The sequence below is a fragment of the Roseibium sp. genome, assembly GCF_051016195.1.
Lineage (GTDB): Bacteria > Pseudomonadota > Alphaproteobacteria > Rhizobiales > Stappiaceae > Roseibium.
Genome location: NZ_CP134616.1, coordinates 1,350,001 through 1,806,025, shown reverse-complemented (window position 1 = coordinate 1,806,025; position 456,025 = coordinate 1,350,001). Strand labels below are relative to the sequence as shown.

Here is a 456,025-nt window from a genome sequence, read left to right as displayed (position 1 = left end):
CGGGACACGAACATCACCCCCCTCTTGATCGAGCGCAATGCGGCCTGCGACAGGGGAGTGCATTGAAGGAACTTGGAGAGTGCAGTAAGTAAGACGCTATGGCATTTTGGGATTATGCAAATCCGACGCGGTTTTTGAGGCTGGTTCAGATTGTTCTGCCCTGGCTCGTCGGACTGTGCGTGATCACCTTCGCGGCGGGGCTCTACATGAGCTTTCAGGCACCCGAAGACTACCAGCAGGGCCAGACCATCCGGATCATGTATATCCACGTCCCGGCCGCCTGGCTGTGCATGATGTGCTACACCGTCATGTCCCTGTCCTCAATCGGGACGTTGGTCTGGAAGCATCCGCTTGCGGACGTTTCCGCGAAAAGCGCAGCTCCGATTGGGGCGGCCTTCACCTTCATGGCCCTGCTGACCGGATCCTTGTGGGGCAAACCCATGTGGGGAACCTACTGGGTCTGGGACGCGCGGCTCACTTCCGTCCTGGTGCTTCTGATCATGTATCTGGGGCTCATGACGCTCTGGCGGACGATGGATGATCCGATCAAGGCCGGCAAGGCCGCAGCGGTACTGACGCTTGTCGGCGCGCTCAACCTGCCGATCATCAAGTTTTCGGTGGACTGGTGGAACACCCTTCATCAGCCCGCCAGTGTTGTTCGCCTTGACGGGCCGACCATTCACCCGGATCAGCTCTGGCCGCTCCTGGTGATGGCGTTGGCCTTCACGCTACTGTTTTTCGTGCTGCATCTGATGGCGATGCGCAACGAAATCCTGCGCCGCCGCGTGCGCGCACTGCGCATGAGAGCGGCGAGCGTTTCACATCCTGGAACCGCTGCCGCGACAGCGCAGCCTGCGGAGTAGACCCATGGATCTCGGACCGCATTCAGGCTTCATCATCGCGTCCTACGCGCTCTGCTTTCTGACGGTTCTGGCGCTGATCGCCTGGGTCAGGATCGACAAGTTCGTCCAGGATCGCGCCCTGAAGCAACTCGCCGAACAGGGAATTTCACGCAACCAACCGGACAGCCGAAAAACATGACCGAAATGGATGCACCTGGATCCGGCTTCAAGCCGGACGGCAAGACGGCAAATGCGCCGGCGAAGCGCGGCTTCCCGGTTCTGGTCCTGTTACCTCTCGTAGTGTTCATGGCACTGGCGGGACTGTTCATGTTCCAGCTCCTGCTCGGCAACGATCCGCAGAAGATCCCGTCCGCGCTGATCGACAAACCCGCCCCCGAATTTTCCCTGACAGCGGTTGAAGGCATCACCAGGGACGGAAGCGTGGTCCCCGGGTTCTCGCGAGAGGACCTTCTCGGAAAAGTGTCTGTCGTCAACGTGTTTGCGTCCTGGTGCGTTCCCTGCCGCCAGGAACACCCGCTTCTTGAAGACCTCGCCAAGGTCAAGGACATTCAGCTGCTCGGCATCAACTACAAGGACAAGCCGGAAAACGCCCGGCGGTTCCTGGGAAGCCTCGGCAATCCCTATAGCCACATCGGTGCCGATCCGGCCGGAAGAACCGCGATCGAGTGGGGTGTTTACGGGGTGCCGGAAACATTTGTTGTCGATAAGGAAGGCACGATCCGGTACAAGTTCATCGGACCTTTGAGCCCTGCGTCCTATCAGGAAGTCTTCCTGCCTGAACTCAGCAAGATCATTGCGGCAAACCGGTAACGGACGGTTCGCCCGATTTCACATTTGTGCGAAATTCCCCCGATCCCGACGATGTCACCGGCTCGTGACTCGCGATTGAAAGCCAAGTTGCATATTTTACCGGCAACCGAAAAAGGAAACGAGCCAAATGGTGGGTCTGACATTTCGGAAAGCACATCAGGCTTTCCGTACGTGTGCTGTTGTTCTGGCCGGAATAGCCGGACTGTCTATATCGATTGGCATCGCCGATGCGCAGCCGAAAAAAGTGGTGGAACTGTTCACGAGCCAGGGCTGTTCGTCCTGTCCTCCGGCGGACAAGCTTGCCGAACGTCTAGTTGAAGAGGACAAAGATGTTCTGACCGTTCTGATGCCGGTCGACTATTGGGACTACCTCGGCTGGAAGGACACGCTTGCCAGCCCCGCACATTCTCAGCGTCAGCGCGCCTACGCGACCCGGCGCGGTGACCGGTCCGTCTACACGCCGCAGATGGTGATCAACGGTGAAGAGCATGTTGTCGGCAGCCGGGAGCGCGACGTCCGGGCAGCGCTTGACCGCGCCGATCCGTTCACCGCGCAGGTCGATCTGACGATATCCGACATGGTCGTGCAAGCGGATCTGGACGGACAACTGCCCGCCGGAGCCAAGATGGCAACGGTCTATTTCCTCAGGATCGACGACGAAGCGACGATTGATATCGGCCGCGGAGAAAATGCCGGAAGGACGATCCGCTACGTGAACATCGTCCGCAATCTGCAGCCGATCGGCGTTTGGGAAGGCGGCGCGGAGACGTTTCGCATGCCGAAATCCAAACTGATGCTGAAAGACGATGCACGCTGCGCCATTATCGTCCAGATCGAAGACCGGGACGGACCGGGCAAGATCATCGGCGCGGCCGTCATGAACCTGCGCGACGGTGCCTGAGGCATCGTCCGCGCTGCACAGTCCTGATACCCCGTCCGGAAAGTACAGGATTAACACGGCGACTATCTTGTATCCTGCGTAAAAACTGCTACCCCTTTGCCGCGACGCGGCTCACGCAACGGGGAAGTGCATGGATCAGGCATTGAGACTTCGGGTTGCTTTTGCAAGCATATTCGTCGGCATCCTGGTCCTGGCCCTCAAGATCGGCGCCTATCTTCTCACCGGCTCGGTCGCGCTTTACTCGGATGCGCTCGAAACGTCCGTCAATATCGTCTCGTCGATTGCAGCGCTTGCCGCTGTCTGGTTGGCTTCCAAGCCCGCGGACAAGAACCACCCCTACGGACACGACAAGGCGGAGTACTTCGCCGCTGTCCTTGTCGGCGTGATGATCGTTCTGGCCGCGATATCCATTTTCCGTGCTGCGTGGGTTGGTTTCACCGCAGGTGATCATCCGAACTATTCGCCGCTCGGGCTCGGGATGAACCTGGCATCGGCGATCATCAACGGCGCATGGGCCCGGTTCCTGATGAACTACGGCCGCAAATCGAGGTCACCTGCGCTCATCGCGGACGGCAAACACCTGATGACGGACGTCGTAACCTCCGTGGGCGTGCTTCTGGGCGTCGGCCTTGTGCTGCTCACCGGCTGGCAACTGCTCGACCCTGCGCTGGCCGTGATTGTCGGTCTGCTGGTACTGTGGTCCGGTTGGGAACTCGTCAAGGAATCGGTCGGCGGGCTCATGGATGAAGCTGCCTCCGCGGAGGTGCTCGGCAAGATCCGGGACCAGATTTCGCAGCAGGGGGAAGGGGCACTGGAAGCCCATGACCTGCGCACACGCATCGCCGGCAGGTCCACCTTCATCGACTTCCACCTCGTCGTCCCCGCAGATATGTCGGTTGATACTGCCCATAACATCTGCGACCGGATCGAAGCAGCCATCAAGGAAGACGTTCCCGGCGCCCGCATCACCATTCACGTCGAGCCGGAACACAAGGCCAAGCATTCGGGTATCGTGGTCGTATGACACAGGAAACGGAGGCCTGACGGGCGTGACACCGTGTTGGAAATGCCTTTGACACACGCATTCAGGCGCAGGGCGCGGCACGCCGTGGATCATGCGATCCTGGTTGCAGGATCCGTGCTCATGTGTCTGCCGGTCTTTTCGATTTTCGCCGCAACCACACATGCCCCCGGCAGCCGGATGCTGCCGCGTCTCGATCCGGGCGGGGCCCTTGTTGCCAACTATGGCGCTTTCCTGTCGTCGAGCGCGGGTTTTTCCGGAGACATCACCGTTGCCGGAATGCTGTGGAATTCGTTTGTGCTCGGTGCAGGGTTTGCATCACTCAAAGTGGTCGTCTCGCTGCTTGCCGCCTATACGCTGGTCTATTTCCGGGTGAAGGGCGCGAGCGCGATCTTCGCTGTTCTGCTCCTCACCCTGATGCTGCCGCTCGAATCCCGGTTTTTGCCCACATATGACGTGGTCGCAGACCTGGGCCTGGTGAACACGGAAGCCGGGCTCATCTTCCCGCTCGTCGCATCGGGTCTCGGGACCTTGTTTTTCCGCCAGTTCCTGCTGACCGTACCCGACACGCTGCTGGAATCGGCGCGGCTGGACGGTGCCGGAAGCTGGAAATTCTTCAAGGACATACTGATGCCCCTGTCGGCACCGACAGCGGCGGCGCTGTTTCTTGTCTTGTTCGTGAACGGCTGGAACCAGTATCTTTGGCCGGTGATGGTGACATCCGAGGAAGCCACCTACACGCTCGTGAGAGGAATGCAGTTTTTCGGCCGCGCCAGCTTGCCCGGCCTGATGCTGGCCATGCTTGCGATCGTGCCGCCGTGCCTTCTCGTCATCTTGTTTCAACGGCAGGTCGTTAAGGGACTGTTTGACGGGTCCCACTAGCTCAGGCCCCAAATGGGGAAAGGACGGTATTCGCATGGCATTTGAAGCAATCCTGTTCGATTGCGACGGCGTTCTGGTCGATTCGGAATTGATCTACGTCGCCGTGGAACGGGAACATCTTGCGCGGATTGGCCTGCACTACGAGCTAAATGAATACATGGACCGGTTTCAGGGTCTCGGCGGCACGGATTTCTGGGCCGCCCTGGACCGGGACCACCGGGCACTTGGAAAGGGACCGCTGCCGCCGAATTTCGGTCCGGATCTTGATGAGGCCACCATGGAACGCATCAACCGTGAACTCGCGGAGATCGCCGGTATCAAACAGCTACTGGAAAACCACGACGGACGGCGCGCCGTCGCCTCCTCCTCGCGCCTGAAGAGACTGGTCCACAAGCTGCGGCACACGGGTCTTCATGCGTATTTCGACCCTCACATCTATTCGGGCGAGCAGGTGCAGAACGGCAAGCCGGCTCCGGATCTTTTCCTGTTCGCCGCACAGAGGCTCGATGCGAACCCGCAATCCTGTCTGGTAATAGAAGACAGCGCCAATGGCGTGAAGGCCGGCCTTGCCGCGGGCATGACGGTCTGGGGATTTGTCGGCGGCGGACACAGTCACGGCGGGCATGGGGACCAGCTTCTTCAGGCCGGAGCGCACAGGATTGTCGACAGCCATGACGACCTGTCCAGCCTTTTGCAACCCGGCAGCACCCTTGCATGAAATCAGCTGCGGCCGGTCAAACCTTCAAACATCAAGAGGCGGGCGACGCACGATTGTGCAACAGGAGCTACATTGATCCCGACTTCTTAATTCAAAGGGACACACCATGTTCAAGCGTGCCGTGATCACGGCTCTGATCGTCGGATCCATCCTCACGGTCATCAACCAGGTCGACGCTGTCTTCGGGCAGGCCGAATTGATCATCTGGCAGGCTCTTTTGTCGACAGCCGTGCCCTTTATCGTCTCTCTCGTGAGCGCTTATCTCACCTTGAAGACCACGGATCCGAACAGCGCTGCGCACGCGGAGAATGAAGCCCGCGGGAACGGGCCGGGGAAGACCGGACGGGAAGAGCAGCCAGATGCCGGGACATCGGCACGGCTCCCCGCCGACGCCGACGTCCGGCAGTTGGAAGACGCCTGGACCGTCGTTTCGGAGATCGGGCAGAATGCGAGGGCAGTGAACATTGCCAGCAAGGAACGCGCGGATTTCCTGGCGGACCTGATATCCACCTCCGAGCATATCCAGAAGGACCTTCAGTCCGTAGGGCTTGAAGCACGCGGCTGTACGCAGGACCTCGCCGATGCCGGAGGCAAGATCACGCAGGCACGTGAGGGGATAACGGCAATTTCGCAAACCTGCCTCAGCGCAGCGGAACTCATCGGACATCTGAGCACGGCCACATCAGACCTGACCCGCAAATTCAATGATATCGAAAATCTGGCTCAGGAGATTTCGTCGATCTCATCACAGACCAACTTGCTTGCGCTCAACGCGACGATCGAAGCAGCCCGTGCGGGCGATGCCGGCAAAGGCTTTTCGGTCGTTGCAGGCGAGGTGAAGGCGCTGGCCGGGTCGACGGAAAGAGCCGTTGAATCCATTGCCACGATCCTTTCTGAAATGACGCAATCGCTTGCAGAGACACGTCAGCTTGTCGAAACCGCGAAAGAAAAGCTGCAGCTTTCCGATACGCAAAGCGCCAGCAGTCTGGAGCAGATTTCTTCGGTGGAAACCTGTTTGAACGATCTGACCACGCGCAACCAAGCAACGTCCCTCCAGATGACGGACCGAACCGCTGCACTCGACAGGGTATCGACCAACCTCCATCAGATCCGCAAGGACACGGAAAACGCAATCAAGGGATCGGCCAGGAACATCGAGCTTGCCAGGCGTGCTTCGGAGACCGTTCAGGAAGTGGCCGAAAGACTGACGCGAGCCGGCTGAAACCGGGCGCATTCTTCAGGCAAAAAAAACCCGGGGTTGCCCCCGGGTTTCCAGTTTGCGGTCCGAGCCATTAGACCGCCTGGGAGATTTCTTTCTTCGCCTCTGAAACCTCAGAGACGCTGAGAACCGGTTCCGAATTCCGGATAGGCTTCCACACCGATTTCGACCTTGTCGAGGCCGAGTGCCTCTTCTTCGTCGGAGACGCGGATACCCATGGTGCTCTTCAGGATGAACCAGACGATGCCGCTGGCAACGAATGCGAACACGCCGTAGGAGACGATCCCGATGATCTGCGTGCCGTAGGAGGCATCGCCGTTCGACAGCGGAACAATCAGGGTGCCCCAGATGCCTGCAAGCAGGTGAACCGGGATAGCGCCGACAACATCGTCGATTTTCAGCTTGTCGAGCAGCGGAACGGCGAAGACAACGATCGCACCGCCGACACCACCGATGAACAGTGTTGCCCACATGCTCGGAGCAAGCGGTTCAGCCGTGATGGAGACCAGGCCGGCAAGAGCACCGTTGAGCGCCATGGTCACGTCGACTTTCTTGTAGAGAACCTGGGTCAGGATCACCGCAACGATGACACCGGAAGCTGCAGCCATGTTGGTGTTGGCGAAGATGCGCGAGATATCGGTGACATCGCCAATAGAACCCATTGCCAGCTGCGACGCGCCGTTGAAGCCGAACCAGCCGAGCCACAGGATGAACGTGCCGAGCGTTGCGAGCGGCATGGACGATCCGGGCAGCGGATGCACGGTGCCGTCTGCGCCATACTTGCCCTTACGCGCGCCGAGAATGATCGCACCGGCCAGAGCAGCCCAGCCACCCACGGAGTGAACGATCGTGGAACCGGCGAAGTCGGAGAAGCCCATTTCGGACAGCCAGCCGGCGCCCCACTGCCAGGAACCGGAAATCGGATAGATGATACCAGTCAGGACAGCCGTGAAAATCAGGAACGGCCAGAGCTTGACGCGCTCGGCCACGGTGCCGGAGACGATTGAAGCCGTTGCAGCCACGAACACCATCTGGAAGAACCAGTCGGAAGCCGTGGAGTAACCGGTATCGAGGGCGTCGCCACCGACCGGATCGAACGAATACGGGCCGAAGGAACCGATGAAGCCGCCGTCAACGCCGGTATACATCAGGTTGTAGCCGGTGATCCAGAACATGACGCCTGCGATCGAGTAAAGCGAGATGTTTTTCAGGCACTGCATCGACACGTTTTTCGAACGCACGAGGCCGGCTTCCAGCATCGCAAAGCCGGCAGCCATCCACATGACGAGGAAACCGCCGATGAGGAACAGGAGTGTGTTGAAAATATAAGCGACTTCCGGAGACACGGCCGGAGTTTCAGCCGCATCCTGAGCGAAAACCGGCAGAGCCGAAAGGCTCAACACGGCAAGCGCCGCCGCACTCTTAGCGACAAGTTTTTTCATGATACGTTTCCTTACCTAAATCACAGAGCTTCGGCGTCTGTTTCGCCAGTGCGGATGCGCACAGCCTGATCGATCGAGTGAACGAATATTTTGCCGTCTCCGATCTGACCGGTTTTTGCGGCCCCGGAGATCACGTCAATTACCTTCTCGACATCAGAGGTATCGACGGCGACTTCGATTTTCAGCTTCGGCAGGAAGCTCACCGCGTACTCTGTTCCGCGGTAGATTTCGGTATGCCCCTTTTGGCGGCCATAACCCTTCACTTCGGTCACCGTCAGACCCTGTATGCCGATGCCTGTCAGGGCATCGCGCACTTCGTCGAGCTTGAACGGCTTAATGATGGCCATCACTATTTTCATTGCTCGTACCATTCCCCTTTTTTCGCCCCTTCCCTTCGAAGGCGCTCGGTCGTCGACCCTGGTGCCGTGCCTGGTTTGTGCCCCTCTGGAAGAACGATCAGGTCTCGAATGCACCGTGCCCAAATAGCCGGGCCAACGTCGGCGACTGTTAATCAAGGACCGTGCCAACTGGCAGGATAAATTGAAAAGGCAAATTAATTCAGATACTTGAACGAGGGCGAACGGAATTCGCGCGTTAAGACATCTGACTGTGATGAATTTAGAGGCATTTTTTCTGATTAAAAAATAGTCGAATTTCGTGCAGAGTGTGAATAATTAGGCAGGCCGAAGTCTGAGCAAAAGCATCGAAATGAGGCAGGCCGGCAAACGCAGCCGGGACACCGGTCCTTCGGCCGGATGAAACCGGAAACGCGTCAACGCGTGGGGTTCAGGCGGAAAACCCACCATCCTCCAGATAAGCAATTTCGTCGGGCGTTGATTCGCGATTGAGAACCTTGTTGCGATGAGGAAATCGCCCGAAACGCCTGATCACATCCATGTGGATCAGGGCGTAATGATAAAAATCCGTGTTACCAAGGCGCCGGCACAGATCAACGCACCGCTCCTGGTGGGACATGTCTTCGGAATGTTCAAACGGCAGATAAAAGAACACGCGCACGTCTTTCGGGAACGCACGGTCGAAACCTCTTTCAAGGGCGGCTTCGGCAATCGACACGGCTTTTGCGTCTGCCGCAAACGCCTCGGGTGTGCCCCTGAAAATGTTGCGCGTCATCTGATCAAGCAGGATCAGGAGCGCGAGCGCTCCATCAGCCGTTTCCGCCCAGTGATCCAGCTTGCCGGCGATCGCATCTTCAACGGTTCCGCGGAAGCCCTCTCGGCAGCTGCCGTCGAACTTGTCCCCGCCTGCAAACCATTTCGGCGCACCGGCCTGCCACCAGAAATCGAGAACATCCAATGGGGAAACAGGCGCTTTGGGCATCTGGGCACTTCCAATCGTCAACAATGAAACCGGACGCCCCCGGGGGGAACTCCGCGCCGGGAGGGACAACAACGCCACACTCGCACGGAAACCGCAAAAGGTCAGGTCTTATTCACCGCAGGCCCGGCTTTGCCCTTCCTGCTTGCAATGAAACAAAATGCGCATGGATCTTTCTTACCACGGGACCATTAGTTGCCATTGAAAGAATGGAAACAGACAGCCTTTTGAACTAGATGATGCACTGAACAGACATCGCGCGGGAAGCTGCGCGTCCGACAACAGAAGGCTCGTTGTGTCCGAAACCCTGCTCGATCTGAAGGGGCTGAAATGCCCGCTCCCCGTTCTCAAGGCACGCAAGGCCATGTCGAGGATAACTGCTGGCGACAGGCTGGTCGTCCTGACAACCGATCCGATGGCCGAAATCGACATTCCTCACTTCTGCCAGGAAAACGGCCACACGCTCGTCTCGAGCGAACGCACTGATTTCGGTCACCGCTTCCTGCTCGCCAAGGGCGCTTGAAATCCAGTCACATCAGGTTTTGGACGCAACCTCGTCGATCTGTCGGGCAAGGTCCAGGTCCAGCTCGCTCAGCCCACCGACATCATGGGTCGCGAGCGTGATATCGACCGTCCGGTAGACATTAGACCATTCAGGATGATGGTTCATTTTTTCGGCGAGAAGCGCCACGTGGGTCATGAAGGCGAAGGCTTCACAGAAGTCCTTGAACTTGAAGGATCTGAAAATCGCCTCGCGTCCGTCGCACATGTGCCAGTGCGGCAACGTGTTGAGCCCTGCAGCCCGGTCTTCCGGTTTCAGTCGTTCAACCATCCGTTCAACCCTCCGGTTCGATGTTGCAATTCGCGACACCCCTGAGCACGATGTCGCTACAGAGAATATCGGAGAGTGCATTGACCCACAAAGTCCTGTTTGTCTGTCTTGGCAACATTTGCCGTTCACCCCTCGCTGAAGGCATATTTTCCGGACTGGTCGATGACGCCGGCCTGACCGGTGATTTTCAGATCGACTCGGCGGGCACAGGGGCGTGGCATATCGGCAATCCGCCCGATCCGCGATCGGTGGAGATTGCCGCAAGAAACGGTATCGACATCTCGCATCAGCAGGCGCGCACGGTGTCTTTGGATGATTTCGACCGGTTTGACGTCATCGTTGCGATGGATGGCAACAATCTCGCGACGCTTTCGTCCCTCTGCGCGACACCGCGTGCCGAGATACGTCTCCTTTTGAACGCCCCGCCAATGGATGTACCGGACCCCTACTTCGGCGGCCCGGAGGGTTTTGAAGACGTGTATCTCCTGATCCGGTCCGGCTGCGAAAAGCTGCTTGCGACCATTCGCTGAGTGCAATCCAAAGGTCAGTCCCGGGACATTTGAACTTTTGTTTTCATAAATCCTTCTTACAGCCTGCGGTAAGGGTAGGGTTCCCGACCTCGAGGCTTGATTTGCAATGAAGTTTCTCTGGTGGTCCCTGGCCGCCTTGCTCCTGTTGCTGGGATTCGCGACGGTATGGCTGCCCATCCCGACGGGAGTGCCGCTGCTTGCCCTCGGACTGATCGTGATCGTCGGCACGAGCAGAAGCGCGGCACGGCTGTTGCGCAGGCGGCGACGGACAACGCCTCCCTTGAATGATGCAATCACCTGGGTTGAGAACCGGTCTCCGCTGCGCTTTGCCAAAATTCTGAAGCGGACCCGCCCGAGGAAAAAACAGTATCAGCCGGATCGCGAGCATCTCACCTGATCGTTCGCACCTGGGCGGACGGACTCAATGCTCTGAAAACGCGCGCAAGGCGCCGCTCAACAGCCGTTTGGCACGACGCACGGCACGGCGGAGATAGCGATGCAGACGCCGGCCCTTCACCGTGAACCATTCGTCGAGCTTCCGGTCCGTGACGAGCGGCGGAACTCTCTGGTAGAGAAGATGGTAGACGGCGAGAATGAGGAGCAGGGTGACGCCCCATGAAATCAGCGTGTCGGAAAAGAAATGCCCGCCGAACGCAACCCGGTTGGCCGACAGGATCACGCAGAGCGGCAGCACGAAGCACAAGGTTGCCTTGCGCCAGCTCGCCGGCACGAGAAACGCAACGGACGTGAGCCAGATCGCAGCGGAGGCCTCGCCGGAAACGAAGGAACAGTTGCGCTCGCACTGATCGGAAATCACCCAGACAGGCTGATGCGACAGGTCGCCTCCGAATTCCTCGACATACCGGGGCCGCGGGCGTCCCCAGTTGTCTTTCAGTATCGTGTTTACCAGGACACCCGGACCCATGATAAGCGTGGTGAGCAGAAACAGCGGCTGCCGAAGCGGTAGGATCGGGGGCCGCCCGGGCGCGAACAGCTTCAGAACAAGCACGGCGACGCAACTGATCGCGATCACCCGCACCAGAAACGGCCCCAGGTGCCTCACGTCGCGCAAAAACGCATCATTTTGTGCCCAGAAACCTGCGGTCTCCGAATAGAACAGGCCGCTGACAAGGAAGTCGATGCGCGGAAACGCAAGGAAAAACGCGGAGACGACGGCGATGTAGATTGACACGCAAACCATGGGATGCGCCCTGCACCAACCGGCTAACTTGCGAAGCCCGGACTTGGGATTATTCTCGTGTGATACGGTTTGCGTCATTACTGCTTTTTGAACCAATTCGGAGTTTCGCGTTCAAGGTCGTTCCATTGCAGCCTGTTTTGTGAGGGTATGACCTAGCGCATCCAGCGGTGCCATCCAAGTCCCGGAAAACGGCAAACGAGCGAGCGGAGTATCACAAGGTGTCCACGAGTCGCCAGCCCGGCAAGCATGCAATGTCCGACATCGTTTCGGCACGAGCGGACGAACGCCCCCTGATTGAATTCTGGTACGAGTTCGCATCCACATACAGCTACTTGTCGGCCATGCGCATCGAGACCTTGGCCCATGACTGCAACATCCGCATTGCCTGGCGCCCGTTCCTGCTCGGACCCATTTTCAAGAAACAGGGCTGGGACACCTCTCCCTTCAACCTTCATCCTGCCAAGGGACGCTACATGTGGCAGGACATGGAACGGCAATGCGAAAGATACGGCCTGCCCTTCACGATGCCCGCACCGTTTCCCCAGCATAGCCTTCTCGCGGCAAGGATCGCCCATGGCGGCCGGCAGCAATCGTGGATCGGAGCATTTACGCGTTCGGTCTATGTCGCTGAATTCGGACAGGGCCTTGATATCTCGGACGAAGGCCTGATGGCCAATCTTCTGCTGGAAGCGGGCGCGCCCGTCACCCAGGCACTCAAGGATACGGGCAGCTCCGAAACCAAGATCGGCCTGCGGGCGGCGGTTTCGGAAGCCGAGGAGCGCGGGATCTTCGGTGCGCCCAGTTTCGTTCTTGAAAGCGGTGAACTCTTTTGGGGTGACGACCGGCTGGAACTTGCGCTGGAAACGGCCGCACGCGGCTAAATCGGCGAATCGCCCGGTCCGGAACGGCCTGGCAGCATCAACGCATCGAGGACGACTGTTCGCCCTGGAGACGCACGCGTTCGAGCGCTGCAAACAGCTCCGCCGGTGAAAGCGGTTTAGCAATGACGTTTGCGAAACCGGCCGCCCGCAGCTGCGTTTCGCCAACGGCCTCAACCGCAGCGGTCACGGCAATGAGCGGCAAGTGTGCCTTCGCCGGGTCGGTCTTGATTTCACGCGCGGTTTCAACCCCGCTTTTTCCCGGCATGTTGAGGTCGAGAAGCACCGCGTCATAATCGGTACGTTGAAGCGCGTCCAGCGCCCCATCGCCCGAATGGACCACGTCAAAGGAATATCCGAACGATTCCATCAAGGCCGACATGAGGCGGCAATTGGTTTCGTTGTCGTCCACGATCAGGACATGGGCCGCAGCTGTTGCTGCTGTTTTCTCGACCAGCGGCACGCTGTCCAGAACGGGCTGCCGGGCTTCCGCAATGCCTCTTTGCGCGGGGATGTAAAGCTCGAACCGGCTTCCGCCCGCCTCGGGCCGTACCAGACGGATCTGCCCGCCCAGTTCGCGCGATTGAGAGGCCGCTCCCCAAAGACCCAGGCCCGATCCCTCGGCTGTCTCTAGACCACGTTTGCCGCGCGTAAAAGGACGAAACAGCTCGTCTTGCTCATCCGCATCGATACCCGGGCCCGTGTCAGTCACCGCGACACAGACAAATTCGGGCGCATTTTCTGCTTGGTCTTCGGCCGAACGCGTGGCCTGCATCACCTCGACATTGACCGACCCCTGTACGGTGTATTTCACCGCGTTATCCAGCAACGTCGTTACGATCCTTCGCAACTCGGCGGCTTGAGCCGTCACGAAATCCGCCGCGGCCGGTTCCAGGTGGATCTCGAATGCGAGGCCTTTCTCGTCGGCCGCAATCTGGAACAGCTCCGCACAGTCCCCAACGACCTCCACAACCGCATGTTGCGGGGGCTCTGTCCCTCCATCTGAACTGACCGCTTCGACAAGTTCTCCCGTCATGTCCGTCAGCGCATCAATTGACCGAATGAGAATCGAGAGCTTGTCGAACTGGTCATCATCCAACGGCCTGCTGCCGATGAGTTCCGCGGTCAGCCTCATCGCGGCAAGCGGCGTTCTGAGATCATGTGCCAGCAATGCCAGCTTGACAGCTTCGTCGTCACGGTCCGGCATGAGGCCCGGTTCCTTCTTCGCGCAGGAACAGTCGGATCACCGTGGTTCCAGCGTTCGGGTGAAACGGGAAGGTCCAGTGTCTTTCGTTGTCGTCATTTTGAAGGCTAGCCGCGCGCGATCCAATCCCCTAAAAGCATTTCCCAACCGCAAATTTTTACCTGCGCCCCTTCGCCCTCAAAGCCTCGCTGAAACCGGATGCTTGCACAAACCTTCCTGATCGTCGCCCCCGTCTTTCTCCTGATCGGGATTGGCTACTGCCTCGCTCGCTTTGGCGTCCTGAACCAGTCCATCGGCGAAGCGCTCGGCGACTTTGTCTTCATTGTCGCCGTGCCTGTCCTGATCTTTCGCTCGCTCATCAATGCGGACCTGTCCGGCGGGTTTCCGCCAACGCTCTGGGGCAGCTACTTCATGGGCGTCGCGGTTGCATGGATGCTTGGAACACTGGTTATTCGAAAGGTGTTTCGCCGCGAGGCACGAGCCGGCGCAATCGGAGCAATATCGGCCTCTTACTCCAATCTCGTGCTTGTCGGCATGCCCCTTGTTGCCGCTGTCTATGGCAATGACGGGCTTGTGCCGCTCCTCCTGATCATTTCCGTTCACCTTGCCACCATGACGGTTTTGACGGCGATCGCCATGGAGCGAACGGCGGCAATCGACAGCGGCATCGAAATGCCGCCAGTCGGCAAGCTCGCCCTTAAGGCAGGCAGGAAAGTCTGCACCAATCCGCTAATCATCACGGTGATTTTCGCGCTGATCTGGCGTCAGACCGGACTGGAAATACCGGACATCGGCGACGACGTCCTGCGCCGTGTTGCTGCAACGGCCCTGCCGCTGGCCCTGCTCTCTCTCGGCATGAGCCTCGTACACTACGGATTGCGCGGGAACATCCTGCCCGGGTTTCTGCTTGGCGCGATCAAGATCTTCATCATGCCGGCTGTCGTATTTCTGGCGGCGGCATTCCTATTTCAGCTTCCCCCGCTGTGGACGGCCGCAGCAACCCTCGCCGCCGGCTGCCCGACCGGAGTGAACGCCTACATATTTGCCAACCGGTACGGCACCGGACATGCGATGTCGGCGAATGCGATCACGCTGACCACCCTCGCGGCAATCGGCACCATGAGCCTCTGGACGTCGTTTCTGGCTTACTGGTTCGATGGCGCGTTTTGACCGCCCTGTTCAAAGACCGATGCGCCGCCGCAGTTGCCTGAGCCCAAGCCCGCCTTCGCGCAACGACTTGAGGCTTGTGTCATCATTCGATTTCGAAAGTTTGCACCCATCAGGGCCAAGAACAAGCCGGTGATGCCGGTAAACGGGCTCCGGCAGATCGAGCAATACCTGCAGAACGCGGTGGACGCTTGTCGCGTGATAAAGATCCTGCCCGCGCAGCACGTCTGTGATGCCCTGGCGCGCGTCGTCAATCACCACGGCCAGATGATAGCTGGTTGGCGTATCCTTGCGCGCCAACACCACGTCCCCCCAACTTGCCGCATCGACCGCGACCGCTTCCGCGGGCCCGAACAGTGCCTTCCCCTCTGAACCGGCTTCCTGCCAGGTGAGGCCGGGTCCGATCCGGGTAAGTGCTTTTTGCATGTCGAGGCGAAGGGTGAACGATGCGTCGCTGTCCATGCGGCTCCCGAGTTCACCTTCGGAAAGAACCGCCCGGTCACCGGGATAAAGCGGCGCGCCGTCAGGATCACGCGGCCAGCTCTGTCCTTTTTCCTCGCTGCCGTGCACGAAACGCCTGATTTCGGCTCTCGACAAGTAGGCCGGATAGATCAGGCCCATGTCCTGAAGCCTTTCGAGCGCCGCACGATAGTCTGGAAAGTGGTCGGACTGCCGCAGGACCGGCTCGTCAAGGGGCAGGCCGAGCCACGCCAGGTCTTCGAACATGCCGGCTTCGAGCTCCGGCGTGCAACGCGCCTGGTCGATATCCTCGACGCGCACCAGGAAACGCCCTTCCAGAGCCACGGCCGCGCGCGCATTCAACAAAGCGGAAAGCGCATGGCCGATGTGCAGGTATCCATTCGGGGAAGGGGCGAAACGAAAGACAGGTGTGCTCATGAAGGCGGCGGATACGGGTTGACGCGGACGCGGACATGAATCATGACCGGCTGTATACCTATCATCCCCGCCGCACCGTGCAAGACAAGACCACCGATATGACACCGATTGAGACCGACGCGGACGTTCAGAGGGGATTGACGGCCCTTCTCGGTGCAAATCCGGACTTGGCCGCGATCGCCAGTGCCACGGGGGCCTTGCCGCTCCGCCGGCGTGCCGCCGACTTTGCCGGGCTCACGCAGATCGTCACGGCTCAACAGGTCTCCGTTGCCAGCGCGGCCGCGATCTTTGAACGGGTGCGCGCACTCATTTCTCCCCTGACGCCGGAGACGCTCGCGAACTTTTCCGACGCGGATTTGGCAGCAGCAGGACTTTCCCGTCCCAAGATCAAAACAATTCGCGCCGTGGCGGCCGCCTGCGAAGGCGGATTGGATCTGGAAAGACTTGCAGAAGTGCCGGCCAGTGAGGCACACGCGACCCTTTGCGAAATTAAGGGCATCGGACGATGGAGCGCAGATATCTTCCTGCTCTTTTGCGCAGGGCATCCCGATGTTTTCCCGAGCGGCGACCTTGCACTGCAGATCGCCGTACAGGACGCCTTGGGTCTTGAAACAAGACCGGCAGTGCGCGACCTCGACGAGATCGCGCTGAAATGGGCGCCCCATCGCGCTGTCGCGGCCCGTCTGTTCTGGTCCTGGTACCGGGTTATGAAAAACGGCCGTGAGACCTTACCTGTCTGAGGGCGCCGAATGTGAAAGCGCGGCCTCGAGCGAACGAAGCAGGAGTGCGATGTCCTGCGGACGCGACAGCCTGTGATCGCCGTCGGGCACAAGAGAAAACGTCACATCGTCACGTGGCAGAGCCTCGACCAACCTTTGCGCGTGGCTTGCCGGCACATCAGGGTCCTTTGCCCCCTGCAGGATCGTGATCGGAACGCCGAGATGCAGTTCACGCCCGAACAGCAAATGGTCCCGTCCGTCTTCGATCAGTTTTCGCGTGATGACGTAAGGGTCGTCACTGTAGTCGGAGGGTTGAGCCCAGAATCCCTTTTCAAGAATCGCCGTCCGGATGTCATCATTGAAGCGCTTCTTCCACATCAGCTCTTCGGTGAAATCGAGGGCTGGTGCGATCAGGACAAGTCCCTTAATCCGTCCCGCCGCCTTCCGGCTCAGCGTCAAAAGCAACGCAATCCATCCACCCATGGATGACCCGACAAGCAGCGCGCCCTTACCGCAGAACCTGTCAAAGACCGCCTCTGCCTCTTCCAGCCAGTCGGATACACACGCATCTTCGAACCGGCCGCCGGACCGCCCGTGACCGGAATAATCGAAGCGAACTATGGCCTGGCCGCTGCGCCTGCCGAAATCGGCAACGGCCTCCGCTTTCGTGCCGGTCATGTCGGACTTGAACCCGGACAGCCACAGCACAGCCGGTGCACGTCCTTCCGCAATATCGACCGCAATCCTGCGTTCCCTGCCGCCTTTTCCGACCTGAATGAATTGCGGTTCCTGTCCACCCATATTATGGCTCTCATTCCCTGGTGACGCTTCAGCCTGCCCTTTGACACGGCTGAGCCGAACTTTAAAGCTCTCCGGAGACAGGAATTGCAACAATTCAAACCCGGGACGACTGTCCTGCAAGTGATCCCGGACCTGAATTCGGGCGGCGCGGAACGCACCACGCTCGATGTGGCGCGGGCGATCGTCGATGCCGGCGGCACGGCACTGGTGGTCAGTCAGGGCGGGCAGATGGTCGCGGAACTGGAAGCTTCGGGCGCCGAGCATATCGTCCTGCCGGTCAAGTCCAAGAACCCGGTGACACTTTTCAGGAATGCAGATGCGCTGAAGGAACTAATCACGGAAAGAAAGACAGATATCATTCATGCGAGAAGTCGGGCGCCCGCCTGGTCGGCACTGCGCGCGGCGCGCTTGGCGCGCATCCCGTTTGTTACCACCTATCATGGCACCTACAAACAATCGAACGCCCTGAAGTCCCTCTACAATTCGGTCATGGCGCGCGGAGACGCCGTCATCGCCAACTCCCGCTTCATCGCCGACCTGATCACCGCGCGGCATCCGTTTGCGGCGAGGAAGATAACCGTGATTCCGCGCGGCTCGGACCTGAAAGGCCTCGCACCTGAAAGTGTCAGCGCTCTCCGGCAACAGGCCTTGAAGGACAGCTGGGGCGTACCGGCTGGAAAACCGATCGTGCTGAACATGGCCCGCCTCACAGCCTGGAAGGGTCAGAAGGTCGTCATCGAAGCCATGGCCAGCTTGCGCGACATGGGACACAGGGACCCGGTCGCGATTCTGGCGGGTGATGCACAGGGCCGGGACAGCTATGCCGCGGAACTGAAACAGATGATCGCCGAAAACGAACTGCAGGACCAGGTCCGGCTTGTCGGACATTGCAGCGACGTCCCGGCGGCCCTTGCGCTCGCCGACATGTCGGTTGTCGCCTCTGTCGAGCCCGAAGCCTTTGGCCGAGCGGCGGTGGAAGCGCAGGCGGCTGGCGTGCCGGTCATCGTATCCGACCACGGCGCTGTCCCGGAAACTGTGCTGGCACCACCCGAGGTCGCGGAAGACGAACGCACGGGCTGGCGGGTCGTGCCCGACGACGCGATGGCGCTTGCGGTCGCGATCAACTCGGTCCTAGCGCAGGAACCTGGAATGCTTGAGGCGATGAAGGCGCGGGCGCTTGACCACGTGCACCGTAATTTCTCGGTCGAAAGGATGTGCAGCCGCACGCTCGAGGTCTATGCCGGGCTCCTGGATCAGGCAGCGAGCGGATAGGCCTCTTCCACCAGGTAGGGACCGCCACCGACACTCGATTTTGCCGAGAAGAGAACGAAGCGCCCCGCGACAAAGGGCGGCGCCTGGAAGTTGCCGCGTTCACTCAACCACTTGGCGACATCCTCGTTGGTCGACGTCTTGCAGCGTGCGACCGTCACATGCGGTATGTATTTCCGCCGCTCTGCGGGCAAATGCATCCGCTGCAGTATCCGTTCCTGCTCGGCCTGCAGCTCGGCAAGTTGTGTCGTCGGCTCGACCCGGGCCCAGACGGCATGCGGCTTTCCGTTTCCGAAAGATCCGAGGCCGGTCAACCGGATTTCGACCGGATCACGCCGAATGCGATCAAGTGCGGCGACAACTTCATCCGCGGTACGATCATCGATGTCTCCGATGAAGCGCAGCGTGAGGTGATAGTTCTCCGGGTCGATCCAGCGGGCGCCCCGGAGGCCTCCCCGGAGCATGGAAAGCATGAGAGCCGTTTCAGACGGAATCTCAAGGCCTGTGAATAGGCGCGGCATGGGGTCTCCCTCCGCAGTCGCTGTCTAAATCCATGAGGAATCAACTTCATGAAAATCGCAAGACAAAAATCTAAGTTTCTGAAGTGGAATCGGAATTCGGATTGCACGTCTTCAATCGGCGCAGCCCGGCACGAAAAAAATCGGACCCGAGACGGAAAATGATTCTCTTTCCGCGCGGACAAACTCGAAATGCCTACGGCGCGGTGTTTCCGAATTCCTGATGAATGGTGTCGATCTTCGAAAGCACATCGTCGCTCAACACGAGATCGGCAGCAGCAATATCCGTTTCCAGTTGATCCATCCGGGTTGCACCAATGATGACGGACGTCATGAAACTGCGCGATTTAGCGAAAGCCAGCGCCATCTGTGCCGGGTCGAGCCCGGCCGCCTGCGCAAGATTGAAATAGGCATCCACCGCCTCGAATGTCCGCGGGTGTTCGTAGCGCTGCATTTTGTTGAAGAGGGTCTTGCGGGCTCCGCCCGGCAATGCGCCATTGCGGTACTTTCCGGTCAGATAGCCTTGTGCGAGCGATGAATAGGCGAGCAGCCCGACATCTTCGCGGCGCGCGATTTCAGCCAGGCCCGTTTCGAATGTCCTGTTGACCATCGAGTAGGCATTCTGGATGGAAGCGATCCTCGGAACGTCGTAAAGCTCCGACGCTGCCAGGTACCGCATCGTGCCCCAAGAACTCTCGTTGGAAACGCCGACGGCCCGGATCTTTCCTGCCTTGACCAGGTCGCCCATGATTTCGAGCGTCGACTGGATGCTGTTTTCATTTTCGACCGGTTCCGCATCCTTCCAGCGCGCCGGATTGGAACCGAAGCCGGACACGTTCCGGTCCGGCCAGTGGATCTGGTAGAGATCGATGTAATCGGTCTTCAGGTTGTTGAGGCTGCGGTCAACCGCGAACTCGATCTGCTTGCGCGACAATTCCCCCGTCTGGCCGTTCTCGCGAAACCAGTCCATCACCGTACGCCCGACAACCTTGGTCGCCATGATGACTTTGTCGCGCCGCCCCGTCCTCTCGAACCAGGTTCCGATGATGCGTTCTGTCCGTCCCTGCGTCTCCCGGTTTGCAGGAATAGGATACAGTTCGGCCGCATCGAAAAAGTTGATGCCGTGGTCGACGGCATAGTCCATTTGCGCGTGGCCTTCGGCTTCCGTGTTCTGTTCGCCGAACGTCATCGTTCCGAGGCAAAGAGCGCTCACATGCATGTCGGTGCGGCCGAGACGGCGCTTTTCCATCTGAGATTCCTTCAGGTTTTCGGATAAGCCCTTGCGGAAACGCAGGGTCTGGGAGCCGGACGGCTCCTCAGGAGGATTGGGCTCTTGCCAGAAGTTCTTCTACTTTCGGCAGGATGTTTTCAACGATGACGGCAACACCGTCCGCATTCGGGTGCATGCCATCGGAAAGGTTCAGGTCCGAGTTGAGGGCGACGCCTTCAAGAAAGAACGGATAAAGCAACGCGTCGTGCGACTTTGCAAGGTCTGCATAGATCGGATCGAAAACATCAGCATATTCGGGACCGAGATTTCGCGGCGCGAGCATCCCGGCAAGCAGCACTTCAACGCCGCGCTCGCGCAGCCGACGTGTCATCTCGTCCAGGTTCTTGCGCGTGAGATCAGGCTGAATACCACGAAGGGCGTCGTTTGCACCCAGCTCGAGGATGACCGCATCCGCGTCCGGGCCGACCGACCAGTCGAGCCGTGAGAGGCCACCGGAAGTGGTGTCGCCCGACACGCCCGCATTGACGACCTCGACCGAAAATCCCCGCTCATCAAGGGCTTTTTGCAGCTGTTCGGGAAAGCCCTCCTCCGGTCCCAGCTGATACCCGGCGGACAGGCTGTCACCAAGAACAACAAGCTTCAGGTCGGCGGAAAAGGCGGTTGCCGGTGAAAACAGGAACACCAGAACGCTGAAAATTAGGCAGAAACGGTTCACTTTAAAACTCTTTCAGGACTGGAAGACCAACCACATCAGGCCCATATGGTCGCAGAGCGCTCAAAAGTCGAGTACGGACGTCGATCAGGAAGACGTCAACCAAGCCCTTTGTAAAGGTCTGATGATGACAAATACACCCGCGATTTCCCTCAAGAACGTGCATCTAACGCTTGGGGAGGGCGCCGGCAGGGTCCACATCCTGAAAGGCATCGACCTCGACATAGAAAAGGGAATGTCGGTTGGTCTCGTCGGACCGTCCGGATCCGGCAAATCCACCTTGCTCATGGTGATGGCCGGTCTCGAGCGGGCCGACGAAGGGACCGTTGTTGTCGCCGGTTCCGAGCTCGGACCGTTGTCGGAGGACCAGCTCGCGCGGTTCCGGGGCCGCAAGGTCGGCATCATATTCCAGTCCTTTCACCTTGTTCCGAACATGACTGCGCTGGAAAACGTCGCCGTGCCGCTTGAACTCGCGGGCGACACTTCCGCTTTCGAAAAGGCAAAGGCGGAACTGGACGCGGTCGGCCTTGGACATCGCCTCCACCACTACCCGGCGCAGATGTCAGGCGGTGAGCAACAGCGCGTCGCGGTTGCCCGCGCCCTCGTTGTCGAACCCGAAATCCTGATTGCGGACGAACCGACAGGCAACCTCGACGATTCGACCGGCACGCAGATCGTCGACCTGATGTTCAGCGCACAGCGCGAGCGCAAGACCACGCTGGTTCTGGTGACCCACGACCCCGCTCTTGCCGAACAATGCGACCGGATGATCCGGGTCCGCTCCGGTGAAATCGAGGAGGAAACAGCTGAAGGGCAGGTCGCGCAGCAAGAGGTCACCGCATGAGCGGCTTTGTGCCTTCCGGCTCAGCCGCCGGCAATCAGACATTCGCCCTGGCAAGCCGCTTCGCCTTGAGAGAACTTCGGGGCGGCCTAAAGGGTTTCTACATCTTCATCGCCTGCATCGCCCTCGGTGTCGCCGCGATTGCCGGCGTTACGTCGGTTTCCCGGGCGCTGACCGAAGGCATCGCCAATGAAGGACAGGCAATCCTGGGCGGCGATCTCTCCTTTTCGTTGATCCACCGGCAGGCGGGAGCCGAGGAGACGGCGTTTTTGGAAACCCTCGGCTCGGTCTCGCGTGTTGCAACGTTGCGCGCCATGACGCGTCGCTCCGACACGGGAGAACAGGCCCTCGTCGAACTGAAGGCCGTGGACAACGCCTATCCGCTCTATGGCACGCTCGACCTGCAATCCGGCGGGTCCCTTGACGACGCGCTGTCGCAGCAGGACGGCGTCTGGGGGGCGGTTGCGGACCTGGCGCTGCTCGCGCGGCTGGATGTCGAGATCGGCGACACTCTGGCGCTTGGCCGTTCGACGGTCCGCATCACGGATGTCATCGAAACCGAGCCGGACAAGCTGACGGGCGGCATGGAATTCGGTCCGCGCCTCATGATTTCCGATGCGGCGATCGGCGATACCGACCTGGTGCAACCGGGAAGTCTCGTGCGCTGGCGTTACCGCGTTCGCATGTCGCCGGCGCCGGCCCTTGGAGACATCGAAAACGTGATTGAGCAGGTCAAGGCCGAGCAGCCGGAAGCGGACTGGAGAATCCGGTCGCGCGCGAACGCATCGCCGGGCCTTCAGCGCAGCATCGGACGCTTTGCCCAGTTCCTGACACTCGTGGGCCTGACCGCACTCGTTGTCGGCGGTGTCGGCGTTGCAAACGCCATCCGCGCCTACCTGGAAACCAAACGGGAAGTCATCGCGAGCTTCAAGTGCCTCGGCGCGACCGGTGACTTCGTCTTCCGGATCTATCTCATTCAGATGCTGGTGATCGCGCTGATCGGAATCGGGATCGGGCTGGCGATCGGTGCCCTGATACCGTTCGCGGCCGCGGCGGCCCTCGCCAACGTTCTGCCCGTTCAGCTTGCAGCAAACATCTATCCGGCGGAACTCGGCCTCGGGCTTGTCTACGGGCTTCTGACGGCACTTGCATTTGCCTTGTGGCCGCTTGGGCGCGCGCATGATGTTCCCCCTACAGCGCTCTTCCGCGACATCGTCACCGGGGGCACGAAGCTGCCGCGCAAGCGGTATCTGACCGCAACCGCGATCATGGTTGTCCTGTTGGCCGGGATCGCGGTGCTGCTGTCCCACGACAAGTTCATTGCCACCGTCTACATCACGGCATCGGCAGGAGCGTTCATTTTGCTTGTGCTGGTGGCCAGGGTGATCATGGCACTGGCGCGCAGGCTGCCGAGCGTGCGCTCCACCGAATTGCGGCTGGCGATCGCGAACATCCACCGGCCGGGAGCGCTCACGCCCTCTGTGGTCCTGTCGCTCGGACTTGGTCTGTCCCTGCTTGTCGCACTGGCCCTGATCGACGGCAACCTCAGGCGCGAACTGACCGCGACGATGGCGGACAAGGCGCCAAGTTTCTTTTTTGTTGATATCCAGAGCCATGAGCGCGATGCGTTCAACGATCTGCTCCGCGCGGAAGCGCCTTCCAGCGAGATGCGTAGCGTGCCGATGCTGCGCGGGCGCATCGTCAGCCTGAACGACATTCCGTCCGACCAGTTCGAACCGGCGCAGGAAGGATCCGACTGGGTCCTGCGCGGGGACCGCGGGATCACCTATGAAACCGCGCTTCCTGAAAACTCAAAACTGACGGAAGGAAGCTGGTGGCCGGAAGACTATTCCGGTGTGCCGCTCGTGTCGTTCGACGCAGAAGCAGCCACGGATCTCGGACTGAACATCGGCGACAAGGTCACGGTCAACGTCCTGGGACGTGAGATCTCGGCGGAGATCGCCAACTTCCGCGACATCGAATGGCAATCCCTGTCGATCAATTTTGTCATGGTCTTTTCCCCGAACACCTTTGCCGGTGCGCCCCACGCCCATCTCATGACGCTTGGCTGGGAAGAGGACGTTCCGACGCAGACCGAACTGGACCTCCTGAAGACCGTGTCGAACACGTTCCCGACGGTGACATCCGTGCGCGTGAAGGACGCGATCGCGCAGGTCAACGATCTTGTCGCCCAGCTGGCATGGGCGATACGCGGCGCCAGTTCCATTACCCTGATCGCCAGTGTCCTGGTACTCGCCGGTGCTCTTGCCGCTGGTCATAGAAACCGCATCTACGACGCTGTCATCCTGAAAACGATCGGAGCCACGAGGCCGAGGCTCATTTTGGCCTACGGCATGGAATACGCCATTCTGGGCCTCACAACCGCCGTGTTTGCGCTTGTCGCGGGCGGAATTGCAGCATGGTTCGTGATCACGCGCATCATGGAAGGATCCTTTGTGCTGATGCCGGTGACAGCTGCAGGAGCGGCGCTGGTCGCGCTGGTGCTGACGGTCGGATTCGGCCTGATCGGCACCTGGCGGATTCTTGGTGAGAAACCCGCTCCCGTCCTGCGCAATCTCTGACGTTGACCGCCGTTTCTGGCCTCCCTGCAGCGACTGTTTCAAAAACCCGGTTTCTCGTCATACTATGCAACCGGGTCCTGCTTGCATGCACCTCCGTTCTTGGGTATCCGAATAGCTCGGGAAACGGAACGGAAAAAGGGCAGGTTCCATGTTTGAAGTAACCAAGCGGTCAGCACTGAAAGTCATCGCGGCAGCAGGGATCGTCGCGTCGATGGCAGCGCTCCCATTCACGACGCCGGCACAGGCCGAAAGCCCGTTTCACACGGGTGTCTGGCAGTTGAACACGCCGGAAGGTCCGCGTGGACTTGTCGTCAGCGACTGGCTGGTTTTCGAGGATGGCCTGCCGAAACGCTGGCTTTATCGCCGCGCCGGCACGAATGACGAAAACCAGTTCGATTTCTTCAGCCGCACGATGGGTGACTCGGGCTACACGCCTGTTGGAATCCGCGTTTACCGGACCGGCGAAAATTCGATGAAATACACGCTTGCTCCCAAGGGTGAACAACCGGTCGAGGTCTCGGCGGCGCGCCTGTCGATCCCGAATTTCGAGAACTCCTGCCTGTCCGTGGAAAAGAAGGGCAAGCGGTTCTTCGGCAACTGGGTCGGAACCAGCGGATCGAAACTCAAGAAACTCAATGTCGGCAAGTCCAAGATGACCATTGACGGCGAAGCAAAGGAGATTTCGATCGAGGAAGTGCGCGTCGGCCGGATGGGCATCACCGAAGGCGGCAAACCGGTCGCATTCCTGACGGACGCGGGCGGCGACTACGCGGTCCTGCAGTGGTTCAAACCGGGCGTAACCGTCGAACAGATGCGCAACAAGGAACGGGAAATCCTTGATTTTGCGTCGGAAGAGATCGTGCGCAATCCGGGTGGCGATTGCGACCGCCAGATCGCATCCCGCCTCAAGGCAATGAAATAACTCTCATTTCCTTAAGCATAATGAGGTATAGTGCGGTCAGGAGCAGAAAGATTAAGATTTTTTCAGAAAATCGATCTTGTGCTTGTGTCCGCATTTTCCCATATGTTGAGGGAGTTGTGCTGCATGTAATGGTACATGCAAAAATCGATCTAGAAGGGGAAGAACACAACCATGTCGACCTTTGACCGTCAATCTCAAGGCGCCTACACCGTTGCCGGCTCGCGCGCCGAGGCCGGCATCGATCAGGGCCTGCGCGCCTACATGCTGGGCGTCTACAACTACATGACCATCGGCCTTGCGCTGACCGGTTTCTTCGCTTTGGCAACAATGATGCTGGCGACGACCTCCGATCAGAGCGCGGCTGTTGCCACGATGGGCAACGGAACGATGCTCACCCAGCTCGGCGTTACGCTTTACGGCAGCCCGCTGAAATGGGTCGTGATGCTCGCTCCGCTTGGAATGGTGCTCTGGCTTTCGTTCCGCGTCCAGTCCATGAGCGCGTCATCCGCGCGCACCATGTTCCTGGTGTACTCGGCCATCATGGGAATCTCGCTGTCGTCGATCTTCCTGGTCTACACCGGTGGCTCGATCGCGCGCGTGTTCTTCATCACGGCCGCATCCTTCGGTGCGCTGAGCATCTTCGGTTACACCACCAAGAAGGATCTCTCCGGTTGGGGTTCGTTCCTCTTCATGGGTCTGATCGGGATCATCATCGCGTCGATCGTGAACATCTTCATGGCGTCTTCCGCCCTGCAGTTCGCGATCTCCGTCATCGGTGTTCTGGTGTTCGCCGGCCTGACCGCGTACGACACCCAGCAGATCAAGGAAATGTACTACGAAGGTGACAGCGGCGAAGTTGCCACCAAGAAGTCCGTCATGGGCGCGCTGCGTCTCTACCTCGACTTCATCAACATGTTCCTGATGCTGCTGCAGCTGTTCGGCAACCGCGAATAAGCAATACGCTGCATACAAACGGAAAAGCCCGGCTCATGCCGGGCTTTTTTGTGTCTGTTGAATTGTTTGGTTTCAGCCCGATCAGGCGTCGACCACCCGCAGGTGTTTTTTCTTTTCCAGAACACGCAGGACCTGTGCAAGATCATGGCCGCGTTTCAGGATCATGCCACCCGCGCCGACAACACTGTAAGCACCCTGGCGGCGCGACAGCTTCGGGTCTTTCTCGATACGGTAGAGCGGCATTTCGGACGTCCGCCGGAATACGGAAAAGACCGCCTTGTCCTTGAGAAGATCCATTGCATAGTCGCGCCACTCGCCATCCGCAACCATTCGGCCATAGAGCCGCAGGATCGTGTCGAGTTCTTTCCGGTTGAAGGCGACGACAGGTTTGGGAGGTGGAGCCGGTTGGCTTAGCGGCGACGGGTTGGTTCCCGCGCCGCGCTGAAACGCGCTATCATCGGCTTCGCTCATTCCGCCTCCATGCGATCGTTACCCCGCAAACGGCCCCGGTCGATCGGTGCCGGGATCATCTTCCTGTCATGATGCGTCGCAATTGGGGCCAATGGCAAGCCCGCGCATTCAGAAACATGTTTCCGGCTCACGAATGCGTGAGGCGAAGGGGCGGTTTTAGCATGATTGCAGGCTATTTTTTACGTAACGGCAACTTGCCCCGAAAGAATGCCCAAATTTCCTTGATTTTGCCGCAATCCAGCCCTTGGCAAGCCATTTTGACTACCCATATTTCCATCATACCCTGATGGGTGTGACCAGTAAGGATCGCGGAATGCATTAGCCCCCCAGCCCCCCGGGGTTCTTACCAGTCAGCCAGATTTACAGAGTCAAACATCAGGGCAACTGAAGGGCCGGCATTATGCCGGCCCTTTTCATTTGCGTCACCATGGTCTCATGAACCGCAGCCTGTCTGCCGGCCACAAGTCGCCGCTCACTTTTCGAGCGCGCGCGCACATTTGCCCCTTCTCCATTTCCACGCTTGTTGTATCCTTTGATCAGGATGAGCACGGATCTGATCGATTTACGCGCGGCACGGCCCGCAGATTGCGAAGCACTCGCCGGCATTCACAGCGAGGCGTGGCTCGGTGCGTACCGGGGCGTGCTGCATGGCGTCGACCTCCAGAAAATGGTGTCGCGGCGCGGCACGGGCTGGTGGCGCGGCGCCCTGGAACGCGGTGTCGAGATCAAGATCCTGAGCGTCGCCGATATCCCCGCCGGCTACGCGACATTCGGGCGATGCCGCCTGCGCGATACCGCGATGGAAGGGGAAATCTACGAACTCTATCTAAAGCCGGAATACCAGGGGCTTGGATTCGGAAAGGCCCTCTTCGCCAGCGTGCGCAAGACACTTGCCTCAAGAAACCTGCAGGGCCTTGCCGTTCAGGTCCTCAGTGACAACGAGCCCGCCCGCAACTTCTACCGTGCCCTTGGCGGCAGGCTGACTGCCAAATCCTGGTACAAGATGGGCGGCCGGCGCATGGAACTCTCCATCTACACCTGGCCGGGCAAGAACACCTGACCTCCTGATATGGGCGTCAATACAATATGCCCCTGTTCCCGGGAACCGTCGGAGGCGCGGCGCAATCGTAAGTGCCGGCCATGCTGTCCGCCAGATCGCGGCTCATCTGATTGGCACCCGGGTTTGCCTGCGCGTCGATCCTGCCGATCTGGCAGGTCGCTCCCGGTTTCAGCTGGGTCACGATGAGCACGCTTCCGGTCCTTCGGCCTTCGTCAAGACTGGGAAACCACCTCAGGATCGTTGCAACCGGCACCCCGTCCCGCAAGCGCCACTCCAGCGTCTCGTTGATCGTGTTGAACTGGGGAAGCGTCTGACCGGCGGCTGGTTCCCGCGCCGCATCGGGTCCGAACGAAACGAACATGCGCAGATCCCCTTCCGAAACAAGAACCTGAACCCCTTCATACCCGGGACAGCTCCAGCTGCCGCCGAAGGTTCCTTCATCCGCGGCACTTTCCAGTTGGGTGCATGTTTCAAGCTCGATCTTGGTGTAAGCGCTCGTGATCTCTTCCGCCCCGGCACTCGAGCCGGCGCAGGCCAATGCAATCGCCAGGAGGGCCGGGTATCGCTGGATGAAGGATAAATTTCTCAGCATTTGTGATGTCTCCGGAACCGTTTGTGCGAGTTGATCAGTGCTTTCGACTTTTGGTGCAATGCAAAATAATAGCTTGAACTTCTCCGGCAGGATTGCGATAGACGCTGCAGTAATCAACAGGAGTTTCAAAATGCGTATCGACGCCGTGCCAATCGGCAGCAACCCGCCGGAAGACATCAACGTGATCATCGAGGTGTCTGTGGGCGGCGAGCCGATCAAATACGAGATGGACAAGGACGCCGGTGCCATGTACGTCGACCGCTTTCTCTATACTCCGATGCGTTACCCGGGCAACTACGGTTTCGTTCCGCACACGTTGTGCGGCGACGGCGACCCGATCGACGTGGTGGTTGTCAATCAACGTCCGATCGTCCCAGGGGCGATCATGTCCTGCCGCCCCATCGGCGTCCTCATGATGGAAGACGAGTCCGGTCAGGATGAAAAGATCATTGCTGTTCCCGGACAGAAACTCACCAAGCGTTATGCGCACATTCACGATGTGAGCGACCTGCCACAGATCACGGTAGATCAGGTCAAGCATTTCTTCGAGCACTACAAGGATCTGGAACCCGGTAAATGGGTGAAGGTCACCGGTGTCGAGGGCGCCGAAGTGGCAAAGAAACTGATCACTGAATCGATCGAACGCGCCCAGGCTGCGCCGGCCGAGTAGGAATTGCCAAGAATACAACTCAGGTGAGGCCGCAGGCGGATCAAAGGTCCGCGGCGGCCTCAATGCGTTCCATGTCCTGGTCGGACAGGCCGAAATGGTGGCCGATTTCATGGATCAGGACATGCGCCACGACATCGCCGAGTGTTTCGTCCATCGCCGCCCAATAGTCGAGAATAGGCCGTCTGAAGAGCCAGATACGGTTCGGCATCTGACCGGTATGCTCAGCATCGCCTCCATGCGCAAGGCCCTGCCCTTCAAACAGCCCAAGCAGATCATGCGGATCTTCGATGGACAGCGCATCCAGAACGTCGTCAGGCGCGTAGTCCGTGAGGCTTACCTGGATGTGGCCGCAGCGCAGCAGCACGTCGTCCGGCAGGCCCGCGAGGACTTCGCTGGCCATCCGTTCGAAATCGGACAGATCCGGTGCCTTGAGGTCTGACCAGTCGCTGCGGCTGATCGGTCGGACGGATGCCATGATACCTGCCTTGGTTCTCAAAAAACGCAGACTTCCGGCTACAGGTAGGTGACTGCGAGGTAAATCACCAGCCCGATCGCGAAAATCACCCCGGCTCCCCTGCCTATACGGGTTCCCCAGACCTCGATCTGATCGTCTTCGTCCTTGTCGGCGGCACTCAAGTGATCTTTTGCCCTGTCGGCCATGCGCACAAAGGTCGAACCGACGATCGTCTCGCTTTCGGCCTGGACGCGATCAAGTGCCTTGAGGGCTTCCTCGCGCTGTTCTTCCTTCGGATGCTTTTTTTGACTCATGCGTTCACAGTCGCTGTGTTTCCCGCCCGATTCAACAAAAAAGCCGCAACGAGGGCAAGGATGGCAAGCCCTCCTGATGCGACCGCATTCCAACCGGCAAAGGAAAGACCCAGCATGCGCCAGCTGGCTTCGGTGCAGCTGACGATCCGTGTCGACTGTAGCGCCTGCAGCATGTTCGCGGCCGAGTCGGGTGCTGCCGAGCCGCCCCCACAATCATTGGGGCCCGCCCAGAACTGCCACTCGGCCCCTGCCTGGTAAATACCCAGGCCCGATCCATAGGCAAAGATCGCCGCCACGCCAAGAAGAGCCAGGAGGGCCAGAACCGTCCGCTGCGTTGCGATCAGCGCGAGGGCAAGCGCCGTTAGCGGCAGACCCGCATAGTAGGGAACCCGCTGCTCCAGACAGAGCTTGCAGGGAACATATCCGCCAATCAGTTGAAAGCCCCAGGCCGTTGCAATCACGGCAAGCCCGCCCGCCAGGACAAGGCCGGTCACGTTTCGAGCGTTCAAGCCCTGGATCATCGCATCCTCTTCAATCAGATGTAGCGCAACAGTATGAAGCCACCGACCAGCAACACCACAAATAGGGTGAACATGAGACCGAGGCGTTTCTCGATAAAGTCCTTGATCGGCGGGCCGAAGAAATAAAGCAGTCCGGCGACGATGAAGAAACGAATTCCTCTGGAGACGATACTGGCGACAATGAAGATCGGCAGGCTGAGCCCGGCCACGCCGGAGGCGATGGTGATGACCTTGTAGGGAAAGGGTGTCAGACCGGCGATGAAGACGAACCACCAGCCCCAATGATTGAACACCGCGCTGAACTCGTCGAACTTGTCCATCTTGCCGTAGAAGCTCAGGATCGGTTCGGCGACCTGTTCAAACAGGAACATGCCGATCAGGTAACCCAGTATGCCGCCGAGAACAGATGTCAGGGTGCACAGCAGCGCATACCACCAGGCCTTCTCTCTGCGCGCAATTACCATCGGGATCAGCAGGATGTCCGGCGGGATGGGAAAGAAGGAACTTTCAACGAAGGAAACGGACCCGAGCGCGGCAGGTGCGCGCGGTCCGGCGGCAAGGGACAGTGTCCAGTCGTAGAGGCGTCTGATCATGGCGCTTCCATAGCGGCAGCGGCTTAAAAAGTCACCAACAGATACGCCAAAATCCGGGATTGACCAAAATTGTCGCATGCAGGCCTGATGCCAGCTTGTAGCACGCCAGCCTCGCCGTCCGAAGACCGGCCGTCCTGACGCACGTTTTCAGCACTCAGGCAGGTTGACGGCGAGACCGCCGAGGGAGGTTTCCTTGTACTTGTCACGCATGTCCTGCCCTGTCTGCCGCATCGTTTCGATGCAATTGTCCAGCGGCATGAAATGAACGCCATCCCCGTGGAGTGCGAGTGAAGCGGCCGAAACGGCCTTGATCGCACCCATGCCGTTCCGCTCGATGCAGGGAACCTGGACAAGCCCTTTCACCGGATCACATGTCATGCCGAGGTGATGTTCGAGCGCAATCTCGGCCGCGTTCTCCACCTGTGCGTTGCTTCCGCCGAGCGCTGCGCACAGTCCTGCAGCCGCCATTGCAGAGGCCGACCCGACTTCCGCCTGGCAGCCGCATTCCGCACCTGAAATCGACGCGTTGTGCTTGATCAGCCCGCCGATCGCGGCTGCCGTCAGCAGGAAATCGTCGATCCCCGTCCGGGATGTGTCGACACAGTGGTCCCGGTAATACCGGATCACCGCCGGCACCACCCCTGCCGCGCCGTTGGTCGGAGACGTGACAACCTGGCCGCCCGCAGCGTTTTCCTCGTTCACTGCCATTGCGTAAACGGAAAGCCAGTCGTTGACGGCGTGCGGCTGCTGGTTGTTTGAACCGCTCTGGTCCAGAAGGCGCTGATGAATGGCCCTTGCCCGGCGCTTGACGCTCAATCCTCCGGGCAGGATGCCCTCTTGCGTGAGGCCGCGTGTGATACACGCATCCATGACCGACCAGATCGCCTCGAGACGGCTGTCGAGCGCGTCGCTTCCGAGGACGGACTCCTCGTTGGCCCGCTTCATGTCGGCGATGCTCAGGCCCGAGGCGCGTCCCATCTCGAGCATTTCTGCTGCAGATCCAAACGGAAACGGATAACCGATGGCTTCCTTTTCTTCGTGAAGATCCACGTCCGGCGCCTTTGCCGCCGCCTGGAGTTCGGCTTCCGTTGCGATGAACCCGCCACCGATGGAATAGTAGGTCTCGGCAAGCAGAACGTGACCGTCCTTGTCCAGTGCGGTCAGCTTCATGCCATTTGCATGCAGTGGCAGGGCGGGTCCGTAGTCGAAAACCAGGTCCTGATCCGGATCGAAATGGACGCGGCCGCAGTCACCGGCAACCAGGGACCGCGCCTCCTTCAATTGCGAGAGTTTTTGTTCCGCAAGATCAGCGTCGACACTGTCGGGACGGAAACCGAGCAGCCCGAGCATCACAGCACGGTCGGTCGCATGGCCTTTGCCGGTGAAGGCCAGCGATCCGTGAAGCGAGGCGCTTAACCGTGCGGCTTTTGCGGGTGGAAACCGTCCGCCGTCACCAGTCGCCAACCGGTCAAGGAAATCGACAGCGGCTGTCATCGGTCCCATCGTGTGCGACGACGATGGACCGATCCCGATCTTGAAAATATCGAAGACGCTGAGGAACATGCGGTCAGCCCTGAATGCGCAGCGCCCGTGAGCGCCGCGCTTTTGGTTTACTCGGCCGCTTCCGCGTAGTCCGACATTGGCGGACACGTGCAGACAAGGTTCCGGTCGCCATAGGCATTGTCGACCCGGTTGACCGGTGCCCAGTACTTGTCGACATCGAGAGACCCTGCCGGGTAACACGCCTGCTCGCGCGTATAGGGCCGGTTCCACTCACCAACGAGATCGGCAACCGTGTGTGGCGCATTCTTGAGCGGATTGTTGTCCGGATCGATCCTGCCGTCGATGATGTCCTGCGCTTCGGCGCGAATGGAGAGCATCGCGTCGCAGAACCGGTCCAGCTCTGCCTTCGGCTCCGATTCCGTCGGTTCGACCATGAGCGTACCGGCAACCGGCCAGGACATGGTCGGTGCATGAAAGCCGCTGTCCATCAGGCGCTTTGCAACGTCTTCCACAGTCACCCCGGCGCTGTCGGCAAGGGGACGGGTGTCAAGAATGCATTCGTGAGCAACCCGGCCGGTCTGCGAGGTATAGAGGATCTCGTAGGCATCCTTGAGACGTGCCGCGATGTAGTTGGCGTTCAAAATGGCGACCTTGGTTGCCTGCGTCAGGCCCGGTCCACCCATGAGCAGCACATAGGCCCAGCTCACCGGAAGGATGGAGGGAGACCCGAACGGCGCGGCGGAAACCGGCCCTACGGCCGTGCCGTACTCAGGATGCCCGGGCAGATATGGCTCCAGATGTGCCTTGACACCGATCGGGCCCATGCCCGGACCGCCGCCGCCATGCGGAATGCAGAAGGTCTTGTGCAGGTTGAGGTGACTGACATCGCCGCCGATGGCGCCCGGCTGCGACAGGCCGACCATCGCATTCATGTTTGCGCCGTCGATATAGACCTGGCCGCCATGATCATGGGTGATCTGACAGACCTCCTGGACGGTCTCCTCGAAGACGCCATGCGTCGACGGATAGGTGATCATGCAGGCCGCAAGGCTTTCCGAATGCTGCTCCGCCTTTTCACGGAAGTCATCCAGATCGATGTCGCCTTTTTCGTCGGACTTTACCGGCACGACCTTGTAGCCGACCATTTGCGCGGATGCCGGGTTGGTGCCGTGCGCCGACGTCGGGATCAGGCAGATGTTGCGATGACCTTCGCCCCGCGCAACGTGGTAGTTCCGGATGGTCAGGAGACCCGCATATTCACCCTGCGCACCGGAGTTCGGCTGCTGGCTGATCGCGTCATACCCCGTGATCTGGCACAGCTTGTCGTTCAGATCCGCGATCATCTCGTGATAGCCTGCGGCCTGGTCTTCCGGAACGAACGGATGCAGGTTGGAAAACTCCGGCCACGTCACCGGGATCATCTCGATGGTCGCATTCAGCTTCATCGTGCAGGACCCCAGCGGGATCATGGCCCGGTCAAGCGCCAGGTCACGATCCGCGAGCCGGCGCATGTAGCGCGTCATCTCCGCTTCCGCACGGTTCATGTGGAAGATCGGATGCGTAAGGTAAGCGCTTTCCCGCAAGGCATGCTGAGGCAGGCGGTAATCCCGGCTCAGTTCGCTGTCATCGATCATGTCGCCGCCGAAAGCCCGCCAGACCGCTTCAATGGTTTCCGGACGGGTCTGCTCATCAAGCGAAATCCCGACGCGGGTGTCGCCGACCTTGCGCAGGTTGATGCCGTTGGCCACCGCCGCGTTCATGACAACGCCCTGCAGGGCGCCGACATCGACGGTGATCGTATCAAAGAAGACATCCGGCTCGACCTTGAAGCCGAGCTTTTCAAGGCCCGTTGCCAGTCGCGATGTCTTGCGGTGAACCGATTGCGCGATGGCCTTGATGCCGTCCGGACCGTGATAGACCGCGTACATGGACGCAATCACCGCCAAAAGTGCCTGCGCGGTACAGACGTTGGAATTGGCCTTTTCGCGGCGAATGTGCTGTTCGCGGGTTTGCAGTGACAGGCGGTAGGCTTTCTTGCCGCGGCTATCGATCGAGACCCCGATGATCCGACCCGGCATGCTGCGCTTGAACGCATCCTTGCAGGACATGTAGGCGGCATGCGGGCCGCCGTACCCCATCGGAACACCGAAGCGCTGCGTGGACCCGACTGCGATATCAGCCCCCATTTCACCCGGCGATTTCAGCAGCGCGAGAGCCAGCGGATCGGCCGCGACGATGGCAAGCGCCCTGTTTTCGTGCAGCTTGCTGATGATGTCGGTGAAATCGCGCACATGCCCATAGGTGCCGGGATACTGGAAGATCGCACCGAAAACGGCTTCCGGATCGAGCGTGTCCGGGTTTCCGACCACGACTTCAATGCCGAGCGGTTCGGCGCGGGTCTCAATGACGGCGATATTCTGCTGGTGGCAGTTCTCGTCGACGAAGAACGTGTTCGACTTGGACTTCGCCGAGCGCTTCGCCATGGTCATGGCTTCGGCTGCCGCCGTGGACTCATCCAGGAGCGACGCGTTCGCGATGTCGAGCCCGGTGAGATCGGACACCATGGTCTGGAAGTTGAGCAAGGCTTCGAGACGCCCCTGCGAGATTTCCGGCTGATAGGGCGTATAGGCCGTGTACCAGGCCGGGTTCTCCAGGATGTTCCTGAGGATCGGTGCCGGGGTTGTGGTCCCGTAATAGCCCTGACCGATCAGGGACGTCAGCACCTTGTTCTTCGACGCCACCTGCTTCATGTGAAAGAGCGCATCACGTTCCGACAGGCCGGGACCGCCCCAGTCGAGCGCGTCCTGCTGGCGGATCGCCGGGGGCACGGTGGCATCGATCAGGTCATCGAGACTGGCAAAGCCGATCAGTTTCAGCATTTCCGCCATTTCGGACGGGGACGGTCCGATATGTCTGCGGTTGGCAAAATCATAGGCCTGATAGGTCGTAAGTTCGAAAGCCATGAAGCAGTCCTTTATGCGATGAAGGCCTTGTAGGCGTCGAGATCCATCAGTTCGCTCAGCTGGTCGGTGTTCGACAGCTTGATCTTGTACAGCCAGCCATCCGCTTCCGGGCTCTCGCTCAGTGTTGCCGGGCTGTCCGCCAGCGAGCCGTTCACCTCAACGATCTCGCCGTCGACGGGCGCATAGATCTCCGACGCGGCCTTGACCGATTCCACGACACCGATCTCGTCCGATTTTTCAAAGCTCTCGCCGGTCTCTTTCTGCTCCACGTAAACGATTTCGCCAAGCTGTTCGGCGGCATGCGCGGTGATCCCAAGGGTGGCGGTATCGCTCTCGACCTTGATCCACTCGTGGTCCTCGGAAAAATAGGTGCTCATGTCGGTCTCTCCACGATTAACGCTTGTAATTCTGTTTTACGAACGGCAGTGCGACAACCTCGGCCGGTTGCGCCTTGCCCCTGATCATCAAATTCACCTTGGTGCCGGGCTCAGCATGGGTCGCAGCGACATAGCCCATCGCGACCGGGCCTCCAGCCGTCGGGCCGAAACCGCCGGAGGTGATTTCACCGATTTTGCCGCCGTCCGGACTGTGAACCTCGACGCCGTGACGCGCCGGTGCACGTCCTTCCGGGCGAATCCCGACAAGCCTGCGTGACGGGCCGTCGGCAATCTCGCGCTGGATACGCTCCGCACCCGGAAAACCGCCCTCTTCACGGCGGCGTTTCTGGATCGCCCAGATCAGCGACGCCTCGATCGGCGAGGTCTCCGTGTCGATATCACTCCCGTAAAGACAAAGCCCGGCTTCGAGCCGGAGAGAATCGCGTGCGCCGAGGCCCGCAGCTTCACAGTTTTCGTCCGCCAGGAAGGCACGTGTCACGTCTTCAGCCTTGTCTTCGGGAATGGATATCTCGTAGCCATCCTCGCCGGTATAGCCGAGACGCGAGACGCGGCAGGAAACACCGTTGATGTCGGCGACCGTCGTTTCCATGAACTTGAGATCGCGCGCTGCCGGGCAAAGAGCCCCGACAACATCTTCCGCTTTGGGGCCCTGCACGGCGACAAGTGCACGGTCGAAGATCTCGGTCACCTCGACACCATCCAGATGAGCGGCCATGTGCGGAATGTCCTGGTGCCGCATCGATGCGTTGACCACGACAAAGAAATGATCGCCCGCGTTGGAGACGATCAGGTCGTCCATGATGCCGCCGTTCCCGTTCGTGAAAAACCCGTAACGCGCCTTGCCTTCCTTGAGCGTCGAAAACGCCTGCGGGCAGAGCGCTTCCAGCTTCTCGCCGACATTTTCGCCCTTGAGGATGACCTGACCCATGTGACTGACATCGAAAAGCGCAGCCTTCTCACGGCACTGCTTGTGCTCTCCCATGATGCCAAGCGGATACTGGACCGGCATTTCCCAGCCGGCGAAATCCACCATCTTTCCGCCCAGTTCCACATGGAGGTCATAAAGGGGCGTGCGCTTGGGAGCATCAGCCATGGTACCGGTCCTTTCCTGTTCCAGTCGGAGCAGCTCCGGCCCTGATCTGATGCCCGGTTTTCTTCGAGAGCGGGTTGTGGATCGGACAGGATGTCGTGGCATCGGGACAGATAAGGCTATCACCCTAGCGGATCACCGGAAACGCCACAACGCTCCCCTTTTCATCATTTGTTTCTTATAAGAAACTTTTCCATAATTGGCAACGTATGTTTTAATGAGAAGAAATTGACCCTTTTCTGAGACTGTGCGAGTTTCAAGGAAACATCGAAAAGAGCTGACATGGACCCGGTTTCCCAATCCGACGAAGACATCCCGGACGCAAGCGACACGGATCATCTGGGAAAGATGATCCGCGAGGCGAGGCTCAAGAAAGGCTGGACGCTGGAGGAAGCCGGAAAGGCAGCCGGCATCGGCCGGTCAACCCTGTCCAAGATCGAGAACAGCCTGACGCGGCCGAGTTTCGACATTGTGCGGCGCCTGACCAAGGCTCTTGAACTCAAGACGCCGCAACTCTTCGTGCAATCCGGCCCGAGCGACATATCCGGCCGCCGCGACGTCACTTTCGCGGGCAGCGGCGAACTGCAGGAAACCCCCACCTATTCGCACGAGCTCCTGTGCACCGAGCTGACCAGCAAACGCATGTTTCCATATATCAGCACGATCAAGGCGCGGGACGTCTCCGAATTCGACAGCTGGATCCGCCACCGGGGCGAGGAATTCATGTATGTCATCAGCGGCGAACTGACCTTCTTCACCGAGCACTACAGGCCGCTGCCGATGAAGGCCGGCGACAGCGTCTACTATGACAGCGGCATGGGCCACGGCTGCATTTCAACCGGCGAGGAGGACGCCAAGGTGCTCTGGGTCAGTCTCGAATAGACGGAATCTGCCCTGTTTCCTTTCGGAAACTCAGCTCTTGTTGTGGAAAATGAAGCCGATGAAGTTGAGCAGGATCTGCGCGGCCAGGATCTGCGTGCTCTGGCTCGGATCGTAATCGGGCGCAACTTCGACAAGGTCGATCCCGGCAACCTGTCCACGCCTGGACAGTCCCTGAAGGATCTCCAGAACATCGTAATAGAGAAAACCGCCATGGCTTGGCGTTCCCGTTCCGGGCGCGATCGAGGGACAGAACGCGTCTATGTCGATCGTGACGTAATAGCGGACGCCGGCGGGAATGCGTTCCAGAACGGCATCGGTTCCAAGCCTGCGCACCTGGCGGACGGACAGAATGTCCGAGCCCCGCGCACGCGCATCCTCGTAACCTTCCTTAGCGGTAGAGGACACGTTGCGAATACCCAGCTGGGTCATCCCGGAGACGTAGTCCTTTTCAATCGCCCGGCGCATCGGATTGCCATGGCCTGCCGTGACCCCGTGGCGCTCATCGACAAAATCCAGATGCGCGTCGATCTGAACCACGTGGATCGGCCCGTTCGCGGCACAATCCTCCTCAAAGGCGCTGATGCAGGGAATGTTCACCGAATGGTCGCCGCCGATCACCACAGGCAGTGCACCCGCCGTCAGGATTTTCTTCACACCGAATTCGATATTGGCGTGGCTTTCCTCGGTCTTGGTGTGGACGATGTCGGCATCACCGATATCGACAATGCGCACGTCCGCGCCAAGATAGGTCGCGTCATCCTCGTGATCGTAGGCGCCCGCATGGCCGAAACTGAACAGCGTCGACGCCTCGCGCACCGACCGCGGCCCGAACCGGGCACCGGACCGGAACTGGCAGCCGAAATCGAACGGAGCACCTAGGACGGCAACATCGGCATCGATCGCATCCCAGTCGGCGACATATTCCTTCTTGCCGAAAGTCGATATCCCGACAAAAGGCAGGTTCAGGCGGCCGGATTCATAACCGTGTCCCGACATGAGGCTCTCCGTTGTGCGTGTTGTTACGATTGCCCGAGCGGCATCCTACATTGATGGAATCATTGCCGTTTGCAAGCGAATGCGGTCTCAAGTGCCGCAAGACGGTCAGCCCGGCGCCGGCTCCACGTTCTGCTCGATCGCATCCATGGCTGCAGCGGTGGCCTTTTCCTTGGTTTCCTCGTCAAGCTCGTCCGCTCCGATGACTTCGACCTTGACGTTCCGCTGAGCGAAGTTGATGCCTGCCTTTTCGAACTCGTCGCGGATGCGCTGGTAGGCATCGCGCCGGATGGTCCACTGGCCGCCAGGTTTTGTCATGAACTTGACGCCGACAACCATGTTGAACTCCTCCATGCGCCGGACACCCTGAAACTTCAGAGGCTGGAGGAAGTTGCCGCCGTAGTCCGGGTTTTCCTGCAGTTCCGCATCGATGTTCTTGACGATTTTCTTGGCAAGTTTTAGATCCGTGTCAAAGGGAACCCGGAACTCCAGCTTCATCATCACCCAGTCGCGGCTGTAATTGGTCAGCGACTTCAGTTCGCCGAAGGGAATCGTGTGTACCGCCCCCCGGTGATGGCGCAGTTGCAGGGACCGGATCGACATCGATTCCACGGTGCCGCGAATGTCCCCCATTTCAATGTACTCACCGACCCGGAAGGCATCGTCAATCAGGAAGAAGACACCGGAGACGATGTCCCGCACCAGCGCCTGGGCCCCGAAGCCGACGGCAAGGCCGACGACGCCGGCGCCCGCAAGCAGCGGAGTGATGTTGATGCCCATGGACGACAGACCAATCAGCGCCACCATCACCAGGATGGTCACCAGGACGACCTTCTTGATCAGGGGCAACAAGGTCGCCATGCGCGCTTCCGGACCGGGCGCCATGCCGGGCACGAGTTTGGGCATGCTCGCCATGCGCCGGTCGATTGCGGTCTTGGTCGCCGTCCAGATGAGATCACCGATCAGGAAGGCGACCATGACATCGATGAGAACCCGTACGATCTGTGCCGGAGCCGAGTTGGCCGCGGACATGTTCCAGGGCTGCACGCCCCAGAACAGGCCGATGCAGACGACTGCGGACACAACGACGACAAAACGTCCCAGCCGCACGGCCACCGGCAGGTAGACGCCGTGCATCGCCTCCGCATTGGTGATCGCGTCCTGCACTTCGTCCCCGGGTGCTTCGGCCTCTGAACCGGCTTCCGGTTCAATAGCAACTTCCGTTCCGGTTTCTGCTTCTGTTTCCGTGGATTCGCTGCCGGCGCCGTCTTCGTCCAGACTGGCTTCGGCCCGGCTCTCGTCGAACGCCTGTTCGATCGTCTTGCGCACCATGCGTTCGGTGGGAATCAGCAACGCAACCACGGCCAGCGTCCCGGCGGCACTGTAGGCCCCGATCAGCCAGAGAATGAAAAGCATGAAAAGCGTCAGAGAGCCGATGACAGGCATCACGATCGACTGGCGTTTCGGCTCGCTGCGCGCGTGCATCAGCCAAAGCAGCAGGATCGCCAGGATCATCGTGATCGCCGCGGCAATGATATCGATCGTGAGACCGACCGGCTCGTCGGCTCCAAGAACCACGATTGTTTCGGCCAGGCCGTGCCCGAACAGCATCACTGCGGATGCCAGCATGACGCCGAGATAAAGGCCCCTCGCGTCCTGCCTCGACAGCGGCACCAGGCGCAGGGCCTCGATGCGCGGAGCCAGAGCGAACAGCGCCAGCGCGGACACCACCCGCAACATCACGAGCGCGAACAGGAGTTCCAGAACAAACTCCTCGGCATTGGGCGGCCAGTCGAAAATGACGAAAGTGCCGATCGTGCCGAGCGAAAAGAAGACGGCCCCTCCGGCAACGAGCGCCAGACGCGTCAGCGCCGAGCGGACCTTGTCGATATACCGGTTCGAACGCGTCAGTTCGACGCGCCTTCGAAAGTATCCGGCATAGCGCCAGTAGAGCCATTCAAGCCCGACACCGACAAACACGAAGATGATGAGGAGAACGACGAAATTCAGCTGTTCCCTGGGTGTCAGTCCCTGCTGCCAGGTCGTGGAAACAATGGATGGGAGACTCGGGAAAAGAGCGAGAGCCGTTCCGACTTCCTGGACCCGCGCCTGGATCTGGATCAGACCCAGTTCGACACTTTCCCGGAATGTCAGGTTGGCGGGGGCACCGTCCTCGCCAAGCCCGGCGGCACGTTGCTGCAGCCAGTTGACGACCGTAGGATCCGCCAGCAGCCTCGCCAGTTCCTTGATATCGTTCGGCGATGGTTCCGCCGGTGTTTCCGTCGTCTCCGAAGACCCCGCTCCCGGGAGCATCATCTGGGCGGAAAGAGGCGTCGCCGCGTTCAGGAACCCCAGCAAAATCAGCGTGGCGAGGAACCTGATCATGCCGCACCCTCGCTCTGCGAAACCGGCGCTGGATCACGCTTGGAATGATCTTCAGTCCGCAGCAGGTCCTGGTACTCGACGGGGGAGATCGTCGGATCAAACACGCGCTCAACCGTGACGGGACCACCGGTCGGCATGGCCTGGCAGGCCAGCCTGACGCCATCAGGAAGCGACCGGCGTGTGATCGTCTCGGCTTCGGTGCGGCCGGGAGGCGCGAGATTCTCATGCCCCTCCAGAACATGGACGGCACACGAACCGCAGCGCCCTCTTGCTCCGCAAAGCGCAGCATGGGCGGTATCCATCGATTGCGCGGTTTCAAGCAGGCTCACCCCGGCTGAGCGTTCGATGGTCGGGCCGTCTCTGTAGGTGACCGAGATCTTCGGCCGCTTGCCCCACAGTCGGATTGCGCGGGCCACGAGGATGACCGCGACGAGAACTGCGTACCACCACAGCACGTGGCTTTGAATCTGGTTCAGCGTTTCACCGACGGAGCCGTAGGCGGCCGCGGCTTCCCGGACCGGCGCCATGAAGTCGGGGTCGCCACTGTTGGCAATCAGGATCTTGCCGGATTCGACAAATCCGAGCAGTGCGACGACCGGTACGATGACGGCAAACGGATAGGAAACGGTGGCATACCGGCCCCACCATCTCTGGACCTGCATCCACAGAAACAGGCCGTAGCAGGCATGAACCCAGATGACGATCAGGGCGATGACCTGCTGAATTCCCAGATGCGGAACGAACATCCAGTAGACGGCCAGAACCCATTTGAAATCCGGATGGGCGCCGGTCATTGCTGGTCCGACGACCGTGCCCATGATGTGCGGCAGAAGCAGAGGAACGATCGCGAGTCCGAGGGCGGCCTGACCTGCATCCGCCCAGTTGGAAAAGAGACTGTTGCGCCAGAAGACCGTCCAGAGACCAAGGCCGGCGTGAACGAAGAAACTCAGGATCAGGATCGGACCGCCGACCGGATTTCCGAAAGGCCCCATCAGGATCCGTCCGGCGGCTTCCATCGCCGCGATCGAGTAAAGCCCGAATGCGAGCGTAAGCAAATGACCCGTCACGAACACGAACAAAACCAGTCCGCTCGCGATCCGTAGTCTGCTGATCATGTTTTCGTTCCGCCCTGACGTTTTGCCCCTGATCTGTTCCGCACACTTGCTCGCCCGTTCATGGCAAAAGCACCGTTGCCGGAAAGACCCTCCTCACTTGCTATCGTTAGCGTATTGCGGCTCCCGGCTCCAATAAATTGATCGGGTTATGCACGACGCCAACTTGCAGCTGCAACACATCTACATGCGCAACTTCTTGCAAAGATGAGGATCAGGACCGCTTCGCGTGCACGGGCGGCCCGCCGGATACGCTTTATCGGCGGTCCTCGCTTGAAAACATCCCAATCGGCCATTTCGTGATGACGGTCACTCACAAAAGATACAATCCTGAATAGAGTTCAGCCACGGGAGAAAACCAAAACTGGCACAAGTCATATTTTGAGGATTTTCATTATGCTTCAGACCGTTCGAAATGGATCCCGCAGTGTAGACGTTGCCTTGCTGCAGGCGCTCTTGAACAAGGCACGCGCCACGCCGCAGCTGACTGTAGACGGGATATTCGGCAGAAACACCGAAAACGCGTTGCGCTCTTATCAGACAAGCAACCCCACCTTGCGCACCGATGGCGTCGCCGGACCGCTCACGTGGGGCACGTTCCCGAGGATACGCGAAATCCGCCACAATACGACTTTGCGCGCGCAGGCGGGAACCATGGGGTGCTGGTCCGCCGCCGCCGGCATGGTCTCCGGCGCCCAGATGTCACACGGGGCGGGCGGTGCAGCAACCGGCACAAGAGGCGGATTGAGCCCCGACCTTAACAACGTCGACACATTCGCACGAAGTCTCGGCTGGCGCATTCACAACAACCAGTCGGTGCCTCCGGCGACGATGATCGCCGATGCGATGGCGCGCAACCCGGTCTGGATCGGCCTGGAAAACCAGGCCTCCAAACACGCTGTGGTGTTTTCCAAACTGCTGACCGACGGCACCGACGAAGGCACCGCCTTCGAGGTTCAGGACCCGTGGCCCGTGGGCCGGGGCACGACCTATTTCAGCGGATATGCGGGCGGCCGGCTCACGCTGCGATCCGTCGCGCACCGACCTCAGGTCATGATCGTCTACGTGGTCGGTCCGTGACAGCAAGCGAAAGCCGGCGAATTGTCCAGCCGCAGGGTTGCATCCTTTGGCCTTACGGGATCGGTGTGCTGCCGCGTATGTCCCGACGCGCCGGTCCCGGTCTCGAAAGCATCTTTTCAAACAGTCCATATACGAGAAGAAGCATGCCCGCGGCGATGCCGGTGAGGTGCGCACCGAGATGTGGTGGCCATTCGAGGCTGCTTGAAAAGATCGGGCCGAACACGGCTTCATACCCGGTCTTTGCAAAGAGGAGACCGAGACCGGCAAGCCATAATCTGCTGCGGGTCTCGCGCCACATCGCAATCATTGTGGCTACGTACAAGGCGTTCAGGATTGCCGACAAGCCGCAATAGTACTGCGTCATCGGATCACCAAGAAACAGGACGGCCGATATCAGACCGCCGGAAACAACGAAGCATCCCAACAAGAGCCTCAATGCACCACCGTGCGGGGAGGTTTCGTAGAGAATGCCGAGCGCGATCAGGGCTCCGACATTCATGAGCAGATGCTTCTGGTCCAGGTGTACGAAATGGCCCGTCGCCAGACGCCAGAATTCTCCGCTTTCAATCAGCTCCCGATTATAGATGAAGGCTTCGGGTTTTCCGCCGAAGACGGCAAACAAACCCAGGCTCACCAGGGCCACGGCAACGGAAACCCATGGCAGCCTTGGACCGCCATGGGAGAGAGTGGAAAGGCCTCTGGTCATCATGCGTTCCGGCGACGCATATTGAGGCCGAAGGTCAATGCCGAGAGCGCCAGAAACAGCCCCAGGATGCCCAGTGATCCGGAGCCACCACCGCCACCCGAGTGGCTTGGCTGGTTGCCCTTGAACATCGGCTTCGTCGTATCAACACGGGTCGACCGCACCGGCTTTGCCTTCCGGTCCTTTTGGGCGGCCTGTTCGGTGGCAAGACGCTTTTTGTTGGTCTGGTCGATCGCAAGTTCCTCAAACCGCGCTTCCTGGACGATCAGCATCGATGTGTAGGGTGACAGAATGCCGTATTCCTTCGATGTGTCGACAATGGACGTTTTGAGGTCCGGATCCGGGCCAAGAAGCGCCATGGTCTGCAGGTCATGTTCAATCTGCGCATAGCCCCACAGGCGTTCGATTTCAGGGTTGCGTTCAGCTGTTTCGGGAAAGGTGAAGCTGGTTTCGTAGCTGACAGGCGTGCCGGATATTTCACCGGAAAGCTTGAGTGAAGCCTCACCATTTCCCCAGTAATGACCATACAGGACCAGTTGCTCACCGCGATAGAGCGATGGATTGTTGCGCCGCCTGATATCGTTGACACGCAGGGATCCGTCCTTCTGTGTCAGGTCCAGCGTCAAACCATGGAGTGCTTCGTGCGTGACCTTTGACGTTGCCTGCAGAAGCGTGCCGACAATGTCATCGGAGTTCGACACACTGACGGCGAAGCCGCCTGAAGCATCCGTCATCGGCCGGAGAAGGGGTGTATTAGCGCTGTTCCCCATGATCGCGGTGAACAGACGGACATCTTTTTGCTGTGTCAGTTCCAGGAATTTCCTGGTCTCCGTAATGCCCACATTCGCAACACCGTCGGTCACGAGGACGATGGCGCTTGTGCGGTCGGAGTCGAGCACGTCAAGGCCGCGCTTCAGTCCGGCATAAAGGTTGGTGCCGCCTTCCGCGTGAACGCTGCGAAGATCATTCAGCGCCTGTTTGACCATGTCGGGCGATGTCGGGATGAAGCCGTTCGTAAGCTCGCTTGCTCCGTCATTGAAAAAGATGATGCGGAAGCGGTCTTCTGGCCCGAGTTTGCCGAGCGCCTTCGCCACGCCTTCACCCAAGGTTGCGATCTTGCCTCCCATAGACCCGGACCGATCCAGGACGAAAACCCAGTCGCGCCCTTCGGTAATGGGCTGCAGATCCATGCCCGGCGTTAGCGTCAACATGAACGTCCCGCGTCCGGACGGGTCCGCCTTGTAGGGCACAAGGTCGACGCGCGCCGGCTGATCCTGCGCTTGCCGCCAGTAGACGACGATGTCCTGATCCAGAGTTACAGGGGTTTGGATTGCCGTTGCTTCGCCCTCGCTCAGGCCGTTCCCATCGGCCGTGTGCGCGTTCTGCAGACTTAAATCGGCCTCCCTCCCCGGACCGTCCGCCAGGTCGGTGTTGGTCATGTGGATGCGCCAGCTGCCATCCTGCTCCTGGGAAGTTTGAGCGCCCGGGTGCTTGGGCAGGCGAACGGCCTCGACCGGATAATCCGTCCGCAGATGCAGGTCAAAACTGAACGTTCCCGTCACGGTTTGCTTGGCGGTCCAGAAAGCAAGCTTTTCTTCGTCGACACCGCCTTCCTCGAGCGGATAGAGGTATCTCCCAATGCCCGTGTCGAGTTTTGCGGGCTGGATATAGGTGAACCGGATATCGACATCGTCGTTGCCGCGGACCGGCCAGACACTGATGTCGAAGGTCTTGTAGTCATCCTGCTCCGCCAGTCCCGTGTTCCGGCCCGCCTGTTTCTCGCTTTCATAGATCCGGCGCGCTTTTTCCTTCTCGACGACCTCGGCCGTTACCGGCTTGCCGTCGATCCAGTATGTGAACTCCGAAACCGCGGCCTTGTGCGGAACTGGAAACGAATAAGTCGCTTCCATGTCGCCCGCGTGCGGATTGCTGAAGGTTTGATTGACCGTGGTCATGACGTAACCGTCTTCCACGACCACGCTGACCTTGTGATCGAGAAGATCCAGCGACTGCGATTGATCTGATGGCGTGAGCAGGCCAACAGCATTGGCCGGTGCGACAGCCGAGACGCTCAAACAGAGCCCCGCAGCAAGTGACGTCGCAACACACCAGTCTCTTGAGATCCGAACCATGATGAATGCTCCCATTCGTTTGGATTTGAAGTAAGGATGCTGTTATTGATCAATGCTCATTTAATTAAATTGATCGCTGATCAATTTCAAGCTAAAATGTGAACTCTGTTCATTTTTGTTGTTTTTTTGGAGAAATGCATGGCCCGCCGGTCCGATCACACACGGAAAGAACTGTGGCGGCTTGCCATCGACGCGTCAAAAAAGATTGTTGAAAAAGAGGGTCTTAGAGGCCTTCGTGCCCGGCAGATTGCGCGCGACATCGGGTATACGATCGGAACCTTGTACAATTTGTTCGAGGATCTCGACGACCTCATCATGCATATGAATGGGGAAACCCTGGATCAGCTTTTGGAGGAATGCTCGAATGTCGAACTCACGCAAGACCCGAACAGGGATCTGGAACTGCTGGTGCAATGCTACCTGACCTTCACACATGAAAACGCAAAGCTCTGGAACGCGGTTTTTGAACACAAGTTGCCTGAGGACCGGCCGGTACCCGAGTGGTTTTCGCAGAAGGTGTCCAACCTTCTTCAAATGATCGAGCGCGCGCTGGCGCCCATATTGACGGGACGCAGCGATGCCGAAATCCATCAACATGCGCGCATTTTGTGGATGAGCCTGTTCGGCATGACGGTCCTGGAAGGTTCAGGCCGGCTACAGGAAGGCGAGACATCGTTGATGCTCGCCAGGACGTTGATCAGGACCTATGTCGACGGCCTGAAAAACGGACCGCAAGGTGAGACGAGCGATTGAACGAAGGATCAGGACGAAAATCCAAATGCACGTTCAATGAACGCAAAGCGCCTCAACGCTGCAAGATGCGGGCGGAAGCTGCAAGCCAGATGGTTCGTAGAGCTGAAATTCATTGTGAAACAATAACGTAGTCAGCATGATGGTGCCCCCCGCCGGAATCGAACCGGCACTCCCTAAGGAACGGGATTTTGAATCCCGCGCGTCTACCAGTTCCGCCAGAGGGGCAACTGACACCGGAGAGGGTGCCTATCATGGGCCAAGTGCCGATGCAAGCGCTTGCTCGGCCAGTCAAACGGGAATGCGGCAATCCGCAATGATATCTCCGCGATCGCGCAACAGGATGGCCGATACGGTTTCCGATATCGTTAGCCTGCTAAGAAAAGCGCAAATTGTGCGGCTTTTCTGGACAAGTGTTTTTGCCTTGGATAGAACGGTCGCATGAGCAAATCAGGACGTGAAATCGAGCTCAAGCTCGAACTGGATCAATCCGCCCAGGACACTTTGAAGCGCATGGGCGCCATTGACGGTTTCACAGCCGGCCGCGCGGTCACCAAGACCTTGCAATCGATCTATTTCGACACCCCTGACCAGGTGCTGCGCAAGGCGAAGATTTCGCTTCGCGTCAGGAAATCCGGACGCAGCTGGGTCCAGACCGTCAAGATCGGCACCGGTGTCGTTGCGGGACTGTCCTCTCCCGTCGAAGCGGAACACCCGGTCAAGGGCCGAGCGCTCGATTTTTCGGTGATCGAAGACCCGGAAGTTGCGAAAGTCCTGTCGAAAGCTGTCGGCACTATGCCCTTGAGCGAATGCTTCGAGACCGTGATGAAGCGTACGACGCGTGAACTGACGCGCCAGCAGGACGGTGCCCGGATCGAGCTGGCATTCGACACGGGAAACATCCTCGCAGGTGACGGCAGCCAGCCGCTGACCGAACTCGAGATGGAGCTGCTTGAAGGTCCGGGCCAGGCGATTTTTGACGCGGCCAGGGGACTGCTCAAAGACGCACCGTTCCGGTTCTCTCCCTACAGCAAGGCCGAGCGGGGCTACCGGTTTGCGGAAGGGCGGCAACCGGAAACACCGGAGCCCTGTTTTGCCGAAAAGATCAGTTTCACGCCAGGCACCAGCGTGGAATTGGCATTTCGGGACGTACTCCGGTCCTGCCTGAAGCAGATTTCGGAGAACCGCGTTGTCGTCATCGGGTCCCGGGACCCGGAAGGGCCGCATCAGCTGCGCGTCGGATTGCGGCGCTTGCGGAGCGCGTTCCGGTTGTTCCGGCCTGCCCTGAACCAGGCGACGGTTGCACCGCTTGACCGGATGGCAAGAACGATCGCGGGCGAAGCGGGCTCGATGCGCGATCTGGACGTGCTAATTGATGAAATCGTGGCGCCGCTCGCGGACAAGACACCCGAAAGCCTCTCCCTTGATGTCCTCCTGGAAAAACTGAGCGCCTCACGCGGCGAAGACACGCGCGGCGCCGTCGTTACGCATCTGAAGTCTGCCGAAGTGAACGCCTTCCTTCTGGACCTTGCGGCCTATACGGAAGGCCGCGGCTGGCTCGATCCGGAAAACTTCGACCAGACCACGCTGCTGGCACAGCCGATCGAGACCTATTCGTCAAAAGCGCTCGCCCGGCAATGGAAAAAGGTGCTCCGTTACGGCAAGCGGCTGGAAGAACTCACGATTCCCGAGCGGCATGAGATGCGCAAGGCGATGAAGAAGATGCGCTACGGCATTGAGTTCTACAATTCTCTCTACCCGGCGGACACCGTGAAGCCCTTCCTGAAGCGGATGAAGAAACTTCAGGATATTTTTGGCTATCTCAACGACGTGGCCATGGCCGAAACCCTGCCGGATAAGGTCAGCGCCGGCGGCAAGGACGCGGTCGCCGTCGGCCAGGCCATCGGCTTCGTGATCGGCTGGCACGAATCCCAGTGCCAGACCATGTGGCAGCACGCGAAAGGCTATTGGGAGGCCACCCGGGAAACTCCGCGTTTCTGGCTCTAGTCACCTGAATCTGAAGTTCGACTCATTTTGTAGCGGTCTTCGAACGAACTTCAGATTCAAGAAGGTGACTAGCAAGTCTATGTTTCTAGTGCGGTTTACGAATTTGAAGTTCGCTTCGGAGTCTGCAGAAGCAATGATGCGAACTTCAAATTCACCGCACTAGCCACCAGCCAATGGCAGTGGAACGTTCCTGGTTCCGGACTTGTGATCTTCGGCACGGTCAGGCGTTCGCGATCGACACGAGCGTCTCGCGCAGCCACTTGTGTTTCGGATCCCGTGTCATGCGGGGATGCCAGCTTGCGACGATTTCGAGATGCGGCAGGTCCAGGGGTGTCCTGACGCGGGAAAAACCGTGGTCGAACGCCGCGGCGATCCGGACCGGAACAAAGGCAAGCATCGGCCGCGATTTCATGAGCTGCAGCAGCATCGCGAACCCCGGCACGGCAAGCACCATGTTCCTCTTCCGGCCCACCGCTTCCAGAGCGTCGTCGATCGGCCCGTGAAAACTGCCCCCGGTCGGATCGACAAAACCGTGTTCGCGTTCACAGAAACGGTCAAGGGAGATGTCGTCACCGTCCGCGATATCTGCGTAGCTGGAAAGGCAGACGAAGTCGTCCCTGTAAAGGAAACGCGCCGGCAGATCGGGCACTGTCAGCTCGCGGTCACTGAGGATCAGATCGATCTCTCCGCTTTCCAGCTGCCGCGCGATCCCTTCTGCAGGTCGGGGAAGGACCGAGACCCGGGCCCTGGGCGCTGTCTGCAGAACGCTTTCGGCAAAAGTGTCCAGGATCGTATGCAGCAGATAGTCACTGCCGCAGACCCTGACCGTGAACGCGGAACTGGCAGGATCAAAGTCGTCCGGCGAAAGAAGCAGGCCTATGTCATCCAGAAGATCCGCGACCCGTGGGGCAATGGCGTCGGCCCTGGGCGTCGGCACAATACCGTGCGACGTCCGCACGAAAAGGTCGTCATCAAAGGTGTCCCGCAGCCGTTTGAGCATCCCGGACACGGTCGGTTGCGTGAGGGCAATCCTGGATGCTGCCCGCGTGACGCTGCGCTCCTTGTAAAGCGCATCAAATGCGACAAGCAGATTGAGATCGACACTTCTGATATTGATGTTTCGCATATCACTTATTCAATAATACACTTTGCTCAATAACAAGCAGACGGCAATGATCACTCTGTCCCGCGAATTCTGGTGGCGGAGAAAGATGACGAAAGGGTCGCAAATTCATCCGGTGTGGCAAGCAGCCGGGCAAAGAACACGGTTGTCGCCTTGGCTGGAACACTTCCTGGTATGGCGGAAAATGCGGCGCGACCGCCTGGAACTGGCTTCACTCGGGGACGCGGTGCTCAAGGATCTGGCGATCGATCGCAGCGAGATCCCGTCCATCATTCATGCCAAGGGAAACGAGCGCAGGCGCAGGCATGGTGACTGAAGCACGCCAGCAACCGATCGACCCCACGCCCGTTGACATTCAGCAACACCTCGGAGAATTGATATGTCCGCACTGTCCCGTCCGGCTGCCCGATTTCACGTCGATCCGCGTTTCGTCCTCTTCATCGGGGCGCTGATCGCACTCGTGGCCCTGGGGATGCGGCACTCCTTTGGACTGTTTCTCGGTCCGGTGACCGGCAGTCTTCCCGCCGTCGACCGGGAAACCTTCGGGTTCGCCATCGCCTTGCAGAACCTTATGTGGGGACTGGCGCAACCGTTCGCCGGCATGATCGCGGACCGGTTCGGCAGCGCACGCGTGATTTTTGCCGGCGGCCTGCTCTATGCCGGAGGGCTGCTCTGCGCGTCAGCCGCGTCGACATCTCTTGGACTTGTGCTTGGATTTGGCGTGCTGGTCGGCATCGGTTTGAGCGCCACCAGCTATGCGGTCGTGTTGGGAGCGGTCGGACGGCGGTTTCCACCCGAGCGCCGCAGCTCGGCCCTTGGCATTGCCTCGCTTGGCGGGTCCTTGGGCATCTTCCTTTCCGTTCCGCTCACCTTGAGCCTGATCGACGCATTCACCTGGCCTCTGGCGCTCGTCAGTCTCGCTTTTGTTGCAGCTATCATCTGCATTCTCGCACCGGTCCTGAGCGGTCGATCGGTCGACCCCGGTACTGATCAGTCTCTGCGCTCCGCGCTTTCCGAAGCCCTGACGCACCGTGGGTTCGTATTGCTCGTGCTCGGCTTTTTCGTGTGCGGGTTCCAGCTCGCCTTCATCGGCACGCACCTGCCCGCCTATCTCCTGGACCGGCAGCTCCCGGCTTGGGTAGGAGGCGCCGCGCTCGCAACCATCGGCGCCACGAATATAGCCGGAACGTTCATCTGCGGCCTTCTCGGCGATCACCTCAGCAAGAAGAAGATCCTGGTTGTTCTCTACCTGGCGCGCGCGGCGGCCGTCGCCCTGTTCGTCATGTTCCCGCCGTCGGATATTTCGACTCTCGTCTTTGCCGCGGTGATGGGCTTCACCTGGCTCGGAACCGTTCCCCTGACGACGGGCATCGTCGCTCAGATCTTCGGCGGCCGGTATCTGGCAACCCTTGTCGGGATCGTTTTCCTGATGCACCAGACCGGCAGCTTTCTCGGCGCCTGGATCGGCGGGCTCGTATTCGAGCAAACCGGCAGTTACGACATCATGTGGTGGAGTGTCGTCGCATCCGGTGTCCTGGCGGCGCTTGTGCATCTTCCGATCAACGAGCGCCCTCTGGCGGGAAAAGACCGCGTCTTGGGGAACGCATTGAGCAATGCCTGACCGGTCGCGGACGTTGTGGAGTGTGGTGTGCGTGACTGTCCTGGCAGTGCTCTGCCTTTTATGGTTCGTGTCCGCTGACGCCCACCAGAGGGTTTTTCTGGACCTGGCGGTCATCCGGTTCATCTGTCTCCAGGCGTTTCCAGACGTCCTGGCGCAGCAATTCTCAACCCCAATGACAGCGTTTTGGAGACCAGAATTAGTGAACGCAAACATGGAAAAGGCCCGATCCTCCGGCTGTTTCAGGTCAGGATCAGGCAAGGTCACGCGGAGACCCTTATGGAGAAATTCGCCACCACATCGGTCGACGTGGTCAGGCACGAACCCGGCAATACCGGATACTTCTTCGGCCAGGGTCTCGCTTCCGACGAAGGCTATCTCGTGTTTGCCTCGCTCTGGGACAGTCTTGATGCAGTGATACAGAAATTTGGAGATGCGTGGCAGCAATCCTCTCTGCCCGAAGGATACGAGGATCTTATTGAAGAGCATTCGATCCGCCATGTGGATTTGAGCACCGGCTGGGCTGTTTCACCTCAGGAAACGAAAGCCGCGACGTGAGGCGGAGATCCGTGCGAATTTCGGGCGTGGAGCGGCGATACTCATTGGTGTGACGGCAACATCCCGTCGCTTGATGCCTCCTATCTACGCCTCATCTAAGCAATTCTCCCCGTTACGGAAGTTTGCTATGGTGAGCCATGATTTACTGCTTTGCGGATTTCGAGCTCGACACGACGCGCCAGGAGCTCCGGTGCAAGGGTGAGCCGGTCAATGTCGAACCATTGGCTCTCGATCTGCTGAAACTGCTGATCGAAAACCACGACCGCATGGTCTCCAAGGACGAGATTAATTCCGTCCTTTGGAATGACCGCGCCGTTTCCGACGCTGCGCTGTCAACCTGCGTGAAATCGGCCCGGTCCGCCGTGGAAGATTCCGGCGCAAGGCAGGAGAAGATAAAAACCGTGCACGGCCGCGGCCTGCGCTGGGTTGCCGGCTTCGAAAGACTGTCCGAACCGGCGGCACCGGCAACGCCGGCTGATCCTGCTCCGGGAAGCGGCGACCGCCCCTTGGCGGATGCTTCGCAACGTCCGTCCATCGCCGTTTTGAAGTTCGATGCAATCGGAGATGACCCGGTTGCCCGAACACTCGGAGAAGCAATCCCGCACGAACTCATCGCAGCAGTTGCCCGGCTGCGCTGGATTTCGGTCATCGCGCGCGGCTCCTCTTTCCGCTTCGGCTCCCGCGACAGCGATCTGCAGGATATTCGGGCGCAGCTTGGCGTCCGTTACGTCTTGTCGGGCAGCGTCGAGAAATTCATCAACCAGGTCATCATCAATGTCGTGCTTACGGAAACGCTCGACGGCCAGGTAATCTGGGCGGACCGCATCAAGACCTCAATTGAAGAGGTACACGACGTTCGCGAAACCATCATCGCCGAGGTCATCTTTGCGATCGAGGTCCAGATTCCATTGAGCGAAGCCTCAAGGGCACAGCTGCAATCGCCTGACAATATAGACGTCTGGACCACATACCATCTCGGGCTTCAATCGCTCTATCGCTTCGACGCCGCCGAAAACGAGGTCGCCATGGCCATGTTCAAAAAGGCGGTTGCGATGGAGCCGGGGTTCGCCCGCGCCCACGCCGCGCTTTCCTTTGCGCATTTCAAGACCGCCTTCATGAACTATTCGGACAACCGGTCCTTTGCCGTGAATGCGGCCAGAAGAGCCGCGGAACGTGCCATCGAAATCGACCCGATGGATCCGTTCGCGAATTTCAACATGGGCAGGTCTCTCTGGCTAACCGGTGATTTGGACGGGGCGAAAACCTGGCTGAACCGGTCGACCTCGCTCAGCCCGAACTTTGCGCAAGGTCTCTACGCGCGGGCGTGGACGGAGACCCTCACGGGGTCCAGCTCGGACGGCATGCGCCTGGCGGACGAAGCCCGCGGCCTGAGCCCGCTTGATCCGTTGCTCTATGCCATGCTCGGAACGCGGTCGCTGAGCCTCTCGATCGAGGGCCATGACAAGGAGGCCGCGCTCTGGGCGGAACGCGCTGCGCGCGCGCCCGGTGCGCACAGTCTTATTCGCGTGATTGCCATGTTCACCAACGAACTTGCCGGCAACGAAGAGGAAGCGGCGCATTGGGCTGCAAGGGTTCACGCCGAGCAGCAGCCGATCACCCAGGAACACTTCTTCCGCTCCTTTCCGTTTTCTGACCAGGCTGTCCGAAAACGGATCTCCGAAGCATTGACGCGGCGCGGTATCGACTAGTGCGGTGAAGCTGATGTTCGTTCGAAGCCTGCTGAAAAATGAGTCGAACTTCAGATTAAGGTGACTAGGTGATGGACCTGCAGACAACGCGGGCCGGCATCCAAAAATCTCCATGATTTTGGAACGCTTTTTCAAAATTCCTCATGGTTTCCTCAAACTTCGCTCAAGACTTGGTTGAAAAGCCGTGTCACTTTCCTCAGCGTAAACACATTGCCACCTGTCTCGATGACAGGAGGCGCGTTGTTGCAACCCATTTTATTGCAAGGAAAGAGTATGACCGGCGGAACACTCAGAACCACATCAGGCGTTGGCCACACCTATGACAGCATTCTCGATACGATCGGCAACACGCCATCCGTTCGCATCAACAATCTTGCGCCGGAAGGTATAAACCTCTTCGTCAAGTTTGAAGCGGCCAACCCGGGCGGCTCCGTCAAGGACCGGCTGGCCGTGAACATCATCGAGGCCGCCGAACGGAGTGGCAAGCTGAAACCGGGCCAGACCGTTGTCGAAGCGACCAGCGGCAACACCGGGATCGGACTGGCCATGGTGTGTGCCCAGAAGGGTTACCCGCTTGTCGTCACGATGGCCGACAGTTTCTCCATCGAACGCCGCCGCCTCATGCGCATGCTCGGTGCCAAGGTTGTCCTGACCCCGCGCGCGGAAAAGGGCTTCGGCATGTACCGCAAGGCGGTTGAGCTGGCAGAAGCGCACGGATGGCTCCTGGCACGCCAGTTTGAAACCGAGGCGAATGCGGAAATCCACGCAGCAACGACCGCACGGGAAATCATGGCGGATTTCGAGGGCCAGCGGCTGGACTATTTCGTCACCGGTTACGGGACGGGCGGAACGGTGACCGGCGTCGGCCGCGTTCTCAGGGTTGAACGACCCGACACGAAGATCGTTCTATCTGAACCCGTCAACGCCCAACTGCTCGGAAGCGGCACCGTTCAGGAACGCACGGATGACGGTTCGCCCGCCGCAAGCCACCCGGCCTTTGAACCGCATCCAATCCAGGGCTGGACCCCCGATTTCATTCCTGTCGTTCTGCAGGAATCGGTCGACAATCACTATTACGACGACCTGCGCCCGGTTGCCGGCATGGCCGGTGTCGAATGGGCCAAGAAACTCGCATCCCAAGAAGGCATCCTGACCGGGATTTCAGGCGGCGCCTCCTTTGCCATCGCGATGGAAATCGCGGAAAAAGCCGACCCCGGCTCGACAATCCTGTGCATGCTTCCCGACACGGGGGAACGCTATCTCTCCACGCCGCTGTTTGAGGATATTCCGGAGGACATGACCGATGAGGAAGTCACTATCTCCAGGTCCACACCCGGCTACCACCTGGGCTGACGCTCCGGACCGATACGACGTTCTGCAGGCCGCGCAGGTGCACGCGTCCGCCTACCGGCGCGGTCTGGAGGAAAAACCCTGTACGCCGAAGCAAAGCTACCGTGAGATGCTGCAGGTTTTTTCCGAGCCCTTGCCGGAGACCGGCAGCGACGGGTCTGAAGTCTTGAACGAGCTTGTGGCGCGCGGCGAACAGGGCCTGACACCGATGACCCATCCCGGTTTCTTCGGCTGGGTTCTCGGCGGTTCGTCACCGGTCGGTGTCGCGGCCGACTGGCTGGCCAGCGCCTGGGGTCAGAACGCAGCCTTTCACACGTCCTCTCCGACAGCGGCTGCGGTTGAGAAAATTGCGGCCGGCTGGCTTCTCGATGTTCTGCACCTGCCGGAACAAGCGGCGGTCGGTTTCGTCACCGGCGCAACGGTTGGCAACTTCACCGCGCTTGCAGCTGCGCGCGGTGCCGTCTTGCGCCGCGCCGGCTGGGATGCTGACAATGACGGTCTTTTTGGTGCGCCGCCGATCACGGTTTATGCCGGCGACGACGCACACACGTCCGTATTTTCCGCTCTCGGCTATCTCGGCCTCGGCCGCAACCGGGTCAGGAGAGTGCGGTCCGATGATCAGGGCCGGATGATGGCAACAGATCTGGCGAGGCAAATGGCTGAGCTGAACGGCCCATCCATCGTGATCGCGCAGGCCGGCCAGATCAACACGGGCGCATTCGATCCCTTTCCCGACATCCTGGAGATCGCGAAGTCGACGAATGCCTGGGTGCACGTGGACGGGGCTTTCGGGCTTTGGGCGCGCGCCCACCCCGAGTACCGTTTCCTCACTGAGGGTGTCGAGCACGCCGACAGCTGGGCGGTTGACGGCCACAAATGGCTGCAGACACCCTTTGATTCCGGTTATGCCATTGTCCGCGACCGCGACAGCCTGCAAAGGGCAATGAGCATCGATGCCAGCTACCTGCCGGCAGTCGGCGAAGCCGACCGGATCCCGTCCTTTCTTGTCCCCGAACTGTCCCGCCGCGCGCGCGGGCTGCCGACCTGGGCAATGTTGAAATCCCTCGGAAGACAGGGCGTTGAAGATCTTGTCGGCCGGCATTGCGCCATTGCCCGCAAGATCGCCGAACACCTGGGCAGCACAGACGGCATTCGCATCGTCAACGACGTTGTCCTCAATCAGGTGATCATCAGCTTCGGGCACCCGGAGCAAGGCGCTGCGCAACGAAAGGCACTGACGGAAGCCGTCATCGCAAGACTTCGGGATGACGGTTCGATCTTCGTTGGCGGAGCCCGGTGGAGGGACGACTGGGTGATGCGGATTTCGGTGATCTGCGACGCGACACAGCCCGCCGATGCCGAACCGGTCGCAGACGTGATCCTCAAGGCCTGGGCAGCGGTTTCAGGCGGGACCGCCCGCGCGGCCACGCCCGTAGCCATCAGAACGCCCGATTGATCCAACCGGACGTTCTGCGAACCGGTGGTTCAAGCGGTCAGGGCCGGTTCCGCTGCGAGCAGCTCCAGGAGCAGGGCGACCGCTTCCGCTCCCGGATCGTTGTGACCTGAAAGCGCTGCCTCCGACACATAGCTTGCCCGGCCCGCACGGGCCCGGGTGATCCGCGACGTTGCATCTGCACCCTGCCGTGCTTCACGTGCCGCTGCATCGATCCCGTTTTCAAGGGCGTTGAGCGCAGGCATCATTGCGTCGATCATGGTCCGGTCACCAGGCTTGGCTCCCCCGACCTGCATCACCCGATCAAGGCCTGCTTTCAGCGCACCGATGGAATCGCTCCCGCTTGACGACGCATCACCCGCGGCTGCGAAGAAGATCGCCAGCAGCACCCCGGACGATCCGCCCATCGTCTGGCTGAGTTCCACTCCGATCGCGCGATAGAGCTGGGTCAGGTCGGCCAGCGGCATCCGGTCCAGCGCCGTCACAAGAGCGCGCGCAGCTGTGGCGAGCGTGCTTCCGGTGTCGCCGTCGCCCGACTTGGCATCCAGCGCATTCAGGTCATCCTCCGCCGCGATCAGGATGCTGCAGCATTTTTCGATGAACCGCCGCGTCTCGTCGTTTTTAGACGGTAAAGGCTGGATCGGTGACAGGCCGTCCGGCAGCGGCAAAATGGACACCGGGCCGAGGGCGAGACAGCCGGGCCAGACCCATGGTGCGACCGGCGCCTGAAGGAGCGCCTCTTCCGTCTTGCTGACCGGCAGGAGCGAGACCGAGAAACCGTGCATGTCGAGTGAGGTCATCATCGCCGCGGGCCCAACCAGCCAGCGGATCTGCCCGCCGATCCGCGAATGCGTCAGCTCTTCGGCGAGGACGGACATTTCCAGCGGCGTCGTCCCGCCAAGATTGTTCAGAAGGGCAACATGCGGTCCGGGCGCCAGCGCCGGTTCGAGCCGGTCGACCACCATCGCCATTGCCGATTTCGCATTGGAAAAGGTCACCTGTTCGATACCCGCTTCCCCGTGGATGCCGAGACCGAGTTCCGCCATGCCCGGGCCGATCCGGTCTTCCTTGGGGGACCCGGGGATCGTGCATGTGTCCAGCGACATGCCGATGGAAACCGCACCGGCAATGACCTGCTCGGCAGCCTCGGTTACGGTGGCAAGATCTGCCCCCTGGTCGGCGAGTGCGCCTGCGATCTTGTGTACGAACAGCGTCCCGGCAACACCTCTCGCCTGGGGCAGATCCGGCAAGGCAACGTCATCGTCGACAATTACCATGTTGACCTTCAGACCGAACGCCCGCGCCCGTTCCACCGCCAGGCCGAAATTCAGGCGGTCGCCGGTATAATTCTTGACGATGACGAGACACCCGGCCTTTCCGGTGACAGCCAGTATGCCCGCGAGAACCGCATCAACGGACGGTGAGGCGAAAACCTCTCCGCACACCGCCGCCGTCAGCATCCCCTGGCCGACGAAGCCAGCGTGACTGGGCTCATGGCCGGAACCGCCGCCGGAGACGAGTGCCACCTTCGACTTGTCCCAGTCGGTTCGCACCACCACCTTGATATGCGGATATCCGTCGAGGCGCGCCAATCGGCCGCCTGCGGTACGCAAGGCACCGTCAATGGCTTCCGTGACCAGTGCTTCCTTTGAGTTGATGAACTGCTTCATGTTCCCTCTCCTCAGGTGATGCGGACGCCGCTGGCGTCAAAGAAAAGCGGATTGCGGGGCTGAATGGCGACGGTATCGCCTGGTTCCAGGTCCGCATGTGCATCGGCGAGCGTGACGACATCATGCCCTTCAAGCTTGAGATGCAGCCTGATCTGGTCCCCAAGGTGTTCGACGCGCTTTACCGTCGATCCCTTGCCCTCTCCTTGTTGTATGTGTTCGGGTCTGAGCCCGATCTGCGCGGCCCCGGCCGGGGCACCCGCGAACATGTCCGCTGGCAACACGTTGAGACGCGGTTGCCCGAGCCTGCCTGCGACGTAAAGATTGACCGGGTTCTCGTAGATTTCGCGCGGTGTCCCGAACTGCACCAGCTTGCCCTGATCCAGGACCCCGATATGGGTGGACATGGTCATTGCCTCGATCTGGTCATGGGTCACGTAAAGCAGGGTCGCACCGAGGCTTTCCTGAATCCGTTTCAGCTCGATCCTGAGATCCGAGCGCAGTTTGGCGTCCAGCGAGCTGAGCGGTTCGTCCATCAGGTAGATGGTCGGATCCCGAACCAGGGCACGACCGATCGAAACGCGTTGCATTTCGCCGCCTGACAGCGCCGTGGCCTTGTTGTTCAGCTTGTGCGAGATCCTCAGAACTTCGGCGACTTCCGCCACCTTGCGTTCGATTTCGTCCGCAGGGGTTTTCAGAAGGGGCGAGCGGAGCGGAAAGGCCAGATTCTCCCGGACGCTCATATGCGGGTAGAGCGAATACTGCTGGAACACCATCGCGACATTCCGCTGCGCCGGCGTGTCGTCCATGACGGACCGGCCACCGATCGACACATCGCCGCTATCCGGTTCCTCCAGCCCGGATATCAGGCGCAGGATCGTGGTCTTGCCCGCCCCCGTCGGACCGAGCAGCGTGACGAACGCACCATTGGGAATGGTCATGCTGACATCGGAGACGGCAACCGTATCGCCAAAGGTTTTCGAGAGACTGGAAAGCCGCACTTCAGACATGAGCAAGCACTCCCTCGTTGAGATCGGACCTGAGAGCGCGGCCGCTCTGATTGTCGAAAAGCGTCGCTGTCGTTCCGTTGAAGGCAAGGCCGACGGTTTCGCCTGGCCGGGCGGGCTGATCGGAGGCAATCCTCGCCTTGAGATCACCACCCACGGTCTTCACCGTCACGATCTGGGTTGTTCCCAGATACTCAGCGGCGATCACCTCGCCCCTGTTGCCGCCATCATCGTTCAACGCGATGTGTTCCGGTCTGATCCCGTAGACCAGATCCCCCTCGAACGGTTCACGAACTGTCGGAACCGCAAGATCCACATGATGCATCCGGACGCTCGAAGACCCGGCATGAACCTCACCGTGAAACCGGAGGAAATTCATCGATGGCGATCCGATGAAGTCGGCCACGAACATGGTCGCCGGCTTGTCGTAGATATCCTGCGGGGTGCCGAACTGTTCGATGACGCCGTGGTTCATCACCACAATCTTGTCACCCATCTGCATCGCTTCCAGCTGGTCATGCGTGACATAGACCGTGGTAGCGCCCATGCGGTCATGGAGGGCACGCAGTTCCTCGGCCATGTGCTCGCGAAACTCCGCGTCGAGCGCACCCAGCGGTTCGTCCATCATGAAGGCCTTGGGCTCGCGCACGATGGCGCGGCCAAGCGCGACACGCTGCCGGTCGCCGCCCGAAAGACCACTTACGGGCCGATCGAGGATATCCTCGATGCCGAGAATGCGGGACACCTCGGCCACCTTTTCCGTGACATGTTTCTTCGACATGCCCTGGCTGACCAGCGGATAGCTGATGTTCCGGCGCACATTCATGTGCGGATAGAGCGCGAACATCTGGAAGACGAAGGCAATGTCGCGCTGGCGGGCAGGCTTCTGGCCGACCTCTTCCTTGTCGATATAGATTTCGCCCGAGGTCGGCAGTTCCAGACCGGCAATCATGCGCAGCGTCGTTGTCTTGCCGCAACCCGAAGGGCCGAGCAGCATGAAGAACTCGCCGTCCTCGATCTTGAAGGATGAGGACTGCACGGCGGTGAAGTCGCCGAATTCCTTCCTGAGATTCCTGATTACGATTTCAGCCATAAGTCAAAAGGCCTCTAGTCCGGAAAGTGGCTGACGACGATGAACATCACCGTGCCGGTCAGTGTGACAATGAAGGAATAGGTGTAGGCCCACAGCACGACCGGCTGCATCAGCATGACGACACCGATGGCGATGAGGACCGAGGCGAGCATCTCCCATGGACCGCGCCGGAACCGCATAAGGCCTTGTACAAACTGGCTCATTTGCGTACCGCTCCGAATGTGATGCCGCGAAGCAGGTGTTTGCGCAGCAGGATTGTGAACACCATGACCGGAACAAGGAACAGCGTCGCACCGGCGGCCACCGCCGGCCAGTCCTGCCCGCCGACCCCGATGATGGTCGGGATGAAAGGCGGTGCGGTTTGCGCGGTGCCCGAGGTCAGGAGGACCGCGAAGGCATACTCGTTCCAGGAAAAGATCAGGCAGAAGATGGCGGTCGACGCGATCCCGGTGGCTGCCTGCGGCAGCACCACCTTGTAGAAGGCCTGGAAGCGCGTGTACCCGTCGATCAGCGCGGCTTCCTCGTATTCGCGCGGGATCTCGTCCATGAACCCCTTGAGCAGCCAGACCGCGAGCGAGATGTTGACCGCCGTATAGAGCAGGATCATGCCCAGATGCGTGTCGGAGAGACCAAGCGTGCGGAACATCAGGAATATCGGGATGGCGACCGCGATTGGCGGCATCATCCTTGTCGACAGGATGAAGAACAGCAGGTCATCCTTCAAAGGCACCTTGAACCGTGAGAACGCGTAGGCCGCCAAAGTCCCGAGGAAAACCGACAGGAAGGTCGAGCCGAAACCGATGATCACCGAATTCAGGAACCGTTCGCCGTAGCGCGACGGGCCGGCGATCACCATGTCGCGGTTGCGCACGATCTCCTCGTACCATGTTGCCGGTGGCGGCAGGGCCTGAAGAGCCTCCGGCGACACACGCGTCCGGGTCGTGAAGAGATTCACATATCCCTCGAGCGAAGGCTCGAAGAGAACCTTGGGCGGATAGGCAATGGCGTCGACAGGTGACTTGAACCCCGTTGTCAGGATCCACACCAGCGGGAGCAGCGTGATGACCGCGTAGAAGACGACCAGGGTCCCGGCCAGCCACTTTTGCAGCCGCGAAGGTTCGGTAATGGAATAGCTGCTCATCTTTCCTTCACCTTGTTCAGGGCTTTCACATAGATTGACGCGAGACCAAACACCGTCACGAACAGGATGATCGCGTAGGCGGATGCATATCCTGTGCGCCACTTCTCGAAGGCCTCACGCTTGAGGTTGATCGAGGTGAGCTCGGTCACAGATCCCGGCCCGCCGCCGGTCAACTGCACGACGAGGTCGAACATCTTGAAATTCTCGATGCCCCGGAACAGGACCGCCAGCATCAGGAACGGCAACACCATCGGCACCGTGATCGTCCAGAATTGCCGCCACTGGCTGGCCCGGTCGATCTCCGCCGCCTCGTAGATGTAGTCCGGGATCGATCTGAGCCCGGCGAGACAGATCAGCATGACAAAGGGCGTCCACATCCACGTGTCGACGATAACGATCGACCAGGGGGCGAGCTTGACGTCGCCGATCATCTGGAAGGACGACGGGTCGATGCCGGTCAGGAAGGAGATACCGTAATTGAAGAGACCGATCTGCGGCTGATAGAGAAACGTCCAGAAATTTCCGACAACAGCGGGCGACAACATCATCGGCAGAACGATCAGCGTCGTCCAGAGATCGTTGCCCTTGAATTTCCGGTTGATGAGCCATGCCAGCGTGAACCCGATCAGCACCTGCAGCAGGATGGTCCAGAACAGGAAGTGCGCCGTCGCCTGCATTGTCAGCCAGATGTCTTCATCCGTCAGAATGCGCTCATAGTTGCGAAGCCCGATATAATCGACTTCCCGGTTCGGCCTGTTGGCGCGAAAATTGGTGAAGCTCAGATTGATCGTCCAGATCAGCGGGAAAATGTTGACCGCCAGCAGCAGGAAGATCGTTGGCAGAACGAAAAGCCAGGCAATTGCACGATCGCTCAAGCCCCGGATTTTGGCCGCAACCGAGGGCGGCGTCGCTTTCGCTACGCGGTCGATAGGGGTATCTGACATCTGTGGCCCGTTTGGAAAGGTGGTCCGGAAAAACCGGCGGGATGATGGTCCGCCCTGGCGGCATGTCAGCCACCCGCCGGAGTTTCAGGGTCAGGCGGGCATGCGTACCGCTTGCCCGTCCGTGTTTCAAAAGCGCTTAGAGCTTGCCTTCGTCTTCGAAGACTTCCGTCCAGTCTTCGATCAGCTTGTCCAACGCCTCTTTCGCCGTTCCCTGATCGGCCACGACATAGTCATGAAGGCGCTTTTGCATTGCCAGCAGCAGCTCTGCATAGGCAGGCTCCTGCCAGAAGTCCATGACACCGTCCATGGCAAGCAGGAAGTCGGCCGCGAACGGGGCGCTGTCGGCAAAGTTCGGGTCGTTCAGCACGCTGACGTGACACGAATATCCGCCGAGATCCCACCACTTCTTCTGAACGGAAGGCTGCGCAAACCACTTGATGTATTCAAGAGCCGCATCCTGCTTGTCGGAATAGGCGACAACGGAAATGCCCTGTCCGCCAAGCGTGGACGCTTCCATCAGCTGGCCCGGGTTGACGAAGAAGCCGATCTTGTCACCGCCTGTATCGGGATCCGCGTAAAGACCGGGGAAGAAGGCGAACCAGTTCATGGCCATGGCCACCTGTCCGGACTTGAACGCGTCGAGCGACTGTTCCATGTAGCTGTCGGTGTAACCCGGAGGCGTCGATGTCTTGTAGAGCTCCTTGTAGAACTCCAGACCCGCAATAGCATCCGGTGAGTTCACCGCACCTTCCATGTCATACTTGCCCGGTGTCATTTCATACTTGAAGCCGAACGGATACATGGCGCTTGTCGCACCCATGGTGATGCCTTCCGAGCCGCGCTCGGTGAAGATTGCGGCGCCGTAACGCTTCTGACCGTCAATCTCGCGGCCCTGGAAGAACTTGGCGACTTCCAGCAGCTCCATCTGTGTTTTCGGCGGAGCCAGGTCGCGTCCGTGTTCGGCCTTGAAGGCCTCCTGGATGTCCGGCATCGCGAACCAGTCCTTGCGGTAGAACCAGCCGTTCGCATCACCCATCGCAGGCAGTGCATAGTAGTTCGGTGTTCCTTTCGGCCAGGTCGAATAGGCATAGACGGTCGCCGGGGCGAAGTCGTCCATGCTGATGCCTTCCTTGTCGAAGAAGTCGTTCAGTTTGACGTAGTGGCCATTTTCCGCGCCGCCGCCGATCCACTGGCTGTCCCCAATCAGGAGATCGCACAGCTTTCCGCCTGAATTCAGCTCGTTGAGCATGCGGTCGGCAAAGTTCGGCCACGGAACAAATTCAAATTTCATGGTGTGGCCGGACTGGGCCTCGAATTCCTTGGAAAGTTCAACAAGCGCGTTGGCCGGATCCCATGCGGCCCAGCACAGCGTCAGTTCGTCTGCCTGCGCCTGAGACACGCTGAGCCCGCTTGCCGCCACAATAGCTGTCGCCGCGAGAAGTTTCGCAGTTTTCATCGCTGATTTCCTCCCGAAATGGTCGCACCCCGGCACCTGCCGGACGGCGGCACTCCTCCAAGTGCATGGCAAGCCTATTTGACATACGTATGTCAAGTCAACATGAAAACTGACATACGTCTTTCTTTATTCGCAAACAGCATCGGAAAAACTCCGAAAAACCGCTTAACTCTCTATTTTAATTGGATTTTCAAAAAAGCGACAGGCGCACGAAACCATACACGGTCAGTAGAGATTTTCCCGCATCACGATCTCGATGCGGATCTGCTCCTGCGCTTCATAGATCCCGGCATCGTCGCACTTCGCCCGCAAAACGCGTAGTGCGCTGCGCGCGAGATGGCCGACATTCTGCGCGATGATCGCATCCACTTCGCCCTCGACCAGCGCCTGACGCGTCACGGGCGTCAGGTCATGCGCAACAACGACCAGATCGAGACCGGCCGCCGAGTCGCGCAAGGCTTCAAGCATGATGGCATTGCCGGACCCCATGGAGTAGACGGCTTTCAGATCGGCATGGGTTGCCGTGGCACGCGCAAGCGTGTCGCGGATACGGTGCGGGTCGTCGTGAAACTCGATGGTCGGCAAGGCCTTGAGCTTCGGAAAGTCGCGCGAAAGCACTTCATCCAGGCCGTAACGTCGCTCGATACTGTCGCGCGCCACCATGGAATTGGTCGTCACCAGAATGCACCCGGTTTCCCTCCGCAGGAACCTTCCCAGAAGCGCCCCCGCTGTCTGGCCAGCGGAAAAATTATCAATTCCGACAAAGTGATCGCACCTTGAATTCGGCAAATCGGAAACGAAGGCAACGACATAAGCACCCGCACTCTTGATGTGCGCAATCGCATCGCGCACCTGCGGAGTTTCAGGAACCATGAGAGCGACGCCGTCGAGCGTTCCCAGATCCAGCGACTTCAGGCGCTTGACCACCGCGTGCGGGTCTGCCGCATTCACATAGACGATCTCAACATCCGCCCGGTCGGTCACCTGCGCAGCAGCCGCCTCGCGCACCGCACCGGCGGCGGTGTCGACAAAATGGTTCGGACCTTCCGGTAGAACGAAGACGAATTTGTAACGCCGCTTCCTGGCAAGGTTCGCGGCATTCGTGTCGCGCACGTAACCGAGTCTGCGCACCGCATCCTTGACACGCTCGGCGTTCTTCGGCCGCACGTCCGCCCGGCCGTTCAAAACACGGTCGACGGTCGAAAGACTGACGCCGGCCTCACGCGCTATATCATGGACTGTCGGCTTCACTTCGCTACTCCCCGAGGGACCGTCAATCTGGCGCGCCAAACTGACATACGTCAATCAAAATGTAGCGCCGACATGGTCTTTTCCAGGAAAAATGATATCTCTCAGGATGTTATGGAGCGGCCATCCTCGGAAACGAACGTCCGGCCCCGGACACCTTGCGATGCCGGGCCCTCTCCCGAACTTACGGAGCCAGCGTTTCCGTGTGGCCGTCGATCGCGAGGATCTGTCCGGAGATTTTCCGGCCGGCGTCGGAAGCCAGAAAGGAAATCATGTTGGTGACGTCCTCTGCCGTGACCCAGGTTTTCATCGACACGCCGTCCACATAAAGCGCACGCACTTCGTCCTCGCTCATGCCTCGGGCCACTGCCTCTGCGGTAACAACCCGGTCCATGCGCGGTCCCTCGACAGCTCCGGGGCAAATGGCGTTCACGCGAATGCCGCGCGGACCCAGTTCCATCGCGAGCGTTTTCGTCAGACCCACGATGGCCCACTTGGCGGCCGCGTAGGGAGAACGCATCGGATAGCCCATGATGCCTGCGGTCGAGGAGGTCAGGGCAATCAGGCCCGACCCTTCAGCTTTCATGACGCGGGCAGCCCAGCGGCAGGTCAGAAACGCACCATGCACGTTGGTTGCGACGCAGTTCTGCCATTCCGTGTAATCGAGTGTTTCGATCGCGCCCGCAGGCCCACCGGTCCCGGCATTTGCGCACACAATATCCGCACCGCCCCACCGGGCCTCAAGCTCGGAAAGAAAGTCTCCCATCTCGCTTTCCGAGGTCACGTCGGCGACTGCCGCGACCGCGTCCGGATACTGCTCGGAGAAGGCCACGACCGCATCTGCATCGGCGTCGCAGATGGCGACCCGTGCACCTTCGTTCAAAAAGCGTTCGGCGATCACACGCCCAATTCCGGCGGCACCGGCTGATACGAGAACCCGCTTGGTCATGACACAACGCCTTTCTTGATGAGACGATCTCGAAGCGGGCAGGAAAGTGCACGCCCGGCAGGCGGGACGCAAGCAGATTTCAAGTCTGAATGCCAGGCCAGCCCATCACAGTGCCGCATTGGACGCGACGGAAGCAAGGCTGTCGGGACTGGAATAGCCGGTGACGCATGCAGCAAATTCACTGCGACATTTTTTCGCACAATCAATGGACTCCCGCCTCGCTCATATGCAACGCTCGCGGGATGGGGAACAGAACGTCACGAGGAGGGGACATGTCTGAAACGCCAGAAACCAAGAAGATGCTGGATCCGGATCCCCGGGTCTGGGACTTCGAAACGGAATATGAACTCGGGCAGGACAATATCCGGCCCTTCGGCCTGGATCTGCACAACCCTGTCTTCCTGATCTCCAGTATCGTGATTGCAGCGTTCGTCCTGATCTCGCTTGCCAACCAGGAGGCTGCCGCCTCGTTCTTCGGCTGGCTCAGGCCATGGCTGACCAGCACGTTCGACTGGTTCCTGGTCCTGTCGGTCAATGCCATCACGCTCTTCTGTCTGGTGCTGATCGTCCTGCCGGTCGGATCCGTTCGGATCGGTGGCAAGGACGCAAAACCCGACTATTCCTATGCTGGCTGGATCGCAATGATGTTCGCCGCCGGCATCGGCATCGGCCTGTTGTTCTTCGGCGTTCTGGAGCCGGTCTATTACAATTTCGCGGAAAGCGGCAACGCAAGCCCGCTCGGCATCGACATAACCCAACCTGGCAACGAATATGCCGGCATCGTCGGCACGATCCACCATTGGGGCCTGGAAGGCTGGGCAGTCTACGCCGCGGTCGGACTGTCGCTGGCGATTTTCGCCTACAATCTCGGCCTGCCGCTTACGCTTCGGTCGGCTTTCTACCCCATACTCGGCGAGCGCGTCTGGGGATGGTGGGGACACGCCATCGACACACTTGCCGTTTTCGCGACCTTGTTCGGCCTGACCACATCTCTGGGTCTCGGCGCACAACAGGTTGCCGCCGGACTTTATGAAGTCTTCGGTGTCGAACCGTCACCGACTGTCGTCGTTCTTTTGATCATCGGCATCACCGCCATCGCGCTCGGCTCGGTTCTGCTCGGTATGGATGCCGGCGTGAAGAGACTGTCGGAAATCAACATGATCATGGCCGTCGGCCTGTTCCTGTTTGTCATTGTGACCACGGGCGTCGCTGCGGCTGCAACCAGGTACTTCTCCGTGATGACCGACTACGTCATGATGTTACCTGCACTGTCGAATCCGTTCGGGCGAGAGGATACAAGCTTCTTCCACGGATGGACGACATTCTACTGGGCCTGGTGGATCGCCTGGTCGCCATTTGTGGGCATGTTCATCGCCCGCATTTCCAAGGGCCGTACGGTTCGTGAGTTCGTGCTGTGTGCCCTGATTGCCCCAACGGCGGTTTGCGCATTGTGGATGTCCACTTTCGGCGGCGCGGCCATCGACATGCTGAACGCCGGTGGCGCGGAAGGTGTGCGGGCGACGGTTATCGACGCCTACAAGCCGGAAGGGGCCCTGTTCGGTTTCCTGAAGGAACTGCCGCTCTACCAGATCGTCGCACCGATCTCGCTGTTGCTGATCATCATCTTCTTCGTGACGTCGTCTGATTCCGGTTCACTGGTTATCGACACGATCACGGCCGGCGGCAAGATGGATGCGCCCGTCATCCAGCGCGTGTTCTGGTGCACGCTGGAAGGTCTGGTTGCCATCGCGCTTCTGCTCGGCGGCGGGCTTGCGGCCCTACAGGGGGCGGCGGTCTCGACCGGGATCCCATTCACGATCGTCGTGCTGGTCATGTGCTACTGTCTGTGGCTCGCGCTCAGAGCGGAACGCGCCAAGATGTAATGTAACCTTGCCTCGGGCGGCGAGTATATGTCGCGCACCGCCCGAGGCATCACATCCGATTTCAGGGTCCGCTCGCAATCGATCGGGCCCCTTTGCTGTCAGCCGTCCTTGTAATAGTAGCTGTAGCCGTTGAGCGCCGGTGCGCCGCCGAGATGGGCGTAGAGGATCTTCGCGCCATCCGCGAAGTGTCCTTTTCTGACAAGATCGATCATCCCCTGCATGGATTTGCCCTCGTAGACCGGGTCCGTGATCATTGCCTCCGTCTTGGCCGCCAGCCGGATCGCATCATTGGTTTCCTCCGAAGGAACCCCATAGGCCGGATAGGCGTAGTCGGGATTGATGACGATCTCCTCGTCACGGACACGCCTGCCCAGTTCGACGATCTCTGCCGTTTGATCGACGATCTGGCGCACCTGCGCGTGCGTCTGCTCCAGCGTACCGGATGCATCGATACCGATCACCCGGTCCGCGCGGTTCTGCGCCGCGAACCCGACAATCATGCCCGCCTGCGTGGAACCCGTCACAACACACACGATGACATAGTCGAATGTGAAGCCCAGCTCAGCCTCCTGCGCCTTCACCTCTTCGGCAAATCCGACATAACCAAGCCCGCCATATTTATGGACGGACGCTCCCGCCGGAATGCCGTAGGGTACGCCGCCCGCGTCCCTCACCGAGTTCATGGCCTCTTCCCAGCTTTTGCGGATGCCGATATCGAAACCATCGTCGACAAGCCTGGAATCCGCCCCCATGAGGCGCGTCAGGAGAATGTTGCCGACACGATCGTAAACCGCATCGTAGTGGGGCACCCACTTCTCCTGGACGACAACGCATTTCATGCCGATCTTCGCGGCCGTCGCGGCGACCATGCGCGTATGGTTTGACTGCACACCACCGATGGAGACCAGCGTGTCGGCCCCGGAGGCAATCGCGTCAGGCACGATGTATTCCAGCTTGCGCAGCTTGTTGCCACCAAAGGCAAGCCCGGAATTGCAGTCTTCCCGCTTCGCATAAATCTCGACCTTGCCGCCGAGCGCGTCGGACAGGCGCGGCAAATGCTCGATGGGTGTTGGCCCGAAGGTCAGGGGATAGCGTTCGAACTTTTCAAGATTCATGGGAGGGCACCTTTCCGATTTCTGATCACCAGAGGCTGGCAGAAAATCTCAGAAAGGTGCTCTCGAATATCGTGAAAAAAATCGTCTGTATTTGCCAAATGAAAACAATCAGGCATAGTTTTCTTCATTCCAGATATAAAAAATGAAAGATTCTTCCATGAGCGCATTGCTCGACAGAACCGACAGGAAAATTCTCAAGCTCCTTCAGACCGAAGGGCGGTTGTCCAACGCCGAGCTTGCCGACCGGGTTAATGTCAGCCCGGCGACTTGCCACCGGCGCACACAACGGCTGTTCGATGACGGGGTCATCGGGTCGGTCCGGGCGATGGTCAACCCGGACCACGTGGATCGCGCCGCGCTGGTCATTGTCGGCGTGGTGCTGGATCGATCCACGCCCCAGAGCTTCGCCGAATTCGAAGACGCGGTCCGCGGACTGAGTTTCGTTCTCGACTGCCATCTGGTCGCGGGCGATTTCGACTACTTCCTGAAAATCCGCGTCAAGGACATGGCCGATTTCAACAGATTGCATGGCGAGAAGCTGATCGCGCTGCCCGGCGTCCGCCAGACCCGGACGTTCTTCGTCATGAAGGAGGTCACGGACAACGCACTGCTGTCCTTTTAGTGACAAGGCACGCTCTTCCTCGAGATCGGCCGCGCCTCAGACGTCGCCATTCACCACGAGCTGGATCCGGTCGGCGGCGGCGCGGGCACGGGTATACTGGATCGGTTTGCCGGATATATCGAGATTTATGCTCTCGACGACCAGCACGGGTTGGCCGAGCGCAATGCCGAGTTGCTGCGCATCCTTGGCTTCCACCAGTTCCGAGGTGATGCGGCTTTCCTTGCGCCGGTAGTCGTCGATCCCCGCCTTTCTGAGCGCCTCGGTGATCGATCCGCTTTCCGCGTAATCGGCGACGAAATTCGGCACGGTCGCCTGCACGAACCAGCTTGTCCCAATGATCATGGGAACACCATCTGCGACGCGCAGCGTTTCCAGCCGGATCAGCATGGTTCCGAGAGGGACGTCGAGCTGGTTGGCCAGCAGCGCATCAGCCTCTTCCAGCGCGGAGCCGATCAGCCGGCCGCTTGGCGAGCGGTCCTGCCCGGAGACGATTTCGGAAAAGCGCGTTCGCGGACCGATCGGGTAACTGAGCGGCGCTGATGCAACAAATGTTCCCCTGCCCTGATCCGCGCGCAGGATGCCTTCAGACGTCAGCGCGGCGATTGCCCGGCGCACCGTGTGGCGGTTCACGCCGAACCGCGCCGCCAGACTGGCTTCAGGCGGCAGCTTGCTGCCTTCCTCAAAAGCTCCGCTGACGATTTCCGCCTTCAGCGTTTCCATGATCTGGCGCCAAACAGCAATCCCGGCACTGCGGTCAAGTGAGGTTGTGTTCGTCATGTGCACGTCATCAAATTTCGATACCAAAGAGTCAACTGGATTATTTGTATAGACAAATAGACAAGTAATCAGTAGACAGGAGCTGTTTTCGACATCCCCTCCTGTGACCGCCAACCATCTGAAGGCGCGCATCATGACCGAAGCCACACCATTGAACCCGGATGAGGGCGGGCACACCGCCCGCCAAAACATCATCGCAACGCTTGCCGCCGCATCGCCGGAAGCCGTCGCCGAGCGGTACCGCACCATCGATACCCCGGACTTCGAACTGGTACGCCAGCCGGAAACCGGTCTCGTCATGGTTCGTGGCCGCATGGGCGGCACCGGCAGCCCCTTCAACCTTGGTGAGGTCACCGTGACCCGCTGCGTCGTCAGGCTGGAAACCGGGGAAACCGGCAGTGCCTACAGCCTCGGACGCAACAAGGAAAAAGCACTTCAGTCAGCGGTAATCGACGCGTTGTGGCAGCGCGCCGAGGCCAGAGAACACATCGAGACCAGTATCATCGCGCCGCTCGCGGCGATGCGGGCCGACAGCCGCGAAACCGTCCGGGAAGAGACCGAGGCGACGAAAGTCAATTTCTTCACAATGGTGCGGGGAGACAACTGATGGAAACGGCACCAGAAACCACGGCCGCAAATGACAGGCATACACCGCTCGCAGCCGGTTTTCCGGATCCGGTCCACGACGCACAGGCCTGCTTTCGGGCAATCATGGACGCAATGGCCCGCCCCGGAACGCGGCAGAAACTCAAGCTCGACGCGCTTTCGCCGCCCGAACCGCTGACACCCGTTGCGGCGGCAATCGCCCTGACGCTCTTCGACTACGACACCCCGGTCTGGCTTGACAGGACGCTGATGTCTTCCGAACCGGTCAAGGCGTTCCTGCGCTTTCACACCGGCGCGCCGATTGTCAGCGAACCCGTTGATGCCGCATTTGCACTTGTCGGCGACCCGAAACAGCTGATCCCGCTCGCAAGCTTCAACCAGGGTTCGGCGGAATATCCCGACGAATCGACGACGGTGATCCTGAGCGGGCAGGAATTCGACATGTCGCAGAAAGTGACCCTGAGCGGTCCGGGCATCAAGGACACCGCAACGCTGGCGGTGACACCGACCCCGCCGGTGTTCTGGGACCAGGTCATCAGCAACAACAGGCAGTTCCCGAGGGGAATTGACCTGATCTTCGCCGGCAAGACGGACATCGCCGCATTGCCCCGGTCTACCAGTGTCGTGCTCACGGAGATTTAAGCCATGTATGTTGCCGTCAAGGGTGGCGAGAAAGCCATCCGCAACGCCCACAAACTCCTGGCAAAGCGCCGCAGGGGCGACACGTCCGTACCGGCTCTGACCCTGGAACAGATCGCCCAGCAGCTTGCGCATTCCGTTGCCCGCGTCATGGGCGAAGGATCCCTTTACGACGAAACGCTTGCCGCGCTGGCGATCAAGCAGTCGCGGGGCGATCTGATCGAAGCCGCCTTCCTGATGCGCGCCTACCGCACCACGCTGCCGCGTTTCGGTTACAGCCAGCCCGTCGATACTGCGAAAATGCTGGTCGAGCGCCGCGTCTCGGCCACTTACAAGGACCTGCCGGGCGGACAGGTGCTCGGCCCGACATTCGACTACAGCCACAGGCTTCTGGACTTCGCGCTGGCGGCCGAAGAGAGCCACGCCGAGCCCACCACCGCCGAGACGGCACCCGTGTATGACGAGGCCATGCCCAGGGTGACGGACCTTCTCGGTGACGAGGGCCTGATGGAACCTGATCAGATCGCGGACGAGGATACGCCGGTCGGAGACCTGACCCGTGAACCCCTTTCCTTTCCGGCCGACCGGGATCTGCGCTTGCAGAACCTGGCGCGCGGCGATGAAGGCTTTCTGCTCGCACTCGCCTATTCCACACAACGCGGTTATGGCCGCACTCACCCGTTTGCCGGCGAAATCCGCTACGGCGAAGTCGAGGTCGCGTTCTTCGCAGAGGAACTTGGCTTTGAGGTAACGCTTGGCGCCATCAAGGTGACCGAATGCCAGATGGTCAACCAGTTCAAGGGATCGGCCAAGGCGGCACCGACATTCACCCGTGGATACGGGCTGGTATTCGGACAGGTTGAGCGCAAGGCCATGTCGATGGCCATGGTCGACCGGTCGCTGCGCTGGCAGGAGCTTGGAGAAGAGCCGGTGGCACCGGCACAGGACATCGAATTCGTTCTGTCCCATTCCGACAACATTCAGGCGACGGGCTTCGTCGAACACCTCAAGCTGCCCCACTATGTCGACTTTCAGGCGGAACTCGACCTTGTGCGGCGCATGCGGGCCGAATGGTTTGAAAAACGCCGGCAGGACGAGACCGGCGGCGCTGCCCAGGAGGCTGCAGAATGAGCGATACGGCAAAGCTTTACGATCAGGGCGAATACAATTTTGCCTATCTCGACGAACAGACGAAACGCATGATCCGCCGGGCGATCCTGAAGGGGATCGCGATCCCGGGCTATCAGGTGCCGTTTGCCTCGCGCGAAATGCCGATGCCCTATGGCTGGGGCACCGGCGGCGTTCAGGTAACCGCGTCGATCCTCGGTAGGGACGATTGCCTCAAAATGATCGACCAGGGGTCCGACGACACCACCAACGCGGTGTCCCTGCGCGGTTTCTTTGAAAAGACCGCCGGCATCCGGACCACCTTCGAGACATCCGAGGCGACCGTGATCCAGACCCGGCACCGCATCCCGGAAAAGACCCTGACTGAGGATCAGGTTCTGGTGTTCCAGGTTCCGATCCCCGAACCGCTTCGCTTTCTGGAGCCGAGGGAAACCGAAACCCGCAAGATGCATGCACTCGAGGATTACGGCCTCATGCATGTTAAGCTTTACGAGGACATTGCAAAGAACGGGCACATCGCGACCACCTATGCCTATCCGGTCAAGGTCAACGACCGCTATGTCATGGACCCCTCGCCAACGCCGAAATTCGACAATCCGAAGATCGACGAGATGGCAGCGTTGCAGCTGTATGGAGCCGGTCGTGAAAAGCGGATCTACGCGATCCCGCCCTACACGAAGGTCAAGAGCCTGGATTTCGAAGACTATCCGTTCGAGGTTCAGAAATTCGACAAGCCATGCGGCCTCTGCGGCGCAGAGAACGTTTATCTCGACGAAGTCATCCTCGACGACAGGGGCGGACGCATGTTCGTCTGTTCCGACAGCGACTTCTGCGAAGAACGCCGCGCGGCCGGACATCGCGGCCCGATGGCGGCCGATCCGGCGGCGGCCCAGATCGGCGCAACAGATCTTCAGGAGACGACCCGATGAGCGTGTTTACGTCCGAAGACCCGCTTCTGCAGGTTCACAATGTCACCCGCTACTATGGCGACAGGGTCGGCTGCGCGGATGTTTCATTCGACCTCTGGCCCGGCGAAGTTCTCGCCATCGTCGGTGAAAGCGGATCCGGCAAGACAACCTTGCTCAACTGCCTCTCCACCCGTCTCGCTCCGACGACGGGGGCGATCGAATACCGGATGCGCGACGGCACCATGCGCAATCTCTATCAGCTCACGGAGGCGGAACGGCGTCTCTTGATGCGCACGGACTGGGGCTTCGTTCACCAGAATGCGGCAGACGGACTGCGCATGACGGTCTCGGCGGGCGCCAATGTTGGCGAGCGTTTGATGGCGGTCGGCGAACGCCATTACGGCAACATCCGGTCCACCGCCGATGACTGGCTTGGCAGGGTGGAAATCGAAAGCGACCGGATTGACGACGATCCAAGGTCCTTTTCAGGCGGCATGCGCCAGCGCCTGCAGATTGCCCGCAACCTTGTGACACATCCCCGGCTCGTGTTCATGGACGAACCGACGGGCGGGCTGGATGTCTCGGTTCAGGCACGGCTTCTCGATCTTCTGCGCCGCCTCGTGTCGGACCTGGGCCTTTCGGTCGTGATCGTGACGCACGATCTCGCCGTTGCCCGTCTGCTGTCGCACCGGATCATGGTCATGCGTTACGGCAACGTCATCGAGACCGGTCTCACCGACCAGGTGCTCGACGATCCGCGCGAGCCCTACACGCAGCTCCTCGTATCTTCAATCCTTCAAGTCTGAGCGAGGTAACCTTCTCATGCCCGTCCGCCTCTATCTCAACAGTGTCTCGAAGTCCTTTACCATGCACCTGCAGGGTGGGACCGTTATCCCGGTGGTCGACAAGGTGGAATTCTCCGTCAACGCCGGAGAGTGCGTCGTGCTCGGCGGTCCGTCCGGTGCCGGCAAGAGCTCCATCCTGAAAATGATCTACGGAAACTACCGCTGCGATGCGGGCCAGATCCTGGTCACGATCGGCGACGACATTATCAATGTCGCTGCCTCCCAGCCGCGCGAGGTTCTGCGGCTTCGCAAAGACACCATCGGCTATGTCAGCCAGTTCCTGCGCACCATACCGCGCGTGTCTGCCGAAGAGGTCGTCGCGGAACCGCTCGTCGCGCAAGGCTCGGGCGAAGCGGAAGCTGTTGACAGGGCCCGCGGCCTCCTTGCCCGTCTGAACGTGCCGGAAAGGCTCTGGACCCTGCCGCCTGCCACCTTCTCGGGAGGCGAGCAGCAACGCGTGAACATCGCGCGTGGCTTCATTGCGCACTATCCGATCCTCTTGCTCGATGAACCGACGGCCTCGCTCGATGCCGCCAACCGGGCCGTTGTTGTGCGTCTTGTGCAGGAAAAAAAGGAACAGGGCGTCGCAATGGTCGGCATCCTTCACGATCAGGATGTGCGCGAGGAAATCGCCGACCGGATCATCGACGTCACCGCTTTTGCCGCGGACGCCGCTGCCTGAATGCACGAGGCAAAGGAAACAGTTGCGGGCGGGAGCAAACTGTCACAGAACAGTCACCTCCCGCCTTTAGGTGAGCCGTCTGGCTCTTTTTAGAAAATCCGTGATTCTGACATGCGCTACGCGATCTACTTTGCCGCCGATGCTGATGATGCCCTCATGCGGCTGGGCAACGCCTGGCTTGGGCGTGACCCGTTTGCAGCAACCGACCCGGACATGTCCGCGCTGACAGGCCTCAACGCGACCCGGTTTCGCGAACTGACCGCCGACCCGCGCCGCTATGGCTTCCACGGAACGCTGAAAGCACCCTTTCACCTGAAGCCCGGCATGGACGAGGCGGATTTGATCACCGCCTGCCGAAAGTTCGCATCCGATCTTGCCCCGTTCCGCATCGAGGCCCTGAACGTCAATCGTCTCGGAAAATTTCTCGCGCTGACGCCGGACCGGCCTCAACCGGACCTCTCCGCTTTCGCTGCGCTTTGCGTCCGTCAATTCGAACCGTATCGCGCTCCTCTGTCCGAGGCGGACCTTGAGCGCCGCCGCAAGAGCGGGCTGACACCGAAACAGGACGCATACCTCACCGACTGGGGTTACCCCTATGTTTTCGACGAGATGCGCTTTCACATGACCTTGTCGAACAAACTCGACAGCGAGCACGAGGCGGCCGAACTTGAGGAAGCTGCCAAGTCCCACTTTGCCGCGGTGACCGGCAAGGAGCGCGCTTGCAGCTCTTTCGCCCTCTACCAGGAACCGGAGCGCGGCGCTCCGTTTGATGTTCACACCGTGTTTCAGCTGACTGGCACCACGCCCGTGGGTTCAGCGGGAACCCGGCCCACCCGGCCGACCGACAGGGAGAATGCATGACCACGCATCCAAAAGTCTTCAAAAACGCCAAGCTTGTTCTTGCGGACGAGGTGATTGACGGGTCCCTGAGCGTCCATACCGGTGGCACCATCGAAGCCGTCGCGACCCCGAGCAATGTCGACGGGCATGACTGCGAGGGCGACTACCTTCTGCCCGGACTGATCGAACTGCATACCGACCATCTGGAGACACACTACGCCCCCCGGCCAAAGGTCCGCTGGAACACGGTGTCCGCCGTTCAGGCGCACGATGCCCAGATTGCCTGCGCCGGCATCACCACGGTGTTCGATGCGCTCAGGGTGGGAATGGACGAGGATGCGGATCTGCGCTATTCCGACATGCGCGCCCTTGCCGATGCCATCGAGACGGGCCAGCGGGAACACCGCTTGCGCGCCGACCACTTCATTCACCTGCGCTGCGAAGTCTCCGCACCGGACGTTCTCAGCGCTTACGAAGTCTTCCAGGAGGATGACAGCATCCGGCTGATTTCGCTGATGGATCACACGCCGGGTCAAAGACAGTTCGTCTCCCTCAACGCCTACAAAACCTACTACCAGGGCAAGAAGGGGTTCTCGGACGCCGAAATGGACGAGTTCATCCGCCGCCGTCAGGCGCGCGCAAGCGGTCTTGCCCCCGACAATCGCAGGAAGCTGTCCGCGATCGCCCAGGAGAAGGGGATCGCGATCGCCAGTCACGACGACGCGACCGTGGATCATGTGGAAGAGGCGGTTGCGCTGAAGACGCGGATTGCCGAGTTTCCGACGACACTGGAAGCAGCCAGGGCTTCTCACGAAGCGGGAATGGCGGTCCTGATGGGCGCACCGAACGTCGTGCGCGGCGGTTCGCACTCCGGCAACATTTCGGCCCGCGAACTGGCCGAAGCGGGATATCTCGACGTGCTTTCGTCCGACTATGTGCCCGTTTCGCTCGTCCAGGCGGCCTTTCAGCTCGCCGAAGAAATCGAAACGATCGATCTGCCTGAGGCGGTTGCCATGGTCACATCCAGCCCGGCGCGGGCAATCGGGCTGTCGGATCGTGGCAGTCTTGCACCGGGCCTGCGCGCCGACCTGATACAGGTCAGGCTCGTCGGCAACGTGCCGATCGTGCGCGGCGTCTGGCGTGAGGGCAGACGCGTTGCCTGATGCCGGAACAGGAGCCGGTCAAAAACTCGGTCCGGGCCGGATGGTGCTGGTTGTCGGCCCGAGCGGCGCGGGCAAGGATACGCTGATGTCCGCGCTCCGCGACAGGCTGAAGGACCGGCCGGATGTGCACTTCGTCCGACGGGCAATCACCCGGGACTGTGACCCGGACGCGGAAGACCACGAAACCCTGACACGCACGGAGTTCGACAGGCTTGTCGCCGGGGGTGAAACGGCGCTTTTCTGGGAAGCCCATGGGCTTGGCTATGTCATACCCAAGGCCTATGACGCCTGCATCCGTGCCGGTGACACGGTGATTGCGAACGGCTCGAGGCGCGTTCTACAGCGCGCGGCGGAAAAATACGAAACCGCGATTGTCCTTGTGATCACAGCGCCTGTCGAAGTCCTCGCCGCGCGACTTGCCGCGCGAGGGCGCGAAAGTCGCGCCGACATCGAAAGACGCCTTCAGCGGGCAAACCTGGAACCACAGGACGTTGCCAATCTTGTCCGCATCGAGAACACCGGCACAATCGAAGACGGTGTTGAACGCATGCTGAGCGCTCTGCGGCTCTGAAGCCGCTTGGGCCGGCACATGGCCCTGCCGGGTTTGCCCTAAAGATCCTTGTAGCCGATCAGCTCGATCCCAAGACGCTCGATTTCGCGTTGGACCTCAGGGCTCACAAGCGTTTCAAGGCAACTGACCCGGTCCGCGCGCACGTCTTCATACCCAGGATGTCCCAAGGCTGCCAGCTCACCGCAGTCAACGGCCGGATGATCGATGAAGATATGCGTTCCGGGAGCAAGACCGCCCAGCGCCTCAACAAAAGAAGATATCCGGGCCTGACTGTCTCGCGGATGTGCCGGATAGGGACTGAACCTCGGCAATCCATGCCCGAACGGATCGTCTTTGAGACCGAACTCGGCGCAGAGCCCGGCAACGATCTCTCCCAGTCTCGGATCGAAGTCGGCAAAGTGCCGCGTCATGTGACAACTGATGTGCGAAGCACGGGGGAAGAGTTGGACCCCGAGTTCAACCTGTGCCCTGAATTCCGCAGCAACCTCATCGATGTTCCAGTTCCGGCCGTTCAGCGACGGCCGATCGTCACCGTACCGTTCCTGCAACAGCGGCAGAAAAAAGCCGTGCCGGTCAACAAGACCCGGGGCACTTGAAAGCGGTCGCCACTTCACCGCCTCCCATTCGCTGGACAGCGTCAGATGGATACCAACGTCGATCTCCGGATGATCAGAAAGGAGCGTTGCGGCGTCCGTCACCCAGGCACAGGGCATCATCACTTCGACGCTGCGCGCGATCCCGTCGACACAGGCCTTGAGGCATCCCTGGTTGGAGGCCCAGCAGGATCCCGCATCGTCGGCGCGAACGAGCAATCTGACATTCTGCTGCATGGCTCACAATCCCATCTCTGTCCGCAGGGATCAAAGCATACACTGATCCGCTTGTGCGCACTGTCGTTGCCATGAATTGACGCACCCGAAGAGGTTCGCTGGTTTTCTTTGCGATTACCCTGATGCCTGGTAGGGAAATACGCACGGGATCAAAAAGTTGATCAACATTTAGGCAAGTCCAAAAATCTACAGCTAAAAATCCAAAAACCTTTTCTTTGAGAGCACACTCGCCTAGTCTGATTTTCTTTAGGGCAAGTCGCAAACATTTGAGTATCTCAAGCATGTCCAAGACGCTTTTTGATAAATATGGCGGCTTCAAAATTATCAGCCGTATCGTGATGGACTTCTACGACAAGGTGCTCGACTCTGATCGTATCGGGGATTTCTTCGAGGGCATCGACATGCCGAAACTGATCGACCATCAGACCAAATTCATTTCGGCACTTCTCGGCGGACCTGTTTCCTATTCGGACGAACGCCTGAGGCGTGCCCATGCATCGCTCGATCTGACTCACGAGGACTACGACGAGATTCGCATGCTCCTGAGCGAAACTCTCTCCGAGCATGGGTTTTCCCCTCAGGACATCGAAACGGTCATGATCGAAATCGAAGCGCGCCGGACGAGCATACTCTCAACAGGCCTGTCATGAGCATCACGGCGATCAACCAGCAGCTTTTGCGCGCGATCGGGGTCGGCATCGCCGTCGTGCGCGGCGATGATCTCCAGTTTCTTTTCAGCAACGCCCCGTTTTCCGAATGGTTCGGAAAGCCCGAAGCCGGCGCCTCCCTGCAAGAGGTGCTTCCGGATATCGATGTCGATGAAGTGCGCACGGCAATGGAACAGTCGGGACGCTACAACGGCGAGATTTCGGTGAAGCTGAAACGGCGCACGCTCGTGATCGCATTGTCCATATCAAGTGCCGATGAGGAAGCAAGCGATCTGCTCGTGGTGGAATGCCAGAACATCACCCGCATCCGCGAGCTGGAATCCATGATTGACAGCTATTCTTCAATGGTCGAACGCAACACGCGGGAGCTGGAACGTGAAAAAGAGCGCGTTGAGCGCCTGCTGTTGAACCTCATGCCGCGTACGGTCTACGAGGAGTTCAAGACCTTCGGCGTGGTCACGCCGCAACTCTATGACAGCGTTTCTGTCGTCATGCTGGATTTCGTCAATTTCACGAAGTTCTCGTCGAACCATGACCCGACGGTTACCCTGGGCGAGCTCAACGATATCTTCACCGCGTTCGACCGCATCGCGGAACAGTTCGGCTGTGAACGGATCAAGACGATCGGCGATGCCTATCTCGCCGTCGCAGGCATGCCGGAACCGTCTCCGGATCATATGCGTGCCGTCGCCAATTGTGCCGTCCGCTTCATCCGGTACCTGGAGCGCCGGAACCAGAGCCACCAGTACAAATGGGAGGCGCGTATCGGTCTCGGCACCGGATCAGCGGTCGGGTCCGTCGTGGGTATTCAGAAATACGTCTATGACGTCTTCGGCTCCGCGGTGAATCTTGCGGCGCGCCTGCAGGCCTTTGCCAATCCCATGTGTGTTGTTGCACCCGATTCCATGAAGGAATACCTCGTCGAGGAGTTCCATCTCGATGACCTCGGGAAGCAGGAAGTGCGCAGTTTCGGAGAGATGCGCCTGATGCGGGTCAGCCCAGGTATCGAGTTAACGCGCAAGACCGGCAGGTTCTGACCGGTTATCCGCTCCCGAAATCAGCTTCAAGCCGCGGCCCGCAGTGGGCTCGCGTCAGTTGTTGTCTTCTTCTTTCTTGCGGCCCAGAACACTGCCGAGCAAGCCTGGCGGCAATCCGAAACCTTCCTCGACCGCCTGAAGAACCTCCTGATCGTCGACCTCGCCGTCGATCACTTTCTGGACATCGATCTGCGTCCGTCCGCCCGTCGCTCTGCGGATGGTTTCATTGGCCGTTTCCACGAGTTCCTGGGGTGCATCCTTGTTGCCCTGAAGGATCGACATCAGCTCGCCGCCGGTTTCCTGCAACTGCTTGTAGGCCGCCTGCGGATCCTTGAGAATTCCGGCGATATCAGGATAGATCTGCGGGTCGTTCCAGGACCCCTTGATTACGATCGGAACCCCGAGACCGGCCATCTTCTTGTCCTCGCCCTTGCGGCGCGGCATTGGCGGCTGGCCTTCGAGCGTCGGCACGATGTTCGGCTCGACGCGCCAATCGAGGCTCTGGGCGGGAAGGTCCGTGGTTCCGCCACCGGTCATGCGTAACAGCGGCCCGACCATGGCAAGATTGTCCGTGCGGGCAATGCCGTTCGCAATGTCGAAGGACGCGGTCAGGGAACTGAAATCCGTTTTTTCCGATGGATTGTCCTGCCAGCCAAGCAGGGTCTCGACGGACAGACCCCGCACCATTTTCGGAATGTTGATGCCCCGGATCGCGCCGTCCAGGAATTCGTAGCTGGCGGTACCGCCCAGTCCCTGGACCAGGGCCAATTGGGACCCGCCGCTGGACGTCACATCGAGATTGATTGCCGTCTTGCCCTCAATCCATTCAAAATCCGCGGCATCGCGCAGCAAGGGATAGGCACTCAGGCCCGACAGCGTGAAACGCGCAGCCAGCTTCGGTGTCTGTGATGTGCCGTCAAGCGTCACCAGACCGGTTCCGGATCCGTCATAGAGCGCCAGTTTCTCCAGATCGGCCGTCAACACGCCGTTTTCGATGTTTGCGGACAGGATGCTCTCGTCGATCTTGATCTTGTTCCAGCGGATCTGGCCGGCGGTGACCTTGAAATCGACATCGACTGCCTGGAGGCCGGAGAAGTCGATCGGGTCACTGTTCCACCCGCTCGAAGCGGTCTGCCGGGCCCCGCCGTCGCCTCCGCCACCGTTTCCGGCTGATCCCGAACCACCGGATCCGCCGCCCGATGTCTGCGGTGCATCACCCAGGTATGGATCGAGGACCAGTTCTCGCAGAGCCAGTCGGGCCGTCACCTTGGGTTTCCCGCCAAGGGCAATGCGTCCATTCGCTTCACCGCTTGTTTCATCCAGCGTGAACCGGGTTTCTTCGAAGGAAATCGCATCGGGCTGAATTCCAAAGATGCCGGAAGCCTTGAATGTCTTCAGACCGCCGCCTGCTCCAAGTGGCTGGCCGAGCCATGCCATGAGGCCGCGCAGATCGGCCGTATCGACGTTGACAGCTCCGTCGATATTTGCAGGCAGGGCAACCTGGCCCGCAAATCCCGCGCTCACCCGGTTTCCCTTCAAAGAGACAGACACAGGCGCGGCATTTCCAGCCAGCAGACTTGCCGTGTCCGCTTCTCCTGTGACGCTGAAGGCCTCGCCGCGCCAGGAAAGTGCGCCACCCAGCGAGATCGGGTTTTCAAGACCCTGCAACTCAAGATCAAGCGCGAGATTGGTCAGCCGATCCGCCTCCGGGTCGCCGACCGTGGACGCAAGACCCAAACCGCCGATCTCGCCATCGGAGATCGAAACGGAACCATTCATATCGAGCCCGGCGACGAGTTCCGGACCGGTCAGCCCCACTGTTTCAAAGGCAAGATCGGCGCTCAGCTTCCCGTTTGCAGGCAGATCCCGGCCAGCCAGCATCAGCAGATCCTTGATCGACCCGTCCTTGAGGACCAGTCGGCCCGACACTTCGGGAACGAGACCGGACAGATCCGCATCCGCAGCCCCCCCGAGAGACAGCTCGCCAAGGGCGAGATGAAGATCGGCCAGCGAAACGGCGGCCTCTGTGCCCGACAATTTGGCGTCGAACGAAAAAGCGCCCGGATCGGCATCGAGCGTCTGTCCGGCCAGCGCTGCCAGCGCCTTGAGCGACGGTCCGGCCGCAGTGATCTCAAGTTGCGTGCGAACCGGCTCGAGCCCTGCCTGCCCCGAAACGGCGAACGTGTTCTCACCTGTCGAAACCGTCAGATCGAGCGGCACTTGGTCGCCGGAAGTCATGCCGAGCGGGTTCTCCACCCCCCCTGCAACGCTGATCGGGATGTCCTGCAATACGAAGCTTGAGGTGAGATCAACCTTGCCGGAAAGGTCCGGAGCAGACAGCGAAAGATTGAGGTCGCTGACCTTTAAAGGTTCTTCCCGGGTGGCATCCTTGTAGGTCAGCGTACCGCCATTGATTTCAAGGCTGTCGATGCCGATGCTTTTCAGGTAGCTTCCAGACCCGGCAGCCGCACCGGCTCCGCCCGGCTGCGGAGCGGCTTCGGCGTTCCCCTGGTTCGCGGGGGCGGCACTGTCGGCAGTATCTGCTGCAAGGCCGAGATCGCGGCGCGGTTCCCAGCTTGTCGATCCGCTTGGGCCGACTTCGAGGTAGATATCCGGGTTGTCCAGGCTGATGCCGGTGACCTGAATGTTGCCGGAGAGCAGTCCGCCCCAGGCGAGACCGAACTCCATCCTGTCCGCTTTCGCGAACTCGATGCCGTCGGCGCCCGCTTCACCGGACAGGCCAATGTCGCGCGCATCCAGAGTAAAACCGGGAAAAAGAGACAGCGAAACCGGACCGTCCAGCCGGACGCGCCAGCCAAGGCGCTTGTCCACCTGTTCGACCACCTGACGTTTGATCTCGTCCTTGGGCAGGAACAGGGGCACGATCAGCACGATCGCCACCAGCATGATCACCAGACTGCCCAGCCCGATCAAAAGACGTCGCATGTTTGAGCGTCTCCTTTCGCGAATCGGCTCCAATGTAGACCAAACGGCCGCTCATCCACACCCACACTGCACTGTGAATTTGACAAAAGCAGGAAACAGGACGAATTCGCAACCAAAGCACGACGCTTTCGGACGGATATCAACCGGATCAGGAAATGGCGACCATGTGGTTGTCCCAGAAAATTCCGGGAGGGCGCGACAGAACTTCGGACGGTTCCCCCGGTTCGCTGACGTGGGACACGCCTCCGTTGCCGTCCGAGATCAGAAAACTGCCCTGATCGGCGGGCGCGACACCACATCCGTCCGGAATGGACTGTGCGCCAAGGAAGTTGCCCGTTCCGGCGCTCCAGAAAAGGGTTTGCCCGCCCCGGGGAGCGGACGTGGCGATCACGTCACCCGTTGCGTTGGCCGCCACAGAACCAATGTAGTTCTCCAGCTTGCCGGTAAGGACCGCGGGAATCGCCGCAAGCTGCGGCGGCTCGTCGGGTGCGATGACCGCAACGAGAGGAGGCATATCCGAGGCCGGTCCTTCATACTGACCGCCGACCCACGCCCGCCCGTTTCTGTCCAGCGCCATATGCCGTAAAGACAGTTGATGCAGGGAGGCGTGCAGTTGATGCCGGGTAACAAGGTCCCCGGTGGCAGCGTCGACAAAAGCCACGGACGGCTGCATCGTGTCCAGATTGAGTTTTTCCCGGGCACGGTCAGGGTGGGTTTCTATCCCACCGTTTGCGACAACCAACGTGGTCCTGTCCTCGGATAGCACGATGTCATGCGGCCCGATACCGTGGCTCGGAAATTCGCCGATTCTTTGCGCCAGTCGACCGCTGACATCGTAAACGCCGATGACGCCGCGAGCGGCTTCAAAGTCATTTTCAACCGCGTAAAGCAACCGGCCGTCGGCCGAATAACACCCATGCCCGTAAAAGTGCCGGCCCTTCGCAGCAACGATTGCCAAAGGCTCTGCGTCCTCGTAAGGCCGCACCAGAAGGGCAAAGGTTCCGGGCCGGCGCGCAAAAGCCACGAACCGGCGGCGATCGGGTGAAACCGCAATGCCGTGCCCCCGGCCCGGCAGCACTATCTGGCCGAGAACCTGCCCGTAGTCATCCAGAATACCGATGCCGAAACTGCCGTCGGCCCGCTTGTAGGCGTTGGCAAACAGACGGCCATCATCGCCCGCATTCCCTTCCAGAAGGCTCGCGGCCAGCGGCGAAGCGGAAAAGACAGGCGCAGTTGCCAGTCCGCCAAGCGCACTCAAGAACGCCCGGCGCGAAAACGGCGACTGCCTAGTCTCCATCAAGGGCATTGAACCCTCCCGCGAGACCGAGCGCACCGGCAACACCGTCACTCATCAGTTCCTGGATAGACGAGAGCGTAATCGAGAGCGCCGCAACGCGATTGTAGTTTTCCGTGTTTGCAAAGGTGTCGCGCAAAGGTGTCTCAAGTGCTTCAAGGTAATTTCCGGCATTCGTGAATTCGAAACCCAGGCTGTCAAGGGTCCACTGATCCTCTGAAGACATCAGGGGCTTGAGATCCATGCTGAAGAGCGCATCGCGGATGCCGAAGAGTTCTCCGGTGAGGTAGATGACACTGTTGCCGGAACGGGAGAACGGAAACCTCCGAGGCTTTGCCTTGTCTTCCGACTTTCCAAGCGCAGGAATGATGTCCTGATCCTTGGTGATCGTAATACCCGTCGCAAGGGAGTTGTAAATCTCTTCCATGGCCTCGGTCGCCGTCCGGTATCTTGCATTTTCTGGTCCGGCGGAAAGCAATAACTGACTGTAGCCGTCCGGATCAGCCCATGCAGCCGCAGTCGCTTCAGCGATTTCTGCGACATTCGCGGCAATGGCGAGCGCAAACCCGCATGTGTAATTCCTGTTCTCGCCGGAACGTCCGAGAACAACATCGGTGTTCTTGTCGAAGGCAATCAGTTCAAGGGCGGTCAGACTTTGCACGGCGACGCTTTTCTTCGCGAGGCTCAGAGCTGAAAGCAAGCTTGGATCTTTCGATGCATAAAGCTTTCTGATCTGCCGTTGCCCCCGGCCGCGGGGGTCTGGCCGGAAAGACAGGCGGCTGAGCCTGTCGTCGTCGAGCAGCGGTCCGAACCGCAGAAACTGAACCCGCGAAAAGTCCCGCAGCGTATCCGAAAACGCCTTTTCAAACGCGGCGGCATGCAACTCGGTGCCCGCCTCGCAAAGAGCGGAAACAGCGCCGGGCAAGTCGGCTGCGCTCTCGGCAAATTGTGTGGTTGCGGGCCGGATGTAACCCGTAATCGCATTGTCGATCGCGTCATTGAAATCCGCCGCCGCAGGCGGCACGGCAAGGACAGACAGGACTATTCCAAGGACAGATGCTCTCATTACAGCGACTCCAGAAATCGGATCAGTGCGTTGCGCCGTTCCGGCGGCATGTCCACGACCTTGTCACGGGCTTCTTGCGCTTCGCCGCCATGCCATAGCACGGCTTCAAGCAGATTGCGCGCGCGACCATCGTGAAGAAACCGCGTGTGATTGTTGACCGTTTCCGTCAGACCGATGCCCCAGAGCGGCGGCGTGCGCCACTCGCGCCCGTTGGCATCTCCGACCGGGCGATGATCGGCAAGACCCTCGCCCATGTCATGCAGCAGAAGATCAGTATAAGGCCAGATCAGCTGGAACCGATGCGCCAGATTGTCCGCGTTGCGGCTCGTGACGTATTTTGGCTGATGACAACTGGTGCAGCCGGCTTCGTAAAAGATCTGCTTGCCCAACAAAACGTCGGGAACTTCAACGTCCCGGCGCATGGGTACGGCGAGGTTTTCCGAATAGAAGGTGACCAGGTCCATGACCGGGTCCGGCGCTTCGGAAACACCCAGGTCTTCCTGCTCGCCATGTGGCATCGCCCGGCAAGCTGTCTGCGCTTCGGTGCAGTCACCGAAGTTGCCCGGCATGTCGGGTGTGCTGATGCCGATATCACCTGAGAAAGCGCCTGCCGTCTGCGCACGGATCGTTGGATTGCTCGCCTTCCAGCCGAACCTGCCGACAGCAAGATCACCGGTAGCCGGATCGCGAACACGGCTGACTTTTCCGGAAATGCCGTCTTGATCGAGATCGTCCGGGTCCGCCAGCGCTTCGATGTCTCCCGGGTGAATGGCCTGCAAGAGCCCCAGCCCGATCATTGGTGGCGCAACACGCGGCGAGATCAGGGTGTCCGGATGCATCTCGCCAAACCCCAGATCGCGGATCATGTAGACGGGTTTTTGCAGCACTGCCACTTCACCACCGCTGAGTGGAACGGCAATATCTTCGGTCGCGATGTCGAAGCGGCCTTCACCGGGCAAACCCTGAACGGCAAAGGCCTGAAACTGACCACCATAGGTCGGCTCGGGCACACGCAGGATTTCTTTTGATGAAAGAGCCGCTTCCTGTTCGTCCGTATTGGGCGGAACGGAAAGCCGCAGGAACAGCGATACCGCCTTTTCACCCGGCAACGGCGGCCGCCCGCGCCCGTCCTTCAGATGACATCCCTGGCAGGAACGCGCGTTATAGAGCGGACCAAGCCCGTCGGAAGCCCGTGTTGACGATGGCGAAGACGTCCAGAGTTTCTTGAAGAGCCCATTGCCGACCTTGAAGTCATGCTGCTCTTCAAAGGTGAGATTGGAATTGGAATGCGAAAAGGCATCCCGGTTCGCTCGGCGCGTCGACGTTCCGGCTCCGCCTTGCATCGGCTCGAAGCGCTCCGGCGTCTCGAAATCCCCAGGCGCGGTCAAAACTGTCGCGATCCTGGCCCAGTCGTCCGCTGTCAGATCATCCCGGTGAGAAAATACGTCATCTGCAGCAGCCGAATTGGCAACCAGGCAAAAACAGAACAGGGCGCTCTTGAGCGCCATCAACCGGGGCCCCAGTGTCATAATCGCATCCCAAATGTGGTCTGCGAGCCCCAATTCGCAGATCGTAAAGCACGTCAGGCGGCCCGAAAACCGCCTGACGATCTGTCTTTATTCGAAAACAGCGCCCGGGTTGTCCAGGCTGTCCGAACCTTCGAACGCAATCTCGTCGAGGCCGAGCACCTTGACAACACGTTCGATGGAAGCTGTCTGGTCGACCAGGGCATCGACGGCGGCCTGAACCACGGCATTGCCCTCTTCGTTGCCCTCGCCGATCATCTGATCGTAGGCTTCGCCGCCATCGGCACGCGCTTTCATGACCTTGAAGGCGGCCAGCGTCGCATCGAGTTTCGTCTTCATTTCTTCGGCAAGTGCAGGGTCCTTTTCTGCAACGAGATCCGCAAGGGATGCCCCCGAGACGTTGTTGCCGAGCGGGCTCGCATAGGAACCGAAATAGACGTTGCGGATGCCGATGACATCGTTGAGATGTGACATGTGCGTGTTGTCCGCGAAGCAGTCATGCTCTTCTTCCGGATCGTGCAGCAGCAGGCCGAGCTTGATGCGTTCTCCGGCCAGTTCTCCGTAGGACAGCGACCCCATACCGGTCAGGATCGTTGCAAGACCGCCGTTCTCGCCTTTCGCCGCCAACTCTTCGCGGGCCGCTCCACCCGGTTGCCATGCCGCGGCCATTTCTTCCAGGTCGGAAATCAGGAGATCGGTGACTGCCTGCAGATACTGGATCCTGCGTTCGCAATTGCCGCCGGTGCAGTTTGCGGGGTCGAAATCTGTTGCCGGACGTGCGCCGGCTCCAGGACCGCTCCCGTTGAGATCCTGTCCCCAGAGCATGAACTCGATGGCATGGTATCCGGTGACCACGTTGGCTTCGACTTCACCGGCTTCCTGGAGTTGTTCTGCGAGAAGAGAGGCGGTGATTTCGCTTGCATCGACCGTCTCACCACCGGCCGTCAATTTCGGATTGGCGATCAGGTTTGCGGCATAAAACGGGTTCTCTTCCGATTCATCACCGTAGGACGCATCGACATAGTCGATCAGTCCCTCGTCAAGCGGCCAGGCATTCACCTTGCCTTCCCAGTCATCCACGATGGCATTGCCGAAGCGGTAGGCTTCGGTCTGCTGGTAGGGATTGCGGGCATCGATCCAAGCAGAACGCGCGGCTTCTAGGTTTGCCTCGGTCGGCTCGGCAAGAAAGGTGTCAATCGCGCCTTTCAGAGTCTTGGCGGTTGCAAGAGAGTCCGCATAGCTTGCCTGTGCGATGTCGCCGTAATTCGACAAGACGTCCGCGGGAGCCGCCGCCATTGCCGGTGTGACAAGCAGAGCCGTAGCCGTCAGTAGACCAGACTTGAGTGATTTCATGGGTCCATCCCCTTTTGGCGCAACCGGAGACATAAAACACCGCCCCGTCTGATTGCGAAAACATGATTTGCGCAATGCAATAATGCATCAGCGCTCCTTGGGTGAAACCATTTCATGAGGTCTAGTGTCAAGTTTAAAATAAAGAAAAATCAATACTTTAGAATGATTCAAAAAAGGTGAGTGGAAAATACCAGTTATAAGACACACTTCGGATTCATGGGCGAATCTAACAAGTCTTTGATGCTCAAGTGGGAATGGTATAGCTATTGGAAGCCAAGGCGGGATGCCGAAGACAGGAAGAACAAGACATGCTGAACGCGCTCAAAAGTTTCGTCCGGGAGATCACATTTGGTGACAGCGGCAAGAAAACCTTTGCGGAGGACGACAAGCGTCTGGCCGCAGCCGCGCTTTTGTTTCACCTTGTCGATATTGACGGCGTCATCGAAGAAAGCGAAAGCGCGAAGCTGCGGGAAATCCTGCAGAAACACTACGAACTCTCCGACAAGGAAACGTCTGAACTCATTTCGGCCGCGCGGCAGCGGGACGAGGAAGCCGTTGACCTTTACGGCTTCACCTCGGTTCTGAAACGAACCACGGACGAGACCGAACGGCTCGCCATCGTGGAAATGATGTGGGAGATCGTTTACGCGGACGGGCATGTTCACGAGTTTGAAGACAACACGATCTGGCGTGTCGCCGAACTTCTTGGCGTATCGACGCGGGATCGCATGACCCTTCGTCACAAGGTGGCGCAGACCGCGCCCGAGGACGAAGAAGGCACCTAGCAAGATTTGACAGGTCTTTGAACGCGAAAAACCTATCTATGTTTTTCTGCTTTCACTGTTTTCTTTGAACTCGCAGTGCAACGGGGCTCGATTTTTGCGGAAAGCTCCCTCATATTCGTACCATGAGATTTCAATCCAGCCCGGTGACCGGCCCTTCCAAGGTTCTGATCGTCCTGCACCAGGAGACCTCCTCTCCCGGCCGCGTCGGTCAGGAACTGGTCAAGCGCGGTTTCACCCTTGATATTCGCAAGCCCCGATTTGGAGATACCCTTCCTGAGACCATGGCCGATCACGCCGGCGCCGTGATCTTCGGTGGGCCGATGAGCGCAAACGATCCCGATGGCTTCGTGCACAAGGAAATCGACTGGATCAAGGTTCCTCTCAAGGAGGAAAAACCGTTCCTGGGGATTTGCCTTGGCGCGCAGATGATGGTCAGGCATCTCGGCGGAAGCGTTTCCGGACACCGGGATGAACTTGTCGAGATCGGCTATTACCCGCTGAAACCCACCCCGGCCGGACAGGCGTTGATGAGCTGGCCGGAGAAGGTTTATCAGTGGCATCGGGAAGGCTTCGATTGTCCGCAAGGCGCCGACCTTCTTGCGTCCGGCCCGACCTATCCCAACCAGGCGATCCGAGTCGGCCCGGCCGCGTACGGCATCCAGTTTCATCCCGAACTGACACACCAGATGATGGTCAAATGGACAACAAAGGCCGCGCCGCGCATGGAGCTTCCCGGCGCGCAGCAGCGCCGCGATCACTTCGCGGGCCGCTTTGTCCACGATCCGGCCGTCAGGAGATGGCTCAACGACTTTCTCGACATCTGGATCGGCACTGTTGCGGCACCTGTCAGCCGCACGCAGCTGAATGCGGCGGAATAGGCACCCGCCGCCTTTTTCCCGGTCCGGTCTTTATTGGCAGTCCACTGACGCCAGGATTACTTGATCCGCGCATCCTCGACAGGGTAGCCGAGACCGCCCTGGTTGCCGAAATTCTCCAGATGGCATTCGCTGCAGGCGCTGATCACGTTGACCGCCTGCGGGGACCCGTTCGGGGCCACCATCATGTAGTACCAGTCACCGGTTTCCGGTGACGTGCCCGCGGCAACCTTTTCCATCAGGAAAAGCGGGCCCTTTGAAACCTTGCCGTCATCACTGATGGCGAAGGATTCCTTGGCGATCCGGGTCCCGGCGGGAACCACCACATTCTCCGGCTTGTATTTCAGATACTCGTCGGCCCCGATTGAATTCACGTAGGTCATCAGAAACCGGCCACCGTGGAAGCCGGGCGCAGCCGGAAAGGCACTCGCCTTTGTCCAACCCGGGTAATCCTCCACGAACGCTTCCGGAATCCAGCGCTTGTCACCCTTTTGATATCCCGCCTGCAGATCCGCTTTCAGGCAATCGTAGACCGCCTCGGCTTCGGCCCCGGTCAACTCGTAACCCGGCTTCTGGACATCGCACGCCGCTTGAGCCGCGGTCGTCAAGACAAGGGATGCAATTGCACCGCCCAGCCAAACAGGTAGCTTCCTCATTGATCTCTCCCTAAGCTAACGCCTCCTACAAGAGGCCTGGCCGGAAGAGTGTCCGCCCTCGTAGCGTGATACGACAATTCACATGACAGGTGATCGCATGTGATAACGCGTGAGCGGAAGGAATTTCAGAATAAAATACAAGTAAATAGCAGGCAGATCGCATTAAAGTGCGACCTGCTCACCTTTGCTCGATCAGTTTTCAAAGACCACAAGGAGGTCTTTTGCATCGATCTGCGCACCCGGTGCGACCAGAACTTCCTTGATCTTGCCGTCTCTTTCGGCATGGAGCGCCGTTTCCATTTTCATGGCTTCGATGGAAACCAGCACGTCTCCGGCCGTCACGTCCTGCCCGGCAGAAATGGCCACTGTGGAGATGACGCCCGGCATCGGAGCCCCGACATGGGCCGCGTTGCCGTCTTCGGCCTTGCGCATTGCCGCAGCACCGGTCGCGCCATGCGCCCGGTCCGGCACCTTGACGTTGCGCGGCTGGCCGTTGAGTTCGAAGAAAACTTTCTTTTCGCCCTTTTCGTCGGTCTCACCGATGGCCTGGCAATGCACGACCAGTGTCTTGCCGGGTTCAAGATCGACAAAGACTTCCTCCCCCGCTTCCAGCCCGTAAAAATAGACAGGCGTCGGCAGGACCGAGGTCGGCCCGTATTGCTGTTGCGCCTTGTCGAAGTCGGTAAAGACCTTGGGATACATCAGGTAGGACGCCAAATCGATATCGTCGATATCGCGTCCGACCGCCTCAGCGGCCGTGTCCCGCTCCGCGTCCAGATCCGCATCTGCCAGCAGCGAACCGGGCCGCACGGTGATCGGTGCCTCGCCCTTGAGCACTTTCGTTTGCAGAGCCGTCGGCCATCCGCCGGGCGACTGCCCGAGATCACCATGCAGCATCTTCACCACACTGTCCGGAAACGCCACGTCCTTGGCCGGATCCTCGACCTCCGAAACGGACAGCCCCTGGCTGACCATCATCAGCGCCATATCACCGACCACTTTGGAAGACGGGGTCACCTTGACGATGTCGCCGAACATCATGTTGACGTCGGCATAGGCTTGGGCCACTTCGTGCCAGCGGGTTTCGAGACCCAGCGAACGGGCCTGTTCCTTGAGGTTGGTGAACTGGCCGCCCGGCATCTCGTGCAGGTAGACTTCGGACGCACCGAAGCGAAGGTCGCTTTCAAAGGCACGGTACCGCGTGCGCACGGCTTCCCAGTAGAACGAAATCTGCCGGATTGTCTTTGCATCGAGACCGGTGTCACGGTCGCTGCCCCTGAGGGCTTCCACGATCGAGCCGAGGCACGGCTGCGACGTCAGCCCGGAAAGCGCGTCCATGGCCGCATCGACGGCATCGGCCCCGGCCTCCACGGCTGCCAGGACGGTCGCCGCAGCGATACCCGAAGTGTCATGCGTGTGGAAGTGGATCGGAAGACCCGATTCCTCTTTCAGCGCCTTGATCAGGACTTTTGCGGCCTCGGGCTTCAAGAGCCCGGCCATGTCCTTGATCCCGAGGATATGCGCACCCGCCGCTTCCAGTTCCTTGGCGAGGCCGACATAATATTTCAGATCATACTTCGGACGGGCGCTGTCCAGCATGTCGCCGGTATAGCAGAGCACCCCTTCGCAGAGCTTGTTCGCTTCCTGCACCGCGTCCATCGACACGCGCATGTTTTCGACCCAGTTGAGACAGTCGAACACGCGGAAGAGATCGATCCCGTTTTCCGCCGCTTCCTTGACGAAGAACTTGACGACATTGTCGGGATAGTTCGTGTAGCCGACACCGTTGGACCCGCGCAGCAGCATCTGAAGCAGAATGTTCGGTGCCCTTTCCCGGATGTGGTGCAGCCGCTCCCACGGGCTTTCGGTCAGGAAACGCATGGCAACGTCGAAAGTCGCGCCGCCCCAGCATTCCAGCGAGAACAGTGTCGGCAGGCCGACCGCGTAGGCATCCGCGATGTTGACTATGTCATGGGTCCGCATGCGCGTCGCCAGCAGCGACTGGTGACCGTCACGCATCGTCGTGTCGGTGATCAGGGCGCGCTTCTGGTCCTTCATCCAGTCGGCGAAGCCCTTGGGCCCCAGCGCATCGAGAAGCTGCCGCGTGCCCTCCGGTTTGTCATCGCCGAAATCGGGAACGACCGGCGCGGCGACATCCTTCGGCGGGCGCACCCGGTTCTTCGTTTCCGGGTGCCCGTTGACCGAGACGTCCGCGATATAGGTCAGCAGCTTGGTCGCCCGGTCCTGCCGCTTGGTCTGTTCAAACAAAGCAGGCGTCTCGTCGATGAACCGGGTCGTGTAGTTGTTCGCCCGGAAGTCGGCGTGATCGATGATGTTCTCCAGGAACACCAGATTGGTCGCGACCCCGCGAATACGGAATTCGCGCAAGGCGCGGTCCATGCGTTTGCGCGCGTCTTCCGCCGTCGGCGCCCAGGCCGTGACCTTCTCCAGCAGCGGATCGTAGAAACGGGTGATCACGGCACCCGAGTAAGCGGTGCCGCCGTCGAGACGAATGCCGAAACCGGTGGCCCCGCGATAGGCGGTGATGCGGCCGTAATCGGGAATGAAGTTCTGTTCCGGATCTTCCGTTGTGATCCGGCATTGCAGGGCATGACCGTTGAGGCGGATTTTCTCCTGCACCGGCACACCGCTCTCCGGCGTGCCGATCTTGGCGCCTTCCGCGATGTGGATCTGCGCCTGAACGATGTCGATCCCGGTGACTTCCTCGGTCACCGTGTGCTCGACCTGCACGCGCGGGTTCACTTCGATGAAGTAGATGCAGCCGGTATCCGCATCCATCAGGAATTCGACCGTGCCAGCGCCACGATAGTTCACGGCCCGGCCGATCTTCAGCCCGTATTCGCACAGCTCCATGCGCTTTGCTTCGTCGAGATAGGGGGCCGGCGCGCGCTCGACCACTTTCTGGTGCCGTCGCTGGATGGAGCAATCGCGTTCGAACAGGTGCACGACATTGTCGCCGTCCCCGAGGATCTGAACCTCGACGTGGCGCGCGCGCTGCACGAGTTTTTCAAGATAGATCTCGTCCTTACCGAAAGCGGCCTTGGCTTCGCGCTTTGCCGCGAGCACTTCCTTTTCGAGCGTCGCCTGATCCGGGATCACGCGCATCCCGCGGCCACCGCCGCCCCAGGACGCCTTCAGCATCACCGGATAGCCAATCTCCAGCGCCTGGCTTTTTATCTCCTCGATGTCGTCGGGAAGCGGCTCGGTCGCCGGCATCACGGGCACACCGGCTTCGATCGCCAGATTGCGGGCAGCCACCTTGTTGCCGAGCCGCCGCATTGTGTCGGATTTCGGGCCGATGAAGGTGATGCCCGCCGCTTCGCACGCATCCACGAACTCCGGGCTTTCCGAAAGCAGGCCATAACCGGGGTGAATGGCATCGGCACCGGCATGTCTGGCAACACGGATGATCTCGTCGATGGACAGGTACGCTTCGATCGGGCCGAGACCCTTGCCGACCTGGTAGGCCTCGTCGGCCTTGAACCGGTGCAGGGCAAGCTTGTCCTGTTCGGCATAGATCGCGACGGTTTTCAGGCCGAGTTCATTGGCGGCCCGGAACACCCGGATCGCAATCTCCGATCTGTTCGCAACGAGAATTTTTCTGATCGCCAAACGCCCTCTCCCCCATTTTTCGGAACGGCAAGTCTGATTTTGCAACGTTTTCTACTTTGGTCGCACGCACTTGAAAAGGGGCAGAAAGGGTGTCCTTTTCTTAACTTGGAAAATATTTTAGCGCGCGCGCTGATAAGCTGCGGAAAAAGATACGGAATTGTCGAAAGTTACGATTGTAACCAGACTTAGAAAAATTTTTGCAGCGCAGCATAAACACTTGGCTTCGGCCGCAGGGAAGCGAAAAAACACGGTAAATGCCCCGTGCCACCTTGAAACGTTTTCTGACGTTGTCATCGCCAAAAAGGCGTGGGACAAAAAATTACAGCGTTCGAGTAGTCCCGGTCACGGGCCGCAGCCCCAAGATCTGGTACAGAACAAATCCCGAACTGATAAGGCTCAGCGATTCGTGCCGCTTTCGTTCCCGCTGTGTCCTGATGGTAAATGACAGCAAGGCAGCAGCGGGAGAAGCGTTGAGACTTATTTAAAGCTTGACAGGATTCCCCGGCAATTCGAGCCAGGCCTTCCAAAACGATTCAACCTATTGACCAGATTCATGATTTTGTACCGAAAATCAGGAGAGGGCCCACATCTTGTAGGGAACAAATCCTGAATCAGCGCGAGTCAGCGATTCGGTTTCGGTTTGTTCTGGAGTCGTTCTCCACAATTAATTAAACCGCACAAAATCCTCGGCTTTTGCCAAAAGAATTAGCGACAGTCGCGGTTTCGCTGTGTTAGATACCCGGCACAAGATTTAGGCGCTGAGCCCGAGAAAGCCGACCACAAAAATTCCCATGCCCCGTCCATCAACGTTGCCTTTGCCGCCTGCGGCCAGGTCCCGCACCGTAACGGCGGTCCTGGGACCGACAAATACAGGCAAGACGCATCTGGCCATCGAACGCATGCTCGCGCAGCCCTCCGGCCTGATCGGTCTGCCGCTCCGCCTGCTCGCGCGCGAGGTCTATAGCCGGATCGTGGAACGCTCGGGTGCCGACTGCGTCGCCCTGATCACCGGGGAAGAGAAAATCATCCCGGAGAACCCGCGCTTCTGGGTATCAACCGTCGAAGCGATGCCGCTTGATCTCGACACGGAGTTCGTCGCGATCGACGAAGTCCAACTGGCCGGCAATCTCGATCGCGGACATGTCTTCACCGATCGCATCCTGAATTTGCGCGGACGGTCCGAAACACTGCTCCTGGGCGCATCGACCGTGCGCCCTCTGCTTGAAAAGCTGCTGCCGGGCTTGAATGTCATCACCCGTCCGCGCATGTCCGTGCTGGAATATGCCGGATCGAAAAAGGTGTCCCGCCTGCCTGCGCGCTCCGCTATCGTCGCCTTCTCGTCTGATGAAGTCTATTCGATCGCCGAATTGATCCGCCGGCAGCGCGGCGGTGCGGCCGTCGTTCTCGGCTCGCTCAGTCCCAGAACGCGCAATGCCCAGGTCGAGCTGTTTCAGAACGGCGACGTTGACCATCTGGTGGCGACCGACGCGATCGGCATGGGGTTGAACCTCGATGTGCATCACATCGCCTTTGCCGGCAACCGTAAATACGACGGATATCAGTACCGCCAGTTGACCGCGTCGGAGATGGGTCAGATCGCCGGACGCGCAGGCCGCCACACCAAGGACGGGACCTTCGGAGTGACCGGCCGGGTCGATCCGCTTGACGATCACCTCATCGAGCAGATCGAAAGCCACCAGTTCGAGAGCCTGAAAGTGCTGCAATGGCGCAACAGTACGCTGAATTTTTCATCTGCCGCGATGCTCAGGCAAAGCCTCGACAAGGTGCCTCAGGAAGACGGACTGGCACGCGCTCCGACCGGTGACGATATCACCGCTCTTGAACATTTGTTGCGCGATCAGGCAATATCCGGAATGGCGCAGGGCGAAAAAGCGATCGAATTGCTGTGGGATGTGTGCCAGGTACCGGATTATCGCAAAATCGCCCCGGCCAATCACGCAGAGCTTCTGAACGCCATCTACACGCATCTGATACAGGAAAATTATATCGCGGATGACTGGTTCTCGCGTCAATTGGCCTTCGCAGACCGCACAGATGGTGATATCGACACTCTCGCGAACCGGATCGCTCACATCCGGACGTGGACATATGTTGCCAATCGACCCGACTGGCTGGCCGATCCGGCCCATTGGCAGGGCGAGACACGCGACATAGAAGACAGACTATCTGACGCCCTTCACGACCGCTTGACACAGCGTTTCGTGGACAGGCGGACAAGTGTATTGATGCGACGTTTGAGAGAGAACGCAATGCTGGAAGCAGAAATCACATCGAGCGGCGATGTGCTCGTGGAAGGTCAGCACATCGGGAACCTGCTTGGCTTCCGGTTTGCACCCGATGCGGCCGCGGAAGGGCCGGACGGGAAGACTGTCCGCGCTGCCGCCCAGGTCGCATTGACGACGGAAATCGAGTCACGGGCAGACAAGCTCGGCAAGTCCGAAAACAGCGATTTCGTGCTGACCTCCGAAGGTGCCATCCGCTGGCGCGGCGAACCCGTCGCAAAGCTTGTGGCAGGCGAAGAGGTTCTGGCGCCGACGGTGCTTCTGCTTGCCGATGAACATCTGACCGGCACGCCGCGTGACACCGTTCAAAATCGTCTCGATCTCTGGGTGAAGGCCCAGATTGAAACCCTCCTCAAGCCGCTCGTCGATCTCAAGTCCGGCGAAGGCCTTGAGGGCCTTGCACGTGGCATCGGTTTCCGCATCGTCGAAGGGCTCGGCATCCTTGAGCGTCAGGACGCCTCCGACGAGATCCGGCAGCTGGACCAGGACATGCGTGCCTCCCTGCGAAAGCACGGTGTCCGCTTTGGCGCCTACACGATTTTCGTGCCGGCGCTGCTGAAGCCCGCGCCGAGCCAGCTGATTGCCCAGCTCTGGGCGCTGAAGCACGGTTCGCTGGACATGAACGGCATGACCGAACTGCCGCAGCTGTCCGCATCGGGCCGCACCTCCATTCCGGTGGATGAGTCGATCGACAAGGCGCTCTACAAGGTTGTCGGGTTTCGCGTGTGCGGCTCCCGCGCCGTCAGGGTCGACATTCTGGAACGCCTTGCGGACCTGATCCGTCCGCTTATCGCCTGGAAACCGCTTGATGCTGAAGTCAGCCCGCCGGAAGGTGCGATCGAGCAGGGCGGCGGCTTCATGGTGACGGTGGCCATGACGTCCTTGCTGGGCTGTGCGGGCGAGGATTTCTCCGCTGTCCTGAAATCCCTCGGCTATCGTGTTGAAACAAGGGAAGTGCAGCGGCCTGTCACGATCAAACCGGAGACGGCAGAAGCTTCCGAAGAAGCACAGGCCGATGCTGCGTCAACAGACGAGGCAACGCAAACGCAGCCGGACGAGAGCGCTCCCGCGAGCGCTGATGCAGGTGAGGCAAAACCAGCCGAGCCGGACGCGACAGGTTCCGAATCCGCCGCGGCAAACGAAACAGCCGTTGCCGATGCGGCGCCGGCTGAAGCGGAGACAGATCATCCGGCCGTTGCCGAAGTCGCCCCGGCTGGCGACCTGACCACGACCTCCGAAGCTGATGACAAGCCCGCTGAAATCGCGGCGGTGCCTGAAGCAGCAGAACCTGCGGCCGCACAAAGCCCCGTAGCAGAGGAAACGGACGATGCCGGCTCTGAAGCGAAAGCGTCAGAAAGCCAGGATCCCGTCGAGACGGAAACCGTCACAATCGAAATCTGGCGGCCCGGACGTCACGACCGCAGGCCGCGCGGACGGCAGGACCAGCGGCGCGGCGACAATCGCAAGGGTCAGAACCAGGGTCCGAAAGGCAGCCAGGGCGAAAAGCGGCATGGCAAGGGCGGTGGAAAAGGCAGCCCGAACCGCAATCGCGGCGGCAACCGGGGTTTTGACGGCGGCAACCGGCGCAGCGCCACGCCCAAGGACAAACCGATTGATCCGAATTCGCCATTTGCCGCCCTGATGGCTCTCAAGGCGGATATGGACAACAAGGACAAGAAGTAATTCCGGCGGACGACCAGAAAACGTCAGCCGGCGCTGCCGCGCCCAGTCTGCGCGTGGACAAGTGGCTCTGGTACGCCAGGGTCACAAAGTCGCGCTCCCTCGCACAGAAACTCGCGACCTCCGGTCACGTCCGCATCAACAAGGACAAGATTTCCTCGGCCAGCAAAACCGTCAAGGCAGGCGATGTGCTGACCATTGTTCTTGAGCGAAAGGTTCTGGTGCTGAAGATCGTGGCTCTCGGTTCGAGACGCGGTCCCTTTGAAGAGGCCCGCACGCTCTACGAGGATCTGTCGCCGCCACCCCCGCCCAAACAAGCCGCTGCCCCGCCCGCACCCGGTCAGCGCGAAGCCGGTTCCGGCCGGCCCACCAAGCGCGATCGTCGCAAGATGGACGCTTTCCGGAGCGAAAGCTGAAGCCGAATCCGGTTTTTGAAGAGAAAACGAAATAACTTTCTCTTGTAGACAGGGATTGCGTCATCCTGAACGCTTGCGCGCACCAGACAAAAACGATAGGCAACACCGATCTGATTTTTTGGCCGTGCACACCGCATTTCGCGTGCTGCATGCGAACGACAAGCCGGTCGGATGAAGGTTCGCGAAACCGACCGGCGTGACCCGCAGCGAGGATACGATGACCTACGTCGTCACAGACAATTGCATCAAGTGCAAATACACGGACTGTGTTGAAGTCTGCCCGGTGGATTGCTTTTACGAAGGCGAGAACTTTCTTGTCATCAATCCCGACGAATGTATCGACTGCGGCGTTTGCGAACCCGAATGCCCGGCCGAGGCAATTCTGCCTGATACCGAGCCCGGCCTGGAGAAGTGGATCGAGATTAACGCCGAGTACTCCGAAAAGTGGCCGAACATCACCGAGAAGAGAGATCCGCTTCCGACTGCCGAGGAATTTGACGGCAAGGAAAACAAGTTCGAGGAGCATTTTTCGCCGAACCCGGCAACCTGATTCGGCATAGCATTACGTGTGCGGCAACCTGCCGCATGCGGCGATCCCGACATTTTTTTCAGATTAATGCATTTCTTTCAACCACCTGCACCTGTCGCTCAGGTGGCCATTTTGTGGTCATTGTGCATCACAAAAGCGTAACACTTTAATTTTCCACAAAAGTATGTTACATATTGGGGATAGTCGCCAACCACGAGAAGAACCCCCAAATCGGAGTCTACGAACGTCTTCCGGATTTCAGCGAAACCGGAAACGATAGCTTCCGACAGCGCTTATGACTGAACAGCTTCTACAGTGGAAAGGCACGACTGACCAGCCCTGACACGCCGCATATCAACAGGCGTTCCGTAATGGATCGCTCGGCGGGGTTCGTGTCGCATAAAAACAGATGGCTAACACGGCCAAGCATCGGTCTGAAAAGACCGCAACTGCGCAGGAGAGAATATCAGTATGGCAACAAGCACCAAAAAAACCGCGCAGCGTCAAGGTTTCAAGACAGGCGAGCACATCGTTTATCCGGCACACGGTGTCGGCCAGATCACCGCCATTGAAGAGCAGAACGTTGCGGGTCACACTTTGGAGTTGCTCGTCATCGTTTTTGAACAGGACAAGATGACCCTTCGAGTACCGGTCGCGAAAATCGCTTCCGTCGGCATGCGCAAGCTGGGCGATCCGGCAGCGGTCAAGAAGGCACTTGAAACCGTCCGGGGTCGGCCAAGGGTGAAGCGCACCATGTGGAGCCGGCGTGCACAGGAATACGAGGCAAAGATCAATTCCGGCGACCTGATCGCCATTTCCGAAGTTGTCCGCGATCTTTACAGGTCCGAGAGCCAGCCAGAGCAGTCCTACTCCGAGCGCCAGCTCTACGAAGCGGCCCTTGACCGCATGGCGCGAGAAATTGCCGCCGTGAACAAGTGCTCGGAAACCGAAGCCGTCAAGCAGATCGAACAGAACCTCGCCAAGTCTCCGAGCCGCCTCAAGGCCGCTGCTGCTGCCGAAGAAGGTGTAGACGAAGACGACGAAGACAAGGAAGAAGCTGCCTGAAATTCGTCAATCGATCGCACATGAGATTTGAAAGGGTCCGGTTCGCGCCGGGCCCTTTTTCTGTCCGGCCCGCAAAACGAGCCCGGCACGCTGCCTGCCGAACCGCTCACAGGGGCATCACGCAGAAGTGCAAAAATTCCGCACCAGCAGCCTCTCCGAGTGATCTAACCTGCACATGGATACGTAATTAACCCGATAACACATCGGAGCGTCAGTCATGTCGGGAAGCGAAAAGCGGCAATTGGTACAGGCAGCAATGAAGGCACCCTACCTCACGCGTGAGGAAGAACGGGAGCTCGCGGTCCGCTGGCGGGACAACCAGGACGAAAAGGCTCTGGAGAAACTCTCACTTTCGCACATGCGCCTTGTGATCGCTGTTGCTTCGCGCTTCCGCAATTTCGGCCTGTCACTCGGCGACCTGATCCAGGAAGGGCACGTTGGCCTGCTTGAAGCCGCCGCCCGCTTCGAACCGGCGCGCGAAGTGCGGTTTTCGACCTATGCGACCTGGTGGATCCGCGCTTCGATCCAGGACTACATTCTGCGGAACTGGTCGATTGTCCGCGGCGGCACATCATCGACGCAAAAGGCGCTTTTCTTCAATCTGCGCCGCCTCCGGGCAAAGCTCTCGAACAACCAGACACCGCTGACCGACAGTGAACTTCATCAGAAGATCGCCGATGCCATTGGAGTGAAGCACGCCGATGTCGCATTGATGTCCGCCCGCCTGTCCGGACCTGACACGTCGCTGAACGCACCTGTAACCGACAGCGAAGGCTCCAGCGCTGACAGACAGGATTTCCTTGTGTCCGACGCCCCGCTCCCGGACGAGATCGTCACGGGCAATGTCGACACGGAACGCCGCAGGAAGTGGCTGTGGTCGGCGTTGAAGGTTCTGAGCGAGCGCGAGTTGCGGATCGTCAAGGAGCGGCGCCTGTCTGAAGACGGGGCGACGCTTGAATCGCTCGGCGAAAAACTCGGCATCTCCAAGGAACGTGTACGGCAGATCGAAAGCCGTGCAATGGAAAAGCTGAAATCAGCTCTGCTGAACGAGCAGCCGGACGAGGCGGTCTACAGCGTCTGAGCTGCCTGTGATCCGTGATCCCGGGTGGGTTGTGAGCCTGATCGGTGCTATTCCACCACCAGCTTGACGGCAGTTCCTTCCGGGATCGGTTTGTTCGGGTCGAGATCGTTGAGGATCGAGAAGAACTGGAGCCTCCGCGACGGTTCGACCCCGCTCATGCCGACCGCAAGCTTGCGTGGCGTATCCCCCGGATCCGTCTTGACCACCTTGATGCGCAGGGACTGCAGTCTTGCCCGTTCCGTTGGCGTCAATTGTCTGAAACTGTCGACCGTTGCACGGAAATCCGTGTCGAAGCGCTGATTTGGAGACCGGCTGGCGAAAATGAACCGGTAACCCGTCCGGCCGATGCGAACCACAGCGATACGGAATGACCAGCCTTGCGTGATGGCTGCGCCCGTAACCCCCGGCAAACCGTTGATGGTTGTCTCCCGGACGCTTTCCGGCAGCAGGCCGTTGATCCAGCCGGACTTCATGTAGTCGACCAGGCTTGGAAAGCTGCTGACATCCGCGCCATCAAAGCGAATGGCGGTGCCGTCACCGTTGCTGGCCAGGACCGCTTCCGTGGAGTTTTCCAGGATATATCCCGGCGGAACCGTGAAACCGATGCCAAGCGCCTTGTGCAGGAAGGACCGGCCACGCACGAACCCTTCCAGCGGATCGTCGCCGTAGAGCATGCCGTTGATCTGGGTGAGGTAGCGGTCCCGGTCGCGTTCGCCGATACCCGGGGCTCCGATCTGGCGAGCCGATTTGACCGCAATCTGGAGCCGCTCCGGCGTCGAGGGATGCGATGAAAGGAAATCCGGCGCTCCCGGCGACGAGGCGTCGGCCGATTGATATTGCGCGTAGGCGGCCATGGACCGCAGGAACCGGGCGGCGGCATAGGGATCGAAACCGGCCCTTGCAAGCGTTTTGACGCCGATGGCATCCGCCTCGAGTTCCTGAACCTGGCTGAAGCGGGCGAAAGACAGCTGCGAGGAGATGATCGCCTTGCGCGCCTCTTCTGAATCCTGAACCACGTCATTCAGGATCCTGTCTGCCAATTGCTTGGCTTCCGCCCGCTGCTGCCGCTTGATGGCGTGGTTCGCGGTGACATGCGCCATTTCATGCGCAAGCACGGCGGCGACCTCCGACGTGTCATTTGCCAGCGCAAGCAGGCCACGCGTCACGTAAAGATAACCGCCGGGCAGAGCAAAGGCGTTGATCGCCGGAGAGTTTAGGATCGTGATCTGGTAACTCTGGGACGGGTCTTCCGACGCTGCAACCAGCCGGCCGACCACGCTGGCGACGGCCCGTACCGCACCCGGATCCTTGTAGACGCCGCCATATGTGGCGACGACCCTTGGGTGCTCGCGCGCGCCGATGTCACTGGTGAGGCTGGGACGGACGCCTGTCGAGACCGTGCCGACGCTGGTTCCGTCACCAAGGATCTGGCACGACGCCAGCAGGAACGACAGGGCGAGCGCACCGGCAGCACGAATCAGGCGGAACCGCATCCGGCCCGCACGCGGACCGGCAGCGGCCGAACGCTTGCCGCTTCGGGATTCAATTGCCGTTTTGACCGCCACGTCCTGCCCTTTTGCCTTCGATGACCACAAGTTGCTCCGGATGCTGAAGCGCAATATACGGCCCGTCCCATTCCTGCAAGACACCTCTCACTTCAACTTCGCACCCTTCGAGATCACCAACCGTGTGGCCGTTGCGCCTGAGGGCCGCGTTGAACGTGTCCTCTTCAGCAGACTTGAAGGTCGCCGTCAGGTCGGTTTTCCAGTGTCTTCCGAAGTTGAGATAGCGGGTAGCGGCCGTTTTTCCAAGTGAAACCAAACGCCCCCTGGCAATCACGTAACGCCCTTCGTGGCCGGTGAACGCATCCGGCTGCACGCTGGAAAAGACGGCAACTCCGGCAGCGCCGGTCCACCCGCCTATCCGGGCGGTCCGGGCAGACCGTTCTGCAGCGCGCAAACGGTCGGCACAGTCGCCAGCCGCAACGCCCGGCGCAAACAGGGCTTGGCCACGCTCTAGGAGCCGGGCCTGAAGAAGATACTCCCGCTGCCCGTTGCGTCCGACGATCCAGGCGGGCACCTGTCCCCAACGGTTGGGCCCTGCAACGGGCACCGCAAAAAGCCGCGTTTCGTCTTTCTTGTAACCGATGGCACCCGGTCCCTGCGAAACGTCATCAGTCAACGGACGCAGTTCGGCGGCAAGATAACGCCCGCCGTCTGCATCTTCGAACGTCCAGTCAGTCCCCCCGGCCACGAGCGGTACGCTGTTCTCAAGGTTCCCGGCACAAACTGCAAGCGCCTCACCGGCGTCGAGCGCCGGAACAGGTCCTGAAGATGCCGCTTGAGCCAGTGGCCGGCTCTGCAGGGTCGATGCGGTGATCACGGCAACACTCAGTATGCAGGCTGTCGTCCTTAAGGCCCTTGACCGACGGCTCCTCCGGGATGGAACGGCGTCTTGCCGGTTGCCTGCCGACAGGTCAGAAGCTCCGTCCACTGTCGGCCAACCCGTTCGGAAAAAGCGCATACCCAGGTTTGCCTGATGAAACACTGTTGGCCACAATCCCCTCTGACACACGCGCTGCTCTATCCGCTTGAACGCATGACCACGTTGCTACGCACCGAATAAGGCAACCGCGAGACAAAACCGTGAAACGGCAGGAATGAGCGGTGATCAGCCTCGCTCCGCACACATGAGCTGCTCTATGCTGCGCCGGATCATCTCCGGGCTCGCAAAGTCCGTCAAATCATGTTAATCGACGCTCCACCGGCCCCGTAGCTCAGCAGGATAGAGCATCAGATTCCTAATCTGAGGGTCACAGGTTCGAATCCTGTCGGGGTCACCAAATTTTTCGTGTTTTTGCTCCAAACGGCAGTCTGGTGAACCACTTTTGCACCGGACCGGGTCTGTTGCAGTTTTCGCAGCAGAACTCAAAGCGCTGCGTGGACAGTGCGTGTCGATGGAATGGCTTGCGTGGCATGGAAAAGCCGTTGCGAAATCCCGCCGCCGTGCGGCCCTTCGATTACAGATAAAATCATCAAGTGAAAAAAGAAACCGATCGCCCGGAGGTCCGCTGGCGATCGGCTTCGAACGGTCCCGCCGGTCCCGCATGTGCGGGACCGGCGGAGCGGATGGAGTTCGGGCTAGAACCTCAGTTTCAGACCCGCGTTGATGGAAACCTGCTCGTCCGTGTTGTAGCCGGCCTCGATATAGGTCGGGCCAACTTCCAGTGCGGCAAAGCCCCTGGCGGTGAAGCCGTTGTCATAGGGCGTTTCCAGGTCCGTGCCCATCAGATTGTATCCGACTGCCTGGCCATCGGCGTAGCTGGCTTCCACGCCGTAGCGGATCCGGGTTCCGAACGTTTCATTCACCACCGGAAGATTGTGCGCCATCTGCAATTGCGCGCCGATGACATTGCTGTACCGGCCGTCGACATCCAGCTGCGTACCGCCCGAAAAGTCAAAGTCATGTCCCTGGGTCCAGGTGCCGAGGTAATTCACCCGCAAGGAACTGCCGATCGGCCCTTTTACAAGCAGAGAGGGTGAGAAGAAAAGGGACGCATAGTTGGCCGTATCCGTGTCGATCCCGCCGGTGACCGTGTTGTCGGCCGTGTCCCGGTCGGTGTTGTTATAGGCCGCACCCGCTGTCAGCGACGCGGTGAGCCGTTCGGCGAAGCCCCCGGCGACACCGCCGAAAAGGGTTCCCGAATGGGTGTCGTAGGAAACATCCTCGTCACCGGAAACGCTGCTGTAGGCGACACCCGCAAAGTAGCTGAGCCTGGACTTGTTCACACCGACAATCGTACCCACCGAGTAGCCGGTATATCCGGGCGTGTGATCCGCATCCGGGTCAAGGTAAGAGACATCATCGTCGCCCGGCTCCTGCACCCAGCCACCGAAGACGCGTGCCCATCTGTTCGCCATTCCATCAGCCTCGCCGTTGAAGGCGAAGTCTCCTGCCGGCGGACGGGCCTCGGTGCCATCATCGATGGCGTTCTGGATCTGTGAGAACATCGACCAGGCGACCCGGTCCTGTTGCGCATAGCTGTCGAGATCCGCAACATAGAGCGTGTCGCCGACCACGACGTGGCCGTGACTTGAGGTGATTTTCAGCGGCAGATTTCCGTTGGTCGTGTCGAAGCGTACGGCCGCATTCAGCCCGTCCCCAAGCCGGAAATCGGTGTATGGCAGACTGGAGTTACTGATATAGGCATCCCCGTAAAGAATCGATCCGTCCAGCAGGTAGACGGTGTTCCTGTCATCCGTCCCCAGCCCGCCCGATCCGAACGTGTTGACGTCGATCGAATATCCGTCACGGGAAAACACGCGCCCGTAGTTGATGAGATCGTGCCCGTCATGACCGCTGAGCGTGATGCCGTGGTTGTTGTCACCCTGAACGGAGATGAGTCCCGTGTTTACGGTCAGGTCGATCTTCAGATCGGTCGGGACCGTCGTGCCGTTTCGGTAGTGCTCGATCCCGTGCGAGTTGTCGTTGAATGCCAGGATCGTGCCGTTGTTGATGATTGTGCCGCTGTTGCCGTTGTAGTCGATACCGAACCCTTGCGGCCGGATTTCGATGTAACCGTTGTTGATGAGGGTCGCGTGATTTGCCTCGGCTCGTAGCCCGGAAACGTCGTAGATACCGTTGCTGGGAGTGGTCCCGATCATCAGGATCGTGCCGTTGTTCACAGCCGTGGAGTAGATCGAGAAAAAGTCGTCCGAAATGAAGGCCCCCGTAACGGAGTCGGTGACATAAGACGCGCCATCCAGATAAATTCCGCGGCTTTGAACCGCATAGGACGTGATCGTGCCGTTGTTGACGACATAGTGGCCGCCCAACCCGATCGAGGCAGCGTCGGTGACTTCCAGAAACGAATTGATCCTGACGCCGGCCGATGCCCCGGCTGTCTGGCAAGGCAGCCCGGTATCCGGATCAAGGTGTGGATTGACGGTTTGTTGCGGGGTTGCCGTCCAGGACGCGTAGTCTTCGTTGTCTTCCAGAATATCCGGGCGGATAAGGATATTGCCCGAGTTTACGACCGTGTACTGGTCTGCATCATAACCGAAAATGGCATTCGCGAAGTAATCGCCGATGCTGATAAGCCCATTGTTCACGATCCTGGCATTGTCCGACCCCAGAACGAATATACCGTCACCGTATCCGAGAGACTGCGGGTCGAGTGCGTTCGTGCCGGCGTTTAAACCCGATGTGTACAAGGTGCCATTGTTGGTGACCGTCACGCCGGGCCTCGAAAAAATCTCCAGCGCGACAGCATCGGTGATGTTGATTTCCGTGCCTTCGGCGAGTGTTACCGTCGTCACGTCGAGGGGTATCGTGATTGCGCCGTTCGCGCGCGTAGTATCGAAAAGCGGATGGTCCATCGAGATCAGGAGGTCCGTCGCGTTGGCAGGGAGCGCCAGGGCAATTGCCGTCGAACACAACAGCGCACAGGTCAGCGGCAGGTGTCGCCTGTTAGCGAGGGGATTCTTCATGGTCTTCATTCCTTGTGCTGCGCTTTCTGCGCGCCGGCTGCTCGAAGGCTTGGTGGCGTTGAGGCACGCGCACCGGACAGGAGACGCGAGGCTGGCCGGGTCGCGCTGTGCCGTCTGGCGAACGTGTTTGGTTTGAAAGAAGCGGAAAGTCGGGATGAGAGCGGAAACACGGCGAGCGCGACCGGAAAATCATGTTCGCGCGAGCGAAGGTACAAAGGCAGGGCTCCCCATTTGCCCGCCTCCCATCTGCCTGATCGTGCAGATGAGACAACAGATTTTGCGCGTGAAATTCCCCGTACCCTGGTCAACCCCGATCCACCCCAAGACTGTGCTGCATGCGGGTGAAGGCTCAGGCCGCTAAACCCGAAACCTCAGCCGAATGACAGCCGTTCCAGCTCCGGGAAAATTCATCTCACTCCCCTGGAAAACCGGCCATTTTCCAAAGTCGGATTTCCTTATTCATTCCTCCAGATCGGGACGCGCAACGCTGCGCGAAAGCAGCTCGGAGCGCGACAGGAGGAGGTGACATCCGCCTTTGACAGCCCTGATCCTCTGGTGAGGGTTCTGAGGATTTAAGTGAGGTTTCATCGTTCGCAGCCGCGCACGGGTTGGCAACAGACCTGACTTGCAACGCTACGGAAATCCGCTTCGCAGGCACGAAAAAGGGTCCATCACCTAGAATACTGGAGCATGCAGCAAGAATTCAGGAGGCAGGAAAAAGCGGCACCAAACCCGGAATGATAATTTGAAGCTCTGAAGCAAGTCTTCGCGAATGGAGAGGACAGCAGCCGACACAGCCCGCCGTGGCCACCGGTCCGTGGGTACGACTTTTGAGCACCAGTCATTCGCGGATGTTTTTTGCAGCATCGATAGGAAAGCACGCCTTCTCATGAAATTTTCTGCTGCTCGCGTTCAACGCACTTTTCTGCTCCTGGAAGGGGCCGGCTTTTCCCGCTTCGTGTCGAGGGACGGTTTGCAATGAACATACATTGCCCGGTTGACCGCAGCGATGATCCGGAAAATCCAGCCGCCGCGAAAAGGGTCGATTGCGAAGATCTCAACGAGTTCTCCGGGATGTTCGACGGGGTGGAACTGGAAGGCATTCAACTCAGCCCGGGCAAATTTGACGGGAATGTCGTCCTTGCGCCGATGGACGAGGCGTCAATCCACATTTCGAAATGTGCCCACGCGATCGAAATGCGCATGAAGGTCGATCCGGACAAGTTTCTGTTTTGCATCTGTCTTGGCGACGGCCACGAGTCGCTGGTTTTCGGAGCACGCGATCCCGGCTCATGGATTTTCGTGCTGCCGCCCGGAGGAGCGGCGGCGATGCCAGTGCCGGAGGATTGCACCCTGCTGACGCTGAGTATTGCGCGCGATGCAATACTTGACAGTGACTTGTTGGTTCGCAATGCGAAAACCTGGTTTGGAAGGATAAGGACCGACGGCGCTTTTGTCCGATCGAAGCGGCTTACTTCGCGAATGAAAGAGGATATTTTGCTGGCGCATCTGGGGACAGAGGGCGGGACAGGCATCGCGAATCAAAAGCCCGGACAAACGGTCTGCCAGGCCATGATTTCGGGGTTGATGTCCGCCTTTTCTCTGGAGTGGCTGGTCAACAGCAGATTTACAGTCGATCACCGCACACCGGCGGCCGATCGCTTTTTCAGGGCACGCCGCCTGATATCGGAGCATGATTTCGTGATCGGTGACGGATTGAATGACGCCCTGTCCAGGCTCGGTTCAATGCGATCCGTCGAGCAAGCCTTCGCCAGTCACGTGAGAATGGGGCCGCACTCCTATGCCCGTGCCGTTCGGCTGCACAATGCCCGTCGAAGGCTTCAGGACAGTCGCTATTCGAGTGAATCGGTCGGCAATATCGCAGCGCGCGAAGGCTTTTGGGACTGCAGCCGGTTTGCACTCTACTATCGCAAGCATTTCGGAGAGCCGCCTTCGGAGACCCGGAAGAAAACCATGGTCCGGCGCGGATGTCCGAATTTTTCGTCCCTCGCCAGACGATTCCGTAGGTGATTGCATCACCTAGTCACCTGAATCTGAAGTTCGCTTCGGAGTCTGCAGAAGCAATGATGCGAACTTCAAATTCACCGCACTAGATCCGCGCCGGCAGCGCCGGACCCCGTCTGTTGAATGAAGCGCGCCGTCTGTTGCAGCGAGCTAACTTCTTTTTCCAAACGCCTGTTCTCTTTTCCATTCGTCCGAAACTCGGCCCGCAGTGATGTGGGTCACTTTCAGCCCGTTAAAATCCACCTAAATTCTTTCCAATATTAACCAACCATGTCACAAGTCTCATTGTGGGGGGGATGAAGATTGGACCTGATCAGCAACATCCTGAAACACATCACCGTCAAGAACAGGGTCACCGGGCTGCTGAGTTTGCGCGGCGATTGGGCATTTGAATCCCCCGCAGCGGATGAAGCCGTCTTTCATTGCATTTTCAAGGGAACGGCCTGCATCACCTACCGCCACGAGACGGTCCATCTGAAGCCGGGCGATATGGTCATGTTCACCAAGGGAGACGGACATGTCCTGGGCAGTGCGCCGAATGCCCAGATGGTCACCTTTGCAGAGAACGACACCCGGGTCCGGATGCATGATGTTCATGCCGGCGAGATTTGCGAGGTGGTCAAGGATGCGGACGGCGAGGAGACGTCGATCATTTGCGCCCGTTTCAATTTCAGCAGCCAGACCGCCAAGGATCTAGTCGAGCACCTGTCGGATCAGGTTGTGTTGCGGAACCAGAACCACTCCAGTTTCTCTGCGCTGGAACCGGTCCTGCGCGCGGTCGCGGCCGAAGCGCATTCCGATGATCCGGGAGCGCTTGCCCAGCTCGACGGGTTGGTCAATCTGCTCTACATGTCGTTCATGCGCGGCTGGCTGAAGGAATACGCGCCGGATAAATCCGGCTGGATCGCCGGTCTGCGGGACCCCAAGATCGCAAAGGCGCTGCTGCTGATCCACGCGGATCCGGGAAAAGACTGGCAGGTGACGGACCTTGCGTCGGAAGTCGGAATGTCGCGATCCAATTTCGCGGCGCGCTTTTCTGAAGTCACGGGGGTGACGCCGGTACGCTACCTGACCCGATGGCGCCTTATCATGGCTGCCAATCAGCTCGAAACGGAGCCCAGTCTTGCTATCAGCTCGATCGCGCTGTCGGTGGGGTACGACTCCGAACCCTCCTTTTCAACAGCCTTCAAACGGGAGTTCGGAAGCCCTCCGGGAACCTGGCGGAAAGATCGCCTCAACGGCGCTTCTGCGGATGTCAGAAGCGTTTAGGGTACGGGGCGTATCCGTTCGCGAACGCCACGGCGCCCCGGCGTGCGCAGTCACTCCAGATAAGCTTTGTCCGGTGCGGGAGCGGGTATGATCTCGTCCAGGATCGCTCCGGCCTCGTAACCCAGAAGATCGACTTCCATCCGCTTCGGGTCTCCGAAAGCCCAGGCGCCCACAATCCTCTGCATCCGGACGTATCCGGCATAGTCGATCATCTTGTCCTTGCCGTGTGTATCCACTGCAAACAGCACCTGGCCCGCATCCATCTTGGCGGGCATCACCCTTTGCAGGTAGAGCCGCACCACATTGACTGCGCGCACATCCGGACCACCGTGACTGACCACATAGAGCCGGTCCCACTCATCCGGGGAAAGATCAGTGCGGGCCGCGGACACCGCGCGATGGAGAGCTTTCAGTTCCGTTCGGGCTGCATCACGCATGTTCGCTGCCCAGACCGGACGCATGGTGTTGATTGCTTTTGAGACTTCCGCCCGCGTGAGCTCTTCGCCAGACAATGCATCATCCAGAAACGCTTCTGCCATGCCCAGCATTTCGCGCTGCCTTGCAATCGTGTCTGCAGGGAGGTCGAGATCATCGATCGCAGAGAGAAACGTGCTGATTTCGGTTCTGATGACCGCAAACTCCGTTTTCATTCGCGCCGTTCCGGCGTCATCCTGCGGCCACGGCGTGACCGCCCCGATAATCCCGAGCAGCACGTGGGACACGGTTTTGAGTTCGTTGTAGCCCCGCCCGTCCCTGGGATAGGATTTTTCACCGCCCTCGGAAACGACAGTCACGTCGCGGGCGATCAGCATGACTGGACGTGTCCGCGCGGTCAGCTCCGCCTGGCTCCGGCGCAGGATCGAGAGCATCGCCCGGTCGAAGTTGTGCAGGACATCTTCGGACTTGCCTCCGTCCGCGGAATGGGCACTCGTCACCGGACCGAACAGCAGGATGACGGCAAGACAGGATTTCGCAAGTGTCGTACGCAGGCCTCCGAAACAATCCATTTCCCCCTCCCGAATTTTGCGGCTTTTCTGAAACGGCTGTTGTCAGCCGCCTTTCACCCCGGCGACATTGACGTAGAGCGCATAGACCGAGTGGCTCGCAGCCATGAATAGACGGCTGTTGGCCCGCCCCCCGAAACACAGGTTCGCACACCGCTCCGGCAGCACAATCCGGCCGATCGGCGTGCCGTCCGGCGCAAAGATCATGACGCCGTCCAGATCAGCCGACCCCATGCCCCAGCCACACCAAAGGTTGCCTTCCACATCGACCCGGAACCCGTCGGGCGTCCCTGGTCCGGCGTCGATCAGGATACGCTTGCCCGATATCGACCGGCCATCCGCCGCAACATCATACTCGAGGATCTTGCGGCTCGGGATGCCGCGGGATTCAACGATATAGAGTTTGCTTTCATCCGGCGAGAACGCCAGTCCGTTTGGTCCCAGGATATCGTCGGCAACGATTGATGCCTCTCCCGTCTCCGGGTCGAGCCGGTAGACGTTTTGGCCAAGCTCAGGCTCCGACCGGTGACCCTCATAGTTCCCGAGAATGCCGAAAGGCGGATCGGAGAACCACACCGTGCCGTCCGACTTCACCACGACATCATTGGGCGAATTCAGGCGTTTGCCGTCGAACCTGTCGATCAGGACAGTCAGCGTGCCGTCATACTCGGTCCGTGTGACCCGCCGGCCCCCATGTTCGCACGTGATCAGGCGCCCCTGGCGGTCCCGGGTCTGACCATTGGCGAAAGTCGATGGTTCGCGATAAGCGGACACGGCACCGGTGGCCTCGTCCCAGCGCATGATCCTGTTGTTGGGTATGTCGCTCCACAGGAGATAACGGCCATCGCCAAACCACACCGGCCCTTCGTTCCAGCGGCAGCCTGTGGCAAGCCTCTCGACACCGGCAAGCGGCAGCTTCAGCGCATCGAAACGCGGATCAAGCGAAATGACGGACGGATCGGGGTAGCGCGTCGACGGCGTCCAGCCGCCGCTCTGGTTGTTGTCGTTTGACATTCTTTCACACACTCTTGCGAGACGGATGGATAAGCACGGCACTGTCGACCGGAAGCGGACGCAACCGATCCGGACTGAGCCTGATTCAAGGGTATTTTGCGCAGGTCTTTGCACCGCTCGCAACCACAAGCGCTGGAGCTTCACCGCACGGCGGCAACAGGGCATGGCCGATGCAAACGCGCTCTCATTTGCCCGTATGCTTGAAGATGAGCATCAACTGGTTTATTGGTATATAAAATAAAGTTTCATATACGGACAGACAGGAGCGAAGCGTCATGAAACCGCTCGAAGGGTTGCGTGTCATCGATTTCGCCCAATTCCTCGCCGGTCCCATGGCAGCGCTCCGGCTTGCGGATCTCGGCGCCGAGGTGATCAAGGTTGAGCGGCCAGGTGTCGGAGACCTGTGCCGGTCACTCGTAATTTCCGACCAGACGGTCGGCCCCGACAGCCTTCTGTTTCATACGATCAACAGGAACAAGGCCAGCGTTGCCGCCGATCTGAAAAACCCGGAAGATCTGGAAAGGGTTAAAAACCTCCTGAGAACCGCAGACGTGATGATCCATAATTTCCGGCCCGGCGTGATGGAACGGATCGGGCTTGGATGGGATGACGTGCAGGAGATCAGTCCGAAACTGGTCTACGGTGCCGTCACCGGCTACGGCACGACCGGTCCCTGGGTCCGGAAACCCGGACAGGATCTACTCGTCCAGTCCCTGAGCGGAATGGCCTGGCTATCGGGTGACAGGAACGATCCGCCGGTCCCGGCAGGATTTGCTGTTCTCGACATCACCTGCGGCAATCACCTCGTCCAGGGTATCATGGCGGCCCTGCTCCGGCGCGAAAAGACAGGGAGAGGAGGCCTTGTCGAGGTTGATCTGATGTCCTCGGCAATCGACATGCAATTCGAGCTTTTCACGGCTTTCCTGAACGGCGACGGTGCCATGTCGGAACGCAGCGCCGTCAGCAACGCAAACGCCTCCGTCGGCGCGCCTTACGGGATCTACGCCTGCAGGGACGGCTATATCGCGATTGCCATGACACCAATCGCCAAATTGGCTGAACTTCTGGACTGCCCGGAGCTGTTGCCGTTCTCCGACCCCGGCGTCGCCTTTTCACAAAGAGACGAAATCAAGCGCGTACTCCGCGACCGTCTCCTGAAAGGCGAGGTCAGAGACTGGTTGGAAAGACTTGAGCCAGCCGACATCTGGTGCGCGCCCGTGCTGGACTGGCCCGAACTGATCGAGACGGAAGGGTTTGAGGCCCTTGATGCCGTTCAGACCGTCAGGGCGCCTGACGGCACCATGATCAGAACGACCCGCTGCCCGATCCGCATGGACGGACAGGTAATCACATCGGACACAGGCGGCCCCGCCCTCGGTGCAGATACCGGGACTTATCTGGATTAGAGTTTCAGACGTCAGTTTGGGCCTCTCAGGCCGAGCCAGCTCTCGTTTCAGGAGTGAAGTTTTCCGGATGGCGATACTTCACGGTCTGCAGGTGCTCGGCATAGAGCGCCAGTTCACCCTTGTTCTTGTAGACCTGATACGACACTTTCACGAGCCCCATCTCGTCGTATTTCGGGCGCTTTTCCAGGTTGGTCCGCACGGTGTAGATCGTGTCTCCGATGAAGACCGGCTTGATGAATCGCAGCTTGTCGTAGCCATAGGAGAACGTGTTGACGTTGTTGTGCGCCATCAGTCCCAGACCATAGCTGAACACCATGGCACCAGCGACCAGCCGCCTGTTGAAAACCCCGTCCTCAGACGCGAAGATCTCGTCCGCCACGTAAGGGTGATTGTCCATGACCAGGCTGTTGAACAGCATCGCCTCGCCTTCGGAAATGGTCCGGCGGATCGAGCGCCACTTGTCGCCGACTTCGAAATCCTCGTAAAGCCAGGTTTCCACGTTGAAGAGTTTTGCATCATCGTGCTCGTCGTCGTAGCGCAGGTCACTCATGGCTTTGGTTCCTAAAGGATTGGCGGGTCATTCGAACGGTTGTTGGTAGGCAGCCGGAGTATTCATGCCGGTGCCCCTTCGCCGCGCATCTGGACCAGATAGATGTGCTCGGCAAACAGCACGGTTTCGTCTTTCTGGTTCAGGACCTCGCACTTTTCGAAGACCTGCCCCATTCCGTCCCGCTTCGGGTCCGGGAACTTCCGGTCGATCGTCAGGCGCGTGCGGATCGTGTCGTTGATATGAACCGGCCTGATGAAACGCAGCCGGTCATAACCATATGAAAAGGCAACTGGATTAATGGCGCTCGCCGTCAGCCCGATGCCGATCGAGAACACCATCGTGCCGTGGGCGATGCGCTGACCGAAGTCCTGCTTTGCGCACCATTCGGCATCCATGTGATGGGGAAAGAAGTCACCCGTATGCCCGGCATGCACGACAAAGTCCGTTTCCGTGATCGTCCGGCCGAAGGTTTCGCGGACATGCCCGATCTCGTAGTCCTCGTAGTAGATTTCCTGAATGTTCATTGGGGCTTCCTCGCAATCGGCGTGGCAGGGGCGGCGCTGCTGTCATAGGCGGCTTCGACGAGGGCCATCGTGTGCCAGGCATCCTCGACACCGCTCACCAGGCTGGTTTCCTCTCCGGCGGCAACACGCTGAAGCTGGCTCATCCGGCTTGTGAACGCGTCCGGGAACCAGCTGCCGTCAAGCGCAACGCGCTGCCAGCCCTCACCCGTGTTGATTTCAAGTATGTCCGGCTCCCCCTTCGGATAGTCGAGGTTGACGCCAAGCTGCAGGTAGGCTGCACCCTTTGTGCCGCAGATACGGAATTCACACGCCTGGTGTTTGCGGCCGAACGCGTGATTGTGGTTGATCGACAGGGCACAGCGGATCCCGTCTCCGTAGTCCAGGATTGCGGCTGTGCGCGTCTGGGCGATCCTGGATGAAGGGTGTCCCATCGACCTGGCGTGAACCCCCGACGGATTGCCGAGCAGAGCGCGAATGAAATCGAGATAGTGAATGGAATGCAGGCTGATTTCGACGCGTGGCAGGGGTTCGAGAAATTTCCAGAGACCCCAGGGCGTATCGAGCGCAAGCCAGGCATCGAAATCGACGATGTCGCCCAGGAGCCCCTTGTTCACCGCGTCCTGCAGGGCGAGCATCATCGGCGCAAAGCGCAACTGGAAATTCACCGCCGCCAGAAGGTTGCGTTCCCTGCAGGTTTTCAGGATTCGTGTCGCACCGGCAAGGTCGCTGCCCATCGGCTTCTGGATCAAAACCGCAGAACCTTGGGGAAGCATCGATAGAATGCCCGCATGGGCGTCAGGCGGCGTCGCCAAATCGAAGACCACGTCCACGTGACTTGCGGCTTCCTCCGGGCTCGAAAAGGCCTCGATCCCGTGCATTTGCGCAACCGCCCGCGCCTTGTCCAGATCCGGGTCGTAGAGACCCGCAACCGTGTATGCTGCATTGGCATAAGCTGGCAGATGCGCGTCTGTCACGATGGAACCCGCCCCGAAAATGACGATCGGTTTCGGATTGGTCGCCCGGGGCCAGTGCTGTTGCAGATCCTCGAACATCGTGTCTCCAGTGCCTTTCTTTATCTCCACCTGTGGACTTAAAGGGTCCTAGTCCAGGTGGAAGACCTCTTCCATCATGGCCCACCATTCCCCGTCTTTCCGGGTTTCCAGCGGCTTCTGACAGGGCATGCAGACATCCCACCAGCGCTGCGTCTCCGGATCTGCGGCCATCTTCGCGGCATCGGCGGCAAAATCCTCGCCGTGGTACTCCCAGTAGCCGAACAACACGTTCTCCGGTTCTTTCAGGAAGATCGAATAGTTCCGGATATTGCAATCCGAGATCATCTTCAGGACACCCGGCCAGACATCCGCATGAAGCCGCTTGTATTCAGCGATCTTGTCCGGCTCCAGGCCGATCATCGTTCCCATTCTTTGCATGACGCGCTCCTATTGCGGGAATTCGGCATCGAACGGCGCCGTACGGGCCGCAGCCAGCTTTTCCTCGTCCCAGTCGATCCCAAGACCCGGTGTATTTGACGGAAAGGCGCAGCCCGCCTCCATGCGCATCGCCGACGCCGTCAGGCTGTCGAGCTGCGGAATGTATTCAAGCCACGGCGCGTTCGGGATTGCACAGACGAGACTGACATGAAGCTCCATCAGGAAGTGCGGGCAGACCGGCACGTTGTGGGCCTCAGACAGATGGGCAACCTTCATCCAAGGCGTGATGCCGCCGATCCGCGCCACATCGGCCTGGACAATTCCGGCCGCGCCGTTGACCAGGTAATCCTTGAACTGGCTGAGAGAATAGAGGCTTTCGCCGACCGCGATCGGCACGGATGTGTGGGTGGCGAGCCGCGCATGCTCCATGACATCGTCGGCCGGCATCGGTTCCTCGAACCAGCCGATATTGAACTCCTCAAGCACCCTGGCCCGGCGGGTCGCCTCGGCCCGCGAAAAGCACTGGTTCGCGTCGACCATGATCTCGTAGGCATCACCCACCGCCTCGCGTACGGCCTTCAGGCGTGCACGGTCCTCGCTCAGATGCGGCCGGCCGATCTTGATCTTGGATCCTGAAAACCCCATCGCCTGTGCTGCAAGCGCATCGTCGACCAGGGCCTGGGTCTCGATATGAAGCCAACCGCCCTCGGTCGTGTACATGGGCACCCGGTCCTTCGCGCCGCCCAGCATTCGCCACAGCGGCAATCGAGCGCGTTTGCAGCGCAGGTCCCAGAGCGCCGTGTCGATCGCGGCCAGTGCAAGGGACGTGATCGCCCCGACCGCCGTCGCGTGCGTGGAAAACAGAAGATCGCGCCAGATCCGGTCGATCTCCTCCGCCTCCCGGCCGATCAGCTGTGGCACCAGTGTATGTTTCAGCAGCGCCATGACAGACGGTCCGCCCTGACCGATCGTGTAGCTGTACCCCCGCCCGCTGACACCGTCGGAATCGGTGATCTCGACAAACGGTGTTTCCTGGCTGACGAAACTCTGTATCGCATCGACCCGCTTCACCTTCGGCTGCAGGTCGGCCATGTAAATGCTGACTTTCTTGATCTCGGCCATGTCTCACCTCAGCGACTGCTGGCTGCCCGCGTCAAACAGGTGACACCGGGTCAGGTCCAGTTGAAAGCGCAGCTCTTCGCCATCCGAAACAGGGCGCGGATTCAGCATCTTTGCCTGTACTTCCTTGCCGGCGAGCGAGCCGAACAGGAGCGTTTCCGTGCCCAGCGGTTCAGAAAGGTCCACCTTCATGTCGAATTCGGTAAATCCGCCTTGCATCGGCATTGTATGCCCGGTCGGCATCAGATTGTCAGAGCGGAACCCCAGAATGACGTCCTGACCGTTCGTGACCTTGCCGGCAAAATGATCAGGCACGGCAATTTCCAGACCGCCTTCGACAGCGATCCGGCCATCCGTGATCCGCCCGCCGAGAAGGTTCATCGGTGGAGAGCCGATGAAGGTCGCCACAAAGGTGTTCGCAGGTGTCTCGAACACTTCAAGCGGTGTGCCGACCTGTTCGATATGGCCATCGCGCATGATCACGATCCGGTCGGCAAGCGTCATCGCTTCGACCTGGTCGTGGGTGACGTAGACAATCGTCGACTTCACCTTCTGGTGCAGCTTCTTGATTTCGGTGCGCATCTGCGTGCGCAGTTTCGCGTCCAGGTTCGATAGCGGTTCGTCGAACAAGAACACGTCCGGATGCCGCACGATGGCGCGTCCCATCGCCACTCTTTGACGCTGGCCGCCGGAAAGCGCGCCCGGTTTGCGGTCCATGTAGTCCGACAGGCTCAGGATCTGCGCCGCGGCATCCACCGCCTGGTCGACCTCTTCCTGCGGCCGCTTGGCGATCTTGAGCGAGAACCCGAGGTTTTCGCGCACGGTCATGTGCGGATACAGCGCATAGTTCTGAAACACCATCGAGATATTCCGGTTCCGGGGTGGCAGGTCGTTCACCACCCGCTCACCGATGGAGATTTCGCCGTCGGAAATGGCTTCCAGGCCCGCGATCATCCGGAGCGTTGTCGACTTGCCGCATCCCGACGGTCCGACCAGCACGACGAACTCGTTGTCGTCGATCTCAAGATCAATGCCGTGAACGACCTGCAACGCGCCGTATTTCTTGACAACCTTCCGCAGATTTACTCTTGCCATTCTGTCTTATCCTTTGACGCCGCCGAAGGTCAGGCCGGCAATAAGGTGTTTCTGGACCAGGAAGGTAAGGATCAGCGCCGGTATAATCATCAGCACTGCGAGCGCACACATCCCTCCCCAGTTGATGGTGAACTCGCTTGTGAAATCCCTGAGGCCAACCGGCATGGTCTTGGAAAAGGTCGACCGGGTCAGCTGGCTGGCGAGTGCGTATTCGTTCCAGCTGGTGAGAAAGGCGAATATGCCGGCCGAGGCGACGCCCGCACGGGCCACCGGAAACTCGACTTTCCAGAACGCCTGCCAGCGCGTGCATCCGTCGATTTCCGCCGCTTCCGCAAGTTCGACCGGCACCTGACGGAAGAACCCGTCGATCAGCCAGATTGTGAAAGGCACGTTCAGCGCCACATAGACCAGAATCAGCCCCATATGCGTATCGATCAGTCCCGTCTTGGCCATGACGATAAAAAGGGGCAGCGACAGGGAAACACCCGGGACCGCGCGCGTCAGCATCAGGCCGATGAAAATGGACGCCTTGCCCTTGAACCTGTAACGGGCAAAGGCGTATCCGCCGGCCATGCCGACCAGGATCGCGATCAGTGTCGACGTGACCGAGATGATCAGCGAGTTGGTGAAGTACTGAAGAACCGGCACCCCGCCCTCTCCGACCGCGCCGAACATGGCGCGGTAGTTGTCGAGATTGAGATCACCCGGCACCCAGACGGGTGGCTTGGCCATGATCTCGACGGTTGGGCGGAAGGAGTTGAGAACCACCCACAGACCCGGCACGCAGATGATCGCCATTGCGATGAACAGCGTCACGAAATGAAGCACCTTCAGCAGGCGGGCCCGTATCCGGTATTGAAGATTTTCATTCATGTCTCAGCCCGCCATGCCAAGTTCGCTCCGCGCAGCGTTCAGCTTGCGGAAGAAGTAAATTGTGAAGAAGATCGCGAGAAAGATGGAGATGTAGCCCATCGCATTTGCGTAGCCCATCTTGGCATCGACATATCCGGTCCGGCCGATCAGGGTCCACAGCAGCTCTGTCCGGCGCGCAGGTCCACCGTTTGTCATGATCTGCACGATATCGTAGGCCCGCGCCACATCGAGCGAGCGGATCGCCAGTGCGATGTAGATGAAAGGCATGATGTAGGGCAGCGTGATGTGCCGGAAGCTCTGCCAGGGCGTGCATCCGTCGACCTTCGCCGCCTCGATCGGATCCCGCGGCACCGCGAACAGCCCCGCCAGGATCAGGATCGCGAAGACGGATGTCGACGACCACATTTCGGCAACCAGGATCGAAAAGAAGGCGAGCTGCCCGTCGACGAGCCAGGGGATCGCGACATTGGAAAGCCCGAGCGACTGCAGGGCATTGTTCACGAGGCCGACATTGTCGTTGAAGATGAACTTGAACTGGAACCCGACAAGGATCGGCGAGAACATCATCGGGAACATCATGATGGTGCGCAGCGTGCGCTGGCCATAGGTGACCTTGTTGACGAGCAGCGCCAGGCCGAGACCCATCAGCATTTCAAGGTTGAGGGCAATCGTCAGAAGGAGAATCGTTCTTCCGAAGGCGGCCCAGAAATGCGCGCTCTGGATTGCCTTTTCATAATTGTAGGTGCCGATCCACTTGTAGAGAGTCTCCGGACGCGTCAGCCGGTACGGCGTGAAACTGGAGTAAAGCGACAGGAGCAGAGGGATCAGAACCACTGCCGACAGGATGATGATCGCCGGCAGCAACAGAACGAACCAAGACGGTGGCCGGAAGCGTGACATTGCTTGCGTCCTTGAAAACAGGAAATTTCGGTGGAACCTTCATGCCGGGCCGCGCCCGGAAAGGGACCGGGGAACGGTTCCCCCGGTCAGTCTGCAGCGCCGTCAGTAGACGCCGTTTTCCTGCATCATCTCATCCACGGCCTCCGAGGCGTCGCTCAACGCTTCGTCGATCGACTTGTCGCCAAGGATGGCGGCCTGCAGCTCGGGATAGATGAGGTTGGTCGCTTCGATCCAGTACGGCGTTTGCGGTGCCGGGAACGCATGCGAGGCCGCCGCCTGGAAGGCCTTGAGCACCTCGGTCCGGTAGGCGTCGCCTTCAGCCGAGGAAACGACATGGTCCCAGACGGCTGTCCGCGTCGGCAGCGGACCCGCAGAGCTTTCCAGCTTCTGGCTGTCCTCGTTGGTCAGCCAGGCAACCAGAGATGCGGCTGCTTCCTTGTTGTCACAGGACTCGGTTACGGAAAACCCGTGATGCCCAGACCAGCCGGTGCGAACGCCGGCAGTGCCCGCAGGCTGCACCTTGACGCCGACATCGCCGGCCGCCTTGGAGGAGGCCTCACCGTTGAAGAAACCGGCCCAACCCGGCCAATCCAGGTTCAGAGCGATCGTTCCCGATGCAAAGCCCTGGCCGAGATCGTCCCAGAGATAGGAGGTCGTGCCGGGAGGAACAGCACCGGCCTCGTAAAGGTCGACAAACCACTGGAGCGCGCGCTTGCCCGCGTCGGAGTTGAAAGCGGGCGACCAGTCGTCGTTGAACAGCTGCCCGCCTTCCGCGATGACCAGCTCATAGAAGCGGCCGACGATCGCCTCGTCCTTGCCGGCATATTGCGTGCCGTAGAAGTTCGGGGCGTCGGTGAAGAAGATGGCCTGTTCCTTGTACTCATCCCAGGTGTCGGGCGGAGCAAGATCGCGGCCGGTCTTCGCCTTGTAGGCGGCCTTGTTGTCCTCGTCCTCATAGATGGACTTCAGATAATAGAGCGCCGACACGTCGAATTGCGCGCGCGGCAGCATCACCAGTGCATCACCGATCTTGGAGGCGGCGATGTTGGAGGGAACGTATTCCCCAATGAACTCGGCTGTCAGGTAGGGCGTCAGATCCGTGTAGAGGCTCGGGTACTGGGACGCAAAAGAGGAGTGGTTCGAGCCGACGCACCAGCCAAGCGTGCCGGCAGCGAGGTCGGACTTGAACTCCTTGTCGAGTTCGAAGTGGTTTTTCTTTGAAATGACGTCGACTTTCGCACCGGTCTTTTCTTCCCACTCGCCGATACGGGCGTAAAGCGCCTCGTATTGCTGGCCGCCGATCAGCTTGGCCTGCAGCGTCACGCCATCGAACTCGCCGGCAGCAGCATTACCGGCAACGGCCACGAGCGCGGTCGCGCACAGCAGCGATTTAAGTCTGTGATTACCCATCTGTTCCTCCCGTTCATCGGCGAAGGTCAGCCCTGCACTTCGCGTCGATAATTCATATATAAACTTGACTTTTATATTTAGTCAACGATTATCTGGAAAACGGGAGGACCCTCACAATGCTGTTCGATACACACCTGCACCTCATCTACCGGGATCGGCTGACCTATCCGTGGCTGAGCGGCGTCGAAGCGTTGAACCGGGACAGCCGGTTCGACGACTACACGCGCAACGCAGGACGCCTCGGGATCGAGGGGTGCCTGCACATGGAAGTCGACGTTGCTGAACAGCTGATTGAAGACGAAACCCGCATGATCGAAGAACTGATGGCGGAACCGGAAAGCCTGATGCGCGGTGTCATTTCCTCCTGCCGCCCGGAGAACACGGACTTCCCGGCCTTTCTGGAGCGCGCGGCAAGCAATCCCAGCGTCAAGGGACTCCGGCGCGTGCTTCACGTCGTTCCTGACGAGACGAGCACGACGGCAACCTTTCGCGACAACATAAAGAGCATGGCGGGAACTGGTCTGACCTTTGACCTGTGCGTCTTTCCCCGCCAGCACGGCCTGGCCGTCGAACTGGTTGACCATTGCCCCGATGTCCGGTTTGTCCTTGATCACTGCGGCGTGCCCGATGTTGCCGCGCAGTCATTCGACCCCTGGCGGGCAGGCATCAAGGCACTCGCGGAAAGGCCGAACGTGGCCGCAAAGATTTCGGGGGTCATTGCCTATGGCGACCCGGAGACATGGTCTCTGGATGACATTCGGCCTTATGTCGACGAAACCGTGGAAGCTTTCGGCACCGACCGGATTGTCTGGGGATCCGACAGCCCTGTCTGCAACCTCGGAGGCGGACTCGCCATCTGGGTGGCCGCCACACATAACCTCACCGCAGGCTGGTCCGATGACGAAAGGGACGCGCTTTATCGTCTGAACGCTTGCAGGCTGTGGCAGCTGTAAGGCACACAGGGCTTTTGAATGTAATACGAGGGATGCCCGGTGTCGGAGAAAGTTAAGGACGGCAAGGAGAGCGGCGACGCCGACCCGAACCTGAAATACAGCGCCCCCGCGCTGTCGAAGGGGCTCGATATTCTTGAGCTTCTGGCCGAACAGTCGCAGGGACTGAAAAAGGCGGAAATCGCCCAGGCGCTCAACCGCTCCATCAGCGAGATCTACCGCATGCTGGCCGTTCTTCAGAGCCGCGGCTACGTTATGCTGGACAGCGCAAGCGAACGCTACTCCCTGACCATGCGCATGTTCGAGATGTCCCATCGGTTTCCGCCGACGAAGCGCCTGACGGCCGTGGCCGGCGAAGTCATGGAAGAAACCGCGATCCGGCTGAACCAGTCGGTGCACCTGGCCATTCTCAACGGCAGCGAAATTCTGGTCATCGCGCAGGTCGACCCCCCGGGCAACAACATCACGTCCGTGCGTCTCGGCGCCCGCGTCCCGATGGTGTTCACGTCTTCGGGCGCGTGCCTGAGCTATCAGATGACACGCGTAAAGCGCGCACAATTGTGTTCGAAAAATCCGAATTTCACTCAGGAAGCGCTCGACGCCTTTGAAGACACGGTGCGCCAGGCCGCGGAGACCGGTGTCTGCCAGAGCCCGTCGGCGATCATCCAGGGCGTCCACAACGTCTCCGTTCCCATCATTGGATTTGGCGGAGAGGTCGCCGCCTCGCTGACGGTTCCGTTTGTCAGACGTCTCATAAAATCCAGCGATCCGGATATCGACGAGTGCAAGAAGGTGCTGATTGATGCCGGCGACGAGATATCGAAAAAGATCGGATCAGGCGCGGCCGTTTAGGAACGGTTCACGAAAACAGGAAAGACAAGGCATGACCGGCGCGATCACCCTAAAAGGAATGACATGGTCGGACCCCCGCGGCTACGACCCGCTGATCGCGGCAACCGCCGAATTCGAAGCCGCGAATCCCGGTGTTTCGATCACCTGGGACAAGAGATCGCTGCAGGGATTTGAAAGCACACCGGTGGATGAACTCGCTGCCGAATACGACCTCATGATCATCGATCATCCCCATGTGGGTGCCGCTGCGCGTGAGGGCTGCCTGCTCGCGCTTGACGCGTCCATACCGGAAGAGAACCTGACAGCGATCGCCAATGAAACCGTTGGCAAAAGCTATGCGAGTTACACGATTGACGGTCATCAATGGGCCTTGCCCGTCGATGCCGCCACGCAGGTTCAGGCTCACCGGCCTGATCTTGGCGGACGCGCCAGAACCTGGGCGGACGTGAAGGAAGCGGCGTTGCAAGGTGCCGTCATCCTGCCCATGAGGCCACCGCACTGTCTGATGTGCGTCTATACGCTTGCAGCCAATATCGGCCATCCCTGCGGATCGGAGCGGGATCGTCTGCTGCCGGGAGACATCGCAAGGACCGTCTTTTCGGAACTGAAGGCCGTGACTGATCATGTCGACCCGGACTGCTTCAAGATGGACCCGATCGCCGCGATGGACCGGCTGGCGGAAGATGGAACTCTGCGGCTGGCACCTCTCACTTATCTCTACAAGGGCTACGCGAACGCGGACTATCGCACGCATCGCCTCGCCTTTACCGACATTCCGGTGCTCGGGAACTTCGGTCCGGTCGGCTCTGCGCTCGGCGGAACCGGTCTTGCCGTCTCCAGCCGGACGGCGCAACCGGAGCTCTGCAGCCGGTTCGTCGCCTGGGTTGCCGGCTCGGACTGCCAGTCCGGCATTTATGCGCAGTCGAATGGTCAACCCGGCAATGCAGTCGCCTGGGCGAGCGCCGAGGTCAACGAGCCGGTTCTCAACGCCTACTGGAACACCAGATTGACACACGAGGCCGCCTGGCTGAGACCACGGCACGACGGCTACATGGCCTTTCAGCAGAACGGCTCTGAGATCGTCAACACGGCTTTGACGGGCAAAACCGATATCGACGACGCAATCAAGGCGCTCGACATAGCCTTCGCCGCAAGCTTCCGGACAGGTGACTGACATGAACAGCGCCCCGTTGAAAGGCCTGAGGATCGTCGATTTCAGCCAGTTCCTGGCCGGCCCATATGCAACCTTGCGCCTGGCCGATCTGGGTGCAGACGTGATCAAGATCGAGCGCCGCGGCAAGGGCGACCTCTCCCGCTATCTTTATGTCTCCGATGTCCTCATCGACGGAGAAAGCACGATCTTCCACGCAATCAACCGGGGCAAACGGTCTCTCTCCCTCGATCTCAAGTCGGAAACGGATCGTGAGAAGGTCTGGGAACTGATAGACGGTGCCGACGTGGTCGTACAGAACTTCCGGCCCGGCGTCATTGAGCGGCTCGGCTTTGGTCCGCAGGCGGTCATGGAACGCAATCCGCGCATCGTCTACGGTTCGATCTCCGGTTATGGCAGTGACAATGACTGGGCCGCCTTGCCCGGTCAGGACCTGCTCGCGCAGGCACGCAGCGGTGTCATGTGGCTGACGGGCGCGGAACAGCACGGCCCTGTCGCCATTGGCCTGCCTGTCGCCGATGTTCTGGCCGGTGCAGCCCTTGCGCAGGGAATCCTGGCGCTTCTGGTCCGTCGCGGGATGACCGGAGAAGGCGGGGTTGTCGAAACCAGCCTGATCGAGGCGATCACCGATTTGCAGTTCGAGTTGTTGTCCACATTCCTGAATGACGGGCGCCAGACCCCGACCCGGCCGCGCAACAACCCCGCCCATGCCTATCTCGCCGCCCCTTACGGCGTCTATCAGACTGCCGACGGTCATGTGGCAATCGCCATGAACAACCTTCAGGACCTTTTTCAGTGCGTTGGGCTCTGTGCGTCTCTTGAAGACCTCAACCCGTTCGAGGATCGCGACATCATTGCACGCATGCTTGCAGATCAACTGGTCACGAAAACGACCAGGGCATGGCTGGACAAGATGGACCATGCGGGCCTCTGGGCCGCGCCCGTCATGGATTGGCACGAGTTGGTCAATTCCGGAATCCTCCAGAAACTCGGCATGGTCGGCGAAACCCGGCGCGGCGGCGAGAGCTTCAGCACCCTGTTGTCACCCTTGCGGGTCAATGGCGAACGGCCGGCGGCACAAGGTCCTGCGCCCTATTTGTGCGACGAGCCGATCTCCTGGTCTTCACCAACCGACTGACGGGACACCCCCCGGTCGGCAGGCACGACAGAAGCCTTGACAGAGCACGTCCCGATACCTGTATCTATGGATCTTTCGCCGGTCGGAAGGTTCACAGATCGCGCTGGCCGATGCCTTCGGGCAGGGTTAAGGCACAGCGTGAATCTGCAACGGTTTCCTGCTGCTCATCCGCTCTCGGAAAGAACAATCTTGAAATGAAGACCAACGGCAAATCCGGGAAGACGACGGCCGACAAACCGGCCACGGCACCAAAGGCTGCGCAGATGGGTCTCACGCAGAACCCGCACCAGGTGAGCGAGATACGGGAAAAGAAGCTTGAACTCGCCATCGGGCGGGAAGTCCGCGAACACCGCAAGCAGCTTGGCATAACGGTTGCGGATCTTGCATCGGCAACCGGCCTGTCGGTGGGCATGCTGTCGAAACTCGAGAACGGCATGATTTCGCCCTCGCTGTCCACGCTGCAGTCGGTTTCAGGCGCTTTGGGCATCCCGATCACCGATCTCTTCAAACGCTACGAGGAACCGCGCAACGCCGTTTTCGTCAAGTCGGGAGAAGGTGTTGAAATCGAACGCCGGGGCACCAGGGCCGGGCACCAGTATAATCTCCTGGGGCATATCGAGAGCAACACCAGCGGTGTCATCGTCGAGCCGTATGTCATCAGCCTGACGGAAGAATCGGATGTGTTTCCGGCCTTTCAGCATCTGGGCACGGAACTGATCTACATGCTCGAGGGCAAGGTCATCTATCGCCACGGAGACTCAACCTACGAAATGGAAGCAGGCGACAGCCTGTTCTTTGACGCCGATGCCCCGCATGGACCAGAAGTTCTGGTCGACCTTCCGATCCGCTACCTGGCCGTCATCTCCTATCCGCAGAAAACCACGTGACGCTCCGCACCGGGATGCGGAACTCCATCAAATATTCCTTTCAGGAAAAATTTATTCTTCATAGTTGAATCACCTCCGACGGCCTGATAACGTCCGACCAAATTCGAAACGGAGGTTTTGCACGCAATGTGCGGCATTGTTGGATTGTTTCTGAAGGACAAGTCACTCGAGCCGGATTTGGGGCGGCTCTTGTCGGAGATGCTCGTCACGATGACGGGGCGCGGCCCGGACAGCGCCGGGATCGCCATCTATACTCACGGTATAGACGACCGGGGCAAGATCACGATTCAGTCCCAGGCTCCTGAAGCCGACTTTGAAGCGCTGAAGACGGATCTTTCCGAAGCGCTTGGAACGGATGTCGAGGTCGAGGTCAAATCCACCCACGCGGTGATCAAGCTTCCTGAGAACAAGGTGCCAGAAGCGCGGACCGCCGTGAAAAAGCTTCGGCCCGATGTCACCATCATGAGCGCCGGTTCGAATGTCGAGATCTTCAAGGAAGTCGGCTTGCCGAAAGACGTGGCCGACCGGTTCGACATTGCCGGAATGTCGGGAAGCCACGGCATCGGCCACACCCGAATGGCCACGGAATCAGCCGTCACCACGAATGGTGCGCACCCGTTCTCGACTGGCCCGGACCAGTGCCTGGTGCACAATGGCTCCCTGTCCAACCACAACAACCTGCGCCGCGAACTCATCCGGGCAGGACAGACCTTCGAGACCGAAAACGACAGCGAAGTCGCAGCCGCCTACCTGTCGCACAAACTCGAGAACGGCAGCTCGCTCGGCGACGCTCTGGAAAGCGGCCTGAGCGATCTGGACGGTTTCTACACATTCGTCGTCGGAACGCGGTCCGGCTTCGGTGTCGTCCGGGACCCGATTGCCTGCAAGCCTGCCGTGATGGCAGAGACCGATCAATATGTGGCCTTTGGCTCCGAATACTGCGCGCTTGCCGACCTGCCGGGGATCGAGGCCGCCAGGATCTGGGAACCTGAACCGGCAACAGTCTATTTCTGGGAGCATTAAGCGTGCGCACCTTCGATCTCTCTGCCCAACCGCTTCGCGAGCTGAACCAGGCGCTGCACACCATTGATGGCGGCAGCAACGAGACTGCGTTTGAAGTTCTCAATCCGCGTGGCAGCCACGCTGTCGCCGTTGGCATCGATGCACCGGTCAATGTCGATGTACGCGGAAGCGTCGGCTACTACTGTGCCGGGATGAATTCCGAAGCCACCGTGACCGTCCACGGGAACGCCGGACCGGGCGTTGCCGAGAACATGATGTCGGGAACGGTAATCGTCAAAGGCGACGCCAGCCAGTATGCGGGCGCCACCGGGCATGGTGGCCTTCTCGTCGTTGAGGGCAATGCGTCCTCGCGCTGCGGAATTTCCATGAAAGGCATCGACATTGTCGTGAAGGGCAGTATCGGCCACATGTCCGCATTCATGGCGCAGGCGGGCAATCTTGTGGTGCTGGGCGATGCCGGCGACGCGCTTGGAGATTCGCTTTATGAGGCATCTTTGTTCGTGCGCGGTTCCGTCAAGAGCCTGGGTGCCGACTGCATCGCCAAGGAGATGCGGCCCGAACACCTGAAACACCTGACCACGCTTCTTGAAAAGGCGGGCATCAGCGACGTCAAAGCGGAGGAATTCACGCGCTACGGTTCTGCCCGCACGCTCTACAATTTCGACATCGACAATGCGGACGCATACTGAGGGGCCAACCATGTCAACGAACAAGCCGATCACGACCCCGCGCCCGTCCGCAACTTTTGACGACTACACCTTATCAGAGATCCGCCGCGCGGCGGCCACCGGGATCTACGACATCCGCGGCGGCGGCGCCAAGCGGAAGGTTCCGCATTTCGACGACCTTCTGTTTCTGGGTGCGTCCATGTCGCGCTATCCTCTGGAAGGCTACCGCGAGACCTGTGACACCAACGTCGTGCTCGGGTCGCGTTTCGCCAGGAAACCGATCGAGCTCAAGATCCCGATCACGATCGCGGGCATGAGCTTCGGCTCGCTGTCCGGACCGGCAAAGGAAGCCCTGGGGCGCGGCGCGACGCTTGCCGGAACGTCCACGACGACCGGCGATGGCGGCATGACCGAAGAAGAGCGCGGGCATTCCGAACTGCTTGTCTACCAGTACCTGCCCTCGAGATACGGCATGAACCCGCGTGATCTCAGGCGTGCGGATGCGATCGAGGTCGTTGTCGGCCAGGGCGCGAAGCCCGGCGGCGGCGGCATGCTTCTGGGGCAGAAAATCTCCGACCGGGTGGCCGAGATGCGGACTCTTCCCAAGGGGATTGACCAGCGTTCGGCCTGCCGGCATCCGGACTGGACCGGACCGGACGATCTGGAAATCAAGATCCACGAGCTGCGCGAAATCACTGACTGGCAGAAACCGATCTACGTGAAGATCGGCGGTGCGCGACCCTATTACGACACGGCGCTTGCCGTAAAAGCCGGGGCGGATGTTGTCGTTCTGGACGGTATGCAGGGCGGAACGGCGGCCACCCAGGAAGTCTTCATCGAACACGTCGGCCAGCCGACGCTCGCCTGCATCCGGCCGGCGGTCCAGGCGCTGCAGGATCTGGGCATGCACCGGGAAGTGCAATTGGTCATTTCCGGCGGCATCCGCAACGGCGCGGACGTGGCCAAGGCGCTTGCGCTCGGCGCGGACGCGATCTCCATCGGTTCGGCCGCCCTCGTGGCGATCGGGGACAATGACCCGCGCTGGGAAGAAGACTATCAAAAGCTCGGCACGACGGCAGGCGCCTATGACGACTGGCATGAGGGCCAGGACCCGGCTGGCATTTCCACCCAGGATCCGGACCTCATGAAGCGGGTCGATCCGGTCGCTGCGGGTCGGCGTCTCGCCAATTATCTCAAAGTGATGACCCTGGAAGCCCAGACAATCGCACGCGCATGCGGCAAGAACCATGTCCATAACCTGGAGCCTGAGGACCTGTGCGCCCTGACAATCGAATCGGCAGCGATGGCGGGCGTCCCGCTGGCCGGAACTGACTGGATCCCGGGCAAGAAGACCTTCTAGACTACAAGAAAATACACCTTTCCAAGTGGGAACGAGGAGTATCCATGAGCATCGATCTATCTCAGTTTGCCAACGAGAAGGGGGTCAAGTACTTCATGATCTCCTTTACCGACCTCTTCGGCTATCAGCGTGCCAAGCTGGTTCCCGCTGCGGCGATCGCGGACATGCAGGCGGAAGGCGCGGGCTTTGCGGGATTTGCGACTTGGCTGGACATGACGCCGGCGAATTCGGACCTGTTCGCGATCCCCGATGCATCCTCGGTCATCCAGCTGCCCTGGAAGAAAGATGTCGCCTGGGTCGCGGCGGATTGCGTCATGGACGATGCGGACGTCGAACAGGCCCCCCGCAACACGCTCAAGCGTCTGGTTGCGAGAGCCGAAACCCTTGGCCTCAGGGTCAAGACCGGCGTAGAGGCGGAATACTTTTTGATCCTGCCGGACGGGTCGGAAATCTCCGATCCTCTCGATACGGCGGAAAAACCCTGTTACGACCAGCAGGCCGTCATGCGCCGATACGACGTCATATCGGAGATCTGCGACTACATGCTGGAACTCGGCTGGGGTCCCTATCAGAACGATCACGAAGACGCCAATGGCCAATTCGAAATGAACTGGGAGTTCGATGACACTCTGAGGACGGCAGACAAGCATTCCTTTTTCAAGTTCATGGTGAAATCGGTCGCCGAGAAACACGGGCTTCGCGCGACCTTCATGCCGAAACCGTTCAAGCACCTGACCGGCAACGGCTGCCATTGCCATGTTTCGGTCTGGAACGCCGACGGAACTACCAACGCCTTTGCCGATGAGGCCATGGAGCTTGGCCTTTCCACCAACGGCCTGCACTTCCTCGGCGGCATCATGGCACATGCGGAAAGCCTCGCTGCAATCACCAACCCGGTGGTGAATTCCTACAAGCGGATCAACGCGCCGCGCACCACGTCGGGCGCCACATGGGCGCCGAACACGATCACCTGGACCGGCAACAACCGCACGCACATGGTTCGCGTGCCCGGCCCCGGACGGTTCGAATTGCGCCTGCCGGACGGAGCCGCCAACCCCTATCTGCTTCAGGCCGTCGTGATTGCGGCAGGTCTCAACGGACTGGAAAACAAGTCAGACCCGGGCCAACGCTACGACATCGACATGTATGCGGAGGGACATCTGGTCAAGGACGCCCCACGGCTGCCACTCAACCTGCTCGATGCGCTGCGCGCCTACGACAGCGACACGGTCCTGAAGGCGGCAATGGGCGAAGACTTCTCGGCTGCCTATCTCAAGCTGAAGCAGAACGAGTGGACGTCCTATGCATCGCATCTGACCGAGTGGGAGCGGCAGAACACGCTGGATATTTGAAGGAAGCCGCGCGGCTCCGGCGTCTGTCTTGGCATCGGAACCGACCGGCGTCCGGTCAGCCGTGTTCAGCCTGACGGTTTCACTTCGCTGATGAACTCGGTGGCGGCCTGCTTGCGGCGCTCACGCGGTGTGGTGCCGAAACTGGTCCGGAACACCTTCCCGAAATGGCTCTGGTTGGAAAAGCCGGTGGCAAGCGCCACCTCCATGAATGTCAGCCGGGTTTTCCGGATAAGCTCGTCCGCCTTCTTCAGCCTCAGCCGCATGTAGACCTGCATCATCGGGCATCCGAACTGCTGGTCGAACCGGCGTTGCAGCTGGCGCGTCCCGCTGCCGCTGAGCATGGCGATCTGCTCCAGGGAGAGCGGATCGGCGATATGTGTTTCCATCAGTTCGACCGCGGTACTGACGCTGCGATGAAACGATTGCCTGCTGTCGGCGAATTCCAGGCGTTGCGGCTCATCTGCGCTTCGAATACCGGTGTGAATGAACCAGTCGCTGACGGACTGGGCAAGCTCTGCACCGTGTTCGGAGCGGATAATGGCGTGCATCATGTCTAGCGGCGCGACCCCGCCCGCACAGGTGTAGCGGTCCCGGTCGATCACGAACAGCCGCCGTTCCATGAGAAATTGGTCGCTCAGGGCCTGCAGTTCCTCGAAATATTCCCAATGGACCGTGAAGCGCCGGTTTTGCATTACGCCGGCCTTGGCCAGATGAACAGCGCCGCCGGAAATCCCTCCAAGCGGAACACCGCGAACGCCCAGCGCCCTGAGATGCGAAAACAGCGCGCTGCCGGCCTGTGCCAGCGGATCACCGCCGGCGACAACAAACAGAATATCGAGTTCGCCGGTCGCGTTTGACAGCGGCTCGGTTTCAAACGCGCCGCCACAGGACGATGCGATCCAGCCCCCGTCGCCGGAAAAAAGGCGGGTACGGTAAAGGCTTCTGCCGCTCAAAAAGTTCGCCGCCCGCAAGGGTTCTATCGCGGAAGTCGCCGGCATCAGCGCGTAACCGTCGATCAGAACAAAGCCGATCGTTTTCTCGGACCCGGCAATCATTTTCTTTTCCTTGAGAAGTCATTGATCTTGTCATTTAGGAAAGAGAATATGACATTTTTGCGAGAATTTGGTTTTCAAATTCCGGCACACTTTGCGGAAATGAAAGCGAGGAAACGGTGCCGTATTCAGGTTTCAGGGTCATTCGGGAGGCGCTGACGGGTCACAAGGGCTGGAAGCCTGCCTGGCGCGATCCGAGCCCGCAATCCGGCTATGATATCGTCATCGTCGGCGGTGGCGGACACGGCCTCGCAACAGCGCACTATCTTGCCAAGGTCCACAGGAAGACCCGCATCGCCGTCCTGGAAAAAGGCTGGATCGGCGGCGGGAATGTCGGCCGGAACACCACCATCATCCGCGCCAACTACCTGCTTCCGGGCAACGAGCGCTTCTACAGGTTGTCGCTGGATCTCTGGGAAGGCCTGGAGCAGGACCTTAACTACAATGCCATGGTCAGCCAGCGCGGCATCATGAACCTGTTTCACACCGACGGGCAGCGAGACGCCTACCGGCGGCGCGGAAACGTGATGATCCTGCACGGTACGGACGCGGAACTGCTGGATGCCGACGCGGTCCGGCGCGAGGCACCGTTCCTCGATTTCGACAATGCCCGGTTTCCGATCAAGGGCGCTCTCATGCATCGCGGCGGCGGAACGGTCCGTCATGACGCCGTTGCCTGGGGCTACGCCCGCTCGGCAGACCGGCACGGGGTAGACATCATCCAGAATTGCGAGGTCACGGGCTTCCGGATCGAGGCCGGCAAGGTCACCGGTTTAGACACAACGCGCGGGTTCATCGGCGCGCAAAAGGTCGGTGTTGCGGTCGCTGGCTCTTCCGGGCGCGTCATGGCGCATGCCGGTGTTCGCCTTCCAATCGAAAGCCACGTGCTGCAGGCCTTTGTCTCGGAGGGCCTGAAGCCGCTGATCCCGGGCGTTATCACGTTCGGCGCGGGCCATTTCTATGTCAGCCAGTCCGACAAGGGCGGGCTTGTCTTCGGCGGTGACATCGACGGCTACAATTCCTATGCCCAGCGCGGCAATCTTCCCGTCGTCGAGGATGTCTGCGAGGGTGGCATGGCGATCCTGCCGATGATCGGACGGGTGCGCCTGCTGCGCCAGTGGGGCGGGATCATGGACATGTCCATGGACGGCTCTCCGATCATCGATCGCACGTCTGTTGACGGCCTCTATTTCAACGGCGGCTGGTGCTACGGCGGCTTCAAGGCAACACCCGCCTCTGGATTTACCTTCGCGCATCTCCTGGCGACGGACCAGCCGCATGAATGCGCGTCAGCATTCCGGTTCGACCGGTTCGAAAAAGGCCTGATGATTGATGAAAGAGGGGCCGGTGCCCAGCCGAACCTCCATTGAGACAGGGAGAGACGACGTGATCACGGAAGCTTCACGCACCTTGATCGAAACCTGGCGGCTGGGATTTGTCGCCACCGCGGATGCCGACGGACAGGTGAACCTGTCTCCGAAGGGTACGTTTATCGTGGTCGATCAACACACACTCGGATTTGCGGAAATGCGGTCACCGAACACGGTGCGGAACATTCATGTCCGGCCCGAAGTGGAAATCAATTTTATCGACATCCTGTCACGCAAAGGCATTCGCCTGCTCGGGAACGCACGTGTTGAAAATCGCAACTCTGAGGCCTTCGAGCGCTTGTTCCCTGACTTCGCGGCGCTTTGGCCGGATCTGACCGACCTGTTCAACGCGGTCGTTTTGATCGAGGTATCGGCATGCAGGCCGCTGATGTCGCCGGTCTACGAAAAAGGGGCCTCCGAAGCAGAGCTCAGGGCCCTGTGGAAGCAGAAAATTCAGGACCTTCCAGCATGATCATTCCTCATCCGCTTCTCGGCCCGAGAGATGCTGAAGAATTTGTCTATCTCGGCGATGCCTCGCTTCTGGACCGGCCGGACTGGCAGGCCGAAAACGCGGAAGCTGCCTTTTTCATCTACCAGTATCTGCGCGACAACCCGGCCGGGGCCCATCGTGAACTCTGGTTTCACGAACAGGGCGACCGCTCCTGGCTTGTCGTCACGCGGGACACGACCACACATGACATTCTGACAGCCGAGTTCGCGAGCGACATCGCACTGGCAAAGGCAGGTCGGCGATGAACCAGATCAACCGTCTCCAGGATGGTCTGCTCGACCTGACCGCACCGATCTCGTTTCGGTTTGACGACAGGACCTACACCGGCTTCAAGGGCGACACCCTCGCCTCGGCCTTGCTGGCCAACAACGTCAAGCTCGTCGGCAGAAGTTTCAAGTATCACCGCCCGCGCGGCATCCTGACCAGCGGTTCGGAAGAACCGAACGCGCTTGTCGAACTGCGTGAGGGTGCACGCCGGGAACCCAATACGCGGGCGACCACGGCGGAACTTTTCGATGGTCTCGTCGCCAAGAGCCAGAACAGGTGGCCATCCCTTGCCTTCGACATGATGGGCATAAACGACCTGTTCTCGAATTTTCTGACAGCCGGGTTCTACTACAAGACCTTCATGTGGCCGAAGGCGTTCTGGGAGAATGTCTACGAACCGGTCATCCGGCGCGCGGCCGGACTTGGCACGGCCAGCGGTGAAGCCGACCCGGACGTCTATGACAAGGGTGGGCTGCATTGCGACATCCTGATCGCGGGCGCGGGGCCCGCGGGCCTGGCGGCAGCACTGACGGCAGGCCGCTCCGGAGCACGCGTGATCCTGGCGGACGAAGATTTCGAGTTCGGTGGCCGCCTGAACACGGAAACCTACGAGATTGACGCGCAATCGGCATCCGCGTGGTTGAAGACGGCACGGGACGAATTGCAAAGCCTGAAAAACGTCCGCCTGATGAAACGGACCACCGTTTTCGGTGCGTTCGACCACGGCATATACGGCGCCCTGGAAAGGGTAAGCGATCACCTGGCCGTTCCGGACGAGGCTCTGCCGCGCCAAACCCTGTGGCGGATCTACACAAGACAAATGCTCTTATGCGCGGGTGCCACCGAGCGCCCGATCGCCTTTGACAACAATGACAGGCCCGGCATCATGCTTGCCGGAGCCATCAGGGCCTATGCCAACCGGTGGGCGGTTGCTGCCGACAGGCAGACCGCAATTTTCACCAACAACGACGACGGCCACCGGACGGCACGGGACCTGCTCGCGCGAGGCCTCGACGTCGCGGCTGTCATCGATGTCCGGCAGGACGCACCACGGCTCGGCGACTACGACCTGCTGGCCGGGGCGAAGGTGATTGATACATCCGGGCGGCGGGCTTTGTCCGAAATCACGATCCGCCTCGCGGACGGAACCACCCGGACGCTCGCCTGCGGCGCCCTTGGCGTTTCCGGCGGCTGGAACCCGGCCGTTTCCCTGACCTCGCACAAACGCGGCCGCCCTGTCTGGAACCCGGAGATTACCGCATTCGCGCCCCCGGATACGCTCCCGTCCGGCATGCAGGTCGCAGGAGCCGCCAATGGCGCATTCGCCACGGCTGATGCGTTTCGGGAGGGCGCGGAAGTTGCGGCAAAAGCGCTTGACGCCCTGGGCCTCAAGACCGCCCGGTTTGATGTTCCAACATGCGACGACAGTCCGGCGTCCATTACCGCCTTCTGGCACACGGGCGAGGGCAAGGGGCGGGCCTGGATCGATTTCCAGAACGATGTGACGGTCAAGGATATCCGGTTATCGCACCAGGAAGGCTTCCGGTCTGTGGAGCACCTGAAGCGCTACACCACGCTCGGCATGGCCACGGACCAGGGCAAAACGGCCAATGTCACCGGCCTTGCCCTGATGGCGGAACTGACCGGGAAGACCATTGAGGAAACCGGCACGACGATCTTCCGCCCGCCTTATACGCCTGTCGCGCTCGGCGCGCTGGCGGGCCGGTCCAAAGGCAAACACTTCCGGCCGGTGCGCTATACGCCAAGTCACGACTGGGCCAAAGAGCAGGGCGCCGTCTTCACCGAGGCAGGCCTGTGGCTGCGGGCGCAATGGTTTCCGCGCAACGGCGAGACCCACTGGCGCGAAAGCGTTGATCGGGAAGTGCTGGCGGTGCGAAGATCCGTCGGCGTCTGTGATGTAACCACCCTCGGGAAAGTGGATGTTCAGGGACGCGACGCGGCCACCTTCCTGAACAAGGTCTATTGCAACGGTTTTGCAAAACTGCCCGTCGGCAAGGTGCGCTACGGATTGATGCTGCGCGAAGACGGCCTGGCGATGGATGATGGCACTGCAACACGCCTTGCAGACGATCATTTTGTTGTCACGACGACAACGGCAAACGCCGTCGGCGTCTATCGCCACATGGAATTCGTGCGGCAATGCCTGTATCCCCAGCTCGACGTCCAGCTGATATCAACCACCGAAGCCTGGGCGCAGTACGCCGTGGCCGGCCCGAATTCCCGGAAGCTGCTTTCCAGGGTTATCGGCGCGGACTTCGACATCTCCAACGAGGCCTTTCCATTCATGGCCTGCTCGGAACTCACGATCTGCGGCGGCGTCAGGGCACGCCTGTTCAGAATCTCATTCTCCGGCGAACTTGCCTACGAGATTGCCGTTCCGGCCCGATACGGCGACAGCCTCATGCGGGTCCTGATGAAAGCCGGCGAGGAGTTCGGCGTCACGCCCTATGGCACGGAGGCCCTTGGAGTGCTTCGGATCGAAAAGGGTCACGCGACGGCCAATGAACTGAACGGCCAGACCTCGGCCGCGCATCTCGGGCTCGGCCGTATGGTGTCTCAAAAGAAGGACAGCATCGGCACCGTTCTGTCCAGGCGTGAGGGTCTTTCCGATGAAGACGGTCTGCGTCTTGTTGGCCTGATCGCGTCCGATAGGGAAACCACCATCCCGGCGGGCGCGCATCTTTTCAGGGAAGGCGCACATCACGGTCCCGATACGGATCAGGGCTGGGTGACCTCGGCCTGCTACTCTCCGCATGTTGAAAAACCGATCGCCCTGGCGTTCCTTGAACGGGGCGATGCGCGCCACGGGGAAGAAGTCGTCATCGCGAACCCCATTGAAGGCATGACGGTCAGGGCTCAGGTCGTGAGCCCCCACTTCATTGACCCGGAAGGAGAGCGTCTGCGTGCCTGACTATCGACTGACCCAATCCGTCCCCGGCTCGGATACGGGCGAAACCCGTTTCAGCATCAAGGACTATACGCTGGAAGTGGTGCCGATGCTCGCGCTCGCATCCGTCGCGGCCAGGAGCGGGAGCGAGGCCGGCGTCGCCGCGAACCTCGCCAGGACATTCGGAACGGAGATGCCCCCGCCCGGAGCGTTTCTCCGGGGAACCGAACACACCGTCTTCTGGATCGGCAGGCACCAGTGGATGATCGCGGCAGATCACGAAACCCACGAGCATCTGGCAACGGAGCTGAAAACGGAATTGGGAGGCAGTGCGTCGGTCACGGAACAGAACGACGGCTGGATCTGTCTCGATGTGACCGGACCGGAACTGCCGCGCGTCTTCGAGCGCCTGATGCACGCGGACGCAGATGCGCTCTCCGTAGGCTCCGCCCTCAGAACTGTCATCGAACACATCGGCTGCTTCATCCTCTGCCTGGAAACGGACAGGCACTACCGCCTGTTTGCCGGACGGTCCTACGGCAGGTCCCTGTTTCACGCGCTGCGCGAAGGGCTGCGTACGACGGCAGCCTTGCGGGATTGACCGCGAGCTGAAACACGCGACAGGCTATCGCCGGACCATGGCGGCCTGCGCAGGCATGACCGCACCAATCGAACGTGCACGCCGCCTCCTGAGAAACGCCGCGCACAGAAAGTTGGAATTGACGGCGGCAACTTGGTAAAAGCAGTCAGCTTTGAACAAAGCGGTTTTCCCGAACAGGCAATTGATGTGTTTTGCAGCGACTGCTTCGCAAGGCACCATTGGAGGAGCACTGAGGAAGATGCGTGTACTTGTGACCGGCGCAGCCGGCATGGTGGGACGGAAACTTGTCGCAAAACTTGCCGAAAACCCGGCCCTGTTCGGGGCCGAGGTTGAAAGCCTGACACTGGCTGACGTCATTGAACCGCCGGTTCCGGCGCCGCTGCATGCTGTATCGGCCACCCGGACGGTAGACCTTGCCAGGCAGGAAGACGCTGTCTCACTCATTGCCGGAAGGCCCGATCTCGTCTTCCACCTGGCCGCCATCGTTTCAGGCGAAGCGGAAGTCGAATTCGACAAGGGCTACGCCATCAACATGGATGGCACGCGCTACCTTTTGGAAGCCATCCGCAGTCAGGGGGCGCAGGAACCCTATTGCCCGCGTTTCGTCTTTGCTTCCTCGATTGCCGTCTTTGGCGAACCGTTTCCCGACAGGATCAGCGATGACTTCTTTACAACACCCCTGACGAGCTATGGAACGCAAAAGGCGATCTGCGAACTGCTTCTGGCCGATTATTCCCGCAAGGGGTTTCTTGACGGGATCGGCATCCGTCTCCCGACGATCTGCATCCGGCCCGGAAAACCGAACCTGGCTGCCTCCGGCTTTTTCTCCAACATCCTGCGCGAGCCGCTTGTCGGCGAAGAAGCCGTGTTGCCCGTTGAAGAAGACGTCCGCCACTGGTTTGCCAGCCCGCGTGCCGCCGTCGGCTTCTGCGCGCACGCAGCCTCTCTCGACACCTCCGTGCTGGGCGCTCGGCGCAACCTGACCATGCCGGGACTGTCGGCGCTCGTCGGTGAACAGATCGAAGCCCTGCGCCGGGTCGCGGGTGAAAAGGCAGCGAACCTGATCCGCCGTGAACCAAATCAGGACATCAGGAAGATCGTCGCCGGATGGCCAAGGAACTTCGATGCCCGGCGGGCCACGGGCCTTGGCTTCAAGGCGGAAACGAGCTTCGACGACATTATCAAGATCCACATTGAAGACGAACTGGAAGGCGTAATCCGATGACCGATACTTCAACGAGCACCGCCGGCAGGATCGCACTTGTAACCGGCGGCGGCACCGGCGTCGGCAAGGCTGTCTCGAAGGGCCTCAGCGCCGCGGGCTGGCATGTTGTCATCACGGGCCGGCGCGAACAGGTTCTGGCGTCTGCGGCAGAGGAACTGGAACGCGAGACCGGAAACAAGGTTTCCTGGATGACATGTGACGTCGGCGATCCCGGATCGGTCAGTGCATTGTTCGAGAAGCTGCGCGCCGATTTCGGACGACTGGACCTTCTCGTCAACAATGCCGGCATTGGAAACTCCCCTGTTCCGCTGGAGGAGATCAGCTTCGAGGAATGGAGCAACGTGGTCGCAGCGAACCTGACGGGCGCGTTCCTGTGCACGCAACAGGCGTTCAAGCTTATGAAGGCGCAGGAACCGGGCGGCGGACGCATCATCAACAACGGCTCGATTTCGGCGACGACGCCCCGGCCGAATTCAGCACCCTATACCTCGACCAAGCACGCCATCACCGGACTGACCAAGTCAACGTCGCTCGATGGGCGCGCTTTCAATATCGCCTGCGGCCAGATCGATATCGGCAATGCCGCCAGCGACATGACGGCAAAAATGAGCGGAGGCGTCCCGCAGGCGAACGGCGAGCTCGCGCCGGAACCGACAATGAACCCCGTCCACGTCGCAGATGCGGTCGTGTACATGGCAAGTCTGCCGCTTGACGCCAATGTTCTCACGCTGACCGTAATGGCGACGAACATGCCCTTCGTGGGACGCGGTTAGATCCCGAAAAGACGCCGCCGGAGAACCACCGGCGGCGCTTAGCATCAACCCTTGGCAGCGTCAGGCAGCAAGTCTGACGGCAGGTTCTGGTAGCAGACCGGCCGCAGCCAGCGACGGATTGCCATGGTGCCAACGGAGGTCGCGCCGAAATTCGTCGAAGCCGGGTACGGTCCGCCATGCACCATCGCTTCGGCCACCTCGACACCCGTCGGGAAGCCGTTCGCCAGAATGCGGCCCGCGCGGCGTTCCAGGATCGGCATGAGCGACTTTGCGAGGGCTACGTCGCTTTCTTCCATTTGCAGCGTGGCCGTAAGCTGGCCCTCGAAACTGCGGGCAACGGACCGCATTTCCGCGTCGTCCCTGACAGTAACGATCACGCCGGCTGGTCCGAAAACCTCTTCCTGCAGATCCCGGTTACCGACAAAGGTCTCCGCGCTCGACCGATAGACGGCAGGCGTGGCTCCCCGGTTGTCGCTCACTGAAGCGAGCAGTGTTTCGACACCGGCAACGGCACCGATTCGTCCTTGTCCGTCACGGCAGGCGCTCGCGATCCCGTCGGTCAGCATGGTCTGTGCGCCAACGGCCTCAAGTGCCTTGACGGCGCTGTCCGCAAAGCTGTCGGCCTGCTCCCCGGCGTGAACGACAACAACGCCCGGATTGGTGCAGAACTGGCCAACGCCCATGGTAAGAGACCCGGCCCAGCCCTCTCCGATCGCTTCCGCGCGTGCCGCCATGGCACCCGGCAGGAGGAACACCGGATTGACGCTGCCGAGTTCGCCGAAAAACGGAATCGGTTCCGGACGCGCAGCGCAAAGATCGAAAAGCGCACGTCCGCCCCTGAGTGACCCGGTAAAACCAACGGCCTTGATGAGTGGATGCTGGACGACACCCTGGCCGAGAGCAAGCGTTGTTCCCTGGAGAAAGCCGAATGTCCCTGCCGGCAGACCGCATGCCTTGACCGCGGCGTCGATTGCCTGGGCGACCAGTTCGCCCGTCCCGGGGTGAGCCGGGTGTCCCTTGACGACAATCGGGCAGCCGGCGGCGAAGGCCGAGGCCGTGTCACCGCCCGCCGTCGAGAAGGCCAGGGGGAAGTTGGAGGCGCCGAAAACGGCGACCGGACCGATCGGTCTCTGCACCAGGAACAGTTCCGGCCTCGGCAGGGGCTGGCGATCCGGCAACGCGCCATCGTGACGCCTGTCCAGATAATCGCCCTTCAGGATCGTGTTTGCGAACAGCCGCAACTGGCCGGTCGTGCGGCCGCGCTCGCCCTCGAGACGGGCGGCAGGCAAAGCCGTTTCCTGACCGCCAATTTCGGTGAGCGCCGCTCCACGCGCCTCGATTTCGTCCGCGATCTTGTTCAGGAAAGCGGCCCGCTCCTGATCCGTTGTCGTGCTGAAAATTTCGAAGGCCTCGTCCGCAGCGCGGCAAGCCCGGTCGACATCGTCAACGGAGGCCTCGGAAAAACTGTTTGGAGCGCCATTAGCCGGCTGCGACTGAAACGTCGCTTCGCCTGCGACCCATTCCCCGTTGATCAGATTCTTGCCCGTTAGCATCCCGCTTGTCCCTTAGATTAGATTGCGTTTCGACAGATTGCGCATGAGTGCGCTTGTCCCGAATGTCCACTCCGGGCACTCGGTGGAGAGCCGGACGGTGTTGCGCAGCGTTCCAAGCTGCGCGCATGAAATACTGACGATGTCGCCAAGCTTGTGCGTGAACCCTTCACCGGGCGCATCTCGGTCCTCGGTCGGCGCGAAAAGCGTGCCCAGGAACAGGAGAAAGCCATCGGGATACTGGTGATGCCGCCCGCGCGTCTGTCCGACGAGGTCCAGCGGGTCCCGGCTGATTTCTGTCATGGCGGAGTGCCCTGACAGCTCGAATCCATCCGTTCCCGACACGGTCAGAGCCAATTCAAGCCGGCGCACGTCATCGATCGAGAAGGTGTCATCGAAGAGACGGATCCCGGGACCGATCGACGTGGACGCATTGTTGTCCTTGGCCTTGCCCAGCAAAAGCGCGGACCGCCCTTCCACGTCGCGAAGATTGACGTCGTTGCCAAGCGTCGCCCCCTTGACCGCTCCGGAACTGTCAACGGCAAGAACCACTTCCGGCTCCGGATTGTTCCAGTTGGACACCGGATGCAGACCGACAGACGCCCCATAGCCGACCGCAGAGGTGGGCTGTGCCTTGGTGAACACCTCCGCGTCCGGTCCGATGCCGACTTCCAGATACTGCGACCAGACATCCTCGGCGATCAGCGCTTCCTTGAGCTGCGCCGCCTTTTCGGATCCCGGAGTGACGGACCTGAGGCTGTCTCCGATGATCGCGTGGCAACGCTCACGAATTGTCTCCGCTTTTGCCGGGTCACCCTTTGCCTGTTCCTCGATCACGCGCTCCAGCATCGAAAACGCGAAAGTAACGCCGCAGGCCTTGATCGCCTGAAGATCGGCCGGGGCGAGCAGCCAGGGGCGCGACGGATTAGGGTTCTCGACTGAATTTGCAGCGATTTCGTCCATGGTGCCGATCGCGACCCCATCCGCATCCGAGACCCAGCCGGCAGGGTCCTCGAGCTCAAGCAAGTCCCGCATCGTGGGCACCGCCGCGCAGGTAATGTCGATCAGCGTGTCGCCGCGCAATACGCAAAGACTGGGACCGGACAGGTCCGGCCGCCAGACCCGGAATACGAAGATCCCGTCGCCCGGCAGGTTCAGTTGAGAGGTCATGATGATATCGTGTCCACTTCTGCAGGATGGCTGGAGCTCATTAACCAGACGCCCAGCGCATCAATCAAGGGGCTTTTTTGCGAATTCAGATCACTGAGGATGCTGAGGTGGTGCGCACCGCGCACAACGAGATGCCCCGCTCCGGCGCTTTCGGCCATGGCAAGGGACTGCCTCTTAAACTCGTCTGTCTCATTGCCACCGACAACGCAAAGGAGCGGCGCGTCGATCGAAGCACCGATCAGACTGTGCGTGCGGATTTCCTCATCGGTCAGCCCGATTTCGTCCTGCAGGAAAGACTTGGCGACGGGAACAAGGTCGTAGACACCACTGATTGCCACGACACCTGCAATCCGGTCGCCCAGTCCGGTTTCAAGCGCGGTACTCACCGCCAGGTGCGCACCGGCGGAGTGTCCGGTAAGCAGGAACCGCGTGTCATCGGGATAGAGCGTTGCGAGCCTGCCGAGAGCGGCTGCCGCATCGCCGACAAGGTCGTTCAAGCGGAATTCGGGCATCAGCCGGTATTCGATATTCGCACATCGGTTTCCAAGGACAGACAGGCCGGTCAGTACGCACCGATGATCTTCCGCGCTTAGGCTGCGCCAGTAACCTCCGTGAATGAAAACCGGGACAACACGGCTTTCAGCCGGGCCGCATACCGTCGTTTCGACCCACTGCCGCTCATGTGCGCCGTAGGCGGCCCGTTCGAAGGACAGCGATCGCTCTGCGGTCCGGCTTGCGGCGTCCCGCCATCGAAGCCAGTCGTCGAAATCCTCCAGAACATCGGAGAACCGGAACTGCGGGTTCCATCGGTTGCGCTCATCCAGGTCGTTCATTCAGGTTTCTCCGCGTGCGAACATAGAAGATCTGCCGCCTTGGCCAACTCCGAACGCAGTTCGTTTCCTGTCCCTTCCCGGGCGCCGGGAAGCAGAACGCCCAATACGCACTGCCGGTTCTGGCGTTCCGAGACGGTTGAGATCACGGCGCGCTGTGCCGCAACGGCTTCGAACTGGTGCGCAAGGGCAATCTCCGCAAGCCGATCGGGATCGAAGGAAGGCGCCGTCGGAAGACTGTAGTGCCGTCGCGGGGTCACGAAGGTGGTGCCGCGCCCGCTGGAAAACGGACCGATTGCGCATGTTCCATCGCTCAGTACGCCAAGGAAGGCTGTCAGACGGGTCGATTGCCGCAGCCGGATGAGCACGGGCTCGGCAACGAGCGCGAATTCGCCGAAGCCAAGCGCGGACAGTCCGGCCGTCAGCGTCGAGGGCCCGCGCAAATAGGCCCCTTCGGTCGACCGGCTCAGGAGACCCTCACTCTCCGCGATCGCGACGGCCCTGTATCCCGATGTCGTGGCCAGTCCCACCGCGCGGGCAAGCGGAAGAGGTCCGGAGACTGTCTTCTGAAGCGGTTGCTCGAGCAGTCCTTCGAAGATGTCGATTGCCTTGTCATAAGGCGTATCGGCCTTATCCATGCTGCGACCCTTGCTTGTTGACACTATCCGACCGCAGTCCGCGCAGGCTCGGACCCTGGGACAGGATTGCCGTTCCGGGCAGGTCCCATCCCACATGCCGCTCCGCCCAGGTATCGGCGCGGACGCTCGCCGTCTCCATACCACGCGGAAGCACGATGGGAACCGGCACTTCCACCCGGCGCGGTACGGATTTGCCGGAAAGGATGTCCAGCGCCACCTCGACAACCCTGGCACCCATTGCCGCCGGGTAGTCCAGGGCAACGAAGGGGACCTTGTGATAGAGCGCCAGCTTGTACATCTGGTTCAGGTCCCCGCCGGTATGAGCAGGGACTGCAAGCTCGTTTTCGATAAAGAACTTCAGCGATCCGACACCTTGCAGCCCGCTGTCGCACCAGATGCCGTCCGGGGCATCGGCCCCCTGGTCGAACAGGCGCTGAATGGCCTTGCGCCCACCTTCTTCGGTCCAATCGGTATAGGTGACCGCCTCGATCCGAATGCCTGGGAACTCCGCAAATCCGGAAAACGCTGCCGACTGCCGCCGCATCGCCGGGCTTGCGCCCTCCAGCCCGGATAACATCCAGATACGGCCGGCACCCCTCAGCCTTTCCGCCAGCCACAAGGCGCTGATGCGCCCGATGCGCCGGTCTGAGGCCGTCACGAAAGAGACCAGCGAAGACGGATCGCGCGGACGTCTGTCGACCGCGACAACCGGAAGCCCGGCATCCGCCACGTCCTTCAGTTTGCGGTCCAGTAAAGGAGAATGGGCGTTGGTCGTACTGACAAGAAGCAGATCAAGTCCGCTTTCGACAAGTTCGTCTATCTGGTCAATCTGTATCTGCGCGTCATCACCGGCCTCCCGGACCAGAAAAGCTTCGAACCGATCCGCATGAAGACGTTCCGCATAGCGCATGCTGTCAAACATCGCCCTGCGCCACTCGTTGGAGAGCGACGCGTTCGCAAAGCCGATGCGGAACGGAGCCGCTCTTTTGTAAACATCCGTCGACACGGTTTCGAAAAGGCGCGCATCCCATTCGGTCACGGCATGATGGGAATCCGCCGCCGAACTGTCCAGCGGCAGCGCTGCGGTGCTGCGCGACAGAGCATTTTCAACGGCCTCGAGCGGCACGTAGGCAAGGCCGGCGGCCTTTGGTCCGAGCCTGAGCGACCCGTGATCGACCCGCTCAAGCCAGCCCCGCAGGGTCAGGGCCCTCAGCAGCCCGAATCCGGTCGACCGGCTCATGCCGACTTCGCTCAGAATCTCATGCGTCGGCCTCGGGCTGTTCCGATGGTCGAAACAGCCCAGGATCCGGGCAATTCGGATGAGGTTGGATCTTGGAGTTTCGCCGGTTGGCACGGTTGCGCCCTCAACCTCGTTTCAACGTCGTGACCGCCGCATGTAAACAGCCGCCGCCAGCAAGATCAAACTCCCCTTGATCACGAGTTGCAACTCGATCGACAGGCCGAGAATGACAACGATATTGAACAGTGAGACAAGCACGAGGGTCGCCAGCAGAACACCCGGGACACTTCCCTTGCCGCCGCTGAGCGCCGCGCCGCCGATCACGGCTGCCGCAATGCTGTCGAGCTCATAGCCGCGCCCGGTCCAGTTGTCGACGATCCCGACATACCCGACGAGAACAAGTCCGGCCAGCCCGGCGAGAACGCCCGAAATCATGAAGGCGCTGACCACGAGCAACCGGGTCGGGGCGCCCGTCATATAGGCCGCGTCGGGGTTGTCGCCGTAGAGTTTCAGGCGCCGGCCGTAGACCGTGTATTCCAGGAGCCAGTGCGCGGCGAAGGCAACGCAGGCCAGAAGGATCAGTGCAACCGGGATCCCGAATATGTCTCCCGTTGCAAGCCACCGGATGGTTTCCGGCAAGGTACCGCCAGGCGCACCCCCGGTATAGGCAAACCGGACGCCCTGCAGCACGATCATCGTGGCAAGCGTCGCCAGAAAGGGTGTCACGCCGCGATATGCGACGAGATACCCGTTGATACCCCCAATAAGCGCCCCGAGCAGGATGCCGACGGCAAAAATGACGACGGTGTTATCATTCAGACCGATGGACAGCACCGCTACGGTGGCCATGATGGACGCGACCGACAGATCCAGCCCGCGCACGATGATCACGATCATCTGCCCGATCACCACGAAGCCGAGCGGCGCCGCCTGAAGCAGGATATCGCTGAGGTTCGCCGGGCTCAGGAACCTTGGCGACAGGGCTGTCGTCACTGCCCAGATAACCACCAGGAAGCCGGTGAGCAGGAGCAGTTCGCGATTCTGTTGTGCCCTGACCGTGCCGCTATTTTTTCCCAAGAGGGCTGTCATGCTCATTTGCTTTTTCTCCCGACGAAGATGGAGACAGCGGCGATGATAATCAGTCCTTCCGCGATCCACTGGTAGAAGCTGGAAACGTTCATGAAATTCAGGACGTTGGCGAGCAGTGCCAGAACAATCACTGCAAGCAGGGTGCCCAGCACGCCCCCGCGGCCGCCGGCCAGCAGCGTCCCGCCGACGATCACGGGCGTGATCGACTTCAGGTCAAACCCGACGCCCGCCCTGGGGTCACCCACGCCGAAACGGCCGCAGATATAGATGGCTGTCACCGCAGCCAGAAATCCGGAAAGCGCGTAGACGATCAGCTTGGTCGACTTGACCGGGACACCTGAAATCGATGCCGCCTGTTCATTGTCGCCGATGGCATAAATCCTGAGGCCAAGACGTGTTTTCCAGAGCAGGAATCCGGCCAGAAGATAAAGAACCAGCGTAAAGATGGTGCCGTAGGGGACCATGCCGATGCGCCCGTAGACAAGATCTTCGAAGAACAGGGGAACCGACCCGGTCGGCTGCCGCGTGATCAGGAGCGCCAGGCCTGACAGGATGGTCGAGGTTCCAAGGGTCACGATCAGCGGATGGATACCCACGAAAGTGACGATCCCGCCATTGACCGCGCCGATGAACACACCAAGGCTGAGTACGACGGCGATTGCCGCCGCGAAACTGGCGGGATCTTCCCCTGCGATCGAGGCGAATACGACCGTCAGAAGGCCAAGCGCTCCTGCATAGGACAGGTCGATCCCGCCGGATAAAATGACGATGGTCTGCGCGAGGGCGACCAGTGCCAGGGCAACCATCTGGTCCTGGACATTGGCGAAATTGAGCGGCGTCGCGAACCGGTCCGAACTGTACATTCCGACAAGGACAACAAGACCGATGAGAGCCAGCACAACCAGATGCACCGGTTGCGCGCGCGTCATGCGCAATACGTCATCCATTGGAGGCTACTCCGTGGTGGCTCGAGGTTTCAGCGGCCGCGACACTCATGATCGCTTCCTCCGAGATCTCCTGGGACATCAGTTCGGCGGCCAGTTCCCCGTCGCGCATGACGAAGACCCTGTCGCAAAGCCCGACGATCTCTATGAGTTCCGATGAGATCGCGAGGATCGCCATGCCTTCATCGGCCAGATGCCGGAGCATCTTGTAAATCTCGGACTTGGCTCCGACATCGACCCCGCGTGTCGGCTCGTCGAGAATGAGCACCTTCGGCCGATTTTCCAGAAGACGCGCGATCAGGACCTTTTGCTGATTGCCTCCCGAAAGCGCGGAAATCGGCAGTCCGACATTATCGACTACAACGCCGAAGCGTTCCTTCATGACGCACGCCCGGGCCTCTTCGTGGCCGATGGCAACGCGCGCCGGATGAACGCCGTGTCCGGGCGTGGTCGCCGCGAAATTTCGCGCAACGGAACTGTTGAGGAACAGCCCGTCATCCTTCCGGCTTTCCGTAAGCATGAGAATGCCGGCATCGATGCTGTTGGAGGGAGACCGGTAGTCCAGCGGCTCGCCTTCTATCAGGACGGTTCCCCTTGCGGGTTCCGCACCATAAATGGCAAGTGCAAGTTCTGTTCGTCCGGACCCCACCAATCCGGCCAATCCGAGAATTTCCCCTGCTCTCACCTCGAAGCTCACCGGAGGCAGGTCCTCTGCAACAACGAGGTCCCTGACCTCGAGCATCGGGGCTCCGGTTTCAGCGGCGGATGGCTTTTCCGGGAACAGGTTGCCCAGTTCGCGCCCGACCATTGCGGCGATGACCGTGTCATGAGTGTAGTCAGCGACCGGTCCCCGGGACGTGACCACGCCATCCTTGATGACGGTGATGTCGGTGCAGATCTCGAAAATCTCGTCCAGGCGGTGCGACACGTAGACGATGCCGAGACCCCGCCCCCGCAACTCGCTGATGATCTTGAAGAGATGCCGGGTTTCGTTCTGAGACAGGACCGCCGTTGGCTCGTCCAGTATGAGCACCCTGGCGTCCGATCGAAGCGCTTTTGCGATTTCGACCATTTGCTTGTCGCCGACGCTCAGATCGTCGACGAGAGATCTGGCGGACAGGTGGATCCCGAGCTTCTCCAGCAGCGCCTCCGTTCGAATAACCAGCGCTTTCCGGTCGATCAGCCCAAGCCGTGTCAGAGGTTCTGCATCGAGAAAAATGTTCTCAGCAACACTCAGCGCTCCGATCGTGGAAAACTCCTGATGCACCACAGCGATCCCCGCATCGAGGCTCGCTCTCGGGCTCGACCAGTCTTGCTGTTCTCCGGCGAATTCGACGTGACCGGACGTGGGATGATAAAGGCCCGTCAGCAACTTGATGAGGGTCGACTTTCCTGCGCCGTTCTCGCCGCAGAGCGCCACGGACGCGCCCGCATGAACTTCGAATTCAATTCCCTTCAGAACGTCGTTCGGCCCGAACGACTTTGACAGCGCGCGCGCGGCCAGTACCGGCTCAGACATGGCTGTGTCTCCTCCCCCTGTCCCGCGTTGCCGGGCGGCCGAAGCCGCCCGGTGCGGAACTTATTTTGGATAGTTTGCGGTGAACGTTGCCGGGTCATAGTCAGCGCCGACGCCGGATGACATGATCACCGATCCCGGCTTGTCCATCAGCGCGTAGTCGGCCGTGAAGACATCGGCTTTCACGGACGGAGTTTCGTGACCTTCCGAAACGACCACCTGCTGGTTCACTTCGATCCGGCGCGGAATGCCCTTGCCGTCAAGCACGTCGAACAGGACTTCGAACCCCTCCGCACCCATCGCCGGTGGGTAGTCGATACCGATCATCGGAACGTCGTTCTGCACGGAAAGCTGGTACATCGCGTTGAAGTCGCCACCGGTGTGCGGCGGGATCTTTCCGGCATCGTACCCGGCCGCCAGAAAGGCTTCGATGGAACCGGAGCCCTGCAGACCGCTGTCTGCCCACACGCCTGCGATCTCGTCACCATATTTCTGGATCAGCGCCGACATGATAGTCTTGCCATTCGCGGGCGACCACGATGTGTATTGTGTTTCCAGAACTTCGATGCCGGGAAACTGGTTGAACACTTCCATCGCGGCCTTGATCCGGTTTTCCGCGGGCGAGGCACCGGCCAGTCCGCCGAGCATGACAACCTTGCCTTCACCGCCGAGCTTTTCCGCGAGCCACTGGGCGGAAATGCGGCCGAGCGCCTGGTCGGATGCCGTCACGAACGTGATGTAGTTTTCGTCGGACGAGACCTGACGGTCGACAAGTACCACCGGGATGCCCCGACGTTTGGCCCGGCGCACCGCCGGATCGAGCGCCTCGGCGGTTGCCGGACTGATCAAAAGGATATCGACGCCCTGCGCAATGAGATCCTGCACGTCGGCGGCCTGTTTGGAGGGGTCGTCATTTGCATCCGTTATGATGAAACGTTCGATTTTGTCGGCATGCCGCTCGGCGGCCGCTTCAATCCCGTGAAGCATGGCAACGCGCCACGGATTTGAAATCGATGCGTTGGAGAACCCGATAACATAGGGGCCCTTCTTCTTGAATTCCGCGGCATCGAAAATGTCCACCGAGCCCGGGTTCCAAAGGAACGTTCTGGGGACACCATCATAGTCGGCCAGGGCCGCGCTCGCGGACAGGCAAAGGGATGCGGCCGCGGCCACAATCGTTCTGATACGCATTTTCTCCTCCGTAATAATGCGTTCGTGGATAAGGATTTTTGAGAGTGTTTATTCAGCGGCCTGAATCAGGCCCGGCGATCGCAGGCCGCTCTCGCGCGGGTCTTTCCACGCGATGCCGTCCTTCATGATCATGGCAAGGTTGTCCTGCTTTTGAAGCAGCGACACATCCTGCACCACATCGCCGCGCACCAGCAGCAGATCCGCCAGATAGCCTTCCTTGATCAGGCCCATTTCGTCGCTCCGGCCCATCAGCTCGGCGCCGACATGTGTCGCACAGCGCAGTGCTTCAACTGGTGAGTAGCCGAAATAGCGGACGAAGTGCTCGATGTCGCGGGCGTTCTGACCCATCGGCGTGACGGAAAACCCGTAATCACCGCCGACCACAACACGCACGCCGCGCTTGCGGATTTCGTGATAGGTCGCGCAAGTCGCCTCGAATTTGCGGAAAAGGCCCATGCTTTCGGCCACGTCCCGGGTCAGGCCCACGACATCGCCTTCTCGCGTGCTGTTGTGAACCAGCCCGAATGCGGGGCCTACGAAGATGCGGTCCTTGGCACCTTCGAGCATGTCGAGAGCCTCTTCGTCCGCAAAGTCGCAATGGTAGATGCAATCCACACCGTGCCGGACCGCCATCTTCACGCTCTGGGACGATCTGGCATGAGCGGCCACCATCTTGTCGAAGGCATGGGCAACCTTCACGAAAGCCGCCAGTTCTTCGTCTTCCGTCGGCGTGATTTCTGCGCGGGCATGGCTGACGAATTCGTCGCCGGAAATGTTGATTTTCATGACATCGACGCCGTCGCGCACGCATTCGCGGGCAACCCGCCGCATCTCGTCCGCGCCATCGGCGACCAGACCGAAGCTTTCCTGATAGATGTGCCGCTTGCGCTCGTCGCCGAGCCCCGCCGTCGTTGTCACTTCGGGGCTGCCGGCCATCATGCGGGGCCCGTCGATCAGGCCTTCGTTGATCGCGTCCCTTGCGGTCACACCGAGCATGGGTTTCGCCGAAGCCGCTTCGAAGATGGACGTGAAACCGTGGCTCAGCAGCAGTTTCAGGTTCTGCGCCGTCAGCAGCATGTGCTTTTCCGGGCAGAGCTGACCCAGCTCGGTCGGCTCGGAAATTCCTGTGAAGCTCGGATGGCAATGGCCCTCGACCATGCCCGGCATGAGCGTCATGCCGGTTCCGTCGAGCGTATTGTCTGACAGGCCCGACGGCAGGTCCGTTCCCTCGATCACCTTTTTAATGCGGTTTCCCTCGACCACGACCGTTCCCGGAAAGGCCGCGTCGGCGACACCGTTCCAAATCATGGCACCCTGGATGACGGTTTGTGTCATTTGATCCTCCCAAGTCACTCCGGCAAAGCATGGCTGCCGGTGCGTTGCGGGGGAGGATGTCAGACTTCAGCGGGACAACAAGACAGGTTGTCGCACCATGTACCCATATATTGGACTATTCTGCTATACGGATACGTATTTCTACTTTTGTCGCAGAACCTGGCTACGACATCGTCACTTTCGACAAGGATCAGGGGTATCAGGGTTCGCAAAATGACCTTGAAAGCGGAATATGCACGCGCCACCGCTCGAGTCGAGGCATGACAAAGCCGGTATAACCTTAGATGTGCTACGAACCGCCGCTGATCGCTGCTTCCGAGCCTGCTCCGGTCACGACATCCTTGTCGCCCGGGGTCAGGTAGCGTTCCTGCGCATTAACCGCGGTCTGCCCGTCTGTCGGCAGGTTCGCGTTGTAAGCCTCTCTTGGGAAAGGCTGCACGGTGTGAATGCCCATATTGGCCTGCATCGCACTGCCCGCACCGACCGTCACCGTATCCCTGTGGCTCATGTAGTCGGCACACCCGCCGAGGAATAGAAGTCCTGCGAGCGCCGCAAGCCGATCAGTTCTTGGAGTAAACATAGCCATCCTCGAGTTCCAGATCGACGATATGACCGTATGGCCCGATGAGACCGTCGCCTTCCTTGTACTTGCGCAGCATGTCCTTGTTCACCTCCAGGAGGCCGAGCGCGAACATCTCGACGTCATTCGTCGGTCTCGTGTTGTCGAGCGGCGACGCTAACGGTTCGTTCGGGCGCGCCGGCCGAACCAGCCGGGGCGTCACCACGATGACGAGGTCCGTCTCGCGTTTCTGGAAACTTGTGGAGCGGAATAGGACACCGAGCACAGGCACCTGGCCCAGCCAGGGCAACTGACTGATGTCCCGGGTATCGACATTCTCCAGGAGGCCCGCAATGGAAAAGCTTTGCCCGTCCTTGAGTTCGATCACCGCTTCCGCGCGCCGGGAGGTGAATCCCGGATTGCCATTCACGTTGATCGAGTTGTCGATATCGCTGACTTCGGTCATGACGCGCAAATTGATGCGGCTGGCGTCAAGCACCGTCGGAACGAATTCCAGGCGCACCCCGAACGGCCGGTAGTCTGTCGACGAGGCAACACCGCCTGCATTGGAAACCGCGGTCTGGATGGGCACTTCGCCACCGACGTGAAAGCGGGCGGTTTCACCGCTGATCGTGGTCAGATTCGGCTGCGCCAGCCGGCGCACGAGACCCTTGCCCTCCAGCGCATCGATAATGGTGTCTATCCGGATCCCTGCCGTTTCCAGCACCTTGCCGATCAGGGTTCCGAAGGGCAATGCCCCCTGCTGGGCAACACTTGCACCCGTTCCAAGCAGCGCGACGAGACCGCCGTCTTCGTTGGTCCCGACCTGAACGCGTGAGCCGCTGGTGCTCACGTTGCCATTGTCCGAACGGCCCACCCAGTTCACACCAAGGTCCCGGCCAATCGAACGGCTTGCTTCCAGAACACGCACTTCCAGCGCGACCTGCTGCGGGCTGCGCACACTCAGCGCATTGATGACGGGTGCTTCGGAAAACTGCTGTGCGACTTCGAGGACCTTTGTCAGTTCCACGGCGTTGTTCACCGATCCGCTCAGCCGGATCCTGTTGCCGACGTTGGAAACCGACACGAGAGACGTCGGCGCAACCGCCCGGATTGCGCGCACGACATCGTCGAAATTCAGTTGAATCCTGACTTCGATGACACCGAGCAGCGTTTTCGATGCGTCGTAGATCGAAATATTGGTCAGTCCGGGCGCTTTGCCCTGGATATAGAGAACCTGTTCGGAGAGCGGGACAATATCGGCTGTCTCGGGATTGCCGACCACGAGATCGGAGAATTTCCGGTTGGTCCTGACGGTTCGCGTTGTTCCGGGCTGCATCGTGACTTTTGAGACGCTGCCGCCGTTGACCACAAGCGTCATCTCGTCGACTTGCGCCTTGGCCGCACCGGGAGCCGCGATGATCATGCCGAATACGGCGATCACCATTGTCAATAGGGACGATATCTTCACGTCAGGTCTCGTCTTCAGAATTCGCAGTTTTAAGCACTATCGACGTGAATTTTGCTTCCGCATCCTAGCAAAAATACCTAAGATATTGAAAGAGCCCCCGCCGTTGATAAACAATACTAAGTTGCTGACGATTAACGGCTGGTGAAAAAAAACTTAAAACTGAAAACGATCGCTCAGAAACTTCATTAGTGTAGGTTTCTGCTACAAATATAACTTGCTTCTTGAGTGTTTTATCTCTCAACTTCAACCGCAATACACCTAAAAATTGAATTCGAATACTGAAACAGGCACACGATCCGGCCTCGGTGGCGTCCTGCCACATCCGGGGGACAAACGCTCTGTATGATCGGAGAGACCGGAATAGGGCCAGTGAACTGGCATCAGCAACGCCAGGACTGCGTGAGGTGTTGGTCGGATGATCCCTACCGCTTTTCGTAGCGGACCTTGCCATCGGCCGTGACGACGCGCCGGAACAGGGCCGAACCCTGGGCCGCCTGGGACGCGACCGGCGGGCGCGCGAATGTGACCCGCGGCGTGCCGCGCGCACTCTCGAACCGATTGGCGCTCTGTGCCGATAATGTCGGCGAGAACATCGCTGTTGCCGTCGACGAGTGAAAGAAGTCGATATCCTCGTCGACTTTTGTTTTCAGATTGTCGACGGGTATGTCGGAATCGCCGCGCTCGATCCGCATCAGCCGGACCCCCGACTGGATCTGACTGAGCCGCTGGTCCATCTTCGAAAGACGGCTTTGAACGCCTGTGTTCATCAGCGCGACATTGCTGGAAATCCGCTTCTCGAATTCCTGGAGCCCGTCGAGCTGGCTGCGGATCTGATTGAGTTCCGCCGTCGCGGACCACGAGAAGAACAGGCCGACAAACAGGAGAATTGTCACCGCGACCGAAAGCGCATTGAGAGCAACCAGTATCCGGATATTGCGTTGCAGGAAAGCCGCGACAGGTGACGGGTCTTTTCCTGCCGTACGGGCCTTGACCGTCTCTTTGGAGCCTTTGTTCGCTTCGCCAATCATATTGGGACCGTTCACGTTATCAGTGTCCCTGCCTAGCCACGGTTGGCGAAGGATGTGCTGTTGCGCAGCAGTTCCAGGTTGTTCGCTGTGGTCTGGTTGTTCGGGTCGATATCATAGGCCTTCAGGAAGTACCGCCGTGCCGACACCAGGTTACCGCGCAACATGTAGGAATAGCCGACGTTGTTCAGGTATTCGGGCCGATTGGGTATCATGCGCGCGAGGCGCTTGTAGCCGATATCGGCATTGTCGAACCGGCCGATCATGTCGGCGGATGCGGAGTAACCGATCCAGGCAACCGGATCTTTCGGATAGACTTCGACCGCGCGCTTGTAGATCGCGTAGGCCTGGCCGTAGTTTCTTTCCTTGAATTGCACCTTGGCAAGTTGCAGGAGCTCGTCATCCGGATAATAGGCGACCTTCGACAGATCGTCGTTTGAAACGGCGCTGTCACCGAAAGTCGACAGGTTCGCCAGATCCCCTGACTGGCAGCCAGCCAGCAAAAGCACCGATACCGCAAAAGCAGAAGACTGTTTACGCAACCACATTGTCTCTTACCACACCGCTTATACTCTGGCCGGAGCAATTCACTGCAGCAGCATTACTACGCAGTAATCACAGTATCCCCCGCCGCTACTCTGTCGGTCTATGTTGAAGTTAGACGGATTCTGAAAATTATTGGTTAAGAGCGCCGAATTACATTTCGTAAAAATTTGGGCGTGCAGGATAAGCTTCCGGTAAGCAAGTGTCGCGCGCAAATGCCCGGCGACTCGCCAGCACCCTAGGCGTCGGCGATTTGACGAAAGCAGTCAGCCTGCCTTGGGCTTGCGGCGCTGTGCGGCGAGCTCTTTCGTATACGCGCACAGCTGTTCCAGGCTGTTCGCGGCTGCTACGCTGTCCCGCTCCTGCAGGGCATTCAAAAGCGCGTCGTGATGGTCCGCGATCCGTTCGCGGTCGCGCAGTCGGTAGACGAGCATGTTCATGAGCGGCTGCATGGCCTCAAAGGCGGCAGAAAGCTGAAAGGCAAGCAGCGGATTGCCGGTGGACTGCGCGATGGTGGAATGGAACGTCACATCCGACGCACAGAACTCCTCGTCGCTCGTCAGGGGATCCCGCTGCCGGCTTGTCTCCGCGCGAAGTGCCGTCAGATCGTCCTCCGCACACTTGTCAGCCGCAAGCGGCAAGGCCGCCGCCTCCAGCGAAAACCGCGCCTCGATCGCGTCTTCGAGTGGGATGTCATTCATTCCGATCAGGAGGCGGGTCGTGGTCACGAGATTGTCCTGGGCTTCGGACCAGGTCATGCGATTGACGAACGCGCCACCGGACGAACCGCGCTCACTCCGGATAAGGTTCTGCGCCGCGAGGCGTTTGAGTGCTTCGCGCACCGTTGAACGGGAAACGCCGAACCTGTCGGCAAGGTCGGATTCGCTCGGCAGGCGTTCTTCGCCCGCAAGACGGCCTTCCAGAATGGCGTCACGAATGGCATTGGCGATCTGGACCGAAAGTCCCTGTTTCTGAATCGTGTCGAATTCAATCGCCAAAACGCCCTCGCATGCCCTCAGGTTCTATCGCAGACAACCTAGTTGGCCTCCTCCGAACGGTCAATTGCAAAAAAACAAATGTCAGACAATTAAATGTTTGACTTTTAAATTGCGGAAGCGCAGCGTAGCCCAACTAAAAATGGGAGGAGCGGGTGAAGGCACTGACACGTCTTCTGCCCGGCCACGGGATACTGTGGCTGATGTTTTTCGGCAGCGTGCTTGCGACATGGGCTTTGCTCGTTGCCACGCACGTGCCTGTCGCCGCGCCTCACCCTGCCGCCGACTACGGGCTCGCATACCTGATTTCACTGTGCACCCAGAGCGTTGCGGATGCAGGGCTTCCCTCGGCTGTTGCCATGTGGTCGCTCATGTCGCTCGCCATGATGGCGCCCACTGCGTTTCCGGCATTCAAGACCTATTCCGACATGACCTATACGGACGCGGCCAGCGGAACCTCGCTTGTGGCTCTCGTTGCCGGATACCTTCTGGTCTGGATAGGCTTCGCTGTTCCGGCAGCCTATCTGCAGGTCCATCTCGCCGACCTTCACTTTCTGGATGCAGCGGGCAAATCGACCTCGGCCACGCTCAATGCGGTGCTGCTGCTTCTTGCCGGCTCCTACCAGTTCAGCGGCCTGAAGAACGCCTGCCTCTCGGCCTGCCAGAATCCGATGACCTTCTTTTTCAGTCATTGGCAGCCCGGCCACCGGGGCGCGCTACGGCTTGGTGTGCGCCTTGGAGCCGTCTGCCTCGGCTGTTGTTGGGCGCTGATGCTGCTCGCTTTCGTCGCCGGGACCATGAACCTGGCGTTCATGGGCCTCGCCATGGTGCTGATGACGCTGGAAAAACTGCCGCAGATCGGCAATCGCATCAGCGCACCGCTTGGCGTCTTTCTCATTATTTCCGGGACGGTTGTCGGCGTCCTGGCACTCACAGAACTGTTTAACGGAGGAATCTGATGTCCGGATGGGCCATACGCGGTGAACTGATCTTGAACTGCAACTGCACGGTCTTCTGCCCCTGTGTCGTTTCGCTCGGAAAACACGCGCCGACGGAAGGCTACTGCCAGGCCTGGGCAGGTGTGCGCATCGACAAAGGCCACTACGAGGGCGAGGACCTGTCGGGGCTGAATGTCGGCCTCGTGCTGGAGATCCCCGGCCTCATGGCGCGCGGCAACTGGAAGGCAGCGGCCTACATTGACGAGCGCGCCAGCGATGCCGCCTATGACGGTCTTCTGAAGATTTTTTCCGGACAGGCCAAGGGCACGACGGGCCTGTTCCGGGTACTGGTCAGCGAATTTCTCGGCGCAGAGCGCGCGCCCGTGTCCTACACAAACGAGGGCAAGAAACGCCGTCTGATCGTTGGCAAGGCGATCAAGGGCGAAATCGAACCGGTTCCGGGTGGAAACCCCGACGAGGACATCGTCGTGACCAACACCGAGTACTGGATGGGCCCCGACATCACCGTCGCGACAGCCACACAGGGACGTGTCCGGGCCTATGGCCGTGTCTGGGACTTCGACGGCCGCAGTGCCGAGATCTGTCAGATCGACTGGTCGGGACCTGCCGCCGAGCAGGCTGCGTAGGGAGGATCCGGCATGCAGATCCCGGCTCTTTCGATTTCCCGCCGCACGCGCAATACGCCGTTTTCGCGCCGGGTTCAGGCAGCAGGTGTCAAGGCCTACACGGTCTATAATCACATGCTGCTTCCGACGGTCTTCAATTCCGTCGAAGAGGATTACCATCACCTGAAATCCAAGGTTCAGGTCTGGGATGTATCATGCGAACGGCAGGTCGAACTCTGGGGACCGGATGCCGCCCGTCTGGTACAGATGCTGACCCCGCGCGACCTGTCCAACATGGTTGAGGGGCAGTGCTACTACACGCCCATGGTCGACGAGACCGGGGGCATGCTCAATGACCCGGTCACGACGAAACTTGCCGAAGACAAGTTCTGGGTCTCGGTCGCCGACAGCGATCTGCTGTTCTGGATCAAGGGACTGGCGCATGCGCTGCGGCTGGAAGTCGATGTCGACGAACCGGATGTGTCGCCGCTCGCCATCCAGGGACCCAGGGCGGAGGACCTTGTTGCGAGCGTCTTCGGGGAAAAAATCCGGTCGATCCGCTTTTTCCGCTACGACTACGTCGACTTTCAGGGTCACAAGCTGGTGCTCGCCCGGTCCGGCTACTCCAAACAGGATGGGTTCGAACTCTATGTCGACGGGTCGCATCTCGGCGAACCCATCTGGGACGCCTTGATGACCGCCGGAGAGGAAATGGATGTCCGCGCCGGCTGTCCCAATCTGATAGAACGGATCGAAGGACAGCTGCTCTCCTACGGCAACGACATGACCCGCAACAACACGCCGCACGAATGCGGGCTCGGCAGGTTCTGCCAGACGCAACAGGCTATCGGGTGCATCGGGCGCGACGCCTTGCTGCGCGTTGCCGTCGAGGGACCGGTACGGCAGATCCGCAGCATCGCGATCGACGGCGACCCTGTCCCGTCCTGCGACGATCTTTGGCCGGTCATCGCTGGAGGCAAACAGGTCGGCACCGTGAGCTCCGCCGCCTACTCGCCGGACTTTCGCACGAATGTTGCGATCGGCATGGTCAGGATGACCCACTGGGACGACGGAACCAGGGTCCAGGTGGACACGCCCCACGGCATGCGTTCGGCAACGGTCTGGGAAACGGCGTTCACCAAACAGGAAGGCTAGCGATGCAGGAACACTACGACGCGCTTCCCAGGCAGCCCGCCAACCACGTGCCGCTGTCGCCCCTGTCGTTTCTGGAGCGCACGGCGGCGATCTTCCCGGACAGGACAGCGGTTGTTTACAACGACCTGCGCCTGACCTGGAGCGAGGTCCATAAACGGGTGCGGCGGCTTGCCTCGAGCCTGAAGAAGATGGGCATTGGCAAGGGCGACACGGTGTCGGTTATGGCCGCCAACACGCCGGAGCTCTTCGAGCTTCACTATGCCGTCCCGCTGACAGGCGCCGTGCTCAACACGATCAACATCCGTCTCGAGCCCGAAACCGTTGCCTACATTTTCGATCACAGCGACGCCCGGCTCGTGATTGCCGACACGGCCTTTTCCGGCGTCGTCAAGGCGGCTTTCGAGCTGAATGGAAAAAGCCTTCCCGTTGTCGACATTGTCGACCCTCACGGACCGGGTGGCGACAGACTGGGTGCGGACGCCTATCCGGATCTCATCGAAGAGGGCGATCCTGATTTTGCTTGGGCCGGCCCTGAAGACGAATGGCAGGCGCTGGCGCTCAATTACACCTCCGGCACGTCCGGGCGGCCCAAGGGCGTCGTCTACCACCATCGCGGCGCCTATCTCATGGCGATGGGAACGCCCGTCGCCTGGGAACTTCCGCGGCACCCGGTCTATCTCTATACAGTGCCTATGTTCCACTGCAACGGCTGGTGCCACGCCTGGTCCATGACGCTGATGGCTGGAACCATCGTCTGCATCCGTCAGGTGAGCGGCAAGGCCGTCTTCGACCTGATCGACCGCCACGGGATCACGCATCTCGGCGGCGCCCCGATCGTGCTCTCCATGCTGGTCAACACGCCGGAGGAAGACCGGCGGCCGCTCTCTGCATCCGTGAAAATCATGACGGCGGGCGCACCTCCGCCCGCAACCGTGCTGGCGGCGACGAAGGCGCTTGGATTTGAAGTCATGCAGGTCTACGGACTGACGGAAACCTACGGGCACGTCGTGCAGTGCCTGTGGCGCGAGGAGTGGGAGGATCTGTCTGCCGACGAGCAGGCGGAACTGCAATCCTGGCAAGGGGTTGGCTTTCCGATGACGGAAACGGTTGATGTCATCGACCGGGACACCGGCGCGCCGGTGCCGATGGACGGCGAGACCCAGGGCGAGATCGTGATCCGCGGCAACACCGTCATGAAGGGGTACTACAAGAACGGCACGGAAACCGCCGACGCCTTTTCCGGCGGCCACTTCAAGTCGGGTGATGCCGCCGTGCGCCATCCGAACGGGTATGTTCAGATCCGCGACCGGCTGAAGGACGTTATCATCTCCGGCGGCGAGAACATCTCCTCCGTCGAGGTCGAGGGCGTTCTCCACCGGCATCCCGATGTCGTGCTGGCGGCCGTCGTCGCCTTGCCGGACGAGACTTGGGGCGAAGTACCGTGTGCCTTCGTCGAATTGAAGGAAGGCAGCGACGTAACGGAAGACGAGTTGATCGACTTCTGCCGCGCGCACATGGCCGGTTTCAAGAGGCCGAAAAAGATCGTCTTCACCGAACTGCCGAAAACGGCCACCGGGAAGATACAGAAGTTTGTTCTGCGCGAGGACGCCAGAACGATGACGGAAAACACCAGCTAACAGGGCAGTTTGACCATGACTTTCAAAGCACTCCTCGTTGAAAAGAACGACGAAGGCAAGACCTCCGCATCGGTTCAGGAGCTCGACGACAGCCGCTTGCCGGAAGGTGATGTCACCGTCGCCGTCGAATACTCCACGCTGAACTACAAGGACGGTCTGTGCGTCGGTCCGGGTGGCGGCCTTGTGCGCAACTACCCCCACGTGCCCGGCATCGATTTTGCCGGCACGGTCCTGGAATCCTCGGACGACTGGTACAAGGCCGGCGACAAGGTGGTGCTGACCGGATGGCGCGTCGGCGAAGTCTGGTGGGGCGGTTACGCCCAGAAGGCCTGCGTCAAGGGCGAATGGCTCGTGCCGCTTCCCGAAGGCATTTCCACGCGCAACGCTATGGCGGTCGGCACGGCCGGTTTTACGGCGATGCTTGCCGTGATGGCCCTGGAAGAGCACGGACTGAAACCCGGCGACGGGCCGGTTCTGGTCACCGGCGCGGCCGGTGGCGTCGGCTCGGTCGCGACCGCCATTCTCGCCAATCTCGGCTACGAGGTCGCCGCCGTGACGGGCCGCGAAAGCACCTGGGACTATCTGAAGTCCCTGGGCGCGAGCACAATCGTTCCGCGCGACGACGTCAATGAAACGGTAAAACGCCCGCTGGAAGCCGAAACTTGGGCCGGGTGCGTGGACGCGGTCGGCGGTGCCATGCTGGCGCGCGTTCTCGGCCAGATGAAATACGGGGCTTCGGTTGCCGCCGTCGGACTGGCCGGCGGGGCAGCGCTTCCGGCGACCGTCATTCCGTTTCTCTTGCGCGGCGTCAACCTGCTCGGCATCGACAGCGTCATGAAACCCTACGATGCCCGTCTCAAGGCCTGGGAACGGCTGGCGAAGGACCTGCCGATGGACAAGCTCGAAGCGATGATCCAGCCGGCAACCCTGGAAGACCTGCCCCAGCTCGGCGCAGATATTCTGAAAGGCCAGGTCAAGGGCCGTGTCGTCGTTGACGTGAACGCCTGACGCAGACCGGCGGCCGGTCTCGGCTTTGTCCTGCGGAAGCGCGAAGGCGTGGCCTCGGGGGACTGGCGGCAAGCGCTCTTTCGCGCGGCCCATCCTTCGAGGCTCTGCTGCGCGGCGCACCTCTGGATGAGGTCTCCGGGTTTGGCGCTTTTCGGATCCGAGCTCATTTTCTCAGAACCTCATCCTGAGGAGGGCCAAAAGGCCCGTCTCGAAGGATCGGCCACTTGCAACTTCTCATCCCGGTCTAGCCGCTTTCTCAGCAAACCGGGACGACAAAACCGGGTTGACGACCGGCATTGCCTCTCCTGTCCGGAAAGGCGAAGAGTGGCGATCGAATTTCGCGCGAAACTCGGTGATCACCGCATCTCCGCTTTCAGGAAATCGACCATGACGCGCACCTTTCGCGGCAGGAATGCCTTGCTCGGGTAAAGGATCCAGGCGGCCGTGTCGAAATCGGTTGCCGCGCAGTCAAACTCGGGAAAAAGATCCACAAGGCGGCCATCCTCCAGATCACCCCGGATCAGCCAGTTGGCCAGGAGTGCGACACCCATGCCGAGACGCGCGGCCTCACGCAGGGAAAGAGCGCTCGCGATCACCGTTTTACCTGCAACATCAACCCCGAAGGGCTCGCAGCCGTCCCGCCGGAACTTCCAGCTGTTCCGGAACCCCGGCAGGGCAAAACACAGGCAATTATGCTCCGCAAGGTCTTGCGGTATGCTGACCGGGCCGTGCCTTTCCAGGTAGGACGGCGCGGCGACCACGCGATAGCGCGACGAAAACAGCCGGGTGGAAATCAGGTCACCCTTCGGAGCCGCCGCCAGCCGGACCGCCAGATCGAGCCCGTCCGCGAGCAGGTCCATGTTGTAGTCGGACGGGTAAAGCTCGACCGAAAGGTCCGGATATCGGTCCTGAAACAGCGGCAGAACCGGCATGATACCCTCCTGCGCAAAGGCAACGGACGCTGTCATCTTCAGCGTACCCTTCGGCAACGCGCCCTGGGACGCCGCGTCCTCCGCGGCTGTTTCGAGTTCTTCGAGCAGCGGCGCGATCCTTTGCAGATAGCGCCCGCCCTCTTCCGTCAGCGCCAGTTTCCGCGTGCTGCGCTGAAAGACCCGGACGCCGAGTTCCTTTTCAGCATTTGCAACGATCCGCGACACGCTGGAGGCATCGACATCCAGAGCGCGGGCCGCCCCGGCAATGCTGCCGATATCGCGCACCAGGAGCAGCGTCTTGAGAGATTGAATGTCCATTCGTGCATTTTATGCACGATTCTACTGCATACCATCGTGTTTTTCTTATCCCGGCGCAGAAATAGCTTTGGGCCTCCCAAAAAGGAGATCCCCCATGACACTGCTCTTGCGCATAAATTCCAGCTCCCGCCAGACCGGCTCGCATTCCACTGCGGTTGCCGATCATTTCGAAACCTGTTTCCGGGAAAAGCACCCCGCGTGCCGGGTCATTTCGCGGCAGGTCGCTGATGGCTCCATTCCAATCATCAGCCAGAAAACAATCGAAGGCTTCTATACGCCCGCGGAAAACATGACCGACGACCTCAAGGCTGCGACGGAATTATCCGACAGGCTGATCACTGAACTTCACGAAGCCGATACGCTCCTTATCACCGCTCCGATCTACAATTTCAGTGTTCCGGCGGCACTCAAGGCCTGGATCGACCAGATCGTCCGGTTGGGCAGCACATTCTCCTATCAGGACGGCGCCTTCGAAGGGCTCGCCCGAACCCGCCGCGCCGTGGTCATCTGCGCTTATGGCGCGGAAGGTTACCTTGAGGGTCAACCCTTCTCGGCCGCCAATTTCGTTGAACCCTACCTCAGGTTTCTGCTGTCATTCCTGGGTATCGAGGACATCCGGTTCATTTCGGTTCAGGGAACCACCGGGGACGCGGAAACCGTCACGGCAAGGCTCGATGCGGCAAGAGAGGAGTGCCGGCTGGCAGCTTGATCCTGTTTTGAAGTATCAGGTCATGACCAATCTGTCGCCGGGCGGGAAACGCGCCCGGCGGATTTCGGCGGTTTCCGCCCCGAATCCGGTTGCAATCCGCCGAAACCTCCCATATAAGCGCCCGGTCCAGAGTCGTCCGGCTCGTCGTGGACTGGATTCCTGCATGCAAATGCGGGTCCTCCCGGCAAAAAGGGCATGCCGTGTCGGCTCTGAATGCTCCAACAAAAAAGCACCCGCTTTATGCGGATGCGCCAAGGAAAGGATGCAAAATGCCCAAGCTGAAGACGAAATCCGGCGCCAAGAAGCGCTTCAAGGTGACCGCGACCGGCAAGGTGAAAACCGCGCAGGCCGGCAAGCGCCACGGCATGATCAAGCGCACGAACAAGTTCATCCGCAACGCACGTGGAACGACCACGCTCAGCGATCAGGATGCACGTATCGTGAAGCAGTTCCTGCCCTACGCTTAAAGCCAGCCCCAAGGAGATCATCTAAATGTCACGCGTCAAAAGGGGCGTCACCGCCCACGCTCGCCACAAGAAAGTTCTGAAGGCCGCCAAGGGTTACTATGGCCGCCGCAAGAGCACCATCCGCGTTGCCAAGCAGGCCGTCGAGAAGGCAGGACAATACGCCTATCGCGACCGCAAGGCCAAGAAGCGCACGTTCCGCTCGCTCTGGATCCAGCGCATCAACGCGGCAACCCGCCAGCACGGCATGACCTACGGCCGCTTCATTGACGGCCTGAACAAGGCCGGCGTTGAAGTCGACCGCAAGGTCCTGTCCGACCTCGCCATCAACCAGCCCGACGCTTTCAAGGTGCTGGTCGACAAGGCGCAGGGCGCACTGACTGCTTAAGCAATCTGGCAAGAGAATTTTCGAAAAGCGCGGCTTCATCTGCCGCGCTTTTTTGTTGCGTCCCGGGGGAAATGTTCCATCGCGCTTTCAGGGGTGAACTCCGCGCGCACCCTCAAGAACACCCATAAGCTGCATTTTTAAAAACATTTCCCTTTTTTATTGCAAAAAGCTTCCCAACACGCCTACGCTGATAGATCCGGCAAGCGGGCACTTGCCGGGGGAAACACAGCAATGGGGAGCGGGATCCATGCAGTTGTTTGAAGCGTTTTTCGGTCTTGTCGGCGACCTGACGTGGGGATGGGCGCTCATACCCTTCCTCATCATCATCGGCGTTTTCTTCACTGTCGTGACCGGGTTTGTTCAGATCCGGTTCTTCAAGCGCATGTTCCGGGTTCTGTCGTCAAAGAACCAGACCGGTGATCCCAATGCCATCTCGGCGCGCGAAGCGCTGCTCCTGTCCGTCGGCGGACGCGTTGGCGGCGGCAACATCGCGGGCGTCGCCGTCGCCATAACGCTCGGCGGGCCGGGCGCGGTCTTCTGGATGTGGGCGGTTGCCCTTGTCGGCATGGCGACGAGCCTGATCGAGTGTTCGCTGGCCCAGCTCTACAAGCGCTCTGAAGGAGACGGGACCTATCGCGGCGGTCCGGCCCGGTCGATCATTCACGGGCTGGGAGAAGACTATCGCTGGCTCGCCGTTCTCTATGCGGTCTGCCTGATCGCGTCCTTCGCCTTCGGCTTCAACGCGTTTCAGGGCAACACGGTCGCGGGCGCTGCGGAGGAAAGCCTCGGCATCGGCCGCATCTGGACCGGGCTTGGCCTGACGGTCATCACCGGCCTGATCGTCTTTGGCGGTATTCACCGGATTGCGAAGGTCGCCGATGTGGTCGTGCCGATCATGGCGGTCGGCTACATTGCCATGGCGCTGCTCGTCATCGTCATCAACGTCACCGAAATCCCGGCCGCGCTCTACATGATCGTTGCCAATGCATTCGGCTGGGAGGAAGCCGTCGGCGGCGGCATGGGCGCTGCGCTTGCCCAAGGCCTGCGCCGCGGTCTCTTCTCCAACGAGGCCGGACTTGGGTCGGCGCCCAACGTCGCGGCGACGGCTGACGTCCGCCATCCGATCAGCCAGGGCATCACGCAGTCGTTTTCGGTGTTCATCGACACGATCATCATCTGCACCTGCACCGCTCTCATCATTCTGCTTGGCGATGTCTACGTGCCCGGTGACGAGGCGGTCGACGGCATCGTTCTGACGCAGCAGTCCCTGGCCTCGCATCTCGGCGGCTGGACCAGCTACTTCCTGACGCTGGCCATCCTGCTGTTCGCGTTCAGCTCGATCATCTACAACTACTATCTCGGAGAAAACGCACTCACGTCCATGACCGGCAACACGGCGGCCATTCAGGTGCTGCGGGTTCTGGTCATGGGCGTGGTCTTCCTGGGTGCAACGGCGCCGGGCGCAACAGCGGTGTTCTTCTTCTCCGATCCGCTGATGGGGGTCCTGGCCGTCGTCAATCTGCTGGCGCTCATGATGCTGTTTCCAACGGCAAAGCGGATATTGGACGACTTCAAGGAGCAGATCCGCGCCGGTGTCGACCGGCCGGTGCTCAACCCGGACAAGTTCGCGGACCTGGATATCGACCGGACCGCGTGGACCGGGAAGGATCCCGAAGCGACGTGATGCGTGTCTCCAGGGATGGTTAGGTTTGGTCAATGTCGCCTTACCTGAAAGAAAACCGATTGCAGGACGTCATTGCCGCCATTCAGGTCATGGGCGCATATGACAAGCACACCAGCCGGAAAGCCGACCTTTGGTCGGCGCAACTTGGCACGCCTCAAAGCGGGCCGGACTGGTTTGAGGTGTGCCGGGAACATCCGGAGTTCTTCCGGACCAACACCACGGAAGACGATGCCGAGGATGCCAACTGGGTTGGGATTCGCTGGCGGTGGGCGACCGGGCGGACGTTTTCTCCCGAAAGCGGGCTGAACCTCACGCACGGTGAAATCTCATCCCTGGCTGCAAACGAGAAAAAGAAACTCACGCGCGCACCCTTAACAAGCGATCAGATTGAAACGCTGATCGCCTCGGCCATTCAACTGCACTCGCGGGCGATAGAGCACAAGCGCGAACTGCGCTGGTGGGCCATTCCCGCAATCAGTGCCGCCACCGCATTCTTAGGTGCCGTTCTCGGCGCATTCGCGCACTCCTATTTCCAATAATGGACAAAACGGCTGCCCGCCGTCCCGCCAGTTCACGTAAATCTGTCCTGCAAAGCACCAAGCCGTTAACTTTTGTGACCTCGTTTTGGCCGGATTCCGCGGGCAAAAGGTTAACGGCTACCTATATTGGCATGAGGATTGCGACGTTTCAGGCAAGAGGGCACTGAACGTGCCATTTTGAAACAACGAGGCGTTTTTTCGTGCGAGTGAACCCGGTAAGTGCAACAGGCCGTTCCATTGTGAGGCGCCAGCGTCCCTCTTCGGGAGAGACGCAGTCCGGCTCTCAGGGGGATTTTGCAGGCTTCCTGCCGCCGCCGCCGGAAACGGAACACCGCAACGAGCCTGAGACCTTCTTCCGGGACTATCACCCCAATTCCGTCTTCCTTGCCCATCTGCTCGCGTCAGGCGAGGTCGAGCTAGAGGAGCGCCCGCGCCGCAGGTCGGTTCCCGAACTCTGCTCCGACGCCTATCGCGCCACGGCCGCGTTGCCCAGGCAGCGCGCGGCGGGGCACCTCGTCAGGACCGACCGCTGACATGTATTGATTTCCAGAAGTACCACTGGAGTTCCTGGCCCGGAGCAATTTGCTCCGGGTCTTTTTTTCACGTTGCGCGCACAACTGCGTCATCGCGGCACATGTGTGATTTCCGGCACAGTTGTTCGTGGAATTCATACCTATATTAAGACCAGATCCGGAAAAACCGGACCTCCGACACGATGGCCACGGACTGGCCCACTACGGAGTATGGAATATGATTGTCACACCTGTTCCCGCCGTTGACGCGATGCGCTCCCGGCAAAAACCTCTCGATACGCCAGCGCGGGAGATGGAAGATGCCCTGGCGGCTTCAAGCCGGTTTTCCGATCTCCCGATGGTACCCGTCCATGTTGCCTCCGCTGCGCTGCGGACCACCTACCATGGCACGGATGCGGAATACGCCACGCAACTGATGGCGGGCAGCGAGTTTCATCATGAAACGGCGCTGGAACGCGAAAGCCACCACCGGCAATACACTGCCGCATCCGCCTATGAGGAAGACGAGCGCACGCACACTGTCTCGCTTTCCGCTTAAGCTCCGGTCAGGCCTCGATCCTCAGGAAACCGGCCAGACCGGTTTTCTGGTGCTCTATCACATGGCAATGAAACGCCCAGTCACCCGGATTGTCGGCGACGAGCGCCACCTCCATCGTCTCCTGCGATCGCAGCAGCGCCGTATCGGTCACGTGCGGTGCCAGTTTGCGTTTGTTTGAACGCAGCAAATGAAACGAAACGCCGTGGAGATGAATCGGGTGATCGTTGGGCGTTTCGTTGCGCAGCCGCAACACATAGGTTTTTCCCGTCTTCAAGACCGCGAGCGGGTCGAACGGACCCGGCACGTCGCCTGGCCAGGCCTTGCGATTGATCGACCAGAACGTATAGCCGAGCGTCCCGCAAATGCTCGCCTGCGGCGCATCTCCTTCAGGTGACCAGCCGAAGATGAAATCCAGCACTTCCGCGTTGTTCAGATCCGGTCGCGGTACAGGGTTGGGCTGCAACGGGACCAGTTCGTTCAGGCTCCGTTTGACGCTGGCGCCGCGCGGGAGGAAACGTGCGATCACCTTCTGGTCGAACTTGCGCTTGAGAACAAGCCTGACGGCATCTTCTTCCCGATCCGGAACCCTGAGCGCAATATCTGCTCTTTGGCCGGGTGAAAGCTCGATGCCACGGGCCGGCACGGGAACAGGCAACGGATTGGCATCGATGGCGATCACCATCGCTTCGCCACCTTCAATCTCGTAACTTCCAACCCGCGTGACATCCGTTACGGCAAGGCGCAGGCGCACCAGGCTCCCCGCTTGAAGATCAAAGTCCGGAGCCGGCTTCCAGTTGACAGTAGACACGGTTCCGAGTGTTCCCCCGCGCGCCGCGCTGCGCGCCTTGAACAGGGATATGAACTGTCCGTCGCCCCCGAGCCGGAAGTCGCGGATGTTGAGCGGAAGGTCACTGTCGAAGCCGGGGTCGGTCGGCTCTTCGACAATGAGCACGCCGGTCAGCCCCCGCGCCATCTGCTCCAGCGTGTTGCAATGCGGGTGATACCAGAAGGTTCCTGCATCCGGCGGCGTGAAGGCGTAGCGGAACTTTTCGCCTGCCCCGATCGGATACTGGGTGAGATAGGGCACCCCGTCCATGCCGTTCGCAATGCGCAGCCCGTGCCAGTGTACGACGGACGCTTCATCAAGCGCGTTGGTAACGACTATGGCCGCCATTTCGCCCTGTTTGACCCGCAGCACCGGAGGCGGCCCGTCCGGCGCAAAACTCAACATGCACCTTGTAACGGTGCCGGGCAGGATCCCGTAGTCGAGATGCGATAGCGTCAGTGAATGCGCGTTTGCTGAAGCGCTGCCGGCCGCAAACGCTCCCGCCGAAGCAGCCACCAGTGTTGCAGAGCTGCCGAGCAGCAGCTCGCGCCGCGTGAGATGAGACATGATTACCTTGCGTAATGTCGGGCGCGTCCGGGTGCAGTTAACACCCGGCGGCACCATCAGGCAACGCGCCTGATGCCGCAGCCGCTGTCTGCGGTGCGACCGAAAATCGTCAGGGTAACGGTTTTAGTAGCCGGCGGCGTGACCGTCCTTGCGCGGGTCGGAGCCTGCGGTCAGGAGATGACGTGCCTTGTCGATCATGATCGCCTGGCTTCCCCCGATTGGACCGGGCGCCGGAACGACATTATGTCCGCGCGCTTTCAGTCCGTCGATGGTTGACGGTGGAACAAGCCTCTCCGCCTGGAGGTCGTGGGTCTCCAGATCGAAGAACATGCGCGGAAAATCGATCGCGGCCTGCACGTCCATGCCGTAATCGATGATGTTGGTCAGAAGATGCGCGTGACCGCAGGCCTGATACTGTCCACCCATCACCCCGAACGACAGGAACGGCGCACCGTCCTGCAGCACCATCGCGGGAATGATCGTGTGCAACGGCCGCTTGCCGCCATCGATCGAATTCGCGTGGCCCGGCGCTGCCTTGAACGACCGGCCGCGGCTATGGAGCAGCACGCCGCTTGCGGGAGCGACGATTCCGGACCCGAAATCGCTGAAGAGCGAATTGATGAAGGAAACCGAAAGACCGTCCTTGTCGACGACGCTCAGATAGACCGTGTCCGTTTGCGGCGTCAGGGATGCTTCCGGAAGCGTGGAAACGCGTGTTTCGCGCGAAACCAGTGCGGCGAGTTGGTCGATATAGTCCGACCCGATCAGCCGCGTGTGGCACACATCCATGTAATTCGGGTCGGTAACGAACTTGTCGCGGACCGCATAGCCGATGCGCGATGCCTCCATCTCCAGGTGGAAGCGTTCCGGTCCGAGAGGGTCCAGGTTTTCCAGATCGAACTTTTCAAGGATCCCCATGATCACCAGCGCAATGACGCCCTGCCCGTTTGGCGGCAATTCGGCGACGGAGAAACCCTTGTAGTCGCGCATGACAGGCGCGACGGCAGTCGTATGACACGCTGCAAGATCGTCCTCGGTCATCAGCCCGCCCTTGGCCTGAAGCGCGGACACGATGTCCCGGGCGATGTCGCCGCTATAGAAGGCATCCGCGCCCCCTTCGGCGATCTGTTCAAGCGTGTCGGCGAGATGCGGGTACTTCAGGATGGTACCGGTTTCCGGCGCCTGGCCGTTGATCAGGTAGCGCGCTGCCGAAATCTCGTCGCCCGAGAGCTTTGAGACGTTTTGCGCCCAGTCCCGCGCAACTCTCGGCGCCACGGGAAAGCCATCGCGGGCATATTCGATCGCCCGCTTGAAAAGCTCCTTGAAGGAGCGCGTGCCGTGGGCCGACAACAGTGTTTCCCAGGCCCTGACGGCACCGGGCACGGTGACGGCATGGGCGGACGTATCCGTGATCTCCTTCACGCCCAGTTCCGCGAGACGCTCGGGCGTCGCGGCCTTGGGTGCAGCCCCTGACCCGTTGAAACCGGTCAGGCGGCCATCGGGCTCGGTCACGATTGCGAAGCAGTCACCGCCGATGCCGGTCATGTGTGTTTCAACGACACATTGCACGGCGACACCCGCGATCGCTGCATCGACCGCGTTGCCCCCATTTTGCAGAACTTCCAGAACAGCGCTGGTCGCCAAGGGGTGAGAGGTTGCAGCCGCCGCGTTGCGCGCAAAGACCGGCGAACGGCCCGGGGCCTGAAAATCACGCTTCACTGAATTCCTCCAACCCGAATTTCACATCACTTGTTCCGTTTCGCCGCAGAAGTTTCTCGGCGAAGCCACCTATGCGCCTGCGCTCTGGTCTGCTAGCAAGCCCTGATTGAGGGCAGCACCTTAAGGAGTGGCTGGCAAATGCGCAAACACACAATTCCGGCGCACACAGCCGCATGCGGCTCACGCCGTGAATGACGCTTCTTGGAAGAAATGCTTGCCCCGCCCCGTTATGAACCTTCGGAAGGACGACATTCAATGGCAAATGGCATTTCACTTTCAACGGCAGAGACCATCACTTCCGCCGCATTTGCAAAAGCGGCGGAACTGGGCCTGAAGCCACTCACTGTCGTCGTGCTGGATGCGGGCGGTCATACCGTGATCCTGAAGCGGCAGGACGGCTCTTCCAACCTGCGTCCCCAGATTGCGACCGGCAAGGCGAACGGGGCCCTTGCCGTCGGCACCGGAACCCGCTGGCTGAACGCCAATGCCGAAACGCGCCCGCACTTCGTGAACGCCCTGAACGGGGTTGCCGGCGGCAACATCATCCCCGTGCCGGGCGGCGTTCTGGTCAGAAACGATGCAGGTGAAACGCTGGGTGCCGTCGGCATCACCGGCGACACGTCCGAGAACGATGAAGCCTGCGCCGTGGCCGGCATCGAGACGGCCGGTCTGGTCGCAGATTGCGGCTGACGCTCAAAGGCGTTAACGGCAACCGGACGAACAACGGCAGGAGGCGGCAACCCGCTCCCTGCCTGCAGTCATTCCAATCGGCAACAACCTCGGTCGGGTGTCAGGACTTGTCCGAAAGCTGGTTGATTTTCTTTTGCATCTCTTCCAGCTGCCGCTTCATGTCATCAAGCTCACCGGGGCCTGATGCGCTCTTCTTGGCGTCCGCGGGCGCTGATGCGGCGTTCGAAGAGTTTCCCGTTTCTCCGGGCGGGAACGGCATGAACATTTTCATGGCCCGCTCGAACATCTCGGTGTTGCGCTTGACCTGGTCCTCGATCGCGTCGAAAGCAGTTGCCCCGAAAGCCTCACTCATCTGCGAGCGCAGCTTTTCCTGCTCCTTGGTGAGCGACGTCATCGAGTACTCGAGAAAGCTTGGAACCAGTCCCTGCATGCTGTCGCCATAAAAGCGGATCAGTTGCCGCAGAAAGGTGACCGGCAGAAGATTCTGGCCCTTGCCTTCCTGTTCGAAAATGATCTGCGTGAGCACCGACCGGGTAATGTCCTCTCCCGATTTGGCATCGTAGACCACAAAGTCTTCTTCTCCCTTCACCATCACCGCGAGATCCTCGAGCGTGACATAGGTGCTGGTGCCCGTATTGTAGAGCCGCCGGTTGGCGTATTTCTTGATGATTGTAGGCTCGGTTGTCTTAGCCATGCGTCATTTCCGCCTGTCAGCCTTACGGCTAGTTTTCCATGTGACGACAGTGCTTTCGCCGACGTGCCGCCTCCTCCGACTAAGAGACTAAGCCAATCGTATCGGATCGTGCCACTCTTTTTATGTGCGCTGACGAAAGGATTATGCCGCAAATGCGAAAAGACCCCCCGGATAAGGGCTGTTACGGTTGACACCGTATCCCGGGCAGTTTCTAGTCCTCCGATAATTGAGGATCGAAAGTGCCCTTGAGGCACCGTCCGTCTACGGCCATCCGGCCATCAGTCCTGGAGAGTAGTATGAGCGCTTCCACAGATATCGTTATTGTCAGCGCAACCCGCACGCCTGTTGGATCTTTCAACGGTTCGTTCGCCAACGTTTCGGCGCATGACCTGGGCACAATCGTCATGAAAGCCGCAATGGAACAGGCCGGCGTCGAAGGCGGAGACATCGACGAAGTCGTGTTCGGTCAGGTCCTGACCGCCGCGCAGGGACAGAACCCGGCACGCCAGGCCGCGATCAATGCCGGCATTGCCGACAGCTCTTCCGCCTGGACCCTGAACCAGGTGTGCGGCTCCGGATTGCGCACCGTCGCTATCGCAGCGCAGCAGATCCAGACCGGTGATGCCACGATCATGATGGCCGGCGGCCAGGAAAACATGTCCTTGTCGCCGCACGCGGCGCATATGCGCAACGGCTACAAAATGGGCGATTACAAGATGATCGACACCATGATCAAGGACGGCTTGTGGGACGCCTTCAACGGCTACCACATGGGCCAGACGGCGGAAAACGTTGCCGAGAAATGGCAGATCAACCGCGCTCAGCAGGATGAATTTGCCGTGTCCTCGCAGAACAAGGCCGAGGCCGCCCAGAAGGCAGGCAGATTCAAGGACGAGATCACGCCTGTGACCGTCAAGGAGCGCAAAGCCGAGAAAGTGGTCGAGGACGACGAATACATCCGCCACGGCGCGACCCTGGAAAGCGTTGCCAAGCTGCGCCCGGCTTTCACCAAGGAAGGCTCCGTCACAGCCGCGAACGCGTCCGGCATCAACGATGGCGCGGCCGCCATCCTCGTCATGAGCGCCGCCGAGGCTGAAAAGCGTGGTCTGACGCCGCTCGCCCGGATCGCGTCCTGGGCGACCGCCGGCGTCGATCCGGCCATCATGGGCTCGGGTCCGATCCCGGCCTCCCGCAAGGCGCTTGAGAAAGCCGGATGGGCCGCAGCCGACCTGGATCTGGTCGAAGCCAACGAAGCCTTTGCCGCACAGGCCTGCGCCGTCAACAAGGACATGGGCTGGAACCCCGATATCGTCAACGTGAATGGCGGCGCCATCGCCATCGGCCACCCGATCGGCGCGTCGGGCGCACGTATCCTGACGACCCTGCTTCACGAAATGAACCGCCGCGACGCCAAGAAGGGCCTCGCGACGCTGTGCATCGGTGGCGGAATGGGCGTTGCCATGTGCCTGGAGCGCTGATCGCGCGGATTTGACAAGGATCATGGCCGGGGCCGTCCGGCCGTGGTCCAAGCACTGCAGTTTTTGAAAAAACACTCTGTTGAAGAGCCTGGAGTGAACGCTCCAAGAGGCCAACTGAAAGTCAGGAGGAAGGGGAATGAGCAAGGTCGCACTGGTCACGGGCGGAACACGCGGCATCGGCGGGGCAATCTCGCGCGGTCTGAAGGACGCCGGCTACACCGTGGCAGCCACCTACGCGGGCAACACAGAAAAAGCGGAAGCCTTCAAGGCGGAAACCGGTATCCACGTCTTCAAATGGGATGTCTCCGACCCCGAGGCCTGCGCCGCGGGAATCGCCCAGGTCGAGAGCGAGCTTGGCCCGGTTGAGGTTCTGGTCAACAATGCCGGCATCACGCGCGATGGCATGTTCCACAAGATGGACTTCGATCAGTGGCGCGCGGTGATCTCCACCAACCTGGATTCCATGTTCACGATGACCCATCCGGTCATCAACGGCATGCGCGGACGCGGCTCGGGCCGCATCATCAACATCTCGTCGATCAACGGCCAGAAGGGCCAGATGGGCCAGACGAACTATTCCGCTGCAAAGGCCGGCGTCATCGGCTTCACCAAGGCGCTGGCGCAGGAAAACGCCTTCAAGGGCATCACAGTCAACTGCGTCTGCCCCGGCTACATCAACACCGACATGGTCGCCGCGATGCCGGAAAAGGTACTGGAATCGATCGTTTCGAATATCCCGGTCGGCCGCCTCGGCCATCCGGAGGAAATCGCCCAGACCGTTGTCTACCTGGCCTCCGACGCCGCCGGCTTCATGACCGGCGCGGTCATGACCATCAACGGCGGCCAGTACTACGCCAACGGCTGATTGGACGTTAAAAACGTTTGAGTACAGAAAGAGCGCCCGCAAGGCGCTCTTTTTTTGCCTGTCATGCCGGAGTTGATTCCACTGCTGTCCGGTTTGGAGCGCGCTTTCGAATGTATGTAAGAAAGCAGCAGTGTTCCTTGCGGGGTCAAATCGGGATACGGAAACGTTTCCCCGATTTATCATCAGCTCATTTGATCACAATTGAGCGCGTCGTCGGAATGAGCCCAAGTAGACTGTCGCTGCCGGGCGCGACGTTCCTCCACTGTCATTCCAGACAAGTGAGGCGATGCCGAACGTTGATCTGGAAACCAGAAATCTGCGTGAGCGAAGCGAACACTCTTGTCGATACGACCAGAATAGGCCGCGCCTTCGGCGCGAAATATCTCTGGTTTCCGGATCGGCGCGCAGCACACGCTGCACGTGTCCGGAATGACATGTCTATTGACTGCGGACCACCTCGCGCGATCAATTCCGGGTTAAACCGGACAGCAGTGAGTTGATTCACAGCACTTTCGACCAGATCGGCCGGCCGAAGCCGCTGTCTTTTTGCGGATCTTTCATGATGCCGTGGATCGAGTACTTGTCGCGCTTCACAATGGTGAGCGGTGCAAACGTGTCGCTGACACGGAAATTGACGTTGCCCTCGATCGTCGTGAGCATGTCGCCGTTGACTTTCACGACAAGAAAGTGGTGATTTTCACCCGCCTTTTTCGTGATCGGATCCTTGCCCCAGTTCGCAATGCCGTAGTCGCCCGGCTTCACGTCCGACGCCTTCATCACAGTGGTGAATAGCGTTTCCTTGTTCTTGATGGGTCTTGCAGTGCTCACCATTGGCCAGGAACCGATCTTCAGACCGGCAAGCTTGTAGACGGCAAACACAAACGCCCCGCACCACTTGCTGATGTCCGTCGGTTTCAAACCCGCAGCATAGCGCTGGACATGGGCGTCCGAGATGTGCAGGCAATTCGCCGCCTGGATATCGGGATTGCCGGTCAGCATGGCGATCTGCGCCAGGATGGCGCCACCCTGGCGTTCCTTGGTGTTGCCGTCGGCCTGGTAGTTCATCGCGATCCGCTGACGGTCCTTGCCAAGCTCGTCGGACATCCGCCAGCCGTGCCTTTCATACATCTGGCGGGCGATATTGACGATGCGGTCGCGCGCGGCCTGCTCGTCCGCAGGCGGTGTCAGCGTCTTGATGTAGGCGAGGAAAGCATCGACAAATTTCTGCAGCGCAGCTTTCGTCTGTTTTCCGACAATACCGTCCTTCGCGAGGCCGTTCTTGCCCTGGAACTCGATCACCCGGGCATGGGTCTTGCCACCGAAGATCCCGTCTGTTTCCAGATCCGGGTAGATCGACGCGCCAGCGTGGTTCAGGCCGCCTTGCACATGTTCAACGGCTTCGCCCTGCGAGCCGATCCTCAACAGCATCATTGCCGGTCTCCTTCGAGGCAGGTGTCAAACCTTCCCTTACGATAGGTATACCGACACAATGCTTCTCCCGTGGAGGTTTGGCAATCGCGACGTGAACTTCGGAATCCGATCGTTGACCTGCGGTCACACCAAAGCAACGGCGCGCGATGCGAAACCCGCGCTTCAGGCAAGTATCATGGCGACCCTGTGATCCAGGTCCTGGCGCATCGCCTCCGCTGTCCAGCCGGCGCGGCCGCGGAACATGTATCCCTGCCGGATATCATAGAGCAACCGCGCACGCTCCAGCGAGGGGAAGTCTTCCGCAAGGACACTGTTCTGCTTTTCCCTGTCGAACCGGGACGCGAGACGCTTGTCCGTGTCCTCGATGGCCTTTTCGACCCGCTCCTTGACGCCTTCAACCTCGCCGATGCTCGCCGACACGCTCGAGGCAAGGAAACACCCCTTTGCCCCGCTTTCATGCGCCGTTGCGTACTTGATCACCTCTTCGAGAAACCCGCGCACAGCAAGCCGGATATCCGGTTCGCTCTCGAAAATGACAACCGGCGCGCAACCGTCAACGTCGCCGTAAAGGTCGATGGTCTTGAGAAAAAGCTCTCTCTTGTCGCCGAACGCGGCATACATGCTGGGTCCGCTTATGCCCATCGCACTGGTCAGATCCTTGAGCGAGGCGCCGTCGTAACCTTTTGCCCAGAACACGTTCATGGCAGCTGTTAGCGCTTCCCGGCTGTCAAACGTTCGAGGGCGTCCCATTTTTTTTGTATCGTTCAATATATATCTCTTGACTCTGCTGCGCTTCGGATATTTATGTATCGATCATTATATATATCACAGAGCCTATGATGACAAACTCAAAACCTCTTGTAGGTCAGCCCTTTCCGAAAATCACCCTGTCCCGGCTGGGCGGCGGAACGGTGGAATTGGGAACACCGGCAAACGGGCATGACTGGCAGATGGTCGTGATCTATCGCGGCAAACACTGCCCCATCTGCACCAAATATCTAAAAGAACTCGGGGAAATCGCACCCGAGTTGGGCAGGATCGGCGTGGACATCGTGGTGGCATCAGCCGACCCCGAAGATCGAGCCGGTGCGCAGATCGGCGAAGCGGGCGTGAGCTTTCCTGTTGGCATCGATTTGAGCGTCGGTCAGATGCGGAAACTCGGCCTCTACGTCTCCGATCCGCGTTCTCGCGAGGAAACCGACCGACATTTCGCAGAGCCCGGACTTTTTGTCGTCAACGGCGAAGGCAAGCTCCAGGTGGTCGACATTTCAAACGCTCCCTTCGCCCGGCCGGCGCTGTCTTCAATGCTCATGGGGCTGAATTTCATCAAGAACCCGGCCAACAACTACCCGGTCAGGGGGACGCACCATGACAAAGTCTGAAGATGCCGCCCGCGAAGTCAGAGCCGTTATCCAGCGCCTGATTGAAAACGTCGCGGACAACAACACCGGGATCCTGGAGGAAATCTATCATGCGGACATGCAGGTCATCATGCTCGATCCGCAAGACGGGGTCAGCGTCTCGGGCAAGGAGGAATTCAAGAAGATGATCCGGGCGGCCCTCGATGCCAACAACGGCTCCATCGGAACCTGGGCCAGGTTTCACCACGTCTCGGTCGATGGCAACAAGGCCCACGTCCTGATCTCCAGGCAGAACGAGCTGACCGGACCGGACATGCAGATCACTCTGGGGATCGATCTTGTCCGTGAGCAGAACCGCTGGCGGATCACCCGCGAGGTGATCGTCACGCGGCCAAGGACCATTGCGGCTTGAGTCTGCCCTTCCGCAGGCTGTGAGACCGTCCGTTTCAAAACCTCGACCACTCGAAAGACCAGAAGATGTGCTTCAGAAACTCTCTCATGGGGCTCGCAGCCGCGATGGCGTGTGCCGGTGCCCTTCTTTCAACGAGCGACGCACACGCCGATCCCGTCGTCGAACTCGAACACCTCAACGACCGCTTCAACCAGGCCGTGGCAAATCACGACGCGGGCGCAGTCCTGTCACTCTACGCAGATGACACGATCTGGATCGAGCAGGGAAAACCGGCAACTCGGGGGCTCGAAGAACCCAGGAAGCTCTTCGAATTCGTCACGGCCAACAAGGGTGAGGTCACCCATTCCGTCGATACGCTCTTTGTCTCCGAAGACGGCACGCTTGCCGTCATGATCGGGTCTGTCGACGCCAGGATGGAAAGCGTCGGCATGGACGCGACCGGGACCTATCTCTACGTCCTAAAGCCGACCGGCGATGGTTGGAAAGTGGTTGCGGACATGTGGCATCAGCACGCGGAGTGACCCCGTGTGTCCGATGACCCTGTGTGACTGATGACGCCTATCGCGACCTCGGACGCGTGAAGTGCAGGAAGGACCGGTCCATTGTGTCAGGTTCTTTCCGCGCACGCGGAACGACAGACGTGACCTGCATGTCGAAGACGGCGATCATCTCCACCTGTCCGTCGATGAGGGTAATCTCCTGCCGGGTCGGTCTGATGCTGAGCGTCCCGACAAGTTCGACCGGTTCGTAGATGGAATCAGCCGTCCAGTCCGTCGCAAGCGTGTAGCGGATCATCTGGTTCGGATCCGGGGCGGGCGTGTGTGAGCACATGCCCCGTTCGGGAACCAGGTAGCCGCCAGTGGAGGATGCGTTCTCCTCGCCTTGAACGGGAATCACATAGCCGGGGATCGAGATGCGTCTGCCGTCAAGATCCGGATTGCCCGCCATGACCGCTTCCGCGCGCTTGCGGCCGATTTCCTGCCGCCGCGACAAAAGCCCGTCCGTGTCGATCCCCGACGCCGCCAGCTTCGCCTCTTCACGATCGAGGTGATCTTCGATATCCGGCCTTGCATCGCTCAAAAGTCCGGGATCGGCAAGCAGCTTGCGCAAGCGCAACACGGTGCCGAGCGATCTGAGTTCGGCAAGACTGAGTGCCGCGAAGGGATCGTCGAAATCGGCCGCAACCGGGTCGATCAGATCCTGCCAGTTCACCTGTTTCACCGCCCATGCCGGTTGCATGAGGCCAAACAGCAGCATGAGGCAAAGGACTGCTCGCATTTCGAGGACCCGTGTGTTCTTTTCAATTCCTATCCCTGATAGATAACAGATTCACACCGGCAAGGCATATGCATTCAGCGCAGGGAAACAGTCATGACCTTTCTCGCAGACGGCTTCAGACGGGTGGACGAAGCCGTCAACCTGGAAAAGCTGGAAAGCTGCCTGTCCTTGATGGAACGTCTGCCGGACTTTCAGACCTACAAGAAAACCTCCTACGAGGCTCTGGTCCTGGGCCCGGACAGCAAGGTCGCCGATCTCACCTGCGGCCTCGGCTTCGATCTGCCCAGGTTGAAGCAACTGGTGCCCGGCGGCACCGTGACGGGTTTCGATCTGAGCGACAGTTTCGTCAAGGCCGCACAAAACCACGTCATCGACGTGCTCGGGGCCGAGGACCCCTCGATCACCGTCAGTCAGGGAGACATCCACGCGCTCAGGTGCGAGCCGGATCATTTCGATGCGGCACGGATCGACCGGTCCCTCCAGCACATACCGGACCCCGGAACGGCGATTGGCGAAATGGCGCGGATCGTTCGGCCCGGCGGTATTGTCAGCGCGGCAGAACCGGACTGGAGCAGTTTCGTCATCGGATCGGATCTCGCCGGGATATCGCGCCATGCCGAGGACGCCTTCAGAAACGGATTTCTCAATCCGATGATCGGCCGGGAATTGATAGACTACTTTGGCGGTCATTTCTCCATCACGCACCACAGCGTTCATCCCATTCTGCTGAAAAGGCTTGCCGACGCCGAGATCATCTTCGATCTGACCGTCACCCTCCAGCGCTGTGTTTCTGAAAAGAGGATCCCCGCAGCGGAAGCGGAGACCTTTTACGCGGACCTTGAAGAACGCGACAGGAGCCATCGTTTTTTTGCGCTATTGAACATTCACGTGGTTGCCGGACGGAAGCGATAGGTCGAGGGAAATTGAGAGGCTTGAACCCCTGGAGCCTTGACCTCCACACCCCCTTGCCCCTATTTCCCGGGAACACCTGATCAGGAGCATCGGCACTATGGAATTGGAACACGCCCCGAACGATCCGACCCGAAAGGAGCTGTCACCGCTCCTGAAGCTGGCACTTGAACTGGGTCCGCTCGGCGTGTTCTTCCTGTTCAACTCGCGCGGCGAACAGATTGCCAACGCGTTCCCGGTTCTTCAGGTCATCGGTGAGCCGATTTTTCTGGCGACGGCGGCTTTCATGGTTGCCATCACGATTTCGCTCACCGTCTCGCTCTGGCTGACCCGCCGCCTGCCGATCATGCCGCTGGTGTCCGGCGTGGTCGTCCTGGTCTTCGGCGCGCTAACGCTCTGGCTGCACGACGAACTCTTCATCAAGCTGAAGCCGACCATCGTGAACTGCATGTTCGGCTCCATCCTGCTAGGAGGTCTTTTCTTCGGCAAGGCGCTTCTCGGCTACGTCTTCGACAGCGCGTTCAAGCTGACGGATGAAGGCTGGCGCAAACTGACCCTGCGCTGGGGCATCTTCTTCTTCGTGCTTGCCGCCATAAACGAGATCGTCTGGCGCAGTTTCTCGACCGATTTCTGGGTCAGCTTCAAGGTGTTCGGCATCATGCCCATCACCCTGGTGTTCACCCTGACCCAGCTTCCCCTGATCCAGAAATACGCGATTACGGACGAGGCCAAGGACGCTTGAGGTTCATGCCAGGCGTCACAGGTGCCCGTCGCCATGTCCGAAGGACACGTCGCGGCGCGCGCCGGTGATTGAAATCGAAAAGCCTGCGATCACATCGATCAGCGAAATCGCCATCAGAATGAAGAACAGCGACGTCGCCGCCTGCGGCAGAACGAGAAACTCGACCAGGTAGACGACGAAAACCAGCACCGAAAACATGTGGTCGAGCAGCGCCGTGGTTCCGATCCGCGTCGCCTTCAGGATTTCGATGAACAGAAAGAACAGGCCGAGCGTGATCAGGAGATCGCTCGCCAGCAGTTCGAATGTCGCGCCCGAAACCATCGCGATCGAGACCATCGGCTCAGACCAGAACAGCGGATTGTCGGCGCCGGCGGTAAAGGCGAGGGCGTTGTAGATCAGCAGGGAAAAGAGCGTAAACGGAATTGCGGAAAATAGGCGCATGGCGCGGCTCCCGGTGAATGCGGACACGGGTGAGGCGGAGTGCGGCGACCTGACACGATCAAAGGCACGATTTCAAGGCAGGATTTCGGGGACGCGATTTCAGGACAAAAGAAAAAGGCCGGCCTGTCGAAACAAGGCCGGCCTCAATCCTGGTTTGCCATGCGGCGATCCACCCTGGTGAAGAGCTTATGCATCTTCCTTCGGGGAAAGGATCTGACGGCCCCGGTACATGCCGGTCTTCAGGTCGACGTGATGCGGACGGCGCAGTTCGCCCGAATCCTTGTCCTCGACGTAAGTCGGCTGCTTGAGGGCGTCCGTGGAACGGCGAAAACCGCGCTTCATACGCGAGGTTTTTCTCTTTGGAACTGCCATTTTGTTTTTCTCCGTGGTCCATAACCGCGCGGCCCGGACCGGGTCAGCCCGGGGCGTGGCGTCACGCAGCGTGTTGGAATGCGCGGCGTTATACAGGCAACGCCGCCGTTTTGCCACCCCAAACACGAAATTTTCTCGGTCATTTTCAGGCGCAACCGTTTGTACCGCATTGTATCAGGGTTAATTGGCCAGAACACAGCCGAAAATCGGACCCGAAGACCTGACGCGGGCAAGATTGGTCGCCGCCAGGCGTCGGTGCCCTGCGGAGGGATTGGCCGGGTTCCGCCCGAGCGGATTGGGCAGCGCCGTTGCCAGCCGCGCCGCTTCTGTTCGTGTCAGATCTTTCGCCGGCTTTCCGAACCAGGCCTGCGCCGCGGCTTCCGCTCCGAAGATGCCTTCGCCCCATTCCGCGATATTGAGATAGATCTCCAGCACCCGCTTCTTGGTCAGGATCGCATCCAGCATCAGGGCAAGCGGCAGTTCCATGGCCTTTCTGACATAGGACCGCTCGCCCCACAGAAACAGGTTTTTCGCTGTTTGCATGGTGATCGTGCTGGCGCCTCGGGGGCGTTCGCCTTCGCTGAGCGCCTCGACCTGGTCCTGGAGCGCATCCCATTCGACCCCGTCATTGGTACAGAAACCGCTGTCTTCGGACGTGATGACCGACCGGACAAGGTTGGGTGAAATCTCTTCAAGCGGAACCCATTGCCGGTCGACCCAGAGAAACTGGACATAGCGGGCAAGCATCAGGGTGCTCACCGGAGGCACGACGGAATAGATGACGGTGAGAACAGGCGGCAACAGGATCAGAACCAGCAGGAGCTGCAACAGCCGCCGCCTGACCCTTTGCCACAAAGAACGCTTTTTGCCGGTATCCCGGGAAGCGGCCTTGCCGCTCCCGGCTGCCGCCTTACGTCGTCCCATTCAACTTCCGTTCATTGTCCTGAATGAAATCGCGGATGATCGGCACCGCATCGCGTTCCTTCGACAGGAGCAGCTGGAACACCATGTTCGAGCCGTGCAGGAACCCGAGTTCGACGGCGCACAGGTAAAACTCCCACATCCTGCAAAAGGCGTCGTCATAAAGCTCGGCCGCCGCACCGCGCTTCTCCTCGAAACGGATGCGCCAGTCCCGGATCGTGTAGTAGTAGTGCAACCGCAGGATTTCATTGTCGCAGACCCATAACCCGAGGCGCTCGGTCGATGCAAAGACTTCGGACAGCGCCGGAACATATCCGCCCGGGAAAATGTACTTCCTGATGAAGGGACCGGTCGTGCCCGGCGGAGTCATCCGTCCGATGGAGTGGATGACGGCAAAGCCACGGTCTGTGAGACAGTCGCGGATCTTGCCGAAATATTCATCCAGATGACCGATGCCGACATGCTCCATCATGCCGACCGAAATGATCCGGTCGAACTGGCCTTCGAATTCGCGGTAATCCTTGAGGACGAACGTGACCCGGTCCTCCACGCCCGCCGCCTTGACCCGCTCTTCCGCGATTTTCACCTGTTCGGGCGATACGTTCAGCGAGGTCACGCGGGCGCCGGCCTGCGCCATCCGGATTGCCAGCGAGCCCCAGCCGCCGCCGATTTCAAGAACCTCCATGCCGTCTTTCAGGTCGAGCTTGGCAACCAGATGGGTGAGCTTTGCATCCTGGGCCGCCTCGAGGCTCACATCCGGACCGGTGTAATAAGCGCAGCTGTAGTTGAGGCCCTCGTCGAGAAACAGCCGGTAGAGGTCTGTCGACAGATCATAATGATGCCGGGCCTGCTTCTTGGCGCGCTCAACGCTGTTTTTCTGCTGATGCCGCCGGAACGCCTTCCAGCCCTTGCGCAAGAGGCCCTGCACCGGGTGCGCGCCGAGTGGCGCCCTGTTGATAGAAAAGAGAAACATGAAGTCATAGCATGTCGAGCCTTCTTCCATCGTCAGTGTGCCGTCCATGTAGGCTTCGCCGGCGGCCAGTTCCGGATTCAGGAACAGCGACGTGTAGAGCTTCTTGTCGTGCAGCCGGATGGTCACCGTCGGGCCATCTTCGCCGGAGCCGAACTCGTGAACCTTCCCCGTCACATCGATGACGCGCATGCGGCCCTGTTTGATGAAGGAGCGCAACAGGTTCGACAACAGTTTCATGGGCGGGTCTCCAGGTGATGGCCCTGTCCGGGCGCGGTACGTGGCTGGTCAAACTAGCGGTTTGATCTATTTTTTGAAATTCCGGTCTTGACGATACAAAGAATTGGTCTCAGGGAAAGCCGAACTTTGCATTTGCCGGAAATACAGTCTGGAGTACCTCGTGACGATTGAGCTGAAGCAGCACCTGACGGAACAGGGCGCCCGGATTGAGACCGCCCTGAAACGCATCCTCGACCCTGCTGCACTTGCCGGCGAGATAACACGGCCGCCCCGGCTGGTCGATGCGATGCGTTACGGTGCGCTCAACGGTGGCAAGCGCCTCAGACCCATCCTCGTTGTCGAGGCTGCGAAACTGTTCGGCCGCGACGATGACGGCGTCATCGAGACGGCCTGTGCACTGGAACTCATCCACTCCTACTCGCTCATCCATGACGACCTTCCGGCCATGGACGATGACGACCTGCGCAGGGGACAGCCGACGGTGCACAAGGCCTTTGACGAGGCAACGGCGATCCTTGCCGGCGATGCCTTGCTGACGCTCGCGTTTGACGTGATCGGCAGCGAGAGGGTTCACGGCGATGCCGCTGTCCGGCTCCGGCTTTCCAGAGAACTGGCACGCGCAGCGGGTGTCGGCGGCATGGCCGGTGGCCAGATGCTCGATCTTGAATCGGAGCACCGGGATCGTTCGGAAGCGGAAATCCGTCTTCTGCAGTCCATGAAGACCGGCGCGCTCCTGCGCTACGCCTGCCGAGCAGGCGCCATCGTCGCCGATGCGTCCGATGATGATGCCGAAAGACTGACACGCTTCGGCGAAGCGATCGGTCTCGCCTTTCAACTCGCCGACGACCTGCTGGATGTCGAAGCCAGCCCGGAAGTCATGGGCAAGGCGACCGGCAAGGACGCAGAGGCAGGCAAAGCAACGCTGGTCGGTCTGTGGGGCGCGGAAAAAACCCATGCAGAACTGACAACGCTTCTGGAGGAGTCGGAACAGCTGCTTGCACCCTACGGAAAGGGTGCACAGACGCTGGCGGCGCTTGCGGACTTTATCGTCAGTCGTTCGAACTGACGGGATTTCCCGCCGCGTGGCGGCCGAAGTCCGGTGCGTCCGTTTCCTGGCCCGCCTCGATGATCGAGCGGCGGATGCCGCGGGTGCGGGTGAACAGGTCAAACAGCATTTCGCCGTCGCCCCAGCGGATCGCCCGCTGCAAGGCGGACAGATCTTCCGAGAACCGCGAAAGCATCTCCAGAATGGCTTCCTTGTTGTTCAGGCAGACATCGCGCCACATGGTCGGATCGGACGCCGCCAGACGCGTAAAATCGCGGAACCCGGAGGCGGAGTACTTGATCACCTGTGACTTGGTCACGGTGGCGAGATCGTCGGCGGTACCGACGATGTTGTAGGCGATCAGATGCGGCAGATGGGAAACGATTGCCAGCACAAGGTCATGGTGCTTCGGTTCCATCAGGTCCACGTCGGAACCACAGCCCTCCCAGAAGGCCTTGAGTTTGGCCAGCGCATCCGGATCCGTGTTGCCCGGTGGCGTGAGAATGCACCAGCGCTGTTCGAACAGGGTCGGGAAGCCGGCATCCGGACCGGAATGCTCCGTCCCCGCAATCGGGTGTCCTGGAATGAAGTGAACCCCGTCCGGAACATGCGGACTGACCTGCTCCACGACGGATTCCTTGGTGGAACCAGCGTCTGTCAGGATCGCTCCCTTTTTCAAGGCAGGCGCAATCCACTTGGCAACAGCCTCGTTGGCCCCGACAGGCACGCAGAGAATGACAAGGTCTGCCCCTTCGACGGCCTCGGCCGCATCCAGCGCATAGTGATCACCGAGCCCCAGTTCTTCCGCACGCTGCAATGTTGCAGGTGAACGGGTGGAAATGGCGATCTCGCGCACGAGACCGCGCTGGCGGGCGGCCTGCGCCAGGGAAGAGCCGATGAGACCGATTCCGATCAGGGCCATCCGGTTGAATATGGGAGCACCAGTCATGCGTTCTTGTTCTGCCTTCAGGCTTGTCCCAGAAATTTTTTGATGTGTTCGACGACGGTCCGGTTCGCCTCTTCCGAGCCGACGGTCATGCGTAACGCGTTCGGCAGGCCGTAGTTGGCGACCTGCCGCAGCACGCACCCGTGTTCCAGAAGATAGGCATCCGCATCCGCCGCGCGCTTGCCGTCCTCGTCAGGAAAATGAACGAGCACGAAATTGCCGACGCTCGGCGTCACCTTGAGGCCGAGTTTTTCCAATTCACCGGTGACCCAGGGCAACCATTCCTCATTGTGCTCGACCGCGCGCGTCAGGAACTCCCGGTCCTGAACCGCGGCGATCCCGGCCGCGATGGCCATTCCGGAGACGTTGAAGGGGCCGCGGATCCGGTTGAGCGCATCGATGATATGCGACGGGCCGAAGCCCCAGCCAATGCGCAGATTGGCAAGTCCGTACACCTTCGAAAACGTGCGTGTCATGACAACATTGTCGGACGTCGCCGCGAGTTCGATCCCGCTCTCGTAGTCGTTCTTGCGCACATATTCGCCGTAGGCCGCGTCGAGAACCAGAAGCACATGCGGAGGCAGTCCCTCGTGCAGACTCTTGACTTCCTCGAACGGCAGGTAGGTTCCCGTCGGGTTGTTGGGATTGGCGATGAAAACCATCTTGGTCTTGCCGGTCACCCGCGCCAGAATGGCATCAACGTCGGTCTTCAGATCCGTTTCCGGCGCAACGACGGGCGTCGCCCCGGCCGCGCGGATCGCAATGTCGTAAATCAGGAAGCCGTGTTCGGAATAGATCGCTTCGTCGCCCCGCCCAAGGTAGGCATAGGCGAGGAAACTCAGGATTTCGTCCGAACCGGCGCCGCAAATGATCCGGTCCGGATGCAGCCCATAGGTTTCAGCAATGGCATCGCGAAGTTCGTTGGCGGCACCGTCGGGGTAAAGCTCAAGGTTCCGTGCGACCGTTTCGATGGCAGCCTTCGCCTTCGGGCTGGCGCCAAGCGGCGTCTCGTTGGATGACAGCTTGTGCACTGTCTTGCCGTGCGTGCCTTTGGATTTGCCCGGAACGTAAGCTGCAATATCCAATACGCCTGCGCGCGGCTGAGGGCGCTCGGGTCTGGTCATATCGGCTTCACTCATTGTCTTCTTCCCGCTCACTCTTGCGGCTCTTCGCCGCCGAATTCGTCGTCGCCATCGGTTTCGCCGTCAATCGGTGCGGCATAACCACCGACGCGGCGCAGCACATCAGGTCTGGCTCCCGCTGCTGTGCAGGCGGCCAGCGCATCTTCTTCCGTCAGCTCGCCTGAGATCGCCAACAGCGCGTCCACACCGTTGCCGGACCGGAAAAAGCTAAGCACTTCAATGCCCTGGTCCATCAGTTTTCCAGGCAGAACATCCGACCAGCGCGCGTCATAAACCGTCACGTCCGTGTTGTCGACCAGGTTATCCGCCCGCGAAAGCACCAGCGCCGGAAGGTCCGCCGGGCGTTCATCGAGCATGACAAACGGTAACCTGGTTCTCACATGGGCCCCCGTCTCGCTGAGCCCGCGCCACCAGGGCAGATCGGCCCGGTCGTTGAGGGCGACAAGACCGATCGCGTTTCCGGCCGAAAGACCAACCGCATCAACAACGTCCGACGCATCGCTGCAAGGATCGAGTTCCGTTGAGAACCCGAAGTAGAACCTGGCAAGGTCGAGCATGTCGATCAGTTCGGCACCGCCATCCAGATAGACCACGGTTTCGGTGCCTTGGAGCGTACAGGCGCAGATAATGTCCCGCCAGATCTGTTCGACCGTGGTGATCGGCAGACTGCCCCGGTGCCGCTCCAGCATCTGCCGGACGCTGTCCGCATCCCGGTCGGGACGATAGGACAACGTCGTTTCCGCATCTCCGCCGGCCTCCCGGATCGCCGTTTCCGCGTTCGCACGCTCCATCAACGCCTCGTGGATGCGCATGTCGATTTCGTCGATGCGGGTGCGCAGGTCGACGGTCGTCATGCCATCGTCCGGTGTTTGCGACATCTGGAGTCCCAGCCTGGTTTAAAAAATGCAGCGGCGCATAGTCATATTCATGTGATCGCGCAAAGGCAAAAGAAATCATTGACTCATCGCGCCGGGCGCGGCTAGGTCGCTCGTCTGGCCGAATTGCCGAAGCCCATCTTTCAAACTGGATACACGCCGCGCGCAGTCCCACTTACCGTCTTCCCTGGTTCATACAAGAAGAACGCCCGACCCGTCATGCCAACTGAGAGCAAAAATCCGGAAACGCTTGACCATTTGAAAGCGAACCAGGCAGAGACGCCGTCGAGCAAGCTTGCGCGCTTTCCGGCCGACCAGCCGCTGGAACTGGACTCGGGCGTGAAACTTGCGCCGTGGCAGATTGCCTACGAGACCTATGGAGCGCTCAATGCGGACAAGTCGAACGCGATCCTTGTCTGCCATGCCCTGACCGGTGACCAGTATGTCGCCTCGACCAACCCGGTGACCGGAAAACCGGGCTGGTGGGAACTCATGGTCGGTCCGGGCAAACCGATCGACACCAATCATTATTTTGTTGTTTGCGCCAATGTTCTCGGCGGCTGTCTCGGCACCACGGGACCTGCATCGATCAACCCGGAAACAGGCGCTGCCTACGGCCTGGACCTGCCGGTTATCACCATTAGGGACATGGTCCGTGCGCAGGCCCGGCTGATCGATCACCTCGGCATCGACACGCTCTTTACCGTTATCGGCGGATCCATGGGCGGGATGCAGGTGCTGCAATGGGCAGCAAGCTACCCGGAGCGCGTGTTTGCCGCGGTTCCGATTGCGGCCTCGGCCCGGCACACATCCCAGAACATCGCCTTTCACGAGGTCGGGCGCCAGGCAATCATGGCGGACCCGAACTGGCGCGGTGGCAGCTACATCGATGAGGACGTCCGGCCGACAAAGGGCCTCGCGGTTGCGCGCATGGCCGCGCATGTCACCTACATGTCCGACGAATCCCTGCACCAGAAGTTTGGCCGGAATCTGCAGGACCGGGACAGGCTGACCTTCGGCTTCGACGCCGATTTCCAGATCGAAAGCTACCTGCGCCACCAGGGGATGACATTCGTCGACCGTTTCGACGCCAATTCGTATCTCTATGTGACCCGTGCGATGGACTATTTCGATCTGGCACATGAGTTCGGCGGATCTCTGCCGGCGGCCTTTGGCGGCACGAAAACCCGTTTCTGCGTCATGTCATTCACATCCGACTGGCTTTTTCCGACGTCCGAAAGCCGCAGCGTGGTCAAGGCGCTCAATGCCGCTGCCGCAAATGTGTCTTTCGTGGAAATCGAAAGCGACCGGGGACACGATTCCTTCCTGCTGGATGTGCCGGAAATGTTCGAGACCATTCAGGGCTTCATGACCGGTGCCGCCAACGCGCGCGGAATTCCGGCGCCGGGGGAGGCCCGCTGACATGAACCTTGCACCGAGACAAAACCGCACCGGTGAGGTCCGCGGAGATCACAAGGTCGTCGCCTCTCTCGTGCCGCTCGGCGGCCGTGTACTTGATATCGGTTCGGAAGACGGTGCGCTTCTGGACCATCTTGTCCGCGAACGCCAGGTCGACGGCCGCGGCGTCGAACTGAGCCAGGCGGGCGTGAACCGGTGTGTCGCACGTGGCCTTTCGGTTATCCAGGGTGACGCCGACAAGGACCTGGCGGACTATCCCGATGACGCCTTCGACGTTGTCATTCTCAGCCAGACGCTTCAGGCGACGCGCGAACCGAAGAAGGTGATGAGCGAACTTCTGCGCATCGGCAAGCAGGTGATCGTGTCGATCCCGAATTTCGCCCATTGGCGCAACCGCATGCAGCTCCTGTTCCGCGGCCGTATGCCGGTCACGAAGTATCTGCCCTACGAGTGGTACGACACGCCGAACATCCACTTCTGTTCGCTGCGCGACTTCGTGGAACTGTGCCATGAACTGGATGCGGACGTCGAAAAGGCGATCGCCCTGAGCGCGCACGGCAACGAGATTCCGGTCAACGCTCCCTGGTGGGTGTGGAATATCGTGGCCGAACAGGCGGTTTTTCTTCTGAAAAGATAATCCCGGACCGCGCCTTGGGCGCGAAAACCCGGGTCACGATCCCTCCGGGATCTCCCGGTGCAGCATTGTCTTCTGCGACCGCACTGCCCTGACCGGCTTCAGTCCGGTGGCAACGCCTTCGGGAATGAAAACGGGGCGCAGGACCCTGAGACGGCTTTTTTTGCCGTCGGCCGGAAGGCTCTGGAAGACGACTTTTTCCGCCTCCACAACGAGAACACCGCCGAAGACCGGCCAGATCCGCCTGCCGATACCTTCCCAGGTGCGCGCGGCGCGCAGGATCGTGCGCGCCTTTGACGGCGGCATGAACAGCGCTTCCTTGTCTTCGACGACATTGAACTCGCAACTCTTGAGCAGGTCCTTCAACTGGCCGCTGGAATAAGGGCGGCCGTAGCCGAAGGGCGACAGTTCGGATTGTGCCCACAGGCCGCGCCGGTTCGGCACAACAGCTATGAGCCGTCCGCCGGGGCTGAGCAGACGCCAGGCCTCTTTCAGAACAGCCTCCGGTTCCGAGCAGTGGTCCAGCGCATGGACCAGCATGATCCGGTCGAAGGAAATGTCCGGGAACGGCAGGCTGGCGTCTTCGACGAGCGTACAGGCGCTGTCGCGTTCGCGGGGCCAGGGCACGGCACCCTGTGGGGCAGGCATTGCCGCGACCGCGCGTTCTGCCGAATCGAGATAGGGGCGCATGAAAGGGCCGGCATAGCCCAGTCCGAGCAGCCGCTGCCCGTCGAGCCCGGGCCACATCTCCCGGATAGGCGCCCCGATCAGGCTGCGCAACAGGCGCCCGAGCGGCAAATCGTAAAAGGCACGCAAATGAACGACGTCGAGATACATCCGGGTCCGAACTGGCTAGAGGCAGTTTGCGTCTCGGCACGGACCGAAAGCGATCGCTTCCTGTCTTGCCCTCCGGCTTCCTGTTTGCCACTGTGACGAACAACAAGTCAATCACTTCGGAAACCATCGACATGACCTTGAGCGACACAACCGAGATCCACCAGTTTCCCTGCCTTAACGACAATTTCGGCGTGCTGGTTCATGACAGCGAAAGCGGAACAACCGTCGCTATCGATGTGCCCGAGGCAATGACATACGAAAAGGCCCTGGCCGAAAAAGGCTGGAACCTGACCCATATCCTGATCACCCATCATCACTGGGATCACGTTCAGGGTCTGGGAGAACTCAAGCAGAATACCGGAGCGACCGTGTACGGTCCGGCAAGGTCGCGGCAGAAAATCTTGGAGCTGGACCGCACCGTCGAAGACGGCGACCACATCAAGTGCGGTCCCTACGAGATCAAGGCAATCGCGACACCGGGGCACACGCTCGATCAGATTTCCTGGTATTTCCCGGCGATCAGGATGGCGCATACCGGTGACACGCTGTTTTCACTTGGCTGCGGCCGGGTTTTCGAAGGCGACAAGGAAATGATGTGGTCATCGCTTGAAAAACTCAGCCGCGAGCTTCCGGATGACACGGCAATCTATTGCGGTCACGAGTACACCCAGGCAAACGCGAATTTCGCGCTTACCATCGAGCCCGGAAACGCCGACCTTCAGGCCCGCGCCGAGGAGGTGGCGCAAACCCGCGCAAGCGGCGGGGCGACACTTCCCACACTGATGTCTCGCGAAAAGGCAACAAATCCCTTCCTGCGCGCGGGAGAAGCCTCCGTTGCCGACGCTCTCGGCATGACCGGCAGGTCCGCAGCTGAAGTTTTTGCCGAAATCCGGACACGAAAAGACAACGCCTGACGCGGTTTCTTTGCCGAGCGTTCAATTGGCAAAAATACGAGGCTCGTTTCTTCGGCAAAAGCCTTAAATCGGCGGTTTCCGTCCCCATATGCACCCAATCGTGATCATGTCGGGGCAGAAACCATGACACCAGCAAATGCCGAAACGTCCACCTCACGCACTGCCGAACAGCGCGCCAAGGACGTTGTCCACCGTATCCTGAGCCAGGCCGAGGCGATCCCCATGCACCACGGGGGAGGCCACAAGCTGGATATGCAGATACTCTATGAGGAAGTGGTCGCCGCCTTGCGCGAAACCATTGACGACCTTGCCTATTGTACGGATACAAACCCTTCATGACATGCGTCTGACTGCTTCCGGCCCTGATGGGGACAATCTTTGAACATGCAGGACATTGCCGACATGACGGCCGACGAAGTCGTCAGTCTTCTGAACATGCAGCCGCACCCGGAGGGTGGCCACTATGTGGAAACGTTCCGGGACGAGGTCACGGACGAAACCGGCCGGGCTGCCTCTACCCTTATCTATTTTCTTCTGCCTGAAGGCGTGGTCTCGCGCTGGCACAAGGTCGACGCTGTCGAAACCTGGCACTGGTATGCCGGAGCGCCGCTAGAGCTGTCGATCAGCACCGACGGAATACTGAGACAAGATCTCAGGCTGGGCAACAACCTTGCCGCAGGCGACCGCCCGCAGGGCATCGTGCCACGTGATGGCTGGCAACAGGCAAGGTCGCTCGGAGCCTGGACACTTGTCGGCTGCACTGTCGCGCCCGGTTTTCAGTTCGAAGGCTTCGAGATGGCTCCCGAGGGTTGGGAGCCGGGGCAATAAGGCCGCACGCCGGCCTCGGCGGCAGGGGTCTCTCAAGCCAATCCGGCAATCGCGCTGGCAAAATCCTTGGCTGAAAACGGTTCCAGATCCTCGACACCCTCGCCGACACCGAGGAAATGCACCGGCAGACCGTGTTTGGCGGCGATCGCCACGAGAATACCGCCGCGCGCTGTCCCGTCGAGTTTGGTCATGACCAGCCCGGTCACGCCGGAGACCTTGCCGAAGATCTCGACCTGGTTGAGGGCATTCTGACCCGTCGTCGCATCGAGCGTCAGAAGTACCGTGTGCGGAGCTTCAGGATCGTGCTTCTTGATGACCCGAATGACTTTCTCAAGCTCATCCATCAGTTCGGCCCGGTTCTGAAGCCTTCCTGCAGTGTCGATCAGAAGAACATCGACCTGCTTTTCCTGCGCTTCCTTCATGGCGTCGAAGGCAAGCCCGGCGGCATCAGCGCCGGTATCCCGGGCGATCACCTCTGCTCCGGTGCGTTCGCCCCAGATCTTGAGCTGTTCGACGGCCGCCGCGCGGAACGTGTCCCCGGCGGCGAGCAAGACCTTCTTGCCGTCTGAGCGCAGCTTGCGGGAGAGCTTGCCGATGGTCGTTGTCTTGCCCGTCCCGTTTACGCCAACCATCAGAACGACGTGCGGCTTCTTGCCGGTCTCGAGATCGAGCGGCAATGCCACTGGTTCCAGAACCTTCTCGACCTCTTCCGCCAGGATTTCCCGGACTTCTTCCGGCGAAATCTCCTTGTTGTAGCGGCCGTCCGACAAACGCTCCGTGATGGCCATCGCCGTGTCGACGCCAAGATCCGCCTGAATGAGGATATCCTCCAGCTCCTCCAGCATGGAGGCATCCAGCTTGCGCTTGGTGAAGATCGACGTGATGCCTTCGGTCAGCGACGCGGACGACCTGGAGAGCCCTTTCTTCAGTCTTTGGAACCAGGATTGTTTCGGCTCGTCCGAGTCCGGTTCTGCCGGCATCTCTGCCTGAAACGGTTCTTCAGGTTCGTCTGCAAGATCGGTCGACAGGATTTCTTCCGGACTGGCGGAAACCTGCGGTGGCGGCATGTCCGGGATCAGTTGCGGTTCGGACCCGATGGCGAACGGCTCGACAGGTGAACTCATCGAAGCAACAGGTTCAACATCCATTTCAACGGAAGCTGTCACATCGGCGACGTCTTCATCCCGTTGCTCTTCAGCCTGTTCCGGAACCGAAGGCGTCTCGGTGGCGACATCAGGCTGCCCGTCCGGCTTTTCCTTGCCGCCGAAGAGCCGGCCCAGAAATCCGCGTTTTTTCTCGCTCATGAATATGCCCTAAAACTCGTGCGCCGCGCTGGCTGGCGACCGGACTGACCATTCGACCTGATATGAAACCGAACACAGTCCGCAGATCACGCGGCCTTCGAGAGCGCTTCGCCCAGCAGATGCCGTCCGGTATGACCGATAATTCGGGTTTCGACAATATCACCGGCCTGCCCACCTGCGAGTTCCACTTGCGTGAACTGCTCCGTGCGGCCCAGGCTTTCCTTTTCGATCAGGACGGGACGTGTCTTGCCGATCTCCCCTGCCAGATGACGCGCCAGCACGTCTTCGCCCTTCGCACGCAGACGCGCACCACGCTCCTTGACGATGCTGCGATCCAGTTGCGGCATCCGCGCGGCCGGCGTGCCGGGCCGGGGAGAAAACGGGAAGACATGCAGATGGGTGAGCCCGCATTCATCGACGATCCGGAGCGAGTTCTGAAACATCTCTTCCGTCTCGGTCGGGAAACCGGCAATGATATCGGCACCAAAAACCACGTCGGGGCGCATGCGCCTGACGTCTTCGCAAAAGCGGATCGTGTCGGCGCGAAGATGCCGCCGTTTCATCCGCTTTAAAATAAGATCGTCCCCAGCCTGCAGCGACAGATGAAAATGCGGCATCAGCCGGGCATCTTCGGCGATCACCGTCATCAGGTCGTCGTCCGCCTCGATGGAATCGATGGAAGACAGGCGCAGACGCTTCAGTTCAGGCACCATCTTCAGGATCTTCGCGGTCAGCGTTCCGAGCTTCGGCGCACCGGGCAGATCCGCACCGTAGGACGTGATATCGACGCCAGTCAGGACGATTTCATTGTAGCCATTGTCCACAAGCCGTGTGATCTGGTCGACGACCACCCCCATAGGCACCGAACGGGAATTTCCGCGGCCATAGGGAATGATGCAGAAGGTGCAGCGATGATCACAGCCGTTCTGGACCTGCACGAAAGCGCGGGCGCGTCCGGTCAAACCGTCGATCAGGTGACCGGCCGTTTCCTCGACACTCATGATGTCGTTGACGCGCACCTTTTCACTTTCCGAAATCCCGAAGGCAACCACGTCCCGGTAGGACTTGCGCTCCAGCTTTTCCGTGTTCCCGAGCACCAGGTCGACTTCTTCCATAGCGGAAAAGGTCCCGGCTTCCGTCTGTGCGGCGCAGCCGGTCACGATCACGCGTGCACCGGGATTGTCGCGCTTTGCCTTGCGAACGGCCTGACGCGCCTGGCGGACGGCTTCATTGGTCACGGCGCAGGTGTTGATCAGGATCGCGTCCTTGAGCCCGGCGGCTTCCGCCTCGCGCTTCATGACCTCCGACTCGTAGGAATTGAGCCGGCAGCCGAATGTCACCACATCGATACTCATGAGGCCGCTCCGGCCTCGGCGCTGTCCCCGGATCCGGTCCTGCGCCACTCCAGCGTTTCGAGATCGACTTCGCCCTCGAACTCCACTTCCGTCAATCCGGTCATGAGCACGTGATCGTCGCTTTCGCGCCACTCGATCCCGATCGGACCGCCCGGCAGGTGAACCGTCGTCTTGCGGCCCGTCTTGCTGTCGCGTGCCGCCGCGACACCCACCGCACAGGCGGCGGTGCCACAAGCCAGCGTAAGACCAACGCCGCGCTCCCACACTTTCAGCCGGATCTGGTCTTCGTCAAACACATGCGCGAGCGAAATGTTTGCGCCTTCGGGAAAAATCGGATGATGCTCGAGCAGCGGTCCGAACCGTTCCAGCTCATAGCCTTCGACGTCATCGACCCAGAAAATCGCGTGGGGATTGCCCATGTTCACAGCGGCCGGTGTGTGCAGAACGGGATCATCGATCGGGCCGATCTGCAATTCGATGGCGCGCGTGTCTGCAAACTCCTCGGCGAGCGGAATCTCTTCCCAGCCGAGCCGAGGCGCCCCCATATCCACTGTCACATTGCGTGGGCCAGGGCTGTCAAAGGCGTGCAGAAGCCCGGCACCCGTCTCGATGGTCACGAGATCCTTGCCAACCTCTTCCATCAGCAAGCGCCCGATGCAGCGGGTAGCGTTGCCGCAGGCGGAGACTTCACCACCATTCTGGTTGTGAATGCGCATAAAGGCATCAACGCCAAGCGACGACCGCTCAACCGTAATCATCTGGTCGAAACCGATACCGTTTTCCCGGTCGCCCAGCTTTGCGATGACATCGCCGGACAGCCGTAACGGTTGCTCACGCGCATCCCAGACAACGAAGTCGTTGCCAAGGCCATTCATCTTCAAAAAGGGTCTGGTTTCAGACGCCATACCGGGTGCACTTCTTTCAGGTTCTTGAAAAACGGATCGGTTTTGTCGATCTGGCGCCTTATATGGCGGAAAATGAAAGAAATTACCAGTGGGCAGCCATTTCAGTTCAGCCATGTACCCTGCGCCGGGCGAAGCTTCTGATCGACCTGTTCAAATACCGAAGCAAGGAGGCAGGCCAAGGTGATGGACTCATGAATGAGGCCGCAATGGTTTGAGGCGGCTTGCTTCTCGTCAGGGAGTGGAAGCGCAGGAAATGTGTTTCATTTTCAAGCCTTTCGCAACGCCGAGGAGCAAGCCGGTCAAATCCGAAGGACATGGAAATGGCTTCGTCCCGTGGCATCAGCGTGCTTGACCGGCAAAAAGCCCGCTCCGCACACCCTTCCTAACGGGATTTCGCCATTTCGCATGCCATTTCAGTCTCATTTATGGGTTCATCACCTAAAGCTGTGCAGCCTTGAAGGTGTCGCAGGCGTCAATCGCCCCTGCTTCAAACCCTTTTTTGAACCATCTGGCCCGTTGTTCCGAGGTGCCGTGATTGAAACTTTCCGGCACGACATAGCCCTGCGCCTGCAGTTGCAGTGTGTCATCGCCGATCCGGCTGGCCGCGTTGAGCGCCTCGTCGATGTCGCCCGCCTCGACAAAACCCTGCTGCCGTGCAGCGTAATGTGCCCAGATCCCGGCGAAGCAGTCGGCCTGCAGCTCCACCCGGACCGACAGGGCATTGGCCTCGGCCTTGCTCAAGGTCCGGCGGATCTTGTGAAATTCCGGCAGGATACCCAGCACATTCTGGATGTGATGCCCGACCTCATGCGCGAGCACATAGGCCTGCGCGAAATCGCCGGGCGCATTCAGCTCGTCGGCAAGCTGCCGGTAGAAGGAAAGATCAATGTAAAGCTTGTCGTCCGCCCCGCAATAAAACGGTCCCGTAGCGGCGCTCGCATAGCCGCATGCGGACGATACCGATCCTGAAAAAAGAACCAGCGTCGGCTCCGGATAATCACCGCCAAGGTTGGAGAAAATAGCACTCCAGGTATCTTCCGTGTCGGCGAGAATGACAGAGACGAACTGGGCGGTCTCGTCATCAGCCACCGGTCGCGGGGCTTGTGTCCTTGCGTCGGGAACATAGGTTCCACCGCTCTCAAGCTGGCCAAGAAGCGTCAACGGATTGATACCCATGAGCCAGGCGATCCCGGCGACAACGATCAGACCGGTCAACCCTATGCCGCCGCCGGCGCGCACCCGCCGGCCTCCTGGAACACGAAGGCGCGGGCGGCTGCTTCTGCCCCGTCTGTCGTCGATATTGCTGCTGCCGCGGCGGCCTTTCCAGCGCATGAACCCTGGTTCCGTTATTTTTCCCCTGCGTCACCAATATCAGACCAGACGCGCGACCGGTATGGCAAAAGCGCCGGCGCCCGGAAGCTCTAGCGCCGGATCGTCATGCATGAGCCGGGCGCAACTCGCTCCAGCAGCAAATGCATATGCTTGGGTGAGACGGCAACACAGCCTTCCGTTGGTGTGTATGTCTCGCGGGCAATGTGAAAGAAGATCGCGCTGCCGCGCCCCTTGACGGCCGGATACATGTTGCAGTCCAGCACCACGACCACATCGTAAAGCCTGTCGTCCCGCCACATTTTCTCGTGACTTGCCGGAAAGGGAAGCTTGACGGGACGATTGTAGCGACGATGGGCCGGGTCGTCGCACCAGCCGGCATCGGGTGTCAGCGGCTCGAGAGGCAAAATCGTCTTTGGCGGACGTCCCTTGTCAGGACGATAATAGACATGCAGGATCTCGAACGACCCCAAAGGCGTTGCACCGTCGCCTTCTTTCTTGCGGGCGATCACGCCCGATCTCCCAAGGGCACACGGAACCGTGATCGAACCGAGGCGTATTATTCCCCTGGTGCGGTCGCGCGGCAATGGTCTTACATCCAGTGTTTCCGCCGGTTTGACCGAATTAAGCATGATTTGGCTTCCCGCCCTGCAAATGCCGATTGAAGACATTGATAAACCAGACCTAAACCCCGCGTGAAGAAGAATTGACGAATGCCTGCTTGTGCGGCGAGTATTTCCCGCGCACATAAAGGCAGGAACACGCATGTGACGTTTGCACAAGTTGGCGTGATCAGTTGAAGACACTTGGCGAGGACCGCACCCATGACCGCCCGCACGATCTTGATTGTCGATGATGATACCGAACTGCGCGAAGCGCTCGTCGAACAGCTCTCCCTTTATGATGAGTTCGAAACAATCCAGGCGGATTCGGCGACATCCGGCATCGGTCTTGCCAAGGACGAGCATGTCGACCTTCTCCTGATGGATGTCGGACTGCCCGACATCGATGGCCGGGAAGCGGTCAAGCTCCTTCGCAAGAACGGCTTCAAAGCACCCATCATCATGCTGACGGGCCATGACGGCGACAGCGACACCATTCTGGGCCTGGAAGCCGGTGCGAACGACTATGTCACCAAGCCGTTCAAGTTCGCGGTTCTTTTGGCGCGTGTCCGCGCCCATCTGCGCCAGCACGAGCAGAGCGAAGACGCGACCTTCGCAATCGGCCGTTATTCCTTCCGCCCTGCCGCCAAGGTGATGCAGGACGACGCCGGCAGCAAGGTCAGGCTGACGGAAAAAGAAACCTCCATTCTGAAGTTTCTCTACCGTGCCGGCGAAAAACCGGTCACCCGCGATGTCCTTCTGCACGAAGTGTGGGGATACAATTCCGGTGTCACGACACACACCCTGGAAACGCATATTTACCGCCTTCGGCAGAAAATCGAACGGGATCCGTCCAATGCCGAGCTTCTGGTGACAGAAGCCGGTGGATATAAGCTTGTGCCCTGACCTGTATTCAGCGTAAATCTTGGGCATGAGCCTTGCCCAAGATATTGCCGTTCTCAGACAAATCCCGATGCTTTCGGATTTCCAGGACGATCAGCTGCGCCTGCTCGCCTTCAGTGCCGAAAGCATGGATTATCACGACGGCCAGCGCCTTTTCGAAGAGAACGAGCGCGCTGACGGCGGTCTTGTGATTACAAACGGGACCGTGGTTCTCCTGAAGAAGAACGAGGATGGCTTCGAGGAAATCGACCGGGTCGGCGCGGGCACGCTCATCGGACAGACCGCGCTCCTGACCGAATGCAGACGGCCCTGCCGTGCCGATGCTGTCGGAACAGTCAGCATCATCCGGATCCGCCGGGCACTGTTCAAACGCATGATCCAGGAATATCCCGAACTTGCCCGCCGGCTCTTCGAACAGCATTCGCTGAAGTACCGCGCTACGATTGCCGCCCTGCGCCCGATCGGTGACAAGATGGCGGAACTGGAGCAGCTCAACGCCGAACGGCGTCTGCAGGATGATGCCAAGGGAGAGTGACCTTGCCTGCGTCCGAACGGGTCGCACGCATTTCAGTCTCCCGCTACGTTACGAACGTTTAAGGTTGGCGCCGGTTCTCCGCCACATTTCATTCCCACCTCCTGTTCAACCGCTCCCGGAGGAGCGTTACCGAACCGACAGGAGATGAATTCAATGATGAAAACCCTGCTTCCCGCTGCCATCGTGGCAGGCGCTCTGACTGCCGCACCGGTGGCCTTCGCGGCGAACACCGACACCACCGCGATGGAAGGAACCTACCTTCTGGTCCAGCCCAATGAGAGCCAACGGCTTCTCGCACTCAATCCCGGCGGCTCCGTCAGCCTTGTCAGCCAGGGCCAGCAGGTCCGCGGTTACACCTCCGGTCTCGGATCCTGGGAAACGACCGGCCCTGACAGCGCCCGCGCCGCGATCATCGACTTCAACGATCCCGCACGCGAGAACGACAGCAACGGCGCATCGCAGATCGTCTACGACCTGAGTTTCTCCGGCGAAAACAACGGCCGCTTTGAAAGCGTCTCCGGCAGCTTCACCGGCAAGGCCTTTGCCAAGGGACAGAACCCTCTGGCCGACGATGCCGAGCCGAGCCGCAGATTTGCCAATCAGTTTGACGGCACACGCATTTCCGTCAACTGAAACACGACCGGCAGTTCCACCTTGCCTTGTGCCCCGATTTTCGCGCGGGTGGAGCTGCCGGTGCCGTGGCGAATCGCATATCTCTCTCAATGAGTGGTCGTGTCCCGACCTGGCCACGCCTCTTGGCGACAGTTGTTTGCACCAAAGGATCGGCGGAATGAGCGAAACCATGACTGGCACACTCGGAGACCGGGTAGAGCGGTTCAAGCTGTTGAACGCGAAAATGGCCGCGCAGGTCACGCGAACCGCGAGCTACCGTTGCTTGAGGCCGTACCCTCACGCAGGAAAAAACAGGGTCAAGCGCATCGTCTTGATGGGCATGGGGTGTTCCGCGGTGGTGGGAGACCTTCTTCGGCTTTTCCTTTATGCCGAACACAACAAGGTCGAAGCCCGCGTGATCAACGATTACTGCCTGGACTGGTACTTCAATGACGAGGCGATCGCGGACCCGCATACGGTTTTCGTGATGTGTTCCTACAGCGGCTCGTCCCAGGAGCCTTTGATCGCCTACGAGTATCTCAGCGCTCGAACCCGGAACATTGTCGTCTGGTCGTCGGGAAAGGGTGGCGATGAACTCGAGGCCCGCGCGCTCGCAGATGGCCACGCCGCGTTTCAGTGGCAGTTGAACGAGGAAGACCCGGAGTATCCCTTGTTCAGCGCGGTCGAATTCTTTGCCAGCGCAACGGCCATCTGCCACGAGTTGGGCATCCTGTCCGGTTCCAGCGATGCTGTTCTTGAGAGGGCGGGGTCATTCATGGCCCGCAACGGGAAACAGGCGGAAGCAGAAGCTCTGGCCGAGCGGCTTGTCGGACGCGACATTCTGGTCCTATCGAACCCGGTCTGGGATGAATCGGTCGTAAAGCTGATCCGGATGTATTTCAACGAGATCGCGATGGTCAACATCGCGGCCAATCTCATTCACGAATTCACCCACAGCCAGATCGCTGCGGTCGGACCGACCTCACGCAAGCTGGCGATCCTGATCCTGCGCACGCCTTCGGGGCACCCGTTCGAGGAAGACCGCGTGGAGGCGACAAAGGCGCTTCTGGCAAGCTGCCCTTCGGCGGCAAATGTCGACATACACGAATTCAAGGCTCCCGAGGGGCCCCTTCTTGATACGACGCTGCATACGCTGCATTTCTTCGCAACAGTGGCCGCGCACCTGTCCGAAATCGACGAAAAACCGTCCTTTGAGCTGATTTCGAACGCGTCCGGCAATCCCTGGTACAATCAGGGCTCGATCACGGACCGGGGAGACCGGACACGTCTCAACGGAGATGGATAGTCGCCCGCAGGACTGGGGCGAACACATTCCTGCCGGACAGGTCTCCGGACCGGGTCTGCGCATCCTGTTGCTTGCCAGCGACGTACCGCTGTTCGCATGTGTCGCCGCAATCGAGGAAATCAACGCGAACTGCGCCGGATCGCTGGTCCTAGCAGGCGTTGCCACCGACGCCGTTGCAGACCCGCAAGCACGTATCAGTGCCGGAAAACGGCTTTGGCAGCACTATACACCCGATCAATGCAGGCTTTCCTACGAACGCACCCGGTCCTTCTGTACCGAACAGGGGATCGAGTTCTTTTCCGGCTCGGTGCATGCATTGCCTATTAAGGACTGGATGGAAGCCAGCCAACCGGACATCATCATTTCGGCCTTCTATGGTCAGCTCATTCCCGAAGAGATCCTGCGCGCACCAAAACTTGGCGCATACAACGTGCACCCGTCCGACACCGAGCACGGTATTCGCGGCCCGAGGCCCTTTCTTGATACCATCGAAGCCGGCCTGAAACAGGCCAATGGCCATCTTGGCAAGGTCGTTGTTCATGAGCTCGACCCGGGCTTCGACGAAGGCCGTGTCGTCATCGAAACACCCGGCCTGCCGTTTCACGACGGTGATGGTGTCCTGCCGGAAAATCCGCTTCACATCGGCTTCAAGTTCTGCCTCTACGCCTACCCCGTTCTGGTCCAGGCGCTGCTCGCGACACTTCTGGAGAAAGGGCGTGACTTTACGCCTTACCGGATCGCGTATTCCGATGAAATCGTGACCCGAATCGAAAACTATCGCTACAGTGATCAAATAGGCTTCTCGTCGGCGCCCGAATTGGTCAGGCGTATGCGGAGCTGTCTGCGAGACAACAATCGCAAGCCATTCCGGTGACGCGCCGTCGTGAATGCTGTGCAACGGGTTTTTTCTTCGGTTCCAGACCTAACAGGAAGACTGCTCGTCAAACTGTGGCCGTCTATTCCGGTTCCAGGTGCCAGAAGATCCCCTGCGTTTCCACAAGCCTCTTCTGCAAGTCATCCGCGGAAACGGGTTTTCCGAAGTAAAAGCCCTGCAGGAAGTCACATCCCATTGCGCTTGCAAATTTCGCATGGGTTTCCGTTTCCACGCCTTCGGCAACGATACGGATGCCAAGGTTCTTTCCGATACTGATAATTGACGCAACCAGCGCCCTGACTGTTTCGTCGTCCACGATCGGCTGGATGAACTGGCGGTCGACCTTCAGCAAGGCCGGCCTGATTTGCAGCAGCCCCTGAACGGACGCGTGCCCCGTTCCGAAATCGTCGAGCGCAATTGTCACACCCAGTTCCCTGAGTTCCTCAAGTGTCCCTTGAACAGCATCGCCGATCTGTTCCAGATAGACGGACTCAAGAATTTCAATGGTCAGTCTTTCCGGATCAATGCCCGAACTCTTGATGTCATGGATAAATGCCGGCTCAACCAGACGCCCGGCGGAGATGTTGATGGAAAGGCGCGGCAGATCGACACCGGCGCCGTCGAATGAGGCCAGGATTTCAGGGAGCGTTGAAAAGGTGATTTGGTCGATCCTCTTCAGGATGCCCATGCCTGCTGCCGTATCCAGAAAGGCAGAAGGTAGCAGCAGACCCAGCGTCGGATGCAGCCATCTGACGAGAACCTCCGCGCCCACGAACCTGCCGGTTGCGGCATCGATCATCGGCTGAAAGTAGGGCACGAACTGGCGTTTTTCACAGGCAACGAGAAGATCCGACACCAGCTGATTTGTCGCGACCGCTTCAGCATGCATTTCCTCGGTGAAGAAGGACCAGCGTCCTTTGCCCTGCGACTTTGCACGGTAGAGCGCAAAGTCCGCGTCCGCGATCACCTGTTCCGGCATGTCCATTTTTGTGTTCGCGATGGCAACGCCCACGCTGGCACCGCAAAAGGTCGTCTTTCCCTCGAATTCGAACGGCGCCTGCATTTCCTGAACGATCGCATCAGCCAGACCGCTAATGTCCAGGGCACTGTCACCAAGCGGTCGCAGGACGACGAACTCATCTCCACCGAGACGCGCGACAAAATCATTCCGGGTCGTCAGCCGGCGCAACATCGCGGCAACAGAAATCAGCAAGCGGTCCCCGGCATCGTGACCAAGCGTGTCGTTCACCGACTTGAAGCGATCCAGGTCGATATAGAAAACAGCAAAATCGTTCCCGCCTCGCCGAAGGTTCGATACCCACGACTTCAACTCGATCTCAAAGTGCCGCCGGCTGGATAGCCCGGTCAGTGGATCTTCGTGCGAACCTTTGGCCACGATCCTGGAAAGTTCATGAAGCCGGGAGTTCTCTTTCTCGAGCCGCTGGATTCTTTCAGTATAGTCCGCGAAGAGCACCTCATCCGAAACCGCTGCCGAAAACGGTTTGCGCTTGGCAGGGTCACGGGGCCGATCTTCCAGTTCAACAAGCGAGTACAACCACCATCGATCGCCGGTTGCGGCATCGGACAGCGGAATCCAGCTCATTTTTTGCCAGAATTGCTCCCCGTTTTTCCGGTTGTTGAGGACCTTGAGTGAGAAATGCTCCCAATTGAACAGCTTCTCGATGATGATCAGGTGATTGCCCTGTTCGAGGCTTGGCCCGACCAATATGGTTCCCCGCTGTCCGAGGATGTCATCGTGAGCGTATCCTGTAATCCTGGTGAACGCCTTGTTGCACCACTGAAAGTCCATGATGGCGCCGTCATCGTCGCAAGCCAGTGCAAGTGCCAGCCCTTCGGTGCACTTTTCGGTGATTTGCTCAAATATCTGCGCGGGTACCACGTATAGGCCTCGAACGACTACACCGAAATGGAACGCCAGGAACTCGGACAATTGCCAACGCGTCGCAACTCCCGAAGAATACATTCATCATAAGCATATAATGCAAAAGAGAAATTCGAAACCGGTTGAGAAAACTTTTGACTATTCCATAAATTGCAATGACTTGACAGATTTCTCTGAGGGCTACATGTCAAAGTCGGCTCTTGCGCGAACGCCTGACCTGCGAACTCGGGGATATGGCTTTCCGACGCTGATCAGAAACTCCGGATGGCCTGCTTCTGCTCGCTGAGGTCGGGTCCGGGATGCCAGAACGTGCCGCGCGTTTCGACCAGCCGCGCCTTCAGATCATCCGCACTCATGGGCTTGCCGAAATGAAACCCCTGCAGACAATCGCACCCCATGGCGCTCGCGAATTGCGCATGGCTTTCCGTTTCCACGCCTTCGGCAACGATGCTCATGCCGAGACTTTTGCCGATCCCGATGATCGATGCGACCAGCGCACGGGCGGTCTCGTCTTCAACGATCGGCTGGATGAACTGACGATCGACTTTCAGCACCGCCGGCCTGATTTTCAAAAGCCCCTGGACGGACGCATGACCCGTCCCGAAATCATCGAGCGCGATCGTCACGCCCAGGTCCCTGAGTTCGCCGAGCGTCCATTGAACCACATCACCAATTCTTTCCAGATAGACCGACTCCAGTATCTCGATCGTCAACCGTTGCGGATCAATACCGGAACTCTTGATGTCGTGGATGAACGTCGGATCCGCCAGACGACCGGCTGAAATGTTGATCGAAAGGCGCGGAAGGTCGACAGCTGCCATGTCGAAGGACGCCAGGATGCCGGGAAGCGCCGCAAAGGTGATTTCGTCGATCCGTTTCAGGATCCCCATGTTGGCCGCCGTCTCGAGAAATGCGGAGGGCGGCAGGAGGCCGAGCCTGGGATGAACCCACCTGACGAGAACCTCAGCGCACATGATCCTGCCGGTGTCCGCGTCGATCAGGGGCTGGAAGTGGGGAATGAATTCGCGCTTCTCGCATGCAATCAGAAGGTCCGAGACCAATCGCTTTGTTGCGACCGCATCGGCATGCATCTCTTCTGTAAAGAAGGACCAGCGTCCCTTGCCTTGCGACTTTGCGTGGTAGAGCGCCATGTCCGCATCCGCGACCACCTGCTCGGGAACGTCCATTTTGGCGTTCGCGATGGCGACCCCTACGCTTGCACTGCAAAATGTCGATTTGCCTTCGAACGCATAAGGGGCGTGCATCTCCTGAACGATCGCATCGGCAAGACCGCTGATATTGAGGGCACTCTCGCCAAGCGGTCTGAGGACGACGAATTCATCTCCGCCGAGACGCGCGACAAGATCACCGTCGGTGGTCAGCCGGCGCAGCATGCTGGCAACGGAGATCAGCAACCGGTCGCCCGCGTCATGACCCAGGGTGTCGTTCACGGACTTGAAGCGATCCAGATCGATATAGAAAACGGCAAAATCCCGACCACCCTGCTTGAGGTCTGATATCCAGGATTTCAGCTCAATCTCGAAGTGGCGCCGGTTGGAGAGGCCGGTCAGCGGATCCTCGTTCGATTCCTTCGCCACGATCTTGGCAAGCTCGTGCAGCCGCGCATTCTCTTTTTCGAGCCGTTCAATCTTTTCGATGAACTCAGCGGATCGCCCCTGATCAGGCTCCGTCACGGGATAAGGTCTGCGCCGCGACAAGTCCCGGGGCCTGTCCTCAAGCTCCACCAGCGAGCAAAGCCACCAGCGATTGCCGGTCTGCGCATCGGAAAGCGGCACCCAGCTCATTTTCTGCCAATACTGTTCCCCGTTCTTGCGATTGTTACTCACCTTTACGGAGAAATGCTCCCAGTTCATCAGCTTCTCGATGATGATCAGATGGTCGCCCTGGTTCATGCTCGACCCGATCAGGATGGTCCCGCGACGGCCGGAAATGTCATCGAACCCGTAGCCTGTGATCCGGGTAAAGGCGCTGTTGCACCATTGAAGTTCCATGATGGCGCCGTCATCGTCGCAAGCCAGCGCAAGTGCAAGTCCTTCGGTGCACTTGTCGGTGATTTGGTCGAGTATTTGCGCAGGGATCACATCTGGGCCTCAAATCAATACATAAACAATGGAACACCAAGAGATTAGATAAGTGCTAACTTGGATCTTTTTGCAGAATTCAAGCTTAATTCGGCGAGTAATCGATACTAGTAAGCAATTTTCACCAAAATCAATTCCGAAAAACTGAAAAAACCAATGAAAATTGGACACACGACAATTCAGACGCCGAAAGAAGTTAGTTGTATACAGATTTTTGTATCGTCTTGCTTGCAAGAAATTGACGAACGTTACGAGATATTATGCTCACCCAACATGCTGCGGCGCAGCCTCAACCGAAACAGCGGTTGTCGGCGCCACCGGGAGAAACAGGTCAATTTGACGCAAGCCGGTTCGGAAAAACACGTGAAATTGCGGACGGAATACGAAACTGCCGTGTGCTAGCGTGACTCCATCAAACGGAAGCAGATGGGGGCACACGTGAATTTTCTGATTGCCTATGCAACCACTGAAGGACAGACGGACAAGATCGCCAAGTTCATCGCCGCGACCTTGAACGAAAAAGGCCACGAGGTCCGTTTTCACAACGTGAGCGACCTGTCGGGCGGGCTGAGTATCACGGACTTTGACAAGGTGATTGTCGCGGGCTCCGTTCACTCCGGCAAACACCAGGCCGATCTCGAATTGTTTGCCTTTGCGAACCGGGAACGTTTGAACGGGATCCCAGGACTTCTCGTTTCCGTCAGCCTCGCGGCGGCTTTCGCTGATACGCTCGACGAAGCTGGCGGATATGTCGGCACTTTTCTAAAGGCAACGCAATGGACACCGTCGGAAACCATCCTGATTGCCGGCGCGGTGAAGCCCGGCAACTACGACTGGTTCCAGAAATCGGCCCTTCTGGAAGGCGACCTGGCCGGTCATCTCAATGAGGATCTTCAGGAGATGCGCGAATTCACCGACTGGGACGCCTTGAAACAGAAGATCACTGATTTCGCTGGCTCCTGATCGCGAGCGCGGGTCACGTTACGGAAACAGCGTGACAGCCGCAAGAGTGCGAAAAAAAACTCTGCTCCCGGTTACGGGTAGCAGGGCTGTTTCGTTCTCGATCCTGCCGCGCCGGGTCGGCCCCGGCGCACCAGCCGATACGATGGATCACACCCAGGGGCGGCTCTCGCCGAGCTGGCCTTCATACGTGTCGATCTGGTCGGACTTGGCCATGGTCAGGCCGATATCGTCGAGACCATTGATCAGGCAGTGCTTGCGGAAGTGATCGATCTTGAAGGCGATGTCACCGCTTTCAAGACCGCGGATTTCCTGGTTTTCTAGATCAATCGTCAGCGTGAAGTTCGCCCCGCGTTCCGCCGCGTGCAGAAGCGTCTCGAGCTCATCTTCGGACACCTCGATCGGCAGAATGCCATTCTTGAAGCAGTTGTTGTAGAAGATGTCGGCAAAGGACGTCGAGATGACGCAGCGGATGCCGAAATCCAGCAATGCCCAGGGTGCATGTTCGCGTGAGGAACCACAGCCGAAATTGTCGCCGGCAATCAGGATCTTCGCATCGCGATAGGCCGCCTTGTTCAGAACGAAATCAACATTCTCCGACCCGTCGTCATGGGTCCGCATTTCGTGAAACAGGGCGGTGCCGAGGCCGGTCCGCTTGATCGTCTTCAGGAACTGCTTCGGAATGATCATGTCGGTGTCGATGTTCACGATCGGCATGGGCGCCGCGACACCGGTCAGGGTTTCGAATTTGTCCATTGTTGTTTCTCCTGAAGGATCAGCCGGTCGCGGCCGCCATGTTTCGGGGTCAGGCCGCGAGGCTTGTGGTCTGATCGACGCCGAGCATCAAGTTGAGGTTCTGTACCGCAGCACCGGATGCGCCTTTGCCGAGATTGTCGTAGACCGCGATGATTGCCGCCTGCGCACGCGCGTCGTTTGCGAACACGTGCAGACGCAGAAGGTTGGTGTCGTTGACGGCCTGCGGATCCAGGAACTCGGCACGCTCGAACTCTTCAAGCGGCGCCACCTCGACGAAGCCGTTTGCAGCGCCGGCGAAGTGATCGGCCAAAGCGGCATGAAGTTGCGCGCCGGTCGGGATCCGGTCAAGACCGGCAAGGTTCAAGGGAACCACGGTCAGCATGCCCTTGTAATAGTTTCCGACCGAAGGCGTGAACAGCGGTGCCGACGCAAGCAGCCCGTAGGCCGTCATTTCCGGCAGATGCTTGTGATTGAAGCCGAGCGCATAGGGCGCGTGGACATTTGCGCTCGTGCCTTGGTTTTCATAGTCGGCGATCATGCCCTTGCCGCCACCGGAATAGCCCGACACACCGTGATAGGTCAGCGGGAACTCGGCCGGCAGGAGGCCGGCAGCGATCAGCGGGCGCACGGAAGCGATCAGGCCCTGAGGCCAGCATCCCGGATTGGCGACGCGCAAGGCACCGGCAATGATGTCTGCCTGGTCGCGGTCCATTTCGGCGAAGCCATAGGCCCAGCCGTCGGCGACCCGGTGCGCGCTGGACGCATCGATGACGCGAGTCGTGTCGTTCTCGATCAGCGCGACGCTTTCCCGTGCGGCCGCATCCGGCAGGCACAGGATCGCGACATCCGCCTTGTTGAGATACTCGGCCCGCGCCGCCGGGTCTTTTCTGCTCTCGTCAGGAATGGAGATCAGCTCCAGATCGCGGCGCGTGGCGAGACGCTCGCGGATCTGCAGACCCGTCGTACCGGCTTCACCATCTATGAACACGCGCGCGGCCATGACCCGCTCCTCTCCTCGACTTCAGTAAAATCGAGTGCGTCATACACCCAATCGAACGTCTTGTCACCGATTGTCGGCGCGACCAGACTTCAACGGGCCCTTGAGTGATACTCATCATTCGGCCGCATGTCGGTCGCCGCTGCCACACGATTGCTCATGTTGAAGAAGGCGGCCACGGACGCGATGTCCCAGATATCCCGGTCGCTGAAGCCTGAATCGCGCAGCGCCTGCCGGTCGCTCTCCAGGATCTCCGCAGGTCGTTCGGTGAGTTTGACCGCAAAATCGAGCATCGCCCGCTGCCGGTCGCTCAGATCGGCAACGCGGTAGTTCATGACCATCAACTCACCGAGCACCGGATCGCCCGACAGTTCGCGGACGGCCGCGCCATGTGCGGTCAGGCAGTAGAAACAGCTGTTGACGGCGGATACCGCAACGGCAATCATCTCTCTCTCAAGTTTGGTGAGTCCACAGTCCGCCAGCATGAGATCGTTGTACATGTCGGTGAAGGCGCGCAACTTCGTGTCATCAAAGGAATATGCCTTGAGCACATTGGGGATCAGTCCGAGCTTCTCCTCGCACAATTGGAAGTAGGCCTTGGTTTTTTCGTTCAAAGGTTCGTTTGAATCGATTAGCAAGGCCGTGACTTTACTTGACAATTTGCCTCTCCCGTCATGAAAACTTTTATGTCGCTGCAATACAAAATCATATCATGCGACAGAGCCACAAATAAGATCGCCTAGGGGGTAAGAAATGCCGGACAAACATGACGTCGAGAAACAGAAACTCATCGACGCGGTCCACGCTGGCCTGAACCAGGAAAGCCCTGCCCTCGCTGAGTTCGCGGCTGCCTTCTACGACAGGGCGGCCGCGGAAGATCTCGTTGCCTATACCGCCGAGGAGCTGAACGGCTTTGCCAGGAGTGCCTGGCAGGATTTTCAGGACCACGAGCTGGGCACCCATCGCGTCAGCATCACCAACCCCTCGACACAGAACAAGAACCCCAAGATCGACAGCCTGACGATCATCGAAATCGTCAACGACAACATGCCGTTCCTGGTTGATTCGGTCATGGACGAGCTGCAGAACAGCAAGCTCGACGTCCATCTTGTGCTCCACCCGATCTTCATCGTTGAACGCGACGAAAACGGAAAGCTGATGTCCTCGGTCGCCCGGAAAAAGCCGCCCAAGCGAAAGGATCGGCAGGAAAGCTTCATTCATATCCACGTGACCCGGATCGATTCGGATGAAGCCCGCAATGCCCTGCTGGCTCGGCTCAACGCCGTACTGACCTCGGTCAGGTCGGTCGTTGACGACTTCAAGCCGATGCAGGAGCGCCTTGCCGAAGCGATCGACACGTTCAAGACCACGCAGATCCCCGGCAGCAGCGACGATCTGTGGGAGGCCATCCATTTTCTGGAGTGGATGGAGAAGAACAACTTCATTTTCCTCGGCATGCGGGAATACAAGTTCGAAGGCGGCGTTGACGAGGGTGAACTCTCCCCGTCCGAAGGAACCGGTCTCGGACTGCTGACGGACCCCGACGTCCGCGTTCTCAGGCGTGGCTCCGAATATGTCCAGATCACGCCCGAAATCCGTGAGTTCCTGAAAAACCCCGAACCGCTGATCATTGCCAAGGCCAATGTGCGCAGCACGGTACACCGTCGGGTGCACATGGATTATGTCGGCGCCAAGATCTACGACGATGACGGCCGTCTGACCGGCGAACTGCGTATTGTCGGTCTGTTTGCTTCAACGGCCTACACCGAGCCCACCAGCACCATCCCGTTCCTGCGCCGCAAGGTCGCCAGCGTCCTGGCGCGTGCCGGCTACGGCTCGGAAAGCCATTCGGGACGCGCGCTCCGAAACGTTCTGGAGGCCTTTCCGCGCGACGAACTGTTCCAGATCGAGCGTGAGCGCCTTTACGATTTCGCCATCGCCATTCTTCAACTGGACGAGCGCCCCCGCATCCGCGTGCTTTCCAGGCCGGACAAGTTCGACCGCTACGTCTCAATCCTGGTGTTTGTCCCGCGCGACCGCTACTCGACCGAGGTCAGGATCAACATCGGAACCTATCTGGCGTCCGTCTACGAGGGCCGTCTGTCGGCCTGGTATGTCACCTATCTGGAAGGTCCGCTTGCGCGGGTCCACTACATTATCGGCCGCGATACCGGCGAGACGCCGAAACCGGCACAGGAGGAACTGGAATCCGCCGTTGCGGACATGGTCCGCACCTGGTCGGACAACGTAAAGGACGCCCTGACCAAGGAGTTTCCCCCGGTTCAGGCACGCCAACTGGCCGAGCGCTATGCGCTGTCTTTCCACGGTGGCTACAAGGAAGTCTACAACGCCCAGTCCGCGCTTTCCGATATTGTGAAACTGGAAACGCTGAGCGAACTCGACGACACGACGATCACATTCCACAGGCCGCCCGGATCCAGCGGCAATCGCCTGTCGCTGAAAGTGTATCACTGCGGCTCGCCGATCCCGCTGTCCGCCCGTGTCCCGCTTCTGGAAAACATGGGTTTCAACGTGATCAACGAGCGGACCTACCGGGTCACGCCGGCCGACACGCCGATGTCATACCTGCATGAAATGACCCTCGAAAGCCAGTCGGGAGAAGACTTCGATCTGCCGGGGGAACTCCAGACCCGGCTGGAAAGCATGTTCATGGCAATCTGGATGGGCCTCGCGGAAAACGACGGCTACAACCGTCTTGTCCTGACCGCCGACCTTGCCTGGCGCGATGTCGCGGTGGTGCGGGCCCTGTCCAAATACCTGCGCCAGGCAGGCATCCCGTTCTCCGAAGATTACATGTGGCGCACGCTGAACAACTATCCGGCAGTCACGGCAAAGCTGGTCGAGCTGTTCCATCTCCGCTTCAATCCGGATGTAACGGACAAAGACCGCGAACTCGGTTCCGATCGGCTTGCCGGCGAATTGAGCGTGGATCTGGAAGACGTGTCGAGCCTTGACGATGACCGCATCCTGCGCCGGTTCCAGAACGCCATCGGATCGGTGCTGCGGACCAACTTCTACCAGCTGGATCCCGACGGCCGGCCGAAGCCGACATTCGCCTTCAAGATCGACAGCCGCCAGATCGACGATCTGCCGCAGCCGCGGCCGTTCCGCGAGATCTTTGTCTACAGCCCGCGCGTCGAAGGCGTTCACCTGCGCTTCGGCATGGTCGCGCGCGGCGGCCTTCGCTGGTCCGACCGCCCTCAGGATTTCCGGACCGAGGTGCTTGGACTGGTCAAGGCCCAGCAGGTCAAGAACGCCGTGATTGTTCCGGTCGGCGCCAAGGGCGGCTTCGTCCCAAAGCAACTGCCGTCGATCACTGATCGGGACGCCTGGTTCAAGGAAGGCACGGAAAGCTACAAGATCTTCATCAACGCGCTTCTGGATGTCACGGACAATCTCGATGAAGACAGGATCCTGCCGCCCGAACGGGTCCAGCGTTTCGACGTCGACGATCCCTATCTGGTTGTCGCGGCCGACAAGGGCACCGCGACCTTTTCCGATACCGCGAACGGCATTTCGGAAGGCCGGCATTTCTGGCTCGGCGATGCGTTCGCCTCCGGTGGTTCCGCCGGGTATGACCACAAGAAGATGGGCATCACCGCGCGCGGCGCCTGGGAAGCGGTCAAGCGTCATTTCCGCGAAATGAACCGGGACATCCAGACCGAACCCTTCACGGCGGCCGGCGTCGGCGACATGTCCGGTGACGTCTTCGGCAACGGCATGCTTCTGTCCAGGGCCACCAAGCTGGTTGCCGCGTTCGATCACAGGGATATTTTCATCGATCCGGACCCGGATCCGGCGAAGACCTGGGATGAACGCAAGCGCATGTTCGATCTCGGGCGGTCGTCCTGGAACGACTACAACACCGACCTGATCTCCAAGGGCGGCGGCATCTTCTCGCGTCAACTGAAGTCTATCCCGTTGAGCCCGGAGATCCAGGCACTGCTCGGCCTGGAAAAAGCCGCGGCAACACCGCAGGAGGTCATGACTGCGATCCTGAAGATGAGTGTCGACCTTTTGTGGTTCGGCGGCATCGGCACCTATATCCGCGCAACCACGGAAACGGACGCGGACGCCGGCGACAGGGCCAACGATCCGATCCGGATTACGGCGCCCGATGTCGGCGCGAAGGTCATTGGCGAAGGTGCGAACCTGGGTCTTACCCAGCTGGCCCGCATCGAGTTCAACAAGAACGGCGGCAAATGCAATTCCGACGCGATCGACAATTCCGCCGGGGTGAATTCCTCCGACATGGAAGTCAACATCAAGATCGCCCTCGGTGCGGCAGTCAAGTCAGGCAAGCTGACCCTGGAACAACGCAACACGTTGCTCGCCGACATGACGGACGAAGTTGCCGACCTTGTGCTGCGCAACAACTACCTGCAGACACTCGCCATATCGATGATGCAACTGCGCGGACAGGAGGATTTCGGCTTCCAGGTTCGCATGATGCGCCAGCTCGAACAGGCGGATCTGCTGGACCGCGTCGTCGAACAGCTTCCCGACGAAGCTACCCTGCGCGAAATGCGAAAGGCGGGACAGCTCCTCACCCGGGCCGAGCTTGGTGTCCTTCTGGCCTACGCCAAGATCACCCTGTACGACTCGCTGCTGGACAGCTCCGTGCCGGATGACGCCTATCTGGCGAGAGAACTGTTCCGCTATTTCCCCGAACAGATGGCGACAGCCTATGAGGACGAGATCAACGGCCATCGCCTGCGCCGCGAGATCATCGCAACCATGCTGGCAAACTCCATGATCAACCGGGGTGGCGCGACTTTCCTGACCCGGCTGATGGATCAGACGGGTGCGACACCGACAGAAATCGCTCAAGGGTTCGTCGCGGTCCGCAACAGTTTCGACCTGACCGACCTCAATACGGAAATCGATGCGCTGGACACCAGGATAGACGGCGGCCTGCAGCTGGACCTTTATACCGAAGTGCAGTCGCTGCTCCTGGAGCGGGTGGTCTGGTTCAAGCGCAATGTCCAGTTCGACAAGGGCCTGTCGGCCGTCGTTGACCGCTTCAGAAACGGTATTGCCAAATTACGCGAACGCCTGGAAAGCCTCTTGCCCGAGGAACCGGCGGAGCTCCTCAATGCCCGCGCCGCGGAATACGAGGAAAAAGGCGTTCCCGAATCGCTGGCCCGAAGAATCGCCTGGCTGATTGCCGAACAGGCAATTCCCGACATCGTCATCGTATCGGAAGAAACCGGAGCCGATCTCGAGACGGCAGCGGAGGCCTATTACCAGGTGGCGCACCACTTCAAGATCGGCAACATGCACGAACTGGCGAGCGGTCTGGAAGTCCGTGACTACTATGATGGCCTGGCGCTCGATCGCGCACGCGCGATCCTGTTCTCCGCCCATCGCGACATTGCGAGTGCCGCGATCAGGGCCGGCAGCTTCTCGAACTGGCTGACGGAACATGCAGACGAGGCGGAAAGCCGGCACGGAGCGGTCAACGAGATTCTGGACGGCGGGTTGAGCGTTTCCAAGTTCACGGTCGCGGCCGGCCTGCTCGCCGAAATCTGTGGTTCTGCATAACAGTCGGTCAGTCGACTGTGTAAACTTGAGGCCGGCAGTACCTCTGCCGGTCTTTTCAGTCGAAAAAGGGTGTGACGTGACCGATGTTACCACTGACTTTCCCGAAGGCACGGATCGCCGCGCCATCTGGTCCTGGGCGCTGTTCGACTGGGCGGCGCAACCGTTCTTCACCCTGATCACGACATTCGTCTTTTCCCCCTATTTCGCATCCGTTCTGGCGGCGACACCCGAGGAGGGCCAATCGCTCTGGGGCTTCGCGACGGCAACTGCGGGTCTCGGCATTGCCCTGCTCGCGCCGATCCTCGGTTCGGTGGCAGATGCGACCGGCCGGCGAAAGCTCTGGATCTTCCTGTTTTCCATTCCCTTCGTTATCTGCTGCTGGATGTTCTGGTACGCCGCACCGGGCGGAAACCACGGCATTGCCATTGCCCTCGTCTCCTTCGCGGTCGGCACGCTCTGTATCGAGGTCGCCACCGTCTTCAACAACGCGATGATGCCGTCGCTTGTCCCCCATGAACGGGTCGGCAGGCTGTCGAGCTTCGGCTGGGCAATGGGTTATGTCAGCGCACTGATCACGCTTGCGATCGCGCTGCTGCTGTTTTCTGCCAGCGCGGACACCGGCAAGACGCTCGCCGGGATCAGCCCCGTTTTCGGTCTCGATCCGGCAACACAGGAAGGCGACAGGGTCACCGGCCCCTTCTCCGCGCTCTGGTATGTCGTTTTCGTGGTTCCCATGTTCCTGTTCGTGCCGGATGCTCCCGCGAAACAGAAGATCACAACGGCGGTGCGCAAAGGCCTCGCGGAACTGGCGGCCAGCCTTGCCCAGGCAAAGACGAACCGGAATATCTTCCAGTTCCTGATCGCCAACATGATTTTCAAGGACGGGCTCGTTGCCCTCTTCGCCTTTGGCGGCATTTATTCCGCCGGCCAGCTCGGCTGGGGATCAATCGAAATCGGTGTCTTCGGCATCATCGTGATCATCACCGGGATCGCCGGTCTTTTGCTGGCCGGTCGGCTGGACGACAGGTTCGGCGCGAAACCCGTGATCCTTGTGTCGCTCGTCGTTCTCATGATCTGCGGACTGGGCATGATTTCGATCGACAAGACAACGGTGCTGTTTTTCATCAAGACCCAGGAAGCCCCTGCAGGCGCACAGTTTGCTTCCTTGCCGGAACAGATGTTCATCGCCCTCGGCGCTGTCATAGGGGCGGTGTCCGGTCCGCTGCAGGCCTCCTCGCGCAGCCTTCTGGTGCGTCTGGCTCCCAGAGAGCACATGACACAGTATTTCGGTCTTCTGGCCCTGTCGGGAAAGGTCACCAGTTTCATGGCACCGCTCGCCGTCGGCATTGTCACCGCCCTTTCGGGCAGCCAGGCCGGCGGCATGTCGGTGGTTCTGGTCTTTTTTGCGGTCGGTTTCGCCCTGATGCTCTATGTGACCGAGCGGCGCACCGGATAGTCCTCTGACGCGCACTGCATTTGGTGCAAGGGTGCGTGAACACCCCGCGGACCAATCAGTGGCGGAAGTGGCGCATCCCCGTCAGCACCATCGCAAGACCGGCCTCGTCGGCCGCGGCAATCACATCGTCATCGCGCATGGAACCGCCCGGCTGGATCACCGCCGTTGCACCCGCTTCAGCTGCCGACAGCAAGCCGTCGGCAAATGGGAAGAAGGCGTCGGACGCGACCACGCAGCCCTTGGTGAGGGGTTCTGTCAGTCCTGCGGCCTGCGTGGCATCGAGCGCCTTGCGTGCGGCGATCCGCGCCGAATCCACCCGGCTCATCTGTCCGGCACCGACACCGACCGTGGCGCCGTCCTTCGCATAGACAATCGCGTTTGACTTGACGTGCTTGGCAACCCGGAATGCGAATTTGAGATCCGCCAACTCCTGATCGCTCGGCGCGCGCCTGGTCACGACCTTGAGATCCAGAGCATCCACCACGCCGTTGTCGCGCGACTGCACCAGCAGACCGCCCGCGACCGACTTGACGAAAAGGCCTTGTTCGCGTGCGTCAGCCAGTCCGCCGGTCACAAGAAGCCGAAGGTTCTTCTTGGCGGCGATGATCTCCCGCGCGGCCGCATCGGCATCGGGCGCGATGATCACCTCGGTGAAGACCTTGACGATCTCCTCGGCCGCCTCCGCATCGAGGGTCTTGTTGAGGGCGACGATACCGCCGAACGCGGACACGGGATCGCAGCGCAACGCCTTTTCATAGGCGTCTCTGAGGCTTGCCCCTTCGGCCACGCCGCAAGGGTTCGCGTGCTTGATGATGGCCACCGCGCTCGTGCGCGCCGGATCGAACTCGCTGACGAGCTCAAACGCAGCGTCCGTGTCGTTGATGTTGTTGTACGAAAGCGTCTTGCCCTGGATCTGCCTGGCCGTTGCGACACCCGGCCTGTTCTCGCCCGTCTTGTAGAAACCGGCCGTCTGGTGTGGGTTCTCACCGTAGCGCATCACCTCGGCAAGCGCTCCGCCGACCGCGCGGTGCGCAGGCGTAGCCTCCTCAAGCTGGTCCGCCATCCAGTTGGAAACCGCCGCATCATAGGCTGCGGTGCGCGCGAAGGCCTTGAGCGCGAGCCGTTTGCGCAAACCGATCGGCGACTGCCCCTGATTGGCATCCAGCTCCGCGATCACATCATCATAATCGGAAGGGTCGGTCACAACCGTCACGTAAGCATGGTTCTTGGCGGCTGCGCGGGTCATGGCCGGTCCGCCAATATCAATGTTCTCGATCCCCGTGGCATAGTCCGCGCCCGAAGCGACAACGTCCTCGAAGGGATAGAGATTTCCGCAGAACAGATCGATCCCGACGATGCCGTGCTCGGTCATGGCCGCCATATGATCCTGATCGTCCCGGATCGAGAGCAGCCCGCCATGGACATTCGGATGCAGCGTCTTCACGCGCCCGTCCATGATTTCGGGAAATCCGGTCACCTCTGAAATGTCCATGACCGCCAGACCTGCATCCGCCAGGGCCTTGTATGACCCGCCTGTCGAGACAAGCTCGACACCGCGTTCAGACAGCGCCCGCGCGAACGCGACAAGACCGGTCTTGTCGAAGACGGACAGGAGGGCGCGCTTGACGGGCACAAGTTCGGGAACAGGAACGGCTTTGGACACAATGGCCATGAATTTGCCTCGCAGAAGGGGACGATCGGGGGGTTCGACGACGCCCTAACATGTCTTTGGCAAAATCGGAAGGTCCGCGGGCAGATGGAAGCGCGCTTATTCTTCGAGCGGCAGCTCATCCGGTTCGTCGAACTCGCTTGTGCCGCGGCGGCTCAACTTGGCCGTCGCCGTTTTCCTGAATTGCCAGCCGACGGAAGGCTTTTCAAGCAGAGATCCCGTGACAACGATCTGTTCCGTCTTTCGGTGGCCGTAGACATCCGAAAGGTAGATGCTCTCCTCCAGAGTCAATTCACTCCCGGGCGCTTCGAACTCCCATGCCTCGCCGTCCCGGCAAACCATGAGCACGGCGGATCCGCCCCGCAACAGGGAGGTTCTGAGGCCGGGGTAGAGATGAAACCGCAGCTCATAGCGGTGCCCGGCGTCGATTGTGCCGAGCGCTCTCACGGTATCGATGCCGTCAAGGACAGTCCCGTCTCCCGAAAGGCGCAGATCACGCTCGTGGAAAACGTTGAAATCCGCCGCATAGCCGTCGTGAGAGGCGGTGATGCGGCTTCCCGCCATGTCATCTTCCCGCTCAAGAGGGACATAGGACGGGCCTGACAGGATGGGAGAGCCGAGCATCTTGCCGAACGGCTTTTCAGACAGAAACCGGCAGGAGGATGTGTCTTCGATGGTCAGGGTTGAATGCGCCGCGGTCGACCGGCTGACCTTTCGCCAGAGCGGATTGGAGCGGGGTGACACACCGCAATTGACGACAAGCCGGTTGTTCCCGGAGGAAAATTCGAACGACAGGCATCCTGCATGCGCATCGCCGGAGACGGAAAGCGCGGGAACGGTACCTGTATCCATCAGAACGACGGAGTTGCCCCCGCTCAGTCTCTGGTAACCGGAATGCGGAGCGTTCAATGGAGGTGCGCCCCGCGCGTCGTCATAGGCAAGGACAGTCGCCACAAGATCGCTGGGTGTGGACCCCATGCCGTTGAAATGGGCCAGGGCGCCATCCCCGTGACGAAAAAACCGGAGCATCGGCATCATGCGGTCCACGGACTGAAGCATGGCCGGCGGCATTTCCAGCCCTTGTGCGACAAAGGCCTGCCGAAGAGGCAGGAGATCCGCCAGAATGTCGATCAGGGCGCGCGGATTGCGTGAAACGTGTCCCCCGTCCGGAAGGATCTGCCGCGTCAGTTCGTGATCGAGACGCCGGATGCTCTGCCGCGCGAACCTGCCCTGGCCCGCCATGGAGATACAGGCGGACGCAACCGCCATGGCAGCCCGCAACCGCACGACCCCATCCTCGGTTTCGTTGATCGTCTGGCGCAGGTAGCGCACCTGTCTGGCGAGCGACTTGACGAAGCGTCGATAAAACTCGTGATCGCCGTCCTGAAGGATGAAGGGCGAATGAGCGAGCCAGGACAGGATCCGCTGGGTCACGACAGGGGCTTCCCAGCCGATCGGATGCCGCCTGCCGCAGTACTTCATCCAGTCTTCTACCAATACGCGCGCATTCTGCCTTGCGATCTGACTGTCGGCGGCCCTGAGGTCCCGCAGCCAGCCGAAGCCGTGCAGTTCTCGTTGCCAGTCCTCGTGCACGGCGTTCATTTCAAACGGAGAGCGTCCCTGCGTTTCGACAAGATGTCCTGAAAACAGGAACCTGCCGCCATAAATATCGGCTGCATTGGTCTCGTCGGACGTCCGCAGATCCTGCGGTGCGATCAACAGGCGCGAAGGCACAGACGAAAACGGCTGCAGGCGGAAGAAAGGTCCGCCATGCATCCATTTCAGGGTACGGTGCCAGATATGCAGGGCCACGAGCCGCCAGACGCGGCTTCTTTCGTTCAGGCTAGCGATATTCACCAAACCATCCCCGAGACTGATGGTTTACGCGCAACTATTGTGAATTCTCCGGTTTCCAGAGCCCTTCAGAGCTCTTCAATACTGAAACAGACTATTAAGGTTAGCATTTCATTTAAGGAAACAATGCAAGTGAACGGTTTAAGCTACGTTAAGAGCGCCTGAATCGAGCCGCAAAGAAACCGTCCATACCCCGGATTTCTTCACCCGCGACGGCCTTGTGATGCGGCAGGCACCGGAGATAGCCATCCTCGCTGATCAGGTGCGGCAGACCGCCGACCTCCTGCGCGTCCACGGGCACGAGCTCGACCTTTCCGGAGTGTCGGTCCCTGAACGCATCGGCCTGCAGTTCACCCTCGGCCTTTTCGAGCGAACAGGTACAATAAACGATCAGGCCACCGGGTCTCACCCAGTCAAGAACCCTGTCGAGCAGCAGGTGCTGTATATCACCGAGTTTCTCGATGTCGTAAGGTTTCTTGATCCAGGCGACATCCGGGTGCCGCCGGATCGTTCCGGTCGCACTGCACGGCGCATCGAGCAGGACGGCGTCGAATGGAGCTGCGGGCACATAGTCCCGCAAATCGGAAGCAACCGTTTGCACCGCCAGGTTCAGCCGTTGCATGTTTTCATCAAGCCGCTTCAGTCTCCCTTTCGAGATGTCGACCGCGGTCACTTCGGCACCTGCCGCCGCCAGTTGCGCGGTCTTGCCGCCGGGCGCCGCGCAAAGATCCGCAACGCGCTGCCCGTGCACGTCGCCGAGCAGGCGCGCCGGCAACGAAGCAGCCGCGTCCTGGACCCACCAGGCGCCTTCTTCATAGCCCTCGAGCGCCTCGACGGCACCTTTCCGTTTCAGCCTGACGCTGCTGCGGACGACAACGCGCCCGTCCAGTCTTTCGGCCCAGCTTTCAGGATCGGATTTGACGCTGAGGTCCAGCGCGGCTTCACTCTGGTGCGCCGAAGCTATTCTCCTGGCGGTTTCCGCGCCATATCCCTCCGTCCAGCTCTGCCACAGCCAGTCCGGCGTGTTCAGCCGCTCCGGGTCCAGATCCGAAACAAGGTCTGATCGTTCGCGGCCAAGCCGGCGCAGAACCCCGTTCACAAGGCCCTTGTAGGGACGGGCCCTCCGATCAAGTGCGGCATGATCGACGGCAATCGAAACAGCAGCCCGGTCCGGGATATCCAGGAAGAGCATCTGGGCGATCGCGACATGCAGAATATCGACCACCCGCCCTGTCTTTTCCGGGATCGGGCGATCGAGCAGTCTTTCGAGAATTTCGGAAATTTCCCCATGGCGGCGCAACGAAGCGCCGACGATCGCCCGCACCAGCGACCGGTCGTTTCCCGCCAGTGCGCGGAATCCAGCATGGCCCGAGGAGGCGTCGAGTTCCCCGTCCAGGGGTCTCTTCTTGTGAACGACATTGCCGAGAATGTCCGCCGCGACCTTTCTGGCCGCAAATCCGGGTTTGTCCGGTTGTTGGCTCTCTTTTTTGCCGGACGGGGCCGACCGGCTGTTCCCGCGATTGTTCAAGACGTATTCCTGTTGAGGGTCGCATAGTGTCGTTGAAATCGAAGCGCCGCAGATCCGGATCTCCGGCTGCGGCGCGTGTGACAGACTTTACGTTGATTACCAAGTCCGGAAAAGAAAATTCTGAACTTCCGTCCGGCACCTATCCCCACGGGCCTTTTGAACGCTCCGGCGTGTTGTCGGCCGGACGGCTGCCCATTCCCGACCAGGGACCTGACCGGGGTGCGTTGTCTCCTGCCCGGAAATCCGCGCTCCCGCCCGTTCCCAGACCGGAATTGGCCAGCTTGCGCAATTCGTCGATCCGGTTCTGCGTGTTCGGGTGCGTCGAAAACAGATTGTCCATGCGCTCACCCGACAGCGGGTTCATGATGAACATGTGTGCCGTCGCCGGATTGGCTTCCGCGTCCGGGTTGTGAATGCGCTGCACGCCGCCCGCGATCTTGCCGAGAGCGGAAGCCAGCCACATGGGCTCACCGCATATCTGGGCGCCCATCCGGTCGGCGGCATATTCGCGCGTTCTGGAGATGGCCATTTGGACGACCATCGCCGCCATGGGCGCCACGATCATCATCAACAGCATGCCGACAATGCCGAGCGGGTTGTTCCGGTTGCCGCCGAAGAAAAATGCAAAATTCGCCAGCATGGAAATCGCACCCGCAATCGTCGCCGTGATTGTCATGATGAGGGTGTCGTGGTTTTTCACGTGCGCAAGTTCGTGCGCCATGACACCTGCCACTTCCTCGGGCGTCAGCATGTTCAAAAGGCCTGTCGTCGCGGCAACCGCGGCATTCTGCGGATTCCGGCCTGTCGCGAACGCGTTGGGCTGCGGATTGTTGATGATGTAGACCTTTGGCATTGGCAGGTCGGCATTCTGGGCAAGCTGTTTCACCATGCGATAGAAGTCGGGCATGGAACGCTCGTCGACCTCCTTGGCATGGTGCATGCGTAGCACCATCTTGTCCGCATTCCAGTAACTGAACAGGTTCATCGCCGCGGCAATCGCAAGGGCGATCATCATGCCTGCCTGGCCGCCGATCATGAAGCCGATGCCCATGAAGAGCGCCGTCATTGCCGCCAGCAACATTGCCGTCCGTACGTAGTTCATCGCGTCTGGTGTCCGTTTCCTGTTCTCGTTTGCCGGTGTCAGCGCCACCGCAGCCTGTCAAAAATCCTGACTGAACATGGGTATTATCGGCAAACTTGGCAAGCTTAGCCGATCCGCGTGACGATCTTGCGGCGCCAGCACCTGCGTTCAGGCCGCAGTCCACACGCCTTATGTTCCGGTGAAGTTCCCGCAGTAAGAAACGAACTTTCGGTCGTCGCCTGTCCTGCGAATGATCATCTCGAAAAGCAGGCAATTTCCGCACAACTAGATAGTGTGCAATCATAGGTTTAATGGAATCTTCAACTTTAAATGCAACTTAAGGTTTTTAACTTCCTTCCTTCACCTTCTTCCGTAAGGTCAGTAAATTGTCTTCATCGCCCAGTCTGTTGCCCTTTTGGGACTCTCCTGCCGTTAAGGCACGTTTCGGTGGCCCGGTGTTTCTCTGGCTGCTGATCATCACCGCGTTCGGAACCCTGGTCTGTCTCTTCAACACGAGGCGTCCGATTTTGCATCTGCCGTCATCGCTCAAGGAAACGCGCGTCGAAGACATGGCCGCGTTCTATCGTGCGTCCGAAATGGCAAACTATGAAGTCGTAACAGATGTTTATGAGCCGGCTATGTTTCGGCAAGGGCTGTCTGAACTGCTCTCGGATCTGATCTTCCTCAACCCTCCGCACGCATTGCCGGTGTTTCATCCTTTTGCCTGGACTGACTTTGCGGCGGTCAAGATCGGTTTCGTCTGCCTGACGGTAATTGCTCTTCTTGCAATACCCCGAATGGCGGGGCAGACATTCGCTCTTTCAGCGCTGTTTGCCGCCTCTGCGGCACCCGTTCAGATCCTGCTGCGGCTCAACCTGTCCGTTTTCGTAATCGCGCTCATCGTGTTTGCAACCATGAACGCCAAGTCGCGCCCGGTTCTGTCCGGGCTCGCACTCTCGGTTGCAACGATCAAGCCGCAATATGGGCTCTTGATACCGTTCTTTCTGGCCGGGATTGGCGCATGGCGGTGCATCGCCTGGGCGACGCTGGGAACGTTGTCCATGGCGTCGTTGACGTTGCTGATGTACGGGCCCGGCATCTTTGAAAGCTACCTCGCATCCTTTTCGAAGCCGCTGTATCAGGCGTACGCACTGACGGCCCTGCAGTGGGACACGTCCTTCAGATCATTTCTCGGCAGGCTTGATGTCGCGGCGGATGCAAGAACGCTGCTCGTTCTGGCGGCAATTCTCGCCGGTGCGATCTGCGCTTTCCGCCTCCCGAAGGCCTGGCCCTACGAATTGCGCGTCGGAATGGTTCTGCTCCTCAGCGCACTCTTTGCACCGTCATTCATGTATTACAGCTGGCCGCTGTTCGCTGCAGGCGTTCTGTTTGTTGCCCGCGCGCTCCCCGACTGGCCTATCGAACTTCAGTTTCTGGCCGGCATGACCTGGATGCAGCCCCTGATTTACATGCTGCTGCTGTCGCTCCTGCCGGCGGTCCTTACCGCGCACGCGGCCACCGTCTTCGTGCTGATGGCTTTGCTGGTCACGGGCTTCTTTTTGCTCATAAGGCGAAGAGCATCCGGGCCGGCGCTTCAAAACGACGAGGTCCTGCAACGAGCCTGACGCCTTCGTCGCGCCCGCCGCCTGGTGGTCTCGCCGCAATGAACCGGATAAACCTGTCCGGCTTTTTGAGAGTAAACGGCACCAAACAGATGCAAAACCTGATCGGCGTGCCCTATATTGCACCCGACAGCACGAACTCAGCGTGGAAACCGAACGACCGCAAACGATCATGACAGACGAACCAGACAATCCGACGCAAGCCTATCGCCAAAGCGATGCACCAAGTCTTGCGGCCAAGGTCGAAGACAAGCCGAAAAAGCGCTTCGAGGATTTGCCGCCAGCCGCCCAACGCGCGCTCAAGGAGGCCGAGGCGCGGCGCCAGGAGATCGATGCAAAACAGAACGCCCTGCCGGACGAGGTGAATGGCCGCGGCGGTCTTGAGCCGACCCGTTATGATGATTGGGAAATCAAGGGGTTGACCGTCGACTTCTGACGGCACCAACGCAGCCCGCAAAATGCGCGATGATCTCGAACAACTGCTGTCCGACTGGGATGGCAAGGCAACGGAAGCGCTGAAGAGCGCCTGCGAGACATTTCGTGCACAACCGGATTTCGTGGACCGGCTCGTCGGGCTCAGCGCACGCCAGAACTGCGCGCGCGGCGCGACCTGGCTCCTGAAGCATCTGTTCGAGAATGGCGAACCAAGGCTGTCGGAAAGCCGCACGGCGCGGCACATCGCAGCGATGTCGGATTTCAGCCACTGGGAAACCCGCCTTCACGTTCTGCAGTATCTTGACCATCTGACGATACCGCACGATGCGGAAACGCCGCTCGAGGCGTTCATTCTCGATGCGCTCGACTCGGAGAACAAGTTCCTGCGCGCATGGGCCTATTACGCGCTCGCGCTTCATGCCGAACGGTTCCCGGTTCACAAGTGCCAGGCCATTGACCGGCTGAACAAGGCAATGATGCGGGAAACGGCAGGCTCCGTGAAGGTGCGCATCCGCAAGGCGCTGGAGCGGATCAATCCGTGACGCGGCCGCCGACAAGTTTCCGAATCTCGGCTGCGATCGCCCTGGCAAGTTCCGCCTGGGGTTCCGCCTCGAAATGCACGGCGTCCCTGGGGCTGGGTGACATGATGCGCCCGACGTCGAAAAACGCCGTCCCGTACTGCTCCGCAAGGCCGGCATAGACCTCGGCCAGCCGCCTGGATTGGACGCCGCCATGCGCGTTCGAATAAAGGCCCTCATATTCGAGACCGGTGAAATCCCCGAGCGGAGGCGGAGCCAGAAGCAGCACCTTCGGCGCGCGCCCCTCGACATCGTCTGTTGGCTGCGTCGCGGCAAACAGGACCCTGCCCATGGCAAGACCGATCGCATTCGCGCTCATGTTGAACCGGTCCTGCAGATCGTTCGATCCGAGCATGATGATCAGAACGTCGATCGGCATATGGGTCTTGCGCACCGTCATCAGATGCGCAAGCCCGTTCTTGTCGCCGCGCGTCGGGTCTTCAAAAACGGTGGTGCGGCCGTTGACGCCTTCCTCGATCACGAAGAAATCGGCCCCGAGTTCCTGCTGCAAACGGCGCGTCCAGCGGACATCATGGCCGTACCTGGACTTGTCCGTCGGATTGAAGCCCCAGGTGAGCGAGTCTCCGAAGCAGACGACGGAAACGGGATCCTTTTTCAGCGTCATGAGCAACCCTTTGCGATCACAATCGGATTTTCTCCTAGGACCTTAAAAAAGAACCGCTCAGCAGGCAATCGGCCATCAACAAAGTCACCATTTGTTCCTTGGTTAATCAGAGATTTACCAAGAGGGCGATAGGGTCGGATCAAAGTACTGCGTAACGACTGCCGGATATTGCATGACTGCCAGCTCTCAAGCCTATACGCGCGGCGCTGTTCTGCCGAGCTCCAATCCCTTTCAGCGCCTTGCCGAACTCCTGGACGGCAAGAGCCCCGGACTTGATCCGATCATCATGACGATCGGTGAACCACAGCACGCCATTCCCGATTTTACGGCGGAAGTTCTTGCCGAAAACATGGTCGATTTCAGACGCTATCCGCCGATCACCGGCTCGGACGCCTTCCGGAGCGCCGTCGCCGGCTGGCTTGACCGGCGATACAATCTGGAGGGGGCGGTAGATCCGAAAGACGGCGTTCTGCCCTTGAACGGGTCGCGTGAAGGTCTGTCCTTCGGCGCAATTGCAGCGAGGGATCAGCTTGCCAAGGATCTCGATCATCCTGTCGTGATCCTGCCCAACCCGTTCTACCAGACCTACGCGGCAGCCGCGCATGTCGCAGATGCCCGCGCCGTGCTTCTGGATGCTGTTCCGGGGAACAATTTTCTGCCGGACCTCGATAGTCTTGACCCGGATCTGCTGGCCGAAACCGTTGCGTTCTATGTCGCCTCTCCGACAAATCCGGAAGGGTATCCGGCCGACCTCGCCTTCTGGACCAAGCTGATCGGCCTTGCCCGCGAACACCGGTTCTACATTTTTGCCGATGAGTGTTATTCGGAGATATACCGGGATGCGCCACCCACAGGCATCCTGGAGGCCGCAAAGACAATCGGAGGCGGCTTCGGTAACATCATTGTTCTCAATTCACTTTCCAAGCGCTCGAACCTCGCCGGCCTGCGCTGCGGCTTTGCCGCAGGTGACCCGGACTTTCTGCGAAAGTGGGCGAAGTTCAGGGGGCTGGCCGCCCCGCAGGTTCCCTTGCCAGCGCAGGCCGTAGCGGTTCGCGCCTATCAGGATGAAGCCCACGTGATGGAGAACCGCCGGCTTTACAATCAGAAATTCGAGGCTGCCGAGCGGCATCTCGGCCCGATCATGGGAAAGGTGACCGCCGAGGGCGGCTTCTTCCTCTGGCTCGACGTGAGCCGCTGGGGCGATGGCATTTCGCTCACCAGCCGGCTCTGGAGTGACTGCGGGGTCAAGGTCGTTCCGGGCGGATACCTCGCCTCCGATCAGTCGGACGGCACCAACCCGGGCCGTGACTTCATTCGCGTCGGGCTGACCGCGCCGCTCGAACAGACAGAAGTTGCGCTTGAGCGAATGGCAAAATGGTTTGGAGAAAAGGCATGAGACGCGCCAGTGCAGTTCGCGGCAATGGCCGCCGGTCACCAGTCGACCTGCTGGACACCGAAAGCCCGATAAAGCGTTTCCTGCGGCGCAATCTGGTCGGCGCATCGGGACTGGGCATCATTGCGCTCGCGGCCATGCTTGCAGCCGCCCTTGCGACGTGGTCGGTGAACGACCCGAGCCTCAATCACGCCACCGACGGCACGGTTCGCAACGCACTGGGAGCTCCAGGCGCCATCATTGCAGACATCCTCATGCAAACGATCGGGCTGGCCACCGCCGTTTTTCTCGTCCCGCTGGTTCTGTGGGGCTGGAGACTCATGGCGGGGCACGCCCTTGGAATCGGACGCAGGCGGCTGGCTTACTGGCTGATCGGTTCGAGCCTGTCGGCCGGTGCTCTTGCGGCCCTTCCCGTTCCTGAGAGTTGGCCCCTTCCGACCGGTCTGGGTGGTTTTTTCGGTGACACCGTTCATCAGGTGCCGGCGCTCATCACGGCGAACATGACCTCAGGCGCTGCGACGATCATCGGCGGTCTCGGGCTTGGTGTTCCGGCTATTTTCTTTCTCTTGTCGGCGGCCGGATGGCTTGGCGGCAAGGACGATCTCGACGCTGAACGGGATCTGGCACCCGGCACGCGCGGCACAGCCGCAAAGGGCCATGGCAGATCTGTGGAGGAGGAACTCGGCCTCGATGATGATGATGCCGAATCAAGATTGTCCGTCTTCTTCAGCGCCATGGTGGGCCAGGTCGAGCACTGGCGTCTTCAGGCAACAGCAACGCTGCGCCGGGTTACCGGACTGAACCGCACGCGGCATGCGGACGAGGACTGGGACGAGGACGGTTTCGGCGAGGACGAAGGCGACGACCACGAGGTCGGCCGGCAGGGTGGCAGGCTGTCCGCATTGCGGCGCGCGCTGAGCGGACGGTTGATGCCCAGCGACGACGACGGCCTCGATGAATTCTATGAGCGTGGCCGCGACGCGGAAGACGACGATCTTGACGGACCCTTGATGGACGCACCGTTCGACGAGGAAGGCGAAGGTTTCGAACCCGACGACCTGCTGAGCGACAAGGGACCGGTCGCCGGCCCGCAGACCATGCCCGTCGGCATCGCGGCACCGAACCAGCCACAGGCCGCTTCGGACCAACCCGCACACCAGGCGCCCCAGACCGGCCGCGTCATACCGCCTGCGCCGAGGCCGAAGCAGAGCAAACGAGCGATTGAGGAAGCCCAGCCGTCCTTCCTGGGCGCTCCGGAAGAGTATGAACTGCCGCCGCTGCGTCTGCTCTCCGAGCCGAAGGCAAGCGGCAAGGTCCCCGGACTGTCGGCCGATGCCCTGGAGCAAAATGCACGCATTCTGGAAGGTGTCCTTGAGGATTTCGGCGTACGCGGCGAGATCATCGAAGTGCGCCCGGGCCCCGTTGTCACCCTCTACGAGCTGGAACCGGCACCCGGTATCAAGTCCTCCCGCGTTATCGGGCTTGCCGATGACATCGCCCGGTCAATGAGCGCGATCTCCGCCCGTGTCGCCGTCATCCCCGGCAAGAATGCGATCGGTATCGAGCTGCCGAACGCACGCCGTGAAACCGTGCTTCTGCGCGAACTGATCGCCGCACAGGACTTCGAAAAGTCCAAGGCGAAACTCCCGCTTGCACTCGGCAAGACGATCAACGGCGAAAGCGTCGTCGCGGACCTGGCACGCATGCCTCACCTGCTCGTGGCCGGAACCACCGGTTCGGGCAAGTCCGTTTCGATCAACACCATGATCCTGTCTTTGCTGTACCGGCTGACACCGGAACAGTGCAAACTGATCATGATCGACCCAAAGATGCTGGAACTGTCCATTTATGACGGCATTCCGCACCTTCTGACACCGGTCGTGACTGACCCGACAAAGGCTGTTGTTGCGCTGAAGTGGACCGTCCGCGAGATGGAGGACCGCTACAAGAAAATGTCCAAGATGGGTGTGCGCAACATCGACGGCTACAACACGCGCATCAAGCAGGCCCTCGAAAAGGGCGAAAGCTTCACCCGCACCGTTCAGACCGGATTTGACCGGGATACCGGCCAGCCGATCTACGAGGAAGAGGAACTGCCGCTCGAGAAAATGCCCTATATCGTCGTGATCGTCGACGAAATGGCCGACCTGATGATGGTCGCGGGCAAGGACATTGAGGGAGCGATCCAGCGCCTCGCGCAGATGGCCCGTGCCGCCGGCATTCACCTGATCATGGCAACCCAGCGCCCGTCGGTCGACGTGATCACGGGTACGATCAAGGCCAACTTCCCAACCAGGATCTCGTTCCAGGTGACCTCCAAGATCGACAGCCGCACGATTCTCGGTGAGATGGGCGCCGAGCAGTTACTCGGCATGGGCGACATGCTGTTCATGCTGGGCGGCGGGCGGATACAGCGCGTTCACGGACCGTTCGTATCCGACGATGAGGTCGAAGACATCGTCAAGCATCTGAAGCTCCAGGGAACGCCGCAATATCTTGAAGCCGTTACAGAAGAGGAAGACGAGGCCGAAAGCCCCTATGACGGTGGCGGCGGTCTTGCCGGCGGCGGTGAGGGCAACGAACTTTACGATAAGGCAGTTGCGATCGTGCTCCGGGACAAGAAGGCATCGACCTCCTATGTCCAGAGACGGCTCTCGATCGGCTATAACCGTGCCGCATCTCTCATCGAGCGGATGGAGCAGGAAGGGCTCATCAGCTCGGCCAACCACGCCGGCAAGCGGGAAATTCTCGTGCAAAACGGCGTCGAGGACGAGTTTTAGGCCGCAAATGCCAAAGCTTTGCCACACAGGGTCATTACCTGAGGTATAGTATTCGCGACATATAACGACCTAGGACATTGCATCATGCCGACACGCTTTGCCTCCCGTCTTGCAGAACATTTTGGCCGCCTGTTTCTGGCAGCAGCTCTGGTTCTCACATGTCTGCTGCCGGCGCACGCGCTGACGCAGGAGGAGCAAAAGACGCTCAAGGAGCTGAGCAGCTATTTCAACTCCGTGAAAACGATGCACGGCGACTTCATCCAGTTCGGTCCTGACGGCAGCCAGTCGGACGGAAAGTTCTACATGGCGCGTCCCGGCAAGGTTCGTTTCTATTACAACAAGCCGTCCGTTCTCGACATCGTGGCCGACGGCAAATCCGTCTCGGTGAAAGACCGCAAGCTGAACACCCAGGATATCTGGCCTCTGGGCCAAACCCCGCTCCGGTTCCTGCTGTCCGACACCATCGACCTTGAAAAAGACACCAACGTCACGAATGTCCTTGTCGAAAAGGATCTGATCACCGTCACGATTTTCGACAAGACACGGTTCAACTCCGGAACTTTGACGCTCATCTTCGACACAGACAATTTCGCCCTGAAGCAATGGACCGTGACAGATCAGCAGGGCTACGACACATCCGTTGCCGTCTATAATGTCGTCTCCAACGCCCCGACCAACCCCGATCTCTTCAAGATCGACTACCTGGCCAATGCCAACCAGCGCAAAGGCCGGAATTGAACGGCAAAGGGCTGTCGCAAACCGGAGACATGAACCGCCGGTCGCTCGTTTTTGAGCTGCTTCAACTCTATTGCACCGAACACGGCCTCCGCCTGACTGCCGGCGATAGCCACGGTCACGCGGGCTGTGTGGAAAACGCAAACGGCAAGCGCTGGCTGTTCAAGGGAACGCGATTCGACATCAATCCGCTCGGCAGTGCCGAGATCGCGAATGACAAGGCCTATTCGCTCCACTTCCTTGAACAGGCGGGTATTCCTGTCCCCGAAAGCCTTCTGGTCTTCGGCGCGGAGATACGCAAAGGCAATCAAATGCCTCCGTCCGTTTCGCGGTTCGCTGAAAAACAGGGCTTTCCCCTCTTCCTGAAACCCAACATCGGTCGGGAAGGACAGGACGTCATGCGCATCCATGGCGGCTCTGAACTGCGCAACGCGCTCCAGCTGCTTTCGCACACCCACATGCAGCTTCTTGTCCAGCAGGAGATCCAAGGACGCGATCTGCGCGTCATCATTCTTGACGGAGAGGTCCTCTGTGCCATCGAGCGCAAGGCACCTCATGTCACCGGCGACGGACGGCAGAGCATCGCCGCACTGATCGGCCGTGACCAAAGAGCCCTCTCGGCAGACAGCAGGATCGATGCGGCATTGACACTGCAAGGGCTCACACGCGCAAGTGTTCCGGAAGCAGGCAACAGCGTCGCGCTGCTGCCCGTCACCAATCTTTCCGCGGGTGGAGCCGCCGAAATCGTGACAGACAAGCTTGGATCGGAAATCCCTGAAATCGCGCGCAAGGCGGCTGACGCGCTGGGGCTCAGATATGCAGGTGTCGACATGATTGTTCGGGGCGGCGATTGGACCGGCGCTGACGCGGTCGTCCTTGAAGTAAACGCTGCGCCCGGGCTGAACAATCTCTTCCGGCAGGGCCCCAGAGAAGCGGAAAGCGTCAGAAGTATATATGCGATGCTCTTCAATAGATTGTTTGAAAAATAGCTCGAAAATAACGATAATGGGTTATTAATATTTGGATTTCTGAGGAGAATTTCGATCTAAATTCTTTCTTTGTAGCTTAATTTCATTCCCAGACGCTGTAAAACTTCAATTCAACAAAAAACAGCCATCTTTCGTGTCTCATTTCTGCATCTGCCGCTGATCGCCGGCTCTGAATACTGCTCGACGATAACAGGGGCCATCGCATGGAAGTCGTGTGAGCGAATGCTGGACGATCGCGTGCAGGTGGTTGGGGTAAAGCGCGTTTCAGCGACGGAAAACTCGCATTGGGACCGCTCGTTTAGGAGATCAAGAAGATGTCGAATGTATTGCCGCTTCGGGAGGACAGTTTCCAGCTGCACAGGCAGTATCCTTCGCTTTACTTTCCCAAGGACGGGTACGTCTTTGTCGTGGCATTCGGACGGTCCGGGTCAACCCTGACACAGTACTTGCTGAATTCCATACCGGGATATTTCGTACGGGGTGAAAACTGCAACGCGCTTGTTCACCTGTGCCGGTCGGTGACGGCCATTCTCGGCGAGGGAAACTTTCAGCAACGGCAGGAGCCGCAGCGGTCGATCAGCTCCAGCGAACGGTCCTATTTCGGCAAGATGGTCGGCACGTCGCTCGACCCCTGGTACGGCATGGAGGATGTGGACGTCGACGACTACGCCCTGAGCCTGTTCGATACCTTCGTCTCGAAGGTGCTTTGTCCGAAGGGAGACGCCCGCGTTCTGGGTTTCAAGGAAATCCGGTATCACAACGATCCGAAATACTTCCCGAAATTCCTGGACACCATCCGGACCTATTTCCCGGGCAGCCGGTTCATTTTCCAGAACCGCGACTTTGAAAATGTCGTCAAATCGTCGTTCTGGAAAAACATGCAGCCCTCCGACGTTCGCCGGAAATGGGACAATTTCGAGGACCTGACCGCGGCTTATGCCGAGAAAAACGCCGCGGTCTGCCACCGCCTGAGATACGAAGACTATCTGGAAGGTGCCGGGAAACTCGAACCCTTGTTCGACTTCCTAAAGGAACCGTTTGACGCGGCCAAGGTGGCGGAGCTTCTGGAAACCAGACTGAAACACTAGTCATCTGAATCTGAAGTTCGCTTCGGAGTCTGCTGAAACGATGATGCGAACTTCAAATTCACCGCGCTAGGGTCAGGACCCTGGACCCATTCAAGACGGATCGGCTGCAGACCATTACTGCTCGCCGAGCTTCATTTCAGGCGAGTATTCGCCCTCTGCTTCCTTGACCACTGCCTGTGCGCAGATCGCCGCTCCGTTCGCGGAATCGAATGAAACCGACGGGGACCCGTGAAGGTCCCAGCCATTGTTAAGCGCCTGGGTCACCCGATGGCAGAAGGCGCTGTCATCCGTCCCGGTGATCAGTCTGTAGAGTTTCATCTGTGTGTCCTGTTAACCCCGTGCGGCAATGGCATCGGCAATCGCGATAACTCTCTTGCCCATGTCCGCATGTAGCCTCTCGACCATTTTCCCGTCTACCTGGATCACGCCCTTGTCCGCGTTTTCAGGCTGTTCGAATGCTTCATTGATCCTGCGCGCCCAGTCGATCTCCGCATCCGTCGGACTGAATGCGGCATGGCAAGGCGCAAGCTGTTTCGGATGGATCAGGGTCTTGCCATCCATGCCCATCTCCGCACCTTGCGCGCATTCGGCGGCAAACCCGTCTTCGTCCTGAAAGGCGTTGAAGACGCCGTCCAGAATGTCGATTCCGCCCGCCCGCGCCGCTGCAACACATGTCATCAGCCACGGCATCATCGCCGCCCGCCCGGGCGTGAGGCGGGCGCGCGTTTCCTTGGCAAGGTCGTTCGTCCCCATGACGAAGCAATCCAGCCTGACTTCCGGGTCCCTGCCACAGGCACCGATGGCGCCGGCGTTCAGCATGGCGTCGGGCGTTTCCATCATCGCCCAAAGCGACAGGTTCGCAGGCGCATTGTGGAGCGACAGCATGTGCGCGACCCGCTGCAGATCGGCAGCCGAGTTCACCTTGGGCACAAGGATTGCGTCCGGACCTGCCTGGATCGCGGCCTGAAGATCCGTTTCACCCCAGGGCGTCTCAAGCGAATTGATCCGGATCACCACCTCCCGGTCACCGTAACCTCCCGCCGCAATTGCGTCGTTGATCTGCTTGCGTGCGAGTTCCTTGGCATCGGGCGCGACGGCATCTTCAAGATCCAAGAGCAGGCAGTCGACATCGAGGCTTTTCGCCTTTTCGAGAGCGCGGGCATTGGAGCCCGGCATGTAGAGGGCTGAACGGCGGGGCCTGATCATTGCGGTCATCGGGACATCCTGTGGCTACTGTACCAAGTTGGTGCAGCCTAGAAGATTGTGCTGCGCAGCGAAATTCACCGAAGGGAGAAGAAATCGTCTGTTTTCAGACGGCGCTCTTGCCGCCCCCCTTTCTGAAGATCATGTCCTTCGCCGCAATCACGGCGCCAAGCGTGATCGCGAGGCAGGCGATCAGCACGGAGAGCGTCAGCGCACCGAAGCCGAAGGCGATAAGCAGAAGCGTCGACAGCAACGGTGCCGAATAGGCAGCCGCCCCGAGCACCTGGATGTCTCCGCGTTTGACGCCGATGTCCCAGGTGAAAAACGCGAGACCCACGGGAAACAGCGCCAGCGCGAAGACGGAACCCCACTCCAGGGCATCGCCCGGCCAGACCGTTTGTTCCAGCATCAGGTGACAGGCTGCGGAAAGCACCGCGGTCATCAGACAGAAGCCTGCCACGGCTTCCGTCGGCACCTTGCCAAGCCTCCTGGACAGGACCGAATAGCTTGACCAGAACAGCGAAGACGCAACTGCGGCGCCGTAACCGATGGCATGACCCCCTGAAAACCGGATGCCGTCGCCGCCGCTGATCAGAAGCGCGGCACCGCCAAGGCCGAGCACCGTGCCGAGAACGTGGTGCGCCCGCAGTTTTTCCCCTGGAAGATACGCCGAAAAGAGAACGATCAACAGCGGCCAAGTGTAGTTGATGAGATTTGCCTCGACCGGCGGCGCATTCCGGATCGCGGTGAAGTAGAAGAAATGAAACCCGAACAGGCCGGCCGTGCCGAAGATCCAGACCTTGACCGGTTGCCTGAGAAGAGCAAATTTTCCCGAAGAAACCAGCCAGAGCGCCGCAAGCGAACCGGATATGCCGAAGCAGAGTGCATTCAGCAAGAAGGGAGGGACGTTTCCCGAACCCGCTCCGAAGACGCCGAGCGTCGCCCACATCAGGACAGCGCTCAGGCCAATGGCTGTTGCTCTGATTTTTCCCGTATCTGCCACGTTCAATTGCCTGCTTCAGAGTGTCGTGCGCTCTTGGCATGAATCGCCGAAAATCGAAAGAGGCTCTTGCACACGGGAAGAAATTGATTCAAGTCCTTGATCCCGGCTCCTGTTTCGGGACATGTTGGGGCACGATTTTTTGACCTGTGATATCCGGGGACTTCATGACAACTGCGGAAATCAGAACGCTTGGGCAGGATGATGCTCACAAGCTTGCGCCACTCATCGCAGAAAACGCGCAGGCCCTGAAGCGCGGAGCGCCCCGGCGCCCCGACGACTACTACGCTGAGCGCATCCTTTCAGACAAGAACGCGGAAGTCCTCGGCGCCTTCTCGGGTGAGGAACTGATCGGGTTTGGTGTCTATTTCGATCTTCCCGAACTGATCACGGGGCTGCGCATTGGTCAGCTTGACGAAATCTATGTCCATCCGGATCATCGCAACAAGGGAACGGGCGGGAAGATCATCGAGGCTCTTGTAAGTGAAGGCAAGAAGCGCGGCTGGCTTCATCTGCGCTGGATCGTTCCGGGCAAGAATGCACCTGCCGTGGCGCTATACGAGAAGATCGCCGAACCCGACCATCGCAAGAGTTACGTCATCCCGATAGACCGTATCGCCGGCGACTGAGCGGCAGCGGCGCTCCCTGTGCAGTCATGTTCCCGCTGAAAAGAGGGGCGGGATCCGGCCGAGGGTGAGAAAGCCGATCCGTATCAATCCCTGATCGATCGCAACGGGAAGCGTGATGGATGGAATGCCGTCGACCTCGCTTTCCGCACCTTTCAGGCTCTGCACCACGCTTCTGACAAGCGAAAAACTGCTGTCCTGAGGCGGAAACAGGGGTTCGATCAGGTCAAGCAATCCGTCTGCATTGCCGACGATCAGGTTGATCTTGCCGGAAATCGTGCCGTCCCCGTTGACCAGGAGATCTCCGGCCGCATTGATCCGGCTGTCACCCAGAACGGTTTCGAACAGCACCAGTTTCACGGGAAGGCGGCCATTCTGCTGCTGAACCAGCCTGGCGAGATTCGCCCCGCTCAGAAGTGCTGCGCCGCCCGTCACCTGAACATGACTGCGCAGGTCGATTGTCGCGCCGAATTCCGGCAGCGACTTCAGCTGCAATGCGTCGACGGAAACAAATCCGTCCACCGCACCGGCTGTTTCGGGAGCGGTCCGCAGATGAAGTTCCGCCTTGTCCGCCGCAAAGTGGCCCCTTGATACCGGATTTTCAAATGCCGCTTCCGGCTTGCTCAGAACAGCATCGAACGCGCCAAGCGCCGTGCTCGAAAACTTCACGCTCGCACGGGCGGTATCCCAACTCATCTCGCCCAGGAGACCCCTGAGCGGCTCGGCGATGGCTGCCGGAGCCTTGGCCTCGAAAATGATGTGCCAGGGGTTATAGATCAGCGCCACGGCGTTGAGCCCGCCGAGCGACCCCTTTGTGCCGTACCTGTCGTTGGACGCAAGATCCCTGCAATAGACTTCATATCGGAAAGGGTATCCCGCGATGGCAAGGTCAGAGCAGGAAAGATCAAGCCCTTTGGTCTTCATGGCCCGCAGTTGCGTTTCAAACTGGTCCGCCAGCACGGACCGCCCGAAGAACCAGGCGCCGGACCATCCGGCGATCACGAGCCCGATGGCGCACAGAAGCAGAATGTACCGGCGTCTGGTTGGCTTGCTGGGCTTGTTCTCGTGTTCTGACACAGTTTTCATCGCTTTCGGTTCGGGCGCTCTTGATCAGACCGGCTTGTGCACTTCATTGAATCATCGTGCGTGTATTGCTATCTCCCCCGGCGGCACAATGATAGACAGGACGATATGAGCAATTTTTGGGTATTTGGCTACGGGTCGCTGATGTGGAACCCGGGATTCGACCATATTCGATCCGAACAGGCCCTTTTGAGAGGCGCTCACCGGGCGCTCTGCGTTTACTCCTGGGTTCATCGCGGCACCCAGGAACGTCCCGGTCTCGTGTTCGGACTGGACAATGGCGGTGCCTGCCGTGGCATGGCCTATCAGGTGGCGGAAGACATCTGGCCGGACACCCTTGAGTATCTGCGGGCGCGCGAGCAGACCACGATGGTCTACAAGGAACATTTGCACAATATCGAACTTGAGGGCGGTGAAAAGGTACATGCGCTTGTCTACATGGTGGATCATGGCCACCCGCAATATGCCGGCGCGCTGCCTTTGGAGCAGCAGCTTGAAATCGTGAATGGCGCCGTCGGAAAATCCGGGGAAAACCCGGAATACGTCATCAATACCGCTGCTCATCTGGAGGAAATGGGCATCGCCGACACCAATCTTGCCTGGCTCGCGGAACGCCTGAAGCTACTGTGAGGACATGGCCTGCGCGGCCGGAGTCTGCCTGGCCTCATCAACATCCCTGAGTACAGGAGACGGGCTCGGCGCGCTCCTGGCTTCCTCGATCAGCCTGTTGCTCGCCGTTTCAATCGTGTCCACCAACTGTTCATAGAACACATCGTTCGAAAGCCCCGGCTCGATCGGCGGCAGAATTTCCACGATCACCGTTCCCGGGTAAACCTTCCACGACGACCGGGGCCAGTAGAGGCCGGCATTGTGCGCGATTGGCACCACCGGACACTTCAGGTCCCGGTAGAGATGCGTGATCCCGTACTTGTACTTCGGCTCCGCGCCGGCGGGACGGCGCGTCCCCTCCGGGAAAATCATGATCTGCCGTTCTTCTGCAATCGCTTCCTTGGCCGCTTCCATCATCGCCGCCAGCGCTTCGGAGCGTTTGCCCCTGTTGATGGGGATCTGCCTGTACTTGGCGGTGTACCAGCCGAATATCGGGATCCAGCGCAATTCCCGCTTCAGGATGAAGGTTGGACTTGCAAAAAGCGGGATGAGCGCCACTGTCTCCCAGGCCGACTGGTGTTTCATTGCCGCTATGTAGCCGCCTTTCGGCAGATTTTCCCGGCCCCTGATTTCCACCTTGAGGCCAGCAACCACACGCATCAGCCAGATCAGCGAGCGCGACCAGAACGGCACGATGGGCCAGCCCCACTTGCGCGGCAAAAGCATCACCGGTGAGAACAGGATCATTTCTATGAAGGTCACCGCGTAGAACAGCACCTGAAAAAGGGTAGATCGCAGAAGAAGCATGGCACCAGAAAACGTGAACAGAGCAAGGTTGCCGCTAAACCAGGTTCTGATTGATATCAGCTCATGGCCCGTACGGTATTGCGGAGTCTGGCGAGGATATACTTCACATATTCGCGCATGAGAAGCCGGATCGTTGCAGGCTTCTGATACCAGGTGTCCAATTCAAGATCCTTGGCGAACACCGGATAGGCAATCAGGTCGACATCCGGCAAGACATCGGCCAATTCCGCCTTGGCCCTCGGAATGTGATAGGCGCTGGTGACAACCAGCAATGAACTGAACCCGTTCTTCTGCACCCATACGGCGGTTTCAGTCGCGTTGCCGGCCGTATTGAGCGCGACCCTGTCGAGATCGACGCTGCCCTTTTCGAGCGGCATGCTGGACGAGGTCACTGCGGCCAGCTGCTCACGCGTCGTGCCGGGATGAACTCCGGAAATCAGCAGGCGGGCGGCATGACCCTCTTCCAGCAGGCGCAGTCCTTCGCGCACGCGCGCCTGCCCTCCCGTCAGCACAACGATCGCATCCGCATTGGCCGTGCTCGGAACTCTTGCTGTCGATATCTGGTGCGCGAAATAGAGAAACTGGCCCAACACTCCGGCGGCAAGCGCAAGCAGAACGGTTACGAAGGCAACACGCAGGCCAAACCGTTTTTTCCGTCCGAAACCCGGAGCAGGGCGAGCGCTGTCTGCGGACACACGCGCCTGCGCGGCGGCGCTATCCTGAGCTGCGCCGGCTTCCAGGCCATTCCCGGCGGCCGAATCAATGGCTGTGTCTACACGCATGGTGTGGCAATTGTGGTATGCGATTGAGCCAATTTCGCGGCACTCGCCATTAAATTCAATCCACCTTCGCCAGATGGGCCTTGACCGCGAGCCCGGATGTCAGGGCCGTCAGGATCGCGACAAGGAACACGACCGCCAGAACGCCCAGGTATCCCGGCACGCTGACGGAGACGGAACCGAACAGGGCCGACAACTGGTCTGACCCTGCCTGTCCGGATGCCTGCCGAGTGAGCAGATCCACGATCACGAAACACAGGACGGCCGCAACGCCGCCCGACACGCCGCCCTTGAGACCAAGCATAAGGAAGTGCCGTTGAAACTCCCGCGCAATAAAACTGTCCTCTGCGCCGACGAAATGAAGCACGGACACGACATCCTTGTTGCCGGCCATGGCGGATTGCGTTGCGAACACCACGCTCAGCACCATGGACCCAAGAACAAGGATCATGATAGCGACCCCTCCGGCGACGACTGCTCCGGCCATGGCAGAAAGACGGGATGTCCAGATGGAATGATCGTCGACGCTCGCGCCCGTAACCTGCTGGGACACGGACGCACGCAACTGGTCAAGATCGAGAAGCGCGGGATTGCCGACCGAGATCTGGATAAGTCGCGGGACGGGCAATCCGTCAAGTTCAAGGCCTTCACCGAGCCACGGTTCCAACAGGGATTTCGTTTCCGAATCCGACAGCGCCCGAACCGAACCAATGCCCGGGAACTCCTGCACCAGCGCTACGGCCTTGTCGATCTCGCGCAGCATGTCGACACCTTCTGTCGGCCGGATCTGGATCGTGATCTCCCGCACGAGGTCGTTCTGCCAGGCATCGGCGGCGTCCCAGACGACGGACACGGCGCCGACCGTCAGACAGGCCAGAAAACTCATGATGGCGACCACAAGCGTCAGGGCGCGGCCGGCGACAGACTGCGGCGGCACGATCGCAGCCGACGGTCTGAGTTTCGCCGAATCACCCTGTTCCGGTTTCGCCGGTTTGGACTTGGGTTTCTTTTTGGGCCGCTTGGAACGCCCCGACCGCTCGGGCGGCTTGACTTCGACGACAGACGCCTGCTTGTCATCTTCTGTGTCTGGTTGGGCCATTCTGCTGCCTGGTTGTCTGTCTGCCGCCGACGCCTTGCGTTGAAGGGGTCTTGTTAGTCGAATATCGAAAGGCGTCCGTCCGCCAGCACCATCCGCCGCGCATCAACCTGTTCCAGCAATGCGATATCGTGCGTCGCGATGACCACGGAAGTGCCGAGTTTGTTCAATTCTATGAAAAGACGCAACAGACGGCGCGCGAGAGGTGGGTCGACATTGCCCGTGGGCTCGTCGGCGAGGAGAACCTCGGGCCGCGTGATGAGCGCTCTTGCGATCGCCGCACGCTGTTTCTCGCCCCCGGACAGGACGGGCGGAAGGACATGCATCCTGTCGCCCAGCCCGACCCACTTCAGCAGGTCGATCACGTCCGCCCGGTAGTCGGACTCCTGTTTGCCGACAACGCGCAACGGCAACGCGACATTCTCATAGGTCGTCAGGTGGTCGAGCAGCCGAAAGTCCTGGAACACCACGCCGATCTTACGCCGCAGCTTCGGCAATTCCTGCTTGTCGATAACGCTCAGATCGCGATTGAAGACCTTGATCAATCCGCGGGTCGGCCGGAGCGACATGAACAGAAGCCGGATCAGGCTGGTCTTTCCCGCGCCCGATGGCCCGGTCAGGAACTGAAACGACTGGGGTTCGATCTGAAAAGTCAGATCGCGCAGGATTTCCGGTCCCATGCCGTATCTCAATCCGACATTTTCAAAGCGGATCACAAATATGTCTCCTGTTGATGGACCGACGCTATAGCCATGCCGTTAACGGTGCATTAATCATATAAAGGTCCATTAGAATCCGGAAAGCCCATCACTGGAATTGCTGGCATTTGTCCAACATTTCGTGCCGGAATTCGCCCGATCGGTCACACGAGAACAGCACTTGAGCACGCCATGACGAAAGGTCTTCAAAAATGAAGATCACATGTCCGGATTGCAGTACCTCCTACGAAATCAAGGCGGAAGCTGTAGGCCAGCAGGGGCGCAGCGTCAAATGCGCCAAGTGTGGCAACCGGTGGTTCGTGTCAGCGGATGACGATGCCGCGGAGTTCAAGAGCGCGGAAGCCGGGCCGGACGCAGAACCGGATGAAAGCGATGCCGCCCAGGATGAAGCGGACTGGGCGACGGATGCGCAGGAAGATGCCGGTTCTTCCGACGAAGACTTCGGGAACGACGACGACAATGCGCTCGATTCCACCGACGATGGCGAGGATTTTTCCACAGACGAAGATCTGCCCTCGAAAGAGGACGAGGACCGGTTCGCCGCCGACCTGAAAGAAGACGAAAAGGGCGATGAGGACGACGGCAATGACGACATTGAGTCACAGGCCAAGAGGCCGAAGATCATCGTCAATCCGGACAAGTTCCGGCGAAATCACATCGGCGCTGTCATCGGGTGGCTGGCGCGGCGCAATTTCCGTCGGATCGGCGGTATCGTCATATTCGGCATCGCGCTTGCCGCGGTAGCCTCGTTCGTCTTTCTGCGCGACAACATGGTCAAACAGTCGCCGGATCTAGCGAGTCTGTTCCAGATGATCGGGTTCGAGGTCAATTTGCGTGGATTGGAATTCCGGAACCTGCGGACATTTTCCGAAGTTGAAGGCGGAAAGCAGATCCTCGTCGTTGAGGGCTCGATCCGCAATCTGCTCGATGAGTCGAACGCCGTTCCGGCCGTCAGGCTGTCGATTCGCAATTCAGACCTCCAGGAAGTATACGCCTGGACCGTGGAACCCAGGACCAAGGCACTGAATGGGCTCGACGAGACCAGGTTCAGGACAATACTGGCCGACCCTCCGCAAGACGCATCCGACATACAGGTCCGTTTCATCAATCGCGGGCAACGCCAGATAGTGCTTGAGTGACCATGACAACAAACATTCATACGCTTTTCGACGAAGACGCCATTGCCATGCGGGTGGCAGCGCTTGCGCGGGAAATCGCGGAAGGACAGCCCAAGGATCTTCTTGTCGTAGCGGTTCTGAAGGGCAGTTTCATCTTTGCAGCCGATCTCGTCAGGGCGATGCACCGCGCCGAGTTGGAACCGGAAATGGAATTTATCCACCTGTCCTCCTATGGCGCCGGCACGGAGGGATCAGACAACATTCGCGTGCTGCGTGATGTTGAAAGCGACGTGACCAATCGCGACATAATTCTGGTGGACGACATTCTGGAATCGGGCCGCACGCTGGCCTTCGCACGCGAGCGGCTTATGGAGCGCGGCGCACGGTCTGTCAAGATCGCGGCCTTGCTGGACAAACCCGAGCGCCGCAAAGCTGCCATATCTGCAGATTATGTGGGATTTGCCTGTCCTGATAAGTTTGTCGTCGGATACGGTATGGATATGGGTCACGCGTGGCGGCAGTTGCCCTTTATTGGATATGTTGCTCCTTCGGAAAGCGAAGCGGCAGCTGACGGCAAGACAGGAGAGTGAGCATGTCTCGCATTCTTCTCACGGAAGACGATGACGCGGTAAGAAGCTTTGTAAAACGCGCATTGGAGCTGGACGGGCATACGGTCAGTGTTGCCGAAGACGGTGGTGAAGCCGTGGAAGTGCTCAGCCGCGAAGAGGACGGTTTCGACCTGCTTGTCTCCGATATCAAGATGCCGGTCATGGACGGGATTGCGCTTGCGCTGCACACGGCCCGCGACTTTCCGGACATGCCGATCCTGCTCATGACAGGTTTCGCCGATCAGCGCGAAAGGGCCAACGGACTGGACGCACTGGTTCACGATGTGATCACAAAGCCGTTCTCGCTTGTCGACATCCGCAAGGCCGTGCGCGACGCCATCGCCGGCGTCCTGCCCGAAGACACGCGCAGATACGCGTGACGCTCGGCGCCTTTTCGGTCCCGGACTTGCCGCCCACCCGCCGGGTTTGAAACCGGGAACGCGCGCAGGCACACCAGATTGACGCGCTCAGTTTCATCTTCTACCAAGCAAGCATGATCACTTTCGCGTTCGCGGTCTTCTTCCTCATCATCACACCCGGACCTGGCGTCCTGTCTGTCGCCGGCGTCGGCTCGGCCTTCGGCTTTGCGCCGGGCGCGCGCTACATCGGCGGACTTTTCGTCGGCACCAATCTGGTTGCGCTCGCTGTTGTTTCCGGAATGGCGGCGGTCATTCTTGCAAACGAGAATATCAGGGCCGCTCTCATGGTCGCCTCCTTGGGATACTTGATGTATCTCGCCTACAAGATCGCGTTCGCAGGTTCGCGCATCGGCTTCAGCGAAGCGAAAAAGGCGCCTGGATTCTGGTCCGGCATCATCCTTCAGACCGTGAACCCCAAGGCCTATGCGGTCAACACCGCTCTCCTGACCGGATTTGCTTTCTGGCCGGAAAGCCTTGTCATCGAAACCGCCCTGAAATTCCTGATCATGAACATGATCTGGCTGCCGATCCACTTCATCTGGCTTTACGCGGGGATGGCATTGCACCGCCTCGATCTGGACCCGCGCGTGCAGCGGCGCATCAACTTTGCAATGGCCGCTTCGCTTCTGGCGGTCGTCGCCCTGGCGTTTTTCGCGCAATCCTGAACACTGCCGAGAACCTCTCCGCACATGCAGGCTGAATGTTGATCCGGCGACCGGTGGCAAGAAGAGCGTATTTTTGACCCGATATGACTGCTCACCGACAGCTCCCGAGCAATTGCCGGCGAACGGGATCTTGGGCCGAACTGCCCGCTTCCGCGTCACCTTGAGGTATTTCGGCCTCCTGTTATAGACTTCTGAAGGTGCAGGCGATTGCCTTGGTTCCCGTCTATCCGCGTTCAATGCGCGTTCAATGCGCGTTCGGATGGGCCGGAGCCGGGGCGTTCGCGACATCTGCATCATTGCGTGGGTGGGGTCATGCGTCGCGTTCTTTTGGCAGTGTTCGTTCTAACATTCCTGGCAACGGCCAAGGGTCTTGCCGCGGAAAAACGCGTTGCGCTGGTGATCGGCAACGCGGCATATGAGAATGCCGGCGAACTGGCCAACCCGCTCAACGATGCATCGGATATGGCCGAAAAACTCGAGACCCTCGGTTTTGAGGTTGTGAAGGGCACGGATCTCGATTTCACCGGCATGCGGCGCACCGTCCGGGACTTCGTGAACTCCCTGAAAGACGCGGACATTGCGCTGTTCTACTACGCCGGACACGGACTTCAGGTTCGGGGCAGGAACTACCTGGTCCCGGTTGACGCGCAACTGCGCTCGGAAAACGATATCGATTTCGAGGCGATGCCGATTTCACTGGTCATGTCGGCGATGGAGCGCTTGAGCAGAACCAGCCTGATTTTTCTGGATGCCTGCAGGAACAACCCGCTGGCCCGGAACCTGGCCCGGTCCATGGGTACCCGGTCCACGTCCGTTGGAAACGGTCTGGCCCGCGTCGGCTCCGGCGTCGGGACGCTTGTTTCCTTTTCAACACAGCCCGGCAACGTTGCCCTGGATGGTGAAGGACGCAACAGTCCGTTCACGGGAGCCCTGGTCGAGCATCTCGGGCACCCGGGAGAGGATATTTCGCAAAACCTGGTGCGGGTACGCGTCGATGTTCTGCAAGCGACCGGTGGACAACAGATCCCTTGGGAAAACTCGTCCCTGACCGGCAAGGTCATCCTGAAGCAGGAACAGGTCTCCAAGAGCACAGAGACACCCGATCTGCAGATTGAGCTGGCCTATTGGAATTCGATCAAGGACGCGACCAACGAGGGCTATTTCGAAAGCTACCTGTCGCAATACCCGAATGGAAAATTCGCGGCGATCGCGCGACTGAAGCTGGAAGACCTCAAGCAGTCGAGTGTGACAGCGGAAAAACGCGTTCAAACACCGCAGGCGGAAGAAGAGACGCAGACCAAGGACATTCAGGTTTCGGCTCTCACGCCACCCAGTGATCCCATTGAGGAACAAGGGCTTGCCGAACCCGGCAACGACAGGGCCCTCGTACGCTCCCTGCAGTCCGAACTCAACCGCCTTGGCTGCAAGGCCGGAACGGCGGACGGAGTCTGGGGCCGCAAAAGCCGACAGGCGCTCGAAAGCTATGCCCGGCATTCGGGCCGCAGCGTGTCAGCGCTGGATCTATCCGCAGACCTCCTGCAGCAGCTCAAGCGCAATCCGTCCCGCGTCTGCCCGGCGGCCAACGGACCAGGTCTGAACGGTAGCTGGATGCTTGTCCGCATTTCCAAGGGATCATGCGGATGGAACCGCCTGGGGCAGACAGTCCAGATCAGGGACGGTGTCATCACCCGTGGCACCAACTTGAAAGGCACAATCAGCGATACCGGCCGCGTCAATATCAAGCTCTACTTCTTCCACGAGGGTCGAACCCAGAGCAATACCCTGTCCGGAACCATCGGCGAGAATGGCGGCAACGGCACGTTTCGGCACGACCAGGGCAATTGCCGCGGCAATTTCACGCTTACGCGGCAGTGACGCCGCCATTCCGGATTCGATCACAACTCTTTTGTCAATCAATCTCGATGAGATACCCTTTAGGGTTGTCAGGAGAGTTACTTGCCCAGGTTCTGAGGGGTTCGTTCCGGCTCTGCGATTTGAGAAGCACGTTGAAAGCGGCATAGTCGCTGCTTTTTTCGGGCCTTGGATGACCGTCCGCCCAAGCGCGGAATGTCACCGGCTCACCCGTGACCCAAACCCAGCCGCCGGAAGGTTCCTGGCTTCCGGGAATCTGATAGAGCCCGAAATAGGGCCCGTTCAGCTCGTTTGCAGGAGCATAATACTCAAGGAAGCGCTCATCGTTTCGAAACAGATCGGAAAGGAAACGGTTTTCTTCTGCATCGGAAATCGTGGCGAGGTAACCTCCAGCCTTTTTTGCAAGATCGTTGCCCAATTTCCAGCTACGCGCATATCCCCCCGGAAGCACCGCGAGGTAAAGATGTCCCTCGTGGTAGTCGAAGATGAACTCGTATCCATCCAATGCGACCATGGCTTTCGCAAGTCTGGGTTCGAGCCCCGGCGGCAGCTCGTCAATGTCGTGTTTTCGAGCTTTTCCGGACTTAAGCGCATCGATCCTGGGAACATCAGGGAGAACGCGGAGCAGTGCGCGATCGACTTTGCTGCCATGCGGGATACCCGCGCGCAGCCGTGCAGAGGCGATCGCAGCCCTTGTTCTCGGCCCGAACACACCGTCCGGCGTTCCCGTATCGTGTCCGAGATATGACAAAGCGCGCTGTACCGCGATTCCCTGCTCCCGTGAGAGAATTGCCGCGCCAGAAGAATCGAACGAAACGTCCAGCCACAGTTCCCTGGAAAGACCCTGACCTGTAGACGTGGATCGAGCGACAAGTTTGTCTCGCGCCTCCCTGGCAGCCAGAACAACTGCCTCGTCTGTCTTGTGACCGTATGCGCGCAGGAACGTGTTCCAGGCTTTCAGGGTTCCAAGCTCTTGCGCTTCGCTGTAGCGCTCGAATAGCCGTTGGCGAACGGAAGGCGGAGGCATCTCGGCATCTTCAGGTTCAATCGCCGAAACCGCAGGCGTTGGAACCAGAAAGATGTCCCGCCCGGGCAGAGACCCGTAGGTGAAGGGTTCCTGTGAACCGTTGGTCAGGTCATAGACGTTGTCCCGGATCTTGCGGAACATCTTCCCGATTTCAAGTCCCGGTTGTTCGATATGGTTGAGAAGAGCCCGGGCATAGGGACTGTTGCGGCCTTCCCCGTCGAGCGCCAGTGTGCCGCTCCGGGCGGCATAGCCGACAAGAACACCGCCCGGCTCAATGCGCCCAAGACCGCGTCCGATGGACCGGGTTGCGGTCGTTCGGATCATATCGACAATGAACGGATTATTGCGGCAGGCATCGACAAGAACGACTTTCAGTCCCGGCGAGTAAGCAATGGCCCCGATAAGGGTATCCAAGCGAATCGCTTCAAAATCGACGTCGCGATCGCTCCGCAGTTCCGCGTTCGATGGAATCAGGTAATTTGTGTTGTCAATTTCTATCCCGTGACCGGCAAAATATATGAATACCATCTCCGCATCTGCGGCTGTCTCGGCGAAGTCCCGAATCGCAAGCCGCATTTCGCGGTAATCGAGGTCAAACCCCGAGGTGACTTCAAAACCGATGCGGGAAAGCGCGTCTGCAATATCTGAAGCATCGTTCGCGGGATTGTCGAGTTTGCTCACATATTCATAGTCAGAGTTGCCGATGACTAGCGCAACACGTTTGCCAACCGAAGCCTGAACGGGCGACAGGGCGAGGGTGAACACCGCAGCAACAGCAATCCCGAGAGCAAGAAACCAGCGGGTAGAAATGATTCTTGCACCTTCACGGTTTGTCTGAGATCCAAGACAGGTTTTCATCGCGGTACTTCCTCCGGTTTCAACCCTGCCGACCGCAAAAGGTCGCCAAAACCCGTCTGGTCCGTCACCCGCACCTGCCCCGATTGATCGCTTTCCGTCAGGAATCCGAGGGCATCGAACCAAACGCCCTGAGACGCTGCGTCCGCTGCATCTTGAACTGATGGGCCCGATCGCCGCTCGACCAGGCCCCTTGCGGGCACGAAGACTTCACCCGTTGTTTCGTCGGCAAGCATGACCCTGAACTCGTAAAGCTGTCCAGGCGGCAGCGGCACACCGGACTTTGCCAGATCAAGAGCGTAGAGACCGGGTTGGATGTCACCGCGCATTGTCGTCTCCGCAACGGGTGCACCGCCGCTCAATGGGACGAGTTCGGCCCGCATCAGCCCTTGCTGCGCCGTACTGAGGGACCAAAGCAGCGCGGGCGATTCTGCAATAGCGACACCGCCTCCTTCCGGGATCAGGATCTGAATGCTCTGAGGCGTCGATAAGAGTTCCCGCGTTCCGGCCCCGATCATGTCGGCAGGAGCTCCGGCCGCAGGCGGTACAAAGACAATTTTCGTGGACGGCAGTTTTTGATCCGGGGCGCCCGTCGTCCAGATGAACACGAGGGCGCCCAAGCCGCCCACAGCAGTCGCGGCCAGCATCAGTATTATGGTGCGCAAAACGCTTCTCACCGCAATGTCCCGGTGAACATGTCTATAAAAGCCCCTTTATCAGCAGGATCCGGTGTTTTCTTAGCCCATCGTCGTGCAGCAATTCTCCAGCCGGCTCGAGCACAGCATAATCATCCACCAGCCGCGCGAATTCCTCCGAACAGCAAATGGTGACGGATTGACTGCCCCGGTCTTCAATCCTCTTGCCAAAGCTCTCGATCCGAGCGGCAGTATTCACTGTATTCCCGATGAGATTGTATTTCATCGCCTGCATTCCGCCAATCGCACCCCCAAAGACCTCCCCGCAATGCAGGCCAATACGCAGATGGTAAGGCCAGCCTGTTTTGTTTTGCGCATTCAGCCGGTCTATCGTTTCACGCATCAAAAGCGCGCACCGGCAAGCGGCGCGGGCGTTTGCCTGTTCCGGACAGTCAACCGGATTGGGGAGGGGCGCACCGAACGCCACCAGAATGCCGTCTCCGGTGTATTTCTCCACGAAACCGCGCTGATCTGCCGCGTCTGCGCCGAGAGCATCAAGAACGGTGCCGATCCAGTCCATGAACGCCTTGGGCTCGGCAACGCCGCTGACCCGGGTCGACCCTGCGATGTCAGCGTAAAGAAGACTGACCGTCAGCCGGCGCGGAACGGGTTTGCCGCCGACCAGGATCTGCTCCCTCTGCAGCCAGATTTCCTGCGAGAGCTCCGGTGACAACTGGCTTTGAAACAGCTTTGAAAGCGTCGTGCGCTGGCGCCGCGCCACGATCGCGACTATGGAGAAGGAAACCAGGAACGAAACCATCCAGGCAAGCGCAACAGGCACGGCGGGCAGCCAGACCCCGAAAGTCATGGCGGCTGACATCAGCACCAGGATCGAAACTGCACCGCCCAGACCTGCGGCGAAGGTGAAGGCCGCGTTGCGCAGGAAAAGCGCCACCGCCGCTCCAATCAGGGCCGATATGGCGATGACGAAGGTCTGCAGCGGTTTTGGAACATCCGTCAGCGGCCGAAGATGGCCTGCGGCATGATCCAGGATTTGCTGAACGATTGCGGCGTGCAACTGGAGACCATAAACGAACCATGCACCGGAGCGGCGGTTCACCGGTGTAACGAAGTGGTCCTTGATCGTGTCGCTGATCAGTCCGATCAGCACGACCTTGTCCCGGAGCACATTGTCTTCGATGTTTCCTTCGAGCAGATCCCTTGCGTTGACGACAGGCGAAATCGGCAACTCGTGCCGGAACCGGGTCATGATCTGATAGCCCGCCGTGTCCGCCCGGACGTAACTGCCAAACCCTGGCGTCAAAGGCGGAACGGGAGTCTCGCCGAGAAGGATAACACGGGGATCGGCCGGCGAAGGCACCGGGTCCTCGATGCCGAACACTTTCATGGCGAGTTTCATTGCAAACGACAGATGCAGGGCCTCACCATTCCTGGCGAGCAGCAGGGACCGTCTCGCAACGCCATCTGCATCGAGAGGCACATCGGAGAACCCGAAGGCACCTGTTTGTGCCGACGCCGACGGCGCCCGGATCAGGATGCCGCCGTCTTCGGCAAGCTTCGTGATCGTAACGACACGATCGTCTTTCAGAACCGCATCAAGGGTTTGGGAACCGGGCTCTACCGGCCTGTCGCGGTAGATATCAATGCCGACAACAGCCGCCTTCGCTTCAAGCGCTGCGTCCGTAATTTGAGCCAGCTTGTCATCGGAAAGCGGCCAGCCCCAGTCGCCGAGATCGGCTTCATAGATCGCAACGACAGCGACATCGTCAGTTTGGCCGTTATGCGCCAGCAGAGACGTCGTGAAATCATAGTGGGTCAACTCGAGAGACTGGAGCATGCCCAGTTGACGCAGGCCAAGTACGGCGAGAAACACGATGGTGGACACTGTCAGCCACAGCGCGATCGACATGTTTCGCGACAGAATCCACCCTGGCATAGCCGTCCCTGGTCAACTTGTTTCCAGGGATCATATCCCGAGTTCAGACAAAAGCCACGCCTGCTGCGTGATGGCAGGGTGAGCAGCGCCGCGGCCGACCGCGGAGCGGCCGGCTCATGCCGCGATCAGTATCGCTTCAGGAGACGTTCCAGATAATCCAGTTCCAGCTGCGGCCGGGAGGGGTCCGAGAAACGTCTGCGCAGTTCTTCCAGAATGCGCCGGGCCCGCTGCACGTCAATTTCATCCGGGATCTGTACCCGGTTGTTGAAGTCGGGTCCTTCGGTGCGCCGCGGGCGCCCAAGCGGATCTTCGTCGAGCGGCGAGGGGCCGTTCGGATTGCCGGCGCCTTCGCCCTGTCCCATCATCTGCTCGGTCATGCTCTGGGCACCGCGGCGGAGCGCATCAAGCGCATCGCCCTGTTGTCCGAGAGCCTGCTGGCCTTGTCCCTGGCCGAGCGACTGCTGCGCGTCCCCCATGGATTCGCCTGCCTGGCCCAGAGCTTCGTTCTGGCCCATGCCGTTCTGGCCCAGCTGATCCATCAACTGCTGCAACTGTTGCGCAAGGTCGCCCTGACCCTGCTGGAGTTGCTGCAGCATCTGCTCCAGTTGCTCCTGGGTCATCTGTTGACCCTGACCCTGTTGCCCTTGCTGCTGCTGGCCCTGCTGCTGATTGCCGCGCTGGCGCTGCTCATCCTGGTTGAAACGATGCGTTTCATCCATCAGCTGCTGCTGTTGCTGGATCATCTCACCAAGCTGGTTGAGCATCTCCATCATTTCGCTGTTCATGCCTTCAGGCATCATCTGCGGTCTGCCGGCCTGAAGGTTTTCCAGCATCTGCTGCATCTGGGCAAGCAGCTCACGCGCGGCATCCCGCGATCCGGTTCGGGCAAGTTCCTCGATCCGGTCAAGCATCTCGCTCAGATCCTGCTGATTGAGCGTCTGCTGGTTTCCGTCAAACGGCTGCATCGCTTGCGGATTCTGGCGCATCTGCTCCGCCAGCGCCTGCATGTATTCGTTCAGCGCCTCACGCAGTTCCTGGGTCAGCCGCGCGATTTCCTCGTCGCTCGCGCCTTCTTCCAGCGCCTTGCGCAGGGCCTCCTGGGCATCCCTCAGCTTGCGCTCGGCCGCGGACAGATCACCGTCCTCAATCGAGAGCGCGAGATCCCACAAAAGCGGCAGCATCGCCTTGAGATCGTCATCTGTTTCCGCGCTGGTCAGCTCACCATAGGCAAAGCGCATCCCGAGATAATTGCGCGCCCTGAAATCGAACAGTTCAGGCGCAAGCATCAGGGCATCGATCGCCGTGATCACCTGCGCGTGGTTTTGCGCATCCAGGGCAAGGTTGCGGCGCTGTTCGACAATCGCCCGCGCCAGCGGCTTGGCAAAGCGGCGTTGCGGCAAGGTAATGCGGTAAGGGGGAGAAAAACCTTCCTGAGAGGCCTGATCACGCGCGAGCAGGGTCAGATCAACCTCAGATCCGGCCCAGGGGTGCGACGTCAGATCCCGGATGGTCTCAGCCGTCTTGGCGGTTCCGGTGCGTGGCGGCAGCGACAGCGGAAACTGGGGCGCCTCGACGAGCGGACGGGGGACCCGGTCCTGATGATCCGGATTGGGCAACGGCGTGATCCGGGCCTCGGCGGCCACAACACCGTAATCGTCGTTCACCAGATACGAGAATTTAAGCGCGCCGCTCAGCTGGGCTTCCGGATCATCGACAAGACGGATTTCCGGCGCGTCGTCCGGCTTCACGGCAAAGACGAACCGCAAGAAGGGCTCTTCAGGCGTATCCGTGTTCGAAAGTTCAACGACACCGGTCGTTTCAAGCGTTAATCGTCTTTCGAGTGGCAACAGCTTTGCAAGCTCGGCGTCGGCCTCCTCCCCGAGAGCCTGATCCGGCTCAATGACGGTCGGCTCGGCATCGTCCGGGCCGGCAAACGTCATGCTGATTTCCTGCGATCCTTGCGAGCGGACCACGAGCACCGAGCCCTCGGGCACGTGGACCGGTGCACCGGCGTCGCGCAGCTGCGCGCTCTCGCCGGTGAGATAGACCGGCGGCTCGCTCGTATAGATCGGCGGTGTGACCCAGGCATCGAGCCTGCTTGGCGGTTCGACGGTCTTGAACGGGTTCTGGAATGCGGATGTCAGCCGGCCCATATGGTCGCCCTTGGCAGCGGCGAACCCGATCACGAGCAGACTTGCGGCAAGAACGCGGAAGGCCCACGGATCACGGCGGAAGGCCTGCGGATCAGGCGCTTTGGAACGGATCGATGCAACGGCCTCAGCGGTTCGCCGCTGATGGAGAGCCCAGATCGCACGGCTTTCCGCGTTGTCAGTTCCGACCGACAGGTCGTCCTCGAGCGCGGTCAGCGGCCGGTGCTTGTAGCCTGACGTTTTTTCCACGCGCTGCAACGCATCTTCGCGCGATGGCCACTTGAGCTTGAGCAGGTCTTTTGCGGCCCACACGAGTGCGGCCGCAAAAACGGCAATCCCGGCAAGTCCGATCCAAACCGGCAGGATGGTCCAGAGCCCAAGCCAGGACAGGCCGACGTAAATGCCGACAACGACGAGCAGCGGCAGAACGGCGCGCCACAGGCGCTCGACAAACAGGAAGAACCGGCTTTGGCCGATCAGCGTATCAAGGCGCGACTGAATGTAGTCCCGCCAGCCGGACGCATTTTTCGAATGTCCCAGATCCTGATCGCTCTCTTTCGGGCTCAAAGGCACCTCCGGTTCATATCCCGCGTCCGCGGCAACCGTGATTGCCGGCGTTGGAATTGGCCCACCACCCTATAAGGTGAGGCATAAGGAGCGATCCGGCAACAGGCTGGAGCAACTAATTCCGGGCCGATTGCGTCACGAAGCCTTGAGCCAATCCGGCATCTGATCGAGTCCGAGCAGTTCGTCATAGGACAGACGAGGCCGCACGACCGCGAATTGATCTGCGTTTACGAGGACTTCCGGGATCAGCAGGCGCGAATTGTAGGTGCTTGACTGGACAGCGCCATAGGCACCGGCCGAATAGATCGCCAGGATATCCCCAGCCTCCACCTTCGCCATATCCCGGTCCTGCGCAAGGAAATCCCCGGTTTCGCACACCGGCCCGACGATATCCGCCCTGATTCGATCAAGATCACCGATATCTTCCTTCATCGGCCGCACCTCGTGATGGGCTTCATAAAGCGTCGGCCGGATCAGGTCATTCATGGCTCCGTCCACGATGACGAATGTCTTGTCGGCGCCTTCCTTCACGTAGATTACGCGCGTCACCAGGATGCCCGCATTTCCCGCGATCAGACGTCCCGGCTCGAACATGACGGTGCAGTCGAGTTCCCGAACGTGCTTCTTGACCACTTCAGCGTAGGCGTCTGGGTGCGGCGGCGGATCGTTGTCGCTGACATAGGGAATGCCCAGGCCGCCGCCCAGATCGACATGCTCGATCTTGTGTCCCTGGCCGCGCAGATCGGAGATCAGTTCCCCAAGACGCGCAAACGCGTCGTCGAAAGGTCCGAGTTCCGTGATCTGGGACCCGATATGCATGTCGATACCGGTGACCTCGATACCCGGAAGCTTTGCCGCATGGGCATAAACGTCTCGTGCACGCTGCCATGGAATGCCGAATTTGTTTTCAGCCTTGCCGGTGGCAATTTTCGCATGGGTCTTCGCGTCGACGTCCGGGTTGATGCGCATGGAGACCCTGGCGGTGCGCCCCATCTCGCTCGCGACGCGGGAAAGCTGCAACAGTTCCGGTTCGGATTCCACGTTGAAGCACAGAATGTCCTCATCCAGCGCATAGGCCTGTTCGGCCTCGGTCTTGCCGACGCCGGAAAACACGATCTTGCTCGCGGGAACATCGGCGGCCCTGGCCCTGCGCAACTCGCCTTCGGACACGACATCCATGCCGGCGCCGAGCTTTCCAAGCGTTTTGAGGACAGCCTGGTTCGAATTGGCCTTCATCGCGTAACAGACCAGGGACGGGATATCGTCGAACGCGGACGCGAACACCTGGTAGTGTCGGGTCAGGGTCGCGGTCGAATAGCAATAAAACGGCGTGCCAACCGCGCGCGCGATCTCTTCAATTGCGACATCCTCGGCGTGAAGTGCGCCGTTTTTGTAATCGAAATGATGCAAGACTGCCTCACTGAGCTGTCTGAAAGCCATTTGGGCCGGGATGCACCGCCGGTCCCTGCTGCGGTTGATATCAGTTGATCAGGAAATCCAGAAAGAAGGATCTGTCGTCGGTTTCCGGCTCAAGTTCCGGCGGCGCCGGCGCGGTCGCGGGATCAACGGGTTCCGAAAGGGTATTCTGCTGTTCCACTGGTGTCCCGGGAACATCCAGATCGCCCTTCCGGCCGCAGGCGGCCAGGGTTGTGCTCAGGCACAGACAGACCACCGCCAGAGTTCTGATCCGGATCACCATGCGACATTTGCCCTTCTCGGAATTCACCTCGTTCAGCTCTCTCCTCGCACGGCAGAAGCCATTCGGCAAGACCATTGGGTTGATTGGCTCTGGCGCGAGGAGAAACCGCGGCGGGCGAACCGTCTTGCCAGCGTGAATAAGGGCCTCGGTCAAACGATGCAAATTGGTCGGATGAAGCTCTAGTCCTTCGAAAGATCTTTCAGCCAGCGGCGTGCCTGCTTGCGCACATTGACCGGCGACGTGCCGCCGTAGCTTGTGCGGCTGCGGACCGACTTGTCTACCGACAGCACCGAGAACACTTCTTCGGTGATCTTCGCATCGACCTTCTGCATGTCCGCAAGCGGAACCTTGTGCAGCTCGACGCCCCTGTCGACAGCGAGACCGACGATGCGGCCCGTCACGTGGTGAGCATCGCGAAACGGCATGCCAAGGACCCGGACCAGCCAGTCGGCGAGATCGGTTGCGGTGGAATAGCCCGAGCCGGCCGCCATCTTCATGGACTTGGTGACCGGTGCGAGATCACGCACCATTCCGGTCATGGCAGCAAGGGCGAGAGAGACACTGGCCAGACCATCAAAGGCTTGTTCCTTGTCTTCCTGCATGTCTTTTGAATAAGCCAGCGGAAGGCCTTTCATCATGACCAGCAACGCTTGCAACGACCCGTAAATGCGTCCTGTCTTGGCGCGCACGAGTTCGGCGGCATCCGGGTTTTTCTTTTGCGGCATGATGGAGGAACCGGTCGAGAACTTGTCCGAAAGCTTGACGAAACCGAACTGGGCCGAGCACCAGACCACGATTTCCTCCGCGAGCCGCGACAGATGCATCGCCGCGAGCGAAGCCGCTGCAAGTGCTTCGATAACGAAGTCCCGATCGGACACGGCGTCCAGCGAATTGGCCGTTGGCCGGTCAAAGCCCAGCGCTTCGGCGGTCATCTTGCGGTCGATCGGGAAGGACGTTCCGGCCAGCGCCGCCGCGCCAAGCGGACATTCGTTCATGCGCTTGCGGGCATCACGCACGCGGCCCCGGTCGCGGGAGAACATTTCCACGTAGGCAAGCAGGTGGTGCCCGAAGGTCACAGGTTGGGCCGACTGGAGATGGGTAAATCCGGGCATCACGTCGGCTGCATGGGTCTCGGCCTTTTCGGCAAGAGCCTGCATGATCTCGCCGAGCTGTTGATCCAGCGTATCAAGCGTATCGCGGACCCAGAGACGGAAATCCGTTGCCACCTGGTCGTTTCTGGATCTCGCCGTGTGCAGGCGCCCTGCGGCTGGACCGATAAGTTCGGAAAGCCGCGCTTCCACATTCATGTGGATGTCTTCCAGCGCGCGCGAAAACTTGAAATCGCCTTTTTCGATTTCTGACAGGATTGTGTCTAGACCCCCGACGATCTTGTCGGCATCGTCCCGCGTGACGATCTCTTTTTCAGCGAGCATGCGCACATGGGCTTTCGAGCCGTCGATGTCTTGCCTATATAGCTTCCGGTCGTAGTCGATAGAGGCATTGATCTCCTCCATGATTGCGTCCGGTCCTTCGGCGAACCGGCCGCCCCACATGCGATTGCTCATGTCCTGTCCCTTAAAGAGGCGCCCCTTGCGAGGTGTGAACGAATGAATAAGCCAACCGAACCCGTCAAGAGCTCCAATCGCGGCGTGATCCTGGCCGGTCTCGCGGGTGCGGCAGCTGCTGTAGCGGCTCTATACGTGATCGCTGGTCCGAATGGCAACATCGCCAGCGCGCAAAGCTGTACGGCGGCGCTTTCGGCCGCGGCGGCCGCAAAGCCGCATGCGAAGGGTGAAGTCGCCGCCTTTCTTCCGGCCAGCGAGCCGCTGGGGCTGAAAACGCTCGCTTTCAAGGGACCGGATGGTCAAGATCTGACCATGGAAGACTTCAAGGACAAGACGGTGTTACTCAACCTTTGGGCCACCTGGTGCGCGCCGTGCCGTGAGGAGATGCCCGCGCTCGATCAGCTTCAGGCCGATCTCGGTGACGATAGCTTCGAGGTCGTGGCCGTGAGCCTTGATCGCGGCGGCCCTGAAAAACCGAAAAAGTTTCTGGATGAGATCGGGGTTGGCAACCTGACGTTCTACCAGGACAGTTCCAACGGCCTTTTGAAAGACCTCCGCAAGGTCAGCCGCGCCACGGGGCTCCCGACGACAATTCTGATCAATGAAGAGGGATGTGAAGTCGGCACGATGTACGGACCCGCCCATTGGGCGTCCGGTGAGGCAAAGGCGCTTATCCGGTCGACTCTTGGGAAAGAAGGGGCCTGACGTTCAGACCGTTACGTCGACCGCTTCGCCAAGACCGGGAATCTTCCGGTTTTCGCGGCGCTCTTCTTCCTGGGTTGCTTGCGCATCCTCAAGCCGGCTGGCGACCTGACGTTCCTGATCCGCCTGGTCCTTGACCGCGTTGATCGCAAATTCATTCCGGATCTTGGCAACGTCGTAAGATGCCGAGGTGCTGTCTGAAACTGTTGTCATGCTTTCAAGATCTCTTCTCTTGCGCGTTTTAAACCGAAACGTCGATCCTGTTTCCCAATCCGTTTTCCGGATTGCGGGTCTCGGCCCGGTTTTCGAGCTTCTGCGCCTGATCGCTGAGAAACTCGGCGCGGCTCGTGCTGAACTCTGCCTGTCTTTGAACTGTTTCGGCCGCCGCCTCGGATTGGCGCGCACTGAGGACCTTCACCTGCTCGGCGGTCTTCTCGATGCGGGAAGCGCTGAGCGAAGGCTGAAAGGCCTGCGTTGATGTGCTTGCGATTGCCTCAGACATTTTTGGTCCAAACACGGAGTTCAAGTTGAGTATCAGTTTGCACCAGCTACCTGATTTAAAACGTAAAAATCAGTTTATTCTTGAGATCATGCCCAAGACCGAGCTAAATAAATCCGAAGCATTTGTTTAAAGGTTTACACTTTTCGCGCTAAGTGTCTGAGGCAATTACTTCGTTTCGCACGACGCAATTTGCGAAACTTGGGACGCGTCAAAAAAACTGGCACGGCGAAAACTCACCGGAACAGGTTCCGGTGTGCAAGCGATTGATCAGATTAACGAATTGGGATGCCCGGGCACCTTCAGGCCGTCACATCAACCTGCGTGCCCAACCCGGGAGGAGGGGCGCTTGTGGCCGCTTCGAGGCTGGCTGCACCTTCCTGCAGCAGTGCCACGAGATTCGCATCCTGCTGCGCGGCGATCTTGAGCATCTCCGACTGCAGCGCCTGCTGGGTCTGCGCCCGAGATGTCGCAGCGTATGTGCTGGCAATACCCGCGCTATCCATGAATGAATTCTCTGCTTCTGCCGTTTGGATGCGAAATCCTAGCTGCTTCGGCCTTAAACGCGCGTTAACAAAACTCTAAGCAGATCCGTAAGGCTTTAACCGTCCGCGACAAGTGCCTTGCGCCGGACCTTGCCGGTGCGGGTGCGCGGCAATTGCTGCAAAGACTTGTAGATCCTGGGACGCTTGTAATCTGCGAGGTATTCGGCAGCGAAGGAAGTCAGGTCGTCTTCGTCAAATTGCTCCGGATCGTTGGCAACGATGAAAGCGGCGATCAGGCTGACGCCCGGCCGAACTTCCTTTTCCGTGACCGCGACGTCCTGGACATTGGGGTGGTTCAGCAGCACCCGCTCGACTTCTTCCGGAGCGACCCGGTAGCCAAATGCGTTCATCAGGTCGTCGGCTCGGCCTTCGTACCAGAAATAGCCATCGCCATCCCTGCGCATCCGGTCACCCGTCACGAACCAGGGCCCCTTGAAGGCTGCGCGGGTTTCCGAAGGCCTTTGCCAGTAGCCAAGCATCAGACCCGGTTCGTCGCGATGTACGCACAGCAGCCCGGTCCCACCGGCTTCCGTTTCGACCATGCCGTCGTTCGTTTCCTTCAGCACGGCGGCCTTGCGTCCCGGCTGCGGTTTTCCGGTCGCGCCCGGCTTCACCGGAACATCCGGGCCGCTGGACAGGTAGGTCGACACCTCGCTCATGCCCAGCGCCTCATAGAGTTCCCGCCCCGTCCGCTCCTGCCAGAGCGCATAAAGCTCGGCTGACAGACCCTCACCGGCAGTGAGACCATGCCGGAGCGCCGGAAATGAAGTCCTGGAAATGTCGCCGTATTTGAGAATTCTGCGATAGAGGCTTGGAACCGCCGCGAAAAGGGTTGCCTTGCTTGCCGTCAGGATCTGCGGCCAGACATCCGGTTCACGCGGGCCCTTGTAAATGACACTGGTCGCGCCCTTGATCCAGGGGTCCATCAGGCCAACGGTCAGCGTGTAGCTCCAGTTGAACGCACCGGAGTGAAGGAGGCGATCGGTGGAGGTCAAGCCGATCCAGCCGACATGGGCCGCCAGCCGCGCCGTGGCTGACCGGTGCGCATGAAGCACGCCTTTGGGCGATCCACTCGTTCCGGACGTGTAGATGAGAAAGGCGGGATCGTTATCATCCGTGGCAGCAAATTTGCCCGGCTCGGCCGTCTTTAGGTCACCTATCTCGCCAGGCCCCAAAAGCAGGTCCCCGATCCCCTCCGGGACAGGGCTTGAACCATCATGAAGAACGCGCGAAGCCCCGCTGTCCTTCAGAAGTCCGGCGACCTCGCCCACCGTCAGTTGATCCGAGGTCGGAACGGGGACAAAACCCCCGGCGATTGCGCCGAAATACATCAGCGGAAAGTCGCTGCTGTGGCCAATCCTCAGGAGAACACGGTCGCCTTTTTGCAAACCATGGTTTCCGAGACCCGTTGCCACCGACAGGACCGCCTTCGTCAGTTCGCCGTATGTCCAGCTTTCCTCGACGGCCCCGCCCGGTCCGACAACTTCTAGCGCGGTCGTGGACAAGTCCGCGTTCGCATGTGTCAGGCAGAACTCGGCGAGGTTCATGGAAGCTAGCGGGTCGGGACCGGCACTTCCCCGCGATAGTCATAGAAGCCGCGCTGGGTCTTGCGTCCAAGCCAGCCGGCCTCGACATATTTCACCAGAAGCGGGCAGGGACGGTACTTTGTGTCCGCAAGGCCTTCATAGAGCACCTGCATGATGGAAAGGCAGGTATCGAGGCCGATGAAATCGGCCAGCTGCAGCGGTCCCATCGGGTGATTTGCGCCGAGACGCATTGCCTTGTCGATCGACTCGACCGATCCGACGCCTTCGTAGAGGGTGTAGATTGCCTCGTTGATCATCGGCAGCAAAATACGGTTGACCATGAAGGCCGGGAAATCCTCGGCAACGGCAATCTGCTTTCCGAGGCGCACACAAAAGCCCTTGGAGGCTTCGAACGTCTCGTCTTCCGTCGCAATGCCCCGGACCAGTTCGACCAGATCCATGATCGGAACCGGGTTCATGAAGTGAATGCCGATAAACCGTTCCGGACGGTCCGTTGTCGCGGCAAGACGCGTAATGGAGATGGACGAGGTGTTCGTCGCCAGGATCGCTTCCGGCTTCAGGATCGGACAGAGCTGCGCAAAGATCTTGCGCTTTACCTGTTCGTTCTCGATTGCGGATTCGATCACCAAGTCCGCGTCGGCAAGGAGATCAAGCTCCTCGACCGGCTTGATCCTGTCAAGCGCCGCGGTCCGCTCATCTTCCGCGATCAGGGATTTGCTGACCTGCCGCGCCATGTTGCCGTTGATCGAGGCAAGCCCCGATTCGATCCGTTCCATCGAAATGTCGCTCAAGCCAACGTCGAACCCGGCAAGCGCACATACATGCGCAATTCCGCTGCCCATCTGACCCGCGCCGATCACGCCGATTTTTTTGATTTCGACTGCCATCTTGAACTTCCGTCTGAGAGAAACACCCGGTGAACCGGTTTGCGGCTATTTTTGGCAAGTCTTGAGCCGAACAGCAAGAACCCCGGAGCGAAAACTCGCATTCACCCCGGGGTCCGTGATCAATTTGCCGCAGGTATTACTCGACCGCAGCCTTCAAATCCGGCAAAACGTCGAACAGATCGGCAACCAGTCCGTAGTCCGCCACCTGGAAGATTGGGGCTTCCTCGTCCTTGTTGATCGCAACAATAACCTTGGAATCCTTCATGCCCGCAAGGTGCTGGATCGCACCGGAAATTCCGCAGGCGATGTAAAGATCCGGAGCGACCACCTTTCCGGTTTGTCCGACCTGCCAGTCGTTCGGTGCATAGCCCGCATCGACAGCAGCGCGCGACGCGCCGACCGCAGCGCCAAGCGCGTCGGCCACCGGCATGATGACTTCCTGGAATTTTTCTTCCGAACCGAGTGCACGGCCTCCGGAGATGATGATCTTCGCGGATGTCAGTTCCGGACGGTCGGATTTGGAGAGTTCTTCGCCAACAAATTCCGAAAGGCCGGTACCGTCGGCGCCTGCGATGCTCTCGACCGCTGCCGATCCGCCCTCTTCCGCTGCTGCGAATGTGGACGTGCGCACGGTGATCACTTTTTTCGGATCGCCCGACTTCACGGTCTGGATCGCGTTGCCCGCGTAAATCGGCCGCTCAAAAGTCTCTGCGTCGACCACGGCAGTGATGTCGGAGATCTGCATCACGTCCAAAAGGGCGGCAACACGAGGAAGCGTGTTCTTGCCGTTGGCAGTTGCCGGGGCAACGATGGCGTCATAGTCGCCGGCCATGCCGACAATCAGATCGGCCGTCGGCTCTGCGAGCTGATGCTCCAGCGCATCGCTTTCGGCCACGAGAACCTTGGCAGCGCCGGCAAGCTTGGCCGCTTCTTCGGCAACGCCCTGCACACCTTTGCCAGCCACGAGAATATGCACATCCGACCCGAGTGCCGCTGCCGCGGTAAGTGCCTTGGCAGTTGCGTCGTTCAGAGCGCCGCCGGCATGTTCTGCCACAAGAAGAGTTGTCATGTTTTCGTACTCCTGCAGCGGCCCTTAAAGGACGCCGGCTTCGTTCTTCAGTTTGTCGACGAGTTCGCCCACCGACGCGACCTTGATGCCCGCCTCACGGCCGGCAGGTTCGGTGGTGGTCACAACGGTCAGCCGCGGTGTGATGTCGACGCCGAAGTCTTCCGGCGTTTTTTCGTCGATCGGCTTTTTCTTGGCTTTCATGATATTTGGCAGGGACGCATAACGCGGCTCATTGAGGCGCAGATCCGTCGTGACGATGGCCGGCAGCTTCAACTTGACCGTTTGCAGGCCGCCGTCCACTTCACGCGTGACGTCAGCCGTCTCGTCGCCCAGGTCCACATTTGATGCAAAGGTGCCCTGGCTCCAGCCAAGCAGCGCGGCGAGCATCTGGCCCGTCTGGTTGCAATCATCGTCGATCGCCTGTTTCCCGACAATGACGAGACCCGGCTCTTCCGCCTCGACGATTGCCTTGAGGATCTTGGCAACCGCAAGCGGTTCCGTGGCTTCGTCCGTTTTCACCAGGATGCCGCGATCAGCGCCCATCGCAAGCCCCGTGCGGAGGGTTTCGGTGGCCTGTTGCGGTCCGACCGATACCACGATGACCTCGGTCGCCGTGCCGGCTTCCTTCAGGCGCAGGGCTTCTTCAACGGAAATTTCGTCGAACGGGTTCATGGACATCTTGACGTTGGCAAGATCGACGCCCGACCCGTCCGGTTTGACACGAACCTTAACATTGTAGTCGATGACCCGCTTCACGGGCACGAGGATTTTCATTTGCTCTCAACCTCTTTCAGGGCGGTTTTCACCGCTCCGCATTGCAAGGCCTGTCCGTCGATGTAACTCAAGGTCACAAACGGCGGAAACAAGCCAATCATGGCGCATGGCGCGGGACGGTACTTACCAGCAGGTCGGCTGTCAATTGCGCTATAGGGCGCAAGGCCGAAAATTGCCGGGCTTGGAAAAACATGCGTCGCAATGATGATAGTTCGGACCGAAAAAAGGCGGCGGGCGCACGGCCCGCCGCCTTCAAATTGGTCGGAAAAAGCTCTAGGTCATTTCCTGCGCTTCCGCGCCTTGACCAGAAGCAAGCCGCCTCAAACCATTACGGCCTCATATATGAGTCCATCACCTAGATCCCGGTATCGTCCCGTTGCGGCGTGAACTTGTCGGATACCGGTTCAGCAAACACCGTCGTCCAGGTGCCGTTTTCATCCCGGCACGCCGTTCCCTGGATCGTCAGATCACGTCCGCTGAATGTTGTCTGCCTCACATATTCGCGGCACCAGTGGCCGCTCTTGCTCTTGTAGGTCTTGATGGGCGTGAGCACGTCCGTCCAGGACCCTTCCTGCCCGATATAGACCGGTTCGCCGCTGACCCGCGTTTCCAGCGCTTCCTGGACTGTCTGCGCCAGCAAAACGCGTTCCGTTTCCATATGGGCCGCAAGCGACGCCACCGCGTCGTCCATGCGCGACTGCATCCAGAACGCGGTGAACATGAAGGTTCCCGCAACCAGGACCACGGAAGCAGCAACCTGGACCATCGGGCTCGACCAGAAAGGTTGCGCGCGCGAGCGCGGAGCGACATCGCGCTTGTCGAATTCGCGGTCGATTGCGTTTTGTAGCCGGGTCATTGAATGATCCGGCACGGAAGCTGACACGGCGCTTTGAAGCAGAGCATTGTCCGCCGCCATGTCGCGCAGGAGGTCTTCACCGCCTTCCGATTGCGTTATGGCATCCCTCAGCGCGGCATCTTCAGCCTCGGTCAGTTCTCTGTCCAGAAGTCTGCCGATGTCTTCCGCCAGCAGAACCTGTTCACGTTTCTTGTCGAATGTCATGGCATCCCCCCTGGCATGCTGCGCAGCGCAACCCCCGACGCGGTATCCTTGGCCTCAAGAAACTCCCTGAGTTTCAACCGTGCGCGGGCAAGACGGCTTGTCACCGTCCCGATCGGCACCCCAAGTTCCGCGGCAACATCCTTGTAGCTCTGTCCCTCAATGGCGATTTTCAAAAGAACTTCGCGATTGTCCTCATCCAGCTGTCCGATGAAGGACTGAACTTGTTGCAATTCCAGACTGCTCGCGGCTGCCTTGGCTCCGTCGTAGCTGTCTTCGAAATCCATCATCGCCAAATCGAACAGCCGCGCCCGATTGGCACCATCCCGTACGGAATTAAAATAAAGGTTTTGCAATATTCTAAACATCCAGCTGTCGAGGCGCGTTGCAGGATCAAACTGATCCAAAGAGCGGATCGCACGTTCGCACGTCGTCTGGACCAGATCGTCGGCCTGGTCCGGATTTCGGCATAGTCGCAGCGCAAAACTCCTCAACTTGGGGAGCAAACGGATCATCTCCGTTTTCAATGCTTCATCAGACAAGAAGTTCTCCGCAAAACCGCTCTTAAGGGGACAACACGTGAACCCACCTTTCAATCCACACTTTTTTTGAACTATGTTGCGGAAGAAGAAAGGCCACCACGTGTTATGGGTGCGAGAGGGAAAAGTCCACTCCCTAACTTTGTCATCTTAGCAAACCGCCGAAGAGCTGTAACCGAATGAAACGCACTCGCCAGAATTCATTGCAAGACCGCCTCTCTGCGATGTTCCGCATTCTGCCGAGTGTCGCGGCCTCGGCGTTGGTGTTCTCTCTTGTCTTCTTCAGCCCCTTGTTTGACCTGAAGGATACCATCGCCGCGGCTGCGCAATCCGGCGACGGTGGAGGAAGCAGCGGCGGCGGCGGCAAAGGCGGCGGCGGAAGCAGCGGTGGCGGCGGTGGAAGCAGCGGCGGTGGCGGAAGCAGCGGTGGCGGCGGCGGATCCGGTGGTGCCTCCGGCGGCGGTGAAGACTTTGCCGACGAAAGCCGCAAGAAGTCCCAAAAACAAGCTCAACCGAATTCCCCGGGAAATTCGAACAAATCTGCCTCAGAAAAGTCTAGATCTGACGATCTTTTAGACCGTATCATCGGGCGTCGCCAATTCGATGGCGACAGTGAGCCTTCCGGCGGACCCTTGTCCAGAAATCAGGAGAGGGAGGCGATAGAGAGCGGCTGGCGCTAGATCCAAGAGGCGGGATCAAATTGGGAATTGACTTCAATCTGCGGCCTGCAAGGCTTGTGTTTGTGGTGACATGCGTGGCGGCGGCACCTTCCTGCACAATGATAACAGCCCAGGAACAGACCGAACCGGTTGTGCCTGCAGTCGCATCGACGCTTGAAATGTCAGACAAATCGCTGGCAAATCAAAAACTCCAGGCAGCTCTCGAAAAATCCGTGTCGGGCCAATCGACACGCTGGCAGAACCCGGAAAGTGGTGTCAGCGGAACTGTCACGCCTCTCAAAACCTGGAAAACGGCTTCAGGGACTTACTGCCGCTCTTATAACGAGAAAATCGTTCTCGCATCTGGGAAATCCTTGATCCGGCAAGGCGTGGCCTGCCGGGCCTCCAATGCGATATGGGAATCCGCTTGAGGCGGCGATTACGCCAGATCGCGATCAAAAAGCTCCACACCCTTGCGCCGCATGAACAGCACCAGCACCGCGCCGGCAGCAAGGCCTCCGACATGCGCGATCCAGGCAACCTGACTTTCCTCCGCAAGCAGGAGATTGCCGATCTGGAAAAGCACCCAGGCACCCAGCAGCCATTGCGCTGTCAGGCGCAGCGGGATCCGGGCAAAGACAAGAACCCAAACCTTGACCCTCGGATGCAGCATCAGATAGGCGGCAACGACACCGGATACGGCGCCTGAGGCACCGATCAGCGGTATGTCGGAATTGAAATCCAAAAGGGCATAGGCCAAACCCGAGACGATTGCGCAAACCACATAGAAAACCAGATATCTGAAATGGCCCATCGCATCTTCGACGTTGTCGCCAAAAACCCAAAGAAAAAGCATGTTCCCGATCAGATGGGTGAAATTCCCGTGCAGGAAGGCATAGGTAATCACCGACATCCAGTCCGGCAGCACCTGAAATTGCGGTGCCAGGTCCCTGATATCGAACAGGACAACCGGGATAAGGCCGTGCGAAATCGATGACGCATTGATGGCTTTGAACTCACCGGCGTCCTGAAAGACAAGAAAGACAAGAACGTTTACGGCGATCAGCGCCAGATTGACGTAGGGGATTTCCACATGGTCAAGGCTGTTTTGGTCGTGAAGCGGAATAAACACGTTTCAATCAGGCTCCGGTGAACGGCGATGTCACGTCGTCACCGGTTCTGGCCGGGAACCCACAGGACGTCTTTTTCGCCCTTTTCATTCAGGTAACGCGAAGCGACAAAGAAGTAGTCGGAAAGCCGGTTCATGTAGCGGACCGCAGCAGGGTTTATTTTTTCGGCAGCAGCGAGTTCCACCATGAGCCGCTCGGCGCGCCTTGACACCGTCCGGGCCAGATGAAGGTAGGCAGATGCCTCGCTTCCCCCCGGCAAGACGAATGAACGCAAGGGTGAAAGATCGGCATTCAACGCGTCGATTGCCGTTTCGATGGCGCTGACCTGGGCCTCGGAGATCCGCAGCGGCTCATAGCCGAGGTCCTGGTCCGTCTCCGGTGTCGCAAGATCCGCTCCGAGGTCGAAAAGATCATTCTGGATCCTGCCGAGGACATCATCCACGATTTTTGCATCGGTCTCGGTGTGCAGCCGGACAAGGCCGACAACGGCATTCGTTTCGTCGACCGTTCCATAAGCATCGATCCGCAGATCGTTCTTCGGCCGGCGTTCGCCCGTTCCCAGCGCGGTTGTGCCGTCATCGCCCGTCTTCGTGTAAATCTTGTTAAGAACAACCATTGCTTCTTTCTCCAGGAAACAGCTTCAAACCCGCCTCTTCAGCCGGACCCGAAGAAATAGAGCCCACTCATCACGAGAACAACCACCAGAAACTGCAATCCGACGCGCCAGCGCATCAGCATCTGCGAACGGTTCGAAGGCCCGTTACGGAACATGTTCCAGATCCCCAGCAGGAGGACGATCGCGACCGCTGCCATCCCTATGGGGACAAGTATGTTGAAAATCTCCGCCATTTTTTCCTCGCGAGGTTCAAGACTCTGTTTTGGAATATCTTTTACTCTTCAGCGTCAGCTGCCCTGATGCAAACCCTGTCCAGAATCCGTGTCGGGAGCACGCGTTTTGCGACTGCCATGAGGGATGTCGGCACCGTCACATGATACCGCGCCTTCGGCCGTTTGGCTTCCAGCGCGTGTATGAGTTTCTTCACGACCGCACTTGACGGGAGCTTGAACGGTCCGGGTTCTCCGGCCTCCATGCGAATACGCCGCTTCTCGTACGTTTCTCTAAAGACAGACGACTTCAATCCTTGCTCACCGATCCACCGATCGAAATTGGCGAGCGTATTCTGTGTAAACCTCGTGTCGATGGGCCCCGGTTCTATAAGCGAGACATGCACCCCGCTTCCGTGAAGCTCCTGACGCAATGTGTCGGTATACGCCTCAAGTGCAAATTTGGATGCGGTGTAAGCGCCCCGGAATTTGAGCGCAACAAACCCGAGCACCGAGGAACATTGGACAATCCGTCCGGCACCGTTTGCGCGCATCGCGGGAACCAGTCGCCTGGTCAGATCGTGCCAGCCGATGAAATTGGCTTCAAACAGCGCCCGCATGGCTTCCGTCGGAATGTCTTCGAGCGCTCCCGGCACGGCATAGGCGCCATTGTTGAACAGCGCGTCCAGCTTTCGGTCGGTGAGCTCGAGCACGCTGTTCGCTGTCGCGCGAATGCTGTCGGCGTCTTCGTAGTCGAGGTAAAACGCTTCAAATCCTTGCGCGCTCAACTGGTCGAGGTCTTCCTGTTTCCGGGCCGTTGCAAAGACACGCCAGTTTCGTCCGCGAAGGATATGCGCCGCCTCAGCGCCAATGCCGGACGAGCATCCCGTAATCAGGATTGAGCGAGGCTTACTGTAACCCTCTGGCGTGTCAGTCATGCAGGGCTGGTCCAATCACGTCGAAAGCAGGAATCAGGCCGAAGCGGCAGCAATGACTGAAGTCCTATCAGATTGGTTCACCGGAAAGCAATTTCGGAACGGGTCCGGCAAACCCTGCCGCCTCCTTGATGAACATGCTTTTCAGACCCGGCATTCGATCCACGAGACCGAGACCGAAGTCCCGGACCGCCCGCAATGCATCGTTGTCGTTCGAGAACAACCTGTTGAGCACGTCGGTCACAACGCCCATCTGGAACGTGTCGAACCGCCGCCAGCGCTGATACTTTTCAAGTACGTCGAACGCACCGACGTCTTGTCCGAGACGGCGCGCATCAATCAGAACTTCGGCCAGCGCCGCGACATCCTTGAACCCGAGATTCAATCCCTGGCCGGCAATCGGGTGGATGCCGTGGGCGGCGTCGCCAATGAGTGCGAACCTTGGCTGAACATAATCGCGGGCCAGCTTGAGGCCGAGCGGATAGGCGCGTCGGGGCCCGTCGATCTCAAGCTTGCCGAGATGATGCCCGAAGCGCCGCTCAAGCTCGATCTCGAACGTAAACTCATCGGATCGAACCAGCCGCTCGGCGTCTGCGGTCTTCTCGGTCCAGACCAATGACGACCGGTTTTCCGGAAGCGGCAGGATCGCAAAGGGTCCGGCGGGCAGAAAATGCTCCTCGGCGCGCCCGTTATGCGGCCGTTCATGCTTCACGGTGGTCACGATGCCCGATTGGCCATAGTCCCAGTTCACGGTCCGAATGCCCGCCAGTTCCCGCAGCCTTGACCGGACACCGTCCGCGGCCACCAGAAGACGGCTCTTGAGCAACGTGCCATCTTCCAGCTCGATCTCGCTATGGTCGGGCAGCGTTCGGAACGTGCTCACGGTGGCCGGAGCGAGAAACGCGACGCCGAGTGATTTTGCGGATTTGTAGAGCGCGGGCATCATGACCCCGTTCGGCATCATGTGCGCGAACGGCTCTCCTTCGGTCGCTTCACCATCGAACGTCAGAAAGACCGGGCGCACGACGTCGCGCAGCTTGCTGTCGGTAACGATCATCTCGGTCACGGGCTGTGACTTGTCCTCGATCTGCGTCCAGACGCCGAGTTGTGTCAGCATGCGGGATGCCGCGGCGGCGATGGCCGACGCTCTCGGGTCCTTGTGCAGCTGATCCATCGGCTTCGGATCGACAACCGCGCATTTCAGGCCCGCGTCTCCCTGTTTCAGCGCCACCGCGAGGGACAGGCCGACATATCCGCCACCGGCGATCACGACGTCGAACATGTCCGTCAATTTTGGTTTCTTGGCCACTCGAATTCTCCCCGCCCCGAGCTTCCCCAAAGGCATCTTGACTTTAACGTCATCTCCCGTCCAAGAGTGCTGGCCGGGCAAAACAGTTTCAACAGCGACATGGCTGGTCCACGTAAAGGAATACACCGATGAACACGGCCATTGACAATCTACTTCAGATTCTTGACCTGGAACCGCTGGAAAGCAATCTGTTCCGTGGTCGCAGCCCCCAGGTCGGCTGGCAACGGGTCTTCGGAGGACAGGTCATCGGACAGGCGCTGGTCGCGGCATCCCGGACGGTTGTGGAGGACCGACACGTGCACTCGCTCCACGGATACTTTCTGCGTCCGGGCGATCCGCAGGTTCCGATCATCTACGAAGTCGACAGGATAAGGGACGGCGGCAGCTTTACAACGAGACGGGTTGTCGCCATTCAGCACGGCGAAGCAATTTTCTCCATGTCAGCCTCGTTTCAACTCCATGAGGAGGGTCTGGAGCACCAGGTTGACATGCCCGACGTGCCGAAACCGGATGAATTGCCGAGTGACCAGGAACTGAAGGAAAAATTCCTGGCGGTCGCACCGGAGAACGTCCGGCGCTACTGGGAGCGCGAGCGCCCGATCGAGATGCGCCCGGTCGAATTGACCCACTATTTCAGCAAGAAACCGCTACCGCCGCGGCAATATGTCTGGGTGAGGGCAACGGGCAAACTGCCCGACGAGGAGCGCATTCACCAGTGCGTCCTGGCTTATGCGTCCGACATGACGCTTCTCGACACATCGCTGTTTCCCCACGGGACATCCGTGTTCAGTCCCAAGATACAGGCAGCCAGCCTGGATCATGCCATGTGGTTTCATCACCCGTTTCGCGCAGACGAGTGGCTGCTTTACGCGACCGACAGCGTGTCCTCGTCCGGTTCGCGCGGCCTGAACAGGGGCTCCCTGTTCACGATGGACGGAAAACTCGTCGCCTCGACAGCCCAGGAAGGACTGATCAGGCTGCGCAAGAAGGACAGGTGAGCCGCCCTACCGCACCGGGCTGGTGAACCCTGAAATGGCAAGCGGGTTGTCGGTCATTACTTTCGGGTCCGGCGTGTCGGGCAGCAAGGCCCCGGAAAAGGCCTCGAACATCTTCCTGACAAACCCCTCGGGAAGATCGTTGGTGATGAACACCATGCGAGTGCGCCTGTCGCCGTCGGGCCATGCCTGGAGCGTTGCCGGCGGATGAAACACATGCTGGACACCGTGAATAACCACTGGCCGGTCAGGATCTTCGGCAAGCTGGACGATCCCCTTGACGCGCAGGAGTTTCGGGCCGTGCGCCGATCTCAGCAAATCGAGAAACATCTCGAGCGCTGATGCGGAAACGGGCCGATCGGTTGCAAGCGTAAACGCCCGGATCGTATCACTGTGTCGGTTGATATCGTGCGCATGGTCGTGGTCATGACCGTGATCGTGACCATGATGGTGATGATGATGGTCGTGAGAGTGCTGGTGCGAATGACCGTGCGAGTGATTATGCACGTGACCATTGTCGGCATAGGCTTCCTCGTTTAGCCAGGCCGCGACGTCGGGTATCTTGCTCTTCGGGTCATACAGACCGGCATTGAAGAGCTTGGCCGGCTCCGCGTCGCCAGAGCGGGCATCAAGCCGCAATGCTCCGGGGTTGAGCGCGTGAAGCCGGCGTTTCAAAGCCTCGAACGCAGACGTCTGCGTCTCTGTGTCCACAAGATCGGTCTTCGTGAACACGATCCGATCGGCAACGGCGGCCTGCTTGCGCGCTTCTTCATGCTCATCCAACGTGGAAAGGCCGTTGATCGCGTCCACCAGGGTGATCACGCTGTCAAGACGGTAGCGCATGACCAGGTAGGGATGCAGCATCACGGTGTGCAGAATGGGCGCGGGGTCGGCGAGACCCGTGGTTTCGATGATCACCCTGTTGAGCCGTTCGGTGCGCCCGTTGTCCAGATGCCGCAACAGATTTTCGAGCGTCGTGACGAGATCGCCCCGGATTGTGCAGCACAGGCAGCCGGAAGACAGCTCAATGATGCCTTCTCCTGCCTGGTCGACGAAGAGATGATCGAGTCCGATCTCACCGAACTCGTTGATGATGACCGCCGTATCGGCCATCGAGGGATCCTTGAGGATCCTGTTGAGGAGTGTGGTTTTTCCAGCTCCCAGAAACCCTGTGAGAACAGAAAGCGGTATAGGGGGTTTTGGCCCCCTTTCGGGATTGGATCCGGAACTGTCTTGGGAAGCCATGAAACGCGACTCCAGTCTTGGCACCACAGGCCTGCGCATTAAAGACCTGGAGCTTTTCGCGTCGACAGGCCTGTCTACAGGGCGAGCCGAACGGCTAGCATCCTTTCCGGAACGACGTCAAAGGGAAATGTAACACTGTAACTTAGCCGGCGTTGAGAATCGTCTCTTCCGATTCAGCTTCCTTCGGCCCGGCATCTTCCGTGTCGGCGCTGTCGTCTGCACCTTCCGCGCCCAGATCCATCGGCGTCAGGTCCTGGGCAATATCCGCGTCCGCAAACGCAAAAGTCGAGTCGTCCTGGCCTTCCGAATCGATGACATGCCGCACCGCCTCCGCTGCTTTTCGCAAGGTGACGATGACTTCTTCAACCGATGTGCCGTCTTCCAGCTGATCTGCGGAAAGTTCCGCAAGGCTCGCAAGCGCCCTGATGGTTGCTGTGGATCTCGGTTCAATCATCATGCGAATTCTCGATCTGCTTAAGGACCGGCATCCCAATGCCTGACGGAGTGCGCATCCGGTGCCGGGCGTCCTGACCTTGTCATGCGCGCCGGCAACAGACTTCTTACCGCAGTGTTAAGGAACACGGTAAACAAAGTGTTAACTGTCCAAAACAGATCGATTCAGCAGGAACTTTGCAAACAGGTCTACTTGCGCGGGCTTGGCGCCGGCACGGGCACCGTGAAATCAAGACCCTTGCGGAAAATCGAACCGGGTGCGGCCTGCGCGGTTTCTTCGGCTCCCTGTGCGCTTGCCGAAACGGCCGGTGAAATACCGCCGGATGCACTGCCCTGCGCCGTATTCTGAAGCTTCGCCCGCATTTCGATTTCGGCCCTGCGCAGGGGATTTGCGGACGGGACAGGAACATCTGCAGCCGGTATCTGCGTTCCGGCGATGTTGGCGGCAGGTTTCGGCGTTCCGCTCGGCTTTCCGAGACTGATCTGCAGCGGCTTGTAGGCGATCCGGCGCGGCCCAAGCGTCCGGTCAAGGATCTTCGCCCAGTCGGGTTTGCCGTTTGCGAGCGTAAACCCGCTTTCATCAACCTGCTTCAACTGCTTGTCGCTTGCGCTTCTGAAGAACAGAAAACCGCCTGAAGGCTCGTTCTTCATGTCGAAACGGGCCATGTAGGCTTTCGAGCCGGGGCTTCGGTTGCGCCGGCAGTAACCGTTCGCCGGCGGGTTTCCGGAAGATCCGGTCAAGCTGGCGACCTTTTTGCCGCCGCCGCCGCGCTTCTTGAAGCCCTTGTCGAACAGCTGACGCGCAAATGCGGTCCTCTCGAGCCCTGAGCCGGCCCCGAGGATAATGGCAATCAGGGTGCGGCCGCGGCGCGTGACGGAGGCGGCGACATTATATCCCGAATTGCAGATATAGCCGGTCTTCATGCCGTTTGCGCCCGGAACGCGCAGAAGGAACTCACGGTTCGCGGAACGAAGCGTCTTCTTGCCGAAGCGCAGACCCGGATGATTGTAGAACTTTTTCGATTCCGGAAAGTCACGGCGCAAGGCGATGGCCAGGATGGCCATGTCCCGGGCGGTCGTCACCTGCCCGTTGTCCGGCAGGCCATGCGGGTTGGTGAACCGGGTGTTCGTCATTCCCAACCGCCGGGCTTCCGCATTCATGTCAGCCAGAAAGGCTGATTCCGACCCGGAAACCGCTTCGCCAAGAGCGACGGCGACATCATTGGCCGACTTGACCAGGATAATCTTCAATGCGGTGTCGACGGTGAATCGCGTGCCCACCTTGAAACCCATTTTGCTCGGCGGTTCGGACAAGGAGTTCTTCGACTGCACCACGGCCGAATTCAGCGTCGCGCGGCCTTCCCTGATTGCCTTGAAGGTGACATAGGCGGTCATCATCTTTGTCAGCGAGGCCGGGTACCACTTGCGGGTGGCGTTCTTTTCTTCCAGCACCTTGCCAGTCTTGGCATCGACAAGAATAAACGCGCCGATATCGGCGCGCGCCGGCCTGCCGTCCAAGGCGGCGGCACCGATGAAAAAGGCCAGTAAAAAGACTGTCAGGCGGCCAATTGGGCTTGAGAACACGTGTATCCCTCGCTGGTCACACCGCTATATGAGCGCACACTGGTTAAAGACTGTTTGCCGTCTTGCCGTTTCTATTAAAAACCGGATCATATCGCGCAGGGCAACCCCCCAGTCGGATTCATCGCCTGATTGTACCTTGTGCAACCGCCTATTTTTTGAGCAGAAAGACAAGGGACTGTCGCCTTGCCGCCGGTTGGTGACCGGGTTCGCTCCCGGATTCCGGCCCTCTGACCGAATTGCACTTTTTTGGCCCGGCCCTTGCTAATATGCTCGAAACCGTAACCGGGAATCCTTGAAGATCTGCCCGGACAGAATTCGGAAGAAATGCGCCGGCAAGAACCAGACCGGCACAATTCAGGGGCGGAGATCGCATGTATGATGCTGCAATGGCATCAGATTCGGGCCTGCAAAACGAAACTCTTCAGCGAGTTTCCGGCACAGCGCGCATCCGCTTCGCGAACGTCGGGGGACGCACGAGACTGGCCGACCTCTATCAGAAGGGATCAGCCAAGATCAGGTTGCCGAAGGTCTATGACGCCACTGCCACAGCTGTTCTGATCAACACCGCCGGCGGCCTCACCGGAGGCGACAGACTTTCCTACGATATTGCGATTGATGAAGGCGCACACGCGATTGTGACCAGCCAGACAGCCGAACGCACCTACCGCAGCAACACCGGCTCGGCAAAAGTGACAGCCTCTTTGAGGGTCGGAGCGGGTGCAGCTTTGGAGTGGCTTCCACAGGAGACAATCCTCTTTGACAGCTCGGGACTGACGCGTGTGCTCAGTGCCGATCTTGAAGCGGATGCACGGCTGATGATGCTGGAGACGATCGTGGTCGGCCGGACGGCCATGGGCGAGACGGTCAGGTCGGTAAGTTTCAGGGACCGCTGGCGGATCCGGCGCAACAACAAGCTCCTGTTTGCCGACGACATCCGTTGCGACGGCAATCCTGCTGATTTCCTCAGCGGTCCGGCAACGGCGCGCGGAGGCCATGTCGTATCCACCTTCGTGGATTGCGCAGTCGACGCCGAAGAACGCCTGCCGCATGCAAGGTCGTGCCTGGAAGGCATGCCTGCGGTATCGACCCACGGTGCGGCGAGTGCCTGGAATGGCTTGCTGACGGTGCGTTTTGTGTCCAATGATAGCCGCGACTTACGCAACGCGCTCATTTCGTTTTTGACCGGATACCGCGCGGCAGACTTGCCGCGCGTCTGGTATTGCTAGTTTGGAGGATCTGCCGTGAACCTTACTCCCCGTGAGAAGGACAAACTGCTCATTTCAATGGCCGCGATGGTCGCCCGCCGCAGACTTGAGCGCGGGGTAAAGCTCAATCATCCCGAAGCCGTCGCCCTGATAACGGATTTCGTTGTGGAGGGCGCAAGAGACGGACGCTCGGTGGCCGATCTCATGGCTGCCGGCGCAACGGTCATCTCCCGCGACCAGGTAATGGAAGGCGTGGCGGAGATGATTCACGACGTTCAGGTGGAAGCGACATTTCCCGACGGAACGAAACTTGTCACGGTCCACGAGCCGATTCGCTGAACCTTTCTGTTCTCCAAGATGTCAGGAGTATTCAAATGATCCCGGGTGAGATCTTTCCCGCCGAAGGCGAAATAGAACTGAACGCCGGTCTTCAAACCGTGGAAATCGATGTCTCCAACACCGGGGACAGGCCTGTTCAGGTTGGCAGCCATTATCATTTCGCCGAAACCAATTCCGGCCTTTCCTTCGATCGCGAAAAGGCGAAGGGCATGCGCCTGGATATTCCCGCCGGAACCGCTGTTCGTTTCGAACCCGGGCAGACAAGGTCCGTGACGCTCGTACCTTATCGCGGCAATCGAACCGTCTACGGTTTCAATCAGAAGGTCATGGGCCCCCTATGAGCGTCGCGGCCAAAGCATGCCATGTCCTTGCCGTGGCGGCATTTGCCATTCTGAACGGCTCGGCGGTCCAGGCACAGAGCGGTATCGACTGCAGCAATCCGGTAAGCCAGATGGAAATGACCTATTGCGCTGAGCAGGACTGGATGGAGGCCGACGCGGCGCTGAACACGGTCTACGGGATCGCCATGGCAAAAATGCGCGAAACGGATGGCTACCTGCCCGACAATCTCAAGGGGGCGGCAGACGCTTTGCGCGACGCTCAGCGCGCCTGGATTCCCTATCGCGACAAGGCCTGTGCCGCCTACGGTTACCTCGCCCGCGGCGGCACGCTGGAGCCGCAGTTGATCTACAGCTGCCGGGCCGATCTGACCCGCGCCCGTGTGGGCGAACTTGAAGAACTTGCGGGAGGCCTCGGGAACTGATGCGCCCACTGCTTGCCGCCAGTCTCTACGCCTGCATGAGCCTTGGTGCATTTGCGCAGGAAAACATCGATTGCGGATATCCGCTCAACAACAATGAGCGCACCTACTGCGCGGAAAAAGCGCTGAGCGAAGCCAACACCGACCTGGAAACCGTCTACCGGGATCTCCTCGCCAGGGTCGTCCAGATGGATGAAAGCCTGCCCGAACATCTCAAAGGTGCGCCTGCAGCGCTGGAAGAGGCTCAGGCCGCCTGGGTCTCTTTTCGAGAGCTTGATTGCAATGCCTACGGTTTTCCCTTCAAGGGCGGGACGCGCGGCAACGAACTTTACCGGAACTGCATGATCATCATGACGATGCAGCGCATTGATGATCTGACCGCAACACTCGAAGATTACGGCAACTGATCGCCGACAGGAGCTAACATGGCCTACAAAATGCCACGCGCCGCCTATGCGGACATGTTCGGACCAACGACCGGCGACCGGATGCGTCTTGCCGATACCGAGTTGATCATCGAGGTCGAAAAGGATTTCACCACCTATGGCGAGGAAGTGAAATTCGGCGGCGGCAAAGTGATCCGGGACGGCATGGGCCAGTCGCAGGCGCCCCGTTCGGCAGGTGCTGTCGACACCGTTATCACCAACGCCCTGATCGTCGATCATTGGGGCATCGTGAAGGCGGATGTCGGCCTGAAGGACGGACGCATCGTCGGCATAGGCAAGGCGGGCAACCCGGATGTTCAGCCCGGCGTCGACATCATTGTCGGACCCGGGACCGAAGCCATTGCAGGCGAAGGCAAGATCCTGACTGCCGGTGCGCTCGACGTGCATATCCACTTCATCTGCCCGCAGCAGATCGACGATGCCCTGATGTCCGGGGTCACGACGATGCTCGGCGGCGGCACCGGACCGGCCACCGGCACCAATGCGACGACCTGCACGCCCGGACCCTGGCACATCACGCGCATGCTTCAGTCGGCCGACAGCTTTCCGATGAACCTCGCCTTTGCCGGCAAGGGCAACGCCTCGTTGCCAGCGGCCCTTGAAGAGCAGATCATGGCGGGAGCCTCCGCCCTGAAACTGCACGAGGACTGGGGCACGACGCCTGCGGCCATCGACACCTGCCTGTCGGTTGCCGACGAATACGACGTCCAGGTCATGATCCACACCGACACGCTGAACGAATCGGGCTTCGTCGAAAACACCACGGCGTCCTTCAAGGACCGCACCATTCACGCCTTCCACACGGAAGGTGCGGGCGGTGGGCACGCGCCGGACATCATCAAGGTCTGCGGCGAGATGAACGTATTGCCGTCTTCGACCAACCCGACAAGGCCTTACACCGTCAACACGCTGGAAGAACATCTGGACATGCTGATGGTGTGCCACCACCTGGACAGCTCCATTCCGGAAGATGTCGCCTTTGCCGAAAGCCGCATCCGCAAGGAAACCATCGCGGCGGAGGACATTCTGCATGACATGGGTGCGTTTTCGATAATCGCATCTGACAGTCAGGCCATGGGCCGCGTCGGCGAGGTCGTGATCAGGACACTTCAGACTGCGCACAAGATGAAGGTGCAGCGTGGCCGTCTGGCAGAAGAAACCGGCGAAAACGACAATTTCCGCGTGAAGCGCTACATGGCAAAGATGACCATCAATCCGGCGGTTGCCCACGGCCTTGACCAGCATGTCGGTTCCGTGGAGGTCGGCAAGCTGGCGGATCTTGTACTCTGGGATCCGAAATTCTTCGGCGTGAAACCCGACATGGTGCTGAAACTCGGCACGATCGCTGCAGCTCCCATGGGTGATCCGAACGCCTCGATCCCGACGCCGCAACCGGTCCATTACCGCCCGATGTTCGGCGCCTTTGGCAAGGCCATGACGCAAAGCCGGGTGACCTTCGTGTCCCAGGCGGCCTATGACACGGATGTCAAGCAGAAGGCAGGCCTCGACAGCCTGGTGCTGCCGGTCAAGAATGTCCGCGGCGGTATATCCAAGAAATCCATGGTTCTGAATGATGCGACCCCTGAGATCGAGGTTCATCCGGAAACCTATGAAGTGCGCGCCAACGGTGAATTGTTGACCTGTGAACCGGCCGAGGTTCTGCCGATGGCCCAGCGCTACTTCCTTTTTTGAGGTTTGAACGAACACGCGTTTGAGAGAAGGCAATGTACAAGATCGTCGGATTTCCGCGCACGCGCGCCATGCGGGTGATGTGGCTGCTGGAGGAACTCGATCAGCCTTATGATATTGATCCCGCCCTGCCGCAGTCTGAGGGTGCACGCAGCTTCAATCCGAGCGGCAAGGTTCCGATCCTGATCGACGGCGAAGACGCGGTAACGGACTCCGTCGCGATCTGCACCTATCTTGCCGACAAGCATGGCAGGTTCACCTTTCCTGCGGGCACCATCGAGCGCGCCCGGCAGGACAGCTTCACCCAGTTCGCGGTTGACGTTCTGGAAGGTGCGCTTTGGACCGCTTCCAAGAACACGTTCATTCACCCCGAAGACATGCGGGTTCCCGAGATCAAGAAAGTCTGCAACATGGAGTTCCAGGCAGGACTGGAAATTCTCGAAAAGCGCATCGGCGCCGGCCCCTTTGCCATGGGAGACGCGTTCACGATCGCCGATATCATCATTGGGCATTGTTCCGGCTGGGCGGTTGCCGCCAGGTTCGACCTGCCAAAGGACGGACCTGTCTACGACTATTTCAAGCGCCTGCGGGAACGCCCGGCTTTCAAGGCGATGAAGGCAAAGGTCGACGCAGCATAATGATACGTGTTCAGAAAATTCGGCCCGCCGGAAGCTGGCAGGGTGACCCTGCGGACCGGATCACGCTCGATCTCGATGACCGGTACCGGCGAAGGGCCGTTCTGAGCGGAGAGAACGGTCTGACCATTCTGCTGGACGAACCGAGTGCCGTTCACCTGCGCCACGCCGATGGTCTCGAACTGGAGGATGGCCGGATTGTCGAAGTGGTCGCGGAGCCGGAAGACCTTGTCGAGATTGAAGCCGACAATACGGCGCATCTGGTCAGGATCGCCTGGCATCTGGGCAACCGGCATCTGCCGACACAGTTGATGGGCGCAACCCTCAGGATCCGGCGCGATCATGTGATCGAGGACATGGTGGCAAAACTCGGCGGACGCCTGACACCACTGCAGGCGCCTTTCGATCCGGAAGGCGGTGCTTACGGACACGGCCGTACCCATGGTCACGATCATGGGCATAGCCATGATCATCATCATCACGGGCACAGTCATGACTGAGCAGATCTCGCCCGGCGCGCTTTACCGCTTGATGACGTTCCTCTCGCCGGCCTTCCCGGTTGGAGCCTTCACATACAGCCACGGGCTGGAGCAGGTGATCGAACAGGGCGTTGTGACAGATCGGGCTGAACTCGAACGATGGCTGCAGGATGTCCTGCGTTACGGGGCAGGGCGCACCGACGCAATCCTTCTTGCCGAGACCCATCGAAGCGTCCTGACAGGGGACAAGAACGGTGTTCGGGACCTTCGCGAGCTCGGTCTTGCGTTGCAGCCTTCCAGGGAGCGGCACCTTGAGACCGCCGACCAGGGCACCGCGTTCATTCGCACAGTACAAAAAAGCTGGAGGCCGGAAGCAAACGGGCAGGCCTCCCTTTTTCAAGAGTTGGTCGACGCCGACCAGGACGACTGGCCCTATCCGGTCAGCGTCGGTCTTGTCTGCGCGGCGCACGGTATTCCGCTTCAGGCGGCGATCACGTCTTTTCTTCAGGCGTTTGCCGCCAACCTCGTATCCGCTGCGATCCGTGCCATTCCCCTCGGCCAGAATGACGGGCAGCGTGTCGTCGCAAACCTGGAAGCCGTTGTTTTCGACGTTTCCGACGAAGCGCGCCAGGCGGGGCTCGACGACCTCGGAAGCTCGGCATTTCACGCGGACATCGCCTCCATGGCGCACGAAACACAATATTCGAGGCTCTTTCGCTCATGACATCCCAAAACGGACCCTTGCGCGTCGGTATCGGCGGCCCTGTCGGTTCCGGCAAGACAACCCTCACCGACCGCCTCTGCAAGGCGATGCGCGACACCTATTCGATCGCGGTCATCACCAACGACATTTACACAAGTGAAGACGCCGAGGCCTTGGTGCGGTCCCAGGCCCTGTCCAGCGACCGGATCCGCGGCGTGGAAACCGGCGGCTGTCCGCACACGGCCATCAGGGAAGATGCGTCGATCAACCTTGCAGCGGTCGATGATCTGACGCGATCCATTCCGGATCTGGATCTGGTCCTGATCGAATCGGGCGGCGACAACCTTGCCGCCACTTTCTCGCCCGAACTCGCGGATCTCACCATCTATGTGATCGACGTTGCCGCCGGCGAGGAAATACCCAGAAAAGGCGGCCCGGGCATCACCAGGTCCGATCTGCTCATCATCAACAAGACGGACCTTGCACCCTATGTCGGCGCTGATCTCGATGTCATGGACCGGGATGCGGCAAGGATGCGCAAGGCACGCCCTTTCATCTTTGCCAACACCAAGGCAGGAGAAGGACTCGACCGCGTCGTGGACTTTATCGTTGCAAAAGGCGGCCTTGCGCCGGCGGGCAACTGACGCCGGATGCTCGCAGAACAAGATCCCGCTTGATCTTTCAACCGTTTCCTCTCACCCTGCATCCTCAAAAATGCGGAGGGCAGACCGATGATGTTTGACGGTATAAATCTCATCGCTGTAGCGGTTGCCGGGGTGGCGTCGTTCATTTTCGGATCGATCTGGTACGGCGTTCTCGGGAAAGCCTGGATGGCGGCAGCCAGCCTGTCCGAGGAACAGATCAGACCGGATCCGGTAACACTCAGCCTCACCTTTGTCTGCCAGCTTGTGATGGCCTTCGTTTTTGCCGGTGTGATCTACCACACCGGCCAGACATCGATCCGCGCCGGACTGATTTCAGCGTTGATGATCTGGGTTGGCATCGTCATGACGACACAGATCATCAATCACCGTTTTCAGGGTAAGCCCTGGAGCCTCACGCTTATCGATGGCGGTCACTGGCTTGGCGTTCTGGCTGTTCAAGGTGCGGTGATCGGGTGGTTCGGTTCCTGAAACCACACCTGCGCGGAGCACGGCGCAGTCCGGGTCAAACACAAGGCTTACGCCTAAATCACTACGTATTAGAACGCATTAGACCAAGGACTCGGCGACTAAAGGACTAAGGTTTGGTTCTGGACGCCTATGGAGGCGATCAGCATAATGGCCCCGGCAAACAAACTGGTGGCGGGGAGGATGTTGCGTGCCCGCGCCGGTTCATATTGTTTCGGGAGGTTCTCATATGTCAGACTCTGTTTTCCCCGTTCCGGCGGAGGTGGCCGCACGGGCGCATGTCGACAACGCGAAATACCTGGAGATGTACCAGCGCTCCGTGGAAGACCCCGACGGGTTCTGGGGTGAACACGGCAAGCGGGTTGACTGGATAAAGCCCTATACCAAGGTCAAGAATACCTCCTACGACTACCACAATGTTTCGATCAAATGGTTCGAAGACGGCACGCTCAACGTGGCGGCCAACTGCGTTGACCGCCATCTGGAAAAGCGTGGCGACCAGCCGGCGATCATCTGGGAAGGGGACGACCCGAGCGAACACAAGGTCATCACCTACAACGAACTTTCCAGGGAAGTGAACAGGTTCGCCAACGTCCTGCACGGCCAGGGCGTCAAGAAAGGTGACCGGGTCACGATTTATCTCCCGATGATCCCGGAAGCCGCTTATGCGATGCTCGCCTGCGCCCGCATCGGTGCGATCCACTCCATCGTTTTCGGCGGGTTCTCACCCGACAGTCTCGCCCAGCGTATCGAAGGCTGTAAGTCCGAGTGCGTCATCACCGCCGATGAAGGCCTGCGCGGCGGCCGCAAGGTGCCGCTGAAGGCAAATGTCGACAAGGCAGCGGAAAAGGAGCCGGTCAAATCCATTATCGTCGTCAAACGCACCGGTGGCGACATCAGCATGCAGGATGGGCGGGACGTCTGGTATCACGACGAAGCCGCGCGCGTCTCCGATCAGTGTGATCCGGTGGAAATGAATGCGGAAGATCCGCTGTTCATCCTGTACACATCCGGCTCAACCGGACAACCGAAAGGCGTGCTGCACACCACAGGCGGATATCTCGTCTACGCCTCCATGACCCACGAGTATGTGTTCGACTACCACGAAGGCGATATCTACTGGTGTACCGCCGATGTCGGCTGGGTCACCGGTCATAGCTACATTGTTTACGGGCCGCTCGCGAATGGAGCGACCACGCTGATGTTCGAGGGCGTGCCGACCTATCCGGGACCGGGCCGCTTCTGGGAAGTCTGCGACAAGCATGACGTCAACATCTTCTACACAGCGCCGACCGCCATCCGCGCGCTTATGGGCGCGGGCGACGAACACGTGACGAGCACATCGCGCAAGTCCCTGCGGCTGCTCGGTTCGGTCGGCGAACCGATCAACCCGGAAGCCTGGACCTGGTACTATAACGTTGTCGGTGAAGGCCGCTGCCCGATCGTCGACACCTGGTGGCAGACCGAGACCGGGGGCATCCTGATTACGCCGCTGCCAGGCGCAACGGACCTGAAACCGGGCTCCGCGACACGGCCGTTCTTCGGCGTACAGCCTGCCGTTGTCGATGCGGAAGGCAAGTTCCTCGAAGGCGCGACCGAAGGCAATCTCGTGATCAAGGACAGTTGGCCCGGCCAGATGCGCACGGTCTACGGCGATCATGAACGCTTCGTCCAGACATACTTCGCGACCTACAAGGGGCTTTACTTCACGGGTGACGGCTGCCGCCGAGACGAAGACGGCTACTACTGGATCACCGGCCGCGTCGACGACGTGATCAACGTGTCCGGACACCGGATGGGCACGGCAGAAGTCGAAAGTGCGCTGGTTGCACACCCGCAGGTATCCGAGGCCGCCGTTGTGGGGTACCCGCATGACATCAAGGGCCAGGGCATCTATGCCTATGTCACGCTGATGGAGGGCGAAGAGCCGACGGACGAGTTGAAGAAGGAACTGGTCAAGCATGTCCGTGCGGAGATCGGGCCCATTGCATCGCCTGATCTCATCCAGTTCTCGCCCGGCCTGCCGAAGACGCGCTCGGGCAAGATCATGCGCCGCATCCTCAGAAAGATCGCCGAGGACAGCTTCGACAACCTGGGGGACACGTCGACACTCGCCGATCCGGCCGTGGTCGACGATCTGATCGACAACCGCCAGAACCGCGGATAGGCGATCCAGGCCTAGAAAACAGAAAAAGCCCGCCGGAAAGGCGGGCTTTTTTGATTGAGACGATCCCGTTACTGCGACAGGAAGACCTGCTGGATTTTCTTGGCGATATTCGAGAAGGCCGCGATCAGGTCATCTGAAGATGTCGCGACATAGTACTTGCCCTCATCCGCGCATTCTTCCATGACCCGCGCCTGGCTCGAGGACGTCGCCGTACCGAAGTAAACCGTGTAGATCGTGATCCCGGCGTCCTTCATTGCCGAACATAGCCGGAGCGCGCGCTGCGAAGGCTGACCGGAATAACCGCTCCCGGCTTTTTCAATCCAGTAGTCATTCGTTCCGCTGTAGCACGGACCGTAGTACCTGTTGAAATCGTCGCACTCCGAGTAGGTGAGGGTGTGCTTGTCGTAATAGGTGTTGAAGGCACCGTCCGTCATGATGAGCGCGAACTTCAGCACTTCACTGTTCGAATATGCGGAGGGCTCTGATTCGGTCGGCCAAAGGTCTTTCCAATTGGGCGACAGCGTATACCAGCCGATACCGATGCCTGTCTGTGCAGCCGTATAACCTTCGGTTTCCAGATTCTCGATCGCGGTCAGCAGGGTATCCCGGTTGTCGGTCAGCGGCTCGAGGACCGAATCCGAGCAATCCTGGCTGCGCCGCGTGCCCGATCCGTCACCGGCCGGCTCAACCGTATAGCTGGCGTCGGTGTATTTCTCATCGCCGTCACGTTCGGTGACGCACCTGGTGCTGATGCCACCGGTCGCGGCCGACGCGTAGCTGTCCATGTTCACGCCCACGCTGTAGGGAACGAGCGAGATCTTGACCTTGCTTTCCTCACCGTCAGCAGGGATGAGGATATTGACGACCGACTCGGCCGCGTCTTTCAGGTCGTTGAGGGCCCAGCCCATCGAGCCGGTCACGTCGACAACCATCGCCATCTCGACATCGAAGCGCGAGTAGGTAACCTGCGAGTTTGTGCCGAAGGTGAAGGTCTCCGGACCGAACGCGGTCTGACCATATCCGCCGAAATCGATAAACAGGTTGTCCATCGTGGCCGCCGAACTGACGGTGATCAGGCCATTGTCAGCGTCCACCGTGAAGGAGAGATTCTCGATCGCCTCTTCAAGAAACTCTGCGTCAGCAAGGTTGGCGTTGAACGAATCCGTGATGACATCCTTGATCTGGTCGTTCGTCATCTCCTGTGTCGAAAGATCGGTCGCCGCGGCAAGTGCCGCCGCATCAAGTGCGTAGGAGAGTTTCTCGCGGGCATTCACGACCCTGGACACATCCACCGCAGCGCCGGCCATCACAACGATAATGATGATCATGATTCCGAAAAGCGGAATAATCGCGCCGTCCCGGTCTTTGCGAAAGCGCCGGATCAAATTGTAAAAGTACGGAAATTGTTGCTTGCTCATGACTGCCTCACAGCTCTCTTGAGACAGTTATTACAGAAAAGTACCTAAATTCTTAAATGAACCTTCGAAAAGAAGTAAAAGATCTCTTAATTCGATCGGCAAAATGCAACCAATCAAGAACACGCCGGATCGAAAACAAGCGCAAACAGCGCAAACTCTGCGTATGTTAGGGTTCCAGCTCGGTATCCCAATACAGAAAGTCCATCCAGCTTTCGTGAAGATAGTTTGGCGGAAAACCGCGGCCGTTATTGTGAAGGTCCTGGATCGTCGGCTGGAACGGCATGTGCATCGGCCACATGTTGAGCTGCGCACAGGATTTGTTCGACTTGCGCAGATTACACGGAGAACAGGCAGTGATCACGTTTTCCCACGTGGTCAGGCCGCCTTTTGATCTCGGAATGAGGTGGTCGAATGTAAGCTCGTCCTTGGAGCCGCAATACTGGCATTGAAATTTGTCACGAAGGAAAACGTTGAAGCGGGTAAAGGCGGGATATCGGCTGGGTTTCACAAAGGTTTTGAGGGAGACGACGCTCGGCAATCGGAACTCGAAGCTCGGACTTCGGACCGCTGCATCATATTCGGCAACAATGTTCACCCGGTCGAGAAAGACCGCCTTGATCGTGTCCTGCCACGACCACAAAGACAAGGGGTAGTAACTCAAAGGCCGGTAATCCGCATTGAGCACCAACGCCGGATGGGCTCCCGGCGAAACCGCTATCGTCACCTTCCGCTCCTCACACCTGCTCAGATCTTCCGGTGTCCGGTCAATCGGACAGCGGAAAATGTCCTTTTGTGATGGGAGTATTGTAGTGCCGAGGTGACAGTCTTGTGAAGCCCGTCAAATTCATTTCTGGAGGCTGTTGCCTAAAGGTCTATTCAGGGACGGTGTATTTCTTAAAACTATGAATCCGTTACATAAATCTTGAAAGTCCCTGCAAACACTCCCTGTTTTCGCTCAAAAACACGAAGGGCGCCAATGGCGCCCTTCCGAAAATGACTTGTGAACCGTGCGGCACAATTCGAATCAATTCGTCGTCCAATCGCGAATATCGACGAAATGACCCGCGATCGCTGCCGCTGCCGCCATTGCCGGCGAAACCAGGTGCGTGCGTCCCTTGTGGCCCTGACGTCCTTCGAAGTTGCGGTTCGAGGTCGAAGCACAGCGCTCACCCGGCTTGAGCTTGTCCGCGTTCATCGCAAGACACATGGAACAGCCCGGCTCGCGCCAGTCGAACCCGGCTTCCTTGAAGATGAGGTCGAGACCTTCCTCTTCGGCCTGCTCCTTGACCAGGCCGGAGCCCGGAACCACCATTGCGTCCACATGCGCGGCCACTTTGTGATTTCCGATCACCGCAGCCGCGGCACGCAGGTCCTCGATGCGTCCATTGGTGCAGGACCCGATAAACGCGCGGTCGATCTTGATGTCCGTGATCTTTGTGCCCGGTTCCAGACCCATGTAAACCAGTGCGCGTTTCTTGGATTCGCGCCGGTTTTCGTCATCGATCTCTTCCGGATCGGGAACGACGCCTTCGACCGAGACCACGTCTTCGGGGGAAGATCCCCAGGAAACGATCGGAGGCAGGTTTGCCGCGTCCAGCTCGACAACCTTGTCAAAATCGGCATCGGCATCGGAGTGCAACGTGCGCCAATATGCCATCGCCATGTCCCAGGCAGCACCCTCAGGGGCCTTGGGACGGCCTTTGACATAGGCGAAAGTCGTCTCGTCCGGCGCAATCAGTCCGGCACGGGCACCAGCTTCGATCGACATGTTGCAAACGGTCATCCGGCCTTCCATCGACAGCGAACGAATGGCATCGCCGGCATATTCGATGACGTAGCCCGTACCGCCCGCTGTCCCGATCTTGCCGATGATCGCAAGAACGATGTCCTTCGCGGTTACGCCGTCGGGGATCTGGCCATTCACCTTGACCAGCATGTTTTTTGCTTTTTTCTGAATGAGGGTCTGCGTGGCGAGCACATGTTCCACTTCCGAGGTGCCGATACCATGCGCCAGCGAACCGAAGGCGCCGTGCGTGGACGTATGGCTGTCACCGCAGACAATCGTCATTCCCGGCAGCGTAAAGCCCTGCTCGGGACCAACAATGTGAACAACGCCCTGGCGCATATCCAGTTCCGAATAGTATTCGACGCCAAATTCGCTTGCGTTCTTGGCAAGTGTTTCCACCTGGAGGGCCGACTCCGGATCGTCGATGCCATGGCGGCGATCACTCGTCGGAACGTTGTGATCGACAACCGCGAGTGTCTTTTCCGGGCTGCGGACCTTGCGGCCATGCATGCGAAGGCCTTCAAAGGCCTGAGGGCTGGTCACCTCGTGCACAAGGTGACGGTCGATATAGAGCAGCCCGGTTCCGTCCGGCTGCATATCAACCATGTGATCATCCCAGATCTTGTCATAAAGCGTGCGCGCCTTCGCCATCGATCTCTCCTCGTCTGTTTCCGGTGCGGTTACGCGTGCGTCGGGGCGTCCGCCTTCGGTTTTCTTGCCGGGTGATTGGGCCCGGCATCAAGCGTTTCTCATAATTCTGGCTAGTGAATGGCCCAGGTGCGCAAAAACGTCAAGCGCTACCGGGTTGAGCTGAATTCAACTGAGATTGACCGGCATTCCGGCAAATGAAAAAGGCGGTCGCATGGACCGCCTTTTCGAACCTCGATCGTCGTGCCGGATTATTCCGCGGCGCTTTCTGCAGCTGCCTGCTCGGCCTTCTTGGCCTCGGCCTTTGCAGCCTTGGCGGCAGCCGCCTCGGCGCGGGCTTCTTCGTTGAGGCGCTTCGAGCGGACATTTGTGTTTTCGGTGATGCGGGCGGATTTGCCGCGACGGTCGCGCAGGTAGTAAAGCTTCGCGCGGCGAACCTTACCTCGGCGGACAACTTCAACGCCTTCCAGCATTGGGGAATAGATCGGGAAGACACGCTCAACGCCTTCACCGTAGGAAATCTTGCGAACGGTAAAGCTCTCGTTGATGCCGCCGCCGGAACGGGCGATACAAACGCCTTCATAAGCCTGGGTACGGGTACGGCTGCCTTCGGTGACCTTCACGTTAACGCGAACCGTGTCACCCGGCGAGAAATCGGGAAGCTTGCGTTGAGCTTCGATCTTCGCCATTTCTTCAGCATTGAGCTGCTCGATGATATTCATGGCATTTTTCCCTTTTCAATTACAAGGCGGCCAGAGCGTTTCCCTTTGATCGGAAAACGGGTTCGCCAACCTTGGGCCATGTTGCATATCAGCCGGATCGCCACGAAGCCCGGACACAACTCCGGACCGTCAGGCCCTGACATGGAATATCAGGCATTTGCTTCACCAGCTTCGCGGGCGTATACAGCAAAAGCCGGTCGATGTCATGCGGTTTTTGTGATTGCCGCATCCAAGAAGCGGGCGGCCCCATCAAGCATACCGGAACACCCGGTAAAGATCATTACCACCATCCTTCGCCCAGGGTGCAATAGTACGCCTGACCAATACACGGTGACATTTAACAAGAAAAGCGGCGGCACAAGTGCCGCCGCTGATGCTCAGCATTGCCTAAAGTAATTCTTTTTTTGTTTCTTCGGTCTTTTACAACTGAAGAGACATTTTTGGTTGCAATGATCTTCGTATAGCACATTCTAAAAAGAGTGTCACGCTAGCTTTTAAAAATTTAATGTTTTAGGTTCGTTCATTACGGTAAAGTAATGTGCCCTTACCTTTAGGAAACATCAATCGATGAGGGATCATTCCGGTTTACTACATAAACTCTATAGTGGTGCTTTGCTCGAAGGCGGACTTACTGGTGTGCTTTCGGATCTTGCAACCCTTTATCCGGACCTGCCGATTTCATACCAGGCGCAATGCGTGTACGAGAACACGCTGTATGACTGCGCCATGTTCAATCACGGCGAGGGCGCGGAATTCAAACTGAGCCGCGCTGTATCCCCCAATCCGCTGCCGCCGATTGCGCTGCGGTGCGATCCTTCCCACGTCGTTTACACGGGCGATTTCATCTCCGCGGCAGAGGTTGAGAAAACCGACTTTTATCACGAGTTCATGAAGGATCACGGCGAGATCAACAGGGCTTTCGGTGTCATTTTGCATCGCCAGGGCAAGGATTCAGCATTCGTGGCGGCGAATCTGCCCAGGGCAATGAAGTCCCGTGAGGAAGAGCACGTGCGCCGCCTGTTCGGGTTTCTCCGGCCCCATCTGCAAAACGCGTTCGGTCTTTTGCTGGAACTGGCAAAACGGGAAGCGGTGCCGGCCAATCCCGGCTTCTGGCTCGACCAGATCCCGACTGCAGCCGTCCTGGTTCTGCCGGATGGCAAGGTCACGCATTTCAACGATCAGGCCGAGCGCTTTCTGCAGAACAGCAGGTTGATATACACCGACCGCACAGTCCGCCTCTCGGCCCGGACATGCAAACTGCAGAACCAGCTGCAGGCAGCCTTGAAAAAAGCATCAGGCACGTCTCTGCCCGTCGGACCCGTTCCCCTGAACGCAACAGGCAGCGGCGGCCCGTTCTTTTTCGTCATGCCGGTGCAGCACAATGATGTCGTCCATCCCGGCTTTGCGCCGTTCCTGACGCCGACCTTGCCTCTGCTTGTGACGTTTTTCGATCCGGCCGATGCCCCAAGGCCGTCGGAAAAGATATTGTCCGCCGCATTTGGCCTGACCGAGCGGGAATGTCTTGTCATACAGCAACTGATCTTGGGATCGTCGCTGAAGGAGGCTGCCGACGCCTTGCAGATCTCCTACAACACCGCCCGAAATCATCTGGCAAGTGCGGCCTCCAAGACGGGGGCCCGATCCCAGGCCGATATCGTCCGCCGCGGAACCCACCTTCTTGCGAAGCTTGGAGACGGTCCGCGTTAATCGACGTCGTCTTCATCCGCCATGTAGGCGTCCCAAAGATCCGGCCGGCGTTCCCGCGTCAAACGCTCTGCCTCCGCCATGCGCCAGTCATGGATTTTCTGATGGTTTCCGGAGGTCAGAACATCGGGTATCGGCGATCCTTCGAACTCCGCCGGACGCGTGTAGTGCGGATGTTCAAGCAGTCCGGTCTCGAAACTCTCTGTTTCCGCGCTCTGACTGTTTCCCATCACGCCAGGGATAAGCCTGATGATCGCATCCAGCATCGTGATCGCGGCGATCTCACCGCCCGAAAGGATGTAGTCACCGACAGAGACTTCTTCGAGCTGCCTGCCGTCAATAACCCGCTGATCAACTCCTTCGAACCGGCCACAGACAATGATCGCGCCCGGCCCCGAGGCGAGTTCATGCGCACGCTCCTGCGTAAACGGCTTTCCGCGCGGACTCATGAGCAGCCGCGGGCGCGGATCGTCCTCCGGCGCAGCGGCGTCGATCGCTTTCGCCAGAATATCGGCGCGCAGCACCATCCCGGCTCCGCCGCCCGCCGGCGTGTCGTCAACACTGCGATGCTTGTCCGGTGCGGAATCCCGGATCTGGCTGGTTTCAATCTGCCAAAGTCCCTTGGCAAGCGCCCGTCCCGACAGGCTGTGGCCCAGCGGACCGGGAAACATGTCCGGATAGAGCGTCAGGATCGTGGTCTTAAAAGGCATCAAGACAACATTAACCTAGAATAGGGAAAGATGTGCATGTCCATGGGACAAAATCGCCATGGCAAGAACTGATTAAGGCCGAGCGCGCAAGCTGACAAGAGCGTTTCAATCAGGTCTGTTGCCGTGTTCCAGTTTCCCGTTCTGCGTTTGAAATTACCTGCCTTCGTCCAAAGCAAGGTTGACCAGCACTATCTCGACATTTCCGTGAGCCGTGTTGTCCCGCTCGCCGCGCTCATGACATTTGGTGTCCTGGTCGGGCTGGTGTTCGAAACCGGCGTCGGGCATCCCTATGACAAGGTGATCCATATCGGATTTTTCGCGCTTCTGACACTGTCCATTCACGCGCTCTTCTGTTGCCGTCTCAGAATCTCGGCCGTGGTCGCATTCGGCATGGGAATAGCCGGAGAACTTGTGCAGGGGCTCCTGCCGCATCATGCGATGTCATTACCTGATCTCGTGGCGAACGGAATTGGCGTTTCGCTTGTCGTCGCGCTCATTGCGCTTCTGCGCTCGGAAGTCACGCAGGCCGTCAAAGATCCCGAGGAAGACCTGAACCTTGGCAACATGGGATTGCAGCCGATGCCCATCCGTTACCTGTCCGGCGAATCCCCGTCCGAAGACCCCGAGCTGTCTTCTGAAAAGTAGTCGTCGGGCAATTGGGCCGTGACCAGACCTTCTGAAAGGGAAATGTCAGGCACGAAGTCCCTCGTGAAGGGAATATAGAAGGTGCGGCCGCGCTTGGGACGAATCTCAAGCAGATCGCCTGCTCCGAAGTCCTGTACAGCAACGATTTTGCCGAGAATGTTTCCATTCTGATCGACAACGGCGAGACCATTCAGATCCGAATAGTAAAATTCGTCTTCTTCCGGCTCGGGCAACTGGTCCCGGTCGATATAGAGTTCGACACCGTTCAGTTCTTCGGCCCGGTTCCGGTCGTTCACGTTCCGGAACTTGGTAACGACGACCGTTTTCTGAACCCTGGCCTTTTCGACTTCAAACGACGTCGCGCCGTCCTTGCTGGTCAGCACGCCGTAGTTCGCAAAGGAAAGCGGGTCGTCCCCAAAGGGTTTCACCCGCACTTCACCGCGTATGCCGTGCGCGGCACCGATCTTTGCCATCAGGACTTTCTGACTGCTGTCTGAGGTCATGTCAGAAAGTCCTTTCCGGAAAAATCAGCGCCACCCGGTGGTGTTCGGAGCTTACTCCGCAGCCGCTTCTTCTGCGGCGCCTTCGCTTGCGGCTTCAGAAGCCTCAGCTGCGGCAGATGCCGCGTCTTCCTCAGCCTGGCGCTTGGCTTCCAGACGTTCCTTGGCCTTTGCGCCAAGTTCTGCCTTTTTCGGGTTGTTGCGCGGCTCACGCTTCAGGATGCCGGCAGCATCGAGGAAGCGGAGAACGCGATCAGTCGGCTTTGCACCGTTGCCAAGCCAGTACTGGATACGCTCCACGTCAAGCTTGACGCGGTCTTCGGAATCCTTCGGGAGCATCGGATCGTAGCTGCCGACTTTTTCGATGAAGCGGCCATCGCGCGGCGAGCGGATGTCGGCAATCACGATACGGTAATACGGACGTTTCTTGGAACCGCCCCGTGCGAGGCGAATTTTCGTAGCCATTTTAGGTCTCCAGTTTTTTCAGTTGCCGGCTTCTGCGGCAATGGCTTCGTGGTGCCGGATCACTTCGCGAACGATGAAGTTCAGGAATTTCTCGGCAAAGTCAGGATCGAGATTGGCTTCCGCGGCAAGCCGCCGGAGCCGTTCGATCTGAATTTTCTCCCGCTCCGGATCAGCTGGCGGCAGGTCGTTATTGGCTTTCAGGACACCCACTTTCTGGGTGCACTTGAACCTTTCCGCGAGCATGTTGATGAGCGCGGCGTCGATGTTGTCAATGGATGATCTCAGAGCCTTCAGCTCGGCGACCGCCTCACTCTGGCCCAGCTGGGTAACGGCATTGCTCATCGTTTCTTGCCTTTACCCATTCCCGGCATACCGGGGAGTTTCGGACCGCCCAGACCCGGAAGGCCCGGCATCCCAGGTGGCAACCCCCGCCCACCCAGACCACCCGGCATGCCGCCGGGCAATCCTTTCGGCAGATCCATTCCGCCGGGAAGCTGGCCGGACTTGGCCATTTCCTCGAGCTGCTTCGGATCGACATCCGGCATGCCGCCGCCCAGACCGCCCATAAGCTTGCCGAGCATGCCCTTGCCCTTGCCCATTTTCTTCATCATGTCCGCCATCTGGCGATGCATCTTGAGCAGCTTGTTGACCTCGGCAACCTGAACCCCCGACCCGGCGGCGATCCGCTTTTTGCGGCTCGCCTTCAGAACATCGGGTTTCTGCCGCTCAGACGGGGTCATTGACTGAATGATCGCGATCTGGCGCTTGAACATCTTGTCATCGACATTCGCAGCCTCGATCTGCTTCTTCATCTTGCCGACACCCGGCAACATGCCCATCATGCCGGACATTCCGCCCAGCTTCTCCATCTGCTTCAATTGTTCGGCGAGATCTTCCAGGTCGAAATGACCTTTCTGCATCTTCTTCGCCATTTTCGCGGCCTGTTCCGCATCAATGGCTTCCGCTGCTTTTTCAACGAGCGAGACGATGTCGCCCATGCCGAGAATCCGGTCGGCGATCCGTTTTGGATAGAAGTCCTCCAGCGCATCAGACTTTTCGCCGGTACCGATCAGCTTCACCGGCTTGCCGGTAACGGCCTGCATGGAGAGCGCCGCACCGCCGCGGCCATCACCGTCCATTCTCGTCAGGACAATTCCGCTGATCCCCACGCGCTCATCGAAACTCTGCGCCAGGTTGACGGCGTCCTGACCTGTCAGGCTGTCTGCGACAAGCAGGATCTCATGCGGCTGCGAGGCGGCCTTGACCTCCGCCATCTCGTGCATCAGAGGCTCATCTATATGGATGCGCCCGGCCGTATCCAGCAGGACAAGGTCATAGCCGCCGAGTTTGGCTGCCGACATCGCACGGTTGGCGATCTCGACGGGCCCCTGTCCATCGATGATCGGCAGTGTGTCCACCTCGTTCTGCTCACCGAGAACCTTGAGCTGTTCCTGTGCCGCCGGCCGGCGCGTATCGAGCGAAGCCATCAGCACCTTGCGCTTGTCGCGCTGGGTGAAGCGGCGCGCAATCTTGGCGGTGGTCGTGGTCTTACCGGACCCCTGCAACCCGACCATCATGATCGCGACCGGTGCGGGCGCATTCAGATCGATCGGCTGCGCTTCGGCACCGAGCATTTCGACAAGCTGGTCATGAACGATCTTGACGACCATCTGGCCCGGCGTAACCGACTTGACCACTTCGGCACCGACCGCCCGGTTGCGGACCTTGTCTGTAAAGGAGCGCACGATCGGCAGGGCGACGTCGGCCTCGATCAATGCGCGGCGAATTTCGCGCATTGCCTCGTTCACGTCGTTTTCCGACAGCGCGCCACGGCCAGTGAGCTTGTCGAAAATTCCGCTTAGTCGATCGGACAGGCTTTCAAACATCAAAGGGTCCTTAGGTCATCGGTTTCGGGATTTCTCCCGAACCATATGGTCAACCGAATTTCAGATCCAACCGCGTTGCCTCTTGCAAAGCGGTTTTGCACCCGAGGGCGCATCGCGCTGTCGGGTGGTAACCTCCGGGATCTCTTTACACCTTTGCGGGTCCCGGTCGGCGGTTCAGATTTTCGCTCACTCATATGGAGTTCGCGGGTCTATGCCTGACCGCGCCACAAGAGTCAAGTTTTGCCCCGCACCCTTCCGGGAACCGGTCACGTCAATTCCGCTTTGACGTCTCGTAGCGGGACGACGTCTCATAATAGTCGTTGAAGCCGATCCGGTCCCGGAGTTCGGTAAAGTCCATCATCAGCGGCGCCCGGTCACGATCGGTCTTCAGCTTCTCAAGCGTTTCCGTCATCGCCTTCATCGCGCTGGCCATCAGCGTGAGCGGATAGGCGGCAATCGCGAACCCGATGTCCTCAAGCTCCTTGTGGGAAAGCTCCGGCGTTTCCCCGCCTTCCACGATATTCGCCATTTTCGGCCCGGGGAGTTCCCGGCAGACCGTCTCCATTTCGGCGACAGTCCTGGGGGCCTCGACGAAAAGAATGTCCGCACCCAGCTCCTTGAAACGAGCGGCGCGTTCGATGGCTTCGCTGAGGCCGTGTTCGTGGCGCGCGTCCGTACGCGCCAGGATGAGAATATCCGCTCCGTCTTCCCTGGCATCATTGGCCGCGCGGATCCGGTCAAAGGCTTCGTCGCGCGAGACAACCGCTTTTCCGGGTGTGTGGCCGCATCGTTTTGGAGACAACTGGTCTTCGATCATGATGGCAGCCGCGCCCGCCCTGGCGAACCCCGCAACCGTCCGTCGCACATTCATCGCGTTGCCATAACCGGTATCGCCGTCGGCAATGACCGGAAAGTCGACGGCGTGCGTAATGTTGCCGACATGATCGAGAACCTCGCCATAGGACATCAGGCCCAGGTCCGGCTGTCCGATCCGGGACGCCGACGCCGCAAATCCCGACATGAAGGTCAGATCGAAATCCGCCTGTTCGATCAGCTTGGCCGAAAGCGCGTCAAAGCAGCATGGCATGACGTGCAGTTTCTCAGCTGCAAGCAGGTGTCTGAGTTTGTCGGCCTGGGACGGCATTCTTACCTCGTGACAGCGATTCAGAGCTTGAAGGGAATATAAAGCGCTAGATCGGTCCACATATAGAGGATCACGACCGAGAGCAACATGAGCACCAGGAATGGCAGCACCCCGCGGGACACATCGGACAGACTGGATTTCGCCACCGACTGGATCACGTAGAGATTGAGCCCGACCGGCGGTGTGATCAACGCACACTCGACCATAACCACCATGTAGACGCCGAACCAGATGGGATCGAAGCCGAGCGCCATGGCCGCCGGCAGCAAGACCGGCGTCATGATCAGCACCATGGACAGTGCCTCGAAGACGAGTCCCATGATCAGGAGAACCACCGAGACGACAAGGATGAACGCCAGCGGTGTATCAATGTTCTGACCGATGAACATCGAGATTTCCTGCGGGATCCGGTAGAGCGTGATCGCCTTGCCGAACACTTTTGCTCCGGCGACGATCAGCAGAATCGCAACGGTCGTCACCATGGAATCGTAAGCCGCCTCCTTGAGCCCCTGCCAGGTCAGCGTCCGCAGAACAAGACCTGTGATGACGAGCGCAACCGCAAAGCCGATGGCCGCCGCCTCGGTCGGCGTGGCGATCCCCGTGTAGATCACCCCGATGACAAATGCCGCGAGCACAATGGAAGGCAGGGCGCGCAGCGAACTCCAGAAACGCTCCTCCGCGCTGGCCGCGGTTTCCGCGGTGTGCCCGCCGAACCATCTCGCATGGATCATCGCGAACGCAATGAAGAAAACCACCAGAAGGATGCCGGGGCCGATGCCGGCGAGAAACAGCGAAATGACGGACTGTTCGGTGACAAACCCGTAAACGATCATCGGGATCGATGGCGGGATCAGGATCCCGAGCGTCCCTCCGGCGGCAAGCAGACCATAGACGAAGCGTCGCTCGTACCCTCGGCTGATCATTTCAGGGATTGCCACCGTCCCGATCGTGGCCGCGGTTGCCACGGAAGAGCCTGAAATCGCGGCAAAAATCGCACAGGAAATGATCGTTGCAACGGCCAGACCGCCCGGCCAGTGACCCACCCAGGCATGCACGGCGGCAAAGAGATCCTTTCCGACACCGCCTTTCAGAAGGATGTTCGACATCAGCAGGAAAAGGGGAACGGCAAGAAGAATGAACCCGTCCAGCGTGGAAAGGATCGCCTGCGGCGCCATCAAAGGCGAGAACCCGCCAAACAACAGCAAGGCCAGTCCGAGACCGCCCAGCGTGAATGCGACCGGAACCCGGATGAGCAAAAGCGCAAAAAGCGCAACCAGGATCAGGGCGGTCGTCATGAGACGTGTCCGCCCGTCGGTGCCGGACGTGCGGCCGCCGTGCCAAGCTCGATCAGTGCCTGCACGAACAGCAGTGCGAAGCCGACCGGAATGGCAAGCTCCGAGACCCAGGTTGGCAAATCGAGCATCGAACCGGTCGTGCGGCCGCGCTCGAAGGAATCGTAAAAGATATCTCCGCCCTTCCAGGCAACGACCGCGCTGAAAAGCGCGATCGCGGTCATGGCCAGAACACGGCAAACCCGTTGAGCCGTTTTGCCGAGCCGTTCGGTAACGGCATCAACCGCTATGTGCTGATTGGTCTTCAGGAGCCAGGGCATCCCGATCATGCTGCCCCAGATGAGGCAAAGCTGCGACAGTTCCGCCGCCCAGATTGTCGGCGCTACGAACAGGTAGCGGGCGGTGACTTCGTAGGTCAGCATGCATCCCGCAAGGATGAACAGGAACGCGGCGGCTCCTGCAAGCACCCTGAGGACAGCGTGGAACGCTTTCATCGGCTCAAATGCAATCTCTGTTTTCGGGAAAGTTCAAACGGGGCCCGATGAAAATACAGATCCCGTGTTGATCGTTTGGGGCGAAGATCGGGTTTCGCGGCCACGCCGCCTCACGAGTAAGGCGGCGCGCCTGATCCCCGGTGGCTGCTCAAAGACCCTTTGCCGCGTCCATCACGGTTTTACCCAGATCTCCAGCCTTTTCGGAGTAAGTGTCGTAGACCGGTTGACTGACGGCTTTCCAGGCCGCGATTTCTTCCGCGGTGGGTCTGTAGACGGTCATGCCGTTTTCCTCGGCTGCCGCATAAGCTGCCGCCTCGATTTCGGCCATGCGATTGCGCACGTCGTTTTCTGCCTTGACTGCCGCTGCCTGGATGACAGCCTTCTGCTCTTCCGGAAGACCGTTCCAGAAGTCGGAGTTGACAACGACAATGAACTCGATATCCGCGTGATTGGTCACGGAAATCGTGTCCATCACTTCCCAGAGCTTTCGCGATTTCACACCGGAAACTCCGGTCATGCCGATATCGACGGTACCGCGCTGATAGGCGAGATATTGTTCGGAACCCGAAATCAGGGTCGGCGCGCCGCCGGCTGCTGTCACGAAATCGCCGAGTGTCTTGCCGAACACGCGGACCTTCTTGCCCTTCATGTCTTCCGGCGTCTTGAGCGGTCCGTCCTGGGACAGCATGATCGCACCACCATAGGCCTGCCACCACAGCACGGTCGAACCGGTGTCCTTGATGGCCTCGTCGAGTGGCCCGCGCACGGGCGAGCCCGGCGCAACAGCGGCACGCACCTTGTCTTCGGTATCGAACAGGAATGGCTGATAGAAGATGTCGACCGCCGGAATGTCTCCGACATACCGCGTCAACGAGGCAACGCCCATTTCGATCGCACCGGAGCCAACTGCCGCCGGAACTTCCTTGTCCTTGTAGAGCTGGGCGGAATCATAGATTTCAACGGCGATGTCGCCATTTGAGTTCTTTTCAACCTCTTCCTTGAACAGGAGCAGGTTCTGGCCGAGGTGGCTCTTGAGCGGCAGTTGAAGGGAAATACGCAACGTTGTGTCTGCCGCAAAGGCAGCACCGGTCGAAAGGCCAAGCGCAACGGCTGCGCCAAGGGCCCAGGCAAGTGATTTCATGATGTCCTCCCATTATTATGAGCGCAGTCTTGCAAACGACCAGATCAAGGTCAACAAGACAACTCATCGTCGGGGATGACAAAAACTCACCAATAGATTGAGCAAGACATACCCGCCGGTGCGGGTCCAATTATCGAAATCGGCGGGTACCGGATCTCCGTCCTGGCAGACCGCCAAACCGGTGTTCATGTCTTAGACACGAAAACCACTGCCGGTGTGACCGTACCGGCAGTGGTCTTTATCAGGCAACCCCGCTGCAAGTGCAGCTTACGGGGGGAGGATCGCCCGAAGCCGGATTACGGCTGAACCGCTGCGAATTCAGCCGGATCGAGCAGGTTGTCCTGATTCGCGTCCGCAGCCTTGAAAACGTCTTCCGACATATCCGGAACGACTGCCGTGACTTCGTCGAAGCTCACGAAACCGTCCTGGTTGCTGTCGATCGTCTCAAATGACACGCCCTGTGCAAGCGCTGCTGTAGAGGCTGTGAAAGCACCGATGAGAAGAGCAGCGGTAAGACGTTTGGACATGTTTAAACCTCCAAGTGTTGGTTTTCGCCGGATTGCCCGTCCCAGAGATGGGGAAGTCGGTGCACCCGGCTTGTGTTCCGTCCATCCGCCAGGCCCCTGCGACCTGCCGAACCGGAACACCACAAACACTGATCCGCGATCACGACCGGCAAAGGGCTGCTCTTGGGAACATTCGCGGCATTGTTGTGACTTTCAGATGTATTCAGCCATAGGTCAGTCATATTCATGACAATTTTCAAAGTTTCCGGCAAGAAATAGACTTCATAGTGGATTTAATGAGGAAATAATTATTCAATATCCGAAGCAATTTAACTTTCATATTCTACTGAATATTCCGTGAAATTCGATCGAAATTGAACACTTGTGTGAATTTGCAGATCAACCGCCGAGCTTTCGTCTTGATCCACTGGCCAGACGTTGGTGCGGTTGCTGGAGCGACCAGCGATGTGACATCCTGACAAGACCTGGACATTGAGGGGAAGAGACATGATCACAAGGATCACGACGGTTCTACTGGCAGCCTCAGTTTCGGTCGCAGCCGCGAATGCCGCGCTAGCACAGGCCAGCGCAGGGCTGCGTTGCATTGCCAACCCGGACGTTGACTGCGTGATCGAACTTGCCGAGCGGTCATTCGTCCTGGTACCGGAAGACCGCTGGCACCTGGTGTTGCCGAACCTCACCCAGGCCATGTTCTATAGCGGGCGCACCGCCCGCGGACTGGAACTTGCTCAAAAGATTGAAGGCACCGCCGTACGCAGGCTCGTCAACATGGTGCGGGCACGCGCGCTTTTTCACGAGGGCAAGGTGGGTGAAACACGTGCCGTTCTGGACAGACACGCGGAAAACACCAGGATAAGCGTAGGCGAAGTGACAGGCTGGGCGTTGGACGCCTACGAGCGCGGCGCCCAGGCCCGGGGAGATGCGGCGATCGAATTGGCGAACGATTTGCTAGATAGTCATAAGGCAGCCACCGGGGAAAAGTTTCATGACACGACCCTGCCAAGCGCGGTTGCTGCCTCCGGTGACACTGGTGCGGCCATCGATATGGTCAACGAGATACCGGATCTCTACGACCGGGCCGAAGCGGCGACACTTTTGGTGGAGATACTCGCGAACGGACCGGACGAAGACCGAGCCAGGTCACTGTTACACGACGTAAAAACATGGCGGGCAAGCCTTGACCCCGTGCGCACCTCGCAAATCATAATCAACGAGGCCTGGGCCTGGTTGCAGCTCGATGAATCTGGTCAGGCTCTGGCCATCGCAAACGAGATCTCGGACGCCCGGCATCGTGACAGCACGCTGTCCTTTCTGGTGCTGAACGCGGGAATGAGCGGCAACGCAGAGAACGCGTTGGTCCTGGCTGAGGAGATCGAGCGCGTCGATAGCAAAGCCTGGGCATTGGCGGAGTGTGCGCTCTTGGCCTACAGTTCCGGTCACCAGCACGCGGCAGCAACGTGCCTTGAGCGCGCGCGAGAACCCGTTTCCGCGCTCATGGAAGCTCTCAAACGCGGCGAAACTGATCCGGACCTGCGCTTCGAAATTGACGGCGCGCTCACCGCCGCGGCCCAGGCGGAATCACTGGCGGGAAACGATGCCGCCGTTGTCAGGATTGTTGAGGCGTCCGGGATCTTCGGGAGCGGCATAAGTGACCAGATCATCGCAGCGCACATAAACGCCGGCGATTATTCGTTGGCGATGCTGCTGGCATTCCAGGGCTCTGACGCTCTGAAACAAGCAAAGGCAATGTCTTCACTTGCGCGGGCAATGGCCAAAAAAACATTCATCGAAGACTGAACCTGCGCGCAGAACCGGATACGCTGGAACGCGTTCAACCGGAAGACGCACTTAGCCGCGCGCACCGAAAATCGCCGAACCGACGCGGACACAAGTCGCGCCAAATCCGATTGCAACCTTGTAGTCGGAGGACATGCCCATGGAGAGCTGTTCAAGACCGGCTTGTTTCGCCAGCTTTTCCAGGAGAGCGAAGTGTTCGCCTGGGGCTTCATCAATCGGCGGTATGCACATCAGTCCGACGATGCTCAAGCCGATTTCATCCCGGCATTCCGACAGGAAGGTTTCGACTTCCTTTGGCGGAATGCCGGCCTTTTGCGGCTCTTCACCCGTGTTCACCTGGATGAAGCAGGGAAGATTTCTCTCTTGCCTGTCCATTTCAACCTTTAAGGCCTTGGCGATTTTCGGACGGTCGACAGTGTGGATCACATCGAACGTCGCCACGGCCTCCCGGGCCTTGTTTGATTGCAGCGGCCCTATGAGGTGCAGTTCGATATCTTCGTAGGATTCCCGCAATCCGGGCCACTTCCCCATAGCTTCCTGCACCCGGTTCTCCCCGAACACCCGCTGGCCCGCGTCCAGGACAGGCACAATATCCTCGGCAGCGAAGGTCTTTGAAACAGCAATCAGCTCGACTGCGTTGTCCGGTCTGCTGAATTCCGCCTCGGCGCTGCGGATGTCGGACTGAACTCCTGAAAGACGATCTGTAGCGGAGGTCATTTCATTTCCCTATGAAGCGGATTGTTCGGACTGTCACTCATAAGCCCTCAACAGCGCTCGCCTCAAGTGCCGGATTGCAGCATTCTTGTCCCGATCTGGCCAGCGATCGCTTTACGAATGCGGCATTGCGACATAAACAGGCTTCGTTGGGCTCTTTTTTGAGTCTCGTGTTGACCCGAAGCCGGATATCTGGTGACAGTCCGGCAAGCAATCTTTCAGGAATTCCGCCATATCCGGCGGCAAGAACAAACGGCATAATTGATGGCAACGGAACGGTACAATGCGCGCGAAGTGGAAGCGCGCTGGCAGAAGGTCTGGAACGACAAGGACGTCTTCGTCACCCACAATGACGACCCGCGCGAAAAATACTACGTCCTTGAAATGTTCCCCTACCCGTCCGGCCGCATTCACATGGGCCATGTCCGCAACTATGCGATGGGCGATGTTGTCGCCCGCTACAAGCGGGCAAAAGGGTTCAACGTTCTCCATCCGATGGGATGGGACGCTTTCGGCATGCCGGCAGAAAATGCGGCGATGCAGAACAACGTCCACCCCAAGGACTGGACCTATGAAAACATTGCCGCGATGCGCGACCAGCTCAAGATCATGGGGCTGTCCCTGGACTGGAGCCGAGAGTTTGCGACCTGCGACGTTGCCTATTACACGCAGCAGCAGCGCCTTTTCCTGAGGTTCCTCGAAGCCGGACTGGTCTACCGCAAGAACGCGAAAGTGAACTGGGACCCGGTCGACATGACTGTCCTGGCAAATGAGCAGGTGATCGACGGATGCGGCTGGCGCTCTGGTGCACTGGTTGAGCAGCGCGAGTTGACGCAATGGTTCTTCAAGATCTCCGATTATTCGGAGGACCTGCTGGACGCGATCGAAACGCTCGACCGCTGGCCGGACAAGGTCCGCCTGATGCAGAAGAACTGGATCGGCCGCTCGGAAGGTTTGCGCGTCCGCTTTGAGTTCACGCAACCCGCGCCGACCGGCGAGGAGACGCTTGAAATCTTCACCACGCGTCCGGACACTTTGTTCGGCGCATCCTTCATGGGCCTGTCTCCGGATCATCCGATCTCGACAAGGCTGGCGGAAGACAATCCGGAACTGAAAGCGTTCATCGACGAGTGCAAACGGGTCGGAACATCAGAAGAAGCCATTGAAAAGGCGGAGAAAAATGGCGTCGACACCGGATTGCGCGTCAAGCATCCGCTCGATAGCTCGCTGGAACTGCCTGTCTATGTCGCGAATTTCATCCTGATGGACTACGGCACCGGCGCGATCTTCGCCTGTCCTGCCCACGATCAGCGCGACCTGGATTTCGCAAGAAAGTACGGGCTCCCGGTCAAGCCTGTCGTGTTGCCGAAGGATGCCGACCCGGCCACGTTCGAAATCGGCACGGAAGCGTTCACGGAAGACGGAACGATCTTCAATTCCGATTTCATGAATGGCATGTCCATTCCCGACGCCAAGGAAGCCATCGCGCAAAAACTGGAGTCCATCTCTGTTGATGGCGCTCCGCAGGGCGAACGCCAGGTCAATTATCGTCTGCGCGACTGGGGCATTTCACGACAGCGCTATTGGGGATGTCCGATCCCGGTCATTCACTGCGACACATGCGGTGTTGTTCCGGAAAAGGATGAGAACCTCCCGGTTCAGCTGCCCGACGACATCAATTTCGACAAGCCCGGCAATCCGCTGGATCGCCACCCGACCTGGCGCGAAACAACCTGTCCGAAATGCGGCAAGCCGGCCCGGCGCGAAACCGATACGATGGACACGTTCGTCGATTCCTCCTGGTATTTCGCCCGGTTCACGGCCCCCGACTGCGATCAGCCAACGGATCCGGACGCGGCAAACGGGTGGTTGCCGGTCGATCAATATATCGGCGGCATCGAGCACGCGATCCTGCATCTGCTCTATTCCCGGTTCTTCACGCGCGCGATGCAGAAAGTGGGCGCCCTTGATCTGAAGGAACCGTTCAAGGGCCTGTTCACGCAAGGCATGGTGACACACGAGACCTACCGGCTCGGAGAAGGTGCAAACGGCTCCTGGGTTTCGCCGGCGGAAATCAGGATCGAGGACATTGACGGCAAACGGCGCGCCACGCTGCTTGATACAGGCGACGAAGTCGCGATCGGTTCGATCGAGAAAATGTCGAAGTCGAAAAGAAACACGGTCGATCCGACGGATATCATCGACACATACGGTGCGGATACCGCGCGCTGGTTCATGCTGTCCGACAGTCCGCCCGAGCGCGACGTGATCTGGACGGAAGACGGTGTCCAGGGCGCCTGGCGTTTTGTGCAGCGCGTGTGGCGTCTGATTGGCGAAATCTCCGACAAGTGCGAACCGAGAAATGGTGCAGCGCCTGAGGTTTCGGGCAAGGCGCTCGATCTTCGCCGGGCCAGCCACAAGACCCTCGATGCAGTTTCCAATGACCTCGAAGCGCTTGGTTTCAACAGGGCGGTGGCAAGGCTCTATGAACTGGTCAACACGACAAGCAAGACGATCAGCGACGGCATTGACGACGACAAGACGGAATATGCGGTCCGCGAGGCGGCCGACTATCTGGTCCAGATGATGGCTCCGATGATGCCGCACCTTGCCGAGGAGTGCTGGTCTGTTCTGGGTCACGACACCCTGATTTCGGAAAGCAAATGGCCCGTCGCCGACCCGGCTTTGTTAGCGGAAGATTCAGTTACTTACCCTATCCAGATAAACGGAAAACGGCGCGGAGAACTGGAAATTGCAAAAGAGGCTTCCAAAGAGGAGGTCGAAGCAGCTACCTTGGCACTGGACTTCGTGCGCAAGGCGCTGAACGGAAATCCGCCGAAGAAACTTATCGTCGTGCCGCAAAGGATTGTGAATGTCGTTGTTTAGCAGCATCTTCAAGGGGGAGCTTCTCCTTCGGCGAGTCGCTCTTTTCAGCGCCTTGGCAGCAGCGGTTGTCTTGAGCGGGTGTCAGATCCGCCCGCTCTACGGCACCAGCACAACGGGCGATTTCGGCGCACAATCCTCCACCGTTGCTGCCGAACTGGCAGCCATCGATCTTGAATCCATCTCTGCCCAGTTTGCCGACGAGGATGCCACCAGGGTCCTTTACAACGAGCTGACATTCAAGCTCGAACGCGGCGCCGGACCGGGGGGGAAGCAATACCGGCTTGAAGTTCTCGCCGACGTCAACACGGCACAGGTTGCGATCGAACGGTTCGCAGACGTTCCCTCGGCCTACACCATTACGATGAACTCCACATACGTGATGAGCGACATTGAAACGGGCGAAACGTTGACAACGGGCCGGACATTCCGGTCGGCATCCTACGACTTCTCGGACCAGCGCTTCGCGAACCAGCGTGCGCTCCGGGACGCCCAGGAGCGGGTTGCCAAGGCGGTCGCTGATGATATTGCCACCCGCCTGGCCGGCTATTTCGCCAGTCAATCCTGAATTTCCGGTTGAGGGTCCGCTGCGGTGACAGTCCTGAAAACAGCCGAAACGGACCGATTTGTCGCAAATCCTCCTGAAGGCGGTGCAGTCGTGCTCGTGTTCGGTCCCGATACCGGGCTTGTTTCGGAACGCGCCACCCGACTTGCCGCAAAGGCGTCAGAGGGCGACAGCGATCCTTTCAACCTGGTGAAAATCGACGCGGCCGAGATCGCTGGCGATCCGAACAGGCTGATCGACGAAGTCCTGACCATTCCGCTGTTCGGCGGCCGCCGGATCGTCTGGGTCAAGGACGCGAGCGGCAAGAACCTGGTGCCCGCGGTCGAACCCGTTCTGAAACTCGACGACCTGGAAACGTTCGTCATTTTGGAGGCCGGCGACATAAAGAAGGGCGCCGGGCTGAGGAAACTGATCGAACCCAGCAGGCAGGCCTTCGCCATTCCCTGTTATGCGGACAACGATCGCGGGATCGACCAGCTCATCGACGAGGAAACACGTGAAGCCGGCCTCACCATCACTCGGGAAGCGCGCGCCCTGCTGCACGGCCTGCTGGGCGGAGACCGGATGGCCAGCCGCGGAGAACTCAAGAAACTGTGCCTTTACGCCCTGGGCAACGGCCGTATCGAAAGCGAAGACATTGAAGCCATCATTGGCGACGCATCCGAGTTCGAAATGTCCGAACTCATCGATGCGGCCGGCACCGGGAACATCGCCACCCTGGATCATGGCCTCCAGCGCCTGTCAGATGCCGGATCCAAGGCTTCGATCATCGCCAACCAGGCCCTGAAACACTTTCAGAACTTGCATCGGATGCGAATCGATATCGAAAAAGGCAAGAGTACCCAGGCTGTTATCGACGCTCAGCGGCCACCCGTCTTCTTCAGCCGCAAACCGGGGATGTCGCGGCAACTCCAGATCTGGTCCTTGTCCGACCTGGAGCGCGCAATGGACATCCTCTCCGAGGCAACGAAGATCTCACGCCTCAACGATCCGCTTGGCGTACCCGTGCTTTCAGAAGCGTTGCTCAAGCTTGGCAGAGTTGCGCGAGCCCGCGGCCAGCGGCGCTAAGTATTTTCAAACACGGAATAAACTACAGCCAGCACATTGGCTTGGGGAGCTCGAAAGACGAAAAATCAACCCTGAGCACACGACGGTTTGTCTGTAGCCTGGAGGGACCGGAGGCATGCAAGGTCAGCATCTTCAGGACGAGGAGATCACCACGCTTCGCTTCACAAGTCTCAATCTCGTATTTCTGTGCAATTTCTTCGGCTTGCCCGGAACGCACGGCACCTTCCATATGACTGCCCAACGCAATACTCATGGAGCCGTTGTCGCAATCTGTATCGTCTAGGTGAATGCGTACGAAAAGCATGGTTTCCAACAGATCTAGCGGTGGTTCACAGTGCCAGCCACCGGCTTTGAAAGACCAATTCCCAAAGCCCGAAACGTTTTCCCTGGAGCGAACTGCAATAACGCGATCCTGATGCCAGGGAACGCCCCAGTTTGTTTGCTGAGATTTGTTGAAAGAAACTGCACGAACCGGCTTAGCGTCGGGATCGATTTGAGCAATGACCCGGCCAATAGAACGTTCGATCGACAGGCAGTCCCTCAATTTCTCTGACATGTCAAGGCGTTGCCCCGCCTTCAGGCCTGTTCCTGCAACGTCTTCGAGCACTCTGAGATCTTCTTTGGAAACGGCGCCTCGGAACCAGACACGCCCTTCTGTCTCAAAAAGATCGCGGATCGACATCGTCTTCTACAAGCCTGATTGCATTGCGCCGCAACCCAGGAACGGCAGATGCCTATCTCGTCTCGACACCGAGCTTCCTGCACAGTTCATCCAGTTGCTCGAGAGAGGTGTATTTGATCTTGAGATCGCCCGAATCCTTGCCCGGCTTGTGCCCGACAACCACCTTGAGGCCCAGTGTGTCGGTCAGCCGCTTTTCCAGTGCTTTCGTATCCGCATCCTTTTGCGGTTTCTCACCCGGCGCCTTTCCGCCCTTGAGTTTTGTAAGCGCGTCCGGGTCCTGCGAGATCTTTTCCGCATCGCGGACGGTCAGACCTTTTTCAACAATCAGTTCAGCAAGCGCGGCGGGATCTTCAACCGTAATCAGGGCGCGGGCGTGCCCAGCCGTCAGCAGGCCTTCCGCAAGATAGTCCTTCACCGAGTTCGGCAATTTCAGAAGACGCATGGTATTGGCGACATGGCTCCGGCTCTTGCCGATCACCTTGGCCAGCTCACCCTGACTGTACTTGAACTCGGCCGTGAGCTGATCGTAACCCATTGCTTCTTCGATCGGGTTGAGATCCGCCCGTTGCACGTTCTCGATGATCGCGAGTTCGAGTGCCTCCTGGTCGGTCACATCGCGGATGATGATGGGAGCTTCGTGGAGGCCCGCTCGCTGCGCGGCCCGCCAGCGCCGTTCCCCCGCGATGATCTCGAACCGGTTCACCTTCCCTGCAGCCGGCCGAACAAGGATCGGCTGAACGATGCCCTTTGCCTTGAGCGACTCGGCGAGATCGGCGAGATCCTTCTCGGTAAAGGTCTTGCGCGGATTGCGCGGATTGGGTTCGAGATGCTCGATCGGAACGCGTCTGCTGTCCCTGAACACCTTTTCAGGCGGAGCTGCTGCCTCCGGCGCCGAATCTCCGATCAAGGCAGCCAACCCTCGGCCCAAACGCTTGTTCTTGCCGTCTTTCTCAGCCATGACCCACCTGTTTCTTCTTATAATTCAATAGTTTAGTTCAGATCACCCGAAACACCTATACTGAACCATCCGTTCAATTCGGTGCCGAATCCAACCAGACGCTACGCCGCAACCCGCCGCAACTGCCGCTCCCGTTGAATGATTTCGGACGCGAGGCGAAGATAGGCCTGGCTTCCGGCGCACTTCAGATCGTACAGCAGCGCCGGCTTGCCGTAGGACGGCGCTTCGGAAACCCGCACGTTTCTCGGGATGATCGTTTCGTAAACCGCATCGCCCATGGTCTCGCGTACGTCGGCGACGACCTGGCTGGAGAGGTTGTTCCGGCTGTCATACATGGTCAGGACGATACCGTGTATGCTCAACTCTGCATTCAGCGCGCCCTTCACCTGTTCCACCGTGCTCAGCAGCTGGCTGAGACCTTCAAGCGCGAAAAACTCGCACTGGAGCGGAACCAGGATCGAGTGCGACGCAGACAGCGCATTGATTGTCAGGAGGTTGAGGGATGGCGGACAGTCAATGAGCACGTAGGTGAAACCGACTTCCTGAAACAGGCGCGAATGCGTCAGATGTTCTATGGCATTGCGCAGACGAAACGCCCGGTCGCTGGTCGAGGCAATCTCCAGTTCCAGTCCAAGCAGGTCCATCGTGGAGGGCGCGACCCAAAGCCTTTGCACCGCCGTCTCGCGAACCGCTTCGGCCATTGAACAATCGCCGCTCAGGATTTCATAGGTCGACAGGCCGCGATCACGATGTTCGATACCCAGACCGGTTGATGCGTTGCCCTGGGGGTCAAGGTCAATGACCAGGACCTTCTCGCCGATGGCGGCAAGCGCGGTGCCAAGATTGATGGCGGTCGTCGTCTTGCCCACGCCGCCCTTCTGGTTGGCAAGCGCAAGAACGCGCGGTGTCTCGGGGAGCATGCTCATTGCCACCCACCTTCCTTGGCTAGTCGGACCGGGCTGATATGTCTGAGAAAAGAAGCATCCGGCTCGTGGGATCTACAACACTTTTCTTTTCTATCAGATCGAAGTTCCAAGAGTCAGCGGCTTCATCAACTTCTCTTTGAGAATCCTGCCCTTTGTGGAAAACAGCCTTCGCACCACCGGCCGTGAAGGGCCGCGCAAGGCCAAAGAGCTGCTCAAGCGATGCCAGAGCACGGGCTGAAACCGCGTCAACGGGGCCATGGGACCATTCTTTCGCAACCGATTCGATCCGCCCGGGGTAAACGGTTCCGTGCGATCCGGTTTCTCGCAACGCCGTTCGCAGAAAAGCCGCCTTGCGCTGATTGCTCTCGATCAGGTGAACATGTGCGCTGGGTGTATCAGCGAGCAAAATGGCCGTCACGATACCGGGAAAGCCGCCACCGCTGCCGATGTCCACCCAGGTGCGGGCCTCTGGATACGTCCAGTGGGTTTGAAGACTATCGACCACGTGACGCATCCAGATATCAGGGATTGTCGATGGTGCGATCAGGTTTTGTGCCGGTTGCCACTTCAGAACGAGATCGACAAAGACCTGAAGCCTGTCCAACGTTTCACGTGAAACATCCCCAAACATGTGAACAACTTTTCCAGTGTCTTTCAACACGAAGGCGCGGCCCATCAAGCCGCTCCGCGATGACTCTGCCGCTTGAGATGCGACAGTATGAGCGTTAGCGCCGCTGGCGTTATCCCATCCATCCGCGAGGCCTGCCCCAACGTCGACGGGCTAACATCAAGAAGCTTCTGCTTCACCTCATTGGACAAGCCAACGATTGCTTCGTAGTCGAAACCATCCGGGATTTTCAAGGCTTCGTCGCGCTTCAACGCGTCAATGTCCGCCAATTGCCTGTCGAGATAGACTGCGTAAAGAGCATCCGTTGCCACCTGCTCTGCGACCGAACGATCGACATCTTCCAGTTCTGGCCAGACCTTCGCAAGCATGTCGTAGGTCACGTTCGGATAAGACAGTAGATCAAATGCAGACCGGCGAATGCCGTCCTGGTTCACGGGAAGACCTTTTTTCTGCGCTTCGGACGGGGTCACGGAAAGCCTGTGCAGCAGATCGCGCGAAGCCGCAATCTTCTCCATCTTGCCATCGAAGGCGTTGCGGCGCTCCTGGGAAACGATGCCGCGTTCAATGCCAAGCGGCGTCAGCCGCTGGTCCGCATTGTCTGCGCGCAGCGACAGCCGGTATTCGGCCCTCGACGTGAACATGCGATAGGGCTCGGTAATCCCCCGCGTCACAAGGTCATCGATCATGACGCCGATGTAACCCTGTGACCGATCCACAACGAAGGGATCTTTCCCCGATGACTTGAAAGCCGCATTGAGACCGGCAATCAAACCTTGCGCGCCGGCCTCTTCATAGCCGGTCGTGCCGTTGATCTGACCGGCCAGATAAAGACCCTCGCACCGCTTTGCCGCAAGCGTTGGGCGTAGCTCCCGCGGGTCCACATGATCATATTCGATCGCGTACCCAGGTTGGATGACCTTGACATCCTCAAGTCCCGGTATCGTCTTCAGGAATGCCAGCTGCACGTCTTCGGGAAGCGATGTCGAAATTCCGTTGGGATAGACCGTATGATCGTCCAACCCTTCCGGCTCAAGGAAAACCTGGTGACCATCCCGTTCGCCGAACCGCACGATCTTGTCTTCAATCGATGGACAATACCGTGGACCCCGGCCCTTGATCTCGCCCGAATACATGGCAGACAGGGACAGATTATCCTGAATGATCTTGTGCGTATCAGGCGTCGTTCGTGTGATATGGCACGGGATCTGGGGTGTTTCGATCTTGTCCGTAAGAGTGGAAAACGGCACGGGATCGTCGTCCCCCGGTTGCTCGTCCAGCCGGTCCCAGTGAATGGTCCGGCCGTCCAGCCGCGCCGGCGTTCCGGTTTTCAATCGCCCGAGCTCGAAACCGATCTCTTCCAGGGAAACGGACAGGCCCATCGCAGGAGCCTCTCCTGACCGGCCCGCCGGAATTTTCTTGTCCCCGATATGGATAAGCCCGCGCAGGAACGTGCCGCTGGTCAGAACGATCGCGTGGCAATTCACGACGCGCCCGTCGGCAAGGGCCAATCCGGAGACAGTTTTCTGGTCCTCCCCATCCCTGAAACGAATCCTGTCCGCCTCGCCTTCGATGATGGTCAGCCCGTCGACCGCCGCTATCTCCCGCTGCATCGCTTCGCGGTAGAGCTTGCGGTCTGCCTGTGCTCTGGGTCCGCGCACAGCGGGCCCCTTACGGCGGTTCAGCATTCTGAACTGGATACCGCCCTGATCGGCAACCCGACCCATCAACCCGTCCAGCGCATCTATCTCACGAACAAGGTGCCCCTTCCCCAGGCCACCTATCGCAGGATTGCAGGACATCACGCCGATTGTTTCAAACGTGTGGGTCACAAGCGCGGTCCTCGCACCGGCGCGCGCCGACGCGGAAGCCGCCTCGCAACCGGCATGGCCACCGCCAATGACAACAACGTCGAAAATCTGATCCTGTTCGCTCATCGTTTCACCGTGAACACCGGTCATTTTAAAAGCACCCGGCAACGTTCCAAATATTTTCAGGGGTCAATTGCCGGCAACCCGTCCGGCCGTGGAACCGCTCGTGACGGCCCGTTACAGCGGTTCTTATAGTTCGGGAGACAATTCGGGTCAAAGCCGAAATCAAATCTACAAACATCTGGGCAGAAATGGCCGGAATAGCCCTCACAGACACCTCAGTACATGATTCACGTGAAACATGTTCCGGATCAGAACCGAACCTTGGATTCCCTTGATTCACGTGAAACATCACTTACCGATACAGAAATCCCGGAAGATCACGTCCAGCAGATCCTCAACGTCGATGCGACCGGTGATGCGCCCAAGCGCGTCGGCAGCACGGCGCAAGTCTTCAGCTTTCAGCTCTGAAGGCAAATGCGTCGAGGCCGCGGCCGATGCCAGGCCCTTCAGACAGTCCGACAGATAGCGCCGGTGCCGTTCGCGCGTCGCAAGCGGTGCTTCTCCTAACGAAATCGTTTCTTCTGCAAAATGTGTCAGCGCATCAAATAAGGAGCGTGTTCCGGATTCGTTTTGATCGGAACAAGGAATTTGCTTGATCGTTCCGGTAGAGTCTTGTTTCGGATGAGTCACAAGATCGGTCTTGGTGTGAATGACCCAGTGCGTGACGCTCTCCCGGAAGTCAGGCGGCAGTCCCGCCACCGGGTCATCGATTGCAACACCACCCGGTTCTACCGCCCACAAGACAAGATCTGCATCCTGCGCCCGTGCCTTTGCCCTGCGGATACCTTCCTTCTCGATCAGGCCCTCGGTCTCACGAATACCCGCTGTGTCGACAAGCGTCAGCGGATACCCGTTCAAATCCAGATGGACTTCGATGACGTCCCGCGTTGTTCCGGCCTCTTCCGTGACAATCGCAACATCGCGGCCTGCTATCGCGTTTAACAAGCTGGATTTACCGGCATTCGGCGCACCCATGAGAACCACTTGAAGACCCGATCGCAGCCGTTCCCCGCTCCGCGATCTGTCCAAATGCAGCGAGACCTCATCATGCAGTTTTGCCGCTTCTGACCAGACTTCATCCGCAACGCTGCCTGGAACATCCTCCTCGTCGGCAAAATCGAAGTCTGCCTCGATCATCGCCCGCATGTGAATGAGCCGTCTGCGCCAGTCTTCGTAAAGCTTGCCCAGGGCACCGCCCATCTGCCGCACAGCCTGCTTGCGCTGGATTTCCGTTTCCGCCGCAATCAGATCTGCCAGACCTTCCACCTCGGTCAGATCCATTCGGCCGCGGTCGAATGCACGCCTTGTGAATTCGCCGGGTTCCGCGGGGCGTGTGTCTTCAAATCTGCCGAGAACCTCAAGGAGCTTTCCGACAACCGCCCGCCCCCCGTGGCAATGCAGTTCCGCAACGTCTTCACCCGTAAAACTCCGCGGCCCCTCAAAGAAGAGAACCAGTCCCTCGTCCACGATCTCTCCACTTTCAGGATCTGTGAGCCTGGACAGAACGGCCTTACGTTCCGGGGGCACGCTGCCACAGACAGCTGTTGCAATGTCCTTTGTCCGTGGGCCTGAAACACGGACAACCGCGACGCCTGAGGGAACCGCGCCACTGGAGAGCGCAAAGATTGTTGATGCCATCAATTTCTTATCCAACCAGCTGCCACCGAGGAAGATCAGCATGGGCGACACTGTGAGTGCGCTTCTTTAGCAAACCGGAATTCAGACGGAAAGGGTCATTGGAGATGGGTCCCACCAACCGAAGGGATATGGGCCAACACTGCTTCGCATTCCGCAGACATACCGGGCCGGTTAGAAGCTGTTGGATTCACGTGAAACACCGGTTTTGATGTTTCACGTGAATCAATGAAGTTCATCAGCCTCCGATTTGGGCCTTCAAGGAACAGACTCGAGACCTTCCGGAGCTCAGTTGGTTCGGTCCCGAATCAATCGTATTCGTCGGATTCACGTGAAGCACCCCCGTGCCTATATGAAAATGTTTCACGTGAATTTATCGACCACGTTGATCTGCCAGCGACGACCAATCCGGCCGCGTCAGCCGGTAGAGCACATGAAGTGCCACCGGATGATCCTCCGGCAAAGACGGATGCAGAAAGTCACCGTCGTGGTCCCGGCGCATGCCGATCCGTTGCATCACCTTCTGGGATGGCGTGTTCGCGGGGATGGTAAACGCAACTATTTCGTCCAACCCGATAGTTTCAAAACCGAATCGAAGCCAGGCATTAGCCGCTTCACTCGCGTACCCCTTCCCCCAAGACGATTGCTTGAGGCGCCATCCGATTTCAACGCACGGCTCGAAGGGGAGCGGTGCTGCATAGGTCGGTGTATTCAATCCGACAAAACCCAGAAACTCGCCTGTTGTTCTGACTTCGACAGGCGCCATGCTGAACCCGTCCCGTTCATGCTTCTCAATACACCGTACGATTAGATGCTCACATTCTTCCCGCGTCATGACATCGGGAAAATAACGCATGACAACTGGATCGGCACACACTTCCGCAAACGAATCGACATCCTTGTCTTGCCAGGTGCGCAGCAAGAGACGCTCCGTTTCCATAAGAATATCTTCACTCATTGGATCGGTTCCGATTCAAAGGTTGCGCCGCGGATCCGGTTCGAAAGTCTTAACAAAAAGTAAAGGCGCAAACCCGTGGTTCGCGCCTTTGACCTGTTCAGCCATTCGTGGGGATCAGGTATTCATGCTGTCAAAGAACTCGTCGTTTGACTTCGTCTGCTTCAACTTGTCTAAAAGGAACTCGATCGCATCCACGGTTCCCATCGGATTGAGAATGCGGCGCAGAACGAATGTCTTCTTGAGACGTTCATGCGGCACAAGCAATTCTTCCTTGCGCGTGCCGGACCGCTGAATGTCGATCGATGGGTAAACGCGTTTGTCGGATATCTTGCGGTCAAGGATGATTTCGGAGTTACCCGTTCCCTTGAATTCCTCGAAGATAACTTCATCCATCCGGCTGCCCGTATCGATAAGCGCGGTCGCGATGATCGTGAGCGATCCGCCCTCTTCGATGTTACGCGCTGCACCGAAAAACCGTTTCGGCCGCTGAAGGGCGTTCGCATCGACACCGCCTGTCAGAACCTTGCCCGAAGACGGCACCACGGTGTTATAGGCTCGGCCAAGGCGCGTGATCGAGTCAAGCAGGATCACCACGTCGCGGCCGTGTTCCGTCAACCGCTTCGCCTTCTCGATGACCATCTCAGCAACCTGCACATGACGCGACGCCGGCTCGTCGAAAGTCGAGGACACAACTTCGCCATTCACGGTGCGCTGCATGTCGGTAACTTCTTCTGGCCGTTCATCGATCAGAAGAACGATCAGGTAGCACTCCGGATGATTGTTCGTGATCGACTTGGCAATGTTCTGCAGAAAGACGGTCTTACCGGTCCTTGGCGGAGCGGTGATCAGCGCACGCTGGCCTTTCCCGAGAGGTGCCACCAGATCGATCACCCGCGAGGACAGATCCTTGATCGTCGGATCCTCGATCTCCATACGGAAACGTTCATCGGGATAAAGCGGTGTCAGATTGTCGAAATGAACCTTGTGCCGTGCCTTTTCCGGATCTTCGAAATTGATCGTGTTGACCTTGAGAAGCGCGAAATACCGTTCTCCTTCTTTCGGGCTTCTGATCTGGCCCTCGACGGTATCGCCGGTTCGCAGCGAAAAGCGTCTTATCTGGGAGGGCGAAACATAAATGTCATCCGGGCCAGGCAGATAGTTTGCATCGGGAGATCGCAAAAAGCCGAAGCCGTCCTGAAGGACTTCAACGACACCTTCGCCGATAATCTCGACATCCTGGGCAGCCAGATTTTTCAAAATGGCGAACATCAGCTCCTGCTTGCGCATGGTGCTGGCGTTTTCGACTTCAAGCTCTTCAGCAAATTGCAGCAGCTCGGTCGGTGTTTTTTCTTTTAGATCTTTGAGTTTCATTTCCCGCATCGAGTAGGGGTCTGTCTTGTTATAGGGATGATATTTGGAAGGTCATTCTGTGCCGGAGATGATGGGTCGGCCAGAAGGTATCTGAGAGACGTTTAGATGTGTCCAGATTGTTCGGCGATACGATACAAGTCGAAACTGCATGCGCCGATTTGAAGTGGCGCGAAGATAATGTGTTTTTTACCGAATCGCAAGCCCGGAAATCTGCCGATTTTTCAGGCTCTGCCGCGAGACTACAAGCTAATAAAAAGGCAGCTGGACCCGGCCAGCTGCCGCGGGGCGTTTGCCGCAATCTTCAAAACGGTTTGACGATGACCAGGATGACGATCACAACCATCAGTACGGTCGGAACTTCATTCAGAATTCGATAGAAGCGCGGCGGCCGCGTATTCTTGTCAGCTGCAAACGTCTTCACACACCGGCTGAGATAACCGTGGACGCCGGACATGATCAGAACAAGCGTGAACTTGGCGTGGAACCACCCGTCCTGCCATGCCGAGATTTCATATGCAGCCCATAATCCGAATACCCAGGCCGCTATCATCGAAGGATTGATGATTGCCTTCAGCAGCCGGCGCTCCATGATCTTGAACGTTTCGGACTGAACCGAACCGGCTTCTGCCTCGGCGTGATAGACGAACAGCCGCGGCAGGTACAGCATCCCCGCCATCCATGCGATAATCGAGATGACGTGGAGGGACTTGACCCACAAGAACAGATCCATGAACTCAGCCCCTTCGAACCTGTTCAACCATTTTCGCAACATTTTCAGGATCGGCATCCGGAGTGACGCCGTGGCCGAGATTGAAGATCAGCGGCCCCTTGTCGAACGTCTGAAGAATATGCGCGACACCGTCCTCCAGGGCCGGTCCGCCGGCCACAAGCCGCATCGGGTCGAGGTTCCCCTGGATGGGAAGCTTACGTTGGATTTCCAGCGCAAGCTGATCCGGAGCGGTCCAGTCAAAGCCGACCGCGTCAACACCCGTGCCCTCGACAAAAGACAGAACCCGTGCCGATGAAGCTTTCGGAAACCCGATAATCTTCGCATCGGGCCGCTCGGCGCGGACCCCGTCGACGATCTGTTTCGTTGGTTCGATGGACCAGCGCCTGAAACCGGCATCATCCAGAACGCCTGCCCAAGTATCAAAAATCTGGACAGCATCCGCTCCTGCATCAAGCTGCCGGACCAGGTACCGGATCGAGGCGGTAACGAGCTGGTCGACAAAACGCTGCATGAGATCCGGATCGCGATAGGCCCCGACACGGGCAGCGACCTGATCCTGCGTGGTGTGACCGGCAACTGAATAGCACGCAACGGTCCAGGGAGCGCCGCAGAAGCCCAGCAGCGTCGTTTCCTGGGGAAGCTCAGCCCGAAGGCGGCTTACCGTCTCTATGACCGGTTTGAGATGATCCTCAGCCCTTTCCTGTTCGAGACGATCGATCAGGTCGGAAGAAAGAGGTTCGAGAACAGGCCCACGCCCTTCCTCGAAACGCACTGGATAGCCGATTGCGTCAGGGACGACAAAAATATCGGAGAACAGAATGCTCGCATCAAAACCATAGCGGCGAATCGGCTGGAGAGTGACCTCTGTTGCAAGGTCCGGGGAGTAACAGAAATCCAGGAAGTTTCGTGCTTTCGCCCTGACCTCCCGATACTCGGGAAGATAGCGTCCTGCCTGCCGCATCATCCAGATGGGAGGGGGCCAGATCTTTTCTCCCGAGAGAACCCGCATCACGGTTCTGTCTTGCGACTTCATAAGGCTCCACCTTTCCCACATTTCAAATCAAACAAGATTCTATATTTGAATCTGTTTTTTCTTATTGCGAGTGGATTACCGGGATCAATTTCTATCCACAATGCGTTTGCACAAATTTCCGTGCGGGAAAAACTTGGGTAAAGGGACGAAGGAAACAACTCAGCAAGAGTCGAAAACTCAATTCATGATTTATATTCAGATGGTTGGCAGAGTGTTTACCTTTCGTTAAGAGTTTGGGCACAGGTGGATAGGCTGTCGAAATGTCACAGATGAAATGTGAATCCACATCCATGCACAATCGTTTCGGATACAGTTTCCGCGCGTTAGAGCTTTGTTAACAAATATTGATGAACGGGCATAAACTTCGTACACCCCGCTCTGACACCAAGACGACTCCCAATCCGTCAACAGCCCTGGGGATGATACCGTGAACAAGTCGCGACACTATTTTCACCTGCATCTCGTGTCCGACTCGACCGGTGAAACACTGATGACCGTTGCACGCGCAGCAACGGTTCAATACGAGAATGTCCAGGAGATAGAGCATGTCTATCCGCTGGTCCGTTCATCCAAACAGCTGGACAGGGTCATTTCGGAAATCGAGAACGCACCCGGGATCGTGCTCTACACTCTCGTTGACAACGAAATAGCAAAGCGCCTGGAGCAGAAGTGCCGGGATCTCGGGCTGCCTTTCGTAAACATTCTTGATCCGGTCTTTGCGGTTTTTCAGTCCTACCTGAACGTCACGCAGACACACCGCATTGGTGGACAACACGAACTCGACGCGGAATATTTCCGCCGGATGGAAGCGCTCAATTACACGATGCTGCATGACGATGGCCAGGTCTGGGACGATCTCGAATCCGCCGACATCGTCCTCATCGGTATTTCCAGGACTTCAAAGACACCGACCTGCATCTATCTCGCCAACCGGGGCATCAAGGCTGCCAATGTACCGCTGGTTCCGGGTATCCCCCTGCCCGAGCATGTCAAATCCCTGAAAGGCCCTATGATCATTGGTCTGATAGCATCGGTAGAACGTATCCAGCAGATTCGCCGAAACCGAGTTCTTTCATTGAATTCAGATGGTTACAACGATACTTACGTTGATCGGAAGGAGATTTCGCAGGAAATCAACATGACCCGCCGCCTGTGTTCTGAAAATGAATGGCCGCTGATCGATGTCACAAGGCGATCCGTGGAGGAAACAGCGGCTGAAATCATGACACTCTTCAAGGACTTCAAGTCGGAAGCCGTGAATCCGGCCGGGTCCTGAGCCACCCGATGCACTGACACGAGAGAGACAACATGGCACTTGTACTTGCCAGCGGCAGCCGGATCCGCGCCGAATTGATGAAAAACGCGGGTCTTTCATTTGAGACGGACCCTTCGGATGTCGATGAAAGAGCCGTGGAACAACCGCTTCTGGAAGCGAAATTTCCTCCCGAAGACCTCGCGAGCGTTTTGGCCGAGGCAAAGGGCAACGATGTCAGCAGCCGCAGACCCACAGATCTTGTGGTTGGGGCGGATCAGATTCTCGCCTTTGAAGGTGAACGTCGAACCAAGCCGGAGGATATGGAAGCCGCGCGCCGGCAGTTGCTCACTTTTTCCGGCAAGACCCACGAATTGCATTCGTCCGTCGTGATTTCTCGCGGCGGCGAAGCGATCTGGCGCAATGTCTCGACGGCGCGGCTGACAATGCGCGATCTGAGCCCGGCTTTTGTCGGGCATTACCTGGCGAATGCCGGAGACAGCGTTCTTTCGAGCGTCGGCGCTTATCAACTGGAAGGATTGGGTGTTCAACTCTTTGAAAAGATTGATGGTGATTACTTCACGATCCTGGGTCTTCCCATGCTGCCTTTGCTGGCGGAACTGCGCACGCTCGGGGTCGTAGAGACATGACCCGGCTCGTGAGAAAGGCCGCCATAACCGGTCATCCCGTTTCCCATTCAAGATCGCCGCTCATACACGGCTACTGGCTCGAAAAGCACGGGCTCGAGGGTGAATACGGGCGCGTGGATGTGCTGCCCGAAAACGCCGAACACTTTTATGGAAACTTTGCCGATTCAGGTTTGATCGGGGCCAACGTGACTGTCCCGTTCAAGGAGATTGCGGCAAAGTCGTGCGACTGGCTCGATGACGCCGCCAGCGCAATGGGTGCGGCGAACACGCTTTGGCTCGACGAGGCAGGCAGACTATGCGGCGCCAATACCGACGGACTAGGGTTTCTCGGCAACCTCGATCAGCTGTCTCCGGACTGGGACGAGACGCCGGGCACAGCGGTCGTTCTGGGTGCCGGCGGAGCGGCTCGCGCCATTGTATGGGCGTTGCTTTCCCGGAAATACACAACGGTGCATATCGTCAATCGAACCAGGGAAAAAGCCGAGAAAATCAGCAATGAGTTCGGAAACGGAACAGTCGCCCATGGCTGGGAAAATCTGGGCACAACACTTGCCCAGGCGGATGTGCTGGTGAACACGACATCCCTTGGCATGACCGGCAAACCGCCGCTTGAAATCGATCTGAAAAACCTGCCCGCAACCGCGCTAGTCAACGACATTGTCTATTCGCCACTTGAAACCGATCTGCTGAAGCAGGCAGCTGCCCGTGGAAACCCGACGGTCGACGGCATCGGCATGTTGCTGCACCAGGCGGTGCCCGCATTCGAGCGCTGGTTCGGCGAAAGGCCCGTTGTGACGGATGAGCTCAGGACGCTTGCGCTCAAGGATCTCGGAGTGATCACGTGATCAGGATCGGATTGACCGGATCCATCGGCATGGGCAAGTCGACGACTGCCGACATGTTCGCGGCAAGAGGCGTTCCGGTTCACGATGCCGACGCCTGCGTTCATGCGCTTTACGAGGGCCGTGCGGTGCCGCTGATTGGCGACGCTTTTCCCGGAACGATCGTGGATGGGAAGGTAGATCGCTCGCTCCTGTCAAAACAGGTTCTCCGCGATCCGGAAGCGATGAAGCGTCTGGAGGACATCGTGCATCCGCTGGTGCGCGAAGAGGAACAGACCTTCCTGGACCTGGCACGGCTTGATGGCCACTCGGTTGTCCTGTTGGATATCCCGCTTCTGTTTGAAACGGGCGGTGAGGATCGGGTCGACCTTGTTGTTGTGGTGACGGCGGACGCCGGCATCCAGCGCGAACGTGTTTTGTCGCGAGACGGCATGAGCGAGGATCGGTTCCAGGCCATCCTGGCGAAACAGGTGCCGGACGCTGAAAAACGAAAACGCGCCGATTTCCTGATCGACACCGGATTGGGAATGGAGGCTGCGGAAAGAAGGGTCGACGAAATCCTCGCCGAGATCCGGAATGGCAAGGCACAGGACTGATGCCCGGGGAAAACCGGTCGGCCCGCTTGCGTCATGACCCAGACACGGCACACTGGTCGAGGCAGTGAAAGGCGAACCATGCGCGAAATATCCTTTGATACGGAAACGACCGGCCTCAACCCCCGTGGGGGTGACCGCCTGGTTGAAATAGGCGGTGTCGAACTGATCAATCACATTCCGACCGGGAATTCCTACCACGTCTATATCAATCCGGAACGCGACATGCCCGAAGAGGCTTTCCGGGTTCATGGTCTTTCAGAGGAATTCCTGTCCGACAAACCGCTTTTTGCCGCCGTCGCCGACGAATTCCTTGAGTTTGTCGGCGAAGCAACCCTCGTCATTCACAATGCGGCCTTCGACATGGGCTTCATCAACACGGAGCTTGAACGCGCCGGTCGGCGGATCATTTCGAACACCCAGGTCCTGGACACGCTCGAAATCGCGCGCCGCAAGCACCCGTCAGGCCCGAACTCACTGGACGCTCTGTGCTCGCGCTACGGCATCGACAACTCCAAACGCGTGAAGCATGGCGCATTGCTTGATGCGGAAATCCTTGCGGAAGTCTATCTGGAACTGATCGGCGGACGCCAGACGGCCCTTGGGCTGGTGCCCGAAGAAGAGGTGTCAACCTCGTCCGATACCGCCGTGATTTCGGGTGAACTGGGAACCTTCAACGCCCGGAAGCGTCCGGCACCGCTCGCGTCCCGATTGACGGACGAGGAATATGCGGCACACAAGGCTTTTGTCAAAGGCATGGGGGAAAGCGCTCTTTGGGGTAAATACGGCGATTAGTCGTTTACCCGGCCCGCGGCCCGATCCCTTTTTGCCGGTCTAACCGGTCATGAGCCAACGGCATGTCTGGAAATGTCGTTCCGAATGGGGGCTATCGAAGGCCCAGGCCATGGTTTGGGCGACGGTCCAAAGCCGTGCCCTCTCTCGGTCCAGCTCCAATTCCTCCGAAAGACGTTCAAGGCGATGAAGGGTCGCCTCCTTTGTGTGACCGAATTCAAAACTGCGCACGATCGGGCTGAGTGCAAAGGCGGGGTCACCGACGAGCGGTTTCGGATCGATCGCCAGCCACGGTTCGCGTTCCGCCGACAGGATGTTGTGGCCGTGAAGGTCCTGGTGCAGGAGCAGGGATCCCGTTTCTTCAGATCCAAGATCGTTGACCGCGGCGACGGCAGCATCAACGAGGCGCTTTTCGCAAGGGGTTCCGGCGCTGCGCCAATCCCTCTCGAGAGCGGAAATCCAGCCGGCCGCCTCTTCGCTGAGCGGCGTGAACGGCGCCTCAGCGGGAACCATCAGTTTGCGCAGGAGATTTACGAGGATAGCGAGCTGGTCCGTGTCCGTGGCGTCGGCGAGGTAGCGGCCCGGCCGGCATCGTTCCAGCAGCAGGGCACCAAGCTCAGGTTCGTGGCCAAGAAGCCGGCAAGCCCCTTGCCCGTTCCAAAGGCGGAGCGCATCGGCCTCATGCCGGGTTTCCCGGTGAACGAACTGCAGTTTCAGGACAACGTTTTCTGCACTGCGCCGCGCGGGCAAGACAAGAGAGACATTGCCGCCTGTGAAGGGTTGCCCGACAGATTGAAGATCGAACCTCGACAGGGCCGCTTCGAAAAGAACCGGAAGACGATTCAGCCAGTCCCTCCCAGCCTGCTTGTTTGCGAGCCACAAGAGTTTTTCGGGTACCTGGAAAGGAAGACTGGGCCCGGAGTTGCTCAAGAAGCGGCTCGATCCGCCGCGCTACAGCATCGACGGCAGGACGCGGTCCGGCGGGCGGTGGCCATCCATGAAGGTCTTGATATTAATGATGACCTTCTCGCCCATCTCGATCCGGCCCTCGATCGTGGCCGACCCCATATGCGGCAGAAGCACCACGTTCTCGAGTTTGACAAGCTTCGGATTGACGGCCGGTTCGTGTTCGAAAACGTCGAGTCCGGCACCGGCCAGATCGCCGGCTTCGAGCATGCGGATCAGCGCGTTTTCGTCGATCACCTCGCCGCGCGCGGTGTTCACGACATAGGCGTCCTTTTTCAGGAGCTTCAGCCGGCGGGCCGACAGGAGATGGAACGTTGCCGGCGTGTGCGGACAGTGAATGGAAACCACGTCCATGCGCGCCAGCATCTGGTCGAGGCTTTCCCAGTAGGTTGCTTCAAGCTCATCTTCGATGTCGTCGGCGACCTTGCGGCGATTGTGATAGTGGATCGACATGCCGAACGCCTTGGCGCGGCGCGCGACGGCCTGTCCGATACGGCCCATGCCGATAATCCCGAGCCGCTTTCCCCAGATCCGGTGGCCAAGCATCCAGGTCGGCGACCAGCCGGCCCAGTCGCCTGCTTCCAATGCGCTTATTCCTGTGGCAAGACGTCGCGGCACGGACAGCATCAGTGCCATGGTCATGTCGGCCGTGTCTTCCGTCAGAACGCCGGGCGTGTTGGTGACATTGATTCCGCGATTATTGGCGGTCACCACATCGATATTGTCCACACCATTCCCGAAATTGGCGATGAGTTTCAGGTTTTCGCCGGCCTGCGACAAAACCGACGAATCGATCCGGTCGGTCACGGTCGGAACAAGCACGTCGGCAGATCTGACAGCCTCGACCAGTTCGGCCTGGCTGAAGGGCCTGTCATTTTCATTGAGGCGCGTTTCGAACAACTCACGCATCCGGGTTTCAACCACGTCCGGAAGCTTCCGGGTCACAACAACGACAGGCTTCTTTTTCGCCATACCAACTGCCTTTCGCGATTCATTGGGAGTTTGTTAACCCCAATGGATTCACCTTGATGCTGCGCGTTGCGCGAGCGCACGAGACCGCACCCTTCTCCTTACCAGATGGTTCGGCAGAAACAAGAGATCGGTTTCATTCGCGGCGCATTGCCCACGTGCCTGAAACGGCAAGGTGGTTTTTACGCAGTTTTTTCGTTACAGATTTGACGCAACTCAAAGATCAAGAACAAGTTGGACAACTGGATAATATGACCTGTTCGTTTCCAGGCCGCCGCCAAATCCTGAGTGTGATAGCAATCCTTCTCGCGATCAGCTGGTCCATTGTGCCTGCAGGGGCGCAAGGCACGACGACAGGCGCTTCCGGATTGCCGGTGCCTCGCTTCGTCAGCCTGAAGTCGGACCGCGTCAATGTGAGGGTTGGCCCCTCTCGCGAACATGCCGTCGCCTGGACGTTCGTTCAGTCAGGCCTGCCTGTCGAGATCATCCAGGAATTCGAAAACTGGCGCCGGATCCGCGACTGGGAAGGCAAGGTCGGCTGGGTGTTTCACTCCCTGCTTTCAGGCCGCCGCACCGCTCTCGTCACGCCCTGGGAAAAGACCAACCGGACCCCGCTGCGCGCACGCTCCAAATCCGATGCTGACATCGTTGCAGAACTGGAACCGTTCGTGCTCACTTCGGTCACCGAATGTGCCGGCGGCTGGTGCCGCGTCAATGGAGCCGAATACGAAGGCTGGCTCGACCAGACCCGCCTCTTCGGCGTCTATCCCGACGAGATCCTGCAAGACTGAGCAGGGTTCGGAAGCGCGCGATCCACTGCCTTGATCCAATCAGCTGGTGTCATCCCCGACTTGTTCGGGGATCTACTCACTTCCAGAGCAATTGGGAACTCTCCGGCGCGTCTGATGAGTACAATCAAGCAACCTACTGCATAAATCGAAAGCCATTGGATCCCCGATCAAGTCGGGGATGACCTCAGTGGTGTGACGGTCAGTTGGTTGCACTTCAATGGGAAAGCAAGGTTTTCACGGGCCGCGACAATGGCTTTTCCTTCTTACGGCGATGACGTTGCCGTCAGCTGCCGTGCATCCTTCGAGACAGCGCGCTGCGCTTCCTCAGGATGAGGAAGTGGGATCGAATTCCTTGTTCGAAACCGTTTCGAGACTTTCTACTTTCCTGCCATTGAGCCAAGCCTGAGCCGGCCTTGCTGCATTTTCTGCCTCATCCTGAGGAACACCGGAGGTCTGTCTCGAAGGATGGCGTCAAACTGGTAACAATTGCAAAAAGTATAAAAGGCGGCCATGGGCCGCCTTTGAACCGCCGGTGGGGTCGTTGAACCCTTAATCCGCCTGGTTTTCCTGTGCCTTCAACTCATCGAGACGCGGCATTGACATGATATTGTAGCCACTGTCGACAAAATGGACTTCACCTGTGACGCCGCCGGAAAGGTCTGACAGGAGGTAGAGCCCGGTCCCGCCGATCTCGTCGAGCGAAACGGTGCGGCAAAGCGGTGAATTCCGTTTCTGGAAATTGAACATCAGGCGCGCGTCGGAAACGCCGGACCCGGCCAGCGTCCGTACCGGGCCGGCCGAAATGGCATTCACGCGGATATTCTGTTCACCGTAATCGACCGCGAGATACCGGACGGAGGATTCAAGTGCGGCCTTGGCGACGCCCATGACATTGTAATTCGGCATGACCTTGGTCGAACCGCCATAGGTCAGCGTGATGATCGACCCGCCATCCGGCATGATCTCCGCGGCCCGCTTCGCAATCTCGGTGAACGAGAAGCAGGAAATCAGCATCGTCCGGGAGAAGTTCTCGCGCGTCGTGTCGGCATATCTGCCGCGCAGTTCCGACTTGTCGGAAAAAGCGATCGCGTGGACGAGGAAATCAATGCTTCCCCAGCGTTCTTTCAAGGCACTGAAGACGGCGTCGACGGAGTCGATGTCCTCAACATCACACGGCAGCAGTATGTCGCTGCCGACAGATTCGGCCAGAGGCTTCGTACGCCGGCCGAACGCTTCGCCCTGATAGGTGAAGGCGAGTTCCGCACCGTGTTCGGACAGGGTCTTGGCAATACCCCATGCGATGGAGTGGTCGTTGGCAACGCCCATGATCAGGCCGCGTTTGCCCTTCATCAGATCAGACATGTCGGTCTCCTCAGCCGTGGTAGCGTGACAGCGCGAGGGAGGCGTTGGTGCCGCCAAAACCGAAGCTGTTGGAAAGGACGGTGTCCAGGCCGGCATTGTCGACCCGTTCCGTCACGATCTCGTCCTTGCTGAGGGCCGGGTCGAGCTCCGCGATGTTGGCGGAGGCCGTCATGAAATCGTTCTGAAGCATCAGCAGGCAATAGATCGCTTCCTGAACGCCCGTTGCCCCGAGGCTGTGGCCGGTCAGCGACTTGGTTGAGGAAGCAGGCGGCTGGTTGTCGCCGAAAACACGCCGGATCGCCTCGATCTCGCCGATATCGCCGACAGGCGTCGATGTACCGTGGGTGTTGATGTAGTCGACCTTGCGGTCCCCAAGCGTTTCGATGGCAAGACGCATGCAGCGCTCACCGCCTTCGCCGGACGGGGCGACCATGTCATAGCCGTCGGAGTTAGCCGCATATCCGGTGACTTCCGCGTAGATCTTCGCACCGCGCGCCTTGGCGCGCTCCAGTTCCTCAAGAACGACGACACCGCCGCCACCGGCAATGACGAAGCCGTCACGCGTGGAATCGTAGGCGCGCGATGCCGTTTGTGGGGTGTCATTGTATTTGGAGGACATGGCGCCCATTGCGTCGAACAGGCAGGACAGCGTCCAGTCGAGTTCTTCGCCGCCGCCTGCGAACATCACGTCCTGCTTGCCGAACTGGATCTGTTCGGTCGCGGCGCCGATGCAGTGCGCCGACGTCGAGCAGGCGGAGGTGATCGAATAGTTGATGCCCTTGATCTTGAAGGGTGTCGCAAGACAGGCCGAGTTGGTCGAGCTCATTCCGCGGGTGACCATGAACGGGCCCATGCGCTTCGGCGCCCCTTTTTCAAGAACGATCTGGTGCGCCTGGAAAAGGTTTTTGGTGGACGGGCCGCCGGACCCCATGATCAGGCCGGTGCGCGTGTTGGAGACGTCGCTTTCTTCCAGTCCGCTGTCTGCGATCGCCTGCTGCATCGAGATGAAGTTATAGGCCGCGCCGTCGCCCATGAAACGCAATTGCCGCTTGTCGATCAGGGACGGGATATCGACATCCGGCATACCGTGAACCTGGCTGCGGAAGCCGTGCTCCGCATAATCCGGGGCAAATTGAATTCCGGACTTGCCTTCCCGGAGGCTGGCCAGCACTTCCTGGGCATTCGATCCGATGGATGATACGATTCCGATACCGGTGACGACAACGCGTCTCATTGCGGTCTCCTAATTTATCCGGGGCGTGAGCCCCGGTCCGCTGTTTGGCTCTTTTGCCTTACATAATGCACAAACCGGCGCTCCCAAGACAAAGGACCGCCGGCCGGATGCTTTCGATGAGTCGGGCCTCAGGTTTTTGCCAGGCCGACGCGCAGGTCCGTTGCCTTGTAGATCTGCTCGCCATCGGCCTTCAGCCAACCGTCGGCAATGCCGAGAACGAGGCGTCCCTTCATGATGCGCTTGAAGTCGATACCATATTCGACCAGCTTCACATCCGGAGTGACCATGCCTTTGAACTTGATCTCGCCGGTGGAGAGCGCCATGCCCTTTCCTTCCAGACCGAGCCAGCCGAGCACGAAACCAGTGAGTTGCCACAGGGCGTCCAGTCCGAGACAGCCCGGCATGACCGGGTTGCCCTGGAAGTGGCACGGGAAGAACCAGAGATCGGGCTTGATGTCGAATTCGGCGCGCGCATAACCCTTGTCGAATTCGCCCCCTGTTTCGGAGATGTCCGTGATACGGTCGAACATCAGCATCGGCGGGAGCGGCAATTGGGCGTTGCCCGGGCCGAAAAGCTCGCCGCGGCCGCAGGCGAGGAGATCTTCGTAGTCGTAGCTGGAGCGGCGCTCGGTCATTCAGGATCCGTTTTCTTGCTTCCTACCCACAATCCCATGTCGGAACGGGTCTGTTTTTGGTTCTGTTTGCGGCGCCTTCCTAACACAGGGGAACCATGTTCGAAAGATGTCAGTTGCGTGAATTTTCAGGGAATTCAAGGCGATTTGGCGAGTTGCGAGCAAAAGTAGAGATCAAATATAACCGGCGCGTTTCATGGTGCCGTGCGGTTAAAACTTGCATTTCAGGCACAAGAAATGGCAGATATAGGCGAACAAATTGTGCAGCAAACCCTTAGAAGACTGAGCTCTTTCCAAAAAAAGCTCGTTAAAACAGGGACTTAGCTTTGGAACTCACTGGAATGACAACGCACGCGGCAACGCAAACGACCGGCAAGGATGTGACCAACATACTGCGAACCGCAGGTTTGCGGCCGACGCGCCAACGCGTTTCCCTGGCTGAATTGCTGTACTCCAAGGGTGATCGCCATATCTCCGCGGAACTTCTTCACGAAGAAGCGGTTGCTGCGGACGTACCGGTCTCCCTGGCGACGGTTTACAACACGCTGCACCAGTTTACCGAGGCCGGGCTTTTGCGCGAAGTCGCCATCGACGGCAACAAGACCTATTTCGACACGAACGTGTCTGATCACCATCACTTCTTCATCGAAGGTGAAAACAGGGTGATCGACATACCGGGCGAAGGTGTCGGTATCAACGCGATCCCGGAGGCCCCGGAGGGCATGGAGATCGTGCGCGTTGATGTGGTCGTCAGGGTGCGCGAAAAAAGCTGATTGGCCGGCTGCGCCTGATCACGTCCGGTTTCGGTCGAATTCGTACTCGAAATAATCCGATGTATCGTCGTAGGCAGCCAGATAGCGCTGACCTCTTGCGGTGAAACCCAGCTTGAGCAACAGGCTGGCTGAGCGCTCGTTTTCCGTATGCGTGATGGCGCAGATCATTGGCAGATCCATCTCTTCCCGCACGAAATCGAGCACGGCTCCGGCTGCTTCTCTTGCATAGCCCTTGCCGCGCGCTTCCTCCAGAAAGGCATAGCCGAGATCCGGAGCGTCGAGATCGTCGCGTATCACCAGCCCGCATGCTCCGACCGGAGCGCCGGTTTCTGTCAGTTCCACGAGCCAAAGGCCGACCTTGTGTTCGGCAAATTGCGCGAGTGTCTTGTTTTCAATGAACGCGACAGCGTCCTCATCAGACCGGATGCCGCGATCTGCGATGAAGCGGTGATAGTCCGGCTCATTCATGAGCTTGTTGTAGAAGGAAGCATCACTTGTTTTCGGCAACCGGAATGCGAGCCGGCTGCTTGCCGGAACGGGTCCGCTGGACATACTCAAGCGACATCACCCCTTTCGATCATTGCTTTGGTGCGTACGGCAATCTCCGGGACGGCATCAAACAGCTCTTTCTCCGGGCTTCTGCAAAGATCATAGATGACACAGCGTCTGCATTCCGGTTTGCGCGCCTTGCAGATATAGCGCCCGTGAAGGATCAGCCAGTGATGCGCGTGAAGTGAAAATTCTTTCGGAACGGCGCGTTCCATGGCCTTTTCGACATCGAGTGGCGTCTTGCCCGGCGCAATTCCTATCCTGTTGCCAAGCCGGAAAAGATGGGTATCGACCGCAATCGTCGGATGGCCGAAATAAATGTTCAGGACCACGTTGGCTGTTTTCCGGCCGACGCCCGGCAGCTTCTCCAGCGCTTCCCGGTCTTCGGGCACGCTGCCGCCATGGTCCCGGATAAGCTGCTCCGACAGGAGGATGACGTTTTTCGCCTTGTTCTTGTAAAGGCCGATGGTCTTGATTTCCTCCCGCACGCGCTCTTCGCCAAGCGCCAGCATCTTTTCGGGCGTGTCGGCGATCTGGAACAGGTTCTTTGTCGCCCGGTTCACACCGACATCGGTTGCCTGTGCCGACAGGACCACGGCAACCAGCAATGTGAAGGCATTGATGTAGTCGAGTTCGCCTTCCGGTTCGGGATTGTCCGCATGGAACCTTTGAAAGATCGCATAGGTCTCGGCCTTGTTGTAGCGCGAGCGCTTCAGGACCTTTCCGGGATTGTCCACGGAAGGGGCCGTCTTCCTGGTCTTCTTCGGCTTGGCGGGCCGTTTTTGGGATTTGCGGGCGGCGGGGCTCTTTGCTTGGGTCATGAACCCTCTATAATCAGACCTCATGAGCGAGAACAATCCGAATTCCGAGAATAATGATCGGACTGACGAGCTGGACCGGCCTTTTTTCACGGCCGTGCTGACTCCGCACCGCTCGCTGGGCCCAAACGGGTTCATGATCCTGATGCTGTGTTTCGGCGCTGTCAGCTTTGTTGCCGGCATTCTGTTCTGGAGCATCGGCGCCTGGCCGGTCTTCGGCTTTTTCGGCCTGGATATCGCGCTGCTCTGGCTTGCGTTCCGCATGAACTACAAGTCTGCGCGGACCCATGAAGAAGTGATTGTTTCGCGCAACGAGCTGATCATTCGAAAGGTCGGACCGGGAAAACGGTATCAGGAATTCTGCTTCAATCCCTTCTGGGTAAGGCTTTCAATCGACCGGATCGAGGACGAAGGCGTCGTCAAGATCACGCTGACGAGCCGGGGAGAAAGCGTCGATCTGGGCAACTTCCTCAATCCGGACGACAGAACGACCTTCGCCGGCGCCATGGCGAATGCACTGTCGGTCGCGAAATCTGGCGGTGTTCAGACGGTTTCCTGAGCGGGTCCGGGCTTCAATCGGAACGTTGCCAGCAAAATCATCAGGGCAACCACGGAAGACCCGGCGGCAACATAGAGCACGGTCTTGAAGTCCGCCATGCTGGCGATCACGCCCATCGAGACACTGCCGATCATGCCACCCAGAAACAGGCTGTTCATGTAGACGGCAGTCGCGCGCCCGGGCCTGTCGGGCGCGAAGCTCTGCACGTAGCTGATCGAGACCCCGGCAAACAGTCCGTAATACGCCCCCTCTACCACGGATGCAGCCATCACGTGCCAGAATTCGGTCACCTGGGCGAACAGGATCATGCTGGTCGGAGCGAGGACGGCAGCAATCATGAGCACCTGGCGGATCCCGATGCGTTCGGCCAGCCGAACGGACCAGAAGATCATGAACACCTCGACCACGCACTTCACCGACAGGGACAGGCCGGGTGTTGATCCGGGCAAACCGATTTCCTTCACGAAGAACAGCGGCATGGCGGAGACGAAAAGCGTGTTCGTGATGATGAAGCCAAGGCAGGTCAGCCCGGCAATCAGCAAACGCCAATTGACAGGTTCTCCGCCGCCGGTGTCCTTTCTCTTGCGCTCCGACCTGAATCCTGCAGGCACGGCGCGCCAGCTAAGAACAAGGAAACAGAGGCCGACGACGCAGGCGCTCAGGAATGTTGGGGCGAAGCCAACCAGGGATACCAGCGTGAAGGATGCAGCCGGTCCGATCATCCATGCAAGCGACACCGTCATGCGAAGCCAGGAATTGATCCGGGCAACGTCGAGCCCGTTGCGCTCTGCATAGAGGCGCGCATAGGTGAAAATCGTGCCTGACCCCATATTGGCGAGGCTCATGAGGGGCGCAACGAGAAGAACAAGCATCAGGAGACCAGACACCCGCGTGAGCAGCGCCGTCGCGATGATGAAGGCCGAAATCGAGATCAGAAGCAGGCGTTTTACCGGGAAGCCGTGGTCGAGCCGCTCTCCCGCCCATCGGTTTGCGATCAGGGTGAGCGGCATCACCAGGCCTGTGTAAAATCCAACCTGCCAGGGACTGGACCCGAGACCTTCCACGATGAAAAAGCTCATCAGCGGGATCAGCGCAGAAGCGCCGAGGCTCTTGATGAATTGCAAGAGCATGATCAGCAACACCTGACGGGGGAGTTGCGATAGGGAATACATTGTCGAAATCGCCGCAGGTGGGAGGGTCAGGCAGGTCATCCGTACCCTAGTCCCCCTTGCGGGCCGGGTCACGCAAAAAGAGCGATCACTCCTTGATGCGCGTCTGAAGTGTTTTCAGCCGGTAGAGTGCATCGAGCGCTTCCCGCGGGGTCATGTCGTCCGGGTCGATATCGTCCAGCGCCGTGACGACCGGATCAGGTTCGCTCGCCGCGTTCGGCGCGCTGGGCGGTGTTGCCGCGATGCTGGCAAAGAGCGGCAATTCGTCGATCAGGCTTTCCGCCGGCGAGCGCCGATCCTGTTCTTCCAGCTGGCTCAGTACCTGCTTCGACCGTTCGACCACCTTCGCCGGCAGTCCGGCGAGCTTGGCGACCTGGATGCCATAGGAGCGGTCGGCAGCGCCGGGCACGATTTCGTGCAGGAAGATGACCTCGCCGTTCCATTCCTTGACGGAGACGGTCGCATTGGACAGCCGCTCCAGCTTGGCCGAGAGCGCGGTCAGTTCGTGATAATGGGTCGCAAACAGCGCCCGGGACCTGTTGACCTCGTGCAGGTGCTCAATTGTTGCCCACGCGATGGAGAGGCCGTCGAAGGTGGCGGTGCCGCGACCGATCTCGTCGAGGATCACCAGCGAGCGGTCTCCCGCCTGATTGAGAATGGCGGCGGTTTCCACCATTTCGACCATGAATGTCGACCGGCCCCGCGCCAGATCATCGGCAGCACCCACGCGGGAAAACAGCCGGTCGACAATCCCGATATGCGCCTCCGCCGCCGGTACGAAGGACCCCATCTGGGCGAGGACGGCGATCAGGGCGTTCTGGCGCAGGAAGGTCGATTTACCGGCCATGTTCGGACCGGTGATCAGCCAGATATGGCCGGTTTCCTCCAACGCATCGGGCCCGAGATTGGCGTCGTTGGCAACAAAGCTGTCGCCGCCCGATAACCTGAGCGCTCGTTCCACAACGGGGTGGCGGCCGCCCTTGATATCGAAGGCGCGGCTGTCATCGACGGTCGGTCTGGCATAGTTTTCGTCCTGGGCAAGCTTCGCCAGCGCCGCGGAAACATCAAGAATGCTGAGACCCTGTGCGGCGGACTTGATCGCGTCGCCCGCATCGATAATTGCCCGTGCAAGCCGGTCGAAGATCTCCAGCTCGATGGCAAGGGCCCGCTCGCCCGCGCTGGCAATCTTGGATTCCAGATCCGCCAGTTCGGTGGTGGTGAAGCGCATGGCGCCGGCCATGGTCTGCCGGTGAATGAACCGCCCCGGATCGGCGGTCAGTTTTTCCGTCTGCGCGGTCGGCGCTTCGATGAACCAGCCGAGTACGTTGTTGTGCTTGATCTTCAGGGATCTGAGGCCGAGTTCCTCCGAATAGTCCGCCTGCAGCTTCGCGATCACCTTGCGGCTTTCATCGCGCAGCGCGCGCAGTTCATCGAGATCGGAACTGTAGCCGGTGGCGATGAACCCGCCGTCCCGTTTCAGAAGCGGTGGCTCCTCCTTGATTGCGGACACAAGCTGGTCGCCGAGAGCGTGCGGTGCGCGTTCAAGGCTTTGCCGGGCCTCTGCAATTTCGGCCGGAATATCTCCGATCCGGGTCTGATCGAGAACCGCGCGCGCGGCGGCGAGGCCCTGCGCGACACTCAGAACATCGCGCGGACCGCCGCGATTGAGCGCGATCCGGGAGAGCGCCCGGGCCATGTCGGGCGCACCTTTGAGCGTCTGGCGCAATCCTTCCCGCATGATCTCGTTGGTGAGGAAGTAGGCAACGGAATCGTGCCGCTGCTGGATGGCGTCGACATTGATCAGCGGTCCGGCAAGCCGGCTGGCCAAGAGACGCGATCCGCCTCCGGTGACCGTCCTGTCGATGGTCGCAAGCAGAGACCCCTGCTTCTCGCCGGACAGCGTGCGGGCAAGCTCGAGGTTGGCCCGGGTCGCCGGGTCGATCAGCATGCGGCCCGTCCCCGCCTCGCGCACGGGCGGGTCGAGCGGTGGGCGCTCCCCAAGCTGCGTGCGTTCAATGTAGGACAGGATCCCGGCAGCGGCAGAGAGTTCCGCCCGGCTGAAGGTTCCGTATCCGTCGAGCGTCTTCACGCCGAAATACTGACCCAGCCGGTCGCTCGCCGTCGAACTGTCGAAAAAGGCTCGCGGAACCGGCGACAAGGCGCTTCCCGACTGCTCCGCGATGATGCGCAGCTCGCTCTCCTGCAAAAGCGTGTCGGCAAGGATCAGTTCGCGGGGCGACACCTGCGCCAGATCGGCGGTGAGCCGTTGCTGGTCCGTTTCCGAAACCTGGAAAGACCCGGTCGACATGTCGATCCACGCGAGGCCGAACACTGCATCATTGCCGAGCGAACCGCCTTTCAGGCGGGTGAGCGCCATGAGGTAATTGTTCGCGCCCGCGTCCAGCAGGCGCTCTTCGGTGAGTGTTCCCGGCGTCACCAGCCGCACTACATCCCGGCGCACCACCGATTTGGAGCCGCGCTTCTTGGCTTCCGCGGGGTCTTCGGTCTGTTCGCAGACGGAGACCCTGTGCCCCTTGGCAATGAGTTTTTGCAGGTAGTCGTCTGCGGCATGGACCGGCACCCCGCACATGGGGATGTCGGCACCCTGGTGCTTGCCGCGTTTTGTGAGCGTGATGCCGAGGGCCTGCGAGGCAACTTCCGCGTCGTCGAAAAACAGTTCGTAGAAATCGCCCATCCGGTAGAACAGCAGGCTGTCCGGATTGGCAGTTTTGATTTCCATAAACTGGGCCATCATCGGCGTGACCTTCTGGTCTGCCGGGGCGATTTTCTGGGCGCTCTGTTCACTCATGTGAAATACGTAGCAAACCTTGGGTGTCATTCCACAAAAGGGGTATGCCATCTTGGCTTGAGGCTTCATTTTCCAGGGGATAAGGTCGTGTCCCCGCCTCATCAAGAAGTGCGACGAATAGGAAACGCCCGCGTCATGTCCACCGATAAGTCTTCGCCGAAAACAAGCATCAGTTTTACCGACCAGGAAGCACTGCAGTTTCACCAGCAGGGCCGTCCGGGAAAACTGGAAGTCACACCGACCAAACCGATGGCGACGCAGCGCGACCTGTCGCTCGCCTATTCGCCCGGTGTGGCGGTGCCGGTGCTGGCGATCGCGGAAGATCCGAGCCGTGCCTATGACTACACCACGAAGGGAAATCTGGTCGCCGTGATTTCCAACGGCTCCGCCATTCTGGGGCTCGGCAATCTCGGCGCGCTGGCCTCCAAACCGGTCATGGAGGGCAAGTCGGTTCTCTTCAAACGGTTCGCCGATGTCGACTCCATCGATCTCGAAGTGGAGACCCAGGACGTGGAGGAATTTATCAATTCCGTCCGCTATCTCGGCCCCTCATTCGGCGGGATCAACCTGGAGGATATCAAGGCCCCCGACTGCTTCATCATCGAGCAGCGTCTGCGCGAACTGATGGACATTCCCGTGTTCCACGACGACCAGCATGGCACGGCGATCATCGCGGCAGCTGGCCTGTTCAATGCGCTTCATCTGACGGGCCGGGACTTGAAAACGACCAAGGTCGTCTGCAACGGCGCGGGCGCTGCGGGCATCGCCTGCATCGAACTCGTCAAGGCAATGGGCATTCCGCACGACAATATCACCCTGTGTGATACCAAGGGCGTGATCTACAAGGGCCGCGCCGAAGGTATGAACCAATGGAAATCCGCCCATGCCATCGAAACCTCGGACCGCTCGCTCTATGACGCAATGAAAGGCGCGGACGTCTTCTTAGGCGTTTCGGTCAAGGGAGCGCTGACGCCGGACATGCTGCGGGTTATGGCACCCAACCCGATCATCTTTGCCATGGCGAACCCCGACCCGGAGATCACGCCCGAAGAGGCCGCCGCCGTCCGGGACGACGCCATTGTCGCAACCGGCCGGTCGGATTATCCGAACCAGGTCAACAACGTGCTCGGTTTTCCCTACATTTTCCGCGGCGCGCTCGACGTTCACGCAACGACGATCAATGACGAGATGAAAGTTGCCTGTGCCCAGGCTCTTGCTCAGCTCGCCCGCGAGGAGGTGCCCGACGAAGTTGCCGCTGCCTATCGCGGCAACCGGCCGAAATTCGGTCCCGAATACATCATTCCCGTGCCGTTCGATCCGAGGCTCATCCACGCGATTCCGCCGGCGGTTGCCCAGGCGGCGATGGATTCGGGCGTCGCCAAGCGACCGATTGTTGATATGGAGGCTTACAAGCACCAGCTCTCCGCCCGGCGCGATCCGATTGCCGGAACGCTGCAGCGGATCTTCAGCAAGGTGCGCCAGCAGCCGAAGCGCGTGGTTTTTGCCGAGGGCGAGGAAGAACCGGTAATCCGGGCTGCGGCGGCCTTCGTTTCCCAGGGCCTGGGTGAGGCGATCCTCATCGGGCGTGAGGACGAAATCACCAACATGGCGCATCAGGCGGGTGTCGATATCGATCGGCCCGGAGTCTCGATACAGAATGCGCGCCTGTCGGACCGCAACGCCGATTACGCTCAATATCTTTATGGCCGCCTTCAGCGGCGCGGCTATCTGCTGCGCGACTGCCAGCGCATGGTAAACAACGACCGGAATTTCTGGGGTGCGATCATGGTCGCCCGGGGCGATGCGGATGCCATGGTCACCGGTCTGACCCGGAACTACTCCGTCGCATTGGACACGGTGAAAGCGACCATCGACCCGAAGCCGGGTCACAGGATCATCGGGGTCTCGCTCGCTCTTGTGCGCGGACGCACCGTGCTGATCGCCGATACCGCCGTCATCGACATGCCGAATTCGGAAGAACTGGCCGATATCGCGGAAGAAGCCGCCCATGTCGCGCGCAAACTCGGCTACGAGCCGCGGGTTGCGATGCTGGCCTATTCCACATTCGGCCATCCGCGCGGCGAGCGGTCCGAGAAAGTCATCGAGGCAGTCAAGATACTGGATCGCCGCCGGGTGGATTTCGAATATGACGGCGACATGGCCGCGGACGTTGCCCTGAACATGGACCGGATGGCGGCCTATCCGTTCTGCCGGCTGTCAGGGCCGGCAAACGTTCTTGTCATGCCCGCCTTCCACTCCGCGTCGATCTCCACCAAGATGCTTCAGGAACTCGGCGGCGCCACCGTCATCGGTCCGCTCCTGACCGGCTTCGACAAGTCCATTCAGATCCTTCCCATCGGCGCCAAGGACAGCGACATCGTCAACATGGCGGCGATTGCGGCCTTCAACGTGTCGTGAGGGCGGTGCTTTTCCGAACGGAAGGGGCTCCCCGATCCCGGCTCTGCGCTTCGCTTGGCCGGGATGACGGTGGTTGGATTGAGTCTGGAAGCTTCATCCCGGACGTCTGAAAGGTGATCCGGGATCGGGATGCCACAGAAGAAAGGGAGCGGATCACTGAGTTGACCGCCTGGGTCTATATTCTCGCATCGCGGCCCTATGAAACGCTCTACACCGGCGTCACGACAGACTTGGTCCGAAGAGTTTATGAGCATCGCGAGGGTCTCATTGATGGCTTTTCAGAAAAATACGGCACGAAAACACTCGTCTGGTACGAAAACCAAACCGAAATCGCTGCCGCGATAAGACGAGAAAAACAAATCAAGAGATGGCGGCGACGCTGGAAGTTCGAACTGATCGAAAAGCTGAATCCGGAATGGGATGATCTGCACCTTACGCTGAACCGGTAAGGTGTCCGCTGCAAGACAGCTCGTACTATCGTCTTGATGACGATTAGACAGAACACGGGTCTGCCTGTGCCGGAATCAAGTTCAACCTCACCGTCGTCATCCCGGCCAAGCGAAGCGCAGAGCCGGGATCGGGGAGCCGGGGTGTCGGCAGGTCTGCGCTAACTCAGCTCAGCATGCGCATTTCCGTTCGCTACTCTTTGACTTTCTTTGCCAGAGCGTCTTCCCCGCAGCCTCACCCCTCGGCCACATCCGCCAGTCCGTCCGGAAGCGGTTCTTGAAGAAACCAGGCACGCAGCGCCGTCGCGAAAAGATCGGGCTCCGTTGCGATCCAGCCATGGCCCAGTCCGGGGACAATGCGGGCCGCACAATGCGGCATGCCGGACTGAAAGGCAGGCAGCGCGGACAGGATGGCCGGATGTTCGGTCTCACCGGCAAGGACGAGCGTTGGTGTTTCAATGCTTTTCAGGTCGGCGGTCACATCGAAGTCGAGCGCAAGCGCGCTGATCTTTCGCATGATCTTCGACGAGGCGTTCGGGCGTCCACCCCTCTGGCTGACAAGAGCCGGGTCATTGACACCGAGCGATCGGGCCATCTTCTCCCGGTTCTTTTTCGAATTCATCATGAAGGACGACGCGGTCATCAACGCGCGCACGACCCCGGACACCTGGATTGGCACATGCTGAAAACCGCTGAATACCGCGCTTTCGACCAGATCGGGATGGCGTGTGAGCAGCCGAAATCCGATATAGGATCCCATGGACAGGCCGGCGAGACAGACCGGCGCGTTGCCAAGGTTGCCGATCAGTTCGGCTACCGCGTCGCTTGCCGCATCGAAGTCCGTGACCGGCACGTCCTTGGACTGGCCGTGCCCGGGCAGGTCCGGAGAGACGCAATGGAAGTCGGAAAGCTGTTCTGCGGCCTGTTTCCAGATACGGCCGTCGAAACCGGCCGCATGAAGAAAAACGATTGTTTTCTGCTGGTCTGCCCATGAGTGGCGGTAGTGAAGCATTCAATCTGCCTTCGAGTACTGAAACGCGGAAACGAAACCGGACAGCGGATCATTCGGATTGCCTGGACTGCTTTTGAAGCCAGGGGGACGCAATAAGCACAAAATCCCCTTTTGACAAACGGTTCCGCAGCGGCGATACCTCGACCCCATGTCTGATGTGAAAGTCAAAATCTGCGGCCTTTCGACCGAAGAGACCATGGAAGCCGCGCTGGAAGCGGGCGCCGACATGGTCGGCCTGATGTTCTTTCCCAAGAGCCCGCGTCACGTCTCGCTCAGCAAGGCGTGCAAGCTGGCCGACATGGCGCGTGGAAAATCCGAGATTGTCGCGGTGACCGTCAACATGGACCCGGACGGATTGTCGCGGATCCGGGAGCTGGTAAATCCCGATATCTTCCAGTTTCATGGCTCGGAAGCCCCGGAAGCGCTGGCAGCCGCCAAGGTCATGCAGGGCACGAAGGTCATGAAGGCCCTGTCCGTTTCCGAACGCGAAGATCTGGAACGCGCGCAATACTACTCTATTGTAGCGGACTGGATCCTGTTCGATGCCAAGCCGCCAAAGGGCTCGGAGTTGCCCGGCGGAAACGGTGTTTCCTATGACTGGACCCTGCTGAAGGATCTCGACCTGAAAAAGCCATTCCTCCTGTCAGGAGGATTGGACCCGGCCAATGTCGCCGAAGCAATACGGCAAAGCGGCGTGTCGGCCGTCGATGTCTCTTCCGGTGTTGAGCGGGAGAAGGGCGTCAAGGACAGCGAATTGATACGCGCTTTCATGGCGGCTGCCAGAAGCGCATGATTTCCGGCCTTGCCCGGATGAAGGAGTAAACGCGTGAACGACATGGCGAACAGCATCCGGACCGGTCCGGACGATCGTGGACATTTCGGCATTTTTGGCGGTCGCTATGTCGCCGAAACCCTGATGCCGCTGATCCTTGATCTGGAGCAGCACTACAAGGATGCCAAGAACGATCCCGAGTTCCATGCGGAGATCGAGACGCTCAACAAGCACTATACCGGCCGGCCCTCACCGCTCTATTTCGCCGAGCGTCTGACGAAGGAGCTTGGCGGCGCGAAGATCTATTTCAAGCGTGACGAGCTGAACCACACCGGATCGCACAAGATCAACAATTGTCTCGGACAGATCCTGCTTGCCAAGCGCATGGGAAAGACGCGCATCATCGCCGAGACAGGTGCAGGTCAGCATGGCGTTGCAACGGCGACTGTCTGCGCACGCTTTGGCTTGCCATGCGTTGTCTATATGGGCGCGACCGACGTCGAGCGCCAAAAGCCGAATGTATTCCGCATGAAGCTTCTCGGCGCTGAAATCGTGCCGGTCACGGCGGGTGCCGGTACGCTCAAGGACGCCATGAACGAAGCCTTGCGTGACTGGGTGACAAATGTCGAGGATACCTACTACCTGATCGGTACAGCCGCCGGACCGCATCCCTATCCGGAAATGGTCCGCGACTTCCAGTCGGTGATCGGCAAGGAACTGCGCGAGCAGATGCTCGAGGCCGAGGGCCGTCTGCCGGACGCACTTGTGGCGGCTGTTGGCGGCGGATCAAACGCCATCGGTCTGTTCCATCCGTTCCTCGATGACAAGGACGTGAAAATCTACGGTGTCGAAGCAGGCGGGCGTGGCCTCGTCGGCGAGGAGCACTGCGCCTCCCTGACGGCCGGCAAGCCCGGTGTTCTCCACGGCAACCGGACCTATCTTCTCCAGGATGACGACGGCCAGATTTTCGAAGGCCATTCGATCTCAGCGGGTCTCGACTATCCCGGCATCGGCCCGGAGCATTCCTGGCTCAAGGAGATCGGCCGCGTCGAATACGTGCCGATCATGGATACCGAGGCCCTCGATGCCTTCCAGATGCTGACCCGGGTTGAAGGCATCATTCCGGCTCTGGAGCCTGCACATGCTCTTGCGCAAGTCGTCAAGCTCGCGCCGCAGATGGACAAGGATCAGATTCTGGTCATGAACCTGTGCGGCCGCGGCGACAAGGATGTTTTTGCCGTCGGCGAGATGCTGGGTTTCGACATGTAGCCTGCAGACCGGACGAAGAAAGCCGCGTGCCCAGAGGCGCGCGGCTTTTTTATTTACCGATCGGCTTTGAAACCAGCTCGTTTTCAAGAAGCTCCAGCCGGCCGCGTGCGTCCAGGCGTCCGGCTTTCCGGAGGAGTGCCGGATCGGTCCGGCTGTCGGCTTTGCTATGCCGCTCATCGCGCCGGGGCGCGCTGAAGTTGAGATCTCTGACACGCCGCCAGATCTTCTCGTGCAGGGGCGGTGGGGCCGGTTCGAACAGGGAGTGGGCCATTTTTCGGCTCCTTTTGCTGTTTCCTCTGCGATAGACAATAAGTGCACTTGGTGCACATTTAAAGCGGTATTTTCTGCAGACCGGGCAAGCCAGCTATGCAAATCGATGAGGGAGTGGCCCGATGTCACCTCACAGCCATTCGAATGCGGCAGTGCTGCAATGCAATCTTGTCTGTTGTGTGCGCTGCAGCAAAGCCTATGTTTGTGGTCGGACAGGGACGGGGAAAACGAAACCGTCCAACCGGAACGAAGGGAACACGAAATGAAATTCGATCTTCTGACAGGTTTTGTCCGTGACATCCGCTCTGCTCATCGCGCTGCGACCGAGTTTGAACGCCTGAACCGGATGAACACCAGCGAACTCGCGCAGCTTGGCCTGGACCGTACGGAAATCTCCAGCTACGCCTTCAACAAGCACTTCAAGCGCTGAACCGACGCGCCTGGCCAAATGGCCAGGCATTTGTCGTTTCTTTCGACGTCTGACGGGCAACTCGTCCGATTGAGACGTTCTTCATTGACATCCGCTTGTCTGCTCCCCTACATCGCACTCAGTTCAAATTGAGAAACAGAGCCGCTTGACATGCGGCAGGGGTTAAGCTGCATGACGGAAACGCGTATCGATCGCCGCTACAAGGCTTGTGCGGAAGCTGGCCGGCCGGCTCTGGTGACGTTCATCACCGCAGGCGATCCCGACCTGGCAACGTCTCAGGCGGTCCTGGATGCGCTCCCCGGCGCCGGTGCCGACATCATCGAACTCGGCATGCCCTTCTCAGACCCGATGGCCGAAGGCATTCCGATCCAGCTGGGCAATCAGCGGGCGCTTGCCGCCGGGCAGACCATGGACAGGACACTGGACATGGTGCGCAAATTCCGTGAGCAGGACAACGAAACGCCCATCATCCTGATGGGTTACTACAATCCCATTTATGTGCGCGATCCGAAGAAATTCGTCCATGTCGCCAAGGACGCCGGTGTCGACGGGTTCATCATTGTCGACCTTCCGGCCGAGGCTGACGATGAATTCTGTCTTCCTGCGCTCGATGCCGGGCTCAACTTTATCCGCCTTGCAACACCCACCACAGATGACAAGCGGCTTCCGGCGGTTCTCGCAAACACGTCCGGCTTCGTCTACTACGTCTCGGTGACTGGCATCACCGGCGCCAACATTGCCGACACCGGCCGGGTGACGGCAGCGGTCAACCGGATCAAGAAGCACACGGATCTGCCGGTAGCGGTCGGATTCGGTGTCAAGACCGCCGACCAGGCCGCCGTGATCGGCAAGGACGCGGATGGTGTGGTCGTCGGCTCTGTTCTGGTAAATGCCATTCGCGACACTCTGGACGAGGCAGGCAAGGCGACCGACGGCACCGTAAAGGCGGTCTCCGATGTCGTGGCGGATCTGGCTTCCGGCTGTGCGCGTGCGCGCTCGGCCTGAGTGAGCCGTTGAATTGAAGGATTTACGGCGAACCCCATATTCTCGCCTGGAGCAACTTGTATTCGAATACAAACACAACGAGGCTCCAGCGCTTTGAAACCGATCAACGACGTTGATCTAGTCATTACTCTAGGAAACGGACGCGCCTGACGTGAACTGGATCAACTCAATCGTACGCCCCAAGATTCGCGATCTCTGGAAGAAGCGCGAAGTCCCGGAGAATCTCTGGATCAAGGATCCCGAGACCGGGGAAATGGTCTTTCACCGGGATCTGGAAGCCAATCTCTGGGTCGTGCCGAATTCCGGTCACCACATGCGCATGCCGGCGCGCAAACGCATAGAGACGTTTTTTGACGACGGAACATACACGGATGTCGACACGCCGGATGTTCAGGCCGATCCTCACAAATTCCGGGACTCCAAGCGCTACACGGACCGGCTGAAGGAAGCACGGTCGAAATCCGGTGAAGACGAGGCGATTCTCGTTGCACAGGGCAAGGTCAACGGCATGGACATGACCATTGCCGTCCAGAATTTCGATTTCATCGCCGGATCGCTCGGCATGGCGGCGGGCGAGGCTATCCTCGCGGGAATGATGAAGGCGGTCGAGGACAAGACCCCGTTCGTCATGTTTGCAGCTTCCGGCGGCGCACGCATGCAGGAAGGAATCCTTTCGCTCATGCAGATGCCGCGCACGACTGTCGGCGTTCAGATGCTGCGTGAAGCCGGTTTGCCCTACATTGTCGTTCTGACGAACCCAACCACCGGCGGTGTGTCGGCCTCTTATGCCATGCTCGGCGACGTTCACATCGCGGAGCCTGGGGCCCAGATCGGCTTTGCCGGCCGGCGTGTGATCGAACAGACCGTTCGCGAGAAACTTCCCGAAGATTTCCAGACAGCCGAATACCTGCTGGATCACGGGATGATCGATATGGTCGTTCCGCGTCCGGAGATGAAGGAGACGATCTCCCGCATTTGCGGCATTTTGCTGAAACGCGAGGTGGAGCTGCCGAAGATCGAAGAGCCCGCGGTTGAGGAAACGGTTGAAGAAGAAGCAGCCGAGACCCCCGCGGAGGAGGCCGGGAGCGACGAAGCGGACGCCGGTGAAGCTGAACAGAAGAGCTGATACGTCCGCAAAATCTGAGCGAAACTTTCCCAAAAATGTCGCGAAAGCGGCACAAAAGGACAAATCCGCCGCGTCTGCTTGTCAAGTTGCCGGCAATCTCCTAAAGCCGTTTGAGAGCGAAACACCGGACAGAGGACCCGTCGGAGGGCGCCTTGGATCAAGTTACGAAAATCCTGGACAGACTGCTGGCCCTGCATCCCAAGGAGATCGACCTTTCTCTGGGGCGGATGCACCGTCTGCTCGCCGCTCTCGGCAATCCGGAGCAAAAACTGCCACCGGTGATTCATATCGCCGGCACCAACGGCAAGGGATCTGTCACCGCGACGATGCGCGCGATCCTGGAAGCGTCGGGCAAGGGCTGCCATGTCTACACGTCGCCGCATCTGGTGGCATTCAACGAGCGCATCCGGGTCGGCACGGATGGCGGCTTCGTGTCCGATCCCGTTCTCTACGACGCCCTGCATCGCTGCGAAGAGGCCAATGCGGGCGGTGAAATCACGTTTTTTGAGATCACGACTGCTGCGGCTTTCCTGATCTTTGCCGAACATCCGGCTGACATTCTGTTGTTGGAAGTCGGACTTGGCGGCCGGCTCGATGCCACCAACGTGATCGATCGGCCGGCGGCAACCGTGATCACGCCCGTTTCCATGGACCATGAAAAGTTTCTCGGTGATGATCTGGCCGACATCGCCGTCGAAAAGGCAGGGATCATCAAGCCCGGGGTTCCGGTGGTCTCCGCGTCCCAGGCCGAAGAGGCGTTTCCCGCGATCGTGCGCCAGGCCGCGCGCAACAGGGCCCCTTTAAAGATCCTGGGGCAGGATTTTACCGCGCACCCCGACCAGGGCCGGATGGCCTTTCAGGATGATGACGGCCTGATCGATCTGCCGCTGCCGGTTCTTGGAGGAAGCCACCAGTTCGCCAATGCCGGCGTCGCGATCGCAACCCTGAAGGCAGCAGGGTTGCTGCCGGACGAGCCGACGATCGAGCAAGGGTTGAAATCGGTCAACTGGCCCGGTCGCCTACAGCCGATTACCCATGGAAACCTGTTGCAAATGTGTCCGGACGGGGCCGAAGTCTGGGTCGATGGCGGTCATAACCCGGGTGCGGGTGTTTCCGTTGCCCAGTTCATGGGAGAGCTGGAAGAAAGGTCTCCCCGGCCGCTCTATGTTGTCTCCGGGATGCTGACAACCAAGGATCCCGTAGGGTTTTTCCGCCCCTTCCACGGGCTGGTGCGCCATGTCGGCACGGTTCCGATTGTTTCGACCACAACGGCGAGAACGCCGGAGGAGCTGGCGGATCTTGCCCGGTGCGCCGGATTGGAGGCGACGCCCTTCCCCTCACTGGACGCGGCGCTTGCAGATGTGGCAGCTTGTGCGGAAAAGGACGGCGAGCCGCCCCGGATTCTGATTTGCGGTTCGCTCTACCTTGCCGGCGAAGCTTTGGCGCGGAACGGAACAGCTCCGGACTGACGCATCGCCGGGTCCGCAACGGAGACCTGTTCGATGCAAACACCTTTAAGGCTGCCAACAGCCGCCGCCTTGCTGCTTGGCGCAGCGCTATCCATGGCGCCGGCGTTTTCCTTTTCAGAACAATACGAAACCCCGCCGGAACAAGACCCCTCGGTCGTTCTTAAGGGCAAGGAGAACGGCCCGGGCTATGCGGTCCTGGCTCCCGTTCGAAGTGACGGGTTCCTGCGGATCTACCAGTTGCAGACGGACCTTGGTGTCGAACAGATCGAAGGCGACGGCCTCTTGAAGCTTCGGCTTGCCGAGATCAAGGTGCTGATCGCGCTTGAAGGCCTCAAGAACGATGCAAGTTTTCTGGACGGTCTGAAGGAAGCGGCCAAGAAACCTGTCGATTTCGTGGAAAGCACGGTCACAGATCCGGTTGGGACAGCAAAGAGCACCGTGTCCGGAGTTGGACGCATGTTCGGCAGGCTGACCAAGGGCGTCGGCGATGCCGTGTCCGGCAAAGGCGGCTCTCCCGCCGATATTGCAAAGGCCATCACGGGCCAGGCGCAGGCGGAACGCGAACTCGCCGTTCAGCTTGGGGTCGACCCTTACACCTTCTACAAACCCCTGTCGGAAAAACTCAACGAGACGGCAAGCGTCACCACGGCCGGCAGCTGGACGGTGACCGCGATCACCGCGCTTCTGCCGGGTGGAATGATTGTGTCCGCCGCGCGACAGGCGGACAATTTCAGAAACCTGATCGTCGACAGCACACCGTCTGAACTCGCCGAGCGCACAGCAGCAACCTTCCGGACGGCGGGTGTTTCGGAAAAAACAATTTCGAGCATCGCGGCCAATCCGTTTTATACGGCGACGGAAAAAGCCATCATCGCGTACCAGCTGCAGGCCATGCCGACCGTGCAGGATCTGGATCTGATCGCCGCCAAGGCTGCAGACGCGGAAAGCCGCGACCTGGCCTATTTCCAGCTTCGCCGGATTGTGCTTCTTGAAACCTATAACCGGGTGATTTCCGGTCTCGGCCAGATCAGGGCCGTCAACGGCATCCCCGTCGCGATCCGCAAGGACGGCCTCGCCGCCGTGGTGCTGCCACTTGACGAAGTCGCCTGGACCCAGACGGTCGCGCAGACCTTCTCATCGATCCACGAGGGCCTCGCCGGACTGCCGTTCCCGCCCACCGGCGTCGATTTCCTCATCACCGGCGACCTGACCCCCGTCGCCGCCGAACGCATTGCTTCCTTCGGCTGGGAGATCACCGGAAACTATCCGATGCCGGAAGGTCCGGTGCATTAGAGTACTCATAGGCAGGTCTTAGCGTGACGCTGCGACCAGGATTCAGAAATGACACCCTCATCCTGAGTAAGCGTGTTAGCGCTGTCTCGAAGGATGGGCGGCAGGGCTTGGATATGTGGCCCATCCTTCGAGGCTTCGCTGCGCTCCGCACCTCAGGATGAGGAAAAAGAACGCGCATTTGTCGTTCGGCAGGCAGTGCGCAATCCCCCTCCCCCTTGTGGGGAGGGGTTAGGGGTGGGGGTCGGCTAGTTAGTGTCTCTTCTGCCCGCTCAAACACACTCTAGGACCGGCCCCGACAGACCGGTTTCCCAGCCGAGGATGGCGCGTTTGCGGGTGAGGCCCCAGTGGTAGCCACCGATCTTGCCGCCTTTTGCGAGCACCCTGTGGCATGGCACCACGAAGGAAATCGGGTTGCGTCCGACCGCGGAGCCGACCGCGCGGGACGCTTTCGGGTTTCCGATCGAGGCCGCCACATCGGCATAGGTTGCGGCTTGCCCCATCGGGATCTTGAGGAGCGTCTGCCACACCCGGATTTCGAAATCCGTGCCGATCATGACCACGTTCAGCGGCCGGCCTTCCTGCCACTGTCCCGGATCAAAGACGCGTGCGGCATAGGTGCCTGTCGCGTCCTGGTCGTGGACATAGTTTGCCGCGGGCCAGCGTCCGCACATGTCCTCCAGCGCACTTTCTTCCTCGCCCGGGTCCGCGAACCCGAGGCCGGCCAGCCCCTTGTCCGTCACCATGATCAGGACCTGCCCGAAGGGGGATGGATGAAACCCGTAAGCGATATTGAGGCCTGCGCCGCGGGCCCGGTAGTCGCCGGGGGTCATGGCCTCATGCGTGATGAAGAGATCGTGCAGACGTGACGATCCGGAAAGCCCGACCTCGTAGGAGGCGTCCAGCACACTTGCAGAGTCCCGCAGGAGCGCCTTGGCGTGGTCCAGCGTGATCGCCTGCAGGAACTGCTTGGGTGTCAGGCCCGCCCAGCGCGAAAACACGCGTTGCAGCTGGATCGGCTGCAATCCGGCTTCCTTCGCAAGCATCTCCAGCGTTGGTTGCTCGCGCCAGTCCAACGTGATCCGTTTCAGGGTCTGCCTGACAACTGCGTAGTTTTCTGCCGCCTCTTTGCCGACGGAGATCGGCTCCGGTCCCGGCGCAAGACTGGAAAGGTCGATTGCCTTGGTCATCTTCAACTCGCCATCTGATCAACTCTGAAGCAAATGTAAGCCCCGTTTCACCCGTGCGCGACCCGTTTTGCGAGACCTTCGCACTAATTCGGCAGAACAGCCGGGCCCTTGCGCGTGTTGAGCAGGATATTGGTCTCCGAGGCGGCAATGCCCTCGATCAGGCGGATCCGGTTGAGCGCATCGTCGAAGGCAGCCAGGTCCCGCGTCGCGATGTCCAGCACAAGGTCCCACTTGCCGTTGGTCGAATGAATGGCCCGAACTTCCGTCATTGCGCTCAAGGACCGGATGACCGGGTCCGTGTTGTGGCCATCGACAACCAGCAGCGTAACCGCCCGGATCGGCAGATCCCGCCAGTCGTCGCGCAAGACAGCGGTAAATCCTAGGATCTCTCCGCTGGCCTGCAACTTTTCCATGCGTGCGCGCACCGTCGCCCGGGACACTTTCAGATCGCTTGCCAGATCGGACACCGAACGGCGCCCATCATGGCGTAGCAGCGTAATCAATCGCAGATCAAGGTCGTCCATGTGATCATTCTGAGCAGTTTTATCTATCAAAATGATAAATTCGAGCGCTCATTTGTTCAAGTGACCGGATTTACTCCGCCACCGGATATCCGCACATTTCAAGGCGAAGGCTTGGTTGGAGGCTGATTTGAACGTTACTGCGAAAAAGATCGCGCTCGTCGGCGCACCCGTGGATGATGGCGCGGGTCAGAAGGGCTGTCTCATGGGACCCGATGCCTTCCGCACGGCCGGTCTCGTTGAACAGCTGAAGGCGCTGGGCCACACAGTGACCGATCACGGAAACCTGCGTCCGGACGACGTTGGCAACCTGTCTTCCCCCAACACCGTCTTGAAGAACTTCAGATCTTATGCGGGCTGGACACGCGCGCTTCACACCAAGGCTGCCGATCTGGGTCGGCAGCAGCTTGTTCCGATCTATCTCGGCGGCGATCACGCCATGGCGGCGGGAACCCTGTCCGGCCAGGCAAGAGCCGCCGCGGAAAGCGGCCGTCCGCTTTTCGTGCTCTGGCTCGACGCTCATTCCGATTTTCACACGTTCGACAGCACCGACAGCGGCAATCTCCACGGCACGCCGCTCGCCTTTGCCTGTGGACTCCCTGGGTTTGATGACCTGCTCGGAGAGCCCCTGCGCCATCCGGTCGACCCGAACAATGTCGAAATCCTCGGCGTCAGGTCCATTGACGCGGCAGAACGCGACATGCTGCTCGGTCACGGCGTCGGTGTCAGCGACATGCGCCGGATCGACGAGGAGGGCATCGCGAGCCTGATGCGGCCGTTCCTGGAGCGGGTCCGCGCACAGAACGGGCTGCTTCATGTCAGCCTCGATGTCGACTTTCTCGACCCGGAAATCGCGCCAGCGGTCGGGACAACGGTTCCCGGCGGCGCGACGTTCCGCGAAGCCCATCTGGTCATGGAACTGTTGCACGACAGCGGCCTGGTGACGTCGCTCGATCTTGTCGAACTCAACCCTTTCCTGGACGACCGCGGAAAAACCGCCCGCCTCCTGGTCGATTTGACCGGCAGTCTCTTTGGACGCCGCGTCTTCGACCGTCCGACACGCAGCTTCTAGAGGGCCTTTCAATGATACGTCAGAACCACAATCCGAAACCGTCCGAGTTGGCCTTTGTTCCCTTTGTGAGCGTGGATGACATGATGCGCAATATCAGCACCATTGGCGTCGAAAAGGCGATCAAAGGCATTGCCGACTATATCGAGCAGGACTTCCTGCGCTGGGAGAGTTTCGACAAGAAGCCCCGCATTCCGGCACACGCGCCGCAGGGCGTGATCGAGCTGATGCCCACGAGCGACGGCGAAACCTTCGGCTTCAAATACGTAAACGGCCATCCGCAGAATGTGCGCGAAGGCCTGCAGACGGTGACCGGGTTCGGTGTTCTCTCGGAATTGTCGACCGGATATCCGGTGCTCTTCACCGAAATGACAATCCTGACGGCGCTGCGCACGGCTGCCACCTCCGCCCTGGCGGCCAAGTACCTGGCACCGAAGGGTTCAACGACGATGGCGATCATCGGCAATGGGGCCCAGTCGGACTTTCAATGCCTTGCATTCAAGGAAATGCTCGGGATCACGGATATCCGTGCCTACGACATTGACGTGAAGGCAAGCCTTCGCCTGGAGCGGAATCTCGCCTTTTCCGGGCTGAACGTCACCATCTGCAAGACGCCCGAGGATGCCATCGAGGGCGCACAGATCATCACGACGGTGACTGCCGACAAGAAATACGCGACGATCCTGACTGACAACATGGTCGGTTCCGGCGTGCATATCAACGCGATCGGCGGGGACTGTCCCGGCAAGACCGAGCTGCACAAGGATATTCTTCTGCGCTCCGATATCTTCGTGGAATTGCCCGAACAGACCCGGATCGAGGGAGAGCTGCAGCAGCTTCCCGAGGACCACCCGGTCACCGAGCTCTGGCAGGTCTATGCCGGCAAGGCGGCGGGCCGCACATCCCAGGATCAGATCACTCTCTTCGACAGCGTCGGCTTTGCCATCGAGGACTTTGCGGCGCTGCGCTACATCCGTGATCTTCTGCCGGCGACGGGCCATTTCGAGAAGCTTGACCTGCTCGCGGACCCGGACGACCCGCGCGACCTCTACGGCATGGTTCTGCGGTCCGCAACGGTCGGCGACAATCAGGCGGCATAAATCAGAACAAGACCGCCGTCTTTCAACTGGCCACCGCGAAATCGGTGGCTTTTTTGTCTGTTAGGCCCTTCAGGCCGGGCTGAGCGCCGCTTCGATTTCTGCAACGACCGCCTCGGCCGCCGCGCCCGGGTCATCAGCCTTGGAGATCGGCCGTCCGACAACGAGATAGTCGCTGCCTGCCCGGATCGCGTCTTCTGGTGTCATCACCCGGCGCTGATCTCCGGCGGAGCTGCCTTTCGGCCGGATGCCGGGCGTGACGATCACCAGTTCGTCCTGAAGGATCGCGTGCATCTTCTGCGCTTCCGTCGCCGCGCACACGATACCGCCCATTCCCGCGTCCCTGGCGTCCTTGGCACGGGCCGCGACCACATCGGCAACGGGACCGCGATATCCGGCAGCGACCAGGTCGTCTTCGTCCATCGATGTCAGCACGGTGACGCCGAGCAGGCACAGGGACGGATTGCCTTCTTCCGCAAGACCCTTGACGGCAGCCCGCATCGTTTTCGGATAGGCGTGCAGGGTGACGAAGGTTACCCCCATCCGGGCGACATTGCGGATCGCGTTGGTGATCGTGTTGTCGATGTCATGGAGCTTCACGTCGAGAAAGATTTTCTTGCCGTCTGCCGCAAGGTCGCGCGCAAACTCCAGCCCGCCTGCAAACTGCAATTCCATGCCGATCTTGTAGACCCCGACCTTACCTTCGGTCCGTCTGACCAATGCCTCGGCGTCCTTCATGGTCGGGACGTCGACGGGAAGCATCAGGCGGTCAAGCGCGGTCTTGGGGGCGAACGGGCTGGTCGGCATGGAGCGGGCTCCTTTCAGGGCGGCGGGAAGACGCCCTATCCATAACACTGCGGTTGCCGCGTTGCCAGCCTACGACTTTCCCGTTTTCTCGAATTCGGCAAAAGCGTCCTTGAAATCCGCGTGCCAGCGGGAGAGCGGGGGCCTGTTTTCCAGGATGTCGCCAATGGCCCATTCGGCCCGGCGCTTGTCGCGGGTGCTGTCGACGTCGTTGTCCGGGCACAGGATGTAGAAGTCACCTTCCGACATGCGGCCGATGAAATAGTCGACTGTCTGCTCGCTGGTCCAGGCCGATGCCGGTTTTTCCGTGAAGAATGCCGAGGTCATGCCGGTATATGTAAATCCGGGAACGAAGAGATGTACCGAAATCGGCGCACCGGCCTCGCGCAGCTCGTGAGCCAATTGCTCGCTGAGCACCTTCACGGCGGCCTTGGTCGCGTTGTAGCCGGGGTTTCCCGGAGGCGTCGTGATGCCCTGTTTTGACCCGGTGTTGATGATGACGGCCGGACGGTCCGCCTCGATCATCCGAGGCGTAAACGCCTGAACACCCCGCAGAACGCCAAAGAAGTTGACGTCCATCATGCGTTCCCAGGCCTCATACGCCTCCCAGGTTTTCGAGGACATGCCGATCCCGGCATTGTTCATGAGGACCGCGACCGGCCCGGCTTCGAATGCCGCGTCGGCAAGATGTTTGACCTGTGCCATGTCGGAAACATCGGTGGGCACACCAAGGACGGGCTGATCCGCGCCGGCGATCTTTCGGATCTCCTGCGTCGCCACATCGAGCCGCTCTCCCGCAAGATCCGCCAGAACGACCCCGAGACCGGCCTCGGCGAACCGTTGCGCCGCGACAAAACCGACCCCGCTCGCGGCCCCGGTCACCACCGCAAGACCGCCTTCCGACACGGATTCCCTGAACATGAAACTGCCTCCTGAAACATTCTTTCGGCCGATCATGGCACAGGAACCCCGAAGAGTCGGCTCGCATTTGAAAGGATTGCAGGGCCGTCCGCAGCCGGCATGCACGATATGGTTTCTTTAGCGGGCTCTCCCTGCTACAACACCGCCGGTTCCTAACCTCAACAAGGACAGCAGCTTATGCGCATAGCGAGTGTTTCGCGCGACACCAAGGAGACCCGTATTTCCGTCGAAATCAATCTCGATGGATCGGGAGCCTATGACGTTCAGACCGGTGTCGGTTTCTTCGATCACATGCTGGAACAACTCTCGCGCCATTCGCTCATCGATATGAAGGTGCGTGTCGAGGGCGACACGCATATCGATTTTCACCACACCGTCGAAGACACAGGCATCGCGCTCGGTCAGGCGATTTCAACCGCGTTGGGCGACATGGCCGGGATCACCCGCTATGCCGACACTCACCTGGCGATGGACGAGGCCCTGACACGCTGCGTGCTCGACGTTTCCGGCCGTCCGTTCCTCGTCTGGGATGTGACCTTCGACCGGGACAAGGTCGGGGACTTCGACACGGAACTCTTCGAGGAGTTTTTCCGAGCCTTTGCCATGAATGCCGGCATTACCCTTCATGTTGCCAATCTTTACGGCTCCAATTGCCACCATATCGCGGAAACCTGTTTCAAGGCGGTTGCACGCACGTTGCGCAAGGCTGCCGAGATTGACCCGCGTCAGGCGGATCGCATTCCGACCACCAAAGGCCAATTGGGCGGCTGAAGGACGACCGGCTTATGAGTACCTATGTTGTCATGGCTCCGCCGGAGTATCAGGATCTGGCGGGAGACCCGCGTGAGAGCGACCGGTTGCTGTTCGTTCCGGATCGTTTTTCCGCCCTGGCCTTCGTGTTTTCGCTCATCTGGATGCTCGTTCATCGCATGTGGCTGGTTTTGCTGGGATATCTGGCGCTCACCTTGATCATTGAACTTCTGGCGCTTTCGCTTGGAGGTCAGGCCACCGGTATTGTTGCGCTGACGATTTCGCTTCTGTTCGGCTTCGAGGCGCAGGCGCTGCGCCGCTGGTCTCTGGAGCGCAAGGGCTGGCGTGTCGTGGGCATTGTCGATGGCGCCAGTTCTGCCGAGGCCGAGTTGCGGTTTCTGAACAAGGAAGCCGTCCGGATGACACCGGAACCCGCACAGCCCGATCCTCCGGTGCGCCCGGTCCGCACGCCGATCGTTCCAAGGGTTGGCAGCGAGCGGGTTGTCGGTCTGACGCTCGGTCCGGAGGCACGGCAATGACGGTCGCCATCATTGACTACGGCTCGGGCAACCTGCGCTCCGCGGAAAAGGCGTTTGAGCGGGCCGCGCGCGCGCATGCGCACATGCCAGACGTTATTGTCACCGCCGATCCGGACCGTGTCCGCAAGGCGGACAGGATCGTGCTGCCGGGCGTTGGTGCCTTTGCCGATTGCAAACGCGGCCTCTGGGCAGTTGACGGAATGCCGGAAGCGCTTCGCGAGGCGGTGCGCGATCAGGGAAAGCCCTTTTTCGGTATTTGTGTCGGCATGCAGCTGATGGCCGAACGGGGCCTCGAATTTGAGACCGTCGAGGGCCTTGGCTGGGTTGCGGGCGATGTCTCTGAAATGAAGCCGTCTGACCCGAATCTGAAGATCCCGCATATGGGCTGGAACACGATCAACGTCCATCCTGATGGTCATGCAGTCTTCAAGGGCCTGGAAACCGGGCCGAAGGGTCTGCACGCCTATTTTGTGCATTCCTATCACTTCGCCTGCACTGGGGACGGGGATCGTCTGGCGACATTCGACTATGCGGGCACCTTCACGGCGATGGTCGCAAGGGACAACATGATCGGCACCCAGTTCCACCCGGAGAAAAGCCAGCGGCTGGGTCTTGGCCTGATAGCCAATTTCCTCGACTGGACGCCCTAGGTGATGGACTCATAAATGAGACTGAAATGGCATGCGAAATGGCGAAATCCCGTTAGGAAGGGTGCGCAGAGCGGGCTTCTGGCCCGGTCAAGCGCGCTGACGCCACGGGGTGAAGCCATTTCCATGTCCTTCGGATTTGACCGGCTTGCTTCTCGTCGGCGTTGCGAAAGGCTTGAAAATGAACCACATTTCCTGCGCTTCCGCTTCTTGAGGAGAAGCAAGCCGCCTCAAACCCTTTCGGCCTCATTTATGAGTCCATCACCTAGTCGCGCGGGAGGCTCGCATGAAAAAAGGCTATTGGATTGTTCATGTCGACGTGACGGATCCGGACAACTATCCGAAGTATCTGGCGGCCGACGCGATTGCGTTTGAAAAGTTCGACGCGCGTTTTCTTGTGCGCGGCGGCGACATGACCGGCCCGGAAGGGCCCGTTCGCAAGCGCCATGTCGTGATCGAGTTCGAGAGCTACCAGACCGCGCTGGATTGCTACAATTCGCCGGAATATCAGGCGGCAGCCACGTTGAGGCAGCAATATTCCGACAGTGACATCGTCATTGTCGAGGGAACGTAAGAGAAACGGGAGAAGACGCGTGAGCAAGGGATACTGGATTGCACGTGTGGATGTCCGCGACCCGGACAACTATCCGCAATACGTGGAAACGGCCAAACCCGCCTTCGAAAGATTCGGGGCCAATTTCCTGGCGCGCGGCGGCAAGGCCGACGCCATTGAGGGTCCGGGACGTGCCCGCAACGTCGTAATTGAATTTCCGAGCTTTCAAGATGCGGTCGATTGCTATAACTCCCCCGAATATCAGGAAGCGGTGAAAATCCGCCAGAAAGTTGCCGATGGCGAAATCGTCATCGTGGAAGGAATTTAACGAGAATGATCCTTTTTCCCGCCATCGATCTGAAAGACGGCCAGTGCGTGCGGCTGAAACTCGGCGACATGGACCAGGCAACCGTCTTTAACGACGACCCGGGAGCCCAGGCAAAGGCCTTTGAGGCCCAGGGTTTCGAATGGCTGCACGTGGTTGATCTCAATGGCGCTTTCGCCGGCGAAAGCGTCAATGGCGCGGCCGTCGACGCCATCCTGGCATCGACGCGGAACCCGGTTCAGCTGGGCGGCGGGATCAGGACTCTTGATCATATCGAGACCTGGCTTTCAAGGGGCATCACGCGGGTCATTCTCGGGACCGTGGCAGTACGCGATCCGGATCTAGTGAAGGAAGCCTGCCGCAGTTTTCCAGGCAAGGTCGCTGTCGGTATCGACGCCAAGGGCGGGTATGTTGCCGTCGAGGGCTGGGCGGAAACCTCCGAGCTGACCGCAGTGGACCTGGCGAAACAGTTCGAGGATGCCGGCGTCTCGGCGATCATCTACACAGACATCGACCGGGATGGCGTTCTCAAGGGGCTCAACATCCCGTCGACGCTGGAACTGGCAAGATCCGTTTCCATTCCGGTCATTGCCTCCGGCGGTCTTGCCTCGATCGACGACATCCATCGTTTGTTGGAACCCGATTGCGCAATCCTGGAAGGCGCGATCTCCGGCCGGGCGCTCTACGACGGGCGGCTGGACCCCAAGCAAGCGATGGATCTGATCCTGAATGCGCGAAGGAAGGCATCATGACCCTCAAGGCCCGAGTCATTCCCTGTCTCGACGTCAAAGACGGCCGCGTCGTCAAGGGCGTCAATTTTGTCGATCTGGTCGATGCCGGTGATCCGGTCGAGGCCGCCAAGGCCTATGACGCCGCCGGTGCCGATGAACTCTGCTTTCTGGATATCACCGCCAGCCATGAGGGCCGTGACACGATCTACGATGTTGTCAGGAGGACGGCGGAAGCCTGTTTCATGCCGGTCACCGTTGGCGGCGGCGTCCGCACGGTTGAAGACATCCGCAAGCTCCTGATTGCCGGTGCCGACAAGGTGTCGATCAACACAGCGGCCGTCAAGAACCCCGACTTCGTCCGCGAGGCGGCGGAGAAGTTCGGCGCGCAGTGCATCGTCGTTTCCATTGACGCCAAGCAGGTGAACGCGCCCGGCGAGCCGGAGAAATTCGAGATTTTCACCCATGGTGGGCGCAATCCCACCGGCATCGATGCCGTCGAATTCGCAAAAAAGGTTGTCGAACTTGGCGCTGGTGAGCTTCTTGTCACCTCCATGGACCGGGACGGCACCAAGGCGGGATACAACATCGCTCTCACACGCGCGATCGCCGATGCCGTGCCGGTGCCTGTCATCGCCTCCGGCGGTGTCGGTACGCTCGATCACATGGTCGAGGGTGTGCGCGACGGTCATGCAACGGCCGTCCTTGCGGCATCGATCTTCCATTTCGGCGAGTACACCATTCAGGAAACCAAGACATACATGAACGACGCGGGTGTTCCGATGCGTCTCGACCCGTAAGATTCAAGATGAGCTCTAGCCAAATGACCAAGTTCACACTGGACGATCTGGATGCCATAGTCGCAGCGCGCGCCGGGAGCGACGATGAAAAGTCCTATACGCGCAAACTGGTGAACAAGGGCGTTGCAAAATGCGCCCAGAAGCTTGGAGAAGAAGCGGTCGAGGCGGCGATCGCGGCCGTGCAGCAGGATCGGGAAGAACTGACGGCGGAAGCTGCCGACGTGCTTTATCATTTGTTGGTGGTTCTGAATGTATCCAATGTTGCGTTGAGTGACGTCATGGCGGAACTGGCAAGGCGGACGGGACAGACGGGACTTGAAGAAAAGGCCTCACGGCCTCAAGACTAGGTGCCGGCCGCGAGGCAGGCGCAGCGGAAACTGCGAGACGATGGATCAGAAAGTCGCAACCGCACTGGACATGGATTTGTCCCCTTACAGGGTGTTCTCGGAGCGCCAGTGGTCCCGATTGCGCGCTGACCACCCAATGACGCTTGACGAGCATGAGGTCGAACAGCTTCAGGGCCTGAATGCGCCGGTGTCCATGGAGCAGGTCGAAACCATCTATCTGCCGCTCTCCCGGCTGCTGGCCTTCTATGCGGAAGCGAAGATCGGCATTCACCAGGCAACGCAGAATTTCCTGGGTCACAGGGATGGCAAGACGCCGTTCATTATCGGTGTTGCTGGCTCGGTATCGGTCGGCAAGTCAACCACGTCGCGCGTGCTGCGCGAACTCCTGGCCAGATGGCCTGCAAGTCCCAAGGTCGATCTGATCACGACAGACGGGTTTCTTTATCCGAATGCGATCCTCGAGGCAGAGGGTCTGATGAGCAAGAAGGGCTTTCCGGAAAGCTTCGACCGTCCCCGCCTCCTGAAGTTCTTGTCCGATATCAAGGCGGGACAGCGGCATGTCCGAGCACCCGTCTATTCGCATTTCTACTATGACGTCATGCCGGGGCATGCGGTCACGGTCGACAAACCGGATATCCTGATTGTCGAGGGATTGAACGTTCTGCAGACCAGGGAACTGCCCAAGGACGGACGTGCGGTGCCGTTCGTCTCGGATTTCTTTGATTTCTCGGTCTATATCGACGCGGATGAGGACCTGCTGCGCAAGTGGTATGTCGACCGCTTCATGCGTTTGAGAGAGACCGCCTTCCGCGATCCCGGATCCTACTTTCACAAATATTCGCGCATCAACGACGAAGAGGCCGTCGAAACGGCAACGCGGATCTGGAACGACATCAACCTGATCAATCTGCGGGAAAACATCCTGCCGACGCGGCCGCGCGCCGACCTGATCCTGACCAAGAACGCCAGCCACCGGATTTCAAAGGTCGCTCTGCGAAAGGTTTGAACGTCTGGCTTTCTGCCAAGCTGTAGACTTGCGGACATGCAAATGCCCTCTTCCTTGGAAGAGGGCATTTGTCTTTCAAGCACAGTTTCTTTAAGCGACGGAGCGCTTGCGGACCTCTTCCAGGAAGGTGGCAACCTGGTTGCGCAACTGGCCGGCATTTCCCTGCAGTTCCTGGGCCGACAGGTCGACTTTTTCAGCCGTGTCCCGGGTGTTCTCGGCTGCGGTTGCAACACTCTCGATGTTTGTGGTCACATCGACGGTGCTCCTGGACGCTTCCGTTGCATTCGTCGCGATTTCCTGCGTGGCAACACCCTGCTCGTCGACGGATGCAGCGATCGAGGACGCGATCTCGTTCATGTTGTTGATGATCTCGGTAACCGAGGAAATCGCGCTGGCCGCGTGGCCGGTTTCTTCCTGAATGGCCGAGATCTGGCTCGAGATCTCTTCCGTTGCCTTGGACGTCTGGTTCGCCAGTTCCTTAACCTCGGCCGCAACGACTGCGAAGCCCTTGCCGGCCTCGCCCGCGCGGGCTGCCTCGATCGTCGCGTTCAGCGCCAGAAGGTTGGTTTGCTCGGCGATCGCCTGAATGAGCGTGACCACCTCGCCGATCCGGCTGGCCGATTCCGACAGACCGTTCATGCGCTGGTTGGTGGATTCAGCTTCACCGGCGGCACGCGCCGCGATTTCGCTGGACGACTGCACCTGCCGGCGGATCTCATTGACCGAGGCGGACAGCTCTTCGGCGGCTGCCGCAACCGTCTCGACATTGTGTGAGGCCTGCGACGATGCGTTGGACACAAGCCCGCTTTGCTCGGTGGTCTGCGCCGCGACATCGGTCATGGTCGAAGACGCGGACTGCAGGTTCTGCACCGACCCGTCGATGACGTTCAGCATGTCCATGATCTGGCGGTCGAATTCGCCGCTGAGATGCTGGATCTCGGTTCCCTTGCGGGCGGCATCTTCCTGCGCTTCGTTCTGTTGCTCTTCCAGCGAGCGGCGTTCGGTCACATTATGCACGAACACTTCCATTGCGGAGGCCATCTTGCCGATTTCGTCGCCGCGATCGGTGCCCTCGATCCGGATGTTGGTGTCGCCGTCGGCCAGCGTTGCCATGTTGGCTGTCAGGGACCGGAGCGGGCCGACCAGGCTGCGGATCGCGAAAAGGGCGATCGCGCCGGCAATGACGGCGCCAATGGCGGCGAGGACGATGATCAGGACAGCCTGGTTCCAGTAGGCAGCTTCAAGGTCATCGATATAGACCCCGGTGCCGAGCATCCAGCCCCAGTCTGCGAAGCCAACGGCATAGCCCCACTTTTCAATCGGAATGTCGCTGCCCGCGCGTGGCCACAGATACTGAAGGCTGCCGCCACCCGCCTGTGCGAGCTTTACCAGCTCGGGAATGATTCGGACCCCGTTTGCGTCTTTCAGATCGGAGAGATCCTTGCCGATGATTTTTGCGTTCACATGCGAAAGCGTGACGGACTTGTTATCGAAAACGAAGACATAGTTTGTGCCGTCCTCGAAACGCATGGCCGCGATCGCTTCCAGCGCGCGCTTCTGCGCTTCTTCGGTTGTCAGTGTCCCGTCTTCCGACATCTGATGGTAAGCCGCCGCGATCGTTCTCGCCGTTTGGGAGATGTCTTCGATCTTGACGAGACGCTCCTGCATCATCGCGTCCTTCAGCGAGACGAGCGAAAACGCCGCAAGTGCGACGGTGAAGATGGCGATTACGAAAACCGGTGTGCAAATTTTCCAGGCCAGAGGCCAACGTGTAAATGACATGCCGTGCTACCCAAAGTTAAACTTTGAAATAGTTTAGGCGGCAAGTGTTAAGGAATGCTGCACCGCACTTGTACTTTGGTACAGGAATTCGGCGAAACGCTTAAGTGGTTTTGACAGTTGTTTCTTCTTATGAGGGAGGCGTTAAATATTTCGCCTTTGGGTAGAGTGGCGTGACTGCCGGTTGCGTTCCCGATCTCATCTGCGTGCACAGAACACATCGCGCAAACCGGGGCGCGACCAGGTCGCATTTTGCAGCTGGCCCTTCAAAGTGTGGCCCTGCCCTTCGTAATGGAAGGTGTTCGGACTGCCGAGCCGCTGCAATGTCACCGAGCCGTACCCCATTTCGGCGACAGTAGCGGTTAGGCCATCCGGTGAAAACACCACATTCAGATCGATACCGGCCGTGCAGAGATAGTCCGCGATATTGGTCCGGGCCGCCTGTTGCTGCAAATCGCCCTGGTTGCCGCCGCCAATGCTTCCGGGTGGAACCGGACCGCCGCCATTGTTTGCGAATGGATCGTTCTGAATGCCGTCCTGGTTTCCGAAGCCGTCTGCCCCGTTGTTTTCGAAACCGCCCGCGCCGTTGCCGCCGAACCCGGCCTGTCCGCCAACGACGACTTCGCGGTAAGGCGCCTGCGTCACATAAATGCCCCGGCATTCGCCTGTGACACCGCGCACGGTCCAGGCGTGCGAAACGTAAGTTTGCTGCTCCAGAACCTGGCCCGGCTCGAGACGGGCATAGGGGCGCTCGCCGCCGCGATAGTCGACCCAGTTGACTTCGATGGCGTCGCGGCCGGAATTGCGAAACACGATCTGCCCGGGCTGGACCGCTTCAACGGACCTCACGCGTCCCAGTTCGTTACAGGACAGGTCGGCGCCTGCATCCTGCCCGCCGTCAGCCACGATCTGTTGCGGGAGCGCGCAGGTTGCGACGAACAGCCTGATCGGATTGGCGCTGCCTTTCAGAGACACCTGATAAGCCGGCAGTCCCTCGATAGATATCGACAGTTCCGATTGCTTGATCATTGCTTCCCAGAATGGATCGGTCATCTCGATATTGACTTCGGGGAGCGAAACACCCTGGGCATTCGCATTGGTCGACCCGAAGGCATTGAAGCTTCCGAGATAATCTCCGGCCGAAATGCGGATCGACTGCGGCATGCCTTCCTGCAGTCCGGCAGGCGCTTGCTGGAAAGTAATCTTTGCAAATCCGGATTGTGTCGTGCAGTCGGCCCTGAAATCCCGGTCATCTGTCTGGGGGACCGTGTGTTGAATGATCGAAGGGGAGCCGGGTTGGTCGCCGGGTTCGGCAGCCCATTGCCGGGCTTCATTTGGCGTGATCATGACCGCCTGAGCGTTTGCACCGCCGGATATGCTGTCGCGGATCGGATTCTCGAATTCGCCGGGCGAAGTCGATGCCACCGTATCGCCGTTGGGGTCGGCACTTGAGATCGGCGTCTCAACCTGCTGAAGCGGGGGAAGTCCGCCATTGTCTTCTGGGGGCGTAACCTCGACGATGGACGTTTCTGACTGCTGGCCCGACTGCTCGGCGGAAGACGTTTGTGACTGGCCTGAACCTGGTGCGGCAGGCGCGCTGGCAACGGGCCCCGCGGCAACCCCGGACGAGGTCCCGACAACACGCGCAGTTGCGCCCGGCTTTCCGTCGCTGGTCACATCGACAACAAGTGTGCTTCCACTGCAAAGATTGGCGTCGCGATGCAACACACGGCTGTTTTCCAGCGTGACTTCCAGCTTGACATCACAGCCGGGCAACGTGTTGTCGCTGCCCATCGTATCGATCACCACGCCCTTGTCGTCACGGCTGATGATCGGACGGTACTTCTTGTCTACCGTGATGGAGCGAATGCCGGGATCCGCCGGCTCGACGTTGATGCGCACCGTCTCCGGAACGGACTGGGCAAATGCGCCGGCACTGTAGGTCAGGAGACAGAAGCTGCAGGCCGCCAGCAGACGGGATTTGATGACAGGCTTGTTTGAACTGCAGGCAGCAAGACGCCGCATGGACGATCTCCGTCGGAGCGCAAGAAGTTTGTAATGTGAATACTTAGGCAAAGTGGCGCGGAAAGGGCAACCCTGCAATCGGTTTCAACACAAGCCTTTGTCAGCGCGGCGCCCGTTTGGCGAGGATTCGCTGCAACGTTCTGCGGTGCATGTTCAGGCGGCGTGCAGTCTCCGAAACGTTGCGATCGCACAATTCGTAGACACGCTGAATATGCTCCCAGCGAACCCGGTCGGCCGACATCGGGTTTTCCGGCGGCTGTGCCTTGTCTTCGGGTTTGCGGGCAAGGGCTGCGACGATGTCGTCCGGATCGGCAGGCTTGGCGAGATAATCGATCGCGCCGAGTTTGACGGCCGTGACGGCGGTGGCGATATTTCCGTAGCCCGTCAGGATGATTGCGCGCGCGTCCGGGCGCTTCTGCCGGATTTTTTCGATCACATCCAGACCGTTGCCGTCCTCAAGACGCATGTCGACGATGGCGTAGGCAGGCGCAATGCGCAGGATCTTGGCGGCTGCGTCCTGAACGCCGTCGGCGGTTTCCGTTGCAAAGCCGCGTTTTTCCATCGCACGCGCAAGACGCTGCTGAAAGGGCTTGTCGTCGTCTACAATCAGAAGACTCATGTCTCCCGATCCATTGAATGAAGTCATCTGGTCCGTCATGGCTCGTTACCGTCTATTCTTACGTCTTCTTGCGCAGAATGGATGGTCTTCCCGAGAGAGACCTGCCACTTAAACTGCTTTTGTTGTGGTTATGGGGCTAAAACGACGTTTCGTCCACTCCAACAGGACGTTCGAAGACAGGGCGCGGCCAGCTGACGCGGATGTGAGCGCCGCTCTCGGGCGGTGCCTTGTTCTCGAGTTGCAGCTTGGCACCTGTGCGCTCAAGCAGCGTTTTCGCGATAAAGATACCGAGTCCGAGACCGCCGCTCTTGCCGTTTTGCTGGCTCCTGCTGCCGCGGACGGACACGTAAGGGTCGCCGATCTTGCCGAGGATATCCATGGAAAACCCCGGCCCGTCGTCCCGGATCGAGATTGACAGGGTGTTATCGTCCCACTGCGCAGAGACATCGACACGCGACTTGGCGAAATCGACAGCGTTTTCGACAAGATTTCCAAGACCATAGCGGATTGCAGCGTTCCGCGTACCGACAGGTTCGGCACCCTCGCCGCCATTGGTCGAGTGAATGGCGACACCGGTCCCGCGGTGAGGATCGATGACGTCTTCGAGCAGTTGCGCCACCGGCATCCGCTGATAGGTCTGGTCTTCTTCACTGGAAAGGCTGGTCAGCTTTTGCAGGATATCGCGGCATCTTTCCGCTTGCGAGCGGATCAGGGCGACATCTTCGCCGCGATGATCCTGCGCTTCGAATTCGTCGGTCAGTTCCTTGGCGACGAGATAAATGGTCGCAAGCGGAGTTCCAAGTTCGTGGGCTGCTGCTGTTGCCAGCCCGTCCAGCGCATTGAGATGCTGTTCACGTGCCAGGACGAGTTCGGTCGCAGTCAGCGCATCGGCGAGCTGCCGCGCCTCTTCCGCCACCCGGAACGCGTAAACCGCCATGAATCCCAGGGTCAGCACCAGCGCGATCCAGATCCCGACCGAATAGATGACCGGAAGCTTGAATATTTCCGTGTCCGGCCAGGGCAGCGGATAGTGAAAGACCGCAAGAAAGCTGGCGCAGACCGTCGCCAGGACCCCAAGCACGAATGTGTAGCGCGCCGAAAGACCGGCGGCGGACACCATGACCGGCGCCATGAGCAGAAACGCGAACGGATTGCCCAGACCTCCGGTCAGGAACAACAGGCCGCTCATTTGCACGATGTCATAGGCAAGCTGCAGGGTGGCCGCGCGTTCTGAAAGCCGCATGGCGGACGGCCAGCGGATCTTGAGGAAAATGTTGAGCCAGGCGGAGAGCGCGACCATGGCGAAGGCCGGACCGGCCGGCAGCTCATAGCCAAGGCCCACATGAACGACGAGCAACGCGGCGGTCTGACCTCCGACCGCGAGCCAGCGCAGCCGCACGAGCGTGTCGAGTTTCAGGCGTCTTTGCGTCAACGTAATGTTGGATGCGCTTTGATCCGTCATAATCCCCTTTTGAATCGGAATCCGGGTCCTGACAAGGCCATTGCACTTGTGCCCGCTGTTTTGAGATGTTAGCCAGCCGCTGAAAAGGTTGTTCGGATTTGCGCGGGCCGGCGGCCATCCTGAGGGATACCTGTATTCTTCGACACAGATCAGCACCGCGAAACGGAATGAAACAACATGACCGATACGAATGACGGCGGCGCACAGCCGCAGACGGAAGGCGCTGCTGCACCCGGCATGCATATCCTGGGTCAGTACATCAAGGACTTGTCTTTCGAGAACCCGAACGCTCCGCGCGCGCTCACCCAGGGCGACCAGCCCAAGCTAGACATCAATGTCAACGTGGGTGCCCAGCAGATGGGCGATGACCAGTTTGAAGTCATCTTGACGCTCACCGCCAAGGCTGAGCGCCCCGACATGGTCATGTTCAATGTTGAACTGGTCTACGCAGGTCTTTTCAAGCTGACCGGCGTTCCGTCCGAACATATGCATCCTTTTGTCATGATCGAATGCCCGCGGATGATTTTCCCGTTCGCGCGCAACATTCTCGCTGAAGCGACCCGCAATGGCGGCTTCCCGCCCCTGATGCTCGACCCGATCGACTTTGCCCAGCTGTATCGCCAGAACATGGCGCAACAGGCAGCCGGACAGGGCGAAGGCGTGGCAAAGCCGAACTGATCTGACCGATCCAGTCTCTTCGGAACCCGCGTGGAGGCGGCTCCGCGCGGGTTTTCTGATGCCGGTACGCGGTTGTCCTGCGTTCAGCTGACCTCGAATTCCGGATCGACCGGCACCTGAAGCGACGTGACCAGCGTGTTGGTCATCGCGGCCAGTCCGATGATTTGCAACAATTCTCCATGCTCGTCATCGCTCATGCCCTTTGCGCGGGCTGCGGCGGTATGCGAATGAACGCAGTAGCTGCACCCGTTTGCGGCCGAAACCGCGATATAGATCATTTCGCGGGTCTTCGGGTCGAGAGCGCCGGGTGCCGCCATCACGGATTTGACCTGCTCCCATGTACGTTCAAGGCCCTGTGGGTCCTGTGCCAGCGCGCGCCAGATGTTGTTTATGAAATCGGACCCGCGCGTCGCGCGAATGTCGTCAAAGACGGCTTTGACTTCCGGGATCGCTTCAGCTTCCGTATCCGTCATCAGTTTTACAGTCGCCATTGCGTCTTCCTCCGAATTGCCGGGCCGAATATCGGAAAGATCGGCCGTCAGGTGTCTTCCAGGAGCGCCGCCCAGCTCATTGGACTTGAGCCGTTAAGCGGGTTTTTCGCGGACCGCTTGTAACGAATGGTTTCCATCCGGAAGCTCCTGGCATCGAACATCACCATGCGCCCGACCAGGCCCTCGCCCGTTCCGGTGATCTCCTTGATCACTTCCATCGCCTGCATGGTGCCAATGATTCCCGTCAGCGCGCCAAGGACGCCCGCCTCCGTGCAGGTCGGCAGCAGACCGTCGCGCGGTTTGTTCGGGAACAGGCACCTGTAGGTCGGGTTGGCCTCGCCGTTCTCGTTCTGCTCATGCGGCTTCAGCGTGGTGATCGATCCGTCGAACTGGCCGACAGCCGCCGTCACCAGCGGCTTCTTCGCAAAGAAACAGGCATCGGAAACGAGGTAGCGCGTGTCGAAATTGTCCGAACCGTCCACGACGAGATCGTAGTCCGAAACCAGCGCGAGGGCGTTGTGGCCGGCGAGCCGGGTGGGATGCGGCTCAACCTTCACATTTGGGTTGAGGCGGGCAATTGCTTCCGCCGCACTTGCGACCTTGGGTTCTCCGAGACGGTCGGTGTCGTGTATGACCTGACGCTGAAGATTGGAAAGCGACACGGCGTCGTCGTCGACGATGCCGAGTGTGCCGACGCCCGCAGCGGCCAGGTATTGCAGAACCGGAGCTCCGAGCCCGCCCGCACCGATCACGAGCACGCGGGCCTTCTTGAGCTTCTGTTGCCCCGCGCCGCCGATTTCCTGCATGACGATGTGGCGGGCATAGCGTTCTAGTTCTGCGGGCGAAAGCATTCTTGGATCCTGCGAAATCGGGTGTGTAACGAAATCTGTCCGGCGCTCACTTCAAGATCCGGCTGACCAGGCGTGCGGTGTAGTCCACCATCGGGATGACGCGGGCGTAGTTCAGCCGCGTCGGGCCGATGACGCCGAGAACACCGACAATGCGCTGATTGCTGTCCCTGTAGGGAGAGACCACAAGCGACGATCCGGAAAGAGAGAACAGGTTGTTTTCCGAGCCGATGAAGATGCGCACGCCATCACCCGATTCGGCGAGTCCAAGAAGCTGGATCAGATCTTTCTTGTTCTCCAGATCATCGAAAAGAAGGCGTATACGCTCCAGATCCTCGACTGCGTCCAGGTCGGTAAGGAGGTTTGAGCGTCCGCGCACGATCAGCGTTGCGGGATCGTTGGCGCTCTCGCCGCCCCATACGGCAAGCCCGGCATTGATCACCTTCTGGCTGAGCTGGTCGAGTTCGGCCTGGTCGGCGTCGCGCACCGTCTCCAGCTCCCCCTTGATGTCGGAGAGCGTGCGTCCCTGGATCTGCGCATTCAGATAGTTGGTCGCTTCCACGAGGGCCGACGCCGGCAGATCGGCCGGCAGGTCTATGACCCGGTTTTCAACCGATCCGTCCTCGCTCACCAGAATTGCCAGCGCCTTCAGCGGCTCGATGCGAACGAACTCGATGTGCTTGAGGCGCATGTCGCTCTTGTGCGTCATGACAACACCGGCGCCCATTGAAAGACCGGACAGCATCTGGCTCGCCTCGGTCAGAACCTGCTCTGTCGAGTTTGCTTCACTCGAAGCGCGCACCTGAACGTCGATCTGCTGTCGCTCGTCTTCCGTCAGATCGCCGACTTCGAGCAGGGCGTCGACGAAAAATCGTAGACCGATCTCGGTCGGCAGACGCCCGGCACTCGTGTGCGGCGAATGCAGAAGGCCCAGATGTTCCAGGTCCGACATGACATTGCGCACCGACGCAGGTGACAGCGACATCGCCAGGTTGCGCGACACGTTGCGGGAGCCGACGGGCTCTCCGGTTTCCAGGTATGTTTCCACGATCGAGCGGAATATCTCGCGGGATCTCTTGTCGAGGTCGCTGAGGCTCAAGGTGTCTTCTCCAAATGCACACTGCCAACGTTGGACGATTTTCGTCTTACACCCAAGATATAGGCGCAAAATGGGGCTGACGTGAAGCTGGCCCTTTACCTGAGGCGAATTTGAGGTCTACAAGGCGCAGGAGATCAGCAGGAAACAGTCGTTTCCAGGCGAACAAGGTCCGCTAGCGAAGGTCGAAAGGATATTTTATGCGTCCGTCAAAACGCGCCGTCGATGAACTCCGGGCAGTGACTTTGGAACGCAGCGTTTCAAAGCATGCCGAAGGGTCTTGCCTCGTCAAGTTCGGCGATACGCATGTGCTGTGCACGGCCAGCCTCGAAGAGCGCATACCGCCCTGGCTGCGCGGCCAGAACCGGGGTTGGGTCACCGCCGAATACGGTATGCTGCCGCGGGCGACCGGTGACCGCATGCGCCGTGAGGCAAGCGCGGGCAAACAATCCGGCAGAACCCAGGAGATCCAGCGCCTGATCGGCCGCTCCTTGCGTGCCGTCGTCGATCTTGAAGCGCTTGGTGAGGTCCAGATCTCGGTGGACTGCGATGTCATCCAGGCGGATGGCGGCACCAGAACAGCATCGATCACGGGTGCCTGGGTGGCGCTTCGTGACTGCATCGAGTGGATGCGCGCGCGCGACATGGTGTCAGGTGACGTGCTGAAAGACCATATCGCCGCTATTTCCTGCGGGATCTACGAGAGCGTCCCCGTGCTTGACCTGGATTACGCGGAAGACAGCACCGCCGAAACGGACGCAAACTTCGTGATGACCGGCTCCGGCGGCATTGTCGAGATCCAGGGAACCGCCGAGGGCGCACCCTTTTCCGAGGATGAGTTCACCCAGTTGCTCGGTCTTGCAAAGGCGGGCATCGGCCGCCTCGTGGACCTGCAAAAGATGGCAATTCTTTAGGGGGTCACGTTGATGAGCCATCGCAAACTCGAACCCGGCCGGCTTGTCGTCGCGAGTCACAACCAGGGCAAGATAAGAGAAATCAATGAATTGCTTGCTCCTTACGGGTTCGACGTCGTCTCCGCGGGTGAGTTGAAACTGCCGGAGCCCGAGGAAACCGGAACAACGTTCGAAGCCAATGCAGCCTTGAAGGCGCTTGCAGCCGCGGAGGGTTCCGGATTGCCGTCTCTGGCGGATGACAGCGGCTTCTGCGTCGATGCACTGGGTGGCGACCCCGGCATTTATTCCGCGCGCTGGGCGGGTCCGGACAAGGACTTTGCCATGGCCATGCGGACGATCGAGGAAAAGCTTCAGACCGTTTCGTCATCGCCGGAATACAGCCGCCGTGGTTCCTTTGTGGCCGTGCTCTGCCTGGCCTGGCCGGACGGGCATACGGAATACTTTCGGGGGGAAGTAGAAGGCGATGTCGTCTGGCCGCCACGCGGAACGCAAGGCTTTGGATACGATCCGATGTTCCGCCCGGACGGACACGACCGCACGTTTGGTGAAATGTCCGCGGTTGAAAAGCATGGCCTGTCGGACGACCGGGAGCCGCTGTCTCACCGTGCCCGAGCGTTTACGCTGTTCGCCGAAGGGTGCCTGAAGGGATAACCGAGTGACAGCGCAGCAGCCAAACGACGGTGGTTTCGGGATCTATATTCACTGGCCGTTCTGCGCGGCCAAATGCCCGTATTGCGACTTCAATTCGCATGTGCGCCACCAGCCTGTCGACCAGGCCCGCTTCGCTGCCGCGTTCGAACGGGAACTGTCCTATTTCGCCGATTTGACCAGGGGAAAAACGGTCGAATCGATCTTTCTGGGCGGCGGAACGCCGTCGCTGATGGAACCGGCCACGGTCGAACGCCTTCTCACGGCGGTCGCGAACCGCTGGACCCTGAAGGATGATGTCGAAATCTCGCTGGAAGCCAATCCCTCTTCCGTGGAGGCCGATCGCTTCAGGGGCTATCGCGCAGCGGGGGTCAACCGTGTCTCGCTCGGTGTCCAGTCCTTGCACGACCAGGATCTGAAACTGCTTGGCAGGCTGCATGATGCCGCAACTGCACGCGCTGCCGTCGAGACCGCCCGCGAGACGTTTCCCAGGCTTTCCTTCGATCTCATTTATGCCCGTCCCGGCCAGACGTTGACCGAATGGACCGGTGAGTTGAACGAGGCGATATCACTCGCCGCCGATCACCTGTCGCTCTATCAGCTGACGATCGAGCACGGCACGCCATTCTATGCGCTTCACCAGGCGGGAAAACTCAAGATGCCGGATCCTGATCTTGCAGCGGAGTTTTTCGAGCTGACCCAGGACGTGACGGCCGGAGCCGGATTGCCCGCCTACGAGGTCTCCAATCATGCCCGTCCCGGTGCGGAGTGCCGCCACAATCTGGTCTACTGGCGATATGGCGATTATGTCGGCGTCGGGCCGGGTGCGCATGGCCGGGTGAGCGTCGGAGCGACCCGCCTTGCCACATCAACCGAACGGCATCCGGAAACCTGGCTTGAAAGTGTCGAGAATGCCGGCCACGGACTGATTGAGAATGCCGGCCTCAATGAAGAGGAGCAGGGCGACGAGTATCTGCTCATGGGGTTGCGCCTAAAGGAAGGCATCGACCTTGGCCGCTACGAGACATTCTCGCACAGGGCTGTCGATCCGCGCCGCTTAAAAGCGCTTCTTGAGCACGGAATGGTCGAAGAAATCGGGGAAAACCGGGTGCGGGCGACGCGCGAGGGTTTTTTCGTGCTTGATGCGGTCGTCGCGGACCTGGCCGCCTGAGGGCGGCGCGTCAAAGACGTCTTTAATTCTACCAAATTGATTTAAATGAGCTATCTGGCTTTTGCGGTGCAAATATGTTCGGCGCCGAAACGAGTTCTCCAATGCATTGATTGGCTTAGGTTCAGTTTAACATAGCAAATAGCAGTATTGCAGGCGGTTGCGCGGCTGGCTATCCTGCTGCGATGCAATAGATGGTGCCATAACAGACGGGCCGCACAAGAATGTATACAAATTTCGTCAAGGGGGCGGGCGGCGGCTTCGTAAATCAGGGAGACGCGTCATTGCCGTTTTATCATCTTTACGAGCTGAATCACGCTGCGATGGCACCGTACCGAGCGGTTGCCGACATGATGCGGCTTTATTTTCAAAATCCTTTGAATCCCTGGACCCATACGAGTTTCGGCCGTCAGATCGCCGCCGGCTGCGAAGTCCTTGAACGCACGACGCGCCGTTACGGCAAACCGGAATTCGGACTGAAGGAAACGGCCGTTGGCGGCGTCCGTGTTCCGGTGCGCGAGAGCGTCGTCTGGAGCCGGCCCTTTTGCGACCTGATCCGTTTCGAGCGCGGTGTCACATCGCACCGCAACGACCCGAAAGTGCTGATTGTTGCCCCGATGTCCGGTCACTACGCGACCCTGTTGCGCGGTACGGTGGACGCCCTGATGCCGAACGCCGATGTTTACATCACCGACTGGATCGACGCGCGCATGGTGCCGATCCAGGAGGGCAAGTTCGATCTGGATGACTACATCGACTACATCATTTCCATGCTGCATTTCCTGGGGCCGGATGCGCATGTGCTCGGCGTCTGCCAGCCGTCCGTGCCGGTGCTTGCGGCCGTTGCCGTCATGGAAGACCGCGAAGATCCCTACGTTCCCTCCACGATGACGCTCATGGGCGGCCCGATCGATACCCGTGTCGAGCCGACCGCGGTGAATGATCTGGCGGTGTCCAAGGGCATCGACTGGTTCAAGAACAACGTGGTCATGAAGGTGCCGTTCCCGCACCCCGGCTTCATGCGCGACGTCTATCCGGGTTTTCTCCAACTGTCCGGGTTCATGAGCATGAACCTCGACCGTCACATGACCGCGCACCGCGAGTTTTTCCAGCATCTGGTTGAAGGTGACGGCGACAACGCCGAAAAGCATCGCGAGTTCTACGATGAATATCTCGCGGTCATGGATTTGACCGCCGAATTCTATCTTCAGACGGTCGAGACCGTGTTCATCAAGCATTCTTTGCCTGAAGGCACGATGGAACACAACGGCAGGGTCGTCGACTGTACCAAGATCAAGCGGACCGCGCTGCTGACTGTCGAAGGTGAAAAGGACGACATCACCGGCCGGGGGCAGACACGCGCCGCTCACGACCTGTGCACAAGCTTGCCCGACGACATGAAAGCCCATTACGAGCAGCCGAATGTCGGTCACTACGGTGTCTTCAACGGCTCGCGCTGGCGGTCCGAGATCGCGCCGCGCGTGATGGACTTCATCCGTTCGAATCGGGCCGGCATACCGAAAAAGCCGGCACCAAAGCCAGAAAAAGTCGCTGCGCCGGTCAAGACAGCGGCAAATGTTGCCGCACCATCAAAGCCCAAGCGTGTCACCAAGGCCAAGCCGAAAAAGGCGACTGCTCCCCGGCCGCTCGAGGATATCCTGCTCGCGAAACCCGACGGCGCGGCGGACAATCTCAAGGAGATCAGCGGCGTTGGACCGAAGCTTGAATCAACGCTCAACGAGGCTGGCATCTTCCATTTCTGGCAGATTGCCGCGCTGACTACGGAGCAGATCGAGGCGCTGGACGGAAAGCTCGATTTCCGAGGCAGGATCGAGCGTGACAAGTGGATCGATCAGGCCCGCAAGTTCTCCGAGAGGGTGAGCTGAGCGAACTGGAAAAAAGGCGCGGTGGCTGCGCCTTTTTTCGATCTGCGCAGGTATGACACGAGCCGAACACCAGAAAATCTTGACGCTTTCGGCGGACACGTGTGTGCCCGCATCGCACTACCTTTTTTCAATTGAAAAACAGGCACTTGCCTGACTTTCCCAATTTGTGCCGCATATCGTTTCGAGAGCGTATCCTTTTGTGACGATCATCACAAATCCTTGAAGCTGGCGTCCGCAATGCCCACCTGAAGTGCGTGGATGTCTTAAATGGATAGGATGATGACGACGACCAAGAGTTGCATGATTAAACCTGCTTGGACGCCTGCTACCATCGGCCTGATGGTGCTTGGCTTCGTGGTGTTCTGGCCGCTCGGACTTGCCATGCTGGCCTATATTCTGTGGGGCGACCGCTTCGAGGGCATGGCGCGCGACGCCAGGGATCAATGGCGAGGAAGCCAGCTGAAGGGAGCATTCGACCAGATGTCAAACACCACTGCATATGCCCGGACCGGCAACGTCGCTTTTGACGACTACCGCGAACGCGAACTCAAGCGTCTTGAAGAAGAGCGTGCGAAGCTGGACGCGATGCGCGCCGACTTTGACGACTTCCTGCGAGAGCTGCGCCGGGCACGCGATCAGGAAGAATTTGATCGCTTCATGGCCAACCATGGCCGGTCGAGTGGCGGAAGCGAAGCAGCGCCTTCCTGACCCACTCCTCCTCCCAGATCCGTCATGGGACGGCCTGACCGGAAGCGGCGCTTATCAAGCGCCGCTTTCGTCATTTTTCAGCAAGCGAAAAAGCTCTAAACTCTCTGCCAAGTGATTCGACCGGACTGCGTGACATGCTCCTGCGACGCGGCAAAAAGGACTTGCCGGACCACATAGAGATCGAAACGGATACCAAGGCGATCCGTATCCGCTTGCGCGCAAATCCGCGTGCGCAGCGCTATCTTTTGCGCCTTCCGGCGGACAGTTCCGGTCCCGTTCTGACGGTGCCCGGGGGTGGCGATCTGCGCCGGGCCGAGCACTTTGCTCGCCAGCACATCGACTGGCTTCTTCAGCGGCTGCAGGACCGCCCGCAGCACGTCAGCCTTGTGCCTGGAGACGTCTTTCCCCTTCGCGGCATCGACCATCGCATTCTGCCGACCGGAACGCTGCGTGGTCTTGTGTCCGCCGGCGTCGCCGATGATGGTGCACCGGCGCTTTATGTGCCCGGAGCGGACGACCATATTCCACGCAAGACAACAAACTGGCTCAAGTCCGAGGCCCGGAGAGATCTGGCCGTCCGCGCGCAGTTTCACGCCGCGAGGATCGACAAGAAGATCACCGCAATCAGTGTTCGCGACACCAGGAGCCGCTGGGGCTCCTGCGCGTCCAACGGCAAGCTCTCGTTTTCCTGGCGCCTCATTCTTGCTCCGCCCGAAATCCTCGATTACGTGGCCGCACACGAAGTCGCGCATTTGAAGGAAATGAACCACTCGAGCCGGTTCTGGAAGCTATGCGCGGAACTGGCTCCGCAAACGCCAACGGCGCGTGTCTGGCTGAAGGAAAACGGGACGTTCCTTCACGGCTTTGGTTGAAGCGGATCACCCGATCGCCGTTCAAATCACTGGGCATCGGTGAGAAGTTATGGTTCCTTTACGTCACGAAGTTCTGGAGCCGATCATGCAATATGTCTCAATCGTGATGAAAACTGGTTTCGCCGCGGCGTTGCTGTCAGCATTCATGTTTCCGGCGGCCGGTCCGGCGCTGGCGGACAGCTGCTGGAACCATAACGGTTCCATCATGAGGCTTCAGGCACAGGGAAATCAGCGCTGGCTTTCATATGAGATTCCGCGTGATGTCCTGCGGGCGGCCGGGGTGCAGCGCGGCACCTTGCTTTTCAACGGGGTCAAGAACGGTAACTGGTATGCTGGAACCGCGCGAGTCTTCTCAAAATACTGTCCCGGATCGCCCCTGGAATACTATGTTGAAGGCCCGGTAAGGGGCGACCAGTTGCAGGTCACTGTCACCGGAACGCGGGAAGTCTACAACCAGTGTCGTCCCACCGGCCAGGTCAGGACGGACACGCTCGTTTTCACCTTCAGCCACGACTGCTGAGCCGATCCATTCCGGAAACCGCATGATCATTGTCCTGAATGGATATCCAGGCGTCGGGAAGCTGACGATCGGCCGCGCTCTTGCAGAGAAGCTCAACGGCAAGCTTCTTGACATTCACTCGGTTTACAACATTGCCTTCGCGCTGACCGAGTTCAGGACACCTGAGTTTCGGGAAGCTGTTGAACGGGTGGAGGAAATCGCGCACGGCCTCGTACTGAAACTGCCCGTTGAAATCCCGGTCGTGTTTACGACGGTGATCGCTGGCGACAGCGACTGGGGGAAGGCGGAATGGCGCAGGCTGCAAAAACTCGGCGAAGCGCGCGCTCCGTTCTGCGTTGTTCATCTTTCCTGCGCTCTGGAAGAGAACATCCGGCGCATTCGTGATCCGGGTCGTGACGGGATGCGCAAACCGCGCGATCCGGAAATGGCGCGCCGAAATCAGCAGCAGGCAAAACCGCTGGCAGGGCTCGACGCCCGTCATTTGCTGAAGCTGGACACCACAATCCTGCCGCCGGAAGAATCGGCGCAGCGCATTGCAGACTGGGTCAAGCGTTTCGGATCGGGTCCGCAGGCCGCGTGATATCTTCAGCCGCCGCCAAAAATATTTCGCAGAAGACCAAGAGGGCCACGCCGTTCACCGGTGTCTCCGTTGCCTCCGTCATCGCTTCCGCCGATGGATCCTGGAGGGATCGGATGCCGTCCGGAACTGACGGCGCTGCGTGGCTGCGCCTGATCCTGCGGCTTGCGCGGCGCGGCCACACTGACCGGAAGATCCGGAACCCCGGGAAGATCGGCAACGGGTAAGCCCTGATGGGCAACATCCATCACGGCTTTCCAGGTCGCAGCCGGAAGACTGCCCCCGGTTGCTTTTTTCGTTGGTGAATTGTCGTCGTTTCCGTACCAGACGGCGGTGGTCAGGTTGCCGGTATAGCCGATGAACCAGGCATCGCGGAAATCCTGGCTCGTGCCGGTCTTGCCGCCTGCCGGACGTCCACTGTCGAGCCGGGCCTTGCGTCCAGTTCCCGTCAGCAGGGTTTCGGACATCATCAGGTTCATGTTGCCGACGTCCCGCCGCTGCACCACACGTCCGCGTCCGTCGCCGGACCGGGAATAGAGCGTCTTGCCGTCCACGGTCTTGATTCGCCGGATGATATGTGGAAGGACGCCATAGCCGCCATTGGAGAACGGCACATAGGCGGACGCGATTTCCAGCGGTGTGACTTCCGAAGTCCCGAGTGCGAGTGACAGGTTCTTGTTGAGATCGGACGTGACCCCAAGGCGTTTCGCCGTGCTCGCGACCGTGCCTGCGCCGACTTCGTGCGCCAGTCTTGCGGCGACGGTGTTGATCGACAGGCTCAGCGATCTGGTGAGCGTGACCGGCCCATAATGTTCCTTGGTGTAGTTCTTGGGCGACCAGCCCCCGATGGTGATTGGCTGATCCTGCCGCACGGTTTGCGGCGTCATGCCGTTTTCGAGCGCCGCGAGATAGACGAAGGGCTTGAATGCCGATCCGGGCTGACGCTTTGCGTAGGCTGCCCGGTTGAACTGGCTCTTTGCGTAATCCGCTCCGCCGACCATCGCCTTGATTGCCCCCGCCGTGTCGAGGGTCACGATCGCACCCTGGGTGACGCCGAGCGTCTGGCGGTTTTCCGAAAGTGCGGACCGCAACGCCTGTTCGGCAGCCTGCTGCATCGACGCATCGATCGTCGTATCGACAATGATGTCACCCTCGATCGAGCCGACGAAGTGCGGCAGCACATCCATGACATAGTCGGCGACGTAGTTTTCGCTGGCGGTCGTGTGCCGCCGGATCGCCTTGGCGGGCGCGGCGATGGCCGTCTTGGCCTCGTTCGAGCTGATGTAGCCTTCTTCGTGCATCGCCGCCAGCACCAGCTGCGCCCGGTCCTCGGCGAGGTCCGGATTGCGCGCGGGCGAGTAGCGCGACGGCGCTTTCAGAAGACCGGCAATGGTGGCCGCCTCGGCAACCGTCATCAGGCGCGCGGATTTGCCGAAATAGCGGCGTGCCGCCGCATCGACGCCATAGGCTCCCGATCCGAGATAGACCCGGTTCAGATACATCTCCAGGATTTCGTCCTTGGAGTATTCGGCCTCGAGCCAGAACGCGAGCACGAGCTCCTGGATTTTCCGCTTTATCGTCCTGTCAGGTTGCAGAAACAGGTTTTTCGCGAGCTGCTGTGTCAGTGTGGAGCCACCCTGGGAGACGCGGCCCGATGTGAAGTTGGCGTAGGCCGCGCGCATGAGCCCGATCGGATCGATCCCGAAATGCGAGCGGAAGCGCCGGTCTTCAATGGCGATGACCGCATTGGGCAGATAAGGGGGCAACTGCTCCAGGCGCACGGCTTCGCCGCCGGTGTCGCCGCGATTGGCGAGCAGATCGCCGTTGAGCGCGACGATCTTCACGTTGGGAGGGCGCGCCGGAACCTGCCACTCCGAGGTCGGCGGCAGATAGGCGGCGTAATATCCGATGACGCAGACCACACCGATCACGCACCAGATCCCGGCAACGGCGCTCCAGTACACGCCCCGCTTGAAGAACTTTCCGACGACGGCGGGGATCCTGATCCTGGACTTGCGTTTCCGGCTGCGCCGTTTTGCACCGGACCTTCCGCTTCCGCCACGGCGATTGCCGGCACCGCCCCGGGACTTGCTGTTCTGGGACTTTGAAGGCTTCTTGGTTCCGGTCTTTTTGCGAGTCGTGGACCCGGACTTGCGGCTTTTTGATTTGGAGCCGGATTTCGAGGAGGGCGCAGCGGACCTGTCCTGCGGCCCAAGGCGCAGGTCAAGCAGGCTGCTGCTGTCTTCCCCGAATGTCGGTTCAATCCTTGGCTGGCGTTTCGCCCGCGATGCCATTGATCATCCGTCCCGTCGTCAGTTCCGGCACATGCCGGGTTCCCCGGAGATGATCTTAAATTGCGGCAATTTAAGGGGGCGTTAAGGCTTGACGCCGAACGGCCACGGCGTGCCCGGGCAAGACTCTGCGCTGAGAAGATCGGTCATCATCAGCCGTATCGGCTGGCATCCGCACCATAATAGTTGACGTAACGCGTGTTGAGATGCGTCACCGGCACGATGATGAGAACGTCGGTCGTGCCGAACTGGTGATCGACGACCGCACCGTCACCGATGAATGCACCGAGGCGCAGATAACCCTTCACAAGTGGAGGAAGTGCGCGGAGCGCCGCTTTTGCATCGACACAATCGGCCGGCATCCGGTTCATTTCAACAAAGCGATCGGCCACGGCCCTCACACGCCATTCTTCGGGTGCGCGGGCATTGTGATGCAGGAAGGAGAGCCGTTCTGCAAGCGCGTCGGGGTTCGTGCCCTCAATGGAGGCGCAGCCGAGCAGCACATCGATCTTGTGGCGCAGAACATAGGACCATATTCCATGCCAGAGGAGTTCAACCGTCTTCTTGTTCCGATATGGTTTGAGAACGCAGGAGCGGCCCAGTTCCAAAAAGCGTTTGCCCGGATTGGCGTCGATGACTTTCTGTATGTCGTACTCTGCCGCCGTATAAAATCCGTTGTGCTGATCCGCGATTTCCTGGCGCAGCAAACGGTAGGTTCCGACGATTTCCGGCTTCAGCCGTCCGAGCTTGTTGCGCTTCAGGGAGGCGTGGTCGACAACGAGCAGATGATCGCAATAGGCGTCGAACGGATCCGCATCGCGGCGCGTTGCGTTAGCGCTGGCGTCCGCGATCGCCGACATTTCTTCGTAGAAAACGTCGTAGCGCAGCCGCTGGGCTTTTCGGACTTCCTTGAAATTCCGGGCGAGCCGCACTTCAAGCGATCCGATGCGTCCGAGTGTGTCGCCGGTTTTGGCCGGTATCCGGTGCGGATGCGAGGGACGGGCGGCGCCGGCCGTGGTGTCGCGAAATCCGGGCGTAAACCTGCGTACAAGCTTCCTTGGAGAAAACAGTCCGTGCCGCATTATGGACATTCCACCCTCTTGCATTCCGTTCTGACACTCTTAAGAGAATTCACAGGTTAAGGCCTGTCTTTCTTTTGTTTTTAGCTTTGCCGGAGCACAAACTCCGTCGGTGTCCGGTACGCGTTGATCCTGCCGTAGAACATATAAATCCAACAACTGCATGACACTCGGGTTATTTCATTGAACCGGATGATGACAGCTTAGCTTAATCTGGGATTTTTGTGAAATTTGTCATGGGGCTGCGACGGTACGACAACGCTTTGTCCGAACACTTGCGGACCTGGAATCAGCCCGTGAACAAGGCGGACGCGGGCGTCAGTCGCGATGGATCGCAACCAGAGCGTCGGAGATTGATTCGACGCTCAAGGGCTTGGTCAAATATCCGGCTGCACCGACCTTTGCGGCCTTGTCGCGGGCGTCCTGCATGACGTCGGCGGTCACCATCAGCACCGGAACCGGTTTTTGCCCAAGTTCCTGTTCATTTGCGCGAATTTGCCGAATGGCCTCAAACCCGTCCAGGCCGGGCATATGCAGATCCATCAAAATGGCATCGAAGCGCTCTCTGGCCGCTTCTTCGACGGCCTTCTCACCATCGACGACCATGATCGGAATGTGTCCAAGCTTGCGCAGCAATGCTTCGCTCAAGAGGCGGTTGATATCATTGTCTTCCGCCACGAGCAGCCGGAGCGGACGCGCCGGAGCGTTGAAGTTCCGGTTTGACGTCTGGTCGTTTGCCGGCTCAGCGCTGGCATCCCACGCAAAATCATCCGTCCGGCTGGTGAGGAGGCCTGAAAAAATCTGGATCAGCGTTTCGATCCGCACGGGCCGGATCAGGTACGCGGCGTATCCGGCCGAGCGCAGCTGGACAAGCCTGTCGCGTTCGGGCGGCGAGATCAGGACAATGGCCGGTGCCTCACACCCTGTCAGACGGGCCGATGCCAGCCAGCCCCCCGCATCCGAAACCGCCGAATTGTCGACCACGATGAGATCTGCATCGGAGAGCGTGTGTTCGAGATCGAGGCTTCCGGGAACTTCAATGGAAACGTCCGCTTCGTGAAACTCGAGCCGTTTGGAAAGCAGGCCGCATTCCAGTCGGCTGTCGCTGACAAACACGATCTTCTTGTCCTTGAAGCTGTCGAGCCGGGGGTCCGTTTCGGAAGTAAGGTCTTCAGGGATAGGCAGCGACACCTTGAAATGACCACCCCCCCATCCTGATGGCCGAGCGGTGATCGCGCCGCCCATGAGACCTGCGAGCCGTTGCGCGATCGCGAGCCCAAGGCCGGTTCCGCCGAATTTTCGCGCCGGGCCATGGTCGACCTGCTCGAATTCCTGGAAGATACGTTCGGCCTCGACAGAGTTGAAGCCGATTCCGGTGTCGTGCACGTCAATATCAAGGAAAGTCGAACCGGGGCCATCGCTGCGCCCGGTCACTTCAACGGAGATACCGCCTTCATCCGTGAACTTGATGCCGTTTCCGATCAGGTTGAACAGGATCTGACGCACCCGTGTCGCGTCAAGCGTCACGGTTTCGGGCAGGCGCGGGTCGAGCATGGTGCCGATTTCAAGACCCTTCGCATGCGCTTTCGGCGCCAGCAGTTCAACGACGCTTTCCGAGAGCGTCCCGACCTTGACCGGTGCGTTCTGGATTTCGAGTTTTCCGGCTTCGACCTTTGAAAAATCAAGCACTTCGTCAATCAGGAGAAGCAACGTTTCGCCGGACGTTTCAAGGGCTTCGATATATGCGGCCTGCTCTTTCGTGAGACGCGTGTCCCGCAACAATGACGCCATGCCGAGTATGCCGTTCAGGGGCGTGCGGATCTCGTGACTGACCGTTGCAAGAAAGCGGGACTTGGCCTCGTTCGAGGTTTCCGCCGAATGACGCGCGGCCAGCAGCTCTTCCTCGATCAGCCGCCGTTCTGTGACATCGCGCAGAACGGTCTGGACCAGCTGCCTGTCGGTGGCCGTGTCCCGGACCGGTATGTCGATGCGGGAAAACCAGCGTGGTCCCTGTGCGGTGTGTATATGGAGATCCTGAAAGGTCGTTCGTCCCGAAAGGTTCAAATCCGATGGGGCCTGCTGTTGGACGCTGTCAGTGTCGATCAGCGGCAATTTCATGGGGGAGCCGGGGACAAGGTCGTGCATGTGACCGAACACGTCCTCTGCGGCTGAATTGACATATTGGATGATGCCCTCCGCGTCCCGGCGGACGACAACATCACCAAGCGTGGCAAGTATGCTGGCGTGCCGCTCGTCGGATTCCCCCAATTCCCAGGCCTTGTCCTCGAGCTCCTCGATCCGCGCCATCAGGCGTCTGATCTTGGCGTCCTTCAACTGGACGGCCTGGATGGACCGGTGCATGTCGTCGGCATACATGCGCCAAAGCGCCAGTCCGCCTGCAAAAAAGGCGAGGCCGACCCCCAGAAACCGCGTGATGCCATCGCCAGCAACCAGGAAAAGCGAAGTCCCCAGTCCCAGGACAAGACCGGCGACGGCAAGGTGCTGAAGAGCCCTTGTGGGCAGGGAGACAGGTTTGTCGGTCGCGCGGCGGCCCGGGCCCACGTCGGGTTCCGAGACGTCAGGGGACGCGGCGGTTGCGTTCAGGCCCGGCTTTGTCTCATCCGGGAGCACGCGTCCGCTGCCGGATATGCGTGCAGCTTCCTCGGTTTCCAGGATATCGGTTTCAGCGCTCTCGGTCCGGTTGCCGTTCTGACGTGCCAAGGGACGGTTTCTCCAAATCGGTCAATGCCCGGGAGAGTGCCGCTTAATCTTTTAGAAACCGTTTCACTGCGCGCGCGCGGAATACAAAACTTGCCTGTGACACGGATGCATCATGTCCATTTGAACGACATGTCGCCTCAGCCGCTCCGGCTGGAAGCGAACTTGCGCCTTGCCCTGCCGTACTGGAGAGGGCAAGGCGCATGTCATTATCTGACGTCCAGAAAGCCGATGATCTTGCGAACGTCCTTCAGCACCGGCTCGGCGATGGCGGACGCCTTTTCAGCGCCGGTTTTCAGCACTGAATCGATCTGGGACTTGTCGTCCATCAGCCGCCGCATTTCATCCGTCATCGGTGACAGCTTTCCGACCGCGAGTTCCGACAGGGCCGGCTTGAAGGTCGAGAACTGCTGTCCGCCGAAATCCTTCAGGACCTCTTCCTTTGAACTGCCGTTCAGTGCCGCGAAGATGCCGACAAGATTGTCGGCTTCGGGTCGGCTCTCAAGACCGTCGACCTCGCTCGGCAGGGCATCCGGATCCGTCTTTGCCTTCCGGACCTTCCGGGCAATCGTATCGGCATCGTCGGTCAGATTGATGCGCGACAGGTCCGAAGGGTCCGACTTGGACATTTTCTTCGTGCCGTCGCGCAGGGACATGATCCGTGTCGCCGGCCCGGCGATCATCGGTTCGGTCAGGGGAAAGTACAGCTGCTCGGGCAGTTCGGGAGACGGTGTCGGATTGGGAACACCGATCCCGAGATCCTTGATGCGGTCGCCGAAGTCGTTGTTGAACTTTGCCGCAATGTCCCGTGTCAGTTCAAGGTGCTGCTTCTGGTCGTCGCCGACCGGAACATGCGTTGCACGGTAGGCGAGGATGTCGGCGGCCATCAGGTTCGGATAGGCGAACAGTCCGACGGAGGCGTTTTCCTTGTTTTTCCCGGCCTTTTCCTTGAACTGCGTCATCCGGTTGAGCCAGCCGATCCGTGCGACGCAGTTGAAGATCCACGCGAGTTCGGCGTGTTCGCGCACCTGCGACTGGTTGAAGATGATCGACTTCTGCGGGTCGATGCCGGCAGCCATGTAGGCTGCGGTCACTTCGCGCGTTGCATTGCTCAGTTCTTCCGGGTCCGGAAACCCGGCGGTGATCGCGTGGGAATCGACGACGCAGAAAATCGTCGGCATCTGGTCCTGCAGCGGGACCCAGCGGGACACTGCTCCAAGATAGTTGCCGAGATGGAGGTTGCCGGTCGGCTGAACGCCGGAAAAGACACGGGGCTGGAACGCCGTCATTTCAAATCCCTTTATTGGTGCGGCCGGTTGGAAGGGCGCTGTGAATCTTTGGGCGCGCCGGGTGTAAGCCCGCAGGAACAAGGATGCAAGCGGTATTGCGAGACACACGTCGTTTGTTGGTCAGGTGTTGCGTCGCGTCAACGTGCGGAACATGCCGATGAGATCCGCGCCGCCGCTTAACTGCGCGAACACCGCGAAGGTCACCACACCCGTCAGGACCAGCAAGCCAAGGCTTGCGGCCCGGACGATAAGCCAGGACCCGGACAGAGACGGTTCGAGCACAATGGCTGCGAAGTGGATGGCCACACCCATCAGAAGGCTCGCGAGCAGGACCAGAACCAGCCGCCGCAAAAGCGTGAAATCGGGCACGAAATGCCCGCGCTTGTAAAGGACGACGATCAGCAGCGCCGTGTTGACCCAGCCCGCGATCGTCGTCGCAAGGGCAATCCCGACATGCTTGAAAACGGGAAACAGGGCAAGCGACAGACAGACATTCACGGCCATGCCGACAGCGGCGAACTTCATCGGGGTTTTCGTGTCTTCGCGTGCGAAGTAGCCGGGCGAGAAAACCTTGTTCAGCACGAATGCCGGCAATCCGAAGGAAAAGGCCATCAATGCCGCAGCGGTTCCGTCAACGGCAGCGGCGTCGAACCGCACCCGCTGGAAGAGAACGGAAACGATCTCGTGGGGAACCACGGCCAGCGCAACGGCCGCGGGCAGCGTCAGCACCAGCGAGATTTCAAGTGCGCGGTTGAGGCTCACCTGGTAGGCGCCGGTTTCTCCGGCCCGCAACTGGCGGGTCAGGCTGGGCAGCAGAACGACACCGATGCCGATGCCGATCACGCCAAGGGGCAACTGGTAGAGCCGGTCGGCGAAATAGAGCATCGCGTTCGCGCCGTCCTGGAGCGAGGCGATGATCGTTCCAACAGCGATATTCAGCTGAGTGACCCCGCCCGCGATGATGCCGGGGATCCCGAGTACAAGCAGGCGCTTTGCGGATTTCGTGTAGCGGGGGCGGAAAACCGGGATCCTGAAGCCGAGCCGTTTCAGGTCGGCGATGACCACCAGCAGCTGCATGATCCCGCCGAACGTGACGCCCGCGCTCAGGATGATGCCGAGTTCCGTGTTGTCCTCCACGCCTGCGAACAGGACACCGCCCAGAACAATGCTCATGACCACGTTCAGCATGACCGGCGCAAAGGCAGCCGCGGCAAAACGCTGATAGGTATTCAGAATGCCGGCAAGGAACGCCAGCAGCGACATGAAAATCAGGTAGGGAAAGGCGATGCGCGCCATCAGCACGGTCAGGTCGAACTTGGCGCTGTCGGCGCTGAAACCCGGCGCAAGGCCCAGGACCACGAACGGCATGAAAATCTGCGCTACCGCCGTCAGGGCCAGCAGGCAGAACAGGAGCGCAGCGCCGATTTCCCCTGCAAAGCGCCGCGCACCCTCATCACCTTTCTCCTCCACCTCCCGGCCGAACAGCGGAATGAAGGCGGAATTGAAGGCGCCTTCCGCAAACAGCCTGCGAAACAGGTTCGGCAGGCGGAAGGCAACTGCAAAGGCGTCCGCGACCGGCCCCGTACCGACAGCTGCGGCCAGGAGCACATCCCGCACGAAGCCGAGCACGCGGCTCAGCATGGTTGCGCCGCCGACCGTGGTGAAGTTGCGGACAAGGCTCATTCAGGCAGCGCTCCCGTGGACTTTTCAGACATTCACGAGGCCTGACGCTGGACTTTTCTGGAAACAGGCGCGGCCGGATCCAGTTCCAGACGCCCCTTCACGGCATCGGTGAGGCGTTCTCGGATGATTTCCTGCCGCCCGATATTGGAGATTTTCTGGCCCGTAAGGTCGGTCACGTAAAAGACGTCGACAGCCTTTTCACCGAAAGTCGAGATATGTGCCGAGCCAATATTGAGATTGAGCGTCGCAATGGAGCGCGTCAGGTCGTAGAGAAGCCCGGGCCTGTCGAGGCCGGAAATCTCCAGAACCGTGTATTCGTCCGAAAGCGCGTTGTTGACGAGGATCTCGGTCGCGACCTTGAAGGCCTTCACGCGGCTTTTCATCGTGTTTTTCTTGGTCACCGGCTCCGGAAGCCGTTCATCGCCCCTGAGAGTGCTTAGGATCAGCCGGGTGATCCGTTCGCCCCGGCGGCATTCGTCATCGTCGTCAGGCAGTTCGCGCCCGATGAAGATCGTATCAAGCGCAAACCCGTCCGTGGTCGTGTCGATCTGCGCATCGACGATATTGGCACCCGTCGAGAAGCACGCGCCCGCGATAATGGACAGGAGGCGCGGATGGTCGGGCGCCATGATGTTGAGTTCGGTGACGCCCTCGAAAGCGCGGGGGATGACATCGAATGCAAGCCGCTCGCCGCTTTTGTCCGCCTTGCGCAGAAGCTCCGCGTGGGTCAGCAGCCGGTCGGGCTCGGTCCGCAGCCAATAGGCCGGATAGTGCCGTTTGAGATAAGCGGTCCTGTCCTTCTTGCTCCAGTGATCCAGTTTGGTCACGAGATCGTTCTTGGCCGACTCGATCGCCTCGTTGTGGGACATCTTCGAATGCCCGCCGGAAAGGTGCGGCTCCGTCGCGTAGAAGAGCGTCCTCAGAAGCTGTCCTTTCCAGCCGTTGAAGACGCCGGGCCCGACTGCTCGTATGTCGGCAACAGTGAGTATCAGCAGCATTTTCAGCCGTTCGAGCGACTGGACGGTCTGCGCGAAATCCGTGATTGTCTTGCGGTCGTTCAGGTCACGCGACTGAGCGATCGTGCTCATGTCGAGGTGATGTTCGATGAGCCATGCGACCGTTTCGCTTTCCGCCTCGTTCAGGCCGAAGCGCGGGCAGATCTTGCGGGCAACCCGTGCCCCTGCGACGGAGTGATCCTCTGGACGGCCCTTCGCGATATCGTGAAGGAACATCGCGACGTAGAGCACCTTGCGGTTCTGAAGCGTCAGGATCAGGTCGGTCGACAACGGGTGATCTTCGCCGGAGTTTCCGCGTTCGATTTCTGCCAGGACCCCGATGGACCGGATCAGGTGCTCGTCGACTGTGTAGTGGTGATACATGTTGAACTGCATCATGGCGACGACCTTGCCGAAATCGGGCACGAACCTGCCCAGAACCCCGGTCTCGTTCATCTTGCGCAGGATCGTCTCCGGTTTGTTTCGCGACGTCAGGATCGACAGGAACAGCCTGTTTGCTTCCGGGTCGTTCCTGAGGCTGCTGTCGACGAGCTTGAGCGAATGCCGGATCAGCCTGGTGAGTTTCGGATGCAGATTGTAGTCGTGCTTGTCCGCGAGCTGGAACACCCTGAGAAGGTTTGCAGGCGCGGTCTCGAAGATCTTGTCGTTGGTGACATTCAGCCGGTTGTTTTCGACAATGAAGCCGTGCGCGCCCTTGACCGGTTTCACGGAGTCGGTAACGCGTCCGCTGCGCAGGCGGCGCATCATGCCGGAAAATCCCCTTCCCCGGGGTTCCTTCACGTGCTCTTCTTCCAGCGCCGCGCAGATGATGCGGGTCAGGTCGCCGACATCCTTGGCGACGAGAAAGTAGTGTTTCATGAAGCGTTCAACGTCCCGCATGCCCGGATGCTGGGTGTAGCCGAGCCGGATCGCGATTTCGCGCTGGAACTCGAATGCCAGTCTTTCCTCGGCTCGTCCGGTCAGGAAGTGCAGGTGGCAGCGCACGGCCCACAGAAAGTCCTCCGACTTTGCAAACCGGGCATACTCGGACCGTGTCAGGACCCCTTTCTTGACCAGCTCCGATTGCTTGTCGACCCGGTAGTGATACTTGGCGATCCAGAAAAGCGTGTTGAGGTCGCGAAGCCCGCCCTTTCCTTCCTTGATGTTGGGTTCGACCAGATAACGAGACGTCCCCTGGCGCCGGTGACGCTGGTCACGCTCCTGCAGCTTTGCCGCGATGAATTCGGAGCTGGTTCCGTTCACGACATCGGTGCCGAAGCGTTTGACAAGATCCTCGAAAAGCGGGGCGTCGCCCCATATGTGCCGGGCTTCCAGAACCGCAGTGCGAATCGTCATGTCCGATCGGCTGAGCCGGATGCATTCGTCAATGTTCCGGGTTGCATGGCCGACCTTGAACCCAAGATCCCAGAGCATGTAGAGAATGTATTCGACAACCTGCTCACCCCACGGCGTCTGTTTGTAGGGCAGGATGAAAAGCAGATCGATATCAGACCCCGGAGCGAGCGTTCCGCGCCCGTAACCGCCCACGGCCGCGACCGACATGCGCTCCGCTGCCGAGGGGTTCGTGACCCGGTAGACATGCGTGACGGCGAAGTCGTAGATCGCGCGGATGAGCTCGTCCTGAACGTGGGAAAGACGCGCAGCGCAGAGCAACCCGCCGCCGTCTTCGTTCAGCTTTTCCTGCACGCGGTCGCGTGCCGTCTTTACCTCGGTTTTAAGAAGGCTCAAGACAGACGACCTGACTTTGCTGTCCGATCCGTCGCCGTCGTAGTCGTTCGTAAGCGCAGTCAGGCGGGATCGAAGGCCATCCGCGTCGATCAGTCCGGCAAGTTCTTCCTGGCTGGGGTGCATTGGTCTGTCGGCAATCCGTTCGGCAAATCAGAAGGTCAGGTTGGTTTACGAATGCTGGTTATATAGCGATCGCACCGTAAGGACACGGAAATCTGAAAAGACAGCTGCAGCTTGGGAAAACTCGGCCGCTTCGATGTTCCCTGCCCGTGTTGCAGAGCGTCTGCAATCAGGCTCTCATTCGGGACTGCCGGTCTGTACGCTTCAAACGTCGTCTTTCGCCGCCGCCACCCTGAGCTGGTGCAGGAGGCCGGCGAGCGAGTCTTCCGACAGGACGTTGATTTTGAGCGCGAGCTGGTTGGCAAGTTCGGTGGCCTTGGGATGCATCCCGGCCGTGTCGATCGTGATCCTGGGGTCCGACAGTTCCGCCAGGCGTTGGATTTCTTCCGCCTCATCCCAGATGACATTGAAATAGGTGATGATCCGTTGCACCAGAAACCAGGTCGGCTTGCCTCTCTTGCCGTGTTCGAGCGCTGAAAGATAAGCGCTGGAGACGGAAAGCGCAGCCGCCATTTCCTTAAGGGAAACGCCGCGCTTTGCCCTGAGTTCCCGAATTTTTGCCCCAAGCGGTGTCACGGTTCTACCTTCTTTTTCGGATCCGCACGTAGAGCGCCCCCGCTCCACCGTGGCTCGCATGGGCCTCCTCGTAACCCAGGACCACCGAACGCATATCCGGCATGGCAAGCCACTGAGGCACCATTCTGCGTAAAATCCCGCGTTCGTCCATATAGGCGTTACCGGGCCCTCCGCCTTTGCCGGTGATAACCAACACAACTTTGTGACTGCGGGCCTGCGCCTGGTAGAGAAATCCGCGCAACCGGTCATGCGCCTGGTATTGGGTCAGGCCATGAAGGTCGATCCTGGCATCGATGGCCCGGACACCCTTTACGATCTTCCTGCGATAGCGTGTTTCTAGCTGATGAAGCGGCAGCAGGTCGGGTGTTTTCTTCTCCGGCGCGGGGGCCTTGATGGCCGTTGCAGTCCGGGGCGTTTTCACCGCCGTGCGCGGCTTGTCTTTCTTGCTGCTTTCAAGTTCCGCCTCGAGAATCCTGACGCGGTCCGGGTCAAGCGGTGTGAGCGTTTTCGCGACTTTGCCCCAGAGCTCCCGGTCTTCAGGTGACAGGCTGCCCTTTTTTCCCCGCTTCGTCATCGTTCAGTCCGTAGCCGCGTCTGTGCCGGTGCGCATCGGTTTTGGAACAAGCACGGTAAAGGATGCCCTGTGACGAATATCTCCGGCCAGCTCGCCGGCCCGGTCACCGGCCCCCACGAAGATATCGCCGCGCGCGCGGCCCCTGATGGCCGAACCGGTATCGTCGGCGATCATCAGCCGCGCAAAGGTCCGGCCCTCCCTGTCCGGATCCTGGAAGCCCGCCTCAACGAAAACAAAGGCCCCGTAGGGAAGATGCGCCGGATCGATCGCCAGGCTTCGGCCCGCGATCAGGGGCAGTCCGGCCGCGCCGACGGGGCCGTCCTCCGGTCCGGCCTCGAGAACTTCGCGAAAAAAGATGTAGGACCGGTTTTCGCCGAATAGCGCGTCGCGCTTTTGCGGGTTTTCAGAAAGCCAGGATCTGAGACCTTGCATGGTGAAATCTTCCGGGGCGCCCTCGCCGCGCTCGACCAGAAGCTTTCCGATGCCGGTATAGGGATGCCCTGACTTGCCGGCATAACCGACGCGCATCACGCTGCCGTCAGTGAGCCGCAATCGCGCCGAGCCCTGCACGTGTATGAAATAGGCATCGATCGGGTCGGCGAGCCAGACCAGTTCCAGGTTTTCGGTATCCAGTGCGCCACTCATGATGCCGGCCCTGTCCGGCATTTGCGAAAACCCTTTGTCCGTCCGCCGCCCATGGCTCAGTTCTGGCAGCCACTCGACCGGCCTGTTTTCGGGCGTGATCGCTTCCAAGCCGTCCGGTTTCCGGTGAAGCGGGACCGAAAAACGGTCTGTGCGAATGCGAGATGCGGTAACTTCCGGCTCGAAATACCCGGTCACGAAGCCCGGCTCCGTTATCCTGTAGGCCGTGAACCGGGTTTCGAAAAACCGCTGCGCACCGGCAGGCGTTGTTATGTACGGACCCGCTATGACGGCGCAGAGCGCGTTCAAATTCGCAGGATCGTAGCCGGGAAGCCCGGAGGAACCGAAGGCGGTGGTTTTACCGCAAAACCTCCCGAATGCGACGAGCGCCGTGTGCTGCTCGTCGTTTTCCCAGCCCGCCAGTTCGCTGAAATCAATTTTCTCGAAATGGTCGGGAACCTTCGGGCTTTGCGGCGTGGCCATGGCGGCTCCTGCAAAGAAAAGCGGCGCGGCCAGGGCCGCGCCTCTCAAAAAGATGGAAATCCGGCGAAAACTGGTACTCCGCAGCCGCCGGGCCGTTCGCGTCATGGTCACTCGGCGGATTCGGTCGCTACCAGTTTCCAGTTCGGATCGCGTGAATTGGTATCGCGCGCAAACGTCCAGATATCGACCACTTCGGTGACCTTGGCCGGATCGCCGTCAACGACTTCGCCGGCCTTGTCGCGCGTTGCGGAAATCAGCTGGCTGTGGATCTTGACCGTCACCTGCGCGATTGAACCCTTCAGGGCTGCCTCGACGATTTCCGACTTGTCGATACCAACGAATGTCGACTCGATCGTCTCGCCGCGCTTTTCGCGATCATCGATTGCGCTCACAAAACCTTCGAAGACTTCGGGGGACAGAAGGTTTTTCAGGGCTTTCTTGTCGCCGTCGGCGAAGGCCATCACGATCATTTCATAGGCGGCGCGCGCACCGCCCAGGAATTCTACGGGCTCGAAGCTGCGGTCGACCGAAAGAATCTGTTTCAACGCGCTGTTGAGCGCCGAGCCCTCGGGAGCGACCTTGTCGATCACCACATCTCCGCCGTCGGGCTGTTCCGCCATGACGTCGGCAGGCTGGTCACCCTGGTTCGGCAGGGGAATGACGTTGTCCTGGCCGTTCGGCTGCTCGTTCGTCTGTTCCGGCTTGGAATATGGATCGAAGGGCGGTCGCTCGCTGCCGGTGCGTTTGCCTAGAACGGATCTCAGTCTGAACAGAATAAATACCGCAAGTCCCATGAGGACGAGGTTCAGGGGGTCGAAAATTTCATTCATCTTACGTACCGGCTACCCTTTGGAGGCCTTTCAAGCCGCCTCTTGCATGTTCAGCTTAGCGCTGCCCGCTCTCAAATTCAGTTACCACCTTATTTAGGGGGCTCTTGAACCAGCATCCAGACCCGAGAGCAAGACTGAAAATTCTGCAATGGTTATCTTTCCGCGCGCGCCTGCTCGCATTTCTGTGATCGAATGTCTAGATTATGACCTAAAATAACTTATCAGACGATGGAGGTCCCGTGGGACTTTATATCATTGCGGCGCTCATTTTGCTGCCCCTGATTGAAATTGCGGTGTTCATCTGGGTCGGCGGACTGATCGGCGTGCTGCCGACCATCCTCCTGACGGTCATTACGGCCATGGCGGGGACAATCATGCTGCGCCAGCAGGGTCTTTCGCTGCTCATGCGCATGCAGAGCGAGCTTGACGCCGGGCGCGCTCCGGGCAACGAGGTCATGCAGGGCGCAATGATCGTTCTGGCCAGCATTCTGCTGCTTATTCCAGGATTCGTGACCGACGCGATCGGGTTGCTTCTCTTCATTCCGCCCGTTCGCTCGGCGCTTGCGAATTTTATCGTGTCCCGCTCCAACGTTGTGATCGTACAGGGCGGCGCGGCCCATGGCCGGCGTGACGAGCACGTTGTCGACCTTGATCAGGGCGACTGGTCCGAGAAAGACGAACCCAGCCACGACGCGACGTCAGGCAGCGGCCAGCCAAAAATCAGCCCCTGGCGCGACGGACCCGACGACGCCAAGCCCTGATCCATTAAATCGCAAGGTCACTAAAACGTGACACGGGCTGTATGCGTAATATTTACCAGTTGAGGTTACGTCTGACGTTCTGTTTGCGGTGAAACCCGCCTGGAACGGAAGGTTTGAAACCATGGGATCCGCGCGCGTCGACTGGGTCGATACGGCCAAGGGCATCTGCATCATCTTCGTCGTGATGATGCACTCGGTGCTCGGCGTTGAAGCTGCCGCCGGTCAAACCGGCTGGATGCATGCCGTTGTTGCATTTGCGGCCCCGTTCCGAATGCCGGATTTCTTCCTGATATCGGGCCTGTTCCTGGCCAACGTGATCACGAGAGACTGGAAACTCTATCTCGACCGCAAAGTCGTCCATTTTGCTTATTTCTACGTGCTCTGGATGACGATCCAGTTCGCCGTCAAAGCGCCGGTCTTCGTCGGCGACATGGGCACCATGGGTACGCTGGAATTCTACGTCCTGAGTTTCATCCAGCCCTTCGGCACCCTGTGGTTCATCTACATGCTGCCGGTCTTCTTCGTCGTCTGCAAACTTGCGCATGACTACCGCGTGCCCTGGCAACTGATGCTGGCAATCGGTGGGCTCCTGCAGATCGCGCCGATCCACACCGGTCTGCTGCTGGTTGACGAATTCGCCTCCCGCTTCGTCTATTTCTACGCCGGTTACATCTTCGCGCCGCAGATTTTCCAGCTCGCCGACTGGGCGCGTGAGCGCATCGGCGTGAGCGCCGCCTATCTCATCGGTTGGGGTGTCGTGAACGGCGGCCTGGTCTATCTCGGCTGGGCGCACCTGCCGCTGATTGCGCTTGCGCTGGGCGCGGCCGGCGCCGGCGCCATCATCCTGACCAGCGCGCTCCTGGTAAAGATGGGCAGCCTGGCGTTTCTGCGCCACTTCGGCGAGAATTCCATCGTGATCTACCTGGCGTTCTTTTTCCCGATGGGCGTGACGCGTGTGATCCTCCTGAAACTCGGCATCCTGGACATCGGTACGGCGTCATTGATCGTGACGGCCGTTGCCTGCGTCAGCCCGATGATCCTCTACTGGATGATCCGCAGGACAAATCTTGGCTGGTTCCTGTTCAAGCGGCCGGAATGGGCCTATCTCGGCGGCACCTTCGGGCGAAAGCGCGCACCGCAAGCGGCGGAGTGACAGGAAACGTCGGGAATTGTTCCTTTAGGACTTTCCTCCGACCGCGCGTGCGGGCATGATCCGCGCCATGTCGACGCAAGAATCCTCCCCCGCCCTCACCGCTGACGACCACCTTATCCTGGTCGATGGTTCCACCTTCATTTTCCGTGCCTACCACGCGCTGCCGCCGCTGACACGCAAGCCCGACGGCCTGCCGGTGGGCGCCGTCTCGGGCTTCTGCAACATGCTCTGGAAGCTGTTGCAGGAAGGCCTGACGCCGGAAGAAGGCGACGAGCCGACCCATTTCGCGGTGATCTTCGACCATTCGTCAAAGACGTTCCGAAACGCCATCTATCCGGAGTACAAGGCGAACCGGCCGGAGCCGCCGGAAGATCTCGTCCCGCAATTCGGGCTGATCCGCGAGGCGACCCGCGCCTTTTCCGTGCCCTGCGTGGAACAGGAAGGTTTCGAGGCCGACGACCTGATCGCGACCTATGCCCGGCAGGCCGCCGACATGGGCGCGCAGGTGACCATCGTCTCCGGCGACAAGGACCTGATGCAGTTGATCGGTCCGAAGGTCGGCATGATCGACACGATGAAGAACAAGGTCTTCGGAGAACCGGAAGTGTTCGAGAAATTCGGTGTCGGTCCGGACAAGGTCATCGAAGTGCAGTCGCTTGCCGGCGACAGCGTTGACAATGTTCCGGGCGTCCCGGGCATCGGCCTGAAAACGGCAGCGCTCCTGATCAACGAGTTCGGCGATCTGGAAACGCTTCTTGCCGGAGCGGACACGATTAAGCAGAACAAGCGCCGGGAAAACCTGATCGAATTCGCCGAACAGGCGCGTGTTTCCAGGGAACTCGTCACGCTGAAGCAGGATGTCCCGGTCGAGGTGCCGGTCGGGCATTTGACGGTCACCGACGTCGATGGCCCGAAGGCGGTCGGGTTTCTGAAGGCCATGGGCTTCAGCACGCTGACCAAGCGGGTCGCGGAGGAAACCGGAGCCGATCTCGCGAATGTCGAGCCGGCGGATTTCCAGGTCCCTGGCTGGGACGTGCCCGACCAGAAAGGCCGCATGGTCGAGCGTGCGGAAACGGCCGCTGCCGGTCCGGCGGCGGCAGGCGACGGCGCCGGGCCGGAGGGCGTGATGGTGCCGCAGACCGTTGCCGATGGGCGCGCGGAAAGCGTCAAGGCGATCCCGATCGATTCAGGCGCTTATGAAACCGTGACGACGATCGAACGGCTGAAGGAGTGGTGCGACGCTGCCTTCGAAAAAGGCTATGTCGCCTTCGACACCGAAACCACGTCCCTCGACGCCATGCAGGCGGAACTTGTCGGCCTGTCGCTGTCCTGCGAGCCGGGCAAGGCCTGTTACGTGCCGCTCGCCCATGTCGACGGCGAGGGTGATCTTCTGGGCGGCGGCGGCCTGCTGCCCGACCAGATCCCGCTCAAGGATGCGCTTGAAGTGCTCAAACCGATGCTGGAGGACAGGTCTGTTCTCAAGATCGCGCAGAACCTCAAGTATGACTGGCTGGTGATGACCCGCTACGGGGTCGATATCAGCCCCTGGGACGACACCATGCAGCTGTCCTACACGGTTGACGCCGGCAAGGGCGGCAACGGCATGGACGAGTTGTCGGAACGCTGGCTCGGTCACAAGCCGATCCCGTTCAAGGAGGTTTGCGGCTCCGGCAAGTCGATGATCACCTTCGACAAGGTGCCGATCGACAAGGCGACCGCCTATGCGGCCGAGGACGCGGATGTGACCCTGCGCCTCTGGATGATCCTGAAGCCGCGCCTTGCCAGCGACCGCATGGCAACCGTCTACGAGATGCTGGAGCGCCCGATGGTGCCCGTCCTGGCGCGCATGGAAAAACGCGGCATTTCCGTCGACCGGCAGATGCTGTCGCGGCTGTCCGGCGACTTCGCACAAGGAATGGCCGGGCTGGAATCTGAGATCTACGAGCTTGCCGGTGAAAACTTCAACATCGGCTCGCCCAAGCAGCTCGGCGATATCCTGTTCGGCAAGATGGGTCTCCCGGGCGGCAAGAAAACCAAGACCGGCGCATGGTCGACGTCTGCCCAGGTGCTGGAGGATCTGGCCGCCGAAGGTCATGAACTGCCGTCCAAGATCGTCGCCTGGCGTCAGCTCTCAAAGCTGAAATCCACCTATTCCGATGCTCTGCCCGGCTACATCAACCCGGAAACGGGCCGTGTGCACACGTCCTATGCGCTGGCGGCGACCACGACGGGACGTCTGTCCTCGTCCGAGCCGAACCTTCAGAACATTCCGGTGAGGACCGAGGCAGGCCGCAAGATCCGCCAGGCCTTCATCTCGGCCAAGGGACACAAGCTTGTCTCCGCCGACTACAGCCAGATCGAGCTGCGCGTGCTGGCGCATATGGCCGATATTCCGCAACTGAAAAAAGCGTTCGAGGATGGGCTCGACATTCACGCCATGACGGCGAGCGAAATGTTCGGCACGCCGATCGAAGGCATGGATCCGATGGTGCGCCGCCAGGCCAAGGCAATCAATTTCGGCATCATCTACGGTATTTCCGCTTTTGGTCTCGCCAATCAGCTCGGCATTTCGCGCGGCGAGGCCGGCGATTACATCAAGACCTATTTCGAACGCTTCCCCGGCATCCGCGACTACATGGAAGCCACCAAGAAAAAAGTGCATGCCGACGGTTACGTCAACACCATCTTCGGCCGCAAGGCGCATTATCCGGACGTGAACACCAAGAACCCTAACATGCGCTCCTTCTATGAACGCGCGGCCATCAACGCTCCGATCCAGGGATCCGCCGCCGACATCCTGCGCCGCGCCATGGTGCGCATGGAAGACCGCCTCTCGGACGCCAGGCTCGACGCACAGATGCTGCTGCAGGTGCATGACGAACTGATCTTTGAGGTTCCCGACGCCCAGGTCGACGACACCTTGCCGGTCATCCGGGATGTCATGGAAAACGCCTGCGAGCCAGTGCTGAAGCTGTCCGTCCCCCTGCAAGTCGATGCCCGCGCGGCCGACAACTGGGACGAAGCGCACTAGGTGATGGACCCATAAATGAGACTGAAATGGCATGCGAAATAGCGAAATCCAGTTAGGAAGGGTGTGCGGAGCGGGCTTCCTGCCCGGTCAAGCACGCTGACGCCACGGGGTGACGCCATTTCCATGTCCTTCGGATTTGACCGGTTTGCTCCTCCTCGGCGTTGCGAAAGGCTTGAAAATGAGGAACATTTCCTGCGCTTCCGCGCCTTGACGAGGAGCAAGCCGCCTCAAACCATTACGGCCTCATTTATGGGTCCATCACCTAGCCAACGCGGCGCGCAAACGAAAACGCCGCCCCGGACCTGATCCGGGGCCAAGCCTGTTTGACGATCGGAAGGCTTAAAAAGCTGCCGTCTCGGCTGGCGCCACGCGAACCGCGGAAAATTCAAGCATTCGCAGGTCCCGGGTCAGGCCCGGGACAGCAAGGTGATAGGAAATGCGAAGGTGAAACCGGGTAACGGTCTCAATTGCCGGTCCGTATCCTAAACCATCGCCATGACGCGCGATGGCCCGCCGGTGCCGCCCCGGAATTTCGGCGCGCCGACGATCAGGGTTGCGCCGCTGGCCGGGAGAGTGTCCAGGTTGGCGATGCATTCGATGCCCCAGCGGTTGCTGGGTAACCAGGCATAGTGGACGGCAAAATCGGGCGAGGGGCCGAAGTCGAGCGACAGGGTGTCGACGGCGAGACCAACGACATTCGCCTCTTCCATCAGCATCTGGGCGGCTTCAATGTGGAATCCGGGGAAATGCATGACGCCGTTCTCGTCCGCATTGCGGAATTTGTCCGTCGGAACCTGCACACCCCATCCGGAATTCATGGCGACACAGGCCCCGTCCGGAATGTCGCCGTTGGCCGCGATCCAGGCCTTGAGATCGTCCGGCGTCACCTGGGCGTCCGCATTCTCTGTCGCCTTCGACTTGATGTCGATGATGCACAAGGGAGCAACGAGGTTTTCGACCGGGATTTCCGCGACGGACTGACCATCTTCCGAAAAATGCAAGGGCGCATCCATATGTGTGCCGGTGTGTTCATTGTAGGTGAGATTGAAGAGATTGTAGCCGTCCTTCGCGAAATCGACGAGCTTCTCCTTGAAGAACTGCTGCTCTCCCCCGAACGTCGGGAAAGTCTCGTAGAGCTCGTGGGTCATATCCGCGATCTTGGTGGGTGTCTGTGCCATCGCCGGCATGGCGCCTGTCGCCGCAGCGGTTGCCGCGAGCCCGGCGCCGACGGCCGTCGCTCTGAAGAAATCACGCCGTGACAGCATGCGGTTTTTGACTGAGTTGATGACGCATAGATCGCACATGACATGTCCTTCCCGTTGTTTGCCGAAGGGAATGCTGCCTTTCGACCAGCGAAAATGCGAGTCAAAAAACCAAAAGCGTGTCTTGGCGGAGGACGTTCTGCGGTGAGCGCATGAGTGGATTCAGCTCATTTTGAGGTCAAACCACCCGCAACTCCGGCGGGCTCTTGGCAGTCAGCACCGTTCGGGAAGGGATAGCATTCTGCAGGAGTTCACTCAGATGGTCTTCAAGGTAGTCCACAATCGGCGACTGCGCCTTTGCCGGCGTGTAAACGGCCAGTCTTGTCGCGGGAAGGGCCGGAAACCCGTCCTGTTCCCTGAGGATTTTGAAGCCCTCGAGAATGGCTCCCGATGGCAGGCAACAGACCCCGGCGCCAGAGGTTACGGCAACCTGGGCGGCTGCGACGCTGGTGGTGGTGATGCGCTCAACCCACTGGCGGCCGGCGCTGGCGAGAGCGCGAAAGGAAATGTCGCGGAAGGGGCAGGGTTCGGGGAACAGGATCAGCGGCAGCGGATCGCCGGGAATGAAGGTTTCGCCGGCCGCCCAGTGAAGTTGTTCTTCCACGACACTTGCCGGTTCCGGCTTGGAAGGGGTCACGAGGGCAATTGCCAGGTTGAGTTCGTTGCCGGACAGTTTTTCATGCAGCGTCGCACTGTCCGCGACCGTCATTTCCAGTTTTACGTTTGGATGGATGCGGACGAAATCACAGAAAATCGACTGGAGTTGCCCCGTCGTGGACCATTCCGGCAATCCGACATGAACGGTGCCCGTGAGTTCCGGCGCTGAAAGCCTCAGACGTGCCTCTTCGTGGGACTTTAGGATGTCTCTGGCGTGTTGATAGAGAATGCGGCCCGCAGGCGTCAGTTCCATCGTGCGCGCCGCCCGTTCGATCAGCGGTTTGCCGACGCGGTCTTCCAATCGCCTGAGTTGAGTGCTGACGCATGGCTGTGTCCGGTTCAGTTTACCGCCGGCGAGTGTCACGTTGCCTGTTTCGGCGACGGCGACAAACGCTTCCAGCAACTCGATGTTGAAACGGCCGACGGTCAAATTGCGTTATCCCACCTGTGTTCCGGTCCGCCGGCGGCGCCGGCAGGAAGTCTCACGATGGCCGAAGAGGTACGTGCAATTTCAAACAAATTCAACTATAAATTTAAATCGAAACAGAGGATGCGTGTCGGGAAGACGGCGCTTGGAACCGGTGCATTGCAACAACACAGGCATAACACCCTATTATGATCGAGCGCGGCCACATAACCGCATTCTACTGGCTTTTATTGATGCCGGCAGGCATTATAATGCCGTGCCAAGACAAAAAACATGTGAACTGGTGTACCCATGATCGTTTCAAACACGACGAACGACGAACTTCAGATCGACACCGAGCTTTGCAGGGCGATGTTCGAAAAAGATCCCGACAAAATGATCGAGCTCGTATCGGATTGGCTGGAAACCAACGGCTTGTCCATGAGCGAGACGTTTCAGATGCCTGCATATCTCGACAAGGTCCTGGCGGAGGCGTCCGGGTATTCCGGTTCAGGCCGCTCTTTGCGCATCTACGCGTCCTGAATTGACCGCTCCTTCGGTCCGGACGTCTCCGGCCGAATAAGCTGAATGTCGCCGATGCTTGGCGGGCGCGTCTGCGCCAAGGGCAAACACTCTCAACAGCACTTTAAATTGCAACATCGTTGTAGGGATCGTCGCTTTCCAGTGAGTCGATAGCGTCGTCGGCTTCGTATTCGGACCAGTCGTCGTCCTGGTAGAGTTCAAAATCATTGGAGTCATCGTCTTCGAAATCGTGATCAATCTGGTCAAGGAAACCGTCACCCAGATTGTCCATGATGGCATCTACGTCACCAAACCTGCGGGACGACAGACCCAGGTCATCCATGTCGCCATCGTAAGAGGCGTGTTCACCGCGATCATCAAAATACGTCATGTCATTTCCTCCTGTGAAGCGGGTTGCGCTGAGTGAGAAATGGGGCATGCGGAAGAAAATCAGTGTGACGTTTGTCACCGGATCGCTCCCTTAACGTCAAAACCCTGCGCTTTTGTGCGCCGGGTCACACTTGACCGCTCCACCTGACCCGCCAGGCGCTTCAATCAGGGTCATGCGAGGCCCTGGATTTCGCGCGTCAGACCGGCAAACACGCAGTATGTTCCCGGGCGTTCCATATTTGTTCTTGAACCGGCGCGGTTATTGTGTTTCCTTCCTCTTGCATCTTCAGGTAGAGGAGAGGGCATGGTCAGCCGGGTCACGACGGTTGCCTTTCAGGGGATCGAGGCCGTTCCTGTCGACGTGCAGGTTCATGTCGGCCCGGGCATGGTCGCATTCAACGTCGTCGGCTTGCCGGACAAGGCGGTGGCGGAAAGCCGCGAGCGCGTCCGCGCGGCGCTTTCCGCATCCGGTCTGGCGCTCCCGGCCAAACGCGTCACCGTCAATCTCGCCCCTGCTGATCTTCCCAAGGAAGGCTCGCATTACGATTTGCCCATTGCGCTGGGCGTGATGGCTGCAATCGGTGCCATCCCGGGTGAATTCCTGGACGGGTACGCCGTACTCGGAGAGCTGGGTCTCGACGGGACGCTGGCCCCCGTCGCCGGTGTGCTGCCGGCGGCCATGGGTGCAAACGGGCTCGGCAAGGGGCTGATCTGCCCGGAAGCCAGCGGCGGCGAGGCGGCATGGGCCGATGCGGACATGGATATTCTTGCCCCTCGCTCGCTGATACAGCTCGCCAATCATTTCAAGGGGACGCAGGTCCTGTCGCGGCCCGCCGCAAAACTGCACGGCAACGCCGGCGCCTTGCCTGATCTCGCCGAGGTCAAGGGACAGGAAAGCGCCCGCCGTGCGCTGGAGGTCGCCGCTGCGGGCGGTCACAACCTGCTCATGACCGGTCCGCCCGGATCTGGAAAGTCCATGCTGGCAAGCCGCTTGCCCTCCATCCTGCCGCCGCTGACACCTCGCGAACTGCTGGAAGTGTCTATGATCGCTTCGCTTGCCGGTGAATTGGCGGAGGGAAAGCTCACCGACAAGCGGCCCTTCCGCTCTCCACATCATTCCGCGTCAATGGCAGCCCTCATCGGCGGCGGCCTCCGGGCAAAACCGGGGGAGGTTTCGCTTGCCCATAACGGTGTCCTGTTTCTGGATGAACTGCCCGAATTCACCCCGCAGGTGCTCGACAGTCTGCGTCAGCCGCTTGAAACGGGGGAAGCCGTAATCGCCCGCGCCAATCACCGCGTGACATATCCTGCCCGTATTCAACTGATTGCCGCCATGAACCCGTGCCGCTGTGGCAATGCCGGCGAACCGGGGCACGTGTGCCGCCGCGGAGAGCGGTGTGTCGCGGAATACCAGGCGCGCGTTTCAGGACCGTTTCTGGACCGGATCGATCTCAGGATAGACGTTCCGGCCGTGACCGCGGCTGACCTCATCGGCTCGGCTGAGGCTGAACCCTCCGGGAGCGTTGCCGCGCGGGTTGCCGAGGCACGCCGCATCCAGGAAAGACGGTTCTTCGATCTTGGCGTGATCTGCCGGACAAACGCCCAGGCGCCGGCGTCGGTTGTCGAAACCATGACGCAGCCGGACGAATTGGGTCTGGCCTTCCTGCGCGATGCTGCCGAAAAGCTGAAGCTGAGTGCACGCGGATATCACCGGGTGCTCAAACTTGCTCGGACCCTGGCCGATCTGGACGGCAAGGACACGGTTTCCCGCATCCATTTGGCCGAAGCATTGAGCTACCGCGGCCGGGACATGTCGCGGCGGGCGGCCTGACAGGAAGCTGCATCAATCCGGGGACGCAGGCGGGAATCTGATTGAAGATCCGCGCAAATGGCCCCATGTCTCTGAAAGTCATCAACCGAGGGAGGCTGCACATGCTGGTCACGACGACGAATACCATTCAGGGCAAGGATATCGACTACAGAGGCCTGGTGACGGGCGAGGCCATTCTGGGCGCCAATCTCTTCAAGGATCTTTTTGCCGGTATTCGCGATATCGTCGGGGGCCGCTCGGGCGCCTACGAGGAAGAACTCGCGAAAGCGCGCAAGATCGCCGTTGATGAAATGTGCCAGCAGGCCCAGGCGATGGGCGCGAACGCGGTCATCGGGGTGGATCTCGACTATGAAACGGTCGGCCAGAACGGGTCGATGCTCATGGTCAGCGCAACCGGCACGGCTGTCTGGATCCGCTGACCCCCGTCATGTCATCCGATTTCAGGATTGAAACCGGTTTTCCTGAGGACCAGAGATCGCGCGCGGCCAGGCTTTTCTGGTCCGCGTTTCGCGGAAAGCTGGAAGGTGTCATGAAGCCGGAGGCAAAGGCGTTGACGTTCCTGGAAGACGTGCTCGATCCCGCCTATGCGCTCAGCGCGGTTTCGCATGAGGGCACCCTTCTTGGGCTTGCGGGCTACAAGACCGACAAAGGCGCTTTTGTCGCCGGTACGTTGCGGCAGATGACGGCGGCTTACGGCCGCTTCGGCGGTCTCTGGCGCGCAGTGTTGCTGGACTTGCTTGAACGCAAGACGGAACCGGGCTCTCTTCTGATGGACGGAATTTTCGTCAGCGAGGCCGCGCGCGGCAGGGGTATCGGTACGGCGCTTTTGCAGGCGATCTTCCGCAAAGCCGCTGAAGACGGTCTGAACCGTGTTCGCCTTGATGTCATCGACCACAATGACAGGGCCCGGTCGCTGTATGAGCGCATGGGTTTCAGCGCTGTTTCGAAACAGACGACAGGCCCGCTGAAACATGTTTTCGGGTTCTCCTACGCGACACGCATGGAAAAACCGATACCCTGATTTTTAAAGCATCACGGGCAGGGATTGGCCGTGCTGCTTCGACCGGCACTTTCGAACATGTTGTGCCTCCGCCTTTTGTCGCGCTATCGTCAAGCGCAATGCCGAGGGAGGATGGCATGCGCGACGTCGAACATGTCAGCGAAATCGACCGGGTCCTGAAAGGACAGGAGACCGGCAGGGATGAGCTTGTCTCTGAAAGCTGGCGGCGCTGTGTTCAGACCTACGGCATGGACCCGACACGGCCGGACGGACCGCATGTCGTCACCGAGCAGCAGCTCAAAGAACACCAGGAACAGTCCGAACGCCTGATCGCAACGGCGCGATCCGGTCTGCAGACCCTGTTCAAACAGGTTGCCGGCCACAATTACGTCCTTCTTCTGGCGGACGCAAAGGGCATCAGTGTCGATTTCTTTGGCGATCTCCGGTTCGAGGAAGAACTGCGCCGCGCCGGTCTTTACCTCGGTTCGGACTGGTCGGAGGATCTTGCGGGCACCTGCGGTGTCGGCTCCTGCATCGTGACCGGTGAAGCGGTCACTATTCATCAGGGCGATCATTTCGGACTGTCTCACACGCCCCTGTCCTGCACCGCCGCACCGATTTTTGACACCAGCGGCAAGCTTGCCGCCGTGCTTGATATCTCGCTTTTGCGCTCGCCCAGCCCCAAATCGAGCCAGAACCTGGCGATGAATCTCGTGAAAGCATCCGCCCGCCGCGTGGAAATGGCCAACCTGATGGCGATGACGCGCCGTGAGTGGGTGCTGCGTTTTTCGACATCCTCGGAATTCCTGGAAGTTGATCCCGAAGCGGCCGTCGCGCTCGACGAAGGCGGCCATATCACCGGCATGACACGCGGTGCCATGGAGTTTCTCGCGCCTGGCGGAGCCTCTGATCTGATCGGCAACCGGATCGACATGCACATGGACCTGGAGATCGACGATCTGCCGGAATACATGCGCGGCCGCCCCACCGAGGAACGGGTGCTCAGATTGCGCGATGGCCGTGGGCTTTACGGCCATGCGATTGCCCCGCAGTCGTCCCGCGTGTCGCGGCCGCAGGCAATGGGCGCACTGTCAGGACCCTTGCGCAGTTTCTGCGGACCCGATCCGGCTTTGATCCAACTGGCTGGCAAGGTTGAGAAGCTGGCTGCCACCCAGGTTCCGATATTGCTGACCGGTGAAACCGGGACCGGCAAGGAAACCCTTGCCCGGGCTGTTCATGTTCTCGGTCCGGCAAATCGCTCTTTTCACACGCTCTGCTGCTCCGATCTGCGCAAGGAGAAGATCGATGCGATCGCGGACGGTGCGGCGGGAACGCTGTTTCTGCGGGGCATCGAACGCCTGGACGACAATGGCCAGTCCATCCTGCTGGCACTCCTGGAAGCGCGCAGCGACCTGAGGGTTGTTGCCACAGCGCGCCAGGACGACAACAATCCGGACGGTCTCAAGGCGATCAGACCCGAACTCTATTTCAGGCTTGCCGGTGCGTTGATTTCCGTTCCGCCGCTAAGACACCGCAAGGATTTCGACTGGCTTACGGACCGTCTGCTGCGGCGTTCGCCCAAGGACTTCCGGCTGTCCCCCGCCGCGCGGGCCGAACTCAACAGCCGCCATTGGCCCGGCAACATCCGGGAGCTGTCGACAACACTGGAAGTCGCCATGGCGCTGACAGACGGCTCGGTGATTGATCTTCCGGACCTGCCGCCGCCGGCCATGTCGGAGCACACGGCAACCGATCCGGCAGACGACCTCGAGGCTCTGCTTGAAGCCTGCGACGGGAACATGTCCCTGGTGGCGCGGCGGCTTGGCGTCAACCGCTCGACTGTGCTGCGCCGGATGCGCAAGGCGGGGCTGAACCGCCCGAATTGAGTGCGTTTCGCGCCTCTACTCTTCACGACTTTGCTGCGTTGCACCTTGTTGCGTGCGCAACATCAAATCACATTTGTGACCTGTCATCGGTCAAATTGTCATGCGCGCCGTGGCGCACGACCTGCCTGCTCTGCAATTCTCTCCTCCATGAATGAACGGGAGGAATGAAATGCTAGACACACCATTGGTCCACCAGACCGAGACCTTTCTCAAGTCCTTCGGGGATGCGCTCGCGGCCGGAGATGTAGAGGCCGCGGTCAATCTTTTTCAGGATGACTGCTACTGGCGAGATCTCGTCGCCTTCACCTGGAACCTCAAAACCGTCGAGGGCAAGGACCAGGTCCGCGATATGCTGACCAGCCAGCTCGGCGCGATCGGCCCAAGCAATTGGACGCTCGCGGAAGGCGAAGTTCCGACCGAGGAGGGCGGTGTGATTACGGCGTGGATCCAGTTCGAGACGAAACTGGCGCGCTGTTTCGGTCTCATCCGTCTTAAGGACGACAAGATCTGGACCTTGCTGACAACCATGGTGGAACTCAAGGGCCACGAGGAACCCAAGGGCTTCCAGCGCCCGCTCGGGGCAAAACACGGCGCCGGGAAGCATCGCACCACCTGGAAGGAAGAGCGCGAGAAGGAAGACGCGGAACTCGGCTATTCCAGGCAACCCTATTGCGTGATCATCGGTGGCGGCCAGGGCGGCATCGCGCTTGGCGCGCGCCTGCGCCAGCTCGGCGTTCCGACCATCATCGTGGAGAAGAACGAACGACCAGGCGACAGCTGGCGCAACCGCTACAAGTCCCTCTGCCTCCACGATCCGGTCTGGTACGACCACCTTCCCTACATCAAGTTTCCGGAAAACTGGCCGATCTTCAGTCCGAAGGACAAGATCGGCGACTGGCTTGAAATGTATACCAAGGTCATGGAGCTGAACTACTGGACCCGGTCGGTCGCCAAGTCCGCCAGCTATGACGAGGCGACCGGTGAGTGGACGATTGTCGTTGACCGCGACGGCGAGGAAGTTGTCCTGCGCCCGAAACAGCTGGTGATGGCGACGGGCATGTCCGGCAAGGCGAACGTCCCGGTATTTCCGGGTATGGACAGTTTCCGGGGCGACCAGCACCATTCCTCGAAGCATCCGGGACCGGATGCCTACCGAGGCAAAAAGGCCGTTGTTGTCGGCTCAAACAATTCCGCCCACGACATCTGTGCCGCGCTTTGGGAAAACGATGTCGATGTCACCATGGTCCAGCGGTCCTCGACACATATTGTGCGCTCCGACACGCTGATGGATGTCGGGCTCGGAGCGCTTTATTCCGAAGAGGCCGTCCGGGCCGGAATGACCACGGAAAAGGCCGATCTCATCTTTGCGTCCCTGCCCTACCGCATTCTCCATCAGTTCCAGATTCCCGCCTATGCGGAAATGAAGAAACGCGATGCGGACTTTTATGACGGGCTTGAAAAGGCCGGTTTCTGGCTTGACTGGGGCGACGATGACAGCGGCCTCTTCATGAAATACCTGCGCCGCGGCTCTGGATACTACATCGATATCGGCGCAAGTCAGCTCATCATCGATGGTGAAGTCAAGCTGAAACGCGGTCAGGTCACCGAGCTTGTCGAAGACGGTGTGGTGCTGGACGACGGCAGCAAGCTGGAAGCGGATGTCATCGTCTATGCGACCGGCTATGGCTCGATGAACGGCTGGGTCGCCGACCTGATGGGCCAGGAAATGGCGGACCGGGTTGGCAAGGTCTGGGGCCTGGGCTCCGATACGACCAAGGATCCGGGCCCCTGGGAAGGCGAACAGCGCAACATGTGGAAGCCGACCCAGCAGCAGGCGCTGTGGTTCCACGGCGGCAACCTGCACCAGTCCCGGCACTACTCCCAGTTCCTGTCTCTACAGCTGAAAGCCCGGATGGAAGGCCTCGACACGCCGGTCTACGGGCGCCAGGAGGTTTATCACCTTTCTTGACGTGATAATCTGTTCGTCTACGCCGGTGCCGTCCGGTGACCAAAATGAAAGGCGAGGGTGTTCCCCTCGTCTTTTTTGTTGCCGACCGGAGTTTCGGACCCTCAAAGCCCTTCGAAAAGCGCTGTAGACAGGTACCGTTCTGCGAAAGAAGGGATGATCACGACGATGGTTTTGCCGTCCATGTCTTCGCCCTGACCGACCCCGATCGCGGCGGTGAGTGCCGCTCCGGAGGAAATGCCGACAGGAATTCCCTCGGTTCGTGCGACCTCGCGCGCCATGGCAAAAGCGTCATCGTTGGAAACCGTCCGAACTTCGTCATAGGCGCTCGTGTCGAGCACACCGGGAATGAACCCGGCGCCGATGCCCTGGATCTTGTGCGGGCCGGGCTCTCCTCCCGAGAGGATCGGGCTGTCTGCAGGTTCAACCGCGACGACATGCAAGTCAGGTTTCCGCGCCTTGAGCACGTCCGAAACCCCCGTGATCGTGCCACCGGTGCCGATGCCCGAGACGAACACATCGATTTTGCCATCCGTGTCGTTCCAGATCTCTTCCGCGGTCGTGTTGCGGTGGATGTCCGGATTGGCCGGGTTGTTGAACTGTTGCGGCATCACCGCGCCGTCGATTTCACCGAGCAGTTCCTGCGCACGGGCGATCGCGCCTTTCATCCCCAGCGCGCCGTCGGTGAGCTCCAGTTCCGCTCCCAGTATCCTGAGCATCTTCCGGCGTTCCACCGACATGGTTTCCGGCATCACGAGGATCAGCCGGTATCCCTTGGCGGCGGCCACGAAGGCGAGCGCGATGCCGGTATTGCCGGACGTTGGCTCGATGAGCGTTGATCTGTCCGGTGCGATATGGCCGTCCCGTTCCATCGCCTCGATCATGGCGACGCCGATGCGGTCCTTGACGCTGGCAATCGGGTTGAAGAATTCCAGCTTGGCGAGAAGGTCGCCCCTGACACCATGTGCTTTTGCGAGCCGGTCCAGCCGCACGATCGGGGTGTCGCCGATCGTGTCGGTTATCGAGGCATAGATCTTTCCGCGCCCATGCGTTGTTCTCGTCATGCGGCCCCTCCCTTGCCGGACTTGTTCTTGTCCTGAACTCCGTCCTAGTTGGTTTTCGGCAATCGGTCATCCCAAAATGTGGGTGTAACCCTTCGCATCAGACCGGCTGCGTCAGGCATTGCCAAAGAGCAGGTCCGGAAGCTGGTCCATGCGCTCGAAGAGAATGGCGCCGGCCGCCCTAAGGGCTTCTCTGTCGCAGACCGGGTCCTGGACATAGGCGAAGACCCGCATGCCTGCCGCTCGTGCCGCCTTGACGCCGGGCAGGCTGTCCTCGATCACAACGCAGTCCTGCGGGCGATGTCCCATGGACTTTGCCGCGAGCAGGAAAATGTCCGGCGCAGGCTTTCCTCTTTCGCAGTCCTGCGAGGAATAGAGCTTGTCTATCAGTCTCGGCAACAGACCGGCGCTGCCGAGCGTTGAATGCATCTTCTCGTATTTTCCGGACGATCCGACGCAATAGGGAATGCCACGTTCATCAAGCAGGTCCATCACATCGGCAACGCCCGGTACCTGCTCGACACCGGCCTTGAAGCTTTCAATGTCGCGGGCGCGGAGTTGCTTGAGCCAATCGGAAGGCAGGTTTCTGCCGAGCTCCCGTTCGACGATCTCCTGCACCGCTTCAAGCGTCCGGCCCATGAACCGTTTCTGGCAGGCCGGGCCGCTGATCGGAAAACCGCACTCGGTCAAAAGCGCGGCCAGTGTCCGGTTCGTCAGGCGTTCGGTGTCAACCAGCACACCGTCACAATCAAAGATCACAAGTCCCGGGGTCATTTGAAACATCCGTCCGTCATGCGCGCCCGGTCGACCCGAAGCCACCCGCACCGCGCTGTGTTTCCGACAGCGTCTCGACCTCGGTTATGACGGCCTGAAGAACCGGCGCGATCACCATCTGGGCAATCCGTTCGCCGCGGGCAACCTCGAAAGTCGTGTCGCCGAGATTGATCAGGATGACCTTCACCTCGCCCCGGTAGTCCGCATCGATCGTTCCGGGCGTATTGAGAACGGTGATGCCGTGCTTGGCTGCAAGACCCGAGCGCGGCCGGACCTGGGCTTCGAACCCCGCCGGCAGTGCCATCGCAAGTCCGGTTGGAACCAGAGCCCGTTCGCCAGGTGCCAGCAGCAGCGGCGTGTCGACCGCCGCGACCAGGTCCAGGCCGGCCGCAAGATCCGACTGGTAGGCGGGCAACGGAAGGCCCCTGGCGTGGTCGAGCTGTTTCAGTTCCAGTGTCACTTGCATCTTCGGGATCCTTGTTCGTGCTGCTCGCAGGGACGATATTCGATTTGACTTGTCAAGAATCGCAATGGCCTGATTAACGACTCAATATTTTTGGCTAACGTCTTGAAGTTTCGGCAATGTCCTGAAACACTTTGACCCATCGTAATGTTGCCTAGGTTGGGAGATTTGCAACATGAGACGTTTGATTTTCGCATTCACCGCAGGTGTTCTGCTTGTGTCTACCCCGGCGGCTTTTGCCCAGACAGTCGGATTCGCAGAAGCGATCAAGATCCTGTCGGCGAGCTGCGGAGCCGACATCAACAAGTACTGCAAATCCGCAACGCTTGCCAACAACGGCATCGGTCAGTGTCTGGATCAGAACCAGGCCAAGGTGTCCCAGAAGTGCAATGCGGACCGCGCCGTCGTTGCCACTCTTATTCAGGAACGTCTTGCCGCTCAGGCCGCGGCTCCGAAGATATGTCAGCGTGACGCTGCTCAACGCTGCAAGGGTGTCAAACCGGGCGCGGGTCATGTTCTGCGGTGCCTTCTGAAGGCGCAGCGTTCCGTCAGTGCAAAGTGTAACACCGCCATTGATCTGGCTGGATACCGCTAAGCGGACCTGGGAGATAACACATGAAAAAGTTCCTCTTCGCCGGTCTCTCGGCCGCTTTCCTTGCCGTTTGTGTGACTGGCGCCAGCGCCCAGACCCAACTCAACCGCAACGAAATCATCAATTCGCTTCAGGGCGCCCAGCAGAAGGTCGATGTCAGCGCGGACGAGTTGCAGAAGGCCGCTTTCGAAAACATCCAGAAATATCCGGGCGCGAACTCGCCGGGCAATCTGCCGCTTTGGGACAAGCTTGCCTCGCTGCGCCAGTTCAACGTGGAAATCACGTTCGACATCAATTCGGCGCGCATCCGGCCCGAGTCCTATGAAACCATCGGGCTGATCGCCGATGCGCTGCACACGCCGTATCTGCAGGGCCAGACCTTCTTTGTCGTGGGTCATACGAGCGCTGACGGGCCGCGTGATTTCAATCTCGAACTGTCCATCAAGCGGGCCAAGTCGGTCCGCGATGCGCTTGTGACAACGTTCCGGGTTCCGGGCGAATACCTGCAGGCGGTCGGGCTTGGCGAAGAGCAGCTGCGCGATCCCTCCAAGCCGGATGCGGCCATCAACCGCCGCGTCCAGCTCATCAATGTCGGCTATCGCTGAGTGCGAAATGCCTGAGATTTCCGTTCCCGCCCTGGCGGGAACGGTTTGTTGATTGTTCCCGATTATGGAACAGCCCTTCTCCAAAAACTGACCTTCTGCCGGGCTTGAACCCGCTTATGTTTTGCTGAGACGCACAGTCAGTTGTCCAATGGAGAGCCCTTATGTCCGCAGCGCAAAGCACCATTCCACCTGTTTTCTTCGCGCATGGCGCGCCAACGCTGGCGGTTGAAGACACGGCTGCGAACCGGTTCCTTAAGTCCTTTGCAGACGACGGTATCGAGCCCAGGGCGATCCTGATCCTGTCCGCGCACTGGGAAACCGAAGGGCTGAAGCTCTCCGCGCCCGGCCCGTTGCGCACCTACCACGATTTCCGGGGGTTCCCGAAGGAACTCTACGAGATTTCATATCCCGCTTTTGCCGATGAGGAACATGTCGACGAGACAGCCAGGCTCCTTGAAGAGGCCGGCTACGATGTCGAACTGGACAGCGAATGGGGGCTGGACCACGGCGCATGGGTGCCGTTGTCACTCGCCTTCCCGGCGGCACGCATTCCCGTCACCGCACTCTCGCTTCCCAATGGAAGCACGCCGGAAAGCATCTACCGGCTCGGCAGGGCGGTGGCACCGCTGCGCGAAAAAGGCGTGCTGATTGCCGGCTCGGGCAGCACGACGCACAATCTGCGCGATATCAGGCCACAGGGCTCGAGCGCCCCGGACTGGGCCGAAAAATTCGACCATTGGCTGGATGAAGGCCTGAAAGCGGGGTCGATCGACTATTTCAAGGATCTGGATGCCGCCCCGGACTTCCGTCGCAATCACCCAACGGAAGAGCACCTTTTGCCATTATTCTTCCCCTTTGGCGCCGCCGGTGAAGAAGCCAATGTCCAACGCCTGCACCGAAGCTATGAATACGGCTCGATCAGCATGAGCTACTTCCGCTTCGCCGCGTGAGCCGATGAGGTTGCGGCAGGCATTGGCCGCGGCCGGTGACTAGACTTAACGGGTGCGGGTGCGGTTCAGGCCCGCAATTTCCGATCATTTCGCAGGTCGCGTCATGGCTTGACCATGGCACACATGCCGCTGCGCCTCCGGTTGTACAGCTTTGCTTTCTTGAGACGCAAGGGCATGGATTGCCAGATCAAGTCTGGCAATGACCAACGGGGAATATGCGCGTATTCGAGGTCTATCGACCGGGCCTTCGCGTCCATGTGCTCCAAGGTTTCACCGCAGCAGGTTCCTCCCTCTTTGTGGGGCGGGGTGGGGGTGCAAACAACTGGGCAAGGATGAAGATTTCCGGATGATTCAGGGCCTCGACGTTGACCTCCATCGCCGTCCCGGACGAGCGGCGCGGGATCCGGGATCCTCTCATGTCCCGAGCTGTTCGAAGGAACGCTTGGAACTGGAAACAATCGCCCGATCCGGTAAGCCAAAAAGCGAGTAGGTCCCGGATCTACGCTGACGTCTGCCCGCGTTGACACATGACCTCAGTCAGTCGCTCAACTCCTGCGCGGCGCGTTCGATGATCCGGCGGGCAACGTCGGCCTTGTTCATTTCGGGCCAGTCCTCGACACCGGACGTGCTGACAAGGCGGATGGTATTGGCATCGCCGCCCATGATGCCGGTCTCGGGACTGACATCGTTGGCGATGATCCAGTCGGCCTTCTTGCGCTGCAGTTTGGAGCGCGCGTTGTCGATCAGGTTCTGCGTCTCGGCGGCAAAACCGATCAGCAGTTTTGGGCGCAGGCTCTGGTGGTGACCGATCGTTGCCAGGATGTCGGGATTCTCCACCAGCGAGAGTGCTGGCGGCTGACCGCTGCCGTCCTTCTTGATCTTCTGCAACCCTTCCGCCGCGACCCGCCAGTCGGCGACCGCAGCTGCCATGATGGCGATGTCCGCAGGAAGATTAGCTTCAACGGCCTTGAGCATCTCTGCTGCCGTTTCGACATGCACCGTCTCGATATTGGCCGGGTCGGGTAGCTCGACCGGCCCAGACACAAGCGTGACACATGCACCGGCATCGTATGCGGCGCGCGCGAGCGCGTGGCCCTGCTTGCCGGACGAGCGGTTGGCGATGTAGCGCACCGGGTCGATCGGCTCGTGCGTCGGCCCGGACGTGATCAGAACGTGTTTCCCGGCCAGCGGAAGGCCCGGGTTCTTGATTTCCGCGTCTCTCAGGACAGCGTCTGCGGCCGCCGCGATCTCCATCGGCTCGCTCATCCTGCCGACGCCGGCCTCGCCTTTTTCGGCCATCTCGCCGCTTGCCGGGCCGACAAACCGGACACCGCGTTCTTCCAGCATGGCCACGTTGCGCAGCGTTGCAGGGTTCTGCCACATCTTCGGGTTCATCGTGGGTGCGGTCAGAACAGGCTTGTCGGTCGCAAGCAGCACCGCGGAGGCAAGGTCGTCTGCAATGCCGTGGACCATCTTGGCCATGAGATTCGCCGTGGCAGGCGCAATCAGGATCAGGTCGTGATCGCGGGCGAGACGGATATGCCCGACATCGTGTTCCGCTTCCCGGTCGAAGAGGTCGGTAAAGACCTTCTCGGCAGACAGCGCCCCGACGGCAAGCGGCGTCACAAACTCGCGGGCTCCATCTGTCATGATCGGGATCACGCGTGCACCGCGTTCCTTCAGCCTGCGAATCAGGTCGAGCGACTTGTACGCCGCGATGCCGCCGCTGATGATCAAGACAATGGCTTTGCCGTTCAGCATCAAAGCACTCCTCCCGAAGGGGCAGGTGTATCAGAATCCGGTGCGGAAATCTCGCGGCGCGGGCGAAACCACTTCCGTTCCGCGACCGGTGATCTGATAAACGGCAAGGCCGCGTTCGTTGAGACCGTTGTTCATGAACCGGAACAGACCGTCAATGCCGATGAAGCCGTCCCGGTTGGTCAGGATGCTCTGCTGGAACCGCTGCGGACCGGCCGAGCGGATCAGACCTGCGGCAAGGGTCACGCCGTCGTAGACAAGGCTTGCGTTGCGCGGTGGAGGTGTTCCGTAAGTGCTTTGATAGCGCTGCGCGAAGCCCTGGAAGCCCTTGTCTTCCGGGCCCGCGAACCAGGCGCCGGCAAGAGAGGGACTGTTCTTGACCTGGGCCGAATCCCATTGACCGGAGCCGAGCAGCTTTATGGTGCCGAAATTGGCGCCCTGGCTGGAAAGCGACTGCACAACGAGCGGCGGAACATTGCCTCCCGCCGGCACGAACAGCGTGTCGATGCTGTTGATGACGGGTTTGAGCGCGGCCGTTTTCGCGATCAGGTCCGACGTGTCCGAACCTGATGCCTTGTAGCGTTGAATGGTCGCGATCCTGCCGCCTCCGCGACCGACTTCCTGCCGGAAGGCGGCTTCAACGATCGCACCATAGCTGTCTTCCGGGATCAGTGCCGCGTATGAGCGTTTCTGCTGGCTGTTGGCGTAGCCGATGATGCGTTTGACGTCGGTCTCCGGCAGGAAACTGAGGAGATAGACACCGCGCGTGGCGACTGATGTGTCCGTTGAAAAAGCGATGACCGGAACACCTGCAGCGCGCGCGGCTGTGGCCGCGCCTGCGACGGCCGGCGCGAACACGGGCCCGAGGATCAGTTCTGCACCTTCCGATATCGCGGCCTGGGCGGCCGCGCGGCCGCCTTCGGATGAACCACCGGTGTCCTTCACCAGCAATTGCACATCCGCGTTTGGAAAATTCTGAAGGGCAAGCGCTGCCGAATTCTTGAAAACGGTTCCGATCGAGGCATTGCCGCCGGTGCTTCCCAACGGCAAGAGCAGACCCACGCGCACGCTTCCGGTCCCGATGACTTCTCCGGTTATCTGCGGCTGCGCGGTCGGCTGAACCTGGTCACCGGGCAGAGATCCGAGCGATGACCCGAGGCACCCCGTGAGCGCAAATGCGCTGCTGCAGACCAGCGCCGTTTTCAGGAACTGGCGCCTCTGTTGCTGTCCGGTTTTGCCCCGCATTGCACTTGCCATTGTTATTTTTCCACTATCGGGAAGACTTACGTATTCACTGGGAGAATGTCCAGTTTTAGCGGCTTTTCGGTGGCATACCTGCGCGATGAACAGTGGATTTACCTTGCAACGGTGCTCCGCTGCGGTTAGCGCAGGAAAAGATATGCTGTCCGGCAGGGTTTGATGGGAGCTTTCATGGAGACCGACACACGTTCGGAAAGGAATCGTTTCAGCCTGTCCGAGCACGCCTTTTCCGCACCGAACCTCGAACCGGCGCTTTACATCGTGTCGACCCCGATCGGAAACCTCGGAGACATCACCGTCCGGGCTCTGGAGACGCTTGCCGCCAGCAGCATGATCGCGTGTGAAGACACGCGCGTTACCTCGACCCTGACGCAGAAGTTCGGGCTGAAAACGCCGTTGATGTCCTACCACGAACACAACGCGGAAAAGCAGAGGCCGAAGATCCTGGCCGAGCTTGACGCCGGTAAAGCGGTTGCGCTCGTGTCCGATGCCGGAACCCCTCTCGTCTCCGATCCGGGCTACCGTCTCGTGCGCAGTGTTCTGGAAGCCGGCTACAAGGTGGTGCCGATCCCGGGCGCCTCCGCCCCGCTGGCGGGTCTGGTCGCGTCCGGCCTGCCGAGCGACACGGTGCTCTTCGCCGGTTTCCTGCCGCAAAAGGGCGGCCCGAAAGCAAAACGGCTCGAGGAACTGGCAAACGTACCTGCAACGCTTGTTTTCTTCGAATCACCGCATCGCACGGGGGCGACGCTTGAGAAAATGGCCGAGTTGCTCGGGAGATCACGCGAAGCTGTTGTCGCCAGGGAACTGACCAAGCGTTTTGAAACTTTCGAACGCGGCACTTTGAGTGATCTTGCCGCCAGGTTCGAAGAGGCGTCCGTCAAGGGTGAAATCGTCATTCTTGTGGGTCCACCTGAGGAAAGACCCCAGGCGGATGCGTCTGATATGGATGCGCTGCTCGCGGCCGCGCTTGAGGAGATGCCGGTGAGCGCCGCCGCCAAGAAGGTTGCGAAGGCAACCGGGCTTGATCGCGGCGAGGTCTACAAGCGTGCGCTGGACCTGAAATCGGGAGGTCGCTGAACTTGGGAGGGACCGGAAAGCCGGCAGAGACCCGCCGGAAGGCTCATGCTCTGGGACTTTCCGCTGAAAGCCGGGCCGCCTGGTATCTGCGGCTCACCGGCTGGCGCATCCTGAAAAGACGCTACAAGACTAAGGCGGGCGAAATCGATCTGATCGCGAAAAAACGAAAGACGGTTGCCTTCGTCGAGGTCAAGGCGCGCAAAGGCCGGGAGGCGGCCATGAACGCCGTCACCCCGTCCAGCCAGAAGCGGATCACACGTGCGGCGAAGATTTTCGTGTCCGAACACCCGAAAGCTGGGTTCTTCACGCTCAGGTTCGACATCATCATCATCCGTCCCTGGGCCTTGCCCGAGCGGATCGAAAACGCGTTCGAGGCGTGGGAGTAGTTTGGGGCAGTGGCCCGGAGGCAGCATCCGGGCATGGTGCGACAACCCGAATGGCATCAGCATGCATGCCATGGTCAAGTCCAATCTTGTCGTGGGTTGCGGCGCCATCGTCATCACGGACGTATGAATCACGACCTTCCTCCCACTGGACAAAGCGGTATTGCCACCGCATATCTGGACCAACCGATCTATAATCCCTAAGCGCTTCATCCAGCGCGCCCGCCGGGAGTTGCCTCATGGCCTTGAAAGTAGCGGTCCAGATGGACCATATCTCGTCGATCAACATTGCCGGCGACAGCGCCTTCGCGATGATGCTGGAAGCGCAGGCGCGCGGCCATGCGCTTTACCACTATACGCCCGACCGGCTCGCGCTGCGCGGCGACGAGGTTTATTGCGCGCTGGAACCTGTCGAGGTGCGCGACGAAAAAGGCAACCATTTCACGCTTGGCGAGCGGACGCGCATGGACATGCGAGACATGGACGTGGTTCTGATGCGCCAGGACCCGCCCTTCGACCTGTCCTATATTGCAGCGACGCATATTCTGGAAAAGATCCACCCGGCCACCTTGGTCGTGAACGACCCGGGCGAAGTGCGCAATGCGCCGGAAAAGCTGTTCGTGACCGACTTCGCCGACCTGATGCCGCCAACGCTCATCACCAAGGACAGGGCCGAGATCGATCTTTTCCGCGAGGAATATGGCGACATCGTCATGAAGCCGCTTTTCGGTCATGGCGGCGCGGCGGTTTTCCGTATCACGCGGGACGATCTGAACTACGGCTCACTCTATGACTTCTTTGACGCCACGTTCCGCGAACCCTGGGTCATCCAGCAGTTCCTGCCCAACGTGAAGCACGGCGACAAGCGCATCCTTCTGGTCGACGGTGCTTTTGCGGGCGCGGTCAACCGGGTTCCGGCCGCAGGCGATCTGCGCTCCAACATGGTGCGCGGCGGCGCGCCGACCGACAGCGATCTGACGGACAGGGAGCGCGAGATCTGCGCGCGCCTGGGACCGTCGCTTAAGGAAAAGGGTCTTGTCCTCGTCGGCATCGACGTGATCGACGGCATGCTGACCGAGATCAACGTCACCGCTCCAACCGGCATTCGCGCCATCCGGAATCTCGGTGGACCGGATGTTGCGGCGATGGTCTGGGATGTGCTGGAAGCCAAGATCAGGGGATAATGGACACCCCGCCTTGTCGTGATGCGAAACTGCTTTTGGCAAAAAAAAGCCTCCGCGCGAGCGCGGAGGTGAAAGTTAGTGTGCTTAGACAATGCAACAGAGGGCCTCACGGCAACCTCTGTCTGTAAAACCCACCGAGGCCATTGTTCTTCCTCGAAAAATCAAAAAAAATTCGAAAAAGTAATGCGTGCATAAAGCGTGAATTAAAAACGCAAGAAGAATCAGATAGTTAGCCGTTTGATAACGGTAATGCATCCAAAAAATTATTTTAAATACAATTACTTAGTCAACATGAAGTTGTAGACGATTGTGGCGCGGAAATGGCAGTGAGCGGGTCTTTTGAAGGCGGGCCGGCCGCGTCCGGGAATGAAAGCGGCCGGCTTTAAGGTGACGGGCCTCCGAAGCCGGTGTCGGCCTATTCGGCAGCTTCCGTTTTCAGGATACCGCGGCGGATCTGGTCCTCTTCGATGGACTCGAAAAGGGCCCGGAAATTGCCTTCGCCAAAGCCCTCGTCCCCCTTGCGCTGTATGAACTCGAAAAAGATCGGCCCGATCACGGTCTTGGAGAAGATCTGCAGGAGGATTTTCGTCATGCCGCCGTCGATGACCCCTTCTCCATCGATCAGGATGCCGTGCCGCTTCATCCGATCCAGCGGCTCGTCGTGGCCCTGGACCCGATCGTAGGACATTTCATAGTAGGTCTCCGGCGGCCCCGGCATGAACTTCAGTTCATTGGCCGCAAGCCGGTCGGTGCTGTCATAGATGTTGTCGGTGCCGACAGCGATGTGCTGGATGCCCTCGCCGCGATACTTCTTCAGATATTCCTCGATCTGGCTGGTGTCGTCCTTGGATTCGTTCAGCGGAATGCGGATCTTGCCGCACGGGCTGGTGATTGCGCGGCTCACAAGCCCGGTGATGCGTCCGTCGATGTCGAAAAAGTGGATCTGTTTGAAGTTGAACAGCGTCCGGTAGAAATCCCACCACTTGTCCATGTTGCCGCGATACACATTGTGGGTCAGGTGGTCGAGATAGTAGAAACCGACACCTTCCGGCTTGAGGTCGGCGAGCCAGTCGAACTCATCCGAGTAGGCCGAACCCTTGTCGCCGTATGTGTCGACGAAATAAAGCAGCGACCCGCCGATTCCCACGATCGCCGGAACATCTAGGGTCTTGTCGTCGCCCTCATAGGGCGTCGCACCATTTGCAACGGCATGATTGAATGCATGCTGCGCATCGACAACGCGCCAGGCCATGGCCGGTGCGCACGGGCCGTGCTCTTCCACGAAAGCCATGCCGTGGGTGCCGGGCTCCGCATTCAGGACGTAGGTGATATCGCCCTGGCGGTAAAGCGTGATGTTCCGCGACTTGTGTTTTGCGACCGGCACATAGCCCATCTTTCGAAACAGCACGTCGAGCTTCTCCGGTTCCGGATGTGCGAATTCGACGAATTCGAAGCCGTCGGTTCCCGCCGGATTCTGCGGCGTGATCTGGGCAGGCGGCGCGTTATGCGGGAACGGTCCCATGACGTCTCTCCTTCAAATGAGCTTTGTTCAAGAAAGAGTGCCCGAAACCGCGCGCAGGGTGTGTGCAATTCACGTGGATTCGCGTAAAGTCTTGCACGAAGTGTGTAAGCAAATGGGAACTAATGCATGATCAGTGCGCTCGATGGCTTTGACTTGAAACTCCTGACCGCATTGCAGGACAATGCGGCGCTGACGAATGCGGAGCTGGGCGAGGTGATCGGCCTGTCTGCAAGCCAGGTATCGCGCCGGCGTCAGAAGCTGGAAGAGGCGGGCGTTATCCGGCGCTACCGGGCAGCTCTTGATCCCGAAGCTCTTGGATTGAGGGTGACCGCCTATGTGGGAGTGACGCTCGGCGCGCACAGCCGTGAGAACGCGCGCAGGTTCCGCAACATGGTCACGGCAATGCCGGAAGTTCAGGAAGCCTACACGCTCACCGGCGACGTCGATTACATGCTGAAGATCGTGGTTCCCGATCTGAAGAAACTCAGCCGGATCATCAACGACGATCTTCTGCCCCAGGAGGCCGTGCAGCATGTGCGCTCGTCCATCGCGATGGAAACGCTCAAGGACGACAACCTGCTGCCGCTCGGATAGGCGGGCTTGTTTGTGTATGCAAATGTAACGCGAAACTTGCGCACCTTGAAGAAAGTACCATCTGATAGGGCAATTGTGATTTGCCCCGAAAGGGGTCGTTAGAGGGAGCACTTCATGTTTGACGCAAAATCCTTGCTGGACCAGTTTCTCGGTGGCCAGTCCGGCAATCAGTATGGCGGCCAGGCAGGCGCGCAGCGCGGTGGCGGCTCGGGTGATCTGCTGTCCCAGGGCAAGGATTTTCTGTCTTCTCAAGGCGGCGGCCTGGCGCTCGGCGGTCTCGCCGGCCTGATGCTCGGCTCGAAATCGGGCCGCAAGATGGGCAAGAAGGCCGTGACCTACGGCGGTCTCGCGCTGGTGGCGGGACTTGCCTACAAGGCCTACCAGGGCCACAAGGCCAACCAGCAGAATGCGCCGCGACCCCAGTATCCCAAGGACGAACCGATCCCGCTCGAAGCGCCGCGCGGCACCGCTTTCGACCCGGCGCAGCAGCCGGGCGGTGAAAACGAGTTTGCAGTTGCGCTGCTGACGGCGATGGTGTCCGCGGCCAAGGCCGACGGGCATATCGACCGCGAGGAGCAGGACCGGATCTTCGCCAAGATCGACGAAGCCGGTCTCGACAGCGAAGCCAAGGCCTTCCTGATGGACGAACTGAGATCGCCTCTGGATCTGGACAAGGTCGTGGCCAGCGCAAGCTGCCCGGAAACCGCGGCGGAAATTTACGCGGCCTCGCGTCTCGCCATTGACCCGGACCACCCTGCCGAACGCGCCTACCTGCAGATGCTGGCCGCGCGTCTCGGCCTGGAGCAAGGCCTCATCGACGAGATCGAACTGGCCGTGCGTGAAGCCGAAATGGCTGAATAGGCCGACAGGGATTTTTCATCGCCAAGCCGGCTGAGCATGGCAAACGCCGGAACGTTTTCAAAGGTCATGCCATGGCTCGACCATAGCATCCATTCCGCTTTGCTACCCATTGCACCGCCATTCTTTGCCGGTGCGCAATGGCATGGATTGCCGGATAGAGTCCGGCAATGACGAACGAGAGCAGTGTTCTCGGCGCTCTACCCTCGATCGTCATCCCGGCCAAGCGGAGCGCGAGCCGGGATCGGGGAGCCGCGATGGTCTCGATTCTCGCCAATGCAGAGGCGTCCCGGTCCCGGATCTCCGTTGCGCTGCGTCCGGGACGGCGATAGAGAAGCCAGGCGATTCGGTTGATGCCTTGCCGTTCGCTCTGCTGAACGGAACGACCGGCCGGCCAACCAGTCTCCTCCATTACCTCGTCATGCCATGGCTCGACCATGGCATCCATCCCGCTCTGTTGCCTATTGCGCAGCCATTCTTTGCCGGTGCGCAAGGGCATGGATTGCCGGATCAAGTCCGGCAATGACGGTGAATGGAGCCGCAAGGTGCAGCTGTTCCCGGCGTGCCGCATGTCACTGCGTCAGTCCGGCATGGGCCCCGCATAGTGCGATGCCGGGCGGATGAGCTTTCCGGTGTCCTGTTGCTCAATCACATGCGCGCACCAACCCGCTGCCCGTCCCACCGCGAAGAGCGGTGTGAACAGCGTCCGGTCGATGCCGATCGCATCCAGAAGTACGGCGGTGTAAAACTCCACATTCGTGTCCAGGGGCCGATCCGGCTTTGCTGACTTCAGCGCAGCGAGTGCCGCTGTTTCGATCTCTTCGGCCAGTTGCACTTTCGGATTGTCCCGGCTCAGTTTCCTGAGACCGTCTTTCAGCACGTCCGCACGCGGATCCCGGGTCCGGTAGATCCTGTGGCCGAAGCCCATCAGGCGCTCCTTGCGTGCCAGCGCTTGCCCGATCCAGTTTTCGGCATTGCCGGCTTCTCCGATCGCGTCGATCATGTCCAGAACAGGCCCGGGCGCGCCGCCATGAAGTGGACCGCTCAAGGCCCCCATGGCACCCAGGACGGCCTGCTTCATGCGTGCCTGTGTCGAACCGATCACCCGCGCCGTGAATGTCGACGCGTTGAGACCATGGTCCAAAATGGTGACGAGATACCGGTCGAGGGCATCCGTGTGTGAACTGGCCGCGGTTTCCCCGGTGAGCATGCGCAGGATGTCTGCTGCCGTGGAAAGCGTACTGTCCGGCGCAAGCGTCCTCTGGCCGGTCGAGATCCGGTGTGACGCTGCCAGGAAAACGGAAAGAGCGCCGACGATCGACACGGCTTCCGGCACCCCCTGTTTCGGTTGCAGCGCGGCCAAGCCGAGCTGCATGCGTTCGAAAACGGACAAGGTGTCGGCTGCACTTTCCAGAAGGGGAACAAGCGCAAACGCCGCGATCCGCGCTTCACCGAGGCCGGTCTTGAGCGCGTGCGCGTCGACAGGTTCGACGTCCCGCCATAGATGCGCGATGGCCTCTTCGAACGAAACCTGCCCCGCGAGGTCTTCGATGTTCCGGCCACGCAGGATCAGCGCGCCCTTCTGTCCATCAACGGAACTCAGGCACGTCGTCGCTGCGACAACCCCGTTGAGACCGGCGGTCGGGTCCTGTTTCATCTGAGCCGGATTTGGCACTTCTGTCATGGTCAGCTCCTTCTTGGTTGCGTTCAGATAGATGAAAAGAATTGCATTGATCAATGTTGACAATTACAGTCAATACATGAGCACACCCATCTTTCTTTCTGCCAAGGAGGCGGCGACCGAACTGGGCGTTCAACCCGCAACGCTTTACGCCTATGTAAGCCGGGGCCTGATTTCCTCCGTCGCCGGCCCCGGCAAGAAGCGCCGTTACGATGCCGCCGACGTCCGCCGTCTCAAGGGCCGGCGCCAGGTTGAAGACCATACCGGCGCCCGTCCATTGACTGGTGACCCGGTGCTGGAGACCGAACTCACGTTGATCTCGGATGTGGGGCCGGTCTATCGCGGAAGGCTGGCCAGGGACCTTGCCGAGACCTCAACTCTGGAAAGCGTTGCAACGCTTCTGTGGGCGTCCCCCGATGATCCATTCGCCGACAATGTTCCAAAAGACCCGCCGATGCTGCCTGAAGGGCTTGCGCCGCTCGACCGTCTGATGATGGCGCTGGCGGCCTGGCCATTGCAGGACCGGGCCGCCTTCACGCTCGCGCCGCGATTGCTGCAGACAAAGGGCGCGGCGCTGCTGCGCTATTGCGTCGCTGCGCTCCTCGATCAGAAACCGGTGGCCGTTCCGATCCACACCCAGATCGCCGAGGCCTTCAAGGTGTCGGCAAGCGCGAAAAACGCGATCCGCGCCGCGCTGGTTCTGTGCGCCGACCATGAACTCAACACCAGTGCCTTCGCCGCGCGCTGCGCAGCATCGACACGCGCGCCGCTCCATGCGGCCCTGCTGTCAGGTCTCGGTGCCTTCGCCGGTCCGCGCCATGGCGCGGCGCCCGACAGGGCTGCGGCATGGCTCGCGGAGATCAAGCCCGAAACCGACATCGAGCAGGCTCTTGCGGACCGGCTGGCGCGCGGTGAAACGCTTCCCGGCTTCGGGCATTCCGTCTATCAGGACCGTGATCCGCGTGCCGATTGCCTTCTGGACATTCTCTTTCGCGCCGAGCCGGACAATCCTTTCGTTGTCCGTCTGCCGGAACTGACCGCGGCGGCTGACGACCTGTTCGGTCTGCCGCCGAACATCGATTTCGCGCTGGCGGCGATCCAAAGGACCTATGATCTGCCAAAAGACGCGGCCAAGATCATCTTTTGCGCCGGGCGGATCACCGGCTGGATCGCGCATGCGCTGGAGCAATATGCGGCCCATGAGAAAATCCGCCCGCGTGCGGCCTATGTCGGGGAAAGGCCAGAGTAACGGAGCTTGCGCTTGATCGGGCAAGGGCGCAAACCCGAACCTCGGGGTCGAAAACGGGTGGGAGTAGAGGCGTGACCGGGATCGTTGAACATGTCGCCAATGTCATGGTGCCTGTGTTGCTCTGCGTCCTGCTCGGCTATGCCCTAGCCTATTTCAAGGCCCCGTTTGACCGGAAACTCTTCGGGTCACTTGTGTCAAACGTGGGTTACCCGACCCTGATCCTGTCTCACCTGGCCAAGGAACACATTCAGCTCGAGACCTTCCTGACCGTGCTGGGTGCGGCCCTTGCCATGGTCACGATATTCGGCGTTCTCGGCTTCATCGTTCTCAAACTGATGGGTATTTCGATCAAGGCCTATCTGGCGCCGATGATGCTGTCCAATGTCGGCAACATCGGCCTTCCGGTCGCGACCCTTGCCTTCGGTGCGGAAGGCGGCGCCGTGGCAATCGGCTTCATCGTGATTGTCCTGACGGCGATTTTCACGATAGGGATCGCGATCCCGATGGGGCGGCCCGATTTCAAAGCCCTCGCCCGCCAGCCGGTGATCTACGCTGTCGTTCTGGCGCTTGTGCTGCTGGCGACTGGCTGGAAGATTCCCGGCCCCATTGACCAGAGCCTGGAGATCCTGGGAGGGCTCGCCATTCCCATCATGCTGCTCACGCTCGGCCACAGTCTCGAGACGCTGAAACTGAGCGGCCTGTCGCGCGCGGTTGTTCTGTCCCTGATCCACGTTGGCATTTCGGCGGTCGCCGCCTTTGCGATCACACACTTGCTGACGCTTGATGCCAGGATCGAGAGCGTGATTGTGCTTCTGTGCTTCATGCCGCCATCTGTCGCGACATATCTTGCCATTTCCAAGCATCAGCCCGATCACGCCAACGGCGTGGCCGCGTTCATATTCGTGTCCACATGCCTGACGCTGGTAACGCTGCCGCTCGTTCTGACTTACTGGGCGACGGGCTAGGGTCCATCACCTAGAGCCGGTAGGCGAAATGCACGATCCGCTTGTCGCCGCGCTGCTCTTCGTGCAGTTCCGTGTATCCGGCGCGTGTGTACCAGGCCCTGTTTTCATGCATCAGCACATTCGTGTAGAGGCGAAGCTCTTCAAAGCCGAGCTCCCGCGCGCGCTCATGCGCCCAGTGCAGCAACTGCCGTCCGAGCCCCTCGCCCTGCCGGTCCGGGTCGACGGCGATGCTTTCGATCAGGAGGTGGTCGCCCCCGGGAACGAGAACGAGGCTCGCGCCAATACCCGTCGTGCCGCGTATGACCCACACATCGGCGTTTTCGATCAGGGCGGCATAGTCAGCCGTCATCGGCAGCGGCACCGCGTTCATGATCGGAATGAACCTTTCATAGGCCCGCCGGGCAAGTTCCGTCAGATCAGGCGCATCTTCCGGTCTCGCTCGTTCCGGACGCTTGCCCGGTTCACCGCGGGTCATCCCGCTCAGGGCCGGGCCTTCATGAACGATTCAAAATCGCTCATGCCTTGCGCCCGGTCGAAACACCCGAAGGCTCCACCGTCTTTCATGTCCTCGGCCGCGGCAACGAAAGCCCCAAGAGCAATCCGCGCCAGTCCCGCACCGATCGAAACGCGCGCAACACCCATGTCCGCCAGTTCCTTGCGGGTGAGGTGAAAGTTCTTTCGGCCCGCAAGAATATTGACCGGTCTGTCAACAGCGGCGAGCACGGTTGCGATCTGCTCCTTGTCCTTGAGTTGCGGCGCGTAGAGGCAGTCGGCGCCGGCCGCTGCAAACGCGTTTAGCCGCTTGATCGTTTCATCAAGCTCGAATTGTGTTTTGACCGGGCCTTCGCTGCGCGCGGTCAGCACGAAATCGGGTGCGGCGCTCATTTTGGCATCGATGGCGGCCTTGATCCGGTCGACCGCCTCATCGTGCGGATAGTAGGGGTCCTGCGGATCCGTTGTGTAATCCTCGATAGAACATCCCGCCAGTCCGACTTCAATAGCGCCCCTGATCGTCTCTGCAACGTCGTCGGGGCTGTGACCGAACCCGTTTTCAAGGTCACCGTTCACCGGCAGGCTTGTGGCGCTGATGATATCGGCGGCGTGCGCGAGCGCGTCGTCGCGGGTGATGTGTCCCTCGGCGTCGCGCACGCCCTTGGTCCAGGCGAAGCCAGCGCTTGAGGTCGCCAGTGCATCGAACCGCATTCCGTCGAGGATGCGGGCAGAGCCGATGTCGAAGGGATTGGGCATCAGGAACGCCCGCCCTTTTTCGTGAAGGGCCTTGAAAGCGGCGCAACGGCCGGCTGCGGTCTGCATGACGCAATTCTCCCTTTGGTTGCCGAAAATGGATTTGTCATCCCAAGTTTAGCATGAGATGCCGCATCGGAACCGGACGCTTCCAAAACACGTGTCTGGATGCCAGCACCAGTTTATCCAAAAAGCAGGAACCGGTTTGACGCACGAGACAAAACCTGAAGGGAAAAGAACGCGGATCAGCCGGTCCGCCTAGTCGCCTGCCCGGGACACCTTCGCGGCGAAACAGCCCCGCTTTGCGAAATGAAGGTGCAGATAGGCGACGTCCGGATTGCCGAAGAATGCCGTGATCAGTCCGCTCACCTCCGATCCGTCCACAACATCGGCATCGACGATTTCGTGCTCTGCGTTGAAAGCGCGGACGGAGAGCAACCGGCTTGAAATGGAGGCGGGCACCACGTCGGGTGCCGGGCGGTTTTCCAGCGCGCCGTCCCCGACATAGATCGCATGGCGCGAGCGATACGGGCTCTCGCCGGGCTGGTGCTCGAAATTCAGCAGGAAGACGCGTTTTCCTTCTGCAAGATCGGTCAGGGAAACCCGGCAAGGAGCGCTGCCATCTGACACGTGAACCTGAACGTTCTGCCGGGCAAGCTCTTCGTCCGGCAGCCCGTAAAGATGCGAAAACGCGCCTTCGGGAAGGGGATTGATCTGAAACATGAAACGTCTCCTCAGTGAAACTGAGGCGACCTTAGGAACAGGTTATCCGCAAGGCGACCCGATTTGCGAGCCGTCATTGGGCAACCGTTTTTTGCCGGTGCCAGCCGACGAGCAGGATCATGCCCATGATCACGAGATAAGGCAGATGGAACCGCGTTTCATAGTGTGGGAAAACGATGTATTTGGCGCAGACCGACGCGAAGGCGGCGTAGAGCAGCACTTTTGACCGGAGGTCCAGGCGATCGGGTGAAATGCACTTTGCGAAGAAAAGCACGAGCCCGAACAGAACCGCGACCCAGGTGAAGCCCATGACCGCTCTCACCGTCGACCGCACAAGCATCTCGGCATAGGAACCGATGGAAAAGGGCGGATTGAAGTCTTTCAGCGTCGGCACGTATTCGATATGCGTGAACCACATATGCACCCACCAGCCGGGATGATCCGCACCCCGTGTCAGCCAGACATAGATCCCCAGGCACGCCGCGAAGCAGGCGGACATCGCCCACCGTCCCGGACCGTAGATGGCGGCGAATACGAAGAACACGCCGATGAAGGCAAGGTGGTCCGGCCGCACGAGAAAAGCGCAGAAAAGCGCGAGCGCGGCGGGCACATCCCATTTCTCCAGAAAGAATAGGGCAGCAAGCAACAGGAAGAAGGTCGCGTAGAGATCCGGCGAGACAAGCTGCGCCGCATATCCGAAACTGCACAGCATGAGGAAGGCGGCCACGACAGGCCCGTGGGCAAGTGTCCCGGTCTTGCCGAGCCAGACCAGCAGGACGGCACCAACGGCAAGCACCGACAGGAGCGAAATCAGCCGGAACGCCTCGACGGTGCCCGAGATGCCTGAAAGCAGGCGCGCCGTTTCGACGTAAAGCACCTTGAGCCGATAGAAGCCAAGCATCGTCTCAAAGGCATCCGCATCCTTTGCCTGATGGACGCGGTAAGGGCGATCCTCGGTAAGCGTGATGTATTCACCGTCGCTGACATTGGCCTTCACAAGCGCATAGGTCTTGGAATGGAGGTCTGCGCTATCGGCCGTTTCGGGCTCGATTGCAGTTGCGGTATAGGCCAGCATGTCCCAGTTCGAGACCGGGAAAACCTGAACCACGGCCGCCGTCATCAGGATGAAGAGACACAGCACAGCGGCTCCGATCCAGCTCCGCAAGGGACGGTACAGGCGGACTGCGATACCGAAACTGGTCAGGAAAACCGCTTCCAGACTGCGTTGTGCAAAGTTGGACATGACGTGAGCCTCGCGTGCAGAACCAGGTCATTTGTCGCAAGGTCTCGTAAGAATTACGTAAACGGCCCTGGCGCCCTCACCCTAGCGGCCGCGCCGCGCCATGCCGAGAGAGGCGGGTGCGGTTTCACGGAACCCGAATTTTTCGTAAAGCCGGTTTGCCGGCACATCCGCGATCAGGCTCACGTAAATCGACGGTGGCAACTCGGTCTCGATATGCTTGACCAGCGCCGCCATGATTTTCTGTCCAAGCCCTTGCCCCTGATAATCCGGATGCACGACGATATCGGTCACCTGAACGAACAGGCCCCTGTCTCCGACCAGCCGCCCCATGCCGACCGGCTTTTCCGCGTCAAAAAGCATCACGGAAAAGAGGCCGTTTTTGAGACCGATCTCCGCTGCCTCTCTTTCGTAGGAGCTCAGGCCACCGGCGGCACGCAGGTTCAGATAGGTGTCCGGGTTCGGGGTCTTTGCGATCACGCTGATGGTCATTTCGGTTCCAGGTCCCTTCAATTGTTTGTCCAGCTTGCATTTCGGGTGCCTTCATCTTTAGTCGGCTGCGAATTTGTGCGCCAGAGCGGCCTCATTCATCCAGCGGCTAGCTTGACCGGACACCGTTGCTCGTGCCTCCATCCTGAAAACGGATATTGGAGGAATGATGCGCGACCTCGGGGAATGGGATTACGTAATCGTCGGTGCGGGAACTGCGGGCTGTGTGCTGGCCAACCGCCTGTCGGAGGACCCTGAGGTCAAGGTGCTGCTTCTGGAGGCGGGCAAGAGCGACAACTATGTCTGGGTCCACATTCCGGTCGGATATCTCTACTGCATCGGTAATCCAAGGGTTGACTGGGGCTTCAAGACCGCTTCGGAAACGGGCCTCAACGGCAGGTCGCTGCTTTATCCGCGCGGCAAGGTGCTCGGCGGCTGTTCCTCGATCAACGGCATGATCTATATGCGCGGTCAGGCCTGGGACTATGACCACTGGCGACAGCTCGGGCTGACCGGATGGGGCTGGGAGGATGTCCTGCCCTATTTCAGGAAATCGGAAGACCACTATGCCCTGGACGATGACACGCACGGCCAGGGTGGAAACCTCCGTGTCGAAGAGCAGCGCATGTCCTGGGAAGTGCTTGATGCGTTCCGGGAGGCTTGCGAACAGACCGGGATTCCCAAGACCACGGATTTCAACACCGGCGACAATTTCGGATCTGCCTATTTTCAGGTCAATCAGAAATCCGGGCTGCGCTGGAACGGCGCGAAGGCTTTCCTGCGTCCGGCTCGGAACCGCTCCAATCTCAAGGTGCTGACCGAGGCACATGCCGAAAGCATTGATTTTGCAAACGGCAAGGCGAAAGGCCTGACGCTTGACGTCGCAGGTGAGCCGGCAACCCTGCGCGTTGACGGCGAGTTGATCCTCGCGGCTGGGTCCATCGGATCGCCGCAGCTGCTTGAGCTCTCCGGAATTGGCCGTCCCGAAGTCCTGAATAACGCAGGCGTCGTGCCGCGCGCGGAAAACCGCAACGTCGGCGAAAATCTTCAGGATCACCTCCAGCTGAGGCCGATTTTCAAGGTGAAGAACACGTTGACGCTGAACCAGATGGCGAGCAATTGGGTCGGCAAGGCGAAAATCGGTCTGGAGTATCTGCTCAAGCGGTCGGGACCCATGTCGATGGCTCCGAGCCAGCTGGGTGCCTTTGCCAGGACCGATCCTTCCTTTGAAACGCCGAACGTGCAGTATCACGTGCAGCCGCTGTCTCTCCCGAAATTCGGTGAGCCGCTGCATCCCTTCCCGGCAATGACGGCAAGCGTCTGCAATTTGCGGCCGGAAAGCCGCGGTCATGTCCACATCACCTCCGCCAACAAATCCGATCATCCTGAAATTCAACCCAACTACCTCTCTGCGGAAGCGGACAAACGCGTTGCGGCGGACGCGATCCGGCTGACCCGGCAGATCATGTCCGCGCCCGCCATGCAGCGGTTCGAGCCGGAAGAATTCTTGCCCGGGCCGGATCTGACGGACGAAGAGGATCTGGTGAAGGCTGCCGGCGAAATCGGCACGACCATATTTCACCCTGTCAGCACCTGCCGCATGGGCACGGACGAGGCGTCCGTGGTTGATGGCCGCCTCAAGCTCAGGGGATTTGAAAACATCCGCGTGATCGACGCCTCCGTCATGCCGACGATCACATCGGGAAACACCAATGCTCCGACAATCATGATCGCGGAAAAGGGAGCCGACATGATCAGGGAAGATCGTCGCGCGATGGTGTGAGGGCGCTGTTGCAGTCCACCCGCCGATAAGCTAGCCAGTTGACCGTTTGCGAGCCCGGATCACGAATGTATATGCGTCTTTTTCTGATCATTGCCTTTTTTGCGTCGTTGCTGACGCCGGCTGCGGCCGCGTCCGATCTCACGGTCTTCGCCGCTGCCAGCCTGCGCGAGGCGATGGAGCGGATCGCGTCCGGCTACGAACGGGAGACCGGGACGAAGGTGGTGTTCTCCTTTGCGGGAACCGGAATACTGGCGCGGCAGATCGAGGCCGGCGCTCCGGCTGATCTGTTTGTGTCCGCAGATGCCGACTGGATGGACTACGTGGCCGAAAACGGCGGTGTCGATCCCGCGAATGTGCGGCAGATCGCGTCCAACGCACTTGTCCTGATCGGTGCGAGTGAAACGCCCGTGCTCAGCCTCGGCGAAGCGGAGATCGTCGATTTCCTGGATGACCAGCGCATGGCGATGGCGGACCCGGATACGGTTCCGGCAGGGCGCTATGGCAGGGCGGCGCTTGAAAACCTCGGCCTGTGGCACGCGGTTGCCGGCCGGCTTGCGCCGATGGAGAACGTGAGGATCGCTCTTGCGTCGGTTGCCAGGGGCGACACGCCGCTCGGGCTTGTCTATCGCACGGACGCGGAAATCGAACCGGACGTTGCCGTTCTGGCGACGATTCCCGGCGCCAGTCACCCTGAAATCCGCTATCTCGCGGCAGTGACAGATGTGAGCAGCAATCCGGCTGCTGGCTCTTTTCTGGAGTATCTGACCAGCACCGAAGCACAAGAAATCTTGCAATCTCTGGGGTTTGTGACCGATAAGGTGGAGTAGTTTGCCGCTGTGGGGTTTGGGCTCAAGCGGTGATATGAGCAGCAGACCGGGCGCACGTGAACCTTTTCGACCTTCAACCCGAAGAATGGCAGGCACTCCTGTTGACCCTGAAGGTCGCAGCCGTCGCGCTCGCTGTCAGTCTGCCCGTGGCAGTCCTGGTTGCCTATGTTCTTGCACGCTTCCGCTTTCCCGGCCACGGGCTGGTCAATGCGTTGGTGCATCTGCCGCTGGTGTTGCCGCCGGTGGTGACCGGCTATGTTTTGCTGATGATGTTCGGCCGGAAAGGCCCGGTCGGGGCATTTCTGAATGACACTTTCGGGATTAGCTTTGCCTTCAGCTGGACGGGCGCTGCACTTGCCGCGGGCGTGATGGCCTTTCCGTTGATCGTGCGCCCGATACGCCTGTCCTTCGAAGCGGTTGATCCGAAGCTGGAAGAAGCCGCAAAGTCTCTCGGCGCGCGCCGGATTGTCACGTTTTTCACCGTGACGCTGCCACTTGCCCTTCCCGGCATACTGGGAGGAGCGATCCTTGGATTTGCCAAGGCCATGGGCGAGTTCGGAGCCACGATCACTTTCGTTTCCAACATTCCGGGGGAAACCCGCACCCTGGCGCTTGCGCTTTATACCGCAACCCAGACCCCCAGCGGTGACCTCGCGGCCTTCCGGCTGACGCTGATCGCGGTCTTTGTCGCCTTTGCCGCCCTGATCGCCTCCGAATTGCTGGCGCGCCACTTGCGTTCGCGCCTTGGAGGTGCCGATGCTTGACGTCGACATTGCCGGAAGGGTCGGCAACCTCGAATTTCAGGCCCGATTTGCAAGCGAAGGTGGTGTTACGTCGCTGTTCGGGCAATCGGGGTCCGGCAAGACGACCCTGACGAACATGATCGCAGGGCTTCTTGTGCCGGAGACAGGGCGGATCAGTCTGGACGGGACGATTCTGTTCGACGCGGCAAAGGGCGTGAACCTGCCGGTACAGGAGCGGCGTATCGGGCACGTTTTCCAGGACGCGCGGCTGTTTCCCCATCTGAGCGTCAAATCCAATCTCACCTACGCGCGCTGGGCAGGACGGCGCACGGGGGATCGCGATCTGGATGAAGTTGTCGAATTGCTGGGATTGTCTGCCCTCCTGGGGCGCAAGCCGGGCCGGCTGTCGGGAGGCGAAAGGCAGCGTGTTGCCATCGGGCGGGCGCTCCTGTCCGACCCGCGTCTCCTGATCATGGATGAGCCCTTGGCCAGTCTCGATCAGGCGCGGCGCAACGATATTCTGCCCTATCTCGACCGTTTATGCGGTGAAGCCGGGATACCCATCCTCTATGTCAGCCATTCGATCGAGGAAGTGGCGCGGCTGTCCGACACGCTGGTCATTCTGTCCGATGGCCGCACACCCGCCTATGGACCGGTTGCCGAGATGCTGACCAGGACCGACCTTGGCCGCGCGACCGGGCGTCACGAGGCCGGCGCCCTGATTCATGGCAAGGTCACGGGAACCGACGCGGCCTGGGGGCTGACCCATGTCGATATCGGTGGCGCCAGTCTGCAGATCCCGGATCTGCCGGCCGACACCGGAGACACGGTCAGGCTTCGGATCAGGGCGCGCGATGTCGCGCTGGCACTTGATCCGCCAACGGGCCTTTCGATCCGCAATGCGTTCGAAGCATCCATCACCAGTATTTCGGAAGAAACCGGTCCCTATGCGGAAATCCTCTGCGTGCTCAACGACCAGACCATCCGGGCGCGCATCACGCGGGCTTCCGTTGCCGATCTTGAGCTTGTTCCGGGCAAACGGGTGACCGTGTTGATCAAGAGTGTTGCCATCGACAGGCGGCAGAGGAGCCTCGTTTGACGGTTTTCCTGGCCCTGACGATTTTGGTCAATTTCACGGCGGATTTTCGTGCAGTATACTGATCAGATGATGCGCAGACCAAAGCGCCTGGCGTGGCGCAAGTTGAAATTCGGCATTGGTGCCGGTCTGGTTATGGCCACGCTGCTGATCGTGTGGCTGACCGGTTTGGCCAGCCTGCGCATCACACTTGCCGAAACCGAGACACGGGCGGAAGCAAATCTTGCCGTGCAGACCGCGGTCCTGGAGCGCCTGCTCGACAAATTCCGGCTGCTGTCGCCCTTGCTGGCGCGCGGTCCGGATATTGCCGGGCTCATCGTTGATCAAAGGATTGATGCGGAACCCGGCATAGCGGCGATTGCGGCGGGCATGTCAGGCGCGGAAGAAATCTGGCTGATGGACGCATCCGGAAAGGTGATCGTGTCCAGCCAGGACAGTGTTCCGGCCAATGCAATCGGCAATGCAGGCACGATACCGCACGCTTTTGCGCAGGCAAGCCAGGGTCAACTCGGCAGGGAATTGATACCGGGCACGCCGGAAACGCCATCCAACTACGTCTTTGCGTCTCCCCTCAGGCGCGGCGACACGTTTCTGGGCGTGCTGGCCGTGCGGGTGAGCCTTGATGATGTCGAACAGGCCTGGGCCCTCAGCAAGGATCCGATCCTTGCTCTTGATGGCGGCAACCGGGTTGTTGTTTCCAACGTGCCCGAACTGAGAGGCAAGACACGAGACGAACTCGACCCGAGCTGGAATGTCGCTGATCTGTCGCTGGCGGGTCGGATGCAGTTGCTTCTGCCGGCCGCCGGTACCCGCAATTCGCATATGCAGCTGACGTCGAACCTGCCGGTACTGGAATGGCAGGTGCGCACGCTTGTCGATATTGAGGATGCGCGCCGTCAGTCCGGATGGGCGATGCTTGTCGCCTTGCTGGTCTGCGTCATTGCGGCTGGCGGTATCTGGATCCTGATTGCGCGGCGCGAGGAATTCATGCGCGAGGAGCGCCGAAACAGGGCATCGGCGCTCCGCCTGGAGCGTCGCGTCCAGAGCCGGACGGCGGAACTGCGCCGGGCAAACACCCATCTGGAGCGTGAAGTCCGCGAACGCGAGCAGGCGGAAGCCAATTTGCGCCAGACGCAGGCCGAGCTTGTTCAGGCGGCCAAGCTCGCAACGCTCGGGCGTATGTCGGCCGCCCTCAGCCATGAATACAATCAGCCCTTGGCCGCAATCAGGTCCGACGCCGAAATCGCGGAAATGCTGATCGACCGGAACCGTGCGGACGAAGCAAAATCAAACCTGTCGCGCATCGGCGGCATGGTGACCCGCATGGGAGAAATCGCAAAGACGCTCAAGGGCTTCAGCCGGCGCTCCGGAACGGACATCAAACCCGTCTCCCTTCGCCAGGCCATTGACGAAGCTCTCCTCCTGCTTCAGCCGCAGATAAAGCAAAGCGGATTTGTACTCAGCCTCGACCTGCCGGATGACGACATCATCGTCAAGGGCGGGCGTATCCGGCTGGAGCAGGTGATCATCAACCTCCTTTCCAACGCCTTCGATGCCGTGCACTCCCGTCCGACACCGCTGGTCAGACTCTCGCTCGTTCGCGAGGACAGGGAGGCCGTGTTGAAGGTCGCCGACAACGGTCCCGGGATCGATGCGGAAACCCTGCCGCAGGTTTTCGACCCTTTCTTCACGACCAAGGATGTCGGCGCCGGTCTTGGATTGGGCCTGTCGATCGCCTACAAGATCGTCCATGATTTTTCCGGGACGCTGAAGGCGGAGAACCTGGAAGACGGTGGCGCGGTCTTCACGATGCGTCTGCCGATCGCGGACAAACAGGTGCTGGCGGCGGAATAGGACATGGATCAGGCAACGGTTCTGTTGATCGATGACGAAGAGGCTCTGAGAGAATCCCTGAGCCAGGGCCTTCAACTGACCGGCCAGGACGTGTTCGCGACCGGAGCGTCCGAACAGGCGCTTGAGCGCATCAATCGCGGGTTTTACGGTGTTCTGGTCACCGATATCCGCATGCCGGGCACGGACGGATTTCAGGTCATGAAAGCCGCGTTCGAAATCGACCCGGCGCTTCCGGTCGTGCTGATCACCGGGCACGGCGACGTTCCTCTCGCTGTCGAGGCGATGCGGGCAGGAGCCTATGATTTTCTGGAAAAACCGTTTTCCGTGTCGCATCTTGCGTCCGTTGTTGAGCGGGCACTTGAAAAGCGCCGGCTTGTTCTGGAAAACCGCAAATTGCGCGAGGAACTCGCCGATCGGACGGGCCTTGAAAGCCGTCTCGTGGGCCGGACACCCGCGATGGATCTCTTGCGCAGAAACGTGACGGCGCTTGCCGCGACGGACGCGGATATTCTGATCCTGGGTGAGACGGGATCGGGCAAGGAAGTCGTCGCCCGGGCGCTCCACGATGAAGGGCCGCGCAAGGTGAAGCCCTTCGTGGCACTCAATTGCGGGGCCCTTCCGGCCGAAATCATCGAATCGGAGCTTTTCGGTCACGAGAAGGGGGCGTTTACCGGCGCAAGCGGCCAACGTATCGGCAAGCTTGAACATGCGCATGGCGGAACCGTGTTTCTGGACGAGATCGAATCCATGCCGCTTGAGTTGCAGGTCAAGCTTCTAAGGGTGATTGAAACCAGAACGATCGAGAGGCTGGGCTCAAACAAGGCGATCGATCTCGATGTCCGTTTCATTGCAGCGACCAAGGAGGATCTGGAAGAGGCGGGGAAAGAGGGTCGCTTCAGGCTCGACCTGTTCTACCGGCTCAACGTTGTTCACGTGGCCATCCCTCCCTTGCGGGACCGGCTGGAGGACATCCCCCTTCTTTTCAGGCACCTGGCCATCGAGGCGCGGGCGCGCTACCGGCGCGAGATACCTGACATAACCGAAGCCTACCTGGCCGGACTGATGGCGCGCGACTGGCCGGGCAATGTCCGGGAATTGCGCAACGTCGCCGACCGCTTCGTCCTCGGCCTGGAACAGCAGGCCGAGCCGGCATCGGCTACAGGTGCAAACCTTTTCGAGCAGGTTGCCGGATTTGAGAAAGCGCTGATCGCAGCCGAATTGAAGCGCAATGGCGGAGCCATCAAGCCCACTTACGAGAATCTCGGGCTGTCCCGAAAGGCGCTCTACGAGAAAATGCGAAAATACGCGCTCGGCAAGGACGAAAGTGAGCTTGTTTGAGCATTCACCGTGCTTGCGGATGTGCGTTGGGATATCGGTCGCGGAAGCAGACTTGTCATCCCGGCCAGCCCTTCCTGTCATGACTCGATCAAGACATCCATGCCGATGCAGGTTTCAAAACACAGATTGAGATGATTGGGACCAACTTGGCGACGGAAAAAAGTTGCGTGCGATGTCACAAACCCGGCTTTTCGTTCGTCGAAGGGGTGTCACCCTTTTAAACTTCAAATGGAACACACCCATGACAACCGAAAACACAATCAACTATCTCGACCATGTCCCAGGCGTGCTGCAGCGGTTCGAAGCGGCGAGTATTGAAATCGGCAAGACCGAGCTTGCGCCCGGACTGCGCCATCTCGTTGAATTGCGGGCGTCCCAGATCAACCAGTGCGCCTATTGTGTAAAGATGCACACCGGCGAAGCGCTCAAGGACGGGGAGAGCCACCAGCGCCTCGAGCGCATAACGGTCTGGCGGCACGTGGACGATTTCACGGCAGCTGAAACGGCGGCATTCGCATGGACTGAAGCGCTGACCGGTCTCGGCATCGATACGGACTATGCCGCGTTGCGCGCCGATCTGCGTGCGCATTTCAGCGAAAGCGAGATCAGCGCGCTCACGTCCGCTGTGGCGATGATCAATCTCTGGAACCGGATCCAGGTGTCCAACCACTGAAGGCGGGGGAAGGCGGTATGACCGGAGCTTCGGACGGCATGACCTTCGAGAACATGAGAGGCCGTCTCATCGGGCTCGCCTACCGCATGCTCGGATCTATGGCGGATGCAGAGGACGCGGTGCAGGACACTTTCGTCAAGTGGCAGGACGCGGACCAGGCGCGGATTGCCAACCCGGAGGCCTATCTGACAACGGTCTGTACCAACCGGTGCCTGGATTACCTGAAAGCCGCCCACAGGAAACGGGTCGACTATGTCGGCCCGTGGATTCCCGAACCGCTGCAGATTGACGCCGGAACGGATCCGGAAGCCGACCTTGAGCGCGCCCAGTCGCTTACGACGGCGTTTCTGCTTCTGCTTGAAAGGTTGACGCCAAAGGAGCGTGCGGCCTATCTCCTTCGGGAAGTGTTCGGCAAATCCTATGGCGAGGTGTCTGAAATTCTCGGGCTCCGCGAAGCGTCCTGCCGGCAGCTGGTCTCGCGCGCAGGCCGGTTCGTGCGATCTCAGTCAGCGCGCTCCGTTCCGACGCGTGAACAACAGGACATCTTCCTGAAGGCGTTCCTGTCGGCAGTCGAGACGGGGTCGCCGGATGAACTTGCCGATGTTCTTGCCGAGTCCGTTCAGCTGCGCACCGACAGCGGCGGCAAGGCTGCTGCAATCAGCCGGGTCATTGAAGGGCAGGAAGTTGTCAACTTCATTACCCGGGCCATCAGCCGTTTGTGGACCCGCGAGCAGATCGTGGAGCTTCAGATCAATGGAACGCATGGTCTTGCGCAGCTGGAAGACGGCAAGGTCGTCACGGCCATGACGCTGGGCTTCACGGACGACGGCAAGGTTGACCAGATCTATATCGTTCGTAATCCGGAAAAGCTTGAGCGCCTGGCGATGCCGACAAAGCATGACTTGCGCGACGGGGCGCTCTGGCACTAATCCGATGTACAGCACTCCGATGTGTCGGTTTCGACACATCGGTGAATTCAATGTGTCGAATCCCGCCCATTCAGCAAGAAATCCCCCGGACTGTCCAACGCCGACCGGTCTGCTAACCTGCGGAAATCAGCGCTTTCGGGCGTGTCGCCGGGAACTGGCACACGAATTGCGAACACCTGTGCGACCAGCCTGCGTGCTGTCCGGCCTTTTCGGCCGTCATATTGAAATGTCTGGGAGGACATCCGATGAAAAAGTTTGTAATTGCCGCTGCGACGGCAGCTTCCTTTGCCGTGACGTCGCCGGCCTTCGCTGCCGATGACTGCTCTGACGGCGAAGTCGTTATCAAGTTCAGCCACGTTGTCGCGGCACAGGGTCACCCCAAGGGTGAGATGGCAAGCGCTCTTGCCGACCGCATCAACAAGGAAATGGATGGCAAGGCCTGCATGCAGGTGTTCCCGTCCTCGCAGCTTTTCGACGACAACAAGGTGATGGAAGCCCTGCTGCTGGGCGACGTCCAACTGGCCGCTCCTTCTCTGTCGAAGTTCGAATCCTACACGCTGAAATACCGCGTTTTCGATCTGCCGTTCCTGTTCACCAACATGGATGCCGTGACCACCTTCACCAAGGGTGAGAAGGGCCAGGAGCTGCTCGGTGCGATGTCCGACTACGGCTTCGTCGGCCTCGGTTACGTCTTCAACGGCCTGAAGCAGTTCTCTGCCGACAAGCCGCTCATGCTGCCGACCGACGCCAAGGGCCTGAAGTTCCGCGTCCAGACGTCCGACGTTGCCGTTGCAATGATCGAGGCGCTTGGCGCCAACGCCCAGAAGCTTGCGTTCAAGGAAGTCTACGGCGCACTGCAGACCGGTGTTGTCGATGGACAGGAAAACACCTGGTCCAACATCTACACCCAGAAGTTCTTTGAGGTTCAGGACGGCACGACCGAAACGAACCACCAGCTTCTGACCTACCTGGCCGTCACGTCGCAGGAGTGGCTGGACAGCCTGGATGCGGACGTGAAAGACCAGTTCCTGACAATCTTCAATGAAGTGGCCGACGAGTACAATGCACGGGCCGCGCAGATCAACGAAGACAACAAGAAGAAGATCATGGAAAATGGCGGCGAAGTCCGTCAGCTGAACGCTGAAGAGCGCGATCAGTGGGTTGAGACCATGAAGCCGGTCTGGGACAAGTTCCGTGACGACATCGGCCAGGACGTCATCGATGCTGCGGTATCGTCCAATCAGGCAAGCTAAGCTGCCCTGATTTGAGTGATGCTTCGAGGAAGGCCTCCTGGCCTTCCTCGTCAATCACCGAACCTCTTTAAAAATCTGAATACTCTCAACGGGGGAGGGTAATATGGGCTCCTGGTTGGCCACATACTGGCCGGTCGTGCTGATTGTCGCGTTTTTCTGTCTCTACGTCGTGCTCGACTACGTGCGGCCGAAACTCATCGAGGCGCTGGACGAGACCTTTATCGCGATCATTCTGGCGCTGATGACGCTGGTGACATTTTCCCAGGTGGTCGCGCGCTACGGCTTCAACTCGGGCTGGGGCGGTGCGCTCGAATTCACGCGTGTCCTGTTCGCCTGGCTGATCCTGTTCGGCATGAGCTACGGCATCAAGATCGGGGCCCATCTCGGTGTCGACGCGATCATCAACCTTTTGCCCAAGCGCCTGTTCCGCGTTGCGGCCCTTCTGGGCGCCGCTCTCACCATTCTCTACGCGGCGCTGCTGTTCGAGGCGGCCTGGCTCGGTGCTCTTCTCTCCCTTGAAAACAAGGGTTCCAGCGGAGGTGCCTATGCCTACGTGGCCAGGTTCTACAAGCTGCCGATCGGCATGGAAGACCTGAAATGGCCGGTCTTTGTCATCGAGTGGTTCGAAGTGCGCGAACGCGTCCCGCGCTGGATACCCTACATCATCCTGCCGATCGGACTGGCGCTGCTGGCTTACCGCTCTGTGCAGGCCTTCATTCTGATCCTTCTTGGAAAAAAGGACGCCATCATCGCCGCTCATGAGGCGGAGGAACTGGTGGCCGAAAACAAAGACGTGCTGAAGGACTAGGCTGATGGAAACCGCATTTCTGTTTATCTTCGTTTTCGGCTTTCTGTTCCTTGGTGTCCCGATTGCCGTCTCGCTTGGCCTTTCGGCCGTTCTCTACATCGCCCTGTTCAGCCACGATTCGATGAGTTCCGTGGCCGTGCAGCTGTTCAATGCGTCCCAGAACTTCACGCTGCTGGCGATCCCGTTTTTCATTCTGGCCTCCAGCTTCATGTCAACGGGCGGTGTTGCCCGGCGCATTATCCGGTTCTCGATCGACGCGGTGGGCTGGATACGTGGCGGCCTTGCCATCGCGGCGGTCTTTGCCTGCATGCTGTTCGCCGCTCTCTCAGGATCATCGCCGGCGACGGTTGTCGCGATCGGCACGATTGCCATCGCCGGTATGCGTCAGGCAGGCTACACCAAGGAATTCGCAGCCGGCGTCATTGCCAACGCGGGGACGCTCGGCATTCTCATTCCGCCGTCCATCGTGATGGTTGTCTATGCAGCGGCTACCAACGTGTCGGTCGGACGCATGTTCTTTGCAGGGGTCATTCCCGGCATCATCGCCGGACTGATGCTCATGACCGCGATCTACATCATGGCGCGTGTCAAGAAACTGCCTGCACAGCCTTGGGCCGGGTGGAAGGAATTGTGGAGTTCGGTGTCGCAGGCTGCGGTCGGCCTGTTCCTGATGGTCATCATTCTGGGTGGCATTTACGGCGGTATCTTCACACCGACTGAAGCGGCCGCCGTTGCGGCCGTCTATGCATGCCTTATCGCCCTTTTCGTTTACCGCGACATGGGACCTCTGGCCGGCGTCGGCTGGGTTGAGGAAAACGACGGTGAACTGGGCCTGACCGGGTTCAAGACCATCACCTATGCCGTTGTCGCCGTGTTCGTCTGGTCCGGGCTAGCCTACATCTTCACGGAGCGGGCCGCCTTTTTCGGCATCGACAGCGCTGTGGTCCTGTTGGCAGCACTGGTTGGGTACCCGATCCTGCGGCACGGGCTGGCGCCGGCGGAACTGCCTGCGACCTATGCGGTGGGTGGCAAGGTCTGGGGCCGGAACCTCGGCATGATCGGGTGGAAGTTTCTTCCCGCACTGTTCCACAAGGACACCAAGAAGGTGCTGACGGATTCGTCGAAGACGACGATCATGCTGATGTTCATCATCGTCAACGCCCTGCTGTTCGCACATACCCTGACGGCCGAACAGATACCGCAGTTCATCACGGACTGGATGGTCGAGGCGGGCTTCAACTGGTTCACGTTCCTGATTGCGGTCAACATCATACTGCTCATCGGCGGTCAGTTCATGGAACCGTCGGGTCTGCTGCTGATCGTTGCTCCCGTGGTGTTTCCGATCGGTCTGGAACTCGGCGTCGATCCGATTCACCTCGGTATCCTGATGGTCGTGAACATGGAAATCGGCATGATCACCCCGCCGATCGGCCTGAATCTCTTCGTGACCTCGGGCATCACGGGCATGAGCCTCGTCCAGGTGGTGAAAGCCGCGGCTCCGTTCGTTCTGGTGCTGCTGTTGTTCCTGATCCTGGTGACATATGTCCCGGCGCTCTCGACCTTCCTTCCCTATTACTTCATGGGGCCGGAGATCATCATCCGGTAGGAAATGATGCGAAGAAACTGCAGGCGGCCGGAGTTTTCCGGCCGCTTTTGCTTGTTGAACCGGCATCTTGTTGACAGGCAACAGACGACGTTCTTTAGTTTTCAAAGATCAGCGGGAGCCTTCGATGACCAACGACAACGATCCTTTTTCCCGATTTTCCGACATCGTGACACGTGCGGATGAGCTGGCCGACATCACCGGCAAGCCGCTGCCTCAAATCGCTGCAAAGGAAATACCGGCGCTCGATTCCATTTGCCGGAAGTTCATTGAGCATGCTCCCTTCTGTTTCGTGGCAACGGCCAACCCGGACGGGCATGTCGATGTATCACCAAGAGGCGATCCTCCCGGCTTCGTGCAGATCCTGAGCGAGTCGCTTCTCGCGATCCCCGACAGGCCGGGAAACAGGCGTGTCGACACGTTTCAGAATGTCCTGGCGGACCCGCGGATCGGCCTGTTGTTCATGGTTCCGGGCAGAGGCGAGACCCTGCGCATCCGGGGGGAGGCTAGGATTGTCCGCGATCCCGACCTCCTTGCGTCCATGGCCATCAATGACCGGGTGCCGAAGATTGCGCTTGTCGTCCACGTGCGCAGCGCCTTCATGCACTGTCCCAAATGGGTCTTCCGGTCGGACATCTGGCAGCCTGACAAGTGGCCCGACACGGAGGGCATGGCGGACATGAACGAGGCCATGGTCAAGCATGCCCGGATCGCGATGAGCCCCGATGACTGGTTTGAAAGTCTCAAGGAAAAGGGCGAGCTGGACCTCTGGTAGCAGTCAAAGGCCTCTGGTCGTCAAAACAGGCGGTGGGCAGGCACGAAAAAGCCGGCCCGATGGACCGGCTTCATTTATGGGTCCGTACCCTAGGTGATGGACTCATAAATGAGGCCGTAATGGTTTGAGGCGGCTTGCTTCTCATCAAGGCGCGGAAGCGCAGGAAATGTCCCTCATTTTCAAGCCTTTCGCAACGCCGAGGAGGCGCAAGCCGGTCAAATCCGAAGGACATGGAAATGGCTTCACCCCGCAGCGTCAGCGTGCTTGACCGGGCAGGAAGCCCGCTCCGCACACCCTTCCTAACGGGATTTCGCCATTTCGCATGCCATTTCAGTCTCATTTATGGGGCCATCACCTAGAGCCCGCAGGCTGTTCTCAGACGATGCTGCCGAGCTTCATCGCAACGCTCATGTCGCCTTCCACCTGCATTTTGCCGCCCATGAAAGCGCCCGTCGGATCGAGTTCACCTGACAGCAGGTCGGCTAGGTCATCCGCCGAAATCTTGATCGTGCAATCGGCCTCGGCGTTGTCGTTGCTGACGTCCGAGCCCTGCAGAAAGATGACACCGTCATCACCGAGGTCAAACTTGACGCTTTCCTCAATGCCGCCGCTTGCGACTTTTCCGCGAACACCTTCGGTGAGCTGTTCCAAGGACATGTTCTTTCTCCCATCATGGTCTGGCCAGTGCCAGTCTTCGCCCTCTTGAAGCATGACCTTTACGTAATCGTCAAGAGGCAATGTCAATTGGTTTTGTCATGTCGGACCACGCGTGACCTGCGCCATTCGCATCGGCTTCGAGAAACCTCACAAGAACCTTGATCTTTGGGTGAACGAATGCACGGATTTTTAGCGCGGACTGGAAATCTCTGCCGGTTTCAGGACCAAAGAGTTCGAAGACTTCTCCTCGTCACCTGAATCTGAAGTTCGACTGATTTTGCTGCGGGCTTCGAACGAACTTCAAATTCACTGCACTGGACCGAGAGGCTTTTGCCTGGGGTCGAACGGGCCATTTGGTCGCTGGGTGTCGGTAACCTCTCCCGGCGGGAGAGCGAACATGCGCTTCCGCTCGTGCGCAATAGCTTTCTCTTTCCTCAGGGTGCGGCCTTTGCTTTTCGCCCTGCGACGACAGTGGCCGGTTTCGCAGCCTTCCGTATGAGTTGGACAAGATCCAAAGGATTGAAACCGCTCAGTGATTGTCCCTTGGCATCCCTCTCTTGTGGGCGACGTCCTGATATTTGACGGCAGGTTCGAGGACCATGCCCTTGTCGAACTGGCCGACGATTCCGCGCTGGATTTCCTGCCATGGCGTCTGGCTTTCGGCGATCTGGAAACCGCCTGCAGCTACCAGATCCTTCCGCCGCTGTGCCAGCTCCTCGTCCGAAATCAGAATGTTTGCCGTCCCTTTTTTGAGGTCTATCCGCACGCGGTCATCGGTTTTCACAAGGGCAAGCCCTCCCATCGCGGCCGCTTCAGGTGATGCATTCAGGATGGATGGCGATCCGGATGTGCCGGACTGGCGGCCGTCACCGATGCACGGCAGGGCGGTGACCCCGCGTTTGATCAGTGCAGCGGGCGGCTGCATGTTTACGACCTCCGCGCCGCCGGGGTAGCCGATCGGACCGGTTCCGCGGACAAACAGCATGCAGTTCTCGTCGATGTTCAGATCCGGATCGTCGAGCCGGTCGTGGTAGTCTTCCGGTCCCTCAAACACGATCGCCCGGCCCTCAAAGGCTTCCGGATCGTCCGGATTGGAGAGATAGCGGTTCCGGAACTCTTCCGATATCACGCTGGTTTTCATGATCGCGCTGTCGAACAGGTTGCCCTTGAGATTGATGAAACCGGCACGGTCCTTCATCGGCGCGTCGAACGGTTTGATCACATCGGGCAGATCGGTGACGATGCCCTCGCAGTTTTCGGCAATGGTCTTGCCGTTTGCGGTGATCGCGTCCGGGTGCGGCAGCTTGCCGTGACGCAGCAGTTCCGCGACCACGGCCGGGACGCCGCCTGCATGGAAATAGTCTTCGCCGAGATACGCGCCGGCCGGCTGCAGATTGACCAGAAGCGGCACGTCGTGCCCAAGGCTCTGCCAGTCGTCATTGTCCAGCTCAACGCCCACATGCCGCGCAACTCCATTCAGGTGGATCGGCGCGTTGGTGGAACCGCCTATCGCCGAATTGATGACGATGGCGTTCTCGAAGGCTTCCCGGGTCATGATGTCGGACGGTTTCCGGTCTTCGTGAACCATCTCCACGATGCGTTTGCCGGTTTCAAACGAGATGGCCCCGCGTTCGCGGTAGGGCGCCGGGATCGCGGCGGCTCCGGGCAGTTGCATTCCGAGTGCTTCGGCCAAAGAATTCATCGTCGTTGCGGTGCCCATCGTGTTGCAGTACCCGACGGATGGCGCTGAGGAGGCGACAAGATCCATGAAGCCGTTATAGTCGATCTCCCCGGCCGCAAGCATCTGACGGGCCTTCCAGACGATGGTGCCGGATCCGGTACGTTCGCCCTTGTACCAGCCGTTGAGCATGGGGCCGACGGAGAGCGCGATCGCAGGAATGTTGACGGTTGCTGCCGCCATGAGACAGGCGGGCGTGGTCTTGTCGCAGCCGATCGTGAGAACGACACCGTCAATCGGGTAGCCGTAGAGAAGTTCGACCAGTCCGAGATAGGCGAGGTTCCGGTCAAGCGAAGCCGTTGGCCGCTTGCCGGTTTCCTGAATCGGGTGCACGGGAAACTCGAATGCCACGCCGCCTTCGTCGCGTATGCCTTCGCGAACGCGCTTTGCCAGTTCGAGATGATGCCGGTTGCAGGGCGAGAGATCCGAGCCGGTCTGCGCGATGCCGATAATGGGCTTGCCGGACTGCAGCTCTTCCCGCGTGATACCGAAATTCAGGTAGCGCTCGATGTAAAGCGCCGTCATGCCCGGGTTGCCCGGGTTGTCGAACCAGGCCGCTGACCGCAGTTTCGGCGTTTTTTGCTCGCTCATGGCGCCTCATCCCTCACTCTTTTCAAGACAGGGGGGCAGGATAAACACCAGGCGCTCGAAACTGTAAAGGCAGCGCGGGAGCAAAGTGGTTCCACCTATTGGAATTCTTGGCTGCGCGAACGCGCTGGAAAGGCACCGGCGACTGAAATCCGGGCAAAGACCAGAAGAATGGCAAGTGCCGCTGCAAACAGCAGCGGTGAAAAGAGGATCGGAACAAGGCCGGAAGCACCGAGCAATCCGCAAACGATCCAAAGCGCGAACAGGGTTTGTCTTGCGCGAAGTGCGAGCAGGCCGCGCCGGCTCGCAAGGGCCTTGAGGGCCGGAAAAGCGCCGATATCCGCTGTGTCGCAAACCGCAATGGGACGTGACTTTGCTCCGCTTTCCGTCGCGGATGGTGTCGCCTCGAACAGTTCCAGCGCGTGCCGGTCGCCGGACAGCGACAGGACCAGGCATCTGCCTGGGTCGAAAAGGCGCAATGACGCATCATTCGCGGTTTCTCCGGCCATGGGTTCGTTCGGGACATTCATCCCGAGCATGTCCGCCAGCGCTTGCCTTGTCTTCAGACTGTCATTCGTGTGCAGCCAGGGCTCCAGGCCCTCGCGGCGAAGGGCGGCACCGGCCACTCCGGCATCCTGGCGCAGGGTCCCCTCAAGCCCGAGAACGCCGACGACTTTGCCTCCAACGGCAACCCGAAGCACGGTCTTGCCGTCCGCCTCGAGCGAACGCGCGATTGCGTCGGCTGTAAAGCTGTCGATCTTGAGACGTTTCAGGAGATCGGGTGTCCCGAGGACGACCGTCTGTCCTCCCAGAAGGGCGACGACGCCGAGCCCGGGTTCAAGTTCATACCTGTCAGGAGTCCGCAGGGCGACACGCCATTGAACGGCAAGCTGGCGCAGGGCGTGTGCAACCGGATGCGTCGCGTGCGCTTCTGCCGATGCGGCCACAGCCAGCAGCGTCTTCGGCTCGTTGTCAAATGCCATGACGTTGCTCACCATCAGATCCGGACCGGACATGATGGCGGCCTTGTCGATGAGGATATGCCGGGCGCGTGCGATTGCCGAGAAGGCCCCGGGAGCCAGATTGCGGGCGCCGGCTGCCGACGCCGCACGATGAAAAACCTTGTCTGCGAAGGCATTGATGCCATCGACAGGACCTGGCCACGAAAACAATATGGCCGAGGCTAACGCCAGGGGAAACATGGACGGATCGATGGCCAGCCAGACCAGGGCAACCCCGGTGGCAAGCCCGATGAAACGGGTCGCTTCAAGCAATCCGTTCCTGTCGCCCCGTGCCGGCAGAAGGAAACTGCCGACGGATCGCTGGACCATGAGAAAGGCACCGGCAATCGCCGGAATGCTGGCCTGGTCCAGCGGTAAATCGCTCATATTGAGCAAGACTGCCGTTAACAGGAGGAGAAAAAGACTCATGCAGCTCGTGGCAAGGGTCATCGGCCTTCCGGCGGTCTCGGTGAGGAGCGGACTGAGTGGCAGAAAGGCAAAGATCGCTGAAAACATGCTGAAAACCGCAGCGGAGTAGGCCCCGAAGAGCCTCGGCAGTTCCAAAGAACGGTTGCTGATCCATCCGGCCGACAGCAGCGCAAACAACAGGAACACCACGGAAACACTAATGAATACACACCAACTCGCTGTTCTAATTGAAAATTTCGTCATTGTTCGCAGCTTTCAAACAGGGTTTGCCTGACAGTTTCCGGCGACGAGCTGATCGGGTGTGTTGGAGCTGTCCGGAAAAAACGCGTCAAGCATGTGAAAGCGGAAGAGCGGAGGCAATCCCGTAGCAACGACGCCGTCCGCCGCGCTGTGCCCGTTTGAACAAATAATAGTCATATTTGCTGATGATTTGTGCGCAACCACTCTTGAAATGTGATCGAACCTTAGGGAATATGCGCCCCATAACGAAGTAGAGTCGAAGCAATTTTAAGACTCAATCAGAATTTTTTTCTAGGAATGAGAGTATTTTGAATAAACGCGTCGCAGGAAGGGCTAGTTGGCTCTTCCTGCTTTTTTTTCACGAAACAAAGCGCAGGCTTCACTTTCCAAATTCTGGCGAATAACTCAAGCGAACAGCGGAAGCCGTGCAGTCTGACGATCTAAGCTTTGTAACAGGTTCACGTCAGGCAATTTTTGCCTGCTCCGGACTCGATTGTGGTTATCTCGATCTTGCCGTGAGGGAATCGGGCTCGGCGAGCGAGTCAATATCGCGTCATGCCCGAACCAACAGAATCGTTGTCGAACGCGTTTTCAGCCTGGCTGTTCAGCGATCCGCAGTTCAGGTTGTCTCCAGGTTGGCCCGTGACAGAAGTTCCATCGACGGCATCAGATCCAGCAGCTCTTTCGTGTAGGGATGCTTCGGCGCTTCAAACAGATCATCGCACCCGGAAACCTCGCAGAGCTCCCCGTTCCTCATGACGCCGATCCGGTTGCACATCTGCCTGATGACTGCGAGATCGTGACTGATGAACAGCATCGTCAGGCCGAGTTCTTCCTGCAGATCCTTCAACAGATTGAGAATCTGGGCCTGGATCGAAACGTCCAGTGCCGAGGTTGGTTCGTCGCAGATCAGGAAGCGCGGCCGTGTCGCAAGCGCGCGCGCGATCGAAATGCGCTGACGCTGACCGCCTGAGAACTCGTGTGGGAATTTCTGCCCGGCCTCGGCACCGAGGCCGACGTGATCGAGCAGGTCGTCCACGATCTGCCGGACTTCGGCATTGCTTGAGGCGAGTTTGTGAAACTTGATCGGTTCGGCAATGATATCGCGCACGCGCATGCGGGCATTGAGCGATGAATAGGGATCCTGGAAGATCATCTGCATCTGGCGCCGCATCGCCAGCACGTCCTTGCGGTTCTTCAGAGACGTCAGTTCCGTCTTGCCGAACAGGATCGATCCGCCCGTCGGATCGTAGAGGCCCGTGATCAGGCGCGCGATCGTCGATTTGCCGGATCCGCTTTCCCCGACAAGGCCGAAGGTTTCGCCCTGCTGGATATCGAAACTGACCTTCTTGACTGCCTGGAAGTATTTTCGGCGGGACGGAAAAACGCTTCCGCGCACCTCGAAACGCATGTCGAGATCCCGGATCTGGACGAGGGGACCCGTGATCTTCTCATAGTCCCGGGATTTGCCCAGCCAGTGGGTGGAGATATCGATGTGTTTCTGCGGCGTGCCCGCCTTCTCGATGTAGTCGACCACCGGGAAGCGTTCCACTTTCACGTCCGGGCGCGGAACGGCGGATATCAGGCTCTGCGTGTAAGGGTGCTGCGGCGCTCCCAGCACCTGCGTCGTTTCCCCGTATTCGACCAGATCGCCATGATACATGACGGCAACATGGTCGGTGATGTCGGCAATGACCCCCATATCGTGGGTAATCACCAGCATGGCCACGTTGCGCTCCTCGCACAGCTTCTTCATCAACTCGAGGATCTGGGCCTGGATCGAGACGTCCAGTGCGGTGGTCGGTTCGTCTGCGATGACCAGTTCCGGTTCCGCGCACAGCGCAAGTGCGATCACGACACGCTGCCGCATTCCTCCCGAGAACTGGTGGGGATACTGCTTGATGCGTTCGCCGGGGTCTGGAATACCGACCGCGTCGATCAGTTCGACCGCGCGTTTCTGGGCGTCCTTGGCCGACAGCGGCAAATGCGTCCGGATCGTCTCGACAAGCTGGGATTCAACTGTCTGCAACGGATCGAGCGACGTCAGCGGATCCTGAAAGATCATCCCGATCTTGCGGCCGCGCAGACGGCGCTTTTCCTTGTAGGGCAGGTTGTCGATGCGTTTCCCGTGAAGAGAGACCTCACCACCGGCGATGCGGCCGGGTTCCTGCAGGAGGCCGATGACCGCATTGCCGACGGTCGACTTGCCTGCGCCCGATTCTCCAACCACTCCCAGGATCTTGCCCGCATCCACGCTCATGTCGACGTCGTCGACGGCAACGAATACGGATTTTCTCCCCGGGAATTCGACCGTCAGGTCCTTGATGTCCAGAACGTTCATGATGCCCTCACCGGAGCTTCGGGTTGAGGGCGTCGCGGAGCCAGTCGCCCAGAAGGTTGACGTTCAGGACCAGAAGCGCAAGCGCCAGCCCGGGGAAAATCGCGATCCACCATTCGCCGGAATAAAGGAAATCGTTTCCAATGGCGATCAGCGTTCCAAGCGAAGGTTGCGTCGGCGGCATGCCCACCCCGAGGAACGAAAGCGTCGCCTCTGTGACGATGGCCAGCGCCAGATTGATGGTCGCGATCACCATCACCGGTCCCATCACGTTGGGAAGTATATGGCGCGCCATGATGATGACGGCGGGAATGCCGATGACGCGCGCTGCCTGAACATATTCCTTGTTTTTTTCCACCATCGTCGATCCGCGCACCGTGCGCGCATACTGGACCCAGAACGACAGTGCCAGCGACACGATCAGGATGTAAAAGGCGAAAAACTCACGATCGACACCGCCGAATATGCCGGCGGCGATGCCGTCGATCAACAGCGCGATCAGGATCGCGGGAAACGTCAGCTGCACGTCGGCAACGCGCATGATGAACGAATCGACGCGCCCTCCCATGTAACCGGCGACAAGCCCGAGCGAGATGCCGAGGATGGCGGCGGCGAAGACCGAGCAGAACCCGATGATCAGCGAAATCCGCATTCCGTAAAAGATACCGGAGAGGAGATCGCGGCCCTGGTCGTCCGTTCCCAGAATGAAACGGGGATCCGAAAACTCCTGCCAGATCGGCGGGACGCGGGCGTCAAGGATCGAAATCGTCGCCAGGTCGAACGGATTGTGCGGCGCGACCCAGGGAGCCAGAAACGACAGAAGAAACAGGATCAGCGTGGCGATTGCCGCGACGACGGTGATCTTTGAACGCAGGAACGAATGGAACAGGTCGCTGTCCAGAATTCGGGACACGCGACCGGCTGGTGGCTGTCCGTTCGACCGGTCCTGAACGGCGGCTGTTACTTCTTCGTTGGAGACATAAGGCATGTTGAAACGTCCCCCTTACGGCCGTCCGACGCGCAGGCGCGGATCGATGTAAAAGTAGAGTATGTCGACGATGAAGTTGATCGCCACGAAGAGAAACGCCGTCAGCAGCAGGTAGGCGGACATGATGGGAATGTCGACATTCTGTACGGCCTGCAGGAACAACAGGCCCATTCCGGGCCAGTTGAACACCGTTTCCGTGATCGTGGCAAAAGCAATGATGGCGCCGAGCTGGAGCCCGGTAATGGTGATCACGGGAACCAGTGTGTTTTTCAGCGCGTGCCTGAAATGGACGAGCCGGTCCGGTAGGCCCCGCGCGCGCGCGAATTTGATGTAGTCCGTCCGGATCACTTCCAGCATTTCCGCGCGGATCAGTCTCATGATCAGCGTCATCTGGTAAAGCCCGAGTGTGATGGAAGGCAGGATCAGCGCCTTCAGCCCGGACGCGGTGAGAAACCCGGTGGTCCACCAAGACCCGATCTGAACCGTATCGCCACGCCCGAAGCTCGGAAGCCATTGCAGCGTGACGGAGAACAGAAAGATGAGAAGGATGCCGATGAAGAAGGTTGGCAGCGAAATGCCGACCAGCGATACGGACAGGAACAGCTTGGAAATCACGGATTCCCGGTTGAGACCTGCATAGATCCCCATTGGAATGCCCACGATGAGGGCAAACAGAGCGGACGTGAAACTGAGTTCCAGTGTCGCCGGTATCCGTTTTGCGAAGAGCTCCGAAACAGGCTGGCGAAACTGGTAGGACGTGCCGAAGTCGAATTGTGCGGCCTTGGTCACGAAACGCAGGAACTGGACGGGTATCGGATCGTTGAGGCCGAGTCTCTCGCGCAGGGCCTCGCGTTCTTCGATTGATGTCTCGATCCCGACCATCTGGTTGATCGGATCACCCACAAAACGGAACATGGTGAAGGCGAGAAGGGCCACCACCAGCATGACAATCAACGCCTGGATCAGGCGGCGCGTCGCAAAACCAATCATTTCGGCTCTTTATGGTCTGGCATGAAAATACGCTCCCGGCGCTGCCGGGAGCGTTGAGCAGTCGTGGCTGAAATCAGTTCTTGTTGATGAAACGGAACTTGAACTGATTGTCGGCGCGCTGGACGAGTTCGATGTTGTCGGCGACACCCCAGGCAAGGCCCTGCTGGTGAAGCGGAATGTAATAGGCGTTGTCGTGGCTGATCTTGTAAGCTTCGGCGATCAGGCCATCACGCTTTTCAGGATCGATTTCCACCAGAACCTTGCCGGTCAGCTCGTCGATCTTGTCGTCGCAGAAACCGCCGAGGTTGAACGGTGAACCTTCACCGGCTTCGTTGCGGCAGCTCATCAGATTCGACAGAACATTCCAGCTGTCCAGGGATCCGGGAGTCCAGCCCAGCAGGTAGAACGACGTATCGAAACCGCCCGAGGCAAGAACCTTCGCAAAATATTTTGCCTTCGGCTGTGCATTCAGATCGATCTTGACACCGACGCGTGCGAGCATTGCCGCAACGGCCTGACAGATGGATTCGTCATTGACGTACCGGTCGTTCGGGCAGTCCATGCCGACCGTGAATCCATCCGGATAACCGGCTTCGGACAGCAGCTTCTTGGCGTTTTCCGGGTCGTAGGGATACCGCTCGAATTCGCTCGACTTGGAGAACAGGAACGGCGAGATCATGATTGCAGACGGCGTTGCGAGGTCGCGCATGACCTTGTTCTTGATCGCCTCGATGTCGATCGCCTGATAGAACGCCTTGCGCACCTTGTCGTCCTTGAAGGGGTTCTTGCCCTTCACGTCGGAATAGAGCAGTTCGTCGCGCATCTGATCCATCCCGAGGAAGATCGTACGCAGTTCCGGTCCGGTCAGAGCGACGGTTCCGGAGTTGTCGTTGATGCGTTTGATGTCCTGTACGGGGATCGGATACACCATGTCCAGTTCACCGGACAGAAGCGCTGCGACGCGGGTCGCATCCGATGGAATCGGCGTGAATTCGACCGTGTCGACATTGTGCTTGACCTCATCCCACCAGCCGTCGTTTTTCTCGAAGACGGTCTTCACCCCGGCTTCGTGGCTGGCGATCTTGAACGGACCTGTGCCATTGGCATTCAAAGAGGCATAGTTGGGCGTGGTGTCGGAAGCGGAAGTCACCTTGACCGCACCGTTCTCCGTCGTCCAGTCCTTGTCCATGATGTAGAACGTGTCCCACTCATAGTGCAGGATCGGATTTGGTCCTGTCAGGACAATGTCGACCGTGTAGTCGTCAACGATCTCGACCTTTGCATCGGACGGTACGCGTGTCGTCAGGTCGGAGCCTTCGGAGCGGACACGTTCGATCGAGAATGCGACGTCTTCGGCGGTAAAGTCATTGCCGTTGTGGAACTTGACGCCTTGACGGAGGAAGAAGCGCCAGCGGTTCGGCTCGACGATCTCCCAACGTTCCGCAAGCGCGGGTTCGATGGCAAGGTCAGCGCCGCGACGGGTCAGTCCCTCATAGGTGTTGCCGAGCGACGACAGCGTGAAAGTCTCGTTCAGGCTGTAGGGATCAAGGCCGTTCAGGCTTCCCTGGAAGGCAAACTTGAATGTTTCTGCCTGCGCAGCACTACCTGTTCCTGCTGCAAGAATCGCAGCGAAAATCAGAGTTTTCTTGTTCATTTTCCCCTCGTTGGTTCCGGTTCCCGGAAAGACACCGCAGACACGGCTGCGATTTTTTGGAGTGGTGCAGCCGCCGGTCTGCCGGCAACTATGACATTGTAAGTGACCGTGTTCAAACCCGCTCAAGCCTGTTTTTTAAGATAAACGGGTCATCAGCCGGTCCAAAAACGCGGCACATCGCTCCAATTCCACAAGTTCTATGAATTCATCGGCTTGATGGGCCTGATCGATTGAGCCGGGGCCGCAGACCACCGTCGAAAGACCATGTTCCTGAAAAATACCGCCTTCCGTCGCGTAGACGACGACGTGACGCGCATTGTCTCCTGTTAGGCCCCGAACCTCGGATTCCGCCTTGCCCTCATGTTCTTCCGAAAGGCCGGGCACATAGGCCAGTTCCTCCACAGTGACCGCGCAATCGCCGGAAATCGCAAGCATGCCGGGCAGCACTTCGGTTTCGATGAAGGACTGGTACAGGTCGAGCCAGAAGTGTTTGCTGTCCCCCGGCAAAAGCCGGAAATCCGTCTCGAACTCGCAATGCTGGGCGGTGATGTTATGCGCCTCGCCACCCTTGATCACACCGCTGTGCAAGGTCGTGTAGGGGGGCTCGAACGCGCAGTCAGGCTCGGTGGCTGCCTTGTTCTCTGCGGTTCTGGCGTCCAGCCACGAGATCAGCTTGGCAGCGGCGGAGATCGCCGAGACGCCTCTGTGCAGCTGGCTGGAATGCGCCGGATGTCCCCTGATCGTGGTTTTGAAAACGGCAATACCCTTGTGCGCGGTGACGACCTTCATGTTGGTTGGTTCGCCAACAATCGCAAAGCCCGGCCGGGGGCCGCTGGCAAGCATGTCCTTGACGAGTGGCGGTGCGCCGAAACAACCCACTTCCTCGTCATAGGAAAGCGCGATGTGAATTGGCCGCTCGAGATCCGCTGCAACGAATTCGGGAACCTTTGCGAGCACGGTCGCGGCGAAACCCTTCATGTCGGCGGAACCGCGGCCATAGAGTTTTCCGTTAGCAACCCATGCCGTGAAGGGCTCCCGGGACCAGGCTTGTCCCGCGACGGGAACAACGTCCGTATGTGCGGACAGAACAACGCCCCCATCCTGCAATGGACCGATGCGCGCATGCAGCGCTGCCTTGGTGCCGGTTTCGTCCGGAACGCGAACACTGGCGATGCCGAATCCGGAGAGGTAATCCTCCACGAATGCGATGAGGTCCAGGTTGCTCCGGTCCGATACGGTATTGAAGGAGATCAGTTTCTCCAGCATTTCCCGAGGCGTATAGCGTTTACTCACAAGATCTCCTGTACCCAGGGTCACACCTGCATGGATGGGCGCAACCTAGTTTGCCGGGATATCGAGCGCATCTAAGCTGCTCAAGGCAAAGATTTGCAAGGGGATTTCCTTTCCCCTGATTTTGATTTCGGCGGACTGTGCGACGGGCGCAGGCACGTTCGCCGCATCGATCACGTCCTTGGAAACAACGAGAAAGCTGCCGTGTGTCTTGTTCTCGGTCTCCAGTCTGCTGGATGTGTTGACCACGTCACCAAGCGCCGTAAGCCCGCCGGACGTTCCTGCCGCGCCGATCCGTCCGAGGATCGCCGGACCCAGATGCAACCCGATCCCGAGGCGGATCGGGTCCTGGAACTGTGGACCTTTTTCCGCTTCGAGTTCTTTCATGACATTTTCGATGCGGCGGGATGCGCGCAGGGCCTGACGAGCGCCGGTTGCCACGTCGCTGTCCATTCCGAAAATGGCCATGATGCCGTCGCCGATGAATTTGTCGACAAAACCGCCCTCTGCGCGAATCGCAGCGGAGGCCTGGTCCAGATAGTTGTTCAGAAGATGAACCACGTCATACGCGAGCTGGGATTCGGTTATGCGTGTGAAGTTCCTGAGGTCGACAAACATCACCACGACATCCTGTTCGACGCCCCAGTAATAGGCATCCTTGAGATTTTCCGTGGTTTCCGTCTTCGCCTTGACAGGCACCAGCGGAAGCACCTCGATGTTCTGCTGCGGCCGGATCTGGCAAGCGAGCCTGACATCGTTGTCGGCGGATATCCTGGCAAGGACGGCCTTTTCGGCGGCGCCGGGCGCGGCCAGCGCGGCGCTGCCGTCGAGAACCTTCACCCTGCAGGTTGAGCAGCGTGCCCGCCCGCCGCAGACCGAGGCGATCGGGATGTCGTTGATACGGCTCATCTCAAGCAGCGTTGCCCCTGGTTTGGCCCGGATCGACAGGCTGCCGGGATAGGTGATCGTAAGCCTGTGCGCTGTCAGGCTGAAGATATACCGAAGCAGAATTGCCACGAGGCTGGCGGCAATGAGACCGAACACGACGGAGCGTGCCTCGATGACGAAGGTTGTCAGCCAGTCGAACTGCTCTTTTGTCACCTTGAGCTTGACATCTTTTGCCAGCTCAAGCCGCCGGGCACCCTCGATAAATCCCCAGAGCGCAAGAACGGGCATCGCGATCGCAAACCCGAGGGCTGCGTATCTCAACCGGTGATAGACAGGATAAAGCCGCAGCCAGAAATGCAGCCCGATCATGGCATGGGCCCACACGGCAAGAAGAAGCAGGGATTGGGTCAGCCCGTGCTGCGGCCAGAGGATCGTGAGCATCTGGTGATAGGTTGGCGAAAACCCGAATTCGTTGGCCAGTCCCATGGTTGTGCCCACATGCGGTATGAGCGACCAGGGAATGTAAAGCCCGAGAACCAGTTGTGCGAACTCCCATGGCGGCATTTTCAGCGTGCGCCGCCTTCCTGTGCGCCACAGCGCCAGGAAGACGTGGGTTACGACCGCCAGCATCAGCACGGTTTCACCGATTTCGTTGCGCCAGATGCGGTAGTGCCAGACCGATGCCTTTTCCATGGCATCGACCGAAATGATGCCGAATGCATGGTTCGAAAAATGACTGAGACAATAAACAAACAGGATCAGCCCGCTCCAGAGGCGCAGCCGCTGTCGCCAGTTGCCCCGGGAGGGGCCGGTCTTCTTCTTGCGTTCCACCGGCGTCGTCTTGACCGGGGCGGTCGCTAATGCGCTCATTCAGTCTTCCCGGTTGGTTTCGTGTGCACGGCTTCGTGTTCCCAGTCAGGTCAGGTCCGGAAAATCTCTGACCCGAGATCGGGGCCGGGTCAACCCGGATAGGGGAAACTGTGTTCCGGGGCTTGAAACCGGTGATGGGAGCCGTAACTGTCCACCCATCGATCCGTCCGGGAAGGAATATCATGAAAGTTTACGGCATCAAGAATTGCGACACGGTCAAGAAAGCGAGAAAGTTCCTGGAAGAGGCAGGCATCACTTACGACTTCCACGACTACAAGAAAGACGGCGTCAATGGTGACCGGCTGGCGGCCTTTGTCGGCGAGTTTGGCTGGGAGACGATCCTGAACAAGCGCGGGACGACGTGGCGCAAGCTCGACGACGCAACCAAGGAGGGGGTCACGGACGCCGCGTCGGCGCTCGACGTCATGATCGAGCACCCGTCAACCATCAAACGCCCGATCGTGGAAGGCGAGGCGAAAAACTTCGTCGGGTTCGATCCCGTCTCCTGGGAAATGGCACTTGAGCTTGGTGAGTTGAAATAACGGCGGGCATCACGTTCCGCGCTTGAGAGCTGATGAGAAGGGCCTGAAAACCTCTCCGGATTACCAGGTTCTGCGCGGACCGGTATCGATGTGATAGTGGCCGGATGCATAATATTTGTATCCGCCAACCTGCGGCTGCGATTTCAGGAAGGCAATAATCGTGGAAGGATCACCGCGGACGGAAAAGTCCACCGCCTGGCAATTGAGGTGATACGAATTTCGCGCACCGCCTTTCCGCCAGTTTTCCAGCCACCACCGTTTTGTCGAGTGAACGGTGACTTCCCCGTAACGGCTGGCAACCCGGTTGAGAACTTTCTTGAGTTTACGTGGGACGCACCAGGACGAATCGTCATAGTCGATCGAACTGTGCGAAGCTGTCGCCCATCCCAGCCCGGTGACCCCTGCAACGGTGCCGCATCCCGCAAGCGCAAGCGTAAATCCGAGGAAGAAAATCCAGGCGAAGAGGCGTTGGGGCATGACGGACGAGCCTTGTCGAATGTGTTGCGATATCCCCCGCGCGAAGGTTCCTGCAATTTGATTAAAATTGTGATGAAAAACGTGGTTAACAAAGTTCGGAAACAAATGTTTCAGACGGAATGATTGTCTGATACAAATGTTGCAGTTTCACATCTGATCGCATCAGGATCACTGCTCGGGTTGATATCCATGTCCCACGTTTTTCCACGCCACACAAAAGCCAATCTACCCGTCGCCGAACGCGGAGAGGGTTGCTACATTATTGACAGATCAGGGAAAAAATACTTCGACGGGTCTGGTGGCGCTGCCGTGTCCTGTCTTGGACACAGCGACCCGGACGTTACCCGGGCAATCAAGGACCAGGTTGACCGGATCGCCTTTGCTCATACCGGCTTCTTCACCTCTGAACCTGCTGAAGAGCTGGCCGACCTGCTCGTTTCCAAGGCGCCTGGCAACCTCGACCGGGTTTATTTCGTCTCGGGAGGATCAGAGGCAGTCGAGGCTGCGCTCAAGCTCGCGCGCCAGTATTTTCTGGAAAAGGGCGAGGCCTCGCGGCATCGGGTGATTGCGCGCCGTCAGAGTTACCATGGCAACACGCTTGGCGCGCTGGCGACGGGCGGCAATCAGTGGCGGCGCGAGCCGTTCTCGCCTCTCATGATCGAAACCACTCATATCTCGCCATGCTATGAGTATCGCGGACGCAGGGAAGACGAGACGGCATTCGAATACGGCCAGCGCGTTGCGGGCGAACTGGAAACCGAGATTCTCAGGCTCGGGCCCGAAAATGTCATGGCCTTTGTTGCAGAACCTGTTGTGGGTGCGACGGCGGGTGCGGTGCCGCCGGTGGAAGGCTATTTCAAACGGGTACGCGAGATCTGCGACACCTACGGCGTTCTTTTGATCCTGGATGAGGTCATGTGCGGCATGGGCCGGACCGGATCGCTCTTTGCCCACGAACAGGACGGGATATCGCCGGACATCCTGTGCATCGCCAAGGGCCTCGGCGCGGGCTACCAGCCCATCGGTGCAATGCTGTGCACCGACGGGATCTATCAGGCGATCGAGGCCGGATCCGGGTTCTTCCAGCACGGCCATACCTATATCGGGCATCCGACCGCGTGTGCGGCTGCATTGACGGTCTTCAGGAAACTGAGCTACGGTCTTGTGGAGCGGGTGATACCCATGGGAGACAAGCTTGATCAGGCGCTGCGGGACGCATTTGCACAGCATCCCCATGTCGGCGACCTGCGCGGCCGCGGGCTGTTCCGGGGCATTGAGCTTGTGGCCGACAGGTCGACCAAGACCCCGTTCGACCCTGCAGCCGGCATCAACAAGAAGATCAAGAAAGCCGCGTTCGAAGCCGGGCTCATCTGTTACCCGATGGGCGGGACGATCGATGGTGTCAAGGGCGACCACGTTCTGTTGGCGCCGCCCTTCATCATCGAGGACGTCCACGTCTCGGAAATCGTCGGCAAGCTGGACACGGCCATCAAGTCGGCGCTCCAGTGAGGTTCGGCGTTTGCCGGGGTGACCAAATACCGGTCATGACGCTGGTTTGATTACCGCGGGGTGATCTTCGAGTTAAAAAAGCTTAATATTACATAGAGTTAAATTGAAGCTCGCCAGGGCATCGCCATCTCTGAGGTCACATGAACGAAGGAGATGGAAATGGCTTACATTACCAACGAGCAGATCGACGCGGCATCGGGCAATCACGAGACCGGTCTCTGGAGCCGGATCGCGGCGGGCTTCGTGTCACTCACCAATCACTGCTGCGAGCAGGCGAAGCATCGCCTGCCGATAATGCATGAGAGCGAGATGGCGGATACCGAAACCACTCACGGCGAGCGGCTTGCCGATAGCGCTTATGAGACTGAATTGGATCTGGAGCGAAAGGAACGCTCCGATTCGAGAGGCTATCTGAGCCCGGAGCACTACAACTATATGTACTACTGAGACCGCTGTGACGGGCCGGCAAAAACGCCGGCCCGTGCCTTTTGTATTCCTCAGATTGCAAGCGCCCAGACGGTTGCCGCAAGCATGGATACCGCCATCGCCACGGTGATGACGCGCATCACCGGCCCGTCTCCGATCAGCGCAAGGATCGAAACGCCGAGCAGCGCCCAGAGCGAATGGAAAACCATGCCGCCCATAGTAAATCCGGCCACGAGAATCAGCGCGTTTTCGTGAATTCCGAGCCCGTTTCCTGCGAGAAACGTTGAAAACGCGACAAGGTTCATGGCCCAGGTCTTCGGACTGAGCGGGTGGATCAGCAGACCTTCCCAAAAGCTCGGCAGCGCCACTTCACCCTTCGGCTTCACCGACAGGGATATGATCCGCCACGCAAGATAGGTCATGTACGCCATGCTGAGCACCTTGAAGAGGGTGACAATCGGGCCTCCGCCCGCCATCACGTGCCCAAGCCCGTAGGCGACGCTCAGCTTCAGCGGGATGGAACCGATCTGTGACGCAACGATCACCGGAAAGGCGGTGCGGTAGCCCGCGGACGCACCAATGGCAAGAAACGTAAGGTTCCCGGGCCCGGGCGTCCCGGTCATGACAATGATGAAAACGGCAAATGCCAGGAAGGTGGCCAGATCCATGGTGCTCTCCTGCGGCAAGATCGATACAATCGATACAAAAAGGCGGAGATACTAATTGTCTTGAGATATTGTATCAGTCAATGTAAACATTGTTCCCATGACAATGTGGATCCCAAAGATCGACGCGGCGCAAGGTCCGATCTATCTGGCGATTGCCGACGCGCTGGAAGCCGATATCAGCAGCGGTGTCCTTGACCAGGGCTACCGGCTGCCGCCGCAACGTGAGCTGGCCTACCAGCTTGGTGTCACGCTCGGAACGGTCACACGTGCCTATGGCGAGGCTGAACGACGCCGTCTCGTCAAGGGTGAAACGGGCCGGGGCACCTATGTCGCGCCCGAGACGCACAAGGTTTCGCCGCTGGTCCCTAGCGAAGATGAAGCAGATGTCTGCGACCTGGCGCGGAACTTCGCTTATCCGCACCTGAACCCCAGCCTGTCCGATGGCCTTGTCCGGATGGCGCGAACCGCCGGGATTGGCCGATTGAACGGCTTTGTGCCGTCGGAGGGTTTGAAAGCGCATCGCGAAACCGGGGTTCTGGTCTTCAAGGATTATGGGCTGGACGCGGATCCTGACCGCGTTGCCGTCACCTGCGGCGCGCAGCACGGCATCCAGGTCACCTGCCAAGCGCTGTTCCGCAGCGGTGATGCCATTGCGATCGACAGGTTTACCTACCCGTCGATCTTCCCTTCGCTGGCAAGTCTCGGGCTGAAGGCGGTTTCCGTCCCGGCCCTCGCGCAGTCCGACGGCGGCTTCGGGGCCATGGACCCGGAAGCGCTCGCGCAGGCCGCAAAGGTGCATGGTGTCAAGGGTGTCTTCCTGATGCCCAACATGCAGAACCCGACCACCCACACGATGTCGCTAGAAGAGCGCGAGCAGCTTGTTTCGGTCGCCCGTGCGCATGATCTCAAGATCGTCGAGGACGATCCCTATACGCCGTTTCTCCCCGAGAGTCTCCCCGCCTTCGGAGCGCTTGCGCCGGAACGAACCGCCTCCATCGCCAGTATCTCCAAGGTCTGTTCCCCCGGCAGCCGGATCGGTTTCGTGCATGTTCCCGAGCTGTTCGGAGACTCGATCCGCAACAAGATCGGTGAAAGTACCTGGATGGCATCACCGATCACTGCGGAGCTGATTGCCGGCTGGGTACGCGAGGGACACCTGTTCAAGACCCTGCGCCTGAAGCGCAAGGCCAACCGTATCCGCTTCCACAAGGCGCGGGACATCCTGTCGCCCTACTTTCTTCAAGGCGACACGCACAAGGTTTTCGGCTGGTTGCGGCTGCCCGGTCATGTCGATCCGGATGCCGTCCAGGCCGCGCTTGGACACCAGCGCATCTCGGTGCTGTCTTCGCGTTACTTTCAGGCGAAAGACAATGCGCCCGCTCCTTATCTTCGCATCACGTTCGGATCGGAGGAATCCGACGACCGCTTTTTCCGGTCCCTGCAAAAGGTGCGCTCGACCATTGACCAATTGGCCGAATTGCCGGAACTGGGCCGGCCTGTAGGATAGGCTCACTTTGACATCGGGTACGATCCGGTCAATAAGCGGCCCCTTGAGAGCGCAGGACGCAGGGTATCGCTGACTGGCGGTAACCCGTGTGCCCTTGGCGAGGTGAAATGGCGATCTGGTCCGGGAAAACAAGGCAGGAAAAGACGCGGGTCTGCGATCCGCAGGCCGATCCTTTTGCCGTTTTCGAAAATGTCTCGCTCGAACTCGGCGGCAAGCGCATCCTGTCCGATCTGACGCTCTCGCTGGGCGAAGACCGGATCGGCGTGATCGGCTTGAACGGGTCCGGCAAGAGCTCCTTTGTCCGCCTTCTGAACGGATTGCGCCAGCCTGCCGGCGGATCATTGACGCTGTTCGGCGCGGATTCCGCGAGCGCTGCTCCCGAATTGCCGCGCCATGTCGGTTTTGTCTTCCAGAACCCGGATCATCAGGCGATCTTTCCGACCGTGGAGGAGGAAATTGCCTTCGGCCTGACCCAATTGGGTCTCGACCGCCGTGAAAGCCGTGAGCAGGCCCTGGAGTTCCTCGCCGCACATGGCTGTGACCAACTGGCTCCGGTGCCGATTGCCGAGCTCTCGGAAGGACAGAAACAGCTCGTCTGCATCTTGTCGGTCCTGGTGATGGAACCGCGCCTTATGGTACTGGATGAGCCGATGACAAGCCTCGACATGCTGGCAACGCGCAAGATTCGCGACAAGCTTTTCTCCTTGCCGCAGAAAATCGTCATGGTGAGCCATGATTTCAGCCATTTCGAGGGCTTCGACCGCGTCCTTTGGCTGGAGGATGGTCGCCTGCGCATGGATGGATCGCCTTATGAGGTCCTGCGCGCCTTCGAGGCGGATATCGACCGGAGATCAGGCGTCAAACTGGAGCTGGCGGCGCTGTGATATCGATCTACCTTTCAGGAGACAGCTGGCTGCACCGGACCCCGGCGGGGCTCAAGCTGCTTGTGGTCGCGGTTGCGAGCCTTTTGCTGTTTCAGGTGAAGTCCCCGCTGGTTCTCCTGCCGTGCCTGGCCGGAGTGATCGGATGTTATGCGACGCTCGGGAGCCCGGGGCTGGCGCGCCTGGCGCTGCTGCGCGGCCTGACGGTGTTTTTGGCGATCCTTCTTCTGCTGCACTGGGTATCCGGCACCTTCTGGGACGGTGTCTCGGTCATCCTCAGGCTGGTCGTGCTGATCCTTGCGGCAAACCTCATCTCCATCACCACCCGGATGGATGACATGCTGGAAGCGGTCACGCCTCTTTTCAAACCGCTCGAGTGGCTGGGTCTGTCTGCAAGGAAGCCCGCGCTTTGCGTTGCTCTCGTCTTGCGGTTTGCGCCCTACATGATGCAGATCTTTGGGAGGCTTCGCGAAGCCTACCAGGCGCGTTCGGGCGCGCGAAATTCCTGGAAACTGCTTCCTCCGCTCGCCATTCAGTGCCTGCGCATGTCGGATAATGTCGCGGACGCGCTGCAGGCGCGGGGCGGGTCCGACGGCCTGTCGGGACAGGACAAAATTCGCACGGGCCAAAAGACGGCCTGATGGAACATCATTGTGAAACCGGGATGAGGCCAGTGTGTCGCCGGTATCGCGAAACGAAAACAAAAAGGGAGGCGTGTTAACGCCATGGCTGATCGCTCACTCGTTCATATCGCATTTTATGCGGCACTGATTGCCGCACTGGGGCTGGTGCCGCCGGTCGCAATTCCGTTTCTCGGCGGTGTGCCGATCACGGCGCAGACGCTCGGCGTCATGCTTGCCGGGATCATGCTCGGACCGGTACGGGGCGGTCTCGCCGTCCTCCTGTTCCTGTTCCTGGTGGCGCTTGGCGCGCCGTTCCTTGCCGGTGGCCGTGGCGGTCTGGGCGTCTTTGCGACACCCTCGGTCGGCTTCCTGATCGGCTGGCCGGTCGGTGCCTTCGTGGCCGGCTGGATCATGCGCGCGACACCGGGCATCAACATATTCGCCTCGGCCGCGATTTCGGCCGCTGTCGGAGGCATTCTCATGGTTTATCTCTTCGGTATCCCCGGTGTCGCCTATATGGCGAACCTGCCTCTCCTGACGGCGGCAGCCGGCAGCGCGATTTACATCCCTGGAGATCTGGTCAAGGTCGTTTTGGCCGCGCTGGTTGCCCAGACGGTTGCCCGCGGATTGCCGGGGGCGATGCTGTCGCGCGGCTGACACGGTCGAGAACGGCGCAGCATGGCCTTTGTCGGACAGAGCCTGGATGAGTTTGCCGGCCGGCGGCCTGATCAGACCGCTCTGAAATGCGGATCGGACAGCTGGTCGTGGCGCAGTCTTCTCGGCGCGGTTGTGTCGATCGAGACGGTCATCTGCCGCACCACCGATCGGGGCGGGCGTGTCGCCCTGCTGCTGGATGATCCGGCCGCGCTGCTCATCTGCTTTTTTGCCTGTGCCCGGACGGGCCGGATCGCCATGGTGCTGGATCCGGGCTGGCCGGCCGGTCAACAGGCCGATGTGCTCGATGCTGCTGCTCCGGACCTGATCATCGATCGGCATGGATATGCCGCGGCAAAGGCCGAGGTGTCTTCTCGAAATGCGGATCCGCGCAACGGCGGCGTAGCGCCGCAGGAGGAAGATCCTTTCTATTGCGGCTTCACCTCAGGCTCGACTGGCCGGCCGAAGGGCTATCTTCGAAATCACGGCTCCTGGCTG

At 59.6% G+C, this 456,025-nt stretch carries 440 protein-coding genes and 2 tRNA genes (1 of these 442 cut by a window edge); 220 read left to right on the top strand and 222 right to left on the bottom strand.

Going from position 1 to position 456,025, the window contains the following annotated elements; all coding sequences use genetic code 11:
* The first annotated feature begins 98 nt into the window (after positions 1–98).
* The 8 genes from RDA78_RS08360 to RDA78_RS08325 all read left to right on the top strand — a co-directional run bounded on the left by RDA78_RS08360 (position 99) and on the right by RDA78_RS08325 (position 6,417).
* Positions 99–863: a heme ABC transporter permease gene (locus tag RDA78_RS08360; protein ID WP_434054863.1), complete on the top strand. Its 765-nt coding sequence runs from the start codon at positions 99–101 to the stop codon at positions 861–863.
* A gap of 4 nt (positions 864–867) precedes the next feature.
* Positions 868–1,041, top strand: coding sequence for a heme exporter protein CcmD (gene ccmD, locus RDA78_RS08355; RefSeq protein WP_434054862.1), 174 nt, complete (start codon positions 868–870; stop codon positions 1,039–1,041).
* A 5-nt stretch (positions 1,042–1,046) separates the two neighbouring features.
* Complete coding sequence (locus RDA78_RS08350; protein ID WP_434056121.1) at positions 1,047–1,673, top strand: DsbE family thiol:disulfide interchange protein; 627 nt, start codon at positions 1,047–1,049, stop codon at positions 1,671–1,673.
* 127 nt (positions 1,674–1,800) lie between these two features.
* Positions 1,801–2,574: a DUF1223 domain-containing protein gene (locus RDA78_RS08345; RefSeq protein WP_434054861.1), complete on the top strand. Its 774-nt coding sequence runs from the start codon at positions 1,801–1,803 to the stop codon at positions 2,572–2,574.
* A 130-nt stretch (positions 2,575–2,704) separates the two neighbouring features.
* Positions 2,705–3,598, top strand: a complete 894-nt coding sequence (locus tag RDA78_RS08340) for a cation diffusion facilitator family transporter (protein ID WP_434054860.1) — start codon at positions 2,705–2,707, stop codon at positions 3,596–3,598.
* Between the two features lie 42 nt (positions 3,599–3,640).
* The gene (locus RDA78_RS08335; RefSeq protein ID WP_434054859.1) at positions 3,641–4,477 is read left to right on the top strand and encodes a carbohydrate ABC transporter permease; all 837 of its coding nucleotides are present in this window, start codon (positions 3,641–3,643) and stop codon (positions 4,475–4,477) included.
* 34 nt (positions 4,478–4,511) lie between these two features.
* The gene (locus RDA78_RS08330) at positions 4,512–5,195 is read left to right on the top strand and encodes an HAD family hydrolase (protein ID WP_434054858.1); all 684 of its coding nucleotides are present in this window, start codon (positions 4,512–4,514) and stop codon (positions 5,193–5,195) included.
* A 106-nt stretch (positions 5,196–5,301) separates the two neighbouring features.
* Positions 5,302–6,417 (top strand): methyl-accepting chemotaxis protein, encoded by a 1,116-nt coding sequence (locus RDA78_RS08325; protein WP_434054857.1) that lies wholly within the window; start codon positions 5,302–5,304, stop codon positions 6,415–6,417.
* Between the two features lie 110 nt (positions 6,418–6,527).
* Here RDA78_RS08325 and RDA78_RS08320 read toward each other — a convergent pair whose 3' ends face one another.
* The 3 genes from RDA78_RS08320 to RDA78_RS08310 all read right to left on the bottom strand — a co-directional run bounded on the left by RDA78_RS08320 (position 6,528) and on the right by RDA78_RS08310 (position 9,194).
* Complete coding sequence (locus RDA78_RS08320; RefSeq protein WP_434054856.1) at positions 6,528–7,856, bottom strand: ammonium transporter; 1,329 nt, start codon at positions 7,854–7,856, stop codon at positions 6,528–6,530.
* A gap of 20 nt (positions 7,857–7,876) precedes the next feature.
* Complete coding sequence (locus RDA78_RS08315) at positions 7,877–8,215, bottom strand: P-II family nitrogen regulator (RefSeq protein ID WP_421980174.1); 339 nt, start codon at positions 8,213–8,215, stop codon at positions 7,877–7,879.
* Between the two features lie 427 nt (positions 8,216–8,642).
* Positions 8,643–9,194: a DUF924 family protein gene (locus RDA78_RS08310; protein ID WP_434054855.1), complete on the bottom strand. Its 552-nt coding sequence runs from the start codon at positions 9,192–9,194 to the stop codon at positions 8,643–8,645.
* Between the two features lie 292 nt (positions 9,195–9,486).
* On the opposite strand from RDA78_RS08310, the gene RDA78_RS08305 reads away from it, so the two are divergent.
* A complete protein-coding gene (locus RDA78_RS08305) occupies positions 9,487–9,714 on the top strand; it encodes a sulfurtransferase TusA family protein (protein WP_434054854.1) in 228 nt (75 codons plus the stop codon).
* 12 nt (positions 9,715–9,726) lie between these two features.
* On the opposite strand, the gene RDA78_RS08300 is transcribed toward RDA78_RS08305, so the two are convergent.
* The gene (locus tag RDA78_RS08300; protein ID WP_434054853.1) at positions 9,727–10,023 is read right to left on the bottom strand and encodes a 4a-hydroxytetrahydrobiopterin dehydratase; all 297 of its coding nucleotides are present in this window, start codon (positions 10,021–10,023) and stop codon (positions 9,727–9,729) included.
* Positions 10,024–10,073: 50 nt separating this feature from the next.
* Here RDA78_RS08300 and RDA78_RS08295 point away from each other — a divergent pair, with 50 nt between their 5' ends.
* Complete coding sequence (locus RDA78_RS08295; protein ID WP_434054852.1) at positions 10,074–10,553, top strand: low molecular weight protein-tyrosine-phosphatase; 480 nt, start codon at positions 10,074–10,076, stop codon at positions 10,551–10,553.
* Between the two features lie 106 nt (positions 10,554–10,659).
* Positions 10,660–10,950 (top strand): hypothetical protein, encoded by a 291-nt coding sequence (locus RDA78_RS08290; RefSeq protein ID WP_434054851.1) that lies wholly within the window; start codon positions 10,660–10,662, stop codon positions 10,948–10,950.
* Positions 10,951–10,974: 24 nt separating this feature from the next.
* Here RDA78_RS08290 and RDA78_RS08285 read toward each other — a convergent pair whose 3' ends face one another.
* On the bottom strand, positions 10,975–11,754 hold the full coding sequence (locus RDA78_RS08285) for a phosphatase PAP2 family protein (RefSeq protein WP_434054850.1): 780 nt from the start codon (positions 11,752–11,754) through the stop codon (positions 10,975–10,977).
* A gap of 251 nt (positions 11,755–12,005) precedes the next feature.
* Here RDA78_RS08285 and RDA78_RS08280 point away from each other — a divergent pair, with 251 nt between their 5' ends.
* Positions 12,006–12,635 carry a 2-hydroxychromene-2-carboxylate isomerase gene (locus RDA78_RS08280; protein WP_434054849.1) on the top strand — a complete coding sequence of 210 codons (630 nt, stop codon included), beginning with the start codon at positions 12,006–12,008 and terminating at the stop codon, positions 12,633–12,635.
* 37 nt (positions 12,636–12,672) lie between these two features.
* On the opposite strand, the gene RDA78_RS08275 is transcribed toward RDA78_RS08280, so the two are convergent.
* Positions 12,673–13,839 (bottom strand): ATP-binding response regulator, encoded by a 1,167-nt coding sequence (locus tag RDA78_RS08275; RefSeq protein ID WP_434054848.1) that lies wholly within the window; start codon positions 13,837–13,839, stop codon positions 12,673–12,675.
* A gap of 195 nt (positions 13,840–14,034) precedes the next feature.
* Between RDA78_RS08275 and RDA78_RS08270 the strand changes: the two genes are divergently transcribed.
* Positions 14,035–15,006, top strand: coding sequence for an AEC family transporter (locus RDA78_RS08270; protein ID WP_434054847.1), 972 nt, complete (start codon positions 14,035–14,037; stop codon positions 15,004–15,006).
* 9 nt (positions 15,007–15,015) lie between these two features.
* On the opposite strand, the gene gluQRS is transcribed toward RDA78_RS08270, so the two are convergent.
* On the bottom strand, positions 15,016–15,900 hold the full coding sequence (gene gluQRS / locus RDA78_RS08265; protein ID WP_434054846.1) for a tRNA glutamyl-Q(34) synthetase GluQRS: 885 nt from the start codon (positions 15,898–15,900) through the stop codon (positions 15,016–15,018).
* A gap of 98 nt (positions 15,901–15,998) precedes the next feature.
* On the opposite strand from gluQRS, the gene RDA78_RS08260 reads away from it, so the two are divergent.
* Positions 15,999–16,640 (top strand): DNA-3-methyladenine glycosylase family protein, encoded by a 642-nt coding sequence (locus RDA78_RS08260; protein ID WP_434056120.1) that lies wholly within the window; start codon positions 15,999–16,001, stop codon positions 16,638–16,640.
* Here RDA78_RS08260 and RDA78_RS08255 read toward each other — a convergent pair.
* Positions 16,629–17,420: an alpha/beta hydrolase gene (locus RDA78_RS08255; RefSeq protein ID WP_434054845.1), complete on the bottom strand. Its 792-nt coding sequence runs from the start codon at positions 17,418–17,420 to the stop codon at positions 16,629–16,631. The genes RDA78_RS08260 and RDA78_RS08255 overlap by 12 nt on opposite strands.
* 84 nt (positions 17,421–17,504) lie before the next feature.
* Between RDA78_RS08255 and RDA78_RS08250 the strand changes: the two genes are divergently transcribed.
* On the top strand, positions 17,505–18,692 hold the full coding sequence (locus RDA78_RS08250) for a glycosyltransferase family 4 protein (RefSeq protein WP_434054844.1): 1,188 nt from the start codon (positions 17,505–17,507) through the stop codon (positions 18,690–18,692).
* Here the strand turns inward: RDA78_RS08250 and thpR are convergent.
* The 3 genes from thpR to RDA78_RS08235 all read right to left on the bottom strand — a co-directional run bounded on the left by thpR (position 18,674) and on the right by RDA78_RS08235 (position 21,135).
* Complete coding sequence (gene thpR, locus RDA78_RS08245; RefSeq protein ID WP_434054843.1) at positions 18,674–19,210, bottom strand: RNA 2',3'-cyclic phosphodiesterase; 537 nt, start codon at positions 19,208–19,210, stop codon at positions 18,674–18,676. The two genes, RDA78_RS08250 and thpR, sit on opposite strands and share 19 nt — an antisense overlap.
* A gap of 193 nt (positions 19,211–19,403) precedes the next feature.
* Positions 19,404–20,456: an aldo/keto reductase gene (locus tag RDA78_RS08240; RefSeq protein WP_434054842.1), complete on the bottom strand. Its 1,053-nt coding sequence runs from the start codon at positions 20,454–20,456 to the stop codon at positions 19,404–19,406.
* A gap of 67 nt (positions 20,457–20,523) precedes the next feature.
* Positions 20,524–21,135 (bottom strand): arylesterase, encoded by a 612-nt coding sequence (locus RDA78_RS08235; RefSeq protein ID WP_434056119.1) that lies wholly within the window; start codon positions 21,133–21,135, stop codon positions 20,524–20,526.
* A 142-nt stretch (positions 21,136–21,277) separates the two neighbouring features.
* Here RDA78_RS08235 and RDA78_RS08230 point away from each other — a divergent pair, with 142 nt between their 5' ends.
* The 4 genes from RDA78_RS08230 (at position 21,278) to RDA78_RS08215 (ending at position 26,449) form a co-directional block, all read left to right on the top strand.
* Positions 21,278–21,994 carry an ABC transporter ATP-binding protein gene (locus tag RDA78_RS08230; protein WP_434054841.1) on the top strand — a complete coding sequence of 239 codons (717 nt, stop codon included), beginning with the start codon at positions 21,278–21,280 and terminating at the stop codon, positions 21,992–21,994.
* Positions 21,991–24,573: an ABC transporter permease gene (locus RDA78_RS08225; protein WP_434054840.1), complete on the top strand. Its 2,583-nt coding sequence runs from the start codon at positions 21,991–21,993 to the stop codon at positions 24,571–24,573. Before RDA78_RS08230 ends, RDA78_RS08225 begins: the two co-directional genes overlap by 4 nt.
* 148 nt (positions 24,574–24,721) lie before the next feature.
* On the top strand, positions 24,722–25,495 hold the full coding sequence (locus RDA78_RS08220; RefSeq protein ID WP_434054839.1) for a hypothetical protein: 774 nt from the start codon (positions 24,722–24,724) through the stop codon (positions 25,493–25,495).
* A 171-nt stretch (positions 25,496–25,666) separates the two neighbouring features.
* Entirely contained in the window at positions 25,667–26,449 is a 783-nt protein-coding gene (locus RDA78_RS08215) for a Bax inhibitor-1/YccA family protein (RefSeq protein ID WP_421980192.1), read from the top strand.
* Between the two features lie 81 nt (positions 26,450–26,530).
* Here the strand turns inward: RDA78_RS08215 and RDA78_RS08210 are convergent, their stop codons facing one another.
* Positions 26,531–26,920, bottom strand: a complete 390-nt coding sequence (locus RDA78_RS08210) for a DUF2794 domain-containing protein (protein WP_434054838.1) — start codon at positions 26,918–26,920, stop codon at positions 26,531–26,533.
* Positions 26,921–27,461: 541 nt separating this feature from the next.
* On the opposite strand from RDA78_RS08210, the gene RDA78_RS08205 reads away from it, so the two are divergent.
* Entirely contained in the window at positions 27,462–27,980 is a 519-nt protein-coding gene (locus RDA78_RS08205; RefSeq protein WP_434054837.1) for an N-acetyltransferase family protein, read from the top strand.
* A gap of 16 nt (positions 27,981–27,996) precedes the next feature.
* Here RDA78_RS08205 and RDA78_RS08200 read toward each other — a convergent pair whose 3' ends face one another.
* Positions 27,997–28,572, bottom strand: coding sequence for a hypothetical protein (locus tag RDA78_RS08200; protein ID WP_434054836.1), 576 nt, complete (start codon positions 28,570–28,572; stop codon positions 27,997–27,999).
* Between the two features lie 130 nt (positions 28,573–28,702).
* Between RDA78_RS08200 and ppa the strand changes: the two genes are divergently transcribed.
* Positions 28,703–29,242: an inorganic diphosphatase gene (ppa, locus tag RDA78_RS08195; protein ID WP_434054835.1), complete on the top strand. Its 540-nt coding sequence runs from the start codon at positions 28,703–28,705 to the stop codon at positions 29,240–29,242.
* A 40-nt stretch (positions 29,243–29,282) separates the two neighbouring features.
* Here the strand turns inward: ppa and RDA78_RS08190 are convergent, their stop codons facing one another.
* From RDA78_RS08190 to gcvT, 8 genes are all read right to left on the bottom strand, one after another.
* Positions 29,283–29,717, bottom strand: coding sequence for a metallopeptidase family protein (locus tag RDA78_RS08190; RefSeq protein WP_434054834.1), 435 nt, complete (start codon positions 29,715–29,717; stop codon positions 29,283–29,285).
* Between the two features lie 38 nt (positions 29,718–29,755).
* Positions 29,756–30,010, bottom strand: coding sequence for a hypothetical protein (locus RDA78_RS08185; protein ID WP_434054833.1), 255 nt, complete (start codon positions 30,008–30,010; stop codon positions 29,756–29,758).
* Positions 30,007–30,531: a disulfide bond formation protein B gene (locus RDA78_RS08180; protein WP_434054832.1), complete on the bottom strand. Its 525-nt coding sequence runs from the start codon at positions 30,529–30,531 to the stop codon at positions 30,007–30,009. Before RDA78_RS08180 ends, RDA78_RS08185 begins: the two co-directional genes overlap by 4 nt.
* A 14-nt stretch (positions 30,532–30,545) precedes the next feature.
* Entirely contained in the window at positions 30,546–31,124 is a 579-nt protein-coding gene (locus RDA78_RS08175) for a YqaA family protein (protein WP_434054831.1), read from the bottom strand.
* 147 nt (positions 31,125–31,271) lie between these two features.
* Positions 31,272–32,687, bottom strand: coding sequence for an L-serine ammonia-lyase (locus RDA78_RS08170; protein WP_434054830.1), 1,416 nt, complete (start codon positions 32,685–32,687; stop codon positions 31,272–31,274).
* A 47-nt stretch (positions 32,688–32,734) separates the two neighbouring features.
* Positions 32,735–35,590 carry an aminomethyl-transferring glycine dehydrogenase gene (gcvP, locus tag RDA78_RS08165; RefSeq protein WP_434054829.1) on the bottom strand — a complete coding sequence of 952 codons (2,856 nt, stop codon included), beginning with the start codon at positions 35,588–35,590 and terminating at the stop codon, positions 32,735–32,737.
* Between the two features lie 11 nt (positions 35,591–35,601).
* Positions 35,602–35,967 carry a glycine cleavage system protein GcvH gene (gcvH, locus tag RDA78_RS08160; protein ID WP_434054828.1) on the bottom strand — a complete coding sequence of 122 codons (366 nt, stop codon included), beginning with the start codon at positions 35,965–35,967 and terminating at the stop codon, positions 35,602–35,604.
* 16 nt (positions 35,968–35,983) lie between these two features.
* Positions 35,984–37,081 (bottom strand): glycine cleavage system aminomethyltransferase GcvT, encoded by a 1,098-nt coding sequence (gcvT, locus tag RDA78_RS08155; RefSeq protein WP_434054827.1) that lies wholly within the window; start codon positions 37,079–37,081, stop codon positions 35,984–35,986.
* Positions 37,082–37,360: 279 nt separating this feature from the next.
* On the opposite strand from gcvT, the gene RDA78_RS08150 reads away from it, so the two are divergent.
* The gene (locus tag RDA78_RS08150; protein WP_434054826.1) at positions 37,361–37,960 is read left to right on the top strand and encodes a helix-turn-helix domain-containing protein; all 600 of its coding nucleotides are present in this window, start codon (positions 37,361–37,363) and stop codon (positions 37,958–37,960) included.
* Positions 37,961–37,990: 30 nt separating this feature from the next.
* Here the strand turns inward: RDA78_RS08150 and speB are convergent, their stop codons facing one another.
* The 3 genes from speB to RDA78_RS08135 form a co-directional block, all read right to left on the bottom strand.
* Positions 37,991–38,956, bottom strand: a complete 966-nt coding sequence (gene speB / locus RDA78_RS08145) for an agmatinase (protein WP_434054825.1) — start codon at positions 38,954–38,956, stop codon at positions 37,991–37,993.
* A gap of 105 nt (positions 38,957–39,061) precedes the next feature.
* The gene (locus tag RDA78_RS08140; RefSeq protein WP_434054824.1) at positions 39,062–41,338 is read right to left on the bottom strand and encodes a mechanosensitive ion channel domain-containing protein; all 2,277 of its coding nucleotides are present in this window, start codon (positions 41,336–41,338) and stop codon (positions 39,062–39,064) included.
* A complete protein-coding gene (locus RDA78_RS08135; protein WP_434054823.1) occupies positions 41,335–42,453 on the bottom strand; it encodes a 2Fe-2S iron-sulfur cluster-binding protein in 1,119 nt (372 codons plus the stop codon). Before RDA78_RS08135 ends, RDA78_RS08140 begins: the two co-directional genes overlap by 4 nt.
* Positions 42,454–42,846: 393 nt before the next feature.
* Between RDA78_RS08135 and RDA78_RS08130 the strand changes: the two genes are divergently transcribed.
* Positions 42,847–43,530 carry a peptidoglycan-binding domain-containing protein gene (locus tag RDA78_RS08130; RefSeq protein ID WP_434054822.1) on the top strand — a complete coding sequence of 228 codons (684 nt, stop codon included), beginning with the start codon at positions 42,847–42,849 and terminating at the stop codon, positions 43,528–43,530.
* 52 nt (positions 43,531–43,582) lie between these two features.
* Here the strand turns inward: RDA78_RS08130 and rrtA are convergent, their stop codons facing one another.
* Together rrtA and RDA78_RS08120 are read right to left on the bottom strand one after the other, a co-directional pair.
* Positions 43,583–44,236 carry a rhombosortase gene (gene rrtA / locus RDA78_RS08125; protein ID WP_434054821.1) on the bottom strand — a complete coding sequence of 218 codons (654 nt, stop codon included), beginning with the start codon at positions 44,234–44,236 and terminating at the stop codon, positions 43,583–43,585.
* On the bottom strand, positions 44,236–46,365 hold the full coding sequence (locus RDA78_RS08120; protein ID WP_434054820.1) for a VIT and vWA domain-containing protein: 2,130 nt from the start codon (positions 46,363–46,365) through the stop codon (positions 44,236–44,238). The genes rrtA and RDA78_RS08120 overlap by 1 nt, the downstream gene beginning before the upstream one ends.
* A 138-nt stretch (positions 46,366–46,503) precedes the next feature.
* Here RDA78_RS08120 and RDA78_RS08115 point away from each other — a divergent pair, with 138 nt between their 5' ends.
* The gene (locus RDA78_RS08115; RefSeq protein ID WP_434054819.1) at positions 46,504–47,118 is read left to right on the top strand and encodes a TetR/AcrR family transcriptional regulator; all 615 of its coding nucleotides are present in this window, start codon (positions 46,504–46,506) and stop codon (positions 47,116–47,118) included.
* A gap of 140 nt (positions 47,119–47,258) precedes the next feature.
* Here RDA78_RS08115 and RDA78_RS08110 read toward each other — a convergent pair.
* Positions 47,259–47,343, bottom strand: a tRNA-Leu gene (locus RDA78_RS08110).
* Between the two features lie 213 nt (positions 47,344–47,556).
* On the opposite strand from RDA78_RS08110, the gene RDA78_RS08105 reads away from it, so the two are divergent.
* Positions 47,557–49,122: a CHAD domain-containing protein gene (locus RDA78_RS08105; RefSeq protein ID WP_434054818.1), complete on the top strand. Its 1,566-nt coding sequence runs from the start codon at positions 47,557–47,559 to the stop codon at positions 49,120–49,122.
* A gap of 220 nt (positions 49,123–49,342) precedes the next feature.
* On the opposite strand, the gene RDA78_RS08100 is transcribed toward RDA78_RS08105, so the two are convergent.
* Positions 49,343–50,248 carry a LysR family transcriptional regulator gene (locus RDA78_RS08100; protein WP_434054817.1) on the bottom strand — a complete coding sequence of 302 codons (906 nt, stop codon included), beginning with the start codon at positions 50,246–50,248 and terminating at the stop codon, positions 49,343–49,345.
* Positions 50,249–50,294: 46 nt separating this feature from the next.
* On the opposite strand from RDA78_RS08100, the gene RDA78_RS08095 reads away from it, so the two are divergent.
* The 6 genes from RDA78_RS08095 to RDA78_RS08070 all read left to right on the top strand — a co-directional run bounded on the left by RDA78_RS08095 (position 50,295) and on the right by RDA78_RS08070 (position 56,936).
* On the top strand, positions 50,295–50,561 hold the full coding sequence (locus tag RDA78_RS08095) for a DUF1127 domain-containing protein (RefSeq protein ID WP_434054816.1): 267 nt from the start codon (positions 50,295–50,297) through the stop codon (positions 50,559–50,561).
* A gap of 63 nt (positions 50,562–50,624) precedes the next feature.
* Positions 50,625–51,866 carry an MFS transporter gene (locus RDA78_RS08090; protein WP_434054815.1) on the top strand — a complete coding sequence of 414 codons (1,242 nt, stop codon included), beginning with the start codon at positions 50,625–50,627 and terminating at the stop codon, positions 51,864–51,866.
* Positions 51,867–52,142: 276 nt separating this feature from the next.
* Entirely contained in the window at positions 52,143–52,421 is a 279-nt protein-coding gene (locus RDA78_RS08085; protein WP_434054814.1) for a hypothetical protein, read from the top strand.
* A 137-nt stretch (positions 52,422–52,558) separates the two neighbouring features.
* The gene (locus RDA78_RS08080) at positions 52,559–54,130 is read left to right on the top strand and encodes a winged helix-turn-helix domain-containing tetratricopeptide repeat protein (protein ID WP_434054813.1); all 1,572 of its coding nucleotides are present in this window, start codon (positions 52,559–52,561) and stop codon (positions 54,128–54,130) included.
* Positions 54,131–54,403: 273 nt separating this feature from the next.
* A complete protein-coding gene (locus RDA78_RS08075; protein WP_434054812.1) occupies positions 54,404–55,483 on the top strand; it encodes a PLP-dependent cysteine synthase family protein in 1,080 nt (359 codons plus the stop codon).
* Positions 55,434–56,936, top strand: coding sequence for a pyridoxal phosphate-dependent decarboxylase family protein (locus tag RDA78_RS08070; protein ID WP_434054811.1), 1,503 nt, complete (start codon positions 55,434–55,436; stop codon positions 56,934–56,936). The genes RDA78_RS08075 and RDA78_RS08070 overlap by 50 nt, the downstream gene beginning before the upstream one ends.
* Positions 56,937–56,965: 29 nt before the next feature.
* On the opposite strand, the gene RDA78_RS08065 is transcribed toward RDA78_RS08070, so the two are convergent.
* The 9 genes from RDA78_RS08065 to RDA78_RS08025 all read right to left on the bottom strand — a co-directional run bounded on the left by RDA78_RS08065 (position 56,966) and on the right by RDA78_RS08025 (position 66,438).
* Positions 56,966–58,603 carry a dihydroxyacetone kinase subunit DhaK gene (locus tag RDA78_RS08065; RefSeq protein ID WP_434054810.1) on the bottom strand — a complete coding sequence of 546 codons (1,638 nt, stop codon included), beginning with the start codon at positions 58,601–58,603 and terminating at the stop codon, positions 56,966–56,968.
* An 11-nt stretch (positions 58,604–58,614) separates the two neighbouring features.
* Positions 58,615–59,610, bottom strand: coding sequence for an ABC transporter ATP-binding protein (locus tag RDA78_RS08060; RefSeq protein WP_434054809.1), 996 nt, complete (start codon positions 59,608–59,610; stop codon positions 58,615–58,617).
* A complete protein-coding gene (locus RDA78_RS08055; protein ID WP_434054808.1) occupies positions 59,603–60,700 on the bottom strand; it encodes an ABC transporter ATP-binding protein in 1,098 nt (365 codons plus the stop codon). Before RDA78_RS08055 ends, RDA78_RS08060 begins: the two co-directional genes overlap by 8 nt.
* 14 nt (positions 60,701–60,714) lie before the next feature.
* A complete protein-coding gene (locus RDA78_RS08050) occupies positions 60,715–60,903 on the bottom strand; it encodes a hypothetical protein (RefSeq protein ID WP_434054807.1) in 189 nt (62 codons plus the stop codon).
* Positions 60,900–61,841 carry a carbohydrate ABC transporter permease gene (locus RDA78_RS08045; protein WP_319384608.1) on the bottom strand — a complete coding sequence of 314 codons (942 nt, stop codon included), beginning with the start codon at positions 61,839–61,841 and terminating at the stop codon, positions 60,900–60,902. Before RDA78_RS08045 ends, RDA78_RS08050 begins: the two co-directional genes overlap by 4 nt.
* Entirely contained in the window at positions 61,838–62,785 is a 948-nt protein-coding gene (locus RDA78_RS08040) for a carbohydrate ABC transporter permease (protein ID WP_306142098.1), read from the bottom strand. Before RDA78_RS08040 ends, RDA78_RS08045 begins: the two co-directional genes overlap by 4 nt.
* A gap of 136 nt (positions 62,786–62,921) precedes the next feature.
* The gene (locus RDA78_RS08035) at positions 62,922–64,241 is read right to left on the bottom strand and encodes an ABC transporter substrate-binding protein (protein WP_434054806.1); all 1,320 of its coding nucleotides are present in this window, start codon (positions 64,239–64,241) and stop codon (positions 62,922–62,924) included.
* 225 nt (positions 64,242–64,466) lie between these two features.
* Positions 64,467–65,492, bottom strand: coding sequence for a LacI family DNA-binding transcriptional regulator (locus RDA78_RS08030; protein ID WP_434054805.1), 1,026 nt, complete (start codon positions 65,490–65,492; stop codon positions 64,467–64,469).
* A gap of 181 nt (positions 65,493–65,673) precedes the next feature.
* A complete protein-coding gene (locus tag RDA78_RS08025) occupies positions 65,674–66,438 on the bottom strand; it encodes an SDR family oxidoreductase (RefSeq protein WP_434054804.1) in 765 nt (254 codons plus the stop codon).
* A gap of 272 nt (positions 66,439–66,710) precedes the next feature.
* On the opposite strand from RDA78_RS08025, the gene RDA78_RS08020 reads away from it, so the two are divergent.
* Positions 66,711–68,321 (top strand): BCCT family transporter, encoded by a 1,611-nt coding sequence (locus RDA78_RS08020; protein ID WP_434054803.1) that lies wholly within the window; start codon positions 66,711–66,713, stop codon positions 68,319–68,321.
* Between the two features lie 98 nt (positions 68,322–68,419).
* Here the strand turns inward: RDA78_RS08020 and RDA78_RS08015 are convergent, their stop codons facing one another.
* Positions 68,420–69,436 (bottom strand): 1-aminocyclopropane-1-carboxylate deaminase, encoded by a 1,017-nt coding sequence (locus RDA78_RS08015; RefSeq protein ID WP_434054802.1) that lies wholly within the window; start codon positions 69,434–69,436, stop codon positions 68,420–68,422.
* A 157-nt stretch (positions 69,437–69,593) separates the two neighbouring features.
* Between RDA78_RS08015 and RDA78_RS08010 the strand changes: the two genes are divergently transcribed.
* Entirely contained in the window at positions 69,594–70,058 is a 465-nt protein-coding gene (locus RDA78_RS08010; RefSeq protein ID WP_434054801.1) for an Lrp/AsnC family transcriptional regulator, read from the top strand.
* Positions 70,059–70,094: 36 nt separating this feature from the next.
* Here RDA78_RS08010 and phnF read toward each other — a convergent pair whose 3' ends face one another.
* Positions 70,095–70,835, bottom strand: coding sequence for a phosphonate metabolism transcriptional regulator PhnF (gene phnF, locus RDA78_RS08005; protein WP_434054800.1), 741 nt, complete (start codon positions 70,833–70,835; stop codon positions 70,095–70,097).
* Positions 70,836–70,968: 133 nt separating this feature from the next.
* On the opposite strand from phnF, the gene phnG reads away from it, so the two are divergent.
* From phnG to phnN, 9 genes are all read left to right on the top strand, one after another.
* Positions 70,969–71,442 (top strand): phosphonate C-P lyase system protein PhnG, encoded by a 474-nt coding sequence (gene phnG / locus RDA78_RS08000; RefSeq protein ID WP_434054799.1) that lies wholly within the window; start codon positions 70,969–70,971, stop codon positions 71,440–71,442.
* Complete coding sequence (gene phnH, locus RDA78_RS07995) at positions 71,442–72,083, top strand: phosphonate C-P lyase system protein PhnH (RefSeq protein WP_434054798.1); 642 nt, start codon at positions 71,442–71,444, stop codon at positions 72,081–72,083. The genes phnG and phnH overlap by 1 nt, the downstream gene beginning before the upstream one ends.
* Positions 72,084–72,086: 3 nt before the next feature.
* On the top strand, positions 72,087–73,211 hold the full coding sequence (locus tag RDA78_RS07990) for a carbon-phosphorus lyase complex subunit PhnI (RefSeq protein ID WP_434054797.1): 1,125 nt from the start codon (positions 72,087–72,089) through the stop codon (positions 73,209–73,211).
* Positions 73,208–74,137, top strand: a complete 930-nt coding sequence (locus tag RDA78_RS07985) for an alpha-D-ribose 1-methylphosphonate 5-phosphate C-P-lyase PhnJ (RefSeq protein ID WP_434054796.1) — start codon at positions 73,208–73,210, stop codon at positions 74,135–74,137. Before RDA78_RS07990 ends, RDA78_RS07985 begins: the two co-directional genes overlap by 4 nt.
* Positions 74,134–74,922 carry a phosphonate C-P lyase system protein PhnK gene (phnK, locus tag RDA78_RS07980; RefSeq protein WP_434054795.1) on the top strand — a complete coding sequence of 263 codons (789 nt, stop codon included), beginning with the start codon at positions 74,134–74,136 and terminating at the stop codon, positions 74,920–74,922. The genes RDA78_RS07985 and phnK overlap by 4 nt, the downstream gene beginning before the upstream one ends.
* Positions 74,923–74,938: 16 nt before the next feature.
* Positions 74,939–75,643: a phosphonate C-P lyase system protein PhnL gene (gene phnL / locus RDA78_RS07975; protein WP_434054794.1), complete on the top strand. Its 705-nt coding sequence runs from the start codon at positions 74,939–74,941 to the stop codon at positions 75,641–75,643.
* 111 nt (positions 75,644–75,754) lie between these two features.
* Positions 75,755–76,504: a DUF1045 domain-containing protein gene (locus tag RDA78_RS07970; RefSeq protein ID WP_434054793.1), complete on the top strand. Its 750-nt coding sequence runs from the start codon at positions 75,755–75,757 to the stop codon at positions 76,502–76,504.
* On the top strand, positions 76,501–77,646 hold the full coding sequence (locus RDA78_RS07965; protein ID WP_434054792.1) for an alpha-D-ribose 1-methylphosphonate 5-triphosphate diphosphatase: 1,146 nt from the start codon (positions 76,501–76,503) through the stop codon (positions 77,644–77,646). Before RDA78_RS07970 ends, RDA78_RS07965 begins: the two co-directional genes overlap by 4 nt.
* Positions 77,624–78,217: a phosphonate metabolism protein/1,5-bisphosphokinase (PRPP-forming) PhnN gene (gene phnN, locus RDA78_RS07960; RefSeq protein ID WP_434054791.1), complete on the top strand. Its 594-nt coding sequence runs from the start codon at positions 77,624–77,626 to the stop codon at positions 78,215–78,217. The genes RDA78_RS07965 and phnN overlap by 23 nt, the downstream gene beginning before the upstream one ends.
* A 38-nt stretch (positions 78,218–78,255) precedes the next feature.
* On the opposite strand, the gene RDA78_RS07955 is transcribed toward phnN, so the two are convergent.
* Positions 78,256–79,047, bottom strand: a complete 792-nt coding sequence (locus RDA78_RS07955; RefSeq protein ID WP_434054790.1) for a ChbG/HpnK family deacetylase — start codon at positions 79,045–79,047, stop codon at positions 78,256–78,258.
* 281 nt (positions 79,048–79,328) lie between these two features.
* On the opposite strand from RDA78_RS07955, the gene RDA78_RS07950 reads away from it, so the two are divergent.
* Both RDA78_RS07950 and RDA78_RS07945 read left to right on the top strand, forming a co-directional pair.
* Positions 79,329–79,697 carry a group I truncated hemoglobin gene (locus RDA78_RS07950; protein WP_434054789.1) on the top strand — a complete coding sequence of 123 codons (369 nt, stop codon included), beginning with the start codon at positions 79,329–79,331 and terminating at the stop codon, positions 79,695–79,697.
* Entirely contained in the window at positions 79,694–80,752 is a 1,059-nt protein-coding gene (locus RDA78_RS07945; RefSeq protein WP_434054788.1) for an adenylate/guanylate cyclase domain-containing protein, read from the top strand. Before RDA78_RS07950 ends, RDA78_RS07945 begins: the two co-directional genes overlap by 4 nt.
* A 54-nt stretch (positions 80,753–80,806) precedes the next feature.
* Here the strand turns inward: RDA78_RS07945 and RDA78_RS07940 are convergent, their stop codons facing one another.
* From RDA78_RS07940 to RDA78_RS07920, 5 genes are all read right to left on the bottom strand, one after another.
* Positions 80,807–83,698: an AsmA family protein gene (locus RDA78_RS07940; RefSeq protein WP_434054787.1), complete on the bottom strand. Its 2,892-nt coding sequence runs from the start codon at positions 83,696–83,698 to the stop codon at positions 80,807–80,809.
* Between the two features lie 148 nt (positions 83,699–83,846).
* Entirely contained in the window at positions 83,847–85,004 is a 1,158-nt protein-coding gene (locus RDA78_RS07935; RefSeq protein WP_434054786.1) for a DUF1513 domain-containing protein, read from the bottom strand.
* Positions 84,985–86,058, bottom strand: a complete 1,074-nt coding sequence (locus RDA78_RS07930) for an imelysin family protein (RefSeq protein WP_434054785.1) — start codon at positions 86,056–86,058, stop codon at positions 84,985–84,987. Before RDA78_RS07930 ends, RDA78_RS07935 begins: the two co-directional genes overlap by 20 nt.
* Entirely contained in the window at positions 86,058–87,587 is a 1,530-nt protein-coding gene (locus RDA78_RS07925; RefSeq protein WP_434054784.1) for a di-heme oxidoredictase family protein, read from the bottom strand. Before RDA78_RS07925 ends, RDA78_RS07930 begins: the two co-directional genes overlap by 1 nt.
* A gap of 87 nt (positions 87,588–87,674) precedes the next feature.
* Positions 87,675–88,937 carry an imelysin family protein gene (locus RDA78_RS07920; protein ID WP_434054783.1) on the bottom strand — a complete coding sequence of 421 codons (1,263 nt, stop codon included), beginning with the start codon at positions 88,935–88,937 and terminating at the stop codon, positions 87,675–87,677.
* Between the two features lie 308 nt (positions 88,938–89,245).
* Here RDA78_RS07920 and RDA78_RS07915 point away from each other — a divergent pair, with 308 nt between their 5' ends.
* On the top strand, positions 89,246–89,722 hold the full coding sequence (locus RDA78_RS07915; RefSeq protein WP_434054782.1) for a TerB family tellurite resistance protein: 477 nt from the start codon (positions 89,246–89,248) through the stop codon (positions 89,720–89,722).
* A 122-nt stretch (positions 89,723–89,844) separates the two neighbouring features.
* Complete coding sequence (locus RDA78_RS07910; protein ID WP_434054781.1) at positions 89,845–90,600, top strand: glutamine amidotransferase; 756 nt, start codon at positions 89,845–89,847, stop codon at positions 90,598–90,600.
* A gap of 56 nt (positions 90,601–90,656) precedes the next feature.
* Here the strand turns inward: RDA78_RS07910 and RDA78_RS07905 are convergent, their stop codons facing one another.
* Both RDA78_RS07905 and pyc read right to left on the bottom strand, forming a co-directional pair.
* On the bottom strand, positions 90,657–91,253 hold the full coding sequence (locus tag RDA78_RS07905; protein ID WP_434054780.1) for a hypothetical protein: 597 nt from the start codon (positions 91,251–91,253) through the stop codon (positions 90,657–90,659).
* Between the two features lie 192 nt (positions 91,254–91,445).
* Entirely contained in the window at positions 91,446–94,886 is a 3,441-nt protein-coding gene (gene pyc, locus RDA78_RS07900; protein ID WP_434054779.1) for a pyruvate carboxylase, read from the bottom strand.
* A gap of 791 nt (positions 94,887–95,677) precedes the next feature.
* Here pyc and RDA78_RS07895 point away from each other — a divergent pair.
* The 5 genes from RDA78_RS07895 (at position 95,678) to RDA78_RS07875 (ending at position 101,960) form a co-directional block, all read left to right on the top strand.
* Positions 95,678–98,872: a helicase-related protein gene (locus tag RDA78_RS07895; protein WP_434054778.1), complete on the top strand. Its 3,195-nt coding sequence runs from the start codon at positions 95,678–95,680 to the stop codon at positions 98,870–98,872.
* A 47-nt stretch (positions 98,873–98,919) separates the two neighbouring features.
* Positions 98,920–99,285: an RNA-binding S4 domain-containing protein gene (locus tag RDA78_RS07890; RefSeq protein ID WP_434056118.1), complete on the top strand. Its 366-nt coding sequence runs from the start codon at positions 98,920–98,922 to the stop codon at positions 99,283–99,285.
* Between the two features lie 217 nt (positions 99,286–99,502).
* Positions 99,503–99,835 carry a ferredoxin FdxA gene (gene fdxA, locus RDA78_RS07885; RefSeq protein WP_434054777.1) on the top strand — a complete coding sequence of 111 codons (333 nt, stop codon included), beginning with the start codon at positions 99,503–99,505 and terminating at the stop codon, positions 99,833–99,835.
* A 450-nt stretch (positions 99,836–100,285) separates the two neighbouring features.
* Positions 100,286–100,879, top strand: coding sequence for a CarD family transcriptional regulator (locus RDA78_RS07880; protein WP_434054776.1), 594 nt, complete (start codon positions 100,286–100,288; stop codon positions 100,877–100,879).
* Positions 100,880–101,096: 217 nt separating this feature from the next.
* Positions 101,097–101,960: an RNA polymerase factor sigma-32 gene (locus tag RDA78_RS07875; RefSeq protein ID WP_434054775.1), complete on the top strand. Its 864-nt coding sequence runs from the start codon at positions 101,097–101,099 to the stop codon at positions 101,958–101,960.
* 47 nt (positions 101,961–102,007) lie between these two features.
* On the opposite strand, the gene RDA78_RS07870 is transcribed toward RDA78_RS07875, so the two are convergent.
* Together RDA78_RS07870 and RDA78_RS07865 are read right to left on the bottom strand one after the other, a co-directional pair.
* Entirely contained in the window at positions 102,008–103,453 is a 1,446-nt protein-coding gene (locus RDA78_RS07870) for a M48 family metalloprotease (RefSeq protein ID WP_434056117.1), read from the bottom strand.
* A gap of 49 nt (positions 103,454–103,502) precedes the next feature.
* On the bottom strand, positions 103,503–104,342 hold the full coding sequence (locus RDA78_RS07865; RefSeq protein ID WP_434054774.1) for a hypothetical protein: 840 nt from the start codon (positions 104,340–104,342) through the stop codon (positions 103,503–103,505).
* Between the two features lie 383 nt (positions 104,343–104,725).
* On the opposite strand from RDA78_RS07865, the gene RDA78_RS07860 reads away from it, so the two are divergent.
* Positions 104,726–104,802: transfer RNA gene (locus RDA78_RS07860), tRNA-Arg, on the top strand.
* Positions 104,803–105,100: 298 nt separating this feature from the next.
* Here RDA78_RS07860 and RDA78_RS07855 read toward each other — a convergent pair.
* A complete protein-coding gene (locus tag RDA78_RS07855; RefSeq protein ID WP_434054773.1) occupies positions 105,101–107,449 on the bottom strand; it encodes a hypothetical protein in 2,349 nt (782 codons plus the stop codon).
* 978 nt (positions 107,450–108,427) lie between these two features.
* Here RDA78_RS07855 and RDA78_RS07850 point away from each other — a divergent pair.
* Both RDA78_RS07850 and RDA78_RS07845 read left to right on the top strand, forming a co-directional pair.
* On the top strand, positions 108,428–109,480 hold the full coding sequence (locus tag RDA78_RS07850) for a helix-turn-helix domain-containing protein (protein ID WP_434054772.1): 1,053 nt from the start codon (positions 108,428–108,430) through the stop codon (positions 109,478–109,480).
* 297 nt (positions 109,481–109,777) lie between these two features.
* On the top strand, positions 109,778–110,743 hold the full coding sequence (locus tag RDA78_RS07845) for an AraC family transcriptional regulator (protein ID WP_434054771.1): 966 nt from the start codon (positions 109,778–109,780) through the stop codon (positions 110,741–110,743).
* 50 nt (positions 110,744–110,793) lie between these two features.
* On the opposite strand, the gene RDA78_RS07840 is transcribed toward RDA78_RS07845, so the two are convergent.
* Together RDA78_RS07840 and RDA78_RS07835 are read right to left on the bottom strand one after the other, a co-directional pair.
* Complete coding sequence (locus RDA78_RS07840; protein WP_434054770.1) at positions 110,794–111,750, bottom strand: hypothetical protein; 957 nt, start codon at positions 111,748–111,750, stop codon at positions 110,794–110,796.
* Positions 111,751–111,792: 42 nt separating this feature from the next.
* Entirely contained in the window at positions 111,793–112,761 is a 969-nt protein-coding gene (locus RDA78_RS07835; RefSeq protein WP_434054769.1) for an SMP-30/gluconolactonase/LRE family protein, read from the bottom strand.
* A gap of 275 nt (positions 112,762–113,036) precedes the next feature.
* Between RDA78_RS07835 and RDA78_RS07830 the strand changes: the two genes are divergently transcribed.
* Positions 113,037–114,167 carry a CaiB/BaiF CoA transferase family protein gene (locus RDA78_RS07830; RefSeq protein WP_434054768.1) on the top strand — a complete coding sequence of 377 codons (1,131 nt, stop codon included), beginning with the start codon at positions 113,037–113,039 and terminating at the stop codon, positions 114,165–114,167.
* 25 nt (positions 114,168–114,192) lie between these two features.
* On the opposite strand, the gene RDA78_RS07825 is transcribed toward RDA78_RS07830, so the two are convergent.
* The 9 genes from RDA78_RS07825 to RDA78_RS07785 form a co-directional block, all read right to left on the bottom strand.
* The gene (locus tag RDA78_RS07825; protein ID WP_434054767.1) at positions 114,193–114,717 is read right to left on the bottom strand and encodes a MaoC family dehydratase; all 525 of its coding nucleotides are present in this window, start codon (positions 114,715–114,717) and stop codon (positions 114,193–114,195) included.
* A gap of 62 nt (positions 114,718–114,779) precedes the next feature.
* Complete coding sequence (locus RDA78_RS07820; RefSeq protein WP_434054766.1) at positions 114,780–115,241, bottom strand: MaoC family dehydratase; 462 nt, start codon at positions 115,239–115,241, stop codon at positions 114,780–114,782.
* Positions 115,238–116,293 carry a Gfo/Idh/MocA family protein gene (locus RDA78_RS07815; protein ID WP_434054765.1) on the bottom strand — a complete coding sequence of 352 codons (1,056 nt, stop codon included), beginning with the start codon at positions 116,291–116,293 and terminating at the stop codon, positions 115,238–115,240. Before RDA78_RS07815 ends, RDA78_RS07820 begins: the two co-directional genes overlap by 4 nt.
* Before the next feature lie 48 nt (positions 116,294–116,341).
* Positions 116,342–116,671, bottom strand: coding sequence for an L-rhamnose mutarotase (locus RDA78_RS07810; RefSeq protein WP_434054764.1), 330 nt, complete (start codon positions 116,669–116,671; stop codon positions 116,342–116,344).
* A 9-nt stretch (positions 116,672–116,680) separates the two neighbouring features.
* Complete coding sequence (locus RDA78_RS07805) at positions 116,681–117,793, bottom strand: mandelate racemase/muconate lactonizing enzyme family protein (protein ID WP_434054763.1); 1,113 nt, start codon at positions 117,791–117,793, stop codon at positions 116,681–116,683.
* Positions 117,794–117,796: 3 nt separating this feature from the next.
* A complete protein-coding gene (locus tag RDA78_RS07800) occupies positions 117,797–118,885 on the bottom strand; it encodes an ABC transporter ATP-binding protein (protein WP_434054762.1) in 1,089 nt (362 codons plus the stop codon).
* A 6-nt stretch (positions 118,886–118,891) separates the two neighbouring features.
* Positions 118,892–119,758, bottom strand: a complete 867-nt coding sequence (locus RDA78_RS07795) for a carbohydrate ABC transporter permease (RefSeq protein WP_421980269.1) — start codon at positions 119,756–119,758, stop codon at positions 118,892–118,894.
* A gap of 3 nt (positions 119,759–119,761) precedes the next feature.
* Positions 119,762–120,658, bottom strand: coding sequence for a carbohydrate ABC transporter permease (locus tag RDA78_RS07790; protein ID WP_434054761.1), 897 nt, complete (start codon positions 120,656–120,658; stop codon positions 119,762–119,764).
* A 102-nt stretch (positions 120,659–120,760) separates the two neighbouring features.
* A complete protein-coding gene (locus RDA78_RS07785; RefSeq protein ID WP_434054760.1) occupies positions 120,761–122,068 on the bottom strand; it encodes an ABC transporter substrate-binding protein in 1,308 nt (435 codons plus the stop codon).
* Between the two features lie 116 nt (positions 122,069–122,184).
* On the opposite strand from RDA78_RS07785, the gene RDA78_RS07780 reads away from it, so the two are divergent.
* The 9 genes from RDA78_RS07780 to glnT all read left to right on the top strand — a co-directional run bounded on the left by RDA78_RS07780 (position 122,185) and on the right by glnT (position 131,469).
* The gene (locus tag RDA78_RS07780; protein WP_434054759.1) at positions 122,185–123,021 is read left to right on the top strand and encodes an amidohydrolase family protein; all 837 of its coding nucleotides are present in this window, start codon (positions 122,185–122,187) and stop codon (positions 123,019–123,021) included.
* A gap of 39 nt (positions 123,022–123,060) precedes the next feature.
* Positions 123,061–123,870: an IclR family transcriptional regulator gene (locus tag RDA78_RS07775; protein WP_434054758.1), complete on the top strand. Its 810-nt coding sequence runs from the start codon at positions 123,061–123,063 to the stop codon at positions 123,868–123,870.
* Between the two features lie 31 nt (positions 123,871–123,901).
* Positions 123,902–125,044 (top strand): carbohydrate ABC transporter substrate-binding protein, encoded by a 1,143-nt coding sequence (locus tag RDA78_RS07770; protein ID WP_434054757.1) that lies wholly within the window; start codon positions 123,902–123,904, stop codon positions 125,042–125,044.
* A complete protein-coding gene (locus RDA78_RS07765) occupies positions 125,037–126,179 on the top strand; it encodes a CaiB/BaiF CoA transferase family protein (protein WP_434054756.1) in 1,143 nt (380 codons plus the stop codon). The genes RDA78_RS07770 and RDA78_RS07765 overlap by 8 nt, the downstream gene beginning before the upstream one ends.
* A 194-nt stretch (positions 126,180–126,373) precedes the next feature.
* A complete protein-coding gene (locus RDA78_RS07760) occupies positions 126,374–127,066 on the top strand; it encodes a helix-turn-helix domain-containing protein (RefSeq protein WP_434054755.1) in 693 nt (230 codons plus the stop codon).
* Between the two features lie 126 nt (positions 127,067–127,192).
* Positions 127,193–128,089, top strand: coding sequence for a class II glutamine amidotransferase (locus RDA78_RS07755; protein ID WP_434054754.1), 897 nt, complete (start codon positions 127,193–127,195; stop codon positions 128,087–128,089).
* Positions 128,090–128,091: 2 nt separating this feature from the next.
* Positions 128,092–128,778: a protein GlxC gene (locus RDA78_RS07750; RefSeq protein ID WP_434054753.1), complete on the top strand. Its 687-nt coding sequence runs from the start codon at positions 128,092–128,094 to the stop codon at positions 128,776–128,778.
* A gap of 10 nt (positions 128,779–128,788) precedes the next feature.
* A complete protein-coding gene (locus tag RDA78_RS07745; protein ID WP_434054752.1) occupies positions 128,789–130,117 on the top strand; it encodes an FMN-binding glutamate synthase family protein in 1,329 nt (442 codons plus the stop codon).
* A gap of 44 nt (positions 130,118–130,161) precedes the next feature.
* On the top strand, positions 130,162–131,469 hold the full coding sequence (gene glnT / locus RDA78_RS07740; RefSeq protein ID WP_434054751.1) for a type III glutamate--ammonia ligase: 1,308 nt from the start codon (positions 130,162–130,164) through the stop codon (positions 131,467–131,469).
* Positions 131,470–131,534: 65 nt separating this feature from the next.
* Here the strand turns inward: glnT and RDA78_RS07735 are convergent, their stop codons facing one another.
* Positions 131,535–132,524: a GlxA family transcriptional regulator gene (locus tag RDA78_RS07735; RefSeq protein WP_434054750.1), complete on the bottom strand. Its 990-nt coding sequence runs from the start codon at positions 132,522–132,524 to the stop codon at positions 131,535–131,537.
* A gap of 116 nt (positions 132,525–132,640) precedes the next feature.
* Between RDA78_RS07735 and RDA78_RS07730 the strand changes: the two genes are divergently transcribed.
* From RDA78_RS07730 to RDA78_RS07700, 7 genes are all read left to right on the top strand, one after another.
* The gene (locus tag RDA78_RS07730; RefSeq protein ID WP_434054749.1) at positions 132,641–133,891 is read left to right on the top strand and encodes a sarcosine oxidase subunit beta family protein; all 1,251 of its coding nucleotides are present in this window, start codon (positions 132,641–132,643) and stop codon (positions 133,889–133,891) included.
* A 16-nt stretch (positions 133,892–133,907) separates the two neighbouring features.
* A complete protein-coding gene (locus RDA78_RS07725) occupies positions 133,908–134,363 on the top strand; it encodes a pyridoxamine 5'-phosphate oxidase family protein (protein ID WP_434054748.1) in 456 nt (151 codons plus the stop codon).
* The gene (locus tag RDA78_RS07720; RefSeq protein WP_434054747.1) at positions 134,360–134,647 is read left to right on the top strand and encodes a sarcosine oxidase subunit delta; all 288 of its coding nucleotides are present in this window, start codon (positions 134,360–134,362) and stop codon (positions 134,645–134,647) included. Before RDA78_RS07725 ends, RDA78_RS07720 begins: the two co-directional genes overlap by 4 nt.
* Entirely contained in the window at positions 134,644–137,601 is a 2,958-nt protein-coding gene (locus RDA78_RS07715; RefSeq protein WP_434054746.1) for a sarcosine oxidase subunit alpha family protein, read from the top strand. Before RDA78_RS07720 ends, RDA78_RS07715 begins: the two co-directional genes overlap by 4 nt.
* The gene (locus tag RDA78_RS07710; RefSeq protein ID WP_434054745.1) at positions 137,594–138,178 is read left to right on the top strand and encodes a sarcosine oxidase subunit gamma; all 585 of its coding nucleotides are present in this window, start codon (positions 137,594–137,596) and stop codon (positions 138,176–138,178) included. The genes RDA78_RS07715 and RDA78_RS07710 overlap by 8 nt, the downstream gene beginning before the upstream one ends.
* Before the next feature lie 238 nt (positions 138,179–138,416).
* The gene (gene denD, locus RDA78_RS07705; protein ID WP_434054744.1) at positions 138,417–139,403 is read left to right on the top strand and encodes a D-erythronate dehydrogenase; all 987 of its coding nucleotides are present in this window, start codon (positions 138,417–138,419) and stop codon (positions 139,401–139,403) included.
* Entirely contained in the window at positions 139,400–140,176 is a 777-nt protein-coding gene (locus RDA78_RS07700; RefSeq protein ID WP_434054743.1) for an SDR family oxidoreductase, read from the top strand. Before denD ends, RDA78_RS07700 begins: the two co-directional genes overlap by 4 nt.
* A gap of 44 nt (positions 140,177–140,220) precedes the next feature.
* Here the strand turns inward: RDA78_RS07700 and RDA78_RS07695 are convergent, their stop codons facing one another.
* From RDA78_RS07695 to RDA78_RS07625, 15 genes are all read right to left on the bottom strand, one after another.
* Positions 140,221–141,729 (bottom strand): aldehyde dehydrogenase (NADP(+)), encoded by a 1,509-nt coding sequence (locus tag RDA78_RS07695; RefSeq protein WP_434054742.1) that lies wholly within the window; start codon positions 141,727–141,729, stop codon positions 140,221–140,223.
* 12 nt (positions 141,730–141,741) lie between these two features.
* On the bottom strand, positions 141,742–142,896 hold the full coding sequence (locus RDA78_RS07690) for a fumarylacetoacetate hydrolase family protein (RefSeq protein WP_434054741.1): 1,155 nt from the start codon (positions 142,894–142,896) through the stop codon (positions 141,742–141,744).
* Entirely contained in the window at positions 142,893–143,729 is an 837-nt protein-coding gene (locus RDA78_RS07685) for an alpha/beta hydrolase (RefSeq protein WP_434054740.1), read from the bottom strand. The genes RDA78_RS07690 and RDA78_RS07685 overlap by 4 nt, the downstream gene beginning before the upstream one ends.
* Positions 143,726–144,364 carry a hypothetical protein gene (locus tag RDA78_RS07680; protein ID WP_434054739.1) on the bottom strand — a complete coding sequence of 213 codons (639 nt, stop codon included), beginning with the start codon at positions 144,362–144,364 and terminating at the stop codon, positions 143,726–143,728. The genes RDA78_RS07685 and RDA78_RS07680 overlap by 4 nt, the downstream gene beginning before the upstream one ends.
* Positions 144,357–145,718: a substrate-binding domain-containing protein gene (locus tag RDA78_RS07675; protein ID WP_434054738.1), complete on the bottom strand. Its 1,362-nt coding sequence runs from the start codon at positions 145,716–145,718 to the stop codon at positions 144,357–144,359. Before RDA78_RS07675 ends, RDA78_RS07680 begins: the two co-directional genes overlap by 8 nt.
* A 21-nt stretch (positions 145,719–145,739) precedes the next feature.
* Complete coding sequence (locus tag RDA78_RS07670; RefSeq protein WP_434054737.1) at positions 145,740–146,699, bottom strand: ABC transporter permease; 960 nt, start codon at positions 146,697–146,699, stop codon at positions 145,740–145,742.
* Complete coding sequence (locus RDA78_RS07665; protein ID WP_434054736.1) at positions 146,696–147,640, bottom strand: ABC transporter permease; 945 nt, start codon at positions 147,638–147,640, stop codon at positions 146,696–146,698. Before RDA78_RS07665 ends, RDA78_RS07670 begins: the two co-directional genes overlap by 4 nt.
* Complete coding sequence (locus tag RDA78_RS07660) at positions 147,633–149,156, bottom strand: sugar ABC transporter ATP-binding protein (protein WP_434054735.1); 1,524 nt, start codon at positions 149,154–149,156, stop codon at positions 147,633–147,635. Before RDA78_RS07660 ends, RDA78_RS07665 begins: the two co-directional genes overlap by 8 nt.
* Positions 149,157–149,216: 60 nt before the next feature.
* Positions 149,217–150,344 carry a substrate-binding domain-containing protein gene (locus RDA78_RS07655; protein WP_434054734.1) on the bottom strand — a complete coding sequence of 376 codons (1,128 nt, stop codon included), beginning with the start codon at positions 150,342–150,344 and terminating at the stop codon, positions 149,217–149,219.
* A 48-nt stretch (positions 150,345–150,392) separates the two neighbouring features.
* A complete protein-coding gene (locus RDA78_RS07650; RefSeq protein ID WP_434054733.1) occupies positions 150,393–151,679 on the bottom strand; it encodes an amidohydrolase family protein in 1,287 nt (428 codons plus the stop codon).
* Between the two features lie 289 nt (positions 151,680–151,968).
* Positions 151,969–152,265, bottom strand: a complete 297-nt coding sequence (locus RDA78_RS07645; protein ID WP_434054732.1) for a hypothetical protein — start codon at positions 152,263–152,265, stop codon at positions 151,969–151,971.
* Entirely contained in the window at positions 152,240–153,685 is a 1,446-nt protein-coding gene (locus RDA78_RS07640; RefSeq protein WP_434056116.1) for a type II and III secretion system protein family protein, read from the bottom strand. Before RDA78_RS07640 ends, RDA78_RS07645 begins: the two co-directional genes overlap by 26 nt.
* 446 nt (positions 153,686–154,131) lie before the next feature.
* Positions 154,132–154,752 (bottom strand): hypothetical protein, encoded by a 621-nt coding sequence (locus tag RDA78_RS07635; RefSeq protein ID WP_434054731.1) that lies wholly within the window; start codon positions 154,750–154,752, stop codon positions 154,132–154,134.
* 17 nt (positions 154,753–154,769) lie between these two features.
* Positions 154,770–155,276 (bottom strand): tetratricopeptide repeat protein, encoded by a 507-nt coding sequence (locus RDA78_RS07630; RefSeq protein ID WP_434054730.1) that lies wholly within the window; start codon positions 155,274–155,276, stop codon positions 154,770–154,772.
* A 267-nt stretch (positions 155,277–155,543) separates the two neighbouring features.
* Positions 155,544–156,275, bottom strand: coding sequence for a FadR/GntR family transcriptional regulator (locus RDA78_RS07625; RefSeq protein ID WP_434054729.1), 732 nt, complete (start codon positions 156,273–156,275; stop codon positions 155,544–155,546).
* Positions 156,276–156,427: 152 nt separating this feature from the next.
* Between RDA78_RS07625 and RDA78_RS07620 the strand changes: the two genes are divergently transcribed.
* Genes RDA78_RS07620 through acuI form a run of 5 tightly spaced genes read left to right on the top strand, consistent with a single transcriptional unit; the run spans position 156,428 to position 161,636 of the window.
* Positions 156,428–157,231: a DUF2182 domain-containing protein gene (locus RDA78_RS07620; RefSeq protein WP_434054728.1), complete on the top strand. Its 804-nt coding sequence runs from the start codon at positions 156,428–156,430 to the stop codon at positions 157,229–157,231.
* Entirely contained in the window at positions 157,231–157,857 is a 627-nt protein-coding gene (locus RDA78_RS07615) for a DUF1326 domain-containing protein (RefSeq protein WP_434054727.1), read from the top strand. The genes RDA78_RS07620 and RDA78_RS07615 overlap by 1 nt, the downstream gene beginning before the upstream one ends.
* A 12-nt stretch (positions 157,858–157,869) precedes the next feature.
* Positions 157,870–158,991: a dimethylsulfoniopropionate demethylase gene (locus tag RDA78_RS07610; protein WP_434054726.1), complete on the top strand. Its 1,122-nt coding sequence runs from the start codon at positions 157,870–157,872 to the stop codon at positions 158,989–158,991.
* A gap of 2 nt (positions 158,992–158,993) precedes the next feature.
* A complete protein-coding gene (locus RDA78_RS07605; RefSeq protein WP_434054725.1) occupies positions 158,994–160,628 on the top strand; it encodes an acyl-CoA synthetase in 1,635 nt (544 codons plus the stop codon).
* A 15-nt stretch (positions 160,629–160,643) separates the two neighbouring features.
* Positions 160,644–161,636 carry an acryloyl-CoA reductase gene (gene acuI / locus RDA78_RS07600; RefSeq protein ID WP_434054724.1) on the top strand — a complete coding sequence of 331 codons (993 nt, stop codon included), beginning with the start codon at positions 160,644–160,646 and terminating at the stop codon, positions 161,634–161,636.
* Positions 161,637–161,992: 356 nt separating this feature from the next.
* Here acuI and RDA78_RS07595 read toward each other — a convergent pair whose 3' ends face one another.
* The gene (locus RDA78_RS07595; RefSeq protein WP_434054723.1) at positions 161,993–162,886 is read right to left on the bottom strand and encodes a LysR family transcriptional regulator; all 894 of its coding nucleotides are present in this window, start codon (positions 162,884–162,886) and stop codon (positions 161,993–161,995) included.
* A gap of 94 nt (positions 162,887–162,980) precedes the next feature.
* On the opposite strand from RDA78_RS07595, the gene RDA78_RS07590 reads away from it, so the two are divergent.
* From RDA78_RS07590 to RDA78_RS07560, 7 genes are all read left to right on the top strand, one after another.
* Entirely contained in the window at positions 162,981–163,595 is a 615-nt protein-coding gene (locus RDA78_RS07590) for an FMN-dependent NADH-azoreductase (RefSeq protein WP_434054722.1), read from the top strand.
* A gap of 269 nt (positions 163,596–163,864) precedes the next feature.
* Positions 163,865–164,062, top strand: coding sequence for a 50S ribosomal protein L35 (gene rpmI, locus RDA78_RS07585; RefSeq protein WP_145345317.1), 198 nt, complete (start codon positions 163,865–163,867; stop codon positions 164,060–164,062).
* A gap of 25 nt (positions 164,063–164,087) precedes the next feature.
* A complete protein-coding gene (gene rplT / locus RDA78_RS07580) occupies positions 164,088–164,447 on the top strand; it encodes a 50S ribosomal protein L20 (RefSeq protein ID WP_306142195.1) in 360 nt (119 codons plus the stop codon).
* Between the two features lie 247 nt (positions 164,448–164,694).
* Positions 164,695–166,131, top strand: a complete 1,437-nt coding sequence (locus RDA78_RS07575) for an alanine/glycine:cation symporter family protein (RefSeq protein ID WP_434054721.1) — start codon at positions 164,695–164,697, stop codon at positions 166,129–166,131.
* 32 nt (positions 166,132–166,163) lie between these two features.
* Complete coding sequence (locus RDA78_RS07570) at positions 166,164–166,670, top strand: hypothetical protein (RefSeq protein WP_434054720.1); 507 nt, start codon at positions 166,164–166,166, stop codon at positions 166,668–166,670.
* A gap of 239 nt (positions 166,671–166,909) precedes the next feature.
* A complete protein-coding gene (locus RDA78_RS07565) occupies positions 166,910–167,203 on the top strand; it encodes a hypothetical protein (RefSeq protein ID WP_434054719.1) in 294 nt (97 codons plus the stop codon).
* A 217-nt stretch (positions 167,204–167,420) separates the two neighbouring features.
* A complete protein-coding gene (locus tag RDA78_RS07560; RefSeq protein ID WP_434054718.1) occupies positions 167,421–167,741 on the top strand; it encodes a hypothetical protein in 321 nt (106 codons plus the stop codon).
* Between the two features lie 7 nt (positions 167,742–167,748).
* Here the strand turns inward: RDA78_RS07560 and RDA78_RS07555 are convergent, their stop codons facing one another.
* Together RDA78_RS07555 and ggt are read right to left on the bottom strand one after the other, a co-directional pair.
* On the bottom strand, positions 167,749–169,134 hold the full coding sequence (locus RDA78_RS07555) for a multicopper oxidase family protein (RefSeq protein WP_434054717.1): 1,386 nt from the start codon (positions 169,132–169,134) through the stop codon (positions 167,749–167,751).
* Between the two features lie 123 nt (positions 169,135–169,257).
* A complete protein-coding gene (gene ggt / locus RDA78_RS07550; RefSeq protein WP_434054716.1) occupies positions 169,258–170,853 on the bottom strand; it encodes a gamma-glutamyltransferase in 1,596 nt (531 codons plus the stop codon).
* A 255-nt stretch (positions 170,854–171,108) separates the two neighbouring features.
* Here ggt and RDA78_RS07545 point away from each other — a divergent pair, with 255 nt between their 5' ends.
* The gene (locus RDA78_RS07545) at positions 171,109–171,543 is read left to right on the top strand and encodes a GlcG/HbpS family heme-binding protein (protein ID WP_434054715.1); all 435 of its coding nucleotides are present in this window, start codon (positions 171,109–171,111) and stop codon (positions 171,541–171,543) included.
* 100 nt (positions 171,544–171,643) lie between these two features.
* Here the strand turns inward: RDA78_RS07545 and phaR are convergent, their stop codons facing one another.
* A complete protein-coding gene (gene phaR / locus RDA78_RS07540; RefSeq protein ID WP_434054714.1) occupies positions 171,644–172,237 on the bottom strand; it encodes a polyhydroxyalkanoate synthesis repressor PhaR in 594 nt (197 codons plus the stop codon).
* Positions 172,238–172,533: 296 nt separating this feature from the next.
* Here phaR and RDA78_RS07535 point away from each other — a divergent pair, with 296 nt between their 5' ends.
* Both RDA78_RS07535 and phbB read left to right on the top strand, forming a co-directional pair.
* Entirely contained in the window at positions 172,534–173,715 is a 1,182-nt protein-coding gene (locus tag RDA78_RS07535) for an acetyl-CoA C-acetyltransferase (protein WP_434054713.1), read from the top strand.
* A 136-nt stretch (positions 173,716–173,851) separates the two neighbouring features.
* Positions 173,852–174,580, top strand: coding sequence for an acetoacetyl-CoA reductase (gene phbB / locus RDA78_RS07530; RefSeq protein WP_434054712.1), 729 nt, complete (start codon positions 173,852–173,854; stop codon positions 174,578–174,580).
* 501 nt (positions 174,581–175,081) lie between these two features.
* Here the strand turns inward: phbB and RDA78_RS07525 are convergent.
* Both RDA78_RS07525 and RDA78_RS07520 read right to left on the bottom strand, forming a co-directional pair.
* Positions 175,082–176,011, bottom strand: a complete 930-nt coding sequence (locus RDA78_RS07525; RefSeq protein WP_434054711.1) for a peptidoglycan-binding domain-containing protein — start codon at positions 176,009–176,011, stop codon at positions 175,082–175,084.
* Positions 176,012–176,173: 162 nt separating this feature from the next.
* The gene (locus RDA78_RS07520) at positions 176,174–176,779 is read right to left on the bottom strand and encodes a TetR/AcrR family transcriptional regulator (RefSeq protein ID WP_434054710.1); all 606 of its coding nucleotides are present in this window, start codon (positions 176,777–176,779) and stop codon (positions 176,174–176,176) included.
* A 71-nt stretch (positions 176,780–176,850) separates the two neighbouring features.
* Between RDA78_RS07520 and RDA78_RS07515 the strand changes: the two genes are divergently transcribed.
* The 3 genes from RDA78_RS07515 (at position 176,851) to RDA78_RS07505 (ending at position 178,305) form a co-directional block, all read left to right on the top strand.
* A complete protein-coding gene (locus tag RDA78_RS07515; RefSeq protein WP_434054709.1) occupies positions 176,851–177,393 on the top strand; it encodes a redoxin domain-containing protein in 543 nt (180 codons plus the stop codon).
* A complete protein-coding gene (locus tag RDA78_RS07510) occupies positions 177,380–177,784 on the top strand; it encodes a hypothetical protein (protein WP_434054708.1) in 405 nt (134 codons plus the stop codon). Before RDA78_RS07515 ends, RDA78_RS07510 begins: the two co-directional genes overlap by 14 nt.
* A gap of 65 nt (positions 177,785–177,849) precedes the next feature.
* The gene (locus RDA78_RS07505; RefSeq protein WP_434054707.1) at positions 177,850–178,305 is read left to right on the top strand and encodes a YybH family protein; all 456 of its coding nucleotides are present in this window, start codon (positions 177,850–177,852) and stop codon (positions 178,303–178,305) included.
* A 37-nt stretch (positions 178,306–178,342) separates the two neighbouring features.
* On the opposite strand, the gene RDA78_RS07500 is transcribed toward RDA78_RS07505, so the two are convergent.
* Positions 178,343–179,041, bottom strand: a complete 699-nt coding sequence (locus tag RDA78_RS07500; RefSeq protein WP_434054706.1) for a DUF3299 domain-containing protein — start codon at positions 179,039–179,041, stop codon at positions 178,343–178,345.
* A 114-nt stretch (positions 179,042–179,155) separates the two neighbouring features.
* Between RDA78_RS07500 and RDA78_RS07495 the strand changes: the two genes are divergently transcribed.
* Positions 179,156–179,974, top strand: coding sequence for a methyltransferase domain-containing protein (locus tag RDA78_RS07495; RefSeq protein ID WP_434054705.1), 819 nt, complete (start codon positions 179,156–179,158; stop codon positions 179,972–179,974).
* 97 nt (positions 179,975–180,071) lie between these two features.
* Positions 180,072–180,713 carry a septation protein A gene (locus RDA78_RS07490; RefSeq protein WP_434054704.1) on the top strand — a complete coding sequence of 214 codons (642 nt, stop codon included), beginning with the start codon at positions 180,072–180,074 and terminating at the stop codon, positions 180,711–180,713.
* A gap of 15 nt (positions 180,714–180,728) precedes the next feature.
* On the opposite strand, the gene RDA78_RS07485 is transcribed toward RDA78_RS07490, so the two are convergent.
* The 4 genes from RDA78_RS07485 to RDA78_RS07470 all read right to left on the bottom strand — a co-directional run bounded on the left by RDA78_RS07485 (position 180,729) and on the right by RDA78_RS07470 (position 183,657).
* Complete coding sequence (locus RDA78_RS07485; RefSeq protein WP_306142214.1) at positions 180,729–181,154, bottom strand: hypothetical protein; 426 nt, start codon at positions 181,152–181,154, stop codon at positions 180,729–180,731.
* 186 nt (positions 181,155–181,340) lie between these two features.
* Positions 181,341–181,526 (bottom strand): 50S ribosomal protein L32, encoded by a 186-nt coding sequence (gene rpmF / locus RDA78_RS07480; protein ID WP_306142215.1) that lies wholly within the window; start codon positions 181,524–181,526, stop codon positions 181,341–181,343.
* A 180-nt stretch (positions 181,527–181,706) separates the two neighbouring features.
* On the bottom strand, positions 181,707–182,450 hold the full coding sequence (mtgA, locus tag RDA78_RS07475) for a monofunctional biosynthetic peptidoglycan transglycosylase (RefSeq protein WP_434054703.1): 744 nt from the start codon (positions 182,448–182,450) through the stop codon (positions 181,707–181,709).
* Positions 182,437–183,657, bottom strand: coding sequence for a class I SAM-dependent methyltransferase (locus tag RDA78_RS07470; protein ID WP_434054702.1), 1,221 nt, complete (start codon positions 183,655–183,657; stop codon positions 182,437–182,439). Before RDA78_RS07470 ends, mtgA begins: the two co-directional genes overlap by 14 nt.
* A 160-nt stretch (positions 183,658–183,817) precedes the next feature.
* On the opposite strand from RDA78_RS07470, the gene RDA78_RS07465 reads away from it, so the two are divergent.
* Positions 183,818–184,723, top strand: coding sequence for a polyprenyl synthetase family protein (locus RDA78_RS07465; RefSeq protein ID WP_434054701.1), 906 nt, complete (start codon positions 183,818–183,820; stop codon positions 184,721–184,723).
* Here RDA78_RS07465 and RDA78_RS07460 read toward each other — a convergent pair.
* From RDA78_RS07460 to RDA78_RS07450, 3 genes are read right to left on the bottom strand one after another with little or no spacing between them, the layout of a single operon-like run.
* Complete coding sequence (locus RDA78_RS07460; RefSeq protein WP_434054700.1) at positions 184,707–185,651, bottom strand: prephenate/arogenate dehydrogenase family protein; 945 nt, start codon at positions 185,649–185,651, stop codon at positions 184,707–184,709. The genes RDA78_RS07465 and RDA78_RS07460 overlap by 17 nt on opposite strands.
* A 17-nt stretch (positions 185,652–185,668) precedes the next feature.
* Positions 185,669–186,787: a histidinol-phosphate transaminase gene (gene hisC / locus RDA78_RS07455; protein ID WP_434054699.1), complete on the bottom strand. Its 1,119-nt coding sequence runs from the start codon at positions 186,785–186,787 to the stop codon at positions 185,669–185,671.
* Between the two features lie 14 nt (positions 186,788–186,801).
* A complete protein-coding gene (locus tag RDA78_RS07450; RefSeq protein ID WP_434054698.1) occupies positions 186,802–187,668 on the bottom strand; it encodes a chorismate mutase in 867 nt (288 codons plus the stop codon).
* A gap of 216 nt (positions 187,669–187,884) precedes the next feature.
* On the opposite strand from RDA78_RS07450, the gene metX reads away from it, so the two are divergent.
* Positions 187,885–189,087, top strand: a complete 1,203-nt coding sequence (gene metX, locus RDA78_RS07445; protein WP_434054697.1) for a homoserine O-acetyltransferase MetX — start codon at positions 187,885–187,887, stop codon at positions 189,085–189,087.
* A 1-nt stretch (position 189,088) separates the two neighbouring features.
* A complete protein-coding gene (gene metW, locus RDA78_RS07440; protein ID WP_434054696.1) occupies positions 189,089–189,721 on the top strand; it encodes a methionine biosynthesis protein MetW in 633 nt (210 codons plus the stop codon).
* A gap of 33 nt (positions 189,722–189,754) precedes the next feature.
* Here metW and RDA78_RS07435 read toward each other — a convergent pair whose 3' ends face one another.
* Positions 189,755–190,555 carry a class I SAM-dependent methyltransferase gene (locus tag RDA78_RS07435; RefSeq protein ID WP_434054695.1) on the bottom strand — a complete coding sequence of 267 codons (801 nt, stop codon included), beginning with the start codon at positions 190,553–190,555 and terminating at the stop codon, positions 189,755–189,757.
* Between the two features lie 131 nt (positions 190,556–190,686).
* Here RDA78_RS07435 and gloB point away from each other — a divergent pair, with 131 nt between their 5' ends.
* The 3 genes from gloB (at position 190,687) to RDA78_RS07420 (ending at position 192,297) form a co-directional block, all read left to right on the top strand.
* Positions 190,687–191,469: a hydroxyacylglutathione hydrolase gene (gene gloB, locus RDA78_RS07430; protein ID WP_434054694.1), complete on the top strand. Its 783-nt coding sequence runs from the start codon at positions 190,687–190,689 to the stop codon at positions 191,467–191,469.
* A gap of 123 nt (positions 191,470–191,592) precedes the next feature.
* Entirely contained in the window at positions 191,593–191,808 is a 216-nt protein-coding gene (locus RDA78_RS07425) for a hypothetical protein (protein ID WP_434054693.1), read from the top strand.
* Between the two features lie 45 nt (positions 191,809–191,853).
* Positions 191,854–192,297 (top strand): cupin domain-containing protein, encoded by a 444-nt coding sequence (locus tag RDA78_RS07420; protein WP_434054692.1) that lies wholly within the window; start codon positions 191,854–191,856, stop codon positions 192,295–192,297.
* Between the two features lie 32 nt (positions 192,298–192,329).
* On the opposite strand, the gene ftsY is transcribed toward RDA78_RS07420, so the two are convergent.
* The 3 genes from ftsY to dapF form a co-directional block, all read right to left on the bottom strand.
* Positions 192,330–193,601, bottom strand: coding sequence for a signal recognition particle-docking protein FtsY (gene ftsY / locus RDA78_RS07415; protein ID WP_434054691.1), 1,272 nt, complete (start codon positions 193,599–193,601; stop codon positions 192,330–192,332).
* Between the two features lie 86 nt (positions 193,602–193,687).
* On the bottom strand, positions 193,688–194,956 hold the full coding sequence (gene mtaB / locus RDA78_RS07410; RefSeq protein WP_434054690.1) for a tRNA (N(6)-L-threonylcarbamoyladenosine(37)-C(2))-methylthiotransferase MtaB: 1,269 nt from the start codon (positions 194,954–194,956) through the stop codon (positions 193,688–193,690).
* Complete coding sequence (gene dapF / locus RDA78_RS07405) at positions 194,953–195,861, bottom strand: diaminopimelate epimerase (protein ID WP_434054689.1); 909 nt, start codon at positions 195,859–195,861, stop codon at positions 194,953–194,955. Before dapF ends, mtaB begins: the two co-directional genes overlap by 4 nt.
* A 5-nt stretch (positions 195,862–195,866) precedes the next feature.
* Between dapF and RDA78_RS07400 the strand changes: the two genes are divergently transcribed.
* The gene (locus RDA78_RS07400; RefSeq protein WP_434054688.1) at positions 195,867–196,076 is read left to right on the top strand and encodes a hypothetical protein; all 210 of its coding nucleotides are present in this window, start codon (positions 195,867–195,869) and stop codon (positions 196,074–196,076) included.
* A 223-nt stretch (positions 196,077–196,299) separates the two neighbouring features.
* Here RDA78_RS07400 and ypfJ read toward each other — a convergent pair whose 3' ends face one another.
* A complete protein-coding gene (ypfJ, locus tag RDA78_RS07395) occupies positions 196,300–197,193 on the bottom strand; it encodes a KPN_02809 family neutral zinc metallopeptidase (protein WP_434054687.1) in 894 nt (297 codons plus the stop codon).
* 89 nt (positions 197,194–197,282) lie between these two features.
* A complete protein-coding gene (locus RDA78_RS07390) occupies positions 197,283–197,822 on the bottom strand; it encodes a L,D-transpeptidase family protein (RefSeq protein ID WP_434054686.1) in 540 nt (179 codons plus the stop codon).
* A 192-nt stretch (positions 197,823–198,014) separates the two neighbouring features.
* Here RDA78_RS07390 and RDA78_RS07385 point away from each other — a divergent pair, with 192 nt between their 5' ends.
* From RDA78_RS07385 to RDA78_RS07365, 5 genes are all read left to right on the top strand, one after another.
* Positions 198,015–198,698, top strand: a complete 684-nt coding sequence (locus RDA78_RS07385) for a response regulator transcription factor (RefSeq protein ID WP_299477884.1) — start codon at positions 198,015–198,017, stop codon at positions 198,696–198,698.
* 25 nt (positions 198,699–198,723) lie between these two features.
* On the top strand, positions 198,724–199,230 hold the full coding sequence (locus RDA78_RS07380) for a Crp/Fnr family transcriptional regulator (protein ID WP_434054685.1): 507 nt from the start codon (positions 198,724–198,726) through the stop codon (positions 199,228–199,230).
* 153 nt (positions 199,231–199,383) lie between these two features.
* The gene (locus RDA78_RS07375; RefSeq protein ID WP_434054684.1) at positions 199,384–199,863 is read left to right on the top strand and encodes a hypothetical protein; all 480 of its coding nucleotides are present in this window, start codon (positions 199,384–199,386) and stop codon (positions 199,861–199,863) included.
* A gap of 157 nt (positions 199,864–200,020) precedes the next feature.
* Complete coding sequence (locus RDA78_RS07370; protein WP_434054683.1) at positions 200,021–201,148, top strand: SIS domain-containing protein; 1,128 nt, start codon at positions 200,021–200,023, stop codon at positions 201,146–201,148.
* Positions 201,141–202,022 carry a formyltransferase family protein gene (locus RDA78_RS07365; RefSeq protein ID WP_434054682.1) on the top strand — a complete coding sequence of 294 codons (882 nt, stop codon included), beginning with the start codon at positions 201,141–201,143 and terminating at the stop codon, positions 202,020–202,022. The genes RDA78_RS07370 and RDA78_RS07365 overlap by 8 nt, the downstream gene beginning before the upstream one ends.
* An 82-nt stretch (positions 202,023–202,104) precedes the next feature.
* On the opposite strand, the gene RDA78_RS07360 is transcribed toward RDA78_RS07365, so the two are convergent.
* Both RDA78_RS07360 and RDA78_RS07355 read right to left on the bottom strand, forming a co-directional pair.
* Positions 202,105–203,922 carry an EAL domain-containing protein gene (locus RDA78_RS07360; protein ID WP_434054681.1) on the bottom strand — a complete coding sequence of 606 codons (1,818 nt, stop codon included), beginning with the start codon at positions 203,920–203,922 and terminating at the stop codon, positions 202,105–202,107.
* Positions 203,923–204,176: 254 nt separating this feature from the next.
* On the bottom strand, positions 204,177–206,027 hold the full coding sequence (locus RDA78_RS07355; RefSeq protein WP_434054680.1) for an EAL domain-containing protein: 1,851 nt from the start codon (positions 206,025–206,027) through the stop codon (positions 204,177–204,179).
* A gap of 438 nt (positions 206,028–206,465) precedes the next feature.
* Here RDA78_RS07355 and RDA78_RS07350 point away from each other — a divergent pair, with 438 nt between their 5' ends.
* Positions 206,466–206,990: a flavodoxin domain-containing protein gene (locus RDA78_RS07350; RefSeq protein WP_434054679.1), complete on the top strand. Its 525-nt coding sequence runs from the start codon at positions 206,466–206,468 to the stop codon at positions 206,988–206,990.
* 147 nt (positions 206,991–207,137) lie between these two features.
* Here RDA78_RS07350 and leuD read toward each other — a convergent pair whose 3' ends face one another.
* From leuD to RDA78_RS07335, 3 genes are all read right to left on the bottom strand, one after another.
* The gene (leuD, locus tag RDA78_RS07345; protein WP_434054678.1) at positions 207,138–207,743 is read right to left on the bottom strand and encodes a 3-isopropylmalate dehydratase small subunit; all 606 of its coding nucleotides are present in this window, start codon (positions 207,741–207,743) and stop codon (positions 207,138–207,140) included.
* A gap of 49 nt (positions 207,744–207,792) precedes the next feature.
* Positions 207,793–208,743: an N-acetyl-gamma-glutamyl-phosphate reductase gene (gene argC, locus RDA78_RS07340; RefSeq protein WP_434054677.1), complete on the bottom strand. Its 951-nt coding sequence runs from the start codon at positions 208,741–208,743 to the stop codon at positions 207,793–207,795.
* 89 nt (positions 208,744–208,832) lie between these two features.
* Positions 208,833–209,399 (bottom strand): peroxidase-related enzyme, encoded by a 567-nt coding sequence (locus tag RDA78_RS07335; RefSeq protein WP_434054676.1) that lies wholly within the window; start codon positions 209,397–209,399, stop codon positions 208,833–208,835.
* Positions 209,400–209,493: 94 nt separating this feature from the next.
* On the opposite strand from RDA78_RS07335, the gene RDA78_RS07330 reads away from it, so the two are divergent.
* Positions 209,494–214,305, top strand: coding sequence for an NAD-glutamate dehydrogenase (locus tag RDA78_RS07330; protein WP_434054675.1), 4,812 nt, complete (start codon positions 209,494–209,496; stop codon positions 214,303–214,305).
* Positions 214,306–214,381: 76 nt separating this feature from the next.
* Positions 214,382–215,761, top strand: a complete 1,380-nt coding sequence (locus RDA78_RS07325) for an MFS transporter (protein WP_434054674.1) — start codon at positions 214,382–214,384, stop codon at positions 215,759–215,761.
* Between the two features lie 55 nt (positions 215,762–215,816).
* On the opposite strand, the gene purH is transcribed toward RDA78_RS07325, so the two are convergent.
* The 4 genes from purH to htpX all read right to left on the bottom strand — a co-directional run bounded on the left by purH (position 215,817) and on the right by htpX (position 221,914).
* Positions 215,817–217,433, bottom strand: a complete 1,617-nt coding sequence (purH, locus tag RDA78_RS07320) for a bifunctional phosphoribosylaminoimidazolecarboxamide formyltransferase/IMP cyclohydrolase (protein ID WP_434054673.1) — start codon at positions 217,431–217,433, stop codon at positions 215,817–215,819.
* Positions 217,434–217,529: 96 nt separating this feature from the next.
* Complete coding sequence (locus RDA78_RS07315; RefSeq protein WP_434056115.1) at positions 217,530–219,206, bottom strand: heparinase II/III family protein; 1,677 nt, start codon at positions 219,204–219,206, stop codon at positions 217,530–217,532.
* Positions 219,207–219,435: 229 nt separating this feature from the next.
* Positions 219,436–220,812 carry an RsmB/NOP family class I SAM-dependent RNA methyltransferase gene (locus RDA78_RS07310; protein ID WP_434054672.1) on the bottom strand — a complete coding sequence of 459 codons (1,377 nt, stop codon included), beginning with the start codon at positions 220,810–220,812 and terminating at the stop codon, positions 219,436–219,438.
* A 139-nt stretch (positions 220,813–220,951) separates the two neighbouring features.
* Entirely contained in the window at positions 220,952–221,914 is a 963-nt protein-coding gene (htpX, locus tag RDA78_RS07305; protein ID WP_434054671.1) for a zinc metalloprotease HtpX, read from the bottom strand.
* Between the two features lie 434 nt (positions 221,915–222,348).
* On the opposite strand from htpX, the gene RDA78_RS07300 reads away from it, so the two are divergent.
* The 3 genes from RDA78_RS07300 (at position 222,349) to RDA78_RS07290 (ending at position 224,492) form a co-directional block, all read left to right on the top strand.
* The gene (locus RDA78_RS07300; RefSeq protein ID WP_434054670.1) at positions 222,349–223,518 is read left to right on the top strand and encodes a glycosyltransferase family 87 protein; all 1,170 of its coding nucleotides are present in this window, start codon (positions 222,349–222,351) and stop codon (positions 223,516–223,518) included.
* A gap of 169 nt (positions 223,519–223,687) precedes the next feature.
* The gene (locus RDA78_RS07295) at positions 223,688–223,951 is read left to right on the top strand and encodes a DUF1674 domain-containing protein (protein WP_434054669.1); all 264 of its coding nucleotides are present in this window, start codon (positions 223,688–223,690) and stop codon (positions 223,949–223,951) included.
* 22 nt (positions 223,952–223,973) lie between these two features.
* Positions 223,974–224,492, top strand: a complete 519-nt coding sequence (locus RDA78_RS07290; protein WP_434054668.1) for a hypothetical protein — start codon at positions 223,974–223,976, stop codon at positions 224,490–224,492.
* Here the strand turns inward: RDA78_RS07290 and RDA78_RS07285 are convergent.
* Entirely contained in the window at positions 224,482–225,153 is a 672-nt protein-coding gene (locus RDA78_RS07285) for an SGNH/GDSL hydrolase family protein (RefSeq protein ID WP_434054667.1), read from the bottom strand. The two genes, RDA78_RS07290 and RDA78_RS07285, sit on opposite strands and share 11 nt — an antisense overlap.
* 172 nt (positions 225,154–225,325) lie before the next feature.
* Between RDA78_RS07285 and RDA78_RS07280 the strand changes: the two genes are divergently transcribed.
* The 5 genes from RDA78_RS07280 (at position 225,326) to RDA78_RS07260 (ending at position 232,138) form a co-directional block, all read left to right on the top strand.
* On the top strand, positions 225,326–226,549 hold the full coding sequence (locus RDA78_RS07280; protein ID WP_434054666.1) for an aminotransferase class I/II-fold pyridoxal phosphate-dependent enzyme: 1,224 nt from the start codon (positions 225,326–225,328) through the stop codon (positions 226,547–226,549).
* Positions 226,546–229,326: a DNA translocase FtsK 4TM domain-containing protein gene (locus RDA78_RS07275; RefSeq protein WP_434054665.1), complete on the top strand. Its 2,781-nt coding sequence runs from the start codon at positions 226,546–226,548 to the stop codon at positions 229,324–229,326. The genes RDA78_RS07280 and RDA78_RS07275 overlap by 4 nt, the downstream gene beginning before the upstream one ends.
* Before the next feature lie 84 nt (positions 229,327–229,410).
* On the top strand, positions 229,411–230,064 hold the full coding sequence (locus RDA78_RS07270; protein WP_434054664.1) for a LolA family protein: 654 nt from the start codon (positions 229,411–229,413) through the stop codon (positions 230,062–230,064).
* Between the two features lie 29 nt (positions 230,065–230,093).
* On the top strand, positions 230,094–231,050 hold the full coding sequence (locus RDA78_RS07265) for an ATP-grasp domain-containing protein (protein WP_434054663.1): 957 nt from the start codon (positions 230,094–230,096) through the stop codon (positions 231,048–231,050).
* Positions 231,051–231,364: 314 nt separating this feature from the next.
* A complete protein-coding gene (locus RDA78_RS07260; RefSeq protein WP_434054662.1) occupies positions 231,365–232,138 on the top strand; it encodes a sulfotransferase in 774 nt (257 codons plus the stop codon).
* Positions 232,139–232,252: 114 nt separating this feature from the next.
* On the opposite strand, the gene RDA78_RS07255 is transcribed toward RDA78_RS07260, so the two are convergent.
* The 3 genes from RDA78_RS07255 to yddG form a co-directional block, all read right to left on the bottom strand.
* Entirely contained in the window at positions 232,253–232,456 is a 204-nt protein-coding gene (locus tag RDA78_RS07255; RefSeq protein WP_434054661.1) for a DUF1737 domain-containing protein, read from the bottom strand.
* 12 nt (positions 232,457–232,468) lie between these two features.
* Positions 232,469–233,353, bottom strand: coding sequence for an HpcH/HpaI aldolase/citrate lyase family protein (locus RDA78_RS07250; protein ID WP_434054660.1), 885 nt, complete (start codon positions 233,351–233,353; stop codon positions 232,469–232,471).
* 94 nt (positions 233,354–233,447) lie between these two features.
* A complete protein-coding gene (yddG, locus tag RDA78_RS07245; protein ID WP_434056114.1) occupies positions 233,448–234,290 on the bottom strand; it encodes an aromatic amino acid exporter YddG in 843 nt (280 codons plus the stop codon).
* A 218-nt stretch (positions 234,291–234,508) separates the two neighbouring features.
* Between yddG and RDA78_RS07240 the strand changes: the two genes are divergently transcribed.
* Positions 234,509–234,970 (top strand): GNAT family N-acetyltransferase, encoded by a 462-nt coding sequence (locus RDA78_RS07240; protein WP_434054659.1) that lies wholly within the window; start codon positions 234,509–234,511, stop codon positions 234,968–234,970.
* 24 nt (positions 234,971–234,994) lie between these two features.
* Here RDA78_RS07240 and RDA78_RS07235 read toward each other — a convergent pair whose 3' ends face one another.
* On the bottom strand, positions 234,995–236,053 hold the full coding sequence (locus tag RDA78_RS07235) for a DUF2125 domain-containing protein (RefSeq protein ID WP_434054658.1): 1,059 nt from the start codon (positions 236,051–236,053) through the stop codon (positions 234,995–234,997).
* Positions 236,054–236,158: 105 nt separating this feature from the next.
* Between RDA78_RS07235 and RDA78_RS07230 the strand changes: the two genes are divergently transcribed.
* Positions 236,159–236,680, top strand: a complete 522-nt coding sequence (locus tag RDA78_RS07230; protein ID WP_434054657.1) for a gamma-glutamylcyclotransferase — start codon at positions 236,159–236,161, stop codon at positions 236,678–236,680.
* Here the strand turns inward: RDA78_RS07230 and RDA78_RS07225 are convergent.
* Genes RDA78_RS07225 through ftsE form a run of 4 tightly spaced genes read right to left on the bottom strand, consistent with a single transcriptional unit; the run spans position 236,672 to position 240,057 of the window.
* The gene (locus RDA78_RS07225; RefSeq protein WP_434054656.1) at positions 236,672–237,466 is read right to left on the bottom strand and encodes a lysophospholipid acyltransferase family protein; all 795 of its coding nucleotides are present in this window, start codon (positions 237,464–237,466) and stop codon (positions 236,672–236,674) included. The genes RDA78_RS07230 and RDA78_RS07225 overlap by 9 nt on opposite strands.
* A gap of 56 nt (positions 237,467–237,522) precedes the next feature.
* Complete coding sequence (locus RDA78_RS07220; protein WP_434054655.1) at positions 237,523–238,248, bottom strand: YdcF family protein; 726 nt, start codon at positions 238,246–238,248, stop codon at positions 237,523–237,525.
* Between the two features lie 55 nt (positions 238,249–238,303).
* Positions 238,304–239,344 carry a cell division protein FtsX gene (locus RDA78_RS07215; protein WP_434054654.1) on the bottom strand — a complete coding sequence of 347 codons (1,041 nt, stop codon included), beginning with the start codon at positions 239,342–239,344 and terminating at the stop codon, positions 238,304–238,306.
* A gap of 53 nt (positions 239,345–239,397) precedes the next feature.
* On the bottom strand, positions 239,398–240,057 hold the full coding sequence (gene ftsE / locus RDA78_RS07210) for a cell division ATP-binding protein FtsE (protein WP_306142270.1): 660 nt from the start codon (positions 240,055–240,057) through the stop codon (positions 239,398–239,400).
* Between the two features lie 194 nt (positions 240,058–240,251).
* On the opposite strand from ftsE, the gene RDA78_RS07205 reads away from it, so the two are divergent.
* From RDA78_RS07205 to RDA78_RS07185, 5 genes are all read left to right on the top strand, one after another.
* Positions 240,252–241,199, top strand: coding sequence for a zinc-ribbon domain-containing protein (locus RDA78_RS07205; RefSeq protein WP_434054653.1), 948 nt, complete (start codon positions 240,252–240,254; stop codon positions 241,197–241,199).
* Between the two features lie 2 nt (positions 241,200–241,201).
* Positions 241,202–241,768, top strand: coding sequence for a hypoxanthine phosphoribosyltransferase (gene hpt / locus RDA78_RS07200; RefSeq protein WP_434054652.1), 567 nt, complete (start codon positions 241,202–241,204; stop codon positions 241,766–241,768).
* A gap of 2 nt (positions 241,769–241,770) precedes the next feature.
* A complete protein-coding gene (locus tag RDA78_RS07195) occupies positions 241,771–242,166 on the top strand; it encodes a response regulator (protein ID WP_434054651.1) in 396 nt (131 codons plus the stop codon).
* 113 nt (positions 242,167–242,279) lie between these two features.
* Positions 242,280–242,870: a LysE family translocator gene (locus tag RDA78_RS07190; protein ID WP_434054650.1), complete on the top strand. Its 591-nt coding sequence runs from the start codon at positions 242,280–242,282 to the stop codon at positions 242,868–242,870.
* Positions 242,871–243,182: 312 nt separating this feature from the next.
* Positions 243,183–244,745: a caspase family protein gene (locus RDA78_RS07185; protein ID WP_434054649.1), complete on the top strand. Its 1,563-nt coding sequence runs from the start codon at positions 243,183–243,185 to the stop codon at positions 244,743–244,745.
* A 34-nt stretch (positions 244,746–244,779) separates the two neighbouring features.
* Here the strand turns inward: RDA78_RS07185 and RDA78_RS07180 are convergent, their stop codons facing one another.
* From RDA78_RS07180 to argH, 7 genes are all read right to left on the bottom strand, one after another.
* Entirely contained in the window at positions 244,780–246,627 is a 1,848-nt protein-coding gene (locus RDA78_RS07180; RefSeq protein WP_434054648.1) for a caspase family protein, read from the bottom strand.
* Positions 246,624–247,289 carry a DUF928 domain-containing protein gene (locus tag RDA78_RS07175; RefSeq protein WP_434054647.1) on the bottom strand — a complete coding sequence of 222 codons (666 nt, stop codon included), beginning with the start codon at positions 247,287–247,289 and terminating at the stop codon, positions 246,624–246,626. Before RDA78_RS07175 ends, RDA78_RS07180 begins: the two co-directional genes overlap by 4 nt.
* A gap of 34 nt (positions 247,290–247,323) precedes the next feature.
* Positions 247,324–249,216, bottom strand: a complete 1,893-nt coding sequence (locus RDA78_RS07170; RefSeq protein ID WP_434054646.1) for a CHASE2 domain-containing protein — start codon at positions 249,214–249,216, stop codon at positions 247,324–247,326.
* 125 nt (positions 249,217–249,341) lie between these two features.
* Positions 249,342–251,933: a TIGR02302 family protein gene (locus RDA78_RS07165; RefSeq protein WP_434054645.1), complete on the bottom strand. Its 2,592-nt coding sequence runs from the start codon at positions 251,931–251,933 to the stop codon at positions 249,342–249,344.
* Between the two features lie 135 nt (positions 251,934–252,068).
* Positions 252,069–253,343, bottom strand: a complete 1,275-nt coding sequence (gene lysA, locus RDA78_RS07160; protein WP_434054644.1) for a diaminopimelate decarboxylase — start codon at positions 253,341–253,343, stop codon at positions 252,069–252,071.
* 70 nt (positions 253,344–253,413) lie between these two features.
* Positions 253,414–253,632, bottom strand: coding sequence for an LPS translocon maturation chaperone LptM (gene lptM, locus RDA78_RS07155; RefSeq protein ID WP_434054643.1), 219 nt, complete (start codon positions 253,630–253,632; stop codon positions 253,414–253,416).
* Positions 253,633–253,811: 179 nt separating this feature from the next.
* Positions 253,812–255,197, bottom strand: a complete 1,386-nt coding sequence (argH, locus tag RDA78_RS07150; RefSeq protein WP_434054642.1) for an argininosuccinate lyase — start codon at positions 255,195–255,197, stop codon at positions 253,812–253,814.
* A gap of 42 nt (positions 255,198–255,239) precedes the next feature.
* On the opposite strand from argH, the gene tlpA reads away from it, so the two are divergent.
* Entirely contained in the window at positions 255,240–255,902 is a 663-nt protein-coding gene (gene tlpA / locus RDA78_RS07145; RefSeq protein WP_434054641.1) for a thiol:disulfide interchange protein TlpA, read from the top strand.
* Between the two features lie 3 nt (positions 255,903–255,905).
* Here the strand turns inward: tlpA and RDA78_RS07140 are convergent, their stop codons facing one another.
* From RDA78_RS07140 to RDA78_RS07100, 9 genes are all read right to left on the bottom strand, one after another.
* The gene (locus RDA78_RS07140; protein WP_434054640.1) at positions 255,906–256,112 is read right to left on the bottom strand and encodes a hypothetical protein; all 207 of its coding nucleotides are present in this window, start codon (positions 256,110–256,112) and stop codon (positions 255,906–255,908) included.
* Between the two features lie 28 nt (positions 256,113–256,140).
* Positions 256,141–256,401 carry a hypothetical protein gene (locus RDA78_RS07135; RefSeq protein ID WP_434054639.1) on the bottom strand — a complete coding sequence of 87 codons (261 nt, stop codon included), beginning with the start codon at positions 256,399–256,401 and terminating at the stop codon, positions 256,141–256,143.
* Between the two features lie 299 nt (positions 256,402–256,700).
* On the bottom strand, positions 256,701–256,904 hold the full coding sequence (locus RDA78_RS07130) for a hypothetical protein (protein WP_434054638.1): 204 nt from the start codon (positions 256,902–256,904) through the stop codon (positions 256,701–256,703).
* Between the two features lie 95 nt (positions 256,905–256,999).
* Positions 257,000–258,490 carry a class I adenylate-forming enzyme family protein gene (locus RDA78_RS07125; protein WP_434054637.1) on the bottom strand — a complete coding sequence of 497 codons (1,491 nt, stop codon included), beginning with the start codon at positions 258,488–258,490 and terminating at the stop codon, positions 257,000–257,002.
* 5 nt (positions 258,491–258,495) lie between these two features.
* A complete protein-coding gene (locus RDA78_RS07120) occupies positions 258,496–259,377 on the bottom strand; it encodes a 3-hydroxybutyryl-CoA dehydrogenase (protein ID WP_434054636.1) in 882 nt (293 codons plus the stop codon).
* 136 nt (positions 259,378–259,513) lie between these two features.
* Positions 259,514–260,446, bottom strand: a complete 933-nt coding sequence (locus RDA78_RS07115; protein ID WP_434054635.1) for an electron transfer flavoprotein subunit alpha/FixB family protein — start codon at positions 260,444–260,446, stop codon at positions 259,514–259,516.
* Positions 260,447–260,470: 24 nt separating this feature from the next.
* Positions 260,471–261,220: an electron transfer flavoprotein subunit beta/FixA family protein gene (locus tag RDA78_RS07110; protein ID WP_434054634.1), complete on the bottom strand. Its 750-nt coding sequence runs from the start codon at positions 261,218–261,220 to the stop codon at positions 260,471–260,473.
* Positions 261,221–261,575: 355 nt separating this feature from the next.
* Complete coding sequence (locus tag RDA78_RS07105; protein WP_434054633.1) at positions 261,576–262,280, bottom strand: hypothetical protein; 705 nt, start codon at positions 262,278–262,280, stop codon at positions 261,576–261,578.
* Positions 262,277–262,873 (bottom strand): RNA polymerase sigma factor, encoded by a 597-nt coding sequence (locus tag RDA78_RS07100; protein ID WP_434054632.1) that lies wholly within the window; start codon positions 262,871–262,873, stop codon positions 262,277–262,279. The genes RDA78_RS07105 and RDA78_RS07100 overlap by 4 nt, the downstream gene beginning before the upstream one ends.
* Positions 262,874–263,040: 167 nt before the next feature.
* Here RDA78_RS07100 and RDA78_RS07095 point away from each other — a divergent pair, with 167 nt between their 5' ends.
* Both RDA78_RS07095 and RDA78_RS07090 read left to right on the top strand, forming a co-directional pair.
* Positions 263,041–263,496 (top strand): hypothetical protein, encoded by a 456-nt coding sequence (locus tag RDA78_RS07095; RefSeq protein ID WP_434054631.1) that lies wholly within the window; start codon positions 263,041–263,043, stop codon positions 263,494–263,496.
* 98 nt (positions 263,497–263,594) lie between these two features.
* Positions 263,595–263,906 (top strand): RT0821/Lpp0805 family surface protein, encoded by a 312-nt coding sequence (locus tag RDA78_RS07090; RefSeq protein WP_434054630.1) that lies wholly within the window; start codon positions 263,595–263,597, stop codon positions 263,904–263,906.
* Positions 263,907–263,914: 8 nt separating this feature from the next.
* Here the strand turns inward: RDA78_RS07090 and RDA78_RS07085 are convergent, their stop codons facing one another.
* The 5 genes from RDA78_RS07085 to RDA78_RS07065 all read right to left on the bottom strand — a co-directional run bounded on the left by RDA78_RS07085 (position 263,915) and on the right by RDA78_RS07065 (position 267,647).
* Positions 263,915–264,607 (bottom strand): rhomboid family intramembrane serine protease, encoded by a 693-nt coding sequence (locus RDA78_RS07085; protein ID WP_434054629.1) that lies wholly within the window; start codon positions 264,605–264,607, stop codon positions 263,915–263,917.
* A 38-nt stretch (positions 264,608–264,645) separates the two neighbouring features.
* Positions 264,646–265,221 carry a cob(I)yrinic acid a,c-diamide adenosyltransferase gene (locus tag RDA78_RS07080; RefSeq protein WP_434054628.1) on the bottom strand — a complete coding sequence of 192 codons (576 nt, stop codon included), beginning with the start codon at positions 265,219–265,221 and terminating at the stop codon, positions 264,646–264,648.
* A gap of 38 nt (positions 265,222–265,259) precedes the next feature.
* Positions 265,260–265,454, bottom strand: coding sequence for a twin transmembrane helix small protein (locus tag RDA78_RS07075; protein ID WP_306142292.1), 195 nt, complete (start codon positions 265,452–265,454; stop codon positions 265,260–265,262).
* Between the two features lie 41 nt (positions 265,455–265,495).
* Positions 265,496–266,368, bottom strand: coding sequence for an SDR family oxidoreductase (locus RDA78_RS07070; protein ID WP_434054627.1), 873 nt, complete (start codon positions 266,366–266,368; stop codon positions 265,496–265,498).
* Positions 266,369–266,435: 67 nt separating this feature from the next.
* Positions 266,436–267,647: a ubiquinone biosynthesis hydroxylase gene (locus RDA78_RS07065; RefSeq protein ID WP_434056113.1), complete on the bottom strand. Its 1,212-nt coding sequence runs from the start codon at positions 267,645–267,647 to the stop codon at positions 266,436–266,438.
* A 155-nt stretch (positions 267,648–267,802) separates the two neighbouring features.
* On the opposite strand from RDA78_RS07065, the gene tesB reads away from it, so the two are divergent.
* On the top strand, positions 267,803–268,672 hold the full coding sequence (tesB, locus tag RDA78_RS07060; RefSeq protein ID WP_434054626.1) for an acyl-CoA thioesterase II: 870 nt from the start codon (positions 267,803–267,805) through the stop codon (positions 268,670–268,672).
* 6 nt (positions 268,673–268,678) lie between these two features.
* Here the strand turns inward: tesB and RDA78_RS07055 are convergent, their stop codons facing one another.
* The 3 genes from RDA78_RS07055 to RDA78_RS07045 form a co-directional block, all read right to left on the bottom strand.
* Complete coding sequence (locus tag RDA78_RS07055; RefSeq protein WP_434054625.1) at positions 268,679–269,914, bottom strand: CobW family GTP-binding protein; 1,236 nt, start codon at positions 269,912–269,914, stop codon at positions 268,679–268,681.
* Positions 269,915–270,056: 142 nt separating this feature from the next.
* Positions 270,057–270,371 (bottom strand): hypothetical protein, encoded by a 315-nt coding sequence (locus RDA78_RS07050; RefSeq protein WP_434054624.1) that lies wholly within the window; start codon positions 270,369–270,371, stop codon positions 270,057–270,059.
* 185 nt (positions 270,372–270,556) lie between these two features.
* Positions 270,557–271,951 (bottom strand): D-alanyl-D-alanine carboxypeptidase family protein, encoded by a 1,395-nt coding sequence (locus RDA78_RS07045; protein WP_434054623.1) that lies wholly within the window; start codon positions 271,949–271,951, stop codon positions 270,557–270,559.
* Positions 271,952–272,322: 371 nt separating this feature from the next.
* Here RDA78_RS07045 and RDA78_RS07040 point away from each other — a divergent pair, with 371 nt between their 5' ends.
* The 12 genes from RDA78_RS07040 (at position 272,323) to acs (ending at position 281,504) form a co-directional block, all read left to right on the top strand.
* Positions 272,323–273,177 carry an urease accessory protein UreD gene (locus RDA78_RS07040; protein WP_434054622.1) on the top strand — a complete coding sequence of 285 codons (855 nt, stop codon included), beginning with the start codon at positions 272,323–272,325 and terminating at the stop codon, positions 273,175–273,177.
* A 15-nt stretch (positions 273,178–273,192) separates the two neighbouring features.
* Entirely contained in the window at positions 273,193–273,495 is a 303-nt protein-coding gene (locus tag RDA78_RS07035) for an urease subunit gamma (protein ID WP_434054621.1), read from the top strand.
* A 35-nt stretch (positions 273,496–273,530) separates the two neighbouring features.
* Positions 273,531–273,836 carry an urease subunit beta gene (locus RDA78_RS07030; RefSeq protein ID WP_434054620.1) on the top strand — a complete coding sequence of 102 codons (306 nt, stop codon included), beginning with the start codon at positions 273,531–273,533 and terminating at the stop codon, positions 273,834–273,836.
* Complete coding sequence (locus RDA78_RS07025) at positions 273,833–274,258, top strand: lysozyme inhibitor LprI family protein (protein ID WP_434054619.1); 426 nt, start codon at positions 273,833–273,835, stop codon at positions 274,256–274,258. Before RDA78_RS07030 ends, RDA78_RS07025 begins: the two co-directional genes overlap by 4 nt.
* A complete protein-coding gene (locus RDA78_RS07020) occupies positions 274,258–274,662 on the top strand; it encodes a lysozyme inhibitor LprI family protein (protein ID WP_434054618.1) in 405 nt (134 codons plus the stop codon). Before RDA78_RS07025 ends, RDA78_RS07020 begins: the two co-directional genes overlap by 1 nt.
* An 18-nt stretch (positions 274,663–274,680) precedes the next feature.
* On the top strand, positions 274,681–276,393 hold the full coding sequence (gene ureC, locus RDA78_RS07015; RefSeq protein ID WP_434054617.1) for an urease subunit alpha: 1,713 nt from the start codon (positions 274,681–274,683) through the stop codon (positions 276,391–276,393).
* 32 nt (positions 276,394–276,425) lie between these two features.
* Positions 276,426–277,028, top strand: coding sequence for a glutathione S-transferase family protein (locus tag RDA78_RS07010; RefSeq protein ID WP_434054616.1), 603 nt, complete (start codon positions 276,426–276,428; stop codon positions 277,026–277,028).
* Positions 277,028–277,525, top strand: coding sequence for an urease accessory protein UreE (locus RDA78_RS07005; protein WP_434054615.1), 498 nt, complete (start codon positions 277,028–277,030; stop codon positions 277,523–277,525). Before RDA78_RS07010 ends, RDA78_RS07005 begins: the two co-directional genes overlap by 1 nt.
* Positions 277,518–278,228, top strand: coding sequence for an urease accessory protein UreF (locus tag RDA78_RS07000; protein WP_434054614.1), 711 nt, complete (start codon positions 277,518–277,520; stop codon positions 278,226–278,228). Before RDA78_RS07005 ends, RDA78_RS07000 begins: the two co-directional genes overlap by 8 nt.
* The gene (gene ureG, locus RDA78_RS06995) at positions 278,225–278,851 is read left to right on the top strand and encodes an urease accessory protein UreG (RefSeq protein ID WP_434054613.1); all 627 of its coding nucleotides are present in this window, start codon (positions 278,225–278,227) and stop codon (positions 278,849–278,851) included. The genes RDA78_RS07000 and ureG overlap by 4 nt, the downstream gene beginning before the upstream one ends.
* An 87-nt stretch (positions 278,852–278,938) precedes the next feature.
* Positions 278,939–279,340, top strand: coding sequence for a DUF1761 domain-containing protein (locus RDA78_RS06990; RefSeq protein ID WP_434054612.1), 402 nt, complete (start codon positions 278,939–278,941; stop codon positions 279,338–279,340).
* A gap of 226 nt (positions 279,341–279,566) precedes the next feature.
* Positions 279,567–281,504 (top strand): acetate--CoA ligase, encoded by a 1,938-nt coding sequence (gene acs / locus RDA78_RS06985; protein ID WP_434054611.1) that lies wholly within the window; start codon positions 279,567–279,569, stop codon positions 281,502–281,504.
* Positions 281,505–281,572: 68 nt separating this feature from the next.
* On the opposite strand, the gene RDA78_RS06980 is transcribed toward acs, so the two are convergent.
* The 4 genes from RDA78_RS06980 to rplS all read right to left on the bottom strand — a co-directional run bounded on the left by RDA78_RS06980 (position 281,573) and on the right by rplS (position 286,078).
* Positions 281,573–282,922, bottom strand: coding sequence for a pilus assembly protein TadG-related protein (locus RDA78_RS06980; protein WP_434054610.1), 1,350 nt, complete (start codon positions 282,920–282,922; stop codon positions 281,573–281,575).
* A gap of 166 nt (positions 282,923–283,088) precedes the next feature.
* Positions 283,089–283,646 carry an HNH endonuclease gene (locus tag RDA78_RS06975; protein ID WP_434054609.1) on the bottom strand — a complete coding sequence of 186 codons (558 nt, stop codon included), beginning with the start codon at positions 283,644–283,646 and terminating at the stop codon, positions 283,089–283,091.
* Positions 283,647–283,946: 300 nt separating this feature from the next.
* Entirely contained in the window at positions 283,947–285,359 is a 1,413-nt protein-coding gene (leuC, locus tag RDA78_RS06970) for a 3-isopropylmalate dehydratase large subunit (RefSeq protein ID WP_434054608.1), read from the bottom strand.
* A gap of 248 nt (positions 285,360–285,607) precedes the next feature.
* Positions 285,608–286,078, bottom strand: a complete 471-nt coding sequence (rplS, locus tag RDA78_RS06965; protein ID WP_434054607.1) for a 50S ribosomal protein L19 — start codon at positions 286,076–286,078, stop codon at positions 285,608–285,610.
* 567 nt (positions 286,079–286,645) lie between these two features.
* Here rplS and RDA78_RS06960 point away from each other — a divergent pair.
* The gene (locus RDA78_RS06960) at positions 286,646–287,785 is read left to right on the top strand and encodes a helix-turn-helix transcriptional regulator (protein WP_434054606.1); all 1,140 of its coding nucleotides are present in this window, start codon (positions 286,646–286,648) and stop codon (positions 287,783–287,785) included.
* Here RDA78_RS06960 and trmD read toward each other — a convergent pair.
* The gene (trmD, locus tag RDA78_RS06955; protein WP_434054605.1) at positions 287,782–288,492 is read right to left on the bottom strand and encodes a tRNA (guanosine(37)-N1)-methyltransferase TrmD; all 711 of its coding nucleotides are present in this window, start codon (positions 288,490–288,492) and stop codon (positions 287,782–287,784) included. The genes RDA78_RS06960 and trmD overlap by 4 nt on opposite strands.
* Before the next feature lie 123 nt (positions 288,493–288,615).
* Here trmD and RDA78_RS06950 point away from each other — a divergent pair, with 123 nt between their 5' ends.
* Entirely contained in the window at positions 288,616–289,137 is a 522-nt protein-coding gene (locus RDA78_RS06950; RefSeq protein WP_434054604.1) for an antibiotic resistance protein VanZ, read from the top strand.
* On the opposite strand, the gene rimM is transcribed toward RDA78_RS06950, so the two are convergent.
* From rimM to RDA78_RS06905, 9 genes are all read right to left on the bottom strand, one after another.
* Positions 289,083–289,640, bottom strand: a complete 558-nt coding sequence (gene rimM / locus RDA78_RS06945) for a ribosome maturation factor RimM (RefSeq protein WP_434054603.1) — start codon at positions 289,638–289,640, stop codon at positions 289,083–289,085. The genes RDA78_RS06950 and rimM overlap by 55 nt on opposite strands.
* A gap of 51 nt (positions 289,641–289,691) precedes the next feature.
* On the bottom strand, positions 289,692–290,102 hold the full coding sequence (gene rpsP / locus RDA78_RS06940; RefSeq protein ID WP_434054602.1) for a 30S ribosomal protein S16: 411 nt from the start codon (positions 290,100–290,102) through the stop codon (positions 289,692–289,694).
* An 18-nt stretch (positions 290,103–290,120) separates the two neighbouring features.
* Positions 290,121–290,444 carry a chorismate mutase gene (locus RDA78_RS06935; RefSeq protein ID WP_434054601.1) on the bottom strand — a complete coding sequence of 108 codons (324 nt, stop codon included), beginning with the start codon at positions 290,442–290,444 and terminating at the stop codon, positions 290,121–290,123.
* Entirely contained in the window at positions 290,441–291,988 is a 1,548-nt protein-coding gene (gene ffh / locus RDA78_RS06930; RefSeq protein WP_434054600.1) for a signal recognition particle protein, read from the bottom strand. Before ffh ends, RDA78_RS06935 begins: the two co-directional genes overlap by 4 nt.
* Before the next feature lie 271 nt (positions 291,989–292,259).
* Positions 292,260–293,132, bottom strand: a complete 873-nt coding sequence (locus RDA78_RS06925; RefSeq protein WP_434054599.1) for an isocitrate lyase/PEP mutase family protein — start codon at positions 293,130–293,132, stop codon at positions 292,260–292,262.
* A gap of 20 nt (positions 293,133–293,152) precedes the next feature.
* The gene (locus RDA78_RS06920) at positions 293,153–294,427 is read right to left on the bottom strand and encodes a TRAP transporter large permease (RefSeq protein WP_434054598.1); all 1,275 of its coding nucleotides are present in this window, start codon (positions 294,425–294,427) and stop codon (positions 293,153–293,155) included.
* Positions 294,424–294,918, bottom strand: coding sequence for a TRAP transporter small permease (locus RDA78_RS06915; RefSeq protein WP_434054597.1), 495 nt, complete (start codon positions 294,916–294,918; stop codon positions 294,424–294,426). Before RDA78_RS06915 ends, RDA78_RS06920 begins: the two co-directional genes overlap by 4 nt.
* A 148-nt stretch (positions 294,919–295,066) precedes the next feature.
* Positions 295,067–296,059, bottom strand: a complete 993-nt coding sequence (gene dctP, locus RDA78_RS06910; protein ID WP_434054596.1) for a TRAP transporter substrate-binding protein DctP — start codon at positions 296,057–296,059, stop codon at positions 295,067–295,069.
* Positions 296,060–296,355: 296 nt separating this feature from the next.
* Positions 296,356–296,586 carry a hypothetical protein gene (locus tag RDA78_RS06905; RefSeq protein WP_306142332.1) on the bottom strand — a complete coding sequence of 77 codons (231 nt, stop codon included), beginning with the start codon at positions 296,584–296,586 and terminating at the stop codon, positions 296,356–296,358.
* 486 nt (positions 296,587–297,072) lie between these two features.
* On the opposite strand from RDA78_RS06905, the gene RDA78_RS06900 reads away from it, so the two are divergent.
* Positions 297,073–298,383, top strand: a complete 1,311-nt coding sequence (locus tag RDA78_RS06900; RefSeq protein WP_434054595.1) for a hypothetical protein — start codon at positions 297,073–297,075, stop codon at positions 298,381–298,383.
* A 51-nt stretch (positions 298,384–298,434) separates the two neighbouring features.
* On the opposite strand, the gene RDA78_RS06895 is transcribed toward RDA78_RS06900, so the two are convergent.
* Positions 298,435–299,100: a YggS family pyridoxal phosphate-dependent enzyme gene (locus RDA78_RS06895; protein WP_434054594.1), complete on the bottom strand. Its 666-nt coding sequence runs from the start codon at positions 299,098–299,100 to the stop codon at positions 298,435–298,437.
* Positions 299,101–299,361: 261 nt separating this feature from the next.
* On the opposite strand from RDA78_RS06895, the gene leuS reads away from it, so the two are divergent.
* From leuS to holA, 3 genes are read left to right on the top strand one after another with little or no spacing between them, the layout of a single operon-like run.
* On the top strand, positions 299,362–301,983 hold the full coding sequence (gene leuS, locus RDA78_RS06890) for a leucine--tRNA ligase (protein WP_434054593.1): 2,622 nt from the start codon (positions 299,362–299,364) through the stop codon (positions 301,981–301,983).
* Positions 301,970–302,548 carry an LPS assembly lipoprotein LptE gene (locus RDA78_RS06885; RefSeq protein WP_434054592.1) on the top strand — a complete coding sequence of 193 codons (579 nt, stop codon included), beginning with the start codon at positions 301,970–301,972 and terminating at the stop codon, positions 302,546–302,548. The genes leuS and RDA78_RS06885 overlap by 14 nt, the downstream gene beginning before the upstream one ends.
* Before the next feature lie 24 nt (positions 302,549–302,572).
* On the top strand, positions 302,573–303,613 hold the full coding sequence (gene holA / locus RDA78_RS06880; RefSeq protein WP_434054591.1) for a DNA polymerase III subunit delta: 1,041 nt from the start codon (positions 302,573–302,575) through the stop codon (positions 303,611–303,613).
* Positions 303,614–303,635: 22 nt separating this feature from the next.
* Here holA and RDA78_RS06875 read toward each other — a convergent pair whose 3' ends face one another.
* The 10 genes from RDA78_RS06875 to hemE form a co-directional block, all read right to left on the bottom strand.
* A complete protein-coding gene (locus RDA78_RS06875) occupies positions 303,636–304,295 on the bottom strand; it encodes a phytanoyl-CoA dioxygenase family protein (protein WP_434054590.1) in 660 nt (219 codons plus the stop codon).
* Positions 304,296–304,347: 52 nt separating this feature from the next.
* Positions 304,348–305,253 carry a ParB/RepB/Spo0J family partition protein gene (locus RDA78_RS06870; protein WP_434054589.1) on the bottom strand — a complete coding sequence of 302 codons (906 nt, stop codon included), beginning with the start codon at positions 305,251–305,253 and terminating at the stop codon, positions 304,348–304,350.
* Between the two features lie 101 nt (positions 305,254–305,354).
* Positions 305,355–306,179 (bottom strand): ParA family protein, encoded by an 825-nt coding sequence (locus tag RDA78_RS06865; protein WP_434054588.1) that lies wholly within the window; start codon positions 306,177–306,179, stop codon positions 305,355–305,357.
* A gap of 19 nt (positions 306,180–306,198) precedes the next feature.
* Positions 306,199–306,810, bottom strand: coding sequence for a 16S rRNA (guanine(527)-N(7))-methyltransferase RsmG (gene rsmG / locus RDA78_RS06860; RefSeq protein ID WP_434054587.1), 612 nt, complete (start codon positions 306,808–306,810; stop codon positions 306,199–306,201).
* A 44-nt stretch (positions 306,811–306,854) separates the two neighbouring features.
* The gene (gene mnmG / locus RDA78_RS06855; protein WP_434054586.1) at positions 306,855–308,765 is read right to left on the bottom strand and encodes a tRNA uridine-5-carboxymethylaminomethyl(34) synthesis enzyme MnmG; all 1,911 of its coding nucleotides are present in this window, start codon (positions 308,763–308,765) and stop codon (positions 306,855–306,857) included.
* A gap of 261 nt (positions 308,766–309,026) precedes the next feature.
* Positions 309,027–310,376: a tRNA uridine-5-carboxymethylaminomethyl(34) synthesis GTPase MnmE gene (gene mnmE / locus RDA78_RS06850; RefSeq protein WP_434054585.1), complete on the bottom strand. Its 1,350-nt coding sequence runs from the start codon at positions 310,374–310,376 to the stop codon at positions 309,027–309,029.
* A 370-nt stretch (positions 310,377–310,746) separates the two neighbouring features.
* A complete protein-coding gene (locus RDA78_RS06845) occupies positions 310,747–311,331 on the bottom strand; it encodes a GNAT family N-acetyltransferase (RefSeq protein WP_434054584.1) in 585 nt (194 codons plus the stop codon).
* Between the two features lie 114 nt (positions 311,332–311,445).
* Complete coding sequence (gene rho / locus RDA78_RS06840; protein WP_152499163.1) at positions 311,446–312,711, bottom strand: transcription termination factor Rho; 1,266 nt, start codon at positions 312,709–312,711, stop codon at positions 311,446–311,448.
* A 292-nt stretch (positions 312,712–313,003) separates the two neighbouring features.
* Positions 313,004–313,432, bottom strand: a complete 429-nt coding sequence (gene hemJ, locus RDA78_RS06835; protein ID WP_434054583.1) for a protoporphyrinogen oxidase HemJ — start codon at positions 313,430–313,432, stop codon at positions 313,004–313,006.
* A gap of 4 nt (positions 313,433–313,436) precedes the next feature.
* A complete protein-coding gene (hemE, locus tag RDA78_RS06830) occupies positions 313,437–314,465 on the bottom strand; it encodes a uroporphyrinogen decarboxylase (RefSeq protein ID WP_434054582.1) in 1,029 nt (342 codons plus the stop codon).
* A 427-nt stretch (positions 314,466–314,892) separates the two neighbouring features.
* On the opposite strand from hemE, the gene RDA78_RS06825 reads away from it, so the two are divergent.
* The 5 genes from RDA78_RS06825 (at position 314,893) to dnaQ (ending at position 318,597) form a co-directional block, all read left to right on the top strand.
* Positions 314,893–315,741, top strand: a complete 849-nt coding sequence (locus RDA78_RS06825; protein WP_434054581.1) for a pyruvate, water dikinase regulatory protein — start codon at positions 314,893–314,895, stop codon at positions 315,739–315,741.
* 32 nt (positions 315,742–315,773) lie between these two features.
* Positions 315,774–316,367, top strand: coding sequence for a Maf family protein (locus tag RDA78_RS06820; protein WP_434054580.1), 594 nt, complete (start codon positions 315,774–315,776; stop codon positions 316,365–316,367).
* The gene (locus tag RDA78_RS06815; protein WP_434054579.1) at positions 316,364–317,212 is read left to right on the top strand and encodes a shikimate dehydrogenase; all 849 of its coding nucleotides are present in this window, start codon (positions 316,364–316,366) and stop codon (positions 317,210–317,212) included. The genes RDA78_RS06820 and RDA78_RS06815 overlap by 4 nt, the downstream gene beginning before the upstream one ends.
* Complete coding sequence (coaE, locus tag RDA78_RS06810; RefSeq protein WP_434054578.1) at positions 317,209–317,805, top strand: dephospho-CoA kinase; 597 nt, start codon at positions 317,209–317,211, stop codon at positions 317,803–317,805. Before RDA78_RS06815 ends, coaE begins: the two co-directional genes overlap by 4 nt.
* A gap of 78 nt (positions 317,806–317,883) precedes the next feature.
* A complete protein-coding gene (gene dnaQ / locus RDA78_RS06805) occupies positions 317,884–318,597 on the top strand; it encodes a DNA polymerase III subunit epsilon (RefSeq protein WP_434054577.1) in 714 nt (237 codons plus the stop codon).
* Positions 318,598–318,636: 39 nt separating this feature from the next.
* Here dnaQ and RDA78_RS06800 read toward each other — a convergent pair whose 3' ends face one another.
* Both RDA78_RS06800 and RDA78_RS06795 read right to left on the bottom strand, forming a co-directional pair.
* On the bottom strand, positions 318,637–319,524 hold the full coding sequence (locus tag RDA78_RS06800; protein WP_434054576.1) for an aminoglycoside phosphotransferase family protein: 888 nt from the start codon (positions 319,522–319,524) through the stop codon (positions 318,637–318,639).
* A 21-nt stretch (positions 319,525–319,545) separates the two neighbouring features.
* On the bottom strand, positions 319,546–320,532 hold the full coding sequence (locus RDA78_RS06795) for a 2-hydroxyacid dehydrogenase (RefSeq protein ID WP_434054575.1): 987 nt from the start codon (positions 320,530–320,532) through the stop codon (positions 319,546–319,548).
* 248 nt (positions 320,533–320,780) lie between these two features.
* Between RDA78_RS06795 and RDA78_RS06790 the strand changes: the two genes are divergently transcribed.
* A complete protein-coding gene (locus tag RDA78_RS06790; protein WP_434054574.1) occupies positions 320,781–321,320 on the top strand; it encodes an SH3 domain-containing protein in 540 nt (179 codons plus the stop codon).
* Between the two features lie 549 nt (positions 321,321–321,869).
* Here the strand turns inward: RDA78_RS06790 and fabI are convergent.
* The 3 genes from fabI to fabA form a co-directional block, all read right to left on the bottom strand.
* On the bottom strand, positions 321,870–322,682 hold the full coding sequence (gene fabI / locus RDA78_RS06785) for an enoyl-ACP reductase FabI (protein ID WP_434054573.1): 813 nt from the start codon (positions 322,680–322,682) through the stop codon (positions 321,870–321,872).
* Between the two features lie 10 nt (positions 322,683–322,692).
* Complete coding sequence (gene fabB / locus RDA78_RS06780; RefSeq protein ID WP_434054572.1) at positions 322,693–323,916, bottom strand: beta-ketoacyl-ACP synthase I; 1,224 nt, start codon at positions 323,914–323,916, stop codon at positions 322,693–322,695.
* Between the two features lie 128 nt (positions 323,917–324,044).
* Complete coding sequence (fabA, locus tag RDA78_RS06775; protein ID WP_306142358.1) at positions 324,045–324,551, bottom strand: 3-hydroxyacyl-[acyl-carrier-protein] dehydratase FabA; 507 nt, start codon at positions 324,549–324,551, stop codon at positions 324,045–324,047.
* 338 nt (positions 324,552–324,889) lie between these two features.
* On the opposite strand from fabA, the gene irrA reads away from it, so the two are divergent.
* The gene (gene irrA, locus RDA78_RS06770; RefSeq protein ID WP_434054571.1) at positions 324,890–325,321 is read left to right on the top strand and encodes an iron response transcriptional regulator IrrA; all 432 of its coding nucleotides are present in this window, start codon (positions 324,890–324,892) and stop codon (positions 325,319–325,321) included.
* A gap of 18 nt (positions 325,322–325,339) precedes the next feature.
* On the opposite strand, the gene RDA78_RS06765 is transcribed toward irrA, so the two are convergent.
* Both RDA78_RS06765 and nth read right to left on the bottom strand, forming a co-directional pair.
* Positions 325,340–325,873 carry a GNAT family N-acetyltransferase gene (locus RDA78_RS06765; RefSeq protein WP_434056112.1) on the bottom strand — a complete coding sequence of 178 codons (534 nt, stop codon included), beginning with the start codon at positions 325,871–325,873 and terminating at the stop codon, positions 325,340–325,342.
* Positions 325,874–325,875: 2 nt separating this feature from the next.
* On the bottom strand, positions 325,876–326,691 hold the full coding sequence (nth, locus tag RDA78_RS06760; RefSeq protein ID WP_434054570.1) for an endonuclease III: 816 nt from the start codon (positions 326,689–326,691) through the stop codon (positions 325,876–325,878).
* Between the two features lie 22 nt (positions 326,692–326,713).
* On the opposite strand from nth, the gene RDA78_RS06755 reads away from it, so the two are divergent.
* Positions 326,714–327,247, top strand: coding sequence for a DUF2244 domain-containing protein (locus RDA78_RS06755; protein ID WP_434054569.1), 534 nt, complete (start codon positions 326,714–326,716; stop codon positions 327,245–327,247).
* Here RDA78_RS06755 and RDA78_RS06750 read toward each other — a convergent pair.
* Both RDA78_RS06750 and mutS read right to left on the bottom strand, forming a co-directional pair.
* The gene (locus RDA78_RS06750) at positions 327,232–328,377 is read right to left on the bottom strand and encodes an MFS transporter (protein WP_434054568.1); all 1,146 of its coding nucleotides are present in this window, start codon (positions 328,375–328,377) and stop codon (positions 327,232–327,234) included. The genes RDA78_RS06755 and RDA78_RS06750 overlap by 16 nt on opposite strands.
* Before the next feature lie 127 nt (positions 328,378–328,504).
* Positions 328,505–331,225 (bottom strand): DNA mismatch repair protein MutS, encoded by a 2,721-nt coding sequence (mutS, locus tag RDA78_RS06745; RefSeq protein WP_434054567.1) that lies wholly within the window; start codon positions 331,223–331,225, stop codon positions 328,505–328,507.
* Between the two features lie 135 nt (positions 331,226–331,360).
* On the opposite strand from mutS, the gene RDA78_RS06740 reads away from it, so the two are divergent.
* The gene (locus RDA78_RS06740) at positions 331,361–333,643 is read left to right on the top strand and encodes an NADP-dependent malic enzyme (protein ID WP_434054566.1); all 2,283 of its coding nucleotides are present in this window, start codon (positions 331,361–331,363) and stop codon (positions 333,641–333,643) included.
* 161 nt (positions 333,644–333,804) lie between these two features.
* Positions 333,805–334,092, top strand: a complete 288-nt coding sequence (locus tag RDA78_RS06735; RefSeq protein ID WP_434056111.1) for a GIY-YIG nuclease family protein — start codon at positions 333,805–333,807, stop codon at positions 334,090–334,092.
* A gap of 232 nt (positions 334,093–334,324) precedes the next feature.
* On the opposite strand, the gene RDA78_RS06730 is transcribed toward RDA78_RS06735, so the two are convergent.
* Positions 334,325–335,101, bottom strand: a complete 777-nt coding sequence (locus RDA78_RS06730) for an alpha/beta fold hydrolase (protein ID WP_434054565.1) — start codon at positions 335,099–335,101, stop codon at positions 334,325–334,327.
* Between the two features lie 148 nt (positions 335,102–335,249).
* Here RDA78_RS06730 and RDA78_RS06725 point away from each other — a divergent pair, with 148 nt between their 5' ends.
* Both RDA78_RS06725 and trpB read left to right on the top strand, forming a co-directional pair.
* On the top strand, positions 335,250–335,894 hold the full coding sequence (locus RDA78_RS06725; RefSeq protein ID WP_434054564.1) for a phosphoribosylanthranilate isomerase: 645 nt from the start codon (positions 335,250–335,252) through the stop codon (positions 335,892–335,894).
* 42 nt (positions 335,895–335,936) lie between these two features.
* Positions 335,937–337,142 carry a tryptophan synthase subunit beta gene (gene trpB, locus RDA78_RS06720; protein WP_434056110.1) on the top strand — a complete coding sequence of 402 codons (1,206 nt, stop codon included), beginning with the start codon at positions 335,937–335,939 and terminating at the stop codon, positions 337,140–337,142.
* Between the two features lie 49 nt (positions 337,143–337,191).
* Here trpB and RDA78_RS06715 read toward each other — a convergent pair whose 3' ends face one another.
* Positions 337,192–337,413, bottom strand: a complete 222-nt coding sequence (locus RDA78_RS06715) for a hypothetical protein (protein ID WP_434054563.1) — start codon at positions 337,411–337,413, stop codon at positions 337,192–337,194.
* A 261-nt stretch (positions 337,414–337,674) separates the two neighbouring features.
* Here RDA78_RS06715 and RDA78_RS06710 point away from each other — a divergent pair, with 261 nt between their 5' ends.
* The 5 genes from RDA78_RS06710 to RDA78_RS06690 all read left to right on the top strand — a co-directional run bounded on the left by RDA78_RS06710 (position 337,675) and on the right by RDA78_RS06690 (position 342,735).
* Complete coding sequence (locus RDA78_RS06710; RefSeq protein ID WP_306142371.1) at positions 337,675–337,842, top strand: hypothetical protein; 168 nt, start codon at positions 337,675–337,677, stop codon at positions 337,840–337,842.
* Between the two features lie 171 nt (positions 337,843–338,013).
* Complete coding sequence (gene trpA / locus RDA78_RS06705; RefSeq protein ID WP_434054562.1) at positions 338,014–338,847, top strand: tryptophan synthase subunit alpha; 834 nt, start codon at positions 338,014–338,016, stop codon at positions 338,845–338,847.
* A gap of 151 nt (positions 338,848–338,998) precedes the next feature.
* Entirely contained in the window at positions 338,999–339,973 is a 975-nt protein-coding gene (accD, locus tag RDA78_RS06700; protein WP_434054561.1) for an acetyl-CoA carboxylase, carboxyltransferase subunit beta, read from the top strand.
* Between the two features lie 152 nt (positions 339,974–340,125).
* A complete protein-coding gene (locus RDA78_RS06695) occupies positions 340,126–341,442 on the top strand; it encodes a bifunctional folylpolyglutamate synthase/dihydrofolate synthase (protein WP_434054560.1) in 1,317 nt (438 codons plus the stop codon).
* Between the two features lie 33 nt (positions 341,443–341,475).
* Entirely contained in the window at positions 341,476–342,735 is a 1,260-nt protein-coding gene (locus tag RDA78_RS06690; protein WP_434054559.1) for a hypothetical protein, read from the top strand.
* A 269-nt stretch (positions 342,736–343,004) separates the two neighbouring features.
* Here RDA78_RS06690 and RDA78_RS06685 read toward each other — a convergent pair whose 3' ends face one another.
* Together RDA78_RS06685 and RDA78_RS06680 are read right to left on the bottom strand one after the other, a co-directional pair.
* Positions 343,005–343,922 (bottom strand): methylated-DNA--[protein]-cysteine S-methyltransferase, encoded by a 918-nt coding sequence (locus RDA78_RS06685; RefSeq protein WP_434054558.1) that lies wholly within the window; start codon positions 343,920–343,922, stop codon positions 343,005–343,007.
* Between the two features lie 83 nt (positions 343,923–344,005).
* Positions 344,006–344,446 carry an Lrp/AsnC family transcriptional regulator gene (locus RDA78_RS06680; RefSeq protein ID WP_421980467.1) on the bottom strand — a complete coding sequence of 147 codons (441 nt, stop codon included), beginning with the start codon at positions 344,444–344,446 and terminating at the stop codon, positions 344,006–344,008.
* A 127-nt stretch (positions 344,447–344,573) separates the two neighbouring features.
* Between RDA78_RS06680 and rocF the strand changes: the two genes are divergently transcribed.
* Positions 344,574–345,515 carry an arginase gene (gene rocF, locus RDA78_RS06675; RefSeq protein WP_434054557.1) on the top strand — a complete coding sequence of 314 codons (942 nt, stop codon included), beginning with the start codon at positions 344,574–344,576 and terminating at the stop codon, positions 345,513–345,515.
* Positions 345,516–345,526: 11 nt separating this feature from the next.
* Positions 345,527–346,612, top strand: a complete 1,086-nt coding sequence (locus tag RDA78_RS06670; protein WP_434054556.1) for an ornithine cyclodeaminase — start codon at positions 345,527–345,529, stop codon at positions 346,610–346,612.
* A gap of 69 nt (positions 346,613–346,681) precedes the next feature.
* Here the strand turns inward: RDA78_RS06670 and pyrF are convergent, their stop codons facing one another.
* Positions 346,682–347,416, bottom strand: coding sequence for an orotidine-5'-phosphate decarboxylase (gene pyrF, locus RDA78_RS06665; RefSeq protein WP_434054555.1), 735 nt, complete (start codon positions 347,414–347,416; stop codon positions 346,682–346,684).
* Between the two features lie 69 nt (positions 347,417–347,485).
* A complete protein-coding gene (locus RDA78_RS06660; protein ID WP_434054554.1) occupies positions 347,486–348,334 on the bottom strand; it encodes an SDR family NAD(P)-dependent oxidoreductase in 849 nt (282 codons plus the stop codon).
* 177 nt (positions 348,335–348,511) lie between these two features.
* Between RDA78_RS06660 and hisB the strand changes: the two genes are divergently transcribed.
* From hisB to coaA, 9 genes are all read left to right on the top strand, one after another.
* Complete coding sequence (gene hisB, locus RDA78_RS06655; protein WP_434054553.1) at positions 348,512–349,105, top strand: imidazoleglycerol-phosphate dehydratase HisB; 594 nt, start codon at positions 348,512–348,514, stop codon at positions 349,103–349,105.
* Between the two features lie 14 nt (positions 349,106–349,119).
* The gene (locus RDA78_RS06650; RefSeq protein ID WP_434054552.1) at positions 349,120–349,623 is read left to right on the top strand and encodes a DUF2628 domain-containing protein; all 504 of its coding nucleotides are present in this window, start codon (positions 349,120–349,122) and stop codon (positions 349,621–349,623) included.
* Positions 349,620–350,273, top strand: coding sequence for an imidazole glycerol phosphate synthase subunit HisH (gene hisH, locus RDA78_RS06645; RefSeq protein ID WP_434054551.1), 654 nt, complete (start codon positions 349,620–349,622; stop codon positions 350,271–350,273). Before RDA78_RS06650 ends, hisH begins: the two co-directional genes overlap by 4 nt.
* A gap of 283 nt (positions 350,274–350,556) precedes the next feature.
* Positions 350,557–350,844, top strand: coding sequence for a DUF1330 domain-containing protein (locus tag RDA78_RS06640; RefSeq protein ID WP_434054550.1), 288 nt, complete (start codon positions 350,557–350,559; stop codon positions 350,842–350,844).
* A 19-nt stretch (positions 350,845–350,863) separates the two neighbouring features.
* Positions 350,864–351,151 (top strand): DUF1330 domain-containing protein, encoded by a 288-nt coding sequence (locus tag RDA78_RS06635; protein WP_420334825.1) that lies wholly within the window; start codon positions 350,864–350,866, stop codon positions 351,149–351,151.
* A 5-nt stretch (positions 351,152–351,156) separates the two neighbouring features.
* Positions 351,157–351,900 carry a 1-(5-phosphoribosyl)-5-[(5-phosphoribosylamino)methylideneamino]imidazole-4-carboxamide isomerase gene (gene hisA, locus RDA78_RS06630; protein ID WP_434054549.1) on the top strand — a complete coding sequence of 248 codons (744 nt, stop codon included), beginning with the start codon at positions 351,157–351,159 and terminating at the stop codon, positions 351,898–351,900.
* Positions 351,897–352,676: an imidazole glycerol phosphate synthase subunit HisF gene (gene hisF, locus RDA78_RS06625; protein ID WP_434054548.1), complete on the top strand. Its 780-nt coding sequence runs from the start codon at positions 351,897–351,899 to the stop codon at positions 352,674–352,676. The genes hisA and hisF overlap by 4 nt, the downstream gene beginning before the upstream one ends.
* Positions 352,677–352,699: 23 nt before the next feature.
* Positions 352,700–353,023, top strand: a complete 324-nt coding sequence (locus tag RDA78_RS06620) for a phosphoribosyl-ATP diphosphatase (protein WP_434054547.1) — start codon at positions 352,700–352,702, stop codon at positions 353,021–353,023.
* Between the two features lie 40 nt (positions 353,024–353,063).
* Complete coding sequence (coaA, locus tag RDA78_RS06615) at positions 353,064–354,029, top strand: type I pantothenate kinase (RefSeq protein WP_420334828.1); 966 nt, start codon at positions 353,064–353,066, stop codon at positions 354,027–354,029.
* Positions 354,030–354,119: 90 nt separating this feature from the next.
* Here the strand turns inward: coaA and RDA78_RS06610 are convergent, their stop codons facing one another.
* From RDA78_RS06610 to RDA78_RS06595, 4 genes are all read right to left on the bottom strand, one after another.
* Complete coding sequence (locus RDA78_RS06610; RefSeq protein WP_434054546.1) at positions 354,120–355,811, bottom strand: methyl-accepting chemotaxis protein; 1,692 nt, start codon at positions 355,809–355,811, stop codon at positions 354,120–354,122.
* Positions 355,812–356,006: 195 nt separating this feature from the next.
* Entirely contained in the window at positions 356,007–357,833 is a 1,827-nt protein-coding gene (locus RDA78_RS06605) for a hypothetical protein (protein ID WP_434054545.1), read from the bottom strand.
* 100 nt (positions 357,834–357,933) lie between these two features.
* On the bottom strand, positions 357,934–358,491 hold the full coding sequence (locus RDA78_RS06600) for an ActR/PrrA/RegA family redox response regulator transcription factor (RefSeq protein WP_306145850.1): 558 nt from the start codon (positions 358,489–358,491) through the stop codon (positions 357,934–357,936).
* Positions 358,492–358,588: 97 nt separating this feature from the next.
* Positions 358,589–359,914, bottom strand: a complete 1,326-nt coding sequence (locus tag RDA78_RS06595) for an ActS/PrrB/RegB family redox-sensitive histidine kinase (RefSeq protein WP_434054544.1) — start codon at positions 359,912–359,914, stop codon at positions 358,589–358,591.
* 177 nt (positions 359,915–360,091) lie between these two features.
* On the opposite strand from RDA78_RS06595, the gene secB reads away from it, so the two are divergent.
* Positions 360,092–360,592, top strand: a complete 501-nt coding sequence (gene secB, locus RDA78_RS06590; protein ID WP_434054543.1) for a protein-export chaperone SecB — start codon at positions 360,092–360,094, stop codon at positions 360,590–360,592.
* A gap of 83 nt (positions 360,593–360,675) precedes the next feature.
* Here secB and RDA78_RS06585 read toward each other — a convergent pair whose 3' ends face one another.
* Genes RDA78_RS06585 through hrcA form a run of 3 tightly spaced genes read right to left on the bottom strand, consistent with a single transcriptional unit; the run spans position 360,676 to position 363,069 of the window.
* The gene (locus RDA78_RS06585; protein ID WP_434054542.1) at positions 360,676–361,083 is read right to left on the bottom strand and encodes a carboxymuconolactone decarboxylase family protein; all 408 of its coding nucleotides are present in this window, start codon (positions 361,081–361,083) and stop codon (positions 360,676–360,678) included.
* Positions 361,084–361,130: 47 nt separating this feature from the next.
* Entirely contained in the window at positions 361,131–361,934 is an 804-nt protein-coding gene (locus RDA78_RS06580) for a HesA/MoeB/ThiF family protein (protein WP_434054541.1), read from the bottom strand.
* Between the two features lie 46 nt (positions 361,935–361,980).
* Positions 361,981–363,069 carry a heat-inducible transcriptional repressor HrcA gene (hrcA, locus tag RDA78_RS06575; RefSeq protein WP_434056109.1) on the bottom strand — a complete coding sequence of 363 codons (1,089 nt, stop codon included), beginning with the start codon at positions 363,067–363,069 and terminating at the stop codon, positions 361,981–361,983.
* Positions 363,070–363,227: 158 nt separating this feature from the next.
* Between hrcA and rph the strand changes: the two genes are divergently transcribed.
* From rph to RDA78_RS06535, 8 genes are all read left to right on the top strand, one after another.
* Positions 363,228–363,941, top strand: coding sequence for a ribonuclease PH (rph, locus tag RDA78_RS06570; protein WP_434054540.1), 714 nt, complete (start codon positions 363,228–363,230; stop codon positions 363,939–363,941).
* Positions 363,942–363,953: 12 nt separating this feature from the next.
* Entirely contained in the window at positions 363,954–364,592 is a 639-nt protein-coding gene (rdgB, locus tag RDA78_RS06565) for an RdgB/HAM1 family non-canonical purine NTP pyrophosphatase (RefSeq protein WP_434054539.1), read from the top strand.
* A 4-nt stretch (positions 364,593–364,596) separates the two neighbouring features.
* Positions 364,597–365,760, top strand: a complete 1,164-nt coding sequence (gene hemW, locus RDA78_RS06560; protein ID WP_434054538.1) for a radical SAM family heme chaperone HemW — start codon at positions 364,597–364,599, stop codon at positions 365,758–365,760.
* A 320-nt stretch (positions 365,761–366,080) separates the two neighbouring features.
* The gene (gene phaZ / locus RDA78_RS06555; protein ID WP_434056108.1) at positions 366,081–367,643 is read left to right on the top strand and encodes a polyhydroxyalkanoate depolymerase; all 1,563 of its coding nucleotides are present in this window, start codon (positions 366,081–366,083) and stop codon (positions 367,641–367,643) included.
* Between the two features lie 300 nt (positions 367,644–367,943).
* Complete coding sequence (locus RDA78_RS06550) at positions 367,944–368,351, top strand: DUF2852 domain-containing protein (protein WP_434054537.1); 408 nt, start codon at positions 367,944–367,946, stop codon at positions 368,349–368,351.
* Positions 368,352–368,485: 134 nt separating this feature from the next.
* Positions 368,486–369,223, top strand: coding sequence for a M48 family metallopeptidase (locus RDA78_RS06545; protein ID WP_434054536.1), 738 nt, complete (start codon positions 368,486–368,488; stop codon positions 369,221–369,223).
* An 85-nt stretch (positions 369,224–369,308) separates the two neighbouring features.
* Entirely contained in the window at positions 369,309–369,743 is a 435-nt protein-coding gene (locus RDA78_RS06540; RefSeq protein ID WP_434054535.1) for a hypothetical protein, read from the top strand.
* 22 nt (positions 369,744–369,765) lie between these two features.
* Positions 369,766–370,323, top strand: a complete 558-nt coding sequence (locus RDA78_RS06535) for an AAA family ATPase (RefSeq protein ID WP_434054534.1) — start codon at positions 369,766–369,768, stop codon at positions 370,321–370,323.
* A 5-nt stretch (positions 370,324–370,328) separates the two neighbouring features.
* On the opposite strand, the gene RDA78_RS06530 is transcribed toward RDA78_RS06535, so the two are convergent.
* The 10 genes from RDA78_RS06530 to RDA78_RS06485 all read right to left on the bottom strand — a co-directional run bounded on the left by RDA78_RS06530 (position 370,329) and on the right by RDA78_RS06485 (position 385,349).
* Positions 370,329–372,614, bottom strand: a complete 2,286-nt coding sequence (locus RDA78_RS06530; protein ID WP_434054533.1) for a transglycosylase domain-containing protein — start codon at positions 372,612–372,614, stop codon at positions 370,329–370,331.
* Between the two features lie 149 nt (positions 372,615–372,763).
* A complete protein-coding gene (locus RDA78_RS06525; RefSeq protein ID WP_434056107.1) occupies positions 372,764–373,693 on the bottom strand; it encodes a GNAT family N-acetyltransferase in 930 nt (309 codons plus the stop codon).
* Between the two features lie 315 nt (positions 373,694–374,008).
* Complete coding sequence (locus tag RDA78_RS06520) at positions 374,009–376,411, bottom strand: response regulator (RefSeq protein ID WP_434054532.1); 2,403 nt, start codon at positions 376,409–376,411, stop codon at positions 374,009–374,011.
* A 206-nt stretch (positions 376,412–376,617) separates the two neighbouring features.
* Entirely contained in the window at positions 376,618–377,697 is a 1,080-nt protein-coding gene (gene trpS, locus RDA78_RS06515; protein ID WP_434054531.1) for a tryptophan--tRNA ligase, read from the bottom strand.
* A 120-nt stretch (positions 377,698–377,817) separates the two neighbouring features.
* The gene (gene murJ, locus RDA78_RS06510) at positions 377,818–379,380 is read right to left on the bottom strand and encodes a murein biosynthesis integral membrane protein MurJ (RefSeq protein ID WP_434054530.1); all 1,563 of its coding nucleotides are present in this window, start codon (positions 379,378–379,380) and stop codon (positions 377,818–377,820) included.
* A gap of 32 nt (positions 379,381–379,412) precedes the next feature.
* Positions 379,413–382,247, bottom strand: a complete 2,835-nt coding sequence (locus RDA78_RS06505) for a [protein-PII] uridylyltransferase (RefSeq protein ID WP_434054529.1) — start codon at positions 382,245–382,247, stop codon at positions 379,413–379,415.
* Positions 382,248–382,448: 201 nt separating this feature from the next.
* Positions 382,449–382,820, bottom strand: a complete 372-nt coding sequence (locus RDA78_RS06500; protein WP_319384897.1) for a helix-turn-helix domain-containing protein — start codon at positions 382,818–382,820, stop codon at positions 382,449–382,451.
* 4 nt (positions 382,821–382,824) lie between these two features.
* Positions 382,825–383,394 carry a Smr/MutS family protein gene (locus RDA78_RS06495; protein WP_434054528.1) on the bottom strand — a complete coding sequence of 190 codons (570 nt, stop codon included), beginning with the start codon at positions 383,392–383,394 and terminating at the stop codon, positions 382,825–382,827.
* Positions 383,395–383,397: 3 nt separating this feature from the next.
* Positions 383,398–384,519 carry a murein transglycosylase A gene (mltA, locus tag RDA78_RS06490; protein WP_434054527.1) on the bottom strand — a complete coding sequence of 374 codons (1,122 nt, stop codon included), beginning with the start codon at positions 384,517–384,519 and terminating at the stop codon, positions 383,398–383,400.
* A 107-nt stretch (positions 384,520–384,626) separates the two neighbouring features.
* Positions 384,627–385,349 (bottom strand): Tim44/TimA family putative adaptor protein, encoded by a 723-nt coding sequence (locus tag RDA78_RS06485; RefSeq protein WP_434054526.1) that lies wholly within the window; start codon positions 385,347–385,349, stop codon positions 384,627–384,629.
* A gap of 239 nt (positions 385,350–385,588) precedes the next feature.
* Between RDA78_RS06485 and RDA78_RS06480 the strand changes: the two genes are divergently transcribed.
* From RDA78_RS06480 to polA, 3 genes are all read left to right on the top strand, one after another.
* Positions 385,589–386,110, top strand: coding sequence for an FxsA family protein (locus RDA78_RS06480; protein ID WP_434054525.1), 522 nt, complete (start codon positions 385,589–385,591; stop codon positions 386,108–386,110).
* A 121-nt stretch (positions 386,111–386,231) separates the two neighbouring features.
* The gene (locus tag RDA78_RS06475) at positions 386,232–387,263 is read left to right on the top strand and encodes an acyltransferase family protein (protein ID WP_434054524.1); all 1,032 of its coding nucleotides are present in this window, start codon (positions 386,232–386,234) and stop codon (positions 387,261–387,263) included.
* Between the two features lie 55 nt (positions 387,264–387,318).
* Positions 387,319–390,294 carry a DNA polymerase I gene (polA, locus tag RDA78_RS06470; protein WP_434054523.1) on the top strand — a complete coding sequence of 992 codons (2,976 nt, stop codon included), beginning with the start codon at positions 387,319–387,321 and terminating at the stop codon, positions 390,292–390,294.
* A gap of 482 nt (positions 390,295–390,776) precedes the next feature.
* Here polA and RDA78_RS06465 read toward each other — a convergent pair whose 3' ends face one another.
* Both RDA78_RS06465 and RDA78_RS06460 read right to left on the bottom strand, forming a co-directional pair.
* Positions 390,777–391,598: a cyclase family protein gene (locus tag RDA78_RS06465; RefSeq protein WP_434054522.1), complete on the bottom strand. Its 822-nt coding sequence runs from the start codon at positions 391,596–391,598 to the stop codon at positions 390,777–390,779.
* A gap of 136 nt (positions 391,599–391,734) precedes the next feature.
* Positions 391,735–392,643 carry a LysR family transcriptional regulator gene (locus tag RDA78_RS06460; protein ID WP_434054521.1) on the bottom strand — a complete coding sequence of 303 codons (909 nt, stop codon included), beginning with the start codon at positions 392,641–392,643 and terminating at the stop codon, positions 391,735–391,737.
* A 288-nt stretch (positions 392,644–392,931) separates the two neighbouring features.
* Here RDA78_RS06460 and RDA78_RS06455 point away from each other — a divergent pair, with 288 nt between their 5' ends.
* The gene (locus RDA78_RS06455) at positions 392,932–393,162 is read left to right on the top strand and encodes a hypothetical protein (RefSeq protein ID WP_434054520.1); all 231 of its coding nucleotides are present in this window, start codon (positions 392,932–392,934) and stop codon (positions 393,160–393,162) included.
* A 103-nt stretch (positions 393,163–393,265) separates the two neighbouring features.
* On the opposite strand, the gene RDA78_RS06450 is transcribed toward RDA78_RS06455, so the two are convergent.
* Positions 393,266–393,532 carry a hypothetical protein gene (locus RDA78_RS06450; protein ID WP_434054519.1) on the bottom strand — a complete coding sequence of 89 codons (267 nt, stop codon included), beginning with the start codon at positions 393,530–393,532 and terminating at the stop codon, positions 393,266–393,268.
* Positions 393,533–393,835: 303 nt separating this feature from the next.
* Between RDA78_RS06450 and RDA78_RS06445 the strand changes: the two genes are divergently transcribed.
* From RDA78_RS06445 to RDA78_RS06425, 5 genes are all read left to right on the top strand, one after another.
* Positions 393,836–395,362 carry a YifB family Mg chelatase-like AAA ATPase gene (locus RDA78_RS06445; RefSeq protein WP_434054518.1) on the top strand — a complete coding sequence of 509 codons (1,527 nt, stop codon included), beginning with the start codon at positions 393,836–393,838 and terminating at the stop codon, positions 395,360–395,362.
* A 101-nt stretch (positions 395,363–395,463) separates the two neighbouring features.
* Positions 395,464–395,781 carry a heavy metal-binding domain-containing protein gene (locus RDA78_RS06440; protein ID WP_434054517.1) on the top strand — a complete coding sequence of 106 codons (318 nt, stop codon included), beginning with the start codon at positions 395,464–395,466 and terminating at the stop codon, positions 395,779–395,781.
* Between the two features lie 8 nt (positions 395,782–395,789).
* On the top strand, positions 395,790–396,383 hold the full coding sequence (locus tag RDA78_RS06435; RefSeq protein ID WP_434054516.1) for a GNAT family N-acetyltransferase: 594 nt from the start codon (positions 395,790–395,792) through the stop codon (positions 396,381–396,383).
* Positions 396,384–396,499: 116 nt separating this feature from the next.
* Positions 396,500–398,248, top strand: a complete 1,749-nt coding sequence (locus RDA78_RS06430) for a sigma-54-dependent Fis family transcriptional regulator (protein WP_434054515.1) — start codon at positions 396,500–396,502, stop codon at positions 398,246–398,248.
* A 169-nt stretch (positions 398,249–398,417) separates the two neighbouring features.
* Positions 398,418–400,217, top strand: a complete 1,800-nt coding sequence (locus tag RDA78_RS06425) for an NAD(P)/FAD-dependent oxidoreductase (protein WP_434054514.1) — start codon at positions 398,418–398,420, stop codon at positions 400,215–400,217.
* A 101-nt stretch (positions 400,218–400,318) separates the two neighbouring features.
* On the opposite strand, the gene cysK is transcribed toward RDA78_RS06425, so the two are convergent.
* The 3 genes from cysK to dut form a co-directional block, all read right to left on the bottom strand.
* Positions 400,319–401,278, bottom strand: a complete 960-nt coding sequence (cysK, locus tag RDA78_RS06420) for a cysteine synthase A (RefSeq protein WP_434054513.1) — start codon at positions 401,276–401,278, stop codon at positions 400,319–400,321.
* Positions 401,279–401,389: 111 nt separating this feature from the next.
* Positions 401,390–402,049, bottom strand: coding sequence for an HAD family hydrolase (locus tag RDA78_RS06415; protein ID WP_434054512.1), 660 nt, complete (start codon positions 402,047–402,049; stop codon positions 401,390–401,392).
* A 16-nt stretch (positions 402,050–402,065) separates the two neighbouring features.
* Positions 402,066–402,515, bottom strand: a complete 450-nt coding sequence (dut, locus tag RDA78_RS06410; protein ID WP_434054511.1) for a dUTP diphosphatase — start codon at positions 402,513–402,515, stop codon at positions 402,066–402,068.
* 172 nt (positions 402,516–402,687) lie between these two features.
* On the opposite strand from dut, the gene RDA78_RS06405 reads away from it, so the two are divergent.
* The 3 genes from RDA78_RS06405 (at position 402,688) to RDA78_RS06395 (ending at position 404,659) form a co-directional block, all read left to right on the top strand.
* A complete protein-coding gene (locus RDA78_RS06405) occupies positions 402,688–403,107 on the top strand; it encodes a hypothetical protein (protein WP_434054510.1) in 420 nt (139 codons plus the stop codon).
* 20 nt (positions 403,108–403,127) lie between these two features.
* Positions 403,128–403,709, top strand: coding sequence for an OmpA family protein (locus RDA78_RS06400; RefSeq protein WP_434054509.1), 582 nt, complete (start codon positions 403,128–403,130; stop codon positions 403,707–403,709).
* Between the two features lie 161 nt (positions 403,710–403,870).
* Positions 403,871–404,659, top strand: coding sequence for a DODA-type extradiol aromatic ring-opening family dioxygenase (locus RDA78_RS06395; RefSeq protein WP_434054508.1), 789 nt, complete (start codon positions 403,871–403,873; stop codon positions 404,657–404,659).
* Between the two features lie 537 nt (positions 404,660–405,196).
* Here RDA78_RS06395 and coaBC read toward each other — a convergent pair.
* Together coaBC and RDA78_RS06385 are read right to left on the bottom strand one after the other, a co-directional pair.
* Complete coding sequence (coaBC, locus tag RDA78_RS06390; RefSeq protein WP_434054507.1) at positions 405,197–406,420, bottom strand: bifunctional phosphopantothenoylcysteine decarboxylase/phosphopantothenate--cysteine ligase CoaBC; 1,224 nt, start codon at positions 406,418–406,420, stop codon at positions 405,197–405,199.
* A gap of 30 nt (positions 406,421–406,450) precedes the next feature.
* Positions 406,451–407,674, bottom strand: coding sequence for a penicillin-binding protein activator (locus RDA78_RS06385; protein ID WP_434054506.1), 1,224 nt, complete (start codon positions 407,672–407,674; stop codon positions 406,451–406,453).
* Positions 407,675–407,848: 174 nt separating this feature from the next.
* Here RDA78_RS06385 and rsmI point away from each other — a divergent pair, with 174 nt between their 5' ends.
* From rsmI to gshB, 3 genes are all read left to right on the top strand, one after another.
* A complete protein-coding gene (gene rsmI, locus RDA78_RS06380; protein ID WP_434054505.1) occupies positions 407,849–408,754 on the top strand; it encodes a 16S rRNA (cytidine(1402)-2'-O)-methyltransferase in 906 nt (301 codons plus the stop codon).
* Between the two features lie 2 nt (positions 408,755–408,756).
* Positions 408,757–409,140, top strand: coding sequence for a YraN family protein (locus RDA78_RS06375; RefSeq protein ID WP_434054504.1), 384 nt, complete (start codon positions 408,757–408,759; stop codon positions 409,138–409,140).
* 236 nt (positions 409,141–409,376) lie between these two features.
* Positions 409,377–410,321: a glutathione synthase gene (gene gshB, locus RDA78_RS06370; RefSeq protein WP_434054503.1), complete on the top strand. Its 945-nt coding sequence runs from the start codon at positions 409,377–409,379 to the stop codon at positions 410,319–410,321.
* A 415-nt stretch (positions 410,322–410,736) separates the two neighbouring features.
* On the opposite strand, the gene hppD is transcribed toward gshB, so the two are convergent.
* Positions 410,737–411,843, bottom strand: a complete 1,107-nt coding sequence (hppD, locus tag RDA78_RS06365; protein WP_434054502.1) for a 4-hydroxyphenylpyruvate dioxygenase — start codon at positions 411,841–411,843, stop codon at positions 410,737–410,739.
* Between the two features lie 126 nt (positions 411,844–411,969).
* Here hppD and RDA78_RS06360 point away from each other — a divergent pair, with 126 nt between their 5' ends.
* From RDA78_RS06360 to RDA78_RS06350, 3 genes are all read left to right on the top strand, one after another.
* On the top strand, positions 411,970–412,437 hold the full coding sequence (locus tag RDA78_RS06360; RefSeq protein WP_434054501.1) for an Lrp/AsnC family transcriptional regulator: 468 nt from the start codon (positions 411,970–411,972) through the stop codon (positions 412,435–412,437).
* A gap of 114 nt (positions 412,438–412,551) precedes the next feature.
* On the top strand, positions 412,552–413,298 hold the full coding sequence (locus RDA78_RS06355; protein ID WP_434054500.1) for a tellurite resistance TerB family protein: 747 nt from the start codon (positions 412,552–412,554) through the stop codon (positions 413,296–413,298).
* Between the two features lie 167 nt (positions 413,299–413,465).
* Positions 413,466–413,627, top strand: a complete 162-nt coding sequence (locus tag RDA78_RS06350) for a hypothetical protein (RefSeq protein ID WP_434054499.1) — start codon at positions 413,466–413,468, stop codon at positions 413,625–413,627.
* Between the two features lie 248 nt (positions 413,628–413,875).
* Here the strand turns inward: RDA78_RS06350 and RDA78_RS06345 are convergent, their stop codons facing one another.
* Entirely contained in the window at positions 413,876–414,979 is a 1,104-nt protein-coding gene (locus RDA78_RS06345) for a citrate synthase/methylcitrate synthase (protein ID WP_434054498.1), read from the bottom strand.
* A 76-nt stretch (positions 414,980–415,055) separates the two neighbouring features.
* On the opposite strand from RDA78_RS06345, the gene RDA78_RS06340 reads away from it, so the two are divergent.
* Entirely contained in the window at positions 415,056–416,225 is a 1,170-nt protein-coding gene (locus tag RDA78_RS06340) for a citrate/2-methylcitrate synthase (protein ID WP_434054497.1), read from the top strand.
* A 71-nt stretch (positions 416,226–416,296) separates the two neighbouring features.
* Positions 416,297–417,190 carry an AEC family transporter gene (locus tag RDA78_RS06335; RefSeq protein WP_434054496.1) on the top strand — a complete coding sequence of 298 codons (894 nt, stop codon included), beginning with the start codon at positions 416,297–416,299 and terminating at the stop codon, positions 417,188–417,190.
* Between the two features lie 10 nt (positions 417,191–417,200).
* Here the strand turns inward: RDA78_RS06335 and RDA78_RS06330 are convergent, their stop codons facing one another.
* The 5 genes from RDA78_RS06330 to RDA78_RS06310 form a co-directional block, all read right to left on the bottom strand.
* Entirely contained in the window at positions 417,201–417,665 is a 465-nt protein-coding gene (locus RDA78_RS06330; protein ID WP_434054495.1) for a GNAT family N-acetyltransferase, read from the bottom strand.
* Positions 417,666–417,670: 5 nt separating this feature from the next.
* Positions 417,671–418,504 carry an isocitrate lyase/PEP mutase family protein gene (locus RDA78_RS06325; protein ID WP_434054494.1) on the bottom strand — a complete coding sequence of 278 codons (834 nt, stop codon included), beginning with the start codon at positions 418,502–418,504 and terminating at the stop codon, positions 417,671–417,673.
* A 189-nt stretch (positions 418,505–418,693) separates the two neighbouring features.
* Entirely contained in the window at positions 418,694–419,158 is a 465-nt protein-coding gene (locus tag RDA78_RS06320; RefSeq protein WP_434054493.1) for a DUF1203 domain-containing protein, read from the bottom strand.
* A 73-nt stretch (positions 419,159–419,231) separates the two neighbouring features.
* Positions 419,232–420,401, bottom strand: a complete 1,170-nt coding sequence (locus RDA78_RS06315) for a hypothetical protein (protein WP_434054492.1) — start codon at positions 420,399–420,401, stop codon at positions 419,232–419,234.
* An 81-nt stretch (positions 420,402–420,482) separates the two neighbouring features.
* The gene (locus tag RDA78_RS06310; protein ID WP_434054491.1) at positions 420,483–420,890 is read right to left on the bottom strand and encodes a GNAT family N-acetyltransferase; all 408 of its coding nucleotides are present in this window, start codon (positions 420,888–420,890) and stop codon (positions 420,483–420,485) included.
* 166 nt (positions 420,891–421,056) lie between these two features.
* On the opposite strand from RDA78_RS06310, the gene RDA78_RS06305 reads away from it, so the two are divergent.
* The 12 genes from RDA78_RS06305 to RDA78_RS06250 all read left to right on the top strand — a co-directional run bounded on the left by RDA78_RS06305 (position 421,057) and on the right by RDA78_RS06250 (position 434,569).
* Complete coding sequence (locus RDA78_RS06305; protein ID WP_434056106.1) at positions 421,057–422,670, top strand: GMC family oxidoreductase; 1,614 nt, start codon at positions 421,057–421,059, stop codon at positions 422,668–422,670.
* A gap of 65 nt (positions 422,671–422,735) precedes the next feature.
* Positions 422,736–423,497, top strand: a complete 762-nt coding sequence (gene modA / locus RDA78_RS06300) for a molybdate ABC transporter substrate-binding protein (RefSeq protein ID WP_434054490.1) — start codon at positions 422,736–422,738, stop codon at positions 423,495–423,497.
* Positions 423,498–423,553: 56 nt separating this feature from the next.
* On the top strand, positions 423,554–424,261 hold the full coding sequence (modB, locus tag RDA78_RS06295; RefSeq protein ID WP_434054489.1) for a molybdate ABC transporter permease subunit: 708 nt from the start codon (positions 423,554–423,556) through the stop codon (positions 424,259–424,261).
* Positions 424,248–425,339, top strand: coding sequence for a molybdenum ABC transporter ATP-binding protein (gene modC, locus RDA78_RS06290; RefSeq protein ID WP_434054488.1), 1,092 nt, complete (start codon positions 424,248–424,250; stop codon positions 425,337–425,339). Before modB ends, modC begins: the two co-directional genes overlap by 14 nt.
* Positions 425,340–425,387: 48 nt before the next feature.
* Entirely contained in the window at positions 425,388–427,190 is a 1,803-nt protein-coding gene (locus RDA78_RS06285) for a sensor histidine kinase (protein WP_434054487.1), read from the top strand.
* Positions 427,191–427,193: 3 nt separating this feature from the next.
* Positions 427,194–428,528, top strand: a complete 1,335-nt coding sequence (locus RDA78_RS06280) for a sigma-54-dependent transcriptional regulator (RefSeq protein ID WP_434054486.1) — start codon at positions 427,194–427,196, stop codon at positions 428,526–428,528.
* A gap of 241 nt (positions 428,529–428,769) precedes the next feature.
* Positions 428,770–429,201, top strand: coding sequence for a carboxymuconolactone decarboxylase family protein (locus RDA78_RS06275; protein ID WP_434054485.1), 432 nt, complete (start codon positions 428,770–428,772; stop codon positions 429,199–429,201).
* A 17-nt stretch (positions 429,202–429,218) separates the two neighbouring features.
* Entirely contained in the window at positions 429,219–430,130 is a 912-nt protein-coding gene (gene sigJ, locus RDA78_RS06270) for an RNA polymerase sigma factor SigJ (protein WP_434054484.1), read from the top strand.
* 245 nt (positions 430,131–430,375) lie between these two features.
* Positions 430,376–431,383: a DctP family TRAP transporter solute-binding subunit gene (locus RDA78_RS06265; RefSeq protein ID WP_434054483.1), complete on the top strand. Its 1,008-nt coding sequence runs from the start codon at positions 430,376–430,378 to the stop codon at positions 431,381–431,383.
* A 103-nt stretch (positions 431,384–431,486) separates the two neighbouring features.
* Positions 431,487–432,191, top strand: coding sequence for a TRAP transporter small permease (locus tag RDA78_RS06260; RefSeq protein WP_434054482.1), 705 nt, complete (start codon positions 431,487–431,489; stop codon positions 432,189–432,191).
* A 4-nt stretch (positions 432,192–432,195) separates the two neighbouring features.
* Positions 432,196–433,797 (top strand): TRAP transporter large permease, encoded by a 1,602-nt coding sequence (locus tag RDA78_RS06255; RefSeq protein WP_434054481.1) that lies wholly within the window; start codon positions 432,196–432,198, stop codon positions 433,795–433,797.
* A gap of 124 nt (positions 433,798–433,921) precedes the next feature.
* Positions 433,922–434,569: an MSMEG_1061 family FMN-dependent PPOX-type flavoprotein gene (locus tag RDA78_RS06250; RefSeq protein WP_434054480.1), complete on the top strand. Its 648-nt coding sequence runs from the start codon at positions 433,922–433,924 to the stop codon at positions 434,567–434,569.
* Between the two features lie 375 nt (positions 434,570–434,944).
* Here the strand turns inward: RDA78_RS06250 and RDA78_RS06245 are convergent, their stop codons facing one another.
* From RDA78_RS06245 to RDA78_RS06205, 9 genes are all read right to left on the bottom strand, one after another.
* Positions 434,945–435,226, bottom strand: coding sequence for an SCP2 sterol-binding domain-containing protein (locus tag RDA78_RS06245; RefSeq protein WP_434054479.1), 282 nt, complete (start codon positions 435,224–435,226; stop codon positions 434,945–434,947).
* Positions 435,227–435,755: 529 nt separating this feature from the next.
* Positions 435,756–437,555 carry an IlvD/Edd family dehydratase gene (locus RDA78_RS06240; protein ID WP_434054478.1) on the bottom strand — a complete coding sequence of 600 codons (1,800 nt, stop codon included), beginning with the start codon at positions 437,553–437,555 and terminating at the stop codon, positions 435,756–435,758.
* A 95-nt stretch (positions 437,556–437,650) separates the two neighbouring features.
* Positions 437,651–438,940, bottom strand: coding sequence for an HAD family hydrolase (locus tag RDA78_RS06235; RefSeq protein WP_434054477.1), 1,290 nt, complete (start codon positions 438,938–438,940; stop codon positions 437,651–437,653).
* Positions 438,941–439,841: 901 nt separating this feature from the next.
* Complete coding sequence (locus RDA78_RS06230; protein ID WP_434054476.1) at positions 439,842–441,563, bottom strand: ABC transporter ATP-binding protein; 1,722 nt, start codon at positions 441,561–441,563, stop codon at positions 439,842–439,844.
* 7 nt (positions 441,564–441,570) lie between these two features.
* Positions 441,571–442,548, bottom strand: a complete 978-nt coding sequence (locus RDA78_RS06225; RefSeq protein WP_434054475.1) for an ABC transporter permease — start codon at positions 442,546–442,548, stop codon at positions 441,571–441,573.
* A 15-nt stretch (positions 442,549–442,563) separates the two neighbouring features.
* Positions 442,564–443,538, bottom strand: a complete 975-nt coding sequence (locus RDA78_RS06220) for an ABC transporter permease (protein WP_434054474.1) — start codon at positions 443,536–443,538, stop codon at positions 442,564–442,566.
* 73 nt (positions 443,539–443,611) lie between these two features.
* A complete protein-coding gene (locus RDA78_RS06215; protein ID WP_434054473.1) occupies positions 443,612–445,192 on the bottom strand; it encodes an ABC transporter substrate-binding protein in 1,581 nt (526 codons plus the stop codon).
* Positions 445,193–445,327: 135 nt separating this feature from the next.
* The gene (gene argE / locus RDA78_RS06210; RefSeq protein ID WP_434054472.1) at positions 445,328–446,485 is read right to left on the bottom strand and encodes an acetylornithine deacetylase; all 1,158 of its coding nucleotides are present in this window, start codon (positions 446,483–446,485) and stop codon (positions 445,328–445,330) included.
* A gap of 45 nt (positions 446,486–446,530) precedes the next feature.
* On the bottom strand, positions 446,531–448,240 hold the full coding sequence (locus tag RDA78_RS06205; protein ID WP_434054471.1) for an adenylate/guanylate cyclase domain-containing protein: 1,710 nt from the start codon (positions 448,238–448,240) through the stop codon (positions 446,531–446,533).
* Between the two features lie 182 nt (positions 448,241–448,422).
* Between RDA78_RS06205 and RDA78_RS06200 the strand changes: the two genes are divergently transcribed.
* The gene (locus RDA78_RS06200; protein WP_434054470.1) at positions 448,423–448,782 is read left to right on the top strand and encodes an ArsC family reductase; all 360 of its coding nucleotides are present in this window, start codon (positions 448,423–448,425) and stop codon (positions 448,780–448,782) included.
* A 60-nt stretch (positions 448,783–448,842) separates the two neighbouring features.
* On the opposite strand, the gene RDA78_RS06195 is transcribed toward RDA78_RS06200, so the two are convergent.
* Positions 448,843–449,259 (bottom strand): YcbK family protein, encoded by a 417-nt coding sequence (locus RDA78_RS06195; protein WP_434054469.1) that lies wholly within the window; start codon positions 449,257–449,259, stop codon positions 448,843–448,845.
* Between the two features lie 189 nt (positions 449,260–449,448).
* On the opposite strand from RDA78_RS06195, the gene RDA78_RS06190 reads away from it, so the two are divergent.
* Entirely contained in the window at positions 449,449–450,768 is a 1,320-nt protein-coding gene (locus RDA78_RS06190) for an aspartate aminotransferase family protein (RefSeq protein ID WP_434054468.1), read from the top strand.
* A gap of 159 nt (positions 450,769–450,927) precedes the next feature.
* Positions 450,928–451,215: a hypothetical protein gene (locus RDA78_RS06185; RefSeq protein ID WP_434054467.1), complete on the top strand. Its 288-nt coding sequence runs from the start codon at positions 450,928–450,930 to the stop codon at positions 451,213–451,215.
* A 50-nt stretch (positions 451,216–451,265) separates the two neighbouring features.
* On the opposite strand, the gene RDA78_RS06180 is transcribed toward RDA78_RS06185, so the two are convergent.
* Positions 451,266–451,862 carry a LysE family translocator gene (locus RDA78_RS06180; protein WP_434054466.1) on the bottom strand — a complete coding sequence of 199 codons (597 nt, stop codon included), beginning with the start codon at positions 451,860–451,862 and terminating at the stop codon, positions 451,266–451,268.
* Positions 451,863–451,959: 97 nt separating this feature from the next.
* Between RDA78_RS06180 and RDA78_RS06175 the strand changes: the two genes are divergently transcribed.
* The 5 genes from RDA78_RS06175 to RDA78_RS06155 all read left to right on the top strand — a co-directional run.
* Positions 451,960–453,369 (top strand): PLP-dependent aminotransferase family protein, encoded by a 1,410-nt coding sequence (locus RDA78_RS06175; RefSeq protein WP_434054465.1) that lies wholly within the window; start codon positions 451,960–451,962, stop codon positions 453,367–453,369.
* Between the two features lie 107 nt (positions 453,370–453,476).
* Complete coding sequence (locus RDA78_RS06170) at positions 453,477–454,253, top strand: energy-coupling factor ABC transporter ATP-binding protein (RefSeq protein WP_434054464.1); 777 nt, start codon at positions 453,477–453,479, stop codon at positions 454,251–454,253.
* Complete coding sequence (locus RDA78_RS06165; protein ID WP_434054463.1) at positions 454,250–454,891, top strand: energy-coupling factor transporter transmembrane component T family protein; 642 nt, start codon at positions 454,250–454,252, stop codon at positions 454,889–454,891. Before RDA78_RS06170 ends, RDA78_RS06165 begins: the two co-directional genes overlap by 4 nt.
* An 84-nt stretch (positions 454,892–454,975) precedes the next feature.
* Positions 454,976–455,530, top strand: coding sequence for a biotin transporter BioY (locus RDA78_RS06160; protein WP_434054462.1), 555 nt, complete (start codon positions 454,976–454,978; stop codon positions 455,528–455,530).
* 21 nt (positions 455,531–455,551) lie between these two features.
* Positions 455,552–456,025, top strand: the 5' end (the start) of a protein-coding gene (locus RDA78_RS06155) for an AMP-binding protein (protein WP_434054461.1). Its footprint extends 969 nt past the window's final position; 474 of the gene's 1,443 nt are visible here — the first part of the coding sequence; it begins with the start codon at positions 455,552–455,554; the stop codon falls past the right edge of the window.

What these genes read in the sequence shown, in the direction of transcription:
- fdxA (WP_434054777.1), top strand. Translation starts at nt 99,503, where the DNA reads ATGACCTACGTCGTCACAGACAATTGCATCAAGTGCAAATACACGGAC.
- mtgA (WP_434054703.1), bottom strand. Translation starts at nt 182,450, where the DNA reads ATGGGACGACGTAAGGCGGCAGCCGGGAGCGGCAAGGCCGCTTCCCGG.
- RDA78_RS08115 (WP_434054819.1), top strand. Translation starts at nt 46,504, where the DNA reads ATGGCCCGCCGGTCCGATCACACACGGAAAGAACTGTGGCGGCTTGCC.
- RDA78_RS07780 (WP_434054759.1), top strand. Translation starts at nt 122,185, where the DNA reads ATGCTGTTCGATACACACCTGCACCTCATCTACCGGGATCGGCTGACC.
- RDA78_RS07835 (WP_434054769.1), bottom strand. Translation starts at nt 112,761, where the DNA reads ATGTCAAACGACAACAACCAGAGCGGCGGCTGGACGCCGTCGACGCGC.
- RDA78_RS07645 (WP_434054732.1), bottom strand. Translation starts at nt 152,265, where the DNA reads ATGGCTATGTTTACTCCAAGAACTGATCGGCTTGCGGCGCTCGCAGGA.
- fabB (WP_434054572.1), bottom strand. Translation starts at nt 323,916, where the DNA reads ATGAGACGCGTTGTCGTCACCGGTATCGGAATCGTATCATCCATCGGA.
- RDA78_RS06445 (WP_434054518.1), top strand. Translation starts at nt 393,836, where the DNA reads ATGGTCAGCCGGGTCACGACGGTTGCCTTTCAGGGGATCGAGGCCGTT.
- RDA78_RS07135 (WP_434054639.1), bottom strand. Translation starts at nt 256,401, where the DNA reads ATGTCTGAGGCAATCGCAAGCACATCAACGCAGGCCTTTCAGCCTTCG.
- RDA78_RS06240 (WP_434054478.1), bottom strand. Translation starts at nt 437,555, where the DNA reads ATGAGCGAGCAAAAAACGCCGAAACTGCGGTCAGCGGCCTGGTTCGAC.
- RDA78_RS07655 (WP_434054734.1), bottom strand. Translation starts at nt 150,344, where the DNA reads ATGCGTATCAGAACGATTGTGGCCGCGGCCGCATCCCTTTGCCTGTCC.
- hisA (WP_434054549.1), top strand. Translation starts at nt 351,157, where the DNA reads ATGATCCTTTTTCCCGCCATCGATCTGAAAGACGGCCAGTGCGTGCGG.
- RDA78_RS07695 (WP_434054742.1), bottom strand. Translation starts at nt 141,729, where the DNA reads ATGCTAACGGGCAAGAATCTGATCAACGGGGAATGGGTCGCAGGCGAA.
- RDA78_RS06540 (WP_434054535.1), top strand. Translation starts at nt 369,309, where the DNA reads ATGCAATATGTCTCAATCGTGATGAAAACTGGTTTCGCCGCGGCGTTG.
- RDA78_RS07760 (WP_434054755.1), top strand. Translation starts at nt 126,374, where the DNA reads ATGAAGACCAACGGCAAATCCGGGAAGACGACGGCCGACAAACCGGCC.
- RDA78_RS08015 (WP_434054802.1), bottom strand. Translation starts at nt 69,436, where the DNA reads ATGAATCTTGAAAAGTTCGAACGCTATCCCCTGACCTTCGGGCCAACA.
- acs (WP_434054611.1), top strand. Translation starts at nt 279,567, where the DNA reads ATGTCAGACTCTGTTTTCCCCGTTCCGGCGGAGGTGGCCGCACGGGCG.
- RDA78_RS06265 (WP_434054483.1), top strand. Translation starts at nt 430,376, where the DNA reads ATGAAAAAGTTTGTAATTGCCGCTGCGACGGCAGCTTCCTTTGCCGTG.
- RDA78_RS07515 (WP_434054709.1), top strand. Translation starts at nt 176,851, where the DNA reads ATGACAAACTCAAAACCTCTTGTAGGTCAGCCCTTTCCGAAAATCACC.
- RDA78_RS07670 (WP_434054737.1), bottom strand. Translation starts at nt 146,699, where the DNA reads ATGAGCATGACAGCCCTCTTGGGAAAAAATAGCGGCACGGTCAGGGCA.
- RDA78_RS08210 (WP_434054838.1), bottom strand. Translation starts at nt 26,920, where the DNA reads ATGAGCGAAGCCGATGATAGCGCGTTTCAGCGCGGCGCGGGAACCAAC.
- RDA78_RS06220 (WP_434054474.1), bottom strand. Translation starts at nt 443,538, where the DNA reads ATGATTGGTTTTGCGACGCGCCGCCTGATCCAGGCGTTGATTGTCATG.
- RDA78_RS06310 (WP_434054491.1), bottom strand. Translation starts at nt 420,890, where the DNA reads ATGACCATCAGCGTGATCGCAAAGACCCCGAACCCGGACACCTATCTG.
- RDA78_RS07295 (WP_434054669.1), top strand. Translation starts at nt 223,688, where the DNA reads ATGACAGACGAACCAGACAATCCGACGCAAGCCTATCGCCAAAGCGAT.
- RDA78_RS06345 (WP_434054498.1), bottom strand. Translation starts at nt 414,979, where the DNA reads ATGACAGAAGTGCCAAATCCGGCTCAGATGAAACAGGACCCGACCGCC.
- RDA78_RS07955 (WP_434054790.1), bottom strand. Translation starts at nt 79,047, where the DNA reads ATGCAGCAGAATGTCAGATTGCTCGTTCGCGCCGACGATGCGGGATCC.
- lptM (WP_434054643.1), bottom strand. Translation starts at nt 253,632, where the DNA reads ATGGTGATCCGGATCAGAACTCTGGCGGTGGTCTGTCTGTGCCTGAGC.
- RDA78_RS07270 (WP_434054664.1), top strand. Translation starts at nt 229,411, where the DNA reads ATGCCGACACGCTTTGCCTCCCGTCTTGCAGAACATTTTGGCCGCCTG.
- ffh (WP_434054600.1), bottom strand. Translation starts at nt 291,988, where the DNA reads ATGTTTGAAAGCCTGTCCGATCGACTAAGCGGAATTTTCGACAAGCTC.
- RDA78_RS07770 (WP_434054757.1), top strand. Translation starts at nt 123,902, where the DNA reads ATGACCGGCGCGATCACCCTAAAAGGAATGACATGGTCGGACCCCCGC.
- polA (WP_434054523.1), top strand. Translation starts at nt 387,319, where the DNA reads ATGATCCGCGCCATGTCGACGCAAGAATCCTCCCCCGCCCTCACCGCT.
- RDA78_RS06605 (WP_434054545.1), bottom strand. Translation starts at nt 357,833, where the DNA reads ATGCGGCGTCTTGCTGCCTGCAGTTCAAACAAGCCTGTCATCAAATCC.
- dnaQ (WP_434054577.1), top strand. Translation starts at nt 317,884, where the DNA reads ATGCGCGAAATATCCTTTGATACGGAAACGACCGGCCTCAACCCCCGT.
- murJ (WP_434054530.1), bottom strand. Translation starts at nt 379,380, where the DNA reads ATGAGCCTTGTCCGCAACTTCACCACGGTCGGCGGCGCAACCATGCTG.
- RDA78_RS08285 (WP_434054850.1), bottom strand. Translation starts at nt 11,754, where the DNA reads ATGGTTTGCGTGTCAATCTACATCGCCGTCGTCTCCGCGTTTTTCCTT.
- hisC (WP_434054699.1), bottom strand. Translation starts at nt 186,787, where the DNA reads ATGAGTGAAGCCGATATGACCAGACCCGAGCGCCCTCAGCCGCGCGCA.
- phaR (WP_434054714.1), bottom strand. Translation starts at nt 172,237, where the DNA reads ATGGCTAAGACAACCGAGCCTACAATCATCAAGAAATACGCCAACCGG.
- RDA78_RS06245 (WP_434054479.1), bottom strand. Translation starts at nt 435,226, where the DNA reads ATGTCCTTGGAACAGCTCACCGAAGGTGTTCGCGGAAAAGTCGCAAGC.
- RDA78_RS07010 (WP_434054616.1), top strand. Translation starts at nt 276,426, where the DNA reads ATGTACAAGATCGTCGGATTTCCGCGCACGCGCGCCATGCGGGTGATG.
- RDA78_RS08040 (WP_306142098.1), bottom strand. Translation starts at nt 62,785, where the DNA reads ATGTCAGATACCCCTATCGACCGCGTAGCGAAAGCGACGCCGCCCTCG.
- RDA78_RS08135 (WP_434054823.1), bottom strand. Translation starts at nt 42,453, where the DNA reads ATGATCAGCAGACTACGGATCGCGAGCGGACTGGTTTTGTTCGTGTTC.
- rplS (WP_434054607.1), bottom strand. Translation starts at nt 286,078, where the DNA reads ATGAATATCATCGAGCAGCTCAATGCTGAAGAAATGGCGAAGATCGAA.
- RDA78_RS08325 (WP_434054857.1), top strand. Translation starts at nt 5,302, where the DNA reads ATGTTCAAGCGTGCCGTGATCACGGCTCTGATCGTCGGATCCATCCTC.
- tlpA (WP_434054641.1), top strand. Translation starts at nt 255,240, where the DNA reads ATGAATAAGCCAACCGAACCCGTCAAGAGCTCCAATCGCGGCGTGATC.
- RDA78_RS07595 (WP_434054723.1), bottom strand. Translation starts at nt 162,886, where the DNA reads ATGGACATTCAATCTCTCAAGACGCTGCTCCTGGTGCGCGATATCGGC.
- RDA78_RS07605 (WP_434054725.1), top strand. Translation starts at nt 158,994, where the DNA reads ATGCAGGAACACTACGACGCGCTTCCCAGGCAGCCCGCCAACCACGTG.
- RDA78_RS08230 (WP_434054841.1), top strand. Translation starts at nt 21,278, where the DNA reads ATGACAAATACACCCGCGATTTCCCTCAAGAACGTGCATCTAACGCTT.
- RDA78_RS08075 (WP_434054812.1), top strand. Translation starts at nt 54,404, where the DNA reads ATGACCGGCGGAACACTCAGAACCACATCAGGCGTTGGCCACACCTAT.
- RDA78_RS06200 (WP_434054470.1), top strand. Translation starts at nt 448,423, where the DNA reads ATGAAAGTTTACGGCATCAAGAATTGCGACACGGTCAAGAAAGCGAGA.
- RDA78_RS07435 (WP_434054695.1), bottom strand. Translation starts at nt 190,555, where the DNA reads ATGTATCTCGACGTCGTTCATTTGCGTGCCTTTTACGATTTGCCGCTC.
- rph (WP_434054540.1), top strand. Translation starts at nt 363,228, where the DNA reads ATGCGTCCGTCAAAACGCGCCGTCGATGAACTCCGGGCAGTGACTTTG.
- RDA78_RS07545 (WP_434054715.1), top strand. Translation starts at nt 171,109, where the DNA reads ATGGCAAATGGCATTTCACTTTCAACGGCAGAGACCATCACTTCCGCC.
- RDA78_RS07115 (WP_434054635.1), bottom strand. Translation starts at nt 260,446, where the DNA reads ATGACAACTCTTCTTGTGGCAGAACATGCCGGCGGCGCTCTGAACGAC.
- RDA78_RS07260 (WP_434054662.1), top strand. Translation starts at nt 231,365, where the DNA reads ATGTCGAATGTATTGCCGCTTCGGGAGGACAGTTTCCAGCTGCACAGG.
- rpmF (WP_306142215.1), bottom strand. Translation starts at nt 181,526, where the DNA reads ATGGCAGTTCCAAAGAGAAAAACCTCGCGTATGAAGCGCGGTTTTCGC.
- RDA78_RS06170 (WP_434054464.1), top strand. Translation starts at nt 453,477, where the DNA reads ATGGCGATCTGGTCCGGGAAAACAAGGCAGGAAAAGACGCGGGTCTGC.
- RDA78_RS06730 (WP_434054565.1), bottom strand. Translation starts at nt 335,101, where the DNA reads ATGCTTCACTACCGCCACTCATGGGCAGACCAGCAGAAAACAATCGTT.
- RDA78_RS06190 (WP_434054468.1), top strand. Translation starts at nt 449,449, where the DNA reads ATGTCCCACGTTTTTCCACGCCACACAAAAGCCAATCTACCCGTCGCC.
- RDA78_RS07815 (WP_434054765.1), bottom strand. Translation starts at nt 116,293, where the DNA reads ATGTTCGAGGATCTGCAACAGCACTGGCCCCGGGCGACCAATCCGAAA.
- RDA78_RS07485 (WP_306142214.1), bottom strand. Translation starts at nt 181,154, where the DNA reads ATGCGCCTATTTTCCGCAATTCCGTTTACGCTCTTTTCCCTGCTGATC.
- mutS (WP_434054567.1), bottom strand. Translation starts at nt 331,225, where the DNA reads ATGAGTGAACAGAGCGCCCAGAAAATCGCCCCGGCAGACCAGAAGGTC.
- RDA78_RS08225 (WP_434054840.1), top strand. Translation starts at nt 21,991, where the DNA reads ATGAGCGGCTTTGTGCCTTCCGGCTCAGCCGCCGGCAATCAGACATTC.
- RDA78_RS06790 (WP_434054574.1), top strand. Translation starts at nt 320,781, where the DNA reads ATGACCTGTTCGTTTCCAGGCCGCCGCCAAATCCTGAGTGTGATAGCA.
- RDA78_RS07925 (WP_434054784.1), bottom strand. Translation starts at nt 87,587, where the DNA reads ATGACACTGGGGCCCCGGTTGATGGCGCTCAAGAGCGCCCTGTTCTGT.
- RDA78_RS08055 (WP_434054808.1), bottom strand. Translation starts at nt 60,700, where the DNA reads ATGGCTGAAATCGTAATCAGGAATCTCAGGAAGGAATTCGGCGACTTC.
- rrtA (WP_434054821.1), bottom strand. Translation starts at nt 44,236, where the DNA reads ATGACCAGAGGCCTTTCCACTCTCTCCCATGGCGGTCCAAGGCTGCCA.
- RDA78_RS06280 (WP_434054486.1), top strand. Translation starts at nt 427,194, where the DNA reads ATGGATCAGGCAACGGTTCTGTTGATCGATGACGAAGAGGCTCTGAGA.
- hemJ (WP_434054583.1), bottom strand. Translation starts at nt 313,432, where the DNA reads ATGGATCTGTTCTTGTGGGTCAAGTCCCTCCACGTCATCTCGATTATC.
- trpA (WP_434054562.1), top strand. Translation starts at nt 338,014, where the DNA reads ATGACGGAAACGCGTATCGATCGCCGCTACAAGGCTTGTGCGGAAGCT.
- RDA78_RS08065 (WP_434054810.1), bottom strand. Translation starts at nt 58,603, where the DNA reads ATGAAGCAGTTCATCAACTCAAAGGAAGCACTGGTCACGGAAGCCATT.
- RDA78_RS07505 (WP_434054707.1), top strand. Translation starts at nt 177,850, where the DNA reads ATGTGCTTCAGAAACTCTCTCATGGGGCTCGCAGCCGCGATGGCGTGT.
- RDA78_RS06340 (WP_434054497.1), top strand. Translation starts at nt 415,056, where the DNA reads ATGAGCACACCCATCTTTCTTTCTGCCAAGGAGGCGGCGACCGAACTG.
- RDA78_RS07785 (WP_434054760.1), bottom strand. Translation starts at nt 122,068, where the DNA reads ATGGGTAATCACAGACTTAAATCGCTGCTGTGCGCGACCGCGCTCGTG.
- RDA78_RS07555 (WP_434054717.1), bottom strand. Translation starts at nt 169,134, where the DNA reads ATGTCTCATCTCACGCGGCGCGAGCTGCTGCTCGGCAGCTCTGCAACA.
- RDA78_RS06255 (WP_434054481.1), top strand. Translation starts at nt 432,196, where the DNA reads ATGGAAACCGCATTTCTGTTTATCTTCGTTTTCGGCTTTCTGTTCCTT.
- RDA78_RS07795 (WP_421980269.1), bottom strand. Translation starts at nt 119,758, where the DNA reads ATGAATGAAAATCTTCAATACCGGATACGGGCCCGCCTGCTGAAGGTG.
- RDA78_RS07190 (WP_434054650.1), top strand. Translation starts at nt 242,280, where the DNA reads ATGATCACTTTCGCGTTCGCGGTCTTCTTCCTCATCATCACACCCGGA.
- RDA78_RS07615 (WP_434054727.1), top strand. Translation starts at nt 157,231, where the DNA reads ATGTCCGGATGGGCCATACGCGGTGAACTGATCTTGAACTGCAACTGC.
- RDA78_RS08345 (WP_434054861.1), top strand. Translation starts at nt 1,801, where the DNA reads ATGGTGGGTCTGACATTTCGGAAAGCACATCAGGCTTTCCGTACGTGT.
- gshB (WP_434054503.1), top strand. Translation starts at nt 409,377, where the DNA reads ATGGCCTTGAAAGTAGCGGTCCAGATGGACCATATCTCGTCGATCAAC.
- RDA78_RS07420 (WP_434054692.1), top strand. Translation starts at nt 191,854, where the DNA reads ATGCAGGACATTGCCGACATGACGGCCGACGAAGTCGTCAGTCTTCTG.
- RDA78_RS07660 (WP_434054735.1), bottom strand. Translation starts at nt 149,156, where the DNA reads ATGTCTGAGCCGGTACTGGCCGCGCGCGCGCTGTCAAAGTCGTTCGGG.
- RDA78_RS06755 (WP_434054569.1), top strand. Translation starts at nt 326,714, where the DNA reads ATGAGCGAGAACAATCCGAATTCCGAGAATAATGATCGGACTGACGAG.
- yddG (WP_434056114.1), bottom strand. Translation starts at nt 234,290, where the DNA reads ATGTGGGCGACGCTCGGCGTCTTCGGAGCGGGTTCGGGAAACGTCCCT.
- RDA78_RS07905 (WP_434054780.1), bottom strand. Translation starts at nt 91,253, where the DNA reads ATGAGGAAGCTACCTGTTTGGCTGGGCGGTGCAATTGCATCCCTTGTC.
- RDA78_RS07650 (WP_434054733.1), bottom strand. Translation starts at nt 151,679, where the DNA reads ATGACACAAACCGTCATCCAGGGTGCCATGATTTGGAACGGTGTCGCC.
- RDA78_RS06740 (WP_434054566.1), top strand. Translation starts at nt 331,361, where the DNA reads ATGTCCACCGATAAGTCTTCGCCGAAAACAAGCATCAGTTTTACCGAC.
- RDA78_RS07590 (WP_434054722.1), top strand. Translation starts at nt 162,981, where the DNA reads ATGACACTGCTCTTGCGCATAAATTCCAGCTCCCGCCAGACCGGCTCG.
- RDA78_RS07370 (WP_434054683.1), top strand. Translation starts at nt 200,021, where the DNA reads ATGAGCGAAACCATGACTGGCACACTCGGAGACCGGGTAGAGCGGTTC.
- RDA78_RS06205 (WP_434054471.1), bottom strand. Translation starts at nt 448,240, where the DNA reads ATGAGCGCATTAGCGACCGCCCCGGTCAAGACGACGCCGGTGGAACGC.
- secB (WP_434054543.1), top strand. Translation starts at nt 360,092, where the DNA reads ATGACCGATACGAATGACGGCGGCGCACAGCCGCAGACGGAAGGCGCT.
- phnH (WP_434054798.1), top strand. Translation starts at nt 71,442, where the DNA reads ATGGAAACGGCACCAGAAACCACGGCCGCAAATGACAGGCATACACCG.
- ccmD (WP_434054862.1), top strand. Translation starts at nt 868, where the DNA reads ATGGATCTCGGACCGCATTCAGGCTTCATCATCGCGTCCTACGCGCTC.
- RDA78_RS06350 (WP_434054499.1), top strand. Translation starts at nt 413,466, where the DNA reads ATGACGAACGAGAGCAGTGTTCTCGGCGCTCTACCCTCGATCGTCATC.
- rsmG (WP_434054587.1), bottom strand. Translation starts at nt 306,810, where the DNA reads ATGTTTGGGGATGTTTCACGTGAAACGTTGGACAGGCTTCAGGTCTTT.
- phnG (WP_434054799.1), top strand. Translation starts at nt 70,969, where the DNA reads ATGACCGAAGCCACACCATTGAACCCGGATGAGGGCGGGCACACCGCC.
- RDA78_RS08175 (WP_434054831.1), bottom strand. Translation starts at nt 31,124, where the DNA reads ATGATCAGACGCCTCTACGACTGGACACTGTCCCTTGCCGCCGGACCG.
- rpsP (WP_434054602.1), bottom strand. Translation starts at nt 290,102, where the DNA reads ATGGCTACGAAAATTCGCCTCGCACGGGGCGGTTCCAAGAAACGTCCG.
- RDA78_RS08150 (WP_434054826.1), top strand. Translation starts at nt 37,361, where the DNA reads ATGGACCCGGTTTCCCAATCCGACGAAGACATCCCGGACGCAAGCGAC.
- RDA78_RS07080 (WP_434054628.1), bottom strand. Translation starts at nt 265,221, where the DNA reads ATGGTTGTTCTTAACAAGATTTACACGAAGACGGGCGATGACGGCACA.
- RDA78_RS06585 (WP_434054542.1), bottom strand. Translation starts at nt 361,083, where the DNA reads ATGGCGACTGTAAAACTGATGACGGATACGGAAGCTGAAGCGATCCCG.
- RDA78_RS07570 (WP_434054720.1), top strand. Translation starts at nt 166,164, where the DNA reads ATGTCGCCTTACCTGAAAGAAAACCGATTGCAGGACGTCATTGCCGCC.
- rplT (WP_306142195.1), top strand. Translation starts at nt 164,088, where the DNA reads ATGTCACGCGTCAAAAGGGGCGTCACCGCCCACGCTCGCCACAAGAAA.
- hisF (WP_434054548.1), top strand. Translation starts at nt 351,897, where the DNA reads ATGACCCTCAAGGCCCGAGTCATTCCCTGTCTCGACGTCAAAGACGGC.
- RDA78_RS06505 (WP_434054529.1), bottom strand. Translation starts at nt 382,247, where the DNA reads ATGCACCCCAGCCAGGAAGAACTTGCCGGACTGATCGACGCGGATGGC.
- RDA78_RS08200 (WP_434054836.1), bottom strand. Translation starts at nt 28,572, where the DNA reads ATGCTGAGAAATTTATCCTTCATCCAGCGATACCCGGCCCTCCTGGCG.
- mltA (WP_434054527.1), bottom strand. Translation starts at nt 384,519, where the DNA reads ATGGCCACGCCGCAAAGCCCGAAGGTTCCCGACCATTTCGAGAAAATT.
- RDA78_RS07055 (WP_434054625.1), bottom strand. Translation starts at nt 269,914, where the DNA reads ATGGCTTCCCAAGACAGTTCCGGATCCAATCCCGAAAGGGGGCCAAAA.
- nth (WP_434054570.1), bottom strand. Translation starts at nt 326,691, where the DNA reads ATGACCCAAGCAAAGAGCCCCGCCGCCCGCAAATCCCAAAAACGGCCC.
- RDA78_RS07265 (WP_434054663.1), top strand. Translation starts at nt 230,094, where the DNA reads ATGAACCGCCGGTCGCTCGTTTTTGAGCTGCTTCAACTCTATTGCACC.
- RDA78_RS06315 (WP_434054492.1), bottom strand. Translation starts at nt 420,401, where the DNA reads ATGTCCAACTTTGCACAACGCAGTCTGGAAGCGGTTTTCCTGACCAGT.
- RDA78_RS06680 (WP_421980467.1), bottom strand. Translation starts at nt 344,446, where the DNA reads ATGGACGACCTTGATCTGCGATTGATTACGCTGCTACGCCATGATGGG.
- RDA78_RS08220 (WP_434054839.1), top strand. Translation starts at nt 24,722, where the DNA reads ATGTTTGAAGTAACCAAGCGGTCAGCACTGAAAGTCATCGCGGCAGCA.
- fabI (WP_434054573.1), bottom strand. Translation starts at nt 322,682, where the DNA reads ATGTCTGATCTGATGAAGGGCAAACGCGGCCTGATCATGGGCGTTGCC.
- RDA78_RS06385 (WP_434054506.1), bottom strand. Translation starts at nt 407,674, where the DNA reads ATGGCAAGTGCAATGCGGGGCAAAACCGGACAGCAACAGAGGCGCCAG.
- RDA78_RS07525 (WP_434054711.1), bottom strand. Translation starts at nt 176,011, where the DNA reads ATGATGCTGTTGAGGATCGGCTCGCAGGGCGAAGCCGTTGAACATGTG.
- hppD (WP_434054502.1), bottom strand. Translation starts at nt 411,843, where the DNA reads ATGGGACCGTTCCCGCATAACGCGCCGCCTGCCCAGATCACGCCGCAG.
- RDA78_RS06430 (WP_434054515.1), top strand. Translation starts at nt 396,500, where the DNA reads ATGCGCGACGTCGAACATGTCAGCGAAATCGACCGGGTCCTGAAAGGA.
- RDA78_RS06175 (WP_434054465.1), top strand. Translation starts at nt 451,960, where the DNA reads ATGACAATGTGGATCCCAAAGATCGACGCGGCGCAAGGTCCGATCTAT.
- RDA78_RS07285 (WP_434054667.1), bottom strand. Translation starts at nt 225,153, where the DNA reads ATGACGCTGAAAAAGGATCCCGTTTCCGTCGTCTGCTTCGGAGACTCG.
- RDA78_RS06670 (WP_434054556.1), top strand. Translation starts at nt 345,527, where the DNA reads ATGATACGTCAGAACCACAATCCGAAACCGTCCGAGTTGGCCTTTGTT.
- RDA78_RS08320 (WP_434054856.1), bottom strand. Translation starts at nt 7,856, where the DNA reads ATGAAAAAACTTGTCGCTAAGAGTGCGGCGGCGCTTGCCGTGTTGAGC.
- RDA78_RS07425 (WP_434054693.1), top strand. Translation starts at nt 191,593, where the DNA reads ATGACACCAGCAAATGCCGAAACGTCCACCTCACGCACTGCCGAACAG.
- thpR (WP_434054843.1), bottom strand. Translation starts at nt 19,210, where the DNA reads ATGCCGCGCCTATTCACAGGCCTTGAGATTCCGTCTGAAACGGCTCTC.
- RDA78_RS08170 (WP_434054830.1), bottom strand. Translation starts at nt 32,687, where the DNA reads ATGTTCCTCAGCGTCTTCGATATTTTCAAGATCGGGATCGGTCCATCG.
- RDA78_RS07850 (WP_434054772.1), top strand. Translation starts at nt 108,428, where the DNA reads ATGAACATACATTGCCCGGTTGACCGCAGCGATGATCCGGAAAATCCA.
- RDA78_RS07125 (WP_434054637.1), bottom strand. Translation starts at nt 258,490, where the DNA reads ATGAACCTCGCCGAGTTCTGCCTGACACATGCGAACGCGGACTTGTCC.
- RDA78_RS06620 (WP_434054547.1), top strand. Translation starts at nt 352,700, where the DNA reads ATGACCAAGTTCACACTGGACGATCTGGATGCCATAGTCGCAGCGCGC.
- RDA78_RS07535 (WP_434054713.1), top strand. Translation starts at nt 172,534, where the DNA reads ATGAGCGCTTCCACAGATATCGTTATTGTCAGCGCAACCCGCACGCCT.
- RDA78_RS07920 (WP_434054783.1), bottom strand. Translation starts at nt 88,937, where the DNA reads ATGAAATCACTCAAGTCTGGTCTACTGACGGCTACGGCTCTGCTTGTC.
- RDA78_RS06815 (WP_434054579.1), top strand. Translation starts at nt 316,364, where the DNA reads ATGACCCGGCTCGTGAGAAAGGCCGCCATAACCGGTCATCCCGTTTCC.
- RDA78_RS06595 (WP_434054544.1), bottom strand. Translation starts at nt 359,914, where the DNA reads ATGACGGATCAAAGCGCATCCAACATTACGTTGACGCAAAGACGCCTG.
- RDA78_RS08035 (WP_434054806.1), bottom strand. Translation starts at nt 64,241, where the DNA reads ATGAAAACTGCGAAACTTCTCGCGGCGACAGCTATTGTGGCGGCAAGC.
- RDA78_RS07935 (WP_434054786.1), bottom strand. Translation starts at nt 85,004, where the DNA reads ATGCCCTTGATGGAGACTAGGCAGTCGCCGTTTTCGCGCCGGGCGTTC.
- RDA78_RS06355 (WP_434054500.1), top strand. Translation starts at nt 412,552, where the DNA reads ATGTTTGACGCAAAATCCTTGCTGGACCAGTTTCTCGGTGGCCAGTCC.
- RDA78_RS07250 (WP_434054660.1), bottom strand. Translation starts at nt 233,353, where the DNA reads ATGACCGCAATGATCAGGCCCCGCCGTTCAGCCCTCTACATGCCGGGC.
- RDA78_RS07050 (WP_434054624.1), bottom strand. Translation starts at nt 270,371, where the DNA reads ATGATGATTGAACCGAGATCCACAGCAACCATCAGGGCGCTTGCGAGC.
- RDA78_RS07470 (WP_434054702.1), bottom strand. Translation starts at nt 183,657, where the DNA reads ATGAAACTGTTGTCGAACCTGTTGCGCTCCTTCATCAAACAGGGCCGC.
- RDA78_RS07610 (WP_434054726.1), top strand. Translation starts at nt 157,870, where the DNA reads ATGCAGATCCCGGCTCTTTCGATTTCCCGCCGCACGCGCAATACGCCG.
- RDA78_RS06260 (WP_434054482.1), top strand. Translation starts at nt 431,487, where the DNA reads ATGGGCTCCTGGTTGGCCACATACTGGCCGGTCGTGCTGATTGTCGCG.
- RDA78_RS06795 (WP_434054575.1), bottom strand. Translation starts at nt 320,532, where the DNA reads ATGGCGAAAAAGAAGCCTGTCGTTGTTGTGACCCGGAAGCTTCCGGAC.
- RDA78_RS06870 (WP_434054589.1), bottom strand. Translation starts at nt 305,253, where the DNA reads ATGGCTGAGAAAGACGGCAAGAACAAGCGTTTGGGCCGAGGGTTGGCT.
- RDA78_RS08205 (WP_434054837.1), top strand. Translation starts at nt 27,462, where the DNA reads ATGAGCACGGATCTGATCGATTTACGCGCGGCACGGCCCGCAGATTGC.
- gcvP (WP_434054829.1), bottom strand. Translation starts at nt 35,590, where the DNA reads ATGGCTTTCGAACTTACGACCTATCAGGCCTATGATTTTGCCAACCGC.
- argH (WP_434054642.1), bottom strand. Translation starts at nt 255,197, where the DNA reads ATGAGCAATCGCATGTGGGGCGGCCGGTTCGCCGAAGGACCGGACGCA.
- RDA78_RS08105 (WP_434054818.1), top strand. Translation starts at nt 47,557, where the DNA reads ATGAGCAAATCAGGACGTGAAATCGAGCTCAAGCTCGAACTGGATCAA.
- hpt (WP_434054652.1), top strand. Translation starts at nt 241,202, where the DNA reads ATGACAACAAACATTCATACGCTTTTCGACGAAGACGCCATTGCCATG.
- RDA78_RS07745 (WP_434054752.1), top strand. Translation starts at nt 128,789, where the DNA reads ATGTCAACGAACAAGCCGATCACGACCCCGCGCCCGTCCGCAACTTTT.
- phnF (WP_434054800.1), bottom strand. Translation starts at nt 70,835, where the DNA reads ATGACGAACACAACCTCACTTGACCGCAGTGCCGGGATTGCTGTTTGG.
- RDA78_RS06690 (WP_434054559.1), top strand. Translation starts at nt 341,476, where the DNA reads ATGCAAACACCTTTAAGGCTGCCAACAGCCGCCGCCTTGCTGCTTGGC.
- RDA78_RS07385 (WP_299477884.1), top strand. Translation starts at nt 198,015, where the DNA reads ATGACCGCCCGCACGATCTTGATTGTCGATGATGATACCGAACTGCGC.
- RDA78_RS07755 (WP_434054754.1), top strand. Translation starts at nt 127,193, where the DNA reads ATGTGCGGCATTGTTGGATTGTTTCTGAAGGACAAGTCACTCGAGCCG.
- denD (WP_434054744.1), top strand. Translation starts at nt 138,417, where the DNA reads ATGCGTGTACTTGTGACCGGCGCAGCCGGCATGGTGGGACGGAAACTT.
- coaA (WP_420334828.1), top strand. Translation starts at nt 353,064, where the DNA reads ATGGATCAGAAAGTCGCAACCGCACTGGACATGGATTTGTCCCCTTAC.
- RDA78_RS06990 (WP_434054612.1), top strand. Translation starts at nt 278,939, where the DNA reads ATGATGTTTGACGGTATAAATCTCATCGCTGTAGCGGTTGCCGGGGTG.
- RDA78_RS06305 (WP_434056106.1), top strand. Translation starts at nt 421,057, where the DNA reads ATGCGCGACCTCGGGGAATGGGATTACGTAATCGTCGGTGCGGGAACT.
- RDA78_RS06215 (WP_434054473.1), bottom strand. Translation starts at nt 445,192, where the DNA reads ATGAACAAGAAAACTCTGATTTTCGCTGCGATTCTTGCAGCAGGAACA.
- RDA78_RS07255 (WP_434054661.1), bottom strand. Translation starts at nt 232,456, where the DNA reads ATGAAACTCTACAGACTGATCACCGGGACGGATGACAGCGCCTTCTGC.
- leuC (WP_434054608.1), bottom strand. Translation starts at nt 285,359, where the DNA reads ATGGCGAAGGCGCGCACGCTTTATGACAAGATCTGGGATGATCACATG.
- RDA78_RS06495 (WP_434054528.1), bottom strand. Translation starts at nt 383,394, where the DNA reads ATGACGAAGCGGGGAAAAAAGGGCAGCCTGTCACCTGAAGACCGGGAG.
- RDA78_RS07700 (WP_434054743.1), top strand. Translation starts at nt 139,400, where the DNA reads ATGACCGATACTTCAACGAGCACCGCCGGCAGGATCGCACTTGTAACC.
- RDA78_RS07185 (WP_434054649.1), top strand. Translation starts at nt 243,183, where the DNA reads ATGCGTCGCGTTCTTTTGGCAGTGTTCGTTCTAACATTCCTGGCAACG.
- RDA78_RS08275 (WP_434054848.1), bottom strand. Translation starts at nt 13,839, where the DNA reads ATGCCGGACCGTGACGACGAAGCTGTCAAGCTGGCATTGCTGGCACAT.
- RDA78_RS07895 (WP_434054778.1), top strand. Translation starts at nt 95,678, where the DNA reads ATGCCCCGTCCATCAACGTTGCCTTTGCCGCCTGCGGCCAGGTCCCGC.
- RDA78_RS08130 (WP_434054822.1), top strand. Translation starts at nt 42,847, where the DNA reads ATGCTTCAGACCGTTCGAAATGGATCCCGCAGTGTAGACGTTGCCTTG.
- RDA78_RS07875 (WP_434054775.1), top strand. Translation starts at nt 101,097, where the DNA reads ATGTCGGGAAGCGAAAAGCGGCAATTGGTACAGGCAGCAATGAAGGCA.
- RDA78_RS06525 (WP_434056107.1), bottom strand. Translation starts at nt 373,693, where the DNA reads ATGCGGCACGGACTGTTTTCTCCAAGGAAGCTTGTACGCAGGTTTACG.
- purH (WP_434054673.1), bottom strand. Translation starts at nt 217,433, where the DNA reads ATGGCCATTGTGTCCAAAGCCGTTCCTGTTCCCGAACTTGTGCCCGTC.
- speB (WP_434054825.1), bottom strand. Translation starts at nt 38,956, where the DNA reads ATGTCGGGACACGGTTATGAATCCGGCCGCCTGAACCTGCCTTTTGTC.
- RDA78_RS07790 (WP_434054761.1), bottom strand. Translation starts at nt 120,658, where the DNA reads ATGTCACGCTTCCGGCCACCGTCTTGGTTCGTTCTGTTGCTGCCGGCG.
- phbB (WP_434054712.1), top strand. Translation starts at nt 173,852, where the DNA reads ATGAGCAAGGTCGCACTGGTCACGGGCGGAACACGCGGCATCGGCGGG.
- RDA78_RS07025 (WP_434054619.1), top strand. Translation starts at nt 273,833, where the DNA reads ATGAGCGTCGCGGCCAAAGCATGCCATGTCCTTGCCGTGGCGGCATTT.
- RDA78_RS06160 (WP_434054462.1), top strand. Translation starts at nt 454,976, where the DNA reads ATGGCTGATCGCTCACTCGTTCATATCGCATTTTATGCGGCACTGATT.
- RDA78_RS07075 (WP_306142292.1), bottom strand. Translation starts at nt 265,454, where the DNA reads ATGGCGGAGATTTTCAACATACTTGTCCCCATAGGGATGGCAGCGGTC.
- RDA78_RS08270 (WP_434054847.1), top strand. Translation starts at nt 14,035, where the DNA reads ATGCTTGCACAAACCTTCCTGATCGTCGCCCCCGTCTTTCTCCTGATC.
- RDA78_RS06475 (WP_434054524.1), top strand. Translation starts at nt 386,232, where the DNA reads ATGGGATCCGCGCGCGTCGACTGGGTCGATACGGCCAAGGGCATCTGC.
- tesB (WP_434054626.1), top strand. Translation starts at nt 267,803, where the DNA reads ATGAACACGGCCATTGACAATCTACTTCAGATTCTTGACCTGGAACCG.
- RDA78_RS06885 (WP_434054592.1), top strand. Translation starts at nt 301,970, where the DNA reads ATGTCGTTGTTTAGCAGCATCTTCAAGGGGGAGCTTCTCCTTCGGCGA.
- RDA78_RS07715 (WP_434054746.1), top strand. Translation starts at nt 134,644, where the DNA reads ATGAACCAGATCAACCGTCTCCAGGATGGTCTGCTCGACCTGACCGCA.
- RDA78_RS08080 (WP_434054813.1), top strand. Translation starts at nt 52,559, where the DNA reads ATGATTTACTGCTTTGCGGATTTCGAGCTCGACACGACGCGCCAGGAG.
- RDA78_RS07375 (WP_434054684.1), top strand. Translation starts at nt 199,384, where the DNA reads ATGATGAAAACCCTGCTTCCCGCTGCCATCGTGGCAGGCGCTCTGACT.
- RDA78_RS06710 (WP_306142371.1), top strand. Translation starts at nt 337,675, where the DNA reads ATGAAATTCGATCTTCTGACAGGTTTTGTCCGTGACATCCGCTCTGCT.
- fabA (WP_306142358.1), bottom strand. Translation starts at nt 324,551, where the DNA reads ATGACCGAGCGCCGCTCCAGCTACGACTACGAAGATCTCCTCGCCTGC.
- RDA78_RS07140 (WP_434054640.1), bottom strand. Translation starts at nt 256,112, where the DNA reads ATGACAACAGTTTCAGACAGCACCTCGGCATCTTACGACGTTGCCAAG.
- trpS (WP_434054531.1), bottom strand. Translation starts at nt 377,697, where the DNA reads ATGACGGCGTTCCAGCCCCGTGTCTTTTCCGGCGTTCAGCCGACCGGC.
- RDA78_RS06820 (WP_434054580.1), top strand. Translation starts at nt 315,774, where the DNA reads ATGGCACTTGTACTTGCCAGCGGCAGCCGGATCCGCGCCGAATTGATG.
- RDA78_RS07810 (WP_434054764.1), bottom strand. Translation starts at nt 116,671, where the DNA reads ATGCAAAGAATGGGAACGATGATCGGCCTGGAGCCGGACAAGATCGCT.
- RDA78_RS06325 (WP_434054494.1), bottom strand. Translation starts at nt 418,504, where the DNA reads ATGCAGACCGCAGCCGGCCGTTGCGCCGCTTTCAAGGCCCTTCACGAA.
- RDA78_RS07985 (WP_434054796.1), top strand. Translation starts at nt 73,208, where the DNA reads ATGAGCGATACGGCAAAGCTTTACGATCAGGGCGAATACAATTTTGCC.
- RDA78_RS07870 (WP_434056117.1), bottom strand. Translation starts at nt 103,453, where the DNA reads ATGCGGTTCCGCCTGATTCGTGCTGCCGGTGCGCTCGCCCTGTCGTTC.
- RDA78_RS08120 (WP_434054820.1), bottom strand. Translation starts at nt 46,365, where the DNA reads ATGGTTCGGATCTCAAGAGACTGGTGTGTTGCGACGTCACTTGCTGCG.
- leuS (WP_434054593.1), top strand. Translation starts at nt 299,362, where the DNA reads ATGGCAACGGAACGGTACAATGCGCGCGAAGTGGAAGCGCGCTGGCAG.
- hisH (WP_434054551.1), top strand. Translation starts at nt 349,620, where the DNA reads ATGACGGTCGCCATCATTGACTACGGCTCGGGCAACCTGCGCTCCGCG.
- RDA78_RS07120 (WP_434054636.1), bottom strand. Translation starts at nt 259,377, where the DNA reads ATGGCAGTCGAAATCAAAAAAATCGGCGTGATCGGCGCGGGTCAGATG.
- RDA78_RS07070 (WP_434054627.1), bottom strand. Translation starts at nt 266,368, where the DNA reads ATGACTGACACGCCAGAGGGTTACAGTAAGCCTCGCTCAATCCTGATT.
- RDA78_RS08260 (WP_434056120.1), top strand. Translation starts at nt 15,999, where the DNA reads ATGACACCGATTGAGACCGACGCGGACGTTCAGAGGGGATTGACGGCC.
- RDA78_RS06535 (WP_434054534.1), top strand. Translation starts at nt 369,766, where the DNA reads ATGATCATTGTCCTGAATGGATATCCAGGCGTCGGGAAGCTGACGATC.
- RDA78_RS06360 (WP_434054501.1), top strand. Translation starts at nt 411,970, where the DNA reads ATGATCAGTGCGCTCGATGGCTTTGACTTGAAACTCCTGACCGCATTG.
- RDA78_RS06845 (WP_434054584.1), bottom strand. Translation starts at nt 311,331, where the DNA reads ATGAGTGAAGATATTCTTATGGAAACGGAGCGTCTCTTGCTGCGCACC.
- ppa (WP_434054835.1), top strand. Translation starts at nt 28,703, where the DNA reads ATGCGTATCGACGCCGTGCCAATCGGCAGCAACCCGCCGGAAGACATC.
- RDA78_RS08185 (WP_434054833.1), bottom strand. Translation starts at nt 30,010, where the DNA reads ATGAGTCAAAAAAAGCATCCGAAGGAAGAACAGCGCGAGGAAGCCCTC.
- RDA78_RS07240 (WP_434054659.1), top strand. Translation starts at nt 234,509, where the DNA reads ATGACAACTGCGGAAATCAGAACGCTTGGGCAGGATGATGCTCACAAG.
- RDA78_RS06980 (WP_434054610.1), bottom strand. Translation starts at nt 282,922, where the DNA reads ATGAGCAAGCAACAATTTCCGTACTTTTACAATTTGATCCGGCGCTTT.
- RDA78_RS08300 (WP_434054853.1), bottom strand. Translation starts at nt 10,023, where the DNA reads ATGGTTGAACGACTGAAACCGGAAGACCGGGCTGCAGGGCTCAACACG.
- RDA78_RS06235 (WP_434054477.1), bottom strand. Translation starts at nt 438,940, where the DNA reads ATGAGCGATTTACCGCTGGACCAGGCCAGCATTCCGGCGATTGCCGGT.
- RDA78_RS07735 (WP_434054750.1), bottom strand. Translation starts at nt 132,524, where the DNA reads ATGATTGCCGGGTCCGAGAAAACGATCGGCTTTGTTCTGATCGACGGT.
- phaZ (WP_434056108.1), top strand. Translation starts at nt 366,081, where the DNA reads ATGGCACCGTACCGAGCGGTTGCCGACATGATGCGGCTTTATTTTCAA.
- RDA78_RS07915 (WP_434054782.1), top strand. Translation starts at nt 89,246, where the DNA reads ATGCTGAACGCGCTCAAAAGTTTCGTCCGGGAGATCACATTTGGTGAC.
- RDA78_RS06415 (WP_434054512.1), bottom strand. Translation starts at nt 402,049, where the DNA reads ATGACCCCGGGACTTGTGATCTTTGATTGTGACGGTGTGCTGGTTGAC.
- RDA78_RS06330 (WP_434054495.1), bottom strand. Translation starts at nt 417,665, where the DNA reads ATGACCCGCGGTGAACCGGGCAAGCGTCCGGAACGAGCGAGACCGGAA.
- dut (WP_434054511.1), bottom strand. Translation starts at nt 402,515, where the DNA reads ATGCAAGTGACACTGGAACTGAAACAGCTCGACCACGCCAGGGGCCTT.
- RDA78_RS07090 (WP_434054630.1), top strand. Translation starts at nt 263,595, where the DNA reads ATGATAACAGCCCAGGAACAGACCGAACCGGTTGTGCCTGCAGTCGCA.
- RDA78_RS08190 (WP_434054834.1), bottom strand. Translation starts at nt 29,717, where the DNA reads ATGGCATCCGTCCGACCGATCAGCCGCAGCGACTGGTCAGACCTCAAG.
- RDA78_RS07640 (WP_434056116.1), bottom strand. Translation starts at nt 153,685, where the DNA reads ATGGTGATCGCCGTATTCGGCATGATCATCGCGGCTCCCGGTGCGGCC.
- phnK (WP_434054795.1), top strand. Translation starts at nt 74,134, where the DNA reads ATGAGCGTGTTTACGTCCGAAGACCCGCTTCTGCAGGTTCACAATGTC.
- RDA78_RS07275 (WP_434054665.1), top strand. Translation starts at nt 226,546, where the DNA reads ATGAGACGCGCCAGTGCAGTTCGCGGCAATGGCCGCCGGTCACCAGTC.
- RDA78_RS07205 (WP_434054653.1), top strand. Translation starts at nt 240,252, where the DNA reads ATGAAGATCACATGTCCGGATTGCAGTACCTCCTACGAAATCAAGGCG.
- rimM (WP_434054603.1), bottom strand. Translation starts at nt 289,640, where the DNA reads ATGACCTCAGACAGCAGTCAGAAAGTCCTGATGGCAAAGATCGGTGCC.
- pyrF (WP_434054555.1), bottom strand. Translation starts at nt 347,416, where the DNA reads ATGCCGACCAGCCCGTTCGCCCCCAAGACCGCGCTTGACCGCCTGATG.
- RDA78_RS07105 (WP_434054633.1), bottom strand. Translation starts at nt 262,280, where the DNA reads ATGACATTCGACAAGAAACGTGAACAGGTTCTGCTGGCGGAAGACATC.
- RDA78_RS07390 (WP_434054686.1), bottom strand. Translation starts at nt 197,822, where the DNA reads ATGCTTAATTCGGTCAAACCGGCGGAAACACTGGATGTAAGACCATTG.
- RDA78_RS07825 (WP_434054767.1), bottom strand. Translation starts at nt 114,717, where the DNA reads ATGAGTGACCTGCGCTACGACGACGAGCACGATGATGCAAAACTCTTC.
- RDA78_RS07180 (WP_434054648.1), bottom strand. Translation starts at nt 246,627, where the DNA reads ATGAAAACCTGTCTTGGATCTCAGACAAACCGTGAAGGTGCAAGAATC.
- ftsY (WP_434054691.1), bottom strand. Translation starts at nt 193,601, where the DNA reads ATGAGCGAGAAAAAACGCGGATTTCTGGGCCGGCTCTTCGGCGGCAAG.
- RDA78_RS06225 (WP_434054475.1), bottom strand. Translation starts at nt 442,548, where the DNA reads ATGCCTTATGTCTCCAACGAAGAAGTAACAGCCGCCGTTCAGGACCGG.
- RDA78_RS08140 (WP_434054824.1), bottom strand. Translation starts at nt 41,338, where the DNA reads ATGATCAGGTTCCTCGCCACGCTGATTTTGCTGGGGTTCCTGAACGCG.
- RDA78_RS06725 (WP_434054564.1), top strand. Translation starts at nt 335,250, where the DNA reads ATGTCTGATGTGAAAGTCAAAATCTGCGGCCTTTCGACCGAAGAGACC.
- RDA78_RS08010 (WP_434054801.1), top strand. Translation starts at nt 69,594, where the DNA reads ATGAGCGCATTGCTCGACAGAACCGACAGGAAAATTCTCAAGCTCCTT.
- RDA78_RS07130 (WP_434054638.1), bottom strand. Translation starts at nt 256,904, where the DNA reads ATGGATAGCGCGGGTATTGCCAGCACATACGCTGCGACATCTCGGGCG.
- RDA78_RS06915 (WP_434054597.1), bottom strand. Translation starts at nt 294,918, where the DNA reads ATGAAAGCGTTCCACGCTGTCCTCAGGGTGCTTGCAGGAGCCGCCGCG.
- leuD (WP_434054678.1), bottom strand. Translation starts at nt 207,743, where the DNA reads ATGGACAAATTCGAAACCCTGACCGGTGTCGCGGCGCCCATGCCGATC.
- RDA78_RS07665 (WP_434054736.1), bottom strand. Translation starts at nt 147,640, where the DNA reads ATGGATGACGTATTGCGCATGACGCGCGCGCAACCGGTGCATCTGGTT.
- RDA78_RS08020 (WP_434054803.1), top strand. Translation starts at nt 66,711, where the DNA reads ATGTCTGAAACGCCAGAAACCAAGAAGATGCTGGATCCGGATCCCCGG.
- RDA78_RS06875 (WP_434054590.1), bottom strand. Translation starts at nt 304,295, where the DNA reads ATGTCGATCCGCGATCTTTTTGAGACAGAAGGGCGTGTCTGGTTCCGA.
- argC (WP_434054677.1), bottom strand. Translation starts at nt 208,743, where the DNA reads ATGGCCGCGCGCGTGTTCATAGATGGTGAAGCCGGTACGACGGGTCTG.
- RDA78_RS08335 (WP_434054859.1), top strand. Translation starts at nt 3,641, where the DNA reads ATGCCTTTGACACACGCATTCAGGCGCAGGGCGCGGCACGCCGTGGAT.
- RDA78_RS07680 (WP_434054739.1), bottom strand. Translation starts at nt 144,364, where the DNA reads ATGGATAAGGCCGATACGCCTTATGACAAGGCAATCGACATCTTCGAA.
- mnmG (WP_434054586.1), bottom strand. Translation starts at nt 308,765, where the DNA reads ATGACCGGTGTTCACGGTGAAACGATGAGCGAACAGGATCAGATTTTC.
- RDA78_RS06405 (WP_434054510.1), top strand. Translation starts at nt 402,688, where the DNA reads ATGAGACGTTTGATTTTCGCATTCACCGCAGGTGTTCTGCTTGTGTCT.
- RDA78_RS08240 (WP_434054842.1), bottom strand. Translation starts at nt 20,456, where the DNA reads ATGGAAAAGCGCCGTCTCGGCCGCACCGACATGCATGTGAGCGCTCTT.
- coaBC (WP_434054507.1), bottom strand. Translation starts at nt 406,420, where the DNA reads ATGCTGAACGGCAAAGCCATTGTCTTGATCATCAGCGGCGGCATCGCG.
- RDA78_RS06715 (WP_434054563.1), bottom strand. Translation starts at nt 337,413, where the DNA reads ATGGCCCACTCCCTGTTCGAACCGGCCCCACCGCCCCTGCACGAGAAG.
- RDA78_RS08290 (WP_434054851.1), top strand. Translation starts at nt 10,660, where the DNA reads ATGAAGTTTCTCTGGTGGTCCCTGGCCGCCTTGCTCCTGTTGCTGGGA.
- RDA78_RS07030 (WP_434054620.1), top strand. Translation starts at nt 273,531, where the DNA reads ATGATCCCGGGTGAGATCTTTCCCGCCGAAGGCGAAATAGAACTGAAC.
- glnT (WP_434054751.1), top strand. Translation starts at nt 130,162, where the DNA reads ATGAGCATCGATCTATCTCAGTTTGCCAACGAGAAGGGGGTCAAGTAC.
- RDA78_RS08350 (WP_434056121.1), top strand. Translation starts at nt 1,047, where the DNA reads ATGGATGCACCTGGATCCGGCTTCAAGCCGGACGGCAAGACGGCAAAT.
- RDA78_RS06920 (WP_434054598.1), bottom strand. Translation starts at nt 294,427, where the DNA reads ATGACGACCGCCCTGATCCTGGTTGCGCTTTTTGCGCTTTTGCTCATC.
- rpmI (WP_145345317.1), top strand. Translation starts at nt 163,865, where the DNA reads ATGCCCAAGCTGAAGACGAAATCCGGCGCCAAGAAGCGCTTCAAGGTG.
- RDA78_RS06640 (WP_434054550.1), top strand. Translation starts at nt 350,557, where the DNA reads ATGAAAAAAGGCTATTGGATTGTTCATGTCGACGTGACGGATCCGGAC.
- RDA78_RS06440 (WP_434054517.1), top strand. Translation starts at nt 395,464, where the DNA reads ATGCTGGTCACGACGACGAATACCATTCAGGGCAAGGATATCGACTAC.
- RDA78_RS07940 (WP_434054787.1), bottom strand. Translation starts at nt 83,698, where the DNA reads ATGCGACGTCTTTTGATCGGGCTGGGCAGTCTGGTGATCATGCTGGTG.
- gcvH (WP_434054828.1), bottom strand. Translation starts at nt 35,967, where the DNA reads ATGAGCACCTATTTTTCCGAGGACCACGAGTGGATCAAGGTCGAGAGC.
- RDA78_RS06765 (WP_434056112.1), bottom strand. Translation starts at nt 325,873, where the DNA reads ATGTCCAGCGGACCCGTTCCGGCAAGCAGCCGGCTCGCATTCCGGTTG.
- gluQRS (WP_434054846.1), bottom strand. Translation starts at nt 15,900, where the DNA reads ATGAGCACACCTGTCTTTCGTTTCGCCCCTTCCCCGAATGGATACCTG.
- trmD (WP_434054605.1), bottom strand. Translation starts at nt 288,492, where the DNA reads ATGCCTTTTAAGACCACGATCCTGACGCTCTATCCGGACATGTTTCCC.
- sigJ (WP_434054484.1), top strand. Translation starts at nt 429,219, where the DNA reads ATGACCGGAGCTTCGGACGGCATGACCTTCGAGAACATGAGAGGCCGT.
- RDA78_RS06465 (WP_434054522.1), bottom strand. Translation starts at nt 391,598, where the DNA reads ATGTGCGATCTATGCGTCATCAACTCAGTCAAAAACCGCATGCTGTCA.
- RDA78_RS07290 (WP_434054668.1), top strand. Translation starts at nt 223,974, where the DNA reads ATGCGCGATGATCTCGAACAACTGCTGTCCGACTGGGATGGCAAGGCA.
- mtaB (WP_434054690.1), bottom strand. Translation starts at nt 194,956, where the DNA reads ATGAGTATCGATGTGGTGACATTCGGCTGCCGGCTCAATTCCTACGAG.
- RDA78_RS08330 (WP_434054858.1), top strand. Translation starts at nt 4,512, where the DNA reads ATGGCATTTGAAGCAATCCTGTTCGATTGCGACGGCGTTCTGGTCGAT.
- RDA78_RS06195 (WP_434054469.1), bottom strand. Translation starts at nt 449,259, where the DNA reads ATGCCCCAACGCCTCTTCGCCTGGATTTTCTTCCTCGGATTTACGCTT.
- RDA78_RS07500 (WP_434054706.1), bottom strand. Translation starts at nt 179,041, where the DNA reads ATGCTGCTGTTTGGCCTCATGCAACCGGCATGGGCGGTGAAACAGGTG.
- metX (WP_434054697.1), top strand. Translation starts at nt 187,885, where the DNA reads ATGCCAACTGAGAGCAAAAATCCGGAAACGCTTGACCATTTGAAAGCG.
- RDA78_RS07280 (WP_434054666.1), top strand. Translation starts at nt 225,326, where the DNA reads ATGACTGCCAGCTCTCAAGCCTATACGCGCGGCGCTGTTCTGCCGAGC.
- RDA78_RS07990 (WP_434054797.1), top strand. Translation starts at nt 72,087, where the DNA reads ATGTATGTTGCCGTCAAGGGTGGCGAGAAAGCCATCCGCAACGCCCAC.
- RDA78_RS06425 (WP_434054514.1), top strand. Translation starts at nt 398,418, where the DNA reads ATGCTAGACACACCATTGGTCCACCAGACCGAGACCTTTCTCAAGTCC.
- RDA78_RS08070 (WP_434054811.1), top strand. Translation starts at nt 55,434, where the DNA reads ATGAGGAAGTCACTATCTCCAGGTCCACACCCGGCTACCACCTGGGCT.
- RDA78_RS07195 (WP_434054651.1), top strand. Translation starts at nt 241,771, where the DNA reads ATGTCTCGCATTCTTCTCACGGAAGACGATGACGCGGTAAGAAGCTTT.
- RDA78_RS06610 (WP_434054546.1), bottom strand. Translation starts at nt 355,811, where the DNA reads ATGTCATTTACACGTTGGCCTCTGGCCTGGAAAATTTGCACACCGGTT.
- RDA78_RS06400 (WP_434054509.1), top strand. Translation starts at nt 403,128, where the DNA reads ATGAAAAAGTTCCTCTTCGCCGGTCTCTCGGCCGCTTTCCTTGCCGTT.
- RDA78_RS07225 (WP_434054656.1), bottom strand. Translation starts at nt 237,466, where the DNA reads ATGCTTCTTCTGCGATCTACCCTTTTTCAGGTGCTGTTCTACGCGGTG.
- ureC (WP_434054617.1), top strand. Translation starts at nt 274,681, where the DNA reads ATGGCCTACAAAATGCCACGCGCCGCCTATGCGGACATGTTCGGACCA.
- RDA78_RS06545 (WP_434054536.1), top strand. Translation starts at nt 368,486, where the DNA reads ATGCTCCTGCGACGCGGCAAAAAGGACTTGCCGGACCACATAGAGATC.
- modA (WP_434054490.1), top strand. Translation starts at nt 422,736, where the DNA reads ATGTATATGCGTCTTTTTCTGATCATTGCCTTTTTTGCGTCGTTGCTG.
- metW (WP_434054696.1), top strand. Translation starts at nt 189,089, where the DNA reads ATGAACCTTGCACCGAGACAAAACCGCACCGGTGAGGTCCGCGGAGAT.
- RDA78_RS07040 (WP_434054622.1), top strand. Translation starts at nt 272,323, where the DNA reads ATGTATGATGCTGCAATGGCATCAGATTCGGGCCTGCAAAACGAAACT.
- RDA78_RS06185 (WP_434054467.1), top strand. Translation starts at nt 450,928, where the DNA reads ATGGCTTACATTACCAACGAGCAGATCGACGCGGCATCGGGCAATCAC.
- gloB (WP_434054694.1), top strand. Translation starts at nt 190,687, where the DNA reads ATGACCTTGAGCGACACAACCGAGATCCACCAGTTTCCCTGCCTTAAC.
- RDA78_RS08060 (WP_434054809.1), bottom strand. Translation starts at nt 59,610, where the DNA reads ATGTCTGAAGTGCGGCTTTCCAGTCTCTCGAAAACCTTTGGCGATACG.
- hisB (WP_434054553.1), top strand. Translation starts at nt 348,512, where the DNA reads ATGCGCATAGCGAGTGTTTCGCGCGACACCAAGGAGACCCGTATTTCC.
- RDA78_RS08295 (WP_434054852.1), top strand. Translation starts at nt 10,074, where the DNA reads ATGTCGCTACAGAGAATATCGGAGAGTGCATTGACCCACAAAGTCCTG.
- ypfJ (WP_434054687.1), bottom strand. Translation starts at nt 197,193, where the DNA reads ATGCGCTGGAAAGGCCGCCGCGGCAGCAGCAATATCGACGACAGACGG.
- RDA78_RS06900 (WP_434054595.1), top strand. Translation starts at nt 297,073, where the DNA reads ATGATCACAAGGATCACGACGGTTCTACTGGCAGCCTCAGTTTCGGTC.
- RDA78_RS06450 (WP_434054519.1), bottom strand. Translation starts at nt 393,532, where the DNA reads ATGACGTATTTTGATGATCGCGGTGAACACGCCTCTTACGATGGCGAC.
- RDA78_RS07005 (WP_434054615.1), top strand. Translation starts at nt 277,028, where the DNA reads ATGATACGTGTTCAGAAAATTCGGCCCGCCGGAAGCTGGCAGGGTGAC.
- RDA78_RS07065 (WP_434056113.1), bottom strand. Translation starts at nt 267,647, where the DNA reads ATGTTCGACGTCGTGATCGCCGGTGGCGGATATGTCGGCCTGTCCCTC.
- cysK (WP_434054513.1), bottom strand. Translation starts at nt 401,278, where the DNA reads ATGACGAGAACAACGCATGGGCGCGGAAAGATCTATGCCTCGATAACC.
- RDA78_RS08360 (WP_434054863.1), top strand. Translation starts at nt 99, where the DNA reads ATGGCATTTTGGGATTATGCAAATCCGACGCGGTTTTTGAGGCTGGTT.
- RDA78_RS06455 (WP_434054520.1), top strand. Translation starts at nt 392,932, where the DNA reads ATGATCGTTTCAAACACGACGAACGACGAACTTCAGATCGACACCGAG.
- RDA78_RS07020 (WP_434054618.1), top strand. Translation starts at nt 274,258, where the DNA reads ATGCGCCCACTGCTTGCCGCCAGTCTCTACGCCTGCATGAGCCTTGGT.
- RDA78_RS08050 (WP_434054807.1), bottom strand. Translation starts at nt 60,903, where the DNA reads ATGAGCCAGTTTGTACAAGGCCTTATGCGGTTCCGGCGCGGTCCATGG.
- RDA78_RS07110 (WP_434054634.1), bottom strand. Translation starts at nt 261,220, where the DNA reads ATGAAAATCCTCGTGCCCGTGAAGCGGGTCATCGACTACAATGTTAAG.
- trpB (WP_434056110.1), top strand. Translation starts at nt 335,937, where the DNA reads ATGGCGAACAGCATCCGGACCGGTCCGGACGATCGTGGACATTTCGGC.
- RDA78_RS08095 (WP_434054816.1), top strand. Translation starts at nt 50,295, where the DNA reads ATGATCACTCTGTCCCGCGAATTCTGGTGGCGGAGAAAGATGACGAAA.
- RDA78_RS07910 (WP_434054781.1), top strand. Translation starts at nt 89,845, where the DNA reads ATGAGATTTCAATCCAGCCCGGTGACCGGCCCTTCCAAGGTTCTGATC.
- RDA78_RS06180 (WP_434054466.1), bottom strand. Translation starts at nt 451,862, where the DNA reads ATGGATCTGGCCACCTTCCTGGCATTTGCCGTTTTCATCATTGTCATG.
- RDA78_RS06960 (WP_434054606.1), top strand. Translation starts at nt 286,646, where the DNA reads ATGAGGGATCATTCCGGTTTACTACATAAACTCTATAGTGGTGCTTTG.
- RDA78_RS06750 (WP_434054568.1), bottom strand. Translation starts at nt 328,377, where the DNA reads ATGCTCTTGCAATTCATCAAGAGCCTCGGCGCTTCTGCGCTGATCCCG.
- RDA78_RS07450 (WP_434054698.1), bottom strand. Translation starts at nt 187,668, where the DNA reads ATGTCGCAAACACCGGACGATGGCATGACGACCGTCGACCTGCGCACC.
- RDA78_RS06685 (WP_434054558.1), bottom strand. Translation starts at nt 343,922, where the DNA reads ATGACCAAGGCAATCGACCTTTCCAGTCTTGCGCCGGGACCGGAGCCG.
- RDA78_RS06935 (WP_434054601.1), bottom strand. Translation starts at nt 290,444, where the DNA reads ATGAGCAATGCCGTTACCCAGCTGGGCCAGAGTGAGGCGGTCGCCGAG.
- ureG (WP_434054613.1), top strand. Translation starts at nt 278,225, where the DNA reads ATGACATCCCAAAACGGACCCTTGCGCGTCGGTATCGGCGGCCCTGTC.
- RDA78_RS07855 (WP_434054773.1), bottom strand. Translation starts at nt 107,449, where the DNA reads ATGAAGAATCCCCTCGCTAACAGGCGACACCTGCCGCTGACCTGTGCG.
- gcvT (WP_434054827.1), bottom strand. Translation starts at nt 37,081, where the DNA reads ATGGCTGATGCTCCCAAGCGCACGCCCCTTTATGACCTCCATGTGGAA.
- RDA78_RS08315 (WP_421980174.1), bottom strand. Translation starts at nt 8,215, where the DNA reads ATGAAAATAGTGATGGCCATCATTAAGCCGTTCAAGCTCGACGAAGTG.
- RDA78_RS06435 (WP_434054516.1), top strand. Translation starts at nt 395,790, where the DNA reads ATGTCATCCGATTTCAGGATTGAAACCGGTTTTCCTGAGGACCAGAGA.
- RDA78_RS06600 (WP_306145850.1), bottom strand. Translation starts at nt 358,491, where the DNA reads ATGACGGACCAGATGACTTCATTCAATGGATCGGGAGACATGAGTCTT.
- RDA78_RS07950 (WP_434054789.1), top strand. Translation starts at nt 79,329, where the DNA reads ATGTCCAAGACGCTTTTTGATAAATATGGCGGCTTCAAAATTATCAGC.
- RDA78_RS07830 (WP_434054768.1), top strand. Translation starts at nt 113,037, where the DNA reads ATGAAACCGCTCGAAGGGTTGCGTGTCATCGATTTCGCCCAATTCCTC.
- RDA78_RS07315 (WP_434056115.1), bottom strand. Translation starts at nt 219,206, where the DNA reads ATGCATGGCGGACCTTTCTTCCGCCTGCAGCCGTTTTCGTCTGTGCCT.
- RDA78_RS06925 (WP_434054599.1), bottom strand. Translation starts at nt 293,132, where the DNA reads ATGCCGTCCCAGGCCGACAAACTCAGACACCTGCTTGCAGCTGAGAAA.
- RDA78_RS07235 (WP_434054658.1), bottom strand. Translation starts at nt 236,053, where the DNA reads ATGAAAACTGTGTCAGAACACGAGAACAAGCCCAGCAAGCCAACCAGA.
- rsmI (WP_434054505.1), top strand. Translation starts at nt 407,849, where the DNA reads ATGGAGACCGACACACGTTCGGAAAGGAATCGTTTCAGCCTGTCCGAG.
- RDA78_RS06275 (WP_434054485.1), top strand. Translation starts at nt 428,770, where the DNA reads ATGACAACCGAAAACACAATCAACTATCTCGACCATGTCCCAGGCGTG.
- RDA78_RS06895 (WP_434054594.1), bottom strand. Translation starts at nt 299,100, where the DNA reads ATGACCTCCGCTACAGATCGTCTTTCAGGAGTTCAGTCCGACATCCGC.
- RDA78_RS07215 (WP_434054654.1), bottom strand. Translation starts at nt 239,344, where the DNA reads ATGGCCCAACCAGACACAGAAGATGACAAGCAGGCGTCTGTCGTCGAA.
- RDA78_RS06580 (WP_434054541.1), bottom strand. Translation starts at nt 361,934, where the DNA reads ATGCTTTCGCCCGCAGAACTAGAACGCTATGCCCGCCACATCGTCATG.
- RDA78_RS08090 (WP_434054815.1), top strand. Translation starts at nt 50,625, where the DNA reads ATGTCCGCACTGTCCCGTCCGGCTGCCCGATTTCACGTCGATCCGCGT.
- acuI (WP_434054724.1), top strand. Translation starts at nt 160,644, where the DNA reads ATGACTTTCAAAGCACTCCTCGTTGAAAAGAACGACGAAGGCAAGACC.
- RDA78_RS07495 (WP_434054705.1), top strand. Translation starts at nt 179,156, where the DNA reads ATGACCTTTCTCGCAGACGGCTTCAGACGGGTGGACGAAGCCGTCAAC.
- RDA78_RS07945 (WP_434054788.1), top strand. Translation starts at nt 79,694, where the DNA reads ATGAGCATCACGGCGATCAACCAGCAGCTTTTGCGCGCGATCGGGGTC.
- RDA78_RS07805 (WP_434054763.1), bottom strand. Translation starts at nt 117,793, where the DNA reads ATGGCCGAGATCAAGAAAGTCAGCATTTACATGGCCGACCTGCAGCCG.
- RDA78_RS07930 (WP_434054785.1), bottom strand. Translation starts at nt 86,058, where the DNA reads ATGAGAGCATCTGTCCTTGGAATAGTCCTGTCTGTCCTTGCCGTGCCG.
- RDA78_RS06660 (WP_434054554.1), bottom strand. Translation starts at nt 348,334, where the DNA reads ATGTTCAGGGAATCCGTGTCGGAAGGCGGTCTTGCGGTGGTGACCGGG.
- RDA78_RS08100 (WP_434054817.1), bottom strand. Translation starts at nt 50,248, where the DNA reads ATGCGAAACATCAATATCAGAAGTGTCGATCTCAATCTGCTTGTCGCA.
- hemE (WP_434054582.1), bottom strand. Translation starts at nt 314,465, where the DNA reads ATGAAGTCGCAAGACAGAACCGTGATGCGGGTTCTCTCGGGAGAAAAG.
- RDA78_RS07720 (WP_434054747.1), top strand. Translation starts at nt 134,360, where the DNA reads ATGATCATTCCTCATCCGCTTCTCGGCCCGAGAGATGCTGAAGAATTT.
- RDA78_RS07840 (WP_434054770.1), bottom strand. Translation starts at nt 111,750, where the DNA reads ATGGATTGTTTCGGAGGCCTGCGTACGACACTTGCGAAATCCTGTCTT.
- RDA78_RS07460 (WP_434054700.1), bottom strand. Translation starts at nt 185,651, where the DNA reads ATGACTGGTGCTCCCATATTCAACCGGATGGCCCTGATCGGAATCGGT.
- RDA78_RS07170 (WP_434054646.1), bottom strand. Translation starts at nt 249,216, where the DNA reads ATGCCAGGGTGGATTCTGTCGCGAAACATGTCGATCGCGCTGTGGCTG.
- RDA78_RS08340 (WP_434054860.1), top strand. Translation starts at nt 2,705, where the DNA reads ATGGATCAGGCATTGAGACTTCGGGTTGCTTTTGCAAGCATATTCGTC.
- RDA78_RS08025 (WP_434054804.1), bottom strand. Translation starts at nt 66,438, where the DNA reads ATGACCAAGCGGGTTCTCGTATCAGCCGGTGCCGCCGGAATTGGGCGT.
- RDA78_RS07365 (WP_434054682.1), top strand. Translation starts at nt 201,141, where the DNA reads ATGGATAGTCGCCCGCAGGACTGGGGCGAACACATTCCTGCCGGACAG.
- RDA78_RS07330 (WP_434054675.1), top strand. Translation starts at nt 209,494, where the DNA reads ATGCCGGACAAACATGACGTCGAGAAACAGAAACTCATCGACGCGGTC.
- RDA78_RS08085 (WP_434054814.1), top strand. Translation starts at nt 52,143, where the DNA reads ATGGAGAAATTCGCCACCACATCGGTCGACGTGGTCAGGCACGAACCC.
- RDA78_RS07095 (WP_434054631.1), top strand. Translation starts at nt 263,041, where the DNA reads ATGTTCCGCATTCTGCCGAGTGTCGCGGCCTCGGCGTTGGTGTTCTCT.
- RDA78_RS06485 (WP_434054526.1), bottom strand. Translation starts at nt 385,349, where the DNA reads ATGAATGAAATTTTCGACCCCCTGAACCTCGTCCTCATGGGACTTGCG.
- RDA78_RS07880 (WP_434054776.1), top strand. Translation starts at nt 100,286, where the DNA reads ATGGCAACAAGCACCAAAAAAACCGCGCAGCGTCAAGGTTTCAAGACA.
- dapF (WP_434054689.1), bottom strand. Translation starts at nt 195,861, where the DNA reads ATGGCGTCTGAAACCAGACCCTTTTTGAAGATGAATGGCCTTGGCAAC.
- RDA78_RS07510 (WP_434054708.1), top strand. Translation starts at nt 177,380, where the DNA reads ATGACAAAGTCTGAAGATGCCGCCCGCGAAGTCAGAGCCGTTATCCAG.
- RDA78_RS06250 (WP_434054480.1), top strand. Translation starts at nt 433,922, where the DNA reads ATGACCAACGACAACGATCCTTTTTCCCGATTTTCCGACATCGTGACA.
- RDA78_RS08255 (WP_434054845.1), bottom strand. Translation starts at nt 17,420, where the DNA reads ATGGGTGGACAGGAACCGCAATTCATTCAGGTCGGAAAAGGCGGCAGG.
- mnmE (WP_434054585.1), bottom strand. Translation starts at nt 310,376, where the DNA reads ATGGCATCAACAATCTTTGCGCTCTCCAGTGGCGCGGTTCCCTCAGGC.
- RDA78_RS08215 (WP_421980192.1), top strand. Translation starts at nt 25,667, where the DNA reads ATGTCGACCTTTGACCGTCAATCTCAAGGCGCCTACACCGTTGCCGGC.
- RDA78_RS08045 (WP_319384608.1), bottom strand. Translation starts at nt 61,841, where the DNA reads ATGAGCAGCTATTCCATTACCGAACCTTCGCGGCTGCAAAAGTGGCTG.
- RDA78_RS07230 (WP_434054657.1), top strand. Translation starts at nt 236,159, where the DNA reads ATGAGCAATTTTTGGGTATTTGGCTACGGGTCGCTGATGTGGAACCCG.
- RDA78_RS06650 (WP_434054552.1), top strand. Translation starts at nt 349,120, where the DNA reads ATGAGTACCTATGTTGTCATGGCTCCGCCGGAGTATCAGGATCTGGCG.
- RDA78_RS08310 (WP_434054855.1), bottom strand. Translation starts at nt 9,194, where the DNA reads ATGCCCAAAGCGCCTGTTTCCCCATTGGATGTTCTCGATTTCTGGTGG.
- RDA78_RS07965 (WP_434054792.1), top strand. Translation starts at nt 76,501, where the DNA reads ATGACCACGCATCCAAAAGTCTTCAAAAACGCCAAGCTTGTTCTTGCG.
- RDA78_RS07575 (WP_434054721.1), top strand. Translation starts at nt 164,695, where the DNA reads ATGCAGTTGTTTGAAGCGTTTTTCGGTCTTGTCGGCGACCTGACGTGG.
- RDA78_RS07490 (WP_434054704.1), top strand. Translation starts at nt 180,072, where the DNA reads ATGGAATTGGAACACGCCCCGAACGATCCGACCCGAAAGGAGCTGTCA.
- RDA78_RS07380 (WP_434054685.1), top strand. Translation starts at nt 198,724, where the DNA reads ATGAGCCTTGCCCAAGATATTGCCGTTCTCAGACAAATCCCGATGCTT.
- rho (WP_152499163.1), bottom strand. Translation starts at nt 312,711, where the DNA reads ATGCGGGAAATGAAACTCAAAGATCTAAAAGAAAAAACACCGACCGAG.
- RDA78_RS06320 (WP_434054493.1), bottom strand. Translation starts at nt 419,158, where the DNA reads ATGTTTCAGATCAATCCCCTTCCCGAAGGCGCGTTTTCGCATCTTTAC.
- RDA78_RS07560 (WP_434054718.1), top strand. Translation starts at nt 167,421, where the DNA reads ATGATTGTCACACCTGTTCCCGCCGTTGACGCGATGCGCTCCCGGCAA.
- htpX (WP_434054671.1), bottom strand. Translation starts at nt 221,914, where the DNA reads ATGAACTACGTACGGACGGCAATGTTGCTGGCGGCAATGACGGCGCTC.
- RDA78_RS06865 (WP_434054588.1), bottom strand. Translation starts at nt 306,179, where the DNA reads ATGAGCATGCTCCCCGAGACACCGCGCGTTCTTGCGCTTGCCAACCAG.
- RDA78_RS06395 (WP_434054508.1), top strand. Translation starts at nt 403,871, where the DNA reads ATGTCCGCAGCGCAAAGCACCATTCCACCTGTTTTCTTCGCGCATGGC.
- irrA (WP_434054571.1), top strand. Translation starts at nt 324,890, where the DNA reads ATGACAACGCACGCGGCAACGCAAACGACCGGCAAGGATGTGACCAAC.
- phnL (WP_434054794.1), top strand. Translation starts at nt 74,939, where the DNA reads ATGCCCGTCCGCCTCTATCTCAACAGTGTCTCGAAGTCCTTTACCATG.
- RDA78_RS07970 (WP_434054793.1), top strand. Translation starts at nt 75,755, where the DNA reads ATGCGCTACGCGATCTACTTTGCCGCCGATGCTGATGATGCCCTCATG.
- RDA78_RS07685 (WP_434054740.1), bottom strand. Translation starts at nt 143,729, where the DNA reads ATGAACGACCTGGATGAGCGCAACCGATGGAACCCGCAGTTCCGGTTC.
- RDA78_RS08280 (WP_434054849.1), top strand. Translation starts at nt 12,006, where the DNA reads ATGTCCGACATCGTTTCGGCACGAGCGGACGAACGCCCCCTGATTGAA.
- RDA78_RS07800 (WP_434054762.1), bottom strand. Translation starts at nt 118,885, where the DNA reads ATGGCAAGAGTAAATCTGCGGAAGGTTGTCAAGAAATACGGCGCGTTG.
- RDA78_RS06905 (WP_306142332.1), bottom strand. Translation starts at nt 296,586, where the DNA reads ATGTCCAAACGTCTTACCGCTGCTCTTCTCATCGGTGCTTTCACAGCC.
- RDA78_RS06550 (WP_434054537.1), top strand. Translation starts at nt 367,944, where the DNA reads ATGATTAAACCTGCTTGGACGCCTGCTACCATCGGCCTGATGGTGCTT.
- RDA78_RS06530 (WP_434054533.1), bottom strand. Translation starts at nt 372,614, where the DNA reads ATGGCATCGCGGGCGAAACGCCAGCCAAGGATTGAACCGACATTCGGG.
- RDA78_RS07220 (WP_434054655.1), bottom strand. Translation starts at nt 238,248, where the DNA reads ATGCGTGTAGACACAGCCATTGATTCGGCCGCCGGGAATGGCCTGGAA.
- RDA78_RS08180 (WP_434054832.1), bottom strand. Translation starts at nt 30,531, where the DNA reads ATGATCCAGGGCTTGAACGCTCGAAACGTGACCGGCCTTGTCCTGGCG.
- RDA78_RS07820 (WP_434054766.1), bottom strand. Translation starts at nt 115,241, where the DNA reads ATGAACATTCAGGAAATCTACTACGAGGACTACGAGATCGGGCATGTC.
- RDA78_RS06230 (WP_434054476.1), bottom strand. Translation starts at nt 441,563, where the DNA reads ATGAACGTTCTGGACATCAAGGACCTGACGGTCGAATTCCCGGGGAGA.
- RDA78_RS07690 (WP_434054741.1), bottom strand. Translation starts at nt 142,896, where the DNA reads ATGACCTCTCAACTGAACCTGCCGGGCGACGGGATCTTCGTATTCCGG.
- rdgB (WP_434054539.1), top strand. Translation starts at nt 363,954, where the DNA reads ATGAGCCATCGCAAACTCGAACCCGGCCGGCTTGTCGTCGCGAGTCAC.
- dctP (WP_434054596.1), bottom strand. Translation starts at nt 296,059, where the DNA reads ATGAAATCACTTGCCTGGGCCCTTGGCGCAGCCGTTGCGCTTGGCCTT.
- RDA78_RS07000 (WP_434054614.1), top strand. Translation starts at nt 277,518, where the DNA reads ATGACTGAGCAGATCTCGCCCGGCGCGCTTTACCGCTTGATGACGTTC.